The sequence below is a fragment of the Dyadobacter chenhuakuii genome (assembly GCF_023821985.2).
Lineage (GTDB): Bacteria > Bacteroidota > Bacteroidia > Cytophagales > Spirosomataceae > Dyadobacter > Dyadobacter chenhuakuii.
This window is the reverse complement of sequence record NZ_CP098805.1, coordinates 807,397-1,268,769: the sequence shown is the minus strand read 5'-3', so window position 1 is coordinate 1,268,769 and position 461,373 is coordinate 807,397. Positions and strand designations below refer to the sequence as shown.

Annotated in this window: 372 protein-coding genes, 1 other RNA gene and 3 pseudogenes (2 of these 376 cut by a window edge); 155 read left to right on the top strand and 221 right to left on the bottom strand. The window is 46.6% G+C overall.

The genetic code is table 11. The annotated features are described in order from the left end of the window. Together NFI80_RS05250 and NFI80_RS05245 are read left to right on the top strand one after the other, a co-directional pair. Positions 1–1,112 carry the 3' portion of an aspartate aminotransferase family protein gene (locus NFI80_RS05250; protein ID WP_235164646.1) on the top strand. It extends 109 nt beyond the left edge of the window, so the window shows 1,112 of its 1,221 coding nt (coding positions 110–1,221); the start codon falls outside the window, past its left edge; the stop codon is at positions 1,110–1,112. Then, positions 1,109–1,987, top strand: a complete 879-nt coding sequence (locus NFI80_RS05245; protein ID WP_235164647.1) for an aldose 1-epimerase family protein — start codon at positions 1,109–1,111, stop codon at positions 1,985–1,987. The genes NFI80_RS05250 and NFI80_RS05245 overlap by 4 nt, the downstream gene beginning before the upstream one ends. 8 nt (positions 1,988–1,995) lie before the next feature. Here NFI80_RS05245 and NFI80_RS05240 read toward each other — a convergent pair whose 3' ends face one another. The 5 genes from NFI80_RS05240 to NFI80_RS05225 all read right to left on the bottom strand — a co-directional run bounded on the left by NFI80_RS05240 (position 1,996) and on the right by NFI80_RS05225 (position 7,496). Further along, positions 1,996–2,391 (bottom strand): type II toxin-antitoxin system HicB family antitoxin, encoded by a 396-nt coding sequence (locus NFI80_RS05240; RefSeq protein ID WP_235164648.1) that lies wholly within the window; start codon positions 2,389–2,391, stop codon positions 1,996–1,998. Beyond that, positions 2,388–2,579 carry a type II toxin-antitoxin system HicA family toxin gene (locus NFI80_RS25675; RefSeq protein ID WP_235164649.1) on the bottom strand — a complete coding sequence of 64 codons (192 nt, stop codon included), beginning with the start codon at positions 2,577–2,579 and terminating at the stop codon, positions 2,388–2,390. The genes NFI80_RS05240 and NFI80_RS25675 overlap by 4 nt, the downstream gene beginning before the upstream one ends. A 117-nt stretch (positions 2,580–2,696) precedes the next feature. Continuing rightward, positions 2,697–3,032 carry a thioredoxin gene (gene trxA / locus NFI80_RS05235; protein ID WP_235164650.1) on the bottom strand — a complete coding sequence of 112 codons (336 nt, stop codon included), beginning with the start codon at positions 3,030–3,032 and terminating at the stop codon, positions 2,697–2,699. A gap of 87 nt (positions 3,033–3,119) precedes the next feature. Beyond that, the gene (dnaE, locus tag NFI80_RS05230) at positions 3,120–6,770 is read right to left on the bottom strand and encodes a DNA polymerase III subunit alpha (protein WP_235164651.1); all 3,651 of its coding nucleotides are present in this window, start codon (positions 6,768–6,770) and stop codon (positions 3,120–3,122) included. Positions 6,771–6,824: 54 nt separating this feature from the next. Then, the gene (locus NFI80_RS05225; RefSeq protein ID WP_233798098.1) at positions 6,825–7,496 is read right to left on the bottom strand and encodes a DUF2461 domain-containing protein; all 672 of its coding nucleotides are present in this window, start codon (positions 7,494–7,496) and stop codon (positions 6,825–6,827) included. Positions 7,497–7,573: 77 nt separating this feature from the next. On the opposite strand from NFI80_RS05225, the gene NFI80_RS05220 reads away from it, so the two are divergent. From NFI80_RS05220 to NFI80_RS05195, 6 genes are read left to right on the top strand one after another with little or no spacing between them, the layout of a single operon-like run. After that, a complete protein-coding gene (locus NFI80_RS05220) occupies positions 7,574–7,810 on the top strand; it encodes a hypothetical protein (RefSeq protein WP_235164652.1) in 237 nt (78 codons plus the stop codon). Positions 7,811–7,821: 11 nt separating this feature from the next. Then, positions 7,822–8,145, top strand: a complete 324-nt coding sequence (locus NFI80_RS05215) for a type II toxin-antitoxin system RelE/ParE family toxin (RefSeq protein ID WP_233798096.1) — start codon at positions 7,822–7,824, stop codon at positions 8,143–8,145. Between the two features lie 19 nt (positions 8,146–8,164). After that, positions 8,165–9,142 carry a tryptophan--tRNA ligase gene (gene trpS / locus NFI80_RS05210; RefSeq protein WP_235164653.1) on the top strand — a complete coding sequence of 326 codons (978 nt, stop codon included), beginning with the start codon at positions 8,165–8,167 and terminating at the stop codon, positions 9,140–9,142. Next, complete coding sequence (locus tag NFI80_RS05205) at positions 9,139–9,714, top strand: phosphatase PAP2 family protein (RefSeq protein WP_235164654.1); 576 nt, start codon at positions 9,139–9,141, stop codon at positions 9,712–9,714. Before trpS ends, NFI80_RS05205 begins: the two co-directional genes overlap by 4 nt. A 39-nt stretch (positions 9,715–9,753) precedes the next feature. Then, positions 9,754–10,698, top strand: a complete 945-nt coding sequence (locus tag NFI80_RS05200) for a ribose-phosphate pyrophosphokinase (RefSeq protein ID WP_026632910.1) — start codon at positions 9,754–9,756, stop codon at positions 10,696–10,698. Positions 10,699–10,735: 37 nt separating this feature from the next. Continuing rightward, positions 10,736–11,302 carry a 50S ribosomal protein L25/general stress protein Ctc gene (locus NFI80_RS05195; protein ID WP_233798093.1) on the top strand — a complete coding sequence of 189 codons (567 nt, stop codon included), beginning with the start codon at positions 10,736–10,738 and terminating at the stop codon, positions 11,300–11,302. 124 nt (positions 11,303–11,426) lie between these two features. Here NFI80_RS05195 and NFI80_RS05190 read toward each other — a convergent pair whose 3' ends face one another. Further along, positions 11,427–12,353, bottom strand: coding sequence for a 2-hydroxyacid dehydrogenase (locus NFI80_RS05190; protein WP_235164655.1), 927 nt, complete (start codon positions 12,351–12,353; stop codon positions 11,427–11,429). Positions 12,354–12,448: 95 nt separating this feature from the next. On the opposite strand from NFI80_RS05190, the gene pdxA reads away from it, so the two are divergent. The 6 genes from pdxA (at position 12,449) to NFI80_RS05160 (ending at position 20,749) form a co-directional block, all read left to right on the top strand. Further along, a complete protein-coding gene (pdxA, locus tag NFI80_RS05185) occupies positions 12,449–13,558 on the top strand; it encodes a 4-hydroxythreonine-4-phosphate dehydrogenase PdxA (RefSeq protein WP_233798091.1) in 1,110 nt (369 codons plus the stop codon). A 60-nt stretch (positions 13,559–13,618) separates the two neighbouring features. Continuing rightward, positions 13,619–14,506, top strand: a complete 888-nt coding sequence (locus NFI80_RS05180; RefSeq protein WP_233798090.1) for a YicC/YloC family endoribonuclease — start codon at positions 13,619–13,621, stop codon at positions 14,504–14,506. A gap of 3 nt (positions 14,507–14,509) precedes the next feature. After that, positions 14,510–15,133: a DNA-3-methyladenine glycosylase gene (locus NFI80_RS05175; protein ID WP_235164656.1), complete on the top strand. Its 624-nt coding sequence runs from the start codon at positions 14,510–14,512 to the stop codon at positions 15,131–15,133. A 167-nt stretch (positions 15,134–15,300) separates the two neighbouring features. Further along, on the top strand, positions 15,301–17,094 hold the full coding sequence (locus NFI80_RS05170) for a tetratricopeptide repeat-containing sensor histidine kinase (RefSeq protein WP_235164657.1): 1,794 nt from the start codon (positions 15,301–15,303) through the stop codon (positions 17,092–17,094). 21 nt (positions 17,095–17,115) lie between these two features. Beyond that, entirely contained in the window at positions 17,116–18,309 is a 1,194-nt protein-coding gene (locus NFI80_RS05165) for a class I SAM-dependent methyltransferase (protein WP_235164658.1), read from the top strand. A 118-nt stretch (positions 18,310–18,427) separates the two neighbouring features. Continuing rightward, positions 18,428–20,749 carry an efflux RND transporter permease subunit gene (locus NFI80_RS05160; protein ID WP_235164659.1) on the top strand — a complete coding sequence of 774 codons (2,322 nt, stop codon included), beginning with the start codon at positions 18,428–18,430 and terminating at the stop codon, positions 20,747–20,749. A gap of 85 nt (positions 20,750–20,834) precedes the next feature. Here the strand turns inward: NFI80_RS05160 and NFI80_RS05155 are convergent, their stop codons facing one another. Further along, positions 20,835–21,557, bottom strand: coding sequence for a proteasome-type protease (locus NFI80_RS05155; RefSeq protein WP_235164660.1), 723 nt, complete (start codon positions 21,555–21,557; stop codon positions 20,835–20,837). 180 nt (positions 21,558–21,737) lie between these two features. Between NFI80_RS05155 and NFI80_RS05150 the strand changes: the two genes are divergently transcribed. Further along, positions 21,738–22,433 (top strand): SGNH/GDSL hydrolase family protein, encoded by a 696-nt coding sequence (locus NFI80_RS05150; protein ID WP_235164661.1) that lies wholly within the window; start codon positions 21,738–21,740, stop codon positions 22,431–22,433. Positions 22,434–22,511: 78 nt separating this feature from the next. Here NFI80_RS05150 and NFI80_RS05145 read toward each other — a convergent pair whose 3' ends face one another. From NFI80_RS05145 to NFI80_RS05135, 3 genes are all read right to left on the bottom strand, one after another. After that, positions 22,512–22,835 carry a 2Fe-2S iron-sulfur cluster-binding protein gene (locus NFI80_RS05145; protein WP_026632900.1) on the bottom strand — a complete coding sequence of 108 codons (324 nt, stop codon included), beginning with the start codon at positions 22,833–22,835 and terminating at the stop codon, positions 22,512–22,514. A 2-nt stretch (positions 22,836–22,837) separates the two neighbouring features. Further along, entirely contained in the window at positions 22,838–23,842 is a 1,005-nt protein-coding gene (locus NFI80_RS05140) for an NAD(P)/FAD-dependent oxidoreductase (protein ID WP_235164662.1), read from the bottom strand. Between the two features lie 101 nt (positions 23,843–23,943). Further along, positions 23,944–24,855 carry a diacylglycerol/lipid kinase family protein gene (locus tag NFI80_RS05135; protein ID WP_235164663.1) on the bottom strand — a complete coding sequence of 304 codons (912 nt, stop codon included), beginning with the start codon at positions 24,853–24,855 and terminating at the stop codon, positions 23,944–23,946. Positions 24,856–24,939: 84 nt separating this feature from the next. On the opposite strand from NFI80_RS05135, the gene surE reads away from it, so the two are divergent. The 7 genes from surE (at position 24,940) to NFI80_RS05100 (ending at position 32,516) form a co-directional block, all read left to right on the top strand. Continuing rightward, positions 24,940–25,674: a 5'/3'-nucleotidase SurE gene (gene surE, locus NFI80_RS05130; protein ID WP_233798082.1), complete on the top strand. Its 735-nt coding sequence runs from the start codon at positions 24,940–24,942 to the stop codon at positions 25,672–25,674. Positions 25,675–25,864: 190 nt separating this feature from the next. Then, the gene (locus NFI80_RS05125; RefSeq protein ID WP_233798081.1) at positions 25,865–27,166 is read left to right on the top strand and encodes an MFS transporter; all 1,302 of its coding nucleotides are present in this window, start codon (positions 25,865–25,867) and stop codon (positions 27,164–27,166) included. Positions 27,167–27,231: 65 nt separating this feature from the next. Beyond that, positions 27,232–29,550, top strand: coding sequence for a DUF7133 domain-containing protein (locus tag NFI80_RS05120; protein ID WP_235164664.1), 2,319 nt, complete (start codon positions 27,232–27,234; stop codon positions 29,548–29,550). 79 nt (positions 29,551–29,629) lie between these two features. Continuing rightward, positions 29,630–30,820: a THUMP domain-containing class I SAM-dependent RNA methyltransferase gene (locus NFI80_RS05115; protein WP_235164665.1), complete on the top strand. Its 1,191-nt coding sequence runs from the start codon at positions 29,630–29,632 to the stop codon at positions 30,818–30,820. Positions 30,821–30,859: 39 nt separating this feature from the next. Then, positions 30,860–31,036 (top strand): hypothetical protein, encoded by a 177-nt coding sequence (locus NFI80_RS05110; RefSeq protein ID WP_235160749.1) that lies wholly within the window; start codon positions 30,860–30,862, stop codon positions 31,034–31,036. Positions 31,037–31,124: 88 nt separating this feature from the next. After that, positions 31,125–31,850, top strand: coding sequence for a DUF3891 family protein (locus NFI80_RS05105; RefSeq protein WP_235164666.1), 726 nt, complete (start codon positions 31,125–31,127; stop codon positions 31,848–31,850). A gap of 78 nt (positions 31,851–31,928) precedes the next feature. Continuing rightward, complete coding sequence (locus NFI80_RS05100; RefSeq protein ID WP_235164667.1) at positions 31,929–32,516, top strand: hypothetical protein; 588 nt, start codon at positions 31,929–31,931, stop codon at positions 32,514–32,516. Here NFI80_RS05100 and treZ read toward each other — a convergent pair. Further along, positions 32,497–34,332: a malto-oligosyltrehalose trehalohydrolase gene (gene treZ, locus NFI80_RS05095; RefSeq protein ID WP_235164668.1), complete on the bottom strand. Its 1,836-nt coding sequence runs from the start codon at positions 34,330–34,332 to the stop codon at positions 32,497–32,499. The genes NFI80_RS05100 and treZ overlap by 20 nt on opposite strands. Further along, positions 34,329–36,509: a glycogen debranching protein GlgX gene (gene glgX, locus NFI80_RS05090; protein ID WP_235164669.1), complete on the bottom strand. Its 2,181-nt coding sequence runs from the start codon at positions 36,507–36,509 to the stop codon at positions 34,329–34,331. The genes treZ and glgX (NFI80_RS05090) overlap by 4 nt, the downstream gene beginning before the upstream one ends. Before the next feature lie 193 nt (positions 36,510–36,702). Here glgX (NFI80_RS05090) and NFI80_RS05085 point away from each other — a divergent pair, with 193 nt between their 5' ends. The 7 genes from NFI80_RS05085 to NFI80_RS05055 all read left to right on the top strand — a co-directional run bounded on the left by NFI80_RS05085 (position 36,703) and on the right by NFI80_RS05055 (position 44,694). Continuing rightward, entirely contained in the window at positions 36,703–36,936 is a 234-nt protein-coding gene (locus NFI80_RS05085) for a hypothetical protein (protein WP_235164670.1), read from the top strand. Positions 36,937–37,171: 235 nt separating this feature from the next. Continuing rightward, positions 37,172–38,797: a hybrid sensor histidine kinase/response regulator gene (locus NFI80_RS05080; RefSeq protein ID WP_235164671.1), complete on the top strand. Its 1,626-nt coding sequence runs from the start codon at positions 37,172–37,174 to the stop codon at positions 38,795–38,797. After that, positions 38,781–42,383 (top strand): response regulator, encoded by a 3,603-nt coding sequence (locus NFI80_RS05075; protein WP_235164672.1) that lies wholly within the window; start codon positions 38,781–38,783, stop codon positions 42,381–42,383. Before NFI80_RS05080 ends, NFI80_RS05075 begins: the two co-directional genes overlap by 17 nt. Before the next feature lie 48 nt (positions 42,384–42,431). Further along, positions 42,432–42,797 (top strand): response regulator, encoded by a 366-nt coding sequence (locus NFI80_RS05070; RefSeq protein ID WP_233798071.1) that lies wholly within the window; start codon positions 42,432–42,434, stop codon positions 42,795–42,797. Positions 42,798–42,802: 5 nt separating this feature from the next. After that, positions 42,803–43,612 carry a CheR family methyltransferase gene (locus tag NFI80_RS05065; RefSeq protein ID WP_235160738.1) on the top strand — a complete coding sequence of 270 codons (810 nt, stop codon included), beginning with the start codon at positions 42,803–42,805 and terminating at the stop codon, positions 43,610–43,612. After that, on the top strand, positions 43,594–44,175 hold the full coding sequence (locus NFI80_RS05060) for a chemotaxis protein CheB (RefSeq protein ID WP_235164673.1): 582 nt from the start codon (positions 43,594–43,596) through the stop codon (positions 44,173–44,175). Before NFI80_RS05065 ends, NFI80_RS05060 begins: the two co-directional genes overlap by 19 nt. Before the next feature lie 135 nt (positions 44,176–44,310). Further along, the gene (locus tag NFI80_RS05055) at positions 44,311–44,694 is read left to right on the top strand and encodes a DUF983 domain-containing protein (protein WP_026632884.1); all 384 of its coding nucleotides are present in this window, start codon (positions 44,311–44,313) and stop codon (positions 44,692–44,694) included. Here the strand turns inward: NFI80_RS05055 and NFI80_RS05050 are convergent. Together NFI80_RS05050 and NFI80_RS05045 are read right to left on the bottom strand one after the other, a co-directional pair. Beyond that, positions 44,691–45,575 carry an AraC family transcriptional regulator gene (locus tag NFI80_RS05050; protein ID WP_235164674.1) on the bottom strand — a complete coding sequence of 295 codons (885 nt, stop codon included), beginning with the start codon at positions 45,573–45,575 and terminating at the stop codon, positions 44,691–44,693. The two genes, NFI80_RS05055 and NFI80_RS05050, sit on opposite strands and share 4 nt — an antisense overlap. Before the next feature lie 50 nt (positions 45,576–45,625). After that, positions 45,626–46,840, bottom strand: a complete 1,215-nt coding sequence (locus NFI80_RS05045; RefSeq protein ID WP_235164675.1) for a glycosyltransferase family 1 protein — start codon at positions 46,838–46,840, stop codon at positions 45,626–45,628. Positions 46,841–47,049: 209 nt separating this feature from the next. On the opposite strand from NFI80_RS05045, the gene NFI80_RS05040 reads away from it, so the two are divergent. Next, positions 47,050–48,879 (top strand): cytochrome-c peroxidase, encoded by a 1,830-nt coding sequence (locus NFI80_RS05040; protein WP_235164676.1) that lies wholly within the window; start codon positions 47,050–47,052, stop codon positions 48,877–48,879. Further along, complete coding sequence (locus NFI80_RS05035; RefSeq protein WP_235164677.1) at positions 48,876–50,984, top strand: metallophosphoesterase; 2,109 nt, start codon at positions 48,876–48,878, stop codon at positions 50,982–50,984. The genes NFI80_RS05040 and NFI80_RS05035 overlap by 4 nt, the downstream gene beginning before the upstream one ends. Here the strand turns inward: NFI80_RS05035 and NFI80_RS05030 are convergent. The 4 genes from NFI80_RS05030 to NFI80_RS05015 form a co-directional block, all read right to left on the bottom strand. Continuing rightward, the gene (locus NFI80_RS05030) at positions 50,981–52,384 is read right to left on the bottom strand and encodes a pyridoxal phosphate-dependent decarboxylase family protein (RefSeq protein ID WP_235164678.1); all 1,404 of its coding nucleotides are present in this window, start codon (positions 52,382–52,384) and stop codon (positions 50,981–50,983) included. The two genes, NFI80_RS05035 and NFI80_RS05030, sit on opposite strands and share 4 nt — an antisense overlap. Before the next feature lie 55 nt (positions 52,385–52,439). After that, the gene (locus NFI80_RS05025) at positions 52,440–52,895 is read right to left on the bottom strand and encodes a DUF1572 family protein (protein ID WP_235164679.1); all 456 of its coding nucleotides are present in this window, start codon (positions 52,893–52,895) and stop codon (positions 52,440–52,442) included. A 214-nt stretch (positions 52,896–53,109) separates the two neighbouring features. Further along, the gene (locus NFI80_RS05020; RefSeq protein WP_255703560.1) at positions 53,110–53,430 is read right to left on the bottom strand and encodes a type II toxin-antitoxin system PemK/MazF family toxin; all 321 of its coding nucleotides are present in this window, start codon (positions 53,428–53,430) and stop codon (positions 53,110–53,112) included. Beyond that, a complete protein-coding gene (locus tag NFI80_RS05015; protein ID WP_235164680.1) occupies positions 53,424–53,615 on the bottom strand; it encodes a hypothetical protein in 192 nt (63 codons plus the stop codon). The genes NFI80_RS05020 and NFI80_RS05015 overlap by 7 nt, the downstream gene beginning before the upstream one ends. A 264-nt stretch (positions 53,616–53,879) precedes the next feature. Between NFI80_RS05015 and NFI80_RS05010 the strand changes: the two genes are divergently transcribed. The 4 genes from NFI80_RS05010 to NFI80_RS04995 all read left to right on the top strand — a co-directional run bounded on the left by NFI80_RS05010 (position 53,880) and on the right by NFI80_RS04995 (position 58,836). Further along, positions 53,880–55,952 carry a heavy metal translocating P-type ATPase gene (locus NFI80_RS05010; protein ID WP_235164681.1) on the top strand — a complete coding sequence of 691 codons (2,073 nt, stop codon included), beginning with the start codon at positions 53,880–53,882 and terminating at the stop codon, positions 55,950–55,952. 19 nt (positions 55,953–55,971) lie between these two features. After that, positions 55,972–56,292, top strand: coding sequence for a DUF6660 family protein (locus NFI80_RS05005; RefSeq protein WP_233798060.1), 321 nt, complete (start codon positions 55,972–55,974; stop codon positions 56,290–56,292). Positions 56,293–56,339: 47 nt separating this feature from the next. Continuing rightward, positions 56,340–58,310, top strand: coding sequence for a TonB-dependent receptor plug domain-containing protein (locus tag NFI80_RS05000; RefSeq protein WP_235164682.1), 1,971 nt, complete (start codon positions 56,340–56,342; stop codon positions 58,308–58,310). A gap of 169 nt (positions 58,311–58,479) precedes the next feature. Continuing rightward, positions 58,480–58,836 (top strand): cupin domain-containing protein, encoded by a 357-nt coding sequence (locus NFI80_RS04995; protein ID WP_233798058.1) that lies wholly within the window; start codon positions 58,480–58,482, stop codon positions 58,834–58,836. 8 nt (positions 58,837–58,844) lie between these two features. Here the strand turns inward: NFI80_RS04995 and NFI80_RS04990 are convergent, their stop codons facing one another. Further along, positions 58,845–59,123: a hypothetical protein gene (locus NFI80_RS04990; protein WP_026632877.1), complete on the bottom strand. Its 279-nt coding sequence runs from the start codon at positions 59,121–59,123 to the stop codon at positions 58,845–58,847. A gap of 125 nt (positions 59,124–59,248) precedes the next feature. Here NFI80_RS04990 and NFI80_RS04985 point away from each other — a divergent pair, with 125 nt between their 5' ends. After that, complete coding sequence (locus tag NFI80_RS04985) at positions 59,249–59,605, top strand: helix-turn-helix domain-containing protein (protein ID WP_026632876.1); 357 nt, start codon at positions 59,249–59,251, stop codon at positions 59,603–59,605. On the opposite strand, the gene NFI80_RS04980 is transcribed toward NFI80_RS04985, so the two are convergent. Then, positions 59,602–60,816: an MFS transporter gene (locus tag NFI80_RS04980; RefSeq protein WP_235164683.1), complete on the bottom strand. Its 1,215-nt coding sequence runs from the start codon at positions 60,814–60,816 to the stop codon at positions 59,602–59,604. The genes NFI80_RS04985 and NFI80_RS04980 overlap by 4 nt on opposite strands. Before the next feature lie 24 nt (positions 60,817–60,840). Then, positions 60,841–62,334, bottom strand: a complete 1,494-nt coding sequence (gene pdxR, locus NFI80_RS04975; RefSeq protein WP_235164684.1) for a MocR-like pyridoxine biosynthesis transcription factor PdxR — start codon at positions 62,332–62,334, stop codon at positions 60,841–60,843. A gap of 79 nt (positions 62,335–62,413) precedes the next feature. On the opposite strand from pdxR, the gene NFI80_RS04970 reads away from it, so the two are divergent. Both NFI80_RS04970 and NFI80_RS04965 read left to right on the top strand, forming a co-directional pair. Next, on the top strand, positions 62,414–63,043 hold the full coding sequence (locus NFI80_RS04970) for a pyridoxamine 5'-phosphate oxidase family protein (RefSeq protein WP_235164685.1): 630 nt from the start codon (positions 62,414–62,416) through the stop codon (positions 63,041–63,043). Positions 63,044–63,117: 74 nt separating this feature from the next. Next, positions 63,118–63,351: a hypothetical protein gene (locus NFI80_RS04965; protein WP_235160715.1), complete on the top strand. Its 234-nt coding sequence runs from the start codon at positions 63,118–63,120 to the stop codon at positions 63,349–63,351. 87 nt (positions 63,352–63,438) lie between these two features. Here the strand turns inward: NFI80_RS04965 and NFI80_RS04960 are convergent, their stop codons facing one another. Next, positions 63,439–67,542, bottom strand: coding sequence for an FG-GAP-like repeat-containing protein (locus tag NFI80_RS04960; RefSeq protein ID WP_235164686.1), 4,104 nt, complete (start codon positions 67,540–67,542; stop codon positions 63,439–63,441). A 111-nt stretch (positions 67,543–67,653) separates the two neighbouring features. Continuing rightward, positions 67,654–71,739, bottom strand: coding sequence for an FG-GAP-like repeat-containing protein (locus NFI80_RS04955; protein WP_235164687.1), 4,086 nt, complete (start codon positions 71,737–71,739; stop codon positions 67,654–67,656). A 169-nt stretch (positions 71,740–71,908) separates the two neighbouring features. On the opposite strand from NFI80_RS04955, the gene NFI80_RS04950 reads away from it, so the two are divergent. Then, the gene (locus NFI80_RS04950) at positions 71,909–72,175 is read left to right on the top strand and encodes a hypothetical protein (RefSeq protein WP_235164688.1); all 267 of its coding nucleotides are present in this window, start codon (positions 71,909–71,911) and stop codon (positions 72,173–72,175) included. On the opposite strand, the gene NFI80_RS04945 is transcribed toward NFI80_RS04950, so the two are convergent. From NFI80_RS04945 to NFI80_RS04935, 3 genes are all read right to left on the bottom strand, one after another. After that, positions 72,172–72,450, bottom strand: coding sequence for a hypothetical protein (locus NFI80_RS04945; protein WP_235160711.1), 279 nt, complete (start codon positions 72,448–72,450; stop codon positions 72,172–72,174). The genes NFI80_RS04950 and NFI80_RS04945 overlap by 4 nt on opposite strands. A 35-nt stretch (positions 72,451–72,485) precedes the next feature. After that, complete coding sequence (locus tag NFI80_RS04940) at positions 72,486–73,517, bottom strand: AraC family transcriptional regulator (protein WP_235164689.1); 1,032 nt, start codon at positions 73,515–73,517, stop codon at positions 72,486–72,488. A gap of 135 nt (positions 73,518–73,652) precedes the next feature. Then, positions 73,653–74,492: a sulfurtransferase gene (locus NFI80_RS04935; RefSeq protein ID WP_235164690.1), complete on the bottom strand. Its 840-nt coding sequence runs from the start codon at positions 74,490–74,492 to the stop codon at positions 73,653–73,655. 110 nt (positions 74,493–74,602) lie between these two features. Between NFI80_RS04935 and NFI80_RS04930 the strand changes: the two genes are divergently transcribed. Together NFI80_RS04930 and NFI80_RS04925 are read left to right on the top strand one after the other, a co-directional pair. Continuing rightward, entirely contained in the window at positions 74,603–75,403 is an 801-nt protein-coding gene (locus NFI80_RS04930; protein ID WP_235164691.1) for a GNAT family N-acetyltransferase, read from the top strand. Positions 75,404–75,441: 38 nt separating this feature from the next. Then, a complete protein-coding gene (locus NFI80_RS04925) occupies positions 75,442–75,888 on the top strand; it encodes a DUF2059 domain-containing protein (RefSeq protein WP_235164692.1) in 447 nt (148 codons plus the stop codon). On the opposite strand, the gene NFI80_RS04920 is transcribed toward NFI80_RS04925, so the two are convergent. Then, complete coding sequence (locus NFI80_RS04920) at positions 75,889–76,638, bottom strand: thioredoxin family protein (RefSeq protein WP_233798046.1); 750 nt, start codon at positions 76,636–76,638, stop codon at positions 75,889–75,891. A gap of 141 nt (positions 76,639–76,779) precedes the next feature. On the opposite strand from NFI80_RS04920, the gene NFI80_RS04915 reads away from it, so the two are divergent. From NFI80_RS04915 to NFI80_RS04905, 3 genes are all read left to right on the top strand, one after another. Then, positions 76,780–78,036, top strand: coding sequence for a putative DNA modification/repair radical SAM protein (locus NFI80_RS04915; RefSeq protein ID WP_235164693.1), 1,257 nt, complete (start codon positions 76,780–76,782; stop codon positions 78,034–78,036). Continuing rightward, a complete protein-coding gene (locus tag NFI80_RS04910; protein WP_235164694.1) occupies positions 78,036–78,806 on the top strand; it encodes a TIGR03915 family putative DNA repair protein in 771 nt (256 codons plus the stop codon). Before NFI80_RS04915 ends, NFI80_RS04910 begins: the two co-directional genes overlap by 1 nt. A 224-nt stretch (positions 78,807–79,030) precedes the next feature. Continuing rightward, on the top strand, positions 79,031–82,834 hold the full coding sequence (locus NFI80_RS04905; protein WP_235164695.1) for a CotH kinase family protein: 3,804 nt from the start codon (positions 79,031–79,033) through the stop codon (positions 82,832–82,834). A 69-nt stretch (positions 82,835–82,903) separates the two neighbouring features. On the opposite strand, the gene NFI80_RS04900 is transcribed toward NFI80_RS04905, so the two are convergent. Continuing rightward, a complete protein-coding gene (locus tag NFI80_RS04900; protein WP_235164696.1) occupies positions 82,904–84,721 on the bottom strand; it encodes a M61 family metallopeptidase in 1,818 nt (605 codons plus the stop codon). 137 nt (positions 84,722–84,858) lie between these two features. Between NFI80_RS04900 and NFI80_RS04895 the strand changes: the two genes are divergently transcribed. Both NFI80_RS04895 and lspA read left to right on the top strand, forming a co-directional pair. Then, complete coding sequence (locus tag NFI80_RS04895) at positions 84,859–85,551, top strand: 3-keto-disaccharide hydrolase (protein WP_233798041.1); 693 nt, start codon at positions 84,859–84,861, stop codon at positions 85,549–85,551. Further along, the gene (gene lspA, locus NFI80_RS04890; protein WP_235164697.1) at positions 85,552–86,064 is read left to right on the top strand and encodes a signal peptidase II; all 513 of its coding nucleotides are present in this window, start codon (positions 85,552–85,554) and stop codon (positions 86,062–86,064) included. A 403-nt stretch (positions 86,065–86,467) separates the two neighbouring features. Here lspA and NFI80_RS04885 read toward each other — a convergent pair whose 3' ends face one another. Both NFI80_RS04885 and NFI80_RS04880 read right to left on the bottom strand, forming a co-directional pair. Continuing rightward, the gene (locus NFI80_RS04885) at positions 86,468–88,738 is read right to left on the bottom strand and encodes an aconitate hydratase (protein WP_235164698.1); all 2,271 of its coding nucleotides are present in this window, start codon (positions 88,736–88,738) and stop codon (positions 86,468–86,470) included. A gap of 57 nt (positions 88,739–88,795) precedes the next feature. After that, positions 88,796–91,567: a bifunctional aconitate hydratase 2/2-methylisocitrate dehydratase gene (locus NFI80_RS04880; RefSeq protein WP_235164699.1), complete on the bottom strand. Its 2,772-nt coding sequence runs from the start codon at positions 91,565–91,567 to the stop codon at positions 88,796–88,798. A gap of 336 nt (positions 91,568–91,903) precedes the next feature. Between NFI80_RS04880 and topA the strand changes: the two genes are divergently transcribed. The 4 genes from topA to NFI80_RS04860 are packed head-to-tail and all read left to right on the top strand — an operon-like array spanning position 91,904 to position 97,005. Further along, positions 91,904–94,366 carry a type I DNA topoisomerase gene (gene topA / locus NFI80_RS04875; protein ID WP_235164700.1) on the top strand — a complete coding sequence of 821 codons (2,463 nt, stop codon included), beginning with the start codon at positions 91,904–91,906 and terminating at the stop codon, positions 94,364–94,366. Between the two features lie 34 nt (positions 94,367–94,400). Next, complete coding sequence (locus tag NFI80_RS04870) at positions 94,401–95,087, top strand: SIR2 family NAD-dependent protein deacylase (RefSeq protein ID WP_235164701.1); 687 nt, start codon at positions 94,401–94,403, stop codon at positions 95,085–95,087. Next, complete coding sequence (locus NFI80_RS04865) at positions 95,087–95,968, top strand: bifunctional 5,10-methylenetetrahydrofolate dehydrogenase/5,10-methenyltetrahydrofolate cyclohydrolase (protein WP_235164702.1); 882 nt, start codon at positions 95,087–95,089, stop codon at positions 95,966–95,968. Before NFI80_RS04870 ends, NFI80_RS04865 begins: the two co-directional genes overlap by 1 nt. Positions 95,969–95,985: 17 nt before the next feature. Continuing rightward, positions 95,986–97,005 (top strand): helix-turn-helix transcriptional regulator, encoded by a 1,020-nt coding sequence (locus NFI80_RS04860; protein ID WP_235164703.1) that lies wholly within the window; start codon positions 95,986–95,988, stop codon positions 97,003–97,005. Positions 97,006–97,020: 15 nt separating this feature from the next. Here the strand turns inward: NFI80_RS04860 and NFI80_RS04855 are convergent, their stop codons facing one another. Together NFI80_RS04855 and NFI80_RS04850 are read right to left on the bottom strand one after the other, a co-directional pair. Further along, on the bottom strand, positions 97,021–97,794 hold the full coding sequence (locus tag NFI80_RS04855; protein WP_235164704.1) for a hypothetical protein: 774 nt from the start codon (positions 97,792–97,794) through the stop codon (positions 97,021–97,023). After that, complete coding sequence (locus tag NFI80_RS04850; protein ID WP_235164705.1) at positions 97,787–98,872, bottom strand: AMP-binding protein; 1,086 nt, start codon at positions 98,870–98,872, stop codon at positions 97,787–97,789. The genes NFI80_RS04855 and NFI80_RS04850 overlap by 8 nt, the downstream gene beginning before the upstream one ends. A gap of 113 nt (positions 98,873–98,985) precedes the next feature. Between NFI80_RS04850 and menB the strand changes: the two genes are divergently transcribed. The 14 genes from menB to NFI80_RS04780 all read left to right on the top strand — a co-directional run bounded on the left by menB (position 98,986) and on the right by NFI80_RS04780 (position 114,001). Further along, positions 98,986–99,810, top strand: coding sequence for a 1,4-dihydroxy-2-naphthoyl-CoA synthase (gene menB / locus NFI80_RS04845; RefSeq protein ID WP_082216399.1), 825 nt, complete (start codon positions 98,986–98,988; stop codon positions 99,808–99,810). Positions 99,811–99,864: 54 nt separating this feature from the next. After that, positions 99,865–100,275, top strand: coding sequence for an EVE domain-containing protein (locus NFI80_RS04840; protein ID WP_026631514.1), 411 nt, complete (start codon positions 99,865–99,867; stop codon positions 100,273–100,275). Then, entirely contained in the window at positions 100,265–101,845 is a 1,581-nt protein-coding gene (locus NFI80_RS04835) for a hypothetical protein (RefSeq protein ID WP_235164706.1), read from the top strand. Before NFI80_RS04840 ends, NFI80_RS04835 begins: the two co-directional genes overlap by 11 nt. A gap of 68 nt (positions 101,846–101,913) precedes the next feature. Next, positions 101,914–102,801: a class I SAM-dependent methyltransferase gene (locus NFI80_RS04830; protein WP_026631512.1), complete on the top strand. Its 888-nt coding sequence runs from the start codon at positions 101,914–101,916 to the stop codon at positions 102,799–102,801. Further along, complete coding sequence (locus NFI80_RS04825; RefSeq protein WP_235164707.1) at positions 102,794–103,990, top strand: tetratricopeptide repeat protein; 1,197 nt, start codon at positions 102,794–102,796, stop codon at positions 103,988–103,990. The genes NFI80_RS04830 and NFI80_RS04825 overlap by 8 nt, the downstream gene beginning before the upstream one ends. Positions 103,991–104,049: 59 nt before the next feature. Then, positions 104,050–105,993, top strand: coding sequence for a threonine--tRNA ligase (gene thrS, locus NFI80_RS04820; protein WP_235160692.1), 1,944 nt, complete (start codon positions 104,050–104,052; stop codon positions 105,991–105,993). 113 nt (positions 105,994–106,106) lie between these two features. Next, the gene (gene infC / locus NFI80_RS04815; protein WP_051350250.1) at positions 106,107–106,658 is read left to right on the top strand and encodes a translation initiation factor IF-3; all 552 of its coding nucleotides are present in this window, start codon (positions 106,107–106,109) and stop codon (positions 106,656–106,658) included. Between the two features lie 179 nt (positions 106,659–106,837). After that, complete coding sequence (gene rpmI, locus NFI80_RS04810; RefSeq protein WP_026631509.1) at positions 106,838–107,032, top strand: 50S ribosomal protein L35; 195 nt, start codon at positions 106,838–106,840, stop codon at positions 107,030–107,032. A 102-nt stretch (positions 107,033–107,134) separates the two neighbouring features. Then, the gene (rplT, locus tag NFI80_RS04805; RefSeq protein WP_026631508.1) at positions 107,135–107,479 is read left to right on the top strand and encodes a 50S ribosomal protein L20; all 345 of its coding nucleotides are present in this window, start codon (positions 107,135–107,137) and stop codon (positions 107,477–107,479) included. Positions 107,480–107,627: 148 nt separating this feature from the next. After that, complete coding sequence (locus NFI80_RS04800) at positions 107,628–110,174, top strand: phosphocholine-specific phospholipase C (RefSeq protein WP_235164708.1); 2,547 nt, start codon at positions 107,628–107,630, stop codon at positions 110,172–110,174. Positions 110,175–110,361: 187 nt separating this feature from the next. Further along, positions 110,362–112,275: a molecular chaperone DnaK gene (gene dnaK, locus NFI80_RS04795; RefSeq protein WP_235164709.1), complete on the top strand. Its 1,914-nt coding sequence runs from the start codon at positions 110,362–110,364 to the stop codon at positions 112,273–112,275. Between the two features lie 190 nt (positions 112,276–112,465). Further along, positions 112,466–112,681, top strand: a complete 216-nt coding sequence (locus NFI80_RS04790; RefSeq protein ID WP_235164710.1) for a hypothetical protein — start codon at positions 112,466–112,468, stop codon at positions 112,679–112,681. After that, the gene (locus tag NFI80_RS04785) at positions 112,678–113,502 is read left to right on the top strand and encodes an SDR family oxidoreductase (protein WP_235164711.1); all 825 of its coding nucleotides are present in this window, start codon (positions 112,678–112,680) and stop codon (positions 113,500–113,502) included. Before NFI80_RS04790 ends, NFI80_RS04785 begins: the two co-directional genes overlap by 4 nt. A gap of 88 nt (positions 113,503–113,590) precedes the next feature. Then, the gene (locus NFI80_RS04780) at positions 113,591–114,001 is read left to right on the top strand and encodes a VanZ family protein (protein ID WP_510185813.1); all 411 of its coding nucleotides are present in this window, start codon (positions 113,591–113,593) and stop codon (positions 113,999–114,001) included. Here the strand turns inward: NFI80_RS04780 and pgi are convergent. Next, on the bottom strand, positions 113,980–115,629 hold the full coding sequence (pgi, locus tag NFI80_RS04775; RefSeq protein ID WP_235164713.1) for a glucose-6-phosphate isomerase: 1,650 nt from the start codon (positions 115,627–115,629) through the stop codon (positions 113,980–113,982). The two genes, NFI80_RS04780 and pgi, sit on opposite strands and share 22 nt — an antisense overlap. 433 nt (positions 115,630–116,062) lie before the next feature. Between pgi and NFI80_RS04770 the strand changes: the two genes are divergently transcribed. Beyond that, on the top strand, positions 116,063–117,520 hold the full coding sequence (locus NFI80_RS04770; RefSeq protein WP_235164714.1) for a T9SS type A sorting domain-containing protein: 1,458 nt from the start codon (positions 116,063–116,065) through the stop codon (positions 117,518–117,520). A 43-nt stretch (positions 117,521–117,563) separates the two neighbouring features. Here the strand turns inward: NFI80_RS04770 and NFI80_RS04765 are convergent, their stop codons facing one another. Beyond that, positions 117,564–118,769, bottom strand: coding sequence for a DUF5009 domain-containing protein (locus NFI80_RS04765; protein WP_235164715.1), 1,206 nt, complete (start codon positions 118,767–118,769; stop codon positions 117,564–117,566). A 203-nt stretch (positions 118,770–118,972) separates the two neighbouring features. Here NFI80_RS04765 and NFI80_RS04760 point away from each other — a divergent pair, with 203 nt between their 5' ends. Next, positions 118,973–120,787, top strand: a complete 1,815-nt coding sequence (locus tag NFI80_RS04760; protein WP_235164716.1) for a glycosyltransferase — start codon at positions 118,973–118,975, stop codon at positions 120,785–120,787. A gap of 6 nt (positions 120,788–120,793) precedes the next feature. On the opposite strand, the gene NFI80_RS04755 is transcribed toward NFI80_RS04760, so the two are convergent. The 23 genes from NFI80_RS04755 to NFI80_RS04645 all read right to left on the bottom strand — a co-directional run bounded on the left by NFI80_RS04755 (position 120,794) and on the right by NFI80_RS04645 (position 150,286). Beyond that, entirely contained in the window at positions 120,794–121,975 is a 1,182-nt protein-coding gene (locus NFI80_RS04755) for a PP2C family protein-serine/threonine phosphatase (protein ID WP_026631497.1), read from the bottom strand. A 41-nt stretch (positions 121,976–122,016) separates the two neighbouring features. Then, positions 122,017–122,853, bottom strand: a complete 837-nt coding sequence (locus tag NFI80_RS04750) for a sensor histidine kinase (RefSeq protein ID WP_254414169.1) — start codon at positions 122,851–122,853, stop codon at positions 122,017–122,019. A 30-nt stretch (positions 122,854–122,883) separates the two neighbouring features. Beyond that, positions 122,884–126,597: a sensor histidine kinase gene (locus NFI80_RS04745; protein WP_235164718.1), complete on the bottom strand. Its 3,714-nt coding sequence runs from the start codon at positions 126,595–126,597 to the stop codon at positions 122,884–122,886. Then, complete coding sequence (locus NFI80_RS04740; RefSeq protein WP_235164719.1) at positions 126,569–129,415, bottom strand: HEAT repeat domain-containing protein; 2,847 nt, start codon at positions 129,413–129,415, stop codon at positions 126,569–126,571. The genes NFI80_RS04745 and NFI80_RS04740 overlap by 29 nt, the downstream gene beginning before the upstream one ends. Positions 129,416–129,418: 3 nt before the next feature. Beyond that, a complete protein-coding gene (locus tag NFI80_RS04735; RefSeq protein WP_233798015.1) occupies positions 129,419–129,970 on the bottom strand; it encodes a GNAT family N-acetyltransferase in 552 nt (183 codons plus the stop codon). A 49-nt stretch (positions 129,971–130,019) separates the two neighbouring features. Beyond that, positions 130,020–132,647 carry a TonB-dependent receptor plug domain-containing protein gene (locus NFI80_RS04730; RefSeq protein ID WP_233798014.1) on the bottom strand — a complete coding sequence of 876 codons (2,628 nt, stop codon included), beginning with the start codon at positions 132,645–132,647 and terminating at the stop codon, positions 130,020–130,022. Between the two features lies 1 nt (position 132,648). Then, positions 132,649–135,861, bottom strand: coding sequence for an nSTAND1 domain-containing NTPase (locus NFI80_RS04725; protein WP_235164720.1), 3,213 nt, complete (start codon positions 135,859–135,861; stop codon positions 132,649–132,651). A 5-nt stretch (positions 135,862–135,866) separates the two neighbouring features. After that, positions 135,867–136,292, bottom strand: coding sequence for an ATP-binding protein (locus NFI80_RS04720; protein ID WP_233798012.1), 426 nt, complete (start codon positions 136,290–136,292; stop codon positions 135,867–135,869). 12 nt (positions 136,293–136,304) lie between these two features. Further along, complete coding sequence (locus tag NFI80_RS04715) at positions 136,305–136,625, bottom strand: STAS domain-containing protein (RefSeq protein ID WP_233798011.1); 321 nt, start codon at positions 136,623–136,625, stop codon at positions 136,305–136,307. Positions 136,626–136,856: 231 nt separating this feature from the next. Continuing rightward, on the bottom strand, positions 136,857–138,977 hold the full coding sequence (gene glgX, locus NFI80_RS04710; RefSeq protein ID WP_233798010.1) for a glycogen debranching protein GlgX: 2,121 nt from the start codon (positions 138,975–138,977) through the stop codon (positions 136,857–136,859). Positions 138,978–138,980: 3 nt separating this feature from the next. After that, on the bottom strand, positions 138,981–139,319 hold the full coding sequence (locus NFI80_RS04705; protein WP_026631488.1) for an STAS domain-containing protein: 339 nt from the start codon (positions 139,317–139,319) through the stop codon (positions 138,981–138,983). A 27-nt stretch (positions 139,320–139,346) separates the two neighbouring features. After that, entirely contained in the window at positions 139,347–141,170 is a 1,824-nt protein-coding gene (locus NFI80_RS04700) for an AGE family epimerase/isomerase (RefSeq protein WP_235164721.1), read from the bottom strand. Between the two features lie 113 nt (positions 141,171–141,283). Beyond that, entirely contained in the window at positions 141,284–141,709 is a 426-nt protein-coding gene (locus tag NFI80_RS04695; RefSeq protein ID WP_233798008.1) for a VOC family protein, read from the bottom strand. Between the two features lies 1 nt (position 141,710). After that, positions 141,711–142,289, bottom strand: coding sequence for a DJ-1/PfpI family protein (locus NFI80_RS04690; RefSeq protein WP_235164722.1), 579 nt, complete (start codon positions 142,287–142,289; stop codon positions 141,711–141,713). Between the two features lie 28 nt (positions 142,290–142,317). Then, complete coding sequence (locus tag NFI80_RS04685; protein WP_235160677.1) at positions 142,318–142,710, bottom strand: nuclear transport factor 2 family protein; 393 nt, start codon at positions 142,708–142,710, stop codon at positions 142,318–142,320. A 35-nt stretch (positions 142,711–142,745) separates the two neighbouring features. Then, positions 142,746–143,171, bottom strand: a complete 426-nt coding sequence (locus NFI80_RS04680; protein WP_233798005.1) for a hypothetical protein — start codon at positions 143,169–143,171, stop codon at positions 142,746–142,748. Positions 143,172–143,204: 33 nt separating this feature from the next. After that, the gene (locus NFI80_RS04675) at positions 143,205–144,764 is read right to left on the bottom strand and encodes a GMC family oxidoreductase (protein WP_235164723.1); all 1,560 of its coding nucleotides are present in this window, start codon (positions 144,762–144,764) and stop codon (positions 143,205–143,207) included. A gap of 26 nt (positions 144,765–144,790) precedes the next feature. Then, on the bottom strand, positions 144,791–146,500 hold the full coding sequence (locus NFI80_RS04670; protein ID WP_235164724.1) for a thiamine pyrophosphate-binding protein: 1,710 nt from the start codon (positions 146,498–146,500) through the stop codon (positions 144,791–144,793). After that, positions 146,490–147,317, bottom strand: a complete 828-nt coding sequence (locus NFI80_RS04665) for a type 1 glutamine amidotransferase domain-containing protein (RefSeq protein ID WP_235160673.1) — start codon at positions 147,315–147,317, stop codon at positions 146,490–146,492. Before NFI80_RS04665 ends, NFI80_RS04670 begins: the two co-directional genes overlap by 11 nt. A 56-nt stretch (positions 147,318–147,373) precedes the next feature. Further along, positions 147,374–147,829: an ester cyclase gene (locus tag NFI80_RS04660; RefSeq protein ID WP_233798001.1), complete on the bottom strand. Its 456-nt coding sequence runs from the start codon at positions 147,827–147,829 to the stop codon at positions 147,374–147,376. Between the two features lie 30 nt (positions 147,830–147,859). Then, entirely contained in the window at positions 147,860–149,014 is a 1,155-nt protein-coding gene (locus NFI80_RS04655) for a nuclear transport factor 2 family protein (RefSeq protein ID WP_235164725.1), read from the bottom strand. 1 nt (position 149,015) lies between these two features. Further along, the gene (locus tag NFI80_RS04650) at positions 149,016–149,426 is read right to left on the bottom strand and encodes an ester cyclase (protein WP_233797999.1); all 411 of its coding nucleotides are present in this window, start codon (positions 149,424–149,426) and stop codon (positions 149,016–149,018) included. Continuing rightward, positions 149,423–150,286 (bottom strand): ester cyclase, encoded by an 864-nt coding sequence (locus tag NFI80_RS04645; protein WP_235160670.1) that lies wholly within the window; start codon positions 150,284–150,286, stop codon positions 149,423–149,425. Before NFI80_RS04645 ends, NFI80_RS04650 begins: the two co-directional genes overlap by 4 nt. A gap of 301 nt (positions 150,287–150,587) precedes the next feature. Between NFI80_RS04645 and NFI80_RS04640 the strand changes: the two genes are divergently transcribed. From NFI80_RS04640 to NFI80_RS04630, 3 genes are all read left to right on the top strand, one after another. Next, positions 150,588–151,523, top strand: coding sequence for a GAF domain-containing protein (locus NFI80_RS04640; RefSeq protein ID WP_233797997.1), 936 nt, complete (start codon positions 150,588–150,590; stop codon positions 151,521–151,523). Between the two features lie 218 nt (positions 151,524–151,741). Then, positions 151,742–152,563 carry a sensor histidine kinase gene (locus NFI80_RS04635; RefSeq protein WP_235160668.1) on the top strand — a complete coding sequence of 274 codons (822 nt, stop codon included), beginning with the start codon at positions 151,742–151,744 and terminating at the stop codon, positions 152,561–152,563. Next, positions 152,560–153,333 carry a LytR/AlgR family response regulator transcription factor gene (locus NFI80_RS04630; RefSeq protein ID WP_235164726.1) on the top strand — a complete coding sequence of 258 codons (774 nt, stop codon included), beginning with the start codon at positions 152,560–152,562 and terminating at the stop codon, positions 153,331–153,333. Before NFI80_RS04635 ends, NFI80_RS04630 begins: the two co-directional genes overlap by 4 nt. Here the strand turns inward: NFI80_RS04630 and NFI80_RS04625 are convergent. The 5 genes from NFI80_RS04625 to NFI80_RS04605 all read right to left on the bottom strand — a co-directional run bounded on the left by NFI80_RS04625 (position 153,330) and on the right by NFI80_RS04605 (position 159,363). Next, a complete protein-coding gene (locus NFI80_RS04625) occupies positions 153,330–154,391 on the bottom strand; it encodes a dihydrodipicolinate synthase family protein (protein ID WP_235164727.1) in 1,062 nt (353 codons plus the stop codon). The two genes, NFI80_RS04630 and NFI80_RS04625, sit on opposite strands and share 4 nt — an antisense overlap. 29 nt (positions 154,392–154,420) lie before the next feature. Continuing rightward, positions 154,421–155,437, bottom strand: a complete 1,017-nt coding sequence (locus tag NFI80_RS04620; RefSeq protein ID WP_235164728.1) for an NAD-dependent epimerase/dehydratase family protein — start codon at positions 155,435–155,437, stop codon at positions 154,421–154,423. Further along, complete coding sequence (locus NFI80_RS04615; RefSeq protein ID WP_233797992.1) at positions 155,437–156,660, bottom strand: Nramp family divalent metal transporter; 1,224 nt, start codon at positions 156,658–156,660, stop codon at positions 155,437–155,439. Before NFI80_RS04615 ends, NFI80_RS04620 begins: the two co-directional genes overlap by 1 nt. Positions 156,661–156,812: 152 nt before the next feature. Then, entirely contained in the window at positions 156,813–157,871 is a 1,059-nt protein-coding gene (locus tag NFI80_RS04610; protein ID WP_235164729.1) for a LacI family DNA-binding transcriptional regulator, read from the bottom strand. 166 nt (positions 157,872–158,037) lie between these two features. Then, entirely contained in the window at positions 158,038–159,363 is a 1,326-nt protein-coding gene (locus NFI80_RS04605; RefSeq protein ID WP_235164730.1) for a Gfo/Idh/MocA family protein, read from the bottom strand. Positions 159,364–159,503: 140 nt separating this feature from the next. On the opposite strand from NFI80_RS04605, the gene NFI80_RS04600 reads away from it, so the two are divergent. After that, positions 159,504–161,228 carry a tetratricopeptide repeat protein gene (locus NFI80_RS04600; protein WP_235164731.1) on the top strand — a complete coding sequence of 575 codons (1,725 nt, stop codon included), beginning with the start codon at positions 159,504–159,506 and terminating at the stop codon, positions 161,226–161,228. Between the two features lie 8 nt (positions 161,229–161,236). Here NFI80_RS04600 and NFI80_RS04595 read toward each other — a convergent pair whose 3' ends face one another. The 5 genes from NFI80_RS04595 to nirB all read right to left on the bottom strand — a co-directional run bounded on the left by NFI80_RS04595 (position 161,237) and on the right by nirB (position 168,820). Further along, positions 161,237–162,604 carry a glycoside hydrolase family 140 protein gene (locus tag NFI80_RS04595; protein WP_235164732.1) on the bottom strand — a complete coding sequence of 456 codons (1,368 nt, stop codon included), beginning with the start codon at positions 162,602–162,604 and terminating at the stop codon, positions 161,237–161,239. Between the two features lie 56 nt (positions 162,605–162,660). Beyond that, positions 162,661–163,329: a response regulator gene (locus tag NFI80_RS04590; protein ID WP_235164733.1), complete on the bottom strand. Its 669-nt coding sequence runs from the start codon at positions 163,327–163,329 to the stop codon at positions 162,661–162,663. Between the two features lie 26 nt (positions 163,330–163,355). Next, complete coding sequence (locus tag NFI80_RS04585) at positions 163,356–164,786, bottom strand: ATP-binding protein (RefSeq protein WP_235164734.1); 1,431 nt, start codon at positions 164,784–164,786, stop codon at positions 163,356–163,358. A gap of 4 nt (positions 164,787–164,790) precedes the next feature. Then, positions 164,791–165,138, bottom strand: coding sequence for a nitrite reductase small subunit NirD (nirD, locus tag NFI80_RS04580; RefSeq protein ID WP_026631460.1), 348 nt, complete (start codon positions 165,136–165,138; stop codon positions 164,791–164,793). A gap of 1,165 nt (positions 165,139–166,303) precedes the next feature. Further along, positions 166,304–168,820, bottom strand: a complete 2,517-nt coding sequence (gene nirB, locus NFI80_RS04575) for a nitrite reductase large subunit NirB (protein ID WP_235164735.1) — start codon at positions 168,818–168,820, stop codon at positions 166,304–166,306. A gap of 277 nt (positions 168,821–169,097) precedes the next feature. Between nirB and cobA the strand changes: the two genes are divergently transcribed. The 5 genes from cobA to NFI80_RS04550 all read left to right on the top strand — a co-directional run bounded on the left by cobA (position 169,098) and on the right by NFI80_RS04550 (position 177,712). Then, the gene (gene cobA / locus NFI80_RS04570; RefSeq protein WP_235164736.1) at positions 169,098–169,856 is read left to right on the top strand and encodes a uroporphyrinogen-III C-methyltransferase; all 759 of its coding nucleotides are present in this window, start codon (positions 169,098–169,100) and stop codon (positions 169,854–169,856) included. 32 nt (positions 169,857–169,888) lie between these two features. Next, the gene (locus NFI80_RS04565) at positions 169,889–171,247 is read left to right on the top strand and encodes an alginate export family protein (RefSeq protein WP_235164737.1); all 1,359 of its coding nucleotides are present in this window, start codon (positions 169,889–169,891) and stop codon (positions 171,245–171,247) included. 34 nt (positions 171,248–171,281) lie between these two features. After that, complete coding sequence (locus NFI80_RS04560; protein ID WP_235164738.1) at positions 171,282–172,589, top strand: MFS transporter; 1,308 nt, start codon at positions 171,282–171,284, stop codon at positions 172,587–172,589. A 120-nt stretch (positions 172,590–172,709) separates the two neighbouring features. After that, complete coding sequence (locus NFI80_RS04555) at positions 172,710–176,231, top strand: nitrate reductase (RefSeq protein WP_235164739.1); 3,522 nt, start codon at positions 172,710–172,712, stop codon at positions 176,229–176,231. A gap of 5 nt (positions 176,232–176,236) precedes the next feature. Beyond that, positions 176,237–177,712 carry a rubredoxin gene (locus NFI80_RS04550; protein WP_235164740.1) on the top strand — a complete coding sequence of 492 codons (1,476 nt, stop codon included), beginning with the start codon at positions 176,237–176,239 and terminating at the stop codon, positions 177,710–177,712. A 33-nt stretch (positions 177,713–177,745) separates the two neighbouring features. Here the strand turns inward: NFI80_RS04550 and NFI80_RS04545 are convergent, their stop codons facing one another. Then, entirely contained in the window at positions 177,746–179,005 is a 1,260-nt protein-coding gene (locus NFI80_RS04545; RefSeq protein WP_235164741.1) for a voltage-gated chloride channel family protein, read from the bottom strand. 58 nt (positions 179,006–179,063) lie between these two features. Here NFI80_RS04545 and NFI80_RS04540 point away from each other — a divergent pair, with 58 nt between their 5' ends. The 3 genes from NFI80_RS04540 to NFI80_RS04535 all read left to right on the top strand — a co-directional run bounded on the left by NFI80_RS04540 (position 179,064) and on the right by NFI80_RS04535 (position 180,256). Beyond that, complete coding sequence (locus tag NFI80_RS04540; protein WP_235164742.1) at positions 179,064–179,441, top strand: nuclear transport factor 2 family protein; 378 nt, start codon at positions 179,064–179,066, stop codon at positions 179,439–179,441. Between the two features lie 231 nt (positions 179,442–179,672). Next, positions 179,673–179,864, top strand: a complete 192-nt coding sequence (locus tag NFI80_RS25670; RefSeq protein ID WP_374760342.1) for a type II toxin-antitoxin system HigB family toxin — start codon at positions 179,673–179,675, stop codon at positions 179,862–179,864. A gap of 20 nt (positions 179,865–179,884) precedes the next feature. Then, positions 179,885–180,256 (top strand): helix-turn-helix domain-containing protein, encoded by a 372-nt coding sequence (locus NFI80_RS04535; RefSeq protein ID WP_233797974.1) that lies wholly within the window; start codon positions 179,885–179,887, stop codon positions 180,254–180,256. Between the two features lie 59 nt (positions 180,257–180,315). Here the strand turns inward: NFI80_RS04535 and NFI80_RS04530 are convergent, their stop codons facing one another. The 4 genes from NFI80_RS04530 to mnmH are packed head-to-tail and all read right to left on the bottom strand — an operon-like array spanning position 180,316 to position 183,435. Continuing rightward, complete coding sequence (locus tag NFI80_RS04530) at positions 180,316–180,819, bottom strand: peroxiredoxin family protein (protein ID WP_235164743.1); 504 nt, start codon at positions 180,817–180,819, stop codon at positions 180,316–180,318. A 22-nt stretch (positions 180,820–180,841) separates the two neighbouring features. Beyond that, entirely contained in the window at positions 180,842–181,279 is a 438-nt protein-coding gene (locus NFI80_RS04525) for a rhodanese-like domain-containing protein (protein WP_235160648.1), read from the bottom strand. Positions 181,280–181,339: 60 nt separating this feature from the next. Next, complete coding sequence (gene selD / locus NFI80_RS04520; RefSeq protein WP_235164744.1) at positions 181,340–182,383, bottom strand: selenide, water dikinase SelD; 1,044 nt, start codon at positions 182,381–182,383, stop codon at positions 181,340–181,342. Between the two features lie 8 nt (positions 182,384–182,391). Continuing rightward, the gene (mnmH, locus tag NFI80_RS04515) at positions 182,392–183,435 is read right to left on the bottom strand and encodes a tRNA 2-selenouridine(34) synthase MnmH (RefSeq protein ID WP_235164745.1); all 1,044 of its coding nucleotides are present in this window, start codon (positions 183,433–183,435) and stop codon (positions 182,392–182,394) included. Positions 183,436–183,490: 55 nt separating this feature from the next. Between mnmH and NFI80_RS04510 the strand changes: the two genes are divergently transcribed. Further along, complete coding sequence (locus tag NFI80_RS04510) at positions 183,491–184,291, top strand: TspO/MBR family protein (protein ID WP_235164746.1); 801 nt, start codon at positions 183,491–183,493, stop codon at positions 184,289–184,291. Here the strand turns inward: NFI80_RS04510 and NFI80_RS04505 are convergent. Continuing rightward, positions 184,284–185,441, bottom strand: coding sequence for an acyltransferase family protein (locus NFI80_RS04505; RefSeq protein WP_235164747.1), 1,158 nt, complete (start codon positions 185,439–185,441; stop codon positions 184,284–184,286). The genes NFI80_RS04510 and NFI80_RS04505 overlap by 8 nt on opposite strands. Before the next feature lie 49 nt (positions 185,442–185,490). Next, positions 185,491–189,333 (bottom strand): hybrid sensor histidine kinase/response regulator, encoded by a 3,843-nt coding sequence (locus tag NFI80_RS04500; protein WP_235164748.1) that lies wholly within the window; start codon positions 189,331–189,333, stop codon positions 185,491–185,493. Positions 189,334–189,446: 113 nt separating this feature from the next. Here NFI80_RS04500 and NFI80_RS04495 point away from each other — a divergent pair, with 113 nt between their 5' ends. Then, positions 189,447–190,019: a cysteine hydrolase family protein gene (locus NFI80_RS04495; RefSeq protein ID WP_235164749.1), complete on the top strand. Its 573-nt coding sequence runs from the start codon at positions 189,447–189,449 to the stop codon at positions 190,017–190,019. A 19-nt stretch (positions 190,020–190,038) separates the two neighbouring features. Here NFI80_RS04495 and fbp read toward each other — a convergent pair whose 3' ends face one another. The 9 genes from fbp to NFI80_RS04450 form a co-directional block, all read right to left on the bottom strand. Continuing rightward, positions 190,039–191,034, bottom strand: coding sequence for a class 1 fructose-bisphosphatase (gene fbp, locus NFI80_RS04490; RefSeq protein WP_235164750.1), 996 nt, complete (start codon positions 191,032–191,034; stop codon positions 190,039–190,041). Between the two features lie 58 nt (positions 191,035–191,092). Then, on the bottom strand, positions 191,093–192,067 hold the full coding sequence (locus tag NFI80_RS04485; RefSeq protein ID WP_233797965.1) for an ABC transporter permease: 975 nt from the start codon (positions 192,065–192,067) through the stop codon (positions 191,093–191,095). Continuing rightward, entirely contained in the window at positions 192,064–193,584 is a 1,521-nt protein-coding gene (locus NFI80_RS04480) for a sugar ABC transporter ATP-binding protein (protein ID WP_235164751.1), read from the bottom strand. The genes NFI80_RS04485 and NFI80_RS04480 overlap by 4 nt, the downstream gene beginning before the upstream one ends. A 17-nt stretch (positions 193,585–193,601) precedes the next feature. Continuing rightward, positions 193,602–194,231 carry a DUF2291 domain-containing protein gene (locus NFI80_RS04475; protein WP_235164752.1) on the bottom strand — a complete coding sequence of 210 codons (630 nt, stop codon included), beginning with the start codon at positions 194,229–194,231 and terminating at the stop codon, positions 193,602–193,604. A gap of 2 nt (positions 194,232–194,233) precedes the next feature. Next, positions 194,234–195,181, bottom strand: coding sequence for a D-ribose ABC transporter substrate-binding protein (locus NFI80_RS04470; protein WP_235164753.1), 948 nt, complete (start codon positions 195,179–195,181; stop codon positions 194,234–194,236). Between the two features lie 12 nt (positions 195,182–195,193). Beyond that, complete coding sequence (locus tag NFI80_RS04465) at positions 195,194–196,603, bottom strand: DUF1593 domain-containing protein (protein WP_235164754.1); 1,410 nt, start codon at positions 196,601–196,603, stop codon at positions 195,194–195,196. Between the two features lie 84 nt (positions 196,604–196,687). After that, the gene (locus NFI80_RS04460; protein WP_235165098.1) at positions 196,688–197,662 is read right to left on the bottom strand and encodes a transketolase family protein; all 975 of its coding nucleotides are present in this window, start codon (positions 197,660–197,662) and stop codon (positions 196,688–196,690) included. Between the two features lie 21 nt (positions 197,663–197,683). Further along, entirely contained in the window at positions 197,684–198,517 is an 834-nt protein-coding gene (locus tag NFI80_RS04455; RefSeq protein WP_233797960.1) for a transketolase, read from the bottom strand. A gap of 15 nt (positions 198,518–198,532) precedes the next feature. Continuing rightward, positions 198,533–199,945 carry an L-fucose/L-arabinose isomerase family protein gene (locus NFI80_RS04450; RefSeq protein ID WP_235164755.1) on the bottom strand — a complete coding sequence of 471 codons (1,413 nt, stop codon included), beginning with the start codon at positions 199,943–199,945 and terminating at the stop codon, positions 198,533–198,535. A 202-nt stretch (positions 199,946–200,147) separates the two neighbouring features. Here NFI80_RS04450 and NFI80_RS04445 point away from each other — a divergent pair, with 202 nt between their 5' ends. Beyond that, positions 200,148–200,501: a hypothetical protein gene (locus tag NFI80_RS04445; protein ID WP_235164756.1), complete on the top strand. Its 354-nt coding sequence runs from the start codon at positions 200,148–200,150 to the stop codon at positions 200,499–200,501. 510 nt (positions 200,502–201,011) lie between these two features. Here the strand turns inward: NFI80_RS04445 and NFI80_RS04440 are convergent. Together NFI80_RS04440 and NFI80_RS04435 are read right to left on the bottom strand one after the other, a co-directional pair. Next, positions 201,012–201,188: a hypothetical protein gene (locus NFI80_RS04440; RefSeq protein ID WP_235164757.1), complete on the bottom strand. Its 177-nt coding sequence runs from the start codon at positions 201,186–201,188 to the stop codon at positions 201,012–201,014. Between the two features lie 449 nt (positions 201,189–201,637). Beyond that, complete coding sequence (locus NFI80_RS04435; protein ID WP_233797959.1) at positions 201,638–202,405, bottom strand: DeoR/GlpR family DNA-binding transcription regulator; 768 nt, start codon at positions 202,403–202,405, stop codon at positions 201,638–201,640. A gap of 222 nt (positions 202,406–202,627) precedes the next feature. Between NFI80_RS04435 and NFI80_RS04430 the strand changes: the two genes are divergently transcribed. From NFI80_RS04430 to NFI80_RS04420, 3 genes are read left to right on the top strand one after another with little or no spacing between them, the layout of a single operon-like run. Next, positions 202,628–204,409: a PA14 domain-containing protein gene (locus NFI80_RS04430; RefSeq protein WP_235164758.1), complete on the top strand. Its 1,782-nt coding sequence runs from the start codon at positions 202,628–202,630 to the stop codon at positions 204,407–204,409. Next, positions 204,403–206,352: a plastocyanin/azurin family copper-binding protein gene (locus NFI80_RS04425; protein ID WP_235164759.1), complete on the top strand. Its 1,950-nt coding sequence runs from the start codon at positions 204,403–204,405 to the stop codon at positions 206,350–206,352. Before NFI80_RS04430 ends, NFI80_RS04425 begins: the two co-directional genes overlap by 7 nt. 43 nt (positions 206,353–206,395) lie before the next feature. Further along, positions 206,396–207,148, top strand: coding sequence for a 3-keto-disaccharide hydrolase (locus NFI80_RS04420; RefSeq protein ID WP_233797956.1), 753 nt, complete (start codon positions 206,396–206,398; stop codon positions 207,146–207,148). A 21-nt stretch (positions 207,149–207,169) separates the two neighbouring features. On the opposite strand, the gene NFI80_RS04415 is transcribed toward NFI80_RS04420, so the two are convergent. Then, positions 207,170–209,920: an alpha-d-galacturonidase gene (locus NFI80_RS04415; protein WP_235164760.1), complete on the bottom strand. Its 2,751-nt coding sequence runs from the start codon at positions 209,918–209,920 to the stop codon at positions 207,170–207,172. Continuing rightward, positions 209,917–211,353, bottom strand: a complete 1,437-nt coding sequence (locus NFI80_RS04410) for an alpha-L-fucosidase (RefSeq protein ID WP_235164761.1) — start codon at positions 211,351–211,353, stop codon at positions 209,917–209,919. The genes NFI80_RS04415 and NFI80_RS04410 overlap by 4 nt, the downstream gene beginning before the upstream one ends. Positions 211,354–211,356: 3 nt before the next feature. Between NFI80_RS04410 and NFI80_RS04405 the strand changes: the two genes are divergently transcribed. Beyond that, positions 211,357–211,713: a type II toxin-antitoxin system HigB family toxin gene (locus tag NFI80_RS04405; RefSeq protein ID WP_310587965.1), complete on the top strand. Its 357-nt coding sequence runs from the start codon at positions 211,357–211,359 to the stop codon at positions 211,711–211,713. A 5-nt stretch (positions 211,714–211,718) separates the two neighbouring features. Continuing rightward, the gene (locus NFI80_RS04400; RefSeq protein WP_233797953.1) at positions 211,719–212,084 is read left to right on the top strand and encodes a helix-turn-helix domain-containing protein; all 366 of its coding nucleotides are present in this window, start codon (positions 211,719–211,721) and stop codon (positions 212,082–212,084) included. Positions 212,085–212,090: 6 nt separating this feature from the next. Here the strand turns inward: NFI80_RS04400 and NFI80_RS04395 are convergent, their stop codons facing one another. The 15 genes from NFI80_RS04395 to NFI80_RS04325 all read right to left on the bottom strand — a co-directional run bounded on the left by NFI80_RS04395 (position 212,091) and on the right by NFI80_RS04325 (position 241,404). Further along, on the bottom strand, positions 212,091–214,118 hold the full coding sequence (locus tag NFI80_RS04395; protein ID WP_235164762.1) for an aceric acid hydrolase: 2,028 nt from the start codon (positions 214,116–214,118) through the stop codon (positions 212,091–212,093). Between the two features lie 18 nt (positions 214,119–214,136). Continuing rightward, entirely contained in the window at positions 214,137–215,993 is a 1,857-nt protein-coding gene (locus NFI80_RS04390; protein WP_235164763.1) for an exo-alpha-sialidase, read from the bottom strand. Continuing rightward, positions 215,980–217,392 (bottom strand): RagB/SusD family nutrient uptake outer membrane protein, encoded by a 1,413-nt coding sequence (locus NFI80_RS04385; protein WP_235164764.1) that lies wholly within the window; start codon positions 217,390–217,392, stop codon positions 215,980–215,982. The genes NFI80_RS04390 and NFI80_RS04385 overlap by 14 nt, the downstream gene beginning before the upstream one ends. 86 nt (positions 217,393–217,478) lie before the next feature. Further along, positions 217,479–220,625 carry a SusC/RagA family TonB-linked outer membrane protein gene (locus tag NFI80_RS04380; RefSeq protein WP_235164765.1) on the bottom strand — a complete coding sequence of 1,049 codons (3,147 nt, stop codon included), beginning with the start codon at positions 220,623–220,625 and terminating at the stop codon, positions 217,479–217,481. Between the two features lie 248 nt (positions 220,626–220,873). Continuing rightward, a complete protein-coding gene (locus NFI80_RS04375; protein ID WP_235164766.1) occupies positions 220,874–222,355 on the bottom strand; it encodes an FGGY family carbohydrate kinase in 1,482 nt (493 codons plus the stop codon). 67 nt (positions 222,356–222,422) lie between these two features. After that, entirely contained in the window at positions 222,423–224,738 is a 2,316-nt protein-coding gene (locus tag NFI80_RS04370; protein ID WP_235164767.1) for a glycoside hydrolase family 95 protein, read from the bottom strand. Positions 224,739–224,779: 41 nt separating this feature from the next. Beyond that, positions 224,780–227,041: a DUF5703 domain-containing protein gene (locus NFI80_RS04365; RefSeq protein WP_235164768.1), complete on the bottom strand. Its 2,262-nt coding sequence runs from the start codon at positions 227,039–227,041 to the stop codon at positions 224,780–224,782. A 99-nt stretch (positions 227,042–227,140) separates the two neighbouring features. Beyond that, positions 227,141–227,734: a DUF3826 domain-containing protein gene (locus tag NFI80_RS04360; RefSeq protein WP_235164769.1), complete on the bottom strand. Its 594-nt coding sequence runs from the start codon at positions 227,732–227,734 to the stop codon at positions 227,141–227,143. Next, positions 227,731–228,630 (bottom strand): sugar phosphate isomerase/epimerase family protein, encoded by a 900-nt coding sequence (locus tag NFI80_RS04355; RefSeq protein WP_235164770.1) that lies wholly within the window; start codon positions 228,628–228,630, stop codon positions 227,731–227,733. The genes NFI80_RS04360 and NFI80_RS04355 overlap by 4 nt, the downstream gene beginning before the upstream one ends. Before the next feature lie 60 nt (positions 228,631–228,690). Then, the gene (locus tag NFI80_RS04350; protein ID WP_235164771.1) at positions 228,691–229,773 is read right to left on the bottom strand and encodes a sialidase family protein; all 1,083 of its coding nucleotides are present in this window, start codon (positions 229,771–229,773) and stop codon (positions 228,691–228,693) included. Positions 229,774–229,775: 2 nt separating this feature from the next. Beyond that, positions 229,776–231,320 (bottom strand): MGH1-like glycoside hydrolase domain-containing protein, encoded by a 1,545-nt coding sequence (locus tag NFI80_RS04345; RefSeq protein WP_235164772.1) that lies wholly within the window; start codon positions 231,318–231,320, stop codon positions 229,776–229,778. Positions 231,321–231,322: 2 nt separating this feature from the next. Beyond that, on the bottom strand, positions 231,323–234,445 hold the full coding sequence (locus NFI80_RS04340; protein WP_235164773.1) for a DUF6298 domain-containing protein: 3,123 nt from the start codon (positions 234,443–234,445) through the stop codon (positions 231,323–231,325). A gap of 37 nt (positions 234,446–234,482) precedes the next feature. After that, positions 234,483–236,183, bottom strand: a complete 1,701-nt coding sequence (locus tag NFI80_RS04335; RefSeq protein WP_235164774.1) for a pectate lyase family protein — start codon at positions 236,181–236,183, stop codon at positions 234,483–234,485. Between the two features lie 326 nt (positions 236,184–236,509). Continuing rightward, positions 236,510–238,264: a RagB/SusD family nutrient uptake outer membrane protein gene (locus NFI80_RS04330; RefSeq protein WP_235164775.1), complete on the bottom strand. Its 1,755-nt coding sequence runs from the start codon at positions 238,262–238,264 to the stop codon at positions 236,510–236,512. Positions 238,265–238,275: 11 nt separating this feature from the next. Beyond that, positions 238,276–241,404: a SusC/RagA family TonB-linked outer membrane protein gene (locus NFI80_RS04325; protein WP_235164776.1), complete on the bottom strand. Its 3,129-nt coding sequence runs from the start codon at positions 241,402–241,404 to the stop codon at positions 238,276–238,278. Positions 241,405–241,775: 371 nt separating this feature from the next. On the opposite strand from NFI80_RS04325, the gene NFI80_RS04320 reads away from it, so the two are divergent. Continuing rightward, on the top strand, positions 241,776–243,101 hold the full coding sequence (locus NFI80_RS04320; protein WP_235164777.1) for an alpha/beta hydrolase family protein: 1,326 nt from the start codon (positions 241,776–241,778) through the stop codon (positions 243,099–243,101). A gap of 12 nt (positions 243,102–243,113) precedes the next feature. On the opposite strand, the gene NFI80_RS04315 is transcribed toward NFI80_RS04320, so the two are convergent. The 12 genes from NFI80_RS04315 to NFI80_RS04260 all read right to left on the bottom strand — a co-directional run bounded on the left by NFI80_RS04315 (position 243,114) and on the right by NFI80_RS04260 (position 264,768). After that, positions 243,114–243,464: a hypothetical protein gene (locus NFI80_RS04315; RefSeq protein ID WP_235164778.1), complete on the bottom strand. Its 351-nt coding sequence runs from the start codon at positions 243,462–243,464 to the stop codon at positions 243,114–243,116. 9 nt (positions 243,465–243,473) lie between these two features. Further along, on the bottom strand, positions 243,474–244,139 hold the full coding sequence (locus NFI80_RS04310; RefSeq protein WP_235164779.1) for a dihydrodipicolinate reductase C-terminal domain-containing protein: 666 nt from the start codon (positions 244,137–244,139) through the stop codon (positions 243,474–243,476). A 156-nt stretch (positions 244,140–244,295) separates the two neighbouring features. Continuing rightward, positions 244,296–245,504 (bottom strand): inositol-3-phosphate synthase, encoded by a 1,209-nt coding sequence (locus tag NFI80_RS04305; protein WP_235164780.1) that lies wholly within the window; start codon positions 245,502–245,504, stop codon positions 244,296–244,298. Positions 245,505–245,682: 178 nt separating this feature from the next. Next, positions 245,683–246,840, bottom strand: a complete 1,158-nt coding sequence (locus NFI80_RS04300) for an efflux RND transporter periplasmic adaptor subunit (protein ID WP_235164781.1) — start codon at positions 246,838–246,840, stop codon at positions 245,683–245,685. A gap of 1 nt (position 246,841) precedes the next feature. Continuing rightward, a complete protein-coding gene (locus tag NFI80_RS04295) occupies positions 246,842–251,203 on the bottom strand; it encodes a CusA/CzcA family heavy metal efflux RND transporter (protein WP_235164782.1) in 4,362 nt (1,453 codons plus the stop codon). Between the two features lie 95 nt (positions 251,204–251,298). Continuing rightward, entirely contained in the window at positions 251,299–251,658 is a 360-nt protein-coding gene (locus NFI80_RS04290) for a hypothetical protein (RefSeq protein WP_233797931.1), read from the bottom strand. 68 nt (positions 251,659–251,726) lie between these two features. After that, positions 251,727–253,286, bottom strand: coding sequence for a glycoside hydrolase family 30 protein (locus NFI80_RS04285; protein WP_235164783.1), 1,560 nt, complete (start codon positions 253,284–253,286; stop codon positions 251,727–251,729). Positions 253,287–253,499: 213 nt separating this feature from the next. Continuing rightward, entirely contained in the window at positions 253,500–255,185 is a 1,686-nt protein-coding gene (locus tag NFI80_RS04280) for a RagB/SusD family nutrient uptake outer membrane protein (protein WP_235164784.1), read from the bottom strand. 11 nt (positions 255,186–255,196) lie between these two features. After that, entirely contained in the window at positions 255,197–258,355 is a 3,159-nt protein-coding gene (locus tag NFI80_RS04275) for a SusC/RagA family TonB-linked outer membrane protein (RefSeq protein ID WP_235164785.1), read from the bottom strand. A 207-nt stretch (positions 258,356–258,562) separates the two neighbouring features. Next, the gene (locus NFI80_RS04270; protein WP_235164786.1) at positions 258,563–262,756 is read right to left on the bottom strand and encodes a hybrid sensor histidine kinase/response regulator transcription factor; all 4,194 of its coding nucleotides are present in this window, start codon (positions 262,754–262,756) and stop codon (positions 258,563–258,565) included. A gap of 16 nt (positions 262,757–262,772) precedes the next feature. Continuing rightward, positions 262,773–263,015, bottom strand: a complete 243-nt coding sequence (locus NFI80_RS04265; protein ID WP_026631396.1) for a hypothetical protein — start codon at positions 263,013–263,015, stop codon at positions 262,773–262,775. A 103-nt stretch (positions 263,016–263,118) separates the two neighbouring features. Further along, positions 263,119–264,768, bottom strand: coding sequence for a glycoside hydrolase family 28 protein (locus tag NFI80_RS04260; RefSeq protein ID WP_235164787.1), 1,650 nt, complete (start codon positions 264,766–264,768; stop codon positions 263,119–263,121). A 366-nt stretch (positions 264,769–265,134) separates the two neighbouring features. Here NFI80_RS04260 and NFI80_RS04255 point away from each other — a divergent pair, with 366 nt between their 5' ends. From NFI80_RS04255 to NFI80_RS04245, 3 genes are all read left to right on the top strand, one after another. Beyond that, positions 265,135–265,275 (top strand): hypothetical protein, encoded by a 141-nt coding sequence (locus NFI80_RS04255; protein ID WP_252172099.1) that lies wholly within the window; start codon positions 265,135–265,137, stop codon positions 265,273–265,275. After that, a complete protein-coding gene (locus NFI80_RS04250; protein WP_235165099.1) occupies positions 265,275–266,567 on the top strand; it encodes an alginate export family protein in 1,293 nt (430 codons plus the stop codon). Before NFI80_RS04255 ends, NFI80_RS04250 begins: the two co-directional genes overlap by 1 nt. 144 nt (positions 266,568–266,711) lie before the next feature. After that, positions 266,712–267,527 (top strand): pseudouridylate synthase, encoded by an 816-nt coding sequence (locus NFI80_RS04245; RefSeq protein ID WP_235164789.1) that lies wholly within the window; start codon positions 266,712–266,714, stop codon positions 267,525–267,527. Here NFI80_RS04245 and NFI80_RS04240 read toward each other — a convergent pair. The 6 genes from NFI80_RS04240 to NFI80_RS04215 form a co-directional block, all read right to left on the bottom strand. Continuing rightward, positions 267,520–269,223, bottom strand: a complete 1,704-nt coding sequence (locus tag NFI80_RS04240) for an alpha-amylase family protein (RefSeq protein ID WP_235164790.1) — start codon at positions 269,221–269,223, stop codon at positions 267,520–267,522. The genes NFI80_RS04245 and NFI80_RS04240 overlap by 8 nt on opposite strands. An 82-nt stretch (positions 269,224–269,305) precedes the next feature. Next, positions 269,306–270,205, bottom strand: coding sequence for a histone deacetylase family protein (locus tag NFI80_RS04235; RefSeq protein WP_235164791.1), 900 nt, complete (start codon positions 270,203–270,205; stop codon positions 269,306–269,308). Further along, positions 270,206–270,631, bottom strand: a complete 426-nt coding sequence (locus tag NFI80_RS04230) for a DUF1810 domain-containing protein (protein WP_235164792.1) — start codon at positions 270,629–270,631, stop codon at positions 270,206–270,208. A gap of 638 nt (positions 270,632–271,269) precedes the next feature. Beyond that, complete coding sequence (locus NFI80_RS04225; RefSeq protein WP_235164793.1) at positions 271,270–273,831, bottom strand: TonB-dependent receptor; 2,562 nt, start codon at positions 273,829–273,831, stop codon at positions 271,270–271,272. Between the two features lie 270 nt (positions 273,832–274,101). Continuing rightward, positions 274,102–275,655 (bottom strand): SusD/RagB family nutrient-binding outer membrane lipoprotein, encoded by a 1,554-nt coding sequence (locus NFI80_RS04220; protein ID WP_235164794.1) that lies wholly within the window; start codon positions 275,653–275,655, stop codon positions 274,102–274,104. A gap of 23 nt (positions 275,656–275,678) precedes the next feature. Continuing rightward, the gene (locus tag NFI80_RS04215) at positions 275,679–278,858 is read right to left on the bottom strand and encodes a SusC/RagA family TonB-linked outer membrane protein (protein WP_235164795.1); all 3,180 of its coding nucleotides are present in this window, start codon (positions 278,856–278,858) and stop codon (positions 275,679–275,681) included. A gap of 400 nt (positions 278,859–279,258) precedes the next feature. Between NFI80_RS04215 and NFI80_RS04210 the strand changes: the two genes are divergently transcribed. Further along, positions 279,259–280,998, top strand: a complete 1,740-nt coding sequence (locus NFI80_RS04210; protein WP_235164796.1) for a tail fiber domain-containing protein — start codon at positions 279,259–279,261, stop codon at positions 280,996–280,998. Between the two features lie 181 nt (positions 280,999–281,179). Here NFI80_RS04210 and NFI80_RS04205 read toward each other — a convergent pair whose 3' ends face one another. After that, entirely contained in the window at positions 281,180–281,674 is a 495-nt protein-coding gene (locus NFI80_RS04205) for a PPC domain-containing DNA-binding protein (RefSeq protein ID WP_235164797.1), read from the bottom strand. A 235-nt stretch (positions 281,675–281,909) separates the two neighbouring features. Between NFI80_RS04205 and NFI80_RS04200 the strand changes: the two genes are divergently transcribed. Then, positions 281,910–285,065, top strand: a complete 3,156-nt coding sequence (locus NFI80_RS04200; protein ID WP_235164798.1) for a TonB-dependent receptor — start codon at positions 281,910–281,912, stop codon at positions 285,063–285,065. A 145-nt stretch (positions 285,066–285,210) separates the two neighbouring features. On the opposite strand, the gene NFI80_RS04195 is transcribed toward NFI80_RS04200, so the two are convergent. Together NFI80_RS04195 and NFI80_RS04190 are read right to left on the bottom strand one after the other, a co-directional pair. Next, positions 285,211–285,750 (bottom strand): hypothetical protein, encoded by a 540-nt coding sequence (locus NFI80_RS04195; RefSeq protein ID WP_235164799.1) that lies wholly within the window; start codon positions 285,748–285,750, stop codon positions 285,211–285,213. Positions 285,751–285,820: 70 nt separating this feature from the next. Further along, a complete protein-coding gene (locus NFI80_RS04190) occupies positions 285,821–286,408 on the bottom strand; it encodes a DsbA family protein (protein WP_235164800.1) in 588 nt (195 codons plus the stop codon). 193 nt (positions 286,409–286,601) lie between these two features. Between NFI80_RS04190 and NFI80_RS04185 the strand changes: the two genes are divergently transcribed. Further along, positions 286,602–287,567, top strand: coding sequence for a TIGR03885 family FMN-dependent LLM class oxidoreductase (locus NFI80_RS04185; protein ID WP_235164801.1), 966 nt, complete (start codon positions 286,602–286,604; stop codon positions 287,565–287,567). Positions 287,568–287,689: 122 nt separating this feature from the next. Beyond that, complete coding sequence (locus NFI80_RS04180) at positions 287,690–288,169, top strand: response regulator (RefSeq protein WP_235164802.1); 480 nt, start codon at positions 287,690–287,692, stop codon at positions 288,167–288,169. Here NFI80_RS04180 and NFI80_RS04175 read toward each other — a convergent pair. Then, entirely contained in the window at positions 288,146–289,222 is a 1,077-nt protein-coding gene (locus NFI80_RS04175; protein ID WP_235164803.1) for a glycosyltransferase family 9 protein, read from the bottom strand. The genes NFI80_RS04180 and NFI80_RS04175 overlap by 24 nt on opposite strands. After that, positions 289,215–289,799, bottom strand: a complete 585-nt coding sequence (locus NFI80_RS04170; RefSeq protein WP_235164804.1) for a D-glycero-alpha-D-manno-heptose-1,7-bisphosphate 7-phosphatase — start codon at positions 289,797–289,799, stop codon at positions 289,215–289,217. Before NFI80_RS04170 ends, NFI80_RS04175 begins: the two co-directional genes overlap by 8 nt. Before the next feature lie 161 nt (positions 289,800–289,960). Here NFI80_RS04170 and NFI80_RS04165 point away from each other — a divergent pair, with 161 nt between their 5' ends. Continuing rightward, positions 289,961–290,632 carry a DUF6766 family protein gene (locus tag NFI80_RS04165; protein WP_235160340.1) on the top strand — a complete coding sequence of 224 codons (672 nt, stop codon included), beginning with the start codon at positions 289,961–289,963 and terminating at the stop codon, positions 290,630–290,632. 31 nt (positions 290,633–290,663) lie between these two features. Here NFI80_RS04165 and NFI80_RS04160 read toward each other — a convergent pair whose 3' ends face one another. The 3 genes from NFI80_RS04160 to NFI80_RS04150 all read right to left on the bottom strand — a co-directional run bounded on the left by NFI80_RS04160 (position 290,664) and on the right by NFI80_RS04150 (position 297,205). Then, on the bottom strand, positions 290,664–291,914 hold the full coding sequence (locus NFI80_RS04160) for an alkaline phosphatase family protein (protein WP_235164806.1): 1,251 nt from the start codon (positions 291,912–291,914) through the stop codon (positions 290,664–290,666). A gap of 188 nt (positions 291,915–292,102) precedes the next feature. After that, positions 292,103–293,908 carry a RagB/SusD family nutrient uptake outer membrane protein gene (locus NFI80_RS04155; RefSeq protein ID WP_235164807.1) on the bottom strand — a complete coding sequence of 602 codons (1,806 nt, stop codon included), beginning with the start codon at positions 293,906–293,908 and terminating at the stop codon, positions 292,103–292,105. 18 nt (positions 293,909–293,926) lie between these two features. Then, positions 293,927–297,205 carry a SusC/RagA family TonB-linked outer membrane protein gene (locus NFI80_RS04150; RefSeq protein ID WP_235160337.1) on the bottom strand — a complete coding sequence of 1,093 codons (3,279 nt, stop codon included), beginning with the start codon at positions 297,203–297,205 and terminating at the stop codon, positions 293,927–293,929. A gap of 212 nt (positions 297,206–297,417) precedes the next feature. On the opposite strand from NFI80_RS04150, the gene NFI80_RS04145 reads away from it, so the two are divergent. Continuing rightward, positions 297,418–298,053 carry a TetR family transcriptional regulator gene (locus NFI80_RS04145; protein WP_235164809.1) on the top strand — a complete coding sequence of 212 codons (636 nt, stop codon included), beginning with the start codon at positions 297,418–297,420 and terminating at the stop codon, positions 298,051–298,053. Between the two features lie 224 nt (positions 298,054–298,277). Here the strand turns inward: NFI80_RS04145 and NFI80_RS04140 are convergent, their stop codons facing one another. From NFI80_RS04140 to NFI80_RS04125, 4 genes are all read right to left on the bottom strand, one after another. After that, a complete protein-coding gene (locus NFI80_RS04140; RefSeq protein ID WP_235160335.1) occupies positions 298,278–298,871 on the bottom strand; it encodes a hypothetical protein in 594 nt (197 codons plus the stop codon). 81 nt (positions 298,872–298,952) lie between these two features. Then, entirely contained in the window at positions 298,953–299,666 is a 714-nt protein-coding gene (locus NFI80_RS04135) for a helix-turn-helix transcriptional regulator (RefSeq protein ID WP_235164810.1), read from the bottom strand. A 26-nt stretch (positions 299,667–299,692) separates the two neighbouring features. Continuing rightward, the gene (locus NFI80_RS04130) at positions 299,693–300,325 is read right to left on the bottom strand and encodes a haloalkane dehalogenase (protein ID WP_235164811.1); all 633 of its coding nucleotides are present in this window, start codon (positions 300,323–300,325) and stop codon (positions 299,693–299,695) included. Between the two features lie 91 nt (positions 300,326–300,416). Continuing rightward, positions 300,417–301,556, bottom strand: a complete 1,140-nt coding sequence (locus tag NFI80_RS04125; RefSeq protein ID WP_235164812.1) for a DUF4249 domain-containing protein — start codon at positions 301,554–301,556, stop codon at positions 300,417–300,419. A gap of 325 nt (positions 301,557–301,881) precedes the next feature. Between NFI80_RS04125 and NFI80_RS04120 the strand changes: the two genes are divergently transcribed. The 7 genes from NFI80_RS04120 (at position 301,882) to NFI80_RS04090 (ending at position 313,528) form a co-directional block, all read left to right on the top strand. Beyond that, positions 301,882–304,284 (top strand): ABC transporter permease, encoded by a 2,403-nt coding sequence (locus tag NFI80_RS04120; RefSeq protein WP_235164813.1) that lies wholly within the window; start codon positions 301,882–301,884, stop codon positions 304,282–304,284. 180 nt (positions 304,285–304,464) lie between these two features. Beyond that, positions 304,465–305,763, top strand: a complete 1,299-nt coding sequence (locus NFI80_RS04115; RefSeq protein WP_235164814.1) for a DUF4932 domain-containing protein — start codon at positions 304,465–304,467, stop codon at positions 305,761–305,763. Positions 305,764–305,943: 180 nt separating this feature from the next. Continuing rightward, a complete protein-coding gene (locus NFI80_RS04110) occupies positions 305,944–308,364 on the top strand; it encodes an ABC transporter permease (RefSeq protein WP_235164815.1) in 2,421 nt (806 codons plus the stop codon). Positions 308,365–308,385: 21 nt separating this feature from the next. Further along, the gene (locus NFI80_RS04105) at positions 308,386–310,812 is read left to right on the top strand and encodes an ABC transporter permease (protein ID WP_235164816.1); all 2,427 of its coding nucleotides are present in this window, start codon (positions 308,386–308,388) and stop codon (positions 310,810–310,812) included. A 165-nt stretch (positions 310,813–310,977) separates the two neighbouring features. Continuing rightward, positions 310,978–311,763: a hypothetical protein gene (locus NFI80_RS04100; RefSeq protein ID WP_235164817.1), complete on the top strand. Its 786-nt coding sequence runs from the start codon at positions 310,978–310,980 to the stop codon at positions 311,761–311,763. Between the two features lie 54 nt (positions 311,764–311,817). After that, on the top strand, positions 311,818–312,930 hold the full coding sequence (locus NFI80_RS04095; RefSeq protein WP_235164818.1) for an Rv1355c family protein: 1,113 nt from the start codon (positions 311,818–311,820) through the stop codon (positions 312,928–312,930). A 112-nt stretch (positions 312,931–313,042) separates the two neighbouring features. Beyond that, the gene (locus NFI80_RS04090) at positions 313,043–313,528 is read left to right on the top strand and encodes a hypothetical protein (RefSeq protein ID WP_235164819.1); all 486 of its coding nucleotides are present in this window, start codon (positions 313,043–313,045) and stop codon (positions 313,526–313,528) included. Between the two features lie 59 nt (positions 313,529–313,587). On the opposite strand, the gene NFI80_RS04085 is transcribed toward NFI80_RS04090, so the two are convergent. From NFI80_RS04085 to NFI80_RS04060, 6 genes are all read right to left on the bottom strand, one after another. Next, a complete protein-coding gene (locus NFI80_RS04085; protein ID WP_235164820.1) occupies positions 313,588–314,607 on the bottom strand; it encodes a hypothetical protein in 1,020 nt (339 codons plus the stop codon). A gap of 16 nt (positions 314,608–314,623) precedes the next feature. Next, on the bottom strand, positions 314,624–316,756 hold the full coding sequence (locus tag NFI80_RS04080; RefSeq protein WP_235164822.1) for a T9SS type A sorting domain-containing protein: 2,133 nt from the start codon (positions 316,754–316,756) through the stop codon (positions 314,624–314,626). 30 nt (positions 316,757–316,786) lie between these two features. Further along, positions 316,787–317,854 carry a hypothetical protein gene (locus tag NFI80_RS04075; protein ID WP_235164823.1) on the bottom strand — a complete coding sequence of 356 codons (1,068 nt, stop codon included), beginning with the start codon at positions 317,852–317,854 and terminating at the stop codon, positions 316,787–316,789. 113 nt (positions 317,855–317,967) lie between these two features. Continuing rightward, complete coding sequence (locus NFI80_RS04070) at positions 317,968–319,248, bottom strand: hypothetical protein (RefSeq protein ID WP_235164824.1); 1,281 nt, start codon at positions 319,246–319,248, stop codon at positions 317,968–317,970. After that, positions 319,235–319,819 carry an RNA polymerase sigma factor gene (locus NFI80_RS04065; protein ID WP_235164825.1) on the bottom strand — a complete coding sequence of 195 codons (585 nt, stop codon included), beginning with the start codon at positions 319,817–319,819 and terminating at the stop codon, positions 319,235–319,237. The genes NFI80_RS04070 and NFI80_RS04065 overlap by 14 nt, the downstream gene beginning before the upstream one ends. Before the next feature lie 49 nt (positions 319,820–319,868). Next, entirely contained in the window at positions 319,869–320,810 is a 942-nt protein-coding gene (locus NFI80_RS04060) for a hypothetical protein (RefSeq protein ID WP_235164827.1), read from the bottom strand. A 144-nt stretch (positions 320,811–320,954) separates the two neighbouring features. Here NFI80_RS04060 and NFI80_RS04055 point away from each other — a divergent pair, with 144 nt between their 5' ends. Continuing rightward, a complete protein-coding gene (locus NFI80_RS04055; RefSeq protein WP_235164828.1) occupies positions 320,955–321,857 on the top strand; it encodes a helix-turn-helix transcriptional regulator in 903 nt (300 codons plus the stop codon). Positions 321,858–321,914: 57 nt separating this feature from the next. Next, positions 321,915–322,370 (top strand): SRPBCC domain-containing protein, encoded by a 456-nt coding sequence (locus NFI80_RS04050; protein WP_235164829.1) that lies wholly within the window; start codon positions 321,915–321,917, stop codon positions 322,368–322,370. Positions 322,371–322,429: 59 nt separating this feature from the next. Here NFI80_RS04050 and NFI80_RS04045 read toward each other — a convergent pair whose 3' ends face one another. The 3 genes from NFI80_RS04045 to NFI80_RS04035 all read right to left on the bottom strand — a co-directional run bounded on the left by NFI80_RS04045 (position 322,430) and on the right by NFI80_RS04035 (position 324,926). Beyond that, positions 322,430–323,299: a manganese catalase family protein gene (locus tag NFI80_RS04045; RefSeq protein WP_235164830.1), complete on the bottom strand. Its 870-nt coding sequence runs from the start codon at positions 323,297–323,299 to the stop codon at positions 322,430–322,432. 78 nt (positions 323,300–323,377) lie between these two features. After that, positions 323,378–323,878 (bottom strand): 2'-5' RNA ligase family protein, encoded by a 501-nt coding sequence (locus tag NFI80_RS04040; protein WP_235164831.1) that lies wholly within the window; start codon positions 323,876–323,878, stop codon positions 323,378–323,380. 133 nt (positions 323,879–324,011) lie between these two features. Then, a complete protein-coding gene (locus NFI80_RS04035; protein WP_235164832.1) occupies positions 324,012–324,926 on the bottom strand; it encodes a class I SAM-dependent methyltransferase in 915 nt (304 codons plus the stop codon). 326 nt (positions 324,927–325,252) lie between these two features. Here NFI80_RS04035 and NFI80_RS04030 point away from each other — a divergent pair, with 326 nt between their 5' ends. Beyond that, positions 325,253–326,194 carry a hypothetical protein gene (locus tag NFI80_RS04030; protein WP_235164834.1) on the top strand — a complete coding sequence of 314 codons (942 nt, stop codon included), beginning with the start codon at positions 325,253–325,255 and terminating at the stop codon, positions 326,192–326,194. 24 nt (positions 326,195–326,218) lie between these two features. Here NFI80_RS04030 and NFI80_RS04025 read toward each other — a convergent pair whose 3' ends face one another. Then, positions 326,219–326,740 (bottom strand): nuclear transport factor 2 family protein, encoded by a 522-nt coding sequence (locus NFI80_RS04025; RefSeq protein WP_235164836.1) that lies wholly within the window; start codon positions 326,738–326,740, stop codon positions 326,219–326,221. Between the two features lie 271 nt (positions 326,741–327,011). On the opposite strand from NFI80_RS04025, the gene NFI80_RS04020 reads away from it, so the two are divergent. From NFI80_RS04020 to NFI80_RS04000, 5 genes are all read left to right on the top strand, one after another. Beyond that, positions 327,012–331,277 carry a T9SS type A sorting domain-containing protein gene (locus tag NFI80_RS04020; protein WP_235164837.1) on the top strand — a complete coding sequence of 1,422 codons (4,266 nt, stop codon included), beginning with the start codon at positions 327,012–327,014 and terminating at the stop codon, positions 331,275–331,277. Between the two features lie 29 nt (positions 331,278–331,306). Continuing rightward, a complete protein-coding gene (locus NFI80_RS04015) occupies positions 331,307–331,789 on the top strand; it encodes a DUF4385 domain-containing protein (RefSeq protein ID WP_235164838.1) in 483 nt (160 codons plus the stop codon). A 235-nt stretch (positions 331,790–332,024) separates the two neighbouring features. After that, positions 332,025–332,516: a tetraspanin family protein gene (locus NFI80_RS04010; RefSeq protein ID WP_252172098.1), complete on the top strand. Its 492-nt coding sequence runs from the start codon at positions 332,025–332,027 to the stop codon at positions 332,514–332,516. A gap of 326 nt (positions 332,517–332,842) precedes the next feature. Continuing rightward, positions 332,843–333,112 (top strand): hypothetical protein, encoded by a 270-nt coding sequence (locus NFI80_RS04005; protein WP_235164840.1) that lies wholly within the window; start codon positions 332,843–332,845, stop codon positions 333,110–333,112. 12 nt (positions 333,113–333,124) lie between these two features. Continuing rightward, positions 333,125–333,736 carry a thioredoxin family protein gene (locus NFI80_RS04000; protein ID WP_235164841.1) on the top strand — a complete coding sequence of 204 codons (612 nt, stop codon included), beginning with the start codon at positions 333,125–333,127 and terminating at the stop codon, positions 333,734–333,736. A 38-nt stretch (positions 333,737–333,774) separates the two neighbouring features. Here NFI80_RS04000 and NFI80_RS03995 read toward each other — a convergent pair. Then, positions 333,775–334,103 (bottom strand): annotated as a pseudogene (locus tag NFI80_RS03995) (YnfA family protein). A 187-nt stretch (positions 334,104–334,290) separates the two neighbouring features. Between NFI80_RS03995 and NFI80_RS25665 the strand changes: the two are divergent. The 3 genes from NFI80_RS25665 to NFI80_RS03985 all read left to right on the top strand — a co-directional run bounded on the left by NFI80_RS25665 (position 334,291) and on the right by NFI80_RS03985 (position 335,142). Further along, positions 334,291–334,473 carry a MerR family DNA-binding transcriptional regulator gene (locus NFI80_RS25665; protein ID WP_374759669.1) on the top strand — a complete coding sequence of 61 codons (183 nt, stop codon included), beginning with the start codon at positions 334,291–334,293 and terminating at the stop codon, positions 334,471–334,473. Then, positions 334,410–334,706 (top strand): MerR family DNA-binding protein, encoded by a 297-nt coding sequence (locus tag NFI80_RS03990; RefSeq protein WP_256565292.1) that lies wholly within the window; start codon positions 334,410–334,412, stop codon positions 334,704–334,706. The genes NFI80_RS25665 and NFI80_RS03990 overlap by 64 nt, the downstream gene beginning before the upstream one ends. Positions 334,707–334,989: 283 nt before the next feature. Then, on the top strand, positions 334,990–335,142 hold the full coding sequence (locus tag NFI80_RS03985; protein WP_235164843.1) for a hypothetical protein: 153 nt from the start codon (positions 334,990–334,992) through the stop codon (positions 335,140–335,142). Positions 335,143–335,221: 79 nt separating this feature from the next. On the opposite strand, the gene NFI80_RS03980 is transcribed toward NFI80_RS03985, so the two are convergent. Next, positions 335,222–335,497 (bottom strand): hypothetical protein, encoded by a 276-nt coding sequence (locus NFI80_RS03980; protein WP_235164844.1) that lies wholly within the window; start codon positions 335,495–335,497, stop codon positions 335,222–335,224. 181 nt (positions 335,498–335,678) lie between these two features. On the opposite strand from NFI80_RS03980, the gene NFI80_RS03975 reads away from it, so the two are divergent. Next, positions 335,679–336,104 carry a helix-turn-helix domain-containing protein gene (locus NFI80_RS03975; protein WP_235164845.1) on the top strand — a complete coding sequence of 142 codons (426 nt, stop codon included), beginning with the start codon at positions 335,679–335,681 and terminating at the stop codon, positions 336,102–336,104. A gap of 91 nt (positions 336,105–336,195) precedes the next feature. Then, entirely contained in the window at positions 336,196–339,150 is a 2,955-nt protein-coding gene (locus NFI80_RS03970; protein WP_235164846.1) for a type I restriction enzyme HsdR N-terminal domain-containing protein, read from the top strand. A 45-nt stretch (positions 339,151–339,195) separates the two neighbouring features. Here the strand turns inward: NFI80_RS03970 and NFI80_RS25660 are convergent, their stop codons facing one another. Then, positions 339,196–339,435 carry a JAB domain-containing protein gene (locus NFI80_RS25660; protein ID WP_374759670.1) on the bottom strand — a complete coding sequence of 80 codons (240 nt, stop codon included), beginning with the start codon at positions 339,433–339,435 and terminating at the stop codon, positions 339,196–339,198. A gap of 225 nt (positions 339,436–339,660) precedes the next feature. On the opposite strand from NFI80_RS25660, the gene NFI80_RS03965 reads away from it, so the two are divergent. The 3 genes from NFI80_RS03965 (at position 339,661) to NFI80_RS03955 (ending at position 341,612) form a co-directional block, all read left to right on the top strand. Further along, the gene (locus tag NFI80_RS03965; RefSeq protein WP_235164847.1) at positions 339,661–340,140 is read left to right on the top strand and encodes a DNA glycosylase AlkZ-like family protein; all 480 of its coding nucleotides are present in this window, start codon (positions 339,661–339,663) and stop codon (positions 340,138–340,140) included. A 38-nt stretch (positions 340,141–340,178) separates the two neighbouring features. Then, entirely contained in the window at positions 340,179–340,385 is a 207-nt protein-coding gene (locus NFI80_RS03960; protein ID WP_235164849.1) for a DNA glycosylase AlkZ-like family protein, read from the top strand. An 801-nt stretch (positions 340,386–341,186) separates the two neighbouring features. Then, positions 341,187–341,612 (top strand): response regulator, encoded by a 426-nt coding sequence (locus NFI80_RS03955; RefSeq protein ID WP_235160281.1) that lies wholly within the window; start codon positions 341,187–341,189, stop codon positions 341,610–341,612. A 391-nt stretch (positions 341,613–342,003) separates the two neighbouring features. Here the strand turns inward: NFI80_RS03955 and NFI80_RS03950 are convergent, their stop codons facing one another. From NFI80_RS03950 to NFI80_RS03920, 7 genes are all read right to left on the bottom strand, one after another. Next, positions 342,004–343,173 carry an NAD(P)-dependent alcohol dehydrogenase gene (locus NFI80_RS03950; protein WP_235160280.1) on the bottom strand — a complete coding sequence of 390 codons (1,170 nt, stop codon included), beginning with the start codon at positions 343,171–343,173 and terminating at the stop codon, positions 342,004–342,006. 75 nt (positions 343,174–343,248) lie between these two features. Next, positions 343,249–344,400, bottom strand: coding sequence for an aldo/keto reductase (locus NFI80_RS03945; RefSeq protein WP_235160279.1), 1,152 nt, complete (start codon positions 344,398–344,400; stop codon positions 343,249–343,251). A gap of 61 nt (positions 344,401–344,461) precedes the next feature. Further along, entirely contained in the window at positions 344,462–346,660 is a 2,199-nt protein-coding gene (gene paoC, locus NFI80_RS03940; RefSeq protein WP_235160278.1) for an aldehyde oxidoreductase molybdenum-binding subunit PaoC, read from the bottom strand. A gap of 1 nt (position 346,661) precedes the next feature. After that, a complete protein-coding gene (locus NFI80_RS03935; protein WP_235160277.1) occupies positions 346,662–347,612 on the bottom strand; it encodes an FAD binding domain-containing protein in 951 nt (316 codons plus the stop codon). A 48-nt stretch (positions 347,613–347,660) separates the two neighbouring features. Beyond that, positions 347,661–348,305, bottom strand: a complete 645-nt coding sequence (gene paoA / locus NFI80_RS03930) for an aldehyde dehydrogenase iron-sulfur subunit PaoA (protein WP_235160276.1) — start codon at positions 348,303–348,305, stop codon at positions 347,661–347,663. 259 nt (positions 348,306–348,564) lie between these two features. Then, positions 348,565–349,308: an SDR family oxidoreductase gene (locus NFI80_RS03925; protein ID WP_235160275.1), complete on the bottom strand. Its 744-nt coding sequence runs from the start codon at positions 349,306–349,308 to the stop codon at positions 348,565–348,567. Between the two features lie 78 nt (positions 349,309–349,386). After that, the gene (locus tag NFI80_RS03920; RefSeq protein WP_235160274.1) at positions 349,387–350,370 is read right to left on the bottom strand and encodes an aldo/keto reductase; all 984 of its coding nucleotides are present in this window, start codon (positions 350,368–350,370) and stop codon (positions 349,387–349,389) included. Positions 350,371–350,591: 221 nt separating this feature from the next. On the opposite strand from NFI80_RS03920, the gene NFI80_RS03915 reads away from it, so the two are divergent. Then, a complete protein-coding gene (locus NFI80_RS03915) occupies positions 350,592–351,491 on the top strand; it encodes a helix-turn-helix domain-containing protein (RefSeq protein WP_235160273.1) in 900 nt (299 codons plus the stop codon). 171 nt (positions 351,492–351,662) lie between these two features. On the opposite strand, the pseudogene NFI80_RS03910 reads toward NFI80_RS03915, so the two are convergent. The 4 genes and pseudogenes from NFI80_RS03910 to NFI80_RS03895 form a co-directional block, all read right to left on the bottom strand. Beyond that, positions 351,663–353,790, bottom strand: a pseudogene (locus NFI80_RS03910) (xanthine dehydrogenase family protein molybdopterin-binding subunit). 98 nt (positions 353,791–353,888) lie between these two features. Continuing rightward, positions 353,889–354,908: an FAD binding domain-containing protein gene (locus tag NFI80_RS03905; RefSeq protein WP_235160271.1), complete on the bottom strand. Its 1,020-nt coding sequence runs from the start codon at positions 354,906–354,908 to the stop codon at positions 353,889–353,891. Next, positions 354,905–355,537, bottom strand: coding sequence for a (2Fe-2S)-binding protein (locus NFI80_RS03900; protein WP_235160270.1), 633 nt, complete (start codon positions 355,535–355,537; stop codon positions 354,905–354,907). The genes NFI80_RS03905 and NFI80_RS03900 overlap by 4 nt, the downstream gene beginning before the upstream one ends. A gap of 110 nt (positions 355,538–355,647) precedes the next feature. Then, complete coding sequence (locus tag NFI80_RS03895) at positions 355,648–356,292, bottom strand: dioxygenase family protein (RefSeq protein WP_310587963.1); 645 nt, start codon at positions 356,290–356,292, stop codon at positions 355,648–355,650. Between the two features lie 264 nt (positions 356,293–356,556). Between NFI80_RS03895 and NFI80_RS03890 the strand changes: the two genes are divergently transcribed. Beyond that, entirely contained in the window at positions 356,557–357,492 is a 936-nt protein-coding gene (locus tag NFI80_RS03890; protein ID WP_235160268.1) for a LysR family transcriptional regulator, read from the top strand. Positions 357,493–357,556: 64 nt separating this feature from the next. On the opposite strand, the gene NFI80_RS03885 is transcribed toward NFI80_RS03890, so the two are convergent. From NFI80_RS03885 to NFI80_RS03830, 12 genes are all read right to left on the bottom strand, one after another. Beyond that, positions 357,557–358,318 (bottom strand): SDR family NAD(P)-dependent oxidoreductase, encoded by a 762-nt coding sequence (locus NFI80_RS03885; protein ID WP_235160267.1) that lies wholly within the window; start codon positions 358,316–358,318, stop codon positions 357,557–357,559. 422 nt (positions 358,319–358,740) lie between these two features. After that, positions 358,741–359,982 (bottom strand): PQQ-dependent sugar dehydrogenase, encoded by a 1,242-nt coding sequence (locus NFI80_RS03880; RefSeq protein WP_374759679.1) that lies wholly within the window; start codon positions 359,980–359,982, stop codon positions 358,741–358,743. 30 nt (positions 359,983–360,012) lie between these two features. Then, positions 360,013–361,209: a S8 family peptidase gene (locus NFI80_RS03875; RefSeq protein WP_510185818.1), complete on the bottom strand. Its 1,197-nt coding sequence runs from the start codon at positions 361,207–361,209 to the stop codon at positions 360,013–360,015. An 807-nt stretch (positions 361,210–362,016) separates the two neighbouring features. Further along, the gene (locus tag NFI80_RS03870) at positions 362,017–362,415 is read right to left on the bottom strand and encodes a (R)-mandelonitrile lyase (protein WP_235160264.1); all 399 of its coding nucleotides are present in this window, start codon (positions 362,413–362,415) and stop codon (positions 362,017–362,019) included. A gap of 183 nt (positions 362,416–362,598) precedes the next feature. Continuing rightward, positions 362,599–363,099 (bottom strand): cupin domain-containing protein, encoded by a 501-nt coding sequence (locus tag NFI80_RS03865; RefSeq protein ID WP_235160263.1) that lies wholly within the window; start codon positions 363,097–363,099, stop codon positions 362,599–362,601. 90 nt (positions 363,100–363,189) lie between these two features. Beyond that, positions 363,190–363,705: a cyclophilin-like fold protein gene (locus tag NFI80_RS03860; protein WP_235160262.1), complete on the bottom strand. Its 516-nt coding sequence runs from the start codon at positions 363,703–363,705 to the stop codon at positions 363,190–363,192. A gap of 42 nt (positions 363,706–363,747) precedes the next feature. Beyond that, positions 363,748–364,839 carry an alpha/beta hydrolase gene (locus NFI80_RS03855; RefSeq protein WP_235160261.1) on the bottom strand — a complete coding sequence of 364 codons (1,092 nt, stop codon included), beginning with the start codon at positions 364,837–364,839 and terminating at the stop codon, positions 363,748–363,750. A gap of 97 nt (positions 364,840–364,936) precedes the next feature. Beyond that, entirely contained in the window at positions 364,937–365,686 is a 750-nt protein-coding gene (locus tag NFI80_RS03850; RefSeq protein WP_235160260.1) for an SDR family NAD(P)-dependent oxidoreductase, read from the bottom strand. A 161-nt stretch (positions 365,687–365,847) separates the two neighbouring features. Next, positions 365,848–367,062 (bottom strand): MFS transporter, encoded by a 1,215-nt coding sequence (locus NFI80_RS03845; protein ID WP_235160259.1) that lies wholly within the window; start codon positions 367,060–367,062, stop codon positions 365,848–365,850. A gap of 129 nt (positions 367,063–367,191) precedes the next feature. After that, positions 367,192–367,731: a hypothetical protein gene (locus NFI80_RS03840; RefSeq protein WP_235160258.1), complete on the bottom strand. Its 540-nt coding sequence runs from the start codon at positions 367,729–367,731 to the stop codon at positions 367,192–367,194. 90 nt (positions 367,732–367,821) lie between these two features. Further along, positions 367,822–368,700 carry a helix-turn-helix domain-containing protein gene (locus NFI80_RS03835; protein ID WP_235160257.1) on the bottom strand — a complete coding sequence of 293 codons (879 nt, stop codon included), beginning with the start codon at positions 368,698–368,700 and terminating at the stop codon, positions 367,822–367,824. 216 nt (positions 368,701–368,916) lie between these two features. Further along, positions 368,917–370,578, bottom strand: a complete 1,662-nt coding sequence (locus NFI80_RS03830; RefSeq protein ID WP_235164851.1) for a carboxylesterase/lipase family protein — start codon at positions 370,576–370,578, stop codon at positions 368,917–368,919. 300 nt (positions 370,579–370,878) lie between these two features. On the opposite strand from NFI80_RS03830, the gene NFI80_RS03825 reads away from it, so the two are divergent. Beyond that, entirely contained in the window at positions 370,879–371,775 is an 897-nt protein-coding gene (locus tag NFI80_RS03825) for a helix-turn-helix domain-containing protein (RefSeq protein WP_235160255.1), read from the top strand. Between the two features lie 163 nt (positions 371,776–371,938). Further along, positions 371,939–372,373, top strand: coding sequence for a globin domain-containing protein (locus NFI80_RS03820; RefSeq protein WP_235160254.1), 435 nt, complete (start codon positions 371,939–371,941; stop codon positions 372,371–372,373). Between the two features lie 148 nt (positions 372,374–372,521). Here the strand turns inward: NFI80_RS03820 and NFI80_RS03815 are convergent, their stop codons facing one another. The 14 genes from NFI80_RS03815 to NFI80_RS03750 form a co-directional block, all read right to left on the bottom strand. Continuing rightward, positions 372,522–372,947: a DNA-directed RNA polymerase subunit alpha C-terminal domain-containing protein gene (locus tag NFI80_RS03815; RefSeq protein ID WP_234612812.1), complete on the bottom strand. Its 426-nt coding sequence runs from the start codon at positions 372,945–372,947 to the stop codon at positions 372,522–372,524. 194 nt (positions 372,948–373,141) lie between these two features. Beyond that, a complete protein-coding gene (locus NFI80_RS03810) occupies positions 373,142–373,420 on the bottom strand; it encodes a 2Fe-2S iron-sulfur cluster-binding protein (protein WP_234612811.1) in 279 nt (92 codons plus the stop codon). 51 nt (positions 373,421–373,471) lie between these two features. Further along, complete coding sequence (locus NFI80_RS03805; protein ID WP_254414168.1) at positions 373,472–374,575, bottom strand: cytochrome-c peroxidase; 1,104 nt, start codon at positions 374,573–374,575, stop codon at positions 373,472–373,474. A 94-nt stretch (positions 374,576–374,669) separates the two neighbouring features. Continuing rightward, entirely contained in the window at positions 374,670–375,074 is a 405-nt protein-coding gene (locus NFI80_RS03800; protein ID WP_234612809.1) for a DUF488 domain-containing protein, read from the bottom strand. A gap of 24 nt (positions 375,075–375,098) precedes the next feature. Next, entirely contained in the window at positions 375,099–375,311 is a 213-nt protein-coding gene (locus tag NFI80_RS03795; protein ID WP_234612808.1) for a hypothetical protein, read from the bottom strand. After that, the gene (locus tag NFI80_RS03790; RefSeq protein WP_234612807.1) at positions 375,308–375,703 is read right to left on the bottom strand and encodes a group III truncated hemoglobin; all 396 of its coding nucleotides are present in this window, start codon (positions 375,701–375,703) and stop codon (positions 375,308–375,310) included. The genes NFI80_RS03795 and NFI80_RS03790 overlap by 4 nt, the downstream gene beginning before the upstream one ends. Before the next feature lies 1 nt (position 375,704). Further along, positions 375,705–376,115, bottom strand: a complete 411-nt coding sequence (locus tag NFI80_RS03785) for a cytochrome C (protein ID WP_234612806.1) — start codon at positions 376,113–376,115, stop codon at positions 375,705–375,707. Positions 376,116–376,119: 4 nt separating this feature from the next. Beyond that, positions 376,120–376,377, bottom strand: a complete 258-nt coding sequence (locus NFI80_RS03780) for a hypothetical protein (RefSeq protein ID WP_234612805.1) — start codon at positions 376,375–376,377, stop codon at positions 376,120–376,122. A gap of 45 nt (positions 376,378–376,422) precedes the next feature. After that, complete coding sequence (locus NFI80_RS03775; RefSeq protein WP_234612804.1) at positions 376,423–377,442, bottom strand: cbb3-type cytochrome c oxidase subunit II; 1,020 nt, start codon at positions 377,440–377,442, stop codon at positions 376,423–376,425. 34 nt (positions 377,443–377,476) lie between these two features. After that, positions 377,477–379,480 (bottom strand): cbb3-type cytochrome c oxidase subunit I, encoded by a 2,004-nt coding sequence (locus tag NFI80_RS03770; protein ID WP_234612802.1) that lies wholly within the window; start codon positions 379,478–379,480, stop codon positions 377,477–377,479. Between the two features lie 145 nt (positions 379,481–379,625). Next, positions 379,626–380,063, bottom strand: a complete 438-nt coding sequence (locus tag NFI80_RS03765; RefSeq protein ID WP_233794383.1) for an RrF2 family transcriptional regulator — start codon at positions 380,061–380,063, stop codon at positions 379,626–379,628. Between the two features lie 111 nt (positions 380,064–380,174). After that, the gene (locus NFI80_RS03760; RefSeq protein WP_234612799.1) at positions 380,175–380,567 is read right to left on the bottom strand and encodes a YidH family protein; all 393 of its coding nucleotides are present in this window, start codon (positions 380,565–380,567) and stop codon (positions 380,175–380,177) included. 208 nt (positions 380,568–380,775) lie between these two features. Then, on the bottom strand, positions 380,776–380,940 hold the full coding sequence (locus tag NFI80_RS03755; RefSeq protein WP_234612798.1) for a hypothetical protein: 165 nt from the start codon (positions 380,938–380,940) through the stop codon (positions 380,776–380,778). 90 nt (positions 380,941–381,030) lie between these two features. Then, positions 381,031–381,714 (bottom strand): MCP four helix bundle domain-containing protein, encoded by a 684-nt coding sequence (locus tag NFI80_RS03750; RefSeq protein WP_234612797.1) that lies wholly within the window; start codon positions 381,712–381,714, stop codon positions 381,031–381,033. Between the two features lie 894 nt (positions 381,715–382,608). Between NFI80_RS03750 and NFI80_RS03745 the strand changes: the two genes are divergently transcribed. Both NFI80_RS03745 and NFI80_RS03740 read left to right on the top strand, forming a co-directional pair. Continuing rightward, the gene (locus NFI80_RS03745) at positions 382,609–383,400 is read left to right on the top strand and encodes a glucose 1-dehydrogenase (RefSeq protein WP_235160251.1); all 792 of its coding nucleotides are present in this window, start codon (positions 382,609–382,611) and stop codon (positions 383,398–383,400) included. Further along, entirely contained in the window at positions 383,393–384,811 is a 1,419-nt protein-coding gene (locus NFI80_RS03740; RefSeq protein ID WP_234612795.1) for an amidohydrolase, read from the top strand. Before NFI80_RS03745 ends, NFI80_RS03740 begins: the two co-directional genes overlap by 8 nt. 104 nt (positions 384,812–384,915) lie before the next feature. On the opposite strand, the gene NFI80_RS03735 is transcribed toward NFI80_RS03740, so the two are convergent. Beyond that, positions 384,916–385,221 (bottom strand): phosphoribosylpyrophosphate synthetase, encoded by a 306-nt coding sequence (locus NFI80_RS03735; protein ID WP_233796315.1) that lies wholly within the window; start codon positions 385,219–385,221, stop codon positions 384,916–384,918. 153 nt (positions 385,222–385,374) lie between these two features. Further along, complete coding sequence (locus tag NFI80_RS03730) at positions 385,375–387,924, bottom strand: cation-translocating P-type ATPase (protein ID WP_234612793.1); 2,550 nt, start codon at positions 387,922–387,924, stop codon at positions 385,375–385,377. A 493-nt stretch (positions 387,925–388,417) separates the two neighbouring features. On the opposite strand from NFI80_RS03730, the gene NFI80_RS03725 reads away from it, so the two are divergent. From NFI80_RS03725 to NFI80_RS03715, 3 genes are all read left to right on the top strand, one after another. Further along, complete coding sequence (locus NFI80_RS03725; RefSeq protein ID WP_255703563.1) at positions 388,418–388,978, top strand: NADPH-dependent FMN reductase; 561 nt, start codon at positions 388,418–388,420, stop codon at positions 388,976–388,978. 174 nt (positions 388,979–389,152) lie between these two features. Beyond that, positions 389,153–389,743, top strand: a complete 591-nt coding sequence (locus NFI80_RS03720) for a hypothetical protein (RefSeq protein ID WP_234612791.1) — start codon at positions 389,153–389,155, stop codon at positions 389,741–389,743. Then, entirely contained in the window at positions 389,743–390,414 is a 672-nt protein-coding gene (locus tag NFI80_RS03715; protein WP_234612790.1) for a DUF2490 domain-containing protein, read from the top strand. Before NFI80_RS03720 ends, NFI80_RS03715 begins: the two co-directional genes overlap by 1 nt. Positions 390,415–390,478: 64 nt before the next feature. Here the strand turns inward: NFI80_RS03715 and NFI80_RS03710 are convergent, their stop codons facing one another. The 8 genes from NFI80_RS03710 to NFI80_RS03675 form a co-directional block, all read right to left on the bottom strand. After that, positions 390,479–392,050 carry a hypothetical protein gene (locus tag NFI80_RS03710; protein ID WP_234612789.1) on the bottom strand — a complete coding sequence of 524 codons (1,572 nt, stop codon included), beginning with the start codon at positions 392,048–392,050 and terminating at the stop codon, positions 390,479–390,481. 88 nt (positions 392,051–392,138) lie between these two features. Beyond that, positions 392,139–392,753 (bottom strand): DUF417 family protein, encoded by a 615-nt coding sequence (locus NFI80_RS03705; protein WP_254414167.1) that lies wholly within the window; start codon positions 392,751–392,753, stop codon positions 392,139–392,141. Between the two features lie 2 nt (positions 392,754–392,755). Next, positions 392,756–394,153 (bottom strand): efflux transporter outer membrane subunit, encoded by a 1,398-nt coding sequence (locus NFI80_RS03700; protein WP_234612788.1) that lies wholly within the window; start codon positions 394,151–394,153, stop codon positions 392,756–392,758. A gap of 20 nt (positions 394,154–394,173) precedes the next feature. Further along, entirely contained in the window at positions 394,174–397,323 is a 3,150-nt protein-coding gene (locus tag NFI80_RS03695; RefSeq protein WP_234612787.1) for an efflux RND transporter permease subunit, read from the bottom strand. A gap of 3 nt (positions 397,324–397,326) precedes the next feature. Further along, positions 397,327–398,490, bottom strand: coding sequence for an efflux RND transporter periplasmic adaptor subunit (locus NFI80_RS03690; protein ID WP_235136261.1), 1,164 nt, complete (start codon positions 398,488–398,490; stop codon positions 397,327–397,329). Between the two features lie 227 nt (positions 398,491–398,717). Further along, positions 398,718–399,551: a 4,5-DOPA-extradiol-dioxygenase gene (gene ygiD / locus NFI80_RS03685; protein ID WP_234614874.1), complete on the bottom strand. Its 834-nt coding sequence runs from the start codon at positions 399,549–399,551 to the stop codon at positions 398,718–398,720. 248 nt (positions 399,552–399,799) lie between these two features. Next, a complete protein-coding gene (locus NFI80_RS03680) occupies positions 399,800–400,282 on the bottom strand; it encodes an NADPH-dependent F420 reductase (RefSeq protein ID WP_235160248.1) in 483 nt (160 codons plus the stop codon). A 118-nt stretch (positions 400,283–400,400) separates the two neighbouring features. Further along, a complete protein-coding gene (locus NFI80_RS03675; protein WP_234612783.1) occupies positions 400,401–400,982 on the bottom strand; it encodes a Crp/Fnr family transcriptional regulator in 582 nt (193 codons plus the stop codon). A gap of 175 nt (positions 400,983–401,157) precedes the next feature. Between NFI80_RS03675 and NFI80_RS03670 the strand changes: the two genes are divergently transcribed. Beyond that, positions 401,158–402,330: an MFS transporter gene (locus tag NFI80_RS03670; RefSeq protein ID WP_234612782.1), complete on the top strand. Its 1,173-nt coding sequence runs from the start codon at positions 401,158–401,160 to the stop codon at positions 402,328–402,330. 171 nt (positions 402,331–402,501) lie between these two features. On the opposite strand, the gene NFI80_RS03665 is transcribed toward NFI80_RS03670, so the two are convergent. Both NFI80_RS03665 and NFI80_RS03660 read right to left on the bottom strand, forming a co-directional pair. Next, positions 402,502–403,560 (bottom strand): calcium:cation antiporter, encoded by a 1,059-nt coding sequence (locus tag NFI80_RS03665; RefSeq protein ID WP_234612781.1) that lies wholly within the window; start codon positions 403,558–403,560, stop codon positions 402,502–402,504. Positions 403,561–403,620: 60 nt separating this feature from the next. Continuing rightward, a complete protein-coding gene (locus tag NFI80_RS03660) occupies positions 403,621–404,448 on the bottom strand; it encodes a universal stress protein (protein ID WP_234612780.1) in 828 nt (275 codons plus the stop codon). A 461-nt stretch (positions 404,449–404,909) separates the two neighbouring features. Here NFI80_RS03660 and NFI80_RS03655 point away from each other — a divergent pair, with 461 nt between their 5' ends. The 5 genes from NFI80_RS03655 (at position 404,910) to NFI80_RS25655 (ending at position 408,013) form a co-directional block, all read left to right on the top strand. Then, positions 404,910–405,875 carry a hypothetical protein gene (locus NFI80_RS03655; protein WP_234612779.1) on the top strand — a complete coding sequence of 322 codons (966 nt, stop codon included), beginning with the start codon at positions 404,910–404,912 and terminating at the stop codon, positions 405,873–405,875. Between the two features lie 130 nt (positions 405,876–406,005). Beyond that, positions 406,006–406,173 (top strand): GreA/GreB family elongation factor, encoded by a 168-nt coding sequence (locus NFI80_RS03650; protein WP_234612778.1) that lies wholly within the window; start codon positions 406,006–406,008, stop codon positions 406,171–406,173. 138 nt (positions 406,174–406,311) lie between these two features. Continuing rightward, positions 406,312–406,983, top strand: a complete 672-nt coding sequence (locus NFI80_RS03645; protein WP_234612777.1) for a VTT domain-containing protein — start codon at positions 406,312–406,314, stop codon at positions 406,981–406,983. Positions 406,984–407,146: 163 nt separating this feature from the next. Further along, the gene (locus NFI80_RS03640) at positions 407,147–407,515 is read left to right on the top strand and encodes a hypothetical protein (protein ID WP_234612776.1); all 369 of its coding nucleotides are present in this window, start codon (positions 407,147–407,149) and stop codon (positions 407,513–407,515) included. Between the two features lie 99 nt (positions 407,516–407,614). Beyond that, positions 407,615–408,013, top strand: a complete 399-nt coding sequence (locus NFI80_RS25655) for a GreA/GreB family elongation factor (protein ID WP_235136270.1) — start codon at positions 407,615–407,617, stop codon at positions 408,011–408,013. Positions 408,014–408,221: 208 nt separating this feature from the next. Here the strand turns inward: NFI80_RS25655 and NFI80_RS03635 are convergent, their stop codons facing one another. Continuing rightward, positions 408,222–408,776 carry a DUF4833 domain-containing protein gene (locus NFI80_RS03635; protein WP_234612775.1) on the bottom strand — a complete coding sequence of 185 codons (555 nt, stop codon included), beginning with the start codon at positions 408,774–408,776 and terminating at the stop codon, positions 408,222–408,224. A 575-nt stretch (positions 408,777–409,351) separates the two neighbouring features. Between NFI80_RS03635 and NFI80_RS03630 the strand changes: the two genes are divergently transcribed. Further along, positions 409,352–410,287, top strand: coding sequence for a polysaccharide deacetylase family protein (locus tag NFI80_RS03630; protein ID WP_234612774.1), 936 nt, complete (start codon positions 409,352–409,354; stop codon positions 410,285–410,287). Positions 410,288–410,422: 135 nt separating this feature from the next. On the opposite strand, the gene NFI80_RS03625 is transcribed toward NFI80_RS03630, so the two are convergent. The 5 genes from NFI80_RS03625 to NFI80_RS03605 form a co-directional block, all read right to left on the bottom strand. Then, positions 410,423–411,085, bottom strand: coding sequence for a hypothetical protein (locus NFI80_RS03625; RefSeq protein ID WP_235160247.1), 663 nt, complete (start codon positions 411,083–411,085; stop codon positions 410,423–410,425). A gap of 300 nt (positions 411,086–411,385) precedes the next feature. Then, positions 411,386–411,550 (bottom strand): YWFCY domain-containing protein, encoded by a 165-nt coding sequence (locus NFI80_RS03620; protein WP_234612771.1) that lies wholly within the window; start codon positions 411,548–411,550, stop codon positions 411,386–411,388. 61 nt (positions 411,551–411,611) lie between these two features. Then, positions 411,612–412,904 (bottom strand): relaxase/mobilization nuclease domain-containing protein, encoded by a 1,293-nt coding sequence (locus tag NFI80_RS03615; RefSeq protein WP_234612769.1) that lies wholly within the window; start codon positions 412,902–412,904, stop codon positions 411,612–411,614. After that, entirely contained in the window at positions 412,889–413,281 is a 393-nt protein-coding gene (locus NFI80_RS03610; protein ID WP_234612767.1) for a plasmid mobilization protein, read from the bottom strand. Before NFI80_RS03610 ends, NFI80_RS03615 begins: the two co-directional genes overlap by 16 nt. Positions 413,282–413,464: 183 nt before the next feature. Continuing rightward, complete coding sequence (locus tag NFI80_RS03605; RefSeq protein ID WP_234612765.1) at positions 413,465–414,361, bottom strand: DUF8464 domain-containing protein; 897 nt, start codon at positions 414,359–414,361, stop codon at positions 413,465–413,467. 132 nt (positions 414,362–414,493) lie between these two features. Between NFI80_RS03605 and NFI80_RS03600 the strand changes: the two genes are divergently transcribed. Next, the gene (locus NFI80_RS03600; protein ID WP_254414166.1) at positions 414,494–414,769 is read left to right on the top strand and encodes a hypothetical protein; all 276 of its coding nucleotides are present in this window, start codon (positions 414,494–414,496) and stop codon (positions 414,767–414,769) included. Positions 414,770–415,542: 773 nt separating this feature from the next. Here the strand turns inward: NFI80_RS03600 and NFI80_RS03595 are convergent. Then, positions 415,543–416,013: a JAB domain-containing protein gene (locus NFI80_RS03595; protein WP_234612761.1), complete on the bottom strand. Its 471-nt coding sequence runs from the start codon at positions 416,011–416,013 to the stop codon at positions 415,543–415,545. Between the two features lie 376 nt (positions 416,014–416,389). Here NFI80_RS03595 and NFI80_RS03590 point away from each other — a divergent pair, with 376 nt between their 5' ends. The 3 genes from NFI80_RS03590 (at position 416,390) to NFI80_RS03580 (ending at position 417,962) form a co-directional block, all read left to right on the top strand. Continuing rightward, positions 416,390–416,872 (top strand): hypothetical protein, encoded by a 483-nt coding sequence (locus NFI80_RS03590; protein WP_234612760.1) that lies wholly within the window; start codon positions 416,390–416,392, stop codon positions 416,870–416,872. A 98-nt stretch (positions 416,873–416,970) separates the two neighbouring features. Continuing rightward, entirely contained in the window at positions 416,971–417,294 is a 324-nt protein-coding gene (locus tag NFI80_RS03585; RefSeq protein ID WP_255703564.1) for a DUF4134 domain-containing protein, read from the top strand. Positions 417,295–417,671: 377 nt separating this feature from the next. Next, on the top strand, positions 417,672–417,962 hold the full coding sequence (locus NFI80_RS03580) for a helix-turn-helix domain-containing protein (protein ID WP_234612759.1): 291 nt from the start codon (positions 417,672–417,674) through the stop codon (positions 417,960–417,962). Positions 417,963–418,693: 731 nt separating this feature from the next. Here NFI80_RS03580 and NFI80_RS03575 read toward each other — a convergent pair. The 3 genes from NFI80_RS03575 to NFI80_RS03565 all read right to left on the bottom strand — a co-directional run bounded on the left by NFI80_RS03575 (position 418,694) and on the right by NFI80_RS03565 (position 423,198). Next, entirely contained in the window at positions 418,694–419,911 is a 1,218-nt protein-coding gene (locus tag NFI80_RS03575) for a site-specific integrase (protein ID WP_234612758.1), read from the bottom strand. A gap of 423 nt (positions 419,912–420,334) precedes the next feature. Continuing rightward, positions 420,335–420,706, bottom strand: a transfer-messenger RNA (tmRNA) gene (gene ssrA / locus NFI80_RS03570). Positions 420,707–420,891: 185 nt separating this feature from the next. After that, positions 420,892–423,198, bottom strand: coding sequence for a TonB-dependent receptor (locus NFI80_RS03565; RefSeq protein WP_235164853.1), 2,307 nt, complete (start codon positions 423,196–423,198; stop codon positions 420,892–420,894). Positions 423,199–423,354: 156 nt separating this feature from the next. Between NFI80_RS03565 and NFI80_RS03560 the strand changes: the two genes are divergently transcribed. Continuing rightward, a complete protein-coding gene (locus NFI80_RS03560; RefSeq protein WP_235164854.1) occupies positions 423,355–423,792 on the top strand; it encodes a PepSY-like domain-containing protein in 438 nt (145 codons plus the stop codon). Between the two features lie 77 nt (positions 423,793–423,869). Here NFI80_RS03560 and NFI80_RS03555 read toward each other — a convergent pair whose 3' ends face one another. Beyond that, on the bottom strand, positions 423,870–425,633 hold the full coding sequence (locus NFI80_RS03555) for a RagB/SusD family nutrient uptake outer membrane protein (protein WP_235160244.1): 1,764 nt from the start codon (positions 425,631–425,633) through the stop codon (positions 423,870–423,872). A gap of 34 nt (positions 425,634–425,667) precedes the next feature. Next, on the bottom strand, positions 425,668–428,904 hold the full coding sequence (locus tag NFI80_RS03550; RefSeq protein WP_235164855.1) for a SusC/RagA family TonB-linked outer membrane protein: 3,237 nt from the start codon (positions 428,902–428,904) through the stop codon (positions 425,668–425,670). A 376-nt stretch (positions 428,905–429,280) separates the two neighbouring features. Between NFI80_RS03550 and hemF the strand changes: the two genes are divergently transcribed. Beyond that, positions 429,281–430,198, top strand: a complete 918-nt coding sequence (hemF, locus tag NFI80_RS03545) for an oxygen-dependent coproporphyrinogen oxidase (protein ID WP_235164856.1) — start codon at positions 429,281–429,283, stop codon at positions 430,196–430,198. Here hemF and NFI80_RS03540 read toward each other — a convergent pair. Continuing rightward, positions 430,169–431,251, bottom strand: a complete 1,083-nt coding sequence (locus tag NFI80_RS03540; RefSeq protein WP_235164857.1) for an o-succinylbenzoate synthase — start codon at positions 431,249–431,251, stop codon at positions 430,169–430,171. The genes hemF and NFI80_RS03540 overlap by 30 nt on opposite strands. Before the next feature lie 67 nt (positions 431,252–431,318). Between NFI80_RS03540 and lpxK the strand changes: the two genes are divergently transcribed. The 4 genes and pseudogenes from lpxK (at position 431,319) to NFI80_RS03520 (ending at position 437,938) form a co-directional block, all read left to right on the top strand. After that, complete coding sequence (gene lpxK / locus NFI80_RS03535) at positions 431,319–432,371, top strand: tetraacyldisaccharide 4'-kinase (protein WP_235164859.1); 1,053 nt, start codon at positions 431,319–431,321, stop codon at positions 432,369–432,371. An 8-nt stretch (positions 432,372–432,379) separates the two neighbouring features. After that, entirely contained in the window at positions 432,380–434,395 is a 2,016-nt protein-coding gene (locus NFI80_RS03530) for a putative porin (RefSeq protein WP_235164860.1), read from the top strand. 15 nt (positions 434,396–434,410) lie between these two features. After that, a pseudogene (locus NFI80_RS03525) lies at positions 434,411–435,009 on the top strand (MiaE family protein). A gap of 22 nt (positions 435,010–435,031) precedes the next feature. Beyond that, on the top strand, positions 435,032–437,938 hold the full coding sequence (locus NFI80_RS03520) for a PD-(D/E)XK nuclease family protein (protein ID WP_235164861.1): 2,907 nt from the start codon (positions 435,032–435,034) through the stop codon (positions 437,936–437,938). Positions 437,939–438,000: 62 nt separating this feature from the next. Here NFI80_RS03520 and NFI80_RS03515 read toward each other — a convergent pair whose 3' ends face one another. From NFI80_RS03515 to NFI80_RS03495, 5 genes are all read right to left on the bottom strand, one after another. Continuing rightward, on the bottom strand, positions 438,001–438,477 hold the full coding sequence (locus tag NFI80_RS03515) for a hypothetical protein (protein WP_233797850.1): 477 nt from the start codon (positions 438,475–438,477) through the stop codon (positions 438,001–438,003). Positions 438,478–438,619: 142 nt separating this feature from the next. Further along, positions 438,620–439,573: a threonine ammonia-lyase gene (locus NFI80_RS03510; RefSeq protein WP_235164863.1), complete on the bottom strand. Its 954-nt coding sequence runs from the start codon at positions 439,571–439,573 to the stop codon at positions 438,620–438,622. A 105-nt stretch (positions 439,574–439,678) separates the two neighbouring features. Continuing rightward, positions 439,679–440,566 carry an OmpA family protein gene (locus tag NFI80_RS03505; protein ID WP_233797847.1) on the bottom strand — a complete coding sequence of 296 codons (888 nt, stop codon included), beginning with the start codon at positions 440,564–440,566 and terminating at the stop codon, positions 439,679–439,681. A gap of 188 nt (positions 440,567–440,754) precedes the next feature. Then, entirely contained in the window at positions 440,755–441,501 is a 747-nt protein-coding gene (locus tag NFI80_RS03500; protein ID WP_233797846.1) for a GLPGLI family protein, read from the bottom strand. 17 nt (positions 441,502–441,518) lie between these two features. Further along, the gene (locus tag NFI80_RS03495) at positions 441,519–444,320 is read right to left on the bottom strand and encodes an outer membrane beta-barrel family protein (protein WP_235164864.1); all 2,802 of its coding nucleotides are present in this window, start codon (positions 444,318–444,320) and stop codon (positions 441,519–441,521) included. A gap of 275 nt (positions 444,321–444,595) precedes the next feature. Here NFI80_RS03495 and NFI80_RS03490 point away from each other — a divergent pair, with 275 nt between their 5' ends. Continuing rightward, the gene (locus NFI80_RS03490; protein ID WP_235160236.1) at positions 444,596–445,108 is read left to right on the top strand and encodes a metallophosphoesterase family protein; all 513 of its coding nucleotides are present in this window, start codon (positions 444,596–444,598) and stop codon (positions 445,106–445,108) included. Here the strand turns inward: NFI80_RS03490 and NFI80_RS03485 are convergent. From NFI80_RS03485 to NFI80_RS03475, 3 genes are read right to left on the bottom strand one after another with little or no spacing between them, the layout of a single operon-like run. Continuing rightward, positions 445,105–446,328: a M20/M25/M40 family metallo-hydrolase gene (locus NFI80_RS03485; protein WP_235164865.1), complete on the bottom strand. Its 1,224-nt coding sequence runs from the start codon at positions 446,326–446,328 to the stop codon at positions 445,105–445,107. The genes NFI80_RS03490 and NFI80_RS03485 overlap by 4 nt on opposite strands. Positions 446,329–446,357: 29 nt before the next feature. After that, entirely contained in the window at positions 446,358–446,669 is a 312-nt protein-coding gene (locus tag NFI80_RS03480) for a MerR family transcriptional regulator (protein WP_026630025.1), read from the bottom strand. A 42-nt stretch (positions 446,670–446,711) separates the two neighbouring features. Beyond that, complete coding sequence (locus NFI80_RS03475; protein WP_235164867.1) at positions 446,712–447,143, bottom strand: SRPBCC family protein; 432 nt, start codon at positions 447,141–447,143, stop codon at positions 446,712–446,714. 173 nt (positions 447,144–447,316) lie between these two features. Between NFI80_RS03475 and NFI80_RS03470 the strand changes: the two genes are divergently transcribed. Continuing rightward, positions 447,317–448,444, top strand: coding sequence for an acyltransferase family protein (locus tag NFI80_RS03470; protein WP_235164868.1), 1,128 nt, complete (start codon positions 447,317–447,319; stop codon positions 448,442–448,444). 6 nt (positions 448,445–448,450) lie between these two features. Here NFI80_RS03470 and NFI80_RS03465 read toward each other — a convergent pair whose 3' ends face one another. After that, positions 448,451–449,563, bottom strand: coding sequence for a carboxylesterase family protein (locus NFI80_RS03465; RefSeq protein ID WP_235164870.1), 1,113 nt, complete (start codon positions 449,561–449,563; stop codon positions 448,451–448,453). A gap of 95 nt (positions 449,564–449,658) precedes the next feature. Continuing rightward, positions 449,659–449,871 carry a hypothetical protein gene (locus NFI80_RS03460; RefSeq protein WP_233797837.1) on the bottom strand — a complete coding sequence of 71 codons (213 nt, stop codon included), beginning with the start codon at positions 449,869–449,871 and terminating at the stop codon, positions 449,659–449,661. Between the two features lie 155 nt (positions 449,872–450,026). Between NFI80_RS03460 and NFI80_RS03455 the strand changes: the two genes are divergently transcribed. Further along, a complete protein-coding gene (locus NFI80_RS03455; RefSeq protein ID WP_233797836.1) occupies positions 450,027–450,191 on the top strand; it encodes a hypothetical protein in 165 nt (54 codons plus the stop codon). Positions 450,192–450,204: 13 nt separating this feature from the next. On the opposite strand, the gene NFI80_RS03450 is transcribed toward NFI80_RS03455, so the two are convergent. Next, positions 450,205–450,672 (bottom strand): response regulator, encoded by a 468-nt coding sequence (locus tag NFI80_RS03450; RefSeq protein WP_026630021.1) that lies wholly within the window; start codon positions 450,670–450,672, stop codon positions 450,205–450,207. Between the two features lie 385 nt (positions 450,673–451,057). On the opposite strand from NFI80_RS03450, the gene NFI80_RS03445 reads away from it, so the two are divergent. The 7 genes from NFI80_RS03445 to NFI80_RS03415 all read left to right on the top strand — a co-directional run bounded on the left by NFI80_RS03445 (position 451,058) and on the right by NFI80_RS03415 (position 458,528). Then, a complete protein-coding gene (locus tag NFI80_RS03445; RefSeq protein ID WP_235164871.1) occupies positions 451,058–453,334 on the top strand; it encodes an Rv1355c family protein in 2,277 nt (758 codons plus the stop codon). Further along, positions 453,334–454,026 carry a hypothetical protein gene (locus NFI80_RS03440; RefSeq protein WP_233797834.1) on the top strand — a complete coding sequence of 231 codons (693 nt, stop codon included), beginning with the start codon at positions 453,334–453,336 and terminating at the stop codon, positions 454,024–454,026. Before NFI80_RS03445 ends, NFI80_RS03440 begins: the two co-directional genes overlap by 1 nt. Before the next feature lie 7 nt (positions 454,027–454,033). Then, the gene (locus NFI80_RS03435) at positions 454,034–456,205 is read left to right on the top strand and encodes a sensor histidine kinase (RefSeq protein ID WP_235164872.1); all 2,172 of its coding nucleotides are present in this window, start codon (positions 454,034–454,036) and stop codon (positions 456,203–456,205) included. Beyond that, a complete protein-coding gene (locus NFI80_RS03430) occupies positions 456,198–457,289 on the top strand; it encodes a hybrid sensor histidine kinase/response regulator (protein WP_235160228.1) in 1,092 nt (363 codons plus the stop codon). Before NFI80_RS03435 ends, NFI80_RS03430 begins: the two co-directional genes overlap by 8 nt. A gap of 7 nt (positions 457,290–457,296) precedes the next feature. Next, the gene (locus NFI80_RS03425; protein WP_235164873.1) at positions 457,297–457,686 is read left to right on the top strand and encodes a response regulator; all 390 of its coding nucleotides are present in this window, start codon (positions 457,297–457,299) and stop codon (positions 457,684–457,686) included. 363 nt (positions 457,687–458,049) lie between these two features. After that, the gene (locus tag NFI80_RS03420) at positions 458,050–458,232 is read left to right on the top strand and encodes a hypothetical protein (RefSeq protein ID WP_233797830.1); all 183 of its coding nucleotides are present in this window, start codon (positions 458,050–458,052) and stop codon (positions 458,230–458,232) included. A gap of 146 nt (positions 458,233–458,378) precedes the next feature. After that, entirely contained in the window at positions 458,379–458,528 is a 150-nt protein-coding gene (locus NFI80_RS03415) for a hypothetical protein (protein WP_169720023.1), read from the top strand. Here NFI80_RS03415 and NFI80_RS03410 read toward each other — a convergent pair whose 3' ends face one another. The 3 genes in view from NFI80_RS03410 to NFI80_RS03400 are tightly spaced (at most 24 nt apart) and all read right to left on the bottom strand, a layout consistent with a single transcriptional unit that may run on beyond the window. Then, a complete protein-coding gene (locus NFI80_RS03410; protein ID WP_235164875.1) occupies positions 458,529–459,233 on the bottom strand; it encodes an L-ribulose-5-phosphate 4-epimerase in 705 nt (234 codons plus the stop codon). It lies immediately after the preceding gene. An 11-nt stretch (positions 459,234–459,244) separates the two neighbouring features. Then, positions 459,245–460,735, bottom strand: a complete 1,491-nt coding sequence (araA, locus tag NFI80_RS03405; RefSeq protein WP_235164876.1) for an L-arabinose isomerase — start codon at positions 460,733–460,735, stop codon at positions 459,245–459,247. Between the two features lie 24 nt (positions 460,736–460,759). Further along, positions 460,760–461,373: the 3' end of a ribulokinase gene (locus NFI80_RS03400; protein WP_235164878.1), read on the bottom strand. 1,072 nt of this gene lie beyond the right edge of the window; 614 of the gene's 1,686 nt are visible here — the last part of the coding sequence; the start codon falls outside the window, past its right edge — the gene reads right to left on this strand; its stop codon occupies positions 460,760–460,762.

Below are 461,373 nucleotides of genomic sequence, written 5' to 3'. Positions count from 1 at the left end.
ACGGCAGGAAATACATGGACCTGATTTCCGGAATCGCGGTCAGCAATGTTGGCCACAGGCATCCGAAGGTGTTAGCAGCTGTCCATGAGCAACTTGAAAAGCATATGCACTTGCTTGTGTACGGAGAATATGTACAAAGCACGCAAGTGCAGCTCGCAAAGGCACTCACTGAAACATTACAGTTATCGAGCGCAAATCCTTCGCCATATGGCATGATGGATAATGTATACTTTACAAATTCCGGGACGGAAGCAGTCGAAGGCGCGATGAAACTGGCCAAACGATTTACCGGTCGTGATGAATTTGTTTCTTGCTTTAATGCTTATCACGGGGCTACGCAAGGTGCATTAAGTCTGGCCGGAGCGGAGTTTTTCAAGAGAAATTTCCGCCCGCTGCTTCCCGGCGTCACGCACATTCAGCACGGTTTCTTGCCGGATATTGAAAAAATAACAAATAAAACGGCCGCAGTTATCATTGAAGTCATTGGAGGAGAATCCGGGGTGCGTGTACCGGGTGATGACTATTTTCCTGCACTTCGAAAAAAATGCACTGAGACAGGCGCGCTTTTAATTTTTGATGAAATTCAGTCAGGATATGGCCGTACGGGATCGTTCTGGGCCTTTAAGCAGTTTAATGTTTACCCCGACATATTGCTCAGTGCCAAAGGAATGGGCGGCGGAATGCCGATTGGTGCCTTTATGGCTTCGCAGGAAATCATGCGTGTTTTCAAAAACAATCCAATACTTGGCCACATTACCACATTTGGCGGGCATCCGGTAAGCTGCGCGTCTTCGCTGGCGGCACTGCAAGTAACATTAGAGGAAGGCCTGGCGGCGTCTGCCATCGAAAAAGGAGCACTTTTCAAAGCATTGCTGGTCCATCCGGCCATTAAGGAAGTAAGAGGAAGAGGCTTGATGCTCGCGGCGGAAATGGAATCATTCGCAAAGTTGAAGGACACCATTGATCGCTGCATTGAACGCGGCGTAGTTACCGACTGGTTTTTGTTTTGCGACAACTCCATGCGCATTGCCCCGCCGCTTACCATTACCGAAGACCAGATCCGCGAAGCTTGCGACGTAATATTATCCGTTTTGAACGATAGCAACATATGAACTACTCAATCGAAAACCATTTTCTAAAAATTTCCGTGCAGGAAAAAGGCGCGGAACTTTGCCAGATCCAGTCAGCCATTACAGGGAAAGGCTTTTTGTGGGACGCCGATCCGGAGGTTTGGGCGAGTTATGCACCGGTACTTTTCCCCGTGATTGGAGCGATTAAGGATGGTTTTGTAAACTACAAAGGCAAGCAATATGCAGTCCCGCGACACGGTTTTATCCGAAATAATGCGGACGTAAAACTTGTCGACCAAACGAACGACAGCCTCACATTCGGACTTAAATTCAGTGAAAAAACATTAGAAATTTACCCATTCGAATTTGAATTCCGCATTACTTACGGCCTGCAAGAAAAGCGGATCATTGTCAATCATGAAGTGATCAATCACGGAAATGACGAAATGTTATTCTCGCTGGGTGGACATCCCGCATTTAAATGTCCTATGCATGACAATGAGGTTTACGAGGATTACTATCTTGAATTCTACGCTGTTGAAAATGACGCAACCTGGCTGTTAGAGAAAGACGGCCTGGTAGGGAATACCACAAAGCCTGTTTTCGAAAACACCAATATCCTTCACTTAAACAGACATTTGTTTGACAACGATGCGCTGATTTTCAAACATTTGGTTTCAAAACAAGTAAGTCTCCGAAGCACAAAATCTCCACAAGTTATCACCCTGCATTACGACGACTTCAAATATCTTGGCATCTGGGCAAAACCCGGCGGCAACTTTGTTTGCATCGAACCCTGGCTAGGGATAGCCGACAGCGCCGACTCGGACCAGAACTTTGAAACCAAAGAGGGCATTTTGAAGCTGGCTGCCGGCAACAAGTTCGAAGCGAAGTTCGAGATCGAAATTAGCGAATAGACTGATCGCTACAATTTCAACGCCAGAAGCTCACTGCCCAGTTGGTGCAGTGCAGCTTCAATCTTTTTCGCTTGCGCGGGACGGGGCTTTTTCAAACCGGAAGCATAGTGGTTTAAGAGCTTTTCATTGATTCCAGTCAAGCGCGCAATGCCCGTTTGGCTAAAAATACCTTTGTAATATTGCAAAAAGCTGCCTACATCCAGCCGCCACTCAATTTCATACTCGCCTTTTAAGGCAGCTGGGATATTTTTGTCATCAAAAGTCTTGATGATCTCAATGCATTCCATCACTGACTTTTTAACTTCTTCGATAGTCTCCCCGCCACCATTGATGCCTTTTACATTCATAGAATGCGCACCGTAAAAATCTTTACTTCGCCCTATGAGCACCTTAATGATTTTCATCTTTTTTGTATGTCTAAGCCCATAATTTTGATCGCCGCCAAACGCGTAGGCTCCGCCATCTCTTTGGAACCGTGATTGGCCACAGCATAAGTAACGCCGTCTTTCTTATAAAGACAATGACTGCCTCGCGTCCTGACAAGCAACCAGCCATTACGCCGTATGATACGGTGAAACTCTGAATATTTCATTGATAGTGTGAGCAAAGTGTTGAATTCAAAGGTATATAATTATATACCATTTCCAAACTAGTGCTCACAAAAAAAAGCTTCCGGATGGAAGCTTTTAGTCTTTCTACAAAACGCTTACTACAAAACAGTAGCCTCGATTTGTGCGTTTAATTTATCTTCCAAAGTTGTTTTTGGCACAACACCTACAACTTTATCTACTAATTGTCCGCCTTTAAAAATCATCAATGTTGGGATACTGCGAATACCGAATTTAGCTGGTATCGAAGAGTTCATATCCACATCCATTTTACCAATAACTGCCTTGCCCTCATATTCACCGGCCAATTGTTCTACAACCGGTCCGATCATTTTACAAGGACCGCACCATTCAGCCCAAAAGTCAACAAGTACTGGTTTATCTCCCTGGATGAGATCTTCAAAGGTGCTATCGGTAATTTCAAGTGCTTTTCCCATGTCGAAAAAATGTCTAATGTTTTTTTATAAATCTGATATAATAAGGATTATAAGTCACTAAAAGTTCCTGATTCTCCCTGCATCAGGTTAGTTTAAAAAGAATTTTACCCCATGAAATCCATTGAGCACTTTGAACAGTTCATTCGTAGGCGCAACCCGGTAACCGCGCGACACCATTTCCACTTCCAAATGCGTTTCAGGATCTACAACGGTCATATTTACCGCGCACGCACCGGGGTGATTACCAAAGGTTTCGTTAAGCAAATGAATAAACTGCGCGTCAATCTGATCCAAAGTCAGGTTTATACGGATCTTGCGGCACATCTTCTCACGGATTTCGGTCAGCAGCTGGATCTGAGAAATTTTAAACTCAAACTGATCTTCCTGTTTCCAGCGGTTCTGCACCTTGCCTTTAATGTACAGGAACTGACCAACCTGTAAGTAATTTTTGAAACGAATGTAATCCTCACCACCCAAAAGCATTTCCATCGAGCCGCGGTAATCCTCGATTTTGAAGATCATAAACAAGCTGCCATTCCGCGACATGCGTTCCTGCGCACTCGTTACGATTCCGCCCACATTGATTTCCTTGCCAAAATATTTGGGTGCCCGTTCGTTTTCACCGATCTCCATCACCTTGTCTACCGTGCAGTTACAGAAGTTGTCAAGCTCTACCCTGAATGTATCCAGTGGATGCCCGGAAATATAAAAACCAACCACATCCTGCTCATAACGCAGCTTCGCCAGATCATCCCAAGGCATAACCTCGGCTGCCTTCGGCTTAGACATCAATATTTCATTTCCACCAAATGCACCAAAAAGCGACGACTGTGCCGAGGCCTTTTCTGCATGATAATTATTGGCGTAACGGATCAATTTTTCAATAAATGTTCCTGACTCTCCCGGCTCGGTTGCAAAATACTGCGCACGGTGATATTCCGGAAAACAGTCGAATCCACCTGCATAAGCCAGACTTTCTATCGTCTTCTTATTAACGGTTCGCAGGTTGACGCGAATGATAAAATCAAATATATCTTTAAACGGCCCGTTCTGATTCCTCTCCTCGATGATGGATTCCACGGCCGCGTCGCCGCTTCCCTTCACACCTGCCAGTCCAAAACGGATCTCACTTTTCTTATTTGCATTGAACTGCCTGTCAGACTCATTAATATCCGGCCCTAAAACCTTCAATCCCTGCGCTTTACATTCCTCCATGAAGAATGTGATCTTTTCAATGTTGCCCAGCGAGCTCGTCAATACAGCAGACATGTATTCTGCGGTATAATGCGCTTTCAGATAGGCTGTCTGGTAAGCAACGAAGGCGTAGCATGTCGAGTGGGATTTGTTAAATGCATAAGATGCAAAAGCCTCCCAGTCCGTCCAGATCTTTTCGAGCTTTTTGGTATCCAGGCCTTTCTCCGCGCCGCCTTTCATGAAGTCGCCCTTCATTTTGTTCAGCGTTTCTATCTGCTTCTTACCCATTGCTTTACGCAATGTATCAGCTTGTCCTTTGGTGAATCCGCCCAGCTTTTGGGACAGAAGCATTACTTGCTCCTGGTAAACCGTAATCCCGTATGTATCCGCCAGATACTCTTCCAGTTCCGGTAAATCATATGTTACTTCCTCTAATCCATTTTTACGGCGGATGAAGTTCGGAATGTAGGCGATCGGACCCGGGCGGTATAATGCGTTCATGGCGATCAAGTGCTCGAAACGATCGGGGATCAGGTCGCGCATATATTTTTTCATCCCATCGGATTCAAACTGGAAAATCGCGTTGGTTTCACCTCTCTGGAACAATTCAAACACTTTGGGATCGTCCAGCGGAATGTCGTCGATCACTATATCGACATTATGGTTCTGCTTGATCAGCCGCAATGCTTCCTTAATGATCGTCAGGTTTCGCAGACCCAAAAAGTCCATCTTAATAACCCCCGCATCTTCAATAATCTTCCCCTGATATTGCGTAATCAGGAAGTCGGAATCTTTGGATGTGCTTACGGGAATGATTTCAGTTAAATCACTTGGAGCGATAATGATCCCTGCTGCGTGAATTCCCGTGTTTCGCACAGTTCCTTCCAGCCTTCTTGCTTCTTGTAAAACGCTTGCCTGCAAGTCGTTGCCTAGTGCAATAGCGCGCATTTTCTTCACATTATCCAACTCCTCAGGCGCAATTCCTTCTTTCTTCGTCAAACTCCCCTCTCCTTCCAGCGGCGCTGTAAAGATCCGGTTAAGCGTCATATTATAGGTGGGCTTGTCCGGAACAAGTTTCGCGAGCATATTAGCATCTGCAAGCGGCAGGTCCATCACGCGCGCTACGTCCTTGATCGCCGATTTGGCGGCCATCGTGCCGTATGTTACAATTTGCGCAACCTGGTTATAGCCATATTTTTTAACAACATAATCGATCACTTTCTGACGGCCTTCATCATCGAAATCCGTATCAATATCAGGAAGTGAAATACGGTCAGGATTCAGGAAACGCTCGAAAAGCAGGTCGTACTTGATCGGGTCAATGTTGGTGATCCCGGTGCAATAGGCCACCACGGAGCCGGCTGCCGAACCACGTCCTGGACCAATGAAAACGCCCATTTTGCGGCCTGCGTCAATAAAATCGGCCACGATCAGGAAGTAACCCGGAAAACCCATGTTCCGGATCGTTTGCAGCTCAAAGTTCAGACGGTCCTCTATCTCAGGCGTTATCGTTCCATATTTGAACTTCGCCCCTTCGAATGTAAGGTGTTTGAGATATTCCCACTGGTTTAACACATCGGCCGTAAGCTCCTTTTTACCAAACATTTCCGACAAAGTATGCGTCTTAAATTCTTCGGGAATCGGGAAATTAGGCAGCAGAATATCTTTCCGCAGATCCAGGGCTTTTATTTTATCTACAATTTCATTCGTATTGTCCAGCGACTCGGGCAAGTCGTTGAACAGCTTCATCATTTCGCTGGTGTTTTTGAAATAAAACTGATCATTGAAAAACGCGAAACGCGAGCCTTTCGGAATGCCTTTATCATCGTCAAAATCCTTTGCCGAAGGCGTGCTTTGCTTATCGCCCGTATTGATACACAGCAAGATATCATGCGCATTCCAGTCTTCCTGATCCACATAATGCGAGTCATTGGAGGCGATAATCTTAACATTGTATTTCCTGGCAAATTTGACAAGAACCTGGTTCACAATTAATTGATCGCGGATCTCATGGCGTTGCAATTCCACATAGAAATCTTCTCCGAACAGATCCAGCCACCATTTAAATTCCCTCTCCGCTTCCTCTTCACTCTTTCTTAAAATGGTCTTCGGAATAATAGCTCCAATGCAGCAAGTCGTGGCAATTAATCCCTTATGATACTTGACAATCAGCTCTTTATCAATCCGGGGATACTTGCCATACATTCCCTCTATAAAGCCGAGCGAACACATTTTAACCAGGTTTTTGTATCCCTGTTCGTCTTTTGCCAGCAGCAACTGGTGATGCCGGACGTCCTTTTTATCTTTTGTAAACTGTCGGATATGCCGGTCTTCCACCACATAAAATTCGCATCCTACAATCGGCTTAATTCCCTGCTTATTGCCTTCCGCTACAAATTCGAACACGCCAAACATGTTTCCATGATCCGTGATGGCAACGGCAGGCATATTGTCTTCCTTGGCCTTTTTGAAAAGCTTTTTTATATCCGCCGCACCGTCGAGAAGTGAAAATTGGGTGTGGCAGTGCAAGTGTGAAAATTGCATACGCTAAAATGTAATTTGGAATTGTGGACTAATCAGAAAGGCAGGCACTCAGATTCAGGACTCCGCAGGCTGTTCATATATAACATAATTCATATAATCCGTAAAAGGTTTAAGGATCGAAATGCCTTTTACGACCATTTTTCCAAAGTCCTTGGAAGCCACTTCTTTATCTGTGAAAGTGTGAGAGAAAAAAAGTTGCTTCTGTTTCAGGAGCTCAATCTCAGGATGATCTTTGGCGTAACCTTTTGGCGTCGTTTTCAAAGCCTCGCCTTCGATGTTCGGGTAATAGGCATGAAATTCTTTGTCATGGATAATCTGCTTCAACTCATCCGCATTGTAATCGATCTCCTGACGAAATCTGGCCAGTTGCTCGGGTGTGGTTTCCCACATGCCGCCGCCCAGAAACGTCTTGTTACCTGGCTGTATTTGAAGATAATAGTCGATTTTCCCGGAGCCCTTGCCACCCGGGCCGATGCCCGCACTCAGGTTATTTTTGTAGGGTGCTTTATTTTTTGAAAACCGGATATCGCGGTTGATCCTGAAAATACATTCTTTGACTTGCAAATTGCCCAGATCCTGAAACTTGCCCACTTCCTGGATCAGGTAAGCGACCAGTTGCTCCAAATCCGCCTTTGCTGCATCGTAATCCTTTCTATTTTGCTGGAACCAATCCCTGTTATTATTTTCGGCTAGTTGACTTAAAAAGTGAAGTGTTTTGGATTCCATCGTATCTTGGTGAAGCTATAAAATTCAAATTTACTACGTTTTGTGATTCAATTTAACGAATTTTGACAAATTAGAAATTGGAAAATCTCTTAAAAACTGATAATCAGGAGAAAGCTATGAACCGTCCATTTTTATTGAAGGAGTATACTAAAAAAACCGCTGTCGTTGTTCCAAATGAAGAATGGGAGCAATTACAAGCTAAGTTGAGGAAGCAAAAGATACTTGATTCGCTAGCCCGGGGATTGAAAGAAGTGAAACTTATGAAGGAAGGGAAATTACCAAAACCTCACATCAACGATTTATTCAAAGATTAGCACATTTATCAATGATTGAAATCACTTACACACACGAATTTAGACGAGAATACAAAAGGCTAGCAAAAAAATATCCGTCTCTATACACAGACATTCAAAAACTTATCATAAATCTGACGGAAAACCCAACTACCGGAAAGCCGCTTGGTTCTGAAATTTTCAAAATCAGATGGCCAGTAAAAAGTAAAGGGAAAGGCAAAAGTGGAGGAATTAGGATAATTACACATTTCATGTTCACTGACAACGAGTTAGTGTTAATTACCATTTACGATAAGTCCGAAAAAGAAACTATTCCTATTAAGGAAATTCGTTCTATAATTGATTCAACAAAATAATACCAGTAACAAACTATAAATGGCCAGAATCCTAACAGGCATTCAAAGTAGTGGAAGGCCCCATTTGGGGAATATTTTGGGGGCGATCGTTCCCGCTATTGAACTTTCAAGAAACCCTGACAATGAATCCTTCTTTTTTATCGCGGACCTTCATTCGCTTGTTTCTATTAAAGATGGGAAATTAAGACATGAATATGCACGTGCTATTGCGGCAACCTGGATAGCGTTCGGTTTCGATTTTGAGAAAAACGTTTTTTGGAGACAGTCCAGAATTCAGGAACATACTGAACTGGCTTGGTATCTCAATTGTTTTACACCGTTTCCAATGCTGGCGAATGCGACGTCTTTCAAAGAAAAATCAGAGAAGCTGGCGGATGTGAATGCTGGCTTGTTTACTTACCCGGTTTTGCAGGCTGCGGATATCTTGCTTTATAATGCGAACATTATCCCGGTAGGAAAAGACCAGAAGCAGCATCTGGAGATGACAAAGGACATTGCCACACGCTTCAATCAAATCGCCGGAGAGGAAATGCTGGTGTTGCCCGAACCGCAAATTGACGAGCGCATCATGACGATTCCGGGCGTCGACGGCCAGAAAATGAGTAAGTCTTACCACAACTACATTGATATATTCGTTCCGGAAAACGAGTTGAAAAAATCGATTAAAAAGATTGTTTCTGACTCCACGCCCTTGGAAGAACCAAAGGATCCCGAAACAGACATTACATTTAAGCTGTACAGCCTCATCGCCTCTGAAAGCGACGTTGCTACCATGCGTCAGAACTATCTGAATGGCGGTTACGGCTACGGGCACGCCAAACAAGCATTATTGGAATGTATGCTGGAAAAATTCGCTGAGCCGCGCCGCATTTTCAACTATTATATGGAAAATGAGCAAGAGCTGGAAGCCATCCTTGTAGCAGGCGAGACGAAAGCGCGCGCTATTGCGCAGGAAACGATTGCGAAAGTCCGTAAAGTTCTCGGTTTCAGCTCATGACAGAAAGCGTTGACATGCTGATCAATTCCGACCAGGATCTTTTTCTCTGGTTAAACGGTCAGCATGTGCCCTGGCTCGACACCTTAATGTATTGGATCACATACAAATACACGTGGATTCCCATGTACATTGTCCTGATCGCAGTCCATTTAAGAAAGGATTGGAAAAAAGGACTGGCAGAGCTCGCCGTTGTGCTGATTGCAGTGATCATTGCTGATAAGATCACATCCGGACTTATGAAGCCTTATTTCGTTCGGTACAGGCCTTGTCACGAACCCGAATTGCAGGGTTTGGTGCATCAGGTCACGGGTTGCGGCGGACTTTATGGTTTTGCATCATCGCATGCTTCCACAAGTTTTGCTGTGGCAATGACCTGGTTTGCTTTTTTACGGACAAAATTGCCGTACATGTGGTTCCTGTTCATCTGGGCCGCTATTTATTCGTATAGCAGGGTCTATGTAGGCGTACATTATCCCGCAGATATTGTGATCGGCTGCATGATCGGCCTGACGGTCGGGTGGCTTTGTTTGAAACTTTACCATACTTTTTTGACCAGATATTACCGTATCTGATCGATTTTATTTAATTTTGCGCAAATTTCAGTTTGGCCAATGGGTTCATTTAATACAGTAAAAATATTTTCGGGAAGTCAATCCGAATATTTGGCCAAAGACATTGCCAGGTATTATGGCAAAGAGCTGGGAGGTTATACATTAAGGAAATTCAGTGACGGAGAGCTTTCGCCCAGCTTCGAAGAATCGGTTAGAGGGTGCGACGTTTTCCTGATCCAGTCCACTTTTCCTCCGGCTGACAATCTGATGGAATTGCTTTTAATGGTGGATGCCGCACGTCGCGCTTCTGCTCATTATGTGACTGTAGTAATTCCTTACTTTGGTTACGCTAGGCAGGACCGTAAAGATAAGCCACGTGTGGCGATTGCTGCGAAAGTGGTTGCTAACCTGCTTACTTCTGTCGGCGTGGATCGTCTGATGACAGTTGATTTGCACGCAGGACAGATCCAGGGCTTTTTTGACCTTCCTGTTGACCATTTGGAAGGAACGTCTATTTTCGTTCCCTACATTAAATCCCTGAACCTCAAAAACCTGCTGATTGCGTCGCCGGATATGGGTGGAGCAGCGAGGGCGCGTAATTTTGCGAAGTTTTTGAATGTTGATATGATCCTTTGCGATAAGCACCGGAAACGGGCAAATGAAATCGCGAGTATGCAGGTGATCGGGGATGTGGAAGGCATGGATGTTGTACTGGTGGATGATTTGATTGACACCGGTGGCACACTTTGCAAAGCTGCTGAATTGATTATCGAAAAAGGGGCCAATTCTGTGCGGGCCATTAGTACCCACGCGATTATGTCGGGTAAAGCGCACGAAAATATTGCCAATTCTGTTTTGGAAGAGCTGATTATCACTGATACGATTCCTTTGAAGCAACAGAATGATAAAATACGCGTATTGTCGGTTGCAGAATTATTCGCAAAAGCCATCGGGCGTATCCGTGATCATGAATCTATTAGTTCTTTGTTTATAAATTATCAGTAAATTTTTTTATTTTTTATCTTCTTAATTAAATATTCTTATGAAAACGCATGAGATTGTAGGGTTTAAAAGAGCGAATCTCGGCAAGACGGAAGCGACCGAACTACGTTCACAAGGTTATGTTCCGTCTGTGCTGTATGGTGGAGCTGAGCAGGTTCATTTTTATGCACCGGCTATGTTGTTCCGCGAGTTGCTTTTCACACCGGATATTTTTAATGTTACGCTCAATATCGAGGGTACTCTATATAATGCCATCTTGCAGGAAAGACAATTTCACCCTGTTAACGACTCATTGATCCACGCGGATTTCTTGCAGATCGTTGACGGCAAAGAAATTAAAGTTGACGTTCCCGTTAAATTGACTGGTACATCATCTGGTGTTATGAAAGGTGGTAAAATGAACCAAAAATTGCGTAAATTGCGTGTACAAGGTTTGGCTGAGAACATTCCAGACTACGTAGATGTTGATGTAACTGAGCTGGATTTAGGAAAATCTGTTAAGGTTGGTGCAGTTAAGGCTGAAAATTTCGTTATATTAACAGCCGCAAGCAACCCGATTGCTTCAGTTGAGATCCCACGTGCACTGAGAGGTACACTTGGTAAGTAAGTATTTTATTTTTCATGGCTAATAGATGCAAACGTGCCGACCTTTGGTCGGCATATTTGTTTATAGCCGGTTCCGTTTTGACTGTGACAGTCACTGTTTGGTTTGTTGAAAGTCGATGTTTTGGTCAGATCCAGCTCCGTATCTGTTCAATCAACACTTCATTGATACGTACGTAACTCTCATGTGTCCAGCCTGCAATGTGCGGGGTGAGCACTACATTATCCGAGGCCCGCAGGTAATCGAATGTCTCCTGTTGCCCGTCCGTCAGTTTGCTGATCTTTTCATTTTCCAACACATCCAGACAAGCACCCAGGATCTTACCGGACTTTAATCCATTGACAACTGCGTCAAGGCTCACAGTTTCGCCCCGTGAAAGGTTTACTAAGTAAAAAGGCTTGGAAAAATTGTTTACAAAATCATCATTGACGATATAACGCGTAATCTCCGTCAATGGAATGTGCAGGCTTATAACGTCCGCTTGCTGCATAATCTCTTCCAGACTGGATTCAGTGGCGTAGGCGTCGCTGTAATTGTCACGGTATTTGTCATACGCAAGCACGCGGCAGCCAAATCCGCTCAGTCGCCGGGCAGTGGCAGAACCATTGTTTCCGTAGCCAATAATGCCCACGGTTTTTTTCAAAAGCTCCACGCCTCTATTTCCTTCCCGGTCCCATGTTCCGCTGCGAACCTGGCGGTCGGCCCGTAATATGTTGTTAAAAAGGGCAAGCAGCATTCCAACTGCGTGTTCAGCCACGGCATCGCGGTTCCCAGTTCCAGCGTGGAAAACTTCTATGTCGCGTTTTGCAGCGGCTTCCAGATCGATGAGGTCGAGCCCTGCTCCTGCCCTGGCTATAAATCGCAGATCGGTTGCCGCAGCAAGCATTTCTTCGTCAACATTCGTTTTGCTGCGGATCATGAGCCCTGCGTAACCCGCAATGTTGTCTAATATATCTTCCCGGCGGAATTCCGGGTGATAGGAATAATCCCAGCCTTCATCCCGTAACATTTCAAAAAGCGAGGGATGCATAGAGTCTGCGATCAGGATTTTCATAGGAGCACGGGATTTTTTGTAACTTGCCGGTCAGACATTGCGCAAAAGTAATACAGAATTACTCAGAAGAACAGTTACAACAGCATTAAACCTACATGAGCGATCAAATCAGCGATAAACCTGTTATAGGAATTACATTAGGCGATTACAACGGAATCGGGCCGGAAGTTATACTCAAAGCACTAGAAGGGAATCAGTTAGCAAAATTGTGCACACCCATCATTTACGGATCGTTGCGCGTGCTTAACCAGTATCGCAATCTGTTTGAAATGAAAGAATGGACTTTACACGGCATTCAAAAAGCAGATCAGGCCAATCCGAAGCTTACCAACGTCATCACTTGCTGGCACGACCATCAAACCGAAATCCAGCCAGGAAAGATAACCCCGGAGGCAGGACAAGGATCTTTTGCATCATTGAAAAGAGCCGTCGAAGACCTGAAAGAAGGAAAAATACAGGCGCTGGTAACAGGGCCGATCAATAAGGACAACATTCAGAGTGAAGATTTCAAATTTCCGGGTCATACGGAGTTTCTGGCGCAGTCTTTCGGCAAAGAAGATGCGTTAATGTTTATGGTCTCCGGCGAACTTCGCGTTGGCGTTCTGTCTGGGCACATTCCGCTTGACAAGGTCAGCACCAATGTTACAACCGAGAAGCTGACGGCTAAAATTGAGCAGATGTTGCAATCGTTGAAAGGGGATTTTGGCATAAAAAAACCCAAACTGGCCTTACTGGGGCTTAACCCGCACGCCGGGGAAAACGGTTTGCTTGGAAACGAAGAAATAGATGTCATTACGCCCGTAATCAAGAATTTTAAGGAAAAAGGCAACCTTGTATTCGGTCCTTTTCCGGCAGATGGCTTCTTTGCTGCCGCTACTTACAAGCAGTACGACGCTGTCTTAGCCATGTATCACGACCAGGGTTTGATTCCTTTTAAAACCCTTGCATTCAACGAAGGTGTGAACTTCACAGCCGGACTTTCGGCGGTAAGAACTTCCCCTGATCACGGAACGGCCTACAACATTGCAGGCAAAAATATAGCAGAACCCGGCTCCTTGCTTCAAGCCATTTACCTGGCATGCGACGTTTCCAGGTTCCGGGTGGTGAACGAGGATATTAATAAGCATGCATTAATTTCAAAACCACAACAATCTGAAAGCCAGCATCCTGCCAAGTCCGGGGGAAAGCAGCGGTTTAATAACTAACACTCGGCGGCTGGCTTACGGGGCGGTGCTTTACATCCATTTTACCTAGATCAAAAACCAATGTTAAAATCAATGACCGGATACGGTGTATCCAACATCGAATCCGATTCCATAAATGTTACGGTTGAAATAAAAACGCTGAATTCTAAGTTTCTGGACATTTACTGCCGCATTCCAAGGCAGTTTTCTGAACGCGAAATCGAGATCCGCAACTTGCTCACTCAGTCGCTTGAACGCGGTAAAGTTGAGTTTACATTGACAGTTCAGCCGGTTGGAAAAACAGTTGCTTCAACTTCTGTTAACAGAGCGCTGGTAAATGCCTACTATACAGACCTTTCTGATACTGCGTCAGCCATTGGGTTCAGCCCGGATTTTACGGAATTGTTCCGCATTGCGCTGCAAATGCCTAACGCTTATAATAACGAAACGGTTGATGATTCCAGCAAAGAAAATGACTGGACGCAGATTAAAGTGGCTGTGATGGAAGCGATCCGCAAATGCTCGGTTTTCAGGGAGCAGGAAGGCAAAATGACCTCTGACAAGTTCACAGAGTATATTAACACCATTCAAACTTTGCTGAACAGCGTTTCCGAGCAAGACAAATTAAGAATTCCGGCTGTTCGCGAGCGGCTTGAAAAGCAGATCAGGGAGCTTCTTGCGGATGATAACTTCGATACCAACCGATTTGAGCAGGAACTGATCTATTACGTAGAGAAATTTGACATTTCGGAAGAGAAAATTAGGCTTGCCAACCACCTTACCTATTTCACAGAAACATTGCAATCGCCTGAAAGCAACGGTAAAAAGCTGAACTTCATAGCACAGGAAATCGGCCGTGAGATCAATACAATCGGCTCGAAAGCGAATGATGCAACGATCCAGCATTTGGTTGTTCAAATGAAGGATGAGCTTGAAAAGATCAAGGAACAAACTATGAACATTATCTAACCGGTGCCGGATAGCATACTGCCATTATCTTTTTACGCTGCTTATGACACGCGCTCGCTGGCGGAGAAATTACTGGGCTGCGAGCTCGTTCATGAGAGTCCGGATGGCGTTACCAGCGGTATTATCGTTGAAACCGAAGCTTATCTTTCCGATGATCCTGCCTGTCACGCATACAACAGGCGCACAGCGCGTACGGAACCCATGTATGGGATTGCGGGCACGAGCTACGTATATCTGATCTACGGTATGTACGAATGTTTTAATGTGGTCAGCAACCACGAAGGCATCGGCGAGGCAGTGCTGATCCGCGCGTTGCAGCCCGTAAAAGGCATTGAGTTGATGGAATTGCGCCGGTCGCTGATCCCCGGCAAGACGGCCCCGAAAATCCGCACGAAGCAGTTGAAAGTAAATGAGTTGTGCAAAGGTCCGGGAAATCTGGCAAGGGCCATGGGCATAGAAAGATCGTTGCACAACAACATATTATTGACTGGCGGGCCCCTGTACATTCATGATCGGGAAGTGCAGGATCTTGAAATCGGATCGTCTGTACGCATTGGAATTAATGTCGGTAAAGAGTTGCTTTACCGGTTTTATATAAAAGACAACCCTTTTGTAAGTAAATTGTAATTTTTTGCGGGAAATATACCACATCCCTCACTTTTAAGGCCCGATAGTCCTGCGCTTTTATAATTACTTTTTATCTTTGGATCTCTAATCTACACTCGACGACCTATATGAAAACCTACACTTGCTGCTTCTGGTGGCCCATTTTACCCGTAGCGGCAGTTTAGTCTATGGGTAATTTGTACAGACTTTTAACGATCTTGTCTTTGGCAACGCTGGTAAGCGGGAGTCGTTGTACTTCTGTTTCTGACCATAATGATAGTGTTGGTGCAAAGAAAGAGGTCGTTGAAGCTGTCCCCGTCGAGGGTTTTGCAGAAGACACCGTCCTGATCTTAAAATATCACCAGTTCGCGAAAGAATATTTGTTTCAGGATGCTGAAAAGGCCATGTTTTATTCCAAACATGTGTTGAGACTTTCACAGAAACACCGGTGGAGCAAAGGTAAAATACTCGCTTACAATTTATTAAGCACTTACTATCTGATGGATGGCAGTTATGACGTGCTCCGGGAGCTCTCTAACGAAACCATGTCGCTGTCCAAAGACCTGCCCTTTTACACAGCTTACTCAAAGTATTTCCTTGCCGAAAGCTATTCTGAATACCGGCAGTGGGATTCCGCACAGATAAATTACCGGCAGGCCATCGCCATTTTTGAAGAGCTTGGCGAGGACAGCTCGGCTGCGACTTGCATCAATGCCCTGGGAAATTCTTACCGGGAAAAAAGCTTGTTTGCAGAGGCGATCCCCTATTATGAGCAGGCTTATGCGCGTTTTGACAAGATGAACTCGGATTGGGGCCGGGCTACGGTGCTCCAAAACCGGGGTTACCTGCACGTCATCCGGAAAGAACGCGAACAAGCGGAGGATTTGCTGAAACGCTCGCTTGTGCTGTTTCAGAAAATAAACAACCGTTACGGAGAGCTTAATGTACTGAATGATCTGGCCAACATTTATTGCCTGAGCAATCAGAACGAGCTGGCGATCACGACTGCCGCACGCGCGCTGGATTATTCAACAATATTCCACTCTTCGCAGCAGACCAACTGGGCGTTACTATCGCTCGCGCGGGCCTATAAGAACAAGAAAATGTTCCGGGAAGCGCTCGATTACATGGAAAAGGTGATCTTCAACCGGCGTATGCTTCACACGGAATATGTTCAGAGACAATACACCATGTTTCAGCTGAGCTATGACAATCAGATCATGGACTCGCAAATTCAGAATAAGATCATTGCCGAGCAGCGCACTGTGCAGCGGTTTCTGATTGGTTTTTCATGTCTGATCATTGCATTTGCTGCATTTCTCTGGTTTAACAACAAGAAACTGCGCAGGAAGAATGCGGAGATCAGCGAAGCGATGGCGCGTGGGCAAGCGATTGAGCGTAAACGTGTTGCAGCCGAACTCCATGACAACCTGGGCGGAACGCTTGCCTCATTGAACTGGTATTTGTTTGGTATTGATAAAAAAGTGCTTTCACCGGAGGAGCAAAAAATCTATGAAAGCGTACATCAGATGGTAGGCGCAGCTTACCGGGAAGTACGCAGCCTGTCACACAACCTGATGCCGCCCGAACTGGAAGAGCACGGGCTCGTGATGGCAATGCACCGGCTGATCGACAAGATGAACGAGAACAAGAATATCGAATTCAGTTTTAATGTTTCCGGCATGTCGCATCGTTTGAATAACAAGACGGAATTTGAGCTTTACAGCATTGTTCTGGAACTCACCAACAACATTATCAAGCATTCCGGCGCGAACAAGGCAAGCATTAACCTCACCGAAAACAAGAACATTCACCTGACGATCATTGACAATGGCAATGGCATGGTGGAGCCTTCGCGGCAAGGTGTAGGGCTTAAAAATGTGAAGAACCGAGTAGAAAGTCTGCGCGGGAAAGTGCAGATCATCAGTCAGCAGCCCAAGGGACTGAAAGTTGACATTGAAATCCCGAAGACCCTGATTTAACGAACAAGAGCATCCTTATCTATGAATATTTTGCCAAGAGTAGAAGAATTTATTAACGCATTTGAACAGAGTATTTCAAACAATTCCTTTATAAAGCTCTCCCTCGGGAATTATAAGGGATCTGAGGAGAACCTGAAAAACATTTATGTGAGAAGGGTTCTGATTAAAAAAGAAGAGAAGTTCAGTTTTACTTACCGATATAAGACAAGGGACATTGTCAAAAATTACAGTCTGGACGAAACCAGAACACTTTTTGAAGAGCTTATTGCAAAGGACTTCCACGTTGGCACACTCTTCACCGAAGCAGAAGAATTGCAATTCGAGATTCTGAAAAACAACAAAATTACCCTTAAAAAGAAGGTTACCGATACAAAAGAAGTGCCTCTTCCAGAACACGATCACAGCAAAAGCAGGCTGATCAGCAGCGAGAATAAAAGCTATTTGCATGAGCTGAACATTACCGACAAAGACGGGAATGTCTTCAAAAAGGCGCAGGATAAATTTCGGCAGATCAATCATTACATTGAAATTTTAAGCGCGCTGATTAAAGAAATACCTACCGATAAGCAGCTTAATGTGGCCGATATGGGCTCAGGAAAGGGTTATCTCACATTCGCCCTCTACGATTATCTGAAAAACGTCCTGCATGTCGACGCGCATGTTACGGGTGTGGAATTCCGGCAGGACCTTGTGGCATTATGCAACGAGATCGCGCAGCATTCAAACTTTGAAAATCTGCATTTTGAGGAAGGGACAATTGAAAATTTTGACAGCAAGAACGTCAATCTTCTCATTGCGCTTCATGCATGTGACACAGCCACGGACGATGCCATCTTCAAAGGCATTTCCGCCGGCGCAGACCTGATCGTCGTGGCGCCTTGTTGTCACAAACAGATCCGCCGGGAAATGGAAAAAAGCAAAACCGGGAACGATGTTCAGTTTCTTACCCGATACGGGATATTCCTCGAACGGCAGGCTGAGATGGTTACGGACGGGATCCGGGCAATGATCCTGGAATACTTCGGATATAAAACCAAAGTTTTTGAATTCATTTCTGACGCCCACACACCGAAAAACGTCATGATTGTTGGAACAAAAGACAAGCGCAACATGGCTGATCAGCCGGGAATACTTAAAAAGATTCAGGAGGCCAAGCAGTATTTTGGCATTGGTTACCATCATCTCGAAAAAATTGCCGGTTTGCAAAGTCTCTAAATGTCAATTGGATCGTCTTTTGTAAACATCTTCAAAGCCGGATATATCTCGTGAAAAGTCTCACTTTCGCTTCCCTGTCCGTATATTTGCACCTTTTTGTGGAACTGACTAATTTATTATGTGGAATAAAATAGCAACTTACATTATCCGCTACCGGCTTTTGTGGGTTGCACTGGTATTTGTTTCAACGGTTTTCATGGCATATCAGGCCAGCAAGATCGAACTCTCTTACAATTTTGCACGAATATTGCCTTCCAACGATCCGGTTGAAAAAGAATATCAGGATTTCAGGAAACTCTTCGGAGAAGATGGCAGCGTGATGGTGATCGGCTGGCAGGATCCGCAGCTTTTTGAGATCAATAAATTTCGCGACTGGTGCAAGCTTACCCAGCGCATTAAGAACACCGAGGGCATTAAAAATGTGCTTTCACTTGCAAATGTCTATAAGATCAACCGCAATGACAGCCTCCGAAAGTTTGACGTAGCGCCGGTTATCAAGCAAATTCCATCCACGCAGGCCGAGGCGGACAGCATTCAGAAAGAAATTGCCAACCTGCCGATTTACGAGGGACTGGTCCTCAATAGTAAAACCAATGCAACGCTCATCGTTGTAACATTCAACGACAAAGAACTGAATTCAAAGCGCAGGCTTACTATTGTCAGCGACATTGAAGCAATGGCCGAAGAATTCGGGACGAAATATCAGGCGGATCTGCATTATTCCGGGATGCCTTATATCCGCACAGTAAACATGAAAAAGATCTCCGGCGAAATGGAGCTATTCATGGGACTGGCAGTTTTTGTGACATTACTGATCCTTTGGGCGTTTTTCAGGTCGCTCAGACTAACATTGTTATCCATTGTTGTGGTGCTGATCGGCGTTGTGTTTTCTGTCGGGATTTTGCATCTTTTTAATTACAAAATCACTGCACTTACCGGCCTTCTTCCTCCGCTTTTGATCGTAATTGGTGTTCCTAACTGCGTCTTTTTAATCAATAAATACCAGGCAGAGCTCCGATCGCATAATAATAAGGACGAAGCTTTGCTTGAAATGATCCGGCAGATCGGCTTGTCGACCTTCCTGGCCAACATGACCACCGCGATTGGATTTGGCGTATTTTACTTTACAAACAGCATTTTACTTGTCGAATTCGGCGTTGTGGCGGCGATCAGTGTGATGGCTACTTATGTGCTCTGCCTGCTACTTTTGCCGATCACATTGCATTATATGAGCGTTCCAAAAGCGCGCCATCTGAAACATCTCGATGGTAGATGGGCCTCCGGTTTCCTTCGAAAAATCGATTACCTGGTGCACAATCGCCGTAAGGAAATTTATATGGCGATGGTTTTGCTGATCATCATCTCGGCTTTTGGAATGACCAAAATAAAGACCATCGGTTACGTTGTTGACGATCTTCCCAAGAAAGATGTCGTTTACACGGATTTGAGATTCTTTGAGAAAAACTTCAATGGTGTACTGCCGTTTGAGGTGATGATCGATACCAAACAGCCAAACGGGATTTTCGCTGACCAGGCCGAAGTGCTCTATAAAATAAAGGCTTTCCAGAATGAGATGGCCAAGTTCCCTGAGTTTTCCAAACCGCTTTCGGTGGTGGAAGCTTCAAGGTTTTTATACCAGTCTTACCGGGGCGGCAATGCTAAATATTATGCATTACCAGGCGTTTTAGAACTGAATAAGCTAACTGGTTACGTGCAGGACCAGCAGGGTGCGGCGAAGCAGTTGAATGCATTTTTGAGCAAAGACAAAAGCGTTACACGTGTCAGTTTTCAAATGGCCGACGTTGGTTCTGAGCGCATTAAGGAGCTTATGCAAAAAATCCGCCCCAAAGTGGATTCCATATTTAGTCCTGAAAAATACAAAGTGAGCCTAACAGGTCATAGCCTTGTTTTCCTTAAAAGCAATGATTATCTGCTTAGTAATCTGTATGAAAGCTTGCTGATCGCGATTGTTCTGATCGCCATTGTCGGCATGGTGCTTTTCAGGTCCATCCCGATCATTTTGCTTTCCAAGCTGCCTTGCTTGATCCCATTGGCCCTTACAGCCGGGATTATGGGTTATTTTGGCATTTATTTCAAGCCGACCACTATTTTGATTTTCAGCATTACATTCGGCATTGCGTCGGACGGAACTGTCTATTTCCTCACACGATATCGCGAGGAGTTGCACAAGAACGGCCTTACGCCTTCACAGGCTGTAACGCAATCCCTTTTCGGAACCGGGCTTAGCATGATTTACACGGCGGTGATCTTGTTCTGCGGATTTTCTATTTTCGCAGCATCAAGCTTCGGAGGAACGGCGGCGATGGGTGTGATGGTTTCCATTACCCTGCTGGTTGCCATGTGTACAAACCTTATTCTGCTGCCCGCATTACTGCTTTCAATCGCCAAGCGGCAAGGAAAGAATGTGAGGCCTACCTAATGTCCGGGTTTACAAATATCCCGTCTAGAAATTCACAATGACTTTATAAACAACAAAGGCTGCTCAAATGGGCAGCCTTTGTTGTTTATACTATTTTCTCGAAACTCTGATCCATCCATTCTTCGGGAATGTCGTCGAGCGCTTGTTTCAGCTTATCGGCCCAGATGTCTGAAATCTGTTCCAGATCTTTCTTTTCATAACGATGTTCAACAATTTTGAAGCTGTCCTTTTTGTAAAGGACCACGTCAATGGGAAAATCGACATCATTATTACTAACGCGCGTCGAGTCAAACGACAGGAAACCAGCTTTCAAGGCCTGCTTCATTGTGGATTCGCCGTTCAACACGCGGTTCAGGATGGCTTTTCCCTGGCCGGAGTTTCCGATGATCACATAGGGTGAACCTTCGTCGAGTTCCACCCAGTTCCCTTCGGAATAAAGCAGGAACAGTTTGTGATCCATATCGTCCTTCAATTGTCCACCAACGATGGTGTTCAGGTTGAATTTCAATCCTGCACGTTCCAGCGACGCCCTATCCTCTTCTGCAACACGCTTAATCTGCTCTCCGAACGCATTCACAGCTTTGTAAAGCTTATTATATACAACGCCTTCGCTAATCAGCTCTTCGAAATAATGCACCGCCTTATCCCGCACGGAACGCAGTCCGCTGGTCATGATAAAAAGCGAATAATTATCCTTTTGCGTTACATACATCTTCTTTTTTACAGTCGTATTGGTGCCAGCTGTAATGCGGGTGTCGGCCAATGCCACAAGCCCTTCTTTTACTTTTATCCCTAAACAATAAGTCATTATCTGCTAAAATTAAATCGCCCGAATCACCGTTCTGAAATGGTCATAAGCGGCTTCAACGAGATTAAATACGTTCAAAAGTACCAAAATGACCGATGGCACGGGCAAAAAACATACATTTAATGGTGATTTTTTTGAATTGGAACCACCGCAAAGCACTCCTGTAAACAAACAATCGAGATGAAGCTTCTTCAAATATTATTTTTATACACCGCGCTGCTTACCGGTTCCAGCAAAAAAGCGGATTCCGGTAATGCATATAATCCGGGCAGCACCGAACCTGGTGCAAAAATGCTTGCCTTAGGCGATTCCTATACGATCGGGCAGAGCGTTACGGAAGCCGAGCGCTGGCCGGTTCTATTGGTTAAAAGCTTGAAAGAGAATGGAATTCAGTTTCGTTCACCGGACATTATTGCCACCACAGGCTGGACGACGCGGGACCTTATTTTTTCAGTTGATAATGCCAAACCCGCGACGGGTTATGATCTGGTGTCGCTCATGATTGGCGTTAATAACCAGTTTCAGGGCAAAAGCATTGACGAATACAGAACCGAATTCCGCACTTTGCTAACCAAAAGCATCGCGCTAGCCAGCGGCAAAGTGGACCACGTTTTTGTGTTGTCGATTCCGGATTGGGGCACAACGCCCTACGGAGAAAGTGACCGTGCGAACATTACCAAAGAAATTGATGCGTTCAATCTGGTTGCAAAAGAAGAGTGTGATAAGTTGAAAGTCATTTTCATTGATATAACCCCCATTTCCAGGCAAGCATTAAAGGACCCTACCCTGCTGGCGCGTGATAACCTTCACTATTCGGGCAAAATGCACCAGCTTTGGGTTGATAAGGTTGTGCCGCTGATCAAGTCTAGGATATAAATACACTTCAAACTAAAAACCTCCGCTTTATGAAGGCGAAGGTTTATGCACTATATTCCAAAATTCTATAACCTTAAATTACGCTTCTTGCAAGGCTTTCAACCGGATCACCAGGCCGTTCATCTGATCATTGCAGCGGAGCTGGCAGGCCAGGCGGCTGTTTGATTCGGCGTCCGGCAAGGTGTCCAGCGTTTCCAGTTCATTGTCGTTCAGTTCGGGCAAACCTTCTCCTCCTTCCAGCACGGCAATGTGGCAGGTTGCACACAGTCCCATTCCGCCGCACGTCGCCTGAATGTCGTATTCATATGCTTTAAGCATTTCCATCAGGTTTAGCCCCATATCCACAGGCACTTCCAGCTCCTGACGGTCTCCGTTGTTATCTTCTACTTGAATATTTATCATGGCTAAAAAGCGTTAACTCCGTTGACAGTTGTGTATTTAAAACTTAATTTCTGATCCGGATACACATATTTAAATGCGCTCTGCATCATAGTGGCCGCCTCGTGGAAACCGCAGAGAATCAGTTTTAATTTGCCCGGATAAGTGTTAATGTCGCCTATGGCATATATACGCGGGACGTTGGTGGAGTAATCCAGTGTGTCGACTATAACGGCCGATTTTTCAACCCCCAAATTCCAGTCGGCAATCGGGCCGAGCTTGGGGCTTAATCCAAAAAGCGGGATAAAATGGTCGGTGGGAATGGTGGTTACGTTCTTATCATTGCCTGTAATCGAAATTTCTTTCAAAACACCATTTCCGCCCAGGCTGCTTACCTGGGATTGCAGGATTAAGTCGATCTTTCCTTTTTCGGCAAGCTCAAAAACCTTTTCGGCTGAATCCGGCGCGCCCCGGAATGTGTCTCCCCTGTGAACCAGTGTTACGCGTGAAGCAATGTCGGCAAGGAAAATGGTCCAGTCCAGTGCAGAGTCGCCGCCACCCGCCAGCACCACATTCTGGTTGCGGAACTGTTCAGGTTTTTTGACCATATAGTGCACGCCTTTGCCTTCGAAATATTCCAGTTTTTCAACGGCTGGTTTTCTGGGCTCAAAGCTTCCGAGGCCAGCTGCAATCACCACAACTTTGCAATGCACAGCAGTTCCCTCATTCGTACGGACAATGTAACTTTCATCTTCCTGCTTTTCGAGCGCTTCCACGCGCTCGCCCAATGTGAACCCAGGCTTGAACTCCTCGATCTGCAACATCAGGTTTTTAACAAGATCTTCGGCGATAATGCCCGGCGCACCGGGAATATCGTAAATAGGTTTTTGAGGGTAAATTTCGGCAAGCTGGCCTCCTACTACGGGAAGCGCATCAATTAAGTGGCAGCGCATTTTCAGCAAACCCGCTTCAAAAACTGCGAACAAACCGACAGGGCCGGCGCCTATAATGCAAATATCTGTGGTAATCATGAACGTGATGAGATTGAACTTTGGAATAATTTAATGTCCCAAAATTACCTCCTCACCGCATGCAATGCCAATCACCTTTGCTTATCCACCATAACCAAAAGTTATTGGTCTGTGCGTTTTGTTATCAGAAACTGCAACATGTTAGGTTGAATTTCAATGCGGACCTCAGCCGGGTTTTCGAGCTTGATGCGCTCATCATCAATATGCATATCCTTACCTTCCCAGCGCAGCGTAATATTCTTTGCCCTGACAGTCGTGAAGTCAAACTCCTTATCCTCGCCATTGATCAGCGCCAGAATGTATGTTTCCAACTTCTTCCTTTGCGTTTCCGGGATCATGACGATTTCCAGCTCTCCGTCTCCCGGATCTGCCGCAGGAGCCAGTACCAGATTGGGGCCGATAGACCTGATGTTCATGACTTCCACCATCAGGTATTTACCCGAGTATGAAACGCCATCTGCTTCCACCCTGCATTCCTTTGCATCGTAGTTCAGCACGACATCGTAGAGAACCGCCAGTGCCGCTTTCAGCTTTTCCTCCACCGTATCACCGATCTCATCTTCTATTTTCTCCATCACTTTCATCAGGCGCGGGAATACGCCGTAGCCAAAGCCTTCCAGGAAAAAACGGTCGTCCTTTAAGCCGTACACTTTACCAATGTCAAAGGGCTGCAAATGCACTTCGTGCCAGCGTTTGGCAATTTCTTTGGGTTTGCCGCTGATTTGCAAAGCCGTAGCAATGTTATTGGCCGTTCCATGCGGCAACAGGGCAAGCGGATATTGCTTGTCCAGCCGCTTCCGGGCCATAAGCGCTTTGGCAACGCGCCTTACAGTCCCGTCGCCGCCTGCAATGATAAGAAAATCTGTTTCTGTTTTGAACTGGTCCCAGCCTTCCTCTTTTACAGAGGAATATTCGCAATTAAAACCTTCCGCCTCAATCTGTTTCACTAGTTGCTTTTCGGAAAAATCATTATCCCCGGCTGTGGGGTTATGCAAAAGGTTTGCGTTTTTCATAGAAAGTATTTAGGATAACGTACCAGGCATAAAAAACATACCAGGCATAATTTTATTACCCTGAACCCTAAAAAAGATATCATTATGAAAATCCTGGTGACAAACGACGATGGAATATACAGTCCCGGACTCGCTGCCCTGGCAAAAATTGCGGCGCGGTTTGGAGAAGTTAAAGTGGTAGCCCCCGATGTGGAACAATCATCTATGGGCCACGCGATTACAGCTTCCCGGCCACTTTCTTACAAAAAATCCCCGATCGAATTTGACGGCATCGATGCCTGGCGCGTAAACGGCACGCCCGCAGACTGTGTGGCGCTGGGCCAGCACTTATGGGACAAGCCGGATGTGGTGCTTTCGGGCATCAACATGGGGCCAAACCTGGGAAACGCCATGTGGCATTCCGGAACGCTCGCCGCCGCCAAACAGGCCGTATTATTCGGCATGAAGGGAATTGCCCTTAGCACGCCAACCGATAAGGAGCCTGATTTCGACGCATTAGATCCTTTTGTTGAGAAAGCACTGGCCCTTTTATTTCAAAATGAACATTTGAACCTGGTAAATGTCAACTTCCCGCATGATCCGCAAGGTGTGCGCTGGACAAGGCAGTCGGTAAGGCTATACGACAACCAGATCGTGCCTGCGCTTGATCCTATGGGTCGGAAACATTACTGGTTTACGGTAATTCCAATGGAGCCAGCAGAGGAAGGAACGGACCGTTGGGCGATTGAAAACAATTTTGTTTCCATCACGCCGCTCCGCCTCGACCTCACCAACGAGGCCGACCTGGAAAAAGCACAAAAGGACTATCCTGTCAACTAGTTAAATGTTGAGATAAAGTTTCTGAAAAATACATTCTCCCGTCGCTACAAGCCAGCTTGTTAGTGGCGGGAGTCTTTTTTATTGGCCGCCGCGCAATGATTTTAAGGGGTAGAATGATGAAAAAACAGTCTTCTTTTCGAACAAACAGTTTTTACATCCTGAATCCGAAAAAATCGATTTACCTCTCACTATGGAAAAATCCAAAATTGGCAATTACCGTTGGGTCATTTGTGCATTGTTATTCTTCGCCACCACAATCAATTACATCGACAGACAAATCCTGGGCTTACTGAAACCCACGCTCGAAGTGGAGTTCAACTGGACCGAAACTGACTATGCGAATATTGTCATGGTATTTGCCGGATGTTATGCCCTGGGTTATATCATTTTTGGAAATTTCATCGACCGGATCGGTTCGAAATTAGGATATTCTATTTCCATCATCATTTGGAGCATTGCTGCCATTGCGCACGCATTTGTCAAAAGCACATTCGGTTTTGGAGCGGTTAGGGCACTTTTAGGCCTTGGGGAAGCCGGTAACTTTCCGGCTGCTGTAAAAGCGACAGCCGAATGGTTTCCCAAGCGCGAACGCGCATTGGCAACCGGTATATTCAACTCCGGAACGAGCATCGGCGCCGTTGCAGCGCCCATAATGGTTCCCTGGTTACTCGGCGCTTACGGCTGGCAGGAAGCATTTCTAATTACAGGTGCGCTGGGTTTCGTGTGGCTGATATTCTGGTGGTTGTTCTACGAAATTCCTTCCAGACATAAGAAAATCAAAACGCCTGAATTTGAATACATTCACAGCGATAGCGAAGACATTGCTACACCGGATCAAAAACCGATCAAGTGGGCTAAGTTGGTCCAACTTCCCCAGACATGGGTTTTTATCAGCGGAAAATTGCTCACCGATCCCATCTGGTGGTTTTTCCTCTTCTGGCTTCCCTCCTATTTTGCTACCACGTTCGCACTGGATCTTAAAAAACCAAGCTTGCATTTGGCGGTCGTATATACGGCAACAACATTCGGCAGCATTGGCGGCGGTTATCTTTCGTCTTATCTGATCAAAAAAATGGGCTGGGCACCATTGCGGGCGCGGAAAACGACATTGCTGGTCGTTGCAATCGCTGTCTTACCGATCATTCTGGCACAATTTGCGACTGATATCTGGGTGGCCGTGGGCATTATCAGCATTGCAGCAGCAGCGCACCAGGCTTGGAGCGCAAATATTTTTACGATTGTATCCGACATTTTCCCAAAGCGCGCGGTAAGTTCCGTCGTAGGAATCGGCGGCATGGCCGGGTCCATTGGCTCCACGCTGTTTCCATTGCTGGTGGGTTCTTTACTGGACTATTATAAAGCAGCGGGGAACATTGGTGCGGGGTACAATATTTTATTCATTATATGCGGCCTGGCCTATCTGGTAGCATGGCTCATCATTCATTTCCTTACCAAAAATATGAAACCGGTTGAAGAAGCGTTAAGAGATTGATTGTTTGGTTCTTCCAACCTGCTATATTTAATTTCACCATTACTGCAAAGAGGTTATTCATTGAAATGAAAAAGTCCCGATTCTATATTCTTTTCCTGACAATTTCGGTCACATTGTTTTATTGTAAATCCAATAAGCAAACCGGCTCACAACAGGTCGTTTCCGAGAAAGTGGAAAAAGAAGTGCCTGCCAAGGCTGAGGTTTCAGCATTGGCACCATTTATTTCACCCGAAAAGACCATTGCAAAAATGCAGGTGGAAGATGGTTTTAAAGTAAAACTGATCGCCGCCGAGCCGCTCGTAAGTGCGCCCGTTGCCATGCAGTTCGACGACAAGGCCAGAATGTGGGTCGTGGAAATGACGGGTTATATGCCCGACACCATCGGTACAGGCGAAGATATTCCGAACGGGAACATTGTGATTCTGGACGACAAAAACAAAGACGGCGTGTATGACGACCGCACAGTAGTGATCGATTCCCTTGTTCTTCCACGCGCGATCTGTCTTATTGAGAATGGCATACTGGTTGCAGAACCAACCAGCCTCTGGTTTTATGAGATTAAAAATGATAAGGTCGGAAAAAGAACATTAGTCGATCCGAAATACACCGAAGGCGGTAATGTTGAGCACCAGCCTAACGGGCTTTTCCGGGCGCTGGACAACTGGATTTACAACGCCAAATCAGACAAGCGTTACCGCAAGCGCGGCAACAAATGGGAAATTGAACATACGCATTTCCGCGGCCAGTGGGGCATCAGCCAGGATAATTACGGACGCCTTTATTATAACAACAATTCGCAAAACCTGATCGGCGACTATTTTCCGGCAGGACTTGGTGCTTCCAACAAAAACCAGAAGAATGTGGCAGGTTACAATGAAAAATGGGTGGCCAATAACCGCGTTTTCCCATTGCATCCTACACCCGGCGTGAACCGCGGCTACATGAAAAATGTCCTTGACGACAGCCTGCGCCTGACCAACTTCACTGCAGCAGCAGCGCCAGTAGTTTACCGCGGCGACCTGTTTGGCGACAGCTACGCATTCAACGCGTTCGTTCCCGAACCATCGGCAAACCTCATTAAAAGGAATGTGCTCAGCGAAAACGGCTATGTTGTTAAAGGAGAACAGGCATACAAAAACAAAGAATTTCTCGCCAGCACAGATGAGCGTTTTCGCCCGGTAAGCCTGTACAATGGACCGGATGGCGCCATGTATATTCTGGACATGTATCGCGGCATCATCCAGCACAAAACTTATCTGACGCCCTATCTGAAAGACCAGATTGGCAAGCGAAGCCTTACACAGCCACTTTCCAGCGGACGTATTTATAAAATTGTCCCAAAAAACGCAAAGGCTAAACCGGTAATGATTCCCTCGGGCGCCGATGACCTTGTAAAATTGCTGGGCCATGCCAATGGCTGGGTAAGAGACCGCGCACAACAGAAGCTGATCGATGGGAAATATAATCAGACCGTTCCTGCCCTGCGTGCCGCTATTAAGCAGACAACAAATCCGCTGCTTGCTATTCATGCATTATGGACATTGGAAGGCCTTAACTCCCTGAAAACAGAGGAAGCTTTGGCATGGCTTAGACAGGCTGACTGGAAGTTCCGTATGCAAGGCCTTGCCGTTTCGCCAGCATTGATGACGCCCGGTTCCTATCAGCAATTTGCTTCGGCATTCAATACTATGGTGGACGCTAATGACACATTAGCAGCCCCTTACATTGCGCTTGCAGCAAAAACCATCCAACCATTCGATACAACCGCTGCCCGCGGACTGCTTACCAAGCTGGCTGCGAAATATCCAAACAACCGTTACGTCAGCGACGCCATTATCAGCAACTTACAGGATCAGGAAGAAAGTTTCCAATCCGAAATTTCCGCTTCCCTATCCAATCCCGACTTTCTGTTGAACAAGCAATTGCAACGGGTTATCAGCACAGTCCAGAGCGCGCGCGGCAACCGGAATCCCGACATGCTGAAAAAGGAATTTCCCAAAGGCGAAGCATTGTTCACATCCATTTGCCAGACATGCCACGGCGCAGATGGCGCTGGGATCAAGTCGCTCGCTCCGCCATTGAACCAGTCGGAATGGGTTACGGGGAATAAGGACAAGCTCATTTCCATCATTCTTTATGGCTTAACCGGTCCTGTTAAAGTAAATGGCCGCGTGTACCAAACGCCCGAGGTAAGCGGCGATATGCCCGGCATTGGCTACGACAAGGATATGCCTAGCGAAGACATTGCCCAGCTGCTGAGTTTTATCAGAAAATCATGGCGTAATGATGCGGACAAAATCACTACTGAGGAAGTTGAAAAAACGCGCCAGAAGTTAACCGGGCGTGAAAAAGCATTTACAGAAAGTGAGCTGAACGGAATATAGGCGGTTAAGACAGAAAGCACTAAGTTTGTTCTTTTAAAATAAAACAAAAGAGCTGACCGCCGAAAGCTCAAATTCACGCATGTCATATTTCACAACACCTTCCCGCGTTATTATCACTTGTCATAAACGCCTTGCGCCCTATCTGGAACAAGAGGTTAAGGACCTTGGATTTGATATCGAGGAAGCATTTGTTACCGGATTACGGATCAAAGCATCTATCAATGAGTGCATTAAGCTAAACCTTAATCTCTATTGCGCAAGCCAGGTTTTGTATAGTCTGGGTTCATTCACAGCGCACCATCCCGATGACGTTTACCGGTTTCTGCTGCAAATGCCCTGGGAGGATATCATTGCCGGCGAAGGATATTTTTCCGTTACCAGCAATGTTCAGAACCCGACCATCAATAACAGCATGTTTGCAAACCTGCGTGTTAAGGATGCCATCGTAGACCGTTTCCGCGATAAAAAAGGCACGCGGCCAACCACAGGTTCGGACCTGATAGGCACAGTGATCCACTTATTTTGGAAAAATGATTCTGCTGAAATTTTTATAGACACATCGGGCGATTCGCTTGCGCGGCATAGTTACCGGAAAATTCCGGGCAGGGCGCCCATGCTCGAAGCGCTGGCCTCCGCCACAATTCTTGCCAGCCGCTGGGACCGAAATTCGACATTCATTAATCCAATGTGCGGGTCGGGAACATTGGCCATTGAAGCTGCTTTGATCGCTACTAACAGCCGCCCGGGCCTGTTCAGGGATAACTTCGCATTTATGCACGTGCTTGGCTACGACCAGGAAATATATTACGCTGAGCAAGACAAGCTGGAACAGCAGATCAGGGAACTGCCCGGCTTACGAATTATTGCAACAGATTACAGCAATGTGGCCATTGCCAATGCAAAGAAGAATGCCATCGCAGCCGGCGTAGCCGAACTCATAGAATTTGAATGCTGCGACTTTGCCGATACAGAAGTGCCGAAAGAAAATAAAGGTGTATTTTTTATCAATCCCGAGTACGGCGACCGGCTGGGCGAAATAGCAGAGCTGGAAGAAACATATGCGCGGATTGGCGATTTTATGAAACAAAAGTGTGGCGGATATTTCGGATATGTATTTACCGGAAACCTGGACCTTGCAAAAAAAATCGGATTGAAAGCCAAGCGCAGAATTGAGTTCTATACCAGCACAATAGACTGTCGCTTACTGGAATACGAACTTTATGAAGGAACTCGAAGAGAATTTAACAAGGAGCCCGCACCGCTGGCATAATTTTTAAAATGTAGTGTGCATAACCAAATAAAGATTGTCATGAAACAGTCACAAAATTCGGGATCGATGCAACAAACGCAGAGCAACCGCAAGCCTGACAATAAAGACAATATCGACAGCAGGCATAAGGAAGAGGAAATGGTTAAAGGAGACCACATTACAAATAATCACAAAGAGCAACATAGCAATTCAAAACAGCAAAAACAGCAGCAATAGCCGTTGTGAAAATGCAGTTTTGTGAAGGTAGGCCAGGATTCGTTCCTGGCCTTTTTTGCAATATATCAATTCAAATTTCACTAACAATATGATTGTTAATTATCAGGAAAATGGCTGGCAGATCATCTCACAGCGCGCGCACGGGCTGCTTTCCGGGCAAATCTGCTTTCACTGGAAACAGGACCTAAGGCCGGAAAGGTGGCTGGAAACGATCATTGCCACAACGGAGCATGACGACGCATTCAACGAATTTGTGAACGATAACACGCTCCTGAACGAGAATGGCGGGCCTGTGAACTTCAAGATGCGGAAATTTGATGAGGACAAATGTGAAGAGCTCCTGCAACTGGCGTTATCCAAAAGCAGATTCATCGCATTGCTCACATCGCAGCATTTGCAGTTTTTATACGAAAAAGAAAGCGACAAAAAGATCATCGCATATTGTGCCAAACTCAAAAAGTGGGATCAAAAATGGCTTAACGAAGCGCAGCTGGATGAGAAAGAGATCAAAACGGCTTATGCTATCCTCGAATGGTGCGATGCATTTTCCTTGTTGCTATGCCAAAATCTTGTCCCGCCCGAAGGCCGCAAAATAGAGATCAGCGCCGGGCCGGATCAGCAGAACTATGAGCTCTGGTCACCGGCCGAAAACGAACTCAGCGTTACTCCGTGGCCTTTTGATGTGGATAGTTTTCAGATTAATTTTGAATCAAAAACAATGACACAACTGCAATTCAGCAATGTGGAAGAGTTTCGGGAGAAATTGAAAGACGCGCCGCTCACATTCCATACTTACATGATTGCAAAACACTGATCACACACTTTGGATTTTATTCAATTTTAAGCTCAACCATTCGTTCATTAGCTGATTATCGGTTAAACTTTGCCGGTAATGCAGCACATTGTTATGAGAACATTCCTTTTTTGTGCCATTCTGCTGGTTGCCACCATATCCTGCGACTGGATTGGCAACACGCCTAGCTTCGGTGATGATTTTATCACTTACACCATTAAAGCCGGTGACCATGAGGTCGAGAAAAATGCTAATACGCCCTTCACAGCCAGCTCAATGCGTTTTCAGGTCGTTTTCGACAGCTCCTGCATTTATCAGACAGCCATTCCCGAAAACCAGTTTGACATCAATAAGCTCTATGGATTTTCTGATTGCAGCTCCCAACATCAAAACAACAGTGCAAGATTCGGCTGGAACTGGTTGGAGGGCAACATACACATCTATGCATATACCTACGCAAATGGCATCCGGGAAGTAAAAGACCTGGGCACTGCCGAACTGAACGAGACCAACAGCTTCAAAATAGCTTTGGAGGATAATGCTTACATATTTTCTTACCATGGGGTGGATACAAAAATGCCACGCCACTGTTCAGGCGGCGTGGGCATTGCTTATAAGCTCCTTCCCTATTTTGGCGGCGACGAAGTGGCGCCGCATGAGATGAAGATTAAAATACGGAATCTGTAAAAATAGCAAAGCTCTCCGGCGGCAGCATAATCAGTCGGTCAGCCGGCGGGTCGGTAACATTCCCCAATCCATTCCAAACTTGGTCCGAGGACGCGATCAGTTTCTTCCAGCCGCTTCCCTGCTCTGGTAACCACATTTCGCGTACCGTTTTAGAGAAATTCAGGACAGCGACAATCTGCTGTTCCGAAGTCCAGCGACGCAGGGTAATCGTTTCATTTACCGTGTTGGGCTCAACCTCCAATGCTTCGCGATCATTGCTGGTTAATGCCGGCTGTGATTTTCTCAGACGGATCAGCTCTTTGTAAAACTGCAACATCGTCTTATGCTGACCTTCTTCCGGCAGTGACCATTGGAGTTTGGAGTTATTGAAAGTTTCCTCAGACATCGGGTCCGGAGCTTCGCCATCCAAATGGAATGCTGCGAACTCCCGCTTCCTGCCTTTTCTGACAGCTTCCGCTAGTTCAGGATCGGTATGGCTCACAAAATACTGAAATGGATTGCTCTCGCTGTATTCTTCGCCCATGAAAAGCATCGGCAAATAAGGGCTCACAAAAACAGCACCGGCCAGCAATTTCTGCATTTCAAACGAGACAAGCTGACTTGTACGCTCACCCAGCATCCGGTTTCCTACATGATCGTGATTTTGAGAAAAAACCACAAATTGCTCTCCGGAATGTCCGTCCGCCTTCACACCGAACTTACGCTTGCGATGTTCAGAAAACCCTCCGTCATATACGTAGGCATCTTTATACGACTTAGCCAGGGATGTTATAGGCTCAAAATCAGAGTAGTAACCGCTTCGCTGCTGGCCTGAGGAAACGCGCAATGCATGGTGAAATTCATCTATCCACTGTCCGTCCATGCCGTAACCGCCATTTGCGATCGGCTTAATGTAACGTGTGTCATTCAGGTCCATCTCCACGATTAGGTAATGACTTTTCCCAGTCTGCTGAGCCAGCTCATCGACATGCGTCCTCATTTCCTGCAAGATATGCACGGGACTCATGTCCTTTATGGCATGAACCGCATCCATCCGCAACGCATCGATGTGGAAATCCCGGAACCACATCAGCACATTTTCGACAAAATATTCCCGGACGCCATCGCACCAGGGAGAGTCAAAATTGAGCGCGTCGCCCCAGGGTGTGTTGTATTTATCCGTAAAATAAGGGCCGTACTGCGGCAGCACATTGCCTTCCGGGCCGATGTGATTGTAAACGACATCCAAGATAACCGCGATTCCCTTCTTGTGACAGGCGTTTACAAGATGCTGTAACGCCTCCGGCCCGCCGTAAGAATCCTGGACACAATAAGGAAGAACCCCATCATAGCCCCAGTTACGCGCGCCCGCAAATTGCGAAACAGGCATAATTTCAATCGCATTAATACCGAGTTCAACCAGATAATCCAGCTTGCTTTCCATTGCTGCAAATGTGCCTTCCTCTGTAAAAGTCCCGGTATGGAGCTCATAGATAATGTAATCTTTCAGCGCCAGTTGCGGGAGGTCCTTATCGGTCCATTTGAAATTACGAACGTCGTAGGCAGCGGAAGGTCCGTGAACGCCCTGAGGCTGCCATAGGGATGCGGGATCCGGCTGTGGCTTATCTTTTACTACAAACTGGTATAGATCGCCCGGTTTCAGCGCATCGGTCCTCAGCAGCCAGTAACCCATTTCCTGCTTTTTTAGCGGACGCTGCTCCTGTGTGTTTTCCAGCAGCAATGCAATTTCTTCTAATTCGGGAGCCCATACGACCACCTGCGCCTCACCGAATTCGTTGAACCGTACACCCGGTATCAATTTTTCGTTATCTATCATATTTTCTGTTGTTCCAATGCATGTTTAAATACAATGATCGAACTGCTGTCCACCGTCACCGACGCATCTGGTCCGAACAGTTCGCCTTCTTCGTTCACTGTGCCTTCACTCGTATCAATTACTTTTCGCCATTCCGTCCCGTATTTTTTTGGAGGCAGCATGTATTCAACGGGTTCATAATGCGCATTGAAGATCATATAAAAGCTATCATCATAAATCGGTTCGCCCTTTTTATTCACGTGACGGATCCCCTTACCATTCAGGAAAACGGCCAGTGATTTGGCGTAGTCGTGGTTCCAGTTTTCTTCCGGCATCTCGCTTCCATCAGGCAGGAACCATGCAATATCCTCCAATCCTTTTCCCTTAATCGGTAAGCCCCGGAACCAGTCCCGTCTTCTGAACGAACGGTGCGCTTTACTGAAAGCAATCAGCTTTTGCGAGAATGTCAATAATTCGGTATCCGCCTTGTCCCAGTTGAGCCAGGATATCTCATTGTCCTGGCAGTAAGCATTGTTATTCCCGCCCTGCGTCCTGCCCCACTCGTCCCCGGCGACCAGCATAGGAACACCTTGTGATAAAAACAGGGTTGTCAGGAAATTACGTTTTTGTTTATTTCTCAATGCATTAACCTCCGGGTCATCCGATGGTCCTTCAACCCCGCAGTTCCATGAGCGGTTATGATCGTCTCCATCATTGTTATTTTCACCATTGGCAAAATTACGTTTATCATTATACGATACGAGGTCGTTCAATGTAAAGCCATCGTGTGCGGTGATGAAGTTAATGCTCGCCGTAGGCCTGCGGTATTCTCCTTTGTATAAATCCGAACTTCCTGTAAAGCGCTCTGCGAATTCGGCGAGCATACTATCGGCACCACGCCAGTAATCGCGCATACAATCGCGGTATTGCCCGTTCCACTCGGCCCATCCGATCGGAAACTTCCCTACCTGATAGCCATTGAAACCAATATCCCAGGGCTCGGCGATAAGTTTCACCTGCGAAATGATAGGATCCTGGTGAATAATATCGAAGAATGCGCTCAACCTGTCCACTTCATGCAACTCTCTGGCAAGCGTAGAAGCAAGGTCGAACCGGAAACCATCCACATGCATTTCGGTGATCCAGTAACGCAGGCTGTCCATGATCAGGCGCAGCACGCTCGGAAGCCGGGCATTCAGGGTGTTACCGGTTCCCGTGTAATCCATATAGTAACGACCTTCCATAAGCCGGTAATAAGACATATTGTCAATGCCCCTGAATGATAAAGTCGGCCCCATATGGTTACCTTCTCCTGTATGGTTATAAACCACATCCAGGATCACTTCAATGCCCGCCTTATGCAATTCCTTCACCATATTTTTGAACTCAACAACCTGCTCGCCCAGCGTTCCTGCACTGCTGTAACGCACGTCCGGCGCGAAGAAACCAATGGAATTATAACCCCAATAGTTGGTCAGTTCGCGCTCTTTCAAATGCCGGTCGGCAATAAAATGGTGAACCGGCATCAGCTCAACTGCGTTTACGCCGAGTTCTTTGAGATATTTAATGGTGGCCGGATGCCCCATAGCAGCATACGTTCCCCGTATTTCCTCAGGAATCTGCTCGTTCAACACCGTAAACCCTTTTACGTGCGTTTCGTAAATGATCGTATCATGATAAGGAATCTCGGGTGGCTGTACGCCCTCCCAGTCAAAACCCGAATCGATCACCACCGATTTAGGAATGTAAGGAGCGCTATCCAGCTCGCTGAAACTGAGATCTTCATTTTCATCACCAATCACATAGCCGAAAAGCGCATCATGCCATTGGATTGTCCCGGAAATGGACTTTGCATAAGGATCGATAAGAAGTTTATTGGGATTAAATCTGAACCCTGCTGTGGGGACGAAAGGCCCGTGGACACGGTAACCATATAATTGACCAGGCTTTAAACCAGGCACATACACATGCCACACATGATGCGACGCTTCCTGAATTTCAATCTTGATATGCTCCCGTTCACTTTCCTGGCTTTCGAACAGGCAAAGCTCAACACCAGTGGCATTCTCGGAATATAATGCGAAATTAACTCCTTCACCGTCATACGTTGCGCCCAATGGATAGGGTTCTCCGGGGTACACTATGACGTCACTATGTTCTGATTTCTTGACAACGGTATTATTGGATACTTTTTTCATTTTTAAAATTTTTGTTACAAATTCTCCTTCTTGCTCATGCGGAAAAAGCCGCCTGAACATATATTACACAGACCATTCTCGCCGGAATTTTTGTTTGAGAACACAATTTGCTATAAAATTATGCCAGTACGGCACCGATGGATTCGGGAAAATATTCCACAAGGGCTCTTATTTGACACATAACAACAAGGAGATGGACAAAAACATGCAGCCGGAAATGCTGGCATTTCTGCATAAAGTAAGCGAAATGAATGAGGATACGGTTTACGACTCTTCCGAGGAATATCTGGTACAAGCCATTGTCAAAATGGTCGACGAAAAGGGATATACTTCGATTTCAGAAGATTTTAATACACCCTTCATTCATCCCATGATTACCATTCAAAAGTGGTCGGAAGAACTTAAAGAAATTGTGCGTGAAGGCTAGGTCATAACATTGCGCGAATTCAACAAAAAGTGCCTTTTGATGCAAATTTGGTATGATTTTTATGTTAAATATATAATATCGATTACCTTACATTGAATTTTTTGACTTGTTGCTATCACTCTATCTTAACTAATTGAATTACAGCGTATACACATGCAGGTTTAATTTAAGGATACTAGATCACTTCACAGCTGACATTAGCAAGGATTTGAATGGATAGTTTTTTACCCATATTATGATTCTGATTGTCGACGACAGGCCCGAAAATATACTTCCACTTAAAAAAATCCTGGAACTGCACGATTTCAAAACGGATAGTGCAGAGTCAGGAGAAGAGGCGTTAAAAAAAATACTGAAAAACAGCTATTCTGTGATCATTATGGACGTCCAGATGCCCGGCATGGACGGCTTTGAGGTTGCCGAGGCAATTTCGGGTTTCGGGAAAGCTAAGGATACACCCATCATTTTCCTTTCTGCTGTTAACAAAGAGAAGAAATTTATTACCAAAGGTTATTCCTCCGGTGGTATTGATTATCTTACCAAGCCCGTGGATGCGGACATTTTGCTGCTTAAAGTAAAGACTTTCTACAAACTTTATGAACAGCAGCAGGAGCTGAAAGCAATTCAGCACTCACTTCAATATGAAATTGAAATAAGAAAAAAAGCCCAGGAAGAACTCGCCGGGAGAATGGAGGAGTTGCGGGTTATACTTGAATCGCTTCCGCAGATCGCATTCACCATTGGTGTGGATGGAAAAATAGAATTTGTAAATGAACACTGGTTTCAGGTTTCAGCGGATGCAAACGTATTTCCCGAATCGCATCCCGAGGACAACCTGTATGAGCGCTGGGAAACATCATTCAGGAACGGACAGGAATTTACCGGCGAAGCAAGGTTAAGACATTTAGAAACGCAGGAATACAAATATTTTCTGATCAAAATCATCCCGATTCTTCAAAACGGGATAACCATCCGCTGGGTAGGCACATTTACAGACATTCACCAGCAAAAAATGGCGAATGAGCTGCTTGAACACAAAGTAGAAGTCCGGACGAAGGAGCTGCTTGACAAAAATTCGGAACTCGAAACGACCAATCACGAGCTGCAACAATTTGCCTGGGTTGTTTCACATGACTTGAAAGAGCCATTGCGTAAAATACAGACTTTCAGCCATTTGGTAAAAGATAAGTATCTGAATGAAAATGCGGAGGCCGTTTCTTATCTCAACCGGTCCATCAGCTCGTCGGCCAGAATGTCCCGCCTGATCAGTGACCTGCTTGATTATTCCAGGCTTTCGGTTAAAGCCCACTTCCAGCCTACGGACCTCAATTCCTTACTGGACGATTTGCTTTCCGACTTCGACGAGATCATCCTGAACAAGCAAGCAGAGATAAGGATCAGCAAGCTGCCCATCATCGATACCATACCGAGCCAGATTCGGCAGGTTTTCCAAAACCTGATCAGTAATGCGCTCAAATTTTCCAAAGAAGGAATTCCGCCGGTCATAAACGTGACATCCACGATCATTGCCGACAAGCACGTGGACGCAGCTGAGCACTATGAAGGGCAATATTGTAAAATCGTGATCGAAGATAACGGCATCGGCTTCGACGAGAAATTTCTGGACAGGATATTCGTCATTTTCCAGCGGCTCAACAATATGAACAGCTATGAAGGGACGGGTATCGGGCTGGCGATTGCCAAAAAAATTATGGACAAGCACAATGGCGTCATCTCAGCAAGAAGTGCGGAGAACCGCGGCGCCCAATTTATTCTCATACTGCCCCTCGTCCAGGAGCAGGCACTAAACGAAATCAAAACTGAAAAATCAGCTATAAGCGCAGATGAAAAAAACCTCTAACTCGATAATTCAGCAATTACAAATTGTATTCTCCTTTTCCATTCTGCTGCTTATATTCAGCCTTTTGGCCTCCTATTACAGCACTCAGAAGCTTATCAATAATTCAGAACTGGTTAACCACACCAACCAGGTCCTCATAGAAGCCGAATCCATTATCTCTTTCGTTAAGGATGCGGAAACGGGCCAGCGAGGATATCTGATCACCTCAGACGCAACATTCCTGGACCCTTATAATGATGCGTATGCAAAAACAACCAACAGCTACAACAACCTTAGCGAGCTAACCGCCGACAACCCGGCGCAACAAAAAAACCTGCGGGAAATAAAAGCATTGTATGAAGCCAAATTCGGGCAAATGCAATACATTATTGACCAGACACGCCGGAATAGCAACTTTGCAGATGATCAGAGCGGTCGGCTGCGCGAAATGGTCAAAGGAAAAAAGATCATGGACGACCTGCGGCTGACCACAGAGCGCATTAAATCCGAAGAAAATAAAATTCTCCAGACCCGACTGGAACAACAGCAGATCTACATTCAATACACGCCTATCCTGCTCGTTGTGGCCGCATTGATCTCGATCCTGATCACGGTGTTTGCATACATGCGCATCAAGAACGATATGGACAAGAGACTTGCTCAGCAGCTTTTGGAAGAAGAAAAATACAGAACCACAGAACGCAGGATCAACCGGATCGAACAGATTACAAGGCAGGTTTCGGAAGGAGATTATGCTGTAAGATCTCAGGATGAAAGTGATGATGACATTGGCCGCATCTCAGCAGCGCTGAATAAAATGACCGCTTCCCTCGAACAGACATTCAATGATCTTAACACCAGGAACTGGATGCAAACCGGAATGGTGGAGATCAGCGATGCGATCCGCGGCGAGCGAATTTTGAAAAAACTGGCGGCGAACCTCATCGAAACCATTACGCGTTATTCCAAAGCACACCTCGGAACTATCTATATCCAGGATAACGACTGGAATTTCAAATTAGCAAGCAGTTATGCCACGGAGAATGCGCCGGAAACCATCACTCCCGGATCAGGGCTCGCCGGGCAGGTGATCCATAGTAAGAAGCCAATCGTGGTATATGATGTACCCGAAAATTACCTGAAAGTAACGTCAACGCTCGGCGAAACCAAGCCAGCTGCGCTTGCGATCCTGCCGCTTATTTACGCCTATGAATGCATTGGGGTGATAGAATTGGCCTTTCTTTCGAAACCGGACAAGCTTGAAATCCAGTTTTTGGAAGGCAGTTTGGAATCCATTGCTACGGGCGTCAACTCAGCATTGGATTACCTGAGATTGCAGAACTTCCTGGAAGAGACACAGGCCCAGTCCGAGGAATTGCAAACGCAGCATAATGAGCTGGAAAATCTGAATGCCGAGCTCGAAGCACAGTCGCAGAAATTGCAGGCATCCGAAGAAGAGCTGCGCGTGCAGCAGGAAGAACTGCAACAAACCAACGAAGAACTGGAAGAACGCAGCGGACTGCTGGAAGAAAAAAATGCAGAGATACAAAAGAAGGCCGAGGAACTGGAATTGACGACACGCTATAAGTCCGAATTCCTGGCCAATATGTCCCATGAGCTGCGCACACCGCTAAACTCTATTTTACTACTGAGCCGGTTATTGTCCGAAAATGACGAGAAAAACCTGAGCACTGAACAAGTGGAATACGCAACTGTGATCCAATCTTCCGGAAACGGATTGCTCGGGCTGATCGACGAGATCCTGGACCTTTCTAAAATTGAGGCTGGCAAAATGGAGCTGGACTATGTTAATGTTACGGTAAAGGAAATTGTGGACGATCTGAAAGGTTTGTTCGCCCCGGTTGCGCGGGAAAAAGGACTTGATTTCGTGGTTGACATTGAAAACGGTGTTCCCCTGGTGATCGAAACGGATAAGATGCGTTTGGAACAAATACTTAAAAATTTGATTTCCAATGCATTGAAATTCACTTCACAGGGTTCTGTCCGCATTGATATCAAGCGCAAATCCGGCTCGGAGAATATGCTCAGCTTTGCGGTAACAGATACGGGCATAGGCGTGGCGCCGGAGAAGCAACTGCACATCTTCGAAGCATTCCAGCAAGCCGACGGTTCTACAAAAAGAAAGTACGGCGGAACCGGACTGGGGCTGTCCATCAGTCGTGAGCTTGTTAAACTGCTGGGTGGTGAGATTGAACTATCAAGCAAATTAAATGAAGGCAGCGTTTTCACCCTCTCCATTCCTGTTGCAAAAGCTTTTGCCGGAAACAGCAGCGAGCCAAAAACGTATTTCCTGAACCACAGCGAAGAAGCATTAAAGACGAAGCCGGAAGGAAACGATGCACGTTTCATCAGCACGGTAATCCCGGCCAGCATTGCCGACGACCGCGACAACATTCAGGCCACCGACAAAACAATCTTGATCGTGGAAGATGACACCATGTTTGCCAAGTCGCTGCTCGATTATACCCGGAAGCAAGGCTATAAAGGAATCGTGGCCGTTCGCGGAGATGAGGGGCTGGAACTGGCACAAACCTTCAAACCGATGGGTATTTTGCTCGACATTCAGCTTCCTATCCTGAGCGGCTGGGAGGTCATGGACGAATTGAAATCCAAGCCGGAAACAAGGCACATCCCGGTGCACATTATGTCATCGCACCGCATGAAAAATGAAAGCCTGCTGAAAGGCGCCGTGGACTTCATTGACAAGCCGGTTGCCTTCGAGAAGATGGAAGAGATCTTTAAAAAGATTGAGTTTGTAGTCAGTAAGCGGAGCAAGAAAGTGCTTATCGTGGAAGATAATTCCATGCATGCGAAAGCGCTTGCTTATTATTTGTCCTCTTTCAACATTAATTCCCAACTGAAAAGCGACATTGACGAAGGGTTGCAGGCTTTGCAAAACAATGAGGTCGACTGCGTGATCCTGGATATGGGCATACCCGACAAGAAAGCTTACGAAATGCTGGAAATGGCGAAAATGAATCCAAGCTTCGAACATATCCCGATTATAGTTTTTACGGGAAAAAGCCTTTCGATGACCGAAGAGCTGCGTATCAAGCAATATGCGGATTCCATCGTGGTGAAGACTGCCCACTCCTACCAGCGGATGCTGGACGAAGTTTCGCTTTTCCTGCATGTGGTTGAAGAGAGTAAAAAAGCTCCGCAAAAAGCTTCGGACAGGCAGAAACTGGGCGGCCTCAGTGAAATCCTGCAAGGTAAAACGGTGCTTATTGCCGACGACGATGTGCGGAATATCTTCTCGCTTTCCAAATCTTTGGAAAACTATAAAATGAATGTGTTAACCGCACTTGACGGAAAAGAAGCATTGCAGCGGCTGGAAGAAAACCCGGACGTGGACGTGGTGCTGCTGGACATGATGATGCCGCAGATGGATGGCTATGAAACCGCCAGACGTATCCGGGAGAATTACCAGTGGCGCAACCTGCCGGTGATTGCCGTAACAGCCAAAGCAATGACAGGTGACCGCGAAAAATGCATTAATGCCGGCGCGTCCGACTACATTACCAAGCCTGTGGACATTGACCAGCTGATGTCACTGCTGCGCGTGTGGCTGTATGAAAAATCCTGAACCTGGAAAATGGCGTAAGATCCGGATCCAAAGAAAATGACCTTCCATATGAATAAGAAAAAAGTGCTGATTATCGATGATGATTCCAGGAACATATTCGCCCTGAAAGCCACATTGAAATCCAAATCCTACGATTGCATTTCCTGCACGGGCGCTGCCGAGGCATTAGAATTGCTTAGGACAAATGAACCTGTCGATGCGATCCTGATTGATATGATGATGCCCGAAATGGATGGTTATGAAGCTATCCCATTGATTAAGAACATAGAAAGCAGAAGAAATACGCCTGTGTACGCAGTGACCGCGCAAGCCATGGTAGGCGACCGCGAGAAATGCCTCAAAGCTGGTGCGGACGATTATATCTCCAAACCGATCAACGTCGACAGATTATTGCAGGTTTTAAAAGACATTTAGACGAAATGATTGAGGACGAGGAAGTTGAGATACTGCTGACAGACTTATTGGACATCTATGGCTACGACTTTACGAGCTATTCCAGGGCGTCCCTGAAAAGACGCATTGTGCGGCTTGTCTCAATTGACAAATTTCCGAGTTTCGCCGAATTTCGATACAAGGTCAGGACGGATGAAAACTACCTGAAAAGGTTTGTTGAAGAAATTACGGTGAATGTGACCGAGATGTTTCGCGACCCCACTTTCTACAAGTCGTTACGGGAAGACATTTTGCCGGTTCTGGGCACGAAGCCCTTCATAAGAGTGTGGCATGCAGGCTGTTCCACTGGTGAGGAAGTATTTTCAATGGCTATTTTGCTGAAAGAAGCCGGACTGTTGCGGAAATCGCTGCTATATGCGACCGATCTTAATCCCAGCGTGCTGGAAAAAGTGCGGAAAGGGATTTTCCCAATGCACCAGATGAAGCAATATTCGGAAAGTTACATTGAATCGGGCGGCCTGAAAGACTTTTCGGAATATTACACAGCCAATTACGGACAGGCGAAATTCGACAAAGAACTGTCTGAAAAAATCATTATTTCCACGCATAACCTGGTCTCCGACAGCTCTTTTAATGAGTTTGACCTGATATTATGCCGGAATGTGCTCATTTACTTTGACAAAGACCTGCAAGACAGGGTTTTGAAGCTCTTCGATGCCAGCCTGGGAACACTGGGTTATCTCGCATTGGGAACAAAGGAAACATTAAAATTTTCGGTGATACAAAACAAGTATAAGCAGCTTAACCGGGAAAAAATATGGAAGAAAGTGATGTAAAAAAACCTGTTAAGGCGCTGCTGATCGGAGGATCTGCCGGAAGCTTGCAGGTGCTCTTCCATCTGCTTCCGTTGTTGAACAAAACCCTTCCGTTCGCCATCATTGTGGTGCTCCACCGCCGCCATTCGGCAGACTCATCACTTTCTGAGTTGCTATCTACAAAAACTGCATTGCGTACCCATGAAGTAGACGACAAAGACGTGATCCTGCCAGGGCATATATACCTCGCGCCGGCGGATTACCATCTGCTGATCGAAAAGGGTGAGACTTTTTCACTGGACTATTCAGAAAAGGTCAATTTCAGTCGGCCCAGCATAGACGTTACATTTGAATCTGCGGCGGAAGTATATGGTTCTTCACTGGCTGCATTGTTACTGTCGGGTGCTAATGAGGATGGGACAAAAGGTCTCTTAGCTGTGAAGAAAACAGGGGGAATTACCCTCGTTCAAAACCCGGAAACAGCCCAGATGCCGTACATGCCGAACTATGCCTTGGCGCACGCCGTAATTGACCACGTGTGCGACATTGCACAAATGGCACATTTCATTAACACCTTGCACTGAGGTCGGCCGGGGTGTCCGGAAAAATTGGCACGGGTTTTATAGGCGATCGTTGATCTGTACCACAAAACATACCATCAGTCTTTCTTTCTGAGCTGATTTCTCGCGTAATTTGTGTTAATCCAAAACTTCAACACCATGGCAAAGCCAAATAAACTATATAGCGTCCTTTTCAATAAATGTCCTAGATGCGGTGTGGGCGATTTTTTTATTTCCAAAAGCGCCTATAACCTTAAAAACTTTGACAAAATGAATAAGCACTGCCCGCATTGTGGCGAAAACCTGGTTCCCGAGCCCGGCTTTTACCAGGGTGCGCTGTACATGAGCTACTCTTTTTACGTAGCCTTTATGGTGATCTATTTCCTGATCTTCGTCAACTTTTTCGAGGAGTATCTGGACTACTTTTTAATGTCGATCATTCCCGTATTGATCATCCTGACGCCCTATTTTTACCGGTTGGCGCGGCGTTCGTGGCTGGCTTTATTTATCAAGCCAGCGAATCAGGAAACCGTTAAGCGCTAAGGTTTAACGGAGTGGTTGGCAGACTCAGCCCGGAATGCTTCCGGGGTCATACCGGTTTCTTTTTTAAAAAAGCGGGAAAAATAAGAGTTGTCATTAAAATTAAGCTTGTAGGCAATCTCGGACACTGTAAAATCCAGATTGATCAATAATCGCTTCGCTTCCAGCGCAATGCGGTTCCGGATGACCGCCCCTGCTTGCAGGCTTAAATGTTCCTTGCTCAGCGCATTCAGGTGATTGGGCGTAACATGCAGCATTTCAGCATATTCACCCGGCTGCCTGATCTTGATGAAGTTTTTCTCAACAAGTTTTTGAAAGTTTTTGATCAAAGGATTCTGCTGGTTTTTGACCTCTTGCTTTTTCTCTTGCGCCTGGCCCTGTTCGAGCAGAAGGAAAATGTGCAGCAGTAAAACCCTGATGATATCTTCCCGGAATTTGGCCTTCTTTACCTGCAACAACAGGTCTTCAAATAGTCCCACAACATTCTTCTGAATATCATACGGAACGGTGATGACGCTATTGTTGCTGTCCCCGTCAAAAAACGAAAAAGATTCCAGATAATCAGGTTTTAGCAGGAACGAACGGAAAAAAGCCTCGGAAAAATTCACGACAAATCCTTCCATTTCGCCCTCAAAATGCCAGGAATGCACCTGACCCGGTGTCATGAAATAGATCTGTAACGGGTTTACTTCAAAGTGGTTGAAATCAATGGTATAAAAGCCCCCGCCCTTCGTAAAGAGGACCAGATGGTAAAAGCCATGCCGGTGCGGGAACACCAGGTTCTGGTGCTCTGCCAGGTAATCCTCAAACCGGCTGATCATTACATCATTCTCCTTATACTCAGATAGCGGGCCAATGTCAAGCCGCGGGAAAGTTGTCTGCATGCAAAAATAGATCGGACATTATCTTCCCGGCAATTTAACAATATAGTCTCTCACTGCCGACCAATCTTAACAACTTTCCTGTCCTGGTGAACGGATGACATATTATCGATCATATCGGCGCAGGTAAGATCCCAGGAGATTGTGCTCAAAAACTTGTCAACATTTCCTAGCCATTCCTTTTTATCCTGCATAGCAATCCAGTACGCAATCGCTTCCACGAACTCCTTGCTATTGTTACCAATAGACACCAGGTTTTTGGTTCCATATGGATTTACGACATCGCGGATGGGTGTGGATACAACCGGCTTTCCGGCGCACAGATATTCAGGTGTTTTTGTCGGGCTGATGAACTTCGTGGATTCGTTCAGCATGAATGGCACCAATGCGACGTCCCATCCGGATAGATAAGCGGGTAACTGCTCATAAGATCTCGCTCCCAGATAATGAATGTTAGCCTGACGCGGCAATGTAGCCGGGTCAATTTTCACTACGGGACCGATGAGGATAATGTTCCAGTCGGGCCGTTCTGCGGCGATGTCGCGAATGAGATCAATGTCAAAACGCTCGTCGATCACGCCATAGAAACCAATCTTTTTTCCTTTAATTTTCGCCTGATCGGCTGGCTCATAGTTTCGTTTTCTTGCCTGTCCGAAATGCTTTTTATCAATGCTGCTCGGGAACGGATAAATGTTTGCGTGCTGATGGCGTTTGGATTCAAACAGAGAATGACCTCCCGTGAAAACAACATCTGCCCGCGTCATCAGTTCCTTTTCCAGGCTTTTCAAGGATTCAGGCGCAAACTTGAATGCCGAAAGCTCGTCCATGCAATCGTATACGGTAAGCCCCGGAGACAGATGCGATGAAAATTCAAGCGCCATGGGTGTGTAATACCAGAAGATGAATTCGTCAAGCTTTTTATTGATGAAAAATACCCGGATCAGTTCCCGCAGCTGCGCGTTCACCTCGTCCTTGGTAAGACCGTCGGCCAGGTGCGGCACGCAGACCCAGAGTTCCGGAAGGCGCTGGGAAAAAGTTAGATATGGAACATCGGTTTTACCGAATATCGGCTCTTCCAAAAAGTAAACCGCAGCAATGTCTGAAAACCGCGTGAGCAAATGCTGTGGACGTTGGTAAACAAAATCCCATCTGAGATGAGAAAAGCAAAGCAGGTTCCTGGGGAGCGAATCCTGCTCCTCATCTCCCGCCAGGGTCAGGTGCTGCAACTGTTTTGCGGAAAAATCGTTGCTGATTGGGGTATCGATCATTATACAAATGTGAATGTTGATGAATGTGCGATCCGCTTTCTTTTTCTGTAAAAATCCAGATACTAAAACGAACCAGAATGTGCCCGTAACATAAATTACTATGCCAGAAGCTTTGCTGGAAAATCGCCCGGTCATAAAGCGGAACGTGTTCAACTATACGCAATACAGCCCGGGATAGCGGGAAAAACTGATTTTTTCTGTAATATTATATGAGCAAACTGAACCCGTTGCCGATGCCCAAAACCTTTACCCTCCTGCTTCTTGCGTCCCTTCTGATACTTGCTTTCAACCGAAGAACAGCGTCTGGTAAAATAGGTGTGGAGCAAAGCATTGCGCGGTTCAGGGTCGATTCCAAATCTTATGCATCAAGCCTGGCAGATCTCAAACAAGCTGTTGAGGATATGGTCCCCGGTGCGCCTGAAACAATTGCCAATGTCAAGACTAAATTGATATACAGCAGGTTGGCTTACAAACGGATCGAATATTTTCTCGAACATTTTTTCTACACTTCATCCCGGATTTACAACCGCGCACCCAAAAACGAAATTGAAGAACCCCATCTGGAATACATGGAACCGGCCGGTATGCAGTATATGGAGGCTATTTTATTTGACAGCATTACAACCGATTCCAAGAAAGAATTGCTGGTTCAGGCGGCGTTGCTGACCAATGCAGCGAATGACCTGCACGCATTACTATATAAATTTGAAACTACTGACAAGCAATTGCTTGCCGCCGTCCGGCTTGAACTAATCCGCATTATCGCACTCGGCATAACAGGTTTTGACGCACCCCAGTTGAAGAGCGGCATATGGGAATCTGCGTCTGCCATGGAAACAATTTCCCTCACATTGAAACCTTACCTGGACCACAGCAAGCAGGACAGCGTGAGGCATTATCTTGAAAGTTCGGTCCGCTTCCTCCGCGTTAATGAAGAATTCGATTCATTTGACCGGCTAAAATTCCTAACCGGGAATGCGCTGCCGCTCCAAAAGCATTTGAACCTGATGATCCGCGAAATGGGCCTGGACACGGCAGCGCCGGGGATGTTACGCTATGATGCGCCGCATATGTTGAGCCCCGGGGCGTTGCAACCGGCCGCTTCGGTGCGAGATGAAGGTTTATCTTCAAAGCGGGCTGCGCTTGGGAAAAAGCTGTTTTTTGAAACACGGCTGTCCGGCAACAGTTCCAAAAGCTGCGCATCCTGTCACAATCCTGCCAACTATTTTACAGATGGCCTTCCAAAAAGCATGGGCATTAAGGCGCATGCAGTCGTAAAAAGAAATGCCCCTTCACTATTTTATGCAGCAGCGCAGCATAACCAGTTCTGGGACGGACGCGCGAAAACACTGGAAGCGCAAATTGAAGCCGTAATGCGCGATTCTTCCGAAATGAATGCGAGTCCGGCGGGGAGCATGCGAATGTTGCTCAAAGACAAGTCGTACAAACTTGTGTTTAAAAAGGCTTTTCCAAACACAAGCAAAAAGAAGCAGGATGAGCAGCAGATTTTTTCAGCACTGGCGGAATTTATCAAAACATTAAATCCCTATGCATCTGATTTTGACCAATATATAGCAGGAAACCGGCAAGCCATGACCGACTCCCAGATCAGCGGATTCAATTTGTTTATGGGTAAGGCCCAATGCGGGACCTGCCACTTCGCGCCGCTGTTCAATGGCCTTATCCCACCATTCTACGCACTGACAGAATTCGAAATCATCGGCACAACAGCCACAGACGATTTTTTGAAGCCGAAAAAAGACCCGGATAATGGTCGCATGGATATCCGCGCGACTCCTTATTACGAAGCCGCATTTAAAACACCGACGGTCAGGAACGCTGCGGTAACCGGCCCCTACATGCACAATGGGGCATTTACATCGCTCGAAAAAGTAATTGATTTTTACGACCAAGGCGGCGGCGCAGGGCTCGGGCTGGACATTCCCAAGCAAACACTTTCAAAGCTTCCGCTCAATCTCACAGATCAGGAGAAACAAGACATTATCGCTTTTATGCATGCCCTAACCGACAAAATATGAAGAAATATTTACTCCTCATTGTACTCATTTACATAGTGCCATGTGTGCAGGCGCAGACCGCGTTGCTGCGTGGACCTTACCTGCAATCGGCCACGTCCACCAGCATGGTCATACGCTGGCGCACGGACATAGCGACCACGAGTACGGTTCGCTATGGCACCTCATATGCTGCATTGACCATGCTGGTTAACCTTGCCGCAAAAGAAACGGAGCACGAAGTAAAATTGTCGGAACTGGATCCGGCCACTCGCTATTATTATGCGATTGGTTCTGGGACCGAGACCCTCGAAGGCGGTGAAGACAACTATTTCGAAACTGCGCCAGAACCAGGTACAAAAGGAAAATACAGATTCGGGGTGCTGGGCGACTGCGGGACAAATTCAGCCACGCAGGACATGGTGCGTGAAAGGATTTCCAGTTATCTGGGGCAAAATTACATGAACGCGCTGCTGCTGCTCGGCGATAATGCATACGCTTTTGGAAAAGATGCCGAGTATCAATCCAATTTTTTTAATCATTACAAAAGCAACTTCCTGAAAAAGAACCCGGTTTTCCCCACTCCGGGAAACCACGATTACAACAACGACAATTCGGACCGCCAGAAGGATCATAATGTTCCCTATTACGACATTTTCACATTGCCCACACAAGGTGAAGCAGGCGGTGTAGCATCCGAAACGGAGGCTTTCTATTCCTACGATTACGGCAATGTGCATTTTCTGTCCCTCGATTCTTATGGAAAAGAAGACCAGGCGACGCGCTTGTATGACACACTCGGCAGGCAGGTCCAGTGGATTAAAAAGGACCTGGCGGCTAATCAGAACAAGGATTGGATCGTTGCATACTGGCATCACCCACCCTATTCCCAGGGCTCGCGCAATTCGGAAACCGAACTTGATATGATTAAAATCCGTGAAAATTTCATCGGCATCCTGGAAAGGAACGGCGTTGATCTTATCCTTTGCGGACATAGCCACGTATACGAGCGCTCGCGGCTTATGGAGGGACATTATGACAAAGCGGACACATTCGATCCGGCAAAACATAACGTCAGCAATTCCTCTGGCCGATACGACGGGTCACAAGAATCTTGTCCTTATTTAAAGAAATCGGGGATCAATAAGGGCACCGTATATGTGGTTTCGGGCTCGGCCGGACAGCTGGGATCGAAGGCCGCCGGTTTTCCCCACAAAGCCATGTATTATTCGGATGCAGAACGCTCGGGCGGCATGGTGCTGGAAGTGGAAGGAAACCGCCTCGACGCCAAGTGGATAGGCGTTGACGGAATAATTTATGACCAATTCACTATTGAGAAAGATGTAAACAATGAGACGACCATTGAAGTTGATGCCGGCGAAAGCATCGAATTAAAATCTTCTTTCATAGGCGAATACGTTTGGAACAACGGTGCCAAAACATCCTCCATAACCGTTACTCCGGATAAGACAACGGATTATAGTGTAAAGGATGCCCAGAATTGCATTACTGATGTATTTCATGTTAAAGTAACGCTTGCCGACCCCGTTAAGCTCATTAGTTTTTCACGCGAAGCGGACGCTGCGAACGTGGTTACCCTGTCCTGGGCGACCGAGTTTGAAAATGCGTTTTCACATTTTCTGATCGAGCGAGCACAGGATGATCTCAAATGGGCGGAAGTAGGCCGCGTGGCCGGCGGGCCTACTTCTACCACCATCAAGAATTATATTTTCAAAGACGAGCAAAGCCCAAAACTTGATCTGAACCAGTCGATTTATTACAGCCTTAAAATGGTGGCGCTCGATGGCCGGATTTCCTATTCACGCATTACGAGCATTCGTTTGCAAGAGATCATTCTTGCTGTAAATCCCAATGCAAAACCGTTCGACATAGAAGTGATTCCTAACCCTTCCTCGGCTCGGCAAATGCAGGTCAAGCTTTCCGAAAGAGCTTCATTGAAAGCCGAAATGCAATTGATGGACGTTTCCGGAAGGATCCTGGTTGAGAAAACAATTACCCTAACAGAATCGCCCGCGCCCTTCTTGCCGGATAATGTTGCTGCCGGGACCTATTTATTGAAGGTCACCGTGAATGGCCGGAGCGTTGTTCGCAAGCTGGCAGTTTACTAGTCTGGTTGTAGCAGAGAATGATAAGCTGCTTCCATTTCTTTGACTGCTATGGCAATGTCGGCGGAAGTGGTCCGGTAATTAACAAATGCTGCACGTACTGCGCTCTTGCCATCTAACATTGTCGGGGTCATAAAGACCTTACCATTCTGGTTCAGTTTTTCCAGGAAACCAGCCACCTCATTCGATTTTTTCAGGCGGAAACTGACCACATTAAGCCTTACGGGCGCTGCCAGCTCGAAAAGTTCGCTTCCTATAATGTAATTACCCAGCTCATTTGCGCGAGCAATGCTGTTTTCCACGATCCACTGAAATCCGTCCCGTCCGTAAGCCGTCAGCGAAAACCATGCGGGTAAAGCACGGAACCGGCGCGAGTTTTCGGGCAAACGATTCAGGTAAGAAAAATTCTCGAAAGTGTCTCCCAAATACGGTGCATTACTATTCTGGAAAGTCTCCACCTGCAATCGATCATGTTCTTTTCGCACAAGGATCACGGCACTGTCGTAAGGCACATTCATCCATTTGTGACAATCAATGGTAATGCTATCGGCCTGCTCCCAGCCTTTGAGCAAATGATTGTGCGCAGGAGAACAAGCCACGAAACCGCCAAAAGCAGCATCAATGTGCAGCCAGAAATCGTACTTTTTCTTCAATGCTACAATCGCATTAATGTCGTCAAAGTCGACGGTGTTAACGGTTCCGGCGCTGCAATTCAGGATGACCGGTTTTCCTTTATTCTCATTTAATTTCGCTTCCAGATCCGAAATGTCCATCGCCTCCCGGCCCGACAGTGCATTGACCTTCACCAGATTATTGCTGCCAAATCCCAGCATAGCAATCGATTTGATCACCGAAGAATGCGGCGTTGCGGCCATTACAACAAGGCCAGACGACATTCCTTCTTTGGAGATATCAATCCCCAATTTCTTACCAGCCCACTGCCTGCCCACAGCAAGGCCCGTGAAATTGGACATGGTCGCACCCGTGACAAAACCGCCGTTGAAATCCTCAGGCAAGTTGAACAGCTGGCATAACAAACGGATCGTTTGCTTTTCCACAATCGCAGAAACATCGCCTGTTCCGCTCGTGCTCTGTGTGTTTTGATCAAAAACAGATGTGAGCCAGTCACCCGCAATGGCAGCTGGGGTTGCACCTCCGGTAACGAAGCCCCAAAATCTCGGCCCCGAACTTGCTACCATCAGTTTCTGATATTTTTCTTTGAACCGTTCCAGGCTTTTCTCAACGCCTAACCCATTTATTCCCAAGGTGTCGGCATCGGCTTGCTGATCTTTAATATAGGTAGGAAGGTCATTGAGTTGCGTGAGAAAGTCCAGACTTCTATTCTTCACATTTTCCAAAATCTCTTCCAGATGCAACAGATCATTTTCTAATTGAATGTTCATTTTAGTCGTTATTATGCGCCTTTTCTAAACAAATTTTTCCCCCTTAACAAACTGCTTAAAGCGTCGAGATCCATCTTCGGTGATAATTGATCTGGCCCAAGTGGTATGATAAATGGGTTAATAAATGGGTAAGAACCAATGCAGTGGTTTGATTAGCAAACATATCCAGTACATTCCGGGGATATTCGGCACCGAGCTGCGCATCCGAAAGGCTCTCCACGGATTTCACTACGATGGGAAGCAGTTCATCCAACTCAACGAGCAATTCTGTTTGTGTAAAAAGTCGCTCAGTAAATTCCGCGTCGCGGTTCCTCACATAATGGACCTGGCCGAGTGCAAGCCCAACATAAGTCCTCAGATTCCCGATCAAATGCTGGCAAAGGTTGCCGCCCGTATTGATCGTCCCAGGCAACCGGACCCATAGTGAATCATCGGAAGGATATTGTTGAATTTCGTCCCGTAATTTTTTAAGGTCTCGTTCGAAAAGTTGGACAAGGATCTCAGTTTTCATAGCTAACAGTTTTATTAATGTGCAGCGTAATGTAACAAACATTCCGGATAAGGCACTTACGGAGGCCATTCGTGCCCGGCTATCGCGTGGGCTGGTGCATTCCGGGGAAATTTCGGGATCAAGTGCTCACCAATAAGATCACGCAAACCGTTTCCTCGGCAACCCCCACACACGCTGCTATTGGAAATTTCTTCGAAACAGGCCGTTTTGAAAGTCAGGCGAATAATGCTTTAAGTATATCCAGCACGCCTTCGGAAGTCTCGGCGTCCAGGATGCCGATCTTCTTGCTGAGCCTCACTTTATCAACGGTCCTGAGCTGATCCAAAGCGATCTGCCCGGCTTTGTTTGCTACGGAACAGGCAATGCGTGTAGGGTATTTTTTGATGGTGGATGTAAGCGGTGCTATGATGACCGTGTTGAGCGACCGGTTGACTTCGTCGGGAGAGATCACGACGCACGGCCGCGATTTCTTTATTTCACTTCCGACGGTAGGATCAAGAGAAACAAGATAAATTTCAAATCTTTTGATCACCATGTCCACTCGGCGTCATCGAATTCATTGGAAAACCCCTCCATCAAATCTTCCTCACTCCCTTTATTAGCCAACTCAAATTGCTGTTCCCAACCCGCGCGCGGACTCTGCGTGGCAGGTTCAATGACAATGGAATTTCCTTTGACCTCCACATTCACAAGGTCCTTGATATCGCACTGTTCCATCATGTTTTTTGAAAGGATAACACCCTGGGAGTTTCCGATCCTACGCACTCTGACCAACATATTCCAAAGTTATAATATTGTTATAACAAATCAAATTGTCAACTGAAATTCAGCCGGATGCAAAAAAATCCGGTGTTCTGCTGACCGGATCAAACGCAGCAATTCCACTGCAACAACATTGCAATTAGCTGATTTTCAGGACTTGTAACCCTGTTGCACGGTGTTAGCGCATATATTTGCTATGTCGTTATCGAATGCCGGTTACAAATGATTGCGATAACGCAAACACCTTTTGATTATAATGCAATGAAGATTGAGCCAGATAAAAAACATATACATCAGGATAGTAAGGATTGCTGTTCGGCAGATATGCCGGTTTTGATAAGCCATAAAAAAGAACATTCTCACGCAGCACATGACGGGCATGACCACGGGGATAACGATGACCACGATCATGATCATAGCCACGACCATGGCAGCGGCTCAGATGCGGGACTGCTGAAAAGCCGCTGGATGCTTTGGGTGAGTCTGGCGATCTTATTTGGTTTCCTTTTTGCCACGTTTATTTTAAAAATCGAGGTTGACAGGAATGCTGAGATCGTCCTCATGCTGACTGCATATGTGCTGGCTGGAAACAAAACCATTGCAACTGCCTTCCGTCGCGTGATGCGCGGCGACTTTTTCAATGAATTTACATTGATGACCATTGCGACCATCGGTGCTTTCTATATAGGCGAATTCAGTGAAGGCGTTGCGGTGATGATCTTTTACGAGATCGGAGAACTGTTTCAGGATCTGGCTGTTAGCAGGTCCAAGCGGTCAATTAAGGCGCTTCTGGACATCCGGCCCGAGCAGGTTACTGTCATCCGCGATGGTAAAGATATTCAGGTTGCTCCCGGTTCTGTGGCCGTTGGCGAGACGATTGTCGTGAAAGCGGGCGAAAAAGTGGCTTTGGATGGCACATTAAAATCGCTTAACGGCACATTCAACACAGCCGCTCTTACCGGCGAATCCGTTCCCGACCAGAAGAGTCAAAATGAAGCTGTTCTGGCTGGAATGATCAACACGGAGAAGTCGGTTGAAGTGGAGGTTACAGCGCTTTTTAAAGACTCAAAACTTTCGCGGATTCTGGAAATGGTGCAGGAAGCAACCGGGAGAAAAGCACCTACTCAATTGCTGATAAGCCGGTTAGCAAAGATTTATACGCCTATCGTTTTTCTCCTGGCATTGCTGATCATCCTCCTGCCCTACTTTTTTGTAAGTAATTATGTTTTTGACCAATGGCTTTATCGCGGCATGGTGTTCCTCGTGATCGCATGCCCTTGTGCGCTGACAATTTCAATTCCGCTGGGCTATTTCGGCGGGATCGGGCTGGCGTCCCGCAATGGGATTCTTGTAAAGGGAGCGAATTTCCTCGATGTCATTACTAAAATTGATACGCTGGTTTCGGACAAAACAGGCACATTGACCAAAGGAGTTTTCAAGGTGCAGAAAGTAGAGACCATACTAAATATCAATGACTTTCTTACCAAAACGGCTTCGCTGGAAAGCTATTCCACCCATCCTGTGGCAAAGGCCGTCGTTGCACATGCTTCCGGTCTCAGATTGATTAAACCAACCGACGTGCAAGAGATTTCGGGTCATGGTCTCAAAGGGAAGATCGGCGAAGACTTAATGCTGGCCGGAAACTTGAAATTGCTGGACAAATTCCAGGTCGCTTACCCCAGTGAGCTTGCCAGCATTGCCGAAACCATTGTCGCCGTAGCGATTAACAATGCCTATGCCGGCTACATTACCATTGCCGACGAGATCAAAGAGGATGCGTTGGAGGCGGTTTTAGAGCTGAAAAAGCTTGGAATTGAGACGATTATGCTTTCGGGAGATAAGGAAGCGGTTGTTTCGCATATCGCCGGACAGCTGCAAATCGGTCGAAGCTATGGAAATTTACTGCCCGAGGACAAGGTCCGGATTGTGGAGCAGCTGAAAGCGGAGGGCAGGCACATTGCCTTTGCGGGCGACGGCGTGAATGATGCGCCTGTGATTGCGCTGGCTGTTGTGGGCATTGCTATGGGCGCTTTGGGCTCAGATGTGGCAATTGAGACGGCCGACATTGTGATCCAGAACGATCAGCCTGTAAAAATTGCTTCCGCCATCAAAGTCGGGAAGATTACCAAAAGCATTGTATATCAAAACATTTCGGCCGCCATGGGCGTCAAAGTGCTCGTGATGATCCTCGGCGCCGGAGGAATTGCAACATTATGGGAAGCGGTTTTTGCAGATGTTGGCGTAGCTTTGCTGGCGATCCTGAACGCTTTCAGAATACAGGGAAAGAAAATTTAGGCAAAAAAAAACACATTCAATGAAGTTTCTGGCCATCCTGCTGTCTGCCTATATGCTCCTGCTGGCGCTGCTTCCCTGCGGCGACGAGGTGGAATGCATGGACGATGACCGGTATGAAACGGCTTTCAACAATAACACGCAGCAGGATCACGAAAATCACTCGGAAAATTGCTCACCATTCTGCATTTGTGCGTGCTGCGGGCAGGTTTTGAATGTGTTATCAACGCCTTATTTTGCATTGCAATCGCATGTTCGGGCTGCATTTCAAACCGCTTTTTACAAAGATCCCTATTTCGAAATAATCCCCATTGCCATCTGGCAGCCGCCCAAGCTGGTTTAAATCAGTAATAACAATCCTTTTTTTTTTACTTTGATTTAAATCTCACAATGCAGAAATTTTTCTTGCTTGTGCTGGTTGTGCTATATGCCGGCCGAATTCAGGCACAAGATAAAACCGATACAACGTCTGTTTACCAAACAGACAAAACCCAGGAAATGGAGGAAGTCACTATCTCCTCCACCCGCAGCTCTCGCACAATCCGCGACATTCCTACCCGCGTGGAATTCATTGCCGGCGAAGAACTGGACGAAAAAGCAAACATGAAACCAGGCGACATCCGCATGGTGCTCAGCGAAAGCACGGGCATTCAGGTGCAGACCACTTCGGCCACAAGCGCCAACGCCAGCATTCGTATCCAAGGCCTGGACGGCCGGTATACACAGATTTTGAAGGATGGCTTCCCGCTTTATTCGGGCGCTTCGAGCGGGTTGGGCTTGCTGCAAATTCCACCGCTGGATCTCAAACAAGTGGAGGTGATCAAAGGTGCCGCATCTACATTATACGGAGGCGGCGCGATTGCCGGTCTGGTCAACCTGATCTCGAAAACGCCCAGGGACGAGCAGGAACTGAGATTTCATTTGAATGGGACAAGCGCAGGCGGCTTTGACGCCAATGGTTTTTATTCCAAAAAATTTGGGAAAACGGGTGCCACCATCTTCGCTGCGCATAATCGCAATGCAGCCTATGACCCTTCCGGAAATGACCTCTCAGCCATTCCGAAATTTGAGCGTTTTACATTCAATCCACGTTTTTTTGTGTATCCCAATCAGAACACAACGATCAGTCTGAGCGTGAACACGGCATTTGAAAATCGGATTGGCGGGGATATGCATTTGATTAAAAACCAAAACGAGCCGGGTCACACCTATTTCGAAAAGAACAAAACGGAGCGCATCAGCACGCAGTTTTTGTTCGATCACATCTTTGGAAACCATGAGCACTTTATCGTGAAAAACAGCGTCAGCTATTTCAACAGAAAGCTTACGACGCCCGGGTACACATTTGACGGAACGCAATATTCGACATTCACGGAAGCGTCCTATGCCAATCATGGTGAAAAACTGGAATGGATCGCGGGAGCCAATTTGTGGACGGACCAGTTCAAGGAAAAGATGCCTGTTAATGCTCCAAAACGCGACTATAACCTCAACACATTCGGCGCATTCGCACAAAATACCTGGAAAGCAGCTGAATGGATGCATGTGGAAACCGGTTTGCGTGCCGATTATGTGATGGATTACGGCCTGGCTTTTCTGCCCAGGATTTCGGCATTACTGAAATTTTCGCCTGCCTTTACTTCCCGGATCGGTGGCGGCATGGGCTATAAAGCGCCCACAATTTTCACGGAAGAGAGCGAGCGGATTCAGTATCAGCGGGTTTCAGGAATTGATAAAGACAGAAACCGCCTCGAACACAGCTATGGCGGAAACTGGGATCTGAATTATCAGACCATGCTATTTAATGACCAACTGAGCCTGAGCGTTAACCAGTTGTTCTTTTATACTTACATCAACAAGCCCCTGATTCTGAAACCGGACCGCGACGGAGGATATCTGTTTCAGAACATTAACGGGCACATCGACACGCGTGGAACGGAAACCAATTTGAAACTGGGTTACAGCGACTTCAAACTATTTCTTGGCTACACTTATACGGATGCCAGAATTTCAGAAAACGGCCGTCATCAGCAGAATTTCCTGACGCCCAAACACAGGATTAACTCTGTGTTGTTTTATGAAGTAGAGGAAAAATGGAAGGCCGGATTGGAAGCTTATTATTTTAGTAAACAAAAACTAAGCGACGGCAAAACCGGCAAAGAATATGTTATCCTCGGTTTCATGGTGGAGCGACTGTGGGAGCGGTTTTCCATCTACATTAATTTTGAAAATTTCCTCGACGCACGGCAGACGCGCTTCGACAGCATCAACTCAGGTTCAATCACTAATCCCGTTTTCCGCGACATTTACGCACCATTAGACGGTTTTGTGTTCAACGGCGGCATCAAAATTAATTTGTAAAAAACCCAGGAAAAGAAGTTGGGAAGCCGCTCCTTTTCCTGGCTATTATCCAATGCTTTTTGCCTGATCCTACGACCTGAATTAGAGTAATTTTTTAACCAAAAACCCTTTTGTCAATTCCAAAAGAACATAAAAAGTCAATCAACGATAAACAAAACCGCGAGGAACGATGTCCAGAACCGATGCATTATCCCCTGAACAACTTCGGGAAGAACTAGTAGAAAACACGCAGAACCAAGCCGTTGGCGATACTTTGCTTTTTGAGAATGATAAAGTGAAAGTATGGCACATTAGCCTGCAACCTGGCGAGCGCATCCATTATCATCGTCATAACTACGATTATTTCTGGACGGTTTTACAGGACGGCCAGGGCGTTTCCAACCAGGAGGACGGCAGCCAGGTAAGTTTTACATTCAAAAAAGGGCAAACCTCCTTTCAAAATATCATTGAGCAGGGCAGCTCCATTCATGATCTAAAAAATACCGGCACCGGCGTTCTGGAATTCATTACTACGGAATTAAAGTAACGGTTAGGTTACACAACGTTAACCGGCTTAATGCCTGCAATTTTTTCGAGCGCAACAGTCACGCGCTCAATGCGGTCGACATTGCCGCGACTACTGTCTGACACTGCCTGGGCGACGGAGGTTAAATAATCTCCGCCCAGCTTGGTGTTAAAAAAGGGATCGCGGGAGGCTAACACGCCGCGCCAGTTTTTACCAACAACATTTCTTGACTTGATGAACCGGAGGAGCAGGCGCTCTTTGATTGTCATACAACCGTACTCTTTCACCCTGGTCTGGTGTTTTTCCATTTGATACAGCGATAATGTGTGAGAGTATACTTGCTTTTTTGTAATTTGTGCGTTACTGAAAGCGATATACAAAAGTACAATAAAAATATATTATTATCAAATTAACTGCACTAAATTCTAAATAAATGATTAGTATAGGCCAAAGAATAAAGCAGGGTCGCGAAAAATTAGGTTTGAGCCAGGAACAGCTGGCGCTAATTATGGCGAAAAAGGGAAAGGGAACGATTTCAAATTGGGAAACAAATAAGAACGAACCCTCCATTGCTGAATTCAAAAAACTGGCAGAACTATTCAGCACAACCGCAGCCTACCTCATCGGTGAAAGCCCGCAGTTTGAAGAGCCTCAGGAAAATTATGTGATGGTGAAAAAAGACGATCTGATCGAACTGCAAAAGAAGGCCCTGGAACGGGAAGCTGAGAAAAATAAAGAATTGCTCGACCTGTTGGAACAAGCACGGAAATCAGAAGAAAATGAGGCTTAACCGAGCCCCATTCTTTCTTGAAAAAGCGTTTTGAACCCTGCTGCGCACACGAGGCTGAGAAAAATCAATGCAATCCACAAAACATTATAGCCCCAATGTGCCGCAATGTAGGCACCGGCTGCCGGGCCGATAATCTGCGCAACCGACTGGGAAACGGAATAGGCGGCGGAGTATTTCCCTCTGTTAAATTCCGAAGCGCGGGCAAGCACGAAAGTGCTGATATAAGGCAATGCGAGCATTTCCCCGATCGTAAAAAACAGCACCGCAGCACCCGCCAGAATGATCGGCGTAACTACCGGAACAACCAGCATACTGAAAGCCAGTGCACTGAATAGTGTTCCAGCGATCATATAGTATGAATCCGGACGTCGGTTTGCCAGATTCTGGATCAGGACCATTTCAAAGAGCGCAATAACCAGCCCATTCATTCCCAGCAATATGCCGATCGTAGCTTCATGAATGTGCATCTGTTCTTTCCAATACACCGGCACCAGCCTGAATAACAGCACAAAGCAGATCATATACAACATTACAATCACCATAAAGCGGACAAACAGCATGTCTTTCCACGGCGATTGCCCCGATTTGGCATTGCTATCCTCACGACTAACAGACCGAACCAATTTTGCATTCGGGAGCAAAAACAGGATTAACACGCCAGCCATTGCATATACGATTCCGTCCACCCAAAACAGCAAGCTGTAATTAATGGCCGCCAGGATTCCGCCCACAGAAGTGCCGAAACCAAAGCCAATGTTGGTTGCAAGCCGGTTCAATGCATAAGACCGTGTAAGATTTTCCGGAGAGGAATAAGCGGCAACCGCCGTGCTGTTCGCAGGCTTGAAAGCCTCCACGAAGAAACTGAGCAACACAATCAGAAAACAAAGAGCAGTGAAATCGGTGACCATTCCGAAGAGAATGAAGAGTATTCCGCTGATAATGAGGCAAACTATTTGTACGGGCCGGAAACCCCAGATGTCCGTCAGGTAACCGCCCGCCATGCCGCCGAGAACGGAACCCGCACCAAATAAGGTGATGACCAAACCTGCGTCCGCAATGCTGCGATGCAGGCTTTGGGTAATGTACATACTCATAAAAGGCACCGCCATATAGCCGCAGCGGTTAACCAGAATGACCAGACTCAGCAACCAGGTTTCCCGGCTTAATCCGCTAAATGAGACGCGATAACTTTCAATGATCTTATTCAGCATACTTTATTTTCAAGGCTAATTGGCTCACAAATTTCCCAATAAATTCCTGATTATCTCAACACTTTCTTCCAATTCCTGTGCATTGGAAGAGGCAAAACCAAGCCGTATAGCGCTGCCCGGTGGCTCGTCGTAAGCATTTCCCGCCGGAATTCCGGATGTTCCACTGGACATATACAAATCTTTCTGCAGCGCTTTCTGCGCAAGTCTGACAAGGTTAATGTTAGGATCAAACTGCGTCCAGACCGCCATACCGCCATCGGGAACCTGGAACGTTACGTGATCGCCGAGCTGGCTCCGCAGCAGGTCACAGAATAAGTCCCTGCGCTGCTTGTATATCCGCACCGACTTGCGTAAATGCCTTTGAATGACGCCTGTATGCAGCAATTCTGCGATGGCATTTTCGAGCATCTGGTCCCCCTGCCGGTCGATGATCCGCCTCAATTTGGCCAGATAAGAGATCACATCCGCCGGCCCGACCAGATAACCGATGCGGAAAGCGGGTGAAATTGTTTTGGTAAAAGATCCGCAATACATGACCATTCCTGCCGGATCCGCCCCTGCAAGGGGCATGAGTGGCTTGCTTAAATAATGAAAATCGCAATCGTAATCGTCCTCAAATACGATAAAACCATATTGCTCGGCCAGTTTCAGCAGATTAAGACGTCGGTCGGCACGAAGCGCGACGGTGGTGGGATAATGGTGATGTGAAGTCACATAAACCAGCCTGATCTTCTGTTTCTGACACATTTGTTCCAATGCGGCCACATCTATCCCGTGTTCATCCGCAGGCAGCCGCAGCACATTCGCGCCGGCCTGCGTAAAATTCATATTAGCGCCAAACCACCCCGGTGCGGAAACCACCACATTATCCCCAGGTTCCAGCAGGGCCGTACTCACGAGATACAAACCCATGATCACTCCCCGGACGATCAATATGTTGCCGGGCGATGTTTTCATCCCGCGCGTCTCATTGAGGTAGGCAGAAAGCTCTTCCCTTAGCCAGGAAGCGCCTTTCGTGTCACCATAACCCAACCTTGCATATGGATTCGCACCCAATAACTGACTCCGGTATGCTCTCGACAAGTCGTCCAGCGGTGCAAGCCGGGGATCGGGAAAACCATCGTCTAAATGCAAGCGCGTGCTATTGCGAAGGACCGCCCGGTCGAGGTGCGGTGCCTGCTTGAAATGAAAACCTGCTTTCGAAGCAGGCATAATGGCCTTTTCCGCATGCATGTCCTTTTTGGCTGATTGGATTTCGGGCAAATGTTTGGCCACAAATGTTCCGTTCCCGGTGTGGCTTTCCAGCCAGCCCTGCGCCAGTAATTCGTCGTACGCCTGCACCACGGTTCGTCGATGCACCTTCAATAATGTCGCCAATTGCCTGGTACTAAGCAATCTGTATCCTGTTTGCAATGTTCCGTTACGGATAAGCGCCATGAGTTGGTTGGCAATTTGCAGATATACGGGCTGCTTGCTGCCCTTTTCAACATGCAGCAAAGTGGAGAGAACCTGCACCATAATTGGACCACTTAATTTCTAAATATTGGACTCTTTCGAGCAGCCAATTTCAGCATATTTTTGTAAAAAACAAAAACACATGAGCACTCCTCCATCCCATCTTTTACCCAGCAGATTACCCAAAAGATCCACTTCCGACAATGAGGTGATCTACACGATTCTTGATGAAGCGTTATTCTGTACGATCAGTTACGCCGTTGACAATCGCCCCTTTTCTATTCCAACTGCCTTTGTGCGCTATGAGGACAAAATCTACATTCACGGCTCAGTAGGCAGTCATTTTATCAGGGAGATCGAGAAAGGGATTCCGGTTTGCATTACCGTTATGCTCACCGATGCGCTTGTTGTGGCGAAGTCTGCGTTCAGTCATTCTGTCAACTACCGGTCGGTTATAATATTTTCGAATGCCGAAAAAGTGGAGGACTGGGATACGAAAAAGGCTGCATTTGAATGGCTTACGACCAAGATCGTTCCAAACAGCTGGGATTATCTCCGTCCGATGAAAGACAGCGAAGTCAGGAAAACAACTGCATTAGCATTCTCATTGGAAGAAGCCTGTGCCAAAACGCGGTCGGGCATGCCTAAGGACGAAGAGGAGGATTTGGAGCTTCCGATCTGGTCGGGCCTTATTCCCATCCAGACAAAATATCTGGCGCCGGTCGCGGACGAGCTGAGCCAGAACATCCCGTTGCCAAAACATTTGGCTTAACCCATGCAACCTTGGGCAAAATTTGCGCATCTTTCGGTCAGATTGATACCAGATGAACCCAAACATTGCAAACCATGACAGGAAAGGAAATTTTTGACCGTTGCCAGTTGGCTGCCCTAAAAAACGGACTAGGTTCCCAGGAATTTCATTACGGGAATGTTTTATACCAAGCGCTCCAACTGGAAGGAGAAGAAAAAGTCTTTCAACTACTAGAACAGGCTGAAAACACGGGAAAACGAGTTGGTTTGGGCTATTCTTCGGACACCTTTCAAAATTCGAACGATCCGGACATGGCAATTTTGGTTTGATTCGAGCATTTGTTCCCGCATATTAAGAACAGAAAGATCCTCCTGAACCCAGAAGGATTTTCTCTTCACATTCACCAAAAAAAACACTTATTTTTCAATTACTACTTTACGCGTACTCACGGAACCGTCAGCATGGGTGATCAATAAAATATAATTACCCGCCGCAAAATTCCGGACATCAATTTCCGTAACCGGAGCCAACGAGCGATAAACCGACCGGCCCGTGACCGTCAACATTTGAGTACTTTTTATCTTATCAAAATCATCCGACTTTAACATTAACCGATCAGATGCTGGATTAGGATATACGTTGACTAATTCTCCCTCCTTTTCCGCCATCGTCTCCCCGACCTTCCTCCTGACCGTCTCCGACATATCATCCACAACATTCTCCGGAACCGGCGCAGCGCTGTTACCCAAAAGGTAAGCAGGCAAATAACGCCACGGACCATACAGCTGGCCGGTTAATGCCAACGCCGGATCATATTTCACCCGCACACGCACCTTGGTTGAAGTCCCTTGCTTTCCAATCACACTTTTCATCTCAACCCCCGTCAACCCCAAACTCGCATAACCAATCCAAGAGCCCGAGGACATTGTGCTATTCGTAATCACATTATTAGCCCCCTTAGAAAACCCCTGGCCCTTAGCCTTTGTCTCCCAAACCAGCTTACCCTTGCTCCTCCCAAGAAAAGACTTTGCATAAAGGCTAATTCCAAAGTTGTTTTTGGCTTTTTGGGATTGGTTGATAGGGGTTGTGAGGTCGGAGTTGTAGAGGCGGAGGTTGTTTTGGAGGTTTTTGTTGGAGTTGCCATTGTATTGAAATACGCTTGCCTCAGTATTTTGACCATTGTTCCAATCAAGAGCACCAATGAGTACATCAGCATAACCATCACCATTGATATCGCCTGCGCCCGCTGTCCTTAAGCCGAAATAACTGCCGAGCATACCAGATGGATCTTTTAAATTGCAGTTTTGGGTAGAACCTGGCAAAATTCCAGAACTTGATCCGTAGTAAATAAACACATTGCCATTAGAAGTTTCGTCGGCGGGAGCTCCAACAATAATATCTCCATAACCATCGCCATTAATATCTCCGGCTGCACCGACATCATAGCCCATATATCCATTTATTTTATTACTCTCTAATATAACAGGTTGTTTGTTGGCGATCCCACTAATAGATCCGTAATATAGAAAAGCTGCCCCTTCATTAGTCTGTCCGTTTGTAAAATATCTCGCTCCAGCAATGATGTCGCCGTAACCATCTCCATTTACATCGCCTGCAGATGAGACGGAGGTTCCAATTTCAGCCAACGCTACATTGCCTTGTAAAATAGACGGTGTAGGATTTAGACCGGTTATAGAACCTGTATAAACATAAACTGCGCCTTCATTCTCCTCACCGTCATAATAATGGGGGTTACCTACTACAATATCTGAAAATCCATCACCATTTATATCACCTGCGCTACTTAGTGAACTTCCAAAATGCATTCCATTGTCAACCCCATCGATTCTTGTAGGGATTTGTATAATTCCATTCTGAGAACCGTAAAAAACCAAAAATCGACCTTCGTAGCCGTGGTCGAAGTCTCCCACGTCGGCGCCAAAGGCCCCAATAACTACATCGGCGAAGCCGTCACCATTTATGTCTCCTGCACCAGAAACAGAATAGCCCAACCACTCCTCTTCTTGTAAGCCAAAATATTGAAAATTTGGTACATTGCTTATTCCTTTCGAAGACCCATGGAATACAAAGAAAGCTCCAACATCTTCCTGAACCTTATCATAGAAATCGGCACCTATAATCACATCATCGAAGCCATCACCATTCACATCGCCGGCACTCGACACGGAACCGCCAAAACAAGCGCCCTCTTTATTAACCTCTAACATAACCGGAACCGGATTTGGGCCGGATGGCGATCCATAGTAAATGAAAGCGACACCTTCACGATCCTGGCCGTTATCATATGCGCTTGCTCCGATAACTATATCATCAAACCCATCTCCATTCAAATCGCCTGCGGAAGCAACAGAGGATCCAAACAAGGCATCTTTTTGAATAGCTTTTAATTCAAGAGCAGCAACATTCGGAACCCCACTTGCCATCCCCATCCAAACAAACGCCGCCCCTTCATCCACTTGCCCCTTATCAAAGCTATACGCCCCAATGACAATGTCGCTGTATCCGTCGCCATTTACGTCACCGGCGCTGGCTACTCCGGTGGCGCTTCCCAGGAAGGCTTCGGCTTGGTCGCCTTCGAAAGTGCTGGTGGGTGTGTTTTGGATTCCTGTTGGTGAACCCAGGTGCAGAAAGACGACGCCTTCATTGGTTTGGCCTTTATCATATCTTGATGCTGTTAATAGCAGGTCGCTAAAACCATCGCCATTTACGTCCCCGGCATTGGCAACGGCCGCGCCGAGTTGGGCAGCTCCTTGGTTGGAGTAAATGATAGATGCAGGAGCGGTAATGACGCCATTGGCTGAACCTTTATAAATGAAAGCAGCGCCCTCATCGCCAAAATTTTTGTCATAAGCACTTGCCCCGACTACCAGATCGCTGTAACCGTCGCCATTGATGTCTCCGGCGCCCGAGACCGATATGCCGAATTGGGCGTTGGCCTGGTTGCCTTCTAAAATTGTATTTGCATTGTTGCTAATGCCAAGGGCCGAGCCGTGATAGATAAATGCAACCCCTTCGTTTGTCTGGCCTTTATCATAGGCATAAGCGCCGATGACGATGTCACTGTATCCATCTCCATTTATATCCCCGGCCCCAGCCGTTGCATGGCCAAACTGCCCGCTGGCTTGGTTGCCTTCCAGGGTAATGGCTGCGATTGGGTTTATGCCGCTCGCCGAGCCGTGAAAGATAAAAGCAGCACCTTCATCTGCTTGTCCTCCGCTTTCGAATAATGGCGCTCCCACTAACAGGTCGCTGTAACCGTCCGCATTAACATCACCAGCAAGCGATACCGACTTTCCAAAATTGGCATCGGCCTGATTGCTTTGCAAAACAGTTGCATTTACGACGATGCCATTGGCTGAGCCGTGGTAGACAAAGGCCGCACCTTCATTGGTTTGCCCCTTGTCATAGAAACGGGCGCCGATTATGATGTCGCTGTAACCGTCCTTGTTCACATCGCCGGCAGTGGAGACGGCATAGCCATATTGCGCTTCGTTCTGGTTGCCTTCCAGGATCAACACCGGGTTCAGAATTGGGCCGCTTGCTGAACCATGATAAACAAATACAACGCCTTCGTTTGTATGGCCTTTGTCAAACATCGGCGCCCCAACCAGTAAGTCGCTGTACCCGTCGCTGTTTATATCCCCTGCGCTTGAAACGGCATAGCCCATCCACGCGCTAGTCTGGTTGCTTTCGAATGCGGCACTGGCATTCGCTGGATTCCCATTGATCACAATCGGGTCAATGGTGACCGGATAAGTGGCATCCTCTACTGCTACGCTCAGCATTACCAGGCCATTTTTGTAGCTTAATGTTGCGGGTAATGTATCCCCTTTCGCATCCCAGCATTTAATATCTTTATAAATCAAACTTCTGACCAACTCGCCTCTCTTATTTTCAGCATAAAATTGCAGCTGGTTATTTTGAAGATCTTTGACTTTTAGGCCTTTGGCGGATAGCCTTACTTGAAGTTCTCTGGTCGCTTTTGGTGCGGAACTGATGATGAAGTTCTGGCGTACGCCTTCCTCGTTGTTTATGAACTCTTCGGTAAAGCCGCGGTGCCTGATCTGCAATTTGTTATCTGCGTGGTGAAGTGCTGCATCAGTTTGAGGCCCTAGAATTTTTTGACCGTCTGCGTAAATGCCTTCGTTGATGAGTTTGAAGGAGAAGTTATGACCTGCCGAGTCAACGCGGTTGTTCACCGTCAGCTCGCCGGGTTTATAGTAGGCGCGCAGGCCCTGCTTGCGGTTCGGGCTTTGCAGCGATTTTTTTTCGTCGTCAAAAGAAATGTTGTATTCCCGTTTGGCCAGGCTTTGCTGAATGTTGCTGACGGTGCTGTCGTGGACGACACTGCTTTGTTGTTGATATTCATTCAGCCTAACCATTTTAGTTATATATGAAACGCTTTTGCTCAATGTTAGCCGCTGTGTGTTTAATATATAAGCGATTACCAACATTGAGAATAAAACGAAATAAAGGCCTTTTTTGTAGTGCTGTTTCATATTCTGAGTTTTCGTGTTTTTAAAAAATTTGTAGTAGACAGTACATATCCTGTTCTCAAGGGCAGGCGTAAAAAAATAAAAACCATGTATGGCTATTCACTAAGATATACATCACTTTTCAATCACTACTTTACGCGTACTCACGGAACCGTCAGCATGGGTGATCAATAAAATATAATTACCCGCCGCAAAATTCCGGACATCAATTTCCGTAAACGGAGCCGAAGAGCGATAAACCGACCGGCCCGTGACCGTCAACATTTGAATACTTTTTATCTTATCAAAATCATCCGACTTCAACATCAACCGATCAGATGCCGGATTAGGATATACGTAAACCAATTCTCCTTCCTTTTCCGCCATCGTCTCGCCGACCTTCCTCCTGACCGTCTCCGACATATCATCCACAACGCTCTCCGGAACCGGCGCAGCGCTGTTACCCAAAAGATAAGCAGGCAAATAGCGCCACGGACCATAAAGCTGGCCGGTCAACGCCAACGCCGGATCATATTTCACCCGCACACGCACCTTGGTTGAAGTCCCTTGCTTGGCAATCAAACTTTTCATCTCCACCCCCGTCAACCCCAAACTCGCATAACCAATCCAAGAGCCCGACGACATTGTGCTATTCGTAATCACATTATTCGCCCCCTTAGAAAACCCCTGGCCCTTAGCCTTTGTCTCCCAAACCAGCTTACCCTTGCTCCTCCCAAGAAAAGACTTTGCATAAAGGCTAATTCCGAAGTTGTTTTTGGCTTTTTGGGATTGGTTGATGGGGGTTGTGAGGTCAGAGTTGTAGAGGCGGAGGTTGTTTTGGAGATTGTTGTTGGAGTTGCCGTAAAAGGTTAGAGCAATACCTTCATCTGCTGAGCCATTAGAATACTTATAGGACCCTAAAATGATGTCGCTGTATCCGTCACCATTTATGTCGCCGGCTCCTGAAACAGCTTCCCCTGTGAAGCTAGCCGTTTGTAATTGAGGAGTTGTTAATATATTGCTTGGTAGTGATCCGTCAGGTATTCCATTTACACTACCGGAAAATATGAAAGCTGCTCCTTGATAGAGAATGCTTCCGGTATAATGAGGTGCTCCAATAATAATGTCGGTATAGCCATCGCCATTTATGTCACCCGCACTTCTTACACAAGCGCCGAAAAATGCCGTTTCATCAGCAATTTTCAATGAAGAATGATTGGCAGGACTGACTCCGGTTACCGAGCCGTAGTATATGTGAACTCTATCTTTGCTTACTTCCGTTGGCGAACCGATTATTATGTCTTCAAACCCATCACCATTCACATCGCCAGCTCCTGAAACAGACCAGCCGAATTGTGATTCATCTTGATCACTTTCGAGCAATACCTTGTTTAAGTCTGTCAAGCCGTTGGCTGAGCCATAATGTAGATAAGCGACACCTTCTCTAATTTGCCCGTTAGTATACCAAGGAATTCCAATGAGTACGTCACTATACCCATCTCCATTGACATCGCCAGCACTTGCTACTGAATATCCCATGTAAGCCGTTTCCTGATCGCTTTCCATGCGAATGTGATATTGCGAAATTATTCCGTTTTTTGAGCCATGATAAACAAATGCAGCCCCTTCATTAAATAAAGAATTATCAAATGCTTCAGCACCTATAATCACATCTCCATAACCGTCTCCATTTACGTCGCCAGCACTTGTAGCAGATCGTCCCATTAAGGCGTCTGCTTGGTTACTTTCTAAGATTACGGCTGAATTTTTGTCAATTCCCGTAGTTGACCCATAAAATATAAAGGCTGCCCCTTCATATGCCTCACCATTGGAATATCCAATTGCACCAACAATAACATCTCCATAACCATCTCCATTTATATCACCAGCGCTCGATACAGATTTCCCCAATAATGCATGGGTTCTATTACTTTCAAGTTGAGTGGTGGCGTTTATATTTATTCCAGTAGTTGATCCGTGAAAGATAAATGCTGCACCTTCATCACTTTGGCCATTGTCAAATCCGTCGGCCCCAATTATAATATCACTAAAACCGTCTCCATTAACATCTCCGGCATTAGAAACTGACCAGCCGAACAAAGCATGACCTTGGTTCATTTCAAGCAAAATTGGGGTGGCAGCTACCCCCTCGGCCATCCCCAGCCAAACAAACGCCACCCCCTCATCCGCCTGCCCCTTATCATACCCATTCGCTCCGATAATAATATCGCTATACCCGTCCCCATTCACATCACCAGCGCTCTTCGCTGCCCACCCTAGCCCTGCATCAGCCTGGTTGCTTTCGAGTGTCGATGCTGCTGTGGTGGTGATTCCGTTTGCAGAGCCATGGTGTACCACGACTGCACCTTCATTGCTTTCACCTTTGTCGTATTGCCAAATGCCGATCATAATGTCGCTATAACCGTCCCCGTTGACGTCCCCTGCGCATGCGACCGAAATGCCCAGTCGTGCTTCGGCCTGGTTGCTTTCCAGCCTGATCGCCCCTGTTTTAATGCCTTGGGCTGATCCTTGATAAATGAATGCCGCGCCTTCATTAGCCTGACCATAATCATAGAGATAACTGCCGATAATGATATCGGAGTAACCATCGCCGTTCACATCGCCGGCTGTTGCCACAGCCCAGCCAAACTGCGCATTGATCTGGTTGCTTTCGAAGAAGATAGCAGCGTTTTTAGCAATACCAATTGCCGATCCGTGATAGACAAACGCAGCTCCTTCGTTGGTTTGACCATTGTCATAGGCATAAGCACCGATGATTACATCATTATAACCATCTCCGTTAACGTCGCCTGCACCTGCCAGGCTGTAACCATATTGAGCACCGGCCTGGTCGGCTTCCAAAATCATAGCGGCTGCCAGGCCAATGCCGCCGGCCGAGCCGTGATAAATGAAACCTGCACCTTCGTCTGCCTGCCCTTTGTCGTACATGGGGGCGCCGACAATCACGTCACTATAACCATCTCCATTCACATCACCCAACCCTTCCACAGCCCTGCCAAACTTCGCATCAGGCTGGTTGACTTCCATAATAGTCCCGTTGCTTTTGATGCCTAGGGCTGAACCGTAAAAAACCATCGCCACGCCTTCTTTGTTTTCGCCTTTGCTATAAAAGGGCGCGCCTATAATAATGTCACTAAACCCATCTTTGTTAATGTCGCCCGCAGAGGCTGCACTTATGCCAAATTGGGCCTCGTTCTGGTTGCCTTCCAATGTTATGGCAGCACTCGATGCAATGCCCGAAGCCGAACCATGGTAAATAAACGCAGCCCCTTCATTGCTTTCACCCTTATCAAAGAAAGGCGCACCTACGATCACATCGCTGTAACCGTCCCCGTTGACATCTCCTGCAGAAGAAACTGCATAGCCTGCCTGGGCACCAGCCTGATTGCTTTCCAGCACTGAATTGGCATTGGCTGGGTTACCGTTCACGACAATCGGGTCAATGGTAACCGGATAACTGGCATCTTCCACTGCTACGCTCAGCATTACCAGGCCATTTTTGTAGCTTAATGTTGCGGGTAATGTATCCCCTTTCGCATCCCAGCATTTAATATCTTTATAAATCAAACTGCTGACCACCTCGCCTCTCTTGTTTTCGGCGTAAAATTGCAGCTGGTTATTTTGAAGATCTTTGACTTTTAAGCCTTTGGCGGATAGCCTTACTTGAAGTTCTATGGTCGCTTTTGGTGCGAAACTGACGATGAAGTTCTGGCGTACGCCTTCCTCGTTATTTATGAACTCTTCGGTAAAGCCGTGATGCCTGATCTGCAATTTGTTATCTGCGTGGTGAAGCGTTGCATCAGTTTGCGGCCCTAGAATTTTTTGACCGTCTGCGTAAATCCCTTCATTGATGAGTTTGAAAGAGAAGTTATGGCCTGCCGAGTCAACGCGGTTATTCACCATCAGCTCGCCTGGCTTATAGTAGGCGCGCAGGCCCTGCTTGCGGTTTGGGCTTTGCAGCGATTTTTTTTCGTCGTCAAAAGAAATGTTGTATTCCCGTTTGGCCAGGCTTTGCTGAATGTTGCTGACAGTGCTGTCGTGGACGACATTGCTTTGGTCCGGGATATCCTTTGCTTTGATTTGTGTGGGAAGGTCCGGGATATGTGTGCCTGTTACCAGCTCGCTCATTTTCAATATGTAAGCCGCGGCCCACAGCATAAATAATATGAGATAAAGGCCCTTTTTGTAGTGCTGTTTCATATTGTGAATTTTAGGGTTTACAAATTTGCAGGCGACATCAAGTCCCCATTTCGCAAATCTTAGTAAACCAAAATTTTCAGCAACAAACCAATGAATGAACGGTAAAGTCTATTGAGCAGAAGGTAGTGGCTTGGTTTTTTCAGCTCATTTTTAAACAATAAAAAACACTATGAATACGGAACAGGACATGAAGAGAGATCTGGAAGAACGAATTCTTTCAAAACGGCAGCAGATTGAATTTGAACGGAAAAATTTGAGTCTTGCAACCGAATTTTCACAGGAGAACAGGGAAAATCCGGAGGTGATGGAGGAATCAAAGAATTTTGACGATCCTGCCGAGAGCGTTTTGGATACTGATGAAGTAAAAGCGCTCAGAACAACGGAAAGGGACTTGAATGAATTAATTAAGCAGCTTCAAGAGCTTAATAAGGGTTAAAAAGATTCGAGTTTTTCTTCCAGGAATGTTTTGTTGCGAACAAGCTCTGAAACAACTTCGCTCCACTTTCCTGGATCGTTTTGAAAAGGATCGTAATTGACATGAAGGCGGCCAACCACGCCGAATAAATCGGAGGATTTAACACGCAATTTAGAAACCAAGCCGAGCACATTGAAAACATCCAGAATCTGGTGCGCAGTTGTATATGAATAACTGTGCGTGGTGCAAAAAACAAGTGCTCCGTCTTTGTAATGGCACTCAATATGATTTTTCATGGCTCTGTTCAAACGTTTGTACTAGATTCAAAATATCATACCACAAAGTCTGGAAACCGGTGCATAGTTGCATATTTGCCGATCTTAAAACTAGATGGACATGTTTTGTAGAATTTCTTAAAAGCTATGGAAAAATGATGGGCATGCTCATATCCCAGTTTATGGGCTACTTCTTCCACAGATAGCGAACAGTCCAGCAAAAGTTTGCGCGCATATTCCATTCGTTTTTCACGCAGATAATGAAAAATAGTCATCCCGAAAAGCAGTTTAAAGCCTTTTTTTAGCTTAAACTCATTTAGAATACAAATGCGGCTTAGCTGCGTCAGACTTAGTTCATCCAGGAAGTGAGCGTCGAGATATGCTCTCAGATGATACAGTTTTTCTGCTTCATCGGGCTTAATGTCTTCATGGACGGAATCGGAATTCCGGAACTGGCTGATCTGGTGACCAAGCAGTTCAAGCGTTTTTGATTGGATGAACAAATTTCGAAGCGGGCCTGCCGACTGGCAGTTCCTCACATCATTAACCAAAAGCTGCATGGTGGGCGTGAGATCCATCGTTCCATTCACGCCGGAAAAAGGCTTGTTCTGAGCCAGATTATTTAAAACTTTTTCACTCCATGCATCATCGCAGCCAATGATATCGGCGAAAAATGCTTTGTTAAAACTGATGTGAAACATTTCCAATTCTGCATGCGCCTCGACATGGTTGACATCGCCATCATTAGGCGAAAAAACCAGATTATGCGTTGACGGCCGCATTTTCAGTTCCTGGTTCAAACCCTTAAACTGAGTATTCAGCTTTCCCCGCATATGGAAATTGATGTTAACATTATCGCCTACATCATTCCCTTGAATGCAAATCTCCTTATTGGTGCTCCAACGCAGATCCATCACATGCATGTGCGGGAAAAGCGCATTCTTAAACCGGAGTGTTCCTACTTTTTCTTCCCGGAAACAAATGAAGCCGTCACCCTGCGAAGCATAATGATCTGCTCCGACATATTGCGGGTTGGGATAATTATTAAATTCAAGAATGTCAGTTGAGTTAAGGACATAAGCACCCATTTCGCGCGTTTTACAGATTTAGTTTGTTTCATTTTTTAATCAAAACAAAAATAACCCGTTTCGCTACACACGTTCATTTTGAGTTACTGAACGGAGGCAAAAAAGCGTCGTACCATACTGTTAAGCCTTTACAACCTAATTTCCAGTCGCCACAGGACGATCATTGCGCGACCATTCGCTCCATGATCCCACGTAAAGTGCGGCGCCATCCATACCTGCATCGGTGAGCGCCAGCAATGTATGACAAGCCGTCACACCGGAACCGCAATGCACGATTATATTCTTCGGATCCCGTGAACCCAATGCACTTTTATATTTTTCGGCCAATTCTTCGCTCGGCAAAAAGTTTCCGTCCTTATCCAGGTTTCCGGCAAAAGGAATGTTGACAGCACCGGGAATATGCCCGGCAACAAGATCAATCGGCTCACTTTCACCCACATACCGGTAATTTTCACGAACATCAATCACCATATAGTCAGGGTTTTCCGCTGCCTCGGCAACTTCATCGGCATCCGCGCGGCGCAATTGATAATCGACGAATGGATATTTTGGTGCAGCAACCGGGCTTGGAGCTTCGCCCTTTACCGTCTGTAAACCTGCTTTTTGCAGCGCTTCAATTCCGCCGCTTACTACAAATACTTTCTCATGCCCCGCAGCTTTCAGCATCCACCAAAACCGCGCAGCAGCATTTGCACCCTTTTTATCGTCGTAAACAATCACAACGGCATCCGGAGTAATGCCCAATTTCCCCAACGTTTCACCAAAGACTTCCGGCGCTGGCAAAGGATGCCGGCCACCATGCGCAGCATTGTCTGACTTATGCGAAAGATCCGTTTCCAGATTTACAAAAAGAGCGTTTTCAATGTGTGCAGAGCGAAAACGTTCCCACGCATCCGGACCGCCCCTGGCATCGACAATGACGGTTTTCTGATCTTTGATGAGCTGTCTGACATCTGCGGCTTTAATGATCTCCATAGGTTTCGGATTTGGAATTGATTGCTAAAAATATAAATATTTATGACCTGCCGTCAATTCCGAAAAGGATTTTTAACTATTTAGCAGCTCGAAAAAGTTATTAGCCAACCATGAAGAGTTCCGAATTTCTGCCTGCGGACTTAGCACAATTGTCTGCATTACAGCCTCCTGACTGGGGCAGTCTGATCCCCAGATTCGAATATTTTATCAGTTCACCACACTGCCATCCGATCAAAATTTCGGAACAGGGAGAACTTGTAGCCATCGGAACCTCTATTTTGCATGCGGATACGGCCTGGCTTGCCTGTGTTGTTGTGCATGCCGGGCATCGGAAAAAGGGCCTTGGAAACGCGATCACGGAAGACCTTATTGCCAACATTGACCGGACTAAATTCAAGACCATTTATCTGGATGCGACCGAATATGGATATCCTGTCTATCTGAAATTAGGGTTTGAAGTTGAAACCACTTATACGCATTTAAGAAGCACGAGCAATTTGCAAGCTGCTTCTTCATCCGAATCCATCGTGCCGTTTGAGGCACATTATCTTCCGCAGATTCTTGCAATCGATCAGCACATTTCAGGAGAAGACCGCAGCGGCGTGCTTTCCGATTTTATTGATTCAGCATTGTTATATGTTGCGGACAATCAGGTGCTGGGATTCTACATTCCGGGCTGGGGCGATGGACCGATCATGGCCATTTCCGAAGCGGCGGGAGCTGCATTGATTAAACGACGGGTGCAGGACGAAAGCGCGGCCGTATTACCGTCCGATCACATTTTTGCGATCAATTATTTAAATGAACTGTCATTTCAACATTACAAATTGTCGCGACGCATGTTTCTGGGAGAAAAAAGAAACTGGCAACCCACCGGGATTTATAACCGCATCAGTGGCCAATTGGGCTAAACACAATCAATGAACATCCACCATTTAAACCAAAAGTCATGAGAAAATCCTGGTACACCCTGTTACTTGTTTTAAGCTGTGTTACATTCTCAAATGCGCAAGGGAATGCTGAGTATAAGGCCAAATTGAAGCAAATGTTTGAAGCCTCTGGCTCAGAAAAATCCTACAAAGTTGCGATTGAGCAAATGTTCACAATGTTTAAACAGCAAAAAACCACCGTTCCGGACAGCATATGGAAGCAATTTGAAGGCGAATTCTTAAAAACATCACTGGATGATCTGGTGGAAATGCTGGAACCGGTCTACGTTAAAAGCCTGACGCAGGATGATTTACAGCAACTCATTGCCTTTTATGAGACGCCTGTTGGTAAGAAATACGCTTCCAAAACGCCCATTATCATGCAGGAATCCATGCAAGTCGGGCAGCAGTGGGGACGGAAAATTGCTATGGAATTTCAGGAAAAGCTGAAAGCCAAAGGTTACTGATCATCTGAGTACTAAATCGCTGATCGAGGAAAACTCCGTATGCGGAGCCATCGCTTTAATGTTTCCTTTTTTGTCTAATAAAATGAAAAAAGGCGTCTCACTGATTTTGTAACGCTGATTAAAACCATACGATTCCGGAACGGGAATGAAACCACAGTTCCGTTTCGGGATCGCATCCAAACATTCCTCTTCCGTGTTCAATGTAGTCCCAAGTGACACGATGTCAATCCCTTTCTTCTTGTTCTCATTAATAAAATCAGAGATCACTTTGGTGCTGGCGAACGTATAAAGAGGCTTTTCAAATTTGACCCAAAATCCGAGCAGCACATATTTTCCTTTCAGTTTCTCCGAATTATATTCCCTCCCGTCCAGGCCCTGCATAACAAACGGCGGCAGAGGCTCCCCTATCTCGGGCATCAGATCCGAATTTTGCATGACCGATCCATTGTCCTGGATCAGTAACTGGCTCTTTTTTACTATTTCAAAAGACGATGCTTTCCCGAATTTATCGAATATCGGCTGCGTCCGGTAAACGCCCGGATTTTTTCGCAGCATTTCGTCATACACAGCATAGCTGATCCGCTTGCCGGAGGCGTGATCGTAGATCGGAGAATCCCTGGTCATAACGATCTGCTGGCTCACTTTCCCGTTGTAACGGGTAACCTTTGGCTCCTGCGGCTGAGCATAAGCGATGGAGCAGACAGTGAAGAAAAAAATGTGTAAAAAAATCTCAGTACGACCGAAATTCATCTGGAACGTTTTTATTAATTAAGATTCTGTGAGTATCAAATATTTGATACTATATTGCACTATCAAAACGCAAATATCGTTGTTATAACTGGTTAGTGCTTCACAATATTTTAGAGGAAGTCCACTTATTCAAAAAAATATATGTTCGAGAGGATTCGTGAGAAGTTGGAAATTTTGGCGGATGCAGCTAAGTATGACGTATCTTGTTCATCCAGTGGCAGTAATAGAAAGAATGAAAATAAGGGACTAGGCGATGCGGAAGGAACGGGAATTTGTCACACCTACACTGAAGATGGGCGCTGCGTATCGCTGCTCAAAATCCTTCTCACCAATCACTGCATTTACGATTGCGCATTCTGCGTTTCAAGGCGCAGCAATGATATCAAACGAGCGGCATTTACGGTGGATGAAGTGGTGGAGCTGACGATGAATTTTTATCGCCGCAACTATATTGAAGGCCTTTTCCTGAGCTCCGGTATTTTCAAAAATGCCGATTATACCATGGAGAGGCTGGTAAGGATTGTAAAAAAGCTGCGGAACGAGCAGCGTTTCAATGGCTACATTCACCTGAAAACCATTCCCGGAGCAAGTGAAGAGTTATTGAAAGAGGCGGGCATGTATGCCGACAGGATGAGCATTAACCTGGAAATGCCCACCGAATCGGGATTGAAATTGCTGGCTCCGGAAAAATCGCATGAAGATGTGAAAAAGCCGCTGAATTACATTCAACAGACTATTACGCAATTTTCGAGCGAAAAAGGCCTTATTAAGGCTGTTCCCAAGTTTGTGCCGGCCGGTCAGAGCACGCAAATGGTGATTGGCGCAACGCCGGAATCCGACAAGGAGATTATGCATACGGCGAATACATTCTATAAAAATTTCTCGCTGAAAAGAGTCTATTATTCAGGCTATATCCCCATCAGCCAGGATGCCCGATTGCCTGTTATAGGATCGCAGCCGCCGCTGATCAGGGAAAACCGGTTATATCAGACAGACTGGCTGATGCGCTTTTATGGATTCGATGTCAAGGAAATCTTAAATGATGCCCATCCCAATCTCGATGTGGACATTGATCCAAAACTGAGCTGGGCATTAAGGCACCTCGAAGATTTCCCCGTTGACGTCAATACGGCCGATTATAAGATGATCATGCGTGTGCCGGGCATCGGCGTGGCTTCTGCTTTGAAAATTGTTCAGGCCAGAAAATTCGGCAGACTTCACCAGGACCAGCTTAAAAAGATCGGGATCTCATTCAATAAAGCCAAACATTTTATCCGCTATGCCGATAGTCCGCTGCAACTGCGGGACTATGAAGCAGGGCACATTAAGGCGGTGATCTTGTCGGAAAGTAGCAGTAAATACACGAAAGTCCCCAAGAACCAGCTTTCTATTTTCTGATGGAAATATTTGTGTTTGACGGGACGTTGGAGGGTTTGCTAACGGCAGTTTTTGAATGTTATCAGAAAAAATCTGAGGCCGTAAAGCTTGTCAGTCAAACGCATTACGTGCCTGATGTTTTCAAGGAAGCATTCGCTGTCATTAGTGAAGATGCGAAAGCAAAACGGGTGTGGAAGGGTTTGGCCAAAAAGCTGGATAGCAACTGGATGAAATCTATCTATAGAGCATTCCTTTCCGAGCAGCCCGCAACATTTCAGGATCTGTTTGAATTTATTCGTTACATTATCGACAGTCCGCCGGGCGCCGAGGCTAATTTCGGAAACAAATATGTTTTAGAAATCTCGAAGATGAGCCATAAAGTTCATCGGGAAAAGCATCGGATGGAAGCTTTTATTCGCTTTCAAAAAACGGCCGACCATATCTTCTACGCCCACATTGAACCCGATTTCAATGTGCTGCCCTTACTCATAGATCATTTCAAAAACCGCTACGCCGACCAGAAGTGGATCATCTACGATTTGAAACGGAAATACGGATTATTCTACGATCTCGAAAAAGTGGAAGAGATCACTTTTGATTTCACAGCGGAAATGTCTCCGGCCCTCAATGCGCTTCCAGTTAATGTGCTTGATTCGCAAGAAGAATTATATGCGCTGCTTTGGAAAGATTATTTCCGCAGTGTCAACATTCCCGCGCGGAAAAACATGAAACTGCACATCCGCCACGTGCCGAAGCGTTACTGGAAATATCTTTCAGAGAAACAAGGATGACGACTGCCATGCTCATTAGAGACAACATCTTTTTAGCAATATCTACAAAATTATTCTATCTCAACACAGGAATTTATTTGATAATATTTGGATTAACGGCTGGTTTTTGTAATTAAACGGTGGTTTTCAGTTATTATTCGGTAAGGTTGTAGCATGTAAATATATTAAGTTTGAAATGCACTATCCGAATATCGGTTAGCATTTTATACACAAAACTTAATATGATGAAAAACCTCTTTTACTTAACCTTATTATGGGTTGTCTCACTAGGTGCGCACGCCCAAATTCCCGCGGACAATTACAGGTTTTATGTAGACGAGGGGCGCAAAATGATTGTCTGTAACCAGGTTCCAACCGCGTCCCAGATAACAGGCTCTCCTATTCAAATGCAGTTCGCGGCGAAGGTCTTTACATTTTCCGGAAGTGTCACTAGCCTAACACATGGAGTGAAATACCTGGTGACAAACGGCGGACAGCAATATAGTTTATACTTCACGCAGCTCCCATTGGTGAACCTGGACGTGCCGGATCCCTCTCAGATCAACTTGGAAGAAGAGATTCCTGGCGGCATATCGATTGCGGAAGCCGCAAATTCTCCGCTCATTTCCAATATGGCGATCCGGATCCGTGGTAACAGCTCGTCATTTTTCCCGAAAAAGAATTACCGTGTCCAGTTCAAAGATGCACAGGGAAAGAACAAAGATGAATCCATTCTAGGGTTGAGAAGCGATAAGCGCTGGCTGTTTTTTGGCATGTGGAATGAGGAATTGCGCTCTACAAACAATGTTTCGCACAGCCTTTGGATTGATATGCACAAGCTGTATTACGCTGCTTCCGAGCCGTCAGCAGTGTCTTCAATCCGCACCAGATATGTGGAGGTTTTTATGAATAAATCCTACAAAGGTGTATATATGATCGGTGAGGATATGGACCGCAAGCAACTGCAATTGAAGAAGAATGATGGCGATGTGATCAGAGGCGAGTTGTTCAAAGCGGATGACTGGTCGCTTTCCGCCGCATGGGAAGGAATCGGAGTGGCCAGGCCTTCGCCCGGCGCGGAAGAATGGCAGAGCTGGGAATTGGAATATCCCGATTACAGCGACTGGAACAATCATCAGAATTTGTTGAAAGGCGTTATTGAATCATCAGACGATGAGTTCCGTGCTAACATCTGGACGCTTTTCAAGCAGGAAAATGTTATTGACTATTTCATTTTCCTAAACCTGTTGTCAGTGGAGGATAACATGGAAAAGAATTATTTTATCGGTCGCTACGACAAGGGACAGCCCTGGTTTTTTATTCCCTGGGATCTCGACGGGGCCTGGGGCTACTTTCCGGATGGGGTAAGAAGTAATAAAACGCAGGGTGACAGGCAAAACGGACTATTCAAAAAGCTCTTTCGTACCAATCCTGATGGCTTCAAAAACAAACTCGCCACCCGATATTTCGAGCTCAGGCAAAATATTCTCGCAGAAGCCAATCTTAAGAACCGTTTTCAGGCAAATTATAATTTGCTCAATTCGAATCTGATTTACGAACGCGACGCAGCCGTTTCACAAGACAATTACGGCGGCGCCAATCGTTCGGGAGGTTTGGCATACGTCAACAATTACATTACGCAAAGGCTCAGCTGGTTGGATGCTTATTTCTGCCCTATGAAAGATGGAGGCTGCAATGGTCAACCAACCTGCGCATTTGACGTCACAGCGAATGCTTCCAACACCAGTCCGGCTTGCTCTGCAAATGTATCATTATCAGCCAATTGCACAGGCCAAGATTGTTCCGGCGTAACGTACACCTGGACAGGAAATGGCATTAACCAAACGGGAAGCTCGATTAACATTACGGCTCCGGGCGCAAACGGGTCCTATGTTTACACTGTAAAAGCATCTAAAAGCGGCTGTGCGGACAAAACGGCGACAGTGACTTTGAACATTAGCAATTGCAACCCGCCAGTGGGCAACGATCCATTCAGTGCATGCCTGGAAGCAGAGAACCAAAGTGGAAATGGCCCTATAACCGGCGATCCGAATGCTTCAAATGGCAGCACGCGGGGTGATAAAGATAATTACAATCATTACGTGGACTACGCTATCAATGGTGTCAAAGCAACCGGGGCGCATCAGGTGAAAGTTCGTTATTATGCCAACGCATCAGCGCAGGCAAGTTTTTCTGTGAATGGAAATGTGGTTATACCATCGGCCAGTTTTCCTCCCACTTATTCCTGGAACATTGTCTGGCGCGAGGAAACATTCAATGTAACATTGAATCAGGGCAATAATACGCTCAGGATTCAGGGCTTGCCGGGAGCCAGTATTCGGCAGGATAAAATATGCGTGACCGGCCCGGGCGGACAAAACCCGCAACAACCGACTTGTGCATTTGACATTACTGCAAACGCTTCCAACACAAATCCTGCCTGCTCTGCCAATGTTACATTATCATCCGGTTGCACGGGTGCAGATTGCTCGGGCGTAACGTACACCTGGACAGGAAATGGCATTAACCAAACAGGAAGCTCGATCAACATTGCGGCCCCTGGCGCAAACGGTTCGTACGTTTACACCGTAAAAGCATCAAAAAATGGCTGTGCGGACAAGACCGCAACGGTAACATTGAACATTACCAATTGCGCCCCGCCGGTCGGTGGTGATCCATTCAGCGCATGTCTGGAAGCGGAAAACCAAAGTGGAAATGGGTCGATTACCGGCGACCCCAATGCCTCAAATGGCAGCACGCGGGGTGATAAGGATAACTACAATCATTACGTGGATTACGCCGTCAACGGGGTGAAAGCGACCGGTTCGCATCAGGTAAAAGTGCGCTATTATGCCAATGCTGCTGCTCAGGCGAGCATTTCAGTGAATGGCAGTGTGGTTTTATCTTCGGCCAGTTTCCCTCCTACCTATTCGTGGAACATTGTCTGGCGTGAGGAAACATTTAATGTAACATTGAATCAGGGCAATAATACGCTCAGGATCCAGGGACTGCCGGGAGCCAGCATTCGGCAGGACAAAATATGCGTGACCGGCCCGGGCGGACAAAACCCGCAACAACCGACTTGCGCATTTGACCTCACGGCAAACGCTTCCAACACAAATCCAGCCTGCTCTGCCAATGTTACATTATCATCCGGTTGCACGGGCGCAGATTGCTCCGGCGTGACTTACTCCTGGACAGGAAATGGCATCAACCAAACCGGAAGCTCGATCAACATTGCGGCGCCGGGCGCAAATGGTTCCTATACTTACACCGTGAAAGCATCGAAAAACGGCTGCGCAGATAAAACGGCAACGGTAACTTTGAACATTAGCAACTGCACGCCTCCGGTCGGCGGTGACTTTGCATTGTGCCTGGAATCGGAGTTACAGGCCGGTAACGGCGCGATTTCCGGCGATCCCAATGCTTCCGGCGGCAGCACACGGGGATTGAAGGAGAACTCCAACCATTATGTGGATTATGCAGTGAATGGCGTGCCGAGTGCCGGGACGTACCAACTGAAATTGCGCTATTCTGCGAGTTCAAATCCTAACATTTCAATTTCGGTAAACAATGCTACGGCAATTGCAGCGGCTAATCTGCCTGCGACCTATTCCTGGAACATTGTATTTCGTGAGGAGGTGTTCAATGTGACGCTTGCTGCAGGCAATAACACAGTGCGTATCCAAGGATTAAATGGCCCGAGTATCAGACAGGATAAGGCATGCTTCACCAGCAGCGGGCAGACCAATGCAAGGTTGGGCGCGCCGGAAACCATGTTCAATCCGGGCGGAGCTGACGAACGCCTGAATGTGTTCCCTAATCCGGCACCCGGAGAGTTTAATGCTAAATTCAACCTTTCCAGCCCGGATGGAGCAACCATTACCGTTACTGACATTCGCGGTCGCGTTTGGCATACTGCGAAAGTAATAGGAACTGGTAAGCAGGAAGCAAAAATTAAGTTGCCTGATGCGCCTGCGGGGGTTTATTTGCTTCAAATTAAAAATGGAGAAACAACGGAAACGAAAAAGTTGGTGATCACGCATTGATGAAACCGTTATCAACAGCAAAAGCCGGGCATAACCCGGCTTTTGCTGTTTTTTTCAACCACCAGGCAGTTATTTGATCTTGGTTCCAAGCCAGTCTTTGCGGAATTTTTTCATTTCTTCTGTCACTGGCATGCCGGCCGTTTCATTTAGTTCTACCACCCATTTCGGGTTCTCCATGAATGTGATCATGCCAAGTTTGACATCCTCACGGTGACGGTATTCAATGCCAATTTCCTCTCCCGGCTTGTGCGCATTAAGGATGACATTTAACTCAGCTTGCGTTGTCACAGTTTTTCCATCCACTTTTAATATCTGGTCGTCAATGTCCAGGCCTGCCTTGTAAAGGGGTGAATCAATGATCGTGTTGGATAAAATAGTAAGCTCCGTTCCTTCCTTATACCGCACATCTCCCATCCATGCTTTGCCAGCAAACTGTCTTTTCAAAGTCAAGCCAGCCATTTGAAGCAATGGCGCATAGTCGAAGGATTCGTGGCCATTGATATATTTTGCAAAAAAACCTTCTGCAAACGTTTTGTCCTTGCTGTAAGCCACAAGCACATCCGCCAGGTCACTCACCTGATAGGCTATTTCCGGTTTTCCCAGCTTTTGCCAAACGGCTTGCATATATCCGTCCAAAGTGAGCCCCCGCGCACGCAGTTGCAGATCAAGCGCTAATGCGATAGATGCGCCGTAAGGATAGTAGGAAGTGTAAATGTTGGGATAATTTGTCTTGTCAATAGAGACACCAGCATCCACAAAAACCGCATTGTTACTAGCCTGAACGGGTGAAATGCGCTTCGCACCAGCTGTATTTTCTTTGGTATTGACCAAAAAACTCAATGTTTGGCAATACTCCTCAGGTGAATCAAAGCCGGCACGTGCCAGAATAAGGTCGCCATAATATTGCGTAAAACCTTCGGCAAACCAAAGCTCGAAACTCATGTTGCTTTTCTCAAAATTGAATGGTTCGAGCGATTTCGGGCGGATGCGTTCGACATTCCAGGCATGAAAGAACTCGTGAGAAAATACGCCCAGCAAATTATTTGCCCCCGTGAAAGCAGTGGGAATCGAGATCATCGTGCTATTGCGGTGCTCCATGCCGTCACCCCGCACATAGGGATTAATGCTGGCAAGAAATGTATACTGGCCGAAATCGAAAGCCGGAAATTCGCCAAATATCATCTGGCTTTCTTGTGTGATGCGTTTGATTTTCGCTGCAAAACTGTCTGACAGTGAATCACTTCCGGTAATTTCTAGCGCAAGTCTGAATTTTACGGGCTTCTTATCCGGATTATTCAATGTCCACTCCTTCATGATCAGCTTCCCGATCTTGATCGGAGAATCCATCAAATATTGCAGATCGGCTGCGTCGAATGTGTTTGGTTGGGCGGCAGGTTTGAGCTGTGTGGCAATGGTCCATTTTCCTTCTTTGGGCAAATTGAATTTTACTTCAATCGGTGCATTCTGCAATTCCTTTACCCATAGAAAAGTGGCGGGTGCATTCAAGTGAATGCTGTTCTGGTCCAAACCGGCGTAAGTCCCGTCGGCATGATTGGCGTAAAGCGTGTATTGTACTTTTACAAAACCATTCAATCCTGAAACTTTATAAACATCACCGTCGACGCGTTGGATTGCCATGTCGCGGCCTGCTTTATCCATTGCTTTTACGTCGTACACATTCTTTCCGTACTCGTGTGTGGCATAGCGGCCGGGCGATGAGCGGCTCATGCGGAATGTCAGTTCTTTCTGAGGAGCATCGGTGACCGTTACGGCAATGCTGGCTTCGTGGTGGATGAGATTGGGGAAAGAAATGTCATAACTAATCTTTTGCGCAAAAGCGTTGCCCGCAAAGCATGTGAGCGAAAACAGGTAAATGAGTTTTTTCATAGCAGCTTTAAAATGAAAACGGAAGCGGCCAATTTAATCTTAATCTTCTACATTTAATACGGCGGTGATTGCACTGAGCGGATAATTGCTTAATTTTTCCGTTCTAAATGATATCCGAACCTGAAATAAGCTCATTGATGAAACAAATACTTTTGCCCTTCTGCATCCTTTTCTTTCTTAGCGTTTCCCACCAATCACAGAGCCAGACAAAAACACTTTTCAACGGCAAGGACTTAAAAGGCTGGCACATTGACGTGCCCGATATGGATAAAAATCCTGCGCTGAAAACACCGTTCCTTGTGCGTAATGGTCTGTTGGTAAGCCTTGGAACGCCGGGAGGACATTTGATTACGGATGATCAGTATGAGAATTTTCGTTTCACATTTCAATATCGCTTTGCTGGTAAGCCGGGCAATTGCGGCGCGCTTGTTTTCGTTTCTACGCCCAGGGCGCTTTATGAAATGTTTCCAAAATCCATCGAGGTGCAGCTGATGAATCAGAATGCCGGTGATTTCTGGTGTATTCAGGAAGATATTACGGTGCCTGATATGGAGAAAAGGCGGGGCCCCAAAGAAAAATGGGGCGTCAACGGCGATAAACTAAGAAGAGTCCCCAACCTGACGGACGGCACGGAAAAGCCGCTGGGTGAATGGAACTCCATGACGATCGAATGTGTAAAAAATTCGATCAAGGTGTGGCTGAATGGCGTGATGGTTAACTACGGTTATAATGCGACTGCACAGAAAGGACAGATTGCTTTGCAGTCGGAAGGATCGGAAGTTGAGTTTAAGGAAGTGAAAGTTGCATCTATTAAATCGTTCTCGAAATAAATGTTTGATATAAAATCGGACCGGCTGATCAGGAATATAGCTATTTTTTTAATCCTTATCTCCAACTTCGGCTGCGACCAGATTTCAAAGAATGTCGTGCGTAAAAATGTCGGTTTTTATCAAACGATAAGCGTTGTGGAAGACATTGTGACGATCACCTACGTCGAAAACACCGGTGCTTTCCTAAGCATTGGCGCGGGGCTTCCGCACACGATGAAGGTCATCTTACTCTCGGTTATTCCGCTAATCGTGCTCTTTTTTGGCGTTGCCTACATATTGTTGAAAAGAAACCTCACGCTTATGAGCGCGCTGGCGCTGAGCTTTGCCATTGGCGGCGGCATAGGAAATATTTATGACAGGCTCATGCACGGTTCGGTAACCGATTTTCTGCACATTAACCTTGGCTTCTTCCAAACCGGCATTTTTAACATGGCCGACGTGTCGATCATGATGGGCATGTTCATCTTTTTCATGCAATCCTACACCAGGCAAAAAGCCAGGATATTAAGGTAAATGTCAAAATCCCGGAGGGATAAAATATCTGTAGCAAAAAGGTCGGGGAGCGTCGAATCCCATAGGGATATAATATCGGTAGCAAAAGGTCGGGCAGCGTCAAATCCCAGAGGGATAAAATATCGGTAACCGCCTGCGGCGGCCGTCGCTGACGAATGTATAAATCCCGGAGGGATGCAATGATTTGCACATTGTTGCATCCCTCCGGGATTTATACATTAACCCAATCTTCTTTGCTACCGATATTATATCCCTCCGGGATTTATATATTCGTCAGCGACGGCCGCCGTAGGAGGTAACCGATAATGTATTTTAGTTCTGTATTCTTTTGGTGATTTCTCTTTATGCAAAAAGGCCTCCGTATGGAAGCCTTTTTTGCGTTTATACATCAATGTCAACAAGATTACGCAGCCGCAACTGATTTGCGAATAATGTTCAATGCAGAACCTGCTTTGAACCATTCGATCTGCTGCTCATTGTAAGTGTGGTTTACCGGAAACTCTTCGCTTGTGCCATCTGCATGGTGCAAAACGATGGTTAGCGGCTGACCTTCTGCAAAAGTTTGCAGTCCGACAATGTCAATCGTATCGTCTTCCTGGATTTTATCATAATCACCTGTATTAGCAAAGGTTAATGCGAGCATTCCCTGCTTTTTCAGGTTCGTTTCGTGGATACGGGCAAATGATTTTGTCAAAATAGCCCGGACGCCAAGGAAACGGGGTTCCATCGCTGCGTGTTCGCGGGATGAACCTTCTCCATAGTTTTCATCACCTACAACGATCGTTCCGATTCCGTGCGCTTTGTAATCACGCTGCACAGCGGGGACTTCCGAATATTCGTGGGTAAGCTGATTTTTGATGGTGTTGGTTTTTTCATTGTAATAATTTACCGCACCAATCAGCATGTTATTGGAAATATTATCGAGGTGACCACGGTATTTCAACCATGGGCCAGCCATTGAAATATGGTCTGTCGTACATTTTCCTTTTGCCTTGATAAGGAGTTTCAAACCTCTTAGATCTGTCCCCTCCCACTCAGCAAACGGTTCCAGCAATTGCAAGCGGTCAGAAGTTGGACTTACCAAAACCTGAACCTGACTTGGATCTTCCGCAGGAGCTTGGTAACCGGCGTCTTCTACGGCATACCCTCTTATCGGCTGCTCTAAACCGGTTGGCTCGTCCAGCATTACTTCAACACCTTCCGAGTTAACCAGCTTGTCTGTTCTCGGATCAAAAGTAAGTCTACCGGCGATGGCCAGTGCAGTTACGATCTCAGGCGAAGCTACGAATGAGTGCGTGTTGGGGTTACCATCCGCACGTTTCGAGAAATTACGGTTGAAGGAAGTGATAATGGAGTTTTTCTCTCCTTTTTCAGCCCCATGACGCGCCCACTGACCAATACAAGGTCCGCAAGCATTAGCCAGCACAACACCGCCGATTTTGGCAAATGTATCGAGGTAACCATCTCGTTCCACCGTATAGCGAACGAGTTCCGAACCTGGCGTAATGGTATATTCCGAGCTTACAGTCAGTTTCTTATCCACAGCCTGCTGCGCCAAAGACGCTGCACGGCTAACATCTTCATAACTTGAATTTGTACAGGATCCGATCAACCCAACCGAAAGCACTTCAGGCCAGCCATTTTCTTTCACCGCAGTGGCGAATTTAGACAAAGGCCAGGCCAAATCCGGTGTAAATGGTCCGTTTACGTGCGGTTCCAGTGTAGAAAGGTCCAGTTCGATCAACTGATCATAATAGGTCGCAGGATCTGCATAAACCTCGTCATCAGAGCGCAGATATGACTTAATGTTGTCCGCTGCATCTGCAATTTCAGCCCTTTCGGTTGCTCTCAGATAAGCAGCGCTTCTTTCATCATATGCGAAAATCGATGTAGTAGCACCGATTTCAGCTCCCATATTACAGATCGTCGCCTTACCTGTGGCTGAAATGCTTTCTGCACCATCACCGAAATACTCGACAATGTAGCCGGTTCCGCCTTTTACAGTCAGCTGGCCTGCAACCCAAAGAATAACGTCTTTCGCAGCAGTCCATCCGCTTAGCTTACCAGTTAGTTTAACACCGATCAAACGAGGCATTTTAAGCTCCCAAGCCAAACCGGACATGACGTCACTGGCATCCGCGCCGCCGACACCTATCGCGATCATACCCAAACCACCTGCATTAGGCGTGTGTGAGTCCGTCCCGATCATCATACCCCCCGGAAATGCATAGTTTTCAAGCACAACCTGGTGAATGATACCAGCGCCTGCGCGCCAGAAGCCTAAGCCGTATTTATTGGAAACCGAAGAAAGGAAGTCATAAACTTCTTTGTTTTTGTCAACCGCATTTTTCAAATCCTGCGTCGCCCCAACCTCTGCCTGGATCAAGTGATCACAATGCACGGTTGAAGGAACTGCAACCTGCGGCCGTCCAGCCTGCATGAACTGCAACAGCGCCATTTGGGCGGTGGCATCCTGCATAGCAACACGGTCGGGAGCAAAATCCACGTAGGACTTGCCGCGCTCGTAAACCTGTTTAGGGGTTCCTTCCCACAAATGGGAATATAAAATCTTTTCTGCAAGCGTTAAAGGCCGCCCCTCTATCTTACGAGCAGCTTCCACCCTTTCCTGCATACGGGCATAAACGCCCTTAATCATGTCTAAGTCAAAAGCCATAGTAATTATTATTTATGCTAATACATTCACACGCGTCAACAACTGTGCCAGTATCGATTATCTCGCCAATTGTTTAACTGGCGGTGCAAACTTCGTCAGGTCAATGCCAACCACTGCCGCTTTGTATTCCTCAATGTTCGGAATGCGTCCGAGGATTGCGGACAAAACGACCACCGGCGTAGATGCCAGCAATGACTCTCCTTTTTTACGATCCGAATCTTCAACAACCCTTCCCTGGAAAAGACGGGTAGAAGTAGCCAGAACTGTATCGCCTTTGGCGGCTTTTTCCTGGTTACCCATGCAAAGGTTGCAGCCCGGACGTTCCAGATACATCATGTTTTCATATTCCGTACGCGCCGCTACTTTCGGAGCGTTATCGTCGAATTCAAAGCCTGAGTATTTTTGCAAAACATCCCAGTCACCTTCTTTTTTCAGCTCTTCTATAATATTGTAAGTCGGCGCGGCCACAACCAGCGGAGCGAAGAATTCAACTTTGCCTTTTTGTTCTTCCAGATTACGGAGCATTTGAGAAACGATTTTCAAATCCCCTTTATGAACCATACAAGAGCCTACGAAACCAAGATCAACTTTTTTGTCCTCTCCATAAAAAGAAAGCGGACGGATTGTATCGTGGGTGTAACGCTTTGAAACCTCTTTATTATTTACATCCGGATCGGCAATCATCGGTTCAACGATCGCGTCGAGATCAATGACAACTTCTGCATAATATTTAGCATTTGCATCAGGAACCAAAGCAGGTTTTTCACCGGATTTGATTTCAGCAATGCGCTTATCTGCTTTGTTGATCAGTCCCTGAAGAACCTGCTTGTGGTTCTCCATGCCCTTATCAATCATAATCTGGATCCTGTTTTTAGCAATTTCCAGGGATTCGATCAACGTGTCATCTTCTGAAATACAAATGGAAGCTTTCGCCTTCATTTCCGCAGTCCAGTCGGTAAATGTAAATGCCTGGTCGGCGGGTAATGTTCCCAGATGCACTTCAATGATGCGGCCCTGGAAAACGTTTTCGCCGCCAAATTGCTGCAACATTTGCGCCTGTGTGGCGTGAACGACATCACGGAAATCCATGTGCCCTTTCATGTCACCTTTAAATGTTACCTTAACGGATTCGGGAATTGGCATGGAAACTTCACCGGTTGCAAGTGCAATGGCAACAGTTCCCGAGTCAGCACCAAAAGCAACGCCTTTGGACATTCTTGTATGTGAGTCGCCACCGATGATGATTGCCCATTCGTCAATAGTAATGTCGTTAAGGACTTTGTGGATCACATCGGTCATCGAGTGATATTCGCCCTTCGGGTCACGCGCTGTGATGAGGCCGAAATCATTCATAAACTTCATCAGTTTCGGAATGTTAGCCTGCGCTTTTTTATCCCAAACCGATGCGGTGTGGCAACCAGATTGATAAGCCCCGTCCACAATCGGCGAAATGGTTGTCGCAGCCATTGATTCCAGTTCCTGAGCGGTCATTAAACCCGTCGTATCTTGCGAACCGACAATGTTAACCTCAACACGAACATCAGAACCGGCGTGCAAAACTTTACCCGGCGTTGTCCCAACTGCATTTCTGTTGAAGATCTTTTCAACCGCAGTAAGGCCCTGGCCTTCATTTGAAATTTCTTTGGAAGGTGCGAAAACAAGCGTAGGTTCGATGCCTAAGATCTTTGCCGCGACCGTTTGTATTTTTTTACCAAAAACAATGGCATAGGAGCCGCCTGCTCTGATAAATTCCTTTTTCTGTGGCGTAAGCGCTTTGGAAATGTCAATCAGTTCCTTGTCGCCGTTGTACAGTTTTTTTGTTTTTGTATTAATGGTCAAAACAGTGCCCGTAGCAACTGAATAAACCTCTTCCAAAACAGGATCTCCGCTTTCGTTACGAACAACGTTTCCGTTCTCGTCCACTTTCTTAACCCAGTTTTTCAAATCTATTCCAATTCCCCCTGTAACATCAACAGTGGTTAGGAAAATGGGAGAAATGCCATTGGTTCCGCCCACAATAGGCGCAATGTTAACGTAAGGGATATACGGACTCGCCTGCTTGCCGGTCCAAAGCGCCACATTATTCACACCGGACATGCGCGAAGAGCCCACGCCCATCGTGCCTTTCTCAGCAATCAACATCACGCTTTTGTCAGGATGCTCTTCCTGTAATGCTTTGATTTGCTTCTGGGCAGTCGTTGTGATCATACATTGACCATGCAATTCGCGGTCAGAGCGCGAGTGCGCCTGATTACCCGGAGAGAGTAAATCGGTTGAGATATCCCCCTCTCCGGCAATGAATGTTACGATCTTAATTTCTTCCGGTATTTCAGGCAGCAATGTGAAGAAGTCCCCGCGGGCATAACTTTCAAGGATTTCCCGGGCGATTTCGTTGCCGCTTTTAAATGCTTCTTTCAGACGGTCTGTGTCTGCATCATATAAGTAAACCTGCGTTTTAAGCACCGCAGCCGCTTGTTTAGCAATCGAATAATTTTCGCCCAATGCAAGATCCAGCAATACGCCAATGGAAGGACCGCCCTTCATGTGCGACAGCAGTTCAAATGCAAAAGCGGGTGATATTTCTGAAACGATGGATTCGCCAAGAATGATTTCTTTGAGGAACCTGGCTTTCGCACCGGCAGCGCTTGTTGTTCCTGGTAATGTGTTGTAGATAAAAAACTTGAGAGAATCTTCGCGATACTCGTTTTCCGTATCCTTTATCTGTGCGATAATTTCTCCCAGCAACTCGGCGCCGTCTATTGGCTTAGGATGAAGTCCCTGGGCTGCTCTTTCTTCAATTTCCTTGATGTAATCCTTATAAATGTTCATAGTGAAAAATACAATATACGCCTCAATTAGGTGGAAGATTTTTGATCATTAAAACACGCGAAAGTACGAATTTACGGCATAAGCTGAGGCTTGCCTGCCGCTTTTCACTACTATTTAGCATCATTATATACTAAGGACGCATTTAAATAACCTCGCCCTTAAAGTTTTTGTTCTTACAGCCGGGATATTTGGGAAATTATTTCAAATACGCCCAACAGGGACTGCCGCATTATCGGCGATTTTAGATTACCTTTTCAGCAGCGCTTTGATTTTTTGCAGGATTGTACCCTATATTTGGACATTCAAAGTGCTACAAGATCCCTTAAATCCAAAGTTATGTCAAAAAATCTGGTGATCGTTGAGTCACCGGCGAAGGCCAAAACCATTGAAAGTTATTTAGGAGCAGATTTCACCGTCAAGTCAAGTTTCGGGCACGTTCGTGACCTTCCGGAGCATGATATGGGTGTGGATGTTGAGCATGGTTTCCAACCTTCTTATGAAATTTCCGCTGATAAAGTAAAGGTGATATCCGAGCTTAAAAAACTCGCCAAGGGCGCAGAAGTATGGCTCGCAACGGATGATGACCGCGAAGGAGAGGCGATTTCGTGGCACTTGAAAGAAGCCTTGGGGTTACCCGACGACACTAAAAGAATTGTGTTCAGGGAGATTACGAAAACTGCTTTACAAAATGCGATTTCCAAACCGCGTATAATAGATGTAGATCTGGTGGACGCGCAGCAGGCACGCCGGATCCTGGACAGGCTCGTAGGTTATGAGCTTTCCCCGGTGCTCTGGAAAAAAATAAGAATTGGTAAATCAAACCTTTCGGCCGGACGTGTGCAATCTGTTGCGGTCCGTATTATTGTTGAAAGGGAAAGGGAAATCGATGCGTTCAGAAGCAAAAGCAGCTTCAAAGTGACTGCGCATTTTGATCTTGGAAATGGCAAAGTCCTGAATGCAGAATTGGCGAAGAACTTTCCCCAGGAAGAAGATGCGATGAAATTTCTCGAAAAATGCATCGGCGCACAGTTCTCCATCAAAAGCCTTGAAGTTAAACCAGCCAAAAAAACACCAGCACCGCCATTCACAACTTCTACATTACAACAGGAAGCATCCCGTAAGCTGAGCTTTTCCGTAGCGCAAACCATGACCGTTGCACAACGGCTTTACGAAGCTGGTAAAATCTCCTACATGAGAACGGACTCCACGAATTTGTCGGAGGAAGCATTGGAAAAAGCCAGGGTGCAGATTACGAAGGAATACGGACAGGATTATTATAATAAAAGGATATTCAAGACCAAAAACGAGTCGGCGCAAGAAGCTCACGAAGCCATCAGGCCAACTGATTTTTCTACATTAAATGGCAGCAGCGACCGCAATGAGCAGCGCTTGTATGAGCTGATCTGGAAACGTGCCATCGCATCACAAATGTCGGATGCGCAACTGGAACGCACAACGGCAACCATTTCTATTTCAACTACTTCCGAAGAACTCGTTGCACAAGGCGAGGTGATCAAATTCGAAGGTTTCCTGAAAGTATATATGGAATCCAGCGACGATGAAGGCGATGAAGAGCAGAAAGGAATGCTGCCTCCGCTGAACATTAACCAGATCCTGAACCTGGCAGACATGAAAGCGACGGAACGCTTCACAAGAAACCCGCCCCGCTATACGGAAGCAAGTTTGGTTAAAAAGCTGGAAGAAATGGGCATCGGACGTCCATCCACATACGCACCTACAATTTCTACCATATTAAGGCGCGAATACATTGTAAAAGAAGACCGCCAGGGAACAGAACGTGATTTTAAAGAACTGACGCTGGCTAATAACCAGATCAACAGCAAGGTCAATAAAGAAATTTACGGCTCGGAAAAGGCAAAACTCTTTCCTACCAGCACCGGAATGGTCGTGAATGACTTTCTGGTAAGTCATTTTAATGACATTATTGATTACTCTTTTACGGCTAATGTTGAGAAGGATTTTGACCACATTGCCGAAGGCCAGCTCGAATGGCGCCAGATGATCAAGAACTTTTACACGCCATTTCAGAAGAAAGTAACCGAGGCAAACGAAGAAGCCATCGACCGCAGCCTCACGTCGCGCGATCTGGGCGAAGATCCTGCAACGGGCAAAAAAGTATCCGTAAGAATCGGTAAATACGGCCCTTATGTGCAGATCGGTGATGCGGAAGATGAGGAAAAACCAAAATTTGCGAGCTTGATGAAAGGTCAGCTGATGGAGAACATTACGCTGGAAGAAGCTTTTGAATTATTTAAACTGCCACGCGAAGTAGGTTTGTACGAGGAGAAAGAATTGATCGTCAACATCGGAAAATTCGGCCCATATGTAAAGCATGACGGCAAATATTATTCTCTGGCAAGAACAGACGATCCAATGGCTGTCACAGAAGACAGACTGATCGAAATTATCACTGAAAAACGCTTACAGGACAGCAACAGGACCATTAAAGAGTTCGCCGAAGATCCGGACGCGAAAGTGCTGAATGGTAAATACGGACCTTACATTGCTTTTGGAAAGAAGAATGTTAAGATTCCGAAAGGAACAGAACCGGCATCGCTTACCTACGAAGAAGTAGTGAAGCTGGCAGCAGAGACACCGGATAAGCCTGCGGGAAGATTTGGCAAGAAACCGGTGGCTAAGGCGGCTGTTGTAAAAGCACCGGCAGAGAAAAAGGTGGCGGAGAAAAAACCGGCAGCCAAAAAGCCAGCGGCGAAAAAAGCAGCAGCGAAACCGGCGGCTAAGAAGCCGGCAGCACCCAAAGCAGCGAAAAAGAGCTAATAATAAATCAGTTACACACTAGAAAATAAAGATCATGAAAAAACTTGTAGTGCTGTCCGGAGCGGGCATCAGTGCCGAAAGCGGGATCAGCACATTCCGCGACAATGGTGGATTGTGGGACAACTTCCGCATTGAGGATGTGGCCACCCCGGAAGCCTGGCAGCGTAACCAGGAACTTGTGCTGGACTTTTACAACCAGCGCAGAAAGCAGGCTGCGGACGTGAAGCCCAATGCTGCCCATTATGCGCTCGTGGAGTTGGAAAAGGATTTTGACGTAACCATCATTACCCAAAACGTCGATAACCTGCACGAGATCGCCGGTTCTTCAAACATAATCCATTTGCATGGCGAGCTTTTCAAATCCAGAAGCACGAAGAACCCTGACCTGGTTTATGAAATGTCATCCTGGGAGCTAAAAACGGGAGATCTCTGTGAACTTGGGAGCCAGCTGAGGCCGCACATTGTGTGGTTCGGCGAGGAAGTTCCGATGATGGAAATCGCGATGGATGTTACGGAACAGGCTGACATCTTTGTGGTTGTCGGCACGTCGCTGGCAGTTTATCCGGCAGCAGGACTCGTGCATTACGTCGGCGCGGACAAGCCTATTTATATTATCGATCCTGCAAAACCCGATATCAGTCTCAAACCCAACATGACATTCATTCAGGAAAAGGCGACTACGGGAATGGAAATTCTTATCAAAAATATTATCAGTCAATAATGCAGTTACTAGACGGGAAAGCGATTTCATCCCAAATTAAGTTTGAAATAAAAAACGAAGTGGAAGCGTGGGTGGCCGGTGGTGGCAAAAAGCCGCATTTGGCTGCCATACTCGTTGGTGCCAATGGCGCAAGCGAAACCTACGTAGCATCCAAGATCAGAAGCTGTGAAGAAATTGGTTTCACATCAACATTACTGAGATTCGGGCCTGAAATAAGCGAAAAAGAACTTCTGGACGCAGTGGAAGGATTAAATAACGATCCGGACGTGGACGGATTCATTGTGCAGCTTCCCCTACCCAAACATATTTCTGAAAACACCATTATGGAAGCCGTTAGTCCGGCTAAGGACGTGGATGGTTTTCATCCGGTGAACGTGGGCAAAATGTGCAAAGGCTTGCCTGCTTACATTTCGGCAACTCCGTTCGGGATATTAGAAATGCTGATTCGCGCCAAGATCGAAACCAGCGGAAAACATTGCGTAGTGATCGGCCGCAGCCAGATCGTGGGCTTGCCGATGAGCATATTAATGCAGCGTAATGAATATCCGGGCAATTGCACGGTAACCATTACACATTCAAAAACACAGAATCTGAAAGAAATCTGCCAAACCGCAGATATTTTGATCGTTGCCCTGGGCCGACCAGAATTTGTGACCGCTGATTACGTTAAAGAAGGAGCAGTAGTGATTGACGTGGGCATCACGAGAGTTGTGGACGAGACCAAGAAAAGCGGTTTTGCGATCAAGGGTGACGTTAACTTCAGTGACGTAGCGCCGAAAACGAGCTACATTACGCCCGTTCCGGGAGGCGTTGGCCTGATGACCATTTGTGGGTTGCTAACCAACACTTTCAAAGCTGCTAAGAAGGAAATTTACCAATAACCTGAAAGGCATTCATCATGAGCATCGTCAGCAATAATATAAAATATCTCAGGAGGCTTAATGGCCTGACTCAGGAGCAATTTGCAAGAAAGATCGCGATAAAACGCTCTCTGCTTGGCGCTTACGAAGAGGCCCGTGCCAATCCAAACCTGACCAATTTGAAAAATATGGCGGCGGCGTTTGGCATCACAGTGGATAACCTGCTCAAAAATGACCTCAGGAAATTAAGGGAAACGCCGGATATGTCCTTGCCCATGAATGCCGGTCGGCCTATGACGGTTTCGCATTCGGGCAATGCGCCTGTTCCTTCGCAGATCCGCATTCCGGCTTTTTCGGAACCGCAGCCTTTGTCAAAAATCATTGAAAAATATCAGCAGCCTGAACCGGAGATCCGAATGGTTTCCAAGCAGGTCAATTTCAAGCCTGTAAATGGCGAGCCACAGAACCAGCCAGCTATACAAAACCCGGCAGCTAGCGCTCTTCCTGATTCACAACTGCCTGTTTTTAACAACCAATTCCAGGGCAGCCAGTTTAATGCACCAGTTGAAGAAAAAGTAGTTAACTATCCTACCATTCAATGGGTTGCAAAAAATTTACAGCAGGAATATCTTGCTAACTTTCAAAATCCGGGCTACCTGAACCAACTTCCCGTTTTTCAGCTTCCTAACCTGCCTATGGGTTATTACCGGGCCTTTGAAAGCGGTGCAGACTTTGCCTATCCAGGTTCTATCCTGGTGGGAACATTCGTGAGGAACTGGTATGATATTAAGGATGGTATGCAATACATCTTTGTCCTGCGTGGCCACGGATTCGTTTACAGGACTGCATTTAATCAGGTAAAAACTTCGGGAATGTTGCTTCTGACGTCCGATATGGCCGAGTTTGAAGAATTAGAAGTTCCTTTGCAGGATGTGCAGGAAGTTTGGGAAGTGAAGGCATTTGTAAGTTTGCAACTGCCTACACCGCAGCCTTCACTGGAAAGGGTCAGCCTGCTGGTAGATGAATTGCAGCAGGAACTGAACCAGTACAGATCTTAATAATTTGAACAGCAATTACTTGGATAAAGAATTAAACAAAGCCTCAATTTTGTCCAAATCCCGGCTTTTTGAGGTTGTTTCCAGGATCGCAACGCCCATTTGATACCAAAGTCCGTCTCCGGCAGTAATGTATTTTCCCTTTTTTGAAGGCTTTTTGTCCGAAGCATTATCAGGAACGAACTCGGCCTTATAAACCGTGTCCATAACCTTTTGCAACTGCGACCATTCCAGTTTCCGGGCCGGCGCTTTATCCTTTACCAATGTGAACGATTTTTCTGCAAATGATGCGCGCAGGTCCAGCTGCTTCTGGTTATCGCCGTCAATTTCGAGGTAAGTTAGCTCAAATGGCATCTCTCTCCCGCCCGCTTCAAAAACTGCCTGCATAAACTCCTGTAAGAAGTACGACCAGCGTTCCTTATCGACCGGATAAATAGTAACCATTTTACCATTCTCGTCGAGCTCAATTTCTACAAAATCCTCAAATTCACTTTCCTCTCTCTTTCTGATGATTTTGGAAGAAGTCATAATGTCCTGAAACTGCGCGATCCAGATCGCGGGAACATTGCCTTTCCAGGCGTAATCATCATCCGGTGAAAAACCTTCGTCCAGCAAATCGTCCTCATCCAGCTCATCGCGATCCAGATATTTAATGTCAAAATCAACCGTAAGCCGGTCCTTCGCAGCGATATCGAGTTTTAATGTATAAAAATGCGAATAAGGGGCCGGAACGACGGAGGCTGTTTGAAAACGAATGATGTAGTAACCGGGGATCTGAATATTCTTATCCATTTTGAGATGCTAAAAGTTGTTGGACCGTGCGCCGCTTGTCGACCTTGTCCGTGGTTGTTTTATTAAAATGCTGCACAAAGTAAACATGTTTCGGCGTTTCATAGGCGGAAAGGCTTTTTCTAATTTCTTCAATCATGTCCTTTGCCTGAAAAGTGTTCCCGGTTCCTTCGACGACCAGGATCAGTTTCTGCCCCAGTTTTTCATCCGAAACGAACCAGTTAAAAAATGCATTCCCGATCTTTAAATCAAAAAACACTTTGCCTACGGTCGCGTCCACTTTGTCAAGAACGATCTTAACGCCTCCCGAATTGATCACATTATCAGCCCTTCCGATCCATTTGAATGTATTTCCGGCAATCTCAACCAGATCATTAGTTTGGACAACTTCACCATTCGTAACCGGTCCGGAAATGTGCAGGCAGCCGCGATCGTCTGTGCCAAAAACAATGTTGGGCAGGAATTGGTAATCTTCTGAAAAATTTCCTCCGTTCAACCTGCGCAACGCAATGTGCGAAACCGTTTCGGTCATCCCGTAACTTTGGTAAACCGGAACGCTCAATGATTCAATTTTTCTTTGCAGCGAAACATTGACCGGCGCTCCGCCCAAAAGCACTGTTCCTAATCTGTTCACCTGATTTTCTGTCTTTGAATTTTCGAGTATAGTGCCCAGTTGCAACGGCACCAAAGCAGTGAAATCGAATGTATCAAGCCTGTTAACGTCCAGCAAAGGATTGGCGGAAGGCTCAATGACCGTCATTTCCCAATCGAGCTCCATCCCGCGGACAAGCATCATCAGGCCCGCTATATAATGTACATTCAGACAAACAAGCGCGCGCGTTCCTGAACGAAGGCCCAGCGCCTTGCCCGTCATTTGTGCACTTGCGATCAACTGGCTCCGGTGAATTTGGATCGGTTTGGGCGCCCCGGTCGATCCGGAAGTCTGTAATGTGAATGTATGCTGGCCGTTCAACCAGGATTGCATGAAATCATATGCCTCGGCAAAGTAAAAATGCTCCGGCCTTTCCTGTGTTGCAATTGCGCTTATACTTGTGTTCCAGGGCATTGGAAAGTTATTCATTTGTTTTTGAAGGAAACCCAAACAATCTGTAATTTCGCAGATTGTTGCGAACGAGTTAACGGCCGTTATAGTTAACTTTTTAACGCCAGATTATTCATTTACATTCCGAATTTATGTCAAGCTCAATCCAGTGGGAAACCATTAAAGAATACGAGGAAATCCTTTTTACGCTTCACGAAGGCATTGCAAAAATAAGCATAAATCGCCCGCATAAACACAACGCATTCACGCCGCTCACCGTTACCGAAATGATCGACGCGATGCACATTTGCCGCGAAGACACGCGTATCGACGTCATTATTCTAACCGGCGAAGGCGGAAAAGCATTCTGTTCCGGCGGCGATCAGTCCGTTCGCGGCCACGGCGGTTACATTGGCGATGACCATGTGCCGCGTTTGAATGTGCTGGATCTGCAACGCATGATCCGGTCTATTCCTAAGGCAGTTATCGCCATGGTGGCAGGTTGGGCCATAGGCGGCGGACACGTGCTGCACGTGATCTGCGACCTTTCGATTGCGGCTGAAAATGCGCGTTTCGGACAAACAGGACCAAAGGTTGGGAGTTTCGACGGCGGCTTTGGCGCGTCTTATCTTGCACGGGTTGTGGGACAGAAAAAAGCGCGCGAAATCTGGTTCCTATGCGATCAATATGATGCGCAGGAAGCATTGCAAATGGGTTTGGTAAATAAAGTTGTTCCTTTGGAAGACCTGGAAACGACAACGGTTGAATGGTGTAAGAAAATCCAGGAAAAAAGTCCATTGTCTATCCGGATGCTGAAAAGCTCGTTCAATGCGGAACTGGATGGACAAGCCGGAATTCAGGAATTGGCTGGCAATGCAACATTGCTTTATTATCTGAGCGAGGAAGCAAAAGAAGGCCAGAAATCGTTTCTCGAAAAAAGAAAGCCCGATTTCAGCAAATACCCGAAATTTCCCTGATCGCAAGATCCATCTCTGAAACCAACAAATTTGTTTAAAACCTAACTGAAATCCATGAACCATTGGCTTGTAAAAAGTGAACCGAATAAATATTCCTGGGACCATCTTGTAGCAGAAAAGGAAGGCATGTGGGACGGTGTCCGGAATTTTGCCGCACGTAACAACCTGATGGCCATGAAGAAAGGCGATCTGGTGCTTTTTTATCATAGCAACATTGGTAAGGAGGTTGTGGGTCTGGCCAAAGTTTCAAAAGAACATTATCCCGATCCAACGATCGATACGGGTGACTGGGTGGTTGTTAACGTGGTCCCGGTGGAGCATTTTCCCAAAACGGTCACGCTCGAACAGATCAAGAAGCATGATATTCTCAAAAATATGGAACTGGTGCGCTTGTCCAGACTTTCGGTAGTGCCGGTTAAGCGTGAAGAATTCGACATTATTGTTGCATTGGCACATGAATCTTAATTCCATTTCTGCACTTCGTCAGATCTTGTTGCTTTTTAGCCTTGTTACAGCGTCATTATTTGCTGCTGCACAAGGTGTTAAGAGGATAGAGTTGCCTTTATCAGGTAATATGGCTTACCAGACGGTGCCGCTCGGCGCGCAAGGCGTCTTGCTCATTTCCAAACCGGAGAAAGGCACATTCAATGTTCAGAAATTTGATACAAACCTGGAACGCGTTTGGTCGATTGACGGGCCTATTGAATCCAATCTGGACTATATCACCTCCTCCTACGATGGCCAGGCTGTGTTTTTGCTTTTCAGTAAATACCGCAGTCCCTTATATCAGATCGTGAAAGTGAATGTCGGGCCGGGCTTTGTGGAAACATTTACGATCAACACACTCGATCGTTTCGAGATCACTGATTTCAAAACATTGGGTTACTCCGTCTTCATGGCCGGAATGGTTCGCAATGAGCCTGTATTAATTCTAACACAGCTCAGGACATCCCAAACGAAGGTTTTGCCATCGGCTATCAAAGGCTCTAATGCCATTCAGACCGTTGAAGTGGACACGGCGCATCATTTGGTGAATGTTTGTTTCGCAGTAAAAAAAGGCAGACAGACCCGCATTGTGGCTCGTTCGTATGAAGAAACCGGTGAGCTTTATGCGCAGGTTTCGGTGGATCCCGAGGATGATTATTCGTTGCTGAGCGGCAGGTTACAAGTGCTCAACGACTCTGTAAGGGTCGTAATCGGCACATATGGTTACCGGAACATGCAAAGCACGTCCAATGCGGCTTCGCAAGGACTTTATATCAGCAAGATCGTGGGGGATGAGCCCGTTTTCACGCGTTACCACAGCTTTACCGAGTTTAAGAATTTCTTCAATTTCATGAACGAGCGGCAGCAGGAAAAGATGGAAAAACGCATCCGCAAGAAGAAAGAAAGCGGCGACGATCTGAAACTGAATTACCGATTACTAGTTCATGACATTGTTCCGAAAAACGACAATTTCCTGTTGGTAGCAGAGGTTTTTTATCCTGAATACCGTTACCAGAACCCCATGATGATGGGCGGCCTGGGTTATGGCAGCATGATGGGTTATCCCTTTGGAATGGGCCTTTATAATCCTTACTTATGGAACCCGATGTACGGCGGACGCGGTGGGTATAACCAGCAGGTTTTCGATGGCTTCACTTACACGCATGCAGTAGTGGCCGATGTGGATGAAAACGGAAAATTGCTTTGGGATAACAGCATTAATTTTGATAATGTGAAAAGCATGGAGCTGCGCGAAAAGATCAAGGTGCAGACTTTTACCAATGGTAACTCCCGCCTGGTCTATAGCCATAATGGCGCCATCCGGAGCAAGATCATCAAAGGGAACCAGGTGGTGGACGGCGATCGCGTGATCCCGAACGAGACCAATGTCGAAGGTGATAAAGTAAGAAAAACCAGCACCGACGACATTGATTACTGGTATGAAAACTTCTATCTGGCATGGGGCGAGCAGCGCATTATCAATGCAGCCGGCGATCCACAGTCCAGAGGAAGACGCAATGTATTTTATTTAAACAAAATCGCATATTAAAACCATTGCCCCATTGCCCATTCCCGTAGGCTTAAGCCAACGGAAATTTTTTAAAAATTTATATTTTCATGATTCTATTATCTCCGGAGCAACATACAGATTACGAATTGATTGATACCGGCGGCTTTGAAAAGCTTGAACGGTTTGGTCCATACATTTTATCGCGCCCTGAGCCACAGGCGATTTGGGATAAAACCCTTTCTGAGGCTGAATGGGAAAAGCGTTCGAATGCGGTTTTCAAAAGGGATAAAAATTCGCAGGAAAAAGGTCAGTGGATTGCGAAGGACGGCATGCCGGACAAGTGGGTTTTTCAATATCGGACCAAAGAACTGCATCTGCGCTCGAAATTGGCATTATCCTCTTTTAAGCATGTCGGCGTGTTTCCTGAGCAGGCGACAAACTGGGACTACATTGCCAAAAAGCTGAAACAGATCCCGGAAACGAAGCCTTCTGTCCTTAATCTGTTTGCTTATACAGGCATTGCCTCACTTGCAGCAAAAGCTTCCGGCGCGGATGTTACCCACGTGGATTCGGTAAAACAGGTGATCAGCTGGTCGCGGGAAAACATGGATCTGAGCGGATTGGATAACATTCGCTGGGTTGTGGAAGACGCATTGAAATTTGTGCAGAGAGAAGTGCGCAGAGGCAATCAATACAATGGCATTATTCTGGATCCGCCCGCCTACGGTCGCGGTCCGGATGGCGAGAAATGGCTTTTGGAAGAAAGTCTGAATGAGATCCTGAAACTTTGCGCATTACTTTTAAAGAAGGAAAATTTCTTTTTTATTATCAATTTATATTCTTTGGGCTTCTCGGCGCTCATCGTGGAGAATTTGATCAAAGCACATTTCGGGACGCAGATTCACCATGAATTTGGCGAGTTGTTTATCCCGGATTCTTTTGGCAAAAACCTTCCGTTAGGCGTATTTTCAAGATTCTCGGACCAGAATGTCTAAAACTTTCGAACGCATATTACTGTTGCTTTGCATTGTGCTGGCCGGGCTTATTCAATCTTGCCAGAGCGACGCCAGGAATTCCACGCGCATTCCGCCCGTAGTGAAAAAATCACATGAGCAATGGCAAAATGACGCTTTACTTTCTCTTACCGAGCTCATTAACCGCAGCATTGATACGGATCAGAATTATTTCAAACGGGCCCGCATCTATTTTGAAAGAGAACAATATACGGAAGCGCTTGACGACATTAACGAATCTATTTACGAGCAGGAAAATGTGAGTGAATATTTTTTGCTACGCGGAAAAATCAACCGGGAGCTGGGTGAGATCGATAAGGCCTTAGAGGATGCACAGCGTGCGGAAGCGCTACAGCAAAGCAGTCCTGAGCTGTATGTGTTGCTGGCAGACGTCCTGCAAGCCAAGGGACGTTTCCGGGAAGCGGTTAATTATCTGAACCAAGCATTGAAAATGGCTCCTTATGATGGCTCTGCCTATTATGTCAAAGGCATGTTGCAGGCGCGGCAGGGAGATTCGCTGGCCAGTCTTTCCAGCTTCAAATACGCCATGAATGTGAATCCAAAGCTTTTCAGGGCTTATGAGCAGAGCATTATCATTTTAAGAAAACTAAAAAATCCCGCTGAGGCGCTTACCATAAACGATAGGGCGATAAAGCGTTTCCCTAATGTGCCCAGCCTTTATTTTGAACAGGGGGAAATTTTCAATGCCCTGGCGAGACCTGATACGGCATTACTTAGTTACCAGAAGGCAGTCGCACTGAAACCGACCTATGAGGAGGCACTGATGCGCGTCGCGACAGTTGGAACGCAACTGAAAGAATATTACAAGGCGATCCGGGCATTGGAGCAGCTTTTGAAAATAAAGCCTAAGTCCAAGGATATCAATAATATGCTGGGTTACGCATATGAAAAAGCAGGCGATTATACCAAAGCTGTGGACTATTATTCCACAGCGCTCGTGCTAAGCCCGGGTGACCAGAGTGCCCGAAATGGCCTTTGGCGCATCAGAAGAGAGGAGAATACAGACATTTACTCCACTTATGATCCCAATGAAAGCGCCAGCTCCGGCTATAAGCTGCTGGACACATCCCGGGTGAAAATTAACGTTATAAGGCCGAGAGGAACTACAAATATCCGTGTAGACTCGTCTCGAAAAGCTAAAATTGAATAGATTTGTACTTTGTGGCCCTCACAAGCCTTTGATTAATTGTCATTGAATTAAATTTTTGAATGGAAGACGCGTCTCAAGTAAAAATTACCCTGCCCGACGGAAGTGAACGGTTTTACCCAAAAGGTATAACTGCCATGGGCATTGCGCTCAGTATCAGTGAAGGTTTGGCCCGTAATGTAATTGCAGCCAAAGTGAACAATGAGGTTTGGGACCCTACGCGTGAGATCACGCAGGATTCCCTCGTGAAATTGCTCACCTGGAATGACGAAGACGGTAAATCAACATTCTGGCATTCTTCTGCCCACTTGCTGGCGGAAGCATTGGAAGCATTGTATCCGGGTGTAAAATTCGGGACGGGGCCGTCGATAGAAAAAGGTTTTTACTATGATGTTGATCTGGGCGATAAATCGATCTCACAGGATGATTTTCCAAAGATCGAAGCAAAGATGCTTGAACTGGCGCGTCAAAAAAATGAATATGTCAGAAAGCCCATCAGCAAGGCGGACGCTCTGGAACTATTCACCCAAAAAGGCGACGAATACAAACTTGAACTCATTGATGGCCTGGAAGATGGTTCCATCACATTATACGAACAAGGCGGCTTTACCGATCTTTGCCGCGGGCCGCACATTCCCAACACCGGCTTCATTAAAGCAGTTAAGCTAACCAACATAGCTGGTGCTTACTGGCGTAACAAGCAGGAAAACAAAATGTTAACCCGCATTTATGGGATTACTTTTCCGAAGCAAAAAGAATTGGAAGAGTATGTAACATTGATGGAGGAAGCAAAAAAACGTGATCACAGAAAACTGGGAAAAGAGCTTGAATTATTTGCTTTCTCCGAAAAGGTTGGTCAGGGACTTCCGTTGTGGCTGCCCAAAGGCGCTATGCTTCGCGAGCGTCTTCAGTCGTTTTTGAGCAAAGCGCAATCTCGTGCGGGTTACCTGCCGGTGATCACGCCCAACATTGGCAGCAAAGAACTTTACGTTACTTCCGGCCACTGGGACAAATATGGCAAGGATTCTTTCCAGCCGATTAAAACACCTAATGTGGGTGAGGAATATTTGTTGAAACCAATGAATTGCCCGCATCACTGCGAAATCTACAAAACCTCTCCCCGCTCCTACAAAGACCTGCCACTGCGGTTCTCGGAGTTTGGAACGGTTTACAGATACGAGCAAAGCGGTGAATTACACGGACTTACACGCGTTCGCGGATTTACACAGGACGACGCACACATTTTCTGCCGCCCGGATCAGGTGAAGGAAGAATTTGTTCGCGTAATTGATCTGGTATTATATGTTTTCAAATCACTTGGTTTCGAGGATTACAGCGCGCAAATCTCGCTCCGTGACCCAAACGATAAAGTGAAATATATAGGAAAAGACGAAGATTGGGAAAGAGCTGAAAATGCGATCATTGAAGCCGCTCAGGAACGGGGGTTAAGCACCGTAACTGAACTTGGCGAAGCAGCATTCTATGGCCCCAAACTCGATTTCATGGTGCGTGACGCATTGGGCAGAAAGTGGCAGCTGGGAACGATCCAGGTAGATTACCAGATGCCGAAACGTTTCGGCCTCGAATACACCGGTTCTGATAACCAGAAGCATCAGCCGGTTATGATTCACCGTGCACCGTTCGGTTCAATGGAGCGCTTCATTGCGATCCTGATCGAAAACACGGCCGGACAGTTCCCATTGTGGCTTTCACCGGATCAGATCGCTATTCTGCCGATCTCTGAGAAATTTGCGGATTATGCAGAAGACGTTTTCTTCCAGTTGCAGGATCACGACATTCGCGGTTTTGTGGATCACCGCGATGAGAAGATCGGTCGCAAGATCCGGGATGCGGAAGTTACCAAGGTTCCTTTTATGCTGATCGTCGGCGAGAAAGAGGCAGCAGAGGGCAAATTGTCAGTCCGCAGAAAAGGCGAAGGCGACCTGGGAAGCATGACAATAGCGGATTTTGCAAGCTTTTTCAAGAAAGAGGCTGCCATAATTTGATGATTTTCTAACTTTTTGTTATTATTCCGGCACTAAGGCACTATTTTTGTGACAGCAGTGTTAACTTTTTTGACTTTTACCAACAAAACCCAAAGTACACCAAACCAAGTTATATGGCATTAAGACCCCCGAGTGGACGGTTAAGAGTTCCCGAAGAACCTTATAAAATAAACGAACGGATTACAGCAAAAGAAGTACGTCTGGTTGGAGAAAATATTGAACCAGGTATAGTTGATATCAATACAGCCCGAGCTCTTGCAAAGGCGCAAAGCCTTGATTTAGTTGAAATTGCGCCAACGGCAGTTCCGCCAGTTTGCAAAGTGGTAGACTATTCAAAGTTTAAATACGAGCAGAAGAAAAAGCAGAAAGAGATCAAGGCGAAGGCAATGAAAGTTGTCATCAAAGAGATCCGCTTCGGCCCTAATACGGATGATCACGATTTTGATTTTAAATTGAAGCATGCGATAAATTTCCTTAAAGAGGGTTCGAAAGTAAAGGCTTATGTGCATTTCGTTGGCCGTACCATTGTATTTAAAGAGAGAGGTGTAAATCTGTTGAACAAATTCTCAGAAGCGCTTTCAGAATATGGTAAGGTTGAAATGGAGCCAAAACTGGAAGGAAAGAGAATGACCATCATTCTGGCACCTGCTCCTGCTAAAAAATAGATTTTTAAATTCGGTTACCGAACCGGTGTTTTGTTAACCCGGAAGGAATTTACTGATATATATAATGTTTGACTGGATCGTGTCTCTGACTTTGTCAGGGACACGATTTTCATTTATGAAACATTTTGGCTAATTTCGCGCGCTGTTTTATATTTTATCAATTAATAATTTTTTGAATCATGCCTAAAATGAAAAGCAACTCTGGTGCTAAAAAGCGTTTCGCGCTGACCGGCACTGGAAAAATCAAACGCAAACACGCGTTTCACAGCCACATCCTGACAAAGAAATCAAACAAGCGCAAGCGTGGATTGGTTAAAACTGGTCTGATCGATGTGTCTAATGTTAAGCAGGTGATGGCTATGCTCGCGAAATAATTCGCAGCCATTAATTAGAATACCAATTCTGGTTTTTTGTTCAACCCGATAGAAGGCATTTCAAGACTCATCAGAGCGCCGACCATCAAAAACAGTTAAATTATGCCACGTTCAGTAAATCACGTTGCGTCACGTGCAAGACGAAAAAAAGTATTAAAACTTGCGAAAGGCTATTTCGGCCGTCGTAAAAATGTATGGACAGTAGCTAAAAACGCAGTAGAGCGCGGTTTGGCATACGCATACAAAGGTCGTAAGCAAAAGAAACGTAATTTCCGTGCATTGTGGATCCAGCGTATCAACGCGGGAGCACGTCTTCACGGTTTATCATATTCTGCTTTCATCGGCAAGCTAAGTGCATCAGGCATCGAGCTGAACCGTAAAGTTCTCGCTGACTTGGCGATGAATCATCCGGAAGCATTCAAAGCGATCGTTGATCAGGTAAAATAAAACAGCATCCCGCCTTAACGGCGGGATTTTTTTTGCCCTTTCGGTCCGCTCTTAACATTAAAATAATTCTTCGAATCCAAATCGGTGGTACTTTAGCAGAAATAAGCGGTAATATAAAACGTTACCAAAACCTATTCCTGATAACACCATGGACTCTAGAAGAGAATTTATAAAAAAGGCAACCATGCTCACCGGAGCAGCTGGCATGTTCAGCGTGTTGCCGGCTTCCATACAAAGGGCACTCGCTATTGATCCCAAAAAAGGAAGCACTTACCTCGACGCCGAACACGTGGTGATCCTGATGCAGGAAAACCGTTCTTTTGACCATTGTTACGGGTCTTTGCGAGGTGTTCGCGGCTTTAATGATCCCCGCGCAATCACCCTTCCCAATAAAAATCTGGTCTGGATGCAAACCAATGCATTTGGCGAAACTTACGTTCCCTTCCGGCTGAACATGCGCGAATCGAATGCAACCTGGATGGGTTCCCTACCCCATTCCTGGCCCAACCAGGTGGACGCGCGCAATGATGGCAAATATGATAAATGGCTCATTGCGAAGCAGCCGGGCCATAAGGATTATGCCAAAATGCCGTTGACACAAGGTTTCTATAACCGGGAAGACATTCCATTTTACTATGCACTGGCGGATGCTTTCACCGTGTGCGACCAGAATTTCTGTTCGTCACTTACTGGCACGACGCCAAACCGGCTTTATCTGTGGTCGGGGACTGTACGTGAGAAATCGGGGCCGGAACATTATGCCAATGTCAGAAATGAAAATGTGACGGATGATAAGGAAGCATCATGGATGACATTTCCCGAACGCCTCGAAGACAATGGCGTTTCCTGGCGCATTTACCAGAACGAACTCAGTATAGATACAGGCCTGACGGGCGAGGAAGATTCGTGGCTGGCCAATTTTACGGATAATCCGATTGAATGGTTCAGCCAATATCAGATCCGTTATCACAAAGGTTATCAGAAATACCAAAAAGCAAGATTAGCTGCGCTTCCGAACGAAATTAAAGAAACGGAGGCGAAACTGGCGAAAGCTGAAAAGGGAACAAAAGCAGCGACGGATCTTGAAAAGTCCCTGACTGCAAAGCAAAAGGAGCTCACGTTTGCAAAAGAAGAACTTGAAAAGTGGACGCCTGAGAACTATGAAAAGCTCTCGCAACGCGCCAAGAACATTCACGAAAAAGCCTTTACAACCAACAAGAATGACCCAGATTATCGCAAGGTAACCACTGTAAAATATCACGACGGCGACATTGAACATGAAGCCAAGGCACCGCAAGGCGACATTCTGCACCAGTTTCGAAGCGATGTAAAAAGCGGAAAACTGCCAACCGTCTCCTGGCTCGTGGCACCCGAAAATTTCTCCGACCACCCCACCTCCCCCTGGTATGGAGCCTGGTATGTTTCGGAAGTAATGGATATCCTGACCGCTGATCCCGAAGTTTGGAAAAAAACCATTTTCATCCTTTGCTACGACGAAAACGACGGCTATTTCGATCACGTTCCGCCTTTCGTGGTTCCCAATCCTTATAAGGAAGATTCCGGCGCAGTTTCCGAAGGCATCGATTGCAAAACGGAATTTGTGACGATGGAGCAGGATATGACCCAAAAAGAGAAGAAGGAATGCCGCGAGAGTCCGATCGGACTCGGCTTCCGGGTTCCGCTGGTCGTGGCCTCACCCTGGAACCGTGGGGGCAATGTATGCTCAGAGGTTTTTGACCATACTTCCATTTTGCAGTTTTTGGAGAAATTCACGAGTCATAAGTCCGGCAAGAAGATCGAAGAAACCAACATTAGCGCATGGCGGAGGACGATTTGCGGCGACCTGACTTCAACATTTTCGCCTTATGAGGGTGAAAAAATTGCTTTGCCAAAATTCCTCGCCCGCAACGAATTCATGGAGGGCATTTATAATGCACAGTTCAAAAAGCTGCCCAGCACTTACAAAGCATTGTCCAGGGCAGACATCGAGAAGATCAACAAAAACCCGTTGAACTCGTCCCTGATGCCAAAACAGGAAAAAGGAACGCGTCCCTCCTGCCCGCTTCCATATGAACTGGCGGCTGATGGTAACTTCAACTCTGCCAAAAATGCATTTGAGATCAAGCTCGAAGCCAAAAATGGCATATTCCGCGACAAGGCTGCTGGCGCTCCTTTTATGATTTATGCGCCTGGAAAATACAAAAATGAAGATGTGAAGGTCTGGAATTATGCAGTAAAAGCCGGCGATGCGCTTACCGGGTCGTGGAAACCAGAGGATTTCGAGGGTGGAAAATATCACCTGCGCGTTTACGGCCCTAACGGCTTTTTCCGGGAATTTCAGGGCAATAAGGCCGCAGGCAATGTAAAAGTTGGATTCAACTATCAACTGGACAAAAACGGCAAACCAACCGGCAGCATCGAGCTAAAAATGGAAGGCGATAAGCAAACAGCGAAAAGTGCTTTCCTGATACAGGATAATGCTTATGGCGCTAATAATCAACTTGTAACATTAAGTAATGATGGCCTTGCAGGAATGTTTGAAAAAACTCTAGCCCTGAATCTGGATAAAAGCTTCCAATGGTATGACTTCTCCGTCACGCTGGAAGACCAGCCCGATTTCCTGGTGCGCCTTGCAGGCCACGTTGAAACCGGCCGCATCAGCACGAGCGATCCGCTTATGGGAGACCTAGCCTAAGCAACTTCAACCTTAGAAAGTGTCAGGCATTATTCAGCCTGACACTTTGTCACTCCCCTTTTATTCATTTGTTTCTGGTACGGGCTTTTTAGTAAAGCCTCTGAGCAACTGTTGCGGCAAGCGTCAAGCGATAACCGCGGCAGCGAATTAGTCAGAATCAAATTATACTTAACTTTAATATAGAACAATGGGAAAAATTATTGGCATAGACTTAGGAACAACGAACTCCTGTGTGGCTGTCATGGAGGGTAACGAGCCGGTTGTAATTGCAAACAGCGAAGGTGCCCGTACAACCCCTTCAGTGGTTGCATTCATGGATAATGGTGAACGCAAAATCGGTGCACCAGCCAAACGCCAGGCGATCACGAATCCCAAGCATACTATCAGCTCCATAAAAAGATTTATGGGCAAAAAATACGACGATGTAACAAGTGAGCAAAAAACTGTTGCATACACCGTTGATAAAGGTCCAAACAACACGCCTCGTATCCCCATCGGAGACAGGTTATATACGCCACAAGAAGTTTCTGCATTCATTTTGCAGAAAATGAGACAAACTGCCGAAGATTATCTTGGTCAGGAAGTGACAGAAGCGGTTATTACAGTTCCTGCTTACTTCAATGATGCAGAACGTCAGGCTACAAAAGAAGCAGGTCAGATTGCAGGTCTTGATGTGAAACGTATCATCAACGAGCCTACTGCTGCTGCACTTGCTTACGGTCTGGACAAGCAACACCTTGATATGAAAATCGCTGTGTTCGACTTAGGTGGTGGTACTTTCGACGTTTCGATCCTTGAATTGGGTGACGGCGTTTTTGAAGTAAAATCTACGGATGGCGATACACACCTTGGTGGTGACGACTTTGACCAGGTAATCATTAACTGGCTTGCAGACGAATTCCAAAAAGACGAAGCTGTTGATTTGAGAAGAGATGCAATGGCTTTGCAACGTTTGAAAGAAGCTGCGGAAAAAGCAAAAGTGGAATTGTCAAGCTCAACGCAAACTGAGATCAACCTTCCTTATATATTCCCGGTTGATGGCATTCCGAAACACCTTGTACGCACATTAACCCGTGCGAAATTCGAGCAGCTTGCCGATTCATTGTTCCTGAGAATGATGGAGCCTTGCAAGAAAGCAATGAAGAATGCAGGTTATACCAATAATGATATCAACGAAGTGATTCTGGTTGGTGGATCTACGCGTATTCCTCGTGTGCAGGAAGAAGTTGAAAAATTCTTCGGCAGAAAACCTTCAAAAGGCGTTAACCCGGATGAAGCTGTGGCAATTGGTGCTGCAATCCAGGGTGGTGTTTTGACAGGTGAAGTAAAAGATGTACTTCTTTTGGACGTTATTCCATTGTCATTGGGTATCGAAACATTGGGCGGTGTATTCACCAAACTGATCGAAGCCAACACGACAATTCCGTCTAAAAAGACAGAAACATTCTCTACTGCTGCTGATAATCAGCCTTCTGTTGAGATCCACGTGTTGCAAGGTGAGCGCCCGATGGCAAATCAGAACCGTACATTAGGACGTTTCCACTTATCTGACATTCCACCGGCACAACGCGGAACACCACAGATCGAAGTTACATTTGACGTGGATGCAAACGGTATCCTGCACGTTTCTGCCAAAGATAAAGGCACAAACAAAGAGCAGAAAATTCGTATCGAAGCTTCAAGTGGTTTGACAGATGCAGAAATCACCCGTATGCGTGAGGAAGCCAAAGCAAACGAAGCAGCGGATAAAGCTGAACGTGAAAAAATCGAGAAAATCAATGCTGCTGACAGCCTGATCTTCTCTACTGATAAACAACTGAAAGAATTTGGCGACAAGCTTTCTGTTGGGAATAAATCAGCGATTGAAGGAGCATTAGCCGAATTGAGAACTGCGCACCAAAGCCAGGATCTTGCAGGAATTGACTCTTCAATGGAGAAACTGAATGCCGCATGGCAAGCTGCTTCTCAGGAAATGTACGCACAAGGTGGTGAGCCTCAGCCGGGCGGACCGACTGGTGAACCGCAAGGTAACCCAGGCGCCGCAAACGGAAGCAGCGCAACCGACGATGTGACGGACGTTAATTTTGAGGAAGTCAAATAATAAGGCAACTTTAAAATCCCCGTCTTTAACCAGATGGGGATTTTTTTTACACGCAAATTTTTCAAAAGTGTGTAATTAAGGCCTGCTTGAAGAACAAAAAAGACCAGTCGTTTCTGGCATTAATTTTTACCCTATTCAATCAGCATATCGTCAGACTAAAAACCACTTGAACCTAAAATTCAACATTCCAATGGACAACAGAATCGCATTACCAGAGTTGATGTATTTGTCTCCTACGACCCGAGAAAAGGCGGTCACCATTGCTCAGGAGCTTTTAAGAACAAACAATATTTCTCCTCGTGAGGCGGTTGCAAAAGCAATTTTAATTGCTAAAAACTGGGCGGTCAAAAATGTGAACCGTCGGGTGTGGAAGAAACTGAAATCATTCGAAAATGAAATCATATGATAGGTTCAGATCTGAAATTCAAAGATCAGGTTGCGATCGTTACAGGTTCTAGTTCGGGAATTGGTAAAGCATGCGCCATTCATCTTGCCGAGCTTGGCGCGAAAGTGGTTGTTAATTACAGCTCTAACCTGGAAGAAGGCGAAAAGACGTTGAATGAGATTGTCTCAAAAGGCGGATCGGGGATCCTGGTTAAGGCTGATGTAAGCCGTGAAGAAGAAGTGAAAGCGCTGTTCAACGAGACCATCAGCAAGTATGGACGTCTGGACATTGTTGTCAGCAATGCCGGGCTTCAAAAAGACTCATCGTTTTTGGAAATGACATTGGAGCAATGGCAGAAAGTAATTGACGTGAATTTAACAGGTCAATTTCTCGTGTGCCGTGAAGCTTCGAGACAGTTCGTAGCGCAGGAGAAAGGAAAGACTGGTGTTGATCACAGCGAGCTGTCAATTGGTAAGATTATTCTGATGAGTTCTGTGCACGATGTGATTCCCTGGGCCGGACATGTTAATTACGCCGCCTCTAAGGGAGGAATCATGATGTTCATGAAATCCATTTCTCAGGAATTGGCACCCTATAAGATCCGTGTCAATTCGGTCAGTCCCGGCGCGATCAAAACGTCTATCAATAAGGAAGTTTGGTCCGATCCTGACAAGTACAAAGGACTTTTACAATTGATTCCATACAAGCGAATCGGAACCCCGCAGGATGTAGCTAAGGCTGTTGCCTGGCTGGCGTCAGACGATTCAGATTATGTCAATGGAGAAACGCTCTACATTGACGGTGGAATGACATTATACCCGGAATTTGCCGATAACGGTTGATATTCCAAGTTACACTTCATCATAACAGAAAAGCGCTGGGATTCACTTCCGGCGCTTTTCGTTTGTAGTCAGGCTTTCTGAAAGTAACTTGCGCGCTGATACAAAACATTCGATGATTGCAAAACTATTTAAAAACACAAGCGAGCTGCTCGCGAGAAACCAGTGGGTCGCATGGTTATGGACATTTCTGATTCTGCTGGCCTGCACATGGCCGGGAAAAGATATTCCTGCCGCGCCAATTGTCGGTTTTGATAAGATTGTTCATGCAGGCCTTTTTATCGTTTGGATTACATTGTGGACATTGGTTTATCCAAAAAAAGCAGCACTGTTCGTGCTGCTCGGAATGGCTTATGGCCTTGGTCTCGAATTTTACCAGCAACTCCTGCCCTTCGACCGCACATTTGACTGGTGGGACGCAGTGGCAGACGCTGCTGGCGTACTAATCGGGTTTGCGTTCAAAACAATCGTGATCGATCGTTACCGCCACCGTTTGTATTGATTGATCAGACCATTGGTTGAGCTGTCGTGGTTTGAAACCGGCCAGTCGTTTTGAAGTTCAGGATAAATTTTGTTTGCCAGCTGCTTACCAAGCTCCACGCCCCACTGGTCGAAACTGAAAATGTTCCAGATAATGCCTTGTACAAAAATCTTGTGCTCGTACATCGCTATCAGGCTTCCCAGTGTCTTAGGAGTGATTTTTTTGACCAAAATCGAGTTGGTAGGGCGATTACCGGAAAACACTTTGAATGGCGTCAGGAATTCTATTTCCTCTTTGGACTTCTTCGCAGCCACCAGTTCCGCTTTCACTTCTTCCTCTGTTTTCCCATTCATCAATGCTTCTGTCTGTGCAAAAAAGTTAGACAAAAGCATCTTGTGATGCTCGCCAAGCGGGTTATGGCTGGTTGCCGGCGCGATAAAATCGCACGGAATCAGCTTTGTTCCCTGGTGTATCAATTGGTAAAACGCATGCTGACCATTCGTGCCCGGCTCTCCCCAAATCACCGGTCCGGTCTGGTAACCAACCGGCTTACCGTCACGACCTGTGCTCTTCCCGTTGCTTTCCATATCGCCTTGTTGGAAATAAGCCGCAAAACGGTGTAAATATTGATCATAAGGCAGGATTGCCTGAGTCTGCGCATCAAAAAAGTCATTATACCAAACGCCCAGCAGCGCAAGAATGACCGGAATGTTCCGTTCAAACTTCGTTGTCCTGAAATGCTTGTCCATATCATGCGCGCCCGCAAGCAGCTGCTCGAAATTCTGGAAACCAACAAAACAAGCAATAGAAAGTCCGATCGCAGACCACAAAGAATAACGGCCTCCAACCCAATCCCAGAATCCAAACATGTTTTCCGGATCAATACCGAACTTCTCAACCTCAGCCTGATTCGTTGAAATCGCCACAAAGTGCTTTTTCACATGCTCCTTATTCCCGGCCGTTTCCAAAAACCAGGAACGCGCGCTATGCGCATTCGTCATTGTTTCCTGCGTCGTGAATGTTTTAGAGGCGATCATGAACAATGTCGTTTCCGGGTTCAGCGCCTTGATCGTTTCAGCGATGTGCGTTCCGTCCACATTGGAAACAAAATGTACATTCAATCCCGGCTTACCGTAAGCTTTCAATGCCTCGGTCACCATCACCGGGCCCAGGTCGCTTCCGCCGATGCCAATGTTCACGATGTCGGAAATCTCTTTCCCGGAATAACCCTTCCAGCTCCCCGACCTTACCTTTCCGGAAAACTCCTTCATTTTAGCCAAAACTGCATTCACGTCCGGCATTACATCTTTTCCGTCAGACAAAATAGGTTCGTTGGAACGGTTGCGCAAAGCAACATGCAGCACCGAGCGACCTTCCGTCGCATTGATCTTCTCGCCCGTAAACATCTGCTCAATTGCATCTGCCAGCCCTGCTTCTTCCGCAAGCTGAACAAGATAAGAGCGTGTCCGGGTGGTAATGCGGTTTTTTGAATAGTCTAAAAGAATGTCACCAAACCGGATTGAAAATTTCTTGTGACGGTCCGCATCTTCCTCGAAAAACGACTTTAAATGTTTCTGAGATATGGTTTTATGATGTGTTTTCAGCTTTTTATAAGCTGCCAGCTGGTCAAAGGGCACGGTTTTGAGCATTTCTTATGGCGTTTTGTTTATAAATCAGTTTTCAGGACCGCATAGGGCGGCCGCAACATTAACCTGATGCAAAAATATGATTTTACACCAGTAACAAGCCCACCCAATCCTTTTTTCACAAAAGGTTTTCGTGTAGCTATTGAAATAAATTAAGATTTGGGTTTAATGATGCAATATGGATTACAAAGCTCCTCCTCACCAGAAATATACTGACAGTGGGCATATGTTGGATTTTAAGCTCAGAACATATGGCCGTTCAATAACTACCACTCGCCGGAGAATCAACGAATTTTGATAATCGCCTACACCTTTGTTTTTTGTACAAAAAGCGAAAAGAATATTATTATTCGATAAAAACTGTAACCGTACTCAGTGCTTTGTAACTGGCAATATGATATCTTAGTATTGCAAAATCCCTTAAATCATCTGATATATGAAAAGAACATTTACCCTTATTCTGGTACTATTTTGCTTTAAGGCCATTGCGCAATGTCCGTCCACAGGAATAGTAAGCTTGGAGGATCAAGCCGACGTTGATAATTACTTTGCAAATGGCGGATGCAGCGTTGTCCAGCACTTAATAATTGGGGACGGATCTCCCAATATCCTGAATCTCAATGGTCTAAATGGAATTACAACGGTAACTGGATTTATGTTTGTCGGTTGGGGTCCACTTGTAGACTTTACCGGAATGGAGACATTAACCAGCGTCGATACACTGGCTATCGAGTGGAGCCCTTCACTCAAAAATTTCAAGGGACTGGAGAATGTTTTGACAATCAATCACTTGTCAATAAACGAATTGAGCAGTCTTGAAAGTTTCGACGGCCTGGGACAAGCAACTGTTACAGGCAGCATCTATATTGCTGGTTGTCATTCATTGACGAGTATAGATGATCTCAACATACCCGCATCGTTACCTGACGGTCTAATAATAGGCGATTGTCCATTACTTGATGATTTCAGCAGTTTTGCAAACTTGCAAAGCACATCAAGGCTCATAATAAGTAGGCTGGACAAGATGCAAGACTGTCAATGGTTGAATTCTCTTGAAGTAGCTACACAATTGAATATCGAGGCTAATGCCAACTTAACCAGCTTAAAAGGGCTTGAAAACCTGCACACTGTCGAACAAATTCAAATAACTTATAATCCCTTACTTACCTCTATCGATGGTATGGGAAACATTAAATCCCAACTTTCCCGATTTGTTGTTCTTTTCAATCCAGAACTATCAGATTGTGCAATAGATGCTGTTTGTTGGATGCTTTTGGACTCCGCGCCAGAAGAGATATTCTTATATCAAAATAAAGGAATTTGCTCGAATACCGATCTGCTCAAATCGGCGTGTAAAGAAAGTTTGCCGGTTACATTACTTTCATTTGATGCTGTTCTGGAAAATAAGGTCGTAAATTTAAACTGGACAACTTCCGAAGAAGAGAATAGTGAGAAATTTGAAGTGCAACATAGTACAAACGGAAAGCAATGGTCGGTTGTCGGGGAGGTAAAGTCCTCCGGAATCGGTGGTTTGGGAGCTGTCTATCAATTTATACATCTAACACCCAGCGATCGCAATAATTACTATCGATTGAAAATGATAGACTTCGATCAAACCTATGCATTAAGCACAATATCGCATGTGTATTTTAATGGCAACATTGAAACCGTATATCCCAATCCAACTTCTGGAAGCATCAATATCGTTTCAACTGACCCAAGCGAAATTGCGGCATTTGAATTAATCAATAGCAAAGGAAATATCGTGATGAAGCGCCGGGGAAACTTAGCTGATCGTATAAACCTGGAAAAATTCTCTTCCGGTTCTTACACATTAAGAATAATCAAGAATAACTCGACTTCTTCAAATCACAAGATAGTTGTCACAAAGTAAAATCCTTCCTGGGTGAACTTTTGGCAAAGACTTTCAGGCACCATCAGATCTTCAGCCTGATCCCGCCGCGATTAATGATCCCGGTTACAATGATGACCAGCAATGCAAAGCAGAATGATTTTATCAGCCCGATGATTCCGGTCCTCAGAAACTCGGGTAAGCTGAACCCGACCAGCGTTAGCACCGCGTACCAAATGTAAGGCACCAGGTAACAGGTTAATGTCGCGGTTCCGGCGGGTTTTATAATGGTTGCCCAGGTTTTGACTTTTTGCAAATCCACCAGCCAGAACAGCATCGCGAAAACGATGAAGGCGATCCCGCTGCAAATCCCAACCCAGGCCGGCGTAGCCCTGATCTTCGAAATTCCCCAAAACGGGCGCGTTCCGAAGCCATAAAGCAGGCAAACGATGCCAAGCACAACCAGGATGGCCAGGTATGTCGCGTTAACACCATTTTTCTTGCTATAAAGCCGATAAATGACCGATGCCACGACGCCCGCCATCGTAAATGCAGGCATTGCACCGCTCCCTACAATCCAGACGTAATCTCTCACCGGATCCAAAAAAGAGAGCATCCCCTCGAAATCTGCCAGATTAAATAAAATGAGAAAAAGCCAGCCGGCCACATTCAATGTGAGGTTGTCGCCAGCCAGAAAGTATATAACCGCGCAGACCAGATAAGCCCAACCGATCAGTCCGAGGATGCCGTACCAATGTGTTCCCATCCATGAAGGATTCGCCGCGTCACCACCTTTGTAAATAACTGCCAAACCCACCAGCAAAAGATAGCCCAGCACTTTCAGCCCTGTATATAAGGGCTTTTTCTCAGGCCGGTCAGGATACACATTCCAGATCAGGAAAAATGCGACCACCATGAGAATTTCCCAGACATACTTACTAACGATCATGCCCGAGCTCACTGCATTTTCATAATTCACAATGAAAATACCCATTAAAAGTAATGCAAAAGTGCGCTCGGCAATGTGGTAAAGAATTGTCCCGTTGCTGTCCCCTTTTGATTTTCTGTTGGCAATGGCGAACGGAATGGATAGGCCTACAATAAACAAGAAAACGGGAAAGACAACGTCTGAAAGTCCCATAGCGTCCTCTGGACCTTTGCTATGTTGCATCCATTCAGGAACCCCTTTCAAGGTCCAGAAATCATTCACAAAAATCATGATCAGCATCGTGACCGCGCGGAAAATATCGATGGAGTCCAGGCGCAGTGAGGCGGGCAGTAAAGGTTTCATCAAAGAATTCAAGAATGAAGGTTTAGGAACCCAATATACGGGAAATTAGCTATCTGCAAGCTGCTTTTTACTCACGCATACAGCTCAGCACCGCTTTTAGCTGTCTTACCGTTCGATTTTGCTGCTTAGCATATTCGGTTTCACCATATCTTATTTAAGTAATTAATTTTAATTGAAATATCCTACCTTACCCTCTTATCATTTTGAAACCGGATACACTTCTGTTTGAAATTGCCTGGGAAGTCTGTAACCAGATCGGTGGGATATACACGTACGTGAAGTCCAAAGCACCGGCGATGACGGACATTTACGGGGATAACTATTTCCTCGTCGGCCCCTATTTTCACGAAAAAGCAAAACTCGATTTCCGCCCGATCCGCGAGCTGGATAACTCCCCGCTTTCCCGGGCAATCCTATACATCAGAAGCCTCGGATACGACATACATTTGGGTTACTGGCTGTTGGAAGAAGCCCGCCCGAGAGTTATCCTGATCAACCCCATTATTCCTAACAAAGCGCTGAATGAAGTGAAAACTGCATTGTGGCAGCATCAGGAAATCTCCGCTTTGGAAAGCAATGTATTGCTGGATCAAGTCCTTGGTTTTGGGGAGGTTAGCAGGCTTTTCTTCACGAAACTCATTGAAGAAACGGATATTAACCAGGACATTATCGCTCATTTTCACGAGTGGATGTCGGCTGCCGCGCTGGCCGAATTAGCGCGTCAGCAAGTACGGATTGCAACGGTTTTTACCACACATGCCACATCGCTGGGCCGCTATCTTGCATCCAATGAAGATCAGTACTTTTGCAAAATCCCTACCTACAACTGGCAGCAAAAAGCGCGGGAATATGGCATAGAAGCACAGGCACAATTGGAGAGAAACGCCGCAAAGTATGCCAATGTGCTTGTTACAAACAGCGAATCTACGGCTGCGGAATGCGAGGTGTTTTTGGGGCGCAAGCCGGATAGTATAGTGCATAGCGGTATCCATCGTAAACCAGGTGTTGGTTACGAAGTTTTTGAGTGGCACCTGCAAAACCGGCAAAAGATCGATGCATTTGTCAAGGCGCTGTTTTCGCCCAGTTACCAACTCAGAAGTGACAAGACGCTCTATTTTTTTACATCCGGCCGTTATGAATTTTATAACAAAGGTTTCGACGTCACCTTGCAGGCCATTGCGCGGCTGAATGAGGAACTCGTGCGCAGGAAATCGGAAACGAATGTTGTTCTTTTTATTATTTCAAAACAGCCTTTTCATAACATTAAGCCGGATGTTCTGGAAGCACGCCAGCGTTTTCAGGAGTTGCAGCGGATCTGTAAAATGATCAGCGCCAAGCTCGGGCCCAGGATCTATGCCAATGTTACAGGCGCGGAAGGCCGCAAACTTCCTGATCTCAATCAGCTCATCGATGACGATCTGCAAATGACCTGGCGACAGGCATTGGCCAACTTCAAAAGAAAAAGCCTGCCGCCCACGACCACCCACCATCTAACCGGCCAGGACGACATTTTAGCATTTTGTCAGCAAGCAGGCTTAACCAATAACGAAGGAGATAATGTAAAAGTGATTTACCATCCCGATTTCATTGAAAGGGTGACATCGCTTTTTTCCATGGAGTATCTGGAATTTGTAAGAGGCTGTCATTTAGGCGTTTTTCCATCACTATATGAGCCGTGGGGATACGCGCCCATGGAAACTGTCCTGCACGGAACGCCGGTTGTGACCAGCGACGTTTCCGGTTTTGGACATTTCGCGAGACAAGCTGCGGAAATGGAAGGAAACAATGAAGTCAAAGTTGTAAAACGACGCGAACAATCCAGCGAGCAAGCAGTCATTCAGCTTACCGAAATCTTCCTCGAATTCATAGAAGATTTTGAAAGTCACCAATACATCCCCCGCGCCACCCTCCCCAAATCGGTTCTGGACTCCCTATGCTGGTCCGAGCTCCAAAAAAGATACGAAGAAAATTACAAGCTGGCACTGTTACGATACCAGCCTGTTGCGGGATTGTATTGAAAATAATCAATTCCCCATATACCGCAGCGAAAGCATGGTAATGTCATCGAATTGCGTTGCGGCTCCGATGAAATCTATCAGGCTTTCTAATGTTGATTCGTTCATTTCTTTGGCGGTTTCCTTGGTAGAGCCTTCGCCTGTTGTGAAGAAATCTTGCAGATAATGCAGGCCATACCGTGCGCCTGCCAGGTTATTGGCATCGGTGACGCCGTCGGTGTAGAGGACGAATTTGTCTCCCGGGTTCAATGTTAAAGTATGGGATTCGAATTCGAATGTCGGGTCGAAGCACAAGGCCATGCCTCCCTCCTTTTTGACCAGCTCGGTTTCACCATTGGCGCGAATGATTACGGGCGGTTCGTGGCCGGCATCTACATATTCAACAACGCCTGTCTTGACATTTAATATACAAACAAAGGCCGTAACGAACATATATGAAGAATTGTCCTCACTCAGAAACTCATTCACAATCTTTACTTTCTCCGTGATCGAATCACCATTGCGGTTGGAAAACTGGCTCTTAAAAATCGCCTTGCTGATCGCCATAAACAATGCTGCCGGCACGCCCTTATCCGAGACATCACCGATCATGAAAAACAGACGCTCGGAATCCATCATAAAGTAGTCGTACAAATCTCCGCCGACCACTTTTGCAGGATGAATAAATGCATGCAGATCCACCCCCGCTTTGCCAATGTTGGCCGGGACCGTTTTCGGCAACATGGACATTTGAATTTCCTTAGCAACGCTCAGATCGTTCTGGATAGCGATCAACTGCTCGCGGCCTTTTTCCAGGCTGGCCAGCATTTCAATGTGCTCCACGGTTTTGGAAATGGTAATTTCCAGATCTTCAAAATTCACTGGCTTGGTCACAAAGTCGAAAGCGCCGCGGTTCATAGCCGTCCGGATGTTGTCCATATCGCCGTAAGCAGAAACCATGATCGATTTCAGCAACGGATTTTGCTTCTCATTTACCTTCGACAGAAACGTAAGACCGTCCATGCCGGGCATGTTAATGTCGGATAGTATAAGTGCAATGTCATCAGATTCTTCCAGCCGCTCCAATGCTTCAATGCCGTTGTTAGCAAACACAAATTCGTATTTCTTATCCCGGATCTGCTTTCGGAACAATTGAAGAATCAGCATCTCCATATCCTGCTCGTCATCTACACTTAATATTCTGATAGCCATTATCTATAATTTTTTAAATTGATATCTGTTTTAAATAAATCTCAACCGGGAATCACAATTGTGAACTCCGTTTTTTCGCCGACCACAGAGGTTACATGAATGCTTCCTTTGTGCGTGTCCGTCACGCTGGTGTACGTGAGCGATAAGCCCAGTCCTGTCCCTTTTCCCTGCGGTTTTGTTGTAAAGAACGGCTTAAAAAGCTTGGCAACAATGTCTTCCGGAATGCCGATGCCGTTATCGCAAATTTTAATTTCCACTTCCTGGCCAATTCTGGATGTTGTAATCTCAATGACAGGTTCATAGCCTTCCGCCTGCCGCTTCGACTTTTCATTCACCGCATAGCACGCATTATTGACCAGGTTCACAATCACCCGACCAAACTCCCCTTTCGCCACTTTCACGCAGCCAATCTCAGGATCGAAGTTAAATTTGAGCATTACATTGAAGGCAATGTCCTCTGCCCGGACGCCCTGGTAAGCCAGCTTGCTGTATTCTTCAAGCAGCTGGTTGAGGTCTGTGGGTTCCAGGATAGCAGCGTCGGAGCGGGTTTGTGCGAGCATTCCCTGTATGATCCGCTCAATGCGTTTGCCGTTTTCGTTGATCTTGATGAGGTTTTGCGAAAGCGTTTCCAGCAGATCTTTTTCATCGGCGATGTCCGTCTCGGTCATTTCGGACAGCGGTCTTTGGCAAATGTCCAGTATCTCGCTCACCAATCCCTGCGAAAGTCGGGAAAAGTTATTGACAAAACTCACCGGATTTTTTATTTCATGTAAAATACCTGCACTCAGTTGTCCTATTTCAGCGAGCTTGTTGAGCTCAATGATCTTTTGCTGATACAGTTCAATGTCTTGTTCCGTCGTTCCGGCTCCCATAGTCATGGTAATTAAAAATTTGCAGCATTTAGCGTATTAAGCAACAACCGGCAGGAAAATTTCTATTTCGGTAAACACCCCTTCCAATGAATTTACCGACATGCGCCCTTTGTGATACTCAATAATGTCCTTACTCATATATAAGCCCAGCCCGGTTCCTTTGGACGTAGGTTTTGTTGTAAAAAATGGGTTAAACAGCTGCTCCTGCTCTTTGGCCGGAATGCCTTTCCCATTATCACGTACGGTAATGCAAACGCCGCTTTCTACCAGCTTAGACGAGATAATGATCTGAGGCTCAAATGTTTTATCGATCCTGGCCTTTTCCAGCAAGGCATAGCAGGCATTGCTGATCAGGTTCGTGATCACCTGTGCAAATTCATAAGGCAGCACACTGACTTTAACCGGATTGCCATTTAAAGCCAAATCCAGCTTTACGGATGCATCTTTATATTCGGCCAGCGCTTCCTGAATGGCGGTTTTGGCCTTTGCTTCCAGGAAAGGATTCAATTCTGTAATGATAAAATCGCTCGATTTTCCTTTCAGCAACTTTTGCATATCCTTTACGATACGCGTTGTGCTGTTGCCATGTTCATAAATCTTTTCCAGGTTTTTTTGAAGCATACTGAAACCACTGTCCAGATCATCCTTCTCATCTTCCGACAAGCCATCCTGGTGCTTGTCAGTGACTTCTGTAATTTCCTTTAAAAGCTTCCCGGACGATTGCGAGAAATTGTTAATGTAGTTCAGCGGGTTTAAAATCCTGTCCACAATCCCTTTGGTAAGGCTACCCACCGAGGCCAGCCGCTCCTGCCGGATCAGTTCTTCCTGCGTCGATTTCAGGTTGGACAATGTATTTTCAAGATTTTCAAGAATGTTTGTTTTAATATAAGCCCCAATCAAATGCTCTTTCAGGTTTTTAACGACATTGAAATCCCGCTCCGAAAATGCATTTTCACGGTCCGTATTTTCCAGCGTAATGTAGCTTTTCACCACACCGTCAACCCGTATCAAGATCGTAATGAGTGCCTTAGGAGAAAAAATCTCACTGATGGACGCATTGGCGTTTTGCTTTCGAAAATCATTTTTAAGGAAAATATCTTCTAAAATTTCTTCGCCATTTTCGATATACCGCTGCTCAGCTTCCTGAGCCGTCAGTCTGACATCTTCTACATTGGCAGTTTCTACAGCGCCCGCCAGCGCTATAAATTGATAATTGTCGGTCGCGGCGTTATAAACGAGTGCAGACGCTCCGTTGACGTTTTGAAATTCGCATAATTTGTTTAAAACCAGCTGGAACAGCCGCCCCGTATTTACCTCGCCATTAATTGATTTCACAAACTCATCGATCCTTTCAAGCTGATCGTTGGTTGCTGAGAGTTCTTCGGATTGCAATTCCAGTTCTTCTTTCTGGTTCACAACCTCTTCCGTACGTTCCAGGATCCGCGTTTCCAGTTCTTCCTTTTCTCTCAAAATTCTTCTCAACCGCCAGCGGACCACGTAGTAGATCATGGCCCCGAATAAGATCAGGTACAAGGCGATCATATACCACTGTCTGAACCAGGGCACGCGGATCTTAAAGGCCAATGATGTTTCCTTTGAAACGTGGTCATAAACATCCCTTGCCCGTACTTTGAAATTGTAACTTCCCGACGGCAAGCCGCTGTATTCCTTACGCGTCAGCGGTCCCCAGTCAGACCATTCTTTGTCATAATTTTCAAGAAAATATTGGTACTGAACCTCCTGATTCGTGTGATAACTCGGTAATGCAAACTCAAAAATCAGATTATTCTGACGGTGGCTGAGAGGCTTGCTAATCATTCCGTTTTGTGCAAATTGCAGCAGACTATCCTGCGTGGCAACACTCCTCAGCATGACCGGATATTCATAGACATATTGGTCCGGCACCCGCATGTCGAGCCGGAAGAGCCCCTGATCTCCGCCCAGCCAGGCGCTGCCATTTTCATCCGGAAAAATGATCTCAAACGGAACGTCCGCGATGGGCATCAATGGTGTTTCCAGCAGTTCGAAGTCGCCGGAAGGTTTTTTCTTGAAAAATGATGCTGATTTTTTGTCGCCGCGTGTGGTCCAGACATTGGCCTTGTCATCCCCTTGCACACGATCAAACCAGGTCTTTTCTGCATGCAGCCAAATCGCACGGGTAAAACGGTCCGACTGAGGCTGATACTCGAACAGGCCATCCTTATTGGAGACTATTAACTTGTCTTCATACAAAGACAGTTTGTTGTATAATGGGCTGGAAATGCCTTGGGCAGCAGAAAATCGTTTAATGGTTCCTGATTTCCCATCCAGCTTTATAACGCCATTGGAAAGTGTTTCGAGCCAGAAAGTCGATGGGGAGGATTCGGTAGCGCCTACTATTTGTTCGTTAACTGCCTTTACCCGCTCCGTCCGCCATTCGCTGCCTGCCCGCGTTAACTTTGTTAAGCCGTCTTGCAAGCCAACAAAGAGCTCATTACCAGTGCTTGAAGCCGTTACGCTCAGTGAAAAAACCGAATTTATTCTTGAAATTCCCGAGCCTTTGGTCCATTGAAAAAGCCCTTTGTTTGAAGCAATATATAGTGTGCCATTCGCTTCATCCAGGCCCAGACAGCTTCCGGAAAAGCCGTTGACGTGAATGATCTGGTTGTTTTCTACATAATATAATCCGTTCAATGTGCCTATCACAACCCGTCCCTGAAACCGCCGGATAGCAGTTACGGAACCTCTCAGACCATCCCTGCTGTCAAAAAGTGAGATCGGTGAAGGCAGGTCGAAGCGGGCGATACCGTCGTTGAGCGCAACCCAAAGATTGTGCTCACGGTCGGTGAACATGGCCGACACTTGCGTTTCCTGTAAATCCGTATCGGCTGCCACAGGATATTGCACATTTCCGTCCGCATTCGCCACCAGCATGCCGCCCGTTGCCATGCTGATCGCAATTGTTCCATCCTGTAATTTGGTTGCATAAGTTGCCTGATTGCGTACAATCACGGGATTCACATTGCCGCCAATGACCTCAATGCGGTTATTTTTTAATTTAAAAATGCCCTGACTTGTTGTTACCAGAAGCGCAGAACCATCCCCAAGCTGTACCACCGACGTAAGGTCCAGCAAAGCAGGCACGTCACTATTTTGCTCGATTTGGGAGATCTGATCACCATTGATCCGAATCATCCCTTTATTTTTTGCATAAACCAGCATTTCCTCTTTGAAGGAAAATGCCGCCTGGATTTTCAGGTTGTGCTTGAATGGCTTCACCGTTGTGCCATTCCAAAAAAAGTTGATCTGATCCGTTACAAACCAAGCGCCGGCTTTGGTAGGGATAATCTGAATAATTTGTCCAAAATTTTCTTTCAGTTTTACTGACAGATCCACAAACCGCTGAACACCGAAAGCGTCCTTGCCCAGATAACCGAATTCTCCGTTCGCTCCTACAAGCACCCGGCCTTTTGCGTCCGTTGCCAGGGCCGATACGCGTGTGATATTTGTTGTCTGGATCGTTTTCCACTCCACGCCGTCAAATTCAAGTACCCCCGCAAAATTGGCAAAATACATCATGCCTGCCCTGTCCTGGGCTATGGCGAAGTTTTGGTCGTGTGCACGATATTCGGCAGAAGAATAATAGCCCGACAATGGCCTTCCCACGTCCGGCTTTGCCACATTTGCAAGCTGTGCCCAAAGCTTTTCCGAGCCGGTCAGACAGATCAGAATGATTAGTAACTTAATGGATCTCAACACTTTCCTCCACATTTTGCCTGATATTAAGATCTTTTAAAAGAAAATTTTCAATGATATAGAACTCCGTGTCTTCCAGCACATTTGGGATCATAGCCACACCCATTGCCGTCAGTTCCGCCACATTGCGGATGTTACCGGCTTCCATTGCGCCGATTTTAGAGAAAAACAATTTACCATAAGTCACAAGGATGGAAACGTCGCCGTCGCTGAGTTGTTTCCGCAGATCTACCACTTCCCCGCTCTCTTCCTGGAAGTAGGCCGAAGTCAGCAGCACTTTTTGCAACTCCCCGCTTAGCAGTCCGCCTAATGCATGCGTTTCGCGCAGGCGGCGGAGCTTGGAAACAAGCAGATCTTCTTCGGTCGAAAGCCATTCAAGCGGCTTCATGATTTCAATGTGAAAAGCATCATTTTTCCTGGTCATTGCTTCCATTAAGGAGCGGAAACGGGCCGGATTTACAATTCGGAGGACGTAAAATGATGTTTCAGAAATAATCTTAGACCTGGAAACCGCATTGGCAACCAGCACAGGCGTCACAATTCCGGCATCAAAATGGCGCAACTCTTTGATCGCGACCGCCTTCGTCCAGCGCGAAATCCTGGTGTAATCCTTATTAATAATGTCGATCAGACGCTCTTCCACGGACAATGTTGCCAGCGGGTAAATTTCCGCATAGCGGCGGCGCATTTCGTCCAGCGAGTCGCTATCGAGATATGGCAGGACTTTGTTTTTAATGTTTTCGGGCAAAAGCAGGTCACAGATCTCGGTCAGGTAGTCGCGTGCATCGGTTGCCTGATCGCCTTTGAGCAATGTTACGGCGTGAAAACGGGAGCCATAAACGGCTTCCAGAACAATGAAAGCTTTACGCATGATCCGCATCCTCTCCCGCTCCAGATTCAGCATCAGCTGGCTTTCCGGCTCATAGGCATCCGAAAGATCGTGCTGCGCCGAGAGCAGCCAGGCGAACGTTTTCAGATGTTCGTCCAGCTCGTTCAGCATGAATGTTTGCTCCGTGGTGTTGCAGGTGTAACGCAGGTTCCGCAATGCTTCCAGCACCTTGTCTTTTACAAAACGGTTGGGATTTTCCAGGTTTCTGCGCAAAAACCGGATCGCTTCCGGACCACCGATCTGCTCCACGATTTTAAGCAAATGCAGCTGCCGGTAACGGTTATCCTCATTGCTTAAAAATGATTTTTCAATGTATTTCAACAAAGGCGGTCCCGACTTCACCAGCGCATCGAAAGCAACGGTAAAGTAACGATCGGTCTCCATTTGCTCCATTAAAAATGGCCACAGCTCTGCCCTTTTCAACTCGCCTGCCGTGTATATGGCCGCTTCACGCACCCGTTTGTTGGGATCCTGTAACAATGGAATGAGATATTTGTACGACAGGAACCGGTTCGTGGCGCCCAGTCCCAGCGCCGCTTCAATGCGGTCTTCTTCTTTGGGTGAAAATATCTGGTTAATAAGTTGTTCAAATGGCTTTTCAGAAATAGCCTGCCCTGGTGTATAGGAAGCGTTTTTCTTCGATTTTTCGGGGAAATTAAAAATCTTGTCGCGCACCATTTTTTTGTAAGAGTTCTCCCCTACGAATGCCACAAACGTCCAGCAAACTGCCACCACCAAAAACAAAATTGCAAGCTGCAAGGCGTCCATCCGCGAAATGTTGACCAGCACAAAAAGCAGAACACCAGCCGCCAAACCACCCATCGCCTTGGCCCGGCCTTCGATCCGGCCCTGGACATTCAGTCTGAAACGCGCCTGAATGGGCTGATATAAAACCTGGTATGCCGGCTCAGCAATGGCCTTGCGAACAGCACTCATGAAAAACCGGGAAAGCGCAATGCAGGCAAAAAAGATGGCCGCCGTGTCATAACCCAAACCATAGATCACAGAAACGGCAAAGCTGAAAACGAGGCTCAAAGGCAGGATCAGAATGCCTAGCTTCAAGCCATATTTGCTGATGAGCTTATTGTAGAAAAATGTTTTGATAAAAAATTCAAGAATGGCACTGATACCAAAGAAAAATCCAAGAAAGCTGGCCAGCGATTCTTTGTTCGGGAACACATTACGCGACTCAGTGAAGAAAATATATTCAACATAAAACAAAGCGAAAACGGGCAGCAATGCGAGCAGGAAAATGTTGCGAAAATATTTGGGATCCACAGCATCCGTCGCCAAATGCTCGGCTGGTTTCGGTTTTATTTCAATGCGTGTGTGGTCCGTTGTTACGTGACGTTTGTGAATTTTTCTCAATAAAACGGCGCAGACGATCAGGAAACCAACAGCCAGGATCAGTAGCGAGTCGATCGGCAAAATCTTGACCAGGGCCGGAACTGCCAGATACATAATGACAGAGGAAAAAACTTCTCCGCTGTTGATGAGCGAGGATAACCTTTTGGATTGCTGAAAATTAAACAGCTTCACAACCACTGCCCAGAACGTGACACCATTGACCAGAACAAAAATCCGGTTCCAGATAAAGAGAAAAAAGAAAACCCACTTACTGCCTGTAAGATGATAAATGACCAGGAAAACGGCGATGGAGACGATCAGGAAAAGCAATGCATTTTCGCCTAACCGATTAAAAGGAATGCGTTTTTGAATGCGGGTTAAGCCCAACCCTAGCAGGTAAACGAAAACGCCGCCGACCACGTAAACCTGTGGCAACATTAAGCGATCGAAACTCATCAGAAACGACGAAGCCACCACAGTGTAGAACAATGCCGTTGCTCCGCCCATAAAAAAAGAATAGGCCATCAGCAGGCTCACGAGGCTTTCCTCGTCCTTTCTGATGTTGAGCATCCGCGATATGTCCTTGATTTTTTTCACCAGTTAAACTCCTAATTCTTTAATCATAAAATAGATCTGACGTTCAGGCATTTGATATAATGGCCTGATTTTCCCCAGATAGAAAAATCCAAGATCTTCCAGCGGCTTAATGCGTGACGCAACGGGCTGGGCAATGATCAGCCTGGCGCCAAGGATGGCTGCATACTGAATGCGGGCTTCGTCGAGCAATGTTGAAAAGCCATTGCCGCGATATTCCGGCGCAACCACCAGCCTGTTCAGAGATGCATAAGGGCCATTTCCAAAACCTTCCAGGATGGACCCGTCGAACAAATCTGCGTGCGGGACCGATTTGTAATCCGTATGGAAAGTCATGCGCGCAGCGGCCACGATTGTCTTATTATGCAAGATAACCCAATGGTGCGCTAGCAGATCCTCATCATCCAGCCAGGCTTTATGTGAGAAAAAATCCTGGCTTATGCCCTGCTCGTCCTTCCAGGCCAGCACCCGGAGCGCCCCCATTTCGTCCAGGCGTTCGGGATGGTCCAGCTTGATGAGCAGGAACTCCGAATTTCTGATTTCAAACCTTGTTTCCATTAAGCGAGGAGGATTTATATGCATTAATTCCATTTCGAGAAGCCGGTTTTTATTTGCGGTTTGTGTCAAAAAGCAGCCCGACCGAGAACACGCGACCTTCCTGCGGGTAACGCGACGCGGACGTAACGCCCTCGGCCGCCCGAATGCCCGGTACAAAATATTCGTGATTAAACATATTGGAAACCTGAACCTGTAAGCTGAACACATTCAGAATGTTATGATAGGTCAATGTCGAGTTCAGCAAGTAAATCGGCTCAAAACGCGTGATCGGATTGCTGCTTCCCGAAGTTCCTACGCCAGATTTTCTTGCGCTCACATAATTGTTGGTGACACTGATGCTCAGGTTCTTAACCGGCTCATATACAGCTCCCAAATTAGCCGACCAGGGCGCAATGTCGCTGATAGGAATCTTCTGCCCCTCGACTTTACTAAGATCGCGCGGCTTACTGTAAGTGAAATTGCCCCAGACATTCAGTCTTTTCACATCATAACGCGCTTCCGACTGAATGCCCATAATGCGCTGCTTGCCCAGTGCCTGAAACTGCTGCGTAGGCAAGCCCGCCGGCGTCGTGGCAGCCGCAAGCCCTACGGCATTGCTGTAATTGGCTACATAACCTGCTACATTAAAGGACATTGCTTTATTGAACCGGACTGAAACGCTCCCTTCCACATTCTTCACGCGCTCGGGCTGCAAAGTGGGATTATTCAGCGCGCGCTCGCGGTTCGTGGCGTATTTTTGAAGATAGGAAGCATCCTTAAATGCCTCCGTGTAAATGCCTTTGAATACAAATTTACCTTTGGAATAAATCAAACTGACCCGCGGATTGAACACGAAGCCATAACCGCCCTTTGAACGGATCTGATTGTGATCGAGCCGGGAACCGAGCACCATTTTCAGGCTTTCGGTCCAGTTGTAAGTGGCTTGTGTGAATATACCAATGTCAAAAACACGGAAGTTATCGCCGCCTGCCAATGTGGAATCCGGGCGTCCGGTTTCGTCTGCGTTTTCGGTTTGCGAAGTAATGTAGTTGGCCTGGATAATACTGTTCCTGATCTCAATGCCGCTGTTAATGTCCAGCTTCGGCAACGGCGTGAGCAACACGCGGAATTCGTTACGCAGCTGGTTGGAAACACGATACCAGTAAGGGATCGAATAGGTTGGCTTGCGCTGGTTAAGCAGATCGATAATGCCGTAACTGCCATTGAAATAACCTCTGTAAGTGGGCAAATTGGTTGCACCATTCAGCTCATGGAGCCGGTAGGAAGTCAGGTTCAGGATCTGGACTTTTTCAGAAATGAATTTATTGTAGGTCAAAGAAAACGCCTTGTTGTTGGCGACCCAGCGCGAAACTTCGGGTGTTACGATGCGGGAGCGATTGGTATACCAAGGTGTTGCGCCTTCGTCCGTTTTCCAGCTCATGAGCGAGATCATGAAATCTTTAAATTCGATTTTTGCCCGGATAAAAAAGTTTTTTGAATCATCATTAAAACCCACCGGACTTCCGTTCACATTCGCCTGGAATAAATTAGCATTATCCAGTTCGGCCGCCTTTGCCTTTCCGGCATTAGTCAGGCTCAATGCATTGGCATTGCCGTTCGCATCATAGCCAACCTGATAAAGATCGTTGTTAGGGAAAAGCGTGTTGAGCTTGTTGGTAGTAATGTAAGTCTGCGCGGCGGCGCCGTTGATATTCTGCTGTGCAGGATAGTTATCAGCGGTTCTCGGATCGTAATTCCATTCGGGATACCGGCTGTAATCCAGCTCGTTAGAAGCGAAATAGCGCGACGTTAACGAAACCGCAACGTCCTTTGTCCGCATGGTCACCACACCATCAATGAGTTTTGTATTTAAAGATCCATAGCGCACCTGACCGTTCGTAGAAACGACCATTTTCTTACCTTCCGGCATTTCGCGATCCAGGAAACGCTTGGTAATGAGGTTAATAACGCCTACAAATGCATTTGCGCCATACATAGTCGAAGCCGGGCCATAGATTACTTCCACGCGCTCAATGTCGGACAAGGCATATTGCCGGGAAATGGGGATGTTGTCTGAATTCAGGTCGTTTTCCTCGACGCCGTCCACAAGGAGAATGGTGCGGTCGTTGGAAGTGGAGCGGTAACCGCGCTGGTAGAATGTGACATAAGAGGGCCCGTTCCCTCTGATGACGTCGAAGCCCGGAATGTCATTCAGCATTTGGGTCAGGTCTTTATAACCTCGTTTTACAATGTCAGTTTGGGTCAAAACGGTTACGGTGGCGGGCACTTGCAGAAGGTTTTCCGCTTTTTTGGAAACGGAAGTGATCTGAATGATGCGGTCCATGAGATCGCGCTGCTGGGCAACGAGGTCTTTGAATTGCGGCAATGCAGAGAATTCCGGCTCGTAATTTTGGTTGGCTATCAAAAGATTACGGACAGCCGTGGCCGCCTGTGGCAAAGAATCCAGCGCGAGATATGTTAATGCAATGATCTTATATGCCTGCACTTGCGCATTCGGCGAAAATCTGGTTTTAAGGCAAGGGTTCAGGATTTGAAAAACCTCATCGAAATTCCCGGTCCTGTATTTTCTGTCAGCCTCGGGAATGATCACCGTTGCATCGCAATCCTCTTGTGCATAGGCTGCTGTGCCTGCAAAAGCAACAGTTAGGAGGATCAAAATGGGTAAAATTCTTTTCATATTATCTGATGTTCCGGGACAGTTTTTCGTAAGGAATATCCTTTCCAATGTATTGGTCCCACTCTTCCTCGGTCAGTTCGCGTTTTACCTTTTTAGAAACTTCGGCAAACAATGCAGCCGAATTAATGTCCCATATCCGGACCGTTTTATCCGCACCGGCAGCCAGCAATTTGTTACCATCCCGGGTAAATTGAATATCCATCACCCAGTAATCGAAATCGCTCAATAATACAGGCTGTTGTTTGGAAATATCTTCTTTTGCATTCCAGATGCGTATTTTCCAGTCATAGCAAGCAGTGGCAATGCGGCTTCCGTCCGGCGCGAAAGCAATGCTGGTTATGCCCGAAGTGTGCGTTCCCTGTGTTCCGTTCATTGAGTTTGGAACGGGCTCGTTATTGTTCATGCGCACATTGTAAAGCATTCCCGAGCTGGTGCCGAAGTATAAATGCTTCTGATCAGGCGTGAATGCCATTGATAGCAGCCTGCCGCGGATGCCGGGGAGATTGTATTCTGCCGGTTTTGCATCCGGTTTGGTCAGGTCCACACGGATGAGCTTGCCCGTTCCGGTTGCCAGGAACATATACTGGCCGTCAGCCAGTATTTCAACTGAGGCGATCTCGGTGCCGACATTGATATTTCTCACGACATCCAGCTTTTTGTCGCTCACATCCCAAAGCCTCACCTGCCCGGAAGAACTTACAGAGAGCAGATGCGGCCTGTTATTAATGTTCTTCACCGTCAGCGAAAACACGATGCCGTCATGCCCTACGATGGTTTTAGCAGGCGGCACGCCCGGCATAAAATTGTCCCAGCGGACGATCTGACCATTGGACGAGCCCGTAAAAAACGTTTTTCCGTCAGGCGTAAACGCGACGGAACGAATGCTTTTGAAGGTTTGCTTCGGATTGCGCAGCAAAAGCGGCTTGGCCGCAGGCGTGAGATAATTCCAGAGGCTGACCACACCATCGTCCCCTGCCGTTGCGAAAACCGAATTGCCGGCTTGCGGCTCGGCGACGACGCGCACAATGTCATTATGTGCAATTAATGTTGCCTTCGCGCCCGCCGCTTTGGATAGTGCATTAAAAATATCCGGATTCTCGCGTTCCCCGCCATTTTTTATATTAAAATCATATGCTTTCAAAGCCAGTAATGCAGTCAGTTCATCCCCGGCCGGCATTTGAAAGGACTGGATCGCAATGAAGCGGGCCACTGCTTTGGAGCGCTGTTTCAATGCATCATTCCGGGAGCTTTCTGCTTCTTTCTGGGCCGATTGCGCATACACTTTTTGCCTGTCCGACTCTTTCTGTGCGCTTACCGCGTATTCTTTTTGAATTTCTGTTTGTTTCTGAGATTCGACCGCTGCTTTTCTGGCATTATCGGCCTGGATCTTTTGTTCCTCAGCGATTTGCTTGGCGATTTTTGCGGCAATGCTCTCTTTCACGGCTTTCTCCTGTTCCCTTACCGCAATGCCTTTTTGTTCTTCGGTTAATGTCTTCTGCAGCTCGGCAAATGTGCCTTGCTGCTCTGCGATTTTCTTTTGCGCAATGGCTTCACGTGTCTGATCCTCAGCCCGTTTCCGTTCCTCCAATGCCAGGCTTTCCTTTTCCAGGGCCGTTTTCTCACTCTGCTGTGCCTGCGTGCGCAACACAAGTGCAACAATCAAAAATAGTAATGATACTAATGAGCTGATCCCGAGCACCGAAGCGAATATTCTGGCTTTGCGCAGCTCGCGTTTCTGGCGGTCTTCTTTCTGACGAACTTCCAGTTCGTATTGTTTTTTACTGTAATCTAAAAAATTGGTCGCACGTTCGAAAAACGGATCATAGCGCTGCGCCCATTCCAAAGTCGGCTCGCTTTCTTTCAGCCATTTAAGTCCCAGTTGCAGCTCGGGATTAACCCAAAGTCCTGTACGGCCTTCCTGGTAAAGTGAAGCCGAGTAACTGAGCTGCTTGTAAAGCTTTGCAGATTCCAGCTCCTCTTCTATCCACTTTCTGCACCGCTCCCAGAATGTGAGTACTTTTTCAACCGAAACATCAATGATCGAGTCGTGATCGATCTTTACGCCTGGTTTTGGCGTCAGGATAGAGACACCATTTTCGCGGAAAACCATGATGACGTCGATCAGCAGATAATCGGGAATGCCGGTGATCTGGATGATCTCGCGCAAGACGGTCGGGTGCAGCGAGGAGGTGTCGCTGGGGCCCAGGACAATGAGGGATTTGAAAAGTTTGGCTGCTGCATTCCGCCTTTTTTCATCCAGCCGCTGCGTGTAAATTTCCTCCGCATGCATGGTGATCGACTCCTGCATGCCGCCAATGGCTTCATAATCAACACCCGAAACGGGAGACGAGAATGGTTTGGTCGATTTCCAGCGATCCCAGGTGCGCATCAATGCATGTTGCAGAATGGGCAGAAAATCCGGGTTATCCGCCAATTCTTTAAGCAAACCTGCAACAAGTTCAGGCTCAATGCTGGCGCCCACCGACTCAACAGGCCCCACAATGACTTGCTTTACTTCCTCCGGGTTCATTTTCGGAAGCAGATAATAGCCCTTGTTAATGATCTCGGTCAGGCCGTCGAATTCCGTGCAATGGTCCAAGTAGTCCGACCGCATCGTGATCACCGCGTGCACCGGAAGCTCACGCTGGTTAATGAGGGTCAACAGCAGTTTTACAAATGCATTGGTTCTGTTTTTACCCGAAAAATCTTCCGAAAGCTCATAGCGGAACAGCTCCTCAAACTGATCGATCACCAGCAGAATTTTCTGGTCACGGATCGCCGAAAGCAATGTTAAGGCAACTTTGGGATCTCTGCTAAGTTCTTTTTCCACAGCCAATGGATCGCGGCTGTCCCAAAGCGGATCGATGTCCCGCAGGGCCACTTTCAGGGCCTCTACGAAATTTCGCACGGGATTTCCCCCCGGCCGGAAAATGATCACTTTCCAGCGGCCTGCCGCCCAGCGGTCTGCCGCCCAGCGGTCTGCCGCCCAGCGGTCTGCCGCCTCGCCTTGTTCCAGCGATGGAATGAGGCCCGCTTTGATTAAAGAAGATTTACCACTTCCCGAGGATCCGATCAACGCAAGAAAACGCCCGTCCAGGAGTTTGTTTTTCAACTCCCGGATGTGCGCGTCCCTGCCGAAGAATAGAGCATGATCGTCATAATCATAACTTCTAAGGCCGGGAAATGGATTGGTAACAGTAGAATTCTCAACCATAGGACTCAGGTTGCGGCAATTTTCATTACAAATTTGTTACGGTTCTTTCCATCGGCATATTCATAGGAAAACTCATCTACACCATTGATTGTCAGGAAAATACCAAGACCTCCAATGCCGCGTTCTTCCAGCGAAAGCGTCAGGTCCTGCGCATTGGGCAGGTCTTTCGCGAGCGGGTCAAACGGCGCGGCAATGTCTTCCAGGATCACCACGAGCTTATCAGGCATGATTTCACTCACCACCTGAAAATCCGCTTCGATCCCTGGTTCCTGGTAACCATACAAAATGATGTTCGTAGCAATCTCATCAACCGCCAGTTTGAGACTGTAAGTTGGTTTTTTGGCCAAACCAGCCTTTTCCGAGAGCTCACCAATGTATTCCCGCAGCGAATCGAGAGAATCAACAGTGCCGGGAAAACTTTTCGATTCCATTATCAGGAGATGTTAAACTGGATATTGATCAACGATGGTAACGCTGTGCTGCAGACCCGTTTTGGTAAGCGTGTCCACGATCAGTTCCTGGGGTTTCACAATGTAAATGGATAATTTCGGCCCGATTTTTTGTTTTGAGTAAATCAAAACGCGGAGCCCGGCAGAGGACATAAACTTAAGGTCCTCCATATCAAGCACCAACGAATCGATCGGCTGATTTGCAATTTTCTCAATCTCGGTCTGAAACACCCGCGCCGAAAGCGAATCCAGCTCACCATGCAATGTAAACCGCGCCTCCTGATTCTCTATTAAGGATTCTATTTGAAATGCCATGATGTTGTTTTATAAGTTTTGAAACAATTATTTTAGGTTTAAATCTTACTTTTTGTGTTGCTGTCGTATCGCACTCATCGTGCTTGTGAGCCGCGTCGGGGACGTGCCTTCGTCTCCGCTCAGGCTGACAGGGCGTTCCGCTTTTGCTAACCAGTACCGTCGTACAACCAGCACTGTCACCCTGAGCGGAGCCGAAGGGGCGCTACTGCTAGCCCCACCGCCGAAGGGGCGCTACTTCCCAACCAACACCACCGTAGCTCTCCCGCCAACCAAAAACCTCCCCTGATCCTCCAATTTCGGCTCCTTGCCGATCTCGTAAATGTCTTCACCTGACGGCATGTCCGTATTCACGGCCAGGTGCCAGCTTTGTCCATTCGGGAGTGGTGGGAGTTCGTAGTACAGGCCATCCCAGTGGGAGTTCATCGCTACGTAGATGGAGTCGTCGACAATGGTTCCGCTTTTGGCGTGGGCGCCGTCCAGCATGAATGCCAGGCAGCGGCTGCTGGGTGAAAAATCGGGTTGCCAGGCTTGGGTTCCGTGGAATGTGATGTCCGCAAAACCGCTTCCTACGTAATCCCTGTGCTGGAAATGCGTCCTGCTCCTCAGTACCGGGTGGGCACGGCGGAAGCGCATGATGCGTTGCGCAAAGTGATAAATATCCGCGTTTTTTTCCATCAGGCTCCAGTCGAGCCAGTTGAGCTCGTTATCATGGCAATAGGTGTTGTTGTTCCCATTTTTGGTAACCCCAACTTCATCGCCCGAAAGGATCATTGGCACACCCTGACTCACCATCAGGATCGACAACGCATTCTTTATCTGCTTGTGACGGAGCTGATTAATGTACGCATCATCTGTTTCACCTTCGACGCCGCAATTCCATGAATGATTATCATTACCACCATCATTGTTATTCTCTCCATTCGCTTCGTTGTGTTTTTCATTGTAAGCGAAGAGGTCATAAAGCGTGAAACCGTCGTGGCAGGCGATGAAATTGATGCTCGCCGTCGGGCCGCGATAGTAATACAAATCTGGCCATCCCTGGATGCATTGTGCCATTTCTCCAACCAGGCCTTCGTCGCCTTTCAAGAATTTCCGGATCGAGTCGCGATATTTTCCGTTCCATTCGGCCCAGCGTCCGTAAGCCGGAAATGAGCCGACCTGATACAATCCGCCCGCGTCCCATGCTTCTGCTACGAGCTTGCATTTGGCAAGGATCGGGTCGTAAGCGAGCGATTCCAAAAGCGGCGGATTGCTTAATGGCGCGCCGTTCTGGTCGCGGCCGAGAATGGCGGCGAGGTCGAAGCGGAAGCCATCAATATGGTAATCGGCTGCCCAGTAACGCAGACAGTCCAAAACCATGTTCCGCACCACCGGATTGTTGCAGTTCAATGTGTTGCCAGTTCCTGAGAAATTGAAATAATAACCCTCAGGCGTCAGCATGTAATAAGTTTTGTTATCTATTCCCCTGAAAGAGATCGTATGACCGCGGTGATCGCCTTCGGCTGTGTGATTGAAAACCACGTCCAGCATTACTTCAATGCCGTTTTTATGGAGTTCTTTCACAAGCGTTTTCAGCTCGTCCACTTGCATGCCAAACTTCCCTGTTGCCGCATAACCTGCCTTTGGAGAGAAGAAATTAACCGTGCTATAACCCCAGAAATTGACGATCAGACCGCCTGTAACCGGGTTTTCCTTGCTGTTTTCCCATTCATCAAACTCATAAATCGGCATCAGCTCCACGCAATTGATGCCCAGATCTTTCAGGTAAGCCACTTTGCTACGGATGGCCGCAAATGTGCCTGGATTTTTAACATTCGATGACGGATGCTGCGTAAAGCCGCGCACGTGCATTTCATAAATGACCAGATCCTCAATAGGCGTTTCGAGCGGGTGGTCATTTTCCCAGTCAAAATCCTCGAAAACGAGGCGCGAGCGATACGGGTAAATGTTATCCCAATTCGGCTTGGCCAACCAGGAATCCCGTCCGCCAATGGCTTTGGCGTAGGGATCGCTGAGTATAATGCTTTTGTCGAAACGATGACCTTCTTCGGGCTTGAACGGGCCGTCCATGCGGTAACCATATTCCAGGCGCTCGTAATCCAGATCAAACACGATCATGGAATACACATTGCCCGTGCGGAATTCCTCAGGGAAACGGATTTCTGCAAATGGTTCGGCCTCGCCCCTTTCGAACAATACGAGTGTACAGTCGATAGCTTCGCTGGAATAAATGCTGAAATTGATTCCGTTAGGGACCATAGTCGCACCAAATGGCAATGCATGTCCCCTTCTGAATTTGATCCCCTGCTGCTCGTGCGTCGGGTAGTAATCAATCCTGATATCTGTTGCCATGGATTAGTCTTGTTTTAGGAATGCAACTCCGTCTTCCGGCTTTTCCACGATCGTAAAAAAGTTGATAAAACCCGTGGTTGACATGACGTCCTGGATTTCTTCGGAAACCCCCACCAGCACCACTTTCCCTTCCTGCGACCTGATATTCCTGTAAACCATCAGCAATACGCGCAGCCCGGCGCTGGACATGAAGCCCACTTCGGTGAGGTCAATCGCGATGTTCTTGCTTTTGTCCATGGCCACCTTTGCATTTCTTTCAAATTCGGGCGCCGTTTTGCTGTCTATATCGCCGGAGACCGCAACCACCGTAATTTCTTCCTGATCCGTAATGGTAACTTTCATCTGAATAGTTTCTTAATGTGGTTCAAATTACTTGGCCGAACTGATCTGTACTTTTACGCGGATACGTTCCTCTGTTTCAGGAAGTTTCACGGTAAGTCCGTAGGCATCGAAATCGCTGTAAGGCTGATCGTCAATAAAGACTTCGCTGATATACACGCTTCCAGGAGGCAAAATGTCCGGTGAAACACGCAGAATGTTGTCCTTCCAGCCGTTTGGATAAGGCTTAAAGTAGAAATAAGTCGGCTGCTTGGTGATCAGCAAATTGATATAAACAGCTGACAAATAGCATAGTTCTGTGCTGTGATATGCACTCATTGAGTGGCTTCCTTTGAAACGCTCTGTTCCCAAAAGATACGGCATACCATTGCCCAACACATTGAAATACACACCGCCATCATCATTATCCAGGAAGAATGCATTGTAGAATGCAGCCGCCTCACGCGCTTGTTTTTCATATTCTTCATCGCCCAATACCCCGTACATGATCAGGTAAGCAAGGATCGCTTGCTCCTGTTGCCACCATGCTTTGCGGTCGTGCCATACAAACTGGTGCTTGTCACCCGTTTTCTGCACGCGTTCCACAACGTCATACCAGCCACCACGCTGCTGATCAGAGCCAGCCGCAGGCATGAGTTCAGCAATTTTTTTGGCAAATGCCAGGTATTCTTCTTTCGGAGTAAGCGATTGCTGACGGATCAAATTCCACGCGATTTTAAGGTTGTGGCCTACTACTGCGCGATTTTGCTGCCATCCCCAGGTCTGGTCTTTGCTCCAATCCTCGAAAAATTTCTCCTGAACAAACGGGCTGTTTTCGTAGTCCGGGAAATGCCTGGTAATGGTGTCAAATGTATATTCCAAAAAGTCTGCATGCTTCTGCTCGCCGCTGGCCAGCCAGAGGTTGATCAGGTAAGCCGGTGCGTGGTCCCCTACTGAGTTCCAGTTTTTGCGGGCTTTATTGTGTGCCAAAGATTCCTCGTGCGCATCCAGTGTGATCGGGTGCAAGTGTGAGAAATAACCTTCGCCGTCGTGGTCTTTGAAGTATTTTTCAAAAAGATCAATGGTCTTGTCAATGTCATCACGGATGCGCTGATCGCCGGTGATCCGGTAAGTTTGCGTCGGGCCTGCCAATGCGTAGATCTGCTCATACATAGGAAGCGAATCCAGGTCGTCGCCAAATTCCGAAGTCAGCAATTTGGTTTCTTTCTGGCCTTCCACTTTCAAGCCGTGATACCAGTAAACGAGGTCATCGTCCTGGTCAAAAAAGCGCATATGGTCGCGCAGATATTCTGTTCCAAGCTCAGCACCTTCCAGGAATTCGTCTTTTCCGGTTAACAGATAAGCTGACGCAAATCCGTAAACCATTCTTGAAATCGTGTCCGTTTCCTGCAAGTAATCTCCTTTTTTGGAACCTCCCAAATGGAGCATTGTGCGGTAATTTTTGTAATTGATCTCCTCCTTTGGATAATCAAATTGCCATTTCAGATAGCTGGAAGCGATCGAGCTGATCTGCGTGATCCAGTAATTCTGCTCCTCGTGGCGATAGGCTTTCGGCTCCTTGCCCGGGAAAATCAGCTGCTGCGCTTCAAACGTGCTTTCATCTGCGCCAGCATTGGGATAAAATGTTCCGTAAGCGAAAACGTACTGGCCGTTCGTAGACAAAAACGGAGCGATATCGCCCGGATCCTGCCAGCCTTCTGTCAGGTTCTGCACACCGCGGGCATAGGTGGAAGCGATCAGGTTGATCTTAAAAGGACGCTTGTCCGATGTCTCCACGGTAAACCAGCGTTCCTCTGCATTATATCCCGTGATATACCCTGCAATGGTATCTGAAAAAGTGAAATTTATATTCATGCGTTAGTTGGTAAAGGTGTTTACTGAATGGTTTACGTTTTTGCTCCTTCCCTTCGACTCCGCTCAGGGTGACAGGACAAGGCCACTGTCACCCTGAGCGGAGCCGAAGGGAACTAGGCGACCAAGTCTTCCTGATCCTTATAGCCCTGGGTAATTTCTATGATGTTCCCTTCCGGATCTTTGAGCCAGACGGTTTTCCAGCCTTCAATTACGTCGTCGAAATGGAGCGGGCCTAGGGTGATGACGGCGTCTTCGCCCATGCTTTCTACTTTGGCATCAATGTCGTCCACGGAGAATGCAATGTGCCTTAATCCGGGATAATGCGGGCCGTCGGCTTCGGACATCGGGTAAGGGCGGTCTTCTTCGGGCGGGAAGATTTCGAAATAAATGTTGTCGTCGTTTTTGAGGAAAACCAGCTCGGCATCGTCGCCCAGACTGATGACCCTTGCCCGTCGAAAGCCAAAATATTTGGAATAAAACTCCTCGAACTTAGCGAGGTTCCGAACGGTTAGTGCCAGGTGAAAAAATGTCGCGCTCATGTTAATTCTGGTTAGCTGCTGACAATGTTTCAATGATCTTTTTCGCAAACAAATGCGCGTGCCCGCCCGAGCGTCCGGTGATCAGGTCGCCGTCCATAACCACATCTTCATTGGTATAAATGGCTCCGTAAGCTTTGGCATCGCCGATAAGGTTATTGTGGCACACCAGCTTGCGGCCGCGAACGAGCTCAGTTGCGGGTGCAGTAAGCCATAATCCGTGGCAGATGATGCCTTTCAAAATGCCTGGTTCCGCAAAAACGCGTTTCAGGAATTCGGTTGCGGGCGGGATTTTTTCTACGTCTTCCGTGTAACGCAGCCGGTCAGAGACCATGCCGGAAGGAACGATGATGGCATCGTAAGTGCGCAGTTCTTCGTCGCTCATGTTTTCGAACGATTCCCAGCAGTCCATCGGCGCACGATATTCGTGGCCAAGGAATGTTAGTTTATCCTGTCCCCATAACCTTGTCAGAAAATGCAGGTCAGCGCCTTCCTCGGGAAAGCGGAATTTGTAATAGAATATTTCATTTTCAAAATAATCGGCCTCCAAGAGCACGCCGATCTTTTTTCCTGCCAGTTTCATGAGGAAAGTGTTATGGGTTATGTTTTAATTAGGCTAATGTTCCGTCCGGATGCTGCACCATTCCGGCAAAATGGATGGCGATTTTTCCGTCCTGCAGCACCCAGCTGTCGGCGAAGCGCATTTCGCTTTTCTGGCCTCCTACTGTCATCGTGATCTGTTCGGTGATCATCAATGTTTCAGGATTTTCGGTTTCGGCCCAGAACACAATGTCTGTTTCCAATCCGTCGATCCCCAAAATGCCTTGCATATGCTCGTTCACCTGGTCGCGGCCTTTGTAGATAACCGGCGATTTGGAGAAGCTGCTGATCAATGTTGCGTCATCTGTGTATTGGTCCAAAAGCGCGTCAATGTTCTTATCTAGGATGTGCTGGATGTGTTCTCTGTACATCTTTCCCAGCTTGGTATCCGGAACGTTTTTCATGATTGTAAAAAATAGAGAAGGGTTAATAACCTGATTTATAGCGTAGCAGAGCCTTCATGATATTCGAGGCCGTCGACGATGTATTTGGTAATGATCACATTTCCGGCATCATTCAATTTCACTTCCCATGTTTGGAAAGCATCGCATTTGATGCGCTTGCTGAATGGCTCAGGGGCATTCCAGACGCTGGCTTCCCATTGCACCACCACCTTCACCACAGCCGTGTTGCCCGTAATGACCGGCTCCACCACTTTCACGGTGTGCACTTCGTCGAAGAAAATGCGGATCACGCGCTGAAACCAGCCTTCAAATCCTGCATAACCATAAACGGTTGCTTCCGGGAAAACCATTTCGAGTTCGGCATCCGCAAGCAGCGGCAAAACTTCAACCATAGGGACATGGACATCCAGCTTCTTATACCAGTCAAGAGCCAGTGCTTGTATTGCTTCCTGCGTTAGCATTGTGTTGTATTTTTTAAGTTAATTATAATTCAATCAATCGATTAGACTTTTTTTGAGATCGGCAACAGGATGTGCTGCCAGGATCATTTCGGCTGCCTTTTCACCAATCATGAAACAGGCCGCCACTGTATTCCCGCTCGTAACCGTAGGCATAACAGACGCATCGGCTACGCGCAGATTTTGAATGCCGTGAACCCTTAGTTCTGCGTCCACAACGGACATTGCGTCGGTGCCCATTTTACAAGTTCCTGCCGGATGCCAGATCGTGGTGCTTTGGCTTCTCACAAATGCTTCAATGTCCGCATCCGCACCAGGCACCATCTCCCCGCCGTTCAGTTCGAGGAATTTAGGAGTATTAGCAAGCTTTCTGACCAGTTCAACGGCCTTGGAAAGCACTTCCACATCCGCTTCCTGATCCAGGTAATTCGGATTAACCACAGGCTTGTCTGCCGGATTAGCGGAGCGCAATGTCACCTCTCCACGACTTTTAGGCTGCACCAGGATCGGAAGGAAAATGCAGACCGGTCCGCCCAGGTCGGGAAGCACAGGCGCCAGTGGTTCGGGTAAGCTTGGTGTAAAATTGATTTGCAGATCTACGACGCTGCTTTCTTCTCTTACTTTAACGAACAATGCATTACCCGTCAACAGCGTGGTGTTTGGCATCGCGATTTTAGAACGGTAAATCATGGGAAGCTGCAAATGATCCTGCAAATTTTTCCCAACACCGGGAAGGTCAGCAACCAGTGGAATGCCGTTTTGTTCCAACTCATTTGCCGGTCCTATGCCCGACAAAAGCAATATTTTCGGCGTATGCAATGCGCCCGCAGAAAGGATCACTTCTTTACTGCAAAAAACCTGCTCTGTATTCCCCGCGCTGGCAAGTAACTCAACACCGATTGCTTTTCTATCATCGATCAGCACATTGGAAACGAGCACATTAGTGTAGATCGTCAGATTCTTTCTTTCTGAAATATTATGCAGAAATGCAGACGCGCTGCTGTCACGATGGTTGTTCTTATCAATGTGAAATTGCAACAATCCGGCGCCATTTTCCTGGCGTGCACCATTGTAATCCCAGTTTGGGCCATCATAACCCAGCTGCGTGGCACCGATCAGGAAATGATCGGAACGCATCACATCGTCCGGACACTCGCGAATGCTCAGTTCACCGCCTGTTGCATGAAACTCCGAAGCACCGGTTGCAAAGTTTTCTGATTTTTTGAAATAAGGCAAAACAGATTGGTAACCCCATCCTGTTGCACCCATGGCTTCCCATTCATTGAAATTGGCGGGGTTGCCGCGAACATACATCATGGCATTGATCGCCGTTCCGCCACCTAGCACTTTGCCCTGGTTGATGGTAATAGCCCGGCCGCCCAGCCCGGGCTGATCCGTAGTAGACAAGTTCCAGTCGAGATCTGATCCCCATAGACTTACAAAGCCGCCCGGGTCGTGGATCGCAGGCTCCGTATCCTTGCTTCCTGCCTCAATAAGCAGCACCTGAATCTGCGGGTCAGCGCTTAGCCGGTTGGCTAAAACGCTGCCTGCGGCTCCGGCACCCACTATAATGTAGTCAAAACCAGGTTGTTCCATTTCAGAAATGGTGGAGAGTTTATGTATTACTGTGAACAGTTTGTCTTTACCCAGTCCGACTTGTGGCTGCCTTCCAGCACCAGGTCGATCAAAAAGGGCTTATCGTCGGCCAGCATTCTTTCGATAGCAGGCAAAATTTCTTCTTCTTTTTCCACTCTTACCGCCTCTACACCCATGGATTGCGCCAGGATGTCAAACCGGATGGCAGGATAAGAAAGGTCAAATGGCAGCGGATGATCGTGTTTTGGAATTTCGCGTTCCTGCCAGTATTGGTCAATGTTGAGTTGCAGCAGTTTGTAAGAACCATTGTTGCAAACCACAAACTTGGCTCCCGTATTATGCCGCACCGCAGACCATAATGTCTGGATGGTGTACATGCTGCCGCCGTCACCGGAAAAGCCGATCACGGTCTTTTCAGGATTAGCGATTTTTGCACCGATCGCACCCGGAAAACCAACGCCTAAGGAACCGCCTCTTGTGAAAAAGTACTGCTTGGCAAGCGTCGGTGGCAGGTAACGGCTCACGGCCGCTGAGCTGGTTAATGCTTCATCAAAAATAATCGTTTCATCCTGATTCAGCTTCTCAGCCAGCACTTTCGTGAACTGCGACATATGAAGCGGCGACTTGCCTTGCTGCTGATCGTCTGCCTCTTTTTCGGCTGCGATCCTTGCATTTTTAGCATTACCGATCTGCTCTATACGTTGCTGAGCCTTCGCCTTTTGCTCAGCTGACATTACAGCCTCAATTTCTTGCGCCAATGCAGCAAGCGAAAGTTTCGGATCGCTTACCACACCCAGATCGACGCGGTGATTTTTGGCAATCTCATAAGCATTGAGATCGAAATGGATCACTTTCGCTTCCGGCGCATAAATTTCTCCCAATTCAGGAAAAACTTCAGGCATCATATAAGTGCCTACAATGAGGTTTGCATCTCCTTTTGTTGTTATCGGGTGGCTGAACGAACCGAACATGTGGCCCGTAGTGCCCTGATACAATGGATGCGTATTGTCCATGACGAGATCCCCGAATTCGACACCGTAGACTTCCGCGCCCAAAAGCTCGGCAACATGTGTAAGCTCAGGGATTGCATCCGAATAGGCAATGCCGTCACCGACGAAAATTATCGGCTTTTCGGCTGCCAGCAACATTTCCGCTGACTGCCTGATCAGTTCCGGCGCAGGCGAAACCCGCGTCGAAGGAATGCAGCTTGGAAATACGGGCTCATCGTTGATCTCGTCGAGGACATCCATGGGCAGGCAAACGTAAACCGGTCCCATAGGCGGCGTCGACGCTATTTTTACAGCGCGGCGCAAAGTGCGAAGCAGCGATTTCGAAGAGGTGGCCATGGTCGAATATTTGGTCACCGGCGCCATCATCGCTACGAGGTCATTGGCCATTTGTGCATCCATATTCATGTATTGCACACCGGCATCCGAGCCAATTACCACTAAGGGCGCATGACCTCTTTTGGCCTGATACACAGCGCCTACCGCATTGCCAATGCCCGGCGAGCTGTGCAGCTGAACCAATGTCGGCTTTTGTGTGGCGCGGGCATAACCGTCTCCCATCATCACCGCAATGGTTTCCTGCAAGGTGAGGATGTATTTCATGTCGGGATACTCGGCCAGGGCGTCAAGGAAACCTTGTTCCACCGTGCCGGGATTGCCGAACATATAATCCATGCCATCCGCAAGGAACTGTTCAATGATCTTCTGATTCCCGGTTTTACCAGCCATAACGTGTGAGGCCTTTGTCCAAAACGTTCACAAACTGCTCTCCGAATTCGAATGAACATTGCAATGAACGGCCTGTGATAAATGGATAGTCAACGATAACGGAAGTTTCTTTACCAAAATTTCCATGATATTGTCCTTCCGGTCCTACGGCGTCGGAAAGAATGTATTCCAGCACATATGGTGGGGGCCCCATGTTCAGATCGGTGTGCAGGAAGCCGGTTCCGTCGTGGTAATCGTATTCAATGCAGTGACCCGTCACGTGTTTTCCTTTGATGATGGAATTGCGTTCGTTAAAATCTCTTGCAAAAACCAGTGGCGCAACGCCATAGCAGATTCCGGCAACAGGCATTTGTTTTTTGTAAAAAGCAAGGATTACATCATGCACACGCTGGTTGTTCACCATGTCGATGATCGGGCCGCTGCCGCCTACCAGGAAAACCGCGTCGTATTCTTCGGTCAGTTTGTCCTGTGCGATTTTGAGGTCGCTATAATATTTTTCAAATGCGCGAAGGAAATCCGGTGTTGAGAAGTATGGACGCTGTGGGATCACTTCCGACAGGTTCATTGTATTTTCCAAACGGTTTGTCGCTTCAAATGCATTTACTTTATCAGCTGCGAGCTGCGTGGTAACACACACGCCCAGAGGAGGATCTACATAAGTGGTATCATAGCTTGGCGGCAGCGCTTCTGCTTTTTTGCCGTTTGGCGTAATAAAATCTACGGTGTAACCGGCTGCTTCCAGTTTTTCGAGCGGGCCTACCAGCTCAATGCCCCAATATCCGTATTCCGATAAAATGGCGAGTACTTTTTTAGACATAAAATTCGGGTTTGAATAATTTTAAAAACAATGTCGAGGAGGATTTACGAGTATCATCAGTGTGCTCCCGGTGCCGCTCCGGAAGGAGGAGGAGGAACTACGCCTAGCTGTTGCAAAAGGCCCAGTTCATCCACATTGGCCCAGCGCTCAGCGATTTTGCCATCTTTCATGCGGGCTGTGGTTGTTCCTGTTAATGTGATGGATTTTCCGGATGGCGGCATGCCCATAACGCCGCCTGTGTCGGTGCCGTTGAGTCTCCATCTGTGCACTACTTTATCGGCTACATATATCTGATCTTCAATGCTAAGCTTTGCATCCGGCATAGCGCCGCGGAACATGCCCACGATGCCTTTAAAACTGGCCGAACCTGGCTCAGAAACCGTTTTACCGCCCACTTGTGAATGGTCTATCGCGTCGGATGCCAGTAAGTCTTCGCGTACAACACCTGTGTTCCAGGCTGTTTCGAAAAATTCAACACAAATCGCATTGTTTTGTTCTGCTGTAAGTGACATGCTTTCTTCTTTTAAGGGTTAAAATGCTGTTCAATTCACTGTATAAGGTCTTCCGCCCAAAAAGGCTTCTACTATTTCTGCTGTATTAACGTGGTTATGGATCGAAGCCACTTTTCCGTCTTCATTCACGACTACAATGTGCACAACGCTCGTATGAAAAGGCAATCCGCTTGCTTTGGAAACGCCCGGCTCATCGATTAAAACGGCCGCTACATTGTCCTGGTAAAGCATCCTGACTGCCTTAAAACGGTCAAAACGCATGGTTTCAATGATCTGCTTTGCCGATTCCACGGCCGCAATCGGTCCGATGCGCTCACCCGACCATGCAATGATGTCCCTCGGTCCGAACATATGCCACACTACACTAGGCGCAAATGCTTTACGGATGTCTTCGGGTTTGAATCCTTGTAGTGCGCCATACATGGCCCTGGCCGATTTTACCGTTGCCGGCGCATTGTCAAAAATCGCTTCGTCGAACACAATGCTGTCCGTTGTGCGCGGCGATGTGACCGATTTATTGGTATAATGTGCTGATCCAAAACCATTTGCTGCTATCGTGAACGGCCTCCCACCCTGCATGGCCTCGATGATCGGAAATGTATCGCGGTAACATTGCAGCTGGCTGATCCTGCCATTTTTTACAATAACCCAATGCACCACGCTGCCTGAAAAAGCTTTCCCGGTTCTGGCTTCACCGCTTCCTTCGAGCACGACGGCCACTGTATTTCCCTGCGCTACAAACCGGGTCGGATTCAGTTTTTCAAAAGCCAATCCTTCTTTTTGTAATTGGAAAAATTGCCTTACTCCTGCTTTTCCGTCCCAGGCACCTGCCCAGGGAATCAAATCCTGCGGGCCGCCCATTTCCCATAAGACATCCTCAGCTAGAAACGATAAAATTTCCTCTATATCATTCTCCTGCAACGCCTTATAGAGCTCTTTTAAAAACGGGAGCGGGTCCAGATCAATCGCATCCACATTTTCCAGCGAGGCGAGGATCATAAATGAATCTGCCAGTCTGACCAATGTATTGTCGCCGTCCTGCTCAAAAACCAGGTCTTTTCTGGAAAGCTCGGGCTCATCAATGATCAGCACGTCCGTATCCGCATCGAAGCCTGGAATAATTGTAGGCTTCACCGGAAGCTGCCCGCCTCTGTTAACATAATGACGGACAACTGCTTTTTCCATTTTATTGAATCACTTTCAATTGTTGCAACAAACCCAGACTATCCTGGGCAACCCACATTTCAACGATCTTGCCGTTCTCGATGCGGAATATGTCAATTCCCTGGTCCTGGACCCGGATGCTGGTCGTTTCGCGTCCGAGGAAATTGCCGGTATTGGTGGCTTCGTATGACCAGCGGCTTACCACTTTATCGCCTTCTGCCAGTTCGTCGTGCAAGGTAAAAAACACGTCGGGGAATGCTATCAGGGCAGTTTCGAACCACTTTCTTAATGTAGGTGGCTGATGTGCCTGGCCGGGAGGAAAGTGAAAAACCACATCTTCCACTGCGATTTCGTCCAGGACTGCTACATTCTTTTCATTCCAGAAATCGAACCAGTATCTGCGTACTATTGCTTTATTTTCTTCCAATGTCATGATGGGATTGCTCCAAGTTGCTGCATTAATCCGAAGTCGTTTTCATTTACATGAACCGAAAGGATTTTGCCGTTTTTGATTGTGAAAATGTCGATCCCGTAATCCTTCACGTGGTTACCCGTTGGCGCGGCGCCCAGGAATTCTCCCTGGTGTGTGCCTTCAATGTTCCAGCGTGTGGCGACTTTATTGCCTTCTGCGGTCTGGCGCATTACCGTGAATTTGATGTCAGGAAATGCATTGCGCAGATAGCCTACGAAATTTTTGAATGCGGGATATCCGGCGATCGGCTCGGGCTGGGTTGGGATGATGAACGCAAATTCAGGATCCAGGATCTCTTCGATCACTTCCAGTTTGCCCTGGCTCATGATCTCGTCGAAATATCTGGTCGCTAATGTTTGGTTGTGTTCCAGGTCCGCGGGTACAGGCTCGTTTTCGGAAGGCAGGACGCCCAGTTGCAGCATTAGTCCCAGTGTATCTTCGTGACCGATAGATTCGGTGATCTTGCCGTCCTTAATCGTGTGCCAGGTCATACCATCGATTTCGAAGAATTTTCCGGTTGCTTCCACATTTCCTTTTACGGTAAGCAGTGGTCCGCCTGTGTGCGTGCCGCCGCCTCTCCAGCGCGTCACAACCCAGTCGCCGCCGGCCACCATTTCTTGTGGGTTAATGTAAAAATCAGGAAACGAACCGTGCAGCATCTGGACCAGTCCGAAAAATCCGTCAGGGCCGTGAAATGGCTCGGGATGTGTAGGCAGTGTGAATACGAAATCTTCGGATAAGATCTCATGAGCAACCTGCTCATTCTTGCCATTCATGATTTGATAAAAATATCGTCGAGAGAGTAACTTATTAGCATTCATCTTTTTAAATGTTCGGTTTGAAGGGTTCGACTTTTCTTAAATCAATGTGAGCAGGGTAACAAAACAAAATTTCGCGTCTATGTCCCTTTTCTTCCATAAATATCCCAATAACACTCGCGAAGCATTTCGAATTTTAACTGAAACTGAAAAATGTAGAGGTGAACCTGTTGTTTCCCGACCTCAAACCGACGACGTTAAACCTGGATTTTTGGGGTACTATTTTTTCTGACCTTTAAGTTCGGAATGGTAGTATTGTTTCTACTTTAGTTTGTATAATTGCAATACTAAAAACGTTTATCTCATGAAACCCTTAAACCTCCTCATCGTTGCCATCCAAAAGGAATATCTCGCTCTGCTTGAAGATTCTCTTGGCTACGCTGGTTACAAATTTAGTATCCGGCAAGTTGCTTCCAAACAACTGGCTATTGAAGCCTTTTACGAATCCAAATACGATCTGCTGATTTCCAATTGCCTCCTTCCTGACGGTAAGATTACCGACCTCGCCAATGTGCTCGGCAGCCAGCTTCCCTGCCTGGTTATGACAGAAGGACATTGCCCGGTTACGGCTGAAAGAGTGCTGGCAGTGACAGAAACAAGTTATTATATCAATTGCTCTAACAAACTGGGCTGGATCCCTGCACTGGAAAACACGCTGGCCAAATGGAAAAACAACGCCCGCAAAAAGATCGACCAGCATAACCAAAACCACGAGTCGCTTTACAAGAAAGTGCTTGCGCGTTGCGAAGATGAGCTTGCTTCTGATTCGCTTTCCAATGCATTCTCGTTGCTATTGGAAGTGATGGACCTGAGCAGAATTTATTTGTATATCAAAAATCAGCCTGCATCCGGTGATGCGCAGGACCTGACATTAAAGATAGAGGTTACTGCACCCGGCGTGCCCGCTAAGCATTCAGGAAAGACCATCAAGATTCCGGGTTTCAATCGCTGGAATGCGTTATTTGACGCCAAAAAACCAGTTTTAGAACCGTCTGCAAATATGACAGGCGCTGAAATTCAATGGCTTAGTCAGCAGGATGCCCTGTCGTTGCTGGCCGTTCCGATTCAGGGAAATGTAGGCTGGCTGGGTTTCATAGGGCTGGAAGACACCCTGAACAGCCGGGAATGGACGCAGGCAGAAATCGGTCTTATCGAATCTGTGGCGTCGCTCATCCAAAAAAAGAATACTACTTCCGCAAAAACTTCAAGGAATAGCAAGCTTCTGACAAGCCTGGCATGAACCCCGACTTAAATTATCGGAATGGGATGTCATTAGGTTGGCGTCTCTGTTTCATCCTAAGCTTATTTGCCACAATTCCGCGCCTGATCTTCGTCTGGACATCATTATTTGACCCCGACACGATCGGCTCTGGGTTGCTGGATATTTGCATTCAATTTATAATAAGCTTCGAATTTTCGTGGATATTCGTCTATATCTGCCTTCAAAATACTTACAATATGCCCAGCTGGTTCAACAGCCAGAAAACCTGGGTGCAGATCGTCCTGTTGTTTGTCCTTTTTATGGGGATCAATGAGATCCTTTTTCAGCTTAAACTGGCCCTGGACGCTGATAACTCGGATATGCTGATCTTCCGGGTGGTGTATTACCTGTATCACATTCTGCTGCTGCTGGCCATTCTCGGCTTCCGGAATTTTCTACTGACGACGCAGGAAAACCACCAGATCGGACTTGAAAATGAGCAGCTCAAACGCGAGCAGCTCAAAGCGCAGCTCGAAGCATTGCAAAATCAGCTGAACCCTCATTTTTTGTTCAATGCATTAAACATCCTGAACATTTCGATCGCTACCAATCCGGATCAGGCTCAGCGCATTGTACTGGATCTGTCGGACATTCTGAGATACAATCTTAAAGTGCAAAACCAGAGTCTCATCCTCCTTAAAGACGAGCTAGACGCTGCGCGTGCATATCTTGACCTATATAAGGCGAGATTTGGTGAGAAACTCGCTTACTGCTTTCATGAAGTGGAAACGGCCAGGAGTTGGTACATCATTCCACTTTCCCTTCAAATCCTGATCGAGAACGCAATCAAGCATAATGTGATCACTTCCAGTCAGATACTGATGATCGAGCTCAGGCTGAGCGAGCAAGAGAAGCACATTACGGTTTCCAATTCCGTCAACAAAAAAAATTCACCCGGAACCGGGATCGGCCTGCAAAACCTGGACAAACGTTACAAGATCCAAACGGGCCAAAAACCATTGTTGCTGCAAGATGAGCAGCATTTTACAGTTAAAGTTCCATTGATTGAAGCTCCATGACCAAGATCCTTATCATTGAAGACGAACAGCCAGCGGGCGAGTATCTGACGCAATTAATACAAAAAATTGATCCCAAAACTGAGATCCTGAATGTGCTCGACAGCGTAGAAACCGCCGTTGATTGGCTCAGCGATAACCCTAGCCCGGATCTGATTTTCCTTGACGTACAGCTCGGGGACGGCACTTGCTTCCAGATTTTCGAACAAATTTCCATCGGCTGTCCGGTGATTTTCACCACTGCGCACGACGAGTATGCCATGCGTGCCTTCAAGCTCAACAGCATCGATTATCTGCTGAAACCCATCCGCCAGGAATCCCTGAAATTCAGTCTTGAAAAATACTATCAGCTCAATGAGGAGAATGCCATCAGCAAGGTGAAATATCTGGAAGAGCTGATGCATAACCAGATCCTGAACCGAAAAAGTCCCCGCAGGAGCTTCCTGGTGCCTTATCGTGACAAACTGATCCCGTTAAAGGATTCTGATTTCGGGTGGTTAACCATTAAAAACGGAGTTGTGGTGGCCACTTTGCATGATGACAGGAATTTTGTTGTCGACAAATCTTTGGAAGAGCTTGAAAATCAACTGGACCCTACGAATTTTTTCCGGGCCAACCGTCAATTTATCATATCGCGCGAATGCATTTCGGAGATCGAATTGTATTTCAATGGCAGGCTGCTCGTCCGCACGACGCCATCCTCGTCCAACCAGATCCTGATAAGCAAAGAGCGCGTGCCCGTTTTCAAAAAATGGTTTGAAGAATTGTCTTAAACTACTTTAACGTGGCGATTTAAAAAATCAGTAACAAACTCATCATCAATTAAATGTGCATATGCTTGCGTGACGCGCGTGATCTCCTCAGCTTGGCCGGGCGATAGCGTTTCATTTGGGTTTAATGTCCAGATCCCTTCCATAAGTCCCTGCCTTTTCAGCACTTCATGCACGCCTGTGATGCAGCCGTGAAAGTTGTGCGCCGGATCAAAAATGGCCGCGTTCATGTCAGTCACTTCAATATTCAAGCGTAAAACATCAGCTGCATTTGTATGTTTGTTTTTTACAAATTCCTTTGCCGCCGCGAGCACCTTCACTGCCTTTTCTGTCCACACTGCCCAATGTCCCAGTAAGCCGCCCACAAACGTCTTTTCAATCACCTCACCATCGACTTCAAACCGGTAGGGCGTGATCAGGTCGGCTACAATGTTATCGTCGTTACCCGTATAAAGTGCTATTTCATTCACCCTCGAACTGTTGCAAACCGCGCGGACAACATCCAGCGTCTGGTAACGGTTAAATGCGGCAATCTTGATCGCCAGCACATTCGGGATCTCGGCGAACTGCTGCCAGAACTGATACGAGTAAACCCTGCCACCAATGGCCGATTGCAGATAAAACCCAAAAACCGGGATGATCTTCGCAATCGTTCTGATATGTTCAATAATGTCATCTTCCGAATGATTTTTGAATGCTGCCATACTCACCAGCCCAAGATCATAACCGTATTTCAAAGCGATGTTTGCTTCCTTAACAGCCTGATCTGTAAGCCCGACAATGCCGGCCACCTTGATAAAAGGACGGTCCAGATGCGCATTAGTAATCTCCTCTGCCGCAATCCTGAGGACTGTTTCATAAAGGTTTACCTCGGGATCACGGATCTCGAATTGCGTGGTATGCACGCCGACGGCAACGCCTCCTGCCCCACTGGCCATATAATATTGCGTCAATCCGCGCTGCCTGGGCTCGTCCAGTTGCAAATTCTGTTGCAAAGCCAGCGGGTGGGCTGGAATTACGGTGCCCTCAAACAACAGTTTCCTCGTTTCTGTGTTAAGCATTTCTCCTGTTTTTTTTATTCCAAAATCTCTTAAAATTGCCCCTTACGCTCCTGAAAGTGAGTGGGTTTATTAATAGTCTTTCCACCTTCCTGCAACCACTGTGCGGTGATTCCAATCATTTGCTTCAATGTTGTGCGCGGATAGCCGAACAACCGGAAAGACTCAGCCGCATTGCTTAATAATGCCGTAGGCTGCTCCTCATTTACAAATTGCGGTTCGTTATTGAATATACGTCCGAACTCCGCTGCCAGCCAGCGAAGTGAGACCGTTTCGGGCCCGGTAATGTTCAGTATCTTCGATGGCGACTCGCAATGCAGTAGCGAACGGATAGCCATTTCATTGGCATCACCCTGCCAGATTACATTCACGTGGCCCGTCCGCAGATCCACCGGCTTGCCCGCCAGAACCGATTTTGCCACTTCCAGTAACACGCCGTATTTGAAATCAATGGCATAGTTGAGCCTGTAAATCAGGATCGGCGTGCTATGTACAGATGAAAAATATTGAAATAACCGCTCCCTACCCAGGCACGACTGGCCATATTCACCCACCGGATCAGCGCGCATTTCCTCCGTAGCACCACCGGATGCGACCGTCGTGAACGGATAAACATTGCCGGTTGAATAGACGACGATTTTTGAATTCTTAAATTTCTCAGCTACCCGTCCCGGCAGATACGTATTCATTGCCCAGGTGTAAGGTTCATTATTGGAAGTGCCAAACTTGGTCCCGGCCAGATAAAGCACGTTTTCCACTTCCGGCAGCGCCTGCAACTCAGCATCATTCAAGATGTTAGCAGCTATGGTTTCGATGCCTGCCGCATTCAGCTCTTCGGTCAATCCTTCCTCACTAAACCTGGAAACGCCGATCACACGCTTGTCCAGGCCGGCTCGTTCGACAGCCTGTTTTGCAAGTTTCGCAATGCTTGGCCCTATCTTACCACCGGCCCCCAGGATCAGGATATCGCCTTTTATTTGTTTTATATCGTCAATTAAAGCGTCCGATGGGCTCAGCCATTTTTCTTCCAGAAGTTCGAAACCAGTCATTATTTAAATAGCGGATTGTTGAAAAATAATTCTTTACTATTAATGATCGCAAGAGAGAAAATGATGACCAGCCCCACGCCCGCAACCACTTTCACGAGCGGACTGTTTACCTTGTCGCCCATCAGCTCCTTGTCATTACCGACCATATAGAGGGCAGTTCCAATAAACGGAACGATGAAAATGGTAACGCTTTGTGCAAATACGATCAGCTCCAATGGCAGCTTACCAAATTTAACAGCGATAGCCGCACCGACAACCATCACCAAGGCAACCAGGTAACGCACTGATTTAGAGCTAAAATTACTCCCTACTCCCAACGCATCGCCCAACAATGTGCCGCCAACAGATGCATTACCGATCAATGAAGAAAATGCTGCACCAAACAGGCCCACGAGGAAAAGTGTGGATGCATTGTTACCAAAAAGTGGTTCCAGTGCCTTGGCCATATCCGTTGCAGAATTGACCTTAATGCCTTTCGGCTGCAAGATGGCCGCCGCACAAATGATCACGATCGAGCACATGACACCGAGCACGATGATTCCCGTCGTACTGTCATTTTTGCCATTCCTGACCTCTGGCTTCACCCGGATGCGCTCCTGAATGAGGTAACATTGATATAATGCACCCACAATAGAAAAGCAGGAAGCCACAAAAGCAATGATCAATCCTTGTGAACCTGCCGGGATGACCGGTGTGGTAAAGCCCTTGACAATTTCGGAAGCATCAGGTCTCGCGTAAAAAAATGTGGTAATAAAGGAAAACAACATGACAAGAATCAGGAATATCATCGTCTTTTCCAGCACAGAATAGAAGCTCCTGAAAAATAGCAAGCTGATTCCCACCACATTAAAAATTATGATCCAGGGAACGGGCGACGTATGATAAAGCTCCCCAACAGAAATACCCACGCCAATGGAATTGCCTGCCTGGAATGATGTGCTCACCAAAAAAACGCCAATCCCCATGGCGACGGAAGCGGGCCTGCCCCATTTATGTTTTACCGACGCCAGCAACGATTGATTCGTAGCGAGGCCGATCCGCGTGGCCATAGCCGTGAAAACAGCCATGAAAAGGATCGCAGCAATCACGACCCAAAGGAGTGAATAACCGTAAACCGCCCCTAGTTTGGAAGTAATGGTCAGCTTGCTGGGCCCGAAAACCAATGCCGCGGTGATCATTCCCGGCCCTAACGAGCGAAGCCATTTAAAAATAGAATCTTTCAAAATGTGAATGTTTAAAGGGTCCGGGATGTCCCGTCAATGTACGATTAATATGTAACGGGCACGTGCCCGTAAATATAGAAAAGAAATATTTAACATTAGTAAAGGACGAGATAATAAAGTTGCAGAACTGTAATATGCCCGTTTAATAGAAATCAATTTTGATAAAACTCGTAATTTTCTTTTGTCACAATGTCAATGGGCATGTAGTTCAGTTTGGACACGTTTGCGTTCATGACCAGCGTTTGGTACAGTGCCATAATGCCCCGGTAAGCCTGGTCTTCCGGGCGGTGGCAGATCAGGAAATCGATAACATTACTTTCGAGATATTTCACATTGTCCTTCACAAAATCATAACCGATCAGCGACACCTCGGTGCGGTGGCTATTTTTAAGAAAAGAGGCCACGGTATGCACACGTGAATTCGTCACGAATGCAGCCCCGATGTCCTTATTAAGATGAAAAACATAGGTTAAATGCCGCGCAACAGATTGGTAATCCGTCTCACGAATGTCAATGCGGACGATCTCATTGGGATTCTGGTTGTCCGAAAAATAGGCGCGGAAACCTTCCTCGATAGTTTCGTAATTGAAGTTGTCGATTTCCTTTGAAATGTTGATAATCAACACTTTCTTTTCCGGTTGCAGCCTGTAAGTGAGCAACTTCGCCCCTACGTAGCCACTTTTATAAAGATGCGGGCCAATGTACGATAGGCTTTTCAGATCCGGAATGTCCGAATCAATGAAGACAAATGGGATTTTTCTTTCAGCACATTCTTTTGCAAATTCTTTTGTTTCTGCAATAAATGAGGGTGCTATTAAAATGCCGTGGACATCGAGCGCAAGGATTTCACGCGCTTTTTGAACATAGGAATCTTTATTATTAAGGTCAAAGAAAAACGTAAGTGTCTGAATGCCATATTGCCTGATTTCAGCTTCTGCCCTCCGCACGCCATTCAATGGTGCCTCCCAAAAATCAGTTTCCTCGGAAACCTCGGGAACCAGAATGGCCAGTGTAATGATCTTTTTGGAAGCGAGCCTGCTGGCCAGGATGTTAGGCTGATAATCGAGTTCCTTAATGATGTCGTTGATCCGCTTTTTGGTCTTTTCGGAAACCCCAGTCCGGTTATGCAGCACACGGTCCACCGTGGCCGTGGATACATTAGCCCTTCTCGCAATCTCCCGCACGCCAAACAAAGTATTCTCTTTTTCCATTAACGGATCAGGTTTGTATATCGGGGTAAATATATAACGCAATGACCGAATTGCCTGATTTTCTCAATAAACTGTCTGCCGGACCCGCAGTGCCTCCAAAGAGTGGTGGATTGAGATCAGGCCGGAAAACGAAGTGCTTGACCGGCCTGATCTTGCTAAACAATGATTATCCCAACTCTGGCTCAGGCCCGTGCAATGCAGCGTTGGTCTGGGTTGAGTTGATTTTCACAGGCTTACCTTCACGCGCAGACTTGTAAATGGCTTCCATAATAATATGATCCTGCAAACCTTCCTCACCCGGTGTGAATGGCTTTTTGTTGTTGATCACACAGTCGGAAAAGTGATCCATCTCTGTTGCAAACTGGTTTACTTCCGCCATACCAATGTTCTGGTGCAGTTCTAAGCGGCCATCGGCTTTGGCGCTGCTCAAATCTTGGCCTTTGTAAGCGTACGCTCTGTCCATATTCAGCCAGCCTTTTTCACACAGGACGCGATAGCGGCGGCTTTCGTGTACATTATAATGTGTGGTGCAATTTGCAATGATGCCATTTGAAAAGCGCATTTGCCATGATACAAATTCCTCAACCTCAGTGAATAGCGGGTTACCAGGGGTGCTGTACTGATATGCAAAAACCTCGGTTGGCTCTTCTCCCAGAATAAATCGGGTCGTGTTGAGGCAGTAAAGGCCTATGTCGGGGAGAACACCGCCGCCGGCGAGTTTTAGTTTGTGACGCCAGTGATCCGGGTTTGCGGTACTCTGGCAATTGGAAGCCTCAACCACTTTAACAGGCCCAAATTCCTTTTTCTGCAAAATTTCCCTCAGTTTACGGTTATGCGGCTGATATTGAATGCGGTATGCAATCATCAGCTTCACATTCGCTTTATTACAGGCAGCAATCATTTCCTTACATTCTTCGGCAGTGTTGGCCATCGGTTTTTCGCACAAAATATGCTTTCCTGCCTTAGCGCCACGCACCACATATTCCTTATGCAAGCCGTTTGGTAAAACAATGTAAATGACGTCCACCTCCTTGTTTTCTTTTAACTGATCGTACGTTTCATAGCTATAACAGCTCTCTGTTTTGACTCCGTATTGAGCGGCAACCTTTTTCATTTTTTCCGGACTTCCACTCACAAGTGCCGCCAGTTTCGATTTTTTGCACATTCCTAACGCTGGTAGAATCTCTTCCAGGGACAAGTGCCCCAATCCTACAACGGCATACCCCACGCGCTGATCAGGCGGAAGCGGCGTTGGCGTGGGCGCGCTTTGCTGGTCATATTCCGACTTCCACTTCTCCAATACGATAGGATCCTCCGGTTTGGCAGGCACGCGCGCTGGCGGTGAAGTGGCTTTAAGCGGCGCTTGTGCAAAAGCGTCTTTTGAGCTTTGGATTGCCAATCCGCTCATAGCTCCGATGGCCGCATATCTACCCGTTAATGTTAAGAAACCCTTGCGCGAAATCGGCGGCTGGGCTGTTAATGGCTCTCTCATTTTCAGTTTGTTGATTGTTTTTCGAAAGCCTGATGAAGGCAATTATCATACCGCAGAGCCACAAAATGCCTGCCGAATTACCGAAAAAGAAATAATGGCTTTATATTTAAATGATCCGTCAGGCACATCAGCTACTTAAAATGAAAAATCTTTTCCTCTCTTTTTTATTGCTTCCAGTCATTGTGATAACTGCTCTGTTACTGCGGTTCAATGCCTTTGAAGTTTTTAAAACCCAAATTCCGGAACAAAGCAACATTGCCGTTTGCGGCGCTGTTAGCAGTTCGGTGGTGCAGGCAGCGGCCAACGGAAAGTTCATTTCAGCAATGCCCGGGTGGGGCAAATACTCATATCCTATCTCGACCAGGAATGATAGTGTCCAGTTCTATTTCGATCAGGGACTGACCATGTATTATAGTTACCATATGAAGGAATCGCTGGCATCTTTCCAGGAGGCAGCCCGACTCGAACCGACGTGTGCAATGGCTTACTGGGGACAAGCGCTGGCGATGGGGCCATATTATAATGCTGCACATTTGTATAAAAAACCAGAGAGCATTCCGGCGGTTTTAAAGCAAATGAATCAGTTTGCAGCTAACACAACAAAGAAAGAGCAGGCACTGATCGCTGTCATGAACCAGCGCTATTCAGCGGATGCGTCTGATGCAGACAGAAAGGCCCTTAACATTGCCTATGCGCAAAAAACGCGCGGATTGATATCTCAATTTCCGGAGGATCAGGACATCAAAATGCTTTTCGTGGACGCGGTAATGCTCATACACGCGTGGGATTTTTGGAATAACGATGGCACACCCAAAGCCTGGACTAACGAGGTGATTGCGCTGAGCGAACAGGTTTTGCAGGCAAACCCCGATCATCCGGCAGCATTGCATTACCACATTCATCTAACAGAAGCTTCTCGGCACCCGGAAGTGGCGCTTCCCAACGCGGATAAATTGAGAGATCAGCTGCCCGGCGTGGCACATATGGTGCATATGTCGAGTCATGAATATGAGCGAAACGGTTACTTCCTGAAAGGCGTGGATGTGAATGATCGTGCGGATGCAGCCTTGCTTCAATATGATTCCCTTGCCAAAAACCTCAATCTCGTAAAACACAGTCCGCATTATTTTGCTGTGCAAACCTATTGCGCCATGAGCGCCGGCTTGTATAAAACGGGTATGCATGCGGCAAACAGGTTAAGGAAATCGGTATCGCCGACATACGAAAGTCCGTATGATCAATATCTTTTTATGCTCCCTGAACTGACATTGGTAAGGCTGGGAAAATGGGATGAAATCCTGAAAGATACCACCAAACTGGATCCTAAATGGACATACGCTGGTCTGCTCCGCAACTTCGCAAGAGGAATGGCCCTTGTAAATACCGGCGCTGCCGACAAGGCAAAATCGGAATTAAAGTCACTTCTGGAAAAAGCAAAAGATCCGATCCTGACCAAAAGACGTATTCCCTTTAACGCATTTACACCCATCGCAAACATTGCCGGAGAAATCCTGACAGCCGCCATTGCATTTGAAAACAAAAATTATGACGAAACGATCGCCAGCCTCGACAAGGCAATCGGGATCGAAGATGGCCTCATCTACACGGAGCCCAACGATTGGCCGATTCCAGCACGGCAGTTTTTAGGTGCTTATCTATTAAAAATGAACAAACCAGCCGTTGCTGAGAAAATTTACAGGGAAGATCTGATCTGGAATCCCGGAAACGGCTGGTCAGCCATCGGTTTATCCCAAAGCCTCAAAGCGCAAAAGAAAACGAAGGATCTGGCGAAAATCGAGAGTGGTTACAAGCAATCATTTTCGGCCGCCGAACAAGTGCCGACCGGCTCTGTGTTCTTGCGGTGAGCCATTTATTACGGCATCTTGTAATTTTTGGAAGCATCGTCTAGAACAAGAATCCAATCCTGCCCGTAACCCGAAGTCGGCGGCGTGTATTGCTTTACTGCCTTGCCATCCACTTTTCCAATGTCTTTGGTTTTGCCGTTTCGCGGATCGAACCAGAACGCATTGAGCTGACTGCCTGAGATTTTGCCGGGATTTACGGAGAATGATTTTCCTGTTGATGTATAAATGAAAATGAAGTCCGCACCGCGCGTGGCCTGGATTCTTTCGTAGGAAGCCAAATCATTTTCAACCACAACGGATTGATCCGGAACGCGATCCAGGATTGAGCGTGATTCCATGAGCTTGCGAACAAATTGCATTTCCTTCGCGCCTGGCAAGTCCATCGCTTGTTGCCAGTAAATGTGCGGGCCATTTACTGCTTCGCGGTTCGGTGCATACATTTGCCAAATGTCGTGGCAGCCATACGTATGGCCGAAAGCGCCTGAGAAAAGATCCAGATATGCTGCTTTTCTCACGTCATAAGCATTGGATGTGCCTAGCTCGGTGGCATTGAAACAAACGGGATGGTCTTCGTAAATCGGCTCCGCGTCCAGCACGGGTTTGGTAGGCTTGCGGTCGTACGCTCTTTTTATGTTTTCATAAACGGCCGCATCCCGGCAATGTCCATTCTGAAACATATTGAAATCCAACCATTGATCATCATGAAACCATTCGCCGGATCCTTCTTTATTAGGCTGCGGATGAAACGTCATCATCGCATTATCATTCCCTCCCACGCCCGCAACGACGCCTGCTGCCATAGCCCGCCAAACGCCTACATCATCCACGTCTTTTCTAGGCGTACGGTCGCCGCCCAGGACCCAAATGATGTTTTTGCGGTTTTTATATCGGTTACCCAGCCACTTACCATAAGCCTCAGCATTGGTTTTATTGAAAACTTCCGGCCCTTTTCCCCAAGTTGATTTAAAAACTTTATCGCCCCAGGTGGGCAAAAAAGCAATGGTTAAACCCAGCTCCGCGGCTTTGTCGATGATAAAATCAACATGCTTGAAATAAGCTTCATTGGGCTTGGTAGGATCATTATCGATCAATGGTTTGTCACCGTAAGTGTTAGGCACATTCAATCCGTCGAATTCTGCCAGCGCGACGGCCTGGATGACTGTAAATCCTTGTCCGGCACGTTTTTGCAGATAGTAGGTAGCATCCTCACGGTCGAGGCGGTGAAAGAGTTCCCATGCCGTATCGCCCATCCAGAAAAACGGCTTGCCGTCCTTTAATAAATAACGCTGGTTGGGGCTTAACGTAAACGACTGCGCCACAGCGCTAAAACCCGAAATCGTAAGCAAAAGGGCGTAACAAAGGCTGCGAAAACTCATGGATAGTTGAAACATTTTACATTTATAATGATACAAATGTAAAAAAACGAAGCAAACTAATTCCCCCGCAAAGCCAGACTAATCAACTCGGCGGTGTTTTTCACATTTGCCTTCTTCATAATGCTCGCGCGCTGGTTCGCAACGGTGTTGGAACTGATGTCGAACTTCTCGGCAATGTCTTTACTGCTCATGCCTTCGGTGAGGCATTTCAGGATCTGCTGCTCACGGGGCGTGATCATTTTCCAGATCGACTTATCATTGTCTGCTTCGAGCTCGACTTTGGGCTCCGGATTTCTGGCAATTTGTTTCAATAAATTTTTGATGATCACCGACGAAGCATAGGGAGGAAAGTAGAGCTCACCTTTGGCAATACTGCGGATCGCTTTGAGCATTTCGTCGCGGCTTGTGTCTTTTTGCAAATAGCCCGCAGCGCCGCTGGTGGCGGCTGAGATCATGTAATCCGCATTGTTGTGCATGCTGAAAACCAGGGTCCGGACATTCGAAAACGCAGGCGCGATCTGCTTAATGACTTCAATGCCTGACATTTTCGGCATGGTGAGGTCGAGCAAGATCACATCCGGGCTCACCTGCTCAATCATATCCCAAACCTCGTCCCCATCCGCCGCTTCACCCGCTATCAGCAGGTCCTCCTCGTCTTCCAGCAGGGTTATAATGCCTTGTCTTACAACTGAATGGTCGTCAACGACCAGGATCCGGATGGGCATGCAGGTGTGTTTTTTGGATTGATAATTTAAAGATCCACCCGCACGATGAGCTGTGTTCCGCTGTCGACTTCGGAGACGATCTCCATTTCGCCATTCAGCAGCTGGGTTCGGGTTCGGATATTTTCCATGCCGTTTCGGGTCAGGAAAATGCCGTCTTCTGATTTCAAATTACTAATTAAAAATCCTTTTCCGTCATCCGCGATTTCCAAAATAATCCGATTCTTATTTTGTTCCAATTTAATCTTGATCTTATCCGCATTGGCATGCTTAACCGCATTATTCAACGCTTCCTGCGCGATCCGATAGAGCCCTATTTCGGTGGGACGGCCCATTTCAACACGCTTTTGCGCATCGCCGTCAAACTCTATTTTGATCCCCGAGAGCTCGGCAGTTTGCTCGCATAACAGGCGCAATGCGGCGCTTAACCCAAAATCACTCAATACGGAAGGCATCAAATTGAATGAAATCTGCCGCGTAGTCTGGATAATGTCCTGGATCAATGTCACCAGCTGTTCGAAACGCTTTTGGTTTTTCTGGTCATGAAACTGGACGGATTTCAGCTTTTCGGCGTGCAGTTTCAGGCCGGTGAGCATCTGGCCGATGCCGTCGTGCAGTTCGAGTGCAAAACGCTTTCGTTCCTCCTCCTGCCCTTCGATCAAGGCGCTGGCGCGGATGCGATCTTCGGCCAGTTGCAGCTCGTATTTCTCCTCTTCCACACGCAGCAAATCGTTCTGCGCTTCCAGGAGCTGGTGATTCGCTTCTTTCAGTTTTTGGTTCGAAAGCTGCAATGCATTTTCTGATTCGGTCAGCATTCGCACGACGCGCCTGGTGGTGTTTACAACTGGCCTGAAAATCAGCAACCCTTCTGCAAAAAGCACGAGGATGGTCATAATGTCCAGAATCCATTCAATGCGTTCGAGGTTTTCGAGTCTTTGGAAGCTCTCTTTATCAAACTGAAAAACGATCTTATCCATTTTGGCAAGAAACAGTGGTTCCTTATCCAGAATGAGGTTCAATGCCTCAGCTTTTGCCGACGCGGCTACTTTTGAATCATTAACCAAAGAAAAATTGGTATAAATGCTGTCAAAAACGGGCATCAGATCCAGAAACATCGAGTCCAGTGCAGCGCTTTTCCAGGTTACCAGGCCATTTTCAACGGGTAATTTCTTGTTGGCGAGATTCTCGTGACTTTCTTTCCAAATCGTTAAAAGCGAGTCGAACTGAGCGGAGTCGCTGTGCTTTATCTGCCCGACATTCAGGATCGCAAGTTTGGTCAGCCGCTGGCTCAGCATCCGCTGCCTTCCGGCCACATTCACCATGCGGCTGTCATGGTTCAGGTTATTGATAGTCCTTCTGATCAGAAACAAACCGCTGATTGTCAGCATCGCCACCACGCACAATGCTACAATGTAAAACCGGGTCAGACTGCTTGCTACGCTCTTATCGAGTCTCTCCATTCGCTCATATTCCGATGTAAACGAGGTTTTCTTTCACCATCACCGGAAAGGTATTGATTTTATAGGAATCATCATTGAGACACTGCCCGCTTTGCAATGAAAAGGTTTTTTTGTGAAAAGGGCAGGCCACTTTCGGCTCCCCCTCATGGCTCCCGATCATCCCCCGCGACACGGCCATCTGCTGGCGGTGCGGACATTGGTTATCCGTTGCATACCATTCACCGCGACGGGCAAAGTTGAAAATCGCAATCTGTTTCCCATCAATCAGCGCGCACCCGCCGCCATCTTCCGGAATGTCGTTGACGTGGCAGGCAATGTGCCAGGTTACTTTCGTTTGTGTTGTTGTTTCCATTGGGGTTGTAAGTTAGCGTTGTGATCCCCGGGCTGAAGCCCGGGGTTAAATATGTACTGCCGGTGACCCGGCTTGGCATTTCTCTTTTATCAGCCCCGGGCTTCAGCCCGGGGCTGGGGATTGGCCGCCGCGATGCGGCTCACTAGCCAGATGCCAAGCCGGGTCACCGGCGATCCATACCCTCGCCAGGGATTTTAATCCCTGGGAAAAAAGCCAGAATTAGCCAAAGCTTTGTTTCATTTTATATTCTCTTTATTTTCTTTCTCTTTCTCTTTCTCTTTGGATCCCCGGGCTGAAGCCCGGGGCTAGGGATTGGACGCCGCGATGCGGCTCACTAGCAGGATGCCGAGCCGGGTCACCGGCGATCCATATCCTGGCCAGGGATTTCAATCCCTGGAAAAGAAAGCCGGAATTAGCCAAAGCCTTGTTTCATTTTTCATTCTCTCTATTCTCTTTCCCTTTGGATCCCCGGGCTGAAGCCCGGGGCGAGGAATTGGCCGCCGCGATGCGGCTCACTAGCCAGATGCCAAGCCGGGTCACCGGCGATCCATATCCTGGCCAGGGATTTCAATCCCTGGGAAAAAAGCCAGAATTAGCCAAAGCTTTGTTTCATTTTATATTCTCTTCATTTTCTATCTCTCTATTCTCTTTCTCTTTGGATCCCCGGGCTGAAGCCCGGGGCAAATAATTGGCCGCCGCGATGCGGCTCACTAGCCAGATGCCAAGCCGGGTCACCGGCGATCCATACCCTCGCCAGGGATTTCAATCCCTGGAAAAGAAAGCTAGAATTAGCCAAAGCTTTATTCTATTTTTCATTCTCTCTATTCTCTTTCTCTTTAAATCCCGGGCTGAAGCCCGGGGCAAATAATTGGCCGCCGCGATGTGGCTCACTAGCAAGATGCCAAGCCGGGTCACCGGCGATCCATACCCTCGCCAGGGATTTTAATCTCTGGAAAAAAAAGCCAGAGCTAGCCAAAGCTTTGTTCATTTTATATTCTCTCTATTCTCTTTCTCTTTGGATCCCCGGGCTGAAGCCCGGGGCAAATAATTGGCCGCCGCGATGTGGCTCACTAGCAAGATGCCAAGCCGGGTCACCGGCGATCCATACCCTCGCCAGGGATTTCAATCCCTGGAAAAAAAGCAAGTATAATCTAATCCCAGCCAACTAAGCCCATTCCTTAGCCCGTTTCTGGTCTCTCATGGTTTCAAAAGCAATCGAAGGATCTTTCACAGGTGCATTCACAAAGTGCGAGAAGCGTTTTCTCAGCTCTGGATTTTGAACCACTTCTTTCCACTCGCATTGATACACGTCGATGAGCTTTTGCATATCCGATTCCAGTTCCGCCGCGATGCCTAGAACGTCGTCCACCACCACCGCTTTGAGGTAAGACATGCCTCCTTCCATCTTATTCAGCCAAGTAGCAGTGCGGGTGAGTGGATCAGCCGTTTTGATGTAAAACATTAAGAACCGGTCGATTAACTTCAAACACGTTTCCTTATCCACATCCGTCGCGAGCAGTTGCGCGTGCTGCGGCTTGGAACCTCCGTTGCCGCAGACGTATAAATTCCAGCCTTTCTCTGTAGCGATGATGCCAAAATCCTTGCTCTGCGCCTCCGCACATTCCCGCACACAACCCGAAACCGCAGATTTTAGCTTATGCGGCGAACGCAAACCTTTGTATCGATCCTCCACCTCAATCGCAAATGTTACCGAATCCTGCACCCCAAACCGGCACCACGTCGATCCTACGCAACTTTTCACCGTTCGCAACGATTTGCCGTAAGCATGACCGCTCTCAAATCCGGCATCAATGAGCTGCTCCCAGATATCCGGCAGATCATTCAAATGCGCACCGAACAAATCAATCCGCTGCCCGCCCGTAATTTTTGTATATAAATTATATTGCTGCGCCACCTGGCCGATAATGATCAGTTTTTCTGGCGTGATTTCCCCGCCCGGAATCCGTGGCACGACCGAGTAAGTTCCTCCTTTTTGAATGTTGGCCAGGTAACGGTCATTCGAATCCTGGATCGTCGCGCGGTCTTTTTGCAAAATATTTTCATTCCAAAGGCTTGCTAAAAGAGAGGCCACAAGCGGCTTGCAAACCTCGCACCCATCCCCTTTTCCAAATTCATCCAACACCGCACCGTACGTTTTGGCACCATTCATTTTGACCAGATCCAGCAATTCCTGCCGCGAATAATCAAAATGCTCGCACACCACATTACGGACGTAAATGCCGTTCTGCTTCATCACGCCCGAAATGATGTCTTTCACCATCGGCACGCAGCCGCCGCAGCCCGTTCCGGCTTTGCACGATTTTTTCAAAGCGTCCATCGTATGGTTGCCTTTTTCGCTCACTTCATGGCAGATCATGCCTTTGGTAACCGCCTCGCAAGAGCACATAAGTGCGTCGTCAGGGAAGCCCATCACGCCTGCGCCCGCCTCTTCGCCCCCGCGCGAGCCCAGGATCAGATCTTCGGAATCTGGTGGCAGAATGGTCTTGCTTTTACAAGTTTGCAAAAGCATATTATATTGTTCGACATCGCCCACAAGGATGCCGCCAAGCAAGGTTTTACCGTCCGGACTCACATTAATGCGCTTGTAAATGCCCTTAGCCTTGTTCTCATAGCGAATGGTTTTGCAAGCCGGCTCTTCGATAAACGGGTCACCAAAACTCGCCACGTCCGTCCCGATCAGCTTCAATTTGGTAGACATATCATAGGGCAAAAACTCCTTTTCACCGCCCAGAAGCAATGTTGCCACCACTTCGGCCATTTCATAACCCGGTGCAATGAGCCCGTAAATCATATGGTGCGCCAATGCACATTCGCCTATGGCAAAAATATTCGGGTCAGAAGTTTGCAACTGGTTGTTCACCACGATGCCACCTCTTGGATGCGTTTCCAATCCTGCGATTTTTGCCAGCTCATCACGCGGCCGGATGCCCGCAGAAATGACCAGCATATCCACATCGAGCAAAGTGTTATCATTGAACTGCATCCCTTCTATGCAATCACCGCCCACAATTTCCTGCGTGCTTTTGGCTAGATGAATCTGTAATCCCAATGATTCAAGCTGGCTTTGCAAAATGCGCGAACCGGCGTCGTCGATCTGCCGGGGCATCAACCGCGATGCAAATTCCACCACATGCGCCTCCTCTAATCCTAAATCCAGCAACGCCTTCGCCGCTTCCAGTCCCAGCAATCCGCCGCCAAGCACGGCACCCTTTCTTGCTTTGCGGGCATACGACTGGATCAGTTCCAGATCTTCAATGGTCCGATACACAAACACGCCGTCTTTCTCCACACCCGGAATAGAAGGAACGAATGCGCCGGAGCCGGTGGCCATGATCAGATAGTCATAGTGCACTATATGTCCATGGTGTGATCTTACCAGCTTTTCGTCTCGGTCAATGTCCACCACCGGATCGGAAAGGAAGAGCCGGATCCCGTTGTCCGCATACCAATCTGCGCTTGCCAGGGTGAGATCGTCAGCTGTTTTACCAGCGAAATATTCACTCAAATGCACGCGATCGTACGCCACACGCGGTTCTTCACCAAAAACAGTGAGCGTAATCTGCTGATCACTTTTTTTTCTGGCGAGCAACTTTTCACAGAATTTGTAGCCTACCATACCATTGCCTATCACAACAATATGGGTGTTTGTTATTGCATTCATAGTAAATAGTAACTATTAATTTGTGAAAACATTATTATTATGTTGTATTATTACAATATTTAAGCCTGTTTCCTTCATATTTAACAGAACAAACATAAATCGCATTTTATGCATTTCCTAATTTTATATTCGCATTTATATCAAAAGAGAAACATAATTATTGGCAAATACATTGTTTTGTAAAATATTGCTCCTAATTTTGAACCAACAAACGGTATAGTTACAAAATACTATATATAGTACATTTCTAATATTCACTCTATTATATATATAAGAGATGGAAGCAAGACTAACACTTGTAGGCGCCGGCCCCGGCAACGGAGAACTGATCACATTGAAAGGGATCAGGGCGATTAAAGCAGCAGATGTGGTTCTTTATGATGAGCTGGCCAATGTGGAAATCCTCGACTTCGCTCCTGCTCACGCATTGAAAATGTATGTGGGAAAAAAAGTAGGTAACCCCTCTTTTTCCCAGGAAGAAATCAACGGCCTGATCGTGCGCCTCGCCCGCAAACGCGGACATGTCGTTCGGTTGAAAGGCGGCGACTCATTTGTATTCGGTCGCGGACATGAAGAAATGGAATATGCGCGGGAACATGGCGTGGCCTGCGAAGTGGTCCCCGGCGTTTCAAGCTGTATCGCGGTCCCGGCCTCGATGGAAATTCCGGTGACGCGGCGTGGTGTGAGCGAGAGCTTTTGGGTAATCACAGGCACTACACAAAATGGTGAACTATCAGAGGATCTGCGCCTTGCAGCCCAATCCAAAGCGACGGTGATCGTGCTGATGGGACTGAGCAAGGTGAATGAAATATGTGCACTATACAAACACTTCGGGCGAGGACATTTGCCGATGGCGGTGATCCAGAACGGCACGCGCTCCGACGAAAAGAGCGTGATGGGACAGGTTTGGGAAATCCCGCGCCTTGTGAAAGAAAATAACATCGGCACGCCCGCCATCATGATCCTGGGCGACGTGGTGGCTTTGCATCCGTCGTACGCGATGGAATATCTGCAAAGCATGCATTTGGTTTCCTGAAATAACGGCTTACGCAACTAACCTTTCACTCCATGAAAACAAATTTCTACTTCCTAATGCTCTTTGCAGCAGGTTTTTGCCTGCTCTGTTTGCCGCGTGCCCACGCGCAATTCAGCCTTTTGGGCCAGTTGCGGACGCGCTCGGAACTGCCGCACGGACAAGGCTCACCCCTGTCCAAAACGGATAAGCCCGCGTTTTTTACTTCGCAAAGAACCCGGCTGAATGCAGGCTACAAAGGTTACAGAAAGCAATTTTTCGTTGCCGTCCAGGATGTGCGTGTTTGGGGACAGGATGCTTCTACCAACAACCGCATCACCAATCCTGCGCTGAATGGATTAATGTTGCACGAAGCCTGGGGCGAAATCAGTTTGCTGGATACGAATCAGACTAGGCTGGGGAAAGAATTTGCGTTAAAGATCGGACGGCAGGAATTGCTATATGACGACAGCCGACTGCTAGGAAATCTGGATTGGCTACAACAGGCTCGCCGCCACGATGCAGCATTATTGAAATACGGATTCAATGGATTCACCGCGCACATCGGCGTTGCGTATAACCAAAACCGTGAGCTTCGTACAGGCACTTTGTATGATGGTGTTCCCAATGGTTATGCGGCCGGAACGAATGGAATCGGCACGATGTACAAATCCATGCAGTTCGCTTATTTGGGTAGAAAATTGAAACAAGGAAATGTCTCTTTCCTTATCCTGAAAGATGATTTTCAGAAATATGCATTGGATACGGCAGGCGTAAGAACGGTCAAGAACGGCACAAACAAACGCGTAACATTCGGTCCTTACCTGCAAACAAAACTCGGCAGAGCCTGGAATCTGACGGCCAGTGCGTATTACCAGGCCGGAAAAGACAAGGATTGCAAATCGCTGAATGCGTACATGTATTCCGTGCGCGGTTCATACGCTGCGAGTTCCATCTTTTCCATTGGTCCGGGCTTCGATTACACTTCCGGGACTACGAACGGTTCACGCAAAAACAGCACATTTGATCCACTATACGGCACGCCGCACAAGTTTTGGGGGCAAATGGATTACTTCTATGCGGCCAACGGTTTCGGCAAAGGCGGACTGGCCGATTTTTACATAAACAGTGTGATCAAGGCTTCTGAAAAGCTGTCTATTGCCATTGATTTGCACCAATTTTCGAGCGCTGCCAACATTCGCAATGCAAAAGACGAAAAGCTTTCGGCCAATTTCGGGGAAGAGCTCGACATCATTGCCACTTATAATCTCACCAAAACCATCAGCTTCCAGGGAGGTTACTGCACATTCCTGCCCACCAGCAGTTTAGCGCAGGTGAAAGCCGTAAAAGATCCGCAGAAAATGGCAAACTGGGCTTATCTGATGATCAATATCAAGCCTGAATTTTTGAAATAAGCATTCCAAAACAACTATTAAACTCCTATTAACTATGGAAACGACTAACAAGCCGCTTGAAAAGTTGCATATTTTCAGTTTCAAAGGCGTTCAGATGCGCACTTTCCACCTTACGTGGATGGCCTTTTTTCTTTGCTTTTTCGGCTGGTTCGGACTCGCGCCATTGATGACCGTGGTGAAAACGGACCTAAGCTTAACAAAAGGTCAGATCGGTAACATTATCATCGCATCCGTGGCCGCAACTGTCGTAGCACGTATTGCCATTGGAAAGCTGTGCGACACCTGGGGGCCGCGCAAAACGTACGCCGCATTAATGGGCATTTGCTCTATTCCCGTGATGACCGTAGGCCTGGTGCATTCCTATGAAGGATTTTTGTTGTTCCGGCTCGCGATCGGTGTAATTGGCGCGTCGTTTGTGATTACACAATATCACACGTCTGTCATGTTTGATAAAAAAATCGTCGGCACGGCCAATGCGGTGGCGGGCGGCTGGGGTAACCTGGGCGGCGGCATTACAAACATGGTGATGCCATTGGTTTTCGCAGGTTTTGTAAGCATGGGTTACCTGCCCGAATCGGCTTGGAGAATCGCCATGGTGATTCCGGGCGTGCTGCTGTTTGTTTTTGCTTTTGTCTATTACCGTTTTACCAAAGACACCCCTGCCGGTAACTTCGAAGATTTGGAGATAACTAATCCTAAGGCCGTTAAGACCAAAGGAACATTGAAACTGGCGATGAAAGATCCTAGAACCTGGGCGCTTTTCCTGGCATACGGAGCTTGTTTTGGCATAGAAATCACCTTTGACAATGTAGCTGCGCTTTACTTTTTTGAAAACTTTGAAACCTCACTGGCAACCGCCGGGATCCTGGCAGGAACATTCGGTTTTATGAACATTTTTGCGAGAGCGGTTGGTGGGATTGTGGCGGATAAAGTTGGAAATAAATACGGCATGATCGGCAAGGGAAAGCTGCTAGCGCTTTTGCTGGCCTGCGAAGGAATCGGCATAGCATTGTTTGCCCAAAGCGGCAGCATTGTAGCGGCGGTGGTTACCATGCTTTGTTTCGCCATGTTTTTGAAAATGGCCAATGGCGTTACTTATGCGATTGTGCCTTTTATTAATCAAAAAGCGATCGGTTCGGTGAGTGGCATCGTGGGTGCTGGCGGCAATGTGGGTGCTGTTTTAGCAGGATTTCTATTCAAATCCAGCGACATCAGTTACTCAGAAGCATTCATGTACATAGGCGTTGCGATTGCCTGCATCGCAGCTGTGGTGGCGCTCATTAATTTTGATAAAACGAGAAGCGTTGTGACGGAAGGCACGCTTGAACCTGTCGAGGCATAGTGGCAGTATGCCCCCAACCTCCTTAAGGAGGCTTTTTTTACTATTTTGGTAACTATAAGCCCCTTTAGGGGTTGAGGCCCCAAGGCACTACGCTCAAAATTCAACCACTATCTATCACCTATGAAAACATTCAAATCAACTTGCTGTTACTGCGGCGTGGGCTGTGGGGTTGTGGTTACGAAAGAGGGGAACGGGCAACTGAGCTTGGAGGGCGATAAGGAGCATCCGTCGAACAAGGGCATGTTGTGTTCCAAAGGCATGAACCTGCATTACACGGTAATGGACCAGTCGGACCGACTGCTGTATCCGCAAATGCGGCTTAACCGCTCGATGCCGATGCAGCGTGTGAGCTGGGACGATGCTTTGGAGCGCACTGCTGCGGTTTTCAAGACATTAATCAAAAAATTTGGGCCGGATTCAGTGGCGTTTTATGTGTCGGGGCAATGCCTTACGGAAGAATATTACCTGGTTAACAAGCTGATTAAGGGCTTCATAGGCTCGAACAATATTGATACCAACTCACGGCTTTGCATGAGCTCGGCCGTGGTGGGTTATAAGCTGGCACTGGGCGACGACAGCGTGCCGGTTTGCTATGACGACATCGAGGCGGCCGATGTCATCTATGTGACCGGCGCTAATCCAGCCTGGTGCCATCCCATTATCTGGCGCCGTGTAGAGGCGCATAAAGCCGCCAATCATGATGTAAAAATCATCTGCGTGGATCCCCGCAAAACCGACACTTCCCGCTCCTCCGACCTGCATTTGCAGATCGCTCCGGGAACCGACATTGTGCTTAATAATGCCATTGGCAGGATATTAATCGAGCAAAATTACATTGATCAGACGTTCATAGCCGAACATACGGACGGTTTTGCAGACTTCCGGGAAAAGGTCATGCAGCGCACGATCGCCGAAGCCGCCGAACTTTGCGGAATAAATGCAGGTGACATTTACACAGCCGCGGGATGGATTGGCCGGTCGAAAGGATTTTTATCGTTCTGGACAATGGGGCTGAACCAGTCTGTGATTGGGGTAAATAAAAATCTATCGCTCATTAACCTGCATCTGATCACGGGCAGAATTGGTAAACCCGGAAATGGCCCTTTTTCACTTACCGGTCAACCTAATGCCATGGGCGGACGCGAAACGGGCGGACTAGCTAACATTCTTCCGGGACATCGCGAAATTTTGAACGCCGAACATCGCGCCGAGATGGAGCAATTCTGGAATACACCGGTTAAAATCGCCAACAAACCCGGCCTGACAGCCACGGAAATGTTCGAAGCGTTGGCCGATGACAAGCTCAAAGCAATCTGGATCATTAACACGAACCCGCTGGTAAGCATGCCTGACATGAATGTTGCCGAAGCCGCGCTGAATAAGTCGCGTTTTGTGGTGGTGCAGGATGTTTCCAATCGTGCGGACACCGTGAAATTTGCCGATGTAGTGCTTCCCGCTGCTGCCTGGCTCGAAAAAGAAGGCACGATGACGAATGCAGAACGACGCATCACGCATTTGCCCAAAGCCATTGACGCACCCGGCGAAGCCTTGCCGGATGCCGAAATCATCTGGCGTTTTGCAGCAAAAATGGGCTTCGGCGATGCATTTAATTACAAAAACACGTCGGAAGTCTACGACGAATACACATCCTGCACCGCAGGAACGAGCATCGACGTGACCGGCGTAAACTACCAGCTTCTGAAAACCAACAGAAGCATCCAATGGCCACAAACCAAATCCCAAAACAACAACACTAACACACCAACAACCGGCACCAAAAGACTCTTCACCGACCACCAATTCCACACCAAAAACAAAAAAGCCCAAATCCACGCCGTCCCCGACGAAAACACCAGCGAACCCACAACAGAAGATTACCCGTTGGTTTTAACCAACGGCAGAATACGCGACCAATGGCATACCATGACCAAAACAGGCCGCGTGGCAAAATTAAACCAACACACCCCCCAACCTTTCCTGCAACTCCATCCCGAAGACGCAAAAAACCGAAACATTAAAGAAGGTCAATTAGCCGTAATCCAAAGCCGCCGGGGCGAAGTTCGGGTAAAGGTCAACATTACCGAAGACGTAAGGCCCGGCCTGTGCTTTTTACCTATGCATTGGGGCAAAATCCTGGGCAGCAACCTGGCTCGCGCGAATAACCTGACCAACAATCTGGTCGACCCGAAATCCAAAGAACCCGATTTCAAGTTTTCTGCTGTGCAGGTTTCTTTGTATAAAAAACCTCTTGAAAAGATCATTATCATCGGCGCTGGCTCAGCCGGGCTTGGGTTTATCAACTCCTATCGTGCTTTAAATCAAGAAGATGAGATCCACGTTTTTTCCAAAGAAATATATCCATTCTACAACCGCGTGATGCTGCCCGATTACATCAGCGGTGTGCAGCATTGGGAACAGTTGGTAAAATTGCGCGAGGATCAGTTTGAGGAAAACAACATTATCGTCCACAAAGGCATTTCCATTGCACACATTGACCGGAACAACAAAACCGTGGTCGATTCCAACGGCCACGAACACACTTACGACAAGCTGATCCTGGGCATGGGCAGCAAGGCATTTATGCCCAAAGGCGTCCCCGACCTGCCGGGTATTTTCAATATGCGTTCGCGGCTGGATGCAGATTCATTGCTCCCTTTTCTGAAACAGCCTGAGCCGCACGCGGTGATTGTCGGAGGGGGGATTTTGGGCCTTGAACTCGCTGCATCTTTTCGGGAAATGAATGTAAAAGTGAGCGTGATCCAGCGCAGCGGCCGTTTTATGGAACGCCAGCTCGATCCACTGGCGAGCGAATTGTTGTATCAGGAATTAGCGGAGCGCGGCATTGAAATTTACTTCAATGACGAGGTTGCGACATTCAGCGGTCAGGAAAAAGTAGATGGCATCCGCCTGAAATCGGGCCGGAAGATTGCTTGCGATGTCGTTGTGCTGGCGATTGGAACGGTGCCGGTGATCGCACTCGCGCAACAGGCCGGACTGGATTGCAAGCGCGGCGTGGTGGTGAATGATTATTTGCAAACTTCCGATCCTGACATTTACGCGGCGGGCGAAATCGCCGAATGGAACGGGCAAATGTGGGGCATTACGCTGGCGGCCGAGCAGCAGGCCGAGGTCATCGCCAAATACATGGCGGGCGACATTTCGCAGCCATACAAAGGCAGCACATCCATGAACATTCTGAAAATGGAAGGGTTACAGCTTTGCAGCATCGGCCTTACCGACGTCCCGAACAACGATCCGGCTTACGAGCAGATCGTTTTTATAGACAAATCCAAGCGTTATTATAAGAAATGCATCGTCCACCGCGACAAGCTGGTGGGAGCCATTCTGATCGGGGATAAAAATGAGTTTTTGGAATACAGGGATCTGATATCCAATTCGATAGAACTTTCTGATAAGCGTCTGCAACTATTGCGGGCGAGCCAGAAAGTGGAGCCTTTGGAAGGAAAGCTGGTGTGCTCCTGCAATAATGTGGGCCAGGGAAATCTGGAACGCGCGATTGCAGGCGGATGCAGTGATTTCCAGTCGCTATGCCAGCGCACAGGCGCTGGAACGGGCTGCGGCTCATGCCGGCCGGAAGTAAGGAGTATTTTAGAAAAAGCAGCGGAAGCAACATTGGTTTAAACTTTATGAGAGACTACTATAATGTAAAAGTCAACCTGCCAGGCGGGATTGCGTCGCCGGGTTATCTCAAAGATATCCTGACAGCAGCGTGGAATGCGAATGTGCGCAAAGTGCGCTTCGGTTCCCGGCAACAATTGCTGATGTCGGTGTTTTACGAGGATATGCGTTTTTTGGAAAAAGACCTGAAAAAGGGTGGCATTTTCTATGAAATGAACACCGACCGGCAACCCAACATTGTAAGCTCCTATTGCGGCGAAGAGGTTTTCCGGACAGGCCAATGGCTCAACGCGAACGAGTATCATTCCGTGCTGGACACATTCGATTACGATCCTGCGTTGAAGATAAATATTTCGGATTCCAACCAGAGTTTTACGCCGTTTTTTACGGGTAACCTCAACTTTATTTCCTCGCCTGAGCCGCATTTCTGGTATCTGTATGTGCGTAACAAACAGACGAATACGGTTTATAAATGGAATGACCTGGTCTACACCAACGAGATAGGCCGGCTGGCCAAAGTAATGGAAAATTGCATGCTTTCGGGCGATTGCTGCGGGGAGGAAAGCTTGTATGAAGCTGTGCAGAAAAAGATCCGTTATGTGTCGCAGCCCGCGTCCCAGGATCTTGAATTGCCTTCGTTCACACTTCCCTACTATGAAGGTTTTAACCGTTACGAATCGCGGACCTGGCTTGGTTTGTATCGCCGGGATGAGCAGTTTCCGATTGAATTTTTGCTGGATGCCTGTGCATTATGTCTCAAAACCCGTATCGGCGAAATATGCATTACGCCCTGGAAATCATTGGTTATTAAAGGAATTGAAGACCAATATCGTACCGATTGGAGCAACATTCTTGGCAAACACAACATTAACGTCCGTCACGCAGCGAATGAACTGGCCTGGCAAACGGAAGATCATAACGAAGACGGTGCAAGCCTGAAAAATGACCTGATCCATTATTTCGACAAGCACGATATGCGGACTTTCGGGCTTTGTTTTGGCATTCAGACCAAGGTGAAATCGGAAGTTTTTGGAAGTGTTTTGATCAAAAAACGGCCCTTGTTGCAGATCGGGCAGTTGGCGATGTTTCATGTGTACGACATTTATTACACCGAAAACTTCAACCCCAACAGCCGGACACAGCTGCTTTTTGAAAAAGGGTTATACAAAATTCACCTGGCCGCCCAGCTCGAAAAACTCTGCCGCCGCTTCAATAACCAGCGTTCACGAGAGAACTTCAAAGTAACCACACCCGAAGCAGATGAGGCAAAAATGACACTTAAAATCGTCGAGCTCATCTACCAATGCCCCGACTGCCTGACCGTCTACGACCCGGAATACGGAGACACAACTCAAAACATCGCCCCGGGCACCCCCTTCGACGAACTTCCCGAAACCTACTGCTGCGCCACCTGCGACGCCAGCAAGAGCGAAATGATTGTTACTGAAATGAATAAAATTGCATTACCTGATCAAGCGGCCTGATGAAGACACTTGAAATAAGCTCGTAGCGCAAGGTCAAAAGCTTTTTCGCGCTCGCCAGTCATAGCTCAGCGGTTTTGGCCGGCCAATGCGTTGTGCGGTGTAAATGCCGCGATGTCCCGAGAAAAAATAGGCGGTAATGCAAGCGAGCGCAACGTAAATCCCGCACGAACTGCCAAACAGCTCAATCGCCATGATGGTGCAGGCAAGGGGCGTGTTGGCTGCACCTGCAAAAACGGCCACGAAGCCCATTCCGGCTAGTAATGCGGTTGGTAAAGGAATAAAAGTAGAAAGAAAGCTTCCCAATGTAGCCCCGATAAAGAAAAGCGGCGTCACCTCCCCGCCCTTGAATGCGGCGCCCAGCGTTACCGCCGTGAATAGGATTTTTAAGACAAAATCATGAGCGGGCAGCTGCTCCGAAAACGATTGCAATATCACCGGAATCCCCAATCCAATGTAACGCGTCGTGTCCATTCCGAAAACTGCTAACGCCACAAGTGAGCCACCGATCAGTGGCCGCAGTGGCGCGAATCGCACTTTCGATTTAAAAATAGATCCTATATAATGTGTTAGCGAAGAAAAGGCAACGGAGCAAATGCCAAAAATACAGCCCGCCAGCACTGCATAAAGGATATGTACCAGCGAAATTTCCGGAACAAAAGGAATCTGATAATGCGTATGCCCCACCTGCCAGGCCCGCGTCATCATGTCGGCAACGACGGAGGCGATCAATGCAGGAACCAACGCATCATAACGCAATCTGCCAATGACCAAAACCTCAATCCCAAAGATCGCCCCGGCAAGCGGCGTCCCGAAAACCGACCCGAAACCTGCGGCAATGCCAGCAATGATAACCAGCTTCCGATCATTGGAATTCAGTTTAAAAATCCGGGTAAACTGGTCTGCAATCGAGCCACCCATTTGCAGCGCCGTGCCTTCCCTGCCTGCCGAGCCGCCGAACAAATGCGTCGCAACCGTGCCAATCAGCACGAAGGGAGCCATTTTTAATGGGATAATGGTTGCGGGCTGGTGAATGTTTTCTAGCAGCAGATTATTTCCTGCCTCCACATCTTTGCCCAGATAATGATACATACATCCGATCACGAAACCGGCAACGGGAAGCAATGCAATGATCCAGTGATGGCTTTCCCGAAATTGCGTGGCCCAATCCAGAGAAACCAGGAACAAAGCCGAAGCCGAGCCGGCAAAAACGCCGATCAGACAAGCTAGCAAGACCCATTTAATGGAGATAAAAAGGGTGGGAAAGTTTTTGAAAAGCTTTGCGTTCCCGCTCATTAAGGCCTAATTATTTTATATTTAGCGCAGCAATAACGCCACGCAGAAAAACAAAGCTATGAAAGACCGGGAAATAATAATTACGAATTACGTAACTGCTTACAACAACTTCGATGTAGACGGAATGGTCGCCGACTTCGACGAAAACATTGTTTTTGAAAATATGGTTAACGACGAGGTGACCATGGAGCTGAACGGCATCGAAGAATTCCGGAACCAAGCCGTCCAGGCCATCGATCTTTTTGCCTCCCGTCAGCAAACCATCACCAAGTTCATCCACAACGAAGACTGGTCAGAAATCGAAATCGAATACTTCGCCGTCCTGGCCATGGACCTCCCAAACGGCCTGAAAAAAGGCGACGAACTCGACATGACCGGCAAGTCCATCTTTGAATTTTCTGAGAATAAGATCGTGAGGTTGACGGATATTAGTTGAGATGACGATGTGGGTGCGGAGATAAGAAAAATATTTCGTTCGAAAAGTTGGCCATTTACCAACTTTTGTTTACGTTTGTATTGTCAACATGTTCCAATCACTATGAAAAATGATCAATTAAAAATGGAGCATGGTAATCATTCAGTTACGCAAAATATCCGATTTCGCCCGGAAACATTCTGACTCGGGGAAGAGCTTGTCTGTTTGGAAGACTGTTGTTGAAGAGGCAAATTGGCAGAGAAGCAGCGACGTTTACGAGACTTCCCGCGAGCGAAAATTTTGAGCAACAAGCGGGCGCGGTTTAAAATTGTTGGTAATAAATACCGTCTTATTGTTGAAGTCGATTTTGAAGATCAGATCGTTGAAGTCAGGTTCGTTGGAACGCATTCCGAATACGATCAGATTAATGCGGAAACAGTTTAATATCAAATACACAACTATTTATGAAAACACAATGGTTTTTAATCGAAAGTGATAGCGACTATGCGCTGGCGCTGGCGCGTTATCAGGAGGTGAAAAACGCGCCTAAGAATAGTGATGACCATAAGGAAAAGCTTCTGCTTGTTCACCTGATTTCGGAGTATGAAAAGATTGGAGCGAATTTGCCTGAGGTTGATCCGATTGAGCTGATTAAGATCCGGATGGATGATTTTGGATATAAATCAGCCGACTTGGCGAAAGAGTATGGAGATAAGGGCACTGTCAGTAAGGTGTTGAATTACAAACAGGCACTTTCGTTAACTATGATCCGCAAGTTCAGCAGGCTGCTGCGTATTCCTGTCGAGGCGTTGACGCATGAATATGAATTGCGCTGATTATTCAGGCTGTTCGGTTAGCAATACGGCACGGATTACATTGAATAACTGTGCAATATTTACTTCGCTAGTTCTGCCTCAATGGCATCCTCTAACTCCTTACCATGCAGATTCACCCCTACGATCGTTCCTTTTTTATCCAATAACACATTAAAAGGCAGAGCCTCAATTTCATAGGTTTTAGCCACCGGTGAAGTCCAGAATTTTAGGTCGCTTACCTGGATCCAGTTGATTTTGTATTTGCGGACGGTTTTTTCCCAGGCGGGTTTCTTGCTGTCGAGGGAGACGCCGAAGATTTCGAAGTTTTTGGTGTTATTGCCTGACTTGTTGAATTGGTTGTAGAGCTTGCGGAGTTCGGGCTGCTCTTCCACGCAGGGGGCGCACCAACTTGCCCAGAAGTCGACCAGGACGACTTTTCCCTTTTGTGCCGAGAGTGAAATGTTGTCTCCGGTTAAAGATGGAAGCGCTATTTCCGGCGCTTTTCTACCTATTTTAATTTGACTTTCCTGCGCAATGACATTTGCGCTAATGAACAATGCAAAAACTACAATTAATCTCCTCAAAACCAACGTCATTTACTTAATACTAATTAACAGGGTAACCCGGATCGATCCAGTTTGTCTTGATATTTTTGGGCACGTCCAACAACTTTGCTTTCGTAAAACCCTTTTCCTTGATCAGACTGAATGCAGGGCGAATGTTAGGGCATTTGTCGAAAGGGCAGCAGCCGCAGTAGAGTACTACTTCGCGATTTTTGTCTTCCTTGGAAAGCATTTTTTCCAGTTTCTTAATGTTGTCCTTTTCCTGTCCCGGGCCTACGTCTACGGAACCCTTGATAACCGCTTGCGGCCCAATGTTGATGATCAGCGGTTTCTTAGCAGCCGGATCGTTGATGAGTGCGGCCAGTTCGCTGGTTGGCATGAGTTGTGACGCTGTCCAGGGCTCGGCTTTTTCCTGCGCACGAAGGCCTGCCGAGAGCAGGATGAGGGAAAACAGCAGCAGATATTGTTTGATGTTTTTCATTTGTATTTGCAATTATTTGTTTAAAACTTAATCTCAAAAGCATTAATAGCCGGCTGCAAATCATCGCACTTCAATCAGCGGCCCATCACGTTTGTCTTCCAGCCAGCCGAAAGATATCAAGTTATTACCCAAAACAGCCATGGACATTTCGAAATCCTCGGCATGTTCTTCACTTACTGCAACGAGCAAACCGCCGCTGGTCTGCGGATCGGCGAGGATATATTTTTGAAGATCGGTTAATGGGCCGACTTTGTGGCCGTAACTCGCCAGATTCCGTTTTGTGCCTCCCGGAAAACATTGCTGTTCCAGATAGAAAGATAATGAGTCGATGACAGGCACTTTCTCAAACTCTATAACCGCCGACAATCCGCTTCCCTCACACATTTCGGATAGGTGGCCCAACAAGCCAAAACCAGTAACATCCGTCATGGCTTCAACGCCGTCCATTCGGGAGAAAGTTTCGCCGAGTATGTTGAGTTTTACCATGCTTTGCAATGCGATCTCGGCGTCTTCCGGCGCGAGAATGCCTTTTTTCTGTGCTGTGGAAAGGATTCCTACGCCTAGTGCTTTGGTTAGATATAGGCGGCAGCCAGGTTTTGCCGTGGAGTTTTGTTTAAGATGCTCAATACTTACCAACCCGCTGACAGCCAGCCCAAAAACGGGTTCAGGGCAATCGATGCTGTGGCCTCCTGCTAATGTGATGCCAGCTTCTGCGCAGATCGCCCGTGAACCTTCGAGCACGCGCTGCGCTACTTCGGGCGCAAGCTTGTCGATGGGCCAGCCAAGGATGGCGATGGCGAGCACGGGGTTTCCGCCCATGGCATAAACGTCGCTGATGGCGTTGGCGGAGGCAATGCGGCCGAAGTCATAGGCGTCGTCCACAATGGGCATGAAGAAGTCGGTTGTGGAAATTAATGCGGTTCCGTTTCCCAGGTCGAGTACAGCGGCATCATCACGTTTGTCGTTTCCTACCAGCAGGCGCGGATCGGCTTGTGCTATAACCGGACTATGCAGGATCTTGTCCAGAATGGCCGGGCTGATCTTACAGCCGCAGCCTGCTCCGTGAGAATATTGGGTTAATTTGACAGTGGTTGTTGTGTCCATTTGATTGACTATGCCAATGTTTTGGCCGAAATATTTTTGATAAAAATTAAAATCTGATTTGCATTTTCTGCGATTTCAGCGCTGGTTATGTTCATGCTAAACACGTTTTCAGCGTTTCTTTTTCCCAGGTCTTTGTGGTAAGTCTTATCATAGTAAACGAGCACGATACGGATAAATTCTTCCATATTTCCCTCATTAATGGCTGCTATGGCCTGTTTTGTTTGCACCGGCCCAAGCCTTTTGTGAATGCGGCTGGTGCAGGTTGTCAGGAATTCTTTGTCCAGCAGGCCGTATTCCAATGTTAATGCACGAACGCGTTGTTCCAGATCTACATGGATATCGATTAACATGGCCTGACTCATTTGATTAAAAACAGGCGTCGGAATGGTAAGTCGGCCGATGTTCCTGCTCTCGTCCTCTAACCATAACCGCTTTGTCCCGTCTACGTCTTTTAACTGGAAGGCCAGATTATTTTCAAACTGCTCCTGCGTAGGCTGGATCATTTTGTTCATAGTTCCATAAGACGATCCCTGATGCTGCGCAAGATCTTCCAGATCAATTACCTGCTCACCAAGCAATGCCAATTCTTGCAAAATCCTGGTCTTGCCCGAGCCCGTTCTCCCTCCTAAAACCACCACATTTGCCTGCTGCTGAAACTGATCGAGTGCCCACCTTCTGAAATTTTTATACCCACCCTGAATTAAATAAACCTCGAAACCATACAGATCCAATGCCCAGGCCATGGCACCGCTTCGCATGCCCCCGCGCCAGCAATGCACGGCAATTTTCTTATCCGGAGCCACTTCCAGCGCTTGTTTAATGAAGCCCGACCACTTAGGGCCGGTCAGATCGAATCCCAGCAGGATCGCCTCTTCCCTACCCACCTGCTTATAAGTCGTCCCCACCACGACCCGTTCCTCATTACTGAATAACGGCAGATTGAAGGCGCCGGGAATGTGCCCGTGCGCAAATTCGGCCGGTGTCCGCACATCAGCCAGCGGAGTACCGATGGGTAAGAGAAAAAATTCGTTGATCGTAATTGTTTTGATCATGTTGGCACAGGCTTTGCTTGGTTCAGTTCATATTATTCAAATTACCATCTCCATCATGACAAAGACATTGCAAATAGCGAATATACTGGCACTAATCGTGACAGTGATAATGAATTATCTTTCCAATACAGGCATTTTCAATGATAACACTATGGCCACAGTTTCGGCCGAATATCAGAATTTTTTCACGCCGGCAGGTTACGCTTTCTCTGTTTGGGGTGTGATCTACATTGGCCTTGCGGCTTTTGTGATCTATCAAAGCAGGGGATTGTTCAATGATAAAAAAGCTCCGGAAATCGTCGATAAGATCGGCTGGCTGTTTGTAATTTCCTGCATTGCCAACTGCCTTTGGATCGTTGCCTGGCTTTACGATTACACTGGCGCTTCGGTGCTGATTATGATCGTTTTACTGATTTCACTGCTCGGCATTGTGCTTCGTACCCGAATGGAACTGGATTTGATCACCATGAAAAAAATTGCTCTGGAATGGTGGCCTTTTGCACTGTATCTGGGATGGATCACAGTTGCATTAATTGCGAATATGGCGGCTTATCTGACCAAAATAGGCTGGGACGGTTTTGGAATTTCTCCTGATACATGGACGATCATTATGATTTGTGTAGCCGGATTTGTACAGCTATTCCTGACCTGGAACCGGAATTTACGCGAAGCTGCAATGGTTGGTGCGTGGGGGTTGGCAGCAGTTGCCGTTGCGAATTGGAATGAAAATCAAGCCATTGCGTACACTGCGGTGGCCGTGGTTGCCGTCATTCTCATCAGCAACGGCGCGCATGCCTATGTGAACAGAGGCAAACATTATCTGATCGATAAAAATGGCACAACGGTAGCTAAATAACTTTGTTCACGCCTGGGATTTTCACAACAATGTAACCCAGAAGGAAACTCAAAACGATGCCAAGCGGAGTTACAATGAGCAATTTGACGGCCGGATCAACGCCCCAGCTGCGAAGCAGAAGCGAAATGGAGATCAGGACAAAAGGGTGCAGAATGTAAACGGCAAACGCACAACGTGACATTTTGCTAAGAAATAAAGAAGGCGTATTTAATCTTTTTCTGCCATATACAAGCAGGGAGACCATAATACAGGCACCTGTGATCTGCTCCCAAAAAGCATAAAAAGCCGCTTCGCCGTGCAATCCGCCGCTAAACCATTCCAGCGGATTGTCGAAGACAATTTTAACAGCATATATAAGTGGAAAACCGATAAAGATCATGCACAAAGCAATGATCTTTATTGTTTTATAGCGTTCTGAATCCAGCTTTTCGAGCCAGTTGCTTTCTGCCGCAGCGATGCCAACCATAAAAACGGCTATGTATTGAGGAAAATGGCCCAGCTGAAAACCCACCGGATCCAAGGTCCACCCAACCGGAAAACCGAGTCGCACAATGAAACTAACCACACCAAGCGCTATCCCAAAACGTAAAACATTTTTCACGGCTGGCATAGGCCAGACATCGGGCTCCGATTTTGAAAAGCTCTTCCAGGCCGCATAAGCCAGACTAAAAAGCAGCAAGGCAACAACAAACCATAAAACGCCGACACTAATCCAGGAATCGTAGCCGGAAAGAAATTGCAGGAATGTAATGTGATGCACACCGGCGTGGTAGTAAACCATATAATTCATCACCGGCGCCAGAATAAAGGAATAAAAGAGCAGCGGGATTCCTAGCCGAATGAACCGGTCTTTGATAAAAACAGCCGCACCTTTCTTTTTGTACGACGAAGGAATGAATAGTGCCGAAAGGAAAAAGAAAAAGCCCATAAAAAAGGACTGGTTCACCGCCACAAACATGGTCATTGCCATTGTTGCGCCCAGCGAAGTCGTTTTTTCAGAATAATACCAACCGCCCGGCGCGCCATAAGTTACAAACGCATGGTGTGCAACCACAAGCGCTGTGAGCAGCACTTTCAGGTAATCAATGTAAACGATCTTGCCTTTGGGATGGTCGGGAATAAGGGCAGAAGAGGTAGTTTGCGGTGACATTTTTCATGGTTATGGCTAAAAGTTTAAATTAATAAAAGCTTGTGATCTTTCAGACATCCGCACTCACCGGGAGCTGATAAATCTTTTGATAAGCCCTTTTGAGCACTTCTTTGATCACATCCAGCTTCATCGGCTTAGCCATGTAATCGTCCATGCCATGATTGAGGCAGTTGTTGCGGTCTTCATTCATTGCATTGGCAGTCAATGCAACAATGTAAGGAACCGTGCTGTGATCCTTCCGGATAATCCTGGTGGCTTCCAAACCATCCATAACCGGCATTTGCAGGTCCATCAGAATCACGTCATAAGGCGTTAATGCTAACTTTTCAATGGCCTGCAAGCCATTCTCCGCCATGGCTATTTCATATCCCAGCTTTTTCAGCACATAATCGATAAACTTCTGATTTACCAGATTATCCTCGACAACTAATATTTTCAACGGAAAATCGGATGAAAATTCGGTTTCCAACATTCTTTTTTCGGTTTCTGGTTCGGATGGAAGGTTTCTTTGATGCGCTAATTTTGCATTATTTTCGGTATATCCCGTCGTAATGTGGAAATGAAAGGCCGACCCTTTGCCATATTCGCTTTCCACACGGATGCCCCCATTCATTAAGCGCACCAGCCGCTCGCAGATCACCAGACCAAGCCCGGTGCCGCCATACATGCGGTTTACGGACGAATCCACTTGTGAAAACGGTTTGAAAAGATTGTTCAGATTCTCTTCCTTAATGCCAATTCCTGTGTCACGGACTATGAAGCCGACTTCCATTTCACCATGTGCCGCCGGTGCATACGGATAAACTTGCAGGAAAACTTCTCCGCTGCTCGTAAATTTCAGCGCATTATTGATGAGGTTGGTCAGGATTTGCTTCAACCTCGAACTGTCACCGATCAGAAAATCCGGCACGCCTTGTTCAATATGATAACGGAGCGCAATTTGCTTTTTCGATGCCTGCAATGAAAACAGGTCCATCATCTCCTCTATCGAGTTCCGCAGCTCGAATTCGTGCGCTTCCAGGTCGATTTTACCAGATTCTATTTTTGAAAAATCCAGAATGTCATTGATCACATTCACCAATGTTTCACCGCAGGCCGCAATGGTTTTGGTATAATCCTGTTGTTCCTCAGTCAGTTCCGTTTCAGCAAGCAAGGCGGTCATGCCGATGACACCATTCATAGGCGTCCGGATCTCGTGGCTCATCGTGGCCAGGAAAATGCTCTTGGCCTGGTTCGCACGTTCGGCCTCTTCGCGTGCAAACTGCGCCTGCTCATGCTGCTCGTACAATTCTTCCGTCTGCACACGCAACTCCTCCGACTGCGATTGCAATTCCTCATTCAAAGCTTGCAAATGATCCGACTGCGCATGCAATTCCTCCGCCTGTTTCTGTACCATCGCAGTGCGCTCTTCCACCAGGTTTTCCAAGGTTGCTTTCTGCCTGATGATGGTGTTGACGCGGTAACGATAAAGCGCGTAAATAGTGCCTGCAACGGCAATTAATGCCAATATCCTGAACCACCAGGTCGCCCAGAACGGCGGTGTGACGATGATGGTCAGGTTGTTCTTTGCTGATATCCAGGCCCCTGAAATGTTCTGCGCTTTGAGCTTGAACGTGTAATTTCCGGGAGGCAAATTGGTGTAAATGGCTGTATTAGCGTCACCTACATAATTCCAGCCCTGATCAAATCCTTCCAGACAATAAGCGTAACTTTTTTGGGCAGAAGTAAAATCAAGGGCGGCATAATCCAGCGAAATAAATGACTGGTCATATGCCAGTGTGATCGTTCTGGCCTCGGAAATTTCTTTTGGTAAAACAAGCGCATAACCATCCGGCTTGGCAGCTGCTTCATCCCGGTTGAAAACTTTAAAATTGGTCACAATGATAGGGTAAGAACCACTCCGGGGACTGATTTGCCTGGGGTTAAATTGATTAAAACCATTTACTCCACCAAAATACAATGTGCCGTCCGCATCCTTATAAGCAGATTTTTGCTTAAATTCCCTTGCTTGAAGCCCGTATTCCAAAGTGTAATTCTCAAATCGCTCAGATTTCGGGTCAAACCTCGAAAGCCCGTTTACCGTACTGATCCATAACATCCCCAAATCATCCTCAATCAGCGCCTGAGTCACATTGTTTACCAGCCCGTTCGTCGTCGTATATTTTTTTGTCCTGCCTGTCCGTGGATCGAAGCGGATGAGCCCACGTAAGGTGGCCAGCCATAAAATTCCGTTTTTGTCCTCCACCATGCAATTGATCGCGCTGTTGAAAACGCGCTCGCTGTCACTTACTTTAAAACGTGTAAATGTATCGGACGCTTTATCATAGCGGTTCAACTGCCCCTCATCTGTCCCCAGCCAGAGGTTGCCGCTGCGATCGGTCAGAAAGCAGTTGACGGTGTTGTCGGAAAGCGTTTTGGGATTATCCGGTTCGCTCAGATAGTGCCTGAAAACTTTGGTTTGCGGGTCATAAGCGTCCAGTCCCTCGCCATAGGTGCTCAGCCACATCGTGTTGTCATGCGTCCTGGCTATGGCATATACATTATTGGAATATAAAGAGTTAACAGTGTTTTCCTGATGTTTCAATACGGTAAAGCGTTTGGTCGCCGGATCAAAAATATTCAGACCGCTCCCCCAGGTCCCTATCCACATTTTACCTGCCTCATCCGGAACGATCGCCAGCACATAATCACCGGAAATGTCCGAATTCTGATGTGTAAATGCACTGAACTGATGCGTGTTACGGTTCATCAAATTCAAGCCGCCGCCATCCGTGCCCACCCATATACTGCGATCGCTATCCTCGTAAAAACAGAGAACGAAGTCATTGGAAAGGCTATTTTTGAGTGAATTGTGCTGGTAATGTGCAAATCTGTTGTCACTTTTATAAATGCTCAGCCCTGCACTGTAAATCCCCAGCCACAAGTTATTCTGCCGGTCTTTGTAAATGCAATCCACCGAATTTCCGCCAACACTGCTCCTGTCCACCTCATCATGCACATAAGATCTGAATGTCCAGTTTTGTGTATTCAAAATATTCAGCCCGCCGTTTTCGGTGCCGATCCAGATCTCACTCTGGTTTTCATTAATGCTGGTAATGTTGTTGTTTGAAAGAGAGGCGGGATCCAGCGGATTATTTCTAAAACGCCGGAATGTGCCCTCACCAGGCTGATAAAGATTAAGGCCCGCACCATACGTGCCCACCCAAACCCTGGCTTTGCTATCCTGAAAAACGTAACGGATATCATTGCCCGACAAGCTGTTCACATTTTCGTCAGAAAGAAACCTCCGGAACAAGCCCGACTTTCTATCCAGCAAGCTAAGCCCGTTCCCGGTTCCGGCCCAAATGTTGTTTTGCGCATCACAATAAACCGTATTCACATTGTTATCAGCCAGGCTGCGGACATTCGTCGTGTCGGATTTATAATGTTTTACAATGCTTCTGCTGACCGGATCAAACACATCCAGACCGCCCGTGGTCGCGATCCATAATTTGTCATTTTTATCAAAAACAATCTTATTAACGTAAGCCCCGGAAATGGTTTTGGGATCGTGGTCAACGGCTGTATATTTTGCAAAAACACCTTTATTCTTATCGAAAACATTCACACCTCCGCCGCTCGTCGCGATCCAGATATTGCCTGATTTGTCTTCGGCCAGCGCCGTTACGAAATCATTGCTGATGCTGTTTTTATCCTGCTCATTATTTTTGTAAATTCTGAATTCATGGCCATCATAGCGATGCAATCCTCCGTTCGTACCAATCCAGATAAAACCTGTTTTGTCCTGTAAAACACAATTGACGTTATTATTGGCAAGGCCGTTTTCAGCGGAGATGTGTCGGAAGTGTAAGGGTTTGCTTTGCGGGAAGGCAGGTAATGCAATAAATTGCATTATTAAAATATAGATACAATAGTAAAAGTTTAACTTCATTATCCCGAAGGCGTAAAACTAATTTGTGATTTTTGTAGAAATATACATTTAAAATATAACTAACTAAAAATTTTGTGGATAGAAAAACAGAAACTTCGGAACCGCGGAAAGGCCTGTTAATCATTGACATGCAGAATGGTTCATTTACCGCTGATTCCAGACGTTACGATCCCGAAGGCGTTGTGGCGCGTATCAATGCACTTGCCGCCGCATTTCGTAAAAAAGGCCTGCCGGTGATTTTTATTCAGCACGACGGCACCAAGCTGGACGAGTACATTCCCAACACACACGATTGGCAATTACTAGCCGATCTGAACGTAGAAAAACAGGATCTGATCTTGGCAAAAGAAGCGCACGATGCCTTTTACAACACCGAACTGGAAACGAAACTGAACGAGCTGAATGTCGGCGAACTGGTCATTACCGGCAGTGCAACCGATTTTTGTGTAGAATCGACGGTGCAGGTGGCCTTGTCGAAAGATTATGATATTACCGTCGTTGAAGATGCCCATACGACGGGCGAAAAGCCGCATTTGTCTGCGGAGCAGATCATTACACACTATAATTTTATATGGGGCAATATGATCCCGACGAAAGGCAGGATCGAGCTTAAAACTAGCGAAGCGCTGATCGCTTCGCTAGTCTGATAGCTCATGATCAAGCTTTTTAGAATTTCATGACTTCGTCTACCATGCTCGATGATCCCAGGTAAATAGGTGAACGCTGGTGAAATGACGTAGGCACGATGTCGAGTATCGGGCCGAAACCATCGATAGCTTTTCCTCCGGACTTTTCGGCGATAAACGCGAGCGGATAACATTCATATAACAGCCTGAGCTTGCCCTCAGGCGTTTTTTTGGTGGATGGATACAGGTAAACGCCGCCCCGGAGCAGGTTGCGATGGAAATCCGCTACCAGTGAGCCGATGTATCTGGCTGTGCAGGATTGTGCCTTGCATTTGGTCAGATAATCCTGTACGAAAGCCGGGTAATCGTTGATATAACCATCATTCACGGAGTAAATGGTGCCATTCTCCGGGGAGCGGATGTTTTTGTGAGATAAAATAAATTCTCCCAATGAATGGTCATAAGTGAAGCCGTTCACGCCGTCGCCGGTGGAATAAACGAGCATGGTGGACGAACCATATAAAATGTATCCGGCTGCGACCTGCTTCCGGCCGCCTTGCAAAAAGTCCTCCCGCGTGGCTGGCCCATCAATGGGTGAAATGCGTCTGTAAATCGAGAAAATGGTGCCTATTGAAACATTGACATCAATGTTGGAAGAGCCGTCCAGCGGGTCCATGGCAACCACGTATTTGCCATGATCGTTACCCGTGTGAATGATATCCTCGTCCTCTTCCGAAAGAATCGCGCACACTTCTCCCCCATTTTTCAATGCCCTGATGAAACGGATATTGGCGATAATGTCGAGTTTTTGCTGATTTTCGCCCTGTACATTGTCCGTTCCGTTTCCGCCGGCAATGTCCACGAGGCCTGCGCGGTTGATTTCACGGTTAATGATCTTTCCGGCCAGCGCAATATCCCGGAGCAATTGGGACAGCTCACCCGTTGCGTACGGAAAAGCAGTTTGACTTAACATGATAAACCTGTCGAGCGTTACGCCTACGGGCAACGCCAGTTCCTGGGCAGTTTTCGGACTCATAATCTGATAAATTAGTAGATGGACTAATGTTGAGAACTTCTGCGGCAGGATTTAGAATTCAATCATTTTTAGAGCCTGACTTATCAATAATGACAGCGATCAGGATCACCAGGCCTTTTACAACTTGTTGCCAGAAAGGCGACACATTCAGCAGTACAAGGCCATTATTAAGCACACCAATGATGATGGCACCCTGAACCGTCCCCAGAATGCTGCCCCGGCCACCCGACAGCGAAGTGCCGCCAATCACCACCGCAGCAATGGAGTCCAGCTCATAGCTGATACCCGCATTAGGCTGTGCAGAATCAAGACGAGAAGTTACCATGATGCCCCCGACAGCAGCCAGCGCCCCTGCAATGGTGTAAACGATAATTTTGACCTTGTTAACCTGTATACCAGACAGTCGCGAAGCGCTTTCATTGCCGCCAATGGCATAAATGTAACGTCCGAGCCGGGTTTTATTCGTGACAAAAACCGCGATAGCCACAATGATCGCCGATATCCAGACCGGCACAGGAATGCCTAATAACCAGCCAGTTCCGAAATACAAAAATGTGTCCCCCAGCCCGCTGATCGGAAACCCTTGTGTCCAGAGCATAGTAAGTCCGCGCGCTACGGTGAGCATGGCCAATGTTGCAACGAACGGCGGCACATTGAATTTGGTGATCGTCCATCCGCTGAATGCGCCCAAGGCCGAGCCGGTAAGCATCCCGGCAAGGATGGCACCCAGAATCGTGAAGCCAATGTACAGATTGCTATCGGGCAATTCGATGCCGTTTTTCAGCAAACCGGCCGTGATGGCCCCACAAAGCGCTAATACAGAGCCTACTGACAAATCAATTCCGGCCGTCAGCACAATCAGCGTCATGCCCGTTGAGATACAAATATTCACCGAGATCTGCCGCATTACGTTCCAGAGGTTGGATACGCTGAGGAATTTGTCCGACAAAATACTCAGGCCCAGACAAAGCAGAAAGAGTGCGATAAGGGACTGGAAACGCAGTAATTTGGATCGGTCTAATGCTATGTTCATGCTTGTTTTTCAAAATTGGATTGCGGGATTGCGGCCCGCAAAATGGAATCTTCGGTGGCTTCCGCAATGGAGAAACCAGCTGTTAACGCACCTTCCGCCATCACGAGCACGCGGTCGGAAACAGCCAGGATTTCGGGCAGTTCAGAGGAAACGACTACGATACCGAGTCCTTCTTCGGCGAGTTTGATGATCAGCTTGTAAATTTCATTTTTGGCATTGATATCGATCCCGCGGGTCGGTTCATCGAGCAGGAGCAGCTTGGGTTTTGTGGCCAGCCATTTGGCAAGGACAATCTTTTGCTGGTTACCGCCGCTCAGGTTACTTGCTTTTTGTTTTTGGGAAGATGTTTTGATTTTGAGCTCGCTGATGTATTTATCCGCCAGCGCAGCTTCTTTCGCGTCGCTTAATGTGCCCAGTTTTTCAAGGTCTGCAAGCGTGGTGAGGCTGATGTTCGTTTTTACGTCCAGACCAAGCACTAACCCGTCCTTTTTTCGATCCTCTGGTACCAGGGCGAGTCCGGCCGCGATGGCTTCCGAGGGCGACGCGCATTTCAGTTCCGTCCCTTCCATCAGGATATGGCCACTGATGCCGCCGGCGTGCAGACCAAAAAATGTTTCCAACAACTCTGTCCTCCCCGCACCCATCAAACCAAAAATCCCTACAATCTCGCCTTTGCAGATTTCAAAGGAAATGTTCCTTAACAAATCCTCTTTCGGCCGGATGGGATGTTTCAATGTCAGATTTCGGACTTCCAGCAATTTCTCACATTTGGCCTCGCCCGTGCCTTTGCGCATGATCTCGATCTTCCGGCCCACCATTTTCGCAATGAGCTGATCCTGCGTGATGCCTGCCATAGACCCGGATTCGATGGATTTTCCGTCCCTTAACACCACATAGTTATCCGCGATCCGAAATAGTTCGTCCAGCTTGTGAGAAACATAAATGATCGCTTTGCCGTCTGCGCGGAGGTTGTCAATGATATCAAAAAGCAGGTCCACTTCGCTGCCTGTTATAGCGGAAGTTGGCTCATCCATGATGATTAGTTCCGCGTCTGTGAGCAGGGATTTCGCGATTTCTACGATTTGTTGTTGTCCCACTTTCAGTTTCACCACCTGCGTTTCGGGCTTTACTTTTAATTTCAGCCTGTCGAGCAATTCCTGCGTTTTTTTGCGCATCCGCGTTTTATCAATCGTTCCGAACTGCGTGAGCATTTCCCGGCCGAGAAAAATATTCTCTGTAATGGTCAGATACGGGATCAGGTTGAGTTCCTGGTGAATGATGGCAATGCCTTTTTGCTGTGCGTCTTTCGGGCCGGAGAATTTTGCAGGCGCGCCTTTGAAACAGATTTCCCCTTCAAAATCCTGGTAAACGCCGGAAAGGATTTTCATCAACGTGGATTTCCCCGCCCCATTCTCACCAATCAATGCGGTGACCTTGCCAGCTTCAATGGAAAGGCACACGTTTTCGAGCGCGATGACGCCGGGGAATCTCTTCGTTATGTTGTTAACTTCCAGCATAGGAAGATTGGATTGGTTTACAATTCCTTAATTGTCAAGCTGATGGGAATGATTTCAATGTTATTCAGCTTCAAATGTTCCTGATTCAGCTCTATCGCCCCGGCAAACTCGATGACATCGCCTTTCTTTACTTTGGATTTAAATGGCGGGATTACTTTTTCGCGGATGATCTTATTGATCTCCGCCGACACATTATTGAAATCCATGGAATTGGAAAATTCATTGATATCGATCGTCCCGGAAGCATCGCGCACAGCATTACCAAACACATATTCCGTTGCAAGGCGCATTTCGGGCTTTTCGTTTTCAGATTCCAACCTGATAAGCACCTGGTTCTCCTGCACATCCGTCACTTTTCCTGAGCCTTTAATAAGGAAATATTTAATGTTACCGATGCCCAAGGCATGCGCATGCTCTTTAAAAGCCTTGTCTTTATCGGTCCGTAAAAGCGACAAAAGCTGACCCGTGTCAGTGGACTTTGCAAGCGCTGGCGTCAGCTTTTTAGCCCAGAAATCCGCAGCATATTTTTTGGCATTGAAGGAAGCTGTTCCCGCTTTCACCTCATCCAGCTTTTTGAAATACACCGAATGATAAGCCAGGAAAGCCACAACCAGCAGGAACACACCATATCGGACCATTTTATTCATTGCTATTCCTTTTTGCCGTAGGCGGCGTAATTTTCAATGTTATCCTTCACAACCAGCTCCACAGCCACCGGCATCTTCCTGGGAAAATCGCGCTTACCTTTGAAATATTCATCGGCAAAATTGGCGGCCGTCTGAGCCATTACCTCGGGAAACTGCATGCCCGTCGCCAGTATTTTTCCATCCTTGATAGAATTGACAACATCTTCGGCACCATCAAACCCGAAAACTTTCACCTTATCCGCCTTCCCTGCAGCGACGAGGGCCTGATAAGCGCCCATAGCCATCGCATCGTTGCCACAAAAGACCGCATCAATGTCGGGATGAGCCTGTAAAATCGATTCGAGGACTTCCATCGCTTTGTTTCTGTCGAAATCGGCGCTTTGCTGCGCCACCATTTTTAAATCGGAATAATGGTCCACCACACTGTGAAAGCCCTTGGAGCGGTTCCAGGTGTTGTTATCGCCCACCATGCCAAGAATCTCGACGTATTTTCCTTTTTTATTCAATGTTTCCACAAAATAACGAGCGATCGCCACGCAGCCCGAATAGCTGTCGGACAGGATTTGCGAAGTTGCAGCCTCATTGGAATTCACTTCCCTGTCCATGCAAAAAACCGGAATGCCCGCTGCTGTGGCATTTTTGACATTGACAATTGAGCCGTCCGCGTCTGTCGGATTAAATAAAATTGCATCATAACCGCTCGCCATTGCATTTTCAAAATGATCTGTTTCGAGCGATGTATTGTTTTGAGAATCAAACACTTTTGATTCGTAACCCAATTCCTTTGCTTTGGCCTGCGCCCTTTCCGCCAGGAACACAAACCACGGGTTATTCAATGTTGAAACGACGATCGCCATTTTCTTGGGCTCGTCAGAACCGTCTTTGGACTGGCAGCCCGCCAGCGCAATGATGGCATAAAATAGAATGCTGAATGTTTTGATAAATCTCATAAACCGATCCGGTTACTCAGGATAAACTGTTACGATCACACGCTGATAACGCGTCAGCGCCGGAACGCCTTTGTCCGTTACAGCCAGGATAATGTGGATCGTCTCCGGTTTTTCAACCTTAGGAGCCGTAAAGAATGTGTTTTTAGCCTGCCAATTGTTGATTCCCAGCGGGTCTTTCTGGTTATAGGAGCCGGGCTCCGGATAGTAGATCCATTGGTAAGTAAGCTCGTTTCCATCCGGGTCCTCGGAACCCTCGGCGCTTAATGTTACTTTCTCGCCGGTTTTGGCTTTAATGGCGTTTGCATGCTTCAATGCTGCTTTGGGTGGATGATTTGCTTCTTTGTAAGGTTTGATCGTCCAATCCATACGCGCTGCAAAATCGTGCTGAAAGGCTTCCCGCCATCTCCATAATGTTGCCTTATTGCTGGTGTGAAACAAGCTGTCAGCGCCCTTCACTTCGTCCATGGCATCGGTGTAGATGGGGCGGGTTTCGGGCTCATAAAAATATTTCAGCGTATGCGGCGTGTAGAGTTCATACCGGCCGCCCCATCCTCCGTATTCAGGATGTTCGGGATCATTTAAACCGTTGTTGATCAGTCCTAAAAATGAGGGCGTGTCGCCTTCCATCAGGAACTTTGTGAACGGATATTCTGCGCCCAGCGGTCCGTGGTTCCGCACGTTTTCGTCGAGCCAGGGATTGTCTACAATGGTAAAATTGGCGCCAGCGAACCGGCCGTGAAACTTATCACCGCTAATGCCCGACCAGGTTGCAGAATGGTAAGCGCCAGCGGCATGGTAACCTGGACTGCCGACGTAGAATAGATCAGGAAAATTCTTACGGATCCATGGCCCGGTATCGTCCTGGTCCGAAATGGTATACATCCGGATTTTGGAGACAAACTTTTTAAGATCTTCCGGCGAGCGGGTCATTTTTACTTTCCAAAGCGCCTGTGCAAGACAATTGGCCCCGCCCCAAACGGGAATCCACACCGGCCGGTCATCTTTTTTATCAACCACTTTAATGATCCATTCCGAGCCCTCAGAGTCTTTTCCTTTGCCCACCGCATTCAGGCCAAATTCGGGAAAACTGCTTTTGGTAACGCTGAGGAGATATGCTGTTTCGGGAAAACCTTTCTCGTGCAGCAACAGGTTGTTCCTGACTTTGCCATAAGCGTTTATCAACTGTTTGATTTTTTCAGGAGCGATCCTTTTTTGCTGATGTATGGAAGTCGTCGCGATCAAACCCTCTACATCCCAGTGATTGGAATAAGTAAGAAAACGCACCATGGATTGTGTGTCATCAGGTTCATTTTCAATGTCTGTCAAAATCAAAACCCTGTGCTTTTGAGCAGCGGGCTGGGCTTTGGCGAATGAAAATCCAAGCATTAAGGCAGATATAGCAATGTATCTTGACAACTTCATAAAAAATTCGCGATTTAGCATATTTGAAAGAAGCGGCTTATTTCCTGACTTATCACGGAAAACTTTACCCCTACCTGATTTTATTTATTCCCCCAAAAGGGCAAGTGCAGCCTGCGTAATACCCTCCTTCGAAATCCCATAATGATTGAAGATCTCCTGCTGGGAGCCTGTAACCGTATATTCATCGGGTATACCCATGATTTTGAAAGGGTTACGAAAGTTATTCTGGAATAAAAATGAAGCGCAAGCCTCCCCTAAGCCGCCATACACACTGTGTTCTTCCACGGTAATGATGGGTTTTCCCGAAGCAGCGATCTCAGCTAACAGATTGTAATCCAAAGGCTTGATCGTGTGCATACTCACAATGGTCGTGGTAATGTTAAATTCCTGTTCGAGGTTTTGTGCTGCGGCGCAGGCATGTTCTACAGTTTCACCCGTGGCAACGATGGTCAGGTCGCTTCCCTCCCGGATTATGCGGCCTTTTCCAAATTCAAATGATTTTTCGGCAGACAGTAAAGGCATTGATTTTTTGCCGAAACGAATGTAAACCGGCAGGTCGGTTACTGCTGCGAGCTTCACGGCCTGTTCCGCTTCAAAATTATCGGCCGGGGCCACGATAATGAGGTTATGAATGGTCCTTAACACCGCAAAATCGTGCAAACTGTGGTGTGTAGAGCCTAATGCACCGTAACTCACACCGGCACTGATGCCCACGAGCGTTACGGGATTATTGGAATAAGCAACGTCATTTTTGATCTGTTCCAAAGCGCGGGCTGTGAGAAAACAAGCTGGCGAAACCGCAAAAACCTTTTTTCCAGTCGAGGCAATGCCGGCCGCAACTCCTACAAGATTTTGCTCCGCAATGCCAACTTCAATGATCTGCTCCGGAAATTTCTGGCCAAAAGGAACAAGCTTTCCCGACCCCCGCGAGTCGCTGGTTACGACGATAATGTCCTTGTCCGTCTCTGCCAGCAGCTGCAAAACGCCCGAAAAAACTTCCAGGTTGGTCTGTTGCGCAACCGCAATGTTTTCAATAGTCGCATCCACCGTGCTATCCATTTTGATTATCAATCTCTTATTTTAAGCCGAAGCCAGCGTTTCTCCATACAAATCGAGTTCCTGGACGGCATCTGCGTACTGCTTGGGGTCTGGAACGCCATGGTGCCATTTGAGCTGATTTTCCATGAAACTGATGCCCTTACCCTTTACCGTATGTGCAATAATGAGGCTGGGCTTGCCCTTCGCAAAAGGCAGTGCATCAAATGCCTCTGTCAATTGTTTGATATCATGCCCGTCCACATGCCGCACTTCCCAGCCAAAAGCCTCGAATTTTTTATCGACCGGGTCGGTATTCAGGACATCGGCCGTCGGCCCCGAGATTTGCAATGTATTTTTATCCAAAATCGCGCACAGGTTATCGAGCTTATAATGCGCCGCCGACAATGCTGCCTCCCAGTTTGAACCTTCGGGCAGTTCGCCGTCTCCCAAAACCGTGAAAACGCGGTAATCTTTTTTATCCAGTTTGCCCGCAATGGCAGTGCCTACACTCAGCGAAAGACCGTGGCCCAATGCGCCCGTATTCTGTTCAACACCATGCACTTTACGTGTCGGATGTCCGATGTAATGTGATTGATATTGACAAAGCGTTTCCAGATCGGTTTCCGGAAAAAATCCCCGGGAAGCCAGCACTACATATAATGCTTCCACCGTGTGCCCTTTGCTTTGAATGTACCGGTCGCGGTCGGGAGAAGTGAAATCGGTTGCGTCCACCTGCATCGTGTGGTTGTAAAGCACATTCAGGATATCAATACACGACAGGCTGCCGCCGGTGTGCCCGGCTTTGGCCTGGTAAATGTATTTGAGGATTTTCTTCCGGTACTCCACCGATTTCTGCGCTAACTCCTTTTCCGACATGGTTTTTCTTGACTACTAATTATCAAAAAGCTGCACTTCCCAGCCCATATAATTGCCTAATGCTTCTTTGAGAATGCCCGCTGTTTTGGATGCGTTCATTACCACATGGTGTTCAAAACCATTGCGACAGATGTATTGCATTAAATTTTGCAGGTTTGGGATTTCGGCCACGGCCCGGTTACCAAATGTTTTTAATGTATCATCCGTTAGCCTGCCCTCACCAATGTATGCCTTCATCACGCCGCGCGGATCGTCCGTGCTGATGCGGCCAAATGTAAGCGGCATAGCAGGCGTGCGCCCCGACAATGCGCCATATGTATTTTCCTCTCCCACAGACGTTCCTAAAATCGGCGCGGTGCTGATTTCAATGTCGGGCAGGAAGGATTTCGCCCAGTTTCCGCAGTGGAAAAGGACACATTTGTTATCGTCATCTGCGTAATTGTTATTCCAATCCACAAGTGCGCTCGGCGAGCCGGATGCAAGTTGCAAAGCGTACATGCTTAATGTTCCGGTTACATCCACTTCACAGCCGCTCGGGAGCATATTTTCGCTCATTATGCTCATGCTCGTACACACGTTGCAGCCATAATTCTTTTGCACGGAAGTCCAGCACTGGATGGCCGTTGCGTCCAGTGAATTTTCCTGCATAAAATCCGACAGCACCACATCGAGCTTTGCCATCTGGATCAACGCTTCATTGGGCGTCAGTCCCGTGGAAGCATAATCGCGGATTCGCTGCAAACGCTGCTGCACGCTTGCATCCTGGGCGGTGAGCTTGTTGGCATTGCCCAAAATCTCCGAGAGGTCGACCGTCACAACGGAAATACCGTTTCTTTGCAATATTTTCTCGCTGTAACGGACGGTGTTGAATCCTCCGGGACGTGCGCCGATAGCGCCGATACGAACATTGCGCAAACCTTTGGTAACACGGCAAACGGCCGTAAAATCCAATAGGTCCTTCACAAAAGTGGGATCGGACGGATGCACTACATGCTTAGTGGTCAGCGTATATTTGATGCCAAATTGGTATAAATTGTTACAAGCAGAAATCTTTCCGCACCAGGAGTCCCGTCGCCGGGCCACATCGAGCTTATCCAGGTCGTCGGGATAGCCCTGTACCAGCACCGGCACATTGAGTTCGGCCAGTTTTAATGTTTCTGCAATTCCTCTTTCGTCACCGAAATTGGGCAAAACGACGAGTACGCCAATGATTTCATCCCGGTGTCGCCGGAACAATGCTGCACATTTCTGTGCGTCCTGAAACGTTTCGACGCCGCCGAGTTTGGTATCCTCGGTATCGAGCATAATGCTGTTGACCTTCAATTTCGCCAGCAGGTCAATAATTTCCACACGCGCCTCGGCGACCAGCCTGTCCGGAAAAAAATCCCTGTTCCCTATGATCACTCCGATACTTTCTTTTTCGCTCATTTTGATTTTTTTATTTCCCGCCAGGTTGAAACCTGGGGCTAGGATATTTTATGCCCCTGATGGGGCTTTTTCTTTTGATCCCCGGGTTGAAACCCGGGGCCATTTTATTTATTAGCCCGATTGGCTTTTTTATTTACTACTGGCAACCAAAGCCCGTAGGGCTGAATCATATCATGGCCCCAGGTTTTAACCTGGGGATCTTATGAGCCAGGATTTTTTTTGCCCCTGGGGGGTCTTTTCTTTTTCTTATAATCCCCGGGTTGAAACCCGGGGCCATTTTGTTGATCAGCCCGATGGGCTTTTTTATTTACTACTGGCAACCAAAGCCCGTAGGGCTGAATCATATCTTGGCCCCAGGTCTCAACCTGGGGATCTTATGAGCCAGGATGTTTTTTGTCCCTGGGGGACTTTTTTTTCTTTTTCTTTTGATCCCCGGGTTAAAACCCGGAGCCATTTTAATGATCAGCCCGATGGGCTTTTTACTTACTACTGGCAACCAAAGCCCATAGGGCTGAATCATATCATGGCCCCAGGTTTCAACCTGGGGATCTTATGAGCCAGGATATTTTTTTGCCCGTGTTGGGCTTTTCTTTTTCTTTTGATCCCCGGGTTGAAACCCGGGGCCATTTTATTGATCAGCCCGATGGGCTTTTTACTTACTACTGGCAACCAAAGCCCATAGGGCTGAATCATATCATGGCCCCAGGTTTCAACCTGGGGATCTTATGAGCCAGGATTTTTTTTGTCCCTGTTGGGCTTTTCTTTTTCTTTTTCTTTTGATCCCCGGGTTAAAACCCGGGGCCATTTTATTGATTAGCCCGATGGGCTTTTTTATTTACTACTGGCAACAAAAGCCCACAGGGCTGAATCATATCATGGCCCCAGGTTTCAACCTGGGGATCTTATGAGCCAGGATATTTTTTTGCCTGTTGGGCTTTTCTTTTTCTTTTTCTCTTGATCCCCGGGTTAAAACCCGGGGCCATTTTATTGATCAGCCCGATGGGCTTTTTTATCTATAACTGGCAACCAAAGCCCATAGGGCTGAATCATATCATGGCCCCAGGTTTCAACCTGGGGACGTTTCGACGCCGCCGAGTTTGGTATCCTCGGTATCGAGCATAATGCTGTTGATCTTCAATTTCGCCAGCAGGTCAATAATCTCCACACGCGCTTCTGCGACCAGCCTGTCCGGGAAAAAATCCCTGTTCCCTATGATCACCCCTATACTTCCTTTTTCGCTCATTTTGATTTTTTTATTTCCCGCCAGGTTGAAACCTGGGCTAGGATATTTATGCCCCTGATGGGGCTTTTTCTTTATCTTATGATCCCCGGGTTAAAACCCGGGGCCATTTTATTTATTAGCCTGATGGGCTTTTTTATTTACTACTGGCAACAAAAGCCCATAGGGCTGAATCATATCATGGCCCCAGGTTTCAACCTGGGGATCTTATGAGCCAGGATATTTTTTTGCCCCTGGGGGGCTTTTCTTTTTCTTTTTCTTTTGATCCCCGGGTTGAAACCCGGGGCCATTTTATTGATTAGCCCGATGGGCTTTTTTATTTACTACTGGCAACAAAAGCCCACAGGGCTGAATCATATCTTGGCCCCAGGTTTCAACCTGGGGATCTTATGAGCCAGGATATTTTTTGCCCCTGGGGGGCTTTTTCTTTTTCTTTTGAGCCAGAATGTTCTTTATCCAGCTATGATTAATTCGATTTCATTATCGTGAAAAAGCTGTTTGTGTTTTTCTTCGATTCCTGCGTCGGTGATTACATAGTCTATCAGGGACAGGGCTCCTAAACTTGCGAAAGCGCTTTTGCCTACTTTGGTGGAATCTGCTACCAGGTAAGTTGTGTCAGCCGCGTCGATCATAGCCTTTTTTACTACTAAATCACTGATACTGGGGTAAGTAAGGCCCGATTTCAGCGATAAGCCGGCCGTGGCCAAAAACAACTTCTGCACATTAAGCCCTTTGAAAAAATCTGCGGCCTTCTGCCCTGTAAGCGACAATGTCGGCGGCTTGAACTCGCCTCCTGTCATGATCACTTCTATCCCCGTCTCTGCGCCGAGCAGCAATGCAATGTTCAATGCATTGGTAATCACGGTCAGATGCCGGTTGCTGCCTCTCAGCTTTTTGGCTATTTCCGTCGTTGTTGAGCCGGAATCAAGGATAATGGTGTCGCCATTGGCAATGTATTCCATGCACTTTGCCGCGATCGCTTCTTTTTTATCCAGATGTTCCTGGTTAGCCAGTGAAAAGTTGCGGACCTGGTCTTCTACATTCTTCAAAAAAGCACCGCCGTGTTCTTTGGTGACCAGCCCATCCTTTTCCAGCTTGTCCAGATCCTGCCGGATCGTCACTTCGGTTACTTTGAAAAGTTTGGCCAGGTCAATCACTTTCGCCGAGCCGTCCTCTTTAAGCAATTCCAGTATTTTGTCCCTTCTCTGATTTGCGAGCATTTATGTTATAGTTTGTAGTCCTTATGGTTTTTACCTAAAAATAGAAGGAAAACTATTAAGTAATCATATCGGAACAGAAAATAAACATAAAGACTGCACAAATAGATAGGTTTTACATATCAAAAGCAAATTTGCGAAAATAAAAGAAAATAAAAAATAATAACAGAAAATAAAATACTATAATTGTAATACTATTTCCTGGTAAGTGAATACAAGACTTCAATGATGCCTATCCCAATATTCGCCAAAAAGCTCCTGTCAGCGGTTTTGATTTTGTACGCACCGCTCGCCTTCGCGAAATCCGACATGCAAAGCCTTCCATTCGATACATTAAAGCTGGATAATCTGGAACAATTCGGCAGTCCGGATAACAAAACCTGGCATATCGCGGGCAATGTGTCCGCCGACCGGAAGCAAACGGGAAACCTTGACGAGACGAAGGGAAAGGGAATTTTGGTTTATAAACCTTTGAAACAGAATCATCCACTCACCAGCAAAGCACAGTTTGGTAATTCCGATATTGAGCTGGATTTCCTTTTGTCTAAGGGCGCATCTTTCCAAATTCTGCTCCATGATCGCTATGGCATCAAAATCACGGATGATTGGATGAAGGAAGTCAATCCCGGAGCCAAAGCGCCTGGTCTGTGGCAACATTTAGCGATCCAATTTCAAGCGCCGGTTTTAGATAAAGATGGAAAAGAAAAGCAACCGGCACGCTTCAAGAAGATCTTGCTGAATGGCCAGGAATTTGTTAATAGGGCTGAGAAACGAAGCATTAATACGCGTGGGAAAAATTCAAATTACTCATTGACATTTATAGGAAACGATCTGCCCTTTGCGATCAGGAACATTCGATATAAAACCTACAACGGGGATTTGATCCGCATATCCGATACGAAATTCAAGGTTTATCAGGGCCTGCACAAAAATCCTGACACACTGGTATCGCTGCAACCCAAACGCACCGGCGCGACGGACACCCTTTCGCATTTGGTTGGCGACCGTAAATCGCAGCTGGCGATGGAAGGCATAATGGACATTCCGCGCGACGGAGATTATCTGTTCAAAATGATCGCTGGTGGCGGCGCATGGTTTTACCTGGACGGAAAACGGATCATCGATAATAAAGGGACTCGGGATTTTGAGCGTGCGTTTTATGCCAAACATCCGCTCAAAAAGGGAAAATACCCATTCAAAATCATTTACTCCAATTCGGACGAATGCCTCGTTTTGCATTATGAAGGTCCGCAAATTCCCTGGCAATCGCTTACCACACCGGCTTCCATGCGTGTGAGCGAGCGCTTTGAACCGCTTGAATATGAAGTCAAAAACAGGCCTGCCATGCAACGCGGATTCATGATGCATCGCAATGAAATCAATCCTTACACGGCCTCCGTCGGCATTCCGGCCTCGACTTCCGCAAAGGAAAAGAGCGGGAACAATTATGCGTACGATATGAAGCGTTATAATTTGCTGTCGGCGTGGCACGGACGGTTTATTGATGTTTCCAATTTGTGGACGGAACGCGGTGAAAAGCAACTCGAAATCCCACTCGGCGCCAAACTCGAACTGGCCCAAAAGCCCCTGCTGGCCAATCTATCATCTCCGAAAGCGCCATGGCCAGATTCAGCGCAAACAGCGGAAGGCGTTTTCACAAACCGTGGTTATAAGCTGACTAACAGTGGATTACCCATTTATTTTTATACACTTAATGGGACTACTGTTGAAGATCTGATCCGCGCAGCCATTGATAATGCAGGATTAACCAGAGAAATCAAAACGGTTTCAAAACCTGGTTCAAACGCCTATCTCTTGCTGGCGGAAGGAAGGGTGATCGAGCAGACAAATGGCGGCGGATATGCCGTGGATGATAAGAGCTACTATATAGAAAATCTGGAAACGGGAGGTGTGAAGCCGATTCTCCGCCTCGATAATGGCCGCCAGCAACTCATTCTGCCGGTTCAAAAAGATACACTTACGATTAAGTATAATATAATATGGTAAGGTGCGCAATTGTTGCATTGTTGTTCATCTGCGCGGTGAATGCTCTTGCTCAGAATGTTTTAGAAAATGAAAGTAAATTTTACAAAATATCGACAGTGCCTGTGCCCGACAGCATTATGCTGGAAGTAGGCGGACTGGCATTCACCGATGATGACAAACTCGGCGTGGCCACGAGGCGCGGCGAGATCTGGGTGATTGACGATCCATATCAGAAAAGAAGCCGGACACCAGGTTATTCGCTCTTCGCCAGTGGGTTGCACGAACCGCTTTGGCTGGCTTACAAGAAGGGCGCTTTTTATACTACGCAGCGCTCCGAGCTCACCAAAATGTCGGACAGCAACGGCGATGGCCTGGCGGACCTGTTCCAAACCGTTTACTCCTGGCCGATCTCCGGAAACTATCACGAATACTCATACGGCCCGCTGATCCTGCCGAACGGCGAAATGTTGGTGACGCTTAATCTGAGTTGGGTGGGCCGCGGCGAAAGCCTTACCAAATGGCGCGGATGGATGCTTAAAATTACAGAGGATGGCAAAATGACGCCCTTTGCCACGGGTATGCGTTCGCCGGCAGCCTTTGGGCTGAATGCTTACGGAGACATTTTCGTGGCAGAAAACCAGGGCGACTGGATCGGCTCAGGGCGCATCACGCACCTGAACGCAGGCGATTTCGCAGGGCATCCGGCAGGGTTGAAATGGGCATCGGAACCAGGTTCACCTATTGATTTGGAACGCTCCTCTTTTACCGATTCCATTGGCATTATGTACGATTATGCAATGGGGAAACCGCATTTCAAAGTCCCGAGCATTTGGTTTCCACACACGGTGATGGGCATTTCCACTTCTGCGATCGTGTCCATGGATTCGGAAGAAGCCGGGCCTTTCAAAGGGCAGCTGCTCGTTGGTGATCAAGGGCATAGCAAAATTATGCGTGCATTTTTGGAAAAAGTGAATGGCCAGTATCAGGGCGCTTGTTTTCCATTTCGCGAGGGCTTTGCTTCTGGTATTTTGCGCATGGCCTGGGGAAGCGATCACTCCCTATTTGTTGGCATGACGAGCCGCGGCTGGGCGTCGACCGGGAAAGAGCTTTTTGGTTTACAAAGACTGATTTTTCCAGAACAATTCCCATTGGAAATCAAGGCAATGCGCATTACAACAACCGGTTTTGAACTTGAATTTACCAAACCCATAGACAAAGCGGTTGCTGGTGCCACAGAGAATTATAAAATGACCGGTTTTACTTACAGCTACCACAAAAAATACGGCAGCCCGGTTATCAATTCAGGAAATTGCCATGTGGAAAAAGCGGAAATTTCAGAAGATGGGACAAAGGTGAAACTGACTGTTAACGGGCTTCGTGCAGGCTACATTCATGAGTTAAAAATTGCAAACCTGGCGACACCGAAAGGCGAAAAGTTGCTTCATCCCGAGGCCTATTACACCATTAATTCATTCCCAGAAGGCACCAGCCATACGCACCATGCCATGGCACATTCGCAAGCACCCGCATCAGCGACAGGCTGCGGGACTGATCCTACCAAATCCATTCACGAGCAGCCCTCAGAATGGAAAACGGGAGCTGATGTGACGATCAATATGGCCACCAAGCCGGGGTTGAAATTTGACAAAGAAATTCTGGAAGTGAAGGCAGGCAGCAAGGTGAAGCTCGTGTTCGATAACAATGATGACATGCTTCATAATCTGGTGGTTATCACACCGGGAAAAGGCGAAGAAGTGGGTCAGCTGGCCATGGATATGGGCCTCAACGGCACCAATGCCGGCTACATCCCGGACACTAAATCCGTCCTCTTCCACACCTGCCTCATCCAACCCGAAACCTCCCAAACCATCTATTTCACCGCCCCAAAACCAGGCGACTACCCATTCATATGCAGCTTCCCCGGGCATTCGTTCGTGATGAAAGGGGTTATGAAGGTGCGGTGAAATGCTTTTCTCATCAAGTCGTGCCCCTTTTTGTAACACTAATATGAAACATCAGCAAATTTCTGCAATCCTAGTTTTAAATCTGCTGCTGAACGTGGTAGCGCCCGCCCAAACCCTCCCACCCGCTTCTGCCACGGAAGACTGGTCGGTGAAACCGCCGGTTGTGATGCCTGGGGAGCGGGATATGCCGCCTTCTGATGCAGTTGTGTTATTTGGCGGGAAGCAGGATTTGGGTCAGTGGGTGCACCTGGATGGGTCGGCCGTGAAATGGGAGGTTAATGCGGAGGGAATGACGATCGTTCCTAAGACGACGGACATTCAGACGAAGCGGAAATTTGGGAATGCGCAGGTTCATGTTGAATGGAAGACGCCCGATCCAAAAGAAGATAAAGGCATGAACCGGGGCAATAGCGGTGTGTTTCTGATGGGACTCTACGAATTACAGATCTACGAATCCTACAATTACGAAACACGGATCTACTACAACGGACAGGCCGGAAGCGTTTACAAACAACACGTTCCGCTGGTAAACGCGGCGCGCAAGCCGCAGGCCTGGCAAACCTTTGACATTGTTTTCACTGCGCCGGTTTTCAATGCCGACAAGACATTGAAAACACCGGCCTACATGACGGTCCTGCACAATAATGTGCTGATCCTCAATCACGTGGAACTGAAAGGACCAATGGTTTACCAGGGCTATCCCAAATACGAATATCACGAATCGAAGCTGCCATTGCGGTTGCAGGAACATGGCAGCCGCGTGAGTTTCCGCAACATTTGGATACGGGAATTTTAAGCAGCTAACTTGTCGCTAATATTATTCAAACAGCCAGTCCAATGTGGTTGAAGCGTTTGCTTTTGCGTCGTTCTGCATTGCTTTTAAATCCTGGTTTGCCTCAATGAATCCGAGTACAAGAACCCTTCCCTGGCCTAAAATAAGTGTATTTTCTCCTGCTGGAAACCGGTAACTGTGCACATTCACTTCCGGCAGGTCCGATAGCTTTACAGCATTGGCAATGCGGACCTCAGCTTCGCCGCGATCATTCGCGCTGGCGTCGGTTTCAAGGTTGGGCGCTGCCAAAAACTTTTTGTCCTTATCCTGGAAATATCCTACCAGCACGTCAACCGGCTTGTCATTCGTGAACGTAATCCGCGTCTGCTTACTTTCCCGATCCTGCGCTGAAAACTGAATTCCCTGCAACGGCTGCAAAGCTTGCGCTATTCCGGAAATTTTGGTGGCGCGATCTGAGAAGACTTTCTGGCCGGTTTCCCAGCTGATCCGTTTCAGACTTTTGTCTTTTAATGTAACGTCAGCGACTTGGAGCATTGCTTGTGCTGCCGCTGCGACATTTGCACCAGCGCGTAACTTTGAAACATTGCCCTTAAAATGTTCCAATTCCTGTTGGTAGTAGGGCAGCAATTCCACCCACGTTTTATTTTTGCCATCGTCCCCGCCCACCGGTACGCGTCGCTGGGCAGTTTGCATGCTGTTGGCATACAAATAGGTATTTTTAGTCAGATCAGCGAGCCGTTGGAAATGTACTACACTATTTTCCAGGTATGGAATCGCGTTTTCAAGATCATTAATATTATTGGAATTTTGATATTTCAAAACCGACGCTGCTGCTTTCACTTTTTCAGCAAAGAAATCGGCTAGCGCCTGATTACAATACATGTCATTTTGTACGCGTGCGAACTCTTCCTTGTTTTTACTCACATGCGGCGCTGCTTTTTCAATGGCCGCAACGGCTAACTTTCCGTGCTCCGCCACTTCGTCAATGATCTGCACCGGCGTTTCCCCCACGTGCTTTTCGCCACGCGATTCCTTTCGGACATATTCCGTAAGCGTTTCACCCTCAGGTCCGTCGGAATTATAAAGCTCCGCCCATACCCTGTATTTTTTGGGGTTAACCAGCTGGCTCATGGTCATGCCTAATGTGAGCGTCTGCCGGTTTCCGTTTGTGATCCCAAACCTCCGCAATAACTTTGGCGCGATTTCGCCTGCCTGCTCATAGGCTTCCAACACCTCTTTTCCGTGATTATTTATGCCAAAATCATCACCCAATTGTTTGGTCCAATAGACAATTTCCTCATTCCGGCCGCGGCGGCAATTCCATGCGTAACGTGCCCAGGCTTTGTACCAAACCCAATCACGATCCATTTGAAGCTGGCGTGGTGTAACATTGTCCGCTGAAAAAGGCCAGTCCCAATAGGATGCTTCGGGATACAAATGCAGTCCGTTGGCACCGTGAACGTCGTGCATCGCCTGGACACTTTTTTGAATAAAATCCGCAGAACCATACCGAAATGGCTCTAAATTGGCCAAAATGTGCACATTATCAATGTGTGTAGAACCCAGCTCGCTCATTTCCCGGTGCATTTTCGCCCATGGCCCGCGGGGCTGGTAAGTCGTTAAAGCCTCGCCGTTGTATTTATTCATCGTGTACAGATTTTTGTAAAGCGGCAGTGCGGCTTTCATCACGAGCTGCGGGTTCGTGTCATGCCCGCGAAGGACAATCGGTGGTTGGATTGCGTGCTGTGACAAACCTTCCTTTACACCTGGAATAATGGTTTTTGTAAACCATTCCACGTCCGTATCATCTCCGTCCATGGCCTCGCCAAGCGTAATGAGCAAGCCAACATTCGGATACTTTTCAACAAAAGCGGCGATGGATTTTCGGGTGTAGTCGGCGATTAGAGGGGTGATCGGACGCTTTCTGTCCTGCGTTTTGATCCCGTGCTTATCGGCAAATGGTTTCGAAACAATGATATTGTAAAACATCTGGATCACCCAAATCCCACGCTTGTCGGCCTCCTGGGTGAGAAAGCTGAAAATCTCTTCATTTTTACGAAATGTCTCGTCGTCCACCTCAACCGCGTAGGGATAATCTTTGAGCTTAACCAATGAAGCAAAAGGATGCCCATTCCAAAGATAAAGGGAGTTCATCCGGTTCTCGACGAGCATATCCAGATACTTGATCCATAGTGCCTTATCATAGAACCAGGGGAAATTCTCAGGCGTGTAAGGATATTCATACACCGTGCGACCAGGAAGATAAACGGGCTTTTGAATGCCGATGCAAGTCCCGCGCAGCACCATTTCGGGTTGGTCAGAAATCGCCAGGTTCTCCGGAATCTTGCCTTCATTTTTTATCCGCTCAGCCAGTTCCAGACAGGCATACAAAGCACCCGACGCGTCGGAACCAGAAAGGATCACTTTGCTGCCCGACGATAAAATTTGAAAGCCTTCCTTACCCGGACTTTTTGCGGGAGTCTTAGGCAAATCCTTCATGATCATTTCCATTAACTCATCGCTGGAAATGCCAATGAAAATAGTTTTCACTTTGCCCGAAGGCGGCATTTTGGGAGATTTCGGCAACATGGTCACTGCAAAGCCATTCTGTTTGAGCGCTTCGGATAGTTTCATGGCACCAAACGCTATGCGGTTGCTGACCGGACCGGCCAGATAAATGTTGATCTTTTTACTGCCTGCATCACCGGATTTGACTTGCGCCAGCGATGCAAATGCAAACAAAAACAACCCGAGCATTAAACTATACTTTTTCATTCCGTTTCAATTTTGAAGACATAAGCGAGGTCAGAGGGAATCCTGGTTTTTGCAGGGACAGTGAGTGTCAATCCGCTGGCAGATAGTGTGCTTTCGCATTTCACCAGATTTTTCAGGCCCAGCAGATGTACGCTTTTCAGTTTCCCGTTAACGCTTTGTGAGCTGAGGTTTTTGAGTTTGACAGCCACATTATCACCCGGCCAGTCCAGAAAAATGGCATAAATGGTCTTTCCTTTTTGAGTATAATAAACCTTTTGATTTGCGGCCGTGGTTTCGCCAAAAACACTGAATGGCCGGGTGTCATAAATTGCCTCGCCAAACGACCACATCCAGCGCCCTACCTTATAAACCACTTCTTTCTGGTCGTCCGGAAATGTGCCGTCAGCCTTAGGTGAGAGGTTCAAAAGCATTTGCCCATTCTTGCTGACCACTTCAATCAATGTATGAATAATCTCTTTGGGCTGGCGGATCTCCATGCCTTCGGTGTAGCCCCAGGAGTAAGAGAGGCCCGTTCCGATGGAATAATCGCATAGCCAGGGCTTTGCTATGATGTTTTTGGGATTTGAATTTTCATGGTCTTCCATGCCAACGCCGGCGGGAATATCTTCGCCCTTATATGTCACAATTACGTCCTGCTTGCGTTTTTCCGCTTCGTTAAAATAATGTGCAAGATACGTTTGCAGGTTTTTTTCAGGCACTTGTTCGAGCCAGGCGTCGTGGTAAATCACGTCGGGATGGTATTTGTCGATAAGCTCCTTGCATTTGTCCATCCACATCTGGTCCCATTCCTGCTTCTTCATGGTCGAACCATAGAGCTTCGCATACTTCAGATCCGAACCTGCCCAGCCGGGTTTCATTTTTACATTGGTGTAATTCAGTTCGTGGTGCAGGGAGGTGAAAAACTTCATCCCCCGCTGTCGGATCGCCTTTTCCAGCTCACCCACAACATCCCTTTTCGGCCCCATATCCTTCGCGTTGAAAGGCGTAAGGTCACTGTCCCACATCGCAAAACCATCGTGATGCTCGGCAACCGGGCCGGCAAACCGTGCACCGCCTTTCACAAACAGGTCCGCCCACTCATTCGCATTGAAATGCTCGCCCTTGAACATTGGAATGAAGTCGTGATAATCGAACTTTTCCAAAGGCCCGTAAAGGGCTAGATGCCGCTTATAAGTCCCCAGCTTCGAATAATCCGGGCTGTCGTTATGCATATGCTGAATGTAATGCTCATTATTATAAGCCGGCACCGCATACACGCCCCAATGACAATAAATCCCAAACTTCGCATCCCGCATCCAGTCCGGAACTTCATTATGATTTTCAAGTGACTGCCAGTCGGGCTGGAAAGTTTGCTGAGCCTGAACCCGATGGCAGAGCAAAACGATTAACAAGGAGTAAAATGGAAGCCTAATGTCCGATCCGAATAATTTCATATTTTGAAACAATGTTTTTATTTCGAAAACAATATTATAATTTTGGGAATATTTAATTTTGGCGTTTTGGTAATTGTTTCGCACAAGGCTATCAGGGAATTTTGCATCAAGAATCCGGCTTGGCAGCAGGCTCTGGAAAAGTGGTATAAAGAAACGGCCGCCTGCGATTGGTCAAATTTTAGCGATATCAAAAAGACATTTAACTCGGTTGATTCAGTTGGAAATGGGCTTTTTGTGTTCAACATTGCTGGTAACAATTGCCGGTTGGTAGCGAGGATATTTTTTAAGAAACGGACATTATTTATCCGGTTTGTTGGCACACACAAACAATATGATCACTTAGATATCTCAACATTATAAGCGTTATGAAAAAATTAAAAACCGAGCTTGAATATCAGCATGCTTTGCATGATCTTGATGTTCTGATGAAAAAAGGTGAAGACCATATCTCTGATCAGGAAGCCGAAATGATTGAGTCGCTTGCGCTGGCTATTCAAGCATTTGAAAAAACTTATTACCCTTTCCCTATTCCCAAAACCATCCCCGAAATGGTTGAATTAAAGCGCTTTCAGCTGAAATTGACACAGGCGGCGCTGGCGGATATGCTTGGGCTGGGGAAGCCTAAGCTTTCCCAGATCCTGAATGGCAAGCGCGAGCCGGACGTTCCTTTTTTGAAAGCCGTATACCAAAAACTGGGTGTTGACCCGGGCTTTCTGCTGGATAATGCCTAGCTGCTTTTACCGCGCCAGCGGCAGCCAGACCGACATATCATTGTGCCCGCGGTTGCCCCAGGCGTAATATGGGACCAGGCGGACGGGGATTGTTTTTGGTGTTTCTGTGGAAACTTCCCGGTATAGTTTTCTGGTCCAATCCGTTTTATCCACCAGCATGGCATCGCCTTGCAGGCTCATAACCGGGCTGTTTTCAATGGTTAATGGTGTCGGTTTTAAATTATTTTTTACACTGATGGCCACGTCGAAAATGGTTCTTCCTTTGGGCAAATCCACCGATTCCAGACAATACACAACCGGGCCGCGCTTCACGGCGATCTGGTTGCGTGTTTCCTCCACCAATGGGTTTGATTCGATCAGTTTTACAGGCATAGGAAGCATTATTTCGATCTTGTCGCCTGCTTTCCAATTGCCTTTGATTTCTGCGTAAGTTCCTGAAACCAGCCTGCTGTTGTGCGCTTTTCCGTTTACCAATATCTTCGCATTGCTGCACCAGCCGGGAATGCGGAAAGACATGGTAAACGGGTCTTTGGGTGCTGCTTGCAAAGTTATATTCACCTTTCCGTCCCAGGGATAATCCGTGGTCTGGGTCAGCTTTAATGCACCCGATTTGAGTTTTGTATCCAGATTATTGCCTCCATACAGATTAAAAAACACACCTGCATCCGACAGGCTGTAAGCATACTGGCTCACTTCTGAAACGGTGCGCACAACGTTAGGCGGGCAGCAATTGGATTTTGAGATATAACTCACCCGATCCTTCGACCAGCGTTGCGCAAAAGGAAGCGAATCGGAATAGCTTAATGGATTGGTATACAAAAATTTATCCCCCTTCAAATTAATGCCTGACAACACACTGTTGTATAAGGCGAGCTCTACAATGTCCGCGTATTTTGCATCGCCCGTGATTTGCAGCATCCGCCAGTTCCAGAGCACATTGCCAATGTTCGCGCAGGTTTCGTTGTGGGCGGTGTAGTTGGGAAGCTGGTAATCCCGGCCGTAAGCCTGATGCACTTTTTGAACCTCGTCGGGCTTATAGGAAGTTCCGTCCGGGGAGACGCCGTCGTAAAGCGAGCCACAGGCGCCGGTAACATACATTTTATGCTGGGTAACATCGTCCCACATGACGTGAAGCTGTTTCAGCAGCGCGGCGTCACCTGTCTCGGCATACACATCTGCTACGCCTGCATACAGGTAATTGGCACGCACGGCGTGACCCATGACTTTGGTTTGTTTCAAAAACGGGATCCGGTCCTGGTTGTCATCGGTGCCTTCGGTTGCGCCTTTGATGGAGATCAGATGCTTGACCAATGTCAGGTATTTTTCATCTCGCGTTGTGCGGTAGAGCTCCGATAAACCCATGTAATGTGACGGGCAAATGGCGTTTCTGGATTGCTCGGGCGTGGCCGTGTTATAAAAACCAATTAAAAAATCGGCTGCTTTTTTAGCAACATTCAACAATGACGTTTTTCCGGTTGCGCGGTAATGTACGCAGGCGGCGGTCATCAGGTGGCCAAAATTGTAGGCTTCAAAACTGAGCCTGTCGGCGAACATTTGAGCTTCGCCGCTCTTCTTTTGATCTATAATCGCTTTGGTATAAATATAGCCATCCTCACGCTGGGCCTTGGCCATAACGGCGATGGCCTTGTCCATCATTTCATCCAGCTTTTTGTCCTTTGTAGCCGCATACATGCTCGCGACGGCTTCAAATGTCTTGTAAAAGTCACCATCATGGAAAGAAGGCCCTTTGAAGTTCCCTTTTTCCAAGCCTGCCGCAATTTCAAAGTTGCGGAAAGAATGGCTGATAGTCGGATCGGTGTAGGTTTTCCAAAGTTCGGGGACCATGGTTTCGCGGCAAACTTTGAAGCGATCGGCCCAGAATCCTTGTGTCCATTGCACGGCGTTCAGGTCGGTGCCGTGGAGTTTGGCGAAGGAGCTTTTTGACGTGTTTACCAATGCATTATCCTGTGCGTAAAGCATTTGTGCAAGGAAAAATGCGGAAATCGTAGTGATTATTCTCTTATTTAAATTCATATCTCGTTCGTTGAGAAGTTATTCTGACTTGCTCGTTACATATCGGACGTTATAAGCCGCTTCCCGGTCTTTTCCGCCTGCATTGGGAAGGTCGTACATTTGATCTGTGGGCGTGTCGGCATTAGGGAATCGTCTGGTGTTTCCTGTCCGGAATGTGATGCGGCTCACGGATTCCAGCGGGGCAAAAAGAATGTTATTGCCTAGATTTTTGCCATTGACAGTCACGCTGTAAAGCCGCGTTTCCGTGTTGAGCCTTACCGTGATCTCGTATTTTTCACCCGGCTTATAGGTCATCAGATTTTTGTTCCTATAACCTGCTTTCGCCCTGAAATTACCCGTCGAATCAAAGGAAAGTCTGATCCCGGGTGTGCCTTTTGCATCCTGAAACTCAATACCCAGCAAACCGTGGTCATTTTGTTTTGGCTCAACAGCAATTTCAGCAGTCAGCTGTTTAGTAGCCGGTATTACGCGTTCTGCTTTGGCATAATCAAATGGATCTGAGTCTTTTAAGGACAGGAATTTGGTATTATCTGCACCTTTTTCAATGCCGACAGCGGCCCAAAGCGGACTATAAATGTTCCATTCCGAAAGTTCCTTTCCGTTTGGCAGCTCATTAAAGCGGTCTGTTGCGTGTTTCTCGGCCACGGACCTTACAGGCACAGGCACGGATGAGACCCAGATGTCTTCTTTGTTCATACTATAACTCACCCAAAGCTTTCCATCCGGCGGAATCCCGTTCGCTAGACCGCCGTCACCCTCACTGATGCCGCGCGGATATTGCGGGCCGTAAGATTTGTAATTGCCGCCATAACGCATGGACGTTATCTCGCCATTTACCAGGAGCAGATTTTTATAATTCAGTCCATCATCACTTACCGAAATGGCGAGCGGCCAGCGGAATTCGGATGGATTGTAAACCGTTGCATATTTGCCGTCGGAAGTTTTTTGCCCCCATATTTTAGCATTACTATTGACGAATCCTGGCGCACGCCTGGGCTTGTACAGCCAAGTGGCGCCATTGTCTTTGCTTATGCTGGTTAAGGCATTTTTCCAAAGGCCCACCACCCTGCCATCTGGCAAATGATAGGCACTAAGCGCTTTATACTCTCCTTTCAATGAGATCAAAGGATCATCGCGGTCGGCTTCCTCTACCCATTGCTGCGTTACGAGCTTATTAGCCAGCAACTCTTCGCATGCTTTGACAAACTCCTTATCCTTGCTTTCCGTATACAGCGGATAACCCGATTTTTGGTTCCAGGAAGCATTAGGCCGGATGAAGTAAATAGGCCCGAAACCGCTATCCTGCTTGATTTCCCGCACCACCCGGCCAATCCCGTTTCCATCATTGGGATCGTCCTTGGCATCCAGGGCAATGCCATAATAGGCAAGCGTCAGCAATTTTTTGCTTTTGGAAACATAAAAACCCATGCGCTGGTGCATGACTGCGTAAAGGTCTTTTGCCGTTCCGGGATGCGTCTTTTTCTTTGTCCCGTCGGGAATTTTATAGGGCGGAAAGAGCGTAACCGGTTTCGTCCAGATGAGGCCATCTTTTGAAGTCTGAAGTAATGTTTGCCCCGGCGGAATGTGCTCACCCACAGGATTGCTCAGGTAATTGAGATAAAATGTATTGTTCCAATAAACGAGATTGGGTGCATGATTATAAGTCCAGGTTATAGCCGTGTCCTTGCCCGGATCTTCGCGGTTAACCCGCAATGTCTGGTAGGAATGGACGCCGATCGCCGGCGTGAGCGCGCCATGGTGATAATCTACATTCACCAAAGTTTTACCCGTATAACGGACCGTGTCCTGCGCGTGCGAAAGCTGCACGCACAGGACTGCCACCAATGTTGTTATTTTCAGTTTAATATCCGGCATTCTGTGTTATTCTAGAGTTCTGATCGCGGACAATGTTCGGGATCGGCAATAGTAATTTAGGTTCGGAAACATTCTTTCCTTTGGCGGTCAGGACCGGAATCGCGCGGTTTGTTCTCTTTAAATCAAACCATCTGTGAAATTCGAAAGCAAGCTCCATTCTGCGCTCGTGTTCCAGTGCCAGCGCCACGGTGTTGTATTTGGCAGGATAACCCGCTGTTCCGTAAAGCGGTAATGCTGCCCTTTTACGAACTTCATTGAGATAGGAAACTTCCCCCGTTGCTTCTGTCAGCATCAACAGGACATCCGCATAACGCAGCACGATAAAGTTGTTGTTGGCTGCAATGTTCTGATTGATAAGCGGTGCCGTTTTATCTGTCCATTTTTTGGGAAATTTCGCAGCCGTAAAAGCACCTTTGGCATCCACAAAACCGGTATCAATGCTGGCTTCCCTGCGGGAATCGCCTTTTTCATATTCGTTCCAGATGTCGTCAACGACCTGGTTCATGCCCGCTCCGTAAAAGCCCAGTGCGATCGAATTGGGGAAGAATTCGAGATAGTAATTGCTGTAAGGGTTCGTCGCGCTGCCTCCCAGGAACTGGATTTCGAAGATGGATTCTTTGGTATTCTTATTTTTTACGTCCCAAAGCGAAGCATAGGAAGGCAACAGCTCATATTGTTTGCTGTCGTAAACCTCTTTCAGCTCTTTCGCCGCATTGGCCTTATCACCGGCTGTGAGGTATATTTTGCCTAAAAGCGTTTGCGCAGCGCCTTTGGTTGCCCTGCCCACAATGCTGGAAGTGGCGGGTAATTTTGTTTTGGCTTCGTTCAGGTCTTTGATGATCTGCGCATAAATTTCTGTCGATGGAGAACGCAAAATGCTGTAAGCTTCCGCAGCAGTTACCGGCTTGGTTACTAGCGGCACATCACCCCAGATCCGCACCATATTGAAATAGTATAGCGAACGCAGAAACAGCATCTCACCTTGCACCTGCGACTTGTAAGCGGCGTCAATATCGGCCGTAGCAATCTTGTCCAGGATAATGTTAATGTTGTAAAGCGACTTGTAGAAATCCTGCCAGAACTGATAAACCATTGTGTTCGCAGGAGCCAGTGAATAATCCCGGAACTGCCATTTGTCGGCCTGGTTGCCTGAAATGTTAAAGATCGTAACATTGTCGCCCATCAATTCACCGGCGTAGGAAACCGGACCCTGCGGATGATAAACGGTTACCAAAGTGTTGTAAGCCGCATTGGTAGCGAGGTCAAAATCGGTTCTGGTTTTATAGAAGATCTCGGCGTTCGGGTTTGAGATCGGTGCAAGTTCCAGGAAGGAGTCTTTGCATCCCCACGTGGTGGCCAATATGCTGGCGGCCAGGGCTATTTTTAGTATATTTTTCATTTTTGTTTCTAATGTTTTGGGTTTGCCACGAATGCGCCGCAACAGCAGCCGCGAATTGATTCGTTAGTTTCTGATGCTATGCTGCATTAGAAATCAGCTTTGATGCCTACAGTAATGGTTCTTGGCAATGGATAAGATCCGTAATCCACGCCCTGGAATGCTCCCGGAACAGGCGCATTTCCGCTGCTGTACGAGCCTGCTGTTTCCATGCTGCTGCTATATGACGTCGTTCCGTAAGTCGTATTTTCTGGGTCGTAACCTGTGTATTTGCTGAATAAATGCACGTTTTCGGCATTCACGTAGACCCTGGCACTGCCGATTTTGAGCTTGTTGGTCCATTTGGCAGGCAATGAATAGGAAACCCGCACATTGCGCAACCGTACGAAAGATGCATCTTCCACCCAGTAGGACGAGAATTGCTTTTGAAGACCCAGATAATTTACCGACGGCTTGAAATGTTTGCCATCGCCAGGCTGGGCTTCCGAACGCCAGTAATTGTACATGCTTTCAAAGAAATTACGGCCATTGTCCCAGGTGCCCAGATAGCGCACATTGTTGTTGGCAATCTCTCCGCCAAACGATCCCTGAAACAAAAACGAAAGCTCAAAACCCTTATAACCAACCGTATTGGTGATCCCGGCCGTGAAATCGGGCTGGTAGTTGCCCAATATCGTCCGGTCCGCATCTGAGATTTTCCCATCTCCGTTCACGTCGCGCACCCTTGGGTCGCCGGGTGTGGTGCTGGCGTGGTGCGGGTAAGCATCAATTTCGCCCTGGTTGTTGAAAACACCATCAAAAACATATCCGTAAAAATTCGAAACAGGCTGCCCTACTTCCGTGCGGACGGTTACCACATTATCCACATACTGGATCGGCGCATTGCCCGGGCCCAGTTGCAGCACTTTATTGCGGTTTCTGGACACGTTGAAATCGGTTGTCCAGGTAACGGCACCTGCCAGGTTTTTGGTGGAAATGTTTAGTTCAACACCCCGGTTGCGCATCTTGCCAATGTTTGTGAGCTGAGAAGAAAAGCCGGTAATGTCGGGAACAGGCACGAAAAGGAGCATATCACGGGTGATCGAATTGTAATATTCTGCCGATAGGTTTACCCGGTTGTTAAATATAGCCAGGTCGACGCCCACATTGAACTGGTTTGTCTTTTCCCAGCGCAGTCCGGAGTTGGCCAGGTTACTCACTTTCAAACCATTCGCAATCGTTGTGCCGTTCACATAAGGAGCCGATGCCAGCAAGCTGATCGATCCGTAATTAGGGATCTGGTTGTTACCGGTCACGCCGTAGCTGGCGCGGAGTTTCAGACTGTTGATCGCATTCACGCCTGATAAAAAGCTCTCGTCAGAAATGAGCCAACCTGCTGATACAGAAGGAAAGTAACCCCATTTATTGTCTTCTCCAAAACGCGACATACCATCGCGACGGATCGCACCTGTCAGGAAATATTTGTTCTTAAAATTATATTGCACCCGCGCGAGATACGAAAGCAACGACCATTCGCTCGCCGTGGTGTTCCCGGCTGTGACCGTTCCCGCATTGAGCGTGTGAACCAGGTCATTAGGGAAATTATTGGCAGCCACATACATGGTCTCGTCACGCTGTTTCTGGCTTGTATAACCCAGAAGTCCCGTTAATGCATGCTCTCCGATCTTTTTCTCATAGGTTAATGTGTTTTCGCTCAGCCAGTTGAACATATAAGCGTCTCCTGCATTGCCTTGCGCTGCCAGCACCGCCGAGTAACCGTATTTTTGTTTATCATTCCAATAAAATGCATTGCGCGAGTTGTAAAGGTTACCGCTAAGGCTCGTCCTGAATCTCAGATTATCCACGATCTCATATTCCAGAAAGCCCGTTGCCAGCGTATTGAACGACTTTCTGGACTTATCCACTTCCCTTGTAAGTGAGTAAGGATGCCATAAATTCATGTCACCGAATGAGGTGAACCGGAACCAGGCTGAATTGGGATCACGGAACCCCAGGTTGCCATTTTCATTGTAAACCGGAAAATGCGGGTTGCTTTGTAAACCCAGACTGATGACATCGCTTTTCCCCTGCGTGCCTTCCGTGCGGTCAAAAATAGAGGTGATACCCAGATTGAGTCCGACACTTAACCGCTTGTTGATCTGCGTTTTAACATTAGATCTTACGGACAGGCGTTTGTAATAGTTTGCATCCAAAACAGCCGTTTGATCCAGGTAAGCGGCCGAAAACATGTATTGCGTTTTTTCCGTGCCGCCGGAAATCGTCACTTGCGCATTATACGACGGCGCTGTGCGGAACATGACATCCTGCCAGTTGGTGCCCTTTCCGAATTGCTGCGGATTATTTGTAAAGTCTTCCGGTATTTTTAATGTTGCGGGACGCAAACTGTTCGGGTCGCTGGCCTTTCCGCCCTGCGCTATCCACGCATTGTTTTTTGCATCTTTATAGGTTTCAATGTATTGCTGTGCGTCCATCATTTTCACGCGACGGACTACTTTTTGCGATCCGTACTCCACGTTGGCGCTAACGCTTACTTTTCCCGGCTTGCCCATTTTGGTCGTAACCAAAATCACCCCGCTGGAACCTCTCGAACCATAAATCGCGGCCGAAGAAGCATCTTTCAAAACCTCGATCGACTCGATGTCCTGTGGGTTAATGAGGTTCAGATTGAAGTTTTCAAGCGGAACGCCGTCCACGACGATCAGCGGGTTTGTGCCGGCTGTAATAGAGCTGACCCCACGGATCTTGATCACCGGCGAAGCGCCCGGCGCGCCTTGCGATTGGGAAATGTTAACCCCCGGCAAGGTTCCGGCAAGCGACTGCGTCACATTGCTGAAAGAGCGGTCTTTGAATTTGTCGTAATTAATAGAAATCACTGCCCCGGTAACAGCGCGCTTGCTTTGCGATCCATAACCGACCACCACCATTTCTTCCAATGATTTGCTTTCTGAATTCAGCTTTACCGAAATCTCCGTGCGGCTTCCAACTGTCTCTTCAACAGACTGATAACCAACGAAACTGAAAACCAGCACTGTTTCCTGACTCGGCACCTCGATCTGGAATTTTCCATCCGCGCCCGTTGTCGTTCCCCGCTGCGTCCCCTTGATCACAACACTCACACCCGGTAAAGGGTCCGTGTCATTAACGCCTGTCACGCTGCCTTTTACAGCGAGACTCTGCGCATTCACCACCGGCACAGCCAGTATCAATGCCAGGATGATTGGTAAGGTTCTCTTCATATGTGGTTTTTCTTTTACTTTCTTTTTTATTCTATTTTTTACGAAAAATAGGAACATTTTCACATACAAAAAACAATTCGCTAATATTTATGTCTTATTTCGATAAAAAATTGTTTAAAACCGTCCCTATCACACATTTTGACTCTCAAAAGAGCGTGCAATCGAAATATAGTCTGGAAAAATAGAAGAAAAATAAAAGCCAGTGTGTTGCACACAGGCTTCATCGATTGATAAAATGCTGATATTAGTCAACCAATCGCTTCCTGCCAACCTTTATAGCCAGCCCGTGCGATCGCATTGTCAGGCGAGGGAAGCAGCATTGTGTGGTTGGTGTTCAAATTTTCGAGAAAAGCAATGTCCCTATATACACCCGCTTGCAGGCCAGCCAGATAGGCGGCACCCAAGGCTGAAACCTCCGGAAAGCCAAGATTCACCACCGGCTTTTCCAGCAGATCCGCCAGGAACTGAACGACGAATGTGTTGGCGGTGAGGCCGCCATCAACTTTCAATTCCTGCAACAAAATGCCCGTATCCGACTCCATAGCAGTAATTACATCCTTGATTTGATAGGGAATGGATTCCAGTGCAGCCCTTACCACGTGATTTTTATTACAGTCGAAAGTCAGCCCGGTGATGGACGCTTTGCGGCTCATATCCCAGTGCGGCGCGCCTAGTCCGCTGAATGCCGGAACCAGATATACGCCATTGTTATCCCGGACCGAATTTGCCATTTCCTGCGTATCTGCAATGTCGCCAAACATGCCAAGATTATTTTTCAACCATAAAACCGTCGCACCGCACGTGACGATAACGCCTTCCAGTGCATATTCGACGTGATCGCCCGTACTCCACCCAATAGTCGTTACCATGCCATTTTTGGAAAATTTTGGCTCTTTTCCAATATTCATCAAGATGGAAGAACCGGTTCCCAATGTTGCTTTCGCCACGCCCGGCGCGAAACATCCTTCTCCAAAAGCAGCGGCGTGTGAGTCGCCGATCATACCGGTGACATTGATCTTGGTCTGCAATAATCCTTCAAAATCGATTGCGCCAAAGAATGAAGATGATGCTTGAATATCAGGAAGTTGCAGGTTTTGCAGATCAAATTTCCTTAGCAAGTCGCGGTCCCAATCCAATGTTTTAAGATTGAAGAATAAGGTCCGCGAGGCATTGGTATGATCGGTGAGATAGGCGGCACCGCTGGTTAATTTGTACAGCAACCAAGTGTCAACTGTGCCGAAAAACGCCTTTCCAGCTTCGATAGTGGCTTTTACGGCTGCATGATGCTCATTGAGCCAAATCACTTTTGAGCCCGAGAAATAAGGATCGATCAGCAGCCCGGTTTTCTCCCGGATCTCACCTTCCAGGCCGGACGTTTTAAGTTTTTCACAAACAGCAACCGACCTTTTACATTGCCAAACCACGGCAGGGCACAAAGGTTTTCCATTCTCATCCCACAACACGAATGTCTCGCGCTGATTCGAAATCCCGCAGGCAGTTATCTCAGAAATGATTCCCCCCTTTTGCTCAAAATCGGCGAGGCACTTGCGAACCGATAGAAGCACATTTTGATAAATCTCCTCAGGATCCTGCTCTACAAGCCCGCCATCCAGATAATGCGTATGAAGAGCCTCCACACCGCGTGCGACAGCAGCGCCCATTTTATCAAAAACGAGTGTTTTGGTACTGCTCGTGCCTTGGTCAATCGCCAGTATAAATGGGCCGTTCATATTATTCAAAATTCAGAAAGGAAATAAATAAAAAACATTCGGAAGTAAAGCTAAATATGGGGCAGGTTTACTGTAATTGAAGATCCGCATTCAATTTATAATGTTTCCCTTTCACCGTATCAAATGTCACACGCTTGGATCCATAGCGGACATGGCAAGGGTTACCCGCCTTCGAAAGGACGTCAACACGCTGTAACTGACCGTTTTTCCATTTCATGGTAATTTCAAATGCACCTCTTGCCACCAGGCCGGACACTTTTCCGTCGGGTAATGCTTTGGGAAGAGCAGGCAATAAGTGCAGTTCTCCAAGATGGCTTTGCGCCAGTAATTCCAGGATGCCCGCTGCTCCGCCAAAATTCCCATCGATCTGGAACGGTGGATGCGCGTCGAAAAGATTGGGGTAGGAACCTCCCCCGCCCTTTTTAACGGACGCATCCATGATGGGGTTGAAAAGCTTTCGGATCATCGTGTAAGCGTGCTCGCCATCCAGGAATCTCGCCCAGTAATTGATTTTCCAGGCAAGGCTCCACCCAGTTCCGTCATCGCCGCGGAATTCGAGCGATTTCTTTGCGGCCTGAATGAGCTCAGGCGTTTTTTCAGGCGTGATTTCCTCGCCCGGATACACGCCCCACAAATGCGAAACATGCCGGTGATGGCTCGTTGTATCATCAATATCGGTCATCCACTCTTGTAACTGACCTGCCTTACCTACCTGATTCGGAGCGATTTGCAAGGAAAGTTTCTTTAATCTGGCTGCAAAATCCTGATCTGTTTTCAGCACATCCGCACTTTCAAGGCACGCTTTGAACAAGGCCCTGATTATCTGATGATCCATGGTCGGTCCGGCTACGAGGCCACCGTTTTCAGGTGAATTGGAAGGCGAGCTGATCAGCATGCCGGTCTTTGGGTCTTTGACCAAAAAGTCCACAAAAAACACCGCTGCGCCTTTCATGAGCGGATAAGCTGTTTTTTCGAGAAAAGTTTTGTCCTGTGTAAAACGATAATGTTCCCACAAATGCAGGCTCAGCCACGCACCGCCTGTGACCCAGATTCCGTGGTTGGAAGCATTAATTGGCGCCGCGCCGCGCCAGACGTCCGTGTTGTGATGCACCAGCCAGCCATTTGCATTGTAATGTTCCTTTGCCACCGCTGCGCCGGTTTTGGACAGATCGGCTATCATCGCAAAAAGCGGCTGATGACACTCCGGCAGATTGCCCATTTCAACCGGCCAGTAATTCATTTCCGTATTAATGTTCACCGTGTACTTGCTGTCCCAGGAAGGTTTCAGCTGGTGGTTCCACTTTCCCTGCAAGTTCGCCGCATGCGTACCGGGCCGACTGCTCGCAATAAGCAAATAGCGCGCGTACTGCACATATAAGGCCAAAAAAGCCGGATCATCCGGGTTATCCTTGAATTTGACAAGCCGCTCGTCTGTGGGCAATGCGGAATTGGCTTTCATAGGGAGATGCAGCGCAAAATGACCGAAAAGCTGCTGATGATCCGCAATGTGCTCTTTCAAGGCTTTATCAACAAGTGGTGCATTTTTGAGGATAGCGGCTGATTTGGCAGCTGGATTTCCACTTACAGTTTGATAATCCACATAATTCGTTGCTGCTGAAAGTATTAATGTTGCTGCCGTGGCATTTTCAACGTTAATTTTACCATTCTTATGACTGACTTTTCCATCCGTAACAACCTTCATTTTGGCCACGCCTTCAAGCACACCATTTTCAACCTTCACTTGCAATGTCAGCTCATTGGCATGCCCGGTTATGTTTTTTTGCGCATGAATGGCGTCCATGCGAACGGCGAAATTTAGCTTTCCGGCTTGATCGGCTGTAAGTTTTATATAAATGGCCTTAGCGGGATAACTTGCAAAAACCTCCCTTTTGAAACCGACATTACCATTCTTATAGTAGACCTGCGCAATCCCTTTTTCGAGATCCAGCTCGCGGCGATAGTCACTCGCGTTCCTATGCTCAGGAAAATCAATGTGCACATCGCCGAATGCCTGATAGGCCATCTGCCGGAGCGGAACACCCATAAAATGCTCACTGGCAATTGCTTCCGCTTCTTTTTGCTTACCCTCGTTCAGCAATGTCCGGATCTGAGCTAAATACTGGCTTGCGCCTTTGTGCGCATAACTCCGCGGCTCGCCGGTCCATAATGTCTCTTCGTTGAACTGGATCCGCTCATTTTCCACACCGCCAAACACCATCGCCGCCAGGCTTCCGTTGCCAATGGGCAGGGCGTCTTCCCATTGCTTGGAAGGTTGTTTATACCAAAGTTTCAGATCCTGCGCATGGCTCGGCGTCGTACTCAGACTGATCACAAACCCGGCCAGTAATGTTGCTTTGGAAAATTGTAAGAACCTGAAAATCATTTGTAAACATTTAAATTAAAAACTAAACTGCTCTACTGCGCTCAATATGATTTCGCCCATTCGGCCATCACCACGTCCTTTTTCCGTGCCTCCGGGATCACTTTCAAATTATGGACCTTTCCATTTTTCAGTTCTCCCTCAACAGTTGTGTTATGAGGCGCATGAAGCTTGAAATGCACATCCCAGTCCTGCGGCCAGGCCGGGAAAAGGTGGATCGAGTCGCCGACGGTTTGCATCAGCATTTCCTGCAAGCCGATCATGCCCGAACCGCCCCAATTGTGGTCGGGAACCCAGTCGTGGCCCGGCCCCCAGAATGCCGGAAACCGGCGGCCAGAATCTTGTAACTTCTTGATGGTAAGCGCTGCGGCTTCCTCGGTCAGCCCTAGTCTTGCGCAAAAAATATTGTCCTGGTGCCAGCTCGTATAGTTCCTGTTTTTGATGGCTTCGGTGTCATATTTCCAGGTGTTCACCGCCACTTCCAGGTCGGGCAGGCCAACGCCGTACATGCTGAAAGGAAAAACAGGGTAAAGCTGTGGGATCTCCGTGTTCTGGATCCGCTCCCAGGCTTGGGCCGGCGCAATGGTCTGATGTCCCTGCATTTGACGAAAACTTAACGGCGGCACCCTGCTTAGCCTGCTTTCCCAATCTTTTCGCTGATCCGGTGTTCCGTATATTTCCGGCAGGGCAAGCAAGCGCGAAAGCACTGTTTTCAGGCCGGAAATGGTTGTTACGGAGTTATAAGTCATTTTGTACATCTCCGCTGCCGAGCCTGGGAAAATGATGAGGTGGCCGTTTTGATTAACCTTTTTCGCTCCGCGTTTTTCAGCCAGATATTGATAATGTTCGTCAAAAAAGACAGTGCAGCTTTCGATCAGCGGAAGATATTTGCTAATGTCGGAGCCCGTAAAGCGCTCGATATCAAGCATCATCAGGCAAAATTCTAACGACGTGTCCCAGAGATATTCCAGCCAGGCATTGTATTCCAAACCCGGATCAAAATCCTTCGGGCGTTTTTGTCCGTATTCTGCATAATTGGGCAAGCCGAAATTTTCAATTTGCTCCGTAAAAGAGGCGCCCTTGTGGCCCCAGTAATGTTTTGTGCGTGCTTCTGCATTGCCCAATGTGCGCAGGTAAAAATTAAATTGTGATGACATCATATCAAAATCGCCGCTTTTCAGCATCGGCCAATAAACCAGCCGCTGGTTCTGGGCCGTGAATGTCCCGCCGCCCCAGCTCCGGTAATCCGGCCCGAATTTCAATGTCGAATCGATAAAAACGGGGTCGTATGTGAACAATCCGCCATTGAATTTTGTGGGATACGAGCCATAAGCATTGCAACCCAGCATATATCTGAAAATCTGATAATTACGCCCCACCTGCCAAATCGGAGAAGCCGCATCCGGCTTTCTGGCATTAACTGCAATGTGGCTTCGCTGCCAATAAGCTTTCCACCAATCCAGCGTTTTCTTCCGGGCTGTTTGTTCTTCTTTTTTGACTTTTGAAACAACGGCCGCCAAGCCGCTTTTCCACTTTCCGACATGGCTATTGTCGTCAATATGAAGAAATACATTCAGTTGATGCGTTCGGGCTGCGGCCTTGCTTCTCAGACCAAATCCCTGAAACGGAGCATTGACATATTTTCCGGAAACTGCCTTCAATTTCCCTTTGTCGAGGTCGGGAACCATATTTTCACCCTGCATCCAGCCGCCATAAACCATCCCTTTGAGTGGATTCCATAACGCCGGTTTCAGAGGTTCGAGCTGCTGCTGTTTCACTGCCAGATCGAACAAGGTTGAATCTTTATTTTGATGGTAAAATAGAATCCCGTTTTGATGTGTATGAACAATGTCCTTTGAGGCGATCACTTTGTCTTTCAGCCATTTGAAAGAACTCGCATTCTTTTCCCGCGCCTGCACTTCGCGGTCTTCTGTCCGCCAGCTCTCATACCAGGCGTTCACAGTAACAGGCTTGTTACCAGATACATCTACATGCACAACCGGATTAAAAACATCAATCCAAACCTTTAAAATAACTTCCTGATTTCCAGACTTACCGGCGATCTCAACATATCCTTCCTGCAATTTCAACTCTTGCCTGAATTCGGCCCCTTTTTCGAACGGATTCGGGGATATACGAACCCTAACCCGCCCTAATTTTGGGAAAATATTATTCTCATCGAATGCCCCGCTTCGTGATAAATAAAACAGTACATCCCCATTTTCAACCCACACATTCAGCCCAATGTCGCCGCCGCCACATGGCATGGATTCTCCCGAATTTTTGCTCTGGCTTGTCCACTTCACATTGTATATCTCAGGTGAAAATGACTGCGCATATACACTCTTTATGAGGCATATATGGACGAAAAACAAGAAAATACATCGTGACGAAAATGACATGGATCAGCCGTTTGATTTGGATGCTTTCTGGCGCGCTTCCCAGTTTTTGCGCTCCTGCTGAATGTCGTAGCCCCGACTTGAAAGATAGTTATTAATGCGACCTTTGTATTTGCCAAAGACCTTATGCTTTTCTTCGGAAGATCCGCCGTCCATCGCCAGCTCCCGGGCTTCTGTTAACCAACTCATAATCTGCGCCTTCTCAGCGTCTTTCAAAGTTGGGATCATGTCGGTATAAGCTTTGTAAGTGATCGGAAGAACGCCATAAGTCATGCCATCCTTGATCTTTTCGACCTGCGCAGGCGTAAGCTGAGCCGAAAGTTTCGCCATGAATTGCTTGTGCAGATCAGTCCGCTTTTGAGCCGCCTGTTCGCTATTATTATCTTTTTCAAGATCATTCAGATCAACATATTGCTGCACCATAATCTCCCTCACTTGCTTGTATTTCGCCGAATCAGCAATTTGCAGCCCGGCCAGTATTTTATCAGAACGCTTGGTGACAGTTGTGATATAAGCTTTGTCGTTATCAGGGTTGCTTTGGGCGTTTGCCAATGCGGAAGTCAGCAATGCAATGCTAAGCAGGAATGATTTCAGGTTCATAATGGTTGCGTTTTATGCATTTTGAAAATAGATTTCATGAATCTGGTGTTGGCGCCGAAATTCCCTTTTACGTCGCGCGGGTTTGCTGCATCGCGTGAGCGCTCTATCACCAGCCAGCCTTTCCAGCCCATTTTATCCAATGTTGCCTTCACCTTTTTCATGTCAAGCCGGGTGTTGTTTTCGAGCCAAACGCCGTCCTTATCCGTGCAATGAATCTGGCAAATGCGGTTTTTGCCCAAAATCTTCAATTCCTCATTCACATCCCGGCCAGCTTCCAGCGCATTGGAAAAGTTGAAATAAACCTGAATCGCTTTTGAGCCAACTTCGTCCAATAACTTCACCTCTTCTGCTGCACTGAGCGCGGTTTCAATGCCAATGACAACGCCCGCTTTCTCTGCCATGGGCGCGATGCTTTTCAGCCTCTCAATGATCTGAGGCCGCAATTCCGGATTTTTAACCAGATCGCCCTGCACGCCCATCGGCAGAAAAGCGGTCTTGATGCCCATCTGTTTCATGGTTTCAATGCAATCGCCAACCGTCTTTTCAATGCCGTCGCGTTTGGCGAATGATTGCGAATAAAAACCGGTCATCGCCAGCGAGCAGATTTCCAGATTAAGCTCCTTAGCTTTGTCTAAATATTGTGTTCTTATTGCCGGATCGGCCAGTTTGTTATCAAACGTCGGCCTGTCCCCCAGCCCGCCCATATCCAGTTCCAAACCATCCGCCCCGATCTCTCTAGCCAATGGTAAGGCGCTCAATTTCTGACGTTTCAGGATCATCAGATCAATGACCGCAACCTTATAGCGCTGCTTTTTTCCTTTTGCCAAAAGCGGCGGTGCCCATGGCGAGAGCGCGCCGGAGAGGGTTAACAGTCTTAAAAATGTCCTTCGTTTCATGTTGATCTTGGTAAAAATTCAGGCTTAACCTTCCTAAGCAGCATTCATTTCAGTCCGCCTTTACTGCGGCCATCTGCCGTCGTTAATGGCCTTTCCTTTTAATTTCGTGGGATCAATTTTCACATATTTAATCCGCTCACGACGCCACGTATACACAATGTGCACCATGCCATCCGCCGACTGAATCACAGAAGGATAAGAATACTGACTGATAGGCGAATCTTCCAAAACCAGCACGGCTTCCCACTTGTTACCATCCTTTGAAATCGCCACATTCAATGGTGTCCGCGGGCCTTTTGCTTCGTTGCCCGGAGGCAGCACGTGGTTGTAAACGAGCAATTGCCGCCCATCTTTCAATGTCACCGCATCAGTCCCGGAGTTGTTATTAGGCAGATTGGACGCCTTCATTTCCGACCAAGTTTTACCGCCATCCTTCGACCACGACTCAACAATGGCGCGGTTCCGGCTGCGGCACAAGATCTGCATATCTCCGTTTTTATAAGTTAAAAGGCTCGGTTGAATGGCCTGGATCGTTTTTCCATCATTCAGCGGGCCAACTTTTCGCCATGTTTTCCCAAAATCGGGCGTCACTTCGAAATGAACGCGCCAGCCGCCCTTGCCCTCCGTGCTCGACGGGCACCATAGTTCGCCATTCGCGAGCAAAACCGGTTTGTTTTTGATCGGGCCGAGAAATCCTTCCTGCAATTCCCTGGGTTTCGACCAGCTTTTGCCATTGTCCTTCGAGGTGATCAGGAACCCCTTCCATCCCGGCACATTCGGCCCTACTTTGTAGAAAAGCATCAGTTCACCGTTTGGAATCTGATATAGAACCGGGTTCCAGCAGGCATAGCGCAATGTATCGTTGACGATGCCGTTGGCCACCTCCACGGGCGCGGTCCATTTGCCGCTTTCGAGGCGGCTTACCCAGATTCCTACATCGGGATTGCGTTCTTTTGTCCCGCCAAAAAACGCGCTCACCAGTCCGCCAGGCGTTTCTGCAATCGTGGAAGCGTGACTTTCCGGGAAGGAGGTTTTTTCGAAAATAAATTCATCGGTGATGATGCCGTCTTTCCAGGTTTGGGCCTGAACATGACTGGCGAGACATAACAGAAATGCGGCGATTGGGATGAGGTGTTTTTTCATATTTATTTAATCAATAATCTTTCGATGTTTTCTGATGATCCTGCTTTCTTTCCGTTGACCAGAACTTGCAATCCTTTTCCTTTTTTGTAATGATCTCCGTTCTTATCCCATATGATGGTCAGGATCTTACCGTGATAAAGCACATTATCGAGGCAAAACCAGTCCCACTTTTCCTGCGGGATCAATGGGTTGACTTCAATCATATCATCTTCTCTCGGCCGCAGCCCGACCAAACCAGAAATAATGAGATCATTGAATGTCGAATGATTGTAATAGCGGCTTCTTTCCTGGTCACCTTTGAGCCAGTAACCCGTCGTTTCGTCCAGATATTCGCCTATGTAAGGCTTCCCGCGATAATATTGTGATTCTACATACAGCTCCATTAACCGGAAATACGTGGTGTCCGTTAGTGGCTTTGCTTTGTCGGCATTCATTCTGTTGGCTATGCCGGTTAATGTCTGCGAAGTGGCGAATGGCCAAACTGCGCCGTCCCACTCACATTTGCAGCAGCCATGCGTGCGAAAACCGGGGTGGCGCCGCTCGGCGGTGGTAAGGCCAAATGGCGCCCGAAAGCCCTTTGGATCAATGACTTGCTGCCAGGCTACATCGTGTTTTTCATCAGCTAAATTGAAATACCAGGGAATATAACCGATCGCCTCGCGAACGCCTGCAAATTCGCCTGCGCCACCCTTTTTTACTGTTTCAAAAAAGTTGTTTTCCGGATTCCAGAGTTTACTGGTAATCAATGTTTTGAGTGTGTCTGCCTTGGCGTTATACAGGCTTTTGGTCGTTGAATCGCCCTTTAAAGCGGCGATTTGAGCGATGGCCCGGGCGTTGCCATACATATAACTGTTGATGGTAGGCCGGGCATTCTGCTCCCGCCTGCCTCCGCTGAGCGATTCTTCCATGCCGTCCTTGACATCCGTTTGCCAGAAAAGTCCGGTGGCGGTGCGGCGGTCTTTTTCCCAGGCCTGATATTCAGATTGCAGGTCGGGCAACATGTTCAACACGAATGCTTTATCCCTGTTAACCTTGTACCTGTTGAAAAGCGCATCGGCCGTCCAACTGCTGAATGTGAGCAGTTTTTTCATCCTACCACCTGCATTTCCGCGAAACCAGACATTTACGTAATCATTGATATACTGCTGGTTATGGAGCCAGCGGCCCTCATAAATGTGATGCCCGAGCGCGCAGCTGATCATGTTGTATTTATCCGCATAGTTACGGTCGACCAGGAATTCGGTGATGATAAAACCCTGCGGCGTGTTGTGAATGTGCTTGCGGAATGTCCACCAGCGATAATAATAGATCTCCTGAAAATTATCCTTCGGGCTGTCAAACAAGGGAATATTAGCCTTCATCCAGTCCCACGATTGCGCATTGGGAATGGCATTCACCTTGTTTTCGTCCTCCATCCGGTTGAATTTTTCCACGTGATGCCGGAAGTTTTCCGCTTTCAACACCGCAGGTCCAATGCTTCTTTTGGAACACGCACTTATGGCGACGAGGAAAATCAGCAAAATAAATAGTCCGTTTTTTGTACGCATAATCAATATTTTGAAACCCAGATTACCATAGGAGCGGTCTTTGCTTGCGCAGAAGTCACCGCCTGAATTATCTTTCCACCCTTCACTTTTTCGCTTTTACTAATCCATGTTCCAGTGGCCGGATCGATGCGGCGAAGCACGTAATTTCCTTTGAAGCCAGTCAGATCAATGTTCAGATCAGCATTGTCCTCCTTATAAAAAACGGCCGCCACACCCGGATTCACCAGTTTATAACCGCCAGATGTATCCGGCTTCATCTTGGAAACATCCGCTAAAAATTCACTCGAAACGCGTGGGATTGCGCTGATGGATCCGCCAGCCATGAACACCGCCCAAGCATTGGAATCGTAATTTCCGGCTGAATATAGGACCGCTTTTCCGGGATGTTTTTGTCTGTATCCGAGCACAGCTTTGTAAATGGATGCAAAGGAAATTTTGCCCGTTTTCTGCAATCTGGCGTGTTGGCGGGGAGCCAGATTTTTGCCTCCTTCTGGCGCATAAAATGTGCCATCCTCGCGCAAATTCAAGTAACGGATGTCGATAATGTCTACGATTTTGGCATAATTGGGCTCTGCCAAAATAGCATCCTGAACGTCCTTTGTGGTGCTCAATGCGATAAGCGCGTTTTTGCCCGTTTCCTTTTCCCAAACCGCAATCACATCCAGCCAGAACTTTACAAAGTGAAGCGGACCCGTGTATTCTGCACCAATAAATTGAATGACGCCGCTTTGATCTGCGAAGTTTTCGAGGCATTTGCGGATGTAGGCCGTGTGGATGGCCCGGCGTTGCGGATTAGCAATGTCATAAAACTGCTCAGCCATGAAAATCCGCTTGTCACCCGCGTAAGGCGGTGGTTCGGGGAAGCCTGTGTTATTGACATTGTTGGCTGTGCGCCATGGAAAATCGGCATAATGTGCGCCTGCTTCGAGAATGTTGTGCTGAAAATAATTTTGATGATAAAGGACAAGGCCTTTTTGATCAGCTAGTTGTGCAAATGTTTTGAGCCGCTGCCAATACCAGTGGTTGTATTTTGTGAGATCGTATTTACTGAGGTTGTCCCAGGCCGCATCCTTGCCGCTTCTGGCAAACGGCTGCTCGTAAAATGGCGGCCACACCTCGGCGTCGATCCGGCGAATCCGCTCGTGATCGTCTCGCCGGCGTTCGTACCAGAGTCCGTAATTGTGGTCGAGCACCGTGATGTTTTGGGCTAATAAAGAATCTGTCATTGCTTCCGGAATGTCGGTTAATCCCGCGCCGGAGCGACCCGGAACGAAGCGGGTAATGTGCGGTTTGGCCTGCGCCACATCATGCGGACGAATGCTTCCGCGCCACCACGGCACTTCCTGGCGGTTGCCGATAACCACTTCCTCCCCACGCACCAGCCAGCCGTTTTGGATGGTTAACGGTGGTAGATTTGTCTTTTGCGCTATTTGTTTTATACCAATTTCGTCAATGGTCTTCACATTGGTGAAGGCAGTGGGAATCGGATTTCTTTTCGAGGCGGCATCAATCCAGTCTGCTAATGAAGCTGCCGGAACATTCGATTTTGCGGTTAGTTCTTCCGCCTGTGCAATGCTCGGACTGCTGGATGCCTCGGATTCTTTTGGCATAAGCGCAGCATGTTCGATTGCTTCATTACCAACCCTTTCCGCTAGCTGCGCAGCATACAAACTGCGCGGTTTGATGTGCTCATTCACATTTTCCCAAAAACCGTCACCCGCAAATTCTGCCCAGATCCCGAATGCAAAATTCGTCGCACCTGGCGGGCTGAAATTCTCCACACGGGAGGCAGCACATTGCCACATTACACTGTTAGCCGCAGTCCAGCCGGCACCATGGCCGTCCTGACCGCGATTTTTGAAGCTCAATGCCTGCCCATCGACATTTACATTATCAAAAAGAACCCCGGAAGCCCAGCTATCCGCAGCGCCACTGAACCCGAATGGCTGGATTGACTCGCATTGGACGAATGCATTAGGTCCCGCCGCGCGGTAACCCGTGGTGAAATCGTGATAGCCGTTTTCGGCATAACACCTTTGAAAAAGCGTTAACTGCCCTTGTGTGTAAAATGTATTCCGCCGCTGCCCCGCTATTTCAGAAACAGGCATCACCGACTTGCAATCCTCAACAGTAACCTGCGAAGCCGCCTCAAAAAGCGCCACCGCCGAACCCGCAAGACCTTTAAAATGAACCTGCCGTACCCATGCATTTTCGACATTATCCATTGTTACACCCATCCAGCGATGGTCTTCGTCTTTTGGATTAGCCGGATCAAATGTGGATTCAATGCAAAGATTTTCAATCCCGACCTGACTAATGCGTCCAGGCCATTCATATTTGGTTATAAAAGCGCCGCCATATTTATTGTCCAAAGCGGTTGTCAAAGGTGCTTGAATGGTGATCTGGTTGCCCGAAATGGCTGTAATGGTGCGGTGCCAGACAACGTCCCGCTGCCCAGGCTTCCATCCTAGCCAGCCCGTTTCGCCGCCAAATTCCTCCATTTTCAATAGTTGAATCCACGCTTTGGTCGATGGACGATGGATTTGAATCCGGTCACCGGTTTTCAGATTAGCCGAATTTGACACGTTGAACGTCAATGCATTAACCGGTACGTATTCATCTGCTACTTCAATGAATTTGCTTTTCTTTATATCATTCGCACCTGAAATCTGAATGATAGTTTCCCTGGAAAGTCCGGCTGCCAGTATTGTTGTTTTGTCTTCCCGCGTGCCATTTCCCCGGATAATGATTCCAGATTTTTTAACCAAAAGACTTCCCTGGATGGTATGGACGCCTTTTTCCAAGAAAACCACCCCTCGAATCCCATCCTGATCCGCCGGCAAGGTTCCCACATAATCGATTGCGGACTGAATCCGTAATGTAGCATCACCCGGCTTGGCAGGCACGACAACCCGGATTGGAACATTGGGAATTGGCTTGTTTCCCGACATATAACCGGCATAGGAGAAGTCGACAATGCGGTTTCCGAGCGAATCCGGCGCGTAATGCAGCTTTCCGTCCTCGCCCATGGCAACGGGAGATGGTACTTTGATTTTTTTCTGGGCCAGGGCATAATCAGGCATAAATAAATACAATCCCGTCAGCGACAGGATTGTATTCTGCACAATCACCCTATTTATATAGTCCTTAACCTTCAAAATCTTATTTTCTGTTAGTCGTTTCCTTCGATGAAGCCAGCGTATCGCGGTTATTCTTAGGGTCTTTCCAATTTGTTTTCTTTTTTGGATCGATGCCGTTGATGAATTTTTCAATGTTGGCATAACCGTCGCCGCTCATGTCCTTTTGAGCGTCCGAAGCGTCGTTTGGATTGAGGCTGTATTTGATTTCCCAATCATCCGGCATGCCATCATCATCCGAATCCTTATATGGCGTTCCCTTGTATTCCGGATAGCCTCCAACTTGTGAAATGTCCGTAATAATGCCGTTTTTGTATGAATCAATCGGCAAGCGACGGTGCTCAAACTGGGTTTTTGGCAAAGTAACACCATCAATCGGATTGATCTTTCCTGTCCTGACCTGTGTGGTCACCCGCGTATCTACCGGATCGCGCCTGGGCAACGTTGCGCCTGCGTGAGTGAGCACATAATCAAATGATTCTTTGGCACTCATGATCGGGAATTGTGGCATAGGCAATGGCTGGTTCCACTTCATTTTATCTTTGTATTTTCCAGTATTAGGAAGCTCTTCCACCTGCACACCGCCGTTCCAATTGTCTTTGGTAACCGCGTCGAAACCCTCCATAATATTGCCATGCACATAAGCACGGCCATAAACCTGGTAACCAAGTTTGCTCCTGCCTGCCTCGGGTTTGACGATCCGATGCGCGATCGGGCCGTCTTTCGGCGTTTGCGGACCGGGTTTGAAATAGTTATTTATAATGTTGTACATCGCACGGTAATCGCCGCCATCAATAGAGCGGTGGACCCAGTTGAAGACCACATTATTTGTAAAATTAAATATTCCAAACCAACCGATGGAAGGATTTCTACCAGCGTTATTTGCCCATAGATTGCGCATAAACGTACAATTCTCCCCACCGAGCGTGCTCCCGAAGGAGTGGTTCCACGTGTCCAGTGTTTCTGAGAAAATGGAATTCTGAATCGTAATATTCACTGTAGGAAGCTTCGCTTCGGCAGCGCCCGTGCTGTCATTATACATATGCCGATACATCGACATATTCTCATCCAATCCCCAGCTCGCCGAAACGTGGTCGATCATAATGTTGCCGATCGGGTTACCACCAATCGAGTCATCGCGGCGTCCCACAAATGTTTCGCCCCGGCGAAAACGCATGTGCCGGATCACCACGTCATGCGTATTGATCCAGACCGTCTCGCCCGCCACGCAGACACCATCGCCCGGGGCCGTCTGTCCGGCAATGGTAATGTAAGGCGCTCGGATGATAAGCGGTGTTTTCAAACGGATGATGCCCGCCACATTAAAAACAATGATCCTTGCGCCGCCCTGCTCACAAGCATCTCGTAAGGTCCCCGGCCCGCTGTCTTCCAAACTTTTCACAACATAAACTTTCCCTCCACGACCGCCAAAACTATAAGCACCGCCACCTTCTGCCCCGGGAAAAGCCGGAATATCGGACTGCGGCAGATCCACCGGCCGCGCCGCCCACGGAATGTAGGGCTTCCCGTTCCTGGCCTCCTGCTCTATAACCGGCCAAGCCTTCTGCCAGGCAATCTCCGATTTCCACATTGCCGCTTTGAGAAGCGAATCGCTGGTTTTCTGCGCTGCCGGTGGGATTTTAGGATACTGCGCCTGTGCGGCTGGCGCCAGGATTGATAAGGCTGCTGTCAGGAGTTGGAGTGAGATTGATTTTTTTGATATCATGTTTGTTGTTGGTTTTGCATTTTGGTTGTTTGTTGACGTTGTGGCTTCACTTCGGCCGCATCGGCGGCCCGGTCCGCTCAGTGTGACAGCGGTTCACTTCGGCTCCCCTCAGTGTGACACGCTTCACTTCGGCTCCGCTCAGTGTGACAGGGCTTCACTTCGGCTCCGCTCAGTGTGACAGGACTAGTAATTCGTCAATAGGCCCTGTCAGTCTGAGCGGACCGGGCCGCCGGTGCGGCCGAAGACCGCTCACCTACTAGCCCTTGTCTTGTCACAATCCACCACCTTGCCCTGTCAGTCTGAGCGGAGCCGAAGACCGCCCCTTACTACTTCAACGGATCAAACGTCCCTGATGGCCACCCGATATTCTGTTCGAGCCTGGCATTGTTAGTTAACGCTGTGCTGGGGATGGCGAAGAAGTAGTATTCGGGCAGCCATTTGATTGTGTATTTAGTGTCCAGGTCTTTGGGTATAATTTCCATGTAGTTGCGGTAGACGGAGTCCAGGCTCATGCCGTCACGGCGGGCGGCGAAGTCTTCGGGTGATATGGCGGATGTTTTCAGGTTGATGGTTACGCCGGTTCTGCGTTTTCCGTTTAGTCTGGTTTCGAATTGTTTCCAGCGGCGGAGGTCCCAGAAGCGTTTACCTTCGAAGGCGAGCTCTATTTGTCTTTCGTGCAGGATGGCCTGGAACATTTGTGCGCGGGTCATTTTTGGGCTCAGGCCGTAGAAACCGTCTGCTCCCGGGTCGATGCCGGCTCTTTGGCGGATTGCTTTGAGTTGCGTGTAGGCTTCGTCCAGCTTGTTGATGCCGCAGGCAGCTTCGGCGAGATTGAGCATTACTTCGGCGTAACGCATTTCTATCCAGTCGGTTCCGCTGTTGGCGACTGCGCCGGTGGGCAGGTTTGGGTCAATGGCTTTGCGGACATAGAAGCCGGTTACTGTGGCCTTTTGTTCAACGGTTTTGTTGTTTACAAAATAGGTCCATAACCTGTAATTCGTGTTGCCGTTAATGTGCCATGTGGCGCCGTTGTAGGCAATGGTGTTATCAAATCTTGGGTCGCGGTTTTTGTAAAACAGCTTTGGATCGTAGCCTGAGCCTTTTTCTTCTATATTCTTACCATTCTTCATTGGAAAAGCCTGCGCCATTTCCCAGGTCGGCTGATTGGAGCCGCTCCCTGTTCCCAGGTAGGAAGGCCGCGTATTGTTGTCCCAGGTTTGATTTTTATTGATCTGGTCCCCTACTTTATTGTTATAGCTTGTCACCCACACAGCCTCCGGGTTGTTGGTCTCTGTAAACCACAGGTCTTTGAAACTCTGGTGTAACCCAAAACCATTTGCTTTCAACAGCTCAATCGCCTGTTTATTAGCATCATAGGCTACCTGCCAGCGTTCCGGAAGGTCAGTCGGATTGAATTGCGGACTTGCATAATGGAGTAAAATCCGGCCCTTGAAACCAGCGGCCGCGCCACTTGTGATCCGGCCCCAGTCATTGGAATCGTTCCATTTTCCCGGTAGGTTTTCGATGCTGAAATTAAGGTCGGTCACAATTTGCTGAATGCTTTCCGACGTGCTGCTTCTTGGAATAGCGGCCTGCTCTTTCTCCTCTTCACCTATCGCACCAAGCGGTTCCAGCACCAGGGGCACGCCGCCGTAAAGCTGTACAAGATCAAAATAGCGGTAAGCACGGAAGAATGTGACTTGCCCCATCAATTGCTTTTTATAACCCTCACTGAGCGCACTGGCAGGCATTTTGGCTAAAAACTGATTGATAGAACGGATCTTTCCATAATTGTTTGTGGCATTTACAGAAGTCCCGAAATCAGCGACGGTGTTCACCTGCACGGTCCCTTCGAAAAATCGCGTTTCGCCGGAGATCTCGTCTGTGGCTTTCTGGAAGTCACCGGTTGGCCATACGGGCAGGTTTTGGTCATACACATAATCGACATAACCCCTGGCCAGCAGCGTGTCATTGAAAACCTGCTCCTCATTGAATGCCGAAAGGTCCGTTTTGTCAAGCACTTTTTCGCAGCCCGAAGTCAGTAAAACAGCTGCCAGTAAAAGAATATGTTGCGGTTTCATTTCAGTCCGTTTTAAAGTGTAAGATTTAATCCCAATGACCACGTTTTCATCAGCGGATACACATTATATGCGCCTACCGAGCCCTTGTAATCGTATGGATTGTAGAAATTGAACGGGTTCATAGCCACGCCGATCAGTTTGAGACCACTTACGCCCAATTTTTTGGAAATATTCTGATTCAAACTATAAGACACATTCATACTGCGCATGCGGAAAACGAATGCGTCGCGGAACCAGAATGATGATGCCACTGAATAAGTGTCGTCGTAATAAGGGTCGGGATAGGCTGCATTAGGATTTTCGGGCGTGTAATGGTCGGCCCAGAAAACAGGACGGGAAACGTCTACGGCTGCTTTTTTCCGTGCGTCGCCATCTACAATGCCTTGTCCGCCAAATGATCCTGCGGTAACAACATCCAGCCTGAACCCTTTGAAACCAAAACCCAGCGACAGACCGAAATTGTAATGGTTGTTCTCCTTGTTAGACAGGTAATCCATATCATCTTCGGTGATTTTGCCGTCGGGCGCTTCGTAGCTGCCATCTGTCTGGCGCGGGCCGCGGATATCCTTATAGTAAAGCATGCCGGGCATCGGCACTCTTCCAAAGATTGTGTAACCATTGTTTTGTTCAAGGAACCGATCCACTTCGTCCTGCGAACGGAACATGCCAAGATATTGGTAACCCATAATTCCGCGGTCGCCCGAACGGCCCGTCGGGTCCAGCCATGTGCCTACATTCGACGGCGCTACATCCACGAGCACATTGCGGTTGTCGTTCCAGGCGAGGAATGCATTTACATTGTAATCAATGCTCTTGCCGATTTTGCTGCTCCAGCCGGTTGAAAACTCGAAACCGAAAGAATTAATGGTCTCATAATTTTCCGAAGGCATCACCGAACCGATGGTTAGCGGGACGGATGAGGATAATGTCGTGAGGAGGTTGTAGCCGTGATCGTGGTAAAAGTCGAGACCCGCGGTCAGTTTGCTGTTCAGGAAGGATGCGTCCAGACCAATGTTCTTTTTGGTAACATCATCCCAGCGGCCAAAGTAGTTGGGCAGTTTTTCAAGCTTGATCCCCACTGTGCGGTCGCTGTTTCCTCCGAAAACTGCTCCATTGGAAGCCTGGGGCGTATAACGCTGCAACCATTGCCAGTTGGCCGTGCGGTCTCCCCCCAGGAATCCGATGGATGCGCGGAGTTTCAGGAAGTTGATGAAGCTGAGTTTTTCTTTAAATAAATTTTCCTCCGAAAGCACCCAGCCGGCCGAAACCTGGGGGAATGTGCCCCAGCGATATTCGGGAGCGAATTTCGTGGACGCATCGCGACGGAAGGAGACTTCAAGCAAATAGCGTTCTGCAAAACTGTAATTCAGCCTGCCGACATAGGATAGCACGCCGCTTTCATTTGCCGTGTTCGGGCCAATGTCCTTAGCTCCCAGTGCAGACATTAAATAATCATTTCCGCCTTCAAAAATGCCTTCCTTGAATGTGGCAATGCTTTCCGAGTAAATCTCCGACTGCTCCACCAACGCAAGCGCGCTCACCGAGTGCCGGCCAAAATCGCGTGCATAACTGAGGTTCACATTCATTTGATAGGATTCGGAGTAACCGGGATTAAATCTCAGGCGGTCACCATTGTTGAGCCGCGTGGGCGCATTGGGCGTTCCTCCGTAAATGTGCCGGTTTTCGCCCTCCATCGAGAAACCGTAAGTCTTATAATAGGTGCCAAATTGTTTTCCCCAGTCATTGCCCAGGTTTTTGTTGTAAACCCCGCGCACTTTCAGGCCCTGAACAAACGGCACATTGTATTCCAGATACGCATTGATATTCAGCACCACATTTCTGGCGCGTGTATAGTTGTTGAGCTTTTGGGCTTCAAAAAAATGAAAACCGGTTGTAGAAGAACCGCCGGGAAGCAGAACGGGCAAACCATTGACGTAAGGCGGGATAAATTGGGGTGTATTCAAAAGATTTGTTACGTCTTTCTCCACATTCTCACCGCCCTGTTTGAGATAAAATAATTTGTTATCAGACAAATTTCCGCTCACGCCCAATCCTACTTTCAGATTTTTGGTGATCTTGACGTCGCTGCTGGCTCGGAAATTCCATTTCTTGTAACTGATGTTGTCTACGTTTCCGTTTTGTGCAAAATAGGTGGCGCCGGCAAAGAATGTGGCCCGCTCCGTTCCTCCGCTGATGTTGATGGCATGCCTTGTATTGAAGGAAGGTTTCCAGGCCATATCAAACCAGTCGTAGTTGTTGTTTCTGAAATGTTCGAGCTCGTCGGGTGAGTAAAATTCGGGATCAGTTGCTGCCAGTCCTCTTGTCCGGTTGAAATCGTTGAGATAAGTGGCGAGTTGGACGCCGTTCATCATTTTGGAGCGGTCCGTGGCTTCGGATACGCCAAATGTGGTGGTGTAATTCACCTGCGGCTTGCCCGCTTTCCCGCGACGTGTGCGCACCACGACCACGCCTAATGCGGCACGTGCCCCATAAACAGCCGCCGCTCCATCTTTAAGGATTGAGAGGTTTTCTATTTCAGAAGCATCCAGCAGCTGAAAATCAGCCTCCGTGCGGATCACATCATCTATAATGTAAAGGGGCGAATTGCTGCCGCCGTCTTTCGAGGCTTTGGTAGGGTTACGGATCACGATGGAAGCAGGCGTTCCCGGCCGCGCCGAACCGCCGCTTACCGAAACTCCGGGTAATTTGCCCACAAGCGCCGACGAAATGTCGCCGACCGGCAGCTCGTCGATCTCATTGATCTTCACCGTAGCCACTGCGCCTGTTAAATGCGAGCGCTTTTGCTCGCCATAACCCACCACAACCACATCTTCCAGCGCCTTCACGTCCGGCTCCAAAGCCACTTCCACCATTGAGCGGTTGCCGATCTCGACGGTTTGCTTCATAAAACCGACATAGCTGATAATGATCGATTTCCCATCCGCCGGAAGGCTGAGTGAAAATTTCCCTTCGCCGTCCGTAGTGGTGCCCTGCGTCGTTCCTGCAACAAGAACGGAAACGCCCGCCATGGCTTCTTTGGAAGCTGCATCGGTCACGACGCCCTTCAACTGGCGGTTCTGCGCAGTTCCGGAAAAGGACACGGCCAAAAGAAATAGAAAAAGTAGAAAAGCCCTTGCCATATTCATCGAACGATTTAAAATAGAACTATTTCAATACAACTTCGATTGTCCATTGATAAAGTACAACAGAAACCCTGTTCAAGTCTATTTATACAGAATTTCGTAAGCAAGATAATTTTCGATTTTATTTCTGCACACGTTACCGGGAACGATTGCAAAGGGCAAAAGTAAATGTTCGAAATTAAACGAAAGTGTTAAATTGACACAATGTGTTATAATCCAAAATATCCAAAGGTGACAAAAAGCAAACGTTTGAAATTGCACTTTCTTAATAAAGACAATCCGGGATGAAACAAAGGTTTTCTAAACCGGATCTTCGCCGATAGATTTGAACGCTGTCTTCCTTATAGGAACAATGTAAAATCAATCCTATGCAAAAATTCACAAAGCCACCGTTTCATACATCTGCCAGGAGGTGGATGATCTGTTGCATACTGTCTGCCAGCTACTTAGCATCGGCACAACAGCAAGCCGCCAACCGCCCGACGATGGTTGCGGGTTTTCCGGTCAATTATTCCGAAGATTCAGTTGGCACTTACACCCTGCCCGATCCGCTGAAAACCAATGACGGGCAGAAAGTGACCAGTGCTGAGGTTTGGACAAAAAAGCGTCGGCCAGAAATTGTGAAGTTGTTTGAAGAATCACAATTTGGTAAAATGCCCGGACGCCCGGCGGATATGCATTTTACAGTTTTTGATAAAGGAACGCCTGCATTCAATGGGAAAGCGACCCGCAAGCAGGTTACGGTTTACTTTACCAAAGACACGGCAGACCATAAAATGAACCTGGTCATATACACACCGACGGCGGCGACCAAACCCGTTCCGTTGCTGATGAACATTTCATTTATTGCTTATAATCAGCTGATTGATGATCCCGGTCTGATGATCGGCAATGTCTGGAATAAAGAGGGCCAGCGTGTGAAAGCGGATAAGCCTACGGCATTTGGGAAAATGAATGTAGAGCAGTTTATGGATGCCGGCTTTGGGTTTGCAACGGTTTATTACGGCGATATCGAGCCCGATTTTAAAGATGGCATCAAGCACGGAATCCGCAGCGTTCATTTAAAACCCGGACAAACACAGACGGCAGCCGACGAGTGGGGCGCCATAGCAGCATGGGGCTGGGGACTGAGCCGTGCTATGGATTATTTCGAAACGGACAAATCCATTGACAGCAAGCGTGTTGCATTGCAAGGTGCTTCGCGTTTGGGGAAAACAGTGCTATGGGCGGGAGCGCATGATCCGCGTTACAAAGTCATTATCGCCAGCATTTCCGGCGAAGGCGGCGCGGCGCTGAGCAGGCGGCATTATGGCGAAACAATCCAGCACATTTCTGATCCGAGCCGGTATTTATATCAGTTTGCGCCCAAATACCACGACTATGCGGCCAATGTAAACAGCTTGCCCGTGGACGGACATATGCTGATATCTCTGATTGCACCCAGACCATTGCTGCTCCAAACCGGCAGCACCGATTACTGGTCGGATCCGAAGGGCGAGTTCTTAGCGGCTGTTGCAGCAGCTCCGGTTTATAGGTTATTCAAGGAAAAAGGCCCCGAAACGACGGTTATGCCTGCCGCGGGTGACACCTCCTTACTCATGAATGAGCTCGGTTACTTCATGCACGACGGCGGACACAGCGTGCTCCCCGGCGACTGGACGCACATTATTAATTATATGAAAAAGTATTTGTAAGACGGTCGCTTCCTAAGTATTGAAAGCTCTTTTGATGAAACCGCCCAAAAAGCTGGCAACGAATGTCAGGATGAGCGAGCCGTACAGACTGAAATTTTCCAGCTCTTGCCGGGCTGTGTTTTCGGGTAAACTGGTAAAGAGGAAGTAACCTGCCAGCATAAGGATGCATTGTAATAATGCTAAAAACCAGCCTTTGCGCGGTTCTGCAAATCCCAAAGAAATGGCGGTCAGCACGGCAACAATGTAGGGTAAATGAATGCTTTCCGCGCCCTTGATAACCGCAACAACAATCGCGCTGCCAGCAATTACGATCATGGAGCCAATCATTAGTTTCTTATCAAAAAAGGATGCTTTCGTATTCATGTGCTTGGGCTATTGCATTAATTCCAGAACATTATAGCGCCTGTTTTCCAGGTCAGTTTTCAATATCAAATCAATAATCTGCCTTACGCCGGCTGCATAGGACGCATGGCCAAGCACCTTTGTCTCAATGGTCAACGCATCATTGTCATCCTGGATAGTGATTTTATGATAAGCGTGTTTACCAAGAAATTCATCCGGAATACCGATTTCGATGGATTGTGTTTCAGGTTCCCGTACGGAAACGATCTGATCAACCGGAAATGCGAGCGAATTGGCAAAATTATAAGCCGTCCCGGGTTCGGTCTGTTTCGCGGCCTGATGCGATTCTGTAATGGATATCTGGTAATCCTTGAAATGCCTCCCAAACTGACCTAACATAGCCATGGTCCGGAGCATTAGCATGGAAGTATTCGGGCAAATAATGAGTGGAAAATTGGGTGTCATATGCTCCGTTTCCAGGCCAGTGGAGAGCTCGATGAAAGCAGAACCTGTTTGCTGACAGAACTTTATGCATTCAGCAATCTGTCGCCCGGAACCGCAATGCAGGATCATTGCCTTTTCCGTTGTTTGCTGAAATTCCGGTTCCCAGGGAATGAGTCCGCAGTTTTGAAAGGTCGCAGCGGCCGAAAGAATTGCACTTGCCAACTTACCCGAACCAACAACAAACACTTTCATTTTCTAAAACTATTTTGAACTTCGATTTCTTCCCGTTGCCTGGACCATGTGCATATGATCCAGGCAACGAATATTCAGAAGAAATGGTCAGGAATGCAAACGAAACCCCGGTTAGGAAAGCTAAAACCAGGATCTCGATGCGTATTTATACATTGGTTACTCTGCTACGGCCGTTTTTGCCAGCTGCTTGCGTGTAGAGTCGGTAAGCTTGCGATTAGCAAGGGCATGGCATTCATAAATGGCATCGCTGAACATCATTTGCTCGGGGGGTGTTTTTTGGGTTGAAGCGGACGGACCTCTTAATGCACCCACAAGCCCCATTTCCCGCGCAACATACACGTAACGAATGGCATCAATAACCACGCCCGCTGAGTTGGGTGAGTCCTGAACCGAAAGTTGCGCGTCCAAGATCACAGGCGCTCCCATGAATCCTTCGAGTTCCAGCCGGAAATTGGCCACTTTATTATCGCCATAATAAGCAATGTATTCCGACGGTCCCGCGTGCAGGAAGCTGTCCTGCGTGGAAATGCCGCGAATGTCATTTTGCGCGCGAATGACATTCTCTTTGGAAATTTTCTTTGATTTGAGACGCGCCTTGTCTTCCATATTCAGGAAGTCGGTGTTGCCGCCTACATTGCGCTGAATGTGCGCTTTCACATGATGTCCACGCTCGAAAGCCAGTTCCTGTAACATTTGAGAAACAATGCTGGCGCCAAACTGGCTGCGCATATCGTCGCCAATGATCGGAATGCCTGCATCGACGAAACGCTGTTCCCACTGCGGATCGGAAGCAATGAAAACTGGAATGCAATTCACCAGCGAGATGCCCAGTTCAAGGCAGATCTCAGCATAAAATTCGGTTCCCAGCTGTGATCCAACCGGCAGATAGTTAATCAGCACTTCTGCTTCATGCTGCCTGAGTTGCGCTACAATTTTACTGCGCATGGAGGCTACCAGATCCTTATTATACTGCTCGCTTTGCGCCAGGAGATCCGTTTCTGCCAACTCACTCTTGATCACAAAACGGTTCTCAACCGGGTATGCTGCCATTTGCGGTGAAACACCATCCAGAACGGGCGATGGGTACACGGGCGCATCGGATTTGATGTCACTATTGAGGACAATTGTGCAGTTGGGTTTAGCAAAAATGGCCTCTCTTAAAGGCAAGCCGATCTTTCTCTCATCCACTTCAAAAGCGCAGACAAATTCAATGTCAGCCGCTTTATAACCCCCGATATCGTCTGCCATTAACCCCGATTTAAGTTCGGAAAACGTGGTGTAATATTCAACGCCCTGCACCAATGAACTCGCACAATTTCCAACACCAACAATGGCAACCTTAATTCGTCCGGATCTATTCGACATTTGTATTTTTTGTTTAAATTATACTTTTTCAAACCGGGCATATTTTTTCAGTTTAATCTTGACATAAATAGGCCTTCCAATACAAATAAAGCAGTTTTATCGCGTATTCTAAACTTTTTATGAATTTTATGCAAACGTTTGCAATTTTATGAACCAGTTTGCACTATAACAATAAACCCTAGCCATCCTTTTCTGTATTCTTGATCTTCATGAGCAATGCGTAAGCGTTTTTCACAACGAGCCTGGTGCTGTCGTCGATGCCGGTTGCTTCAATTTGTTGCTTGCCCTGGTTAATGACGCCGGGTTTGACGTGGATCATTTCAAAATTGCCGCTGCCGTTGTCGGTAAAAACGTAAAATTTGTTCTCCCAGCGCACGAGTGCATCCTCAGGAACGGTTAGTGCTTTTTTATTGCTGACCGACACCTCGCCGTTCATGAACATACCCGGCACGAGCGCCGAATTGTATTTTGCAAAATGGCAGTGCACCTCCGCCATCCTGTCCTGGTCGAGGCTTTTGGTGATCAGGATAATTTCAGCCTGGAATTTCTTCGACGGATCGCCATTGGTAAATGCGGTAACGCGCTGGCCTACCGACAACGCGCCGAGGTCTTTTTCAAACACATTCAAAACCAGATGAATGTCGCTCGGATTTACAAGCTCAAACAGCATATCCGTAGGCGCGGTGTATTTGCCCACATTGACATTGACTTTGGAAACGAAACCATTGATAGGCGATTTAATGGACACACTTTTGGAAATTTTGTCGGCTCTGAGGTGCGCCGGATCAATGCCGATCACTTCGAGTTTTTGTGCCAATGCGCTCGCTAGTATGCGCTGGGTTTCCATTTCGGCCCTAGCTTGCTGAAAGACGCGGTCACTGCTGGCCTTGCTGGCATTCAGGTCGCGCTGGCGGTTAAACTCGGACTCTGCCAGGAGTAGCTTTTCCCTGGCGGTGAGATAATCCTGTTGGAGCTGGATAAACTGCATATCCTCTAATTCGGCCAACACTTCGCCCTTGCGCACGTGCATGCCCGGAAGCATTCTGGTGGATTTCAAATAACCGCCGAGCGGAAAGCTGAGGCTAATCGTGCTTTGCGGCGGCACGTCGATTTTCCCTTGCAGCGACAATACGCCGCTGATATCTTCCATTGCAGGCGTACCCACTTCTATGCCCACGCTTTTCTGCTGTGCATCGCTAATGGACACCATTTTTTCCGTTTGTGCAGAATCTGAAGCGGCGCTTTCCGGCTGTTCGGTTTCCCTTGAAGTCTTATCCGTGCAGGAAAACATGAGCAGCAAGCTCAGGCAAATAATGATATGATTTTTCAGTTTCATGTTATAAGTTGTTCAGTTTCAGCCATGCGATTACAGCCAGGTTATAGCTGTTCAATGCATTGATATATTCGTTTTTAATCGTGATCGCCTGGTCGGCGAGAAGGGCCCATTGCAGAAAATCAATATCGCCTTCCTGGAACTGCTGGTCGGCGGTGGTAATGATCAGGTCTGCGTTTTTGAGGCCCTGGCCTTCGTAATATTCCAGGCTCTGCCGGAATTTCCGGATCTGCTGACGGGCATTATCGAGCTCATTACGCAGCCTCAAACTGATCAGGTCCGATTGCTTTTGATTCCTTTCCCAATCGAGTTTTGCAGCAGCCACACGGGCGTTGTGTGCTTTAAAAAACAACGGGATACCAATGCCCGCACTGACATAACCAAACCTTTTGCCCGCACCGTAAGTAAGCTCCTGCCCCCGCACGACCTGCGGCCCGATGAGCGTCTGATTGTTATAGCCAATGGTGAAATCCGGCAGGAGTTTCGACTTTTCCGTCTGCCAGCGATAACGGGCTGCATCCTGCTGATGACGGGCCAGTTCCATCAACGGCAGCTCTTGCATAGCTGTCGAGTCGGATAATGTCAACGGGTCATTTATCTTGGCACGATCCGCTTTTGGCACGTAAGATTTTGAATTTTGCAGCAGGAAATTGAATTGTCTGACCGCGATTTCCAGGTCATTGTTGATCAGGTTCACTTGATTGGTTATCTGTTGCCTGCGTGTTTCGGCGGCTGTTTTTTCCAAAACATTGGCAGCTCCTTTCTCAAAACGAAGATTGGATTTTGTCTCAAATAACCGGTAAACACTATCTGCGTAAACGAGTAACCGCCTGCGTTCGGTGAGGGAAGTATATTCAAAAAACAGTTGGCGCACATGGGCGCGGATTTCCTGTTCGGTAAGCCTTGTGGTGGCCCGGGCGGCGAGGAAATTAGCTTCCAGCACTTTTCGCTGATTGGCATAAACGGTTGGAAAACTAAATGTTTGACTAATCCCGATGCGGTTGTCCTTATTAATGCTGTTAACCTGGCCGTAATCTGCACTGACATTCGTCTTGGCCATATCAAACGAGCTGGATTGCAGGCGTTCGCATGCGTTTTCAGCCAGCCGGTCGCTTTTTATCTGCAAATTTTTATTCAGGGCCAACTGAATGGCAGAGTCCAGACCAATGGGCGTTTGCGCGGTTTGGGAGAAACCAATGTGGGCAAAGCAAATCAGCAGCAATGTTAATGCTGGTTGAAGCCCTTTGATCTTTGGTTTTTTATCAAACAACAAATACAAACCCGGCAGCACAAAAAGCGTGAGCAATGTGGCGCTGATCAGCCCGCCTATCACCACCGTTGCCAGCGGGCGCTGCACCTCCGCACCTGCACCATTGCTGAGCGCCATTGGCAAAAACCCGAGCGAAGCAACCGAGGCTGTCATCAACACCGGGCGAAGGCGGTTGCGCGTGCCCGTCATCACCACTTCCCATGCATCTTGGATCAAGCCTTCCTTCCGGATCCTGTTGAACTCGGAAAGCAGCACAATGCCATTGAGCACCGCTACGCCAAACAATGCGATGAAGCCAACCCCGGCTGAAATACTGAACGGCATCCCGCGCAACGCAAGCCCAAAAACGCCGCCGATTGCCGAAAGGGGAATGGCCGTGTAGATCAGCAAACCGTCTTTGACCGAAGAAAATGCAAAATAAAGCATGATGAATATCAATAGCAGCGCGATGGGGACGGCGATCATAAGCCGGGATTTTGCTTGTTGTAGATTCTCGAATGCACCGCCGTAAGTAATGCTGTACCCAGGCTCGAATTTCATTTTTGCGTCCACCTTTTCCTGCAACTCTTCCACAATAGACTGCACATCTCTCCCCCGGACATTGAAACCAACAATGATCCGCCTGCGCGTATTCTCGCGCTGGATCTGGTTCGGGCCTTCCACTTCCTGAATGCTGGCGACCTGGTAAAGCGGGATCTGAACCCCGCCGGGCGTGGTGATAAGCAAGTTTTGGACATCCGTAATGTTCCTTCGGCCTTCGTTACCGACCCGTACGACGAGGTCAAATTTCTTTTCACCTTCATAGATCTGCCCTGCGGCGGCTCCGGCGAAAGCTGCGTTAATGGTGCGGTTTACGTCGTCAATGTTCATGCCGTACTTGGCAATTTCATCCCGGTTGAATTCAATCACGACCTGTGGCATTCCGGTCACTTTCTCAATGTACCAATCCGCTGTCCCGGCGACGGTTTTGGAAATGCTGCCTAGCTGTTCGGCATAGGCAGCAAGCTTGTCGAGGTCTTCGCCGAATATTTTACAAACCACATCCTGCTTGGCTCCGGTCATCAACTCGTTGAAACGCATTTGAACCGGATACTGAAAGCCTGTTGTCACGCCGGGCATCACTTCCTGCGCCGTAGCGGCCATTTTGCTGGCCAGGTCAGGGAATGTTTTCGCACTTTTCCATTCCGATTTATCCTTTAAAACAATGATCATATCGCCGCCTTCAATGGGCATGGGATCGGTGGGAATTTCGGCGCTGCCGATGCGGGAAACTATTTTTTCGACCTCGGGATAGTCGGCTTTCAGCTTTTCGGAAATGACTTTGAATGCGTCAATGGTCGTGCTGAGGTTAGTGCCGACGAGCAGCCTTGTTTCAGTGGCGAAATCACCTTCTTCGAGTTGCGGGATAAATTCTCCGCCCATTTGTGTAAATAAAAACACGGCAAAGCCGAACAATGCAAAAGCGGAAACGACAAGCGTTTTCCTGATCCTTAATGCGCCGGAAAGCCAGCGGGCATAACCGTTTTCCAGCCGTGTCATAATGCGGTCTGAGAAATTTGGTTTGTGCACGATCTTTTTGCTGATAAGCAATGCACTGATCATGGGAATGTAGGTCAATGATAAAATGAATGCGCCCATGACTGCGAATGCAACCGTCTGTGCCATAGGCTTGAACATTTTACCTTCGATGCCGGAAAGCGAAAGAATGGGCAGATAAACAATCAGGATAATGATCTGCCCGAACACCGCGGCATTCATCATCCGTGATGCTGAGCCCGTAACTTCCTCATCCATTTCTGCCTGTGTAACCCTTTCTGTATTGACATATTTTTTGGAGAAATGCATGTGATGCAAAATCGCCTCTACAATGATCACCGCGCCATCCACGATCAGGCCGAAATCAAGCGCGCCCAGGCTCATCAGGTTGCCGCTAACGCCGAAAAGATTCATCATTGTGATGGCAAACAGCATGGAAAGCGGGATTACGGAAGCCACAATCAGCCCCGCACGCAGGTTACCCAGGAAAAGAACGAGTATCAGAACCACGATGAGGGCACCTTCCAGCAGATTGTGCTCTACTGTTCCAATAGCGTTATTCACCATCTTGGTCCGGTCCAGAAACGGCTCGATTTCCATGCCTTCGGGCAATGTTTTCTGGATTTCGGCTACACGCAACTTTACATTTTTGATTACCTCGGAAGAATTTCCGCCTTTCAGCATCATCACAATGCCACCTGCGAGCTCACCTTTGCCCGCCATCGTGAGCGCACCATAACGAATGGCTGAACCGAGCCGCACATCTGCAACGTGGCTGATGAGCACCGGCGTGCCGTTATTCGTATTCTTCACCACAATCTTCCGAATGTCATCCATCGAACCGGCCAGCCCGACGCTTCGTATATACATGACAGTGGGACCTTTCTCTATATACGCGCCGCCTGTATTCTGGTTGTTCCGGCTTAGCGCAGTGAAGACGTCGCTGATAGAAATGTTCAGCGCTTTGAGGTTGGCGGGGATCACGGCGACCTCATATTGTTTCAGGTCGCCGCCGAATGTGGACACGTCTGCAACTCCCGGCGTGCCGAGCAATTGTCTGCGTACGATCCAATCCTGCGTGGTGCGCAGGTCGGCGAGTGAATATTTTTTCTCAAAACCATCTTTGGGTTTCAGTACATACTGATAGATCTCCCCCAGCCCGGTTGTGGCCGGCGCAAGCTGCGGCGTGTTGGCATCATCGGTGATTTCTACTTGCGAGAGCCTTTCTGTAACCTGCTGCCGCGCCCAATACACATCGGATTCGTCATCAAAAACAATGCTGATGAGCGAAAGCCCGAAGCGGGACATACTGCGACTTTCTTTGAGGCCGGGAATGTTGCTGATGGCCTGCTCGATGGGAAAAGTAATGAGGCGCTCCACATCTTCGGCGCCTAATGACGGCGCGGTGGTAATGACCTGCACCTGGTTATTGGTAATGTCGGGAACGGCATCTATGGGCAACCGGGTGACTTCATACGTGCCGTAAATCACCCAAAGCAGCATGAATATCCCAATTACCAGTTTGTTCTTCACAGAGAACCGGATAATTCTGTTCAGCATATCGAATCAAAATAAATATATAGCAAATGAGGCCATATGCGCCCGGATAGAGCACAAATGGAGTTCAGGAGCGGGTCCTAGACATTGATATATATTTAAACTCGGGGCGGGCGGAAGAGGGAGCCCAGCGTAGTGTTGTACGCGACCTGAGGCTGGTCGGGGCCGTAATCGGCCTTGCTGATGGGTTGTGAATGGTGTACAAATGTGAACCGTTCCGGATGGGCAACGAAGAAGAAACTGGCATGGTGCATTTCAATCTTTTTGAAAGGCAGCTGCATATCCTTTTCGTCATCATTATCGTTCAGATCTTCGCCCCAGTAATGCATGGAAAGGAAGTCCACGAAACTCACATTCTGATCCAGTGATTTGTGTTCGAGAAAATGCTTGATAAGCGACGGCGCCTTCATCACCTGATACAAGGATGTTGTATCAAGAATGACAATCGTCAGGAGCATATTTCGGATAAACCTTTTCACGGCCTAAAAATAGCCCCCGACGACTGTAATCACAAGTAAAATGATTTTTATTGCGCCAGCCTGCCCACGATGGTCACAATACTTTTTGCCTCGATCGACACCGGACTTCCTGCTATAACCGATACGGGTTCAAGGTCAGCGGAGGCGGATGTTTTGTAGATTTTAACGTTGGAAAGCTTGTTTGCCGACGAATTCAATGTAATATCCGTTGCTTTGGACTGGTCATTGATGATGATTGTTACAAGCTGGTTATCCGTGTTTTTATACGAAGAAATCAACAATCCTTCGCTGGCAGCAGAAGCCGAAACTTCGGTCCTTACTGCACCCGGACGCACGAAACGGCTGTAATTACCCAATGCCCACAGCATTTTGGACGACTGGTAACTGCCGTCGGTTTTGTTTTTGTCTATATAAATAAGGCCGTCTTTGTAATCATAGGGTGAAATCGCAATCCACCAGTGCCAAGCCGAAGCATTCGCATTCACCAGATCATTGTGGATCACTTTGGCTATGTAAATTCCTGCATCGATCCCCAGGTCACGCCCCGAACCCTGGATTTCACCTTCATTATCTCCCAAAATACAATATTCCGACATCCAGTATTTCAGTCCCGGCGTTGCTTGTAATGCTTTCGCAATTTCCTGTCTTTTTGAGGCAGCCTTGGCATAAGGTGAAGTTGTAAAATAGCTGTGTCCGGAAATGGTTTGGGTCAGATTAGGCAGATTACCAATGTAATCCGGCGATGATTTATCAAAGAACGCGTGGATCTGGTTACCTCTGCCCTGCTTGTTGAATTCAGAATAGAGATAATCAATCTGCCCGGCTTCGGCCACGTCGATCTTGGTAGACAGCTTATTTTTGAGCAATGCTGCACTCAGCGATCTGGTGATGCCTGCAATCTCATTGTTATAAAACGGCGTCCCTTCCTGCCCGCCATCGCTCCAGTCCCACTGCGGCTCGTTTACCGGACTGATGTGGTTAAAAGCAATGCCCGTCTTTTCGCGCACGCCGCTCACGACATTGGCCATAAATTCGCCGTATTTATTAAAGTTTTCGGCCGTTAAATTCGGCTGTCCTGCATTGGCATAACCTTTTTTGTTCACGGTAAATTGCACCGGCGGACTGTTTGGAAATGCAAGAAACTCGTTTACGCCACGCTCTTTCGCAGCTTTCAGAAACCAGATCTGCCCGGCCTGCTTGTTCCAGTTGTAAGTGCCATTGTCATTCAAAAACGACTCAGCACGTCGCCATTCGTCCTTAATCCCGCTTGCATCACCCTGCTCAGCCGTTCCGGCTCCAATGTTGAACCGCCATAATGACAAGCCGATGCCCTTAGGCTTCCCGCTAGCAAGCGTATCGCTGCTGAAAAGCAAATCGGCAATCCCATTCCGTTTCGCATCCGGCCAGTTGCCCACAAACTGGCAGGACCACGCATCCGAAGCTCCAAAATGGTCAATCGTCTGGAAAGTTTTGGCCGGGTTAACCGTAATAGCAACAGGCTCCGCTTTCCCACCAGGACCATTAACAGTCCCCGGCGTTGCTGAGGAGCAGGATGTAAGTGTCAGGGCCAGGAGAAGTGTTGGGAGAAGTTTGTTTGTTGGGTTCAAGGTGTTTTTGGGTTTGGGTTGGGTATAGTTTAATGGCGGTTGGGCTTTTTGGGGTGCCCAGCGACTTAGTGGTAGCCCTTCGGCTCCGCTCAGGGTGACAGAGCAGACGACCTGTCACCCTGAGCGGAGCCGAAGGGCTACCACCCAAGCTACCGGCTAGCACTACGCCCCGTCACCCTGAGCGGACCGGGCCGCCGGGCGGCCGAAGGGAGATCAATACCCAGGATTCTGTTCCAGCTTATTATTCGAAGCCTGGATTTCCGCTCTTGGGATTGGCAGCCAGTATTGCTTTTCGGTGAATGCTTTGCCTGTTAGGGCTTCCTTTACCTTGTAAGTGAAGGCGTTGCCGCTTTTACCGATTTCGATGCCGTTTGCTGGTGCATTTTCGGTTACGTTGGCAATTTTCCAGCGGCGGACGTCGTAGAAGCGGTGCTCTTCGAAGGCTAGCTCAATGCGGCGCTCGTTACGGATTTTTTCACGCATCTGCGCTTGGGTCAGCCCTGCTTTCAATACGGGCATCATTACGCCTGGGCGTCGTCTGATTGCGTTGATGGCTGCGTATACGGATGCATCCGGGCCTACTGCTTCGTTTTGCGCTTCTGCGTAGTTGAGCAGGATTTCGGCGTAGCGGAAGTAGATCCACGTTTGTGTTCCGGCGATGTCCCATGGATTGTCAATCGGCAGGGCGTCGTTCATGAATTTTTTCAAATAGTAACCAGTCTTGGAAGTGTTCCAGTTGGACGGGCCATCCTTGCTGTCTTTTCCACCCGGCGTGAAGGTCTGGATTGTGCTTCCACGATAGGGCGCGCCGTTGTAGAGAATGGTTTCGTAAAAACGCGGATCTCTTCCTTTGTAGGGATCTTGCGGATTATAGCTGGTTCCGGTTTCTGTAATTCTGGTCCCGTCCATCATCTCGTAATCATTTACCAGGTTTTGAACCGGAACATTGCCGCCCCAGGCATTGTAGCTATTCGGGCCGTTGGCAATTTCAAGCGCCACGTGGCGTGCTCCCTGTGCGTAAAGACGGCCGAAAATGATCTCAGAATGGTCGGCTACTGTAAATATTTTGCCATAACCGCCTGTATAAAGGCTGTATTTATTCATATCCATTACTGCTTTGGAAGCGGCGGCTGCCTGCGCCCATGTTGCAGCATTGTACAAAGGACTCGCACCGTAAAGCAATAATCTCGCTTTCAAAGCCATAGCGGCTCCTTTGGTAGCGCGGCCCAGTTTCCAGGATCCGTTGTCATTGTCCTTGGGCAAAAGCGCCGTGGCTTCGTCCAGTTGTGCAACTGCATATTCAACTCCCGCCTTGATTTCGGAGCGGTTAAAAAGGTCCTGGCTTGTGAGGTCGTCGCCGAGTTCTGTCACTTTATCGCCCATTAAAACCACTTTCCCATAGTTCCGGATCAGGTCGTGATAGCGGAAGGCACGCAGGAATTGGAGTTCTCCTTTTAATCTGTCCTTTTTACCCTGACTCATCGGAACCTTGTCCACATTGGCCAGCGCATAGTTGATCTCGCGAATGCTTCGGTAACTTCTGCCCCAGAGGGTTCCGGCGATGCCTGTGTTTTCAGGTGCAAGCTGTCCACGCTGGATCACCCAGGTGTTGTCATCGTTGTTGTAAATTGATTCGTCGGTAAGGGACGACCACATGGCGTATTCGAAACCGCGTCCGAAACCTGGCAAAGTGCCTTCTGCTTCTTTATCAGTAAGGCGTGTGCCCATGTAACGGTTTATCACGTATGCCTCAAAAAGGACCGAGTCGGATAAGATGGATGCATCGGAAACACGGTCGGTAGGAACCACATCCAGGAAATTTTCCTGGCAAGCCACAACCACGAGCCCGCAAGCTCCGCAAACGGCTGTGATCAGTATATTTTTTAATTGCTTTATCATTTCAGTATTCTTTAAAACTTAATGTTCAAACCCAGGTTCAAAATCCTCTGCTGCGGATAAAATTGTCCGCTCGTGCTGTTTCCTTCGGGATCGTAATCTTTGACACCGGTGATTGTAAACAGGTTAAATGCGCTGGCATAAATTCTCAGGGAAGCTATCTTGATCTTGGACAATGCGTCTTTTGGCAATGTGTAACCCACTTCAATGTTTTTCAAACGCACGAAGGATGCATTATCAAGCCAGAATGTGTTGGCATAAAGCCCACCGTTGATCGAAGACGAAGCGCGTGTATCCACTCTCGGATAAGAACCTTCGGGGTTATCAGGGCTCCAACGGTTGTCGGCCCAGCTGCTGTAAAAGTTTCCTACCTGGCCCGATTCGGGAAGCACATACTGGCTTACCATGCCTTGTCCGGAAAAAACAACCGATGCATCAAACGCTTTGTAACCGCCATTCAAAACCAATCCGTAAGTCAGCAAAGGCACATTTCCGTAAGGTGTCCGGGTCTGGTCGTCGGCTGTGATCTGGCCGTCGCCGTTGTAATCTTCCAGGATTAAATCTCCCAGTTGAGCGCCCTTAAGGTGCGGATATGCGTCCAGTTCTGCCTGCGTGCGGAAAATGCCAATTGAATTATACAGCAGGTTGGTATAAAGCGGCCCGCCTGTCTGACGCTGATAATCCAATGTTCCTGGTGCTTCGTCTATAAACACGACCTTGCTTTTTGCATAAGTCACGTTACCTGAAATGTTGTAACGGAATGTGCCTGAATGGTTATAGCCCAGTGTAGCCTCAAAACCCGCGCTGTTTACTTTTCCAATGTTCTGATCGGGCACCAATGGCGTATTATCATTTGTTTTGAACGGGTTAACTATACCGGAAGTGTTCGGAATGGAAGCATTTCTGGCAGCAAGGATATCAGATCTTTTTTGTTGGAAATAAATGACTTCCAGACTGAAATTTTTCAGAAAAACTGCATTTAAACCAATGTCCATTTTCTTGGCAACTTCCCATGTAATGTTCGGGTTGGCAAGTTTGGTAAGGTCGATACCCGGCGTGATCACATTGGAACCCAGCACATATTGATTTACAAACGAGTAGTTGTTGTAATACTGGAATTGACCCACATTATCATTACCCAGTGAACCATAGGAAGCACGGATTTTCAGATCATTGATAAAATTCACGCTGTTTTTAAACCAATCCTCTTCCGAGATACGGTAACCTGCTGATATAGAAGGAAAAAAGCCAAATTGCTTTCCTTTCGGAAATACGGATGAACCATCGATACGCGCCTGCACTTCGGCCAGGTATTTTTCGCTGAAATTGTAAGCGACACGCCCGATCACACTTTTACGGGTGAAGTTATAGCTGCTTCCGGAGTTGTTTTTGTCCGTTGCGGCTGCACCTCCCTGCGAAAGTTCCGGTGTGGAAACCGTCGGATAGTTGATGCGGGAAGCGTCGAACTTCACTTCGTTGCGCTTGTTCTGCTCGTAAGCGACGAATGCATTTACATTGTGATTGCCCAGTTGTCTCAAAAAGCTCACCCGGATGTTCTGGGTAATGTTGGTAATGTTCAGTTGCGATTGCGTGAGTGAGGCAAGGCCCGCAGAACCGCCCGTTACCACTGCATTATAAGCGCCGGTGTCGCCATTGTAATTATAAAGCGTGTAAGGCGTGCTGAAACTTTTGGAAAAATTGAATGATTTATCCACGGAGTAAAACCCATCAGCAGACAGCCCTTCTACAAACGGCATGTTGTAACTGGCACGAACGATCCCGTTGAATACCGAAGTCGGGTTGCTAGTGGTTCCACCCATATCCGTTCCTAACACGACCGGATTGCTGTTTTCCACGCCTGTCGAATAATTTCCGTTGGGGTAGCGCGAGATAACGGTTGGGTAAGCGCGGTAAATGGAGCGGAAAGTGTTACCGGCAGACGAAATAGGAAATTGTCTGTTCTCCTGACGGCCTGATAAAGAAAGGCTTACTTTAAAATCCTGCGTTACATTAGCGTCAATGTTCGACCTGAAATTGTATTGCTTGTATTTCGTAGCGCCGTTTTTATACAAACCATCCTGGTAAATCGTCCCCAGCGACACATAGTATTTTACATTCTCCGTTCCACCATTGATACCCAGATTGTGCTGATTTTGCAATGCAAAACTTTTCAGCGTCTCTTTCTGCCAGTTGGTGTTCGGGTAATTCAATGGGTCCGATCCGTTCTTGAACTTCTCAATTTCTTCGGCTGTATAAAACTGGTTCATGCCGCCGGCAGGGTTGTTATAGTAGTCGATTTCGTTCAAAATCGATGCATATGTCGGGGCGTCGGCCAGGTTTGGAAGCCTGGTTGGTGATGAGAAACCCTGGTTGAAGCTGTAAGAGATCACCGGCTTGCCTGTTGTGCCCCTTTTGGTCGTAACCAGGATCACACCGTTCGCAGCGCGGCTTCCGTACACAGCTGCCGAAGCGTCTTTGAGTATTGAAATGCTTTCAATGTCATTAGGGTCCAAACGTTCCAGACCGCCCACCTGGCCAGGAATCCCGTCGACTACGATCAGCACGTCGTTGTTTCCTGTGGATGCGAAACCGCGGATGGTGTAGCTGGAACCGTCATAACCCGGCTCCCCGCCCCTGTTATTGGCCACAAAACCCGAAAAACGACCTGCCAGTGAGTTGGAAAGGTTTGGCTGCGGACTTTTCACAATGTCAGCACCCTTTACTTCCGACACCGAGCCGGTCAATGTTGCTTTTTTCTGTGTGCCGTATCCTACCACCACGATCTCCTGCAATGTTTTGTCATTGGTCACGAGTTTCACGTCGATTTCACTGCGGTTAGCCACAGCAACTTCCTGGTTGATATAGCCAATGTAGGTAAATACGAGCGTGCCGTTGGCGTCGGGAATATTGAGTGAATATTTCCCGTCTGCGTCAGTTGTGGTTCCTGTCGAGGTTCCTTTTAAGATTACGCTGGCGCCCGGAAGTGCGTCGCCGTTGTCGGCAGTAACCGTTCCTTTTACCGTGATTGCAGACTGCGCGACAGCAACCTGCGTGTAGCCGAAAAACGCGATAGTGGCCAGGAACAAAGTCAGCCGGATATGCTTCCACATCCTGCCCTCAGTTTCGTTAAGCATTCCAGGCAAAGCCCACTTGCTTCGAAAAGATTTTATCATAAATCGATGATTAAAATAATTAAGGTGATTGGTTGTCAGCACAAAAAAAGCGTGTCGCCCTTTTTATGAATTGATCAATCAAAAGTATGATTATTTGTATTTGACCGACAGGGGTCATTTTCACATTAAGAAGGGGGTATATCAATAAAAAGCGCCCGATTCGGGAAAAATCGGGCGTTTAGAAAAGAAATTTTGTAACTGAATCGGCTAATTGTCCAATTTATTTTGAAAAACACCCCTATTTACCTGAAAATTCTCATGGAACGGATTTCGGTATTTTTTGACATATTCCGAGGGCTTCATTTCGAAAAGCTTGTAAAATTGCTCCCTGAAATACTTGATATCATTGATCCCGACCTGGTAAGCCACCTCAGAAATCGTGATGTCGGTCGTGATCAATATCTGGGCTGCGCGGCGCAGGCGGATGAAGCGGATGAAGCTGTTGGTGGATTGCCCGGATATGGATTTGATGCGGTTATACAAGGTCGAATGGCTCATACCGATCTCGGCGGCGAGCACCTTAATGGAGAAGTCTGGATCGGTCAGATGGTTCTCGACAACCCGGATACACTCTTTCAAAAATTCTTTATACTCGGATGAGATTTTGGAGTCATTGGCCTGCAACGTGATTTCATTGTAAAAGTATCTCTGCAGGTCATTGCGGCTTTTCAGGATAGCGTCCACGCGTGCCATTAGTAATGCTTTGTCAAACGGCTTGCTGATGTAATCGTCCGCGCCGCCTTCAATGCCTTTCAGCCGCGATTCCTGAGAAGTGCTGGCAGTGAGCAGAATAACGGGAATGTGGCTCAATGTGATGTCGCTTTTGATCTGGCTGCACATGTCGATGCCGCTGATGCCATCCATGAAAACGTCGCTGATGACAATGTCGGGTAAATGTTTTCTAACCAGCAGGATGCCTTCTTCCCCATTCTCCGCCTGCAAAAGCTTGAATTTTCCTGCAAAAGCCTGGCCGATATACTGCCTGATATCCGCGTCGTCTTCCACGATCAGCATGGTCTTTACATCAGAACTCAGCTCTTCCACCACCAGCTGGTGACGCGAAATGGCCGATGGTGTGAGCATTACGCCATCTTCCGAGAGTTCTTCCAGCAACACAGAATTGCCTTCTTCCACAATGGTCAGCAGATCGGCGGACACCAACTGCGGATGCGCTTTCCAGAGCAAAACCTTGAAAACAGTGCCGCTGCCAACTACCGATTCGTAATGAATGCTCCCGAAATGACTTTCAATGAAAGTTTTGGTTAAAAATAAACCAATGCCAAAACCGCCCTTGGAAGGAAACCGGCCATCGTGGAATTGATGAAAAACGGAGAAGATGCTGTCGCCTACATTTGTAGGAATACCCGGGCCCGAATCGCTTACGGTAATCTGCACCTGATCGCCTGTTTCAATGATTTCCAATGTCACACTTCCGTTTTTGGGCGTGTATTTGACCGCATTTGAAACGAGGTTGAAAAGCGCAATTTCTATTTTTTCACGATCTGCAACCAGTTCCAGGTCTTCGTTCGGGCTGATAAACTGATAATTAATGTGCTTCTGCTCAGCCTGATGGGTGAAACATTGAAAAACTTCGAGTGCCAGTTTGGTAATGTTCTGAATGGCCGGGTTCAGCTTGTCTGCTTCCCGGTCGGCCTTGCGGAAAAGCAGCAATTGATCCACCATACTCAGCAGGCGTTTGGCATTCCGGTAGACAATGTTGAGGCTGTTTTGATCGGGATGGCGGTTCTCTGCTTTGAGTAAGAGCTCTTTTACAGGGTTGATAATCAGCGTTAATGGTGTGCGGAACTCGTGGGAAATGTGTGTAAAGAAGGCAAGCTTCTTTTCGTTAAGCTCTTTCTCCTTCTGGGTTTCGAAATGCGCCATCTGCACCTCATATTTCAGGCGCGCCTGCCGGATCTTATATTGCTGGTAGTAGTAAATCACCAGCGCTGCGATGCCCATATAAAGCAGATAAGCCCACCAGGTCTGATACCACGGCGGCAGCACGCGCACATGCAGACCCGCCTCATTCTCAAACCATACACCATCCTGATTGGCCGATTTGACCTTGAACACGTAATCACCCGGCGGAAGATAACGGTAAGTCGCCGAGCGCTCGTTTTGCACATAGTTCCAATCCTGATCGAGGCCTTCCAGCTTGTAAGCGAATTGGTTACGGTCAGGATAAGCGTAGTTCAATGCGGTGTATTGAATGGTAAAAACCGACTGACTGGGTTGTAAAACAATCTCCTCCTGGTCAGCGATCTGTTTTTCCAGAATGACCTTTCCATCTTTTTTGGCACCCACGGCTACGCTTTGCCCGAATAACTGAAGCCCGGTGATCATTACTTTCGGCTTGTAGTCAGATGGTTTAATGTCCGTTGGCACGAAGAGGTTCCACCCTTCGGTGCCCCCAAAAACCATGGCATTGCTGCTTGCAATGTAGAGGGTGGAATTGGGATTGAACTGCCCGCCCTGCAACCCGTTGCTCTGGTCGTAATGGTCGATGCGGTTGCTGGGGAGATTGATCCGGGACACTCCCTTATTGGTACTAAACCATACATTATCAATGCTTTCCTCCTGAAATGCGTAGATCACATCATTCGCCAGGCCGTTCTTTTCGGTGAAATGTTTTGTTGTTCCGTTTTTTGTGTCGTAAACCAAAAGTCCGTTCCCTTCGGATCCGATCCATAACCTTTCTTTGGCGTCATAATGCAGCGAGAATATGATGCGGTTTGACAAATATCCTGCTTTCCCCGGCTCGTTGAAAAACGACCTGAACTGCATCGTACTAACATTTAAATAGTTAAGCCCGCCGCCATAGGTCCCGATCCAGAGATTTCCCTGACTATCCTCGTCGATCGCCCTTACATCATTGGAATTAATGCTGCTGTTTGTGGTTACGAAGTTCCGGAACTTGCCGGTTTGACGGTCGAGCAGCGCCAGCCCGCCGCCATTGGTGCCTACCCACAAGTTGCGTTTGCGGTCTTCATAAACGACACGCACATCATTCTTACTCAGGCTGGTCGGATCCCCGGGAATGTTCGCGAACTGTTTGAATGTATCTTTTTTAGGATCATACTGAAAAAGCCCGCCCGAATATGTGCCGAACCACAGATATTCGTCGCGCCCGCGATGCGCCGCTATGACGGCACCATCGGACAGCCCGCCCGGGGCGTTGGTAACCGCATAATGTTTAACGATTTCTCCTGAGTTTTTGGTTTTATAAATACCATCTCCATCCGTTCCCAGCCACAGATAGCCATCTTTGTCCACGCACATTCCGTAAAATCGCAGGTAACTTTCAGCGCGGGAGTCCTGTATTTTCTTTTCAAAACTCTTAAACTTTTCCGGAATGCTGCTGATCAGGTAAACGCCCTCGCCATAAGTTCCCAGCCAGATGTTGCGATCGGCATCCATATAAATCGTCTGGACCGAACGCTGCGTGATGCCTTCGTTTTGTGAGTTATTGACCTTTTCAAATGAGTATGCTTCCGGCTTACGGTCAGCTAATTGCGTCAGGTCAAGGCTGTACAGGCCGCCGTCCTGAACGCCTACCAGCAGCTGCCCGCGGTGGTTTTCGCGTAATGACAGGTAAATGTCGCTCCGGTGGTTTCCAGGAAGATGGATCACGTAAAACCTGGCTTCATTCCGCTTAAAGAGAATCAGGCCTTTGGCCGAAGCGATCCAAATGTTGCTTAAATGATCCTCGTAAATGCTGTTAATGCGGGTGGCTGGCAGACTTGCCAGGCTTATGTTCGCTTTTGAAAGCTTCCTGTTTTGACCAACTTCCAAAACATCAATTCCCGATTCCCGCGTGCCGAGCCACAGCATTCCTTTTGAATCCTCGAATGCACTCAGGATGGCATTTGTATTGAGTTTAGGAAGATTTTGCTTGTTATAATAAGTGAACCGCTCCGCTTTTTTATCAAACAATGCAAACCCAGCTCCATTCAGCGAAATCCATAGGTTACCGTCCCTTGCCTGGGAAATATCACTTACGTCTGTGCCCGAAACGCCCTTGTCAGGCATAGGCGTGTGGCGTTGGAAGATCTCTTTTTCGGCAATGAATTTATTAAGACCATTGCGGGAGCTGGTCCAGATGGTGCCGTCCCGGTCGCAAAAAACGGATTTGACATAGTTTCCGGAAAGACTTTGCTTGTCGTCGGGACTGTTTTTGAAGACTTTGAACGATGTGCCGTCGAAACGGTTGAGCCCGTCACCGGTTGCGAGCCACATCAGTCCCTGCTTATCCTGGACAATGCTGTTGACTATGCCAAATGACAAGCCTTCTTTCAGAGAATAGCGCAGCACTCTCCCATTCTCGGCCGCTAAAACAGGGAACATGCCCAGGCAAAACAAACCCAGGCTTATCATATTTTTAAGGAACGTCCCCTTCATTTAAGTCACTCGCAGTTTACTTCAACCAACCCGCCTCTTTTGCCAAAAATAGCAATTCAATCACAACAACGATTCCCGTCACGGCAATTACCGCATATTTAATCTTGTTCTTTCTGCTGGTTGGTTGTTTTGGCTGTTCGACTTTTTTTTCAACAACTACTTTTTCTACAGGTTTCCTCATAAGCGGCATATCTGTGCCTAATTTAGCCTTATGAAGCTCAAATAGTTCCCTGCGCTTGTCGTCTAAATTTGAACTCATAAACCAAAGTATTTTTTACCTGACAAATAGATTCACAGTGTTTTGTAAAAAACGTAAACTAATGGTTTTTAGTTGAAAAAAGGCATGGGTTATTTAGAAATTATTACTTTAATGTCAGGCTTTTATCTTGTGCACCGTTGCTCAATTCTTTGGTTTTTTGCGCTTTGGAGAAGTCCGTATTATCCATTTTAATGTCTGCACTTCTCTCTCCGTTCACTGAAATGAGAACATCGCTTTTGTCATTATAACTGATCTCGTCAAAACGGATCTGCGTGCCATTTTCAATGAAGATAACCGGCTTGGTATGCTCGGTGATCAGCTTTACATTTTTGAACCGGATCTGATCGCCGTCGGTGAGCTCAATGCCCTTTTCGGCTTTTAAGACCATATTCTCCATAACAATGTTCCGGACAGGCATTTCGGCAAGTCCCCGGATGAACACGCCCTTTGTGGCGCCATTGCAAACAATATTCTCAAAATGCATATCGCGGAAAACCGGCGTTCCTTCGTTCACCACTTCCCGCATGTCACGAGCGCCATCTGTGGCAAATTTTACAAAATAGAACAGATCAAAAAACACCGCTTCCTGCGCAATGTCCTTCATATAAATATCCTTCGCATAAATCTTCTCGACGACGCCTCCCCGGCCCCGCACGGATTTGAAACGCAGCCCTTTGTCGGTGCCCATGAATGTGCAGTTCTGAACAAAAATATTCCTTGCCCCTCCACTCATTTCGCTGCCTACGACAAAACCTCCGTGCCCGTTATAAACAATGTTATTTCTGATCAAACCATTTTCAGTAGGCATGCCGCGCTTCCTGCCTTCTTCATCTTTGCCCGATTTGATACAAATGGCATCATCGCCAACGTCGAGCGTGCAGCCTTCAATTAAAAAGTTTTTGCAAGACTCGATATCCATTCCATCGCCATTATGCGCATATTCCGGATTTTTTACGCGCACGTTTCGAATTGTCAGATCCTCGCACATGAGCGGGTGGATACACCAGGCGGCCGAGTTCTGGAATGTTACGCCTTCGAGCAACACTTTTTTACAATTGTTGAAAACAACGAGGTTAGGCCTCAGGAAATCCTTCATATCAGCAAAATCCGCTGGCTTTTTGCCGGCCGTGAGCAACATGCTTTTATTTCCGGTGCTGGCATCCTTAAACTGCTGGCTTGGATACCAGGTTTTGCCATCGTCTTTCAGAACGCCTCCTGACGCCACTTTTTCTTTCCAGTGGCTTTCGGTCAACTGGCTTTTATGCACCGCGCGCCAGACGTCACCATTGCCATCCACAATGCCCTTGCCGGTAATAGCGACATTTTCGAGGTCGATACCCGAAATGGGCGATTGGTTACGGGCTGCGCTTTTCCCCTCATAAAATCCTTCGGTAAGGGCATATTGCGTTTTGTCGGGCGTGAAAAGCAGCGTTGCATTTTCGCTTAAATGCAGGTTAATGTTGCTTTTCATGACGATAGGTCCGGTCATCCAGAGTCCCGCTGGCACCAGCACGACGCCTCCACCTTTTTTGTTCACGGCATCAATGGCTTTATGGATGGCTTCTGTATTCAATGTATGGCCATCCGGTGTTGCGCCGTATGCTGTAATACGGACCGTATCTTGCTTAAAAACAGGCTGCCGGGCTTTCGGCAAGTTTGTCCAGCTATAATTTTCACTGCTCTGGGCGACAGCGCCTAAGGAGTAAAGCGCCATTAACGCAATGTTCGCGAATCGTAATTTAAATGTCATCATGTAATTAAATTGGTATAAATCTGCTGAATATGGTCGCCGGAATATAACTTTTCGACGATCCCAGGCGCCTCTTGGTTTTAGTGTCAACTTAATTTGATGGCATTTAACATCACGAGCAACGCATTCTCACATTTTTTTTATGCATACGTTACCGGCAACGTTCTCAAAGCGCCGGATACAGGTTGAAATATTCCCTCTTTATATCAAAATCAGCATACATCTCAATTTCTTGCAAAAGCCCAATTTGGAATATAACAAGATTATTTTGCCTCAAAACCTATTTGAAGATTTGCCGCGTGAAATAGTTTACGTTTTCAACTATTTTCGACCTGACTTACATCCTTAACGACCGCAGTAATGACGGGAATGACCATTTACAAGACAGCTGAAACAGATCAGGAGTTTGAACAGGCGAAAGAGCTTTTTGAATCCTTTGGCTTTCAGGCCATCGAGCCTTATTATTTTAATCCAATTCAAGAAACGATTTATATGGAGCGGGTCATTTGATGTGGCGTGTCTTGCTGCTGGTTTTGGGATGTTGCTGCATCCTGAATTTGCCTGTTTTCTCACAGGATAGCGATTCGGTTAAGAATGAACTGATCATTGATTTCGAAGTAAGGCCGCGTGCCGAGTTTCGGGATAATTTCATGCTTACACCCGCTGATTCGGTCATGCCGGAATTGTTCGCCACGCAAAGGAACAGACTAAGTATCAATTACCTGACCAAGCGTTTCAGGTTTCATGCCTCTCCTCAGGAAATTCACGCCTGGGGGAAATCGGGTCAGGTTTCGCGCATTGGCAGCATTAATGCGTATGAGTTGTATGCCGAAGGGCTTATTAACAAACACATTTCCGTCCGGGTTGGCAGGCAGGCGTTGACTCTGGATAATGGCCGGATCTTCTCGGCAGCGCCATGGAGTCAGCAGGGCCGGGCACATGAAGGCATCCGGTTTTTCTTCAATAAACAACTTAATACCGATCTGACGATTGCATTAACCCGGCCATATGGACATGCCTTTGATGCGGCCTACTCGCCCGTGGCATCGCATCAGTATAATCTGCTTTTTGTGCATCACCTGAAATACACTTTTAAAAACCACATCACACTGACCACCATTAATACGCTGGAAGATTTTGACAAAAACAGCAAGCAGCAGCAACATTATCAGCGCATTACAAACGGCGGACGACTGGAGTACAGCCAGGGCTGGCTTTACGGAACGGTGAATGCATATTACCAGTATGGCGAAAATGCTGCCGGTAAGAAAATCAGGGCGTATTACATTCAGCCCGAGATTAGCGCTGTCGTGAACAAAGCCACATTACGTCTGGGCGCCGAAGTGATCAGTGGCGACAGGAGAACGGTTCCCAAAAACGTTTCTAATTCGTTTGTGCCGCTGTATGGTGTTGCATGGAAATTCATGGGTAATATGAACCTGTTCACCCGGTTTCCCGCCGATCTGAATGATAGAGGGCTGGTTAACCCTTATCTGTTTATTTTATATCAAATCAATAAAAAAATTAGCGTGCGTTCGGATTTTCACCTGTTTTATTCCAAACATCCGCTTAGCGAAAGCAAAAACTTCTCCGGCAATTATCTGGGTTTCGAAAACGACATTTCCGTCAATTACAAGCCTGTGAAAAGATTGGAAATTATCTATGGTCTATCGTCGACCTTTGCTACCGAACGCATGGAACTGCTCAAAAAAGTCCCTGATTCGGGCAAAGTCCCGGTTTGGAGTTTTCTGATGATTTCTTACACGCCCCGGTTGCTGCACAGGAAGCAAAGTGTTGACTAGCAAACGTTTCAGAACAGTCAGGAAGCCTGGCCTGGCGCGAGAACAATGTGCTATGAAGGCCATTTCAATCGGAATATGTATTTTTGCTGGCACATATGCCGGTTATTTCCGGCCGCTTTTAATATTCCAGCATCCGCCTGTCTATTGTCAACTTCATTAACCTCCATTTCAGAAGATTATTTCACGCCGTTCGAGCACGCGGAGCGGTATGTGTTACCTGAGAAATTTACATTCCCATTCAACTATACGCCGCATCCATTAAGCTTACTGGCCGTTTCCATGCTGCAATCACATCTGGAAACACAGCAGGAATGGGCACATAATTTCGGCTTGTCTGACGATCCTGAGAATATCATTGGTAAAATGTTCGGCGTGCTGGTGGTGGAAACAGAGCAGCGTCAGATCGGCTATCTCGCTGCCTTCTCGGGAAAGCTGGCCGGGGGAAATCACCATGCCAAATTCGTCCCTCCTATCTTCGACGGCGTTGCAGAAGGCGGCTTCCTGAATGCAGGCATGACCGAACTTTCACGCATTAACGAAGCGATTAGAGTGCTGGAATTCGACAAAGGCGAAGCGTTTGAAGCAAAGATCCAGAACTTGAAGGCGATTAGGAAAGGTCACTCGCTTTCCCTGCAAAACGCGATTTTCGATCAATACAGCTTCCTAAACCAGGCAGGCACGCGCAAGAGCTTGCGAGACATATTTGCCGATGCTTCCTACAAAAACCCGCCCGCCGGCGCAGGTGAATGTGCTGCTCCTAAATTGCTTCAACACGCCTTTCTCAATAAAATGAAACCGCTGGCTATGGCCGAATTCTGGTGGGGAATGTCTCCTAAATCTGCGTTCTGGAAACACGGCCAGTTTTATCCGGCGTGCCAGGAAAAGTGCGCGCCTATCCTTGACCATATGCTGGCAGGCATTGCTATGGAAGCCAATCCCGAGCATTCCGTGGCTATTTAATCCGGAACCATTTATAGCCGTAGCCATCAAGCTTAATGCTGTATTTCCCATCGGAAGCCTTCTGATCGTCTTCATCGATCAGATCGACCAATAATTTATTTCCGGGAATGTTAATCCTCGACTGTGTCGGCCGGTCGCTGAAATTGTGCAGCACCACCAGCGATTTCCCTTCATGCTCATACTGGATCGCAAAGACAGCGGCTGAACCGGCGTCCAGGATTCTATAGGTTCCTAACCCGATTTCCGGGCAGGATTTGCGGAGTTTAATCAATGCCGTCGTCCAGTTCAGCAACGACGCTGAGTCCCGGGTTTGATCTTCAACATTGATTTTCTTATAACCATGATCACCGAAATCAATTACCGGACGGAAGGCTGTATCAGCTGTTGTGAAGCCGGCATTTTTTTCCGCTGTCCATTGCATAGGCGTGCGCACGGAAATGCGTTCTTTTAAACGAAGGTCGTCGCCCATCCCGAGCTCATCGCCGTAGCGGATCACGGGAGTTCCCGGGAGTGAAAATAACAGGCTGTAAGCCAGCTCCATATGCTTGCGGTTGTTGCCCAGCATGGTTGCCAGCCGCCGGCGGATGCCCCGGTCGTAAAGCTGCATGCTGGTATCCGGGCCGAACTTGGCATAAACTTCCTGTCGCTGTTTATCGGATAGCCTTCCCAGGTCTACTTCATCGTGATTGCGCAGGAAATGTGCCCATTGCGAGGCGTCCGGAATGATCTGCGTTTCGGAAATGGCTTTCTTGAAAGGATCAATGTTGCCGGTAGCAAGCGCATAAAATAAATACTGGTTGGCAAAGAAGTTGAACATCATTTGCATGCCCTCCCCATTTTTTCCAAAGTAATTCTGATTTTCCTCAGGCACAACATTAGCTTCGCCAAGAATGACGACATCAGCTCTGCGCGTTTGTGCAAACTGCCTGATATCCATCAGGAATTTGTAGTCCAGCTTGGGTTTTTCGCTGCCTGTTTTAGGTATTTCAATAATAAATGGCACCGCATCCAGGCGAAAGCCCGAAACGCCCTGACCCAGCCAGTAACCGATGATCTTCTGACTTTCTTCCACGACGGCGGGATTTGCAAAATTCAGATCGGGCTGAAAAGGGTAAAAACGGTGGTAATAATATTGCCCGGCCAGTGTATCCATATCCCAAACCGCCTTTTGCACGCCCGGGAACACCATTCCATTGTTATAGTCTTTCGGCAGCTTGTCGGACCAGATGTACCAGTCGCGATACTTGGAATCCTTACTTTTTCGGGCCTGCTGAAACCAGGAATGCTGATCGGATGTGTGGTTGATCACGAGATCGATAATTACCCGAATGCCCCTTTTTTGTGCCTGAAAAACGAATTCGGCAAAGTCACCGCTTGTCCCCAACTTCTCGTCAACGCCATAAAAATCAGCTACATCATACCCATCATCCTTGCCCGGCGAAGGCTGAAAAGGTGCCAGCCAGATTATATCCACACCCAATGCACGGATATAGTCCAGCTTCTCGATCAGCCCTTGAAAATCGCCGCGGCCATCTCCATCGCTATCCTTAAAAACCCCTACTTCGAGATTATATATAATGCTGTTTTTAAACCAGATGTGGTTTTTCAGATCGACCGGCGCGAGTTTGTCCTGCGCGTGGCCGTATGCAGGCAATACGAGTAAGATAAAAAGCAAAAATCGGTTGAGCTGCTTCATTGAGTGCATTTTATGTTCAAATATTTTTGTTCCAGTCCGGATCGCGAGCTGTTTAAAAATTGTGCCCGTTAATGATGCTAACCTAAAATATTTGTCTGGCGACCCGATATGTATTTGCGTGCGCATTCAAAATGGTCCTGAGTTGCGGAGAATAACCGCCGCCCATGCTGCATTGCATGGGAATGCTGTGCTTGTGGGCCAGCTGCATTACCATTTCGTCCCTTAACTGGCACCCCCGCTCCGTGCACGACATCCGCCCGATCTTATCGGTTTGCAGAATGTCAACACCTGCCTGGTAGAAAATAAAGTCGGGCTTTACCTGCTCTAAGAGTTCAGGGAGTGTGTTTTCCAATATCTTTAAATAAATATCATCACCGGTTTTATCATCCAGCGGCACATCCAGATCGCTCTTTTCTTTTCTGAAAGGATAGTTATTTTTCCCATGCATGGAAAATGTAAAAACCAGCGGCTGATTTGTGAAAATCTGCGCTGTTCCATTGCCCTGGTGCACATCCAGATCAACAATTAGGACTTGCCTGCACAACTTATGATCAATTAAATACTGGGCTGCAACGGCGTGGTCGTTGATCATGCAAAATCCTTCCCCGAAATCGCGTCCGGCATGGTGGGTGCCGCCTGCAATGTTGAATGCGATTCCTGTTTCCAATGCTTTCAGCGCGCCTTGCACTGTCCCGTTGGTTATCCGCAACTCCCGTTCCGCCAGCACAGGCGACTGCGCAAAACCGATACGCCGCATTTCCTGCTTGCTAAGCGCTCCCTGAACGATGCGGTCCGCGTAAGCGCGATCATGGACTGCATATACTGCCTGCATATCAACAGGTTCCGGACTGAAAAAATCCGATTCCACCGCAATGCCTTCGCGCAGTAGCTGCATAGGGAGCAGCTCATATTTATCCATCGGAAAACGATGCCCGTCCGGCACCGGGTACTTATATATAGGGTCAAACGCAATGGGGAACATTCAATGCTGTTTATTGAGGATTTCGATGGTTCTCTGATCCGGCTTACCATCAAAATATTTATCGAGGACAGCCTGGAAAACAGGATCTGCGTCATCGGTCATACTGAATAAGGTCATACTGGACCGTAACTTCATATCGTCCGGGCTTCCAACGATCTGGTTGGCTGACTTGCCTTCGATAGCCAGGATCGCATTTGAGATCTCAATCAGTCTGTTCCCCAAAACCGGATTTTGCAAGTAACGGTTCGCCTGCCCGATATCCTGAATCGCATAATGCACCGAAGTGCTGCTCATACCCAACCCCTTAATCTGCGGAAAAACATACCATATCCAATGCCCCTGCTTCCGCCCCCGCCGTATCTCCGCCAAAGCCCCATCATAGTCATGCTCCTGGGCGGTTATGAATTTATCAAGGTCTGATTCCATATTTTTACAATTGTTGCTATCTGCTTTTGGTTAAAAAAGTCAGTCCAGGTTGTGGTTATAGATTGATATTTTGAGATATAGTTTTTCATCCTTTTTTAGAATTTCCAGTATAATGTGTTTTGTTTGTATCACGTAGGCCTGGTCAAGCCTCTTTCCTTCGTGGAAACGTAACCAGGTAGAGTTAGGGAGTTCTGTACAGAGCTCCCTTTTTTTGTGTCAAAAAAACAGGCAGTTGATCACGCCAATTGCCTGTTTTTTTGGAGCGTGAATATTCCGCGGATTCCTTTAAAAACAAGCTAGAATACAACGATATAAGTGTGACTTATACTTTTTTTATTGAAACGTTCTCGAATCAAAAATGAAGGGCATTATCTTCTCGATCTTTAATGATAAGGCCAGGGGCCCCTTCTTTGATCCACAACGGACTGATTTCAGATCAGAAGTTTTTGCAGTTGACATTGACCAGGAGATGTAATCTTTGTGAGACAACGAGTACTTACTTTTTGGTTGACGGCACGTCCAAGCCCCGCTGCTCTCTTCCAAAATGGCCGTTGGTTTTTACATTTTAATACAAAGAAAACGAGAAGCCACATTACGCAGCTTCTCGTTTTCTTGAACCTTTACACTTTTCTCTTCTATCAAAGAGAATATCTTAAAGTAACTCCATAAGTTCTCTGATCACCAACGATCCCGGCGTACTGTCCGTAACTTCCCGGCGCAGCAAGCAATTGTTCGTAGTAATTTTTGTTAAACAAATTGCGTCCCCAAAGGAAGAATGTGATGCCGTTGGAAGCTCTGAAACCCGCTCTTGCGTTTGTCAGACCGTAGCCATCAATGTTCAGATATTGAGATGGGGACGGGCTTGAAGAGAACTCTGAGCGATAATATTCATCCACGCTCAGGAAGAAGTTACCTTTTAAGCCAATCAACTTTCCCTTCGCAATCACTTCACCACCCACAGAGCCAGACCATTTAGAAATTCCCGGCAGACGTCCGCCCGAAACATCTTTGAAAGCCTGCGGCCCGCCTACTTCTTCCAAAGGAACCGGAGCATTGGTGAATTTCACATATTTGCCATCTGTATAAGCTACCGCAGCATTCAACGTCAATGCGCCAAAACGAATGTTACCATCCAATTCCGCACCTTGTACACGCACGTTCTCAGCATTGGCCAGGTAACCGCGGTTTACGCCAGGCTCAGGCGTTTGCACCTGTGTCTGAAAATCATCGATGTCGGAGCGGAAGAATGTCAGGTTCAAAACCGAGTTGCCTGTTGGTCTTGTTTTGATACCAAATTCTTTGTGCTCAACAAATTCCGGTTTTACTTTCGCCAGATCAAGCAAAACGGCCCCGTTTGCTGTTGGTAACCCACCCACATTCACACCAATTGGCTTAAATCCAACCGAATAGGTGGCATATGCATTGAAACGTGTGCTGGCCCTGTATTGGACTGATAACTGCCCCGAGAAATTGCCCTCAGCATAATCCGTATTGAAAGCCTGGTTGCTGTAAACGCCGTTTTTCAGTTTCAACAATTCCGTATCGGTTGTCTGCAAGCCGCCGTAAGCCACCCTGCTGTAATCCACCACTTTCTTATCATAATTGTAACGAACTCCTGGCAGAATGTGGAACTTGTCGGCCACAGCCCAGTCAGCTTGTGCAAAAACGGCTAAACTTGTGCTTTTGATGCGGTTTGTTGTTCTGATCCCGAAGTTGTCGAACAATCCTGGTGTTTGCCATAACGGGCTGGTAGAGCTTTGCGCGAACCTCCATTGTGCAGAACCCGCTTCTTCTGTTTGAACGGGGTCAGAAGTCAAGTCTTGCCAAAGGCCGAATACGCCGATCACCCCGCTAAGCTTCGGAGAAATTTTCCCTGAATAACGCAGTTCCTGTGACCATTGATCATGTGCGGAGTTACCCGAAGAAATCGTAAATACAGGAAGTCCGATATAGTCGCGGTCATTCAAAGGCGTCCATTTCCAGTAACGCCACGCAGAAGTAGAGGTCAATGTTCCGTTCCCGATTTTGATATCTGCATTCACGGAAACACCACCTAAGCGGTTATCTGCTTTGGACGGAGTGTCCAAGTCCAATCTGCGCTCGAAAGCACTTTTGTAAGGAAGTGTGTAGCCCAGATCAGCAATAATGCTGTTAAATTGTCTGTAACCAGCCCTTTTGGTTGTTACAACCCCGGCCACCGGCCAGCCATATCCCGTAGGTTTCTGATCTGAAACATCTCCGATGACCGTAATGTTGACCTTTTCCGAAGGCGTGTATAGCAGCTGCCCTCTTACACCAATGTTGTTGATATCATTGATTGGCAGTTGCGTATGCTCATTGAAAAATGTGCCGTTACGCTGCGTTCCTGTAAAAGACACCCGTGCGGCAAGCTTTTTGCTCAATGGGCCCGTTACCGAAGCTTTTGCCTGGATATATCCCAGGTTACCATAGCTTAGTTCGAGGTTGGCACCGGTTGTAAAACTTGCGGCGCGCGTTGTAATGTTAAATGCACCCGCCGTTGTGTTTTTACCAAAAAGCGTTCCTTGTGGTCCGCGCAAAACTTCAACGCGTTCAATGTCTATAAAATCCAATGCGGTTGCCGCCGGACGGGCATAGTAAACGCCATCTACATAAAAACCTACACCCGGGTCAATCCCGTCATTGGTAAGTCCGTAAGTAGAACCCAATCCACGGATGTTCAAGGTTGTGTTTCTTGCGTTGGAAGCGTAAAGCTGCACGGTAGGCACCAGTTCTTTCAAGCGGTTCACATTAAATGCACCCGCATCCTCAGCCCTCGTTCCGCCAATCACCGAAATAGGGATGGGCACTTCCTGGGCAGATTCCTGACGACGACGGGAGGAAATCACCACATCATCCAGCTGCGTATTATTCACGGCGAGTTTTATCTCGACTTTACTTTCATTGATCAGGACTTCTTTTTTTACATAACCCACATAGGTTACGATTAATGTAAATGGCAGGATCTGGCCGGTAACGAGACTGAATTCACCGTTGGAATCCGTAACACTTCCGTTGGTTGTCCCTTTAATGGTAACTGTCGCGCCGATCAAGGGCTCGTCTGTGCCGACATCCAGTACTTTCCCGGTTACCGTGGCATTAACGGTGGCATCCTGCGCGAATAAATAGAGGGGAAAAAGAAAGGCAATTGTCAGAATGGCTGACTTAAAACGATTTTTCATGCTTACTGCAATTAGCGGTATAATGGTTGTCTGGATTTAATTGGAGTCAGAAAGTTGAAAAGCAACCTCCTGGTTGTAAAGCAATAATGTACCGCCAACAATAAGAGCCCTTACTTAGGATAACTGAATGCATAAAGGAGTTTGATTAGTTTGGCCACAAATATATAAAAACATAAACTATATAGAGTTAGTAGGTTAGTAAAAAAGTTAAAAAAAACGCAATAGCGGGCTTGGAAAGCTACCATTACGTCTTTTTAATCCTATTCTTGGTTATTTATTCCACCAAAGTAAGGTGGTAATGTCGTCGTTTCCCTGTGCTTTCACCGCATTCTGGTAGTTGGCGAGGTTCACACTTTGTTCTTTTGGCGGATAATATAAGCGCAATGGAACTCCTTCACCGAACAGCGGCTGAAACTTATAATCCGTCGTCTGGCCATTCGCAGTCCTGCGCCACACCACATCGCCGGATTTTACCAGGAATGTGGGATAGCCCGTGCGGCGGATCTCGCTCCACGCTTCATCGCCCTGGGTGTAAAGTGACAGGTATTTTTGGTTCAGCACGTTGGCCTTGTCGGCTTTCGGAAGGGCTGCGACGTACGTTGTAATGTCCGCCGGAGCAACTCCCCATTTTTGCAGAGAGGCAGTAACGCCGTTGATGTACGCCTGCTGATCCCAGTTTTTATACTCTGAAATCAGGAAAGAAACTTCTGCATATTCCTGCAAAACCTCACCATAATTGGCTGCATTAACTGCCGCTCCCGGAAGACTAACGTCTGTGGCTGTGAGTAAGCCGGCTGCTGCAACCGGCAATCCGTAAGGCTGGCCTACGTACTCGCCCGCTGCATTCTTTGTAGCGTAAACAGGCAATCTCGGATCCTGCACTTTTACAGTTCCAAGTTCACCTTTCAGCACATTAATGAGCACGTGCGAAACAGCAAAGTCCTTTCTGTTCGCCGTTACAGTTGCACGGAAAAGCGGCGCCTCGTTGGGGGCCAGTGCCTGATATTTGAAAACCGCATTGTCTGCATTAGATGTAAAAACACCTTTTGCCAGGGCATCCTCAAAGTGTGCATTCGATTCTGCCGGAAGCTTGGTCCTGATCCGGGTGGCAATGCGCAGGCGGAGCGAATTCGCAAACTTTGCCCACAACTCATTTTTGCCTTTGTAAATCACATCATAGTTGCCGAATGTGTTGGCTGCTTTGTATTTGATCAAAGTGTCACCGGCTGCCTTCAACTCATTCAAAATGTCCTGATAAATCTTTTGCTGGCTTGCATAGGCAGGGCTCAGGTTCTCGGGCGTCTGCTGCAAAGCCTGAAACTCGGGATCCGGATTACCGTACGATTGGTAAGGAACATTCCCGAAAACATCCGTCAAACCTTGAAAGGCATAGGCTTTCAAAATCCGCGCAATAGCGATCTGGTTTGCATTTGTACCTGCCACACCGGCAGCGGCAACATCCTTCTTAGCAGGATCGGAGTTCAGGATGATGATCTCGTTCAGATTGTTAAGCGCCTTGTAAGCATTGCTCCAATAAGTGTCTGAATAAGAACGCGGAATATCGTAACGCGACTGGTCGCTGTAAATGTTCTGACTGTAATACTGAGCGAACAGCTGCGTCCCGCGCAGGGAGCTGTTTTCGTTCCGAATGTTGTCAATAAGCTGTTTCTCAGCCGATAGCAGGATCGTGGTCGTCGTCGTATTCCCGGGACGGTTGGGATCTTTATTTATTTCCTCAAAATGGCTGTCGCTGCAAGAAGCAAGAAATGCAAGCGCGCCGATGGCAAGAGGAAGAAGGCTTTTTTGATATATGGACTTTTGCATGGTCTTCTCTTTTAAACTTTAAATTAAAACTTCACATTCACGTTCAAGCCGTAAGTAGCAGGCACCGGAATGCTTCCGCCTTCAAGTCCCTGAATGTTCCCGCCGCTGCTTGTGAACTCAGGATCAATGTATTTGCTGGCGGTATAAATGTTGGCCAGGTTGCGGCCGTACAGACCGAAATAAATTGATTTCACTGTTTTGTTGGTCAATGGCAGGCTATAACCGAATGTAACTTCTCTCAGCTTTACAAATGTTGCATCGAAGATCGTCTGGGGCGTCGGGCCGCTGTATTCGCCACGCGCCCAGGCTTGTGCAGTGATGCGTGTGTCGTTTTGCGTTGTGTTAGTAACTTCGTAGGAGCCGTCTGCATTGTATTTCACTGTTCCTTTCACACCCTCCAGCACCACGCCGGTTTCACGCACATTGTTGGCAGCCGTTTTGTCCAGGACGCCGGCATACATACCCACCTTATAGGTTTGCGAGAAGAATTTTCCACCTACTCGGCCATCCACTAGGAAGCCCAGGTTGAAGTTCTTATAGGTAAAGCTGTTCTGGAAACCGAAAAGATATTTTGGTAAAACACTTCCTAGCGGCGTCAGTTGCTGGCCGCGGTCGTAAGTTCCGTCCGCATTAATGACTTTCTGGCCATCGGCTGCATAAATGAAATCATTCCCCAATATCTGCCCGTAAGGCTGCCCTTCCCGCGCAACCAATGTTACCAGGCTGTTGGCCAGCTGGAATGTGTTTACACCCGGCGCAAGCGAAATCACCTTATTGCGGTTGCGCGACCAGTTCAGGCTCGAATTCCATTCAAAACCGTTCTGCCGGATCGGCGTGCCGGTTAATGTTACTTCCACCCCTTTGTTGTTGATCTTACCTGCATTAATCACCTTGGAATCATATCCAAATGCCGAAGAAACGGGAATGTTAATGATCTGGTTGCGGCTCACGTTATCATAATAAGTCACGTCCAACCCTACCCTGTTCTTAAATGCCTGAACGCTCAGACCCGTTTCCCAGGAGCTTGTGATCTCAGGTTTCAAAGCCTGGTTGTTGAGCTGCGTAGGCAGTTTGTAAGAAGCCAATCCGTCAAATGACTGCGAAGCTTCATAGGCACGCTGCAACTGGTATGGGTCCGTGTCATTACCCACCTGCGCCCAGCCCAGACGAACTTTCGCAAAGTCAAGCCAAGTCCAATCTTCGATCCCGTTCAGCTCGCTGAGGATCAAACTGGTTGTTAATGAAGGATATGCAAAGGAATTTCTGGCAACCGGCAATGTAGACGACCAGTCGTTACGCAATGTTCCGTCTACAAAAAGCAAACTTTTCCAACCCAGGGAGAAACTCGCAAAAAGTGAGTTGATCTGCTTGCGGTAAGCATTGGAATTCACCAGAACAGAGCTTGCATTTTTAAGGTTGTAATATTCAGGAATGATTAATCCACCTTGTGTTACAGCGTCGCTCACACGGCGTTTCTGGCTCATAATGTTACCTCCCGCGTTCACATTCAGTGAGATATCACCCCAGCTTTTGTTAGCCGAAGCAAGCAGCTCATAGTTGAACTCGCTGAAATTATTGATATACTCCTGGTATTGCGACTGCGTACGAGAATACACCGCAATGCGGTCCTGATATTGGTAATTATAAACATCCGCATTCACTTTTCCGCTCACTTTCAGCCAGCTGTTCACGTCGTAAACCAGGCCCACGTTACCATAAAAACGGTCGCGGTTTTCGTCCAGGTAACTTTCGTATGCCGACCAGTATGGGTTATCGATGAACTTGGCAGCCTCTCCCGCAGGCGTGTTCTGATAGCCGCTGCGGTTCCATAAAATCTGCGTTCCGTCGGCCCTCTTATAGTTTTTCAGCTTTTCGTAATCCACCTGCACGGCGCCCCACTGGAATGCTTCCAGGATAATGTTCCTGTTCGTAGCACCCGTCCATGGCCGGCCCGTTGACTGGTTTTTGATATAATTAAAATTGTTGTAAACCTTCAACTTACCCAGTTGCGTCGATCCTGAAAAGTTGATCGAATTTCTTTTCAACGAAGAATTCGGCACCGTTCCCTTTACATTTTTATTGGTATAGGAAAGCCTGTAAGTCGAGTTCGCATTCCCGCCGCTTACGGAAAGGCTGTTGGTATTGGCAACTCCCGTTTCAAAGAATGTATGCACGTCGTTTTTAGGATAACTCCATGGCTGCGGGTTCAGGTAATCCGCCGTATTTTCAGGATCCAGGTTATACCAATGCAGCACGGGCGTTCCGTCCAGCTTCGGCCCCCAGCTTTCGTCTACGGCATATTCTGCAATGTTGTAATCTTTGCCGCCAATGTTCGCCTGCTGAAATGTGCTTGAAAAACCGCCGCCATATAATTTCTGACGCTTGGGCAACCGCACGATCTGCTCAAATTCGATGCCCGTGTTCAGCGTAATGTTAACCTTGCTGTTTTCTTTTCCCTTTTTGGTTGTGATCAAAATGACCCCGTTCGCCGCCCTGGTTCCATAAAGTGCAGCCGCCGAAGGTCCTTTCAGCACCGAAATGTTCTCGATATCATCCGGGTTAAGGTCCTGGATCATGTTTCCCACGTCCTTTCCGCCGCTTCCCGAGCTGGTAGCCGCACTGTTCAGGTCCGCATTGTCGATTGGCGTTCCGTCGATCACATATAAGGGCTGGTTATTTCCAGAAATAGAATTCACACCACGCAAAAGCACACGAGACGAACCACCCATGTTACCACCTGAGGTAACAACCTGCAAGCCAGCCACTTTACCAGAAAGCGCGCTCAATGCATTGGTAGGACGCGTTTGCAACGCCTCACCTTTCACTTCCTGGACGGCATAACCCAATGCCCGCTTCTCCCGCGAGATCCCGAGTGCTGTCACCACCACTTCGTTCAGGATCCGGGTGTCGGCTTTCAATGCAACGGCAATTTTATCACCATTGCCAATCGCCACATCCTGGGCCAGGTAACCGATAAAAGAAACGACGAGGATAGCCGCATCGTCGTTGACGCTTAAACTGAAAGCACCGTCTGCATCGGAAAGCGTTCCCGACGAGGTTCCCTTTACCGCCACCGATGCACCGGGAAGCGGCGAGCCGTCATTGGCATCCGTGATGATACCGCTTATGACCCTTTGCTGGGCAATGACAGATCCCGTCGCGAGAAACGTCAGGAATAACAGATATAGAAATCTTGTTTTCATGAATTGTATTTTAGTAAGATGAGTAATGTTAAGTTCAACGCACCAGGCGTTCACAATTCCTGCACAAATTTATTAAAAAGGGATTAAATATCTAATCTCTATCGAATTTATAGAATAATAATTTTATTTGTCTTATTCATTGATTGCTGCTGCTAACTACCAGACAATAACATGCTATAACTACGAAGCATCTCGCACGGATTTCATGCGAACTCCTTTTATTTATTGCAGAGACTCTGGCAAACCTAAATCCAAATCAACCTTAACAAAGATCCAGCCGACACCAACAACCTTGTATCCGGCAATGGTCAGAAGCGGGACGAACTAAGTGAGAAGTTACTGGCTTGGTGGAAAGCACTGCTGCGGTGCTTTTAACCGTTAGTTCATTCAAACTCCCCACTTGAAATACGGTTTGCGTTTTAATGATTTCTCGTTACAACGTTTACAGCAATGTTTCATGTCCCATCATAATTCAGTTGTTAAAATGAAAACAAAAAGCTTTACCATCCAACCGAGGATTTCAACGCTGGCAATTTGCATCACTATCCTTTCAATTTGCCAATCCATTTTTTCATTTGCCCAGGCACCGCAGCAATTTAATTTTCAAGGAATTGCCCGCAACGGAGCCGGTGAATCAATCAGAAATCAAACTGTAAAGGTTCGTTTCACCATTCACGAAGCAACTCCGCAGGGACAGCAAGATTTTCAAGAAGAACATAGTCCTAAAACTAATTCAGAGGGTATTTTTAATGTTTCCGTTGGAAGCGCTGGTGGCGATTTGAGTGCCATCGATTGGAAATCATCCATGTATTATCTCCAAATAGAACTCGACCCAGCGGGTGGGAATAATTTTGTTGACATCGGAACTTCGCAACTGGTTAGCGTGCCTTATGCCTTGCACGCCGAAGAAGCAGATCGTTTAAAGAATGATGACCCAATAGTTTTGAGGGGTATGGTTGGGTCTGGTGGCACCCTTCCGGATGTTGGACTAGGAGCGAGGTTGATCTGGTATCCTAAAAAGGCCGCATTTCGGGCTGGCAACCTTGGAGATTGGAAAGAGGCTAATATCGGTGAAAACTCCACTGCATTTGGCCAGAGTCTTGCTTTTGGGAAAAACTCTTTCGCTGTTGGTGAGAATGCAAAAGCGTTGACTGCAAATTCCATAGCGATTGGTTTAGGATCGCAAAGTGGAGCAGAGCAAGCTGTTAGTATTGGCGCAGGTCAGGCTAAGGGCTATGCCAGTACTGCAATAGGCTCAGGTGCGTATGCACCAGGTTCATATGCTACGGCAATAGGATTCAGCGCTAAGGCAGAAGGATTTTGCTCAATGGCAGTTGGTTACAAGGCTTTGGCAAAAGCATTATACGGCGTTACGACTGGTGTTTGGAATTCAGATAGCGACCTGCCGCACCCTGCTGTTGCGCAACCCGGTGACCGAATATTTCAGGTAGGAAATGGCACTTCGGATCAGAATCGTAGTAATGCATTGACCGTATTAAGAAATGGAAACGTAGGGATTGGAAGTGATGTCCTAACTCCGCAATACTTGCTGGATGTTGGTGGTCGCGCACGGATTCGTGATAATGGCGAGACTGCCGGAATTTACTTTGACAATTCTGAGGACCAGGCTGATGGTTTCGTTGGACTTGTTAATGATGACGAGATAGGTTTATATTTGAAAGGCTGGAAATTCTGGGTTAATACGCAAGGCAATGGTTATCTAAATGGCAACCTGATTCAAACATCTGATCGCCGCTTAAAAATCAACATTACAGCATTCGAAAATAGCTTACACAAAATCAACAAATTGCAGGGCTATCATTATAATTGGAAGGAACAAGCAAAAGATCAAAACCTTCAAACCGGCCTAATCGCTCAAGAAGTTGAAGAATACTTTCCGGAACTGGTTTCTACGAATAAAAGCGGCTACAAGTCGGTTAATTACATTGGGCTAATTCCCCATTTGATAGAGTCCACCAAGGAACTTCAAACTAAAATCCAACAATTAGAAAAACAGACTGTCAAAATTGCGGCTTTGGAAATGGAGCTATCTATATTACAAAACCTTGCCCTACGATTGGATGATCTAGAAGCAAAGTACACTAAAACGAATAAAATAACGCAAACTATTGCTAAATGAAAAAGCCTGCATGAGGTTCATGCGGACAGTTACATGAAGCGGAATTGCATGTTGCAATCCGCTTCAATGATGTTACAGGCTTGGTGCAAAGCGCTGCCGCGGTGCGGGGAGTAATGCATTCAGGCGCTGCATACAAAAAACAAGCATAAAGAACTGATAAAAAAAATGAGCAAATCCAGCCTCAATCCAAACGAAGCACATTCGCCCCCAGCGGCTGTTCGGTGACGCGTTCTAGTCTTTTGTCGTGGACGATGATGATGATCTCGACGGAGCCGGTGCTAACTGTGGCGCCGAGCATATGGCCACCATGAGCGGTGAAGTCTTTTCCAGTGACGGTTCCGTGACAATGCAGGGACGGCTTTCCTTCTTTCCAGGCGAGGGAGCCGCTCATGGAGGCAAGCTCCACATCTTTGAATTCCTTTGGATCGTACTCCTTCGTATCAAAGTTGAAGAAACCGAATTTCACATTTACGAAACCCATTCCGCTCAGGTTTGCAGAAGGGACTTTTTCTTTCTCGGCTAGCTTTTCCAATTCAGCAAAAACATCATCCCCCTGCCGAAGGACCATTAGAAAGCCAGCTGGCACTTTCACGTATTTAGGAATTTCCTGGGCGTTTGAATTGGTTTTTAAAACAGAAAAAAAGAGCAGCAGCGAAAGAAACGTTATGATCTGCATAGCTGAGATATCGGTTGGTTGAATACGTCCCGCCATCAAATAACTGTGCCGCAAACCGGCGTGAAACTATTATTTCCCACATTCATCGCGACCACCCAGAAGGTTAATTATTGGTTAATCCACCCTTAACACAGCCTTAACATTGCCTGTCTACTTTTGCGGGCGTTAAACCTCCCTGCCCTGACGAGGCGAATTTTATCCAATCACAACTATTACTCAATTAACTCACCAAAAAATGAATCGATTAATTACCGGACTTATTGTGGCATTCGCAATGATCTTCTGTTCGGCCGGCCTTTATGCGCAGGGCAACGAAGCAACTATCATTGGGAAAGTCTCTGAAGTGAATGCTGGCCCGATCCCGGGCGCGACCGTTCTGGTCAGAAATGAATCTACCGGCTTCCAGGCGGGTACGGTTACGGATATGAATGGCGACTACATTATCAAGCAATTACCGCTTGGCTCACCTTACTCCATCACCGTTTCTTTTATTGGTTTCGGAGAACAAAAGAAAACGGGATACGCACTCAACCAGGGCGATCAGCTGAGACTGAACTTTGCCATGGAAAGCAGCGCTAACGAATTGCAAGCCGTTGATATCAAGGCCAATTCGCTGAAAAACACCGTAGTAACCTTAGGTGCCTCTACGCCAATCACGGCAAAGGACATTGCAAAACTGCCTGTGAACGGCCGAAACTTTACTTCGCTCATCGACCTTTCTCCATTGAGCAACGGAAGCAGCTTAGGTGGACAACTTGCCTCTTCTACCAACTATACATTGGATGGTATGACATCAAGGGGAACAATCGCCGGTGGTTCTACACAGGGTGCTTACTCGATTTCTATGGAAGCGATCCGTGAATTCAAGGTGGTAACGAATGAATATGACGTAACAATGGGCCGTTCAGGTGGTGGTACAATCAGTACTGTTACCAAGTCAGGAACGAACAAGCTTTCGGGAAGTGCGTTTACATTCATGCGTACCGACTGGCTTTCAAGCGGTTATGATTTGAGAGGAAACAAGAGAGTGCAGGATTTCTCTACATATCAATATGGTGCCTCTTTGGGTGGCGCGATCAAAAAAGACAAAGCGCATTTCTTCGTAGCATGGGATCACCAGGCTGACTCACGTCCTTTATACATTGCCAACATTCAGTCGCCTGCGGATGAAGCGGCAAACAAGGTGACGCAGGCAACCCTTGATCAGTTCTCGGCTATTGCCAGAGACAAATATGGTGTTTCAAACAACCCGCAGTTTGGTGCTTTTGGAAAGAAAAAAGGAACGGACGCTATCTTCGCAAAGATCGACTGGCAGCTGAATTCGAAAAACCTTTTGACTTTGCGTAACAACATGGTGATCGAAAACGACGCGCTTTCAGAAGGTGACAACAGCGGTATCAATGCTTATGAATCCTACATCGACCGTAAAAGATTTGACAACAGCATTATGGCGTCTTTGCGGACGATTGTGAATCCGAAAATCACCAATGAGCTGAAATTGCAGCATTTTTATGAAGATCAGGCGATCATTCCAAGCTCTGAGCTTCCTTCTGACGGGATTCCCCGGGCGATCGTTGAAAACGTACAATCTGTTGCAGGATCCAGCACTTACAACACTTCTATCCAGATCGGTGGTCAGCGTTTCTCACCTGAATGGTTTAAAGGAACGGTGGTTCAGTTGGTGGATAACTTCTATTACAGCACAGGTAAGATCAACTTTACATTCGGCCTTGACCTGATGTATAACCGCATGAAATCGCGTTACGGAAGCGAGATGAACGGCCGTTTTTACTTCACAGGTCTTGAAAATTTTGCCAACCAGACGCCTTACCGCTATGCAAGGGAAATCAACTTACTGGACGATCCAAGCAATGTTGTTAATTCTTTGAGCACAGGTGTTTATGCACAAATGGATACAAAGCTGGCGCTTGGTCTTGAAATGATGGCCGGTCTGCGTCTGGATAACACACAATATCTGAACAAAGCGAATTTCAGCCAGGTGGTTTTTGACGAGCTGGGATTGCGCACGGATAATGTGATCAACACCACGCAATTGCAGCCACGTGTACAATTTACATGGGACGTAAATGAGCAAAGCAAGGATATCGTTCGTTTCGGTGCGGGTGTTTTTGGTTCGGCTTTGAATCCTTACTCGATGATCAACAATATGTTGTTTGACGGAACAAGGGTTGCTTCGGTCGAAATCCAGGGTGACCTGGTTCCAAAACCAAACTTCCCGGGCTACCGTGCAGATCCTTCAACGGCACCAGGTGCAGAGCTTTTCAATATTCAAGGCATCGAGAGACTGGTGACAATCAACACGAACAGCAAGGACGCAAAAATTCCGGTTGTATATAAGACTAACTTCTCTTACAACCACTTTTTCAGCGATCGTCTGCGTGTAGGTGTGAGCGGGTATGCATCATGGGCGCGCAACAACTATATGTATGTAGACCGCAACATGGTGGAAGATCCTTTCTTCCGCATCGCAGCAGAAGCTAACCGGGGCGTATATGTGCCCGCTAACACGATTACTGAAAAAAATGGCGCTACCAACTGGCTGAACAGCCGCAAGACCAAAAACGTAGGTCGCGTGCTTGAATTGAACAGCGAAGGCAAGAAAAACCAGTATGCAGTTGTTATCGACGGAACTTACAGATATTTCAAAGACGGTCAGATCACTGCTTCTTACACATGGAATGACTCGAAAGACAACACTTCTTACAACGGAAACGTGGCCAACACAGCAACACTGGATTTGATGGTTGCCGATGATCCACGTGATTTGAGCAAAATGGCTTATGCCAACAACCAGTTCCGCAGCAAAATTGTATTTTACGGAACAGCGCCGAGCATTTATGGTGTAACAATCGGTTTGCGTTACTCCGGAATCGGCGGAACGCGTTACTCGATGGCAGTAAGCGGTAACATGAATGGTGACTTCGTATCATCCAACGACCTGGCTTACATCTATAATCCTAACAGCCCTGAAACGCCGGAATACATCCGCAAAGGAATTCAGACGATCCTTGACAACCCGGACGCAGAGCAGAGCATCAAGGATTATATCAAAAGGGATATGGGCAAAATGGCCGAGCGTAATGGTGGTATCAATGATTTCTATGGCGTGTTCGACTTGCGTCTCGCCAAACGTTTCAAACTTTTCGGCGACCACGGATTAGAAGCGTCTGTTGATATTTTCAACGTAGCCAACCTATTGAACCACGACTGGGGTGTAGGCAAAAACCTGGGTAAGCAAAATCTTTACTCAATCAAAAGCTTCGACCGCGCAAAAGAGCAGTTCGTATACAACATCGGAGCTGGAACAGGAGTATCCAGCCTGAATGGTAACCCCTACCAGATCCAGCTTGGGTTGAGATATGGGTTTTAATGTAAGTTAAATGTTAATGTTAAAAGCCCTGTCAGCCTGAGCGGAGCCGAAGGCGCGTTACTCCTGGGTAACGCGCCTTCGGCTCCGCTCAGGCTGACAGGGATTTATACCAACCAATCCGCACAAGCTGACAAGGCCTTCCCCCCTACTTAAACATCTTAGTCAGATCATTCAGATCAACATCTCCGTCTCCATCCTTATCCAGGCCTAGCTTGGCGCCCATGCTGCCTAGGTTTCCGCCTAAGCCGCCGCTGGATGATGTAGTGGTTCCGCCCATGCCTCCGCCGAATTTTCCGCCGGTGAGTGAGCCCAGAAGTCCGCCTAAGTCGAACCCGCTTGCTCCGCCCTGGCCGCCTCTGTTGGCCATTTTGGCAAGAACAACAGGAATAATTGCAGCGGCAATCGATGCCGCTGTGCTTCCGTTGATGCCGAACTTTTGCATGATATTACCGGAAAAATTATTTGTCATCTGCTGCACGGCCGGGTTGCTTTCCGCCTGCCCGCTTCGCACGGATTCGAACAGACTATTTACCTGATCCGGCTCCTTTATGTTACTCAAACCATCCACTATGGACGTCTGTGCCTCTTGCATTACGGCTTCGTTGTGCTCGTTGGGCACTTCGTTATTTTCAACAACCGCCTGTTGTCCGTTTTGTTTTATCAGATTCAGCAATTCATCAAACATAGTTTCTCAGTTTAAGATTTGAATTTTTGAACGTTAAACAAACCATGCCAATTCCACGCTGTTGATCTGCTTATCCATATGAGACTTGCGAGGTGCTGTCCGATGCGCCTAACAGTTTGTGCAAAGCCGTTGTCAGTCGCTGGTAGGAACAATGGCCTGCAAGTTTTAAGCCTTTTCCAGCTAATGTCATGGTAATGGTCGGGAATGAATCGATGCGGTTACGATGGATTTTTTCGAGATCGGCGTGAAGCGCCTGGCGGGTGGCCTTTGCGTCGAAATCCTTGCCGAACCTATGCAGGTCCAACAAACCGCGATGCTGCTTATTGACTTCCCGCGCCACTTCCACGAGCACGTCGACGCGTGAAATATCCCGCTTTTCTTCCATAGCAGCTTCCCTCAACTTATTAAGAAAAAGATCCGCAGCCGTGGGCGATTGCAATCCGGCGGCTTTCACGGCCAGACATGCAGAATAAGATGATAACTCTACATCGGAAGACTTGTCATTTTCACGGGCCAGGCAAAATTGAAAACTGATCCGATCTCCATAAGTTTTCACAAGGCGTCGCCAGCTTTCCTGCATTCCCCAGCTGATCTGACAAAGCGGGTAAGTATAATAGACGATTTTAATAGGTTGTGAAAACGAATTTGTCACATACATAATGAGAAAACAGTTTTGTTTAAGATTTCGGCTATGGATTATATGTTGCCAGCAGGCACATTGAATCCAATTTTGCGGGGCCAGTTAAAAAAATCCATGCCAGAAGCCTACTCCCACAGGTTGTGGAACGATTTTTAATTGCAACTTTTCCGCATTGACGAAAATGCAAGACTAAATCAAAATATTGACCGGCATGAAAGATATACAGATAGGTTACCACGCTTCCCACGAACAATTCAGACCCAGTCAGCTTACCGAGTTTGTGCAGCTGGCGCAGGCCGCAGGGTTTACAACGGCGCTTAGTTCCGACCATTTTTACCCATGGAGCGAAGCCCAGGGTGAAAGCGGATTTGCATGGAGCTGGCTGGGAGCTGCAATGCAGGCGACCAATCTTAGTTTTGGGATTGTCAATGCGCCCGGGCAGCGTTATCACCCTGCCATTATTGCGCAAGCGGTGGCTACCCTTTGCGAAATGTTCCCGCGCCGGTTTTGGATCGCGACGGGGAGCGGCCAGTTTTTAAATGAACATATCAATGGTGAAAAGTGGCCTTCCAAAATGGAACGCAATCAGCGCCTGAAAGAGTCTGTGGATATTATGCGTGCCTTATGGGCGGGCGAAACCGTTACAAATAACGGCTTGATTAATGTTTACGACGCAAAACTTTATACGTTGCCGGGATACATGCCGGATGTAATCGGCGCCGCAATTACTGAGCAAACGGCTGAATGGGTCGGCGGATGGGCGGATGGCATGATCACAACATCGCGGCCGCCTGCGGAGCTGGCCCGGATGGTGGAAGCATTTCACCGGGGAGGCGGAGAAGGCAAGCCTGTTTACCTGAAAGTGCAGCTATCTTATGATGTTACCCTGGAAAGAGCATTGTCGGGCGCGCACCAGCAATGGCGTAACAATGTTTTCCCGTCCTCGCTCCTGGCCGACATCCGTTCTCCGGCAGGTTTCGATTCTACGGGCTTAATGGTCCGGCCGGAAGATATGCTGCAGGCCGTAAGAGTGTCCGACAGTCTCGACCAGCACACAGAATGGCTTTCGCAGGACATTGCGGCAGGAGTTACGCACCTTTACCTGCATAATGTAAATCTGGAACAAAGGCTTTTTATAGAGAAATTCGGAAAAAATGTCATTCCGCACCTTGTCTGACAGTTTTCTTCCTAACTGAAAAATGCAGCCCGGCGATCCAGGAGCCCGGGCATACTTTTAATGGAATTTTGCATAATACTTCTTGGCAATACATTAAAACAATAACCAGGGGAATCATTAGCATGGACACCGAATTATTTATAGTAGACGATAACCCGGATTTACATTTTTTGCTTTATAATATTTTCAAACAGTTTGATAAATCGTATCGTGTGAAGTTTTTCGAAGATGGCCGGTCCCTTTACCGCCATCTCGATGCTTTATCGCAGCGGCATGATAATCACCTGTTTCCCGGGCTTATTATTCTCGATCTAAATATGCCGGGTATGAGCGGAATGCAGCTTCTTACGCTACTCAAACAGCCTTCCAAGCCGGAACACGTTCATCTCAAAGACATTCCCGTGGTTGTAATGAGCAGCGACCACTCGGAAGAAAAAATCATAAATTGTTACAAGCGTGGCGCGGATGCTTATGTCATCAAACCGATTGACCATGAGCTGATGAAATCGACTTTGCATTCGGTATGTAAGTTTTTTCTTAGAACGGTGGATCGAAATAGCCAGTTAAGCACCTCCCACTCAGATGTGACTTCCCGGGAGTAAGGTTTCGAGCGCGGATAGGATCATCTCCGGCGTTGGATAAGGGATATGTTCGGTATATAATTTTTCGGAAACATATTGAATGACGGTGTTACGGCTTCGCAAATGGGTGGGAACCGAAAATGGTAAGATTCTGTGATCCGACTTCCACGGCGTGTGCTGCGGGTTGGTCTCAGCATATAAAACAACCAGAGGCGTCTGCATGGCCGCGGCAATGTGAATGGTTGCTGTATTAACCGAAACGACGCAAGTTGCCTGCCCGATAAGCGTTGCAAATTCTCCTATCGAAAGCATTCCCGCAACCGACATTGCCGGTTCCCCGATTCCCAGGCTGACCTTTTCGGCCAATTCCCGCTCAGCAGCAGATCCGGTTATGAAGATCTGCAAATCATATTTTTCCGCAATCTGCTTTCCCGCTTCTATCCAGTATGCTGTCGGGTATTCTCTTTTCGCTTCGGACACGCCGGGATGCAGGATCATATATGGCCGTTCCGCAGAATCGGTCACAGCAGAGAGTTTACGAAATAGGGAAGCCCGTTCCGATGATCCGATTTGGAGTAAAAGACGGTCGTCCGCGGTAAAGGCTCCTAATTGGGCAACTAGGTCAAGATCACGCTTAACCTGATGGGATATTTGCTGGTAGGGCTCCGGATCTGGGAGCCAGTGTGTGAGCAGTTGATAGGGATTTTCGCGCGCATAGGCCAGGCGCACAGGGATATCGGCCATATACACGAGCATCGCGGCTGGCAGCGCGCTTTGGCTGTAAACGGTAAAAATGATAGCTGCATCAAAATTCCTGCTTTTTATTTCATCAATTCCCGCAGCCAATGCACCGCTGCTGCTGCCCGCACTCTGCACCCAGGGCAGGTCGGATACGATCATGTCATCGATGCAATCCAGATAGGGCCCGATGAGTGAGCCTGCTTTTGAGGTGAGCAGGGTTATGCGGCTTCCGAACGTCTCTTTCAATGCGCGAATGGCGGGTGCGGTCATGATGACGTCGCCCATATTATCGGCCCGGATGCAAAGTATGTTTTCAAATGTTTGCTCAGGCATTGGCAATGGAGTTTTCGTTTGTAATAATGTGTTCTGCGGCATCCAGGAAGTAAGTTGTGGTGTAATCGGGCTCCCGGAAAGGGCCTTTCAGCCATTCCGTTTCATTTCCGTTATTGATTAAAATGCTTCGGCAACCAGCACGGTTACCCGCCTCTACATCATTGAGAATATCCCCGATCATCCAGGATTGCACCAGGTTAATGTTTAAGTCTTCTGCCGCTTGAAAAAATAACCCAGGTTGCGGCTTACGGCATGTACAGGTCTCACGGCCCTCAGACGGCGCATGCGGACAATAATAAAACCCGGAAAGTTTAAGACCGTTCTTCTTGAAAATGAAATTAAAATGTTCGATCAGCGCGTCCAATTGACTTCGAGAAAATCTCTGTAAGGCCAGCCCCGATTGATTGGAAATGATTACAAGTTTGAATCCCTCCTCCTGCAATGCACCAAGGCCTTCAAAAACGCCCGGCTCGAATGTTACTCGCGCAGGATCGACATTATAGGGAACATCTTTTACAAGCGTCCCATCTTTGTCCAGGAAAATAGCTTTGGCGGGAGGAATTTCCGAATACAGCATGCATTATATTGGTTATAAGACCGCTTTTGGTAAAAAACAGTGCCACTGTGTCGGCTTTTCCGAAGCGCTGTTTAAAACTTGCAGAAGCACTGGCAAACTTTTTGATATGCCGCTATCTTACGAACGTAATAAGAACATAACCTTTCATATACCAAACACAAATGGGCCAGGCCAATAAGCAGCATTCATTTTTATACAGAAACGGCTTAGGCCTTCTTTTTGTGGCTCTATTTATTATAACGCTCGGTGCGCAGGCTGTAACAGGCTGGTACGAACACAACTCAGAGCTTGAACAGGAACAGGCAGCGGCAATCACCTTCCTCAGCTATCTTCAGACCGGGCATTTTATTTCTGCAACTTTCGAAAATTTTGAAAGTGAGTTTTTGCAAATGGCCCTTTACGTAATACTTACGGTAGGACTTCGCCAGCAAGGTTCCGCGGAATCGAAATCCCTAGATGAGCCGGAAGAAGTGGATCGCGAGCCTAAGCCGGGACCGGATGCGCCCTGGCCGGTGCGGAAAGGCGGATTTGTATTGAAGCTTTATGAAAATTCATTGTCCCTGGTGTTCGGGATCCTCTTTATCATCAGTTGGGGCCTGCACTTGTATGGAAGCTGGGTGGACCATAATGAGCAGCAGGTTTTACTTGGGAAGGCAAAAGATTCGATTGGTGATTATCTGCTGCAAGCCAACTTTTGGTTTGAAACATTCCAAAACTGGCAGAGCGAATTCCTATCCATCGCCAGCATTGTAATATTGACTATTTTCCTGCGCCAGAAAGGCTCCCCGGAATCAAAACCAGTGGATGCACCAAATTCTGAGACCGGGAAGTAAAGTTTAATAGTTTCGGGCGAAACATTCAGTGTTACTGCTCCACAATCCAGCGGTTGACCGCATTGTATTTTCCTTCGACAACCACCTTGTAGAATCCTTTCGGGAATTTGCTGATATCTAATGATGCTTTTCCTTCCGACACGGGGAGTTGTTTCATGAGCATGTAAAGGTCGCTGCCGCCGGTTTCGAATTTGTTGGTTACGGCAAGCCAGATCTTCACCTCGCCATCTTTTTCCTGCGGCAGCCAGCTTACAAGAATGTTGTCCGATTCCTTCTTTACAGCCAGATCGGTGATGGAAATTTTGCCTGTTAAAGGGATGCCGTCCAGCTCGAAGCGCTGCTCTTTCGGGATTTTCAGATCCAGGTGCCGTGCCATGGTCGGCATAATGTCCACGATAGCCGGAATCTGCTTGTTTTGTTCAGATTTGGTAAAATAATGGTTCAGTTCTTTGGCATTTGTGACAATCCAGGTGCTGCGCTCGGCATCGGACTGGCCGCCGTGGTCCTTGCCGGCCGGCTCTCCCCTTCCGTGATCCGTGGTGATAAATAGCTGCCAGTTTTCACCATGCTTGCTCTCTCTCTCTTTCACCGCTTCCCATAGCTGGCCCATTTGCGCATCCATTCTTTTTACAGCATCAAAAAACTGCGGACTATTGCCATAGCGATGGCCCATATCGTCCGTAAATTCCAGGTAAACCCAGGAAAGATCCGGCGCTTCACTTTTAATGTTGGCAGCTGCTTCGTCCACAACTTTCCCGTCGATCTTGCTGATGTATTGTGCCCCTTTATCGTGTGGAAAATTGATGGTATCGAGCTCAAAACCATCGAAAAAGTAATCCATCTTCATCTTCCCCGTTTCCGGCAAGCCCGTCCCGATCAGCTTCGTGCGGTTGTCAAGCCAGGTGGAAAAAATGGCGGTTTTTTTGGCAGGATAGGCTTCACGGAAAAACCTGAAAACAGTCCAGTAATGGTAATTGGGAGCCTTAATATCGTTATCCCAGACATTATGCTTGTTCACCCACGTGCCGGTCAGCAGGCTGTTGTAACCTACCGCCGAAATCGTCGGCGTTTGTGAATATGTCTTTTTCTCACCCCCCACATAGGCCCGCGTCATCCCTCCCACTTTCGCAATCGCATCCAGATTAGGAGTCGCCACTTTTTTCAACTGCTCATATGAAATACCATCCACGATGACGAAGAGGGATTTGTTCTTAGTCTGGGCAGCGGTCTGGTGGAAGAGGAAGAGGGTTAGGATTATGGTGATGGCTTGTTTTGGGGACATTGGGGTATGGGTTTGTGGTTATGGGTTGTTTGGTTTAATGTGGTTTGTTACTAGCCCTGTCACCCTGAGCGGAGCCGAAGGGGGCGTTACTACTTGGCAGCAACGCCCCTTCGGCTCCGCTCAGGGTGACAGGGTTGGTAACTTGCCAGTTGTCAACGCTTGGGCCGTCAATCTCGGCAGTAAGATAACTACTCCCAGCCAAAATACTGCTTCAAATTCGGGTTAAGCGTTACTTGTGACTTGGGTACGGGTCGGTAATAGTATTTTGGTTCCTGGAATGTGCCTCTTTCCGGGTCGGTAACGATGGTGCCGCTGGTTCCGTTTTTCAGGAAAAAGGATGCATCGCTGCCAACCGGGCCTACACGGTAATAGATCAACTTCTTGCCCAACGAATTGGATTCTTTGTTGGCCTCGGCCGGAATGGCTGAGGATACGGGGATCAGTTTTACATCCACGACACCATCGCCGGTAAGGTCGTAGTTGCCCAGGCTGGGAAAGTATAATCCTTCCGGCTCTTTTTCAATGAGCTTTCCGGCATTCCAGCGCATAAGGTCGTCGTAACGGAAACCTTCCATGGCCAGCTCAACGCGCCTTTCGCGGCGTATTTCGAGCAACGCGCCCAGGGTGCTGCTGGTTGCGGATGGATATTGCGATTTCAATGTGGCATCCGCTGTGGCATTCAATGTCAGCTTAGGCATCCCAGCGCGGGCACGGACCTTATTTACAGAAAGATCCAGATCGGCTTGTGCCAGCTCGTTTAGTTCTGCTTTCGCTTCTGCGTAAGTGAGCAGCACTTCGGCATAACGCAGCAATGGCGTGTCCAGGCTGTTGGCAACTGCCACTTCTTTTTGATTTACAAAACCCTTTAACTGGTGATAACCCGACTGATTCTTGGCAAACTGCTGAATATAAATCCCGGCGCCCTGCGAATAAGTGGTCGCATTCACCAGTTCCCAACCTGGGTAAGCGAATGTCTGGTAGAGGCGCGGATCCCGGTTTTTGAATTCTTCGGTAAAAAGCTTTGCAGCATAACCGGCCTGGCTTGTGAAAGGCGTGCCATCCTTCATGAGATACGTTTGCAGCAAATCACGCGCGGGACTGGCTTCGTAATTCCCGAACATAAATGCACCCCACCAGCCACTATTGATCTTATCCTGTTCATTAAATGTGCCCAGGATCACCTCTTTATTGCTTTCCAGACTTGTATTATTGAATAGCGAAGCGTAATCTTCCATTGGTTTGCCGGTGCTATGGACCGAGTAATCACCGCTATCAATCACTTTTTTCGCAGCGTCCCTGGCAATTTGCAAGAAGCCGTTTGCAGACGCTTGCAGGTTAAGCTCGCTATGATATTTGCGAAAAGTGCCTTCGTATAAAGCATGTCGGGCCTGGTAAGTAAGCACAGTGGCATTGTTGACCGCACCCGACCGGTTGTCGTCACGCACATGCTGCGCGGCGAAAGCATAGTCTTCAAATATTTTACCAATCACAAACTCCCGGTTATCCTGCGGCTTATTAAGCGCTTCGTCATTGGTCGCGAGCACGTGGTCATACCAGGGCACATTGGAGTAACGCTTCACTTTTTCCATGTAAAATCTTGCACGGAAAAATCGTGCGAGGCCTTCGTAATGATTCAGCGCCTCCTCACTGATCGGTGCTTTGCGGAAATTGTCCAGGAAAAAATTAATGTTGCGCAATGCCGTCCAGTCCCAACCTGCATTGACCGTGGCCGATGAAGGGTTTCCTACCATAATGCTCTTGATCTCCGTTGCGCCGGTGGTGGCGGCATTGTCAGTAGAAGCGTCATCGACGTAAATGCCGGTTCCGCCGAAATCGTACAGGCCCAGGATGTAGGTTTCGAGGTCCTGCTCGCTGTTGAAATATTTATCTTTTGAAATTTCCGTTTGGGGAACGCGGTCCAGGAACTCATCATTACAGCCCGAAACAACGGTTAGCAGGCCGGCTGCCAGCAGCAATTGAATATATTTTTTCATTTTAAGATCTTATTTAAATTAAAACTGCAGTTCCAATCCGAATGAGAATTTCCGCTGGAACGGATAAGCATATCCCCAGCCGCTTGAAGTGCTCTTGGAAGGGTCTACTTTATCGACATTATCCGTGATGGATTCCGGGTCAAAGAACTTCTTCACCCCCGAAAGCTCCGCCAGGTTTTCGCCGCTTGCATAAACGCGCAGTCTCGAAACCTTGATTTTTTGCAGCATCGCCGATGGGAATGTATAACCGATCGTAATGTTTTTGAGTCTCACATAAGCGCCGCTCAGCATGTAACGAGTCTGCGGAATCGCAAGCCCCTGCGACTGGTCCACCCGTTCACCCAGGTTTCTGTCTGCAAGCCAGGATTGCAATACGGGGAACTTCGCGTCGGTGTTGGCATCGGCCAGGCCGGCGTTGATATAGGACTGCGAATGTTGTCCGCGCAGGACGTCGCTATCAGCCGCGCCGCGATAAAAATCGAGCAAATGCGCGTATCCGCCGGCATATGGCTGCTGGTAAAAGCCCCAATAGAGATAATTGAGTGGGTAATAATCCATTTTACCAATGCCCTGGAAGAATGCGCGGAAATCAAAACCATTCCATTCTGCGCCCAGATTCAACCCAAAACGAAGCCTCGGCGTAACATTGCCGATCCTTGAAAGGTCTTTGGCATTATCCACTGTCGTCCCTTTTTCTATTTTACCATTGCCATCCAGGTCCTGATATTTAGGCCAGCCCGGCACAACCGACAATGCACCCCAGGGAATGATCTGCGTTTGGTCGAGCTTGCTGATCTCGTCCTGCGTCTGGAAAAGGCCATCGCTTTTCAGTCCCCACATTTCACCAAGCTCCATACCTTTGTAATATTGGGTCAAATTCTTGTTCGGGTTGTCGAAGCCCGTGATCGTTGAACGGCTGTCGCCCAATGTGAACTTGCTGTTGAAGCGCAGGTTTTTTCCGCCTACATTGAAATCTTCATCATAACCCACGGACAGTTCCCAACCTTTTGTTCTCAGGTCTGCCGCATTTTCTCTCGGCTCAGCCGCACCGAGCACGTCCGGAAGATCGCGGCCCTGCGTGAGCATTCCCTTAGTATCCCGGCTGTAATAGTCAAATGAAGCCGTGATTTTGTGTTGAAAAAAGCCAAGATCAGCGCCTATATTGGCGGACGTTACTTTTTCCCAGGTATAATTAGGTGAAACCGGTGCGTCCGAAGTTACCACTTGCGGCACGTTGCCGTCTACAATGTATTGGCCTCTCTTAGTCCCCATCTTGGCGATGTAGCCGTATTCACTCACAAACTGGTTACCCAGCAAACCGTAGGATCCACGGATCTTAAAATGGTTTACAACCTTCGACACTGGCTTCCAAAACTCCTCACCGTCTACTTTCCAGGCCGCCGACGCCGACGGGAAGAAACCAAAACGCTTGTCCTTCGGGAACTTGGAAGAACCGTCGTAACGACCATTGAACTCGACAATGTATTTGTCTTTATAAATGTAGTTCAAACGGTAAAACGCGCCCCGGATCGCCCACTCACGGATTCCCTCACCCACAAGTGCCTCGCCAGTTGCCAGGCCTATGCTTGGTAAGGAAGCAGAAATAACACCCGCTTTCTGCGCCTCGAAATACTCAGCCCGGTTTGACTCCTGGTTGTAACCTGCTATGGCATTCAGACTGTGAAATCCTAAGGCCTTGTTAAAGGTCGCATAAGCATTAAAAACAGTGTAGTTAACATTATCCGCTCTGCGGTAGGCAATATTATTGCCCTCTTCGCGAATGTCCGACGGCCCATATCCGATCCGCACTTTGGACTGGTTTCCCGCGTAATTAATGTTCTCTCTCCGCGTAGTGAAATCAGAATTAAATTTCAGCATATCTTCAAAAAAGGACATTTCCGCATTGAAAGTCGTCTGAAACATATTGTCCTTTTTGAGTGAACGACCGCCTTCCGTCAGCTGCGCCGCTACTCTGCCCACATCCGTATTGGCCCAGGTTCCGTCCGGATTTTTATCCACCGATGTAGGGAACAGGTCATAAAGCCTTTGGATCGAGAGTTGATACGGTTTGGCTCTTTCAGTCAGGGCAATGGAAGTGTTGTTTCCGATGGAAAGCCATTTGTAAGGCTGGAAGTTAACCTTGCCACGCGTGGTGTAACGGTCGAATTTGTCCTCTGCAATTTTCAACGCACCATTCTGAGAATCATACGCGCCTGATAAATAATAAGTTGTCTTACCCGATTTCCCGGCAAGCGAAATGTTGTGGCGCTGCGAAAGCGTAAAATTATCCAGGAAATATTTGGTCCAGTCCGTGTTACCCATGTATTCATAAAGCGAATTATCGACCGGGTTCAGGCGGATCGGATCGGTTCCGGAGGGGTTGTCTGAGCGGTCTTTGGCCCAGGCATACTGGCTCGCCGTGTAATTAACGTTGTCCCAGGGCGTGTTATCCGTCGAAGTTTCAAGCAAACGCATGTATATATACGGATCAATCACTTTGTTGGGAAGCACGGTGGGTTTACCGAATGAAAAGTTGTTAGAGTAGTTGATGCTCATCTTTTCCCCTGTGCCGGTTTTAGTCGTAATAAGGATCACGCCGTAGGCCGCACGCGCTCCGTAAATGGCTGCCGAAGAAGCATCTTTCAAAACCGAAATACTCTTAATGTCCGAAGGCGCAATGAAACTCAGCTCCGCCGCGTCCATCGGCACATTATCAACTAAAATCAGCGGGTTACCACCATTAATGGAAGTAAAACCACGGATGTTGATGTTGGGAGCCTGCCCCGGCTCGCCGCTTACGAAGTCAATGTTAAGGTTGGGAACTGCGCCTTGCAAACCCTGCGCTACATTCTGGATTGGCCTGGCTTCCAGCATTTTGCTGTCTACCACGTCCACCGCTCCCGAAAGGTTTTCCTTTTTCTGGGCACCATAACCCACCACGACCACTTCGTGCAGATTGGCCGCATCCAGTTCGAGGGTAATGTCCAGGGATGTTGCCTTGCCTACCGTTGCTTCCTGCGGTTTGTAACCTATAAATGAGAAAACAAGAACGGCATCAGGCTGTAAACCGCGCAGGACATATTTTCCCTCGCCGTCAGAAACTGTTCCTTGCTGCGTTCCTTTCACCAGTACGTTCACGCCGGGCAGCACGCCGCTGCCGTCAGCCGATTTGATTACTCCCCTCACCTCGCCCTGCGCAAAGGATTGGAGCGCCGAGCCTCCCAATAAAGCCGTCAGCAGCCATAACAGGCAAACCGACCGATGCTTTTTAAACAAGTTAGATAGATTTTGCGCCATACAAATGATTTGGTTAAAATGATGACTACGGCCGGGAACGACCGTTTTATTCTTCGCAAAATTGCTGATTCAGGAGGACATACGTTTTAAGGGAATGTTAACAATTTGTCATTATTTTGATTGAACGTTCATTCAATAAAAATACGCGGGTATAGTATTCTACTCTGATGTTTTTCTTTTGTATTATCGCGGATTCAAATCAAAACTCAGGCATGGGAAGAAAAAGCCTCAAAGGGGCCCGACAGCAGGAAATTATTCTGGCTTTTTATAAATTGGCAAAGATAGAGGGACTCGAAAATACTTCTATCGCCAAGATAGCCAAGGAGATGGATGTGAACCCGAGCCTTATCATTCATTATTTTCAAAATAAAGAAGAGCTGAGCTACGCTCTGATCGACTTCATTCTCGACCGCTACACGCCGATTTTCAATGTGCCGGGAAAATCTGCCAAGAATTCGAAAACCATTCTGCTGAAAGTGATCGATAATCTTTTTTCAAAGAAGTGGGACACATTATTTGACGACGGGCTTTTTTATAGCTGCTATGCCTTATCGTTCCGGGACGAGAAAATTAAAATGAGATACAAATCCCTCCTGGAAAGCCTCAGACATAAACTTTCCGAGCTGATTGAAGCATGCAATGAAGACGGAAGCCTTTCCGTTGACAATCCCTACGAATGCGCCGATCTTATATTTACGATCCTGGATGGCGCCTATTTTTATTTAAGCATGATCAAAGAACCCTCCATCGCCAAAGCAAAACTGGCCAGCTACAAGCAAAAGGCGTTGAATGTGGTGGGTTTGCAAGCTGAAAGTCCGCTTGCGTCCGGAGCTGTTGTGTTGCTGTAATCAGATCATTAGATTTTTACTTTTATTCGAAGCTTTCCTGACGTTGAGTCATTCAGGGATTTATAATTTATATAAACCCGCTGACTGTAATAGTCATTCCTGGCCGCAGGTTGGCTGAGCTTCCCGGCGGGAATTAGTATTTCCGTTTTAGATTCAAACCGGGGATCTGAGGACCAATGAATTGCTGCGCTGTGAGATAGCTCCCCTTAACCATTAATACATCTTCAAAAAGAATAGCCGATACCAATCCTGCCGCCGGGGTTCATGATACTTTGCCGGACGCCACTTTCCTGGTTGTCTAAAGAAAACAGACCGTGGCGCTCAACAAAGGGATTTATAAAGATAGCAATGTGCTTGTAATCGTATTTCAGACCAACGCCCAAACCAAGGCCGATGCCTGTCTGCCGGTCTATGGCAATATCTTTTGGATTAATCTGGGCATCAAGGAGCAAGCCGCCATTAACGAAAATGTATTTCAAAAAAGTCAAATGAGCATAAACCGGAACAGAAATGAGCTTTAAAGACTCAATAATGTCCGGAATGACAACATTTGGCATACCTACATAATCGACCTTAAAGTTGAAGGAGCTGTAATCGATCCCGGTTTCGAGTGTAATAATTTTACTGCTTTTTATAAAATAGCGAATACCGAACGTATTTGAAGCAATAGCCTTATAGCCTCCTCCTCCATCCACATTCCGGTTATAGACCGGCTCAGGTTTGGACCTGGAATAACTTACGAAAATCGCATTTGCATTCTGGCCGAATGATTGGCCTGAGAGGATCGTGAGCACGATAAGTAGAAAATATTTATTCATGACGAGCAAGGTTTCAATGGCTGATGTAACTCTAATATACATGATCCGGTTCAACCTTCCAACGCATTGTTTGAAAGAGAATTAACCGGAGTGTCTTCCGACATTAAAAAATTCTTTCGGTGTCTGCCCGGTGAACTTTTTGAAGTTTCTGATAAAGTGCGATTGGTCAAAGAAACCAGCATCCAGAGCTGAATTAAGAAGGGGCCCATTTGCCGGTGCCTGCCCGATGAGCGCTTTCATACGGACTATATCAGCAAATTGCTTCGGTGTTGTCCCGACGGTCTTTCGAAATCGTTTTTCAAAAACATCTAAACTAACGTGCAGGTTATCAGACAATTCCTTTACACTGAGCATTCCTTTGGCAGCCTTTATTTTTTCAACAGAGTGCGTAATGAGCAGATCGTTTTTTTGACACCGAATCCTTGCAATGAAAAACTTCTGTACAATATTGACTTTGCCTTGAATGGATTCAGCTGCTTCCAGCTGTTCTTGCAAAAACATTAATTCGGAGGGCTTGAAAAAGTGATCTAATGATACATTCAGTTCAAACAATTCGTGAATAGGCAGATGGAAGAAGGCAGCAGCGCCGCCTTCTTTAAACTGGACAAGAATATTAGCACTGTTATGGCCGTATTCGGCAATCCTGAAAGATTTCCTCAGTCCGGATAGCGACAGCACAGGGAGGCAATTGTTGCCATTCTGCCCTTGATAATGAACATGACCCTGCAAGCGGATAGCTGCTACAACAGAAGTATCCGGCAACAAACGGTTCACAAAGGAGCCGTTGCTTTCCACAACCACAAATGCCCTGATAAATGGGCTCAGGCAAGCATGGCCCGCCTGTCTTCGCCGGGCTCAGAAAATGGGCGACGGTATTCCGCCATTTCTTTGTCCGACAATGTGCGCAGGATCGTTTTTGGTAAATTAAACTCTATAAATGAGTTCTTCATCAGGACCATTTCTTCTCCTTCACTGGTCCGCAGTTTTTGAAAAGTTTCGCGTGCTGCACCGGGTACTTCGTCCCAGGCGCGTGGCCTGGTAATGGCTTCCATATACACGAATCCTTTCACGGCACCAGGATGTTTCCTTGCCCAGTCAAAAGCGAGGCCCGAGCCCCAGTCATGCGCCACAAAAATGATATTTTCATGAATGCCGAGCGTGCTGAAAAGCATATCCAGATGCATCATGTTATTAGCAAAATTATAATCCGAGGCATTGCTGAAATGTCCCGAGTCTCCCATGCCCGGCAGATCAGGAGCAATGCACCGTCCCAGATCCTGTACATATGGAAGAACATTTCGCCAGATATAGCTTGACGTTGGGTTGCCGTGAAGAAAAATAATGGGATCACCTTTGCCATAGTCCAGGTAAGCCATTCGCAGCCCATTGATAGTCTTATACTTTTTCCGAAGCTGAAAGGCAACTTCGATTTCCGTGTTTTGAGTTGTTTTCATTTTTTTACTTTCCTTTTTTACACAAAATTCTGTGTATCCCAGGATAGTAAATTGTATAAAATCATTGATTTGATTTAAAAATTTGAATCCATTACCAGAAGGCAGGCTTTTGATTAGTGCCTCCTGCGGTGTGGCAATCGGTGCATTCTGGGGTTGCTACCAACACAAAATCCGTGCGCGGGCCCCAGTAAGTAAGCAGCAGCTTTTGTGTGTTGAATGCACAAGGGTCGTCAGGAAATCCGGTGCACCGGACCGGAATGGTGTCAGGTTCCGTACATCTTGGGAATTTACCCAGACTCGGGCTGATGGTCACCCTTTTAGTTTCTTCTGTTGAAGCGCTGAAATATCCGAATACGAGCTTTGTAGGATCGGACACATTCTTGATATTTCCGGTGACTTGCGCGGGCTGCGGGTCAAACAAACCTCCGGTCAACTGTGTTGTTTTCGAAAGCTCAGTCCAATATTCAAATGCTTGCCGGGACAAACCATATTGCTTTACCAGAATGCTGTATTTCCTGAAAAGTTTGTTTGACGAGACTGGAACTGTGTTTACAGGCAGATCTTTGATAATATCCTCGCTGAGCCGGACTGTACTTCCTAGTAAAATGCTGCCGCTTTTTTTATTCCCCCAGCACTTGGTAATGTTCTCTTTTCGGGATACAATCTGGCTGTCCACAATTTCCAGGGCCGAGGAATAAGTCGATTCGTATTCCCAGGTTTCGTCGAATTTCCAGCGGTAAAACTTCGTTTTGTTCTGCTCGTCGTGCGCATTGACATAAAATATCATGGCATCGAGAACGACATCCAGCTTGTAAGTAAGACTGTCAATAGCCGGTGTCACACTTACTGTTACAAAATCCGACACATATTCCTGTCCGTTTCCAGTTTGAATCCGGATCCGGTATTTATCGCCCATATTAAATGCATCAGGAGGAAGTACATACATTCCGCGCACAGTTTCCACAAATTTATAGCTGATCCCCGTCTCACCTTCCACCCTCACCGAGGCGCCAGTTTCAATGACAGGCTGATCCGTCTGATTGACATTTTGCGTCCTGCGCAGCTCAATGCGGTTGGTGTCGCTGCCGCCCACATTGAAAAAACCGTCAACTACAAGATATTGCTCGTCCAGGCTCACCTCGGGAGGCGAAAACGGCACAATGCAGCTTTCCAAAATGATCAGGAGCACAATTAGGAACTTATATGTTTGCTTGAACCGCAGAGTCATCATCTATCCTGATTGGTTTTATAATGAAGCGACATCACCAAAAGTCACATCATGTTATTAAATACTAAAATGATGAACACTATTGAAGCGAAAGGTTATGTTGCCCGCTACTGAAATGCTTTCATTCGTGAGAGCATTACTATTTCAGATCAAATGTTAATACGGACATTCATATCCGGCACTGTCCGAAATCGGACAAATTCTTTGGCAGCAATGGGTTTTACGACATAAAATCGATGATTATCGCGATGGCATAATACTTGACTTTGCAATCAGGAATACTGACCAACCTAACCGACCCACGCGATTGCTACGAAATTATATCAAAATGGCACTGCGGAGCCTGATCCAAAATAAATGGTACTCTGCAATTACGGTTACCGGGTTAGCCACCGCACTGACCATTACACTCTTTATTGGTCTCTACATTAAAAATGAGCTGAATTTTGATCGTTACAATGAAAATTCAGAACGCATATACCGAGTAAACAGTGACATCAGCTTCTCCCTACAAGGCCTGCAAACGGCTGCCGCTCCTACCCCGCTGGGCGCAACTTTGAAAACAGAATTCCCGGAAGTGGAAGAGACTGTCCGGTTGGGCAAGTATCAGAACTGCCTGGTGAAAAGCACGCGCGATAATGTCCGAGAGCAGGCTATTTTGCTTGCCGATTCTACTATATTTCGTGTTTTTACATTGAAGATGCTATCGGGCAATCCAGCAACAGCCTTAGCAAAACCCAACTCCGTGGTCATCACCGAGCGGATGGCCAGAAAGTATTTTGGCACAACCCATGCCTTAAACAAAGTTTTGACTTTCAATAATAACGAGTCCAGGCAAGTAACGGCTGTCATCGGCGACATTCCGGCAGAATCCCATTTCCAGGCCGACTTCATTCTGCCGCTTTGGGAAACCAGGGACGCAAAAGCAGACAAATGGGGAAACCATATTTTCAACACCTACATTCTGCTCAAACCCGGAACCAGTCCAAAAGCCGTCCAAGCCAAGTTTGAAAAAATATTACAAACCTATCTTGATCCTGCCTTACGACGGTTTTTCAACACTACATTGGCCGAGGCACGCAAGCAAGGCAACTACTTCCGTTATTCGTTAATCCCACTGACAGACATTCACTTACATTCCAACAGAGCAGGCGAACTAACGCCTAATGGCAGCATGGAGTATGTTTACATTTTCGCTGGCATCGCCCTGTTCATACTGATGATCGCAGTTGTGAATTTCATCAATTTGACAACGGCCCGCTCCGTCAAACGTGCACGGGAGATCGGTGTCCGAAAAGTGCTGGGGTCCAATCGCATTGGTTTGATATATCAGTTTTTGTCTGAGTCCATGCTGATCGCATTTATCTCTATGCTCGTTGCAATTGGAATCTTGGTTAGCATGCTACCTGTTTTCAATTCATTAACCGGCGAAAGTCTGTTGGTCTCAGAATTTACAACGCTGCCGGTTACTTTCTTTTTGTTCCTGGGCACAGTTGCTGTCGGCTTATTGGCAGGGATCTATCCTGCTTTTTACATTTCCTCGTTTCAGCCTGCAACGGCCATTAAAAATGGTTCCGGCTCACATCCGAAAAGGCAAAGCCTGCGGAGTTCGTTGGTCGTATTTCAATTTTCCATGTCTGTGATCCTGATCATCGCGACTTTACTGATTAACCAGCAATTGCAATTTATTCAAAGCAAAAACGTGGGCTATGGTAAAGAGCAGGTCATTATCCTGAATACTCCCGAAGTGCCCGAAAAACAGCTTCGCACTTTTAAGGAAATTGCTTTGCAGGATGAACAGGTCAAGGCGGCGAGTATCAGCAGTTTCCTGCCCGTAACCTCCAAACGGAACGGCGACTATTGGTATCCCGAGGGGCAAACTGACCAAAAATATTCAGTGCCCATGCAGGAATGGGAAGTTGATGAAGATTACCTGGCGACGTATAAAATGGTGTTGGTTCAAGGCCGTAATTTTTTAAAAGGCCAGGCGGCTGATTCAAACCGAGTCGTGATCAACGAAACTGCCGCGAAACAGCTTGGCTACAAGGAACCTATTGGAAAAAGCATTCACAAGCAAGGCGGTGACAGATTAACAATTGTGGGTGTTGTCAAAGATTTTCACTACGAATCGCTGCGAACCCGAATCGAACCATTGTGCTTCATGCTGGACGCTGATATCGTTTCCGACAAAAGCAATGATGCGCTATCGCTGCGATTGGAAACATCGGATATGGCCGCCTCAATATCCGTGTTGGAAAATAAATGGAAGAAAATCGCACCCGGTCAGCCGTTTGAATATTCTTTTCTGAATGAAAGTTTTGATGCAATGTACCGTGCCGAAGAACGGACACAGGTGCTTTTCACAACGTTTACAACCATTGCGATTTTCATTTCGTGCCTGGGCTTGTTCGGTCTGGCGACATTTATGGCCGAGCAGCGTACCAAAGAGATCGGCGTTCGGAAAGTGCTGGGGGCGTCTGTCAAAAGCATAGTAACATTGCTGTCAGGCGATTTTCTGAAACCCGTATTGTTTGCGATCCTGATCGCCTCTCCTATTGCCTGGTACATGATGAGCCGCTGGCTGCAAGGCTTTAATTACCGGATAGAAATCGAATGGTGGGTTTTTGTCCTGGCCGGAACATTAGCAGTTAGCATTGCTCTAATTACTGTTAGTTTCCAAAGCGTCAGAGCAGCGCTCATGAATCCTGTGAAGTCATTGAAAAATGAGTAGGATTTTAGCCGCGGGAATTTCACAATTATTTAAATTGTCTGTTAGTTGTTTTGTCATGTTTCGATTTTCTTAAAAATGAAGCTAATCCCTGTTTTCATATTTTTTTGCTTAACTAAACTCACTGCTCTGGCTCAGCATAATCCAGTTCCCGTTTTGCATGCATCTTCTGATAATTTAATCATGTACCTGGATGGTCAACGGGATGAATTCAATGGTATAAATAAACTTGGTCGGCATTTCAGTTACGCTTTTGTTGTGCCACAGGATTCGTCCGTATTCAAGCTGGTATCAGAATCCGATTCCATATCAATGGTGCTGAAACCAAAAAAGAATAGTGTTTTTAAAATTGTAAGAGAAGCCCAGGGAGACACAGTTACGTGCACTTTTTCAATACAAAAATTAGTCAAACCCGCGTCCTTAAATGATGCATATAAAATTAAAAATGAGGGTAAAACGTCTATTGAAATTCCGGAAGTATATGAGTTAATAAATATCATCATTGCCCTCACCCGATACGGTGAAACAAATGCCATTTATAAAGACACCGACTATTTTAAAAAAGTAATCACTCATTTTACTACGTATAAGCAGGAAGCAGCTGTACGGTCAGTCGATTCGCTGTTGCAGCTCTCGCCGGAATTCTTTTATCTGCATTTAAAAATGGACAGCTATGTATATATTTTCTCTGGCGATAAAATCATAAACGGAGCCATTTACAATCGCATAGCATCTGGTGAAAAGAACGAATTGGATCCTTATATTCCGGTTTTGGAAACATTTGCCGGCAAATCCGGATTCCGTGCATTTTACAAGAAGCAATTGCCTTACTATACCAGTTTGAAAAAAGATTACACGGATAACATTGATGTATCCGGCATGAAAAACTGGCTTACACGCGAATTTCCAGCCATTAAAAATTCCGCTGTCAAAGTGATCTTTTCTCCTTTGGTCGGATGGAACCAATCTGCCAGTTCTTTAACGGATAATGGTTTTACAGAGGCACAAGCACATGTCAATTTCCCATTTATTAATGAGAAAGATAAAGCACAACCTGCCGGAGTTTTGAAAGGTCAGCGAATGATGATTGCATTTACCGAAATTAATCATGCTTACCTGAATCCCGAAGCGGAAAAGCATGAAAAAGCCATTCATAATTCATTCAAAGATTTGTCCAAATGGATTACTCCGGGCAAACCTTCCGCAGGGTATAATAATGCATTGGTTTGTTTCGAAGAGTATATGAATTACGGATTAGTCACATTGTTTTATTCAGATATTTTTGATCAGAAAACATTTGCTTCACTGAATGACCGCATTGAGAACAACATGACCGAGTCGCGCGGTTTTCAACAATTTAAAACATTTAATCAGGAATTGCTGCGCTTATATAGAAACAGAAAGCCGGGTCAGACCGTCGCAGATTTGTATCCCGACATAATTAACTGGGCATCCGGGCATGCCGACGCGAGAGACCGTTGATCGGGCTGATGATTTTTACATTGACTGAATAAGCAGCCTTAACGTGTCCTCCTTCCTTGAACAAATCGTTCATTTTCGAACAGCAACGCTGGTAAGCGCTGCATTAATTTTCTGATTGTCAACCTGTTAAAAACATGGCATAGATATTGATCTTTTCCAAATATATTTATTTAATGGATTATGATCGGAAGCTACTTCAAAACATCAGGACGTGGTTTATTGCGTAACAAACTCTTCTCGTCCATCAATGTTGTCGGTCTTGCTATCAGCATGTCTGTCGGCCTACTGCTGATTGCATTTGTGCTTGACCTGCGTTCGTATGACAAATTTCATAAGCATGGTAAACGGATCTATCGCATCACCAATGTGGCGACTTTCAAGGGCGAACAAGGCAGCAGCAAGTATTCATCGACTTCCATTAAGACGGGTCAGCTCATCAGGGAAAAAGTGACTGGTGTCGAAGAAGTGGCGATTCTGCGGAATGACTTCCTGCAGGACGCTACAGTTGGTGACAATGTGCTTCCTATCAAGGGCTTCTGGGCGGAGCCTTCGCTGTTCAGGATGTTTACATTTCCAATGCTGGAAGGCAACCCCGAAACAGCCCTGAAAGATCCCTACTCAGTCGTTCTTACAGAAACAGCGGCGAAAAAATTATTTGGCAACGGACCAGCGCTCGGCAAGGCAGTCAAATTTGATACATTAGATTATCAGGTCACCGGGATCATAAAGGATGTTCCCTTTTTTTCACATATCAGTTTTGAGGCGCTGGTATCGTTATCAACGGCCCAACAGCTCAACAAGAATGACAGGGAGTTTGGTAAATGGGCAAACATGTTTTCCAACTCCGTATATTTGATGCTGCCGGAAAATGCCAATCTGGCTGCCATCCATACACAGCTCGACGCGATTGCAAACAAAGAAAATCTCGCCGAAGAGCAAACAAATATCCAGCTCGAACTGCTACCATTGCACGACATTGTAATTGGCGAGGATCTCCACTCCGGCTCCATGAGCGGCTCGGTGAACCCGCATATGCCACCGATCGTACTTTGGATACTGAGTGGTCTTGCATTTGTTGTGATTTTGTCTGCTTGTTTCAATTATACCAATCTATCGATAGCGCGTGCAACGCGCCGCTTCAAAGAAATAGGCCTCCGCAAGGCCATAGGCGCCCGCAAGGGCCAGATATGGCAGCAATTTTTGGCGGAGGCGATCCTGATTTCGCTTGCTGCCCTGGTTCTCTCCTATTTCATTTTCCTCACCCTGCGGCCACAACTGATTAATATTGCCCCGCAAATGCAACGCACGGTGAAGCTCGACCTCACGCCCACAACCGTAGCAGCCTTTGTATTTTTCTCAGTTACTGTGGGCGTCATTGCCGGTGTCATGCCTGCATTGTTTTTTTCGAAAGTGAGTGCAATCCATGCGCTCGGGAATGTTTCATCGGTAAAAGTGTTCAAGAATGTGACACTCAGGCGCGCTTTGGTGGTGGTTCAGTACACGGTCACATTGATTTTCATAACAACAACCGCCGTGGGCTATGTTCAGTATAAAAACATTCTTGCATTGGACCTGGGTTTTAATACCGAAAACATCCTGAACATTGACATGCAGGGAAATAAGCCTGAGGCACTGCTTAAACAATTACAGGAAATGCCGGAAGTAACTGCGTTATCCAGATCGCTGATCATCACCGCCGTTGGCAATGCATGGGGCGGTCATATGAAATACAAGGATTCGCAGGACTCTGCACTCGTCATGACCAACCACATTGACGAAAATTACCTGTCTTTGCACAATTACAAGCTGCTCGCCGGTGAAAATTTTGTGACGCGGCCCACCACAGCCGAAGCAGCTAGCGAAGTGATTGTCAACCAGCAGGTTTTGAAGTGGTTTAACTTAGGTGATCCCCAGGAAGCAATCGGAAAACAGGTTATGTTCAGCAGTTTTCGAATAAAAGACCGCAAAATGAAGATTGTCGGCGTCATTAAGGACTTTCACTATGGCAAAGTAGACAACCTCATCGAACCCGTAGCATTCATGTTCTGGACACCTGAGGACCGAGCCGTTATTAATGCCAAGATACAAAGCGCGGACATGCCGGCAACCATGGCCAAAATCGAGTCCGGATGGAAGAAAATTGATCGGATCCATCCTTTTAAGGCGAAATTTTATGACGAAGAGATTGAAGATGCTTACAGCGAATTCTCAACCATAATCAAGATCATTGGCTTCCTTTCAATCCTGGCCATTTCCATTGCCTCCATGGGATTGTTTGGAATGGTAGTATTCACAACGGAGACAAGATTGAAAGAAATCGGTATCCGGAAAGTGATGGGAGCCAGCTCCGGCAGCCTAGTTTTCCTGTTGAGCCGTGGTTTTGTTGTGTTGCTGTCTATGTCAGCATTGATTGCTATTCCTGCTACATATCTTTTCTTCGAATCGTTTGTGCTTACGAACTTCCCTTATCATACACCGGTTCAAATTGCCGAGCTATCCGCCGGCTTGCTGGTGGTATCGCTGATCGCTTGTATCATGATCGGCTCGCAGACGATGAAGGCAGCAAGAAGTAACCCGGTAGAGATCCTGAAAAGCCATTAAGGCATCAAACAGCTAATCAACATGCTTACAAATTACCTCAAAATCGCCCTTCGGATTATCAGGAAGGACAACACGTTTACCGTGATTAATGTCGTGGGTCTGGCGACTGGATTGGCTGTGGCGTTGCTGATCATTCAGTATGTGCGGTTTGAAATGAGCTATGAAAAATCTTATCCGCTGTCTGAGCAGGTTGTGCGGATCTCTATGGATTATCTGAACAATGGCGCATTGGATGCACAGGACGCTGAAATGTATCCGCCAGTTGGGCCCACGGCGATGCGCGAAATGAGTGAGGTTGTTAATTTCACGCGTGCTTACCCGTTGCGAAAGCCGAATGTGACCGTTCAGCTGGACGATAAATATTATCTGGTGAACAATGTCTACGCAGTCGACTCGGCCTTTTTTTCAATGTTCCATTATCCGCTGCTCAGGGGCAGCCGAAAAAATCTTTTTACCAAACCGCGGCAGGTTATCCTGACAGAATCATTGGCGCTGACTTATTTCAATACGCTCGACGTCCTGGGCAAAACGTTAAAAATGCCGCGAAGAAATGGCACCATTCTGCTCGAAGTGGTGGGCGTGGTGCCGGATAGCCCGGCAAACACACATCTGAAATTGGACATGATCGTATCTTACCCAACCATGATGTCGGATTTTGGCGAATCGGATGATAATTGGAACAACAATAACACATACACTTATCTTCAACTGGACGCAAATACGACTTACGAAGCATTTACAAAATCGCTGGCTGCGTTCAGTGACCGGCTGGTCAGCGAAAAGAAGATAGTCAATGAGCGGGTTGTTGCGCAGAAGATCAGCGATATTCACCTGCATTCTAACAAGACTTATGAGACTGAACCGGGCGGCGATGCGCAGTCGGTATATTTCCTGCTGGGCGTAGCATTTCTTGTGTTGTTGACTGCTTTCGTAAATTATGTAAACCTTACCACCTCCAAGGCGCTTGACCGCGCGCGGGAAATTGGCATGCGGAAAGTGGTTGGTTCAACGAGTGGTCAGATAAGGACACAGATTTTCATGGAAGCTGTGCTCATCAATGTGCTGGCGGGAATTGTGGCGGTCGTGTTGGTAGCAGCTTTTGCTTCGGTATTTATTGAGATGGCGGGGCTGCCCGAGGGTTTTGTTGTTTTTGAAGATGCATTTTTTTGGGAGAGTCTCGGGACGTTCCTGTTATTGAGTATTTCTTTATCGGGGTTTTACCCGGCCTTTGTTCTCTCTTCGTTTGATCCCGCCGCTGTGCTGAAAGGGCAGTTCTCCCGTTCGGCGAAAGGCGTATTCCTTCGCAAGGCTTTGGTTGTTTTTCAGTTTACAGTGACCATTATCCTGCTTGTCCAAACGTTTGCGGTATACCGGCAGGTGAAGTTTTTAAGGCAGCAAAATCTTGGCCTCAACATGGACCATACGCTGGTGGTTGAAGCTCCTGTGGCGAGTGACGCGCACAAGGATAATGTTGCGTTCAGGCAAATGCTGCTTGCTCAGTCTAATGTTGAATCGGTTTCATTTTCGGGAACGGTGCCAGGGCTGGGATCGACGCAAATGGGGACGACGACTGGCCTGAATCCGTCCGGGGCCGCTAAGAAAACGTATTACAATTATTATATTACGGAGGCTGACACTTCGTTTTTTAGTGTAATGGGCGTTAAGCTGCTCGCTGGAAAAAACTTCGATGCGCTGACAATTCACGGTTTTTCGGACACCACCAATCGGCAGCTGATCGTCAATGAAGAAACTATCCGGCTTTGGGGGTTTGCGACGCCCGAAGCGGCCATCGGTAAGGGTGTTGATATGTGGGGACGCAAGGCAACCATCCGGGGCGTTGTCAAAAATTATCATTACGAATCACCAAAAGCTGCCCACATTCCAATCATCCACCTGTATTCTCCGTACTTCCGCTCGTTTGCAAGTGTGAAATTTACAACAGGAAACGCGGATGAACAGCTCGCTTCATTGAAAAAAGTTTATGAGGCCAACTTCCCTTACGCACCATTCAGCTATTTCTTTTTAGACAGCGAATACGACAAACAATATAAATCCGATGACCGCTTCCAGCAGGTTTTCGGCGCACTAACTGGCTTTGCCATCCTGATCTCCTGCTTTGGCCTGTTCGGACTTGCAACTTTCACTGTCTCAAAGCGAACCAAAGAAATCGGGATCCGCAAGGTAATCGGGGCAAGCACCACAAGCCTCATGCTTTTGTTGTCCAAAGATTTTATCAGAACTGTATCCATAGCCATACTCATCGGCTTACCAATCACCTTCTTACTGGTCAAAAACTGGCTGGCGCATTACGCTGTCCGCATTGAACTGAGTTGGTGGCTTTTTTCCGCTCCTGCCCTGTTGGTGATGGTGTTGGTACTCATATCTATTGGCGGCAAAACGGTTGCGACGGCGTTGATGAACCCGGTCAAATCCTTACGTAGTGAATAGATCTTTCCTGTTTTACCTATGGGCGTAAAGCCTTCCCTTCATTTTTATAATTCTTAATACTTCTTAATGAATGTTTAAAGCCTGGCCTGTCAGCAGACAGTAGTTTTGTCCGTCGCATTAGTTACGGATTTCCAGCCATTTGTTTTAAACTTAAAATCTACTCCAATGGAATTTAACTTCCAGTATTTACTCAGCCATTTTGAACTCAGAGAACTTAAAAGCCAGGCCGATTTAACAGACCACCTTGCCCTGAGAAGAAAGATTTACCAGAAAGAATATTCAGAAGAATATCTGGACAATAAATATGATCTGCTGCCAAGTGACTGGAAAGCAAACCTGATTGGAATATTTTCCGAAGGGCGACAAATCGCCACGATCCGGGTGGTGAGAAGGCAGGTTAATACAGCGATAGAAAAACAGCTGGCAAGCATTAACCATAAGTTTGGCCTCGGAATCAAGCCCGACATGTCTGATTCACTTCCAACCGAATATGCTTTTGATATAAAATCCGGCAATAACCTGCATTTCAGGGACGCTACCGTCGAGTTGAGCAGGGTTGCGGTTTCGGACGAGTTCCGGGGGTTAGGGTTGTGCAGATTTGCCATGTTGGCGGCGATTGGGATTTCGATTTTAGATAATGCCAAATATTGCCTTTACTCGTGTTCGACGAATGCGGTGAAGTATCATGCGGATCTGCTGCCGATGATGGCAGGAATTTATGCAGAGCAGAATGACAATGGTTATCCAGGCTTTAAATTTCCCACTTCCTCGGCTGCTGTGCTTTCGGAGATCCACAGTATGTCGCAAAAGCACATTAACCGCGCCATTCTCGCCGGAATTGTTTGCAGATACGGCATCGATGTCTTAGGCGATCATTTCTCAGAAAAAACTGGAAAAGCACAGCTTGGAAGTAAATCGCATCTTGCTGAATATAATGCCGTCAGCGCTTAATAGACATTGATTTTACACAAAAAAACTCAAACCAAAATTCCGGACAGAATGTATATGGATACATTAACAAAGCCCCAAGAAAGGACTTCTGAGCGACTGGAAGATACATTCAGACCGCTTTTCTTTCGCCTGCGTCATTTGGAGGACAAAAAAAGGCTGGAGGTTCTTATGGAGCGGAACCCAGGCATTATGCTGTTTGACACTATTTACGATCAGCTTTTTGAACTTGTAAAAATTAAAAATCCCGCCATCAGGCTCAGTCCGGAACAATCAGACGCCGGCATACAGGAACACCTCGGCGGACTGACATTTCAGGAATATGGTGTTTGGGTGTATTATCCTTGGAGCAGGAGGCTGGTACATTTGCTTGATAATGAAGAATTTGGCAGGGTCAGGACCAATCGGAACAATTGTAAGATCACCCGTGAGGAACAACAATTATTGTCTACCAAAAAGATTGGCATCATTGGTCTGTCGATCGGGCATGCGGTTGCCATGACGCTGGCGACCGAAAGGTCCGTGGGCGAATTGCGGCTGGCCGATTATGATCTCATTGAACTTTCAAACTTAAACCGCATTCAGACCAGTACGCACAACCTGGGCATGAACAAGTCTGTTACTGCTGCGCGCGCCATTGCGGAAATCGATCCGTTTATCCAGGTGCGGATCTTCCGCAACGGGATTTCAGAAGGCAACATCGATGATTTTCTGACAGAAAACGGAAAGCTCGATATGCTCGTGGAAGTGTGCGATGGCCTCGACATTAAAGTGCTCGCACGGCACAGGGCACGACATTTTGAAATTCCGGTCGTTATGGACACCAGCGACCGGGGAATGATCGATATCGAGCGTTTCGACAAAGAGCCGCAGCGTCCCATCCTGCACGGCTTGCTTCCGGACATTGACCCCAGCAGTTTGAAAAACCTCTCAACACAGGAAAAGATACAAATTGTGGGAAAAATAATTAATACAAATGAAATTTCGGAACGTCTGAAAGCTTCGTTGCATGAGGTTGGAAAAACGATTTCATCCTGGCCGCAGTTAGGGTCCGCCGTTGCACTGGGCGGGGCGATCACGACGGACACCTGCCGCAAGATCCTGCTTGGGATGAATGTAGAATCAGGCCGGTTTTATGTTGATATCGACCGGATCATCGGGGCGGTATGATCATTATCGTTTTGTAAACTGACGACCATCACTTTTATCCGACCGATACTGATTTAGCTTTGCCGGAAAGCAGGTCACGCCTGCCGCAAACCTGTAACGCCAAAAAAGATCTATGAAAACTTGTATCGTCCTGATTTCCCTAGCATTGATTTTCCTAACCTCCTGTAACTCCGGGCCTACTGAAAATACAGGTCTTAACAGAAAAACATCGGATTCAGACAGCGTCTTCAATTCCTGCTACGCCTCCTTCGTCAAAAAAGACACGGTGCTGCTCAATGCACTTGTTTATGGAGACAGCATAAAGGGCAGCCTGGGTTACAAACTGTATGAAAAACAGCAGGATAACGGCCTGCTCATGGGAACAATGCACGGCGACACCATCTGGGGCCTGTACACATTCATGTCATCTGATTCTGAATATGTCAACGAAGTCACATTCCTCCGAAAAGACACATTACTCATAGAAGGCCGCGGCGAAAGAACATTCAAAGACGGCAAATTCGCCTTCAAAGACAGATCCAAAGTGCAATATTCAGGTGTTGCACTAGCCAAAACCGATTGCAGGCAATTGCCGGAACGGAATGAAGCAAAGCGTTAAAGTAAAGGCAAACCGCGGCCATGCGGTTTGCCTTTATTTTAATTTAAATACAACCTTAATTAAGGAGCTGCAACGAAGATAGATGTTGTTGTGGCGTTCTTGGTGCCGTCGGAAAGTTCGATCGGCGCGCCGTTTTTCCAATATTTGGCGATGCTTGTAACGCCGTTCAAACCAGCGCCGGAAACATAAATATCATTGCCGATGATTGTGATTCCCGTTGCTGCTACGCCGCCTGGAAGTGGTGTGGCGATGCCGTTTTTCCAAATGTTGGCGGTGTAATAATTGAGGCTGTCGCCGACATTTCCAACAATATAAACGTCGTTCCCTGCCACTGCAACGTCTTCCGCATTTGAATGATATGATGAAGGACTAAGGACGGTTTCAACGCCATTCTTCCAATATTTAGCAACAGTTCTATACTTTCCTCCCGTCGTGCCCACAACGTGAACGTCAGTACCCGATACGGCTATTCCGCTTGGGAAAGTCTGTTCAGTTCCATTTGTTAAGTCTACATCAACGCCGTTTTTCCAGTATTTAGCAACTGTATTTGCTCCTACGCCGTTGGAGGCAGTTCCGGTCACATACACATCTCCATTCGCTATGGCCATATCTCTAGCCCATCCGCTAAATGAATTGTTCAGACTTACGGGCACCCCATTCTTCCAATACAGGGCATAGTAACCACCCGCATCTGCACCGGAGCCCGCAACATATACATCACCGCCCGATAACAGCACTTTACTAAGAACAGACGGAGCATACTGGCCCGAAAGGGATTGCAAAGCACCATTTTTCCAGTATCTGGCATGGGCTGTCAATGTGCTGTCCCCATCCCAGCCTACCACGTGCACATCAGCACCGGAGGCAGCTATTGAAGTTGCCACGATCCCATTGTTATTTGACATCAGGTCCACCGCCTGTCCATTTCTCCAGTACCTGGCCGTGTTGTTATTTTCTCCGTACTGATAACCCGCCACATACACATCCGGTGTTGTAGGTATGACGTGATCTTGAAGGTTGCATGAAAAAGTGAAAAGGCCTGCGGCGCCCAATACCAGGTAAGTGTAAAATTTAAGCATGAGTATTATTTAAGTTTCAATTAAAAATAAGCTGTTTGGTTACTCTCTGGCCTTTGCCGGTTACCTGGATGATGTATTTGCCCGATGGCAGGTGGCCTGTATCCAGCCGCACCCTGTTTCCGAAAGAATCGGGCGAAACTGACTTTAAGGCCCTTCCTTTGATATCAAATAAGGTAACCCGCGCATCCTGAATGTCGTCCTTCGACTCAATATAAACGAAATTGTTCTGGACCGGATTGGGATACACGACGACGTCAGTTTTCTCAACTTCCGTGATCTCTGAGGATGCTTTGTCGGAATAGCAGCTAAGTAAATTATTTTCCAGGGTGTATGCAACTTTTGCCCGGGCAGAATACAGTCCGGTTTTCAAAATTTTGACCATTTCGGCAGTCGTGTCGCTCTCTGATCCCGGTCTGCTCCACAAAAATTGCACCTTATTGCCCTCGTCTTCAACGCGCGCCATGAGTGAAAAAGGGCCGGATGGCTCGATAACTGGCGGCGCAACAGGTGGCCGGACCATAAGGGAAGAAGTGACGGAATTTTCTGAAACACAGCCGTATACATTTTGTCCTTTTACATAATAATCACCACTTTCTTCCACCTTTGCAACCGTCCCCGTTGCAAATGGCGTTGCGGAACCTTCGCGATACCAGGTATACAGATCGGTTCCGTTGGAAATATTGAACTGAAATGAAGAATTGGCGCAGGCTTGCTGCTGGCCTTCTTCTACAATGCCTGGACGCGCAGGCTTAGGGTCGCTTTCCAGCACGACGACGGGCGTAAGAATTGAGTTTCCCGATGCGTCCCTGACGGTTGCACGGTAAGTTCCAGGGGAAGATATCTGAATCGTGTTGCCGCGCTCCCCATTGGTCCATTCATAGGATTGATAACCTGTCGGGAGCGAAACGGCAACTGCATTGTTTTCGGTAACGCAGCTGGTAGTGACCGTCGGCAGCTCTGCCGGATTGGCTGGCGTTACAGTTGAGAAAAAGTTGGCGTCCAGACTTGCATTCCATGCATTGGCCAGGATGGTTAACCCTTCTACACCTTCGAAATGCGTTCCATCGATCCGGTTTGGGACCAAAGGATCGGTTTCAGGCCCTGGATATGTTGGATTAAAGTCTGTATTCAGAACAGCATTCTGCGCCGCAATAATATCGGGATTGACTGAGGATGGTATTTCTTTCGCAGCGGACGCGCGCGATGTTCTGGCAATAACCCAGGTAATCCTTTTTCCGGTATCCATGCCCAGGCGATTCATGAGAAACTGCAAGTCGCGGCTGTAATTGGCCGAAGGTGTTTTGTATACAGCGTCCGTTTCTCCCTGCATCCAAAGCACTGCCCGGACCCCATATTGGTTGACATAGTTACGGGCAGCAATCCTCAGGTTGGCGTACGGCATATCCTTCGCATACACATGTCCGTATAAACTCGTAGTCGGGAGGCCGGCGGCACTTTCCGCCCAGTTTTTAATGGCTGTTCCCTCCCATGCAACATTGATGAATACAACGGGTACATCCAGATGCGCAACGAGCTGTTCACCTAGAATGCCCCAGCACCAGGCGGTTTGGCCGCGGGGCGACATTGTTTTCAGGTTACTGCTTATTTTTGAAAACGATGGCGGCACAGGATCAGTCAGCAAGTCGGGATACTGGCCGAGCTCGTCGTTTTCGTAGTTATCAATGTAGAGCACGCGGTCGTCCGTTGCGCCGGGAGGAGCAGGTTTGTCTTTAAGCCCTTGTGCATTAGATTGCCCTGCAATGATGAAAACCTCTCCCACCCCCATGCGTGTGAGAACGTCACGGCCTACCACGCTGCCATTGGTTACGCCCCTCACTTCCAGAGCGTACCAGCCTCCTTTTAGCTTTATATTCCCCATAAAAACGCCTCCCTGCGGCTTCTGTTGCAGCTCCTGCCACGGAATGTCTATTTCCTGGCCTTTGGCAACCGGGACTGCCCTTATTTCTATTTTATCAACCGGCACCGAGTACGTGCCGGAAACCGAAACGGTCCTCCAACCCTGAATATCCCTTTGATATACAGCCTGATAAACCGGCGACGTAATTTTAATTTGAGAGAAAACGACCGGCGAGATAAAAAGCACGAGCATCAGTGCTTTCGCCAGAACGCAAAGTATAGATTTATGCATTGGTATACTTAAAACTGTAGGGATTTTGATTTACTGCGGGGAGGAATAGGAATAATAAACGAGTGCTTTCTGCTCATTGTAATGCATGCTCCAGCGCTCACGGTTACTATTATACAGTTCGAATTCATAGCACTTGAAATTCTCGAACTCACTTTTAAAACTCTTGCCAAAATTCTGCTGGCTGTCCAGGTTGAAGCCGAAAAGATGAGATTGAGCCGCAAAAAGGTCCCGGAAATACTTGATTTCACTCGTTTTCAAGTTGGAAATCCACGAGAGCGTAGTGAAATCCGTGTTAAATTGTCTGATGCGGTTAAACTGAGGAATCGATATCAGATTACCATCCTCATCAAATCGCATCCCCGACAATCCGGTGACACCCAGGAAATTGACAGTAACTGAGTAGATTTTTGAACCGTCCGGAAAGATGCTTACCACGCATTCCATGAAAGTAAGCTCATTATTTTCCATAATGTAATCCCTGCTTGGCTCATTCAAATTTGTCAGGCTGTTCACGAAGGCGTGGTTGGGCTTGTGCCTCGAATTGATAAATTGCCGGATCTTTTCGGGAAGGTCATCGATGGATTTTGTGACGTAGGAAGTTTGTTGGTAAGGCCTGAGAATGACGCCGTACGCGCCACCTGTCAGCACATAATCCTTCCCATTCAGGTGATAATCATAGACATCTTCCTTATCCGGACCTCCCGCATAGTAAGATTCCACGACCCTGTGGTTGCTGATGCGGCCACCTCTGATAGCCAGAGTTTCAAGCTTCGCAAGTAGCGCCTCAGGAATTCCTTCGTCTGCCTGCCTGGCCGTGTTTAAAATGCCTGCATTGTTGACAACCGATTGGTAATTAGCGCCTTTATACCGAAAACTGAGTTGATAAACCTTGCCTGGCTCCAAAACCTTCATCTTCGAGATTTCCGCAGCGGGATATTTTTGGTAAATCATGTGCCTTGCGCTGCCGGGAACATCCAGATGGGGTTCAATTTTTTCGCGGCTGCACCTGCTGATGAGCACAACGAGCATAAAAAATGTAGCTACAACGAGCGTTTTAGAGCCTGATAGCAAGGGAACAGCCTGATCCTTAGCCTGCATTCGGAGGTGGAGTTGAGTTTTGTTATACAGACGCGATTTCCTTATGTAACCGCTGCTTCATCTCTAAAAAAATTTTAAAGAAATTCTCCCAATGCCGCTCAGGATAATCCGACTCAATTATTGAATTTCAAACCGAGCGAAATCCCAACCTGATTCGTCCTGATTTTTACATTTTCTTCTGCTGTAAGCATGCGAATGATGTTATATTCGAAGAAAGGTCCTATCAAAATGGTTGCTTTCGGGCCTGTAAAAATCCTTTTGCCCGCGGCTATTGTTGCTCCCAGCAACTGCTGATCCGAGCCCGAAACAGAACGGGAGTACTCCATTCCTATTTGCGCATACAGCGCGCCCAAAGGTTTTGTCTCGAAATCGAAATGCTTCCTGGCGGCCAGTCCTACGACGTCAAATGCGCTTTTTACAACACGGGCCGTGCCCAATCTTCGGAAATTGTAGCTTGCATTTGTCGGCACGGCGGTAAACTCTTCAAGTGCGTACACGAATTCCGTCTGATACTGCAAGTGACTGTAATTGAGCATCAATTGATAGCTTTTCACCTGCATCCCAACACCAATTTTATAACCAATGTTAGCAAGCGCGTTTGGGAAAGACACCTTCAAGATACGCGAATGGGTGTTCGGCAGCAGATAGACACTCTGCGATGTGTTTGTTCCCGAGAAATTAACAAGCATAGCAGGTTTCCAGGAACCAGCGGACTTCTTGTCAGCCACATTTTGCGGAATACTGTCCGGCGTGGTTGCTAGCAGAGGCGCTGTGATCATGGGCAGCGGCAATGCTGGATATTTCAGAACATGATGCAGGTCGAGTTCTGTTACATGAATGTTGCCGATATGAGTCGGGGCGACCGGCTTGCCGTAACCCTGGTCATCGGCGGAGGCAATTTGTTGGGTGTTAATTTTAGTATTCTGATGCAAATCCAATGTTCCGGACTGTGTTGCCGGGGACTGATTTACAGATTGAATTCTTGCCTTTTTCTTAACGGCGACGCGGTGTTCGGATACAACTTTGTGATCATCAATAATTGATGAGGGAGCTTCGGCAGTAGTATTTAAAACCGTTTCACTGCCCTGGTTTTTGACATTAATTTTTGCCTTATTTTGCTCAGGTAGTGCTTTGGGAGTAACATTTCCGGTTACCGGCTTTGTTGAGACAGCGCCTATTTCTTTCCGGCCAGCATTTACATACCAGAGCGAAAGCACCACCATAACTGCCAGAAGGCCAAATGCAGCCCATAAAGGTTTGCGGCTTGGCTTATGGCCCAGTTTGTTATAAATGCGCTCGTCCAGAGATGCCCCGGGTTTTCGCTCAAAATTTCCAAGCGAGCTTTTCAGCGCATTTTTTATAGCATCATTTAATTCATCATCAGAGGATTTCATGCTGCTTGATTCCTTTTTGTTCTAATAATTTGAAAAGTAAGTTACGTCCGCGTGCCAATTGTGAACGGGACGTTGCCTCCATAATTCCCAGCATCCGGGCGATTTCAAAATGCTTATAACCGTCGATAAAATAAAGGTTTACCACAATGCGGTATCCGTCCGGAAGTTCATTGATCGTTTCCAGTAAAATTTCCACGTCCATCCGATGCAAGACAGCGCTGTGATCGTCCACCTGCCATTCCATTTCTACATTTTCATAGGAGCTGCTCAGGATTTCTTTCCGCGTAACCTGATTATAGTAATCGATCGCATGCCGGATCATAATGGTTTTCACCCAGCTGTCGATGGATTCGGGGTTCGAGATCTCTCCTATTTTGGAGAAGATCTTCATGATTCCTTCCTGAAATATATCCTCGGCTGCGGCAACGGTTTTGGCATACCGCACGCATATCCCGAGCAATTTCCCTTTGTACCGATCATAAAAAACAACCTGAGCCCGTGAATCCTGCCGTTGGCAGGCCCTCACAAGCTCGGTCAGGTCCGTCTTTAATTTCGATCTAAAAAGGGCCATTCAGTAGTTCTTAATAATCCGCGCTGTTTGGCCTGAGAATAATATCCAACTATTTATAAACATAGGATGAATATTGTTCAAATATCACCTCCCCGGAATTTCCATTCACAAAGACTTCATGGGTTTCACTAATGAAATCACGCGTGCCTTCGGGGCCGCTTTTTCTTTGAAAAACATATCTGATACTACTCAGATCATTATATTTCGCTTCGAAAGCCAGTGTGTTAGGCACATTGAAATCTGTAAAACCTCCCTTTATTTTATCAAATAGCTCGGCGCTGCCTACCTCATCATTTCGCTTGTCTTCCAGCGCCGACCCATCCGAATTTTTTGCGATCCACTTCACATTGCCCTCCTGGTCAAAAAAAATGGGAAACAGTGCTGCTTCGGGATGGATTATGTAAGTCTTTTTATTTGCCTGATCTTCATTGACGACTATTTGGGTACTATCAATGTCAATTTTGGCCTGACTACAAAAAGACGCAATTTTTTCCGGCACCTCGGAAAGCTCCACCGTATATGACTCCACCGGATAAGGCGCGCTGAGTTTTACAATGTGCCAGTCGGCAAGCACATAATAGTTTAAAAGCTGAGCCTTTCCGTTCAGCATGTACTGCATCCGCGCCGCATTATCGCCTGCATTTTCCCGCAATTGTACATTGGAAAGTGTCCCTCCCGAAACTACAAGCTTGTCTGTCAAGCCTTTGTAAAGACTTACATCATTCGTATTGATGAACACATCACCCGAAATAGCTGAGGGGCTTACCTGCGTTTCATATGAATTAGCGCGGCTAAAAAACTTCGCTTTCCAAAGTTGATCCTGAATAAGCGTTTTGAAAACGAACTGCCCGGCATCCGGGTAACGCGTCTTGATCGCGGAAATAGCAGTTTCGGGCACCACTTCCGTATCCGGCTCTTGTACGTCCACAACATTGTTGCAACCGAAAGTAAATGCTGTAATGAAGCAGAGCAGTAAAATTTTCTTGTTCATTGAAAATTGTTATACAAGATTTTTAGCCTTCCAAGGTATGACTGATTATCGCCTGAAAACGCTGCTTGTAAACTTACATTTTTTATTTTAGCTGCAAAAAGTCAGTGAGGCAGTGCAAAATAATTAGCAGATAACAAGGCAATCATGGAGGAGCTAACGCAGGAATTGGTTAACGAAACGGGGAAATTTAGAAGCGTTTCCTGGTGCACGGATGATTTGAGGGTAAGCCACAATATATCACAATATCAAGGATCTGAACGTATCCCGATCAGCAGGCGTGATGATGTGGTGCGATTACATTTTGGATTGAAGGGGGATTATCAATTTACCCACCAGCAGCTAAACAAACGCTTTGATCTGGTTGGCAGCCACCAGAATATGATGTATTCGGAGGGTTTCGACATTATTTTAGAAAATAAAACCCCGCAGGTCGAAACGTTCGGGATACAGTTTTCGAAAGCTTCTTTTATTTCATTTGCCCAAAATGCGGATAATCAGCTCGAAGATTTTTGTGAGGCTGTCATATCCGGCAAAAGTATAATGCTTAGCAAGAATTGGGGCAGTATTAATCCGGCTATTGAAAATGTGATCCGGCAGGTCATTCATTGTCCATATAGCGGCGGCATGAAGCAAATCTTCATTCTTTCGAAATGCCTGGAACTATTGGTTCTCTCAGCGGAGTCGTCATTGAAAAACGCAGGAAAGCGGGCGTATGTGCTGACCAGGCAGGATAAAGAAAAAATCATCGCCGTTCGTGATCTGATCAATGGGCGATTAGAATCGCCGCCGACATTGTCTGAAATCGGAAAGCTTGTTGGCATGAATGAGTTCAAGTTGAAACATGGCTTTAAGGAAATGTTCCAGACTACGATTTTTGGATATCTTACTGACCAGCGACTTAATACGGCTTTTCAATATCTGCGGGACACGCAAAAGACCGCAGCCGAAGTAGCTTTTGAGCTAGGTTATGCAACTCCTCAGCATTTTAATAATGCTTTCAAGAAACGATTTGGCGTAACTCCCAATTTGGTTAGAAACAATCCGTAATTGGCAATCCGGGACGCTACAATCTGCCTATCATTGCAAAACGAAAAATTTAGCCATATGGACCAACCACTTTTTGTAACCAACTCAATAACGATCAATGCCCCCGCACCGGCAGTTTGGGATGCGCTGGTAAACCCAGAGAAAACGAAACAATATATGTTTGGCTGTGAAGCTATATCGACCTGGCAACCGGGAGACGAACTACTCTGGAAAGGCGTAGCAGACGGACAGGAAGTTGTTTATGTAAAAGGGAATGTTGTCAGCATAGACCCGGGCAAGCGTTTGGAATACACAACTTTCGATCCCAATGATGCCAGTATGGAGGATGTTGCTGAAAACCACCTGCATGTAATTTACGAGCTGCGGGAAGAAAATGGTCAAACAATATTAACCGCGAGTCAGGGAGATTTTGCAACAGTAGCAAGAGGAAAAGACCGGTACGAGGAAGTTTTCAACGGAGGTCTGGGATGGACACCCATGCTGGAAAAGATCAAGGCAATGCTTGAATCTTAGATTGATAAAAAAAGGGATGGCCAACAATGTTAGCCACCCCTTTGAAACAACAAAACAAACTATCCAATGATATCCTTCACCTTATCAAAAAAGTCGGCGTCCGGTTTTACTCCCTGTTCAATTTGACCGTGGACTTCTTTGTCACCGGGTGCCAGGGAAGGCATTCCGCCTGTGGGAACCGCTTTTTCAAAAGTAAAGATGCCTTTGCCATCGATTGAAGTCCCTTCGGTCCAGCGCCCTCTTGCATTTGTATTTCCGTCCACGCTCGTGCTAATGAAACTGTAAGCCACGTTTTCGTTTTGAAGGTTCGAAGGGAAACTGTTCGGAATCGGATGGGTATCCGGGCCAAGTTCTTCAAGCACCGCCATCCACTGGTTTTGGTGCATCGTGTCCCGGGCGATGAGGAACGCGAGCATGTCTTTCATTCCCGAGTCATCCGTCATTTCGTAAAGCCGCGTAGCCAGCACCCGGCCTGTTGCTTCTGCCATTACATTGGCGTGCATATCGGCTGCAATGTTGCCGCTGCTCACAACCCATGAACCGTTGAAAGGAACGCCGTTAGCGTCCGTCGCCATCGCGCCTAGTCCGCCTGAAAGAATGTGACGCGGATCGCGACCACCCATCACCGCTTCCACCATCGGGTTGGCTTTCGCCATTTCGTCTTTCAATGCACTCGAAGAGCCTTCCAGGTTCAAGCAAACCGCCGTCGCCAGCATTTCGATATGCGCGATTTCTTCCGTTCCGGTTTCCATCAGCATATCCCTGTACTTTTGAGGCCCGCGTGAGTTCCATGCCTGAAACAGATATTGTAAGCATACCCGTATCTCCCCTTCTATCCCACCGATCGCCTGCTGAAGCAGCTTCGCAAATTGGGGATTGGGTTTGTCAACCCTCACATTGTACTGCAGTTTTCCATCATGATAAAACATACCAAAAAAATTTAAGGTTATAGAATGGCGAGCGGGCGTATAAAAACTATACCAGAAGCGTATGAATATCAGAAACCGCTAGCCATTGAAACGATAAGTCCTGAGAAACTCCCACGGCCCGCCAAGATATCTCCACAAGTGCACGCCCCCGGCAGCAAAGCTGAATGGTTCGAAGGTCGCCCTGAGCTCGGCTTGCAAGCTTTTGGCAACAGCAGGCTCCACCTTGTTCTGGACAGTGATATGGAAATTCCTTTTCTGTTTATCCTGATTAGTAAGCACCTCCTGATAATGTGTTTGCAAATTCCGGTGAAGCAAGGCCAACTCGGGTGACACAATCTTAAATGCCGTCCCACCGCCGAGCGACATTACCTGATCGGCCTTAACCTCGAACGCGACCTGACTTCCCGTAAGCATTTGCATTTTTTCAAAGATCCACGCTTCGTCGGGCAAGGCGTTGAACAAAGTCAGATGGGCATTCAGATGATTCCTTTCCTTCGGAAAATGCCGCATCCGCAAATCGTCAAAATAAGCCTGTGCAGCCGGGTCGATGGATAGTGTGGCTACTAACGGTGGGTTCATTAACTCAGTTTCAGGGTTTGGAAAAGCGACTGAATTGGACATACGCAAATACCAGGAGAACTAACGTTCTCATTATCAACTAGAGCAATTGAGATGCATCCGCCAAACAATCGAGGAATAATTTTCCTTACAATCAATACTTTCTTAAATATATACTTCCTCCACGTCCGTGTTGATTATAGTTTAGCATATTTAAAAGTATCCCCTGCTTGTGGAAAGACTGCATGAAGTCGTTAAAGAGGATAATTTTATATTGGCTTTGGTGAGATAAAAAAGCACGAAGTATATAAGCTTCATTCCAACCAAACCGTCCGTTTCCATAAATCACCCATTCTTTTGGATATTCAAACGGATAAAATATGTCATGAATATGGATAATAACACCACTTTTAAGTATTGGAAAAATATTAAACAATAAGTAATTCACATCACTTCCTGTTTTCGACACATGGGTAGAATCAATAAATAATATATCATCCTTTTCCAGCTGCTCAAAGTATTTGGTATCAACGTCCTGTAAATCGCTCACTATAACGTCTGTATTTTTCCTTTCACTATGTTTCAAAAGTGAGTGCAAGCGATCCGGATATGGCTCTATAAAACTTAATTTCATGGCATTGTCAAAAAAACGCTCATTAACGTCCAGCATCACGGCTGAAGAAAATCCGGAACCAACTTCAATTATTTTTTTAGGATTAAAATGACGAATCATAAAATATAAGGAGGTGGCGTCCGCGTGTCCGAAGTACTTATTGTTATAATAATAACGTCCTCCGGAATTAATATTGTCAGAAAATGCTAACTCCTGATAATAACTATTGAAGCAATAAGTAATTAGCGCAATTTGCTCTTCTTCGGCCAAATCTAATCCCTCCAACTTGTTACAAGGCAGAGGATATACCTGTTGCTCTCTACGTTTAATATCTTTTACTGAAACGATTGGGCTATAATAGTGTCCAGCAGGAACCCTCGTTCTATAAGTATTGAATTTACGAACCCATTTTCCTAGGACAGGAAGGTTTTTTACTACTTCTTTTAGTTGAGACATAGAGTTTGAGTTATATAGTACTTTTTGAAAACCTACTCCTACAATTAAATAAAGTCTGATAGAATGAATCAAGTATCCGGCAGTAAGGAACAGTAGTCCACTTTATAATTATAGTATTAAAGCAAGTTATATTATAAATATATGAACACTCGTATATTCTTAGTTAACGGTAATTTTTACAAGTCGCCGACGGAACTTAGGAGCGCTTTGTGAAACAATCAAAAAATGAGGATAGTGAGCTTGGTCTTGTTCTGGGTTCATTATCTTAGTGCACAGAAACCTGGTCGATCTGCTACGACAAGCCCAATTACATTCATTCCAACATTATGATTCATCGGTTTACCATCCTGATCAGCCTTTTTCTGAATATTTGTGTCGCTTACGGACAAGTGACAATCACCAACATTTCCACACCGGAACATATACCCGTCGCCGGAACAAAAATAAGTCTCATACCACCGAAGGGCTTTGAGAAGGCAGCTAATTTCGCTGGCTTCCAGCAAACACAAAGTGGATCGAGTATAATGGTTATGAGTATTCCGGGTCACTTTGAAAAACTTCGCGCGGGATTAACGAAGGAAGCATTTTTAACCCAGGGCGTTGAAATCAGCGAAATTGAAACGCTTAAACTAAATGATATGCCGGCAGCATTTTTCACCGGCACGCAAAACGCGCACGGAAATGTATATACCAAATTCATTCTTTGTTTCGGAAAAGATGACGAATCTGTCATGATCAATGGTGCTTTTCCGCAGAACTTACAAGAAGTTGGAAAGGGAATCAAGCAAGCAATTCTTGGCGCATATTTCGATGCCGACAGAAAAGTAGATCCCTTTGAAGCGATTGATTATGAAATAAGTACTACCGGAAGCAAGTTAATTTTTGCGAAGAATGTGGCCAATTCATTGATTTATACCATGGATGGGAAAGTTCCGACCGAATTGGCAGATCGGACTTCCTATATTCTCACGAAGTCGTTTTCAAAAATGGAAATTGAAGACAAAAAGCTCTACTGTTTGAACCGTGCGAAACAGCTATATCCGGAGATCAGAATAGATTCAGTGGGTCAGTTAAGCGTTGACGGCATTGCGGGCTACGAATTGCTCGGCACTGCTAACAACAAAAAATTTGATCAAGAAGAGAAAGTCTATATGGCAATCCTGTTCAGCGACAATCTGTATTATATAATGATCGGCTCTTCAAACAATGATATGGCAAGCAACATGCAAAACTTTAAATCAATAACGAAGTCATTCAAACGTAAATAAATTTTTCACGACTGTTTACACATCTTATTGCTTGTTACCTTCCAGTAGCCAGCCTGCATATGCAATTTTCCACTGCCCGTTGTGTTTTTCCAGAAAACGGGTTTCCCGGCTGAGCCCAGGCATATCCAATAACGGCTCTCCTGTATCCGTACCATACTGATCAAAAGTGACCCAGGCGGCATCCTTAAAGATTCTGACATTGATGTTTTCACGCCGAACATTCTGTGGGTTGGGCTTAGGAAAGTCCTTCATGTACCCTTTGGTTCTACTATCTCTTTCCTCCCATCCTTTAACTACGGTAACCCCGCCATCTTTCCACCAGCCCATTGTACGGATATAAGGTGCATGTACCCAGCAAGCTGCCCACTTGTCATATTCCTTGTCCCAGAAGGCTTTGGACTCTGTGTCGATCAGCTGTAAAATCTGTGTCTGCTCTTTGGCGTGGTCAATTGCCAGGGGTTGTGTTTCCTTGCTGATAGCCGCCACGTACAGACTGGCTACAAAGAGTAGAATGATAATGAATTGGATGCTTGTAATTTTCTTCATAATAATTGATGGATTTAAAAAGTTTTCTTTTCCTCTTAGCAGTAATTATTGCTTGGCCTCTTATTTAAGAACAAATTTAGGCTTGGCCTGGCCACGAAAAAGTAAACGTATGTTAACAATTATAAAAGATTATAAAATCAAGAGGACGTATGCTACGCAGATTAGTGTCCAAAATTACCGGCAGGTAAACGAAAAATGTGGATGGTTGCTCAGGCTGGATAATATTCCGATAAATTATTACTTTCATGGGAAATTGTAACCAACCTCTTACATGTTGAAACTTTACGCATTATTAAGCTTAATTATTTTATTATCCTTCTCAAACGTTTCTGCCCAATCCCCCAATATTCTCATCAATAACGACAACTTTTCATGGTCGGGTTGCCTGGGAAGCACTTATCGGTTGCCGATAATAACTACCGGCACTTTTGCCGCCGGAAATAAATTTTCTGTTCTGGTTCGCAAATCTTCTTCTCCGGCAGTAATCAAAGAAATTGCAGCGGTGCTGAATGATGGCTTTTTGGAATTTGTGTTTTCGGATTCACTGCTTTTCGCAAATACTGATTTACAACTGAAAGCAGTATCCTCAGCTCCCAAAGTGGAAAGCGCGTGGTCCAACAGGCTTGCCATTAATAGTAAAGGCACCATTACATTGAACAACGCGACCATTTCCGACACATTGAATAAGTTTGACCAGGTCAACATCAAATTTACCGGTTACGGTGCTGGTCAGATTAATGTAACGCTGGATGATAGCAGCCACTTTTCCATTTATCCGAATGGGCTAAACTTTGTATCAGAACAACCGCTTCGAGTTTCGAAAACTGAGCCTTACAAAATTGCGCATGCTGAAAACGTGTGCGGCGCCATGAAGGTAAGTGGAAGTTATCTGGCGAAGATCAACAGCACTTCGGTCAGGACGATTTCATTTGCACCGCAATCGGTTTGTGAAAATGGGGAGGTGAATGTTACGATTTCAACTTCGGGAACTTCCCTAACCGCTCAGACAAAATTTAAGCTACGATTTACGGAGGCTATTTTCAACGAAAAACCTAAAGTAGCAGAAGTCGCAGCGACGCTCAGCAATAATGTACTTACCGCGAAAGTTCCGGCCCAATTCGGAGTTGAAACTTTGAATGAAGTTTACATTCAGGTTGTTACCGACAATCCAGCCACTGTAAGTTCGCGTACGAGTGAAAGGTTATTCATTTGGGCATCACCCTCGGCTTATTTCAATACGCAAAGCAGCACTATTAATTTTGGAGAACCGGTCCAGCTGGATGTTCGGGTAAAAGGTATACCTCCATTTACGGCTGAACTAACCAATGGTGCCACGGTGAGCTCACCCAATTCCTCGCTTCAATTCTATTCGGTTCCGATGAAAGACGAATCTTACACATTGAAATCAATGTCATCGGGCTGCGGGAAAACAGAAATAAAGGACATTCAGACCGTCGAGATTAAGGTCCGGCCCGGCATCCGGATCGATGAAGACAAGACACCTCAAATCTTATGCGCTGGCGGGAAAGGCAAGATCAAGTTTTCATCGAATGCATCGCTGACCGAGGCGACGCGATTTTCCATCAGAATGACTAATGGTGTAACGGGCGAAACGTCGATCCTGCCTGCGTCGCGATCGGGTGATTTTCTGGAAGTGACGCTGCCACAAAACGCGCAGGGATACAGAAGTTATGTTTACCAGATTATCACTAATAATCCGGCTATGGAGTCTCAGCAATCGCATTTTATCACCGGCCAGACAATTCCTGATGCACAGTTTTCAGGATATAATTTTAAATACAATTATGACATTCCTTCCGACGCAAAACTCAGTTATATTCTCACTGGCGGTGCTCCTTATTCGGTGGAATATGCGGATGGTTCGGTTGTGACATATCCCAATGACGGCGACATTATAACGCAGGAAATGTTTTTGAAAGAGACTACTGTTTTTAAAATCAAGTCGATAAGCAATACTTGTTTCAAAAATGAGAATGTAAGATCGGCCCGTTTGACAGTAACGCCTTCACAAAATCCCGGCATTTACCTCGAACCTGTGAAAAGGGCGATTTGCAATAATGATAGTCTAGAAATTGTTTTTGGAACCGTGGGCACATTCAATTCTGGCAATAAGTTTACTATTCAGGGACACACTAATTACTCTGAACTTCAAAACATCATTACCGTAGACCATGCTGGAAAATTTAAAATAAAAATGACTACGCAATCCTTTTATGAAGCGAATGCAGGCATACGGATCGCTTCAACAAACCCTGTACTATTTACAGAAATACGTCCATTCAGCGTTCAGGAGAAGCCTACAAATTTTTCTGTTTACCCGCCGTCCAAACCAGAAGACCCATATAGGATCCTGGAAACGGATGTTCAGCCCCGTTTGACTTTCTCATCGACTTCTCCTTCTATCTCAAAAATTGTTTACACTGAAAACGGGGTGGAAAAAACTTTTAGCAACCTTGATCCAACTCCAACTGCAGTATACATGCCTATTTCGCCAAAATCGGGCGAGCTTACGACTTACGAAATCAAATCGGCAACTAATGTATGCGGAACCGCGGATGTAAATTTAAAAACCTACGTTGCCAAAATGCCTTACCGGATATCCATTTCGATATATAACAGCATGCTGAAATTCTGTGCAGGCACTCCGATTCAAATGCCTTTCGGCATCCTGGAAGGTACCGCCTCCGATGCCACATTTTCACTACAAATGGGCAGTGAAGGTTCTTCGGACTATCAAACATTGGTCAGTGGAGTGAAAGACCGGATTTTGAAAGGCGTTATCCCGGCAACAACGCCGGCAGGCCCTTATTACGTCAGAATTGTTTCTTCGGATGGGAGTATTTCCGATTTGCTGCACATTACTATTACAACACCACCTACTGCGACCTTGCGGGCACAAGACCAAAGCGGGCCCATATTGGTCAATGCTGGCGAACCCGTGCGCCTGGAACTGATCCTGACCGGCACTTCGCCATGGGAAACTACTTGGACCGATGGCAGATTCAACCTTTTTTCGTCAGATAATCTGCAAATAGTGGATGTGCGCCCAAGCAGAAAGCAAGAGTTCGCAATTAGCTCAGTAAGTAATGAATGCGGATATGGTACTACATCGGGCTCCGTGGCCGTTTCGGTGAAGCCAAAACTTATCGTGTCTTCCTCATCGAGCAGTGTATGCGAAGGCAGTAAGTTTAAGCTAAATTACGAACTGCTCGGCGAAGTGGACATGGCTGACGACTATATTCGTTTTCTGCTTGTTAACCAAAGTACCGGAGCCATACAGACGCTGGATTCTGTGAAAACCGTTTCAGGAACAATTAACCTGCAAATACCAAAAGTGCTGCCAGGAAGCTTTTATGAGTTGCGTGTTACCGCCAGGAAGTATTCTCTATTCGAACTGGTACCTGTTTACGTGGCCATTCTTCCAGATCTTACAATAAAAGGAAACACAACGATCAATAGCGGGGAAAGCGCACAGCTGGCACTAAAATCCAACAGGCAAAATTTTGAAAGCGTCCAATATACACTGTCAGACGGCACGACCGGTAACGCCACGGGATCGCTTGGGGCGGTGTCTTATGTACGGGTTTCTCCAAAGCAAACCACCACATATACGCTTACATCTGTGACAAATGCCTGTGGAGCAGGCCAGGTGAGGGGGTCGGCTGTTGTGGAAGTGAACCCTCCCGCGACAAGGACGGTGAGCGTGACCAACTGGTCATCCCTAACCAGTGCCGGATTCTGTACCGAGGATACGATCAGCGTTGAATATAAAACGACCGGAACATTTTCAGCCGACAACAAAATGACAGTCCAGATTTCGGATACAACAGGACGCAACTGGCGGAACATTGTGACCACGGGAGCGGGAAATCCTTTGACAGCCACACTTCCTTTAGACTTGTTTCCAGACAAACAATACAGCTTACGAATTGTAGCGTCGGACGGCGGCACGGCCAGCGGCGCCTACGAATATCCACTTACGGCGGGCAAAAAGGCGAGAGCGAAATTCGCCACGGAATCCGTTATTTATGACGGCAAGACCAATCCACGTGTTAAGGTTTTGCTGGAAGGCGGTGCGCCGTGGACTTATCATTATGGAACTTCTGTTCAGGACCTGTATCGTCGGACATCCAACCCTGTCGATGAGATTGAGCTATATAATGCCTCGGCAAATCAATTTTACATGTTGTTTCAAGTTTACAATAGTTGCGGTACGGGTATTATTGATAATCCGGCAACTGTCAGGATTGAAGTAATCACAGCCACAGAACCCCAAGCGAACTACCTAAAAGTCACCGTTTCACCGAATCCTACACAGGATTTCCTTCAACTTGCGTTTGAGTCGGGTGAAGAAAAGCGCATCCAGTTAATCGATCTGAATGGCCGTACACTTCGCACTTTTTCCACAAAGCAATTGACTGAAACTATGGACCTTCAAATGCTTTCTGTCGGGATCTATATTTTAAACATTGATTCAAAAGGTAAAAAAAGCACATTCAAGGTCGTGAAAAGATGAAGTTAGTTGGCGCAAAACCTACACCGTTAATGGCAGATAAACCGTCTTACCTGGATTTCAATAATCAAGCTTACGAGTGGAAGCCTGATATCGATTACAAAAAACAGCCGGAACTTTATCGGGTTGGAAAAGGTGAGCAGGGTGTATTGATTTGTGAACCTTACAAATCCGAAATAGGAAAACATTGGCGATTCAAAACAAAGGCAATTGCTGAGGAAAGCAGCAACAAAATTTATGAACTGTTTTTGGCTTATCTAAAAGGTGACGATTTTGTGGGAGCAGATATGGCTCGTAAATATTTACAAATGGGGTTTACCAGGGCGCGGCGTTACGCCAATTATAAAGGAGGAAAGAAATACGATAAAGACAACGATTATGCGCTGCTCGAAAAAGGCACCGGGCAACAAGAGAAAGCGGAGGCTGCTGCGATATTTTATTCCAAATGGAAGAAGGCAGAAAGCAATGAACAGTATACGCAATTGAAAAAAGAATGGAAAAGCAAACTGGGCTGATTCAAAATTTGAATATTGCATCAAAACCGGCAGATGAAGACAATACTTAAAAGTGAAAAGCTGATTCTCCGGCACGAGCCCGGCAACGGTGCCTGGACGTATCATCTGGTAATACCGAAACAAAAAGTTGGCTTTACTCCGAGTGAATATAGAATGATGAATTAGATAAAAACTGCGATTTTCCCTCATCCACAAAGTAATCGCTGTATTCCCTCATAAGTATCACAGGCAAAAAATGCATCAGGCATCACATTTACGCTTAACAGTGGACTATACTCCATGGTTTATCTTTGTCAAAAAAGACATGAAAACACTGGTGATTAGCGGGCTCTTCTGGCTGATGTCCATGACCTGCTTCGGACAAAAAACCAAGGATATGGAACATACTGCAAAATTAAAACAGAAAATCGCTCTTGCATGTAAGCTGACAGATAAAGATCAAATCAAGCGCATGCAGCAGTTGCATCAGACACTCTTTAAAAAAATTGATAAAACTATTGAAAGCCCAACCAGCTACGAGCTGGTCTTTGACCATCCGGACAGCACCCTGAGTAAAGACCTTTTTGACTTCATTCAGTTTGAGCGTTTATGTTGTCCATGGTTAAATTTTCAATTGACCTACGAGCCAGGCGATGGACCTGTTTCGCTAAAGATGGGCGACTCTGCCGAAACCAAGGAAATGGTATATTTGGTCATGGAGCTGGACAAGTTGACCCAAACCCGTTGAGCATTTCCAGGAAAAGGGTAAATGCCTATCTTTATCTGAAATTCAATCTTATGAAGTCAGCAGCGTACGACATGATTTCACAATCATTCAAAATTCCGTTTATGGTTTCTAATCGTAACTGGCTGTTGCTCCTGTTATTTATTATGATAGGAAAAAACAGCTATTCGCAGCAAATAAGAATCATCAAATATCCGGAGCTTCAACAGATCCTGGATCAAACAAGTGATTCCATCCTTGTTGTCAATTTCTGGGCAACCTGGTGTGCTCCCTGTGTGGCTTAGATACCGCATTTTGAAAAGGTGAGCACTAAATATTCCTCAAAAAAGGTGAAAGTCATCCTGGTGAGTCTGGACGCTGTTACTTCACTCAAAAAGAAAGTTGAACCCTTTGTTGCCAGGAAAGGCATTCGCGCGGCCCAAGTCCTTTTGCTGGACGAGACTGACTATAATGCTTGGATTGACAAAGTGGCTCCCGAGTGGTCTGGCGCTTTGCCGTTCACGTTAATTATCAACATGAAGTCAAAAATAAAAAAAGGCTTTGAGAGGCCTTTTACCGAAGCTGAGCTTGTTGCTGAGCTGGATCCGTTTATAAACTAAAATTACGAAGACATGAAAAGATCATTCTTTTTACTGGCAATCATATCATTTTTTACGCTGGGCGCATTTACATATGAGCCTGGCTATCAGGTTGGAGACAAGGCCATGAATTTTTCGTTGAAGAATGTCAACGGCAAAATCATCTCGCTTGGTGAGGACAAAAGCGCAAAAGGGTACGTTGTCGTGTTTACCTGCAATACTTGCCCTGTTGCGCAAGCCTACGAACAACGGGTGGTTGATCTTAATACGCAATTTGCGCCAAAAGGCTATCCTGTCATTGCCATCAATGCCAATGATGCACAACTCTCACCAGGTGACAGTTATGATGAAATGAAAAAAAGATCCAGCGAGAAAAAGTACGCTTTCCCTTATCTGATTGATGAAACCCAAGAAGTGGCTAAAACATACGGTGCTAAGCACACTCCAACTGTTTTTGTTGTCCAGCGGCAGGAAAGTGATTTCATCATCAAGTACATCGGGGCAATTGACAATAACGCCCAAGATGGAGAACGGGCGAGTCAAAAGTACGTTCAGAACGCAGTGAACGCATTATTGGCTGATAAGCCCGTAGCCATTCCGACGGCGAAAGCAATCGGTTGTGGTATCAAGTGGAAAAAGGCATAAACGAGGGCGCCCCGATGATGGGGCGCTTTTTTCTAACACTATTGCCGGGGAGCATAGTAAATAATGCAAACACCAATCAACGCGATTGCAGCTCCGATCAGATCATATTTGTCTGGTCTGAAACCGTCAACCTGCCAGGCCCATATAAGTGCCATTATAAAAAAATGCCGCCATATGTGGCATAAACCCTGCCAAAGCCAGCCGGTTGAGATGTAGCGACGACGCCATACAGGGCTAAAATGATTCCGCCCAAAATCCCAAACCAAAGCGGCTTATCTTCTTTCAGCCATAGCCAAACCAGGTAGCCGCCTCCAATTTCACAGAGTCCGGCCAAAATAAAAACCAATAGAGACTTTAAAACAACCATCTTGAATTAGTTAGCAGAAGCTTGACCTGCTCCGCACGGTTTAGATTTAAAATTGCAATCTGTCGAGCAGGCAAAGATACCTAACCCAGCTATCCAAATTCTCGTTCTATTCTTCATAAGAGTTTTTAAATTGTAAAACTAAACGGTAGAGTATAGTCCACTGTCAAGAATTTAAGTCAAAAAATATATGCTGATTGGAGAATTATCTAAGCAAACCGATTTATCCCGCGACACAATTCGCTTTTACGAAAAGCAGGGACTAATCGCTGTAGGTCGAAAAGAGAGACGATTCAATAACTACAAAGAATACTCCGAACACGTGAGAGATTATTTCAGATCAAACGAATTAAAAGCTTTGGTTTCACGCTAAACGAAACGGCAGACTTTTTAACGATGATCGAAAATAAGGAGGCTTCCTGCGGTAATGTTTCGGCGAAGATTTCTGAAAAAGTAAGTCTGATCGATCAAAAAATTATGCAGCTCATCGAACTCAGGGCTCTAATGCAGTTAGGCGTACAAAATTGCCTGACCTGCTGCACGCCGGAAGATGACCGTGAAAATTGCCCCATGCTCACGACCGACCTTATATCTGAAAGAATGTAGGCCTACTGTGGGCGCTGAGATATGAACCGGATATCTTACCGTTTACCGTTTAATCAATTCATTACTTCCATCAGACCAGCCGAACAAGAGAAGGTCACCATTCCTGTCAAGCTTACTGAGCAGCAGGTTCAATTTTGATTCAGGAATGCACAGCGCCGGCTGCCGGCTTTTGCTTTACCGGAGAGTCTTCGAGGTATTCGCGGAAGGAACATGCGCAGGTTGTTGAAATGTATGGAGGCATTGCCGCCGACTCAGCGACCGCAAAGCTTCATTATCTGGTGATATGCGACGTGTGGAACCTGCCTGGGCATTTGAAATGTACGAGCGAAAGGTGGAGAAGGCCATGAATTTGAAGAAGAAAGGTGCCGGGACGGAAGTGGTTTTTCAGGAGGATTTGTTTGCGGCTCTGAATGTGTTCGGATTTTCTCATTCCTGACCACCAAATGCATTGAAAATCAATTGCATCAAAATAAAGAAAGGCAACCGCTTAGAGCCGATTGCCTTTCCATAAAAAGCTAAGCTTTCATCTTTCCAACATCCTGAAAGAAACACACCAGCTCTTTGAAAGAAACAAACCTGTTGTGCCCCCTCGGATCATAACCGGCTTCCTGGCTGAAAAAGGTGAAGCCCGTATACATATCCCAAAGGTCTTCGATCCAAGTCTCGGCGTCACTTTGGCTAAGAAGGTCTTTAACTTTCCGGCCGTAGGCGCGATAGAGACGGTCGGCCGACTCCGAGTCTTCGCAATCAATGTCTGAGTGTGGACTATGCGTCAGCAGTTGTGTGTCCATTTTGTTAATGTTAAGAGTGTGGTAAAAATCTTGCATTTACGTTCTTTGCAAAACACTCACTCTTGCAGACAGTACGCAACACCATCGCCGCGGTAACATACACTGCAATCCCTGTAAGATATCCGAGCACTTCACGGCAGATTTATATAAATTGCTTTTTTTAACCAAACACCCTTTCCACATGGCACATACTACTTCCAATCCAAAGATCCACGAAGGCCGTAACTTAAAGAGATTCAGGGAAATGATGGCTGTAAAACAAGATGCGCTCGCGTTTGAGCTCGGTGAAGACTGGAACCAGCAAAAGATCTCGCTACTCGAACAAAAAGAAAAGATTGATTCCGACATTTTGGAACAAGTTGCGGCGATTCTCAAAATTCCGGCTGAGGCGATTCGGAATTTTGATGAACAACAGGCTATCAACATTATATCAAATAACACTTTCGATAATTGTGTTCAACCAGCCTCGGTTTTTAATAACTCTACAATCCACCCAATCGACAAAATGATTCAGCTTCATGAGGAGAAGATTGCTTTGTATGAGCGGATGTTGAAGGAGAAGGAGGAGATGATGGGAAGGTTGGAGCGATTGATTGGTAGACACTGAGAAGAATCACAGACATGTTCATGGCAACCTAGACAAAGAAAAAAAGTGAGTTGTCACAATCATTTCCCTTAGCCGACAAAAAAGTCAAACAATGAACGAGGAGGAAATTAGAGGAAAAGTGCTTTTGCCATTTTTGAAAGACCTAGGTTTTGATCCTTCTGAAATTTCCCTAGAGGAGTCATTTACCATTAGGCTTGGAAAAAACCACCATATCATCCGAGGGCGCTACGACATTCTCTGCAAAAGAAATAATCAGAATCTTTTCATAATTGAATTAAAAAGCGATTCAATCGAAATATCACACGATGATATCGATCAAGGAATTTCATACGCGAGGATGCTGGTAGGCAATATCGCTCCATTTACCATTCTTACGAACGGAAAATCAACCAGAATTTTTGACTCAATATCCAGGCTAGAAATTACTGATAAGAAGATTTCAGAATATTCCGACTTTTGGAAAAACGGCTCAACGCTATCAACCGATGAAGAACTGAGAATAAGATACGATGCGTTAAAAAAATTTATCTCCTTTTCTGATGAAAACCTGAGGATTTTTTGTACAAATCAGGTACAGGACCGTATGGGTCCGATTGTAGGGAGCATTGATTCTCTTACACCCAAATTTGTAAAAGAGCTCTTTGTTCAAAGAGGCGATTTGCAATCCACATTCGCAAGATTCGTCGAATCGAATGCGAAAGTTTTTGGGTTGGTTGGTGCGGCAGGCGTGGGAAAGACGAATGCAATTTGTTCAATTGCACTTGAATGGGTCGAGAAAACATTCGTTTTTTTCTACAATGCAGTAATGATCAACAAATCTCCTATCGAGCATATCGCCCAGGATCTGAACGTCTTCTTTTCAAGTAAAAGTGACAGTGACTTAATTCTAAAAAAGCTTAACGAACTAGGCTTATTTCTAAATAAAAATATACTGCTATTTATTGATGCAATCGACGAAAGTACAAGCCCTCACATATCAATAGAACTGAGCGAAATCGCATTAAGTGTCAGAAACTTTGAAAAAATTAAAATTTGTATAAGCTGCAAGTCGAGCGATTGGTCATCAATGCTCGAAATTAATGGGACGCCCACCCACCTATTTGAAGAGCTAAGGAAGTTCCACTATCCGCTCGTAGCACTTGGTAACAAACCGGGGTATCTTATTGATAATTTCAGTTATGAAGAGATGGAAGATGTTATGCCTTTGTACCAAAGCACTTTTGGTTTCGAAGGAGATCTTTCAAAAAGTGTAATAGACGATTTGAGAAATGGCTTTTTTTTGCGAATATTTAGCACCGTATATAGTAATCGTAAAGTACCAGAAAGGATAAATGATAGAAACTTGATAAGAGATTATTTACAGCAATCCCTTGAAAAGGCAAATATTAATATTCGGACTGGTTTTAGGATTCTTTCAGAGATTGGTAAAATATTAATTAGCCATCAATACAAAAGTTTTTTTCGGTTCGGTGATGAGGGTATAAACTACGATACGTTGCTTGATAAATTAAACTTTCCACTGGAAGAAACCTTACCAGAAGGCCTATTTTCGCGAAACATTTTAATCACAACAAACAGAAAAGAATCCTATAATATATCTTTTTATTATTCAAAAATAAGAGATTATATTATTTGTTATCATTCTTTTAGGTTACACGAACTTAGTGATGACGAATTTTACACAATCGTTGAGTTATTTTATCAAAACCATATTGGTGAAAGCGCAATAAGTTTTTATTTAGATAATGCTAAGGAAAGTCATAAATTCGTTCTTGCTAAATTCAAAAGAAATAAAGCGATAGCTTATGTATCAATCTATGATTCATATTTAGAGGAAAATTTCAAAGCGTTCAAGCAGCTCTTTGTTCCAAGAACCGACGGTGAGATTGGAATTGTCTTTCCGATAAACCCAAAAAGAGATGGATATGCATTGTATCCATTGAAATCTAAGAGCGACCAGAAGATTATTTATGAAAATTTAGACAATCCGTTTTCGAACTCCTATTATGATAGCCGCATGTTTGAGATAGGAGTTGATACTGTTCATGGAAGTCATTCCGCACTATTAGGGCCAAGTCAAGAAAAGCTTGCCAAAAAAGAGATTTTTAAACAACTGAAGAAGATTATAGAAAACGGCCGTATCAGTGCATATAATTCCGATATATTGTTGATGGAGCAAGTATCTGCAATTATTTACTATTACTCTGCAAAACTAGGGTTTGACACAAAGAGAGCCGACTTCTATTTTCCTAGATTCGATGCAATTTATCCTCTCGATATGCTTGATGTACTCACCAGAGTACGCAGAATTAGAGCTATTTACTATTATGAGAGACAAGGCGTTTCATCAAAAGATCTTAACACTTTGGTAGAAAACGCGCTGCAAAATAATATAGATTTTCCCAGATTAAATATTGTCGGAGATTTTCCGCCATTTGAAGAGCTTTCAAAAATAGTTACAATCTTATTGAAAAGGGGCTATCGATATTTCGATAAACACCATCTGCCCTATCCGGACAGATCAATACAGGAATCAAAAAAACATCTTCAACGGCAGCCTAAGAACGAGATTTCCGATACGATAAACTCTCAGTTCAGTACTGTACAAACGAAAGTATATATCGAATGCTTTTTTAGACATTTGGAACGGTCTTACAAGGAATTTGTTGAATTCAATTTCCCTAAACTTAAAAATGGGTTTAATTTTTATATTTCGATGCCGCACGAGTATTTTTTTTACATGAGGGAATCAGAAAATTCTAGATGGGGCCAGTATGCTTATCGTAATAGCAAAGACGGTCAAATTAAATTCCATCATAAAGAATATGAGCCGGATAAAGATGTGTTTGAGGAAGACGATGTAAAGGTTCTTTATGGATTTTCATTCGATAGCCTTATTCGTGTGGATTACAGAAACTTGGTTAAGACAATTGATAGATTAAATACACCTAAACTTGATGAGTCCTGTGTTATCAGAAGTTGGATTTACAAAATTCTGAAAGATGATATGAGAAAAATGTTTAAGGAACATGATGAGAGTATTTAGGCTTAACTGACTTGGAAGAAGATCTTGATCTATTTGAGGGTAACATTAACGTGAATTGTGTAAACAGGTATCTGTAGGTATTCTTCGTAATCTATTTATTGGCATAACTAAGTTTATGCGGACTGGAAACTTATTGCATGCCAGCATAATTACTGTTCTTTTCGCTTTCAAAGCAGCCACAAAAACAATCCTTACATCAGCACTTTCGCCTGAAATCGCACTTTTGGAAACTTCAAAAATACCCAGCACTCGGCTGGCATTGTTTAATAGCAGTATCTTGAACACTTCAATAAAATCAAGTGCGACGTTCTGTAGATCAGCTAATTTTCTGCTACCTGATACAAGTCTGAGACATTCGCGAAGCTTTCCATAATTACCTTGATTGGGATAGCATTGAATGAATTATGGCGCATCATTCTGGCACCAGGTAAGCAATTAATGAAGCAACGGAATAATTAGCTGAAATCTTAGATATGAATTTCCGGCAGTTATTCTGAAATTGACGGGATCATGGAATCTCTTGTTCTGACCATACCACAGGTAAGGAAAATTGTCCTGGAAGCAGCCGGACTGGCCCGCAAAGCGCAATTCGGGATCGGAATCGAAGCTGTTTACCGGATCATTGACCATTTGGGTTTTGTCCAACTGGATACTAATTACGTGGTTGAGCGGGCGCATCATCATGTGATGGCTGCCCGTATCCCCGATTATCAAACAGAATGGCTGGCCGAACTCTGCGAAGATGGAAGCATTTTTGAATATTTCACGTCAGCCTCTGGTTTTCTTCCCATGCATGATTTCCGCTTTACGCTGCCGATTAAAAAGGCATTCAAAGCGCAGCGTAAACCACTTACACAGGCAGAGACAAACCTGATGAAACAGATTCTGGACCGGGCTGAACGCGAGGAGTCGCTCACGGTAGGTGATTTTGAAAATGATCGCGTAGAAGCGAGCTCCGGCTGGTGGGACTGGCGCTTGCGGGCGAGTTGAAAACAATTACCGTCGAAGGCTAAAAAGGTCCTCTTTATATGTTGCCCGATCAAAACGTCGATATTGATTTATCAGACGAGGTTTTGATCCTTTCCCCATTTGATATTCTGAATGTATTTCGTCACCGGTTGAAAGATTTTTTTGATTTCGATTACCAGATCGAATGCTTTGTGCCGGCATCCAAACGCCAGTATGGCTACTTTTCTTTACCAATTCTCTGCGGCGATCAGCGAGCAAGCAATTAGTGGAATAAAAAATGCCGCCCGGAGATCCGAAACGGCATTTTGTGGAGATGCGGGGAGTCGAACCCTAACAGTAACCGATTTATTTTCAAATACTTATAATCCCACGAAATGCGGCAGTCCCGAATTTGCCTCTCAATTTGAAAGTTACATTTAGAACATCTTTTCTCTTGTTCAAAGATACAATCTTCAAGCGTTCCCAGCAAATGTCAGTACAGTTACGTTCCAAATATTACCTCAGTCAAAATACAGGTATCTACGTGAGATATAATGTTGCATTGGAGATTAGGAAACAATTCATAACATCCATGAATTCGTTCTCGCTGGCTAATCGTTACAAAGAACCGTAAAGATGAGTTTGAAAATGCCTGTTAGAATAATGTATCAGACCCGCGCTAGTAAGTTCATCAGTCCAAATCTTTGGTATCTTAATTTTAATCCGGGGCGTGCATCCAAGATCTTCCCATGTAATTCAGTTTCAAAACTCAGTTTTCTCCAAGCATTAAAATTACAAGTTTGTCTGCTATTCTCTCGTAATTGCCATACCTACAAATCACTGATAGTACAGTTTAAGGTCTATTCGTCTAGTATACCGTAATTAGATTTCATGAACTACTAAGCTGTACCAATTGTCTGGTGTTTTTGGTCAACTTGTAACGGCATGGCAGTCGAATGCCGGAGTACGGAAAAACCACCGATTAATTTGGCCACCTCGAGCGGTTACATATAGAGTCTGTGAATCACGTTGTCAAGAGCGTATAGTCGATAGAGATAGGCGTTCTATAAAAAATCTTATATTTGCATATGAGGAGAAGTACAACTTTCTTTTTAGCAGATGACGACGCCGATGATCGCCTATTAATGATAGAGGCGATCAAAGCCATAGATCCAAACATAGCAATTGTTGAATCAGAGAATGGGCAGGAACTTCTGACGGTTCTAGAGTCGCAAACAGCATTTGATAGATGTCTTATCATTCTGGATATGAACATGCCGAAAATGAATGGCTTGGAAACTCTATCGAATCTGCGAATCATTCCTCGCTTAGCTTCCTTGCCTACAGTTATGCTTTCAACATCTGGAAATCCAAATATGATTGACTTTGCTAAAAAATTAGGTGCGCTCGACTATTATATAAAGCCATCTACCATGGATGGCCTAGTAAACCTGTGTCGTCAATTGGTTTTTGGAAAAGCTGGGCAACCTGATGTCGGGCCCGGTATGCTTTAACCACCGTTTCCGCGTACGCTTATAAAGGACAAATGGGAGAAAGAACCACGAACCTTAGCTTACCGCCGGCCAAGCAAAATCTGAAGGCGCCTGTACTTCTAAGAGCCGAAAGATTTTCTGTTTTGTATGACCTGCCATAGCTAAGTGCTGCCTTAGTGCACCGGCCTTACATGTAGTATTCCCGACTACCCAAGCACATCCGCCGTGCTGACGGCATTGTCGAAAGGTTATGTGGTTGCTTCGGCTAGAGCGCGTGGGCGCTCCCAAAGCCCCGGCCGCTACAGGGAAGCAGGTTGTGGAAGCCTAAAAACGGCTGGATGAAAAACTTCTCGAAGTTGTCAGAGTAGAAAATGAGCTTTTTTCGGTGATGCCCATTTGAGCCTTTTTTATTCTAAAATGTTGCAGCATCAATCACATATCTGAAACGGGCTTCTTTGTTGATCACCTTCATCCATGCATCATTGATTTGCTGGGCTTTGATGATTTGTATTTGCGGAAAAACCTTGTTGTCTGCACAATAGTCAATTACCTCTTGTGTTTGTGGCATACCTCCTATAAGTGAAGCATTGAAATTGACATGTGTATTTGCAAACGCAATAGTATTTAGCGTAAGATTAAAACCAGCAGGCATACCCACCTGTGTAAAAAATCCGCCCCGTTTCAGCACCGAAGCATAGGCAGCTACATCAAACTGCGCAGGAATGGTTGAAATCATATAGTTCAGCTTTTTTCTATAAGGCTTCAACTTCGCTACATCATCAACCAGAATTGCTTCTTTCACTCCAAAACTGAGTATATCTTTTACTTTATCAGGCGATGTCGTAAATGCATACACATCCGCACCTTTCGCCACGGCCAATTTTACAGCTAAATGTCCAAGACCACCTATACCAGCCACGCCGATCTTGTCTCCACGCTTGAAACCTGCATTTATTAATGGAGAATAAGTAGTAATTCCAGCACACAGTAAGGGTGCTGCTTGCTCGAGGGAAATGTGGTCAGGAATATGAACAGCAAAATGGTCCCGCACAACAATGTTATTCGAATAGCCACCTTGTGAAATACCGGAAGGTGATATTCTATCAGGAAAGCCATAGGTGAAGACCGTAGCGCCATTGTCACAAAACTGCTCCTCACCATGCTGGCAACTTTCGCATTTCATGCAGCTGTCTACCATACAGCCAACACCCGCCCTATCACCTACTTTAAACTTGGTCACCTTCTTACCAACTGCTGTAACGATCCCAGCAATTTCGTGACCCGGAACCTGCGGGTAAGGCTGTGCCCCCCAATCGCCCTTCATCGTATGGATATCCGAATGGCAGATACTGGTAAACTTGATCTCGATAAGAATGTCGCTATCGCCCACAGCCCTACGTTCAAATTCCCAGGGCACTAGTTTTCCTGAAGCATCTTTGGCTGCGTACCCTTTAGTTTTAATGTTCTTTACCCCAGTTGTTTGAGTAAACATTGGTAAGGGTCTTGCCAACAGTAATCCCGCACCTGCCAGGGACGCTTGTTGAATAAATTTTTTTCTTGATAATTGATTTTCGTCGTTCATGACAACCTCTTTTTATTATTTACCAATGTTGTATTTTCTATTCGTTGGTGTCTATGGCAAGCTGCCAGGTGTCTATCAATATTCTACCCGCGCCTGCTGTAGTGCATCATAGCGATCGCCAACAACACCGATTTTTTCTATTTTACTTTCGATTTCAGTAATTTCTTCTTTGGTCAATGTGAAGTCGGCAGACCGAAAATCTTCTTCTAAATGAGATAGTTTGGTAGTTCCGGGTAAGGCAACTATAAAAGGGTATTTTGCAAGCATCCATGCCAGGCATATTTGCGATGAGCTCATGCCTCTTGTTTTGCCAAACTCATTTAGCGCCTCGACAATTCGTATATTAGATTTAATCGCCTGGGGCTGAAAACGTGGCCATGCGCCGCGAATATCATTCGTGTTTAAATCAGAGTATTCGGTTAAGTTCCCGCCCAATAAACCACGGCAAAGCGGACTGTAGGCCACAAAACCTATCTCCAATTCCTGCAAAGTGGAAAAGATGAATTCTTCGGGAAGCCTGGTCATCAGAGAGTACTCACTTTGCACCGCTGTAACAGGGCAGACAGCGTGTGCCTTTCTGATGGTTTCTGCCTTGGCTTCACTAAGCCCAAAGTGCAGCACCTTTCCAGTCTTAATAAGATCTTTTACCGTGCCCGCAACATCCTCAATTGGCACGTTAGGATCAACCCGGTGCTGAATGAAAAGATCAATGCGGTCGGTCCTCAGGCGTTTGAGAGATTGCTCAACGACCTTACGAATGTGCTCTGGTCTACTGTCTAAGACATTTTTGCCACCAATGTCAAACCCAAACTTGGTGGAGATGGCAACTTTGTTTCGGATGGGTGCAAGGGCTTCTCCGACCAATTCTTCGTTAATGAACGGCCCATACACTTCGGCGGTATCAAAAAAATCGCAGCCACGTTCCGCAGCATCCCGGATAAGTTTGACCATGCTCTTATGATCAGGATGGACACCTCGGCCCGTGTGCATTCCCATGCACCCCAACTGAATGGCCGAAACCACAAGCGGGTTCTTCTTTGAGCCCAATGACCTCTTCTGGGTGAGTATGGCACCAATATCTTTTTTCTTTTCCGGGTCCTGAGCAGCACTTGCATAACTTTTACCGGTTCCGGCAGCAACTGTTCCCAAGCCCAACAAAGTGGCCGCTTTTAAAAAGCCTCTTCGCATCTTAGGATCTATGTTTTTATTCTCCGTCTGATTTTTCATTTTCATTATTGATTTCTTAAAACAAGTTTGTTTGAATATGAACCCGGCTACCTGCACAAACTCAAACTGCTCTTAAAAGTTTGTCGAGCGTAACAGGATAATCCCGCACCCTGATCCCGGTCGCATTATAGACCGCATTGGCCACAGCTGCTGCCACACCAACGATGCCCAGCTCGCCGATTCCTTTTGCTTTCATGGGCGACATCGTTGGGTCAATATCTTCCAGTAAAATCACTTCCTGATACGGGATGTCTGCATGAACAGGGACTTCGTAACCTGCCAGGTCATGATTTACAAAGAAGCCGACCCGCTTGTCAACCACCATTTCCTCCATCAGGGCCGCTCCAACGCCCATCGTCATTGCGCCAATGACCTGGCTGCGCGCGGCTTTCGGATTCAATATCCTTCCCGCATGGCATACTGCTACCATTCGCCTTACACGGATCTCATACGTAAATGCATTTACCGCGACCTCCACAAAATGCGCTCCGAATGTATCCTGCGCGTATTCTTTTGAAAGCTCTCCGTATGTCATCTCATCTACAACCACCAGATCCTCAGTTTTAGCTGCATCACCTAATGCAGCACTTTTGTCGCCAAGAATGATGCGGCCGTCCGAAAACTGGGCTTTCTCTGCATCGAAACCAAGCTTAGCTGCTACTGCTTCTCGCAGTTTCATGCAGGCAGCGTATACGCCGGAAGTTGAAGAAGCCGCACCCCACTGCCCGCCGGACCCCGATGATTCAGGGAAGGATGAATCCCCAAGCTTCACCTTAACCTGATCGATGCCGACGCCCATCATTTCTGCTGCGGTTTGCGCGATAATGGTATAGCTTCCGGTACCGATGTCGGTCATGTCTGTTTCCACCGTGATCCTGCCGCTGCTGTCAAGCCGTACCCGTGCAGCTGACTTGGTAACAGGCGCACCCCGCATTGCTGATGCAACCCCCATCCCAATGAGCCAGTCCCCTTCCTTAATGGCCCCTGGTTTGACATTCCGGCGCTCCCAACCAAATTTGTCGGCTCCCTCGCGCAGGCATTCCACTAATTTGCGCGTGGAGAACTTGCGTCCCGGTTTCTCGGGATCTTCCTGTGTGTCATTTTTGATCCGGAAGTCGACCGGGTCCATGTTGAGCTTTTCAGCCATTTCATCCATCGCTATTTCAAGAGCCATCATACCCGAGGCCTCTCCCGGAGCGCGCATGGCACTACCCTCAGCCAGGTGCAAAGTAGCCACCCGGAGCCTGGTGAGCCTGTTGGCACCGGCATATAATACCCTCGTTGATGCGGTAGCAGCTTCGGTCATGCCGCCTGGCAGATTCCCTGACCAGCTTTCATGGCCTATCGCCGTAATTTTGCCATCTCGATCAGCGCCTATCCGAATGCGTTGAATGGTTTTAGGACGGTGGATGGTGTTGTTAAACATTAAAGGACGTTGTAATGCCAGTTTCACCGGCCGGCCAGAGGCACGGGCCGCCAGACTTGCCGCTACCAGATCCGAAAGGACCGTACCCTTTCCCCCAAAGCCACCGCCGATGTAAGCTGAGATAAGCCGCACATTTTCTTTGGGTATACCCAGAATAAAAGCAAGGTCGCGGACGCCCCAGTTAAGCTGCTGTATCGTGCACCAGCAGGTCAGCTTATCCCCATCCCATTTGGCAATGGTGGCATGGGGCTCCATCATTGCGTGCGCTTGGTCGGGTGTAGAGTAAGATTGATCTAATTGTACCTGGGCCGTTTTGAATGCTCCTTCAAAATCGCCTGTCAGCGATTCGCCCGGAGGCGTGTAGGGACCTGGCCAGGGGGCCTGAGCGCCAGCTCTTGAAGTTTCCAGGTCATAATTGCCTTTCGTTTTTTTATATTCAACTTTCAAAAGTGCGGCTGCTGACCTTGCCTGTTCGAAAGTTTCCGCTACAACAATGGCAACGGCCTGGTGGTAATGATCTACCTGCGGCCCGGCCAGAAAACGGCTGACATAAAACTTGCCAGTCTCCAGGCGCCCGGCATTAGCAGCGGTTACAATCGCCAACACGCCAGGCGCTGCTTTGGCCGCAGCCTGATCGATGCGTGTGATGGTTCCTCGCGCAATGGCTGCACCCAATATATAGCCGTAGGCGGGATTGGTAACCTCTTCATTATATTCATAGGCATACTTGGCCGTGCCCGTTGTTTTCAAAGGGCCTTCCACGCGGTCTGTTGGCTTGCCAACGACCTTTAACTGATCAATGGGGTTTTGCCCTGCTGGTTTGTCGAATTTCATATCAGCTTTTCCCTTCTTTTAAGACTAGTTCAATCGTGCGTTCTATCAGACCGAGTTTAAACTCATTGTCTTTGGTGGGCCTGGCGCCCTCCATCAGTTTTGCAGTAAATGCCTTTGAGCCCGATGGCAACAGACTTTCTGCGCCCGGAACGCGCCATGGCTTTGGAGCAATGCCGCCAACGGCGATCCTGCCGCTTCCGTCTTTAAATAAAATGGCAGCAACCGACACCAGGGCAAATGCGTAAGAAGCCCGGTCACGGACTTTATGATAAATGTGCGTGCCTCCGGCCGGGGCAGGTAGCACCACGGAAGTGATCAGCTCATTCTTTTCCAGCGTATTCTCCAGATGTGGGGTTTTCCCCGGCAAACGGTAAAGTTTGGAAATAGGAATCTGCCGGGTCGTGCCAGCGGGATTGATGGTTTCCACCACTGCGTCAAGGGCCGTCATGGCTACGGCCATATCGCCCGGATAAGTCGCAATGCAGGCATCACTGCTGCCGATGACAGCTAGTTGTTTGCTAAACCCAGCGATGGCGGCGCACCCGCTGCCAGGCACCCGCTTGTTGCATTGCTGATTGGTATCATAAAAATAGGGGCACCGCGTGCGCTGCAAAAGGTTACCCGCCGTTGTTGCCTTATTGCGCAGCTGCCCGGAAGCGCCCGCAACCAGCGCCCTGGATAAAATGCCATAATCTTTACGGATATGCGGGTCTGCCGCAAGGTCCGTGTTACTGACCAGTGCGCCTATCCTTACCCCGCCATTGGCTGTTGTTTCAATTTTATCCAGTCCAATCCGGCCAATATCGATCAGGTGGGTAGGCGTCTCGATCTGTAATTTCATCAGATCAAGCAGATTTGTGCCGCCTGCCAGGAATTTAGCTCCCGGCTTTGTGGCGACAGCCGCTGCGGCCTGGGCAGGCGTGGTAACGCGTTCGTATGTGAATGATTTCATCGGGTTAGATCTCGTTTGTGAAAATGATGCAGCAAGCTTTTATCGGACTCACGCCCCTGCAACCTCCGCTGCTGCTTCGGCGATGTTGGAATAAGCGCCGCAACGGCAGATATTCCCGCTCATTCTTTCCCTGAATTCCGCATTGGTAAATCCCACCTTCGCATTCAGATCGGCACTCGCGTGGCTGGGTATGCCTGCCTTTATCTCTTCAAGCACAGCAACGGCTGAGCAGATCTGACCAGGTGTACAGTATCCGCATTGGTATCCGTCGTGTTTGATAAATGCGGACTGCATCGGATGCAGCTTCTCGGGTGTTCCCAACCCCTCAATTGTGGTGATGGAATCGGATTCGTGTTGCAATGCCAGCGAAAGACATGAATTGATTCGCTTTCCATTGACAAGCACCGTGCAGGCACCGCACTGTCCATGATCACAACCTTTTTTGGTGCCTGTCAGGTGCAGATGTTCCCGGAGCAAGTCCAGCAATGTTGTCCTGGTATCAATTTCCAGTTTCTGGACTTTTCCATTCACCGTAAACGATACCTCAGCGGAAACAACAGGTGTCACGACCTGTGGCGCAGGCCCCGCCTCTAATCCGGTTACCTTGGTAATAGCCAGCGTGGTGACTGCAATCGCAGTCCCGGCCAGCATTTCGCGCCGGCTGATGTGGCCTGCTGAATCTTCATTTTTCATATTTTCGCCGTTTACCTAAAACTCGTTGACTTACATTAGCTATACCTTATATAAGCTAGTTAGATCATTAAAATAATTACGAAACCTTGATTATTCTGCACTATTTCAATATCTGCAATATAAGCTAAGCTGATCGGCGAGCATGTAGGATATCAAACAATAGATTATGAATATCAAACTACCACCCAGGGTTTGACCAGAATTTGAAACATTCTTGTCTTACTACTGTAAATTCTGCTTAGCTGCCCAAACGTCACTGTTATAGTTCCTGTGCTGTCGGACGGAAGATCACTTCATTGATATCTACATCATCTGGCTGACTGATTGCAAAGGCAACCACACGTGCAAAGCTATCCGGACTGATTCCTACCGCTCCTACATAATCCTGGTTGGCTTGCTGAATATCGGCCTCCGAAATGTGTTCCAAAAGCTCTGTTTTGACTGCACCCGGACAGACGATCGTGGTGCGAATGTTGTAGGGCTTCACCTCTATCCGTAAGCCTTCGCTTAATGCCCGCACGGCAAATTTGGTTGCAGAATAAACCGCAGAACCACCAAATACTTTATGTCCTGCCACCGAAGATGTGTTGATAATCTGGCCTGACTTCTGTTTTTTCATATAAGGCAGCACAGCGGCAATACCATTGAGCACGCCTTTGATATTCACATCGATCATCGTATCCCATTCATCGACATTAAGACGGTCAATCGGTGATAACGGCATGATACCTGCATTGTTAAGGATCACGTCTACCCGGCCAAAATGCTTAACTGCTGAATCGACGAATTGCTTTACCTGATCTCTTTTGGTTACGTCCACAGCGATAGCAAGCGACTTTCCGCCATTGTCTTTGATCTGCTGGGAAAGCTTTTCAATTTTATCAGCTCTTCTTGCGCCCAGCACAACGGATGCACCCAGGTTGGCCAAATGCTTCGCGGCCGCTTCGCCCATGCCACTGCTAGCTCCTGTAATTACCACTACTTTTCCTTTGATATTTTCCATAATAATTGAAAATCTGATTTTACTTATTACTGATCTATAATGCTATTCTCCAACTGTCTCCATGGAGAATTCCGGGCGCTACCGTTCGACTTGTTTTTGCATTTCGGCCGGGTAGCGCTCGCCCATGATCTTGATCTGAGAAACCGCTGCATCGATCTCGCTCAGATCGTTTCCGCTCAACTCAGTATTTACAGCACCCAGATTTTCTTCGAGCCGGTGACGTTTTGTGGTTCCCGGAATGGGCACGATCCAGGGTCTTTGAGCCAGCAGCCAGGCCAATGCAATTTGCGAGGCAGTGGCATGCTTGTCGGTTGCAAGTTGACCGAGCAGGTCCACCAGGTTCTGGTTTACCTTCCTGTTTTCTTCTGCAAAACGAGGGACTTTATTACGGAAATCGCTTTTGTCAAACGTGGTATCGACGTTTATTTTGCCTGTAAGAAAACCCTTTCCCAGCGGACTGAACGGCACAAAGCCAATGCCGAGTTCTTCCAATGTGGGCAAGATTTCGGCCTCAGGCTCTTTCCACCAAAGCGAATACTCACTTTGCAATGCAGCAACCGGCTGGACGGAGTGGGCGCGGCGAATGGTCGCAACACCGGCCTCCGAAAGGCCGAAATGCTTCACTTTTCCTTCGCTGATCAAATCCTTCACAGTTCCGGCAACGTCCTCAATGGGCACATTCGGATCCACCCGGTGCTGGTAAAAAAGGTCTATTACATCCGTACGTAAACGTTTTAATGATGATTCTGCCACTACACGGATATTTTCCGGGCGGCTGTCGAGTCCCATGGCTGGAACCCCACCGGCAAAACCGAACTTGGTCGCAATCACTACCTCTTTACGGAATGGCTCCAAAGCCTCACCTAGCAGTTCTTCATTCGCAAATGGTCCATATGCCTCGGCTGTATCAAACAAAGTAACGCCCCGCTCCACAGCTGCACGGATCAGCTGGATGGCCTGATGCTTTTCAGTTGCTGGCCCGTATCCAAAGCTCAGTCCCATGCATCCCAGACCTAACGCAGAAACTTCCAGCCCACTATTTCCTAATTTTCGTTTTTCCATTTTAGTTTATCGAAGTGATCCATTAATGGGCAGCCGCATAGAAGACTGGCACATCATTTTAGCCGCTAAGCTCCTATTATTGTATCGCAAAGTTCCGCCCGTTTTTGCAATCACTTTGTATACATATTCCTGATATTTATACCAATGTTCCATATTCATAATCAGTATGTAGTCAGGCCCTTTTGAAATCTGTAATTTGGTAGCAGTTAATAAAAAAGACAATGGAAAATCAGATCCGGTTTGATTCGGTAAGTGATTACAATGCATTCAACCAGCACGAAACGCTGCATCCTTTGGTGACTGTCGTAGACCTGTCAAAAGCTGACACGCGGCAGATCAAAAACATGTATTTGGGGCTGTACTTTGTCATGCTAAAAGGAGTGGCGTGCGGGGATTTGCGCTATGGCAAGCAGAATTACGATTATCAGGAAGGCACGCTCGTTTTCTTTGCGCCTGGGCAGGTGGTAACTCTTGAAAATGAGCTATACAGGCCGAACGGTTATGCGCTGGTTTTTCATCCCGGTCTGCTGCACGGTACCGCACTCAACCAGCACATCCATGAATACAGCTTTTTTAGCTATCAGACCCACGAATCGTTGCATATCTCTGAGCGGGAAAAGCAGATTGTGCTGGATTGCCTTGCTAAAATCAGGTATGAGCTAGAACATGCCCTCGATCATCACAGCAGGAAACTGATCGTTTCAAATATCGAGCTGTTTCTAGATTACTGCAAACGCTTTTACGACCGGCAATTTCTTACCCGCGATACGGTGCACAAAGGGATTATTGAACGCTTTGAATCGCTTTTGACAACCTACTTTTTGTCAGACAAGCCCAGTATGATTGGATTACCCTCGGTGGCTTATTTCGCCAGTGAACTTAACCTGTCCACAAAATATTTTGGGGACCTGGTCAGAAAAGAAACCGGGCAAACTGCGCAGGACTATATCCAGGCAAAACTGATTGATGTGGCCAAAGAGAAGATTTTTGACCAGACAAAAACAGTAAGCGAGATCGCATTTGAAATGGGATTTAAATATCCCCAGCATTTTTCAAGGCTATTCAAACAACACGTTGGCCAAACGCCTAATGCATTTCGGGGACTTCGAAATCTGAATTAGTAAGTACTATTTCAAACACCTTTCTCCCTGTATTTTTCTCATTACTATTCACGGATTTTAATATGAAATCTGCGAAAAAAAACACCCGCAAGTTAATTTTGCGGGTATTTTGTAAGATTTGATATTTCACTTAGTGGATTAATTCATCCGGATTCACCAGTAAATCGAGCATCAAGATACCTGCTGCATGACCTTATCCGGCGTGATAGGTAACTGCCTGATCCGCTTACCAGTCGCATTAAAGACCGCATTGGCAACCGCAGCAGAAAATCCGATCAGTGCGATCTCACCCATTCCCTTTGCGCCCATCGGGTTAATGATCGGGTCGGGTTTATCAATGAAAATTGTTTCGATCGCCGGCACGTCGGCGTGCACGGCCACGTGGTAATCCGCGAAATTATTATTGACGAATCTGCCAAAGCGGTGATCGATTATCGCTTCCTCTGTCAGCGCCATTCCTATACCGCCTGCCACGCCGCCGATCATTTGACTGGCTGCTGTTTTTGGACTAATAATCCGGCCCGAATCGGCTACGCTGACTGTTTTGGTCACACGAACAGCACCGGTGAGCGCATTGACCTTTACCTTTACAAAATGCACGGAGAACGAATACATAGAATATTTTTCCAGCTCCGCGCTCCCTTTCGAGTCGGCAGTTTGGGCGATTGAAGGCAAATTGTTGGCTTTCAACAGTTCAGCTACCGCCACCTTTTTTGAAGGACTGTCTGAGATAAAAACATTTCCATTTTCTATTGAAAGATCGGCCACCTTACTGCCCGCAAGCGGCGCGCCTGCTTTTGTTGCAAGGTCAAACAGCTCATTTTTGATTTTTGTACAAGTATCGAAAACAGCAGAGCCAACTGCGGACACAATCGCCGAACCGCCCTGACTTGGCGCTTTCGGTAGCGACGTGTCGCCATATTCAACCTTAATGCGCTCGAATATTCAGCACATTGTGCGCAATCATCGTCAAGGCTGTGCCCGTGCCCGGACCGATATCAGTCACCGCGCTTTGCACTACCAGCGATCCGTCCGCATTGAGCACCACTCTGGCCGACGCTTCCCATCTGAATGCATTGAAAACGCCCGTGCTCATGCCATAACCTGTGAGCCAGTTGTCTTCCTTACTCGCGCCCGGATCGTTTTTACGGTCTTTCCAGCCGATAGCCTCTGCCCCGCGCTCGTAAGCTTCCTTCAGATGTTTGCTTGAATATGGCCGGTTATGTTCAGGATCGGTTTCCGCGTAGTTTTTAAGCCGGAATTCAATCGGGTCTATACTAAGCTTGTGAGCCATTTCATCCATGGCCGATTCCAGTGCAAATGCACCCGTCGCTTCACCCGGGCCGCGCATCCAGATCGGCACGCTTCGGTCGAGTCGCACGAGCCGGTAACGCGTGCTTACATTCGGACAGTCGTACATAAACTTGGTCATGTTGACGGTCGCTTCCGTAAAATCTTCATATTTAGCCGTTTCTGCCGTGGCCGCATGATGAATGGAGACGAGTTTGCCATTTTTGTCTGCGCCCATTTGAATGGACTGCGCCGTGTAAGGCCGGTGGCCGACCATGGTAAACATTTGGCTCCGGTTCATAACCAGCTTCACCGGGCGACCTACTTTTTTTGCAATGGCCACGGTCGCCATTTCCTGCGGCCAGGTGCGCAGTCCCATTCCAAAACCACCTCCCATATATTCGGTATGCACATGGATGTTTTTCGGGTCGAGTTTAAATGCCTGCGCCATCGCCTGCTGGGTGGAATTGACACCCTGTGTTTTGGCGTAGATCATCAGCTGATCCGCGCCGGTCCAGTGCACGACAATCCCGTGCAATTCCATTGGGTTATGCACTTCAATGGGAATTGTATATTCCGATTCCAGCTGCACCGGTGCTGATTCGAAAGCTTTTGCTTTACCCCGTGAGTAATCACCGCCTCTTGGCGTAATCTCATCTTTTTTATATTTTTCGAGATCCGTTCGCGCTTTTTGTTTGCTGTAAATGGCTTTGACAAGTGATGCGGCGTAGGTCGCGCGTTCATAGGTATCGGCAACAACCATGGCGATAGGTTGGCCGTCGAACAGGATTTTCGGACTGCTTAGGATGCGGTATTTTTCTTCGGTGTCAGGTTTGGGCGGCGGTCCGTCGGCCTGCTTGCTTGGCGGCGCATCCCAGCCCGGAATCGGCGGCATATTTTGGTGGGTAAATACACCCAACACGCCAGGAGCGCCCTGCGCTTTTTTAGTGTCTATACTTGTAACCGTGCCACGCGCGATGTCACTACCTACGATGACACAATAGGTCATATTCGGAATGGCAAAGTCGGCAAAGTATTTGGCTCCGCCGGTCACCTTCATTCGCCCGTCGACCCGGTCAAGCGGTGGATTTTTTTCGTTTTTCATGGTCAGACGGTTTGAGTGGCGATTTGAAGTGCTTCGATAATGGAATTTGGAGCTAAGGTTAGTTTAAAATCATTTTCGCCATAACCTTTCGCGCCCTGCATGGCAAGCGTGGCCGCTTGTCTGAAATTTTCGAGGGTAGCTTCTTTCCCTTTCAGATAACCTTCCGCCTCGGCCAGCCTCCAGGGCTTATGCGCAACGCCGCCCATTGCCAGCCTAATATCCTGAATCGTCTTTCCTTTCATATCCGCAGCAACCCCCACCGAAACGAGCGCGAATGCATAGGAGGCCCGGTCGCGCACTTTGAGATAATGCGAGTATTTACCTAATTCATTCTTAGGCACATCTACGGAAAGAATCAACTCCCCTGGTAGCAGCGTATTATCCTTCTGCGGGGCATCGCCCGGCAGGCGATGGAATTCAGCGAAAGCAATGCTGCGGTTGCCTTTCGGCCCGGTCACATTGACCCGCGCATCCAGCGCTGCAAGCGCAATGCACATATCGCTGGGGTGCACGGCAATGCATTTTTCGGAAGTGCCGAAAATCGCGTGCATCCGGTTAACACCGCCGATCGCGCCGCATCCCGACGGACCATTGGGCTGGCCTTTCGAGGGACCCGACTGGATCGGACCGCGTTTGTTGCACGGCATGGAATGATCGTAAAAATACGGACAGCGCGTGCGCTGCATCATATTACCCCCCACAGTAGCCATATTCCGGAGTTGAGCAGAAGCGCCAGCATTTAGCGCCATTGATAATAATGGGAAATACTTTTTGATCAGTGGGTGATCGGCAACTGCCGAGTTTTTGGCCATTGCGCCGATGCGTATACCGGACGTAGTTTCCTCAATTGTGGCCAGGGGCAGGCGGTTGATGTCGACGAGCCGCTCGGGAATGATAACTTCCCTTTTAACAAGGTCGATCAGATTTGTCCCACCGGCCAGAAAATAGGCACCGTTTTCCTTAGAAACGGCCGATACCGCCGCCAGGGGCGTGTTTGCACGCGTGAATTGAAATTGGTTCATATCCGGCCTCCTTTTGATTTAACTTCCATAATTGCCTCCACAATGTTCGCATATGCGCCGCAACGGCAGATATTCCCACTCATATATTCCCGCACTTCGTCGGGCGAATTGGCATGCCCTTCGTTAATGCAGGCGACGGCCGACATGATCTGGCCGGGTGTGCAATAACCACATTGAAATCCATCGTGTTTGATAAATGCTTCCTGCATCGGATGCAGCTTTTCAACACTACCCATTCCCTCAATCGTCGTGACTTTGCAGCCTTCTGTGGTTAGTGCCAGAGTCAGACAGGAGTTGACGCGCTGGCCGTCCACATGCACCGTGCAGGCTCCGCATTGACCATGATCGCAACCTTTTTTAGTGCCGTTAAGGTTTAATTGTTCGCGAAGTAAATCCAGCAAAGTCACCCGAGGCTCCACGGACAATTGCTGGGCAACACCATTGATCTGAACGCGAAGCGGCTGCTGTTCAAATGCGACCGCCACTTTCTCGTCCAGACCCTTCTCAACGGAGTGTACTGCGGCTGGCGGCGTCAGCGCGAAGGCAGCGAGCGCGGACGACTGTTTCAGGAACGTCCGCCGCGATGCACCAGTGCTTTCCGGCTCCCCGGCATTATTTTCGTTGTCCATGGTGATGTTGTGGGTAAATAATTAAAGTACTAATTTTAATTGGTTAAATGCTATTGTTCCTATATACTAAAATCGCGCGAATGCTTCACATAGCCTGCTTCAATAACTTCCTACAATGCCCTCACATTAATTGTGTGATTCAACACAAATCCATTCGCTACACTACCGGATATTTGCGCCATTTCATTGGCAACACCGTCGCTGAACACCATGTCCCTTTCGTTGGTAGTATCTTGCAGCCCATGACTTGCATAAACACCCTGTCTGTAAACTGTGTCACAAATTTCCTTGGGAAAAGCAATTTGGGTAATGAGTAACGAAGCACCTGAGCGACTGTAAATATGAACATGAATATGCGGCGCCCGGCCCGGATACCAGCCCGGAAAAATGCTTGTCCAGGAGGCTAGACCCGCAGAGTCAGTTATCTGGCGACCTCTCAAAAAATGTACATCTGTTAAGTTGACCGATTGCGACCCATTCCCACCATACTCTGAATAATAGCCGTCCTTGTCACATTGCCATATATCCACCAAAACCCCGGTCAAGATTTCGCAATTGGCATTGACGTTTCTGACTGTAATATTTATTTCGATGGGCACGCCTACTCTGTCAGAAACAATGTTGCTTGTTATTAAATCGCCCGGACGTCTTATTGGAAACGGCCCGGGCGTTTCTGAATTGGTCACAGCACAACTCTGCGACGTTGAATCTATTGAGGGGTTTTCTACAATTGCATCCTCCTTACAAGCTTCCATTATGGGAAAAGCCGCAAAAACACTAAGAGAGCTAAATCCTTTTTTTAAAAAATCTAATCGGTTCATTGGCCTTGTACTTACGGTTGGTACAAATGGATAATTAGTGTTTTATAGAATGTAAATGTTGCTTTGTAAATCCCGTTGTCGATAATGATAATCAAACCATTTCTTATGAATATCAAATAGTACGTCCAAAGTATAGGGTAGCGTGGTTTGCCTGAGGAATTAACCTCCATATTTGTAAGCCAATATGGAGATACTGAAATGGAATTACGTCAATTAAAGTATTTCGTGCGTGTTGCCGATGAATTACATTTTGGCAATGCTGCCCGGAAACTTTTTATTTCACAGCCAGCACTAAGTCAGCAGGTGAAATTATTGGAAGCTGAGCTGGGCGTTGAGTTATTTGTTAAAATCAAACGTACACAATCACACAAAGTAGAGCTAACTCTGGCAGGAGAAGCTTTTTTGTCAGATGCGAAACGCATTCTTTCCCTTGCTGACAAAGCGATCCGTGATGTCCGGCAAGTTGGAGCAAAGCAGCAAGTGATCACACTGGGTGTTTTCAAGCTCATTTTGCCCGAAAGGATTATGGGAATATTAGAACTATTTTCTTCCCACTTCCCAGCGGTGGAGATCAAACTTGTTGAACTGCCAAATCCAGTCCAGGTGCAACTTAATGTATCGAATGGTGAAATAGATATGGGCCTTTGCGTGCTTCCACTCGTGAAAGAAAGCCTGACTGCCAATCTATATACGCAAGCTGATTACAGCATTTTAATGAATCGGAATAACCAACTTGCCAACCGCAAGGCGGTCGCCCTTGCAGAACTGAAGAATGAAAAATGGATCGACCACGGACCCGAAGCCGGCCTGTTCTACAGCCAGTTGGAAGAAGTATGCCGGCTAGCGGGTTTTCATAGAGAAAGCAACATTGCGCATTATGTCCCATCCTTTGACCTGTTAAAAAGTATGGTGCGGTCGGAAAAAGGTATTGCCTTTATTCCCGCTTCTCTGGATTTACGGCACGATCCCAGCCTGATCTCGATGCCGATTTCCAATCCGGATGGAAGCCCATTCAAAGAAATTGTCATTCAGCATGTGCTCATTTATAAAACAGAGCCATGTACGCCATTGGTGCAGGCACTGGGCGGATTGGTCAAAACTCTGGGGGAACAGACTTTCCAACTCTCGACATAAGCCCAGTTCCCTGGGATTTCGCAAATTATTACCATTTGCCACCTCAGTCAGAAAATGACACCTTTCACACAAACGGTAATGCAATGCCGGTTAGGTTTTCGCAAAAAGACAGGAACTTCTCTTGGACCGCTCCCTGGTCGGCCTGACGCAGATAACGGTCTGGCTTTTGATGATGCAAATACATACCAGATATTTTGGCTTGCTCATCACTACTTACAGCAAGCCAGACCTGGGTGGCAAAGCCTTTCTGTAAATTATCCGGCGCTCCGGGGCCACCCATCTTGGTGGGCACCCAGCCAGGGTCTACTGCATTAGCATAAATATCCGGACGGAGTCTGGCGACGGCCATTGCCAGGATCAGATTGTGGAATTTGGAGTCGGAATAAGTTATACTGAGTTTTTCCTGGTTTAAGCCTGACAAGTTTGGGTCTGCCTGCTTATGCATTCCCGAACTCGTATAGATCAGGCGATGGGGCTGCTTAATAAGGCAAGTCAGCACATATGGAGCAATCGTGTTAACAGCAAATAATGGTGGCAAGCCATCCAAAGTCAGTTTGTTTTCATGCATCTGGTATACACCTGCATTATGTATGATGGCATCAAACTGCCCAAGTGCGTTAACCTGATCAGCAAGATTCTTTGTTTCTTCAATGCTTGACAAATCGCCAGTAAGCACAGCTTCTGCTCCAGGCACCATGGCTAGACCATACTTTGAGCGCTCCCGATTCCGCGCATGCAACACCACACTATGACCTTTGTGGACGAGCGCATTTGCTGCCAACTGCCCAAGCCCGTCCACAGAGCCTGTAATGAATATCCTTGCCATTTTTGTTACTGATGAAGTTTAATACATTATTATCAACTTAGATCGTATCTGGCTATTTATTTTACAAAGCACAATTGAGAAATACGTTTAAGTAAGCCAAACCTCGCCACCAACGCTAACAACAAATTTAACCTCACCGCAGCCACACGAATAAAGATAATCAAACCATTGATTATGAATTTCAAACACATCACTGGAAAAACTAACGATTATGTATATACGCTTTTAACTAAAAAGGTGAAAGTCATCAACTCCCACCTTTCTTTACAACTGTACTTCATATAAACGCATTAGATACAAGAAATCCCCGAATCCCGTTGCCAAAGTTTGCCTACATAATGCCGTCCAGTTGATATTGACATTTTGCAAGTGAAGTGACTGGCGTGGAGAATCAAAGGATCCCTAATTGCGATTGTTCAACATTAGTTTGAGGCAATCCGGTAAAGGCGGCCCTGATCTGTAACGGCGTACAATGCGCCATCACGACCTTGGGTAATATCCCGAAAACGTTGCTGCTCGCTAACCAAAAGCCGCTCCTCGCCGACGATCCGGTTATTTTCAATCACCAATCGCGCTATATGCATGCCGCTCAGCGAACCGATGAATAGATTGTTTTCCCATTCCGGGATGGAATTCCCACTGTAAAAAGTCATCCCGCTTGGAGAAATTACCGGGTCCCAATAATAAGCTGGCTGTAACAATCCATCACGCTGCTGAATACCAGCACCCACCGGCTGTCCACTGTATTCCAATCCATATGTAATGGTTGGCCAGCCGTAATTTCCTCCCGCCTGAACACGGTTGATTTCATCTCCGCCACGTGGTCCGTGCTCGCTTTCCCATAACTCCCCAGTGACAGGGTGCATGGCCAGTCCCTGCGGATTACGGTGGCCAAGCGACCAAATTTCCGGACGTGCATTGCTTTGGCCAACAAATGGGTTATCTGCCCCGGGACGTCCATCGGTCGTAATCCTGACAATCTTACCCAGGCCTGAACTAAGTGACTGAGATTGTGGCCTTGTGACCATATCCGAGCGTTCACCCGTACTCACCAGTAAATGCCCGGTACGATCAAAAAGGATGCGCCCGCCATAATGGGCGCTTCCTGTATACGATGGCGTCGCCCTGTAAATCACCGCTGCATTTTCTACTCTACTTGCATCAGAAGACAGCCGCCCGCGCCCAACAGAAGTCAAGCTGCCGCCCGCCACAGGTTCAGAAAACACCCAGTAAACCAACCTGTTCGATTCGAATTGCGGATCAAGGCACAACCCCAATAAACCGCCTTGTCCCGCAGCATTGACAGCGGGCAATCCCGTAATGACACTTCCCAGCACCCCAGCGGCACTAACAATCCGCATCTGACCGCCTTTTTGCGTGATCAGCAGCCCGCCATCCGGCAAACTGGTTATCCCCCAGGGATTGGTTAACTGATCAGTCACGATCCTAGTCACAAACTGCGCTTCAGTTCGCACGGCTCGAATGCGTGTCTGGCCTGCAAAAGCCGGTGTATATCTTGAATTCGGCGCATTAACCTCCACCGAAGTAGAATCATTGCTTTGCCCGGATCCAGGTTCCGGATTGGTATGGGGCTCGCTTTCCTGTTTGCAGGATACTGATAGCAATAGTAAAAACGCAAATTTTAAAAGTCCTGGGTTGTTCATCATCATGAGTTCTAATTAATAAAAGGTAATCTAATTCGGCTCACCCGCCATCGGATCAGGTGTAGCATCCCGGTCGCCGGAGACGCTGCCGTGCATAGGCAGGCTGCTTCCGCGAACGAGCAAAAGACCGGAAACGTGTGGGGCTGCCATCGAGGTGCCGCTCAATGTAGCGTAACGGCCATTTGAGTATGTAGATGTAATGCGTACGCCGTAAGCGCAAACGTCAACACTACTACCGTAATTTGAAAATGACGCAAACCGGTTGTTCTGGTTCATTGCCGAAACCGTAAAGACATTTTGGTGATTGACACGTGCAGGAGAAAAGTCCTCTACATTTTTACCTTCATTTCCAGCTGCTATTGAAAAGAAAATGCCCGCGTTTGCGCCCCGCACAATCGCTCTTTCCAATGTGGCGGATATTCCTTCTCCACCAAGGCTCATGTTGACTACATCCCCTGCGCGACCATTTTGTATCACATGATTCACAGCCTGGATAATGCCGGAAAGCCGCCCTTCGCCTTCCTCATCCAAAACGCGCAGTGAAACCAAGGTAGCACCGGAAGCTACGCCGGTCGTCCCAATCGTGTTGTTTTGTGCCCCGATTATTCCCGCAACGTGAGTTCCATGACCATTCTGATCATCGGCAGATGTTTGCCCGGTGATAAATGATCTGCTGCGTGCTGCATCCACATTCAAGTCGGGATGGTCCAGGTCAATACCTGTATCGATCACCCAGGCAGTTTTAGTGGTTTGCAGATCGCCGCGGCCGTATCCGGTCTGCGCTATGTTCCAGGGAAGCGTGGTGGGAGTAGAAATCTCCACGCAGCTGCAAACGGACATGATCCTATCTGGTTCTATAACCCTAACCGATGGATCCATTTTTAGCCTGACCGATTCGGCTTCGGTCAGATGTGCCAGAAAGGTGGTCTGCTCACCCGATGCAAGAACCTGGGTCTGCAAATCCGCTATTTTCCTGCTACTCAAAAACTGCTCGGCACTTGCCTTAGCAGCCGTAAGTCTCGCACGTTGGTCACCAGGCAATTCCTCTGCTGGCCGATAGGTAACAATGTAGGCACCGGAAACAATCTGGCCACTATTGGCAGTCGCTTTCACCAAGCAATCAGTAGAGAAGGAAGGCTCCAATGTATCATCATTCTGGCAAGCAGAAACACCTAAGCCAATGACAATAGCACGGATAAATTTAGCAACCATAATACATCCTCTCATCACCATCACAAATCAATTTTATCTGAATTCAAAACGAATAATTGCAACTAATTATTCGCACTGCTCTTCAACAAATTCATTCTTACATTTACTTTTTCAAAACAAAATAAGTCAGCCCTTCTTTGCTTTCGATCGATCATGAGATCATTCAATTTTCGGGCACTTCGATGGATAAATATTGCGTTGACTTCACTTTTATAAAAGCTATAATCAGCGAAATACTTCGTTGTATCTTGACCATTGCAAGGCAATAAAACGAACCTTACTGTCATCTGTTCCTTAATTTTGGATTTTGCTGACCGGGCATTACTCTCAACGTTAATCGGACCAGTAAGAACCAATGATTGAGCTGATATAGAAGAAGATATAAAAAGGAACGCTAAACCCATAGCGACACAGACAATTTTAGAATAGGAGCTCGCAGTCATTGAATTAATCATTTTAAATCCAATACAAAATTAGAATCAAATTGACTAACCGTTTATCAAAAATCAAACAATTAATTAAGAGTTTCAAACAATGGACACGTCTGAATGTTGCCGGGTATTTAACAACCAACTAAAAAACTACCATCTATTATAGATACGCTAATAAAAGCTTTTTCGTGGCAACCTATTGTCGTTTCAATTAAAGAAACTAAAACCAAAAATGCCAGAATTCTCCGGCGTTTTCTATTACACTGATTTGTACTCTAGTTTCTTACAATTTCTAAAAATTCTCGCTTTTAAGCGCGGGACGTAGGCACAACGTGACATCGGCTCCGATTGGAAACTCTTATTTGTTCATGCTTAATGTAACATGGAGCCTTTATTGGTTTGTATACTCAGAATCTTCAACCTTCTCCATCCACTGCACAACTTTACCGTCCAATTGTTCCTGGATGGCAATATGCGTCATGGCAGTTGTAGCCGTTGCGCCGTGCCAATGCTTTTCTCCTGCGTCAAACCAAACGAGGTCACCCGGGAAAATCTGCTTCACTTTGCCACCTTCCCGCTGTACCCAACCGGCTCCTGACGTCACAATGAGCGTTTGTCCCAGCGGATGAGTATGCCAGGCAGTGCGTGCGCCTGGCTCAAAAGTAACGCTTGCGGCCTGCGCTCGCCTGAATTCGTTTGGTTGAAATAATGCATCAATGCGAACCTTTCCTGTAAACCAGTCTTGGGAGCCGACACTGGATGGCTGAGAACCTATTCTTGTAATTTCCATGATTTCTAAGTCTTGTTAAGTTCATTTGATTTCTGATATGCTTTTGGCCGTCTTTTCAGATAATCCTTTCTGCATTTCAAAGCAAATGCAATTGTTTTCTCATTCAGCAAAAGCAGACCTGAAATTCAGGCCTGCTTTGCAATCGTTCATCTAGCTTAGTATAATTTTTTTGATGTCCAGATGTTATTTAAATGCATTGTATTCCTTGTCGTTAACTGGTTGCAGCCATTCAACAATCCCTTTTTCAGTATTGGGGATGATGTACATTTGGTGCAGACCACTGTCGGGACTTGCCCCGTGCCAGTGCTCTACATCAGGCGGACATTTCACAACATCGCCTTTTCGCATTTTCTCTATCGGCTTTCCCTTTATCTGGTGAAAGCCCTCGCCAGCGGTAATGATCAGGATCTGACCGGCCGGATGTTTATGCCAATTTGACCTGGCGCCGGGTTCAAAAAACACGTTTCCCACGACTGTATTATAAGTAGAATCACTTTCTAGGAGACCATAATTGAAGGCTTTACCTGTAAAATTCGAAGCTGGTCCCTGCTGGCCTTTTGGGAAAATAGCCTGTTTTGCATCTGCATCAGCTTTCGACTGAGAGAACCCCTGAAAAGTGATGAGAGCAGCCGCAGCCAAGGTCAACAAAATCTTTGTTGCAATATGATTTCTGGTCTTTTCCATTTGTTGATTATTAGTTGAAGACATTAATTTGAAATCTCAAAATCTGGGTAACTGTTCACTAAATCAGGCATAAATTAGTGAGACAACACACTACTCCAATTCAAAACGCACAGATACTGAACCGTTGCCAACAGCGGATGCAAGGCCGGATGGATTGTCTATTTTCCCAAGCCTGGTATAGCTGTACGACGTAGGAAATGACTCGTAAAAGAGCACTAGCGTGGCAGACCCGTAAAGCATCAGATCACCGGCTGCGATGTTGCGCGGATTGGAGGCATTGGTTGGCAAGGCGCTGCTGAAATTGTAAAGCTTTTCATTGCCGTTCAACTCGGTCATGTTCACCGTCATCGGCAGCCGGGCTTTGAAGGCCGTAACCGTGGGGTTTGAAACCAGCGTGGCGTTGAATGTTCTTGTACCAATGGTGATTTTCAATCGGTTGCTCGAAGAGTCCACATCGGTGCTGTCGGTACCAGGATTTTCCTGCCCGGGGCTTTCCTGCCCGGGGTTGTTATTGCTATTTGGGTCCATGCTACCGTCTGAATTACATGCCATGATCGCCAGAATAAATACCAGCAAAGGGTACAGGATTACTCTTGATTGTTTCATGTGTTCCGTTATTTATATTTTGATTCAAAAAAAATTACACCATTACTTTCTTTCCGGCAGCAGTCCAACTGTGCCTTCCGTTTTGGATTGAAGGTTCTTTTTAAAAAAAGACTCCAGTTTGTCCCAGGGGATCAGGTTTACCCTGTCATACAGATCCACGTGTCCCGCGCCGGGAACGATCACAAGTTCCTTCGGCTGTCCGGCAAGCTTGTAAGCATCCTGGCTGAATTCGATGGAATGTGCATTTTCACCTGCAATGAAAAGCATTGGTCGCGGTGAAATGGTCTCGATATCATTGAAGGGGTAAAAGTTCATGAACTTGGTATTAGTCGCAAGCGTCGGGTGTGTGGTCTGTTTTGGACTCGACCCTTTTGGCGTATATTCCCCGCGGCTGGTGCGATAGAAATCATAAAACTCCCGCTCAATGGCATTCGAAGCTTGGGTAAGCTCGTCAACCGTTCCGCCGGTAAGCTTCGGCTCGCTGCCTGTGAATTCTTCATAGCGCTGCTGGGCTGCATCAGCAATAATTTTTTTGCGTTGCTGAAGGGTCAATGAATGATTGAGCGCATTGCGGTTAGCCGCTCCCATGTCGTACATGCTTACCGTTGCGATTGCTTTCATGCGCGGATCGATTTTTGCCGCGCTGATCACAAAACTTCCGCTCCCGCAAATCCCCAGCACACCGATCCGCTCGCGGTCCACAAACGCTTGCGTACCCAGGTAATCCACCGCGGCACTGAAATCATCTGCATAAATATCGGGCGCGACCGCATTGCGCGGCTCTCCCTGGCTTTCCCCCCAAAATGACAGGTCCAGCGATAAGGTAACAAATCCTTTTTCAGCCATTTTAGTAGCATAAAGGTTTGCACTCTGCTCTTTGACAGCCCCCATCGGGTGACCGACAATGATCGCTGCATTTTTCGCTTTTTGATCTAAATCTTTTGGCGTAAAAAGATTGCCCGCCACCTTCATATTGTATTGGTTTTTGAAAGTGACCTTTTTGATGGTCACTTTATCGCTTTTGTAAAAATTATCGGCTCCATTGGACAGATCCTGGGCCATTGAAATGTTGCTATTAATCATCATTGCTATGATGGCTATGGTAATGCTACCGAGCCTTTTTAGATTGTTCATTATTAACGTTTTTAGTTTTTGATTTTACCTTATTACCATGGTTACCAATCTGTTTCGTAGCAGATTTTAGCACCGCACTTGAATTGGGCTGATACAATTATAGGATCGTAATGCCGCCATCAACAGTCAATGCCTGGCCGATCACAAAGCTGGACTGCGGGCTGCACAGCCACAATACAGCATCTGCGATCTCCTGCGGTTGCCCGATCCGGCCGATCGGCGCGCCTTTTTTGGAATCCTCTTCCGACAAATCGCCTTGGCTGAACATCTGCTGAACCATAGGCGTATCGATTGTACCGGGGCAGACGGCATTGATGCGAATGCCTTTTGCTGCATATTCCGCAGCAGCACTTTTTGTAAGGCCGATCACCCCGTGTTTGGAGGCATGGTACGCTGCTCGTCCAGGACCCCCTACGATGCCGCCGATCGATGAATTATTGACGATCGCCCCGCCCCCTTGCTTTTGCATCTGGATTAATTCATACTTCATACAAAGCCAGACCCCTTTCAGATTAATATCCATCACGCGGTCATATTCCTGCTCGGTCATATCGGCCGTAAAGACATTCCGGGCTTGTACGCCTGCGTTGTTAAATGCGAAATCAAGTCCTCCGTAAAGTGATACGGCCTTTTCAACGGCAGCTTTTACATCTTCACTTTTTGTGACGTCACAATGCACAGCCGTTGCCCTGGCGCCACTGCTGGTAAGCTCGCGGGCCAGGGTGTTTGCTGCATCCATATCTACGTCCGCTATGATCACGGCTGCTCCGGCTTGGGCAAAACTCCTTACGGCCGCTTCCCCCATTCCTTTTGCCGCTCCTGTTACAAATGCTACTTTATCTTTCATGATATTTTCTATTATAAATTTATTCGGCTCCATTGTGTGCTTTTCAATGATTCAAAATTAGTGGGATCGCTACTACTAAGTCCAATGGATATCAAGCGATATATTATGAATATCAAACAAGTCAAAAAGCAATGTTCGGGCGGGCGGGTCATGCCTTCAAATCATAAATGCACCATACCGCCGCTTGCCGAAGCAGCCTTCCATACACGCCCTTTCATGGCACGCCATATTGCCCATGCAGCGCAAAGCCAAACCAAACTTCCCAGTCCGAATGTGCCTCCAATCCCTATATGGTCAAATACCAGCCCACCCAGGCCTGCACCCAGCGTAATGGCAAGTTGTGTTGTGGCAACAAGGACGCTGCCCCCACTTTCGGCTTCATCGGGAACTGCAAGGGTAATCCAGGTCGGCCAGCCCACCTGGACACTGCCGAATGCAAAGCCCCAAACTGCGATAAACAGCGATGCAAGGATCATATTACCACCCAGGAAAATGAGCAGGGCAGTGACAATAGACATTAAAAAAGACATTGCCACCATAGTCAATGAAAGGTTTTTATCAATCATAAACCGGGCAATGATGGCTCCAAAGAAGTTGGCAGCGCCGTAAAACAGGAGAATGGTTGTCAGAATGGCCACCGGCACATGTGTAATATTTTCCAGCAAAGGGCGCAGATAGGTAAAGAAGATCGCATAACCTGCAAATGAAAATGTAACACCGAGCATTCCTCTCTTTACATCCCTGCGCCTGAATACCGAAACCAGTGTATGCAACTGCGAAGGGCTGCTTGGCGGCATCGGCGGCAGTACGAGCGCCTGCCAGACGAGCGCTATAACACCAATGCCAGATACCAGCATAAATACATTACGCCAGCCGATAATCCCATCCAAAAAACTGCCCAGAGGCGCGGCCAGGACAGTCGCAAAAGAGACAGCCGCAAAAACAATGGAAAGCGCTTTTGAGATAAGATGCTGTGGTACCAGCCGCATCGTTGTAGCTGTGGACATGGCCCAAAACCCACCTACTGCAATACCGAGCAGTACCCTGCCAGCCATGAGCACAGCAAAAGAAGATGCCTGTGAAACAAGGATATTAGAAATGATCTGTAACACCGAAAACGATAAGAGTACCCACCGCCTGTCAATTTTCTTGGTCAGAATTGCAGTAAATAAACTGGAAAACATCGCAATTAATGCTGTAACCGAGATTGCCTGCCCGGCCATCCCTTCTGTCACATGAAGGTCCCGTGCGATTGGCGTCAGAATACTCACAGGAAGGAATTCAGAAGTGATTAGTCCGGCTACTGCAAGTGATATGGAATACACCGCAATCCATCTTGGCTCCCCGGTGGTTGTGATTGATTTTTCTTCTTTCATAGTAGTAAAGCGAATAATTAGAATGTTGCAAAATTACTCCCCTGATCACCCTTTGTAATAATGATTACCAAACCATAGGTTATGGAAATCAAACAATGCTGACCAATACAGCTAGTGAATTATCTAGATTTAATTGAAATGGAATGGCTGGTAAGAGGGGATGCTGCCAGTCGTTTTTTTAAGAACCTCGTGGAGTATCAGGTTCATATAATTGCAGAAAAGCTCGTGGCTGAACGTGTAGGACCTATCCTGTTCAAGAATGATTTGCTCAAACACACTGGCGATGAAATTCTTCTGTTTGCTGTCCAGGTGGAAAAACATAGGCATCGAAACCCCAGCGAATGTCATCAGTTGTCGATAGGTGTTTGAACACAAGTCATATTCCAAAAGATTTCTGGAAAAGAGACAGGCGAAACTTAGCTCAGTGCCCGGGACTTCATTTAAGGAGTAAGGCACCAGCGGCTCAAAAAGGAGGATAGGCTTATCGGTATGAAATGTTTTTCCGCCTGCGTGAATATGGGCTTTACCGGTAATAAGGTAAATTTTAGCAAAATCCCTGCGCGTATAGGTTGACTGAATATCCAACCCCAAACTTGTCTTGTAAACCTTAAAACATTTTTGCTTCGTACCGCCAGCATTCTCTGGAATTGAAGCGTTGCAATTTTTCATAACTGGGTTGTAACTCGTTGTACCTCTTTACAAAGGTATCCCTGAATTACCACCCTGTTATGATGATAATCAAACCAATCATTATGGATATCACGCAGTTTGCAACCTCACCGATGAAGGAACCGTGCCGGTAAGCCTTTTAAAATAGTTGTTGAAGTAGGCAGGATACTCAAATCCAAGCGCATAGCCGATTTCGGCAATCGTCCAATCCGTGTGGATTAAAAGCGCTTTCGCCTCCATAATGATCCTTTCTGCGATGTGGGTACTGGTGGGCTTGCCTGTGATTTCTTTCACCGAACGGTTCAAATGATTGACATGCACGGATAATCTATTTGCAAACTCCTGGGCAGTTTTAAACTGCATCGGCTGATCTATACTTTCAATCGGAAACTGTCTTTCCAAAAGGTCGAAAAACAGAGAAGCGGTGCGTTCTGCTGCATTTTTATGCTTAAAGAAATTCTCGGCAGGCTGCATTTTCAGTGCTTCGTGAATCAGCAGGTTAATGTAGTTTCGCATTAGATCATGCTTGAACAAGTAACCTGTGGCATCTTCGGCGATCATTTTCTGAAAGATCGTAGCAATGAAGTTCCGCTGCTCTTCCGATAATGTAAAAATGGGCGTCCCTCCTATTTTGAATAACGGACTTTCCTGAAGGCTTTCCGAACGCTCATTGACCTTTAAAAAGCTTTCCGAAAACAAGCAGGTGTACCCGGTATATTCCTCTGAAATGATTTCCCAAGAGTATGGGATATGCGGATTGCCAAAGAATAAGGTCTTTGCATCAATTTCAATCCCGCGGTCGGCGTATTGCACCAGGCTACGACCCGTAACGAGGCAGATTTTATAGAAATCCTTCCGGTTATAGGTCCTGACTACATTTTCACCAGCCTTAATTTCAAAAACCTTGAATCCCTGGTTTCTTAGCTCGGCACCAAATTCGGAAATGGGTGCAATGTTACGATCTTTCATAGTTGTAGGTTATGATTATCAAACAAAAATGTTCAACGGCTCCAATTGTAACGGCAAACACTACCTGTTTGATATTCATAATCTGGGGTTAAATTTCTTTCTTTTGAAAAACGGGCCGATATGACTTGACTATATTTCAGAGAACCTTTCCCCGGCTTTAACCGGACGTATTTACTCTTCCAAACGACATTTCGACGCCGTAAAAGCGGCCGACGGCTAAACTTTACCAAGTGATCTCCACATAACCAGCTCCTGAGCGAAGCGGTCGTTGATGACCTCACATTTAGTATCAATGCGCATAGTTGGCCGGTTTTTCAAATTGTAAGCAGGCCATTCAGGCACATCCTTGGCGGCAGGTTTTCCCGTTCTTGCAAATGTTGCCCAGAGCTCGGCGAAATGATGGGAAGCCACAAAACGGTCGGGATTATTTCCACCGAAAAAGCTTTCCTTGGGCGCAGAACCGTCGCGCGGCGGGATCTCATTATTGAATTTGAAAGAAATGTCCATCGCGTGCGGCGTGCCCATGGCGTAATCCGTGCCCGGGATCTTCTTCTCCGATTTATAGCCGAAATTATACAGGTAAACGGGTGCCCCGCCTTGTTTTACTTTTCTCTCCGCAATCGTCACAGAGCCCAGGCCCATCATCGCAATGGACGAGATCGCGACAAAAATATCCGGTGCCGACGCATTGGGATTTGCTTTCCGATAGGTTTCAATTAGCTTATCCGTATCCTGACCGTACTTGGGTTCGAGTTTGTTTTTAAGTCCTTCAAAATCAATTTTAAAAGATTCGGTATCCTTCCGCTCCCATGCAAAAAAAGTATGCTCATCTTCATTCCAGCCAACCAATAAGGGTTTGTCTTTGGCGATTTCTGGCGCGACGGGATCAAAAGGGTGCTGCGGCAGAACAACTCCGTCCACGACCGGACCAAAACCACCTGCATTACGCTGCATCGCCTCCCTATTGTTATTTTTTTCAATAAATGGCGGAACAAACGGCAGCTTGGCCTGCATAGCCAGCAAATCCAAAGCCGGGATGTCGAGCAACTTCTTCCAATCTTTGGCTGAAATATTAAGCCCTTTCAAAAGCATCGCCGTTGTCTCCGCAGCCGTTTCTTTGGTCGTCATCCGAACACCCGGGCCGCTTTCGATCGACGCTTTATTAAAGTACGGTGCAGCAGCTGGCATTGTATACAAGCAAGATGTTTTGGCTCCCCCACCCGATTCCCCAAATATCATGACATTATTAGGATCACCGCCAAATTGGGCAATGTTTTGGTTAACCCATTTCAACCCATCAGCAATGTCGAGCATGCCCATGTTGCTGGACCCTGCATAGTCCGGGCCAGCGATTTCGTCCAGATAAAGAAAGCCCAGCAAGCCTAAGCGGTGATTGGTCTGCACGACAACGACATCAAAATTCCGCGCAAGATTAGACCCGTCCTGGCCCTGCGCCGCGCCTGATCCAGCAACAAAACCACCTCCGTGACTGTAAAACATGACTGGCCGTTTTTTGTTGTCATTGGCCGGGGTCCAAACATTAAGGAACAAACAATCTTCCGATGGCGCGGGCTCATTCCGTCTGGGGGCCTGAATTGCTGGCGCGCCAAACTGTGTTGCGTCCTTAACACCCGTCCACGGCTGCAAAGGCGCGGGGCGACGGAACCTTCTGTCCCCGGAAATTTTACCACCATACGGAACACCTTTAAATACATTGACCCCATCACTGCGGACACCTCTAATTTTTCCCGTATTGATCTCGGCTTCAACAAACTCGTCAGGCTTGCGTGCTGTCGTAAAACCGAACCCTGCCGTTGCGGCCACTGCGCCTGCGAGCGACAGTTGGGATAAAAATAGTCTCCTGTCAATAGTGTTCATAGTACTCTAAAGGCTGGTTGAGATGAAAATCAGCAAAATGCACGAATAGCAAGAATACAAGATAATACAGAAAAAGTCTAATAGTGATTACTTACCTACTGATAAGAAATACTTATCAGAGCTGTTCCGTGCGATGATAGAATGATCAGAGCTTGACTGCTCATATTACAAAGATTGTTGGCTCGCCCTGAATGTGTTTTATACATTTTACTGTTTCATTTACCAGTTTTACTGATTAGGTCTTCCCGCTGGACCCGGGAAAATCATCAATAGTATATTTGGGTAGAAAACTTAAATGTTATGGATCAAATTGAAAGAATTGATACGGTCAAGGATTATAACACCTGGCTTGGCGTTGAGACGCTTCACCCGTTGGTAAGCGTCATAAATTTTGATGAAATATCGGCTGTCCAGCATTGTAGACGTTACATGGGTGTCTATGCGGTATTTTTAAAAAACATCAAGTGTAGTGATATAACCTATGGATGTCAGCCGTATGATTATGATAACGGGACTTTGATCTTTGTTGCGCCAGGTCAAGTCTACGGTATCGATAATAATGGCATCATGACCAAGCCGTCAGGCTATGGGCTTATTTTTAATATGGACCTGCTGGTCGGAACACATTTGGGAGACAGTATAAGCGACTACTCTTTCTTCTCTTATCAGGTTAGGGAAGCGCTTCACCTGTCTAAAAAAGAGAGGAATGCAATTATGGATTGCCTTCGAAAAATCACCGTTGAAATAAACCAAAATATTGACAAGCACAGCAAAACGCTGATCGTTTCCAATATCGAACTGTTGCTCAATTATTGCGTGCGGTTTTATGACCGGCAGTTTATTACCCGCACGCATGTAAACAGTGACATTGTGGTACGGTTTAAAGCGCTCTTGGACGACTATTTCAAAACAGAAAAAACCCAACTTTTAGGCCTGCCCACAGTGGCCTACTGCGCCGAGAAGCTTAACCTTTCCACTACCTATTTCGGCGACCTCATTAAAATGGAAACTGGAAGCACAGCACTGGACCTATTACAGTCTACGATAATTGAAGAAGCAAAACTTAGAATCTTTGAAGGTAACAAGTCGATTCGCGAAATAGCACATCAGCTTGGATTCAAGTATCAACAACACTTTACCCATTTTTTTAAACAGAAAACAGGTGTTACGCCTAATGATTTTCGGCATCAAAATTAAAAGCACTCATCTAGCATTTTGTGAAAGTAAGTAACAGTTAAACGTGTGTCTCATTACATTTACTGTACTTTCAAGGCGCTCAGAGCCACAGAAAGCTCGATTTTAGGAGTTTACTTTCCCAAATCCATATTACGTTTTAACGACCGGTTTTTTATGCAGCTTATTGCGGTTACATAACTGGGCACCTATTTCTATAACAGGATGCTCAAAAAATCCGGAGCTCAGAAATGTATTTAATTCAGTAAACCAGCATTCTGGAGCCCAGCCAACTGCGCTGGCAATGGCTGTGTTAGCTTATGCTGAACACATCGATAGCCGGCAGGTGCTATCCCATGCCCTGAACCGAACTGCCAACAAACACGTAAGCCTCGATATCAGGCCCGAGCAGTATGACATCGTCGGCAAGCATTTACTGGCTTCCATTGGAGAAGTGCTCGGCGAGGCTGCAACACCCGGACTCATTGACGCATGGCTGGTCGCATACCAGCAACTCGCAGCGATCATGTCGGGTGCACAAGCGGATTTGTATAGCAAATCAGTAGCGAAAAAGGGTGGATGGAGTGGCTGGCCGCCTTTTGTAGTAAAACAAAAGATGTAGGAGTCGCAGGAGATTAATTCATTCTACCTATATCCTTCTGATAAGGGAAATGTAGCCGACTTTATCCCGGGACATTATATTACAGTACTCCTGTTTGTGCCGAAATTGAATGTATTCCAACTGCGCCAGTACAGCATCTCATGCGATGTTAGAGGTTTTCAACGATATTTATAAATCGAACAACTTCATCATACGCGGTTTTCCCAAAATTTCTAAAATTCTTAAAATGACTTAGTCCGTATTTATTCTTTGCTTCTATCAAGTCTTTGACTGTTTTTATATCAGCATTTTTCAAACATAAGGAAGTCCGCGTTGAAAGTGGGGTCGAGACAATTTCTGTATCTAAGTAATTACTCTTATAATCGTAATTCCCGGAAAGAGATTTCCTAGCATCCTCGATAAGCATCTTTTGATTTTTCACAAATTCATTCAGCACTTGTATATCCTGTCCAATACTACCACTAGGCTCATAAATTAAAGCTGTTTGGATCTGCTTCTCAAACTTCCTAATAAACAGTTCAACTCTATAAGACGCTTTCAAAATTTCCTCCGTTTCAATTTTATTTTTTGCCATACTTATTTCAATTACTGATTATCAACTATTTAATCATTGAAGCAGACATATTCTATACAACCTTCTCAGCTGCTTTTAATATTTTATAAAATGTAGTTTTTGATGAAATTTTATAAGCCTTTATTATTTCCTCAAAGGTTGCATTTTTTCTTTCGTAAGTATCTTTTACTAGATAGATGTAAGGGTTAATAGCATCAAGATGTAAAAATAATGGAAGGCTCAATTTTTATTTCGGAATTAGCAAGCCAATCGTCAACAGGAACCTGACAGGCTAGGGTGAAGCGTCCATCTATTTGTACCATACAGGTTCCGCAGCTTCCCATACCACAACAGAGCCCAAATCCAGAAATGTTCACATAATCCGAAATTAACGTCATCAAAGACAGGTAATTCCTTTCCAGCGTCTGGACCTGATATTCTTCATTTCCGTAAATCAGTGTAAAGAGAATTGTGCATTTCTGTTCTTCTTTCAAATTTATAAGTGTTTGACTTAATTATTAATGCTTTTGCTTACTCCTCACTGTTCAAAGACCTACCACAGGTAAGCCACTTGGTACGGTTACAGGAATTGTTTTATCAAAGGAATCATCGTTGAGTGTATTTAAAAATTCGACGATCCTTGAAATATCCTTGAAATTCACGTCCATGTGTGTGGCGAGGGAATCAATGCTGCCAGCTTTCACATTCCGGTTGAGAATCTTTCCTCCTGCCACATCTTCATAAAACATCAGCACTTGATCCAAAGTAGTAAACTTGCCACTGTGCATGTAGGGAGCAGTAAAACGCAGGTTACGTAGTGTGGGTGTCCTAAATGCATAATCTTGATTGATACCCGCGTCACTTTCTGCCCGGTTATCAGTGTCGGGCACGCCCAAAGTATGCAGCTTATAATCAGAAAACATGGGACCCGAGTGACACTTTGCGCATCCTGTTACTAAAAACGCATTCATCCCATCCTTTTCGCTGGTCGACAATGCATTGCTGTCACCGCGCATATACTGGTCAAACCGGGTATTGCTAGCAATAAGCGTCCGCTCGAAGGACGCTAACGCCTTCGCTAAATTTTTTTGGGTGACTGGTTTGGGATCTGTGGGAAATGCTTTCGAAAATAGCTCATTATAGGCAGGGATCTTATTTATCCGCTCGATGATTTCATCCAGGATCTGGTGATCCACATAAGCATTGCCCCGCATTTCTTCCAGTGTTTTAATTGGCTCCAATGCCTGCGCCTCTAATCCTTTTGCTCTTAAATCCCAAAACATCGGGGCCAGTTCAGGCCTGTATGTTTCGTGATTGGTTATGCCGTTAAAGGCTGTGTTTAAAATGCTTTGCGAGTTTCTTTTGACAAACGGAATGTCATTGGGATCCAGAAATCGTCGCTTGCTACCAGTACCTCTCCCATTTACCCCGATGGAGGTTTCCAGGAACTCAGCATAATTGAACTCGGGCTGATGACAGGTGGCGCAGGATACGTCCTTGTTTCCGGAAAGGATAGGGTCAAAAAACAAATACCGGCCCAGGTTTACCTTTCCCGGGGTCGAAGGGTTGTCATCAGGGTCTGTCACGTACCGTGGTAATGCGTCCAGATCAGCAATTGTTTCGATTACCTTCGGCTTCCTTTGGCGCAACGTTTCCTGGTCCCTTCCGCAGGAGCTACAAAGAATTGTAAGTATAAACACTAGACAAATGGGATGGATAATCATTGTCTTACCGGAATATCTTTCATTGATGGTCTGCTTTCATGAATTTGTCCAGGAACCCTTTCAACGCAATGGCATTGTTAAACTGTTCATCTTGGGCAGCATACAAAAGGGATACTTTTTTGTGCTGCTTGATCAAAGCGATAAGTTGCCCGGCAATTTGCCTGTTTTTGTTGAGCTGGAAGTTGTAGTCTGCAACAAACTCCGGCCACCGTTCCGGGTCGTGGTTAAACCATTTCCTCAGTTCGGCACTCGGGGCAATTTCTCTAAGCCAAAGGTCGACCCCGGCCTGGCTTTTCTTTAATCCCCTTGGCCATAAACGGTCAACAAGTATGCGAAAGCCATCCTTTTTGCTGGCCGGTTCATATATCCGCTTTACGTTTATTATAAGATCTCGCTCAGTCGTTTCCATACTATCAGACCTCATATTCTGATTAAATGTTAGGTTCTGCTAATCATCCGCCTGCAATTCCTTTTCAAGATGTATATGCTTGTGCCGATCACTCTCAAATTCTTCAAGCACAAAAAACAAAGCTTTATTGGCAGTGCAAGCATCAGGGCCCGGTGTGTAATTGCCACTCAATGCTGCGATTTTTCGCATGCGCTTGCATTCGTTTTCATGGTCCTGCATCATAGGCACGGTCTTGATTTGACCGGATCTCATAAAATCACACGGGATGGATAGCTTTGGTAGTACTTGATTTTATATTCAAACATTTCCGCCATTTTCTCCGCCCTGAACTTTGCTTCCTGGGCTTTCTCGCCGATAAACAGTTCATCAATGGTCCCGACAAATAAATCCATCCATTTTTCAAAATGAGTGTGGTCAACCTGTAATATCGCATGCGGTGTAAACGGGCTTCCATAATAAGTATGCTCCTTTAAAAGCACTGTCTGCCAGAACTTGTACATTTTTTCCATATGCTGCGGCCAGTTATCGCTGATCCGCTCGTTAAAAACGGGTGATAATAATGCATCCGCCCTGACCTTTGCGTAAAAAGAATCTACCAAAAGCTTGATATCGTCAATGTCGAGTATCTCTTGTTTTGTTTTCATTTCAAATAGTTACCAAGTTAATGTATCGGATAAGGTAATAGATCGACCACCCTAAAAAGCCGATGAGCAGGATCCAGATCCAGGCCGGAATGCTCTGGGGTGTTTCACTTCCGGTAATCAGAAACCGCTTTTGGTCCCCTTTTCCATATGCATTGATCATTAATGGGACTATCCCATCCACCACTGCATTCTCGGCGATACCTTCAACGGCAATGGCAGGCCCGTTCTTTACCTCAAAAGGAATGATCCGGATACCTTCTTTGCCCGTCGGGTCTTTACTGATAATTTTCAACTCATGCTTGCCATCCACCATTTTACGGGTATCCAGCTCAAAATTCACAGGGGAGAGAAACTCAGCGATGGGCGTTTGGTCCTGATCCAGGAAAAGAAAAACTGTGCTTTTATCTTCCATAACACTAAATGTTTATAATAAGCCTTTTGATATGGTTGTCTGACTTTTCGCCGGGTTTGATCAACATCTTTGCCGAGAAGAAGAGCGTCAGTATCACAATGATGGCAGCAACCGACACGATCAGATAGTCCCAGTTGCTCTCCGGGCCGGCCCCATGCGCGATACCTTGTAATAGCTTTGGCTGACGCTGGTCACATACCGGGCACGCCGCAGCAAAAAAGCCCATCAAGACAAACACGGCTAACAAAAAGGCTTTTTTCATATCAAATCTGAATTCTCTAAAATTTGAAAAATGCCGCCATAGCATCTATTGCACAGGCATTTCCTTGATTTTCTGCACAATCTGCTCTACTTGTTGCACCGTTACGTTGGGCGCATTGTTGCCCCAACTGCTGCGCTCGTGGTTTATAATGGCGGCTATTTGCTCCGGACTTAAATCTGCATTCGCTCCCACAGCGGGCATTGCCCCATATTCCTGGCGGGCGTCATAGCCCCGCATCACGATGTTTACAATTAATGATGGATCTTTATCGAGCACAACCGTACTACCTTTCAAAGGTGGAAAAGCGCCTTTCAAACCTTCTCCGTTTTCCTGGTGGCATGCCTGACAATGGGTGGCGTAAAGCATCTGGCCATTTTCGGAAGTTTCAGAATTGGCTTGCATTGACTGGTCCGTACTTTCTGTTTTCTGTTCATCTTTTGCATATAAAAATGCAGGGGCGCCCGTTGCGCCAGGGAGCTCGGCCTGTTTCAATGATTGTAAATAAGCGACCAGGTCCAGCGCATCCTGAGTTGCTACCAGAGTCATCCCTTGTCTTTGAAACGCATCAGGAACATTTACAACCACATCCTCTTTTGCCGGCTCGGATTTACTTTCGAACAGCCAGGGATATGCCGGCATAATGGACTGCTTGATCACAATACGCGGGTTGTATAAATGCACCAGGTTCCATTCCCGGCTGGGCTGCCGGCTTCCGATCGAGGTTAGGTCGGGCCCGGTCCGCTCAGTACCCATCAGCGTGGCGGTATTACGCCAGAAATCCGTGCGGCGATTTGAAGCATAGTCTGCCGCCAGCCCTGGCCGCTGGCCCCAAACCTTATCCATGTCCACATTGCGGACCTGCTGGGTATGGCAGGCCACGCATCCATTGGAGACATACAATGCCTTTCCCCTGATCGCCGCCTCACTGAGCGGCACTGCACTTGGCAGCGGCGCATTGTTCTGCTCATTATCAATGGCAGGCAATACGGCCACGAAAGCTGTTAAGCCGATAAAGAGCAGGAAAGCAGCGCCAAATAGTTTGTTATGATTATCGAAGAAATCCATGATGTCAAATTGAATGGGATAGATATGCTCGGTTTCAGGACACGTGATCAATAGATTTCAGCTTTTCAAATGCCGTTTCCTTAATATCAACTGTGCCCGGTGAGACCATCATCCTGTAAAGATTATAGGCAAAAAACAGGTGTGAGAGCCACATCAGGCTTCCCCCAATCGCCCGCCAGAGCCAAAACGGCGCCATAAAGCTGACCGAGTCAATAAAAGGTTTGGCTTCCATCCACATCAACCCGCGCATGGTACTGCCGTACATCAACGGTATCGTGTAAAACAAAAGCCCGATCAACGCCAGCCAAAAGTGCGCGCCAACCGTGATCTGCGGCGGCTCCTGCCCGGTAATACGGGGCATAAGTGCATAAATCCCTGCCCAGAGCAAAAAGCAGATAATGCCATACATCGTCAAATGGGAATGGGCGACAGTAAAATCAGTGAAATGCCAAAGCAGATTGGTAGACCGGAAGGCTTCGGCAGTTCCCTGCAAGGAACCGGTAAAGTAAAAAAGGATACCCGTTAAAAAGAACGGAAGCGTATAACTGTCGGTGATCTTGTACCACGCGCCTTTGAAGGTCAACAGGAAATTGGTCGTACCTGCCACTACCGGAATGATCATGCCCACACTGCCCACGATGGCGACCGTTTGAAGCCACCAGGGAATCGCACTGAAAACAAAATGATGGGTACCAATAAGTGTATAAAAAAGGATCTGGGTCCAAAAAGCAAGTATACCAAGGCTATACGAATAGATCGGTTTATTGAGCTGCTGGGGCAGGAAGTAGTAAACGATCCCGAGCGTAAACAGCATGAACCACATTCCAACACCCTGGTGCATGTAATAGCCTTGAATGATCGTTTCACCCAGCCCATTTTGCCAAACAGGCACATATGCAACCACCGCGATCACAATTCCAAAAATCACCGAAGAGACAATGTACCAGTTTGAAATATAGATCTCCTTCGTAGTGCGGCTGGCGACTGTCTTGAAGTAATTGATCAATGTTAGCAGAAGCCCAATGCCAAAAAGCAGCATGACTGGCCATATGTACTCCCGGTACTCCCCGCCCCCATTATTGATTCCAGCCATCAAAGACAATGTGCCCAGTACCACCGCCGTATTAATCAGGATCAATGTGTACCATCCGAGTTTTATACTGAATAGTTTTGTATTGCTGACCCTGGGCACGACATAGTTACCTAACCCCAGCATTGCCAGTGATGCCCAGCCCCAGAAAACGGCATTGGTATGGACCGGCCGCAATCGCCCAAAGCTCAGCCAGCTGAATTGGTCTGCATCCGGCGCAACAAATTTTATCCCAATATATTCCCCTACCGTCGTTCCAAAAACAAGCCAGAATGTCGCAGTGATGATGAACCAGGTGACAAGCCTGGAAAGTTGCGGGTCTACTTTCGGGCGAACGTGCGCCTTTCTTTTACGTGCCACAAATGGAAGTGATGCCTCATGCTCTACATTGTTGATCAGCCCTTTATGATCGTTGGCCGTTAATGCGCCCGACAGTTCATTATGACTCAATACAAAATCCAGCGCATCTTTTCTTCGTTGCAGTGTTTCTGCAAGATCCTCACCTTCAATACCCCCCAGATATACTGCCACACGCCCGGCCTCTGCCACGCGCTGCTGGTTTCTATACCTGTTTAATGTGTCGGTGATCTTGATAAATAAGAAGATAGCGCCTGCCAGCACAGGGATTGATATCAGGACAATGGTAATTAAAATACCTCCCTGGCTCAGCAGCGAGTCAGCAGTTGGTTGGCTCGACTGTGCGTGTGAAGGAAAACTTACCAAACTAAGCATAGCGAGCGCAATAACCCCTAAATGCTGCTTTTTCCCCATCCGGTCGAGCAGCAAAGAGATCTGTTGGCTATTCAGGTTATGGAGATATCTTGAATAATCCTGTCTACCCGGGTTGATTTTATTAATCAGATCATGTTGAACAACGTTTTTGATCAGGACCGCAATGAAAAGCACACCTAGGGCCATCACCAATGCAACGATTCCTACCGATAGCATAACGGCTTGTCCAAATAGGCTATTTGCATATACAGGAGTCGCAACCAAATAAATCAAAAGGCATACGCTACTTATAATCTTATACTTACTAACAGCGATCATATTATATATATTAAGACCTGAATATCTTTTACTCTGGAAAATTTTATCTTTCTTTAATGTAGCTCAGCCCTAAGTTCAAATTTTCATTAAACTCCCCGATCGTCGCAGACTGTAACGTGCGATGCATTTTTGTTCTGATTTCTTTAAAATCGTTGTGCAGTGGGCAAGGCTTTGTTTCAGAGCAACTTTTTAACCCAAGCCCGCAGCCCTTAAATATTTTTTCCCCGTCAATCGCCCTGACAATATCGGCCAGTGTATTGCTCCGGGCAATGCTGTCAACATAAAAGCCGCCATTTGGACCTTTACTGGATTGTATGAGCTCACGTTTGCTGAGTTCCTGAAGAATTTTTGCAATGAAGTGTTCCGGTGAATCAATACCAGCCGCAACTTCTTTAATACCCACTTTCCTGCCTCCTTCTGACTTCTGGGCAACAAAAATGACCGCTCTTATTGCATATTCGCACGTTTTTGAAAAAAACATCTGCATCTGGTTTATGTGCAAATATATCTTCAAGATTCGGAAAATAAAATACTTTTTACTCTTTTATTTTACGCACTGTTTTGCTGTTTTTCGGCATAATTACAGGCGGTATCACACGCTTAGCAGTAGATAAGCAATTAATAGAATACTGATGACTAAAATGACTCCGGTAAGAATGGTGGTCAATAAAGTTGTTGGTTTATACCGCCCGGTTTTAAGTTGCTTATCAGTCCTACGGTACTGCAAAAAGGCAAACAAAATGGCAAGCATACCTAGGACGACCAAAAAAATCCCAATAATGGCTGAATATGCATGCGAAGGCGTAGCAACTTGTGTTTGCAGCACGAAACCAAGCTGTTTTACAAACAGTGAAAACTTTACAACCACAAATCCAAAGGCCATAATGCCGATCCCTGTCCTTAACCAAGCAAGGTAAGTCCGTTCATTAGCCAGATGATCATTAGGCGTAAATGCTGATGGATTGCTATCTTTTTCTATACTCATGTGGCCTGAATGTCCTATATACCTTAATGATAACACCCTGTTCTTGCATAGCTGTCATCCTCCCTTGTATTGTTAAAGAGTTATTATGCAATGTCGATATTAGCTTTGCACGGTCGTGTGGCCAGGTTCTCTATTTAAACAAGCCCTTGCGCAAGCATAGCATCAGCCACCCGGACAAAGCCTCCTATATTGGCCCCCTGCATATAGCTCATGCGCCCATCTCCCTTACGGTCCAGGATTTTAGCTTTCTGGTAATGCGGCTTATCCTCAATAATGGAATAATTGTTTCGGCCACCTCTTGGAATGCCTGGTGAAATTCATTTTCACCAGGATTTTGATCGATAATCCGGGTCATGAAGGAGAATAATCTCATAGTTGCGTATGATCCGCCCATTTGTAAGAAAAATCTCAATCCACGCAATAATCTAGCGTCTTTTGATACAAAAGCTTATCTGCCAAGCTGCTAGTTTAAATGGAACGTCTCTGATTTTTGATCAACCAGACTTTGGTTTTTAAGTAGGTTTAAAATAACGAGTCCTATTACAATACAGACTGCAAGTAAAAGAGAAATATTGATCAGCCCTCCTGCTGCTTGCCCGTGGGCGCTTTTTATTGTCTTTTTACCCGCATCGGACTGTATTTGAGCAATAGAATGAAGAGTTGAAACAGCTTCCCGGAAAATAATTGCTCCCTGATCTCCAAACAAAAGTCCGGCCTCTTGATGGCGATTTCTACTGATAAGTTGTAGAACGGAATTTTCGAGCCTATCATAAGCTTTCAATCGATCTTTAAAATAGGAAAGTTTTTTTGCTTCCAAAGCAGTCAATGAAGTCTTCTCAAAGCTACTGATCAGACGGTTGCGCTCGGAATTGTCAATACCTGAGGTTTTAACCGGTTCTCCTGTCGAGATGGAGGATGAATCGGTTAAATACCCTTGCACCAGAAGCCGTCTGTTATATAGGTTTTCGCTCAAAAACACAAGATCAACAGCTGGTTGTAAACGGTCAACAAATACAGATTCCAGACTTTGATCCATAACCTGTATCGTCTGATTCGTACTGAGAGAAGCAAGCATTATCACTACTAAAATACCGGCAAGTACTACTGCCGCTTTAACTTTTTGTCGTATTACAAAAGACCATTTCATATGAACATTGTTTATAAGACCAGAGTAAGAAAGCCCGGCGTCGGCAAAGAACATCCGCCAGGCTTATAAAAGGATTTAGGAAATTATAGTAATCAGCCCTAAGCATATACCTAAACTTTTTGCCCTGTTACAGGCTTAAATGCCTAACCACCTGTCTTCATTAAATTGCACCCCAATGTTTTCACGATTGCTTCTGCTTAAAAAACAGGTATATATAAGCGTCAAACCGGTTAAAACCTTCAAATAAAACCAAGGGCCTAATTTTGTCGGAAATAAAATTATTTTATTCATTTCGTCTAAAATTTTGATTGTATTAATTATAGCTGTAAATTTACAACTGTAAAAATACAAAAGCAAATAATCGCCAGCAATAGTGCTCAATCGTACTTGACTAATTCATGTGATGACATAATGTCCTGATCAGGGACCTTTGCCAAGGTGATCCTGTGGAATAAAAAATGGCCGCAGGGATGAAGAAATTTACAGTACTAGATGTAATACATGCATAAGTTGAAATGTAATAACAACACCAGACCACTTGAGCTCTGTTTCCGATCGAAATAAGGCTGCCCAAAAATGATCGGGGAAATGAAAGGTTTAAACCAGTAACTTAAACATGCTATGCGATGATGTGCGCCTTTCGGAAATGTCGGCACAACATTGTACTTTAGAAGAAACAATTATTACTAATCAAACTTTAAAAGGTGTGACAGTTAAACCGAGTAGTCAGGACTGCTAACAAGTAGTCAGGATGGCTAAATAGAACTGCTACAAAATTAATTAGGTTCTCCGAGCGGATCCTAAGAGTTCACTCCTGCAGTAACTTCACCTAGATCTTCGTTTAATAGCGATTTGACCATAATTTCAATTTTAATCTTCTAAAAAGGTAAAAAAATGAAAAATTTTGAAAACAAGACAATTATCATTACGGGTGCCGCAATGGGGCTTGGTCTAGCAGTCGCAAAGGAACTTGCTATGAGAGGAGCTAATCTCACACTTGTTGACTACAATCAGCAAAGTCTTTCCGAGGCTAAGGATGAGATCAGCAGAGATTTCCCGGATAACAAAATCATTACTGTTGTGGCGGATGTTTCCCAGGAAGCTGCCGTAAAAGGTTACGTTGATGAAACAATTAATCAGTTTGGCCGTATTGATGGGCTGTATAACAATGCCGGAATTGAAGGCAAGCAAGCCAGTATCACAGAATATGACCTAGACACCTTTAAAAAAGTAATCGATATAAATCTTATGGGAGTGTACTACGCGATGCGCTATGTTATTCCTTACATGCAAAACCAAAAGTATGGCAGGATCGTAAATGTAGCATCCGTCGGAGGAATAAGGGGTGTTTTAAATCAAACCCCGTATGTAGCAACAAAACATGCAGTGTCAGGCATGACAAAAAGTGCAGCGCTTGAATATGCGAAAGACGGCATCAATACAAACGCAATTGCTCCGGGAGCCATACTGACACCTATGGTTGCGGAAGCTTTTAAACAGGTAAACCCTGAGGATCCGAAAGCTGCTGAATCAGAATATGCTAAGGCCAATCCTACAAAACGGCTTGGCCTGCCCGAAGAAGTGGCGAAGGTAGTGGCGTTTCTTTTAAGCGACGAATGTTCCTATGTAAATGGGCAGATTCTTGCTATTGATGGGGGGCAGTCAAACAGTTATGGCAATGTTTAACAAGTTAAGTGTAAAGCTGCAAACGGTTATGGGCAAATCAGCAAACGGAAACAGCAAGAGCTTGGCTAAGCTCATCCCCCTTCTGATACTTATTTACGTATCACTGACTGCCATCGGGCAAACTCCCAAGCAGACCAAGGCAAATTCATCAGCTCTAACTGCAATTGAAAGCAAGATCCGCGACAAGACGACGGCCATCGAGTCCAAGTTGATCGGCTGGCGCCGGGATATACATCAAAATCCGGAACTGGGAGATCAGGAAGAACGCACTTCAAAACTGGTTGCAGAACACCTTCGCACCCTGGGAATTGAAGTTCAGACAGGAGTGGGCGGCACAGGGGTCGTAGGCATATTGAAAGGCGGGAAGCCGGGAAAGTTGGTTGCCCTGCGGGCTGACATGGACGCTTTGGCCGTTAAGGAGCCCGCCGGATTACCATTCGCTTCAAAAGCCACATCCCAAATAAACGGAAAGACTGAATACCTTATGCATGCCTGTGGGCATGACGCACATACGGCTATGCTAATGGCGGCAGCCGAAGTTCTTGCAAGCATGAAAAGTGAGCTAACAGGTTCAGTAATGTTCATATTCCAGCCTGCCGAAGAAGGCTCAAGCGTTGTAGAGCCAGGGACGGGCAAAAGCTGGGGGGCCAAACGGATGCTTGAAGACGGCATGTTTAAGAAAAACAAACCGGATGCAGTATTCGCACTACACGTTCACCCCGGCAAGTCAGGACAGATTGATTACAAGAGTGGACCAGCCACAGCCAGCAGCGACGTGCTGAATATTACTGTCAGCGGGCAGCAGGGCCATGGAGGTATGCCATGGAACACAATTGACCCGGTAGTAGCCTCGGCATACGTAATAGCCGGCTTACAATCCGTTGTTAGTCGACGCGCTGACCTGACGAAGTCGCCGGCCGTTATTTCAGTGGGGATGATCCATGGCGGGTCCAGCCAGAATGTGATTCCGGACACTGTAAAAATGGTTGGCACCATCCGTTCATATGACCCTGAGGCACGCAAGCAACTTCATACTGATATTAAGCAGGCTGCTGAGCACATTGCGGAAGGAACCTATGCGAGGGCGCAGGTTGACATTTTGCCTATGTATGATGTCACAGACAACAATGATGCCCTGGCTAAACAGATGCTGCCAGTACTGAAGCGCGTTGCCGAAGCCGGCGTGGTACCCGGGTCGTTGCAGGGGGCCTCGGAGGATTTTTCTTACTTTGCCAAAGAAGTGCCGGGTCTGTATATTTTTCTCGGTGTTACGCCCGAAGGTGAGGATCCTGCCAAAGCTGCCCCAAACCATAATCCCAAATTCTTTGTCGATGAAAAAGCATTGGTAGTAGGTACAAGGGCAATGGCGGCAATGGCCGTTAATTTCTTAATGAGCGGATCACCCAACTAACAGCTGGCAAATTTCGAATTTACAATTGAATGACAGCGAAAAGACTATCCGGCCTTTTGACATGCTGCTGCACAGGCCGAGCTTGACAACAGCGAATTGTCTGTTTAGCTTCGTATATCTAGCTTACGCAGCATTTCGTCCGTTATTGATTCGCTGTAAATACCATAGCCGTTTACCAGCACACCTTTTATTTGATGAACATCGGATGATATCGCATATAGCACGGCTGCATCCGAGGGGTTACTGTCCCCTTCAAACCGAATGAATTTATCCACTTTAAAGTCATCGGTAAATATTTTGAACTGCCCGTTACGGCACTCAAGGCAGTTTTGTCGAAGGTTGAAGTCCTCCGAATATCCTTGGTTGCGCAACTCATTCAAACTTTCAGTTAGCGTTACATATGGCTCCATAGTTCTTGAGATATAATAGTAAAAGGATTTTGATTCTTGTAATCTAAGACAAGTATTAGTGCTTAATAATTATCTATTATGCCGTCGCTAAATGCTTTTGAAACGCTCTCCTACTCTGGTGTGGACGTCAGGCAATATGGTATCGTAGGGATCTTATTTCTTATTCATAAGCTTAACCAACTCAATTAAGATAATACAAACAACAGTTGTAATTATCACTATTAGCATAATATGCCAGCTTAATGGTGTTGTTTTAAAAACGGTATCCAAAAACGGCACATACACAATCAGCATTTGAAGCATTATGGTAAGGATTATTGCTCCCCACATCCCCCGGTTAGCAAATATGTCTCTGGAAAATATAGAATGATATGTAGAGCGCACAGAAAGTGCATTACCTAGTTGCACAAAACACAAAGTTGTAAATACTGCGGTCTGTTGTGTTTTTACATCGTAATTTTCATTTATGCACCACCACTGAATGAAGAGTGCAGCAAATGTCATGATGATTCCTATGAGTACGATACGAAGAACTAAACCACCTGCAAATAAATTTTCCTTAGGTGGACGGGGCGGACGGTTCATAATGTCCTTTTCGGCTGGTTCTGCCACCAGCGCAATCCCAGGCAAGCCATCCGTCACCAGATTTATCCAGAGAATGTGTATGGGGAGCAGTGGAATAGCAAACCCAATAATTGGGGCAAAGAAGATTACGAGGATCTCACCCAGGTTACACGAAAGCACATAAACAATAAACTTTTTAATATTTTCGTAAATACGCCTACCTTCCCGAACGGCTTTCACAATGGTGGCAAAATTATCATCCAACAGAATCATATCAGATGCTTCCTTCGATACGTCAGTGCCAGTTATCCCCATTGCAATCCCGATATCTGACTGCTTTAAGGATGGTGCATCATTTACGCCATCGCCAGTCATGGCAACAAACTCACCGTTGTTCTGTAAAGCTTTTACAATATTTAATTTCTGCTCTGGCGACACACGGGCATATACAGCAACGTGTTTCGTCACACTCTTAAATTCTTCTTCCGTCAGCTTCTCTAAATCAGAGCCTGCCCTGACCTCTTGGGATCCTTCTTCAATCATCCCCAGGCGTTGGGCGATGGCTGTGGCAGTAAGTGGCTGGTCGCCGGTTATCATTACAGTTTTTATACCCGCGGATTTACATTCTTTAATGGCTTCTATGACTTCTTCGCGGGGCGGATCAATCATGGCTGCCATCCCCAAAAATTCAAGTTCATTCTCTTCATCTGAGGTTATCCTGCCAGGATCTTTTTCAAAAATTTTGTAAGCAAAAAATAGAACCCGAAGGCCATCTGCCGCCCACTTACGGTTTTGCGCGAGCCATCCGTCAGTCTGATTTTTGTGTTTTTCAGATACCGATTCTAGCATTTTTATTGGGGCACCTTTTACAAACAAAATCCATTTGTCCCCATATTTATGTAAGGTGCCCATCCGCATGCGCTCTGAATCGAATGGCAGCTTCTCCAACAGCGGGAATTTTTGATCTGCTTCTTCTTTTGTTTTGCCCTTATCTATGGCATACTTTACCAATGCTGTTTCTGTGGAATCGCCCAACAGTTCTTTGTCTGCGGAAAATCGCACATCATTATTGAGCATCATGGCATAGCCCAAAAGTTCTTCCTTGCCCTCTACAGCAAGGATACTTTCTACCGTCATGATGTTTTGGGTAAGCGTCCCGGTTTTATCGCTGCATATATAGGTGACTGACCCTAACGTTTCAACCGCCGGCAATTTTCTCATCAATGCATTTTGGCTCACCATTCGGCGGGCCCCCTGGGCAAGCGCAATTGTTATAACGGCTGGCAATGCCTCTGGCAACGCAGCAACAGCCAGCGACAATGCGGTAAGAAACATGGCAAATGGTGGCTCGCCACGGAGCAAGCCAAGACCAAAAACGGTTAGGCAAATCACTAGAACAATAACCGCCAGTTGCTTACTAAAAACAGCTAGCCTTTTCTGGAGGGGCGTTTTTTGAGAACTTGCCTCCATCATACCTGCAATTTTACCGATTTCGGTATTCATACCAATGGCAGTGACGACCGCTTGGGCAGAACCATTACTCACAACCGTTCCTTTGAAAACCATATTGAGCTGGTCACCAGGCACAATGTCCCCTTCTTTTATTGGCTCGGTTATTTTTTCTATTGAATGGCTTTCGCCGGTAAGCGATGCTTCGTCCGTTTTAAGAGAACTCACCTGGATAAGCCTTGCATCGGCAGGGACAATATCACCGGCTTCCAGTAGAATTAAATCACCAGGGACTAATTGACTTGCTTCAATTTTTAAAGGGTTATTGTCGCGGATCACGATCGCAAACTGTGCCGACATTTTCTGTAACATCTTTACTGATTGCTCTGCATTATATTCCTGCGAGTAACCCATCCAGGCATTACCGAGAATGATGGCCAGAATAACGTATGCATCTGTATGCTCGCCAACCATAAATGAAATGGCGGCAGCGACAATCAGTATCAAAATCATAACATCCTTAAACTGACCAATAAGGATGGACAGTTTACTTTTTCGTTTGGCCTCCTGCAATACATTCTCCCCAAATTCATTTCGAAGGTTTACAACTGTATCACTTTTTAAACCCGAAGCGGAAGTCTTTAGAGAACTTATGACGTCTGCTGCACTAAGCTGGAAAAAAGTCTGCATGATGGTAAACAATTTAATATGCGTTAGCACTGATCCCTTATACACCCAAAGAAAAATCAACCGCAGTCCACGAACTATCACTACTATGTACTTTCGCGTTGTATGGCTACTGATGCCTCTCCTCTATTTGCGGTATCTGTTATCATTTACAGGTTGTGTTAGCTATAAAAGTACCCAGTATTATAGGCGGTTGGAAAAAGACTACTAATACTATTTTTTACACTATGCCTCCGACAATTCCCTAATGATACCCTTATGCAGTTCATTCTAAAATATAATCTGACTTAGAGCAAAAAATATGGAAATTTCTATAAATTGATGAAAATATCTGCTAATTCCTATCAATGTTTATATAGCTATTCAATCACTCGGTGTGCAACAAGATTTAACTCTCCAGCTGCTCGCTGCGATTCAATAAAAATGTGCGTTTCACTGCCTGCTTCATCGTCTGCGTTTTACATAAATTATATGTCATACTTTAACAAATGAAATAATGAAAAATTATAACATTGCAGTTATCGTAGGAAGCCTTCGCAAAGAGTCCTACAATTTAAAAACTGCGAACGCACTGATTGCCCTTGCGCCGGAATCTCTGAGTCTTGAAATATTAGATATTTCAGATCTTCCAATGTTTAATGAGGACCTGGAAGCAACACCGCCAAACGAATGGGAAGAATTTCGGCGGCAAATCAGGTCTGCCGATGGCCTTTTATTTCTTACGCCAGAATATAACCGTTCGGTACCTGCTGTTTTAAAAAATGCTATTGACGTGGGCTCGCGTCCATATGGGCAAAATTCCTGGAATGGAAAACCAGGAGCAGTGGTAAGCGTTTCGATTGGAAATATTAGTGGTTTCGGTGCTAACCATCACCTACGCCAGTCACTTGTTTTTGTTAATGTACCCACCATGGCACAGCCCGAAGCATATATAGCTGAAGCAACAGGGTTATTTGATGAAAACGGAAGTCTCATTAATGATTCTACAAAGAGCTTTCTGACTGATTTTATGGTAGCCTTTGAGCAATGGGTTACCACGCATGCCACAAAGAATTAGAAGGAAATTGCAGTTTTTTAGCCTCCGTACGGATGGCTGTAGCTTTTATGGCTCATTTTCCACATGGACCGGTATAGCTTTTAGAATAAAGGCGAATTATACATTTTCTATTCCTTAATACCAGTTAAATCAAGCCTGACCTCACTGAATTTATGGATAGCAAAATTTAAAAACGTGATTGCAAACAAACATTTCTTGTATCTTTTCTTATTTCTGCTCGTAGCACTTCACTGCACGCCCTGTCTGGGACAAAAAAAATATGAACGGGAATACACTGTCAAAGCTGATTCCGTTCCGGACAGCGCCACTTTATTTGTGTCCCGCCTATTTAACAACTCCAGGGTTCATTGGTATATGGAGGAAAGCGATACCACTAAGACTATCGAAGCGAAACTGAAGCATTCGGGAAAACATTACAGTATCGAGTTTGATGAATCCGGACAAATACAGGATATCGAAATTCTCATTAACATTCGTGATTTGGAAAAAAATATCCGTTCTGTAATAAAAGATAACCTCAATGCTACATTTAAGCGTCAGAAAATTATCAAAACACAATTGCAATGGAATGGAAGCGAGAATAACCTGGAACGGGCCGTTCTCGCCAAAATGCCGCTTGAAGGAATGATAGTTAAATATGAGATAGTCGTCCGAGGGCAGACAGGAAACGAGGAAGCGTATTTTGAAGTGCTCGTTGATAGTACTGGAAAGATTGAAAGTACTAAGGAAATAGCATTAGCAAATGATGATAATCTTATTTACTGATGTGCAGATTTTTCCTCTTTTATTTATTATCCTTTACAGCATTATGCCAGCAAACATATCGGGCCGGCACAACTACTCAATTTAACGTAAACTTTAAGGTTGGCAAAGCTTTAAAGCTTAATACAAAATTTGAGTCTCGTCAAATCCTATCGCAGAAAGAAATGGATAAGTCTCCCAACCATAGATTTCAATATGAGCGCACTGATTTGACTTTGCTGCTTACTACTAAATTGTCTATTAATAATATCATTGGAGGTGGTTATATGATAAGGTTAGAAGATAATACGTATTATCACCGGATCATTCAACAATTTAATAATGTGAGGAAGTTTGAATGGTTTAGTATAGCACACCGAGTCTTAGCCGACGAAACTTTTACCAACCATGGACTTAGTAACTTCCGGATAAGCTATAGGATCGGGATACAGAAACCGCTTAACGGTCAATACATCGATCCAAAGGAATTTTATGCAAAGGTCAACAATGACTTTCTTGGTATTTGGTCACGTGATGAATCCGACTTTGAGATCGGCATTTTACCTACCCTAGGATATACTGCTACCGCTAATAATAAAATAGAGCTTGGGGTGGACTATCGGGTAAATGAGCTAAGAAAAAATAGCATAACCCAGCAATTCTGGGTAACGCTTGGATGGTTCATTAGTATATGAATGATTATTTACCTGCGACAGGTTCAAATCATTTGCCACAATAAATCCAGGGCTATTCAAATCCTTATTTTGGACCCGTTATACCAGCATCCGGGATCGCAAAAAAGCTAATGCTGGTTGGCGGAACCGTCAGCTCACCGCTCTTTACTGGCTTGCCCTTTAAAACTGGCAACTCACCATTGTCTTCGAGTTTCAGATCTGTCCCGTTAAGCTGTATGGTTTGTCCTTCCAATTGAGAGGAAGTCAGCAAATAGTGCTCGGAGTCTATATCGATATGGATTGGAGCTTCTTTCTTATTTGTATTGATTACCAGCAGCGTTACACCTGCCTTGCTCCCTTTCATGTTGTGAGCAAAAACATAAACGCCCTTTGTCCCCTGCCCTGTTTCGTAAACCTGGGTGCCCATAAGTTTGGCCCACAGATACGCTGCCCAGTAATTTGGTTTAGGCAAATGTGTATCCTGGTCGATCAGACTGTACTCGCTGGCAATAAGGGTATTATGCATGATAACCTTTACCCCTTTCTTGGCCAAGGATCCCATTTGGTACAGGTAGCGGAAAGTGTCAAGGAAAGTCGCTGAGAATGGGTCGCCTCCACCCGCAGCCTGCGCCGTTTCTGTGATCCACAAAGGAATGCCAGGGTTATACTTATCCCTTAAACCCGCATAATAATGTGCGACCGTATCTGTTTTCAGCAACCAACCTGCGTCCAGCGCATTTTCAGCTTTTACCGAAAAAGGCCCACTGCGAATCATGCGCATGGAAGCCGCTCCGTAATAATGATAGGAGAAAACATCGAATTTAGGATTGGGTTTAGCAGCTAACATATCCTCGGTTGGCAAAATATTCATTCCCATCCCCTGAAGAGAAACGTTGGGCGACCCTTCACCTACTGAACCTGGCCCTAGCACCAGCATATCAGGAACTGCCTTTTCGGCCCAGGCATTAAAAGCAGCCATGTCCTTGGCGAAGTTTTCCGCGTTATACGCCTTACTGATTTCACCGCCAGCCGTCGGCATTGTTGGTTCATTAAACAGTTCGGCTGCTGCAATTTTGCCACCTACACTCTTGGCAAAATCCGCTAGTTTCTGGGCTTGTTTTGGCGTCCATACGCCTTGCGCATCCCTTACACCATTGGATACTGCAAACGAAGTAACCAGTTTTGAATCGGTAGCTTTAACAAAATCCAGCAACCCTCCAAATTCTTTTCTTGACATCACATTGACGAAACCGGCAGGCGCCTTCGTCAACTTCGGCTGGTCGTTGTCCTGGAAATAAATACCATTTGTCCACGTACCACTCATTCGTACATACGCAGGGGCTAACCCTTTAGCCAGGATTAGCAACCTTTTGTCTGTCAGATCAAGGGGTTTCAATTGCCGGTACAGCTGATCATTGGTTTGTGAGACGTCGTAAGTTGAATTTGCAGCCAGGTCCGGCAAGCTGTCCATCAAGTGATAAGGTTTCCAGAACTGCCCGCCTGCGACCTCCACTGTTTCCACATTATAAGACTGATAACGTTCATCTACCGCTGCTATCTGTTTCATCGTCTTAGGTGAAAGGCTGATGAGCGTGGTATCCTTTCCTTGATCCGACTGTTCAGAAGTGTTGCAGGCAGAGACAATAAATGCTGTCATAACTACTAGGTTGAGCGACTTGTTCATTACATTATCTAGTTTAGTTGATTTGTATTGAAGAACAACATTACATGATAAAGCTGCCTTACTACCCGCTCGTTTGCTGTGCGGTTAAATACTTTCTGGCGGCCTGGGCCATCGTAGCAATCCCTGCACCAAGCATGATAATATCTTTAATCACAAGTCGCCCTGCTGCACTCAGATAAGGGAACCCATACTCGGCGTCACCAAGTGATGGCACCCAGGTTTCAGGTGTGGTAATCAGAAATGACAATGTGACAATTGACATCATGATAACAAGAAAACTTCCAAATGCTGAGACTGCGGGAAATACCGGGTACAGCGCTACCAAAAAGCCAATCAGAATGATTACTGTGCCCAACCCATAAGAAAAAATATAAGTATGGTTGGCTTGATGCCATGCGACATTTTCGGGCTTTAATTCACCTTCCTTATTCATATGCTGCTTATATTCTGGCGCATCGTATTTATAAAAGAAGTTCATAAATGGACTATTGGCTACAAACGGCACGATGCCGGCAGCTTCATATTGAAAAGCTTTCAAACCGCCAATCCATAACATTACAATCACAATACCCCATCGGGCAGCATTAATGCCGGTCGCTTGTAACCCGGCCGCATAGGATAATAGTTTATTTATCATTGTTTCAATTTTAAGATTATAAAGCCATTTACCAAACAATATCAGGGACTAGCCCAACCTCCTCCCAACGACCTGTATAAGTTAACCACTGATTGCAACCGTTGCAATTGGTCATTAATGCTTCCAAGCTCCGCTTGCAACAAACTTTGTCGGGCCGTAATGACCTCGTTGTAGTTGGCAAAACCGTTTTGGAGTAGCTCGCCTGAATAGCTAACCGATTTCTGCAATGCTTCCAACTGATAGCTGCGGATCGCTATTTTATCAAGGGCAGTGTTGTGTAGCGACATGGCATCCGACACTTGTTGTCCGGCTGTAAGCAGCACATTCTCAAAATTGAGCAGCGCCTCCTTCTGCTGGGCCTTGGCAACTTCCAGGCGGGTTATATTGGCGCGTCTGTTGAATATCGGCTGGGTCAGTCCCGCGCCGATGCTTGCCGCAAGGGAGATTGGTTTAAGAAAGTTTTCCAGTTGCAGAGCCGAATAACCCACCGAGCCGGAGATTGTTAATGCCGGATAAAAGTAAGTCCTCGCCACATTAGTCAACTCAAAATAATATCTAAAATTAAGTTCTGCCTGTTGCACATCAGGGCGATTTGCCAGCAGCAGCGCGGGAACACCCGTTTGCAATACATCAAGCGTATCCTGATCCCAAAGCGTGCCGCGTCTGACGGACGTGGCTGGAACGGCAAGTAGAATACTTAGCGCGTTTTCTGTTTCCCTTGTACTCTGGATCAGGTCAGGAATTGTCACTTCTGCTACATAACGCTGCGCTTCGCTTTGCACCACAGCCGCCTCGGTAACTACGGCTGCTATTTTCAGTTCACGCATGGTCTGCACCGTCGTATCCCAATTGGACACAGTCTGCCTTGTAATGGCTAGCTGCTGATCCAAGGCCAGCAGTGCATAATAATAATTGGCAATATCGGCCACCAGGTTTGTTTGTACAGCTTTCGCACCTGCTTCCGATTGCAATAGAAGTGCTAGGTTAGCGCGTTTTGTGCTTCGTAGTTTCCCCCAAATGTCCGCCTCCCAGCCAGAAGATAATCCCAGCTGATATTGGGTCGCACTGTTTCTAATACCAAAGCCCTGAGCTTCCGAAAGCTTTGAACGCGTCACGCCAAGATCTCCGATAACGGTTGGAAATAATGCTGCTCTACTCTGTTCATAATAGGCCCTGGACTGCTCAATACGTGTATAAGCGATTTGCAGGTTCAGGTTGTTTTTAATTCCCCGACTTATCAGGCTTTGCAAAGTCGTATCGGTAAAGAGCCGGTTCCAGGGAAGCTGGCCGAGCCCGCTTGTGTCGGCCGTGACCACATCTCGGTAAAGGTTACCGGGTGCTGTTAGCGGTTTCTGGTAGGGTCTGACAATGTTACAACAGCAAAGCAGCAAACCCAGCAGACAAAACAGAACTAGTCGCTTTAAATGTTTTTTATACATAATCTTGCTATTAAAACGCTTCAATGATCGTCCTGAACTTGTTCTGTAATTGGCTTGGGCGGACCGCTGATCATTTCTTGTAAAGACTGGAATACGATATAAAGCACCGGTATCACAAAAACCCCAATGAGCGTTCCTACCAGCATTCCTCCTACGGCACCAGTTCCAATGGAGCGGTTTCCAATTGCACCTGCGCCGGTTGAAAGCATGAGTGGAACCAAACCCAGAATAAAAGCAAAAGAGGTCATCAGGATCGGACGCAACCGTGCCTGTGCACCTTCGACAGCCGCTTCCACCAGCGACATCCCATGCCGCCTACGTTCCACTGCAAATTCGACAATCAGAATTGCATTCTTTGCCAAAAGCCCTATCAGCATGACCAGTGTGATTTGCAGATAAATATTGTTGGTGATACCAAATAAGCTGGCGAATAAGAATGTGCCTGCCAATCCGATCGGAAGGGAAAGAAGCACCGCGAAAGGCAATATATAGCTTCCATACTGTGCGCTAAGCAGCAAATAGACAAAAACGATGACCAGCATGAAGACGAAAACGGTCTGCCCGCCAGCAGAAATCTCTTCCCTGGTCATCCCTGAAAACTCATATCCATATCCTTGTGGAAGTACCTCAGCAGCCACTTGCTGAATGGCCGCAATGGCATCGCCTGAGCTAAACCCTGGATTGGGCGAACCGGTAACACCAATAGAAGTAAATAAATTAAACCTGGAAATTGACTGAGGCCCATACACTCTCTTCATGGTGATAAAGCCCGTAATAGGCGCCATCTGGCCGTTTGCATTGCGGACATAAATGTTGCTGAGCCCTTCGGGATTAGCCCGCGAAGCAGCCTCGGCCTGGTACATGACCCGGAATTGTTTACCAAACTGATTGAAATTAGATGCATACACGCCGCCGTAATAGCCCTGCATCGTGCTCATGATGTCATTGACAGTGATGCCTGCCACTTTTGCCTTGGCCACATTCACATCGATCTGATACTGCGGAAAATTCACATTGAATGCAGTGGACGCGTACTGAATTTCAGGCCGCTTACTTAATGCTGCCAGAAAATCATTGCCAATTTTAGAGAATAGGGCAATGTCACTTCCACTTTTGTCTTGCAGCTGAAACTCAAACCCGCCCGATGAGCCAAACCCTGAAATGGTCGGAGGTGCAAAAAAGATGATCTTGGCATCCCTGATCCCGCCTGTTTTTGCAAATAATTTTCCAATCAAAGCCTGAACATCCTGTCCTTCCCCTCCACGCTCAGACCAGGGTTTCAGCCGCATTACAACCATCCCATAGTTGCTTCCAACTCCGCTGATCATCCCTCTACCTGTAATTTTTAATATATTCTGTACTTCCGGGATCGAACGCGCAATTGCCTCGACTTGCTTCATGATGGCCTCTGTTCTTTCCGTCGATGCCGAAGGTGGCAGGGCAATATCAGCCATGATAGAGCCAGTATCTTCATTAGGCACGAATGCAGAAGGGGTGGTTTGCATCAGATAATAAAACAGGCCGGCAAACACGGCAATGATCAATCCCGCAACCCACTTCTTCGCAATCAGGAATGAAACGGCTTGTTTGTAGCGCTGGATTGTCTTGTCAAATGTGCGGTTGAACCAGCCATAAACACGTTGTAAAATGTTCTTTTTATGGCTTGTATCTTCTTTATGCGGTTTTAAAAATATAGCGCACAATGCAGGACTGAGCGTGAGTGCATTGACAGCAGAGAGCATAATCGCAATGGCGAGCGTCAAGCCAAATTGTTTGTAAAACACCCCGGATGAGCCTTCGATAAAACTTACCGGCAGAAATACCGCCGCCATCACAAGGGTGATTGAGATGATGGCTCCCGAAATTTCACTCATGGCGTCTTTTGTGGCTTTGAGCGCGGATGTGTATCCCTCGTCCAGTTTAGCATGAACGGCTTCCACCACGACTATGGCATCATCAACGACAATCCCAATGGCCAAGACCAATGCAAACAATGTCAAAAGGTTAATCGTGAACCCAAAAAGCAGCAGAAAGAAAAAAGTGCCCAGAATAGCCACCGGAACAGCAATAGCGGGAATAAGCGTAGACCGAAAATCTTGCAGGAAAATAAAAACTACTAAAAACACCAGAATGAATGCTTCAATGAGCGTATGGATCACCTTTTCAATGGATGCATCCAGAAAATCGTTTGCATTGATCAGCGTGACGTACTTGATACCGGAAGGGAACGATTTGGCGGCATTATCCAATACCTGCAAACTTCCTTCAATCACTTCCTTGGCATTGGAGCCCGCTGTTTGGCTGATGGATACACCTACCGAGGGGTTGCTATTGGTTGTCGTACTGCTGGCATAGCTCATAGCGCCCAGCTCCACGCGGGCAATGTCTTTGAGCCGTAATACCTGACCACTTGGCGTGGCCTTGATGACCACTTCTTCAAACTCGCCTGCATCTTTGAGCCTGCCCGAATACTTGATCACGTACTGAAAGGATTGCAAGCCCTGTTCACCGAACTGACCGGGGGCAGCCTCTATATTTTGCTCTGCCAGTGCAGTGCTGACATCCGAAGGGACAAGCCCATAAGTTGCCATCACATCCGGTTTCAACCAGATCCGCATGGAATAATCCATACGTCCGAACGCATTCGCCTCTCCAACCCCTGATACGCGCTTAATTAAGGGCACCAGGTTTATCTCCGCATAGTTTTGCAAAAATGTCTGATCATAGGCGGGATTCTCGCTGTATAAGGAAAAAATCACAAGGTTACTGCTTTGGCTTTTGGCCGTCGTTACACCGGAGCGCGTGACTTCCTGCGGCAAGAGCGCAGTTGCCCGCGCGACGCGATTCTGCACATTTACAGATGCAAGGTCGGGGTTTGTGCCTAGCTTAAAGTTGATTGTAATCCGCGCTGTGCCATCATTCCCAGCCGAAGATGTCATGTAAGTCATGTCCTCCACGCCGTTGATCTGTTCTTCCAATGGCACAATCACGCTATTAAGCACCACATCCGCATTGGCACCCTGATATGATGTGGAGACAACGACAGTAGGCGGAGCGATCTCAGGATATTGCGCAATAGGCAGGGAAATTAGCCCCAATACACCAAGGATGACAATAAGAACGGAAATGACTGTAGACAGTACTGGCTGATCAATGAATCGATTGAACATAACCTACAAGTTTTTGGCGTAAACACTGTCCGCTTTTACTGGTCTGGAAATGACCTTTGCCCCTTCCCGTAACGACGCTACCCCTTCCAGGATAATCTTGTCCCCTACGGCAAGGCCGGTTTGGGCAACAAAGAACTGTCCATCATTATTGTCCAGCACGCCAACTTCCGCACTCTTAACGGTGCCGTCTGCCGAAACACGGTACACAAACTTTTTCCCTTGTATTTCGTAGGTCGACTTTTGCGGGATGACAATGGCCGAATCAAGCCGGGAAGGAATGCGGACAGTAGCACTGCTCCCACTGCGTATAATACTTCCGGGATTTGGAAAAGTTGCCCGCACCCTAATGGAGCCTGTCTCTGTATTGATAGAACCGCTGGTCGTTGTAATCCGGCCTTTTTCAGCAAAAACGGCTCCATTCGCTAAAACCAGGGATACAGATGGCATTGTCGCGATCCGGGCTTTCGTTGTATTGCCCTTCGTGTTTTTGGAGAATGCTAAAACCTGTTTTTCATTGATCGAGAAATAGGCGTATATGTTGCCAATGTTTGAAACTGTGGTTAATGGTTCGGGTGTATTACTATTGACAAGGCTGCCGATTTTATAAGGAATTAAGCCAACAATGCCATTTGCAGGGCTTGCAATGGTAGTATAGCCCAAATTGGTACGCGCATTGGAAAGCGCAGCGAAAGCCTGTGCCAGCGCCGCTTGTTTTGCTTGCATGGTAAACTGCGCTGATTCAAGTTCGTATTTACTGATAATGTTCTTTTCGACCAATGGCTTCACCTTATTGACACCCATTTGCGCGGCATTGACGTCTGCTTCTGCGATTTTAATATTGGCCTGTGCAGTCCTTACTTCCTGTTCATATTGAGGGGCATTGATTTTAAACAGCGCTTGCCCTTTTTTCACAGTAGCACCTTCATCAACGAAAATCTTTTCTATAAATCCATCAATTTTCGGACGGATCTCAATATCCTGCTGCCCTTCGATGGTTGCCGGGAATTCGCTATTTAATGTGATCGTTCTTTGTGTAATCGTCAGGACCGGATAGTCCTTGATTTGCTCCGCCACATTCCCACTGCCCTGCTTTTTGTCCTGACAGGACAAGAAAAGGACGAACGTCAATGACAAACCAGTTAGTGAGAGCTGTATCCTTTGATTCATAAGAATGGAATTTTGGAAACTCGATCATGAACAGATGATTGCAGATAAAAAACTTAAGAATTGCAGATTAGCCGTGGCGGTGAACTGGGGAGCCTGTTGCACGGATACTGGTTGAAGCTACAATTCATAACCATGCAAAGGATTAGGTGAATGTTATGTCAATGTATAGAATTTTTAGAAGAGTCTGATGCCGGCAAGAATTTAATTAAATTTTGTCACTTCTGCGACTAGCCAATTTTAACAGACGTCATTGTCAGTGAACCGCCAACGGCCTGGTCGTTGAAAAAAGAAACAGGTTCCTTTCCCGCCTTTAAGCCCAATGTATACATCAGAGGAAGGTAATGCTCCGGAGTCGGTATGGCCAGTGCGGCCTCTCTTCCTAACTGACTGTAATTGATCAATGGCTTGTGGTCATTTTCCTGGATCAGAGCTTTGAATTGCTCATTGATTTGCAACGCCCAGTCATATCCATAACCCTGCACGCTAAGCTTGTCCCAGGCTACCATTCTCAGATTGTGCACCATATTTCCGCTACCAATGATCAGCACTCCCTTTTTTCGTAGCGCCATTAATTCCCTTGCCAGGTCATAATGGAATTGAGGCCCTTTGGTGTAATCAATGCTAAGTTGAAGCACTGGAATTTTAGCCTCCGGATACATATGTCTTACCACCGTCCAGGTGCCGTGGTCAAGTCCCCAGTCATGATTAAGCTCCACTTTTGCGGAACGAATGAGCCCGGCAGCTTCTTTGGCTAGTGCTGGATTGCCCGGCGCAGGATATTGTACGGCAAAAAGTGCCGGCGGAAATCCTCCAAAATCATGAATTGTTTGAGGAAAATCCATTGCTGTAATCTTGGTGCCGTTCGTAAACCAGTGCGCCGATACCACCAGCACGGCAGCTGGCGTAGGGATTTCTTTGGCCATTTGTATCCACCTTCTGCTAAACGCAGTGTCTTCAATGCCGTTCATCGGTGAGCCGTGGCCTATAAACAGGACCGGCATCGGTCGCTGCTGGTCTGGAAGCTCATTTGTAAAATGTTTGAATGCTGCTAATGTTGTCATACCAATTGCGCCTGTAACGGCAGTTTTTATGAATTGCTTTCTTTTGATCATTGCTGATGATATTTCTGCCTGGTGATGTAGGATTTTTCACCCGGACAGCCAGTTATAATTGTATTTCATATTGAGTTGGGTCAACAGTGAGGACATCCTTAATAATGTTCGGCTTACGCCAAGCTCGCCTGCTACAACAGGGCTGAAACCGGCAGTTTCGATAAGCTCAATCACAGTTTGGAAAGTCTCTTGATCATTCAGGCAATGAATGAAACGGCCTTCATGCCTACAAGGATAGGCTTGGCAAAGGCAGCCGCAAATACTATATTGAAGGCTTTGACAACTTTCGAATTGGGCAGCAATTTTTGCAGTTCTTCTGCGGCACGCGTACCAGAGACGGTCGCAAAACTGTCATAGGATTCGTTTAACGGGTTAGCAATGCTTATGACCATCTTCTGATTGGCAACTTCCCGGATTTTCTCCGTAATTTCCTGTTGAGATCCATAAGGAACGGCCAGGATAATGATGTCGGCCTCCCAGGATGCCTCTGTCGGACATCCGTAAATTTCGATATCAGCCTCAGGACTCGCGTTTCTAATCTCCTCATATAAAGCTTCCAGTTTATCTGGATGATTACCTAGCAGCAGTAAACGATAGTTGCCTTTTGACAGGCTTTTGGAAATGAAGGTGCCCACATTCCCGGTGGCACCTATGATCGCAATGGTCTGTTTCGTGTTCATTTTGTTTCACTTTTGATACACAAAATTACCCCAATGGGCCTACTCGGGACGATGACTCTGATCAAGAAATTCCATTGATTTTGGTCAAGATAAGCCGTCAGGGGAAAGCAAAGGGAAGCTATTGACTTTTACCGATCCTGCTGCGGATCCTACTCAATGTTTCGGGGGAAAGTCCCATGTGAGAGGCAATCATATGTTGGGGGACACGCTGGACAATGTCAGGGTATTGGTCAATAAAAGATTTATATCGATCATCCAGAGACATACTGATAATGCTCAGCGTTCTTTTCTGGAGTGCAATGTAGGCCTCGGTCATTAATATCCTGAAAAATGTTGCGTACTTGGGCACCGAAATCAGCATCTGGTCATGTGCAGACTTACTGATCAAAACTAGCTCGCAGTCTTCGAGGGCATCTATATTCTGCGTTGAGATCTGCTCAGTCAGGAAACTGGATAGATCGCCGATCGCCCATCCTTCCAGCGCAAATGAAAAAATGTGCTCTTGTCCATTAGAATCCACAATGTAACTGCGCATAGCTCCCTTTTCTATAAATGCTACAGTCTTGCAGATATCTCCTTCCTGTAGCAGGTATTGACGCTTCCGCAGTTTTTTCGGCGTCAGAAATTGTTTCATGGCATATTCTTCTGATTCGCTCAGTTGTACCTTCTCGTTGAATTTGCTGAAAAACACCTCATACATAAGCTACCAGATTCGCATAAACAATTAGTTAATATGTAAGGATATAATCTTTACAAAGCTAAATTCTCCTCATTAATGCACCAACAATATCAATAATTATCAAAATCTGAATATGCCAGATTGAAAGAATGACGCAAAAACCATAATTTTAAGTAACTACAAAAAAGAATGTACATTGAGCAATCAACAAACGATAGCCGGAAGTACAAATGCGTTTCCCTGGCTGATCATGATTTTGATGTCGTCTGTAACATTTGTCGGGATTCTTTCTGAGTTAATGCCATCCGGTGTGATGCCGCAAATAAATTCCGATTTAAATATCAGTGAGCTACAAGGAGGTAATCTGGTAGGCTACTACGCAATTGCGTCCGCTATCTTTGCCATCCCACTTGTTGCGGTAACCCTGAAATTTAACCGCAAAATCTTGATATTGATTTTGCTCGCCGGATTTGCTGCTTCCAATATCATGGTCGGCATTTTAGCCAATTATACTATCATCATTATCCTAAGGATCATAGGCGGTATTTGTGCCGGCGTGATGTGGCCCATGATAGCGGCCTACGGGATGCGCCTAGTCAACCATGAGCATCATGGAAAAGCGATTGCCGTGATTATGGCTGGAAATACCTTGGGTATTAGTGCAGGAATGCCGTCTATAACATTTATTGGCAACCGATACGGGTGGCGGGCAGCATTTATCGCACTTGGGATAATTATTATCGCCATTGCTGTGACATGTGCTGTTGCATTACCATTTACACCCGGCGAGAAACTTACCAGAAGTTCATCGCCTTTTTCCCTGTTCAAAATTCCGTCGGTATTGACAGTCCTACTGCTCACCCTTCTTGGCGTAATGGCCCACTATGGTGTATATGTATATATTACCAGGCTTGTTGATGAAATTGAATTGCTAGGTGGAATAGAAAGTGCCTTACTACTTTTTGGATCAGGGTCTTTGATTTCAGTATTGCTGGCCATAAAATACATCGACAAACATTTGAGGCTGCTTACCACAGCGATGTTTGCACTCGTAATTTTTTCTATGCTTGTTCTATTGCTATTTGGTAGAAAGACATTAGTAGCTCATGTTGCATTCTTTTTATGGGGACTTTCCTTTGGTCCATTAGTGACCTTACTGCAGGCAGCCGTAAGCAGGCAGGTAGAAAGTGGAAAAGACGTTGCCACTTCGGTTCAATCTTCTGCGTTTAATTTATCTATTATGATCGCAACTTCCGCAGCAGGTGTATTGCTCGGAAGTTATTCTCCCATGAGCTTGACATATTTTGCAATCGTTTTAGCAATTCCAGGTATGATCATTTCCATTTTTGCAAAAAAGGCACTAGATTAATTTTCGAATGGACTAGGTTTGGTATCTAAACCAGGCACTGTCGTCACCAAAATAATTCTCATGGCCTCTATTGACAGAGTGATTATCACGACAGTTAAAGTTGTGTTATTAAACCAGGATTTGGCATTATTGCTATTACAAGTTGGGATTTGTCAGTAATTGTATATGTATTCAAGGAAATACGATTGTAAAGATATACATCATCAGATTGACCAAAAGCACAATAGCATATAAGCTGTTCGTTTGTCCCTTATTAAGCGATAGCATTACCGTGAAAATTGAAAGAACTAGCAGGACCATGGATTTCATGGTCAGACCGAGGATAAGTGGTAAATCCATTATTGTACAAACAATGACCACAGTAGGAATACTTAGCCCTATACTTGCTAAGGCTGAGCCTAATGCGAGATTGATGCTTGTCTGATATTGGCCACGTCTTGCCGCACGGATAGCAGCTATGCCTTCTGGTAGTAAAATAACAGCTGCAATAGCCACACCCACCAGTGCCGTGGGTAAGCCGGCTGCAACAATTCCGCTTTCAATTACAGGAGAAAGGTTTTTGGCCAGGAAAATAACTACGCCTAAACATATCATTAAAAAAGCTAGGCTTATCAGGGCTTCGCTTCTAGAAACATCTTTTTCCTGGCCTGAGACTTCTGTTAGAAAATACTTACGGTGCCTGACGGTTTGCGTAAATATAAAAGACCCGTAAATGACCAGGCAGCAAACGCCAATGGCGATTAGCTGAGGCGTGCTGTAGGAAGGTCCGGCAATACTGGTGGTAAAATTAGGCAACACCAGCGTAAGTACTAAAATAGACACTAGGCTGACTAATGCAATTGTAACGCTTTTCGTTTCAAAACTCTGTTCCTTAAATTTCAATGCACCAAAAAACATACTAATACCCAGAATGCCATTTAATATAAGCATAACGGCAGCAAATAGGGTGTCCCGTGCATAAGTATCAGCACCGGCTCCTCCTGTCAACATGAGTGATACGATAATCGAAGCTTCCAAAAGCGTTACCGCTACTGCAAGGATAATTGTTCCATAAGGTTCGCCCACTTTGTGTGCGACTACCTCAGCATGGTGCACGGCTGAAAATACACCTGCAATCAAAGCAACTACGGCTAACGAGTTGACCAGAAAGCCTGAACCAATAGGCAGCACAAGGTAAAAAATCCAGGCAATAACAGGTGCAATGTAACTCCACTGAAATATTTTTTTCATACGAAAAGGTTAAAAAATAAATTGTGCTGAATAGTCTTTCAACTCGAAAACGAAAGTCACTTATCTGATATGGTATACGAGTAAAGGCAGATGCGTTTCTACAACCAACCTTTTAGTCATACTTGGATTCGTCAAATACTGCTGCAAAAAGTGTCTTTCACGATTCGAAACAATCAATAAATCAGCGCCTTGATGATAACAAAATTTATTTATTCCTTCAATAAAACTTACATCCTCAACAATGACCACGTCCATGTCTGCCATATCCAGCTCCTGAATGGTTCTGAGTATGCGCGCTTGATTTGCATGGCTCTCAGGTTCGTGGAATGAATTGATTTTAACCAGGCTTAGTTTGGCACCAAGCTGCTTTGTCAGCACTTTTATCTGATGTAAGATATCTGTTTCCTGTTGATCAAATTGCGTCGCATAAATAATATTCTTAAACCCACTCAGCGTTGCCTGGGGCGGAACAACCAACACAGGACAAGACGCCTCCAATGCAACGCCGGTTGACGAACTGCCGATCAGTTTATCTACGAATGTCCCCTGCCCTGTCCGGCCGACAACTATCAAATCGGCATTAATATTAGTTGCCTGCCGCAATATCGCAGTTTGAATTGCATTAGACTCCCAAATACCCTTTACCTGATAACCTTCTGACTGAGCGCCAGCTACATACTCGTCGAGTTGTTGCTTATATGAGTTCTCCAATTCGTTGAACATCACAAGCGTACCTTCGGTCATCGGCATTGCAATGCCGGTGTTTTCAGACTGGGAGGTATGCATAATGGCTAATTCCGCGCCAGTTTTTTTTGCAATTGTTTTGGCAGCTTGCAGGGCCTTTTGTGAATTTTCAGAGAAATCAATAGGGATAAGTATTTTTTTCATAAGAGTATTGTAATGTTTATTTGCACGAGCCAATTTAGCAGAAGCTTGTGCCTTTTATATTTTTTAAAAAACTAGGGTAGAAGCCGATCTTCACCTTGCTGGTAATGTGCATGGGTTTTTACAGGCGCACTTTTAGATTTGTTCATGCGCATCTGGAATACATCCACCAGCAGGGAAAATGCCATAGAGAAGTAAATATAGCCCTTCGGAATTTCCAGCCCAAAGCCCTCACGTTATCAATGCCTAAAACCGCCTCCAAGCGACCAGCGACAAAAGTGAAACGATGACTTCGAATTCCATGAGTATTTGTTGCTTAGAATTTCAATATGAGACTAGTATGCTGTTAACTGACTGTTATATACGGATTTGATTTTGCCATGCCAAAACATTTTTTCATTTATATTTTCTTTCCGATACTATTTTTTGTAAATTTACAACTGTAAAAATAAAAAACAAGAAAAATGACTTATCTCAGTGCTCAGCCGCAGTTCACTACATCATGGGATGAAATCTGCTACCCTGTACATCCGGTGTGGCTGGCAGACTTATTGCCGGACTATGAAATCATGGCCACTGATAAGCAGCAACTTATCGTAGGGCAGCCTTTTCGCGGGACTAAGACGATTTTTGGCATTCAAAGCGCTGACTATGCCATCATACCGAACGTATTAATTAGAGAAGTTGTCGATAAGCTCTTTTCAGACTATAAACTGGAAATAAAATATACTTCTACGGGTGAATTTAGCATTAATATAATTTTTCCTGAGCAGCTTTCCATTGGCGGTGAGCAGTTGCAGCGGAGCATGATTTTGACGAATAGTTATAATGGAAAAACCCCATTTAGCGTACAAGGCAAAACATTGACGGCCATGCTTGATGGTTCAGGGATTCCGGGCACGAGCATGTACCGGGCAGTTTGCCAGAATGGGCTAATGGGATGGGCGGACTCCTTTTCCGAACTCCCAAAATATCGATCGTGGTTGAAGGAACGTGGGCAGGGAAAAGAAAAAAAACAGGGACCCAACAGCAGTGCCATCGCAAAAAAAGATGCAACCAACCGAAAAATCCACCACAGCAGGCAAACACCTGAACTCTTTCAGGAGCAGCTGTATGAATTGCTGGCTGGCCAGGATTACAAAAGCCCTACCCTGACGACCACTGTATATGAGCATTTTCAACAAAAATCCTTTGGCAGAGCGGATGAAAAACTGCTAAAAACAATGCCGATTCCCGTTCAACTGGCCAAGCAAGCTTATGAGCGGCTCAAACTAGAGCAGCGGCTTTTTGACCAGGATTCATCTTACTGGCTGATGTACAATGCCGTTAATCACGCCCTTTTCAATGCGCGAAGCAGTCTTACATTAAATGACCGCTACAAGCTTGATGAAAAAGTTTTCCATCAGCTCGCAGCCAGCTCCTTAATATAACACGGGCCGTCACGCCCCGGTTGCCGTAGGCCGTTGTAGGGTAAGAACCTGGCAGCGGCTACGGCGTAGACCTATATATCCATATGAAAAATAAAAAAACACAGTCATACTTAGCGAAGACGATTTTCGCATGTTAAAACAGTTTGGAAAAAACATCCCAAGCAACCCGAACGAAATGACGCTATCCTACGAGTTAAACTGTGCCATCGTCGTCGAAAATGATGAGCTGCCAGAAGACAGCGTCCGCCTGAATTCGCAGGTGCGTGTTAAGGAACCGGCTTCTAATTTAATAGACTAACTGAAATGATCATGGAAAACGAAAAAATCAGACCGGATAAGGAAATGTTAACGGCAATGTTCTACGCATTTACGATCATGCTTATGTATATCACCATTTGCATATTGATGACAACCATCAAATAAAAAAACACATACAATGGAATTTTTCAACCAAATCCTAGATGTCTTTTTCCACCTGGACACACATTTGGGACACATCATTGAGCAGTATGGCGCATGGACTTATGCCGTGCTTTTTCTGATCATTTTTATTGAAACGGGGGTTGTATTTATGCCATTTCTCCCTGGCGATTCATTACTGTTTGCAGCAGGAATGATGGCTGCAAAATACCCCGATTCGCTTAACATCTGGCTTATTGTTGCATTGCTTTTACTGGCTGCCATACTTGGCGATAGTTGCAACTACCTGATCGGACGCCGTTTTGGAACTAAGATCCAGCATATCCGCCTTTTTGGAAAGAGAATGATCAAGCCTGAACATCTTGCTCATACCCAAGGTTTTTATGAAAAATACGGAGCGTCCACAATTGTAATAGCGCGGTTTGTGCCGATAGTCAGGACTTTGGCACCATTTGTAGGTGGTGTTGCGGCAATGAATTACAGGGTCTTTTTTAAATTCAATATCGTCGGGGCAATTCTATGGGTTGTGAGCCTTGCTTTTGCCGGCTACTTTCTGGGTAGTATTCCCCTAGTCAGGGACAATTTTGAAAAAGTAGTGCTGGGAATCGTTGCGTTATCCGTATTGCCGATATTTTGGCAGTTAGTTAAAGCTAAATTCCGGTCCAGCCGGCCGGAGGTTATAGTTTAATTTTAGCTTCTGGGAATTACCCCTGGCAATCCTAGTATTATTTCCGAGTCAGCGAAAGTTAGTCGCCTGCTGCCCGGTCGACTGCCAGATCACAGGCAGAAACAACCGACGTAACCAGCAACAAACGTTTTCAAAAAAGCTTTATAAACAAGCAGACGAAATTATGCATATATCTTATTCAAAAATTGGCGCTGCTTCGGTAGCGATGGTACTCGCAGAAATGGAAGATATCTTCCAAAAGAAAGGGGTTCATGACAAAAAGGGTACGCCTGCTACCAGGCAGCAAGCTGATTTTGATGTATATGCCAATTTTCTGGCTGAAAATGCAATTGTGCTTGGTGGTACAGGTGGTATACACGATCAGCAGACTTGTGTCAATACGCCAGTCAAAATCAACCAGTCGGCAAAAAAACGGTTTTTGTCTATCCTAAGCCGTGTAACCAAGGCACATGAAGGCGTTTCACGTCAGGAGCGCATTTTTGTTCATTGGTTTTGGTCACAAATCCAAAACAGCCTTCTACACCGGCCATAATTTTACCTTTCCCTAAGTATACCCCATTAAACGTGGACAATCACCAAGACCTGGTGGTGTGTCCAGGTTATGTTGAAAGCACTAATTAACATATAAGAAATGCACGGTAAAACTCCCATCATACTTGGAAAGAGCGATTTCCGTATCCTAAAACGGTATATGGCAGATTTGTCTGAAAATGAGTCGCTGAGCTCTCAGTTGTTGTCATGCGAGCTTCGGTCAGCGATAGTGGTGGAAGATGATCTCTTACCCGAAAACTGTGTGCGGTTAAACTCTACTATTAAAATCAGGGAGTGGCCAAGTAATAGCGTACGGGAATTCAGCATTGTTCATCCGGAATGCGTGGACCCGAAGAAAAAAATGATTTCGTTTTTAGATCCTTGGGGCGCTGCATTCTTAGGCCTCTCAAAAACAGAAAAAGTTGAAAGGGAAATCAACGGTAATTCCAAGTGCTTCGAGATTATAGATGTTAGGCCTTTGGAGACGCATGTCAAATAAATTGATGACTTGACAAATTACACTTTGGTGATCTAAGCGGTGAACATAAATAAATTAAAGTGTTCAATACCGAATTTTGGGGGCGGTAAGTTACTGGAGCTTTCAGTCAATTTACTAATCATCAACCTAAATTGGAAACGACAATCCTTATATCGTGAAAGTAAGAATTTGCTCAGGAGAAGAAAAGGGAACTTAGTATCCCATATCACTACTCTTTCGGAACTGTTCTTTCAATTATATTTTGTCCGGTATCGAAATCCTTACCATAAAAAAGGGCATAATCGAGCTTCACTTTGATACCAGATGTACCCTCCTTGATTTTAAGAAAAATCCTATCTAAAAACATCTTCCTATTGTTGACCGTCACATAAACCTTGGGCATTCCAGATTTGACCAAATTGAGGTAGAAGGTCACTTTCTTGGAAGCTGCCAGTTGCATCTCGTAAACATTAGCTGACAAACGCTTGGATTTTATTCCAAACGCAAACTTTCTTTGAATAAGGGTGAGCGGTGTCCGTTTTCCATTTTCGGTGTAGGCAATCTTATAGACATTTACAGGCTTGTCTGCTTGGATGTTGCCATCTTGAATAAATGCATCATAGACGAAAGTGTTATGGTTTTTGCTATGCTGAATATAGAACAACCGGTTTTTATTAAATGGCGGTACAGGATAGCCTTCCTGTGCGTAACCTGGTAGAACATAGGTTGTCAGAAACAAGATTACAAGATATTCCACAACTTTATTCGTTGGATGGGATTTCATATTCAAGAATTTAAATTCAATCCGTATGAATGCGCTTTTGACATTCACAAGATACGGACGATTGGTAGAAAATGTGGTGGGAAGGTGAAAGTAACTGTACCAGACTATCAAGCATAGAGAATGGAATCCCAGGCTGAAGGTCCCTTGGTCGTCTTCAAAATCACCTACATTTTCCATCCGGAAATCTAGGGCTACAGGTATCTGTCAGAAAGAGGGTGCAACAAGCACCCTTTCTTTACAAACGTTTTAGCCTGGCAAAAACACCGAAGGAAGTTTGTCATATTTTTTGATTACCTGAATATGATTTACCTATTTCTCAACATTGCCATTCTGGACACAAAAGACAAAAGTTAGTATATTAGGGTTTTTGCCTGGGATGCACATCAAGGAATAGTTGCATTTCTCAAAGGACAGATCTTTGCCCGGAATAACGGACAAGACGAATGCAGCGATATCGGGTGAACACACCTTGTTATTCGAATGAAGATCAGTCAAAACCAGAGGTAATCCAAACCGTTTTTCTTTGCATATCAAGAGAAATATCCAAGATAATTTTAATTAATAAAGTTGAGCTCATGAAATTACCTATACTCCTGCTACTAATTATTCTTCAATCTTCGGCAAAACAAGTCTTCGCTCAAAAACAAATTGCCATCACCATTGACGACTTGCCAACTGTTAGCAGGATCATGAATACCGATGCCTTGAGAGCGGAATTGACAGATCAGCTGTTAAGTCATTTGAAACAATACCAAGTCCAGGCAACGGGGTATGTCATCGGGGAGAAACTTGTCAAAGACGGAAAAGTTATTCCTGCCCAATACGGTTTGCTAAGGAAATGGCTCAAAGCTGGCCATTCACTCGGTAACCATACTTTTGGACATTTAGGCATCAACGATATTTCGGCAGGCGCCTATGAAGCGGATGTGCTCGGTGCCGATACACTGCTTCGACGTTTTCTCCATAGAGAAGGCGCTGAACTCAAATATTTCCGGCACCCTTATCTCCATAGAGGAAATACGGCTGCGAAACGAGATTCTCTGGAAATGATACTCGCCAAACACAAATACATTCAGGCACCGGTAACGGTCGATAATGACGAATATCTTTTTGCTGCTGCCTTTGACAAGGCGATTGGCAGCAGAAACGAGCCTCTCGCCGATTCGATATCAAAGACATATGTCAACTATATGATGGATTATGTCCATTACTACGAATCACAGGCCGACTCACTGTTCGACCGGCCGATTCCGCACATTCTGCTAATACACGCCAACCTGCTCAATAGCAAAGCCCTTGGCTTGTTTCTTTCCAGACTAAAAGAGGATGGCTATCAATTTGTCACGCTTCAAAAAGCGCTGGAAGATCCTTGTTACCTCACGGAGGATCAATATATCGGAAAGAAAGGTATCTCCTGGATCCACCGCTGGGCAATTACCAAAGGTAAGAAAGGGGCATTTTTCAAAGGCGAGCCGGAAGTTCCGAAATTCATCTCCGATCTGACGCAATAGGAATTTGTAGACACAAGCTCGCTGGTAGAATGCCTCCATAATAAATCCTTGATTTGCTCAGTCAGTCTGATCATTATGGCAATCAGCAAGGATTTATCTCGTTCCTCAACCCAGTAGCTTTTCACCCTGAAACTACTATGCGAGGTGTCTGCGCGATGTGGCGTAGAAAGATCTTGAATACCTATTGTTGTTGCGACCTTGTTGGACCTGGCAGTTGCTATAAGCGTATCCATATTTCAGGTACATAGTGGGAAACTCGTCAAAAATCAAGCTGCTTCTTAATTTGTTTGGTTGGTTCACTAGCTTAACCAATCGGGTAAAATACAGGGAAAGGACGGCCCCGTAAATCTGTATTTTCTGCGGATTATTACCCATACAGACGATTTTTGGCGCATTGGGATGATTGATATCCACAGTAAAATCATTCCCTGATAATACGTAATACAGCTGGGGCGAAGCAAGACGAGCGAGCGCAATTTTTGTAGAACCGATCTGGCCTTCGAGCTGTTGCATTGCTTCGTTTTGGTATGCGGTAATGAAGGGATTTATCAGCACTTCAATCTTACTATCCGCGCGTAGAATCGTAAAAAAGCGGTCATAATCTAATTGCATTAGCTCTATGACGTGCGGCAACGAACAGAACTCACCATCCCTATACCGGCACAAAAACCAGATAACCGCTGTCATAAAGTTGATAGACGATTCAACAAAAAAATCGCCTTGCCGTTTGATCCATTCCCTGTTTAGTCCCATCAAAATAGTGCGTGCAGACTCCACTGCATCGGTAATGTCAAGCATACTCTCAGGATTCAATGGATTGCATCTATGGCTACGCGATAGGTCATCAAAATTGATTGTGTAAAAAGCTGGCTCGATTGAATAATTGGCCTTATTCCTTAGCCAGGCATTGTACGCAAGCAAAGTCAGATCACTATATTCGAAGTCATACACGAACATCGAAAAACCTTTTTCAATGTGCTGAGCAATCACATGCCGAAAGACAAAAAATGTCTTTCCAGATCCCGGAGATCCGCTCACCAATACTCCTCGAAAAGGATTAATGATGTTGATCCAGCTCAGGCGCGTTTTAAATGAGTGCTACAATCTCTTGGTTTTAATGAACGAAGAGAATAGCCCGGCGGCAAAAATCTTATCCAAAATCCGGTCTGAAATTAAAGATGTCAGGTGCCAATTTTGGAATGCCTGATAACAGAAATAGTAAAAATGTAATGCGAGGACCAGTATGCTGATCAAGCGGGTCATATCATTATTTTGCGAAGGCTTACGTCGTTTTCACCGGTGTTCGATGCCATAATAAACAGGTTTAAAGTGATTGAGAGAACCCTTTTTTCTTTTTACGTTTGTTTCCACGAAGGTCTGCTGGTGTAAAACCATCTTGTTTGACAGGGTCAAATAGTGAATCCTCACCATTGGCAAGTCTTGCCTCATTACTCTGCTCAGGAATTGCGAGCAAATAGCTTTTTGATGTGGCTGACTGTCCATGACCTGTTATTGGATGCTCTTGTTTCTGTGTATTAGATAGCCTGTTAGCCATGGCGGTATCGATAGTCACACAGCGTTCCTGGATGGCTTTTGCACTATAATTTTTACCGAGAGAACTTCCGTTAAAAACTGCTTTCGAGCGGTGATCGACATAAGTAATTCCATAGATCAGTCCGGTATCATTCTTCCAGAGAACGGTGTCGATTCCATCTCGTTCAAGAATATTAATGAGGCGATCAAGTGTCACATTCGTCTTTCCATACAATGTGAAATCAATTGCGTTTTTGACTCTTAGCTTGTCTGTTTGCCGAAGTTGATCGTTGATTTCAAACCGGTTTTGGAGGTAATTTAATGTCGGTTTTTGGTGAAAGTCGCTAGCCTTAATTGGCACACCGACCCGTTCGCCTTTTGCGTTTAACAACCGGTAGTGAAGCCCGCCTTTCTTGAAAGTTCTGGACTCTTCATTTCCGCGATCTGCCGCGACATTGTAGCGATTCAAGACGGCGTTTAGCTCAGGAATGGAAGTGAATTTGTACTTGTCGATAACCCCTGCAAGAATATTCGATATTGCTCGTTTGGTCTCAACCTTACCATAGTTTGCACTAACCATCGCGGGCTTTAAATGTTCGGATTGCTGGTGTTTTTTACTAGATGCCTTCACCAGATGAAACTCTTGTTCGATTTCCTTCCTCGCCCTTTCCGATTGGTTTCGTCCGATATTCTGCGTTTCAATCCGGCTTCCATCATGCGCTACTTTTACGCTCACAATGTGGATGTGCGGATGCCCGGCATCGTGATGTTGATACACCAGGAATGGCTGATCACCAAAGCCAATCTTCTCCATATAAGCCTGCGAAATTTCTTTCAAAAGCGCCTTGGAATGTTGCTCGGAAGGGTCAAAATTTAATGAGATGTGAACGCTGTTTCGGACAACATTCGTGTTCAAGGCAGCCAGTTTCAGGAGCATATTTAACCGCTCTTGCTCATTCAGATTTGCCACATCATCCGGGTAATTTCCCGCCATGATGCACTCGGCTACACCCTCCTTCAACTTGTTTTCGTTGTAGTAAAAAGTGCTTCGAATAGAAGCCCCTGTCTTTATGATCGCAACCATATCTTAGAAGCTTTACTGATGTAAATATTGATCTCTTTAACCAGCTCGAGAAACTGATTTTTGTCATTTTCGTTGGCATCCAACCAACTGCGAAAGTCGGCGATTTGGGACAAGGCATGTAGCCGTTTGACGGCTTGATTTAGGTTATTACCGGCAGCTGTTAGCTCGCGTCTGAGACGGGTCAACTCAACCATCGTTTCATCAAATGACTGGTCTCGATGGTTAATCACAACGGGCTCAGAAAGCAGGATCTTTCTTGCATACTCACTCGTCTTTCGGCATGTTGTCCTTTGTACTCTACGAAGAAGCAGCTGAAACTCCTCAGGCGTTAAGCGGACATGCAGCCACTTGGTTCGGTTGTGTTTGTCTTCATTCATCACATTATCATTTTCACATTTCGACATTCATTTTTCGGTCAATCCCGCTAACGACTCCGGAGTGCCCGGCGGGCCAGATCCTTAGGTTGTGATACAACCTGACATCTGGCCGATTGCGGGTAAGAGGCAATCCACCCAGACTTTTTGTAGTTGGGAGTCGTCAAATTTGGCTCCTCTGATAATTCAACTCTTTTGGCTCGATGATGTACTTGCCAACCACTCATTGAAATCCTTATAGCCAGTATACATTCCACTGGCATCATTGTATTTTTCACTGATGTCCTTTACTGTCGAAGTGCTCCTAACACCTGCAGTATCCCGATCAAAATATAGGTCGATGTTATAATGGCTTTCCAGAAAAGGTCGTGCGCGATCGAAGAGAGAGATGGAGTTCAGGATGACGTAATTCTCGGGTTGCTCAGTCATCTTTCTCATCAAGGTTTTGTAGGACAGAAAATCGAACATGCCCTCAAACATCGAGACTGTCAGAGCACCGACATTGATTGTAGTAATATCCTTCGGACTGCTTGCCAACTTCGAGTAAGAATTCCGTAGCTCATAACCACCAGAATTATTGAGCAAGCCAATTTCAAAATACCTTCGGTCTCCCATCTGGTAGTTAACCTGTCGGCAGTATTGCCTGGCGATATCAGGTGAAACAGATCTTGAAACTATGTAGTCCAAAAGTGTTTTACTTGTGAGCTGCCCGGTATACAAAACTTGTATGGGGCAATTCGCGGCAGCCTTCTCTGTTGAAGGTAAAAGAATCTTGGGCCTGTGAAAGGACCAGTAATCGGAGAAAGTCTTGATTACTTCCCCAACTGAGCACTGGTAAAAAATCGTGGCGAAGTCAATTAAATTCCCTCCAAGACTGATTCCGCGATCATACCAACGATTAAGTCTCCGATTGACTTTAAACGATGCAGTCCGTTCATCCCGCAAGGGGGACAAATACCAGTGATCTGCACTATGCACTTTGACTGGCTCAAATCCTAATTCTGACAGATAACCAATAAGGTCTATTTCCCTAATTTCTGCCAACGTTAACAGCCCGCGGCTTCCCCTCTCTCTTTCGCTCATTTTGCTTTCTGTTTTTGTTCGTGGAGCGAAATTAAAGAACACAAATGTCAGCTACCTATCCTGGGTAAATTCTCCTTAGGATCGTTTCAGGGGCAATTATTATTTTTGTACTGTACTAAAAACAAGAAAATGATGAACGCAAAAGAGCTGACAAGTGTGTATGATACCATCATGAGTATCTCCGGAATGAATGATCAAATCAAGATCGATTTGAAGATTAGCAGGCGGAATGTTTTGCTTCTGACCCAGGCAATTAAAAGAGCCTTAAGTTTTCCCGGTGTTGAGGGTAATCCTGACTTGATTGAAATCGCCTCAAACGAGACAAAGGAAGAACTATTAGCATTGTCGGCCGATTGCTTGCAGAAATCCGGTCTGGTAGAGTTGAACAAGCGCCTCGCAAAGTTGTAAGAAATATTTGGGTTGTAATGGCTACTCAGTCAGTAGATAACATCTCGAACCAAAAATTATATCTGCATAATCTTTCGTACCCCCTTGAATTTAAAAAGCCATTTGGATAAAATAGGCGGACTGCTTCGCTGAGCTCACGCTATTTCCTGAGAGGATGTGTGAGTATCGATTACGCTATTTAAGGGCATTATGTTATGTGGTTTTATCTCGGTTAACAATTTTGAGAATAAAAATCAGGAAGGCCGCTATTGAAAAACCTAGTAGAACATATTTAAACGAGCCACTGATGAACATGGCGACAGCGAAAGTGACCCACGCTAGTGATAAAATTACACGATTATTTTTCATATGCGGTTTTTTGAGTAGAAGTCGAAGATCATTAAATCTACTTAAAGCACCTTGGTTTTGGTTGTTATTATGTCAGGTAATCAATGCTGCAGCAACCTTAAAACAAAACGAGTTATGGTTACGCATTTATCCTGGACAGGCTACTTTCTGGCGTTAGTGCCCCAGTGGCGATCTACTATGTAATCATTGGCATCCGGTATACCGCCAGGATATCAAGACCATACTTAATTCGCAATCTCGTTTCTAGAACCGGCAGGAAAGGAACCGCAAATTATAACGCAGCCAACGAATAGTTGACCTAGATAGGCTAGTATTATGTTTCTTGACTATAGCAAACTCTCAAATTCCAGCCAAATTCCTTGATGATTCCGGTTGTATTTACTGTGACATTGCCGTCAAGGTATGCCACAGTAAGATTTGTGATTTCACAAAAGACTCTCATCCGAAAACGAACAAAACCCTTCCGCCGTAACGATCAAATGATCCAACACTCGGATATTCAGTAATTCTCCAGCCTTTCTCATATTCTCAGTAATATACTTATCAGCATGACTCGGCACAAGCTGTCCGGAAGGGTGATTGTGGGCCAGGATAATCCCTGTTGCATTGGCTTTCAAAGCAGCTGCAAAAACGATCCTTACATCAGCACTTGCACCTGAAATCCCACCTTTGGAAACTTCAAAAATACCTAGCACTCGGCTGGCATTATTTAATAGCAGTATCTTGAACTCTTCAATAAATTCTAGCCTGTCAGGATTCCAGGTTTGCATCAGCACCTTATATGCATCTCTGGACGATTCTATTTTAGGACGCTGGCTTGCTTGCACATTGGTTTTGTAGATCAGCTCAATCTCTGCTACCTGATACAAGTTTGAAACATTCGCGAAGCTTTCCATAATTACCTTGATTTTGAAGTGATTGAATGAATTATGGCGCTTCATTCTAGCACTGGGCAAGCAAGTAGTGGAAGCAACGGAATAAAGGAAAGCATGTGGGTGAGCCATGCGTTTATGCCGGAATTTCCACTACGCTCCGCGGCCCTGTGCCTAACTTTGGGGCATCATTGATACATGAAACTCTTTCGGGCATTTAGACGGTCTTCAAAAATTTGGCAAGTCTTGTGGCAATTTCCTTTTTCTATTCAATTGATAATCATTGGGGTACTGTAGTCGCGGCGTGGGTACAAGAAAAAGTTGTACTTGAAGAGCCTTGGTTTTGAGTGTTGTTTTGTCAGGTAATCAATGCAGCAGCAACCTTAAAACAACACGAGTTATGGCAACGCATTTATCCTGGACAGGCTACTTTCTGGCAGTGGGTGCCGCAGTGGCGATCTACTATGTGATCATCGGTATCCGGTATTACAGGCAGGATATCCGGGCACTACTCGATTCAAAATCCCGGTTCTCGGAACGGCCGGAAAAGCCCCCACCGGTTAGCCCACCGCAGGCAAGTCAGCCGGAAGAAACCACTGAGCCTGTTGAAGTGAAAAAGCAACCCTGGCAAAATGAAGCCTTGTTTGCCAAGGTCGAAGAGCTCAGCTCGCAGCTCAGGAATAGCATCAAAGAAGCATACCAAAAAGGGTACGAAAAGCGGGACTTTGTTTTTCTAAACCAGATGTCAATCAAAGATTTTTCTGCCGTCAAAGGCACGCCGTTCCGTGAGGCGATCAACAATGTGATCACTTCGGAATCTGCAAAATATGGCTTCATCAACCTCAGTGCTGTGGAGCTAGAGGAGTTATGGAAGGAGGTTTAATGATGAGCCCGCTCTCCTGCGCTCCCGGGCCTTCGGGCTTGGGAGCCGCAAGGAGACAAACAGAGTAAACAAGTTTAAAACAATAATCAACGAGGCGTATGAAATGTGGGAAAACAGCCCTATCAAGCAGGGCAAAACAAGTATGGGCAGCAGCGCTGCTCTCAGTAATGGCAACCATTGCCAAAGCGCAAGACGGCGCGGCGGGCATCTCCGAAGCCGACAGCCAGGCGCAGAGCTACTTCGAGCCAGGCACGCAGCTGATGTATGCCATTGGCGCGGTGCTGGGGCTGGTAGGCGCAGTGAAGGTTTTCCAGAAATGGAATGCCGGGGACAATGATACCGGAAAGGTCGCGGCGGCGTGGTTTGGAAGCTGTATTTTTCTGGTGGTTGCTACCGTGCTGCAATCTTTCTTTGGCCTATAATTCAGTGGCTCGGGTACATCTGTCAGCAACTGGCATTCAAGAAAAACAAGACGACCAAAATTTCTCCGCCTAAACTTAGTGGCTGACAATTAATTTTTGGAAGATAAATATTGAGGTAATAACTAAGGAAGTTTTGCAAGTCTTATGGCGGGAGCTGCTCGAAGACTTAAAGCGGTTTCTTGCCAGCTCGAATAAGGCTCCGAAGAAATCGCTTCGAAGCGCTAATGCAAAAGGAGGATGCTGAACATCTCATCCGGTACGCATCAGAATCTGAGAATAAACGGAAGGTTAAAACATAGCAATATAGGAGGATCATTTTATTATGCATTCCAGGAAATCCAATCACTGGTGCTAGCTGATACAAAACGAATAAAGTGATGGAAAGATCAATAACAAAAATCTTTAACCGGATCCTTATTGACCGAAGAGTAAGGATCTGGCATGTGGGGACTTACCTTGCCTTGGTGCTGCTTTGGGATAAAAACAGGCAATCAAGTCCCTTTCAGGTAACTAGGCGGATGATCATGCAGATGTCCCGAGCAAAAAGCCCGTCGACATATCATAAACACTTGAAAGAGCTCGAAATATTCGGCTACATAAAATACTTGCCATCATACCATCCTAAGCAGGGAAGTAAAGTCTGGCTGGTTGAATCAAAAGCTAATTGAAGCTTCGCTTCCACGGCGGCCAGCTTTGGTGATAAAAAAAGGAAGACAAGCTCCCCCACTAATTGAGGCTATTAGCCGCTGACGGAACACGAACATCCTCGACAATATTTATATATTGCGTTGAAAACACATTTACTCTCCTTCCCTCCAAATCCCACATCACTTCCTTAGTAAGTGCCATGGCAATCTCTATTAGCTTTTGAGCTGCGAATCAGCAATCGGCCTTGTTGCATTAATCGATAGTAGGTCCAATTAACACCCCAGCAAATAGTTTAGCGTTTTCAACCTGGTAATCTAATCCGGCGTTGGTGATTGCCCTCGGCTACTATGGTACTGATCGACCACCTGTGCAAGCCCTTGTTTGGCTTTTTCCTTAACAGAAATGACTGTACTTGTCTTTTTTTAAGATAATTGATGTTGTGAGCCAGAGATACTACATGTGAGAAGGTGGAAATGATTTTATTCATATTCCTCATGCTCATTTAAAAATATATGCTTGGCAACAGAAAAAGCCTGTTTAACAGTTGCCGTTAACAGCCAAAGGAAACGAAATTAGTGCCCCACTGAGTTCGCTGGTAAAACTTGTAGTACCTCAAACAATAGAAAAAGCCGCCACTATGCCGCAAACTTTTGGCGGCTTCTCAGAGTATTAGGAAATAGGGCCACTTGTTTAGCTGCCCTTTTGCCGAGTCTGTTTGTCAAACTTTAATTAATGGTACCATACATATGATCTAAAATTTTGCGCCTATAATCTCTGACAATCGTTGCATATCATCACTGACTTTTTTGTCCAGGACTTTCGCGTATAGCTGGGTCGTTTTCAGGCTGCGATGTCCAAGCATTCTTGAGACCGTTTCAATTGGAACTCCATTTGAAAGCGTAACTGTTGTGGCAAAAGTGTGTCTAGCTAGGTGAAAAGTAATTGGCTTAACTATTCCACAAACATCTCCAATCTCTTTCAAATAAGCATTCATCTTTTGGTTGGAGAGGACCGGAAGCAGATGCTTGTCTAAACGCTCCAATTGGCTCTCGTACTTTTTTAGCAACTTCAAAGCTGGTGGTAGAAGTGGAATTCGGGAGGCAGAGTCTGTCTTTTGACGCTTTATATTTATCCACATTTCACCTGAACGACCTTCTATTATATCCATTTTGCTAAGTTTTGCGACATCGGCATACGCCAGGCCAGTGTAGCAGCAGAAGAGAAAGATGTCTCTTACTTGTTCTAAACGTGGAATCTCAAACACTTTATTCGCAACTGTGCGTAATTCATGCTCCGTTAGTGCAATTCGATCGACTTCGTGCTTTGCAAATTTAAATGCAAAAAACGGGTCTTTCGCTATGATGTCATTTTTCACGCAAATGAGTACTATCTTCTTTAGGTTTGCCAAGTACTTCATTGTAGCATTGTGACCAACCTTTTTTACACCTTTTAAATAAAACTCGAAATCCGATATAAATTTGAAATTGAGTTTTCGGACATCAAAGTCCTTCGTTTTGTAGTTCCAAGTGATAAACTCTTCGGTGTGCCTGAGCGTGGTCTGATATCGCATATAGGTTGCGTGCGCATATTCTAAATTGATCAACTGTTTGACCTTGGCGTTATGTTCTTTAAATATGGTCAACAGCCCGATGATATTTTGATCTTCTCCCTGCCACTTCCGCTTAAAAATTTCAATACACATCAATAGATCCTCCTTGATGATTTGCCGCTGAATGGCATAAGCTTTACCTGCCAAGGTTTCCAAAAATGCGTTGACTTCTTTAGCCTCTATTGTTGCGCCCTTCGCTTTTCCTGAGCTTGCTAACCACTTTTCCGGTGATACAGATTTGCCTGTTGCAACTTCAAACCTTGCTCCACCAATTGTTACCCGCATGTAAACGGGCAGTTGATTGTTTCGATTGATCTTTGATTGCCTAACCGAAAACAGAATTGTCATGCTTGATTCCATCTTTTTTTGTTTTAAAATTAGATATCTCATTTTGTTGAATCAAGATGTTCATTTGCTGCACATGTTATTGAATGACAAACAATTAGGTATATCCAAGGGACCAAAAAGGGACTAACAATCATAATGGGACTCAGTCCCGAATTCGTCCCTTTGCTATTGTTAGACTTTGAAAGATTTGGATAGCGAGCAGGAAAACAGAAAGCCCGCAAATCTTGATTTACGGGCCTATGCAGATTTAGAAACTTGTTGGAGTGGAGATGGAGGGAGTCGAAATCCATCTCTAATCAACTTATTTTCAAATACTTACTTTCCCGTATTTTTCTCAACCCCTAATTCCTCCCTCGGGTTTTGCTGCAAAATCTGCGGATAACAAAAAACCCGCAAATTGATTTTGCGGGTTTTTGTAAGATTTGATTTTTCAATCAGTGGAGATGCGGGGATTCGAACCCCGGTCCAGAACAGGGAAACCCTGCGCCTTCTACATGCTTATCCGTGATTAGGTTGTCGGGCCAGACAAGGTGCACGGCGGACCCGCGTCATGGCCTTAGATACTGGTGTCTCGTTGAATTTCCGTATCACTATTTCAACCAGCGCTGATTTGCGACACCCCGGAGCCCAACCATCAGCACGTAGGTTGGAGGGATGATGGCATTAGCTAAATCCTCCGGATTAGGCTGCCATGGCGTAAGTAGATTCGCCAGTTATTGTTTGAGACCATTATTTACGGGAGGTAATCTCAACTCCCGACATGCTTACACACAGACTTCCAACCCGCTGTCAATTCCAGTCACCCCCATTTGTTTGACTTCGCCAAAGAACCAGGTTGCAGTTCAATTGCATTGCTAGTTACACATTTTATAGCCCAAAAGTTCGCCAGGTTAAAGAGGTTTTCTTCAAATGACTGGAAGTAAATGGTTTAGATGGAAAAAAAGTTTGGTCATTCAGAAGTTATTGGTTGTTTGCCGTTGGTCTTTATAAAACTAGAATTCCCATCGGTAGCTTAGGACAGGGATTAGGCCTAGTTGAGTTTGCGTGATGATTTCTTTCTTTAATGTGTCGTAGAATTTGAATGCCTGATTCTTGGTACCAGAGACGTTTTGGAGGTCGAGGGCGAGGGTGCGGCTATATTTTGCGTTGCTCTTTTTCCAGTAAATTCTCAGGTCCGGACGAAAGTAATCTTTCATTTTATACGAAAAATCTTCGTCTTGCAAATATACGGTCTGCTGAAATTCTCGCGACGCGGCGAGGTTGATGGGTGTGTCGCGGAAGCCGCCTAGCCAAAGAATTTTAGCATTCACACCCCAGGTGCTCCGATCGCCGGATTTGAACTCTTTGCCACCCGTGAAACTGAATGTGTGCCTTCCATTGAACCGGCTATCGCGTCGCACGCCATCTTTGGCTACATATGTTGCGTCGTATAGTGAGCCAGACAGCAACATATAATAATTGTCGGTCAGCAACTTTTGATATGAAACCTCCACGCCATAATTACGACCGGTTCCATCATTTTCCAGCCGCTTTGTGACATCGTTTTCAATAAGATTAAGCGCAGAAAAATGATCTTCTTCATAAACTGCAATAGGAATGTTGAAATGTTCCTGCCAGTATGCTTCTACTTTTAAGCTCGCATTTTTAGCAAAACTCCTTTGATAACCTACCACGAAATGATGTGACTTTGAAGGTGTTAAACTTGGATTCCCCCACGCATCGGTCGTTGAATAGGCTGCCAGATAGGTTTGCGGCTGTTGCATCTGACTGTGAAGGCCGTAGGAAAAATTGAACTGTTCCTTCTCGTTAACCTGCCATTTCAATGATGCCCGCGGTTCCACAGAAATGTTGGTTTTCGATAAAGGCAAATCCAGTTTGCTTATCAGTGAATGCAGACCAATTTCGGTCGTCACGCTGCTGGTGATCTGGTAATTCCAGGATGCAAAAGGCTGGACGATGTAACTGCCCACCCCGCCGTAATAGCGCGTCAAAATGTCTTTCTGCCAAGTGAGATATCCACCGGCACGCATTCGGCTTCTCGTCCCGAACCTGGCATTTAAAATAGAACTGACCGAAAACATTCGTTTCTTGATCAAATCTTCACCATTGCCGTCGGCTGGTGTGGATGGCGTATTAAAAACAGGCGCCGCGTCTCGGGACGTGCGCAAGCCCGAAGCTGCAACCACTGTCCTGAGCGATGCATTCCTACTCAGCGGCAGGTCATTGGTGACACCCATTGCACCCATTTTGTTTTTATAAATGATGTTATAGCCATCCTTTTGCGTTTCCCAGGTTGTGCTGTCGCCCTCGGATTTGAAATCATTGCTGCTCACACCGCCCATGCCAAACACTGTGAATGTACCAGCTTTCACAGTGGGTAGATTAACGTGGAACGATAAATCCTGGAACCGGATGTCCTCGCCTCCAAACTTCACCCCCAACGCGCCAAGCAATCCTGTGAACGAGTAGCGGTAATTAACGAGATAAGATGCTTTTGATTTCTTGGAAAATGGGCCTTCGGCTGCAAAATCGAGCCCTAATAAGCTGGCCTGGGCGGTGAATTCGGTTTTCTGATCATTACCGTTTCGCAAATGCATGTCCAGGATGCCGCCGTTGACATTGCCGTATTGAGCTGGGAATGGTCCTGAAAGAAATTGAGATGTGCCCAAAAGCTGCGTGCTCAGAATGTTCACACCGCCGCCGGTGGATGTGGGCCGGTCGCTGAATGTGCCTGCGTTTGACAAATGGTTTGGGTTGACGATCTCTACACCTTCGAGCCGCCATTGCATGCTGTTGGGCGAGTTTCCTCTTATTACCAATCCATTCGCCTGATCATTCGCGGCTGCAACGCCTGGAAAGGAAGTAGCGACCCTGGCCGGATCCATGTAAGTGGCTGCATATCTGAGCGTTTGCTCGATTGTGATTTCCTGGACGCTGTTGAATGCAACGGGCCGCGCGCCGGTGACAGTGGCTTCGTTCAACTGCTTACCTGCCGGTGCGAGCCGAACCTGCTGCACATTTTCCTTGCCCGACTCCAAGAGCAGTTCGGGGATCCGGACAGTTTCATAACCTACATAGGAAACCGAAAGTTGGTAGCGGCCAGTCGGGAGGTTATCAAATCGGAATGCGCCTTGGGCGTCGGTGATGGTCCCGGTTTGTGGCGATATCAGGGCAACGGTTGCGCCTGCGAGCGGCGATTTCGTGTCAGCGTCCTGGACGGTGCCGCGGATCGTGGATGTAAAATTTTGGGCAAATCCGGCTTGGGCAAAAAACAGCAGGCAGAGTAAAATTCGGAGCATTTGAAAACGTGTCAAGTAATGTCCACAAAAATAGTTTCTTCCGGTTTACTAACTATCCTGCTTTAAAGTTTTCAAAAAATAAGCTGATCGCATAGGGGAATGACTTTGTTCAATTGTCACAGGGAAAGGTAATATTCTAATTTAACCACCAATTACATGAAAAAAGCACTCTCAATTTACTTTGTACTAATCCTTTTGGCCGTGACTGGCTGTGATAATGAGAAGGTTGTCGATGAAACCAGCTTGCCGCCGCAAGCCTCAGAATTTATCGAGGCCCACTTCCCAAATGCAAAAGTTGCCCGCGTGGTGCGCGACCGGGATGAGCTGCTCACCAACTTTGATGTGATCCTGGACAATCAGGTTGAGCTGGAATTTGATAAGCAGGGAGAATGTTTCAGTGTGGATGGCAATGCCAATGAAAAATTACCGGATAGCGTGATCCCGCTGAAAATCCTGGAATATGTTCAGAAAAACCATGCTGACAAATACATTACCGACTGGGAGAAAAACAAGACTACGCAGGAAGTGAGCTTGTCGGATAACAAAGAGCTTATCTTCAACCTGAGCGGAACATTTCTTAGAATTGATGACTAAGTAATCCGATGGATGTTGAATAAAAAAGCGAGGGCGACCATTTGGCCGCCCTCGCTTTTGTTTGTTATGCACAGATCTTAGTAACCTGGGTTTTGCGTTAATGTAGGCTTACCATCCAGCTGGCTGTTCAGGATTTCGTCCTGTGGAAGCGGATAGTAGTTGTTCTTTTCGGTGAAAGTTTTGCCTGTCATATAGCCTCTTTTGCTGAATGTGCGGCCAGACGGCTCTTTTCCGGGAAGCGCTTCTTCGGCTGCATATTTGTTCAGCACTTTGGCTGCAATGCCCCAGCGAACCAGGTCAAAGAAGCGGTGTCCTTCCATCGCGAATTCGAGGCGTTGCTCCATGCGGACTGCGTTTCTGGCGTAGTCGGCACCTTTGCCTGCGAATGTTCCTGCCGGATAAGGCTCCACTTTGTAAGTAACTGATGCATCCTGAACAGAACCGGTTTTTGCGCGCAGACGGATTTGGTTCACATAACCTTCCGCAGCGGCCAGGTTTCCAAGTTCAACTTCACATTCAGCCAGCCACAACAATACGTGTGAAAGCTTGATCATGCGGAAGTTGTTGTTCACATTACGCTTGCTTGTGGAGTGCGTTGTGCTATTTTCCTCAGACAGGTAATACATCCATTTTTTACCTGTAAATGGTCCCGCATAAACCTGATCACGGATCCACGCAGAACCCGGCATAGGGCCCCAATCCAGGAAGTTAACGCCGCGACGGCCAACTGTCCAGTCAAGACGTGGGTCCACAGGAACTGTTTTGTCCAATGTAAATGCAGCGGAAGATACGATTCCCTGGTCATTTGGAAGATCCACTTTGTTGTATGTATCCAAAGTGCCGTCCGCAGCAGCGCCGATCATCGGCAAACCATTTTCAGTTTTAAATGCATTCACAAGGTTGTGCGAAGCCTGGTAAAAACCGCAGCAGCCACGTCCCGGTGCACCTGCTGAATACGGCCAGTTCAGGTTATCCCCTGCATTACCATTGTTACCGTTTGTTCCGTCGTTTACAGAGAACTGTACTTCGAAAATAGACTCTGTGTTGTTGTTTCCTGTTGTTCTGTAATTGTCGTGATAGTTTGGAACCAGTTTTTTACCGGAGTTTTTCACCACATCATCCAGCAAAGTTTTTGCCTCCGCCCATTTCTTTTGGAACAAAAGCGTTTTTGCGAGGAAAGATTTAGCAGCCCATTGTGTTGCCCTTCCTTTTTGCGCCTGAACTGCTGGCAAATTATCCGCTGCAAATTTGAAATCAGCCTCAATTTTAGGCCAAACATCGTCTGTATTAGGGACCTTGGTTGAGTTAGGATCCGCTGACACATATACAGTTTCGTCGATAAATGGAATCTTGTTCCACATTTTCTTGGCCTCAAAATGGTAGAAACCTCTTAAAAAACGTGCTTCTGCAACGACCTGAGTAATTTCAGCCTCCGTCATATCCTTTACCAAATCACTGGTAGCAATCTGGATTACTTCGTTACATCTTCCAACACCGTCATATTGGTGCCACCATTTGCCCAGGAAATAAGTGTTGTCCGAAAGCCAGTTGTACTGCTCAATGAAGGACTGTTCCGGCTGGTCACCTGCATCGGTTCCTTTCACCGCGTCATCGCTGGCAATTCCACCGAATACATAGTTAGAAACCGTAGACTGACGGCCCGTATTACCGGAACCAACACCGTCAACAAGCGAGTAAGCGCCAATTAATAAGGCATTCACCCCATTCTTGTTACTGAGTTGCTCCACAGAAGCCCGTCCCTGCGGTTTAAGATCGAAAAAGCTGTCAGAGCAGGAAAAGCTCAGTCCAATCAGAACGATTAATATGGTTATTTTTTTCATTGTAATAATATGAAATTTCGTGAATGTCAAAGGATTAGAAACCAAAACGCAAGCCCACCAGATATGATTTAGAAACCGGATAAGCACCTTCATCCACACCCATGTGCTTGTCTTCGTTGTTGTTACCAGATCTTCTCAGGTTAATGTCCGGATCAAGTCCTGTGTATTTAGTAAATGTGAACATGTTCTGGCCTTGCAGATAAACCTGCGCCGAAGCGATTTTCACTCTTTTCAGTAATTTGGCTGGCAAAGTGTAAGTCAGCTGAACATTTTTCACACGGAAATAAGAACCGTCTTCCAGGAAGTAAGATGAAACTTGCTGGCTGGTTGCATCACCTGAGTTAAGGCGTGGCAATTTGGCGTCGTCACCTGGTTTTTTCCAGGAATTGTAAAGCATATCTTTTGATCTGTTACCCTGGAAAACGTTGAAATCCGTCCAGTATCTAACATAGTTGAAGATCTCATTACCCTGAACTCCCTGGCCGAACACCGTCAAATCGAATGCTTTGTAACCAACATTCAGGTTAACACCATAGTTGAAATCCGGGTGCGGGCTGCCGATGATCGTACGGTCGGCGGCAGTAATGATACCATCGCCATTCACATCGCGGAATTTGAATGTTCCCTCACGTGTATACGAACCAAATTTAGGCGCTGCATCCGCTTCTGCCTGATCTTTGATTACACCATCCACAAAATAACCATAGTAGCTCGCGATCGGGTAACCTGCTTTCGAAGCGGACATGGCCGGAAGACGCGTTGAGAAACCAAAGATTGTTGCATTAGGGTCATTGTTCAGCTTAATCACTTCGTTTTTGTAGTGACCAAAGTTCACACCCGCTGCATAGTAGAAATCTCCTTTTTTGTCACGGAAGTTAAGACCGATGTCAAAACCTTTGTTGCTAACCTCACCAATGTTGGTATACGGGATCGTTCCTGTTCCGGCTGTTCTTGGAATGGCGATCTGCGTTAACATATCGGTTGTTTTACGGTTGTACAAGTCGAGCACAAATTCCATTTTACCGTTCAGCAACACGGCGTCAAGACCAATGTTGGTAGAAGTGTTGGTTTCCCATTTACCATTGTTGTTACCAAACTGCACAAGGTCAAATCCACCTACGATGGAAGTTCCTGTTCCGTTGATATCGTAAGCATTGTTCTGAGGATCCGGCGCGTACAATGTGTAAGCATTGTAAACGTTCGGGATCAGCTGGTTACCTGTTTTACCCCATCCAAAACGAATTTTAAGGTCATCCAGCACTTTCTTGGTAGGCTTCATGAATTCCAGCTCTGTCAAGCGCATACCCACCGAGAATGCAGGGAATATACCATAGCGGTTGGCTTCCGAGAAACGGGAAGATCCATCGCGACGCAATGTAAAGTCAGCCAGCAAAAGCTCTTTGAAACCATAGTTGATTTTTCCGAACTGGGAGAAAAGTGCAGTTCTTTCAGCACCGGCTCCTGCATTGGCCAAACCGGACGCCGAACCTGCATCCAGGTAACGATAGTCTAGATCATCAAATGCAAAACCACTTCTACTTGCCTGGAATGCAGCGAAATAGGTTTTAACAGCTTCTGTTCCCACCAGGAAATTGAAGTTGTGCACACCAAATGTTTTGGCATAATTCAATGTATTGAACCAGGTGATGGAGCGGTCCAGGTTGTTGATCACGTTAAGGCTATTTGCATTTCTGGATTCTGCTGCTTCAATGTCGCGGTGGAAATATTCAGAGCGGTTTGTCTGATTGTATTCCAAACCGAAGCTGGTGCGCGCAACCAGTCCTGGCAAAATGTCCACCTGCGCAAACATGTTTCCGAACACGTGCGTGCCTTTTGTGATGTTGTCCTGTTCACGATACAGACGTGCCAGCGGGTTTGGCGCATTACCCAGGTTACTGCCGCGGCTTCCTGCAAATCCATTATATGCGGAAAGGTTTGTTCCGCCCAATGCAGCAGGACCGCCTGTGATGTCAAAAACCGGAATAATCGGGTGAACGCGGATGGCAAACATGATCGGGTTACCCTCGTCATTGTTTGTGATTCCTTGTCTTTCATCATAAGAGAATGTGAGGTTCTCTCCCACAGTAATTTTACCTTTTGTAAACTCTGTGTTGGCCCGAACCGAATACCTTTTGTATTTGGTATATCTCAAAATCCCATCCTGCTTGAAATGGTTAGCAGAAATCGCATATTTAGCTGATTTTGAACCACCGCTAGCGCCGATCTGATAGTTGGAAATTGGTGCCGGATCGAAGATCACGTCCTGCCAGTCTGTTCCCTCTTTGTTGGCCTTGGTAATGTTGAACGCTGTTTTACCCAGCGCCGGGTCAGCAATGTCGTTTGTATAAGTATAATTGGATGGCAATTCACCGTACACGTTTGGATAAATGTAATCCGCGATGGTCTGGTTGCCATTTTCATCAAACTTATATTGTACAGAAGGCGAAGTAGCAGACGGGTTTTTACCAGCGCCCAGATCCGACTGATACAAATACTGCCCTAACTCTTTTGTATTCAGCAAATCCAGCATCTTACCAGGTCTTTGTGTTCCAGTGTAGAAGTCGAATGTAATGCTAGGATCGCCTTGTTTTCCTTTTTTGGTCGTGATAATCACAACGCCATTCGCTGCGCGGGCACCATATATAGAAGCCGCAGAAGCATCTTTCAACACCTGCATGGATTCTATATCATTCGGGTTCAGCTGGTTAAGCGTTCCTTGTGTGGGAACACCATCAATTACATAAAGCGGGCTGTTGTTATTGATAGACCCAAATCCGCGGATACGGACCATTGTTCCACCACCCGGAGAGTTGTCATTTCCAACCGTCACACCGGCCGCACGTCCCTGCAACATTTGCGTAACGCTTGCAGAAGGCACAGCTGTCAGTTCCTTGGTGTTGATAACCGTCACAGCCCCGGTAATGTCCTTTTTACGCTGTGCGGCGTAACCCGTTACAACAACTTCTGTGAGTGATTTCACATCGGCGCTCATGGAAATGTCGATCGAGCTTCTGTTTCCGATCTCGACTTCCTGGGTGAAATAACCGATGTAGGAAACAACAAGTGTTCCTGTTTTGGAGGGAGTGGCAAGCGTAAAACGGCCGTCAGCATCCGTCGTCGTTCCCGTTGTTGTTCCTTTTAAGAGAACGCTTACCCCGGGTAATGGCACATTTTCGGAGGCATCGGTAATGCGTCCGCTTAGCTGGTTTTGTGCCCAGACGTGCAGCACACAGAAACACAGTAAGAAAGTCAGGTAGAGATTTTTTTTCATTAACTGTTCGGGTTTGTTTAAATATTAATAAAAAAAGAAGTATTTGTAACCTACTGTCACATAACAGGCTGGGCAAAAAGTAATGTCTGTGAGGAAAATAGGCTATTACTGGCAAATTATAGAAAAAATCATAGATATCAAGAAATTCGGATGCGAATTAGCAACATTATCTTTCAAACGACGTTGTGAGCATTTTTTCGGTATTAAGTCACCTTTCGTTTACATTTTTATCACTATTCCAGCTGAAAGTTTACTTAATCTAATTATTTCGACACAGCATTTATGGCTCTCATGCTAAACCATGCCTGTTTTGCGGATCCGCCTCGGGACGTTTTAAGTTTTATCGTATTTTTGCCCGCTACGATAACGGTTACGTATGAAGGTTGACGAAATAGAAGGTTTTTTTAAGGAATTACAAGACAGCATTTGCAGTGCCATTGCAGAAACGGATGGAACAGGAAAATTCAAGGAAGACCTGTGGGAACACCACTCCGGCGGCGGTGGCAGAACGCGGCTGATCCAGCATGGCAGCGTGCTCGAAAAGGGCGGCGTTAACTTTTCCAAAGTGCAGGGCGAAGTGCATCCCCGGCTACGGCAGCAAATGAACCTGGGCGACAACGACGATTTCCACTTTACGGCCACCGGCGTTTCGATCGTCATGCACCCGTATAATCCGCACGTGCCTATTATACATATGAATGTGCGCTATTTCGAGTTAAGCAACGGCACCTGCTGGTTTGGCGGAGGCATTGATTTAACACCACATTATATTAATGAAGCAGATGCAGCTTTTTTTCACAATTATCTGAAACAATCCTGCGACAAGCACCACATTGATTTTTATCCCAAATTCAAAACCTGGGCCGACGATTACTTTTTTATCCAGCACAGAAATGAAACCCGTGGCATAGGAGGCATTTTCTTCGACTATTTGAAACCCGGCGATGCGGGAAATGGAAATGGGTTGTCGAAAGAGGAGCTTTTTGCTTTTGTAAAGGAGGTCGGCGAATCGTTTGCGCCTATTTACACGACGCTTATGCAGAAACACCGCGACGAACCATTTACGGAAGCGCAAAAGCAATGGCAATTTCTGCGCCGGGGCCGCTATGTTGAGTTCAATCTGGTTTGGGACCGCGGGACGAAGTTTGGCCTTGAAACCAATGGGCGCACGGAATCCATATTAATGAGCTTGCCGCCACAGGCCAATTGGGAATACAATCATGAGCCCGAAGCAGGCTCGCCGGAAGCTGCTACTTTGGAGGCGTTAAAAAAAGGGCTGAATTGGGCTTCCTGATTTGTCGTAGGTAAGGTAACCGTTTTGAACAACCAGCGGCGACTCGAAATTGTTGGTGTAAAGCTGGCCCGTTCCCAACCCTTGCGGAAGCGGATTTTGATAGGACGCTGTGAACTGTGCAATCGCGCTGAGGCCAATGTTGGATTCCAGTGCGGACGTGATCCACCAGCCAATGTTCAGGCGGTTTGCTATTTCGATCCATTCGGCTGTGTGCCGGAAGCCTCCTAATAATGTGGGTTTCAAAATGATGAAAGGAGGCATCAGCTTTTTAAGCATGGCGAACTTCTCGCGATAATCGAAAATGCCGATCAGCTCTTCGTCGAGCGCAACGGGGATGGGCGATGAAACGCACAATTCCTGCATAAGCTGATGTTGCCCCGGCTTCACCGGCTGTTCAATCGAATGCAGATCGAATTCAGCCAATCTTTTCAGCTTATCATCCACGTTATCTGCTTCGAACGCGCCGTTTGCGTCCACTCTTAATGTAATGTTCTCTTTATCAAAACGCTTGCGGATAGATTCCAGGATGCGGCACTCCTGATCAAAGTTGATCGCGCCGACTTTCATTTTTAATGTAGAAAAACCCTGCGCCAATTTATCCTGGACCTGCTCCGACATATTTTCATAGGAACCCATCCAGATCAAGCCGTTCATGAGGATGCCGCTTTCACCTCTCGAAAAGGCATTTTTGAACTGAACCCTTTCCCCGCCGTTCATGATATCCAACAAAGCCATTTCAATCCCAAACCGAACGGATGGCAAATGTTGCGGAATAACCTGATCGAGAATGATGCCGAGGTTGAAAGGAAAAACATCCAGATCCATGTCGTTAAAAAGATCACAGACGGCTGCCAGTTGCTGCTCATAGTCGGGCATGTCGTCGACGCTCAGTCCTGGCAGCGGGCCGCATTCGCCGTAACCTTCAACGCCTGGTTGTTCAGAATCGGTGATCTTGATCAGCCACGACGTCTTTTGTGTAAGAACCCCCCGGGAGGTGCGCGCTTCATTGCGAAAATGCAGCGTGTACGGTTTATACACAATTTTTAAAGGCATGTTTTTGAGGTGTCAGCGTTTTTCGGGGCACAATATTAGCCAAAAAATACGTAATTATGCACCAGTTATGAAAGAACATAATTGGATAAAAATCGCATTGACACCGTTTTCGTGGGTATATGGTTTGATCACCAACCTCCGCAATCTGTGTTACGATTACCGGTTATTCTCTTCCGGAAGGCCTTCCCAATTCGTTATTTCCATCGGCAATCTCACCGTCGGAGGAACAGGCAAAACGCCTGTAACTGAATATCTCACGAAGTTATTTTCCAATAAAATCCCCACAGCCATATTAAGCAGAGGTTACGGGCGGAAAACGCGTGGTTTTCTTTTAGCTGATCCCGCATCAACCCCATCCGGGATCGGTGATGAGCCTATGCAGTATTTTTTGAAATTTTATCCCGATGTTACTGTGGCTGTTTCGGAAAACCGCTTCAAAGGTGCTGAGACCATTGCGGTATCCGATCCTGATAAAAAGCTGCTGCTCCTCGACGACGCGTTTCAGCACAGGGCCATTGCCCGGGATGTCAACCTGCTTTTAAATGATTTCCAGAGACCGTTTTATAAGGATCTTCCCTTTCCGGCCGGCCGTCTCCGTGAAAACCGCAACGGCGCGCGCAGGGCCGATGCCATCATCGTGACCAAAACCCCTGCCCTGCTTGCAGATGATGTACGGAAAGACATTACCATGCAACTTCAAAGATACAGCCGCCCGGAAACGCCCGTCTTTTTTTCATTTATTGAGTACGGGCAACCCGAAAGTTACGCAGGGGACGTATTATCGTTAAAGAAAGTTAAAATGGCGGCCGGCATTGCAAATCCTTTGCCATTCTCTGCACATCTTCGGGCCCGGTTTGACGTTACAGATGAGGTTGTTTTCCGGGATCATCATAATTACACTTCCGCAGACGTGGAAGAACTGATTAAGAACTTAAAAAACGATACTTTTGTGGTAACAACCGAAAAGGATATGGTTAAGTTGAAACCCCTGGTTGAAGCGTTGGGCGTGGCAGGAAAGTTTGCCTATATTCCTGTTACCGTGAGTTTCGGCAGTGATACCGGACGCTTCCATGAATGGATTTTTAAACAAACCGCTCACCTCTTTCAGGCAGAACGATAGTTGCTTCTATGAGAATTGCTTTTTATATAATACTGTGGGTTTTAGGCAGTTTCATTTTTTTTACTCCAACCATCCAGGCACAGGTAAGGATGCCGGGCGGCATGCAAATGCCAGGTAATACGGGCAGCGGCGGCGCCCGGGGACAGCAGGGAAGTACAAGCAACACGGGCGGATCGCAGACGGGCGGCGTGATCCTCGACGACAGCACCAAGAACATCTACGGCCCGAGCACAACGCACCATTACTTCGAAAATGACATTCTAAATAACCGGGATTCAACACGTTACCGGGTAGATACGAGCTTAACGAATTTTCATCGCTGGACGCCGGTGGACCGGTCGTGGGGAAAGCTTACCGATCTTGGAAACACCGTAACTGCCACCCGGAACCTGCTTTTTGCCCCGCGCGAGGACATTGGGACGCAACTAGGTTTCAGAGCTTACGACGCTTATGCGATCAAGCCTGAGGAAGTCCAGTATATGGACACCAAATCGCAGCATACGGAACTTAATTTCATTTCCGGAGCTCGAAAAACCTCGCTGGGAAGCTTTTCTTATACGCAGAATGTACATTCCCGTTTCAATTTCGGGCTTGGCTTCCGGAGGCTCACTTCCAATAAGCAATACGGATTTGTCAATACATTGAATTCGGGGGCATTTCTGGGACAAAACTGGACGCTTCTGGCGCATACCAGCTTTTTTTCCAAAAATAAAAAATACCTGATCCTCGCCCATTACCGCCACATGAACCAGAAAGTGCGCGAACAGGGAGGAGTAATCCCAAATATTGGCGAGGACAGCATCGTTGAGAAATATTCCTACGACGGTGCAGCCAGAATCAGCGATGACGCCAACTCCTGGGAGCGAAGACAGGGACTGCACATTTACCAGCAGTATCGGCTCGTCAACGGGTTCCAGCTATTTCAGCAAGCTGATTATTCCACGGTGATAGACCGTTACACCGACCTCGACATTACGCGCGGGTTGGAAAAGGAGGTTTACCCAGCTGCGAAATACGATCTGGAAAAAACCAGGCAGGACATTTATTACAAGCTTTTTGATAATAAAATCGGGATTAAAGGCTTTTATTCCGGTTTCAATTACCGGGCTTATATCCGCCAACGCTTCTATGGCATGCGGGCGACCACGCAGCTGGGAAACGAGATCGGCGAGACTTACGCCACGTACCGGACCGGTTTAAAATTTGACAACATTATCGGCGCATGGCTGGGTTACTATTTAAAAGACTCTGCTAATTATCTGACTGCCGAGGCCGACCTCAACCTGGCAGCCAATGTGGAATATCGCTTAAAAGGAGAACTGAACACGCGTTGGGGAAAGGCTGGTTTTCAAAGCATTCAAACGGCGCCAGACCTGCTGGTGCAACGCTATTTAAGCAACCATTTTGACTGGCGAAACAATTTTGACCCAACCAAAGTGCAGACCATTTATGCGTCCCTGCCCCTGAAAACGGATAAGATTTCCTTCGTTCCTGAGATTCAGATCCATCAGGTGAATGATTACATTTACTACGATACATTAGCATTGCCGAAGCAGCTGAATTCGGGCTTCCGGTTGCTCAGGGTTGGTTTTAATTCGGGGATCAATCTCAACAAATGGAATTTCACAACGATGGGCTTCCTCACTTTGAATGACAATAAGGATGTGATCCGCATTCCTGCTTTGTTTGCCAGCGGCGAGGTTACTTATGATTTTGTGTATGCCAAAGTCCTTTTTATACAGCTTGGTCTGGCAGCCCGCTATCGCTCGGGTTATCTGGCGGATAGTTACATGCCTATTACGCAGCAATTCCACATTCAGAACAGTTACAGACTGGGACAAAATGTGATTGTGGATGGCTTCGCGAATGTGCGCATCAAGCGCGTGAGGCTGTTTTTCAAAATGCAATACCTGAACCAGGGCGGTAATTTCGGTCTTTTTCCAAAAGGATATTACATTGCTCCCTCCTATCTCGGACTGGCCAGGTCCTTTTCTTTCGGCGTAAACTGGCCGTTATTTGACTAATTAATCCTGAACATTATGGCTGCATCGCTTACCACATTGGGACTTGAACTGCCAACCGATCCGCGTTGGACAGACATCGCGGCCATGCAGCTGGACGAAATCCTGATAGACCACGCTTACTGCGAGCAGAAAGCTGCTTCGACCTGCATATCCATCATTGTACATTATCCCGAGCGAACAGAACTCGTCGAAACCCTGACGCCCATTGTCGCGGAAGAATGGGGCCATTTTCAAAGGGTTTTGAAGGAGCTGAAAAAGCGTAATATTCCGCTGGGACGTCAGCGGAAAGATGAATATGTAGGCCAGCTCATGAAGCTGGTGCGCAATAAGGGCGACTACGAAGGCGCTATGCTGGACCGCCTGCTTATCAGCGGATTAATAGAAGCGCGCAGCTGCGAACGCTTCAAACTTTTATCGGAATCTCTGGAAGATGAATCGCTGCAAAAATTCTATCGTGAGCTGATGATCTCGGAAGCCGGCATTACCGCACATTCATTGAGCTTGCCGAAAAATATCTGCCGGTGGAGGAAGTAAGGGCACGCTGGAAGGAGTTATTACACCAGGAGGCCGAAATCATGCGCTCGATAACGCCCCGGGGCGACCGGATACATTAACATTTTCCACGAACACATTCGCATGCAATCCTTTCTTAATCTTGTTGCAAAACACATTCTTGGTAACCATGCAACGCTGGAGAGGGTAAATATCATTGTGCCCACGCGCCGGGCAGCCTTTTTTCTGATGCAGGAACTGGCAAAGGAAACGACGGAAGCCATCATGAGCCCGAATGTGGTTGCCGTGGACGACTTCGTGGAAAGCATGTCGACGCTGGAAATTGAAGATCCGGTTCATTTGCTGTTTGATCTTTATGAAACTTTCCAGGAGATCGATCCCGATGTGCAATTTGATCGCTTCATGGGCTGGGCTTCTGTGCTGCTCAATGACCTCGACCGCATTGACCAGTATCTTGTAAAAACTTCCTATCTGTTTGACTATCTGACAGAAGCACATGCGATCACCCGCTGGCAGGAAAGCATGCCTGCCGGAAAAATGCTTCAAACGGAAGGTGGAACAAAGCAATATTTTTCGCTTTTTGAAAATATAAACAGGGTTTACATTTCATTTCGCAGCCGCTTGCTGGCCAAAGGCAAGGCATACCGCGGCATGGCTTACCGCGAGGTGGCAGAAGATGTCGAGGGGATTTTGGTTGAAAAAAGTGATTTTGAAAAACTCTATTTTGCCGGTTTCAATGCATTCACAGAGTCTGAAAAAGTGATTGTGAGCGCATTGATCAAGGCTAAGAAAGCGGAAGTGCTTTGGGATACGGACCGTTATTATATGTCTGAAAATGCAGGCGTTGAAGCGGGAAAGAGTTTGAGGGAATATCAGAAAAGCAACGCCTTTGGCGCCTGGAACTGGACCACGGACCATTTAATGTCGTCGGAAAAGCACATTACCATTTACGGCGTGCCCAATGCAACATTACAGACGAAGGTTGCCGGACAACTTTACAAGCAAATGCGGGAGCTGGATGCCCAGGGCGACGCTATTCCAACGGCCATTGTGCTTGCGGATGAAAACCTGCTTTCGCCCATGCTGTATTCCCTGGACGAAAACGTTAGCGACCTGAATGTTACCATGGGCCTCTCCATGCGTAACTCGCTGCTTTATACATTAATAGACAGCATTTTTGAGCTTCAACAGAATGTTGTTGAATTCAAAAATAAAAAAGGACAGCTGATCCGCATCCCGAAATTCGGGCATAAATCGATCAATAAGGTCCTTAACCACCCTTTTATCAGACATTATGAATATGTGGCGCTGAAACCGCTCAGCGACGGCCAAACGATCATTCAGAAAACACTTTGGGCCATAACCAGCGGCAACCAGGTGTTCCTGAGCCCGGAGGAACTGATGGCGCTGAGTGATGGTCATCCACTGTTCAAAATCTTGTTTACACATTGGCAGAAAAACAATTCTCGTCAGGTTATCCAGACTTTCTACCAGCTGATTGAATTGCTCCGGGAAGTGTATAAGGATTACAAAAATGCGCTGGAAACAGAATATCTCTATCTTTTTTATACACTGCTCAAGCAATTTGAACAGACGATCGAGGAAAAATCGGAGCTGATCACTTTGCGGACATTGCGTTCGTTTATGTTTGAGTTGATCCGCCAGACCAAAATCCCTTTCAGCGGCGAGCCGGTGAGCAATCTGCAAATCATGGGAATGCTCGAAACCCGTGCGCTTGATTTTGAGCGCATTATCATCCTTTCAGTAAATGAGGGAATGATTCCGCAGGCAAAAAGGCAGAACTCACTCATTCCGTACGACGCTGCACAAGCCGTTGGATTGCCTACGCACCAGCATCAGGAAGCGGTCATGTCCTATCATTTTTACAGGCTTTTGCAGCGTGCAAAAGAGGTGCATATGCTTTATACCAGCACCAATGATGCGCCCGGCGGCGGTGAAAAAAGCCGGTTCATCAGGCAGGTGGAATATGAGCTGTCGCAATATAATCCGCTGATCCGTATCGAGAATAAAACCGTTGTGCTGGAAAGCCGGAAGCAGGACGAGCTGGACGAGGTTGTGCATAAAGACGAGGCCATGCTGGTTGTTATCCGTAACTATCTGGCTGGTAAGGGCATTTTCCCGACACATTTAAATGAATTCATCCGCTGTTCCATGCAGTTTTATTTAAAACACATTGTGGGCGTGAAGGAGAAGGAAGAGGTGGAGGAAGAGCTCGGCATGGACAAAATCGGAACCTGGCTGCACGCCGCGCTGGAAAGGCTGGATAATGAATTTTTTCTTCAAAAAACAGATCCTTCGGAGGAACAGATCAAGGCTGTTTTAAGGGAAGAATTTGATGATAAATTCAAGGGTTATGTAACGGATATGGGCCTTAACCGGATCTATTATCAGGTGGGTGAAAATCAGATTCTTGTTTTCCTGAAACATCAGATGTCGCAGCGGCCGCGTCGGGAAATCCTTGCGGCAGAACAGCCACTGAGCACCAAAATCCAGCTCATACTGCAAGGCGCTTACACGCCCGTGCGCATCGGCGGTAAAATCGACCGTATCGAACAAAGCGAGGACGGAACATTATATGTGATGGATTACAAAACCGGGAGCGTCGAGCTGACCGGAAAACAAAAGCTGGCAGATCCCGTTCGCCGTGAAGAAGTGATCCGCAATGATCCGGACCGGAAAATGGGTTACGTGCGGCAGCTTTGGATGTATGAATATTTGATGTACCGCAAAATGCTGGATGAGCAGGGTCTGAAAATTGCAGGGAAAAATTACGCTTTCGGCGACTACGCGGTAAAGTCAGGCTTTTACTCCTTCCGAGATCCTAAGAACCTGATCTCAAACCCGCTTGACCTGACAGAAGAACTTGCTCCCGCACAGTTTATTGAAAAGTCGGAAGTGATTTTGACGGATATTTTGAATGTGCTGCTGGACCCTGATGTTCCATTCCGCAAAACGCCTGACCTGAGCACTTGCCAGTATTGTGATTTTGTCGGGATTTGCGGCAGATAGTGCATTGTAAACGAAAAAAGCGATTGGGATCACCAACCGCTTTTTCAATTATCAAGTTCTTCTTATTTCTTTTTGAATTCCAGGTAACCTTCGTAGGAAGTTTTTCCGTTATCCGGGTCAGCCAGTTTTATATTGGTATTCAACTGCGCCACGCCCGAAGCCCCAGCCGCTCTTGTCGCAATGCCCGTTACCACATGCCTTAACGGCTTTCCGTTGTCTTGTTTTACATCCACCGTTTCATTGATCGTGAATGAATCTTTGGTAGTTTTTACGTCTTTCAGATTATATTCCTGAACCACATCTACTTCGGTGCCGGCAATTTCAACGTGGATATTTCTGGTGTAAACGATTGCCAGTTGATTTTTCCCGGTCGCCGTGATCACCCAGTCATTCTGAACCGAAGTAGGCCCGTCTACAACCAGCGTTCCGTAACTTCCAACGTATTCAGGTGCATAATCAACTTCTGGTTCCACATCGTCTTCTTTATCTTTGCAAGAACCCATTAAAACGACCAGGCAGCAAAAAATCAGCTTTTTCATACTTTAACTTTAAGAGTAAATAACATCTAAATTAATAAGCCGGAGTGCGGCAATTTTCTACTAATAACGGCAATGAAGTGTTAACCGCATATTTAACCGCAACTAAATTGTAATCACTTACAAAAGTCGCGCCTGAACGCAGCTAAAATGGCAATTTTCCAAGATCCACATTTCCACCGGTCAGGATAATCCCTACCTTTTTCCCTTCAAATTGATCCTTATTTTTAATGAAAGCAGCGAGCGGCACTGCGCCTGACGGCTCCACGACGAGCTTCATCCGCTCCCACAAAAAGCGCATCGACTGAATGATCTCTTCATCGGAAACCGTAAAAATATCGGTAACATGCTGCTTAATGATCGGGAATGTTTTGTCGCCCAGATAGGTCAGCAACCCGTCCGCAATGGTCTTAATATAAGGCGCTCTTTCGATCTTATCGCTTCTGAATGAAAGGACTGCGTCCGCTGCGCCTTCGGGCTCGCCTGCGTAAACTTTGGTTTCCGGGGAAAAGTAATGTGCTGCCAATGCAGTTCCGCTCAGCAAACCGCCACCGCCAACCGGGGCGAAAATAAGGTCCAGATTTTCGCGGCTGTCTTCCATCAGTTCCTTCGCTGCGGTGGCCTGCCCGGCTATCACTTCGTAGTTGTTGAATGGGTGAATAAATGTTGCGCCTGTTTTCTTGGTTATTTCCTGCACCGTGCGCTCTCTTTCTTCGGGTGTATTTTTACAAAAAGTAATTTCCCCACCGTTATCTTCCACCGCTTTGATCTTCACCAAAGGAGAATTATCGGGCATAACAATGTATGCCTTCGCCCCCACTTTTGCCGCCGAAAACGCAATCGCCTGCGCATGGTTTCCACTTGAATGCGTGGTCACCCCGTTTTTCAGCTGTTCCCGGGAAAGCGAAAGAATGGCATTAAGCCCTCCCCTGGCCTTGAATGCACCGATTTTCTGCAAGTTTTCACATTTGAAAAAAATCTCTGCTTTACACAGCTCATTCAGGAAGCTGGAAGTCAGAACGGGCGTGTGGTGAATGTATGGCGCTATAAGCCTGTGCGCCGCCTCAATTGTTTCCCTGTTTGGTACAGTATCAGACATTTGAAGGTTTGGTTTTAAGATTCTTTGATTGCTCAAAGTAATCAGAAATTATAAAAAAAGAGCCCGTCGTACCGGACGGGCTCTAAAAATAATGCAATTCAACTATTACTTGCCAGCGTTAGGCGTGTACAGGTTGAAGAATTGATCCAATTTCGGCGTAATGATAATTTCAGTACGACGGTTCAGGCTGCGGTTAGGTGCCGAATCATTTGCCACTTTGGGTAGATATTCGCCACGGCCGCCAGCAATCATACGAACTGGCTCAACACCGTATTTCTTTTGAAGCGTACGGGCAACTGACGTAGCACGCAATACGCTAAGATCCCAGTTGTCGGCAACTTTATCTGTTGCGATAGGCACATTATCCGTGTGGCCCTCGATCAGGATTTCGATTTCTTTGTAGTCATTCAGGATCTTGGCAACTTTGCTCAACACCGACTCAGCTTGTGTATTGATAACAGAGCTTCCCGATTTGAACAACATCTTGTCTGAAAGTGAAACGTATACAACGCCTTTTTTCACTTCGATCTGAACATCTTCATCGCTAACATCAGCCAATGAACGTTTCAGGTTCAATACAAGCGCCATGTTAAGCGAGTCTTTTTTCTGGATGCTGGAATTCAGATCGCGGATCTGCATGCCCTGTGCGTCCATCATAGCAAGTGATTTCTTAATGCTTTCCGAACCTTCCTTGCTGATAACCGACAGATCAGACATGCGGTCAAGCAGATTATTGTTGTTCTTTTTCAGGAATTCAACTTGTTCTTCCAGCTCTTTCAATTTTGCATTTTTGCTGGTAAGCTCATCATTTTTGGCCTTCAAATCATTATTTAATCCAGCAGTTCTGCTGTCGCAATCGTTAAGATCAGCACGCGCTTTGTCAAGTTGGATCTGGATTTCATTGGCTTGTTTCTGTGCAGACAGCATCTTTTTCTTGCTCGCGCAGGAGCCAAGAATAAAAAGCATGGCAACGGCCAAAATCGTTTGTTTCATAATAAAGGGTGGTTAATTAAATCAACAGTGGTTAAGTATAAAAATCGGTACGTTAGGAAATTTTCTAAAAATATCGAGCCAAACCAAAGCAGGCCCTGCCCGTTTCAAGTCGCAAAGGTACAAAAAAAGGGAAGATTGTTTGAGACAATCTTCCCTTTTTACGCTTTTTGGATAATTCTAATTAAAAACTAATATGGCATCGACCAGTATGGATTGCGATGCGCTTTCATGCTGTCACGAATATGCTCAGCAACCAGTTGTTCATATTTTAGTGTATCCAGCTTTTTTCCTTTCATCTTCTTGGGAAGCGCCATTTCTTCATCTTTTACCTCCCTCATTTTCACTTCCTTGGCCGTGATGACCACGTCGCCTTCATTAATATCCAGTTCAAGGATCAGGCCGGGCAAACCAGAATAAAGCTCCGGACCAGCGGAAACGGGAATGTTGTCTGCAAACCAGGCTGTGATTTTCTGACCTTTCGTTGTATCCTCGGTCACGGCCATCATGCACATATAGCCTGCGATTTCCTTGATCTTATTCATGACCTTCCATTTGGGCACTTTCAGGGAATCTTCGAGAATGTAAGTTTTGCCCAGCATAGCAATGATGTCCGTCCGCTTTTCCTTTTCAAAATCCCTGTATATTTTGTACTCATCTTTCTGCCACGAATAGCCGCCCTCGGACAGGTCTTCTTTGGCCGGATAGCTGTAATAGCTTTGCTTTTCATTGAACAGCAGGACAAAATCCTGTTTCTGCTCATCATTGTTTGCCCATGTCGTAGCCGCACGTTCCTTTTCTTCCTTGCTTAAAAAGGTCATCCGGTTATTGATCCGTGACCAGGTTTTCACGCGTTCGTAACTGATTTCGCCCGAGGTTTTCTGCGCCGTTGCGGCAAATCCCAGCAACATGAATATGAGTAAGCTAACTGATTTCATAGGTGATAGTCTGATTTTTAGAAGTTGTTGCGTTTCACAGAAGCCGTTACACCGCGCATATTATACGTAAAGCTCAGCATGAAATACCGGGACAATGTCGCCACTTTTCGTTCAGTATAATAGTTCTGGTTGACATTTTGAGTGATCCCTAGGTTTTTCTTGAACACGTCATTGGCAGTAAGCCGGATCTCGCCTTTTTTGCTTTTCAAGATGATCTTATAAACAGACAAGTTGAGGATCGGCAGTTTTTGATCAAAGCCAAACTGGTCATTTTTATAAATCCTGTAATTGAAACGTGCATTGAAATAAATGTCTCTCGGCCCTTTCGCATTCACATCAGCGCCGTAAGTCGCATTGAAGATCTTCTGGTTTTGATTCGTATTGATGGAATATTCCGAGTTACTGAAACCCCAGTTGGCATTTCCATAGAATGTAAATGCATCGCTAGGCGTCAGATCCAGGCGCGTTCCGAAATTATAGCTATTTGTATTTGTTTCGTTTTCAACGTTGTTAATGTAAGTAATGTTGTTGTTCAGATTGACGCTCGCATTCAGGTTCATCGTAGCCTTTGTTTTCTTCAACGGAAATCCGAATCCGCCATAAGTGCCGTAACTGTAACCGCCTGAAACGTTGATCGGCTTTGTAGTTGTGATCAGGTTCTCGACATTCACCGTGCGGTTGTAGACGATCTGATTCACATTATAATTGTAGGAAAGACCGATATACACATTCATAAATGTAGCCGGATTGAACATGTTGTAGCCCGCATAAACGCTGTGTGACGACGATGGAATCAGGTCCGGATTTCCTTCCGTGATGAACAGCGGATTGCTGTTGTCAATGATAGGCTGCAAGTCGGTAATGGAAGGCTCGCGAACATTCAAACCGTATTCTGCATAGATATAGCGGTTGTTTTTAAGGTCATAATTGATTGACACATTAGGCACAAAGGTGAAATAGCTTTTACTGACCCGCATAAAATCGGCGGCAGCTTTGTCCGCAGCAAATTTTCCTCTGAGCTCGAACTGCACACCGGCAAGCCCGGCAGCGACATTGAATCCTTTGTTGGAGTAACGAACGCTGGTTCCGATGCGGTTATAGGTAAAATCGTTGGAATAAAAACGGGTCAGGAAAGGGTTAACCTCGCGCTCGGTGCCGGAAACGTTGAATACATCGCGGTCTACTTTGTCCTTTCGCATGCTGTAATTGTAGAATGTCTCCCAAAAGAATTTCTTGGCAAAAGGCTCGATATAGGACAAGCTGCCTTTAAAGTTGCCGCGCGTGCTTTCGGTCTCATTCAGCTGGTTGATAATGCTGTTCCGCGTCGAATCCTGGAAGAAAACATTGTCCGATCTAAGGTTTTTGTTCTCGTCGCCATTGTTGATGTTATAACCCACGCTGGCCGCAAAGTTCCGTCCTTTTTTCATGAACTTATGGCGATAGATGAGCAGGTTAGCCATCGCGAAAGAGCTGTATTCGCTTACATTCCGCACGGTTGACTGGTTAGTAGCATTGCCCTCATTCAGGAACGACTGCTGAAAACTGTTAAAGCTGTCGTCCCCCGAGTTGATCCGTGAATTGCTGATCAGGATAATGGTGTTCAGCGAATCAATGTTCTTTTCAAAACGCAGGCTTGGACGGTGGTTTCCTGTAAATCCGATTGTTTTGGAATTGGCGATCGAGCTGTAGGAATCGTTGGTCAGGAAATTCTCCGTGCGCGACTCCACATCCATAATTGCCTTTGTCTGGTTATAAAAATAGCTGGTGCTAAGCTTTGTCTTTTTGTCGTCATAATTATAGTTGGCGCCGCCCGCAAAGTTCTTCGTGAAACCTTCCGATCCACCTCCGCCCCAGTTGGGCTGAATGGTGATCTCATCGCCTCCGTAATAACGGCCGCTGTTGAACCCGAAATCCCCGTCATCGCCCCAGTTGAATGACTGGCTTCCCTTAAAATCCTGGTAATCGTTCCTGGCAATGCCCGATTGGTTCGTATTGTTTCCGAAACCAAGGAGCGCAAACTGCTGCTTGTCGTTAAAGCGGTTATAGCTTACTTTTCCTTCCAGGCGCTTATCGGTTCCCACACCGGCGATCGCCTTTCCGAAACCGCCCTTTTTATGGCTGTCTTTCAATTCGAGGTTCACCGTTTTCTCCCGTTTTCCATCGTCCACACCAGTTACTTTGGACTGCTCTGTTTTACCATTGAAAACCTGGACTTTATTAATGGCTTCGGCCGGCAGATTTTTCGTCGCCATTTTAGGATCATCGCCGAAGAAGCGCTTACCGTCGACGGTTACACGTTTCACTTCTTCACCCTGCGCTTTAATGTTCCCATCGGCATCCACCTGCATACCCGGCAGCTTGCGCAGGAGATCTTCTACCGTTGACCCAGGCGGCACTTTAAACGCGCGGGCATCAAACTCCACTGTATCGCCCCTGATACTCAATGGCGCACGGGCCGTTTTGATCACGATTTCGTAGAGTTCCTGTTGCAGCACTTTCATTTTCATCCTGCCCAGGTCGGTTACATCGCCGTCTTTGGGATTGACTGTTTCCTGATAAGGAACAAACCCTACATAAGAGACTTTGAAAATGTACTGCGCACGTTTCAGGTTTTTCAACTCAAATGCGCCTTCTTTGTTGGTTCTTCCGAAATTCACCAGCGATGAATCTTTGGGAAGCAACAGCATCACCGTAGCTTCGGGCAGGGTTGCGCCAGAGGTGTCTGTGACTACGCCTTTGAGCGTGAAGCGTCCTCCGGTTTGTGCTTGCACAAGCCCGATTTGAAGACATAAAAAGAACAGAAGTAGGATTTTTTTCAAGGCTGGTCTGGCGGTTAAATGAGTCGAAGTATGTAACTGATAAATTACAATACGCAATAATATAGAAAGTGCTGCAACTTTAAAACTAATAAATTAGTTTGCAAGCGGTTTTATATGATGTTAATAAAAAATTAACTTTAATTAAGATTTGAGATCCCAATATATGAAAAGGTTATATATAAGTTACTTTAATCTTCAAGAAAATAAATTAATTTATTTTGCGGTTACAAAATGCGGAGAATGTTCGCGTTAAAACGATATTTTATTTAAACAGAATGAAAACAATTGGCTTAATATCAGACACACACGGCTATCTGGACGAACGGGTTTTTGATCATTTTAAAAATTGTGATGAGATTTGGCATGCAGGAGATATCGGATCGGTAAAGATCATTGAACAGCTGGAAATGTTCAAGCCCTGCCGCATTGTCTTTGGGAACATTGATAATAATGATATCCGGGCAAGGACAGTGGAAAACCTGCATTTTGAGCTGGAAGGATTCCGGGTCTGGATCACGCACATTGGTGGCGCGCCTCCGCGTTACAACCCGATGGTCATGCCCGAACTAAAATCACAAACCCCTGACATTTTCGTGTGCGGGCATTCGCACATCCTGCGGGTGATACGCGACAAAGCATTGAACAATATGCTTTACATTAACCCCGGCGCGGCTGGGCGGGAAGGTTTTCACAAATTCCGCACGCTGCTGCGGTTCAATATACATGAAGGATTGATCAGCCAGATGGAGGCTATTGAGCTGGGAAAACGCGGGGCGATGATCAGTTAGAAAATGATTGAAACCTTTTTCGTTTCGGATCCGCGTAAGAATTCTGCCTCTACTTTTTCTCCCTTTTCATGCTCGCTGAGCACATCCATGTAATCGTAAATGGATGTTATCTCTTTACCGGCAAGCTTTGTAATGATGTCACCGGCCTGTATCCCGGCTTTTTCGGCTGGACGGGCTTTGGAAACGCCGTCGATTTTCAGGCCTTTGCCCGAATAGCTGTAATCCGGCATCACGCCCAGGGTTACCTTGAAATCAGATGTTTTGTTGCCTGTATGCGGATTATCGGCTGTTATAAACTGTGGATCAGTTGTTTCTTTATCTATATTTTCCAGCAGACCGGCAATAATGCTCAGGATCTTGGCCTCACCTTCGAAATTAATGCGCTCAATGTCATCGCTAACCTTATGATAATCGCCATGAACGCCTGTAAAGAACTGCACAACAGGAATATTTTTCAAATAAAATGAAGTGTGATCCGATGCGCCTACGCCAGAGGAATCAGCCGTATATTTCAGATTCTGCGCCTTGACAAGATCAGGAATCAGCTTTCCCCAGACCGGACTTGTTCCCCAACCCGAGACAATGATCCCTTTTTCATTGCTAAGCCTTCCGATCATATCCATATTGATCATGCAGGAAACGGACGCAAGCGGAATGGTCGGATTTTCTGTAAAATACTTGGACCCGATAAGCCCTAGCTCCTCGCCCGAAAATGCCAGAAAGAGGTAATTATGCTTTTCAGTAATGTTGTTTTTTGCAAAATGCCTTGCCAGTTCAAGCAGGCCCGTTGTACCCGATGCATTGTCGTCCGCACCATTATGGATTTTGTTGCGACTATCCGTTGTGAGCGAACTTCCCTGAAAACCTTTTCCCAAATGATCGTAATGCGCACCGATAACGATTGTTTTCGTGGCACCATTATCTAAAAATCCTGCAACATTGCGGGCCGTAACCTGGTGCAAGTTGCCTTCAATGGCATATTTCACCGGAAAGGGCTGAAAGAAACTGGCATCCGTTCCGGCAGGTTTCAGGCCCAGTTCCCCGAAGATCGTGGCAATGTAGTTTGCTGACCGGATTTCCCCCAAACTCCCCGTTCCCCTTCCTTCCATGTCGTCCGACGCCAAAAATTCAATGTGCTTGCGGATGGCCCGCGCCTGAAATTTCTGTGCATAGGATGAAAAAGAAGCACAGCCAAGCAGCAACAAAAGGAAATATTTCATGGGTATGGATGAATTAAAACAACGGAAAGTTACAATGTCTCCTGCAACTCCACGAGGAACTTCCGGACGCGCATTAAGCGCTGAATCAGCAGCTGTGATTCCTCTTTTCTTCGCATCTGCTCACGAGCGCCTTTGATCGTACGCCCCTGCTTGTCGCGCTGGTGCATGATCTTTTTGATGATCTCAATGTCGCGCTCCGTATATCTGCGCCTGTTTCGTGCGTCCCGTTTGGGGTTCAGCTGTGGAAATTTCTTTTCCCAAAAGCGCAGGGCAGATGGCTCGCAGCCAACCATTTCGGCTACTTCGTTGGTATCATAGTAAAGTTTGGTGTTCGGTTGCATGACTTTCGGCGGTGATAACTACAAATATACTCACCCCCGGAATTAAAGTCTGTTTTCCGCCAGATTTTTGATTTTCTCCAATGCCGTTTTTGCGAACTCCACAGAAGCGTCATAGTAACTCTGCCCGTCTGGCAAGACCGCAAAATCGCCAATTTCCACTTGCAGCAAAACGCCATTTTCATCTTCTGAGAGCCTGTATGTATACGCAATGTCATATGCAGCAGGCGACTGCTCCCACTTCTCTACGTACAGCGAAAGTTGTAGAAGCGCGTTAGGCTCGTGCGCCGTGACCGTCAGCCGCGACCGGCCCGACCAGTCGATCACCCTTCCAAGTTCCAGGTAATAATCGCCAAAATCCGAAGGAAGCTCATCCCACTGCCTGACGTATTTCGGGGCTATCAATATTTCCCACACTTTGCTCAGCGGAGCTTCTATACTTATCTGATCCTGAACAGTTAACGCTTGATCCATCATATTCAATTACTTTTTGTATACGTTTACAAGCGATGAACTAAAATTGTGCCGACGAGGCCTGAAATGCACTGTTTCATGGAAAATCGCGCCCGGCTGCTCACAAATTACAACATGAAGCAAACTTTAACTTACTTTACAGCCGGATCCCAAACCGCAAAATTTTACTTAACAGAATGAATCAGGAGATAAAGCCGGTCAGCAATCCCTTCGAGTCCAAGATCAACAGTATACAGGTTCTGAGAGCGGCTGCGGCACTAACTGTCACCATTTACCATCTTAAAGACGTCATCGGAAAAGGTGAACCCTTCAAGCAGGAACTTGACTTTTTTTTCAATTCAGGCCCTTCCGGGGTTGCCTTGTTCTTTGTGATCAGCGGGTTCATTATGGTGTACATTACCAAACAAACCACATTTTCACTGCTTTCGGTTTATAAATTCATGGCGCGTAGGTTCATCCGGATCTGGCCCACCTATGCGATCATTACCCTTCTTTACTTTTTATTTCAAATGAAAGTCGGGCTGCAACCGGGTGCTGTGAAGAGTGTGATCCTGAGCTTACTTTTCATCCCGGTCACGCACACCGATCCGCCATTTTACGGATATGCCTTTCTTCCGGTTGGGTGGACGCTCAATTACGAAATTTATTTCTATGCGCTTGTGGCCATCTCCATGTTCTTCTCTCGGTTCAGATGGTATGTGTTCTTCGTGATCGTGATCATCACATTGGTCGTCCTTCCGCTTACATTGGGTTACATTACATTGGAAACCCAGCGAACTGCCGACTTCGGGAACGGATACCTGAACATGATCGCAAATCCTATTATCTGGAATTTTGTATATGGTGTGATTATCGGTCTCATTTATACGAATGAAAAACTGTTTCCCATCCTAGCATCCGCATTTGCAAGGGTCTGGCTTGTGTTTCTGTTCATTTCCCTCGCATTATGGCAGTACTGGTCGGGCTTTTTTGGTGGCTTGGGGCCTTCACAATGGGGATTTGGGTCCAGTCTGCTTTTTACCGCATTCATCTTCTATAATGCGCGCCGCCCGATTAACTTTCCCGACTGGCTTGTTAAAATCGGCGATATGTCGTTTTCGGTTTACCTGGTACATATGCCTATCGTGGTCATTTTAGGTCAGTTTTTCAAAAGCCTGGGGTATCCGGTTTACAGCACCGGCACTTCCATGTTTTTCCTGGCGCTGTTTCTGACAATGGTGGCGTCTTACCTATCCTATCAATATCTTGAATTGAAATTATCCAGCTATCTGAAACAATTCCTGCCCTTCATGAAAAAACGATAACGGATTTCAGGGAATCTTGATATCCTGAATGGTTTTCATATCCTCGACGGTTGTTTGGCGCAAGTCTCCGGACCAGAATCGCTTCATGAATTCGGCGTAACGGTTGGCGATATATTCCTGGGAGTAAGACAGAACATGGCCTATACCAGGCTGGTAATTGAGGTCATAAGGCACTTTCAATGAATGCAACCGCTCCGAAGCAGGCTTTGCTCCCAGCATCCAGAAGTATCTTCCGCATGAGAATAAATTGCCTTGTATATAAGGCAGCACACTGTCGCTGGTTCCCTGGAAAAACACGGTTGGCTTCGCATTGTTTCTGTTAACATAAGTTGTCTTGAAGACAGAGTAACCCATATAAGTCAGCAAACTGCGTACGCGAAACTCGGTGCCTCCCTTAGCATTGTCCAATGGTCCGAGCGTCTTGGAAATTCCCGGTTGTAAAGCCTCAAAATCAGCCTCATCCATGTAAACCAGGGCGGAAATGATCATGGAACCTGCGCTGCTTCCGGCTAGCATCATCTGGCCGGGATCTATTCCGAACTCGTTTGACTTGTCTGCAAAGTAATGTAAGGCAGTATACGTATCCTGAACGCCGCGGTAAATGGCCTGGATCACTTCCTTGTTATTGCCGCCACAAGTATTTGTTTCGCTTCCGCCTGCAAACCCAAGACGATAATTGATAGCAGCCGCTGCATAACCTTTCCTGGCCATGGATCTCGCTTTCCCCATCTCGCTGCCGAGGTCACCATAAATAAATGCGCCTTCATGCACGAAAATCACAAACGGGCGATATTTAAGTGTATCGTTTTGTGGGGCGATAAAAGAATAATTGAGGTTCGCAGTGCTCCCATTGTAGTCGGGCGCCTGCTTGTAAGTTCCGGTGATAATGCCCAGTTCCGATTCACTGTAAATGTTGGCAGTGCCGAAGCCTTTGGACAATGCCAAAAACCGATTGCTGTTACGGGGCTTTAATGTATCAATAATGACGGGGCCGGGATTCGAATGACCCGTAGTGTCAACGCCGCTGGTGTCGATGGGTTCCGGCTCTTCGCCGGGTTCTCCAATGGGCTCTTTAATGGGGGGCTCGAAGGGACTAGGCCCTTCGCATGCAGCGAACAATCCAACTAAAAGTAAAAAAATGCATTGTAGGTAGACTGTCCGCCACATTATCCAGGTAGAGTATTTATGCTTGACTTGCCTGGTAATCAGGCATTTTAGTTATTCATGCTTGATGCCAGCTGTCCTGCGGTTCCATCCGTGGCCAGTTCGCTTTGGTGGTAAAAATACCCTTCTGTTTTGTTATTCCCGGTAAGTTCGTCTTGTTTTTTTTCAGCGCCGAAATTTCTTTCCATCTGTCTGAAAAATTTGTTGAAGAAAACATACAACACAACGCCTGAAACTGCTCCTACTGCCAATATCTTTTTCATGATTGAATCGGTTTGATGAATTTTTGCTCACTTTTTATATTACAGTAAGCAAAAAGGATACCAACGCATCACGTCCTAGGGTTTTCAGGGCTGCTTTTTCATGCTGGTATGATTTTAACATATCAACGTCAAACACCCACTAAACACATAAGCAGATGGACTTTATCATATTTTTGAAAGCGATAGGCAACCTTGTATTTGCAGTCATTCTTTTCCTGGCAATATTTATTACGGCTGGCTTTTCAGTTGTGCTGAACCTGTTGAAACAGTTCGGGCATGCACAATTGTCAAGAAGGAACATCAGTTTCAGAAGAAAATGAATGTTGCAACCTGCTAGGAAAGCAGGTTTTGCCTGAGCAGGAATTCCAGCTGGCCATTCACTTCGATCAGCTTTTCAATAAGTTCCTTGTTCTTCTCCCGCAGATAAAAAATCTCATGCGCATTTTTAATGATGATCCGCAGCTGGGCCTCATCCCACGGCTTATTGAGATAGTAATAAATGTGGCCCTTGTTCACAGCATCAATCACTGCCGAGACGTCCGTATAGCCCGTCAGCAAAATGCGGACAGGCTCTGCATAATCTTTTAACACTTCTATCAGGAAGTCCACCCCGGTCATTTCAGGCATGCGCTGATCCGTAATGATCACGTGAACCACGTTATGTTTCAGCAGCTCCAAGCCTTCCCGCCCTGATGTAGCGATCAGAATATTAAAATCTCTTCTAAACGCAGCCTTGAATGAATTGAGGTTGTTGATCTCATCATCTACATACAGGACGCTTATTTTTTCTTTGGTTTCCATTATTACGTAATTCTTTCTTTTTTCGGAGGTTGTTTGAAATTTGAGTTCGATCCGATACGCTCAACTAATTGATAATATTATAATATTAATTCTATATTAGTATAAAAGCGCTAAGTGGTTTTTACAAATTAACTTTTTACCTCTGTGTAACCAACTACTTGTCAACGAATTTAGACGCTTTCCAATCAAATATTTTGTCCTGGATACAACCTGTGATAGTTTTAGAAAAATAATTTCAGCAATTTGTGTAACTATTGATAGACATAGGATCACTTGCCCGGTTACAAAGTTTCAGCGGCAGCGATTTTATAAAGATCAATACATTTCGTCGAATTTTAAATTTTACGTGAGTTCTTCTGGGAACCGTCCTCCTAATAGCTTAAAAATGTATCCCTATCCAGCAAACAATACGATCTATAAGCCGATTTTTATCTTTCACGAACAAAGCACTGACAAACAAAAGTTTAACGCAGTCCTTTCGGACTATCAACAAAAAATCGTCCTCGATCTGTTTTCTTCCCAAATGAAGGAGCTGATTAAGATACAAAATCCCAGGAAAAGGCTCACAAGTATTGAAATTGACGAAAAGTACGACGAGTGGATTTCAGGCAAAGATTCCGATCTGTTGGGTTCGTGGGTCTATTATCCCTGGTCCAACCGGCTGCTGCACATTCTCAACAAGCACGACTTCGTAACATTAAGAACCAGCAGAAACCATTATAAGATCACCCCGCACGAACAGGCAACATTATCTGAACGCAGAATTGGTATCATCGGACTTTCGGTTGGTCATGCGGTTGCACTCAGCGTTGCCACAGAACGCATTTGCGGAACATTAAAACTTGCTGATTTTGATACCATTGAGCTGAGTAATCTGAACCGGATAAAAACCGGTCTGCACAACATAGGCATCAACAAAGCGATAGTAACGGCCAGGGAAATTGCGGAGATAGATCCCTACTTGGAAATAGAATGTTATACGGAAGGAATTACAGAAGACAATATCACTTCATTTCTTACCGAAGGCGGTAAGCTGGACATTCTTGTAGACGAATGTGACGACCTGGAAGTAAAGATCAGCGCACGGCAGATGGCCAAAAGCTTTCATATTCCGGTTGTAATGGAAACAAGCGACCGGGGAATGCTGGATGTGGAACGGTTTGACCGGGAGACGGACAGGCCTATTCTGCACGGAATGCTGGCTGATATTCCTGCTGAAAAATTAAAGAACATTAGTCCCGCAGACCGCTTTCCGTTGGTAATGCGCATTATTGACGCCATGAACACTTCCACCCGCGGACGGGCTTCATTGCTGGAAATCGGGCAGACGATCACCACCTGGCCGCAGCTTGCGAGTGCGGTAACATTGGGCGGAGGCGTTGTAACCGACGTTTGCAGGCGCATCCTGCTGGATCAATTTACGGATTCAGGAAGATATTATGTAGATCTCGAAACCCTGATCAATAACAAACCAGACACTTCCACGGTCGCCGTTTATAGTAATCCGAACGCGCCATTCGACCTGGATCGGGCTCTTGCCATCATTGATTCCCTACCCCAGACTCAGCCCGACGCTGTCCCGAACGCGGATGAAATCGGGCAGATTGTTAACGCCGCAACACAAGCATATTCAAATGGAAATGACCAGCCCTGGAAATGGGTTTTCCGAAATGGTCTGCTGCATTTATTTCACGATACATTCCGCTCGCATTCTTTTTCCAATATCAATAACATGGCCGCGCACCTTGCCCTGGGCGCTGCCTATGAGCATGCATTGCTGAAAGCCAGTCAGCTTGGCTATCAGACCATTGTACAAAAATCCCCTGTTACAGATTCGAACGAGCTGGTTGCCAGCATTCAATTTATAAAAGACACCCAGGCCGGAAATCAAACAAATAGGCTGGCAGAATCCGCGGAATCTTTCGCAATTCACCGGAATTCAAGCTTGTCTTATGCATTGCAAGAAGAAGAAAGGAATGCCCTGCGCAAGGCTGTGGAGGGCGTGTCCGGTGCTGATGTTCAACTCATTACTGAAAAGGAACAGCTCGCTGGACTTGGAAGAGTTGTCGCAGCCTGCGACAGGATAATGATGCTTCATACGGAAGGTCATAACGACTATTTCAATCGCGACATCCGGCGGCCGGGCGCGGAAAATGCAAATGCAGGGGACGGTGTTCCTATCCAGGCATTGGCCTCAACGCCAGCGCATATGGCTGCATTATCGATCGTTAAGGACAAAAAAATAGCTGCTGCGCTGAGCGCATTTGGCGGTGGAAATGCTTTAACGGAACCTATCCAATTCAGCGTCGCAGATGCTTCCTGTGTGGCTATTATTACATTGCCGGATACAGCAGATCAGTACTTTGTGGGAGGAGTCGCTTCTCAAAAGCTTTGGATAACCGTTGAACAACTCGGTCTGGGCGGCCAGCCATTGCTATCACCCATGTTTTTGTTTGAACGGCTTGATTCGGGCGTCGGATTAAGTGTAACGGAAAAAGACAAATTACAAGGTTTACGCAATGAGTTTCAAAATATCATATCTTTAAAAAATAACACAAAAGCAGTTTTTCTATTTAAGATCATCAAACCGGAAATGCCAGCAATTCCATTACCACGCCTTCCATTGAATGAAACCTTGTTTATTGTAAACGACGCAATTTGATGGTAGCAAAAATTAAAGCGTACAAGTCAACTGAGGATATCGAAACCTGTTACAGGTACATTGACGAGCACCGAAAAGTATTGGAAGCCTATGGCGTAAAGCAGGTGACTTCCGCAAGCCATGACTGGCTAAATGATGAAAATACTTATGTGATCATTGTTGAGTCCGAGGACGGTGAAAAGATTTATGGCGGCGGGAGAATCCAGGTCCGTAATGAGAAAATGAAAATGCCGATGGAAGATGCCATTGCCAAGAAGGACGAGCGCATTTACGGGTATGTAGACAATCTGAAAGAAAAAAAGATCGCCGAGTTCTGCGGCCTCTTCAATTCCAAAGAAGTGGCGGGTTACGGCATCGGAAGCATTTTCCTGGGAAGGATCGGCGTTGCGATCACTTCGCAGATTGGTGTTGACCATTTATTTGCATTGTGCTCTCCGCCTACCTTACGCCAGTGCCTGCGGATCGGGTTTGAAATTATCCGTGACCTGGGGGACAACGGAACATTTTATTATCCCAAAGAAGGCCTCATCGCCACCGCCATTATCGTCAACGACCTGGACAATCTGCCCCAGGCGCATGAAGAAGAGCGCGAGCGCATCATGCACCTGCGCAAGCATCCGGTTCAGTTTGCGGTGGAAAAAGGCCCGAAGGGAGAAATTGCATTACATTATGATCTTGATATGAAGATTTAGGATTTTTATGAAATTTTTAAAGCACCTATTTGCAATCACATTTCTACTTTCCGCAAAGCTCGTTTACGGCATCCCGGTGAATTTTTACCAGGGCTCACAAATCATTGGCAAGCAGGTTGAAATTTTTGAAGATGTCACCAATGCGCGCAATTTTGAGCAGGTCCTGAAAACCAACGCTTTCGTTCAGAGTACGGACGACACGCCTAATATGGGGCTGAGCCAGTCCACATTCTGGATCCGGTTTTCCATCGCCAACAAATCGGCCAGCTCGCTGCTATACCTGGAACTTGCGCATCCGCTGATACATACCTGTGAGCTTTTTGAGATTGAAGGCGCAAAGGTTAAAGTTGAAACAAATCGTGAAAATGCGGACTTCAATGAACGACGGATCAAACACCAGAATCTTGTTTTTGCGCTTGATATAAGGCCGGGCCAGCAAAAGAACTATTATCTGCGGGTGAAGGGCTACAACCAGGTGATCCTTCCGCTCATTCTGCGCGACCAGGAAACATTCTTCGAAGCCGCGCAGATCGGCGAGACCATCAATGGCATTTTCGCAGGGATCATTGCAGTAATGGTGCTTTATAATGTCTTCATTTACTTCTCCACCCGTGACAAGAGTTACCTGTTTTACGTGCTTTATGTGTTGTTCGTTGGATTGGCGCAAACCGCATTGTCTGGTTATGGGTTTAAGTATATCTGGCCATTTGCACCAAAATTCAACTCCGTAGCAACTATTTACTTCTCAGGTGTCGCCGGAATCTTCGCTATGCTTTTCGTGAAAAACTTTCTGCAGCTTCCCGAAAAATGGCCGCCAGGGGTCTTCATCCTGAATGTGATCATCGCACTTTATTCGTCTACAGGCTTACTGAACCTGCTTGGGTTTGAATTGCTGAGCTTTCGCGCGGTCGATGTATCAGGAGGAGTTGGGGCGATCGGGCTTTTTATAATAGGGTTTAAACTTTCAAAGGAAAATTATCGTCCTGCCAAACTTTTCTTATTGGCCTGGAGTATTTTCCTGCTTGGTCTGTTCCTTCTTGTTTTGCGAAATATTAACATCCTGCCGTATAATATTTTCACAACTTACACCATGCAGTTCGGCTCTATTGCAGAAGTTGTACTGCTATCTATTGCACTGGCGGATAAGATTAATATATTTAAAAAGGAAAGGGAAGAATCGCAGGAGGAGGCCCTGCGCGTGTCGCTGGAAAATGAAAAGATCATTATGGAGCAAAACATTAATCTGGAAAGGAGTGTCAACGAGCGAACTGCTGAATTGCAACACGCTAATACAGAACTAAATGTGACGCTCAACAAGCTGAAAGACACCCAGACACAGCTGCTGGATTCCGAAAAGATGGCTTCGCTGGGTCAGCTTACAGCAGGGATCGCCCATGAGATCAACAATCCGATCAACTTCGTAAGCTCGAACATCAGACCCCTCCGCCGCGACATTGACGACGTCCTCGAAATCCTCGATTCCTATAATGACATTCAGGGCGTTGACTCAATTGATCAGTTACGGGTTAAGATCAAAGAAATCGAGCGATTGAAAGAAGACCTGGATCTGGACTACATTAAAACCGAGCTGGGCACCTTACTGAAAGGCATGGAAGATGGCGCCAGCAGGACGGTTGAGATTGTAAAAGGGTTAAAAATATTCTCCCGCGTAGATGAATCCGACCTCAACGTCGTCAACATTAATGAGGGCATTGAGTCAACCCTTATTATTTTAAACTATCAAATGGGTAATTCCATACATTTGGTAAAAGAGCTGGGGAATATCCCGAGTATCGAATGTTTCGCAGGCAAGCTGAACCAGGTGTTTATGAATATCCTCAATAACTCCATTTACGCACTGTTAAATGCGAAAACAGAGGGAAAAACGCCGACAATCTGGGTTAGGTCATGGTTGCAGGACCCGGAAAATATTTCTATTTCCATCCGGGACAACGGGCCCGGTATGCCACCCGCGGTCCGCGCGAAAATTTTCGAGCCGTTCTTTACCACCAAGCAGGTGGGAGACGGAACAGGCCTCGGATTATCCATTGTATTTAAAATAATTGAAGTTCACAGCGGAAATATCCAGGTAAATACCGAAGTTGGCGAGGGAACAGAGTTTTTGATCACCCTGCCCGTAAAACAGAAAGCACGCCCTATCCAAGATTTCAATGAGTGAAAAACCAATAACCATCCTTTACATTGACGATGAGGAGCATAACCTTCATTCGTTCAAGGCTTCTTTCCGGAAGCAGTACGATATCACAATTGCCTCATCTGTAATAGATGCGGAATTGATCCTTGAAAAACAGGATTTCTGCATTATACTCGCAGATCAGCGCATGCCCATTATGACGGGCGTGCAGTTTTTTGAGAAAATCAGGACTAAATATCCCAAACCAATCCGGATTCTCATCACAGGCCACACTGATATTGGCGCCGCGATCGATGCCATTAACAAGGGAGAAGTGTTCAGGTTTATCGACAAGCCCTGGGATTATGGTTATGTAGAGAATGCAATTTCGCACGCTTACGACATTTATAAAACGCGCGAAGATCTTAAGGAGCGGAATGAAGAGTTGCAGAAGGCGAATGAAGAGCTCGATAAGTTTGTTTACAGCGCTTCCCACGACTTGCGCGCGCCGTTGATGTCCGTGCTGGGGATCGTGAACCTGGCGCTGCTGGAAGACGATATCAAATCCCAGAACGAATATCTGGAACTGATCCGGCAGTCGGTTAAAAAGCTGGATACATTCATTATTAATATCATTGATTACTACAAAAATGCAAGAGGCGTTCCAGTCGTTACGGACATCAGTTTCGAAGAGCTCGTAACCGAAGTGCAGGCCACCATCCAATATCTGCCCGAATACGGCAACCTGAAAATGACCACTGACATTGAGCAGGATGGTGTGTTCCGGTCGGATGTAATGAAGCTCCGGATTATATTCAATAACCTGATCAACAATGCTATAAAATTCCAGGATACGAACAAGCAGAACCAGTTCGTGCATCTGAAAATCAAGTCCACGCCGAGCTCAGCCAAGATCACCATCGAGGACAATGGCTCGGGGATAAAAGATTCGGATCAGGACAAAATTTTCAAAATGTTTTACCGGGCAGGCGCAACAAACAGTGGATCAGGCATAGGTTTGTACATTGTACATGAAGCGATTGCTAAACTCGGAGGTGAGATTAGCGTTTCTTCCAAAGTTGGCGAAGGAAGTATTTTCGAAGTCAACATCCCTTCTATCCATAAATAAGAAATACATGAAGCCACTTTTACACTTTTTCCTTATAGACGACAGCACATTCGATCTGTTTATATACGAAAAGTTACTGAAGAAAAGTGGCATAACGGACTCTGTCAGGACATTCAATTCCGCGCGCGATGCGCTCAAACATCTTGTCAGTGAAGCAGATAGCCTTCCTGACAGCATTATTCTGCTGGACCTGCAAATGCCCGACATGAACGGGTTTGAGTTTATAGACGAATTCGACCATCTTCCGGAAAGTCTCCATAAAAAGATTAAACTCTTCATGTTATCCTCCACCATTGACACCCGTGACATCGACAAGGCAAGGGCGAGCCGGCATATCATCGACCTCCTTCCCAAACCATTGGAAATCTCAACTTTGAAGCGAAAGCTCGAAATCTGATTTTTGTATTTTGGCGTGTTCCCGCCTGCTTTGATTGTTAGAAAGTCCTCGCTCCGAAATAAAGGAACTAATCTAAGTTGCTTAGGCATAGAACTTTAACATTGTTCTGCATAATGCGCAACGACTGACTAAAAATTACGTTTGCAGGCTTTCAGTTGGTACAATTCCCAGTTTGTCCAATAATGTAACAAATTTTCTTCGGGAGAATCCACACATTTGCCATTAGTGGGAAAATTATGCCACACGATATGAACATATAAACTATTAATATAATTTTTTTAATTTTTTTAAAATTGCGCACTGTTGAGGAACAGCTTTATAGCAGGATTTTAGCATATAGTAATCTTTAACATCCCTTTTTAAATGAAAACTGATAGCAAAACCCTGTCTGAGATCTTAAAATTACACGCGGAGTACGTTAAGGAGGTTGAGTATAGCGGCATTAAGCCTCTATCTATGGAAATTTATAAAACCAATTCCAACAATTTCGTTCGCTGGATCCAGGATGATTTCAACCCCGGAAGCAAGTTGCGCAGAGGTGCGTGAGACTTATTAGCTAAAAAAGACATTCTTACTCAACGTTTAACTATCATACGACTATCGGGAACACTTTCCTGATAGTTTTTTTTTACCCCAAACTTTTCTATGTTTGGTGAACGTTCACAGGAAAGTCATCCTTCAAATATTCAAATATGTTATTCGCTCTTTTTAACCTTTTCAAAGGTCGCTTTTCCAAGGAATCCATTAATGAAGCGAAAGCGAGTGAAAAACGCATGTCGCGCCAGGAAGCATTGCAGCAAATGCGCAACATTGCCAGCAAACGCCCTGAAAATAAGAACTGATCAGCAACCCTGCCCGTAGTAAGCATCCTTTCCGTGCTTGCGAAAATAATGCTTGTCAATCAGGCCTTGCTTAATGGTCTGAGCAGAGGGGTTAATGTGCATTGTAAGGTAAGCCATCTTTGCAATTTCTTCCAGCACAACGGAATTATAAACGGCCTTAGCCGGATCTTTCCCCCACGTAAACGGCCCGTGGCAAGCCACCAGGACCATTTCCGTTTCTTCATAATTCAACTTATCATCCCCGAACAAATCCAGGATCTGATTACCCGTTTCCAATTCGTAATCTCGCTGGATCATTTCATCCGACATTACCTCGGTAACAGGCACAGCCGTAGTTAAGTGGTCGGCGTGTGTGGTGCCCAGGTTCGGAATCGCCCTTATGGCCTGCGCCCAAGCCACGGCGTAAGTTGAATGCGTATGGCAGACGCCGCCAATGGACGGGAAATTTTTATAAAGCAATGTATGGGTTTTCGTATCCGAAGATGGCCGCATATTGCCTTCCACAACCTGGTTATCCAGATCCAGCAAAACAATATCCTCGACTTTCAGCTTGTGATAAGGGACGCCGCTGGGCTTAATAGCAATCACGCCCGCATTCCGGTCGATCCCGCTCACATTACCAAACGTAACAATGGCCAGGTTCTCCCGGGGAATCTCCATATTGGCCTCGTAAACCTGCTCTTTTAAATAAGTGTATTTAGACATGCTTTTCAATGTTATCTATACGAGGCCTCGCTCCATCTCAATTCATTTTTCAACTGCCTGAGCGACGTGTTCTTATCAATCACAACCAGCTCAACGCCAGTCATTTCGGCCAGCATTTCAATATGATCTGTGGTGAGGTTCTGGCTGTAAACCGTGTGGTGTGCCCCGCCTGCGTAGATCCATGCCGCACAACCCGTGGCCATATCCGGGGCTGGTTTCCATAAAACCCTCGCAACCGGAAGTTTCGGAAGTGCTTCGGTCACTTCCACCGCTTCTACTTCGTTCACCAGGATCCGGAAACGGTTGCCCATATCCACCAGGGAAACATTAATAGCAGGACCTGCCGCGGCATTGAAAACCAGTCTGACAGGATCTTCCTTTCCGCCGATGCCCAGGGGATGGATTTCACAGGACGGTCTGCCGCAGGCAATGCTCGGGCAGATTTCCAGCATATGTGATCCCAGAACGAGGTTATTGGCCGGGTCGAAATGATAAGTGTAATCCTCCATAAAGGAGTTTCCCCCTGCCAGTCCGCTGCCCATTACTTTGAGCGCCCGCACCATGGCCGACGTTTTCCAGTCACCCTCGCCAGCATAACCATAGCCCGCCGCCATCATGCGCTGAGAACCTATGCCCGGAAGCTGCTTCATGCCGTGCAGATCCTCGAATGTGTTGGTATAACCCTTGAAATTTCCGTCTTCCAGAAAGTATTTCAATCCCAATTCAATCCGGGCAGCATCCCAGAGCGCCTGATGTCTCCCGTCTCCCTTACGAATGCCGACCGCCAGATGATAAAGCGATTCATATTCATCAATCAAAAGTCCGACTTCCTGTTCCGAAACCTGATTAATAACAGCAACCAGGTCGCCCACAGCATACGTATTTACCGAAAATCCGAATGTCATTTCAGCAGCAACCTTATCACCGTCGGTAACTGCCACTTCGCGCATATTATCGCCAAAACGAACAAATTTCGCTCCTTTCATATCGTGTCGGGCAGCCGCTACGCGTGTCCATTTTGCCAGATCTTCTATAATGTGCTGCTCCTGCCAGTGTCCCACGATCACCTTCCGGTTCAGGCGCATACGCGTCATCATGAAACCAAATTCCCGGTCGCCATGCGCCGACTGGTTCAGGTTCATGAAATCCATATCAATGTTCGCCCAGGGAATGTCGCGGTTAAACTGCGTATGCAGGTGGAGCAATGGTTTTTGCATGATCTGCAAACCACGGATCCACATTTTTGCCGGTGAAAAAGTGTGCATCCAGGCTACTATGCCAATGCAGTTTTTAGCCACATTCGCGTCCTGCATGATATTAAAAATCTCTTCCGATGACTTCACGACAGGCTTGAAAACCGTCCTGACCGGCATCTGAGCAGATTCGTCAAAATGCTTGCTGATGATCTGGGCGTGCTCTGCGACCTGTCTGAGCGTATCCGCTCCGTACAGATCCTGACTGCCCGTAATAAACCAAATTTCAAATTGTTTTAAATCAACCATTATGAATGTGGAAAGGGTTACATTTTACAATGAAGCGGATAATATATTTTCGGGAGCCGGCTCCCATTTGCGCAGAAAGTCGTTTTCCAGGAATGCACCACACTGCGTGTATTTTTGATATAATGATTGATAAACAGCCGTTTGCGCCGGTCTGGGCGTATAAACAGCGTCAAAGCCAGAGTTCATGGCTTCCTGTGCTTCCGGCAGGGTCTTGTGAATGCCCGAAGCAACTGCGGCGAACATTGCCGCGCCCAGCGCACAGGCCTGCTCGGAAGCAGCGACTTTGATAGGCATATTAAGCACATCCGCCAGCGTTTGCATCACAAATGCCGATTTCTTGGCAACACCACCAATCGCAATGACTTCATGAATCGGAACGCCTTCTTTCCTGAACCGTTCCACGATGCTTTTGGAGCCGTAAGCTGTGGCTTCCACCAGCGCTTTAAATATCCGGACGTGATCGCTGGCCAGGTTCAAGCCCAGTATAGCGCCTTTTAATGTATGTTTCGCATCGGGCGTCCGGCGGCCGTTCATCCAGTCGATGGCGATAATGTCGTTTTCGGTAACTGGCAGTTTTGCGGCTTGTTCTGCCAGATGCGGGATGAGTTCTTTGGATAATTTTTGCGCAGCTTCCTCGC

Excerpts from the sequence above, each read along its gene's own strand:
- NFI80_RS05245 (WP_235164647.1), top strand. The coding sequence starts at position 1,109 with ATGAACTACTCAATCGAAAACCATTTTCTAAAAATTTCCGTGCAGGAA.
- NFI80_RS05240 (WP_235164648.1), bottom strand. The coding sequence starts at position 2,391 with ATGAAAATCATTAAGGTGCTCATAGGGCGAAGTAAAGATTTTTACGGT.
- NFI80_RS25675 (WP_235164649.1), bottom strand. The coding sequence starts at position 2,579 with ATGAAATATTCAGAGTTTCACCGTATCATACGGCGTAATGGCTGGTTG.
- trxA (WP_235164650.1), bottom strand. The coding sequence starts at position 3,032 with ATGGGAAAAGCACTTGAAATTACCGATAGCACCTTTGAAGATCTCATC.
- dnaE (WP_235164651.1), bottom strand. The coding sequence starts at position 6,770 with ATGCAATTTTCACACTTGCACTGCCACACCCAATTTTCACTTCTCGAC.
- NFI80_RS05225 (WP_233798098.1), bottom strand. The coding sequence starts at position 7,496 with ATGGAATCCAAAACACTTCACTTTTTAAGTCAACTAGCCGAAAATAAT.
- NFI80_RS05215 (WP_233798096.1), top strand. The coding sequence starts at position 7,822 with ATGATTGAAATCACTTACACACACGAATTTAGACGAGAATACAAAAGG.
- trpS (WP_235164653.1), top strand. The coding sequence starts at position 8,165 with ATGGCCAGAATCCTAACAGGCATTCAAAGTAGTGGAAGGCCCCATTTG.
- NFI80_RS05205 (WP_235164654.1), top strand. The coding sequence starts at position 9,139 with ATGACAGAAAGCGTTGACATGCTGATCAATTCCGACCAGGATCTTTTT.
- NFI80_RS05200 (WP_026632910.1), top strand. The coding sequence starts at position 9,754 with ATGGGTTCATTTAATACAGTAAAAATATTTTCGGGAAGTCAATCCGAA.
- NFI80_RS05195 (WP_233798093.1), top strand. The coding sequence starts at position 10,736 with ATGAAAACGCATGAGATTGTAGGGTTTAAAAGAGCGAATCTCGGCAAG.
- NFI80_RS05190 (WP_235164655.1), bottom strand. The coding sequence starts at position 12,353 with ATGAAAATCCTGATCGCAGACTCTATGCATCCCTCGCTTTTTGAAATG.
- pdxA (WP_233798091.1), top strand. The coding sequence starts at position 12,449 with ATGAGCGATCAAATCAGCGATAAACCTGTTATAGGAATTACATTAGGC.
- NFI80_RS05180 (WP_233798090.1), top strand. The coding sequence starts at position 13,619 with ATGTTAAAATCAATGACCGGATACGGTGTATCCAACATCGAATCCGAT.
- NFI80_RS05170 (WP_235164657.1), top strand. The coding sequence starts at position 15,301 with ATGGGTAATTTGTACAGACTTTTAACGATCTTGTCTTTGGCAACGCTG.
- NFI80_RS05165 (WP_235164658.1), top strand. The coding sequence starts at position 17,116 with ATGAATATTTTGCCAAGAGTAGAAGAATTTATTAACGCATTTGAACAG.
- NFI80_RS05160 (WP_235164659.1), top strand. The coding sequence starts at position 18,428 with ATGTGGAATAAAATAGCAACTTACATTATCCGCTACCGGCTTTTGTGG.
- NFI80_RS05155 (WP_235164660.1), bottom strand. The coding sequence starts at position 21,557 with ATGACTTATTGTTTAGGGATAAAAGTAAAAGAAGGGCTTGTGGCATTG.
- NFI80_RS05150 (WP_235164661.1), top strand. The coding sequence starts at position 21,738 with ATGAAGCTTCTTCAAATATTATTTTTATACACCGCGCTGCTTACCGGT.
- NFI80_RS05145 (WP_026632900.1), bottom strand. The coding sequence starts at position 22,835 with ATGATAAATATTCAAGTAGAAGATAACAACGGAGACCGTCAGGAGCTG.
- NFI80_RS05140 (WP_235164662.1), bottom strand. The coding sequence starts at position 23,842 with ATGATTACCACAGATATTTGCATTATAGGCGCCGGCCCTGTCGGTTTG.
- NFI80_RS05135 (WP_235164663.1), bottom strand. The coding sequence starts at position 24,855 with ATGAAAAACGCAAACCTTTTGCATAACCCCACAGCCGGGGATAATGAT.
- surE (WP_233798082.1), top strand. The coding sequence starts at position 24,940 with ATGAAAATCCTGGTGACAAACGACGATGGAATATACAGTCCCGGACTC.
- NFI80_RS05125 (WP_233798081.1), top strand. The coding sequence starts at position 25,865 with ATGGAAAAATCCAAAATTGGCAATTACCGTTGGGTCATTTGTGCATTG.
- NFI80_RS05120 (WP_235164664.1), top strand. The coding sequence starts at position 27,232 with ATGAAAAAGTCCCGATTCTATATTCTTTTCCTGACAATTTCGGTCACA.
- NFI80_RS05115 (WP_235164665.1), top strand. The coding sequence starts at position 29,630 with ATGTCATATTTCACAACACCTTCCCGCGTTATTATCACTTGTCATAAA.
- NFI80_RS05110 (WP_235160749.1), top strand. The coding sequence starts at position 30,860 with ATGAAACAGTCACAAAATTCGGGATCGATGCAACAAACGCAGAGCAAC.
- NFI80_RS05105 (WP_235164666.1), top strand. The coding sequence starts at position 31,125 with ATGATTGTTAATTATCAGGAAAATGGCTGGCAGATCATCTCACAGCGC.
- NFI80_RS05100 (WP_235164667.1), top strand. The coding sequence starts at position 31,929 with ATGCAGCACATTGTTATGAGAACATTCCTTTTTTGTGCCATTCTGCTG.
- treZ (WP_235164668.1), bottom strand. The coding sequence starts at position 34,332 with ATGATAGATAACGAAAAATTGATACCGGGTGTACGGTTCAACGAATTC.
- glgX (WP_235164669.1), bottom strand. The coding sequence starts at position 36,509 with ATGAAAAAAGTATCCAATAATACCGTTGTCAAGAAATCAGAACATAGT.
- NFI80_RS05085 (WP_235164670.1), top strand. The coding sequence starts at position 36,703 with ATGGACAAAAACATGCAGCCGGAAATGCTGGCATTTCTGCATAAAGTA.
- NFI80_RS05080 (WP_235164671.1), top strand. The coding sequence starts at position 37,172 with ATGATTCTGATTGTCGACGACAGGCCCGAAAATATACTTCCACTTAAA.
- NFI80_RS05075 (WP_235164672.1), top strand. The coding sequence starts at position 38,781 with ATGAAAAAAACCTCTAACTCGATAATTCAGCAATTACAAATTGTATTC.
- NFI80_RS05070 (WP_233798071.1), top strand. The coding sequence starts at position 42,432 with ATGAATAAGAAAAAAGTGCTGATTATCGATGATGATTCCAGGAACATA.
- NFI80_RS05065 (WP_235160738.1), top strand. The coding sequence starts at position 42,803 with ATGATTGAGGACGAGGAAGTTGAGATACTGCTGACAGACTTATTGGAC.
- NFI80_RS05060 (WP_235164673.1), top strand. The coding sequence starts at position 43,594 with ATGGAAGAAAGTGATGTAAAAAAACCTGTTAAGGCGCTGCTGATCGGA.
- NFI80_RS05055 (WP_026632884.1), top strand. The coding sequence starts at position 44,311 with ATGGCAAAGCCAAATAAACTATATAGCGTCCTTTTCAATAAATGTCCT.
- NFI80_RS05050 (WP_235164674.1), bottom strand. The coding sequence starts at position 45,575 with ATGCAGACAACTTTCCCGCGGCTTGACATTGGCCCGCTATCTGAGTAT.
- NFI80_RS05045 (WP_235164675.1), bottom strand. The coding sequence starts at position 46,840 with ATGATCGATACCCCAATCAGCAACGATTTTTCCGCAAAACAGTTGCAG.
- NFI80_RS05040 (WP_235164676.1), top strand. The coding sequence starts at position 47,050 with ATGAGCAAACTGAACCCGTTGCCGATGCCCAAAACCTTTACCCTCCTG.
- NFI80_RS05035 (WP_235164677.1), top strand. The coding sequence starts at position 48,876 with ATGAAGAAATATTTACTCCTCATTGTACTCATTTACATAGTGCCATGT.
- NFI80_RS05030 (WP_235164678.1), bottom strand. The coding sequence starts at position 52,384 with ATGAACATTCAATTAGAAAATGATCTGTTGCATCTGGAAGAGATTTTG.
- NFI80_RS05025 (WP_235164679.1), bottom strand. The coding sequence starts at position 52,895 with ATGAAAACTGAGATCCTTGTCCAACTTTTCGAACGAGACCTTAAAAAA.
- NFI80_RS05020 (WP_255703560.1), bottom strand. The coding sequence starts at position 53,430 with ATGGTGATCAAAAGATTTGAAATTTATCTTGTTTCTCTTGATCCTACC.
- NFI80_RS05015 (WP_235164680.1), bottom strand. The coding sequence starts at position 53,615 with ATGATGGAACAGTGCGATATCAAGGACCTTGTGAATGTGGAGGTCAAA.
- NFI80_RS05010 (WP_235164681.1), top strand. The coding sequence starts at position 53,880 with ATGATTGCGATAACGCAAACACCTTTTGATTATAATGCAATGAAGATT.
- NFI80_RS05005 (WP_233798060.1), top strand. The coding sequence starts at position 55,972 with ATGAAGTTTCTGGCCATCCTGCTGTCTGCCTATATGCTCCTGCTGGCG.
- NFI80_RS05000 (WP_235164682.1), top strand. The coding sequence starts at position 56,340 with ATGCAGAAATTTTTCTTGCTTGTGCTGGTTGTGCTATATGCCGGCCGA.
- NFI80_RS04995 (WP_233798058.1), top strand. The coding sequence starts at position 58,480 with ATGTCCAGAACCGATGCATTATCCCCTGAACAACTTCGGGAAGAACTA.
- NFI80_RS04990 (WP_026632877.1), bottom strand. The coding sequence starts at position 59,123 with ATGGAAAAACACCAGACCAGGGTGAAAGAGTACGGTTGTATGACAATC.
- NFI80_RS04985 (WP_026632876.1), top strand. The coding sequence starts at position 59,249 with ATGATTAGTATAGGCCAAAGAATAAAGCAGGGTCGCGAAAAATTAGGT.
- NFI80_RS04980 (WP_235164683.1), bottom strand. The coding sequence starts at position 60,816 with ATGCTGAATAAGATCATTGAAAGTTATCGCGTCTCATTTAGCGGATTA.
- pdxR (WP_235164684.1), bottom strand. The coding sequence starts at position 62,334 with ATGGTGCAGGTTCTCTCCACTTTGCTGCATGTTGAAAAGGGCAGCAAG.
- NFI80_RS04970 (WP_235164685.1), top strand. The coding sequence starts at position 62,414 with ATGAGCACTCCTCCATCCCATCTTTTACCCAGCAGATTACCCAAAAGA.
- NFI80_RS04965 (WP_235160715.1), top strand. The coding sequence starts at position 63,118 with ATGACAGGAAAGGAAATTTTTGACCGTTGCCAGTTGGCTGCCCTAAAA.
- NFI80_RS04960 (WP_235164686.1), bottom strand. The coding sequence starts at position 67,542 with ATGAAACAGCACTACAAAAAAGGCCTTTATTTCGTTTTATTCTCAATG.
- NFI80_RS04955 (WP_235164687.1), bottom strand. The coding sequence starts at position 71,739 with ATGAAACAGCACTACAAAAAGGGCCTTTATCTCATATTATTTATGCTG.
- NFI80_RS04950 (WP_235164688.1), top strand. The coding sequence starts at position 71,909 with ATGAATACGGAACAGGACATGAAGAGAGATCTGGAAGAACGAATTCTT.
- NFI80_RS04945 (WP_235160711.1), bottom strand. The coding sequence starts at position 72,450 with ATGAAAAATCATATTGAGTGCCATTACAAAGACGGAGCACTTGTTTTT.
- NFI80_RS04940 (WP_235164689.1), bottom strand. The coding sequence starts at position 73,517 with ATGGGTGCTTATGTCCTTAACTCAACTGACATTCTTGAATTTAATAAT.
- NFI80_RS04935 (WP_235164690.1), bottom strand. The coding sequence starts at position 74,492 with ATGGAGATCATTAAAGCCGCAGATGTCAGACAGCTCATCAAAGATCAG.
- NFI80_RS04930 (WP_235164691.1), top strand. The coding sequence starts at position 74,603 with ATGAAGAGTTCCGAATTTCTGCCTGCGGACTTAGCACAATTGTCTGCA.
- NFI80_RS04925 (WP_235164692.1), top strand. The coding sequence starts at position 75,442 with ATGAGAAAATCCTGGTACACCCTGTTACTTGTTTTAAGCTGTGTTACA.
- NFI80_RS04920 (WP_233798046.1), bottom strand. The coding sequence starts at position 76,638 with ATGAATTTCGGTCGTACTGAGATTTTTTTACACATTTTTTTCTTCACT.
- NFI80_RS04915 (WP_235164693.1), top strand. The coding sequence starts at position 76,780 with ATGTTCGAGAGGATTCGTGAGAAGTTGGAAATTTTGGCGGATGCAGCT.
- NFI80_RS04910 (WP_235164694.1), top strand. The coding sequence starts at position 78,036 with ATGGAAATATTTGTGTTTGACGGGACGTTGGAGGGTTTGCTAACGGCA.
- NFI80_RS04905 (WP_235164695.1), top strand. The coding sequence starts at position 79,031 with ATGAAAAACCTCTTTTACTTAACCTTATTATGGGTTGTCTCACTAGGT.
- NFI80_RS04900 (WP_235164696.1), bottom strand. The coding sequence starts at position 84,721 with ATGAAAAAACTCATTTACCTGTTTTCGCTCACATGCTTTGCGGGCAAC.
- NFI80_RS04895 (WP_233798041.1), top strand. The coding sequence starts at position 84,859 with ATGAAACAAATACTTTTGCCCTTCTGCATCCTTTTCTTTCTTAGCGTT.
- lspA (WP_235164697.1), top strand. The coding sequence starts at position 85,552 with ATGTTTGATATAAAATCGGACCGGCTGATCAGGAATATAGCTATTTTT.
- NFI80_RS04885 (WP_235164698.1), bottom strand. The coding sequence starts at position 88,738 with ATGGCTTTTGACTTAGACATGATTAAGGGCGTTTATGCCCGTATGCAG.
- NFI80_RS04880 (WP_235164699.1), bottom strand. The coding sequence starts at position 91,567 with ATGAACATTTATAAGGATTACATCAAGGAAATTGAAGAAAGAGCAGCC.
- topA (WP_235164700.1), top strand. The coding sequence starts at position 91,904 with ATGTCAAAAAATCTGGTGATCGTTGAGTCACCGGCGAAGGCCAAAACC.
- NFI80_RS04870 (WP_235164701.1), top strand. The coding sequence starts at position 94,401 with ATGAAAAAACTTGTAGTGCTGTCCGGAGCGGGCATCAGTGCCGAAAGC.
- NFI80_RS04865 (WP_235164702.1), top strand. The coding sequence starts at position 95,087 with ATGCAGTTACTAGACGGGAAAGCGATTTCATCCCAAATTAAGTTTGAA.
- NFI80_RS04860 (WP_235164703.1), top strand. The coding sequence starts at position 95,986 with ATGAGCATCGTCAGCAATAATATAAAATATCTCAGGAGGCTTAATGGC.
- NFI80_RS04855 (WP_235164704.1), bottom strand. The coding sequence starts at position 97,794 with ATGGATAAGAATATTCAGATCCCCGGTTACTACATCATTCGTTTTCAA.
- NFI80_RS04850 (WP_235164705.1), bottom strand. The coding sequence starts at position 98,872 with ATGAATAACTTTCCAATGCCCTGGAACACAAGTATAAGCGCAATTGCA.
- menB (WP_082216399.1), top strand. The coding sequence starts at position 98,986 with ATGTCAAGCTCAATCCAGTGGGAAACCATTAAAGAATACGAGGAAATC.
- NFI80_RS04840 (WP_026631514.1), top strand. The coding sequence starts at position 99,865 with ATGAACCATTGGCTTGTAAAAAGTGAACCGAATAAATATTCCTGGGAC.
- NFI80_RS04835 (WP_235164706.1), top strand. The coding sequence starts at position 100,265 with ATGAATCTTAATTCCATTTCTGCACTTCGTCAGATCTTGTTGCTTTTT.
- NFI80_RS04830 (WP_026631512.1), top strand. The coding sequence starts at position 101,914 with ATGATTCTATTATCTCCGGAGCAACATACAGATTACGAATTGATTGAT.
- NFI80_RS04825 (WP_235164707.1), top strand. The coding sequence starts at position 102,794 with ATGTCTAAAACTTTCGAACGCATATTACTGTTGCTTTGCATTGTGCTG.
- thrS (WP_235160692.1), top strand. The coding sequence starts at position 104,050 with ATGGAAGACGCGTCTCAAGTAAAAATTACCCTGCCCGACGGAAGTGAA.
- infC (WP_051350250.1), top strand. The coding sequence starts at position 106,107 with ATGGCATTAAGACCCCCGAGTGGACGGTTAAGAGTTCCCGAAGAACCT.
- rpmI (WP_026631509.1), top strand. The coding sequence starts at position 106,838 with ATGCCTAAAATGAAAAGCAACTCTGGTGCTAAAAAGCGTTTCGCGCTG.
- rplT (WP_026631508.1), top strand. The coding sequence starts at position 107,135 with ATGCCACGTTCAGTAAATCACGTTGCGTCACGTGCAAGACGAAAAAAA.
- NFI80_RS04800 (WP_235164708.1), top strand. The coding sequence starts at position 107,628 with ATGGACTCTAGAAGAGAATTTATAAAAAAGGCAACCATGCTCACCGGA.
- dnaK (WP_235164709.1), top strand. The coding sequence starts at position 110,362 with ATGGGAAAAATTATTGGCATAGACTTAGGAACAACGAACTCCTGTGTG.
- NFI80_RS04790 (WP_235164710.1), top strand. The coding sequence starts at position 112,466 with ATGGACAACAGAATCGCATTACCAGAGTTGATGTATTTGTCTCCTACG.
- NFI80_RS04785 (WP_235164711.1), top strand. The coding sequence starts at position 112,678 with ATGATAGGTTCAGATCTGAAATTCAAAGATCAGGTTGCGATCGTTACA.
- pgi (WP_235164713.1), bottom strand. The coding sequence starts at position 115,629 with ATGCTCAAAACCGTGCCCTTTGACCAGCTGGCAGCTTATAAAAAGCTG.
- NFI80_RS04770 (WP_235164714.1), top strand. The coding sequence starts at position 116,063 with ATGAAAAGAACATTTACCCTTATTCTGGTACTATTTTGCTTTAAGGCC.
- NFI80_RS04765 (WP_235164715.1), bottom strand. The coding sequence starts at position 118,769 with ATGAAACCTTTACTGCCCGCCTCACTGCGCCTGGACTCCATCGATATT.
- NFI80_RS04755 (WP_026631497.1), bottom strand. The coding sequence starts at position 121,975 with ATGGCTATCAGAATATTAAGTGTAGATGACGAGCAGGATATGGAGATG.
- NFI80_RS04750 (WP_254414169.1), bottom strand. The coding sequence starts at position 122,853 with ATGACTATGGGAGCCGGAACGACGGAACAAGACATTGAACTGTATCAG.
- NFI80_RS04745 (WP_235164718.1), bottom strand. The coding sequence starts at position 126,597 with ATGTGGAGGAAAGTGTTGAGATCCATTAAGTTACTAATCATTCTGATC.
- NFI80_RS04735 (WP_233798015.1), bottom strand. The coding sequence starts at position 129,970 with ATGGAAACAAGGTTTGAAATCAGAAATTCGGAGTTCCTGCTCATCAAG.
- NFI80_RS04730 (WP_233798014.1), bottom strand. The coding sequence starts at position 132,647 with ATGAAAAGAATTTTACCCATTTTGATCCTCCTAACTGTTGCTTTTGCA.
- NFI80_RS04725 (WP_235164720.1), bottom strand. The coding sequence starts at position 135,861 with ATGGTTGAGAATTCTACTGTTACCAATCCATTTCCCGGCCTTAGAAGT.
- NFI80_RS04720 (WP_233798012.1), bottom strand. The coding sequence starts at position 136,292 with ATGGAATCGAAAAGTTTTCCCGGCACTGTTGATTCTCTCGATTCGCTG.
- NFI80_RS04715 (WP_233798011.1), bottom strand. The coding sequence starts at position 136,625 with ATGGCATTTCAAATAGAATCCTTAATAGAGAATCAGGAGGCGCGGTTT.
- glgX (WP_233798010.1), bottom strand. The coding sequence starts at position 138,977 with ATGGCAACAGATATCAGGATTGATTACTACCCGACGCACGAGCAGCAG.
- NFI80_RS04705 (WP_026631488.1), bottom strand. The coding sequence starts at position 139,319 with ATGAAAGTTACCATTACGGATCAGGAAGAAATTACGGTGGTTGCGGTC.
- NFI80_RS04700 (WP_235164721.1), bottom strand. The coding sequence starts at position 141,170 with ATGAATATAAATTTCACTTTTTCAGATACCATTGCAGGGTATATCACG.
- NFI80_RS04695 (WP_233798008.1), bottom strand. The coding sequence starts at position 141,709 with ATGAGCGCGACATTTTTTCACCTGGCACTAACCGTTCGGAACCTCGCT.
- NFI80_RS04690 (WP_235164722.1), bottom strand. The coding sequence starts at position 142,289 with ATGAAACTGGCAGGAAAAAAGATCGGCGTGCTCTTGGAGGCCGATTAT.
- NFI80_RS04685 (WP_235160677.1), bottom strand. The coding sequence starts at position 142,710 with ATGAAAAACGTTCCGGATACCAAGCTGGGAAAGATGTACAGAGAACAC.
- NFI80_RS04680 (WP_233798005.1), bottom strand. The coding sequence starts at position 143,171 with ATGCTAACGCAGGAAGCAATACAAGCACTGGCTCTTGACTGGTATAAG.
- NFI80_RS04675 (WP_235164723.1), bottom strand. The coding sequence starts at position 144,764 with ATGGAACAACCTGGTTTTGACTACATTATAGTGGGTGCCGGAGCCGCA.
- NFI80_RS04670 (WP_235164724.1), bottom strand. The coding sequence starts at position 146,500 with ATGGCTGGTAAAACCGGGAATCAGAAGATCATTGAACAGTTCCTTGCG.
- NFI80_RS04665 (WP_235160673.1), bottom strand. The coding sequence starts at position 147,317 with ATGTCTAAAAAAGTACTCGCCATTTTATCGGAATACGGATATTGGGGC.
- NFI80_RS04660 (WP_233798001.1), bottom strand. The coding sequence starts at position 147,829 with ATGTCACTTACAGCAGAACAAAACAATGCGATTTGTGTTGAATTTTTC.
- NFI80_RS04655 (WP_235164725.1), bottom strand. The coding sequence starts at position 149,014 with ATGGAAAAAGCAGTTGTCCGTCATTATGTTAACAGAGGCGGGCAGCTT.
- NFI80_RS04650 (WP_233797999.1), bottom strand. The coding sequence starts at position 149,426 with ATGACATTGGAAGAAAATAAAGCAATAGTACGCAGATACTGGTTCGAT.
- NFI80_RS04645 (WP_235160670.1), bottom strand. The coding sequence starts at position 150,286 with ATGAATGCTAATAAGTTACTCTCTCGACGATATTTTTATCAAATCATG.
- NFI80_RS04640 (WP_233797997.1), top strand. The coding sequence starts at position 150,588 with ATGAAACCCTTAAACCTCCTCATCGTTGCCATCCAAAAGGAATATCTC.
- NFI80_RS04635 (WP_235160668.1), top strand. The coding sequence starts at position 151,742 with ATGCCCAGCTGGTTCAACAGCCAGAAAACCTGGGTGCAGATCGTCCTG.
- NFI80_RS04630 (WP_235164726.1), top strand. The coding sequence starts at position 152,560 with ATGACCAAGATCCTTATCATTGAAGACGAACAGCCAGCGGGCGAGTAT.
- NFI80_RS04625 (WP_235164727.1), bottom strand. The coding sequence starts at position 154,391 with ATGCTTAACACAGAAACGAGGAAACTGTTGTTTGAGGGCACCGTAATT.
- NFI80_RS04620 (WP_235164728.1), bottom strand. The coding sequence starts at position 155,437 with ATGACTGGTTTCGAACTTCTGGAAGAAAAATGGCTGAGCCCATCGGAC.
- NFI80_RS04610 (WP_235164729.1), bottom strand. The coding sequence starts at position 157,871 with ATGGAAAAAGAGAATACTTTGTTTGGCGTGCGGGAGATTGCGAGAAGG.
- NFI80_RS04605 (WP_235164730.1), bottom strand. The coding sequence starts at position 159,363 with ATGAGAGAGCCATTAACAGCCCAGCCGCCGATTTCGCGCAAGGGTTTC.
- NFI80_RS04600 (WP_235164731.1), top strand. The coding sequence starts at position 159,504 with ATGAAAAATCTTTTCCTCTCTTTTTTATTGCTTCCAGTCATTGTGATA.
- NFI80_RS04595 (WP_235164732.1), bottom strand. The coding sequence starts at position 162,604 with ATGAGTTTTCGCAGCCTTTGTTACGCCCTTTTGCTTACGATTTCGGGT.
- NFI80_RS04590 (WP_235164733.1), bottom strand. The coding sequence starts at position 163,329 with ATGCCCATCCGGATCCTGGTCGTTGACGACCATTCAGTTGTAAGACAA.
- NFI80_RS04585 (WP_235164734.1), bottom strand. The coding sequence starts at position 164,786 with ATGGAGAGACTCGATAAGAGCGTAGCAAGCAGTCTGACCCGGTTTTAC.
- nirD (WP_026631460.1), bottom strand. The coding sequence starts at position 165,138 with ATGGAAACAACAACACAAACGAAAGTAACCTGGCACATTGCCTGCCAC.
- nirB (WP_235164735.1), bottom strand. The coding sequence starts at position 168,820 with ATGAATGCAATAACAAACACCCATATTGTTGTGATAGGCAATGGTATG.
- cobA (WP_235164736.1), top strand. The coding sequence starts at position 169,098 with ATGGAAGCAAGACTAACACTTGTAGGCGCCGGCCCCGGCAACGGAGAA.
- NFI80_RS04565 (WP_235164737.1), top strand. The coding sequence starts at position 169,889 with ATGAAAACAAATTTCTACTTCCTAATGCTCTTTGCAGCAGGTTTTTGC.
- NFI80_RS04560 (WP_235164738.1), top strand. The coding sequence starts at position 171,282 with ATGGAAACGACTAACAAGCCGCTTGAAAAGTTGCATATTTTCAGTTTC.
- NFI80_RS04555 (WP_235164739.1), top strand. The coding sequence starts at position 172,710 with ATGAAAACATTCAAATCAACTTGCTGTTACTGCGGCGTGGGCTGTGGG.
- NFI80_RS04550 (WP_235164740.1), top strand. The coding sequence starts at position 176,237 with ATGAGAGACTACTATAATGTAAAAGTCAACCTGCCAGGCGGGATTGCG.
- NFI80_RS04545 (WP_235164741.1), bottom strand. The coding sequence starts at position 179,005 with ATGAGCGGGAACGCAAAGCTTTTCAAAAACTTTCCCACCCTTTTTATC.
- NFI80_RS04540 (WP_235164742.1), top strand. The coding sequence starts at position 179,064 with ATGAAAGACCGGGAAATAATAATTACGAATTACGTAACTGCTTACAAC.
- NFI80_RS04535 (WP_233797974.1), top strand. The coding sequence starts at position 179,885 with ATGAAAACACAATGGTTTTTAATCGAAAGTGATAGCGACTATGCGCTG.
- NFI80_RS04525 (WP_235160648.1), bottom strand. The coding sequence starts at position 181,279 with ATGAAAAACATCAAACAATATCTGCTGCTGTTTTCCCTCATCCTGCTC.
- selD (WP_235164744.1), bottom strand. The coding sequence starts at position 182,383 with ATGGACACAACAACCACTGTCAAATTAACCCAATATTCTCACGGAGCA.
- mnmH (WP_235164745.1), bottom strand. The coding sequence starts at position 183,435 with ATGATCAAAACAATTACGATCAACGAATTTTTTCTCTTACCCATCGGT.
- NFI80_RS04510 (WP_235164746.1), top strand. The coding sequence starts at position 183,491 with ATGACAAAGACATTGCAAATAGCGAATATACTGGCACTAATCGTGACA.
- NFI80_RS04505 (WP_235164747.1), bottom strand. The coding sequence starts at position 185,441 with ATGTCACCGCAAACTACCTCTTCTGCCCTTATTCCCGACCATCCCAAA.
- NFI80_RS04500 (WP_235164748.1), bottom strand. The coding sequence starts at position 189,333 with ATGCAATTTATTGCATTACCTGCCTTCCCGCAAAGCAAACCCTTACAC.
- fbp (WP_235164750.1), bottom strand. The coding sequence starts at position 191,034 with ATGAGTCCGAAAACTGCCCAGGAACTGGCGTTGCCCGTAGGCGTAACG.
- NFI80_RS04485 (WP_233797965.1), bottom strand. The coding sequence starts at position 192,067 with ATGAACATAGCATTAGACCGATCCAAATTACTGCGTTTCCAGTCCCTT.
- NFI80_RS04480 (WP_235164751.1), bottom strand. The coding sequence starts at position 193,584 with ATGCTGGAAGTTAACAACATAACGAAGAGATTCCCCGGCGTCATCGCG.
- NFI80_RS04475 (WP_235164752.1), bottom strand. The coding sequence starts at position 194,231 with ATGAATAAAATGGTCCGATATGGTGTGTTCCTGCTGGTTGTGGCTTTC.
- NFI80_RS04470 (WP_235164753.1), bottom strand. The coding sequence starts at position 195,181 with ATGAGATTTATCAAAACATTCAGCATTCTATTTTATGCCATCATTGCG.
- NFI80_RS04465 (WP_235164754.1), bottom strand. The coding sequence starts at position 196,603 with ATGAAGTTGTCAAGATACATTGCTATATCTGCCTTAATGCTTGGATTT.
- NFI80_RS04460 (WP_235165098.1), bottom strand. The coding sequence starts at position 197,662 with ATGGATAGCACGGTGGATGCGACTATTGAAAACATTGCGGTTGCGCAA.
- NFI80_RS04455 (WP_233797960.1), bottom strand. The coding sequence starts at position 198,517 with ATGTCGGAAAAGGAGTTAGCGCAGAAATCGGTGGAGTACCGGAAGAAA.
- NFI80_RS04450 (WP_235164755.1), bottom strand. The coding sequence starts at position 199,945 with ATGAGCGAAAAAGAAAGTATCGGAGTGATCATAGGGAACAGGGATTTT.
- NFI80_RS04445 (WP_235164756.1), top strand. The coding sequence starts at position 200,148 with ATGAGCCAGGATTTTTTTTGCCCCTGGGGGGTCTTTTCTTTTTCTTAT.
- NFI80_RS04440 (WP_235164757.1), bottom strand. The coding sequence starts at position 201,188 with ATGAGCGAAAAAGGAAGTATAGGGGTGATCATAGGGAACAGGGATTTT.
- NFI80_RS04435 (WP_233797959.1), bottom strand. The coding sequence starts at position 202,405 with ATGCTCGCAAATCAGAGAAGGGACAAAATACTGGAATTGCTTAAAGAG.
- NFI80_RS04430 (WP_235164758.1), top strand. The coding sequence starts at position 202,628 with ATGATGCCTATCCCAATATTCGCCAAAAAGCTCCTGTCAGCGGTTTTG.
- NFI80_RS04425 (WP_235164759.1), top strand. The coding sequence starts at position 204,403 with ATGGTAAGGTGCGCAATTGTTGCATTGTTGTTCATCTGCGCGGTGAAT.
- NFI80_RS04420 (WP_233797956.1), top strand. The coding sequence starts at position 206,396 with ATGAAACATCAGCAAATTTCTGCAATCCTAGTTTTAAATCTGCTGCTG.
- NFI80_RS04415 (WP_235164760.1), bottom strand. The coding sequence starts at position 209,920 with ATGAAAAAGTATAGTTTAATGCTCGGGTTGTTTTTGTTTGCATTTGCA.
- NFI80_RS04410 (WP_235164761.1), bottom strand. The coding sequence starts at position 211,353 with ATGAAATTATTCGGATCGGACATTAGGCTTCCATTTTACTCCTTGTTA.
- NFI80_RS04400 (WP_233797953.1), top strand. The coding sequence starts at position 211,719 with ATGAAAAAATTAAAAACCGAGCTTGAATATCAGCATGCTTTGCATGAT.
- NFI80_RS04395 (WP_235164762.1), bottom strand. The coding sequence starts at position 214,118 with ATGAATTTAAATAAGAGAATAATCACTACGATTTCCGCATTTTTCCTT.
- NFI80_RS04390 (WP_235164763.1), bottom strand. The coding sequence starts at position 215,993 with ATGCCGGATATTAAACTGAAAATAACAACATTGGTGGCAGTCCTGTGC.
- NFI80_RS04385 (WP_235164764.1), bottom strand. The coding sequence starts at position 217,392 with ATGAAAAATATACTAAAAATAGCCCTGGCCGCCAGCATATTGGCCACC.
- NFI80_RS04380 (WP_235164765.1), bottom strand. The coding sequence starts at position 220,625 with ATGAAGAGAACCTTACCAATCATCCTGGCATTGATACTGGCTGTGCCG.
- NFI80_RS04375 (WP_235164766.1), bottom strand. The coding sequence starts at position 222,355 with ATGAACGGCCCATTTATACTGGCGATTGACCAAGGCACGAGCAGTACC.
- NFI80_RS04370 (WP_235164767.1), bottom strand. The coding sequence starts at position 224,738 with ATGATTTTCAGGTTCTTACAATTTTCCAAAGCAACATTACTGGCCGGG.
- NFI80_RS04360 (WP_235164769.1), bottom strand. The coding sequence starts at position 227,734 with ATGAACCTGAAATCATTCCTGCTTAGCATTGCATTGCTGACTTCCGCA.
- NFI80_RS04355 (WP_235164770.1), bottom strand. The coding sequence starts at position 228,630 with ATGAAACGAAGGACATTTTTAAGACTGTTAACCCTCTCCGGCGCGCTC.
- NFI80_RS04350 (WP_235164771.1), bottom strand. The coding sequence starts at position 229,773 with ATGAAAAAACACCTCATCCCAATCGCCGCATTTCTGTTATGTCTCGCC.
- NFI80_RS04345 (WP_235164772.1), bottom strand. The coding sequence starts at position 231,320 with ATGCGTACAAAAAACGGACTATTTATTTTGCTGATTTTCCTCGTCGCC.
- NFI80_RS04335 (WP_235164774.1), bottom strand. The coding sequence starts at position 236,183 with ATGATATCAAAAAAATCAATCTCACTCCAACTCCTGACAGCAGCCTTA.
- NFI80_RS04330 (WP_235164775.1), bottom strand. The coding sequence starts at position 238,264 with ATGAAACCGCAACATATTCTTTTACTGGCAGCTGTTTTACTGACTTCG.
- NFI80_RS04325 (WP_235164776.1), bottom strand. The coding sequence starts at position 241,404 with ATGGCAAGGGCTTTTCTACTTTTTCTATTTCTTTTGGCCGTGTCCTTT.
- NFI80_RS04320 (WP_235164777.1), top strand. The coding sequence starts at position 241,776 with ATGCAAAAATTCACAAAGCCACCGTTTCATACATCTGCCAGGAGGTGG.
- NFI80_RS04315 (WP_235164778.1), bottom strand. The coding sequence starts at position 243,464 with ATGAATACGAAAGCATCCTTTTTTGATAAGAAACTAATGATTGGCTCC.
- NFI80_RS04310 (WP_235164779.1), bottom strand. The coding sequence starts at position 244,139 with ATGAAAGTGTTTGTTGTTGGTTCGGGTAAGTTGGCAAGTGCAATTCTT.
- NFI80_RS04305 (WP_235164780.1), bottom strand. The coding sequence starts at position 245,504 with ATGTCGAATAGATCCGGACGAATTAAGGTTGCCATTGTTGGTGTTGGA.
- NFI80_RS04300 (WP_235164781.1), bottom strand. The coding sequence starts at position 246,840 with ATGAAACTGAAAAATCATATCATTATTTGCCTGAGCTTGCTGCTCATG.
- NFI80_RS04295 (WP_235164782.1), bottom strand. The coding sequence starts at position 251,203 with ATGCTGAACAGAATTATCCGGTTCTCTGTGAAGAACAAACTGGTAATT.
- NFI80_RS04290 (WP_233797931.1), bottom strand. The coding sequence starts at position 251,658 with ATGCTCCTGACGATTGTCATTCTTGATACAACATCCTTGTATCAGGTG.
- NFI80_RS04280 (WP_235164784.1), bottom strand. The coding sequence starts at position 255,185 with ATGATAAAGCAATTAAAAAATATACTGATCACAGCCGTTTGCGGAGCT.
- NFI80_RS04275 (WP_235164785.1), bottom strand. The coding sequence starts at position 258,355 with ATGATAAAATCTTTTCGAAGCAAGTGGGCTTTGCCTGGAATGCTTAAC.
- NFI80_RS04270 (WP_235164786.1), bottom strand. The coding sequence starts at position 262,756 with ATGAAGGGGACGTTCCTTAAAAATATGATAAGCCTGGGTTTGTTTTGC.
- NFI80_RS04265 (WP_026631396.1), bottom strand. The coding sequence starts at position 263,015 with ATGAGTTCAAATTTAGACGACAAGCGCAGGGAACTATTTGAGCTTCAT.
- NFI80_RS04260 (WP_235164787.1), bottom strand. The coding sequence starts at position 264,768 with ATGATGACATTTAAATTACGATTCGCGAACATTGCGTTAATGGCGCTT.
- NFI80_RS04255 (WP_252172099.1), top strand. The coding sequence starts at position 265,135 with ATGACCATTTACAAGACAGCTGAAACAGATCAGGAGTTTGAACAGGCG.
- NFI80_RS04250 (WP_235165099.1), top strand. The coding sequence starts at position 265,275 with ATGTGGCGTGTCTTGCTGCTGGTTTTGGGATGTTGCTGCATCCTGAAT.
- NFI80_RS04240 (WP_235164790.1), bottom strand. The coding sequence starts at position 269,223 with ATGAAGCAGCTCAACCGATTTTTGCTTTTTATCTTACTCGTATTGCCT.
- NFI80_RS04235 (WP_235164791.1), bottom strand. The coding sequence starts at position 270,205 with ATGTTCCCCATTGCGTTTGACCCTATATATAAGTACCCGGTGCCGGAC.
- NFI80_RS04230 (WP_235164792.1), bottom strand. The coding sequence starts at position 270,631 with ATGGAATCAGACCTTGATAAATTCATAACCGCCCAGGAGCATGACTAT.
- NFI80_RS04225 (WP_235164793.1), bottom strand. The coding sequence starts at position 273,831 with ATGAAAAATCGTTTTAAGTCAGCCATTCTGACAATTGCCTTTCTTTTT.
- NFI80_RS04220 (WP_235164794.1), bottom strand. The coding sequence starts at position 275,655 with ATGCAAAAGTCCATATATCAAAAAAGCCTTCTTCCTCTTGCCATCGGC.
- NFI80_RS04215 (WP_235164795.1), bottom strand. The coding sequence starts at position 278,858 with ATGAAAACAAGATTTCTATATCTGTTATTCCTGACGTTTCTCGCGACG.
- NFI80_RS04205 (WP_235164797.1), bottom strand. The coding sequence starts at position 281,674 with ATGCAGATCATAACGTTTCTTTCGCTGCTGCTCTTTTTTTCTGTTTTA.
- NFI80_RS04200 (WP_235164798.1), top strand. The coding sequence starts at position 281,910 with ATGAATCGATTAATTACCGGACTTATTGTGGCATTCGCAATGATCTTC.
- NFI80_RS04195 (WP_235164799.1), bottom strand. The coding sequence starts at position 285,750 with ATGTTTGATGAATTGCTGAATCTGATAAAACAAAACGGACAACAGGCG.
- NFI80_RS04190 (WP_235164800.1), bottom strand. The coding sequence starts at position 286,408 with ATGTATGTGACAAATTCGTTTTCACAACCTATTAAAATCGTCTATTAT.
- NFI80_RS04185 (WP_235164801.1), top strand. The coding sequence starts at position 286,602 with ATGAAAGATATACAGATAGGTTACCACGCTTCCCACGAACAATTCAGA.
- NFI80_RS04180 (WP_235164802.1), top strand. The coding sequence starts at position 287,690 with ATGGACACCGAATTATTTATAGTAGACGATAACCCGGATTTACATTTT.
- NFI80_RS04175 (WP_235164803.1), bottom strand. The coding sequence starts at position 289,222 with ATGCCTGAGCAAACATTTGAAAACATACTTTGCATCCGGGCCGATAAT.
- NFI80_RS04170 (WP_235164804.1), bottom strand. The coding sequence starts at position 289,799 with ATGCTGTATTCGGAAATTCCTCCCGCCAAAGCTATTTTCCTGGACAAA.
- NFI80_RS04165 (WP_235160340.1), top strand. The coding sequence starts at position 289,961 with ATGGGCCAGGCCAATAAGCAGCATTCATTTTTATACAGAAACGGCTTA.
- NFI80_RS04160 (WP_235164806.1), bottom strand. The coding sequence starts at position 291,914 with ATGTCCCCAAAACAAGCCATCACCATAATCCTAACCCTCTTCCTCTTC.
- NFI80_RS04155 (WP_235164807.1), bottom strand. The coding sequence starts at position 293,908 with ATGAAAAAATATATTCAATTGCTGCTGGCAGCCGGCCTGCTAACCGTT.
- NFI80_RS04150 (WP_235160337.1), bottom strand. The coding sequence starts at position 297,205 with ATGGCGCAAAATCTATCTAACTTGTTTAAAAAGCATCGGTCGGTTTGC.
- NFI80_RS04145 (WP_235164809.1), top strand. The coding sequence starts at position 297,418 with ATGGGAAGAAAAAGCCTCAAAGGGGCCCGACAGCAGGAAATTATTCTG.
- NFI80_RS04140 (WP_235160335.1), bottom strand. The coding sequence starts at position 298,871 with ATGAATAAATATTTTCTACTTATCGTGCTCACGATCCTCTCAGGCCAA.
- NFI80_RS04130 (WP_235164811.1), bottom strand. The coding sequence starts at position 300,325 with ATGAAAACAACTCAAAACACGGAAATCGAAGTTGCCTTTCAGCTTCGG.
- NFI80_RS04125 (WP_235164812.1), bottom strand. The coding sequence starts at position 301,556 with ATGATGACTCTGCGGTTCAAGCAAACATATAAGTTCCTAATTGTGCTC.
- NFI80_RS04120 (WP_235164813.1), top strand. The coding sequence starts at position 301,882 with ATGGCACTGCGGAGCCTGATCCAAAATAAATGGTACTCTGCAATTACG.
- NFI80_RS04115 (WP_235164814.1), top strand. The coding sequence starts at position 304,465 with ATGTACCTGGATGGTCAACGGGATGAATTCAATGGTATAAATAAACTT.
- NFI80_RS04110 (WP_235164815.1), top strand. The coding sequence starts at position 305,944 with ATGATCGGAAGCTACTTCAAAACATCAGGACGTGGTTTATTGCGTAAC.
- NFI80_RS04105 (WP_235164816.1), top strand. The coding sequence starts at position 308,386 with ATGCTTACAAATTACCTCAAAATCGCCCTTCGGATTATCAGGAAGGAC.
- NFI80_RS04100 (WP_235164817.1), top strand. The coding sequence starts at position 310,978 with ATGGAATTTAACTTCCAGTATTTACTCAGCCATTTTGAACTCAGAGAA.
- NFI80_RS04095 (WP_235164818.1), top strand. The coding sequence starts at position 311,818 with ATGGATACATTAACAAAGCCCCAAGAAAGGACTTCTGAGCGACTGGAA.
- NFI80_RS04090 (WP_235164819.1), top strand. The coding sequence starts at position 313,043 with ATGAAAACTTGTATCGTCCTGATTTCCCTAGCATTGATTTTCCTAACC.
- NFI80_RS04085 (WP_235164820.1), bottom strand. The coding sequence starts at position 314,607 with ATGCTTAAATTTTACACTTACCTGGTATTGGGCGCCGCAGGCCTTTTC.
- NFI80_RS04080 (WP_235164822.1), bottom strand. The coding sequence starts at position 316,756 with ATGCATAAATCTATACTTTGCGTTCTGGCGAAAGCACTGATGCTCGTG.
- NFI80_RS04075 (WP_235164823.1), bottom strand. The coding sequence starts at position 317,854 with ATGCAGGCTAAGGATCAGGCTGTTCCCTTGCTATCAGGCTCTAAAACG.
- NFI80_RS04070 (WP_235164824.1), bottom strand. The coding sequence starts at position 319,248 with ATGAAATCCTCTGATGATGAATTAAATGATGCTATAAAAAATGCGCTG.
- NFI80_RS04065 (WP_235164825.1), bottom strand. The coding sequence starts at position 319,819 with ATGGCCCTTTTTAGATCGAAATTAAAGACGGACCTGACCGAGCTTGTG.
- NFI80_RS04060 (WP_235164827.1), bottom strand. The coding sequence starts at position 320,810 with ATGAACAAGAAAATTTTACTGCTCTGCTTCATTACAGCATTTACTTTC.
- NFI80_RS04055 (WP_235164828.1), top strand. The coding sequence starts at position 320,955 with ATGGAGGAGCTAACGCAGGAATTGGTTAACGAAACGGGGAAATTTAGA.
- NFI80_RS04050 (WP_235164829.1), top strand. The coding sequence starts at position 321,915 with ATGGACCAACCACTTTTTGTAACCAACTCAATAACGATCAATGCCCCC.
- NFI80_RS04045 (WP_235164830.1), bottom strand. The coding sequence starts at position 323,299 with ATGTTTTATCATGATGGAAAACTGCAGTACAATGTGAGGGTTGACAAA.
- NFI80_RS04040 (WP_235164831.1), bottom strand. The coding sequence starts at position 323,878 with ATGAACCCACCGTTAGTAGCCACACTATCCATCGACCCGGCTGCACAG.
- NFI80_RS04035 (WP_235164832.1), bottom strand. The coding sequence starts at position 324,926 with ATGTCTCAACTAAAAGAAGTAGTAAAAAACCTTCCTGTCCTAGGAAAA.
- NFI80_RS04030 (WP_235164834.1), top strand. The coding sequence starts at position 325,253 with ATGATTCATCGGTTTACCATCCTGATCAGCCTTTTTCTGAATATTTGT.
- NFI80_RS04025 (WP_235164836.1), bottom strand. The coding sequence starts at position 326,740 with ATGAAGAAAATTACAAGCATCCAATTCATTATCATTCTACTCTTTGTA.
- NFI80_RS04020 (WP_235164837.1), top strand. The coding sequence starts at position 327,012 with ATGTTGAAACTTTACGCATTATTAAGCTTAATTATTTTATTATCCTTC.
- NFI80_RS04015 (WP_235164838.1), top strand. The coding sequence starts at position 331,307 with ATGGCAGATAAACCGTCTTACCTGGATTTCAATAATCAAGCTTACGAG.
- NFI80_RS04010 (WP_252172098.1), top strand. The coding sequence starts at position 332,025 with ATGCATCAGGCATCACATTTACGCTTAACAGTGGACTATACTCCATGG.
- NFI80_RS04000 (WP_235164841.1), top strand. The coding sequence starts at position 333,125 with ATGAAAAGATCATTCTTTTTACTGGCAATCATATCATTTTTTACGCTG.
- NFI80_RS25665 (WP_374759669.1), top strand. The coding sequence starts at position 334,291 with ATGCTGATTGGAGAATTATCTAAGCAAACCGATTTATCCCGCGACACA.
- NFI80_RS03985 (WP_235164843.1), top strand. The coding sequence starts at position 334,990 with ATGCGACGTGTGGAACCTGCCTGGGCATTTGAAATGTACGAGCGAAAG.
- NFI80_RS03980 (WP_235164844.1), bottom strand. The coding sequence starts at position 335,497 with ATGGACACACAACTGCTGACGCATAGTCCACACTCAGACATTGATTGC.
- NFI80_RS03975 (WP_235164845.1), top strand. The coding sequence starts at position 335,679 with ATGGCACATACTACTTCCAATCCAAAGATCCACGAAGGCCGTAACTTA.
- NFI80_RS03970 (WP_235164846.1), top strand. The coding sequence starts at position 336,196 with ATGAACGAGGAGGAAATTAGAGGAAAAGTGCTTTTGCCATTTTTGAAA.
- NFI80_RS03965 (WP_235164847.1), top strand. The coding sequence starts at position 339,661 with ATGGAATCTCTTGTTCTGACCATACCACAGGTAAGGAAAATTGTCCTG.
- NFI80_RS03960 (WP_235164849.1), top strand. The coding sequence starts at position 340,179 with ATGTTGCCCGATCAAAACGTCGATATTGATTTATCAGACGAGGTTTTG.
- NFI80_RS03955 (WP_235160281.1), top strand. The coding sequence starts at position 341,187 with ATGAGGAGAAGTACAACTTTCTTTTTAGCAGATGACGACGCCGATGAT.
- NFI80_RS03950 (WP_235160280.1), bottom strand. The coding sequence starts at position 343,173 with ATGAACGACGAAAATCAATTATCAAGAAAAAAATTTATTCAACAAGCG.
- NFI80_RS03945 (WP_235160279.1), bottom strand. The coding sequence starts at position 344,400 with ATGAAAAATCAGACGGAGAATAAAAACATAGATCCTAAGATGCGAAGA.
- paoC (WP_235160278.1), bottom strand. The coding sequence starts at position 346,660 with ATGAAATTCGACAAACCAGCAGGGCAAAACCCCATTGATCAGTTAAAG.
- NFI80_RS03935 (WP_235160277.1), bottom strand. The coding sequence starts at position 347,612 with ATGAAATCATTCACATACGAACGCGTTACCACGCCTGCCCAGGCCGCA.
- paoA (WP_235160276.1), bottom strand. The coding sequence starts at position 348,305 with ATGAAAAATGAAGATTCAGCAGGCCACATCAGCCGGCGCGAAATGCTG.
- NFI80_RS03925 (WP_235160275.1), bottom strand. The coding sequence starts at position 349,308 with ATGGAAAATATCAAAGGAAAAGTAGTGGTAATTACAGGAGCTAGCAGT.
- NFI80_RS03920 (WP_235160274.1), bottom strand. The coding sequence starts at position 350,370 with ATGGAAAAACGAAAATTAGGAAATAGTGGGCTGGAAGTTTCTGCGTTA.
- NFI80_RS03915 (WP_235160273.1), top strand. The coding sequence starts at position 350,592 with ATGGAAAATCAGATCCGGTTTGATTCGGTAAGTGATTACAATGCATTC.
- NFI80_RS03905 (WP_235160271.1), bottom strand. The coding sequence starts at position 354,908 with ATGAACCAATTTCAATTCACGCGTGCAAACACGCCCCTGGCGGCGGTA.
- NFI80_RS03900 (WP_235160270.1), bottom strand. The coding sequence starts at position 355,537 with ATGGACAACGAAAATAATGCCGGGGAGCCGGAAAGCACTGGTGCATCG.
- NFI80_RS03895 (WP_310587963.1), bottom strand. The coding sequence starts at position 356,292 with ATGGAAGCTTGTAAGGAGGATGCAATTGTAGAAAACCCCTCAATAGAT.
- NFI80_RS03890 (WP_235160268.1), top strand. The coding sequence starts at position 356,557 with ATGGAATTACGTCAATTAAAGTATTTCGTGCGTGTTGCCGATGAATTA.
- NFI80_RS03885 (WP_235160267.1), bottom strand. The coding sequence starts at position 358,318 with ATGGCAAGGATATTCATTACAGGCTCTGTGGACGGGCTTGGGCAGTTG.
- NFI80_RS03880 (WP_374759679.1), bottom strand. The coding sequence starts at position 359,982 with ATGAACAACCCAGGACTTTTAAAATTTGCGTTTTTACTATTGCTATCA.
- NFI80_RS03875 (WP_510185818.1), bottom strand. The coding sequence starts at position 361,209 with ATGAGAGGATGTATTATGGTTGCTAAATTTATCCGTGCTATTGTCATT.
- NFI80_RS03870 (WP_235160264.1), bottom strand. The coding sequence starts at position 362,415 with ATGGAAATTACAAGAATAGGTTCTCAGCCATCCAGTGTCGGCTCCCAA.
- NFI80_RS03865 (WP_235160263.1), bottom strand. The coding sequence starts at position 363,099 with ATGGAAAAGACCAGAAATCATATTGCAACAAAGATTTTGTTGACCTTG.
- NFI80_RS03860 (WP_235160262.1), bottom strand. The coding sequence starts at position 363,705 with ATGAAACAATCAAGAGTAATCCTGTACCCTTTGCTGGTATTTATTCTG.
- NFI80_RS03855 (WP_235160261.1), bottom strand. The coding sequence starts at position 364,839 with ATGAACAATCTAAAAAGGCTCGGTAGCATTACCATAGCCATCATAGCA.
- NFI80_RS03850 (WP_235160260.1), bottom strand. The coding sequence starts at position 365,686 with ATGAAAGATAAAGTAGCATTTGTAACAGGAGCGGCAAAAGGAATGGGG.
- NFI80_RS03845 (WP_235160259.1), bottom strand. The coding sequence starts at position 367,062 with ATGAAAGAAGAAAAATCAATCACAACCACCGGGGAGCCAAGATGGATT.
- NFI80_RS03840 (WP_235160258.1), bottom strand. The coding sequence starts at position 367,731 with ATGAAAAATTGCAACGCTTCAATTCCAGAGAATGCTGGCGGTACGAAG.
- NFI80_RS03835 (WP_235160257.1), bottom strand. The coding sequence starts at position 368,700 with ATGAAAGATCGTAACATTGCACCCATTTCCGAATTTGGTGCCGAGCTA.
- NFI80_RS03830 (WP_235164851.1), bottom strand. The coding sequence starts at position 370,578 with ATGAACACTATTGACAGGAGACTATTTTTATCCCAACTGTCGCTCGCA.
- NFI80_RS03825 (WP_235160255.1), top strand. The coding sequence starts at position 370,879 with ATGGATCAAATTGAAAGAATTGATACGGTCAAGGATTATAACACCTGG.
- NFI80_RS03815 (WP_234612812.1), bottom strand. The coding sequence starts at position 372,947 with ATGGCAAAAAATAAAATTGAAACGGAGGAAATTTTGAAAGCGTCTTAT.
- NFI80_RS03800 (WP_234612809.1), bottom strand. The coding sequence starts at position 375,074 with ATGAGGTCTGATAGTATGGAAACGACTGAGCGAGATCTTATAATAAAC.
- NFI80_RS03795 (WP_234612808.1), bottom strand. The coding sequence starts at position 375,311 with ATGAGATCCGGTCAAATCAAGACCGTGCCTATGATGCAGGACCATGAA.
- NFI80_RS03790 (WP_234612807.1), bottom strand. The coding sequence starts at position 375,703 with ATGAAAACAAAACAAGAGATACTCGACATTGACGATATCAAGCTTTTG.
- NFI80_RS03785 (WP_234612806.1), bottom strand. The coding sequence starts at position 376,115 with ATGGAAGATAAAAGCACAGTTTTTCTTTTCCTGGATCAGGACCAAACG.
- NFI80_RS03780 (WP_234612805.1), bottom strand. The coding sequence starts at position 376,377 with ATGAAAAAAGCCTTTTTGTTAGCCGTGTTTGTCTTGATGGGCTTTTTT.
- NFI80_RS03775 (WP_234612804.1), bottom strand. The coding sequence starts at position 377,442 with ATGGATTTCTTCGATAATCATAACAAACTATTTGGCGCTGCTTTCCTG.
- NFI80_RS03770 (WP_234612802.1), bottom strand. The coding sequence starts at position 379,480 with ATGCTATCGGTAGGAATCGTTGCATTGGTGATGGCCCTAGGTGTGCTT.
- NFI80_RS03765 (WP_233794383.1), bottom strand. The coding sequence starts at position 380,063 with ATGTTTTTTTCAAAAACGTGCGAATATGCAATAAGAGCGGTCATTTTT.
- NFI80_RS03760 (WP_234612799.1), bottom strand. The coding sequence starts at position 380,567 with ATGAGTATAGAAAAAGATAGCAATCCATCAGCATTTACGCCTAATGAT.
- NFI80_RS03755 (WP_234612798.1), bottom strand. The coding sequence starts at position 380,940 with ATGAGATTATTCTCCTTCATGACCCGGATTATCGATCAAAATCCTGGT.
- NFI80_RS03750 (WP_234612797.1), bottom strand. The coding sequence starts at position 381,714 with ATGAAATGGTCTTTTGTAATACGACAAAAAGTTAAAGCGGCAGTAGTA.
- NFI80_RS03745 (WP_235160251.1), top strand. The coding sequence starts at position 382,609 with ATGAAAAATTTTGAAAACAAGACAATTATCATTACGGGTGCCGCAATG.
- NFI80_RS03740 (WP_234612795.1), top strand. The coding sequence starts at position 383,393 with ATGTTTAACAAGTTAAGTGTAAAGCTGCAAACGGTTATGGGCAAATCA.
- NFI80_RS03735 (WP_233796315.1), bottom strand. The coding sequence starts at position 385,221 with ATGGAGCCATATGTAACGCTAACTGAAAGTTTGAATGAGTTGCGCAAC.
- NFI80_RS03730 (WP_234612793.1), bottom strand. The coding sequence starts at position 387,924 with ATGCAGACTTTTTTCCAGCTTAGTGCAGCAGACGTCATAAGTTCTCTA.
- NFI80_RS03725 (WP_255703563.1), top strand. The coding sequence starts at position 388,418 with ATGAAAAATTATAACATTGCAGTTATCGTAGGAAGCCTTCGCAAAGAG.
- NFI80_RS03715 (WP_234612790.1), top strand. The coding sequence starts at position 389,743 with ATGTGCAGATTTTTCCTCTTTTATTTATTATCCTTTACAGCATTATGC.
- NFI80_RS03710 (WP_234612789.1), bottom strand. The coding sequence starts at position 392,050 with ATGACAGCATTTATTGTCTCTGCCTGCAACACTTCTGAACAGTCGGAT.
- NFI80_RS03700 (WP_234612788.1), bottom strand. The coding sequence starts at position 394,153 with ATGTATAAAAAACATTTAAAGCGACTAGTTCTGTTTTGTCTGCTGGGT.
- NFI80_RS03695 (WP_234612787.1), bottom strand. The coding sequence starts at position 397,323 with ATGTTCAATCGATTCATTGATCAGCCAGTACTGTCTACAGTCATTTCC.
- NFI80_RS03690 (WP_235136261.1), bottom strand. The coding sequence starts at position 398,490 with ATGAATCAAAGGATACAGCTCTCACTAACTGGTTTGTCATTGACGTTC.
- ygiD (WP_234614874.1), bottom strand. The coding sequence starts at position 399,551 with ATGACAACATTAGCAGCATTCAAACATTTTACAAATGAGCTTCCAGAC.
- NFI80_RS03680 (WP_235160248.1), bottom strand. The coding sequence starts at position 400,282 with ATGAACACGAAACAGACCATTGCGATCATAGGTGCCACCGGGAATGTG.
- NFI80_RS03675 (WP_234612783.1), bottom strand. The coding sequence starts at position 400,982 with ATGTATGAGGTGTTTTTCAGCAAATTCAACGAGAAGGTACAACTGAGC.
- NFI80_RS03665 (WP_234612781.1), bottom strand. The coding sequence starts at position 403,560 with ATGAAAAAAATATTTCAGTGGAGTTACATTGCACCTGTTATTGCCTGG.
- NFI80_RS03660 (WP_234612780.1), bottom strand. The coding sequence starts at position 404,448 with ATGAAAAAAATACTTATCCCTATTGATTTCTCTGAAAATTCACAAAAG.
- NFI80_RS03655 (WP_234612779.1), top strand. The coding sequence starts at position 404,910 with ATGACTTATCTCAGTGCTCAGCCGCAGTTCACTACATCATGGGATGAA.
- NFI80_RS03650 (WP_234612778.1), top strand. The coding sequence starts at position 406,006 with ATGTTAAAACAGTTTGGAAAAAACATCCCAAGCAACCCGAACGAAATG.
- NFI80_RS03645 (WP_234612777.1), top strand. The coding sequence starts at position 406,312 with ATGGAATTTTTCAACCAAATCCTAGATGTCTTTTTCCACCTGGACACA.
- NFI80_RS03640 (WP_234612776.1), top strand. The coding sequence starts at position 407,147 with ATGCATATATCTTATTCAAAAATTGGCGCTGCTTCGGTAGCGATGGTA.
- NFI80_RS25655 (WP_235136270.1), top strand. The coding sequence starts at position 407,615 with ATGCACGGTAAAACTCCCATCATACTTGGAAAGAGCGATTTCCGTATC.
- NFI80_RS03635 (WP_234612775.1), bottom strand. The coding sequence starts at position 408,776 with ATGAAATCCCATCCAACGAATAAAGTTGTGGAATATCTTGTAATCTTG.
- NFI80_RS03630 (WP_234612774.1), top strand. The coding sequence starts at position 409,352 with ATGAAATTACCTATACTCCTGCTACTAATTATTCTTCAATCTTCGGCA.
- NFI80_RS03625 (WP_235160247.1), bottom strand. The coding sequence starts at position 411,085 with ATGCTTGACATTACCGATGCAGTGGAGTCTGCACGCACTATTTTGATG.
- NFI80_RS03620 (WP_234612771.1), bottom strand. The coding sequence starts at position 411,550 with ATGACCCGCTTGATCAGCATACTGGTCCTCGCATTACATTTTTACTAT.
- NFI80_RS03615 (WP_234612769.1), bottom strand. The coding sequence starts at position 412,904 with ATGGTTGCGATCATAAAGACAGGGGCTTCTATTCGAAGCACTTTTTAC.
- NFI80_RS03610 (WP_234612767.1), bottom strand. The coding sequence starts at position 413,281 with ATGAATGAAGACAAACACAACCGAACCAAGTGGCTGCATGTCCGCTTA.
- NFI80_RS03605 (WP_234612765.1), bottom strand. The coding sequence starts at position 414,361 with ATGAGCGAAAGAGAGAGGGGAAGCCGCGGGCTGTTAACGTTGGCAGAA.
- NFI80_RS03600 (WP_254414166.1), top strand. The coding sequence starts at position 414,494 with ATGAACGCAAAAGAGCTGACAAGTGTGTATGATACCATCATGAGTATC.
- NFI80_RS03595 (WP_234612761.1), bottom strand. The coding sequence starts at position 416,013 with ATGGAAAGCTTCGCGAATGTTTCAAACTTGTATCAGGTAGCAGAGATT.
- NFI80_RS03590 (WP_234612760.1), top strand. The coding sequence starts at position 416,390 with ATGGCAACGCATTTATCCTGGACAGGCTACTTTCTGGCAGTGGGTGCC.
- NFI80_RS03585 (WP_255703564.1), top strand. The coding sequence starts at position 416,971 with ATGAAATGTGGGAAAACAGCCCTATCAAGCAGGGCAAAACAAGTATGG.
- NFI80_RS03580 (WP_234612759.1), top strand. The coding sequence starts at position 417,672 with ATGGAAAGATCAATAACAAAAATCTTTAACCGGATCCTTATTGACCGA.
- NFI80_RS03575 (WP_234612758.1), bottom strand. The coding sequence starts at position 419,911 with ATGGAATCAAGCATGACAATTCTGTTTTCGGTTAGGCAATCAAAGATC.
- NFI80_RS03565 (WP_235164853.1), bottom strand. The coding sequence starts at position 423,198 with ATGCTCCGAATTTTACTCTGCCTGCTGTTTTTTGCCCAAGCCGGATTT.
- NFI80_RS03560 (WP_235164854.1), top strand. The coding sequence starts at position 423,355 with ATGAAAAAAGCACTCTCAATTTACTTTGTACTAATCCTTTTGGCCGTG.
- NFI80_RS03555 (WP_235160244.1), bottom strand. The coding sequence starts at position 425,633 with ATGAAAAAAATAACCATATTAATCGTTCTGATTGGACTGAGCTTTTCC.
- NFI80_RS03550 (WP_235164855.1), bottom strand. The coding sequence starts at position 428,904 with ATGAAAAAAAATCTCTACCTGACTTTCTTACTGTGTTTCTGTGTGCTG.
- hemF (WP_235164856.1), top strand. The coding sequence starts at position 429,281 with ATGAAGGTTGACGAAATAGAAGGTTTTTTTAAGGAATTACAAGACAGC.
- NFI80_RS03540 (WP_235164857.1), bottom strand. The coding sequence starts at position 431,251 with ATGCCTTTAAAAATTGTGTATAAACCGTACACGCTGCATTTTCGCAAT.
- lpxK (WP_235164859.1), top strand. The coding sequence starts at position 431,319 with ATGAAAGAACATAATTGGATAAAAATCGCATTGACACCGTTTTCGTGG.
- NFI80_RS03530 (WP_235164860.1), top strand. The coding sequence starts at position 432,380 with ATGAGAATTGCTTTTTATATAATACTGTGGGTTTTAGGCAGTTTCATT.
- NFI80_RS03520 (WP_235164861.1), top strand. The coding sequence starts at position 435,032 with ATGCAATCCTTTCTTAATCTTGTTGCAAAACACATTCTTGGTAACCAT.
- NFI80_RS03515 (WP_233797850.1), bottom strand. The coding sequence starts at position 438,477 with ATGAAAAAGCTGATTTTTTGCTGCCTGGTCGTTTTAATGGGTTCTTGC.
- NFI80_RS03510 (WP_235164863.1), bottom strand. The coding sequence starts at position 439,573 with ATGTCTGATACTGTACCAAACAGGGAAACAATTGAGGCGGCGCACAGG.
- NFI80_RS03505 (WP_233797847.1), bottom strand. The coding sequence starts at position 440,566 with ATGAAACAAACGATTTTGGCCGTTGCCATGCTTTTTATTCTTGGCTCC.
- NFI80_RS03500 (WP_233797846.1), bottom strand. The coding sequence starts at position 441,501 with ATGAAATCAGTTAGCTTACTCATATTCATGTTGCTGGGATTTGCCGCA.
- NFI80_RS03490 (WP_235160236.1), top strand. The coding sequence starts at position 444,596 with ATGAAAACAATTGGCTTAATATCAGACACACACGGCTATCTGGACGAA.
- NFI80_RS03485 (WP_235164865.1), bottom strand. The coding sequence starts at position 446,328 with ATGAAATATTTCCTTTTGTTGCTGCTTGGCTGTGCTTCTTTTTCATCC.
- NFI80_RS03480 (WP_026630025.1), bottom strand. The coding sequence starts at position 446,669 with ATGCAACCGAACACCAAACTTTACTATGATACCAACGAAGTAGCCGAA.
- NFI80_RS03475 (WP_235164867.1), bottom strand. The coding sequence starts at position 447,143 with ATGATGGATCAAGCGTTAACTGTTCAGGATCAGATAAGTATAGAAGCT.
- NFI80_RS03470 (WP_235164868.1), top strand. The coding sequence starts at position 447,317 with ATGAATCAGGAGATAAAGCCGGTCAGCAATCCCTTCGAGTCCAAGATC.
- NFI80_RS03460 (WP_233797837.1), bottom strand. The coding sequence starts at position 449,871 with ATGAAAAAGATATTGGCAGTAGGAGCAGTTTCAGGCGTTGTGTTGTAT.
- NFI80_RS03455 (WP_233797836.1), top strand. The coding sequence starts at position 450,027 with ATGGACTTTATCATATTTTTGAAAGCGATAGGCAACCTTGTATTTGCA.
- NFI80_RS03450 (WP_026630021.1), bottom strand. The coding sequence starts at position 450,672 with ATGGAAACCAAAGAAAAAATAAGCGTCCTGTATGTAGATGATGAGATC.
- NFI80_RS03445 (WP_235164871.1), top strand. The coding sequence starts at position 451,058 with ATGTATCCCTATCCAGCAAACAATACGATCTATAAGCCGATTTTTATC.
- NFI80_RS03440 (WP_233797834.1), top strand. The coding sequence starts at position 453,334 with ATGGTAGCAAAAATTAAAGCGTACAAGTCAACTGAGGATATCGAAACC.
- NFI80_RS03435 (WP_235164872.1), top strand. The coding sequence starts at position 454,034 with ATGAAATTTTTAAAGCACCTATTTGCAATCACATTTCTACTTTCCGCA.
- NFI80_RS03430 (WP_235160228.1), top strand. The coding sequence starts at position 456,198 with ATGAGTGAAAAACCAATAACCATCCTTTACATTGACGATGAGGAGCAT.
- NFI80_RS03425 (WP_235164873.1), top strand. The coding sequence starts at position 457,297 with ATGAAGCCACTTTTACACTTTTTCCTTATAGACGACAGCACATTCGAT.
- NFI80_RS03420 (WP_233797830.1), top strand. The coding sequence starts at position 458,050 with ATGAAAACTGATAGCAAAACCCTGTCTGAGATCTTAAAATTACACGCG.
- NFI80_RS03415 (WP_169720023.1), top strand. The coding sequence starts at position 458,379 with ATGTTATTCGCTCTTTTTAACCTTTTCAAAGGTCGCTTTTCCAAGGAA.
- NFI80_RS03410 (WP_235164875.1), bottom strand. The coding sequence starts at position 459,233 with ATGTCTAAATACACTTATTTAAAAGAGCAGGTTTACGAGGCCAATATG.
- araA (WP_235164876.1), bottom strand. The coding sequence starts at position 460,735 with ATGGTTGATTTAAAACAATTTGAAATTTGGTTTATTACGGGCAGTCAG.